Raw genomic sequence first — 461,373 nt, forward strand, 5'->3', positions numbered from 1 at the left:
GTGCACCCAGATCGCCGATGCCGGCTGCGGAGAAGAGTGCGTCACAGGCGGCATGTGCTGCCACATCGGCGTCGGAGTGCCCTTCCAGTCCCTGTTCACCAGGCCAGTGCAGACCTGCCACCATCAGCGGACGGTTCGACCCAGCTTCGGCAAAAGCGTGAACGTCGACGCCTACTCCGACCCGCGGCAACAGGATCGGCGAGGGAAGCTGAGTGGGCTCAGCTGCAGGATCGGGGGTCATGCCCCAAGCCTAGGTCCCGGCCGTTCGCCATGGTCAGCCGGTATTCGAAAAAGGCCAGATCGTCCGGGGTGGTGATCTTCGCCGCCGCAGGATCACCCGGTACCACCGCCACCGGAACCCCACAGGACTCCACGAGGGCAGCGTCGTCGGTGGCCATCTGACCGGACTCGACCGCACGCCGATGCGCATCGGCCAGCACCTCTCGGGCAAAACCCTGAGGAGTCTGGATAGCCCTGAGGACGGACCGTTCAGGAGTGCCGGTCACCAGGCCTTCGTCGTCTACCTGCTTCACGGTGTCGACGACCGGAACCCCTGGTATCACTGCACTTCGGCCCGCATGCAGCGCCTGGATCACCCTGGTGAACAGGGAAGCAGGAGCCAGGCAACGCGCGGCGTCGTGCACCAGGACGAAAGCGGTTTCTTCTCCGACCGCGGACAGCCCCTGCAGCACCGACTGGGTTCGTTCTGCGCCGCCGGGGACGACGACGACCCGATCGACTTCATCGCCCAGAAGCAGCGCTTGCGCTTCCGAGAGGTGTGCCGACGGAGCGACCAGCACTACATTGTCGATGTCTGGGCAGGAAAAAACCTGGTCCAGCGCATGACGAAGCAGGGGACGATCGACCAGCGGGACAAAAGCCTTCGGAAGGTCATGTCCGAGACGGCTGCCGGAACCGGCCGCCACGAGGACGACAGCGATGTTCAGGAGGCGAGCACCTCGTCAAGCATGGACTCTGCTTTCACCTCGTCGGTCTTCTCGGCCAGCGCGAGCTCCGAGACCAGGATCTGACGGGCCTTGGCCAACATACGCTTTTCACCTGCAGAAAGGCCGCGGCCCTTCTCTCTGCGCCACAGATCACGGACGACTTCGGCAACCTTGATGACATCCCCGGAGGCCAGCTTCTCGAGATTGGCCTTGTACCGGCGCGACCAGTTGGTCGGCTCTTCGGTGTGCGAAGCGCGCAGGACGGCGAACACTCGGTCCAACCCTTCCTGCCCGACCACATCGCGCACTCCGATGTCTTCACAGTTGTCGGCTGGCACTTCGATGGTCAGGTCACCCTGAGCCACCTTCAGCACCAGATAAAGTTTCTCCTCGCCTCGGATAGTGCGCGTCTTGATCTGCTCGATCAACGCCGCACCGTGATGCGGGTACACAACCGTCTCGCCGACATTGAAGGCCATGTGTTCGGTTCCCCTTTCGCGGCCTTCAGGATATCACGCCCGACTTCCCCCCTGTAACCCTCGCGCGTTATTTGCGCTGGTCAGTGCGCCAAGCTTCGAAGAGGTGCCTACGAACACCCTTTGACAGTGAGCCTCGACACGTGCCACGCGCGCAAGAAGTTTTCTTGCATTCCACCGCCAGGAGGCCCGTCGTCCCGGCCTGCCGGCACGCCCCCGCCGACCGCCTGTCGCGTCGCCCGACCGCCCATCGACCCAGCTGATCCCACCCTCCGGTGGCGGGCCGTCCTCGCCGTTACGCTGACCAGCGTGAATCGTCCTAGGACCCCGCGCAACACTGCCCTCCGCCGCTCGCCCCGCATCGCTGCAGTCGGCGCTGTCGGCCTGCTCGTCATGTCGGGTCTCTCCGGTTGCCAGTGGACCTCGCCGATCACCACCCAGCTGCACTACGACGCTGGCGACGGCAAGTCCGCCGAGATCGGCGCAGTCAAGATCCTCAACGCCCTCATCGTCGCAGAAGCCAAGGACAGCGCGGGAACGCTCGCAGTGACCCTGGACAACCAGGGCACCGACAAGCAGACCGTCCAGATCCGTGTCGGCGAACAGTCCGTAGCCTCCGTCGAGGTGCCTCCGGGCAAGAGCGTCCAGACCAGTCACGGCGGAAAAGCCGTCCGGATCGACAAGGTGCCTGCCGCGCCCGGAGAACTCACTTCACTGGTCTTCAGCACGGAGAGCGGCGGATCGACCCCCGTCAACATCCCGGTGCTGCTCCCCCATGCCGATGGCCCCTATGCCACGTTGAAGCCCAGCGGCAATGCCTCGACCGCGCCTTCCGCTCCCGCTACGCCCACCTCGGGAGCGCCGACGACGAGCGCTGCTCCCACCGGGGAACCCGCCAAGCACTGACTCCGAAGCTGTTTCGTGGACGAGATAGAACTACCCCATCCACGAAACGCCGGGGTCAACCCAGACCCACTTCCTCGAACTTGTAGCCCAGGCCGCGCACCGTGACGATATGGCGTGGTGCACTCGGGTCGACCTCGATCTTGGCTCGCAGCCGTTTGATGTGGACGTCGAGCGTCTTGGTATCCCCCACGTAGTCGCTCCCCCACACCCGGTCGATCAACTGCATGCGGGTGAGCACACGCCCCGAGTTACGGAGCAGAATCTCCAACAGCTCGAATTCCTTCAACGGCAGAGCGGTCTGGTCGCCTCGCACCGTGACGATGTGCCGTTCCACGTCCATCCGGACCGGGCCGACCTCGATCGCACTGGGCATGAGCTCCTCCGGCTCAGCCCGACGACGCATCACCGCCTTGATCCGAGCCAGCAGTTCCCTGCTGCTGTACGGCTTGGTCACATAGTCGTCTGCACCGATCTCCAAGCCGACGACCTTGTCGATCTCACTGTCCTTGGCCGTGAGCATGATCACCGGCACCGAAGACCGCTGGCGCAATGCGCGGCAGACGTCCACCCCGGAGATCCCTGGGAGCATCAAATCCAGCAAAACCAGATCAGCTCCACTGCGCTCGAACTCCTCCAGGGCAGCGGGCCCGGTCTCGGCCACCGTGACGTCGTACCCCTCCTTCTTCAAGAGATAGGACAACGGGTCGGAGAACGAGATCTCGTCCTCCACCACCAGGATCCTGGTCATCTCCTCACCTCTCTGCCGACCGCGGGGAGCGGCTCGAGTCCTGGATAAAAGCTTCGTTCTCGCTCCGGGCGCATGCACCATCCGTCGGCGAGTTCACCTGCATCGAAGGCGTCTCACCGGCATCCGAGGAGCCGGTGACGCCCACGCCCTGCGCCGCAGCCGGAAGACGCATGGTGAACGTCGATCCCCGGCCTTCTTCGCTCCACACCTTCACTTCACCGCCGTGATTCGTACAGATATGTTTCACAATCGCCAACCCGAGCCCAGTACCTCCCGTAGCCCGGGAGCGTGCAGGATCAACGCGATAGAAACGTTCGAAGATCCGATCCTGCTCCGCGACGGGAATCCCCTGCCCCTGATCCGAAACCATGATCTCCACCACGGCTCCGACACGACGCACCCCTAAAGCCACTCGAGTGCTGTTTCCCGAGTAGTTGACCGCATTGGTCAACAGATTGTCCACCGCTGTCCCCAACATGTGCGCATCTCCGTAGACCCATACATCCGGATCACTGGCAATCACCACATTCATCTGTTTGGCCTCAGCCAATGTCATGATGCGTTCGGACGCTTCTCTCGCCACTACAGCGACATTCACCAACACCGGATCGGACAAGGAGTCAGAGGCCTGTAGACGCGACAGATCCACGATTTCCTGAACCAATCTGCTCAGGCGCGAACTTTCCACCTGAATTCGCCGTGCGAAACGGCTCACCGCTTCGGCGTCATCGCGAGCGTCCAGCACCGCTTCGGCCAACAAGGAGATACCTCCCACCGGTGTCTTCAGCTCGTGGCTCACATTCGCCACGAAATCACGACGGACCGTCTCCACCCGCTGTGCCTGAGTGTGATCCTCGACCAACAAGAGCACCTGGTCCTGCTTCAGAGGTGCCACGCGGGCCTGCACCAACAAGGTGCCCTGTCCCATCGGCCCCCGAGCAAGCTCCAGCGCGGATTCCCGGATCACGCCCTCCCGTCGAACCGCCCGAACCAGGTCCCGCAGCTCGGCATGCGCCAGGTCGCGTCCACGGATCAATCCCAGGGCCAGAGCTGCCGGGCTGGCGATGACCACGGCGTCCCCCGCGTCCAGGACCACCGCACTGCTACGAAGAACGCGCAGGACATCGGCCACACCTGAGGTCGAAGGGTCCGCGCCGTCCGAGGACTGACCCGAAGCACCTCCACACCGTCCGGAAACCACACGAGCGCCGATGATCGCCCCCGCCACGAGCCCCCCCAGCAATGCCAGGCACAGCCACACAGTCATCTCCACGACAGGCAGGTTACGCATTCGGCGCGTCCCGCTGGACTTCGCCGGGCAGAGCCACGTTCCAGGCGCGTACTGTTCACTTGAGCGCCTGGAACTGTTCATCCTGAACTGAAAACCTCACAAGGCACCCCGTTGAGAGCATCTGTCGGAGTAGGAGACCATGCGCGACGCATTCCACGAGGACCTCGACTGGATCTCTGATCAGCTTGTCGAGATGACACGACTGGCCGGATCGGCGATGAGCCGCGCCACCACGGCACTCCTCGACGCCGACATCACCCTGGCTGAAGGGATCATCGCCGCTGACCAACGGCTCGACGACATTCGAGTCCAGATCGATGACCGAGCCATCGACCTGCTCGCCCGTCAACAGCCTGTCGCGACCGATCTACGGATGATCGTCACCGCCATGCAGATGGGCGCAGATCTGGAACGGATGGGTGACCTCGCCAAGCACATCGCCAAGGTGGCGCGCCTTCGTTTCCCCAATTCTGCGGTCCCTGCCGAAATCCGGCCGATCATCGTCGAGATGGACACCGTCGCCAAGTTGATCGTGACACAGACCGGCGCCATCATCTCGCGTAAGGACGCCCAAGGGGCCACCCAGCTCGTCCACGCCGACGACCGGATGGATGCGCTCCACAAGCAGGTCTTCACCCTGCTCCTCGACGAACGTCGGCAGTACGGCATCGAAGAAGCCATCGACATCACCCTGCTCGCCCGTTACTACGAGCGCTTCGCCGATCACGCGGTCCTCGTGGCACATCGAGTGGCCTATTTGGTCACCGGGGAATGGCAGACCGTCGAAAGCCGCTCGGCTTCGGAGACCGACTCCCCGAGCCTCCAGTGAACAAGGCATCTGCCGACATCGGGTCCCCAGGGAAGTCATGAGGCAGAGGTAGGGGCCGGGTCTCTCGCGAGAGACCCGGCCCCTACCTCTTGTCGGCGAAAATCAGCGGCCTTGATTGGCCACTGCCTGGGCTGCTGCGGCTGCAGCCTCTGGGTCCAGGTAGGTGCCGCCCTTGGTGACCGGCTTCATGTCCTCGTCCAGTTCGTACACCAACGGCTGGGAGGTCGGGATGTTCAGCGCGGCGATGTCCTCGTCGGAGATGCCGTCGAGATGCTTCACCAGTGCGCGCAGGCTGTTGCCGTGCGCGGTCACCAGAACGACCTTGCCCGCCTTCAGGTCGGGAACGATCTCGTTCTCGAAGTAGGGCACCAGACGTGCGACGACGTCCTTCAGGCACTCGGTCTCCGGGTTGACCCCGTCGATGTCGGCGTAGCGGGCGTCATGGGCCTGGCTGAACTCGTCGTCAGCAGTGATCGGCGGCGGCGGTGTGTCGTAGCTACGACGCCAGAGCATGAACTGCTCCTCGCCGAACTCCTGCAGGGTCTGCTTCTTGTCCTTGCCCTGGAGCGCACCATAGTGGCGCTCGTTCAGGCGCCAGTTCCGCTTCACCGGGATCCAGTGGCGGTCGGCCGCGTCCAAGGCGGTGTTCGCCGTGTTGATCGCCCGCCGCAGCACCGAGGTGTGCACGATGTCCGGCAGGACACCCTTGGCTTTGAGCAGCTCGCCACCCTTGGCCGCTTCGGCGCGCCCCTTGTCGGACAGATCGACGTCCACCCAGCCGGTGAACAGATTCTTGGCATTCCACTGGCTCTCGCCATGGCGCAGCAACACGAGGGTGTAGGTCATGACCCCAGTTTATTCGGTCCCTCCGAGAAAGGAACCGGACCACCGTCCTTCCCCTCCGTGAGTGCATCCCGGAAGGCCTCCAGGTTGCGTAGCGACTCCCCCCGGTCGACCCGCCAGGCCCACTCCTTGCGCATCGACGTCCGGAAACCGGCGAGCAGCAAATCGTTGAAAGCGCCGTCGGCGGCCTCCAGCACCACCCCGAACAAACGGTCGATGCTCTGCCCGTCCACTGCGGCCAACGGCAGGCGGCCCACCACGTAGACGTCGTCATGGACGTCCACGGCATAAGCCAGCCCCGGCATCCGCAGATTACGACGCAGCAGATTCCGGAAGAAGCCGGCCTCGTTCTCGTCGGGGTGACGGATCACAAAAGCCGAGAGGGACAGGTCCGAGGTTCCGATCACCAGTGAACACACCGTCCGCAGCTTCTGATCACCCGGGAGAACCACCACCAGTTCTCCCGGCCGAGAACCTGCCTCGATCTCCAGGCCCTGCTCCTGGGCAAAATCGCGGACGATCTTCTCCACGACGGTCTGCGTCTGCTCCACCCCGCACTCAGCTCCTCCGCGTCGGGGCGAGCGCACTCGCCCGGGCCAAAGCCTCCAGTGTGTCTGACCGACGGCTTGCCGCCGCCTCTTCGTACACCCCCAGAAGCCGGTCGGCAGTCACCTCCCAGCCGAAGGCACGCGCATGTTCCACTCCCAACAGGCCCAGCCGCTCCCGACGGGCACGGTCGTCCACCAGCTCCTCCACGTGACGGGACCACAGATCCACCTCATGGCCTGGGACCAGCACACCTCCCCCGACTGCGGTGGGCAGTCCCCCGACATCCGCCGCCAACACCGGGGTGCCGCAGGCCTGGGCTTCCAAGGCGACCAGTCCGAAGGACTCGTTGTAGGAAGGGACCGCGACCAGATCAGCAGCCCGATACCAGTGAGCAAGCCTGTCTCGAGGCCCCGGACGCTCGAAGAGCACCCGGTCGGTGATCCCCAGCTCCTGAGCCAGTTCCTGCAATGCGGTGGGACGTTCCAGCCCGTTGCCGCTGGGCCCGCCGTTGACGACGACCCTCACCCGAGTTCTGAGGTCTTCCCGCCGGTTGAGAAGGTCGGCGACGGCTCCTAACAGCAGGTCCGGCGCTTTCAGCGGTTGAATACGCCCGACGAAAGCGATCAGGATCTCCTCGGGATCGATGCCGAGCAGCGCCCTGCTCAGCGTCCGATCCCCTGGGTGGAAGGTGCGCAGGTCCACCCCGGGGTTGACGACCCGGACCCGGCCGGGATCGGCTTCGTAGAGGTCGACGAGTTCAGCGGCCTCGGCTTCGGTATTGGCCACGAGCCGGTCTGCGACCGCTGCGACCTGGACCTCACCGATCTCACGGACCTGGGGTTCAGGTTGGTCTCCGTGGGCCAAGTGGCTGTTCTTCACCCGTGCCATGGTGTGCATGGTGTGGACCAGAGGAACCTGCCAGCGTTCCGCTGCCAGCCATCCCACCTGCCCGGAAAGCCAATAGTGCGAGTGGACGACGTCGTAGTGGCCTTCCGGGCGCGAAGCGACAGCTTGCATCACACCGGCAGCGAAAGCACAGAGCTGACTCGGCAGCTGCTCCTTGGCGAGCCCTTCGTAGGGACCTGCCGGAACATGGCGTACCAGAACTCCCGGTTCAGCTTCGATGTCTTGTTGGTCCCCGGAGGTCGCCCGGGTGAAAACCTCCACGCAGATCCCTCGTCGGGCCATCTCCACGGCGCTGTTGTAGACGTAGACGTTCAAGCCGCCCGCATCGCCAGTGCCTGGTGTGGCCAGTGGTGATGTGTGTACGGCGATCATCGCCACCCGGTCGATCTGCGGGCTCAACGCCGCTCCTCTCGCCCACGACACCGATGGGATCCCCGTGTTCCCTCGGTGCCGTTCCTTCGTCCTTCACGTCCCGCACCGGGACGCCTCTCGCCCTGTCAACGCGGCAGAGGGCCCGGTACTTCCCTTCGGTGAGTCCTGTTTCCTGTGTTTTCGAGAGGGCGACGTACCACTGTTCCCGGGCCCGCATCCGCCGCCTTGCTCCTGGGGAAAGGAGGGAACCAACAGTCCGGGAGCACGGCGTACCGTGTGCGAGTGAGCAGGCGAACGATGGTGGGGGCAGCCACCCGCGGGACCACGAATCCCAACCGGTTGAGACGGTGTGATCGATGGTTGATCCGGACCCAGCTGTGGCGGCTGCGGCAGGCCTCCGCCCCGGTGGTCGTCGACCTGGGTTTCGGCGCTTCGCCGGTGACGACGGTCGAGCTACGGGATCGTCTCCGAGCGGTGAACCACCAGGTCTCCGTGGTCGGTATCGAAATCGATCCGGCTCGAGTCGTCGTGGCTGCCCATCTGGCCGGGGACGGGCTGGAGTTCCGCGTCGGCGGTTTCGAGCTACCGCTCCCCGGAGACAGGACGGCCTCCGTCGTCCGGGCTTTCAACGTCCTACGACAGTACGACGAGCAGGACGTGCCGCAGGCCTGGGAGCTGCTGTGCTCACGACTGGACCCGCACGGCCTGCTCATCGACGGAACCTGTGACGAGATCGGGCGACGTGCCACCTGGGTCGCCATCACTCGTCGAGGCCCGCAGACGCTGACCATCTCCATGAACTTCGGCGCTTTCGACCGGCCCTCCGATGTCGCGGATCGGCTGCCCAAAGCACTCATCCACCGCAATGTTCCCGGCGAGCGGATCCATGCCTATCTTCAAGCCCTCGACACGGCCTGGGCTCATCAGGCGCCCCTGGCCTCCTACGGACGTCGACAGCGGGTGATCGCTACCGCACGAGAGATGAAAGCCGCCGGGTGGCCCCTGCTCGACAGGCCGGGCCGGTGGCGGCTGGGTGAGCTCACCGTCCGCTGGGATGCGGTCAGCCCTCGCGCGTGAAGACGACGGTGGCGGACCACCCCGAGGGATCGGGTCCGCCACCGTCTGTAGAGATAAACCTGTGGGCGTTCAGTCTCGCGCGTAGTCGTCCTCGATACGGACGATGTCTTCCTCGTCGAAATGGCCGAAGCCGACCTCGAGGATCCGAGCGGGCGATTCTCCTTTGTTGGCCATCCGGTGCACCGCTCCCTGGGGGACCCAGATGAGCTCGCCCTGCTCTGCGCTCCAGGTACGGTCGCCGACCGTGACCTCGAGGGGCGCGGCGTCGAGCACCGTCCACATCTCGGCCCGCTGAGCGTGCGTCTGCAACGACAGACGCTGGCCCGGGTTCACCGTGATCACCTTGACGGTCGTGCGTTCGTTCTGGCAGAAGCTGCGGAAATCGCCCCAGGGGCGTTCGACGCTGAAGACGTCCGCTCGGCGGTCATCCAGATTGGTCACGTGCAGTCCTCTCGGGTGTTCGGCCGCTGCCTTGGGGCCCCACGACCTGGGGATTGTCCCCTAGGAATTCTCCGATGACGGCCCTCAGCTTAACGCGGTGAGCCCACAACAACCCACCCGGGGGGAAGACCTCCACATGCGCTTCCGGGAGAATCCGGGCGAGCTGACGGGCCACCGACAGGGGGTGAACGGGGTCGTCCTCCTGGGCGACGATCAGCACCGGCGCTCGGACAGCGGCCAGTTCGTCCCGATCGGTGACGGCGGTACAACGTGGGAGCTCGCGCAAGGCCCGGACCACATCGGAGGAGCCGATGAGCCACTGCGCCTGGCTGTCCGCCCACGGATGCCCGTTCTGCGGAAGATCGGTCGCCCCGACGTGCTCGGCGACCAGGGCAGCAGACACCAAGTCAGCTCTTCCGGACTCGATCAGATCAGCGAAGTCCGCTGAACGCCTCACCAGAACATCGTCTCGGGGAGTGTCCAGCACAGCTGGCAGCATCAACACGACGCGGGTGAAGAACGACGGTTCACGGGCCAGGAGCGCGCAGACCGCCCCCGCGCCCATACTCACCCCCACAGCCCGGTCTGCACCGCATCGTCCGGCCACCTCAGCCAGGTCATCGGCCAAACCCTGATAGGTCCACGGCTCCGGCGGAGCTCCTGAAGCACCGTGCCCGCGGAAATGGAAGAAGACCTTCCGCCCAGGCACCCCCGAAACAAAAGGTCTTGTCGTTGCGATCGATTCACCCAGCCCATGGGCGACCACCGTGGTGGGACGACCTCTCCCGAACCCGCACCACTCCACCTGTGCAGCAGAGCTGCTCCGGCGCGGCACGGCTGAGGACGCGGTCACCACGAACCGTACGGCCCGCGGCCTGAAGCGCCTCCTCGACGTCGGGGCCGATGGTACTGCCGGATCGCCGGACGAACATCGGCGAGGAAAACCCCCGCAGCGACGACCGCGAGCAGCCCGATCCCGAAGACCTGCTGCACCGCTGCGAAGCCGATCAGCACGGCCACTCCGGTGATACCCACCCAGGCTGCTTTCGTCAGTTTCCCGGCTGCAGAATATGTGGCTGCCGGGTAACGGACCGCTTCGATGAAGGCGTAGAGCTCCATCGCGAGAGCGGCCACACCCAGCAAGAGGACCACCCAGGCCTGGGCGCTGTACAGCGATTGGATCATGTCTCCAGGGTACGGGGGCGCGAGCCTCGCCTGGCGAAACTGCAGCGCAACGATCCTGATCTGCTGCGGCCTTCCCGCTTCCTGCGGTCAGACCTCGACGATCACCGTGAAGGGCCCGTCATTGACCAGTTCGACCTGCATGTCGGCTCCGAAGACGCCGGTGGACACCTCGATGTCCTGATCTCGTAGTGCTTGCGCGACCGCAGCCACCATCGGCTCGGCGTGTTCTCCGGGCGCTGCGGCGGACCAGGAAGGGCGACGACCTTTTCCGGTGTCTCCGTACAGGGTGAACTGGCTGATCAGCAAGATCGGCGCTCCGGCTTGGACGCAGGAGAGCTCACCGTGGAGGATCCGCAGACCAGCGACTTTACGAGCCATCGTCGCTACCTGCTCCGGCCCGTCCTCCCGATTCACCGCGAGCAGGACCACCAGGCCTGGCCGATTAACCGCTCCGACCACCTCGCCATCGACCCGGACCGTTGCATGAGTCACCCGTTGCAGGACGGCTTTCATCGCTTCCTCTCGCTCACCCCGACCTTCATCGACGGTGAGCGTACTGCGGGGCCGGGATGCCCGTCCGTCCCGGCCCCGCTGCGACAGCCACCTGTCCGCTCACGCCCCGTGCGGAGGAAGTTGAGCGCTCGGCGACGAGGTCGGTGCGCTCTTCTTGGCGGCCTTGGCCACGGCCTGACCGCTCGGCGGAGGAGTCACCGCCGCTGTCGTCGGCATGTCAGACGGAGAAGCAGCCGACTTCCGCGCCGTCGTCTTGCGAACAGTCGGTTTACGCTCTGCGCGCTTCGCCGGGGTGCGGGTGCTCGGCTTGCGTTCTGCTCCGGTCGTACGGCTCGAGCCGGCGCTCCGCCGAGTCGTGCTCTTCTTCGTGGCCGGTGTCGGCGAAGCAGCGACCGACGCCGTAGCAGGTACCGGATCGCTCTGCGCAACCGGAGATGCTGCGGAGGAAGCCGCCGTGCTGCCTGGCGAACGGCGACGGCGGGCCGTCGGTTTACGTACCGGCGGAGCTGCCGAGACGATGCTGTCCGCTGCACCGTCCGCAGCGCGGCGCCCTGCATGGGTGACCGCTTCGACGACCTGAGAGGCCTGGTCGACGACGGCCCCGGCTTGGTGGACCGCTGCCTGTCCGGTCCGCAGCGCGACCTTACGCGTTTCGCTGACCCGACGTTCGGCTTGGCTCCGCCCTTGCTCGACGACGTGCTCGGCCTGAGAACGCCCACGTCCGACAAGATCCGTTGCTTGCTGCATGAGCCCCAGGGCAGTGGTGGTGGCCTGGCCTGCGAGGTCGACCGACCGGCCACGCTCGGCGAGGTCGGTGTAATGCTGCCGACTCCGGGCCATCATCTCCAGGGCTTGGTTGAGAGCCAGCTGAGGCACCTGCTTGGCGCCCTCGACCACTTTGGCCAGGTCGTTGCCGGCCTTCTGTTGAAGTCCGTCGATGCTCTCTTCAGCATCCTTGGCGGCTTTGGCGCCGAGCTCGCGCAGTTTCTCCACGGCAAGATCCGAAGCCCCCAGCATCACGTAGATCGGGGTCAGCGCGGAGATCTCAGTGGGCGCGCCGGAAGACGCACCTTTCGATCCTGTGGCATTCATGCGGTCCTCCTGGGGTACGTAGCGGTTCCCCTCCGGGAACAGGTCCTCGTCGGCGGGTCGCTCAGCTTCACGCTTCGAGGGGCGTGTCTGCTCTACGGCCGTGCCGTACGGCGGGTCACCGATGATCCGGGCGTATGCCTCGAGCATGGCACGGCGTTGGGTGATGTCCAGCCGTGGATCTGCACGGATGGCCCGGGAGGTGTCCGCGCTGTCGGCGTCCCGGGACGCCTGGAGCAGCCCCGCCCGCACGTAGAGCGTCTCCGCTGAGAGCGAGAGCCCCTGGGCGATCTGTTGGAGGATCTCTGCGCTGGGTCGGCGCAGTCCTCGTTCGATCTGGGAGAGATAGGGGTTGCTGATCCCCGTGAGTGCAGAGAGTTGCCGAACGGACAGGCCTGCAGCAGTGCGCTGTTGCCGGAGAAAAGCACCCAACTCTCGCATCGTGCTGCTGGGAGTCGTGGTTGTGCTCATGGTGCCAGTCTGCTAACGCGGATAAGCAGCCAGCAAGCACCGGGGCTGCGATCTTGGACACGTTCTTGCCCTCACAGGACAAAAATCGACTTTCCTCTTGAAATTACTTGAAGATCAAGGTGTTTCAAGGACGCACGATCACCGTCTGAGCAATGGCGGTCGTTCCTGAGGTGAACACTGCCTCCACAGGCACCGAACGCTTCACCACGGCCAAGGCAATAGGCCCGTCCTCGAAGTGCCGGGCGATGCTCGTGATGCGGCCCACCACCCGCCCGCCCACGGACAGCTCTGCTCCCGGCTCGGGGAGGACATGCTCCGAACCATCGACATGGCAGAAGACCAGCCGACGAGGGGGGCGCCCCAGATTGTGCACCCGAGCCACTGTCTCCTGGCCTCGATAGCAGCCCTTCTGCAGATGCACCGCAGTCCGCAGCCAGTCCAGCTCGTGGACGATCGTGCGGTGGTCCACTTCACCAGCAATACGCGGACGCCAAGCTGCGATCCGCAAGGCTTCCGCCGCCCAGACACCGGCCAATGGTCGACCACCCACGGCCTCGACCAGCGCAGGGCGAGGCACGATCACCTCACGCCAAGCACGGCCCGCTCCTGGGTGTCCTTCTTCCGGCCCGTAACAGGATGTCCTCCCCACCGGACCAGGCCAGGGGTCCAGCCAGGTCGGAGACTCCCCCTCCGTGCCCTCCCGACCACAGGCTTCGCCCAATACCGCGTACTCCGCCGACAGATCGGCCACCTCGACCCTCAGCATGAAACGCATCCGCTCCAGCCAAGAGACCAGCCCGGACACAGCTCCAGACTCGACGGTGATCCACGTACGCTCCCCGTCATCCACCAGGTGGAGCGCGTACTCGATATGCCCCTTGGGGCTGAGCACCAGGGTCTCGGTCGATGTCCGGGCCGGCAGCTCGGTCAGATGCTGGGTCGTCAACGAATGCAACCAGCTGAGCCTGTCCGGACCGGACACGGTGACCACGCCTCGATGGGACAGGTCCACCACGGCCGACCCGTCAAGAAGCCAGCGCTGTTCACGAGCCGGATCCCCGTAATGCGCGGCGACCCCCGCGTCCGGACCCGACGCCTCCACGGCACCGGCCGAGTCCACGAACGGTGATCTGGTCATCTCTCCTCGTTCCTCGGCCCCCGGATCGACCGGTCCGCCTCATCCGGCGCACACGTGGCGCACCATCCCTGCACTGCCATATGCCGCAGGTCCACGACGGGGCACATCGCCCCAACTGTGTACGAGAAACCGCCCCGATCTGTTCCAAGCCGTCCAGGTGGCGAGAAGTCGGACATTGATACAGCCCGAGAGCGTTATCTCCGACCACTTTTGCACAAAAAAAGTCCGACGAAGTACCCCATTGCACCGGACCGACTTGACCAAGTCGGACGCCCGACCTGATTATGCAATTCGGGATTGCGTCGAGAGCAGCTCACGCCGCAGCGGCCGTCCGGAACGAAAAGCGCGGAGGGGGCGCTGATCCGGCTTCCCGAGAGTTTTGGCGAGCCATCCAAAACCGTCCCGTCGACGCCAACAAGGGGGAACCCGGTGCCACCGATGCCCGAGCAGACGCTGATGAGTCCGAAAGACCCGGTCAGCACTCTTCCACCGAAGAAGCCGAAACGCCGCAAACTCCGCATCGTCATCGCTTCGCTCCTCTCCGTCGTCCTCATCGCGGTTCTTGGCGTGTTCGGTTATGCCGCTTACCTCGAGCACGTGGTCAACTCCTCGCTGACGCACTCCTCACTACTTCCCGAGGAAAATGGCGCCAAACCTGGACCCACAAAAGCTCCCGAAGCCGGAAATGCCCTCAACATTCTTCTCCTGGGGTCCGATCTACGCCCGGGCGAAGGCCAAGGCCGCTCCGACGTGATGTTGCTGCTGCACATCGACCGGGCCCGCCAGAACATCACCATGATCCACCTGCCCCGCGACATGCAGGTCAGCATCCCCGGGCACCGTGACGACAAACTCAACGCCAGCTATGCCTACGGGGGCGCACCTCTCACCGTGACCACGGTGCAGAACATGCTCGGCGTTCGCATCGACCACGTCGCCCAGATCGGCTTCGAAGGTTTCAAGGCCATGACCGACGCCGTCGGTGGCGTCGACGTACACGTCGCCGAAGGCAGCCGCGAGTTTCCCGTCGGCCAGACCCATCTCAACGGCGAGCGCGCCCTGCTCTTCGTGCGTCAACGGTACGAGCTTCCGGAGGGGGACATCTCCCGTGGTCGACGTGAGCTGGCTTTCGTCAAAGGCCTGATGATGAAGGCGCTCTCCCCGCAGACCATGGCGGATCCGCGCAAGCTCACCTCTTTCGTGGAGGCTGCGGCGAAGAATGCCACCGTCGACAAAGGCATCACCACCGAGATGATCCGTTCCTTGGCTTTCGAGCTGCGCTCGGTGCGTGGCAACAACATCCACTTCTTGACAGCACCCATCTCCGGTTTCGCGACCCGTCCGGACGGAGCTGCGATCAATATCGTCGATACCGCCGCGATGAAACGTCTCGGACATGCGCTGTCCGTCGACGACATGGCCTCCTATCGGCGCTGATCCTCGGCAGTACTCCCGCTGAGACGGACGAAGCCGGTGTTCGGACCTACAAGGCCCGGACACCGGCTTCGTCCGTGAAAGATCTCAGCTCACGCGCCGCAATTTTGCCGAAGCATGGCTCTGCAAGGGGTAGCCGCGGGCAGCCATGTCCATCGCCCACATCAGCTGTGAATCGACAAAGCCGTACATCCGCGTCGCCGAATTGTATTCCTTCGACTCAGGGCTGCGCATCACACCGTCGGTGCGCAATTGCACCACGGGTCGTTGTTCATCGCGTTGACCAGCATACATCTCCACCACGCCCGTGGGATGGCTGAGCAGCAGTTCGATCTCACCGGACTCCAGGACTCTCCAGAACCCGAGTTCGGTCGCCAACGGACGCACCTGACTGCCTTCGTCGTCCAGCAGCCAGGTCCGGCTTTCCCAGCGGAGAAAAGCCCGCTCGTCATGGCTACAGATGATCTCCTGGCCGAAGTTGACCGACTCCATGTCGGGATATCCGATCACCCCCGCGCCCTCCCAGCGCCCGACCAGCCAGGCCAGGGGCGCCAGCACAGGCTGGAGAGTGACGTCGAGTTCGAAGGCCATTCATTCCTCCTCGGGGCGGGACAATGCCCTCCATTCTCCCGTACATCCCGAATGGTTGCGGCCGTCCGCGACCGGCCCCGGTGACTCTTCCGCCTGTCCCTGCGGTCGGCGTCAGGCTGCGAGACCTACCAGCGCCGAGACAACCACCCCGACGATGAGCCACGACCCTGCGCCGGAAGCGATCTGAGGGCGCCTGCGCGACTGTGTCGGCTGTACGAAGAAAATCTGCCGCAAGGAATAGGACCCCAGTCCGGCGACGACGCCGGCCCCGACCACGACCCAGACCGGCAGCCCGGCGACATCGACCACGGCGTAGGCGGCATAGGCCCCAGCTCCCGACAACCCGGCAGTGATGACCACAGCAGGGCCGTCGTCGACCCACCGTCCGCGCACGATGTCACCGAAAGCCGCACAAGCCACTGCGGCGGCCACCACGATCACCGCGCCGAGCGCCCCCGGTCTGGTGAGCATCGGCAAGGACCCGGCCCATGCCGCGATCAGCAACACCCCCGAGACGGTGGACACCAAGGACTCCACCAGGCGTGGACGGCCGTCGCGCCGAGCCAGCTGGTGGATGAAGGCGGCCAGGACCGAACCGGCCAAGGCCACCAATACTGCGGAGAGATCACCTATCCCGCTGGCCACCGGACGAGCCAACCATCCGGTGACTCCCAAGGTCACCGCCGCATAAGCCAGGACGACCGTCGTTCCCCAGGGCGCCGGAAGGTTCAGCAGCGGCACCCAGCCGATGACCACCGCCAGCACCATCACTCCCCCGGTCAGCGCGACGCCCAAGGGCATCTGCGCCGCGGCGAAGGCCGCCGACAGGGCAGCGGCGCCCACTGCAGCACCGGTCACCATCGGGCGCCAGGGCCGGACCGGCATGAGTGGGCCAGCCACTGCGCTGGGCAGCGGCGGCGGATGCTGCGCCTTGTCGTCACTGGTCATCCCTGCGGTACTCCTCGCCGTCTCGCCCACAGGGCGCATTCTCCCATCACCCACCGGCGAAAGGAGGGAGCACTTCGAGGACGCACCCAGCTGGCGCCTCCGCATCGCGGCCCACGGCCAGCCCGTCCACAAGCACCGATGCGACCGCCAGCACCGGGACGAGCTCCGGATGCCGGGTCTCGGCCGCTGCCAGGACATCGGCGACCCGCCCCGGCTCGGCGGGTTCTTCGGCCACCCCGGCTGCGGACCGAGCCGCAGCCCAGTAACGCACGGTCAGCGTTGTGAAAGAGGTCTGTGTCACGGCCCCAAGCCTGCCATCCCGGAGGCGCTCTTCCCCGACGGTCCGGGCATCGGGACGACCTATTCTAGGACGATGGCGGAGCTGATCCTCATGACATCCGCGCTCGGGGCGAGCACGGAGATCCTGCCTGGTCTCGGTTTCCTTTCCCATGAGGTTCGCCTCGTCCGCCCGGACATCGACGAGCTCCTCCGCGGGAGAAAAGGCGAGGTCATCCTGGTGGATGCCCGCCGCGACCTGGCCGGTGCCCGGGCCCTGTGCCGATTACTCGCTGCCATGGGTACCACCTGTCCGGTGATCGTCGTCCTCACCGAAGGCGGCCTGATCGCGGTCTCCCACGACTGGACGTTCGCCGACATCCTGCTGGACTCTGCCGGCCCGGCCGAGATCGATACCCGGATCCGGCTCGCGCTCACCCGCGTCCCCGAGGAAGACTCCGACCTGAGCGCCCCGATCACCAACGGGAACTTAGAGATCAACGAGTCCACCTACTCGGCGCGGCTCGACGGGCGACTCCTCGACCTGACCTACAAGGAGTTCGAGCTCCTGAAGTACCTGGTGCAACACCCAGGTCGGGTCTTCACCCGGGCTCATCTGCTGCAAGAGGTCTGGGGATACGACTACTTCGGTGGGACACGCACCGTCGACGTACACATCCGTCGGTTGAGGGCCAAGCTCGGCACCGACAACGAGAGCCTCATCGGCACCGTCCGCAACGTCGGATACCGCTTCGTCCCCGACGAGGTGCCCGCCTGACCTGCCGACGGGCACCTCCGGACGGGTTCTACCAGCCGATGCGGGCTACGCCTGTCCCTGTCACTTCTTGGTGATCCGGGTCAGCGGCGCCGGGGTGTACGACGCGTGCTTCTCCAGGTACTTCGCGAAGCTGTCCAGGTCCTGGCTGCCGGTGATCCGGTTCTTGCCCTGGGCGAGGACGGGGAACCCGTCTCCTCCGTCAGCCAGGAAGGAGTTCGCCACCACCCGGTAGGTCGACGTGCGGTCCACGGCTTTACCGCCGACCTTCACACTGCCGTCCACGACCCGCGGCCCCTGCGGTCCGGCCGTCCAGGAGTACTCGAATCCCTTACTCACCTGAAGGATCTTCGGGTCAGCAGCATTCTTCCCGGTGAACTGCTGGTTCAACACTGTGTAGAGCTGCTCCCCGGTCAGATCCATCGAGACCAGGTTGTTGCCGAAAGGCTGCACCGAGAAGGCTTTACGGAAGGTCACCGTTCCCGGCTTCTCCCCGGACAGCGGAGCGAAGGGCAGGTCCGCACGAATCCCTCCGGGGTTCATGAAGGCCACCGCAGGAGCACCCTTCGCCGCCACCCCGGGGTCCGACAGATGCGCATCCGCCACCAGGTCACCCAGTTGACTCTCCCCAGCCGCATTCGGCGTCCGGGTCACATCGGCCGAGATCGTCCCCAGACCACGGTCCGCGATCGGCTTCACCTTCGCGGTGTACGCCGAGACGATCTGCTGGATCTGTGGGTCGGCAGGCACATCGCGGGACACGATCTGCTGACGAGCCCACGTCCGGGCACGCACCACGTCCTTGGTGGCGGGGTCGTACTTGAAGTGCAGATTCGTGATCAACCGGCCTAAGGCCAAGGCCTGGGTGACCGGGCGCGGTTTGCCCTGTGGATCCGGAACATCACAGATGTACGCCTGGTGGCTGTGCGCGGTGAGAATCGCATCCACCCCCGCATCGACCTTGCGCGCGATCGGCAGCACCGGCGACCCGGTGAGCAGGTTCGTACTTCCGGCGGAACACTGCGCGTCATACGGCGGAGTCACCTGGTAGGACTTCCCGTTAGGTGCCTTCCACGGCTGAGCGGGCACCGAACCACCCTCGTGGACGAGCGCGACGACCGCATTGATCCCCTTCGCCCGCAGCTCCGCAGTCGCCCGGTTGATCGCCTCGACCTCATCGCCGAAGGTGATTCCCTTGACGCCCTCATGGCTGACAACATTCGCGGTGTCCTTCAGGACCACCCCGATGACCCCGATCTGCACGCCGTTCTTCTTCATCACGGTGTAGGCGGGCAAGATCGGCTTCTTCGTCCCCGCGTGGTAGACATTCGCCGCCAACAACGGGAACGAAGAACCCGCGTACTTGTGCAGAGCACAGGAGTTGCGGTTGTTCTTGCCCTCGCCGTCGTCGACACAGCCGCCCTTGACGATACGCAGCAGCTCTTTGTACCCCTTGTCGAACTCGTGGTTACCCACCGACGCAGCATCGACCTTCATCTTCGCCAGGGCTTCCATCGTCGGCTCGTCGTAGAAGGCCGCCGACAGCAACGGAGAACCACCGATCTGGTCACCGGCGGCAACCGTGAACGAAGTCTGTTGCCCGTCCCGCAGCCGCTTCAGATGGGTCGACAGATAAGCCGCGCCCCCGGCATCGACCGTCGCCGCACTGACCTTCCCCGCAGCATCCACGGTGTGTCCTACGGTGACCCGCCCGCTGCCCCCCGTGGGCGGCTCCAGATTGCCGTGGAAGTCGTTGAAGGCCAACAACTGCACATCCTTCAAAGTGCGCTCATGGGCCCGCTGGTCACGAGCCTGCTGGCGCACCTTGCGCTGAGTCGCCCGGTCGGCACGAGCCGCAGCACGCGCCCGCAGCCCGTCCGCCTGTTGACGGCTCGGCACCTGCTGCTGGACCGACTGGCCACCTGCAGGCGGCTGAGCCAGCTGGCCGGGCACCGCATCCGCAGGCATCTGCTGTTTCTGTTTTCGGTCCCGCGTCTCCTCAGCCGAATCCCTCGCGGCCTCGGCGTCGTCCCGGGCCTTCTCCGCCGCATCTGCCTTCGTCTCGGCAGCCTCGCGGGCCGCTCTGGTCCGGGCGTCCTCCGCCACCGGACGGGACGACCCGGCGGCCGCCTTCCCCGACGGTGCCGGGGTGGTGGCCGCGCCGGCCGGTAACGTGGCCAACGAACTGGTCAGGGCGACGCCAGACAGACAAATGGCGATGATCCGAGACCGTCGGACACTGCTCATGGGCTCTCCTGTGTACGAGCTTGCGCGCCATCGCGCAAAATATGCCGGTTGCGGACGTGATCCGCAGTACTGCCACTCCAGGACAGCAGAGACCAAGGTCTCCCCGTGATGGAATGGCGATATGTGGGTGGAATGTGGAGAACGAATCGACGAGAGCACACGACAGGACGTCCTGGCGCTCGCAGAGACCGCTGCCGGAGCCGACCAGGTCGCCCCGCTGTCGGAACAGACAGTGCTCAACCTTGACGAACCCAGCACAGGGATCACCCATATCGTCGCCCGAGGACCGTTCTCAGCAGACGCCGGGGCCCAGGCCAGCTCCCAGAACGAATCACCTACTCTGTTGGGCTATGCGCAGATCGATGCGCGCCCTGGCGGGATCCCCTCCGCCGAACTCGTCGTCCACCCCGCTCACCGGAGTCGAGGCACCGGACGGCGCCTCCTGCGGGAGGTCCTCACCCACACCCCGGACGCCCGGATCTGGGCCCACGGTTTCCTCCCGGCAGCCGCGGCCCTCGCCGAAGCCGAAGAGCTCACCATCGTCCGTGAACTACTGCGGATGGGCAGAGAGCTCCGCCCCGATGACTCCCTGCCCACCGAGCTTCCCCAGGGATACACGGTGCGCACTTTCACCTCCTCCGACAGTGAGGAATGGCTGGCGGTCAACGCTGCGGCCTTCGCCGACCACGCTGAACAAGGCCGCCTCGGGCCCGACGACCTGAGCGCGCGCACCCGCGAATCCTGGTTCGACCCGCGGGGCTTCTTCCTCGTCCACGACCCCCAGGGCCGACTTGCGGCCTTCCACTGGACCAAGGTCCACGAGGGCACCGCCGAGATCTACGTGGTCGGGGTCTCTCCAGACCACCAGGGAAAAGGACTAGGACGTTCCGCGACCGCCATCGGACTCGCCCATCTACGGGACCGTGGGAACCATCAGGTCGAGCTCTACGTGGACGGTCACAACACCCCAGCCGTCAGTACATACCGAAAACAGAGATTTACAGTGCTCGACCGCGATGTCCAGCTGATCAAGTCGATGCCACGATAGGAACATGGCCAGCGCCGAGAACCAGCCCGTCGAGAGCACAACACCTGTGGACGCACCGGACGGTCCACCTGCCCCCACCAACGAGAGCGACCACGCCCGGCTGTCGACCTCCCTGACCGCGGCCCCGGAACGCCCTCGTCCCCGAGCCGCCAACGGCAGATTCGTCCGGCTCCCCGAGAGCGAGGACGGGCCGACGCCCTCGGGGGACGGACTTCCCGACGAACGTTTCCTCGATCGGGAGATCTCCTGGTTGCAGTTCAACGAACGGGTTCTCCAGCTGGCCTTGGACCCCGACCTGTACCTCCTGGAACGGGCCCGGTTCCTGTCGATCTTCGCCAGCAATCTCGACGAATTCTTCATGGTGCGGGTCGCCGGATTGAAAAGACGTATCGCGACAGGCCTGGCGATCCGCTCGGCCTCCGGGCTCGAGCCCCGCGAGCTCCTCGATCGCATCCTGTCCAGCGCACGCCAGCTCATGGAAACCCATGCGCGGGTCTTCGCCGAGGAGGTTCAGCCTGCGCTCGCCGAAGAAGGCATCGTCCTGGAGCGATGGACCGAGCTGACCGATGACGAGCGGGAACGGCTGTCGTGGTGGTTCCGTGGCCAGGTCTTCCCCGTGCTGACCCCCTTGGCCGTCGATCCGGCGCACCCCTTCCCCTACATCTCCGGCCTGTCGTTGAACCTCGCCGTGACCCTGATCAATCCCAAGACCGGGAATGAGCACTTCGCCCGGGTCAAGGTGCCTCCGCTGCTTCCTCGCCTGGTCAGGGTCGAGTCCGAGGACGAACCTCGCAGCCTGTACGGCGCTCGTTTCGTGCCCTTGGAAGAGATCATCGCGGCCCATCTCGAGCAGCTCTTCCCGGGGATGGACGTCCAGGAGCACTTCACCTTCCGGGTGACCCGCAACGAGGACCTGGAGGTCGAGGAGGACGACGCGGAGAACCTCCTCACCGCGTTGGAGAAAGAACTCACCCGGCGGAGATTCGGCCCACCGGTCCGCCTGGAGGTCGACGCGGCGATGGACGACCATGTCCTGCGGATGCTCATGCGGGAGATGCAGGTCGGCCCGCAGGAAGTCTTCCGCCTGCCCTCGCCCCTGGATCTGCGTTGCCTGGGTGCGGTCGCCGACCTGGACCTCACCGAGCTGAAGTACCCGAGTTTCGTACCTCGGACCCACCCCGATCTCGCCCGCGTCGAATCGAGCAAGCCGGCGAACATCCTCGCAGCGATGCGGGCGAAGGATGTGCTCGTCCAGCATCCTTATGACAGCTTCTCGACCTCGGTCCAGGCCTTCATCGAACAGGCTGCAGCTGACCCGAAAGTGCTGGCCATCAAGCAGACCCTGTATCGCACCAGCGGAGACTCCCCCATTATCGACGCCCTGATCGATGCCGCAGAATCAGGAAAGCAGGTCCTGGCTGTCGTCGAGATCAAGGCCCGTTTCGACGAACAGAACAACATCGAATGGGCCCGCAAGCTGGAACACGCCGGAGTGCACGTCGTCTACGGGGTCGTCGGCTTGAAAACCCACTGCAAGTTGTCCCTGGTCGTCCGCCAGGAGACCAACGGACTGCGCCGTTACTGCCATGTGGGCACCGGTAACTATCACCCGAAGACAGCCCGGCTCTACGAGGACTTCGGACTGTTCACCTGTGACCCCAGCGTCGGTGAGGATCTGACCAGGCTGTTCAACCAGTTGTCCGGTTGGGCTCCCCGCAGCAAGTTCAAACGCCTGCTGGTCGCTCCCCGTTCGCTCCGCTCTGGCCTGCTCGACAAGATCGAAGGACAGATCGAACGGGCCCAACAGGGTAAACCGGCCTATATCGGCATGAAGGTCAATTCCATCGTCGACGAGACCGTGATCGACGCCCTGTACCGCGCTTCACAGGCCGGTGTCGAGGTCGACGTGCTCGTCCGAGGTATCTGCGCGCTCCGTCCAGGCCTGCCGGGCTTGTCCGAACGGATCCGGGTGCGATCGATCCTGGGACGCTTCCTTGAGCACAGCCGGATCTTCGTCTTCGGGACGAGCGGCACTGACGGGGTCTACCTGGGCAGCGCCGACATGATGCACCGGAATCTCGACCGTCGGGTCGAGGCCCTGGTCCGGATCAACGACCCGGGGCATGTCGAGCAGCTGGTGTGGATCCTGGCCCAAGGCATGAGCGACACCACCTCCAGCTGGCATCTGGACGGGGCGGGGAGATGGACCAGATGCCATCGCGGGGGGAACGGCGAGCCCCTCGTCGACCTCCAGTCCGCCCTCATCGACTCCCATGGCCGTCGACGCAAGCAGAAGCGCGTCCGATGAATCGTGCAGCCAAGAACAGAAGAACAGTAGAGGTTCAGACCGCCGGGATCGTTCCCTGGCGTCGACGGAACGGACGCTTGGAAGTAGCACTGGTCCACCGTCGACGTTATGACGACTGGTCGTGGCCCAAAGGAAAACTTGAGCCCCGGGAAAACCATCCCGCAGCAGCCGTCCGTGAGGCGGCAGAAGAGACCGGTCTGGTGATGCGCCTGGGAATGCCTTTGCCGACGAACAGCTACCCGCTGTCCCCACGAGGTGGACGTCCCCACGAAAAAGTCATCCGCTATTGGGCCGGGAAACCGGTCTCCGGGGACGGGAAACTGCTCCACGAGGTGGACAAGCTGCGTTGGGCCACGGTTCCCAAGGCGAGTCGCTTGCTGACCTACCGTCGCGACCGTGAACAGCTCGACGCCCTCGCCGCAGCGGACAACTGCGGGGATCTGAAGGCCTGGCCACTGGTGCTGGTCCGGCACGGTCATGCGGCTTCCCGCAGGTCATGGAACGAGAACGACTGGTTACGCCCGCTGAGCCGTCGAGGCCGGACCCAAGCACAAGAATTGGTGGGCCTGTTGTCCGCCTACGACATTCGCCATGTGGCCACGTCCTCGTCCTCCCGTTGCCTCCACACGGTCACCCCCTACGCCGAGTCCAGGCAGTACACCGTCCACTCGACGACCGTGCTCTCCGAAGAAGGTTTCGCCGAAGACCCGAGGCTGTCCGCAGCGGCGCTGAAAGGACTACTCAGATCGGGAGAACGGGCGCTCCTGTGCAGTCATGGGCCCGTCATTCCCTCACTGCTCACCGAGCTGATCACCCGCTCACGCGGGTCTACCCGTCAGATGTTGCGAAAGGTTCACGGGGAGAACATGGTCAAGGGAGAGGCCCTGGTCTTGCACATGCGCGGCCGGGGGCCTTCGGCAAAAGTCGTCGCAGCCGAACGACATCTTCCGCTGATCTGAGCAAGGACCCGGGTTCTCGGCCGATGACCGTTCGCAGCGCGGACATGCCGGTCGCCCTTTCTCAGGGTGCGCCCTCTCGACCCGATTGGGAACGAGGTACGGCTAGCCGTTACCGTGGATGAAGCGTGCCAGGCCGCGGTAGCCCCGGGTCCCAAAATACGCCGCTACGAGCGGCCGTGCGCCGAGAGGCGCTCCCGGTTTGGCACGTTTCACGTCCGAGGAGTCGCTCCCGTGTTCACGCGGGGGCGACTTCTGGTCACCTGCCAGGTGGAAAGAACGAGATGTCAACCGGCACGAGCCGGTACATCGACGCCGTGAGAGCCCGCCACATCCTGGGCCTGCTCCGAGAGGAGTCGGCACCGGTGCTGGCTGGCGTCGGAAACCGCCAGAGAACGAGCTCGTCGTCCAGGCCCTTCCCAGCCGCAGGCCGCGCAACAGGCGTGGCTGAACGACCCTCTCTCGACGTACACAGCGGCTTCGTCCTCGACGACCGCCAGGTCGGCAGACACCGGCCGATGCCCTCGTATCCGCGCCACGATCTGTCGTCGCACAGACCCCTCCCACAGGATGTCGCCGTACCGGACGCTTCACCAGACCGGTGGAGCGATTTCATCCTGCCACTCGCAGAGCTGTCGAAAGCCTTCAACGCGCAGGCGCACACGAATCGGACGTCTTCCCGCATGCCATCACGAGGTTAGCCCGCTTCATCCTGACGTCTGATCAGCCGAAACGACCGGAAATGTAGTCTTCGGTGGCTCGTTCACCCGGGTTGCTGAAAATCCGATGGGTATCGCCGATCTCGATCAGCTTTCCTGGTTCGCCGGTCGCCGCGAGGTTGAAGAAGGCCGTCCGGTCCGAGACCCGCGCCGCCTGCTGCATGTTGTGGGTCACGATCACGATCGTGTACCGCTCCTTGATCTCGTTGATCAGGTCCTCGATGGCCAAGGTCGAAATAGGGTCCAAGGCCGAACACGGCTCGTCCATCAGCAGCACCTCGGGCGACACCGCGATCGCCCGGGCGATGCACAACCGTTGCTGCTGGCCCCCGGAGAGACCCGCTCCTGGCTTACTCAGCCGGTCCTTGACCTCATTCCACAGATTTGCTCCACGGAGCGATTTCTCCACGGTCTCGGCCAACACCGTCTTGTCCCGAACCCCGTTCAGCCGCAAGCCGGCCGCCACGTTGTCGAAAATAGTCATCGTCGGGAAGGGATTGGGACGCTGGAAGACCATCCCGACTGTGCGACGAACCGCCACCGGGTCGACATCCGGTGCGTAGAGGTCTTTCCCGTCCAAGGTGATCTCCCCCTCGACCCGGCCCCCCGGCACCACCTCATGCATCCGGTTGAGAGTGCGCAGCATCGTCGACTTCCCACACCCAGAGGGCCCGATGAAGGCCGTCACCGACCGCGGCTCGATCGTCATGGAGACTCCCTCCACCGCTTTGAAGGAGCCGTAGAAAACATTCACGTCATTGACGTCGATGCGCTTGGCCATGTGAGCTTCGAAATTCTTCCGTGAGGGAGGTGAACGTTGACAGTCAGGCTTTGACAGTGCCGGTACGGGCGATGAACCGCCCCACCAGGTTGAGTATGAGCACCAGGAGGATGAGGGTCAGTGCTGCGGCCCAGGCCCGTTCGACGGCGGGAGCCAGCGCTTCCATCCTCTCCTGGTTGATCATCGTGGGCAGGGTCGCCATATTGCTCGCCAGCAGATCCATGTTGATGAACTTCGTGTACGGCCCGAGAACCAGCAGAGGTGCCGTCTCCCCCATCACCCGCGCCAGGCCGAGCAGTACACCGGTCACGATGCCACTGAACGCCGTCGGCAGGACCACCGACACGATGGTCTTCCATTTGGGGACGCCCAAGGCGTACGAAGCTTCCCTCAGCTCGTTCGGGACGAGCTTGAGCATCTCCTCGGTGGAACGGATCACCGTCGGGATCATCAGGAGCACCAGGGCCAGGGTCACCGCGAAGCCCACCCGTTGCAGGTCGAAGACGCCGACCCACATCGCGTAGATGAACAAGGCAGCGACGATGGAGGGCACACCGGTGAGGACATCGACCATGAAACTGACCGCCGTGGCGATCTTTCCCCGCCCGTACTCCACCAGATAGATCGCGACGAGCACCCCGACCGGCACCGAGATCGACGCCGTCACCAAAGCCTGCAACAAGGTTCCGATGATCGCGTGATAGGCGCCACCGCCGCGGATCGTGGAAACCAGACCAGCCTGGCTCCGGTTCCACCATCCTGCGTCCAGGAGCAGACCCAGCCCGTTGGACAGGACGGTGTAGACGATCCACAGCAAGGGCAGCACCGCCAGCACGAAGCAGAGGTACATCACCACCCTGGCTGTGACATCCCGGACGGTACGCGATCGCGAATGCCCACCGGCAAGACTCAGATCGACACTCTGCTCTATCCGGTCGGGAGTACCGGTCGTCGTGCTGGTGGTCATTCGACGAAGGCCTTCCTGCGGTTGATGACGATACGGGCCACCGCGTTGACGGCGAAGGTCAGCAGGAAGAGCACGAGCCCTGCTGCCATGTAGGCACCGGTCTTCTGCGCCGAGTCGAACTCGTGGGCATTGTTGGCGATCCGCGAGGCAAAGGTCTCCCCACCGCGGAAAATACTCCAGCTCCATGCCGAGTTCGGAGCCAGCGCAGACAGGATCATCATCACCGCGACGGTCTCGCCCAGCGCGCGCCCCAGGCCGAGCATGGAGGCGCTGATGACCCCAGGACGCCCGAAGGGCAGCACCGCGGTGCGGATCATCTCCCATTTGGTCGCGCCCAGAGCCAGCACGCCTTCCTTGTGTGCCAGAGGAGTCTGGTCGAAGACCTCCCGGGAAAGCGCCGTCACGATCGGCAGGATCATGATGGCCAGGACGAGGCTGACCACGAAGAGCGTGGAACCGCTGTCGACGGGATTCTCCGGGCTCTTCGCAAACAGTGGTATCCACCCCAAAGCGCTGTTCAGCAGGCCTTGAAGACCTGACCGTTCGATGAACGGCCCGAAGACCATGATTCCCCACAGCCCGTAGACGATGGAGGGTACGGCGGCGAGCAGGTCGATCAGTTGGCCGGCCGGGCGGGCGAACCGTCGGGGCGCGTACTGGGTGATGAACAGGGCGACGCCGACTCCCAAGGGAACGGCCACGCACATGGCCATGATCGACGTGATGACGGTCACCCACAACAGCGAGGCCACACCGAACCGAGGATGGTCACCGGCGGTGATCCACTCCGCGGAGGTCAGGAAGGATGTCTCGTTGCGGGCCAGCGAGGGTGCCGCCTGGCCCAGCAGGAAAACCCCGATGAGGGTGACCACGGCGACCACGAGCGCGCTGGCCCCCATGGCGGCACCGCGGAAGAGTCGATCGCCCCACCGACGGTGGCCGATGGAGCCGTCCAGGCCGACGGGCAAAGCCGCTTCCTGGGTCTGTGTCGTGTCAGGCATGCCTGGCATCCCCTGTCTCGCCGGTCGGTGCTCCTGCGCCGCGGCGGTCGTGCGGGAGGATCTGTCTCGGCGCCGGCCGGTGGCAAGACCTGCGCCGAGAACAGGTCGGTTACTGGATCGCGTCGACGGTGGTACGAACCTTCGTCAACACTTCCGTGGGCAAAGGCGCATATCCGCGACCCTCCAGGCTCTTCTGGACGGAATCGGAGGCGAAATGCTTCAGGAAAGAACGAACGTATGCGGCCTGGGCATTCTTCTCGTAATCCGAACAGACGACTTCATAGGTGACCAGGACGATCGGATAAGCACCCGGAGTCTTCGCCCCGAAATCGACCTTCAGTCGGAGATCGTTCCCTTCTCCTTCCTGTGTGGCAGCGGCGATGGCCTTACCGACGTTATCGCTCGTGAGTGCCACCGGCCCGGCGCCGTTGTCCACTTGGGCGAGTTTCAAGCCGTTGTCCTTGGCATAAGACAGTTCGACATAGGTGATCCCGCCGTCGCTGTCCTTCACCGCTTTCGCCACACCGGAGGACTTCTCCTTACCTTCGCCCTTACCTGTCCAGGTCTTGGCCGCTTCACCCCTCCATGCGGTGCCGGCCGCAGCTTTGAGGTACTTCGTGAAATTCTCGGTGGTCCCCGACTCGTCCGACCGGAAGAACACCCGGATCGGGGTGTTCGGCAGCGACGCGCCCTTGTTGACCTCCGCGATCGCCGGGTCGTTCCAGGCCGTGATCTCTCCCTGGAAGATCTTGGCCATCAGTTCCGGGGTCAGCACCAGGGAGTCGACGCCCTTGACGTTGTAGGACACGGCGATCGGTCCGGCCACCATCGGCACATGCCAGGCGGTGGACGAGCAACGTTTCTCCGCTGCCGCAGATTCTGCAGGTTTCAGCACCGAGTCGGTGCCCCCGAAATCGACCTGACCCGCATTGAAGTTCTTGATACCTGCACCGGATCCGGAAGGGTTGTAGTCGACCTGCGCGCCGGGGCAGGCGCCCCCATAACTGCTGATAGCCATGTCGATGGCATTCTTCTGGGCGGACGAACCTTCACCCTTCAGATTTCCTTGCTGACAATCAGCGATTTTCACGGAAGAACCTGCGGAGCCTCCTCCTGTGACAGCGCTGTTGTCATTGCTGCCGCAGGACGCCAAGGCGGCCACGCCGATGAGGGATATCGTCGAAACGAAAGCCCAACCTTGCATCTTCACGATGATCTGTACCTCTCCACTGCGGTCCGTGAGAAGGGCACACTGCCATTCCGTGCTCGACGCTAATAAGGACGAGTGTCCCAGCGTCATGCGTGTCGTGAACGGTAAGTGAACAGGTCACGCACGGACGGGATGGTGGATTCGACGAATGCATGACGTCCAGAGCCGGTGAATTTCCACCAGGTCAAACGAGATCGCTACGCCGCCAAGCCTTTGCGGACCACGCGAGGTCGTCGGACATCGTCAGGACGGCCGCCGCCGATGCGGCATGTCGGCTCCCGGGGTCCGTGACCGGCTCGGAACGGAGAGGTCCCCGTCCGGTCGAGATGTCGGGCTCCCGGGAGGCGCGCCCGGCAGCGACGATCCGGCAGAAAGCTGCTGCCCGTTCCAGAGCCACTGCGACATCAGCGGTGTAGACGCCACGCAGGATCGCGTCGGCGAGTTCCTTCATCTGCACCGGGCCAGGAGGGCTCCCCGCCCCGGCGATCGCGACGGACACATCGGCATGGCGCATCCCCTCGGCGAAATCCCCGCTGGCACCCACTGGGTCACGACGCACCCATTCCCGGATCACATACAGCCGCCACAAAGTTCCCGGCAGAGTACGCGCCGCGCATTCCGACCACAGCTGGGCCACCGTGTCCAGTCCCAACTCGTCGACCAGCCGGACCAGGCGTTCCGTCATCTCCGGATCGGTGGAAGCCCGGCCGGTACGCACCAGGATCGCCGCCGTCTCGTGCGCGATCTGCGAGATCACCGCTGGGTCCAGCCGATCTTGCGCGAAGGCGTCCATACTGCCTGGGTCGAGCAGAGCCGGACGCCGATGCCGACGCGCAGACGAAGACTCCGACATCATTCCGCCGTGCTCGGGCCCACGACGACGACCCCGTCCGGGGGCACGCTGATACACCCGTCCTCGTCGAGCGCCGTCGTGCAATCGGTGCTCAACAGGACGACCCGGCCGCGAGTCGACTCCAGATGCAGATCGGCTTCCACCGTCTCGACGCCGAGGTTGACCGCGATCCGGTGTTGCCCCCGCTCGACGACGAGCGTCCCGGTGCCCGGATCGAGATGGGTACGTACCTGTGAACGGTCAGGGTCCCGCAGGTCGGCCCGCGCACGACGCAGAGCGAGCAGAGCCCGGTACCACCGCAGAAGCACCCGATGATCACCCTCCTCGATCTCCGACCAGTCGAGGACCGAACCGTCCCGGGTGCTCGGCGACTGCGGATCCGGCACCTCGTCCCCGGACCACCCGTGCGCGGCGAACTCCCGCCGTCGCCCCTCGCGTACTGCGTCGGCCAGCCGCAGGTCGATGTGATCGGTGAAGTACTGCCAGGGGGTACTGGCCCCCCATTCCTCACCCATGAACAACATGGGGGTATAAGGGCTGGTCAGAAGCAATGCTGCGCCACACTGCAGCCGTCTGGTCGACAGGCTGTGAGCGTGCCGGTCGCCGGTGGCCCGGTTGCCGACCTGGTCGTGGTTCTCCAGGAAGACGACGAAGCGCCAGCCTTCCACCTCGGTGGGCACCGGGCGTCCGTGGCGACGGCCACGGAAGGTGGACCAGGTATCAGCATGGTGGAAGGGGGATCCCAAGAGTGCCGCCATCACCGGCAGCTCGGCGAAATCACAGTAGTAACCCTGGTCCTCACCGGTCAGCACGGCATGCCAGCCGTGATGGACGTCATCGGCCCACTGGCCGTCCATACCGAGCCCGCCCTGTTCCCGGGGCTGCACCGTGCGTGGGTCGTTCCGGTCGGTCTCGGCCACGAGCCACCGCCGGTGCGAGGTCCGTTCCGACAGATCCGCGACAGCTGCCGAGAGCTCTTCCAGGATCGGCACCGCCCGATGGTCGTGCAGTTCGTGGACCGCGTCCAGGCGCAGACCGTCCAGATGGAAGTCGTCCAGCCAGGCCAGGGCATTACCGATGAGAAAGGCGCGTACCGGGTCCGAGTCAGGACCGTCCAGGTTGACTGCGGCCCCCCACGGGGTGTGATGCCGGTCGGTGAAATAGGGGCCGAAGGCGTGCGCATAAGCGCCATCCGGGCCGAGGTGATTGTGCACCACGTCGAGGCCGACGCCGAGGCCCCGGGCATGGCAGGCGTCAACGAAACGGTGTAGCCCCGCAGGGCCCCCGTAGGGTTCGTGCACCGACCACAGGGCGACACCGTCGTATCCCCACCCGTGTGTCCCGGGGAAAGAGGCCACCGGCATCACCTCGACCACGTCGACACCCAGGTCGACGAGGTGGTCGAGGCGTTCGATCGCCGCGTCGAAGGTCCCCTCCGGGGTGAAGGTGCCGATGTGCATCTCGTAGAGCACCGAGCCAGCAAGGGGGACACCGGCCCAGTCGTCGTCGTGCCAGACGAAATCGGTGGTATCGACCACGGCTGCCAAGCCGTGCGGTCCCTCGGGCAGTCGTCGAGCCGTCGGGCTGGGGAAGACCGGTCCACCGTCGATGCGATAGCCGTAGCGGTCACCGGGTTCAGCCTCGACCCGTGTCTGCCACCACCCGTCGTCGGCCGGAGCCATCTCGTGTTCCGCGCCGTTCAGAACGAGAACCATCGACTGTTCCGCTGTGGGCGCCCACTCCCGGAACTCCCGCAGCCCGTCCTCACCCGGCGGCCCGGGCTCAGCCGGGAGCGCCCGTACCGGAAACCGGGAGGCCTCGAGGACCGTTTGGTCGTCGGAGTGCTCGCTCATGTCACCCTTCGTGGAAGTTCGTGATGGTCAGATGATCGCAGCCGCTGTTCAGCGCTGCAGAAGGACAGCGACAGGTAGCTCGTCGAACAGCCCGGCCACCCGGGTCTGCCCGCCGTCGATGGCACGTCCGGTCAATACATCCTGCCAGGGGCCCTCGGGCAGCACGACGGTGCTGTCCGACCAGCCGCCGCTTGCCGCAAGAGCAGCCGGTGCCCTGGTGACCAGGGTCACCAGTCTGGCACGCTGCGCCAGCCCCAAGGCTCCGGTGATCCGTCCGACATTCGACTCCCGAACCAGCCCCACCAGGTGCTCATTCGTCGTCGACAACGGGTGGTAGCTCCCTTGGAGGAAGAGTTCGCTCTCCTCTCGGCGGAGCGCCATCAACCGGGAAGTCACCAACAGTTTCTCCGCGTCGAGTCGGTCGGGCTGCATGTCCGGCAGGCCGGTGATCCCCTGCGTAGCCAGCCGTTCCAGGAGAGCAGCCCTCCGGTCGTAGTCGATCGGGCGACGGTTGTCCGGATCGACCAGGGAGAGGTCGACCACCTCACACCCCTGGTAACAGTCGGGGACGCCGGGCAAGGTCAGCTGTAAGGCCTTCGCTCCGAGAACAGTGGCCCTGATCGCCTCCGCCTGACGAGAGACCGCTTCGTCGATGGCGTCGTGCAGTCGGCCGTCGACCCGGACCTGTTCCACGAAGGCGAGCACGCGCTGCTCATAAGCCTCATCGCCGTCCACCCAGGCGGTGTGCTCCTTGGCCTCGCGCAAGGCCTTCAACAGGTAGCCCGACATCCGTTCCGGTTCGATGTACCCCACGCCGAGCAGAGTCTGCCAGAGCAGGTGCGCCGTGGGCAGGTCGATCCCGAAGTCCTCGGCCTGTTCACGCGCCAGCCGGGAACAGAGCGACCAGGCCTGCGGGTCACCGGCCACAGCCAGCAACCGGGCGCGGACGTCCTCGCTGCGCTTGGTGTCATGCGTGGACAACGAGGTCATCCCGTGCGGCCAGTGCTCTGCCTGGTAACGCGCCCACCGGTGCAGGTCCTCCACGGAGGCCGTTTCCAGGGCTTCGGGGTCACCACCCACCTCGTTCAAGGCGATGAGCCGATGCCACCGGTAGAAGGTCGTGTCCTCGATCCCCTTGGCCATCACCGGCCCCCACGTCTGCTGCAGGCGAACCGCGAAATCCAGGGCATTGGCATCGCTGTCATCGGCCACAGTCAGCGGCACCAGGGCGCGCAACTCTGCCTCCAGATCCGGGCGCGCTCCGATGGCCCGGGTGAACGCGTCGGTGAGTCGCTCCCGCGCAGCTGAGGAGAGTCTTCCGTCCGCCCGGACATAGGCGCGGTACACCTCGCCGGCGACGAGCAGTTCGATGACGGCCTCCCGGAGCCTTTCGGGGTCGTTCTCCGGAAGAGCTTCCCGGGCCCGCCGCACCAATCGTTCGACCTCTGGGGTCAGCGCCTGGTCGACGACCTGCCGTTTCGCGGAGATCGTCGCCTGGGCAAGGGTGGCATCGCCACCGGCGAGCTCCCATTCCTGGATCAGCACCGGGGCATTTCCGGTGTCGACCAGTGCCGCGGATATCGCGCGCATGGCGTCATAGCCGGTGGTCCCGTCACAAGCCCAGCTGCCAGGAAGATGCTCGTCCTTCTCCAGGATCTTCTCCACGACGAGATAGGTGCCCCTGGTGGCGGCGCGGCGCAGTTGGTCGAGATAACCGGTGGGATCGGCCAGGCCGTCAGGATGATCGATCCGGAAGCCGTCGATCAGACCGGCATGGTTGAGTTCGAGCAGCAGACGATGTGTCTCCTCGAAGACTTCAGGCAGCTCGACCCGGACGGCGATCAGACCGTCGACCTCGAAGAAACGACGGTAGTTCAGGCTGTCGTCCTTGTCCCGCCAGCTGGTCAGCCGGTAATGCTGGCGGTCGAGGATCGCCCGCACCGCCGTGGGGTCGGTGTCACCCGATTCGGCATTGCCCTCTGTGCCCAAGGCCACGGGAAGAACATGGTCGTAATAACGCAGCACGGGCACGTCGTGCCCGGTGACCGGATCAGGCATCCGGTCCAGGACGACCTCTCCCGCAGCAAGAGTTGCGTCGAGATCCCCTCCGAGAAACGGCAGCCCGACCCGTCCGCCGCCGGCCTTCCAATCGATGTCGAACCACTCGGCGGTACGGGCGTCCCGGCCGTCACGAAGGAGCTCCCACAACGGGGTGTTGGCGCTCTCGGGGGCGACGAAGGCCATGTGGTTCGGGACCACGTCGACGATGATGCCCAGCCCGTGTTCCCGGGCCAGCGCAGCCAGTTCCTCGAAGCCTGCACGGCCACCGAGTTCGTCGTCGATCCGGGAGTGGTCGACGACGTCGTAACCGTGCATGGATCCCCCGACCGAGGCCAGGACCGGTGACAGGTACAGATGACTCACGCCCAGACGCGCGAGATAAGGGACGATGCGAGCCGCGTCGGCGAAACCGAAGTCACGGTGCAGCTGGAGTCGATATGTTCCGGTCACCGGCATGTGGTGGAAGAACTCCTGATCGAGGGGCACGGGCCCCTCATTGTCTCAGCCCCGCTTCTCCCCGGCATCCGAAAGGCCTTCTCCAGCAAGCTCCGTGATATCCCACACGAACTCAATGGCTGAAAGGCCGCCCGCTGCGCCCGAAGCCCGCTCCACTCCGGTGCGTCGAGCACCGGTCGCTTCGAGGAAGCGGATCACCCGGTGACGGTCCGAAAGGATATCGGTGTAGGTCCGGCTGATCCGCTCGGACGAGGCCCAATGCATCATGCCCTCGACGAGCGGGCCGCTCAGCGACAACCACTCCGAATCGTCGTCGATCCGGTCGATGTACGACTCCCGCAGGTAAGCGATGCGCTCCCCCAGGTCCTCCTCGATGAAGGCCGTGGCCATCGCCTGCCAGCAGCCGTCCGTGGACTCCACCGCAAGAGTGATTCCCTCGCCATTGGCCCCGGACATGCGCCGCTGCCAGTCCTCACGCGTCCACTCTTCGGGGTCCTCACCGTGGGTCGGGGGGAACTCGTCAGGTCGGTGGCGGAACATACGCAGCCACAATTGCCGGTACTTCTCCCAGTCGTCCGGTGTTGCACGGACCAAGCGCGGTGCGGGCATGTCGTGACCATACCTCCCCGGAGGCACCGCCAAAACTCATGGCACGCATTTCCCTGCAAAAGGTGGATCTTCTGGGGGGAAAAGAGACCAGCGAACGCCTAAGCGCGCGCGAGATCCGTTGCTCGAATAATGAGTTCGCCAGCCTCATCGCTGCCCTCCAGGTCGACCTCGGCGTAGATCCGCCAGTCGCGATCGCCTTCAGGATCGTCGAGGATCTGTTCGACCAACCAGCGTCCAGGCTCGCTCTCGGTGTCGACCCTCAGCAGAGCCGGTCCCCGAGCATCCGGACCGATCCCGACCACCTCGTCCAGCTCCTGCCCCGAATAGTCCTCCAGCAGCTCCTCGGCGGCATCCGCCCAGTCGTCGGCGTCGAACAGGTCCCCATTCGGCCCCGAACGGGCGCTCTCCGCGTCCAGCGCGGCAAGAGCCCCGTACTGTCCCCGGGCCAGCAGTTCCACCCGACGCCACATCGCCGAACGCACCAAGACCCGGAAAGCCCGCTCGTTCGCGGTGATCGGGCGCGGCCCGGTCACCGATCCGGGACGGACCGGGGCGTCCTCGTCCCGTTCCGGGTCGGTCAGCGCCTCCCACTCGTCGATCAGCGAGGAGTCGGTCTGTCGAACGACCTCACCGAGCCAGGTGATGACGTCCTCCAACTCCTCGGTCTTGGCACTGTCCGGGATCGTCTGGCGCAGCGCGCGATAGGCATCGGTCAGATAACGCAGCACCAACCCCTCGGAGCGAGTCATCTGATAGAAGGCCACGAACTCGCCGAAGGTCATGGCCCGTTCGAACAGGTCACGGACCACCGACTTCGGCGACAGGTCGTCCTCATCGAGCCAGGGATGGGACTGACGGTAGGTCGCGAAGGCCCCGCTGAGGAGTTCCTGCAAAGGCTTGGGCCATTCGACCTCCTCCAGCAGCTCCATCCGTTCCTCGTACTCGATGCCGTCGGCCTTCATCTCGGCGACGGCCTCGCCACGCGCCTTGAACTGCTGGGCGTAGAGCAGCCCCCGGGGGTCGTCCAAGGTGGATTCCACGATGGAGACCATGTCGAGGGCGTACGTGGAGCTCTCCGGGTCGAGCAACTCGAAAGCTGCCAGCGCGAAGGTCGACAACGGTTGGTTCAAGGCGAAGTGCCGTTGCAGGTCCATCACCACCCGCAGGGTGCGTCCGCTCTCGTCGGGTTCGGGGAGCCGCTCCACCACACCGGCCTGGAGCAAGGAACGCAGGATGTCGATGGCCCGGCGTTGCAGACGGATCTGCTGCCTGCGCGGCTCGTGGTTGTCGGTGAGGAGACGACGCATCGCGAAGACCGGGTCGCCCGGACGTTGGATGACATTGAGCACCATCGCGTGGGAGACCCGCATCCGGGGGACCAGCGGTTCGGGCTCTGCGCCGACCAGACGGGTGAAGGTCTCCTCGCCGTAGTTGACGAAACCCTCCGGGGGTTTCTTCCGCTGGACCTTACGTTGTTTCTTCGGGTCGTCCCCGGCCTTGAGCAGCGCCCGATGGTTGTCGATCACATGGTCGGGAGCTTGCACGACGACCGACCCGCTGGTGTCGAAGCCTGCGCGCCCGGCCCGCCCCGCGATCTGGTGGAACTCCCTCGATTTGAGCAGCCGTTGACGGGAGCCGTCGAATTTCGACATTCCGGTGAGGACCACCGTGCGGATGGGCACGTTGATCCCCACTCCCAGGGTGTCCGTACCGCAGATGACCTTCAACAGGCCTGCCTGCGCCAGGGTCTCCACCAGCCGGCGATATTTGGGCAGCATGCCCGCGTGATGCACGCCGATACCGTGCTTGACCAGTCTCGACAGCTGCTGACCGAAGCCCTTCCCGAAGCGGAAGGCCCCGATCGTTTCCAGGATGGCGTCCTTCTCGGCGCGGCTGGTCACATTCAGACTCATCAACGCCTGGGCCCGTTCGAGTGCCGCAGCCTGGGTGAAATGCACCACGTAGGTGGGTGTCTGCCGGGTGGTGACCAATTCTTCCAAGGTCTCGTGCAGCGGGGTCAGCGCGTAGGAGAAGGTCAACGGGACCGGCCTGGGCGCATCGGCGACCACTGCGGTCTCTCGGCCGGTGCGCGCGGTCAGATCCTTCCGGAAGAAGGTGACATCGCCCAGAGTGGCACTCATCAGCAGGAACTGGGCTTGGGGAAGTTCGAGCAGCGGCACCTGCCAGGCCCAGCCCCGGTCAGGTTCTGAATAGAAGTGGAATTCGTCCATGACGATGATCCCCACCGGCAGATCTCGCCCCTCTCGCAGGGCCAGGTTCGCCAGGATCTCCGCGGTACAGCAGATGATCGGAGCAGATCCGTTGACCGAGGCGTCACCGGTGACCATGCCGACGTTGTCGGCTCCGAACTGCTCGCACAGGTCGAAGAACTTCTCGCTGACCAGGGCTTTGATGGGTGCCGTGTAGTAGGTGCGCTGCTCTGTCTGGTCGTACCGGGCCAGGCTGAAGAAGTGCGCACCGGTCGCGACCAGTGACTTGCCCGACCCGGTCGGGGTCGCCAGGATCACATTGCTGCCGGTGACCAGCTCCAGCAGCGCCTCCTCCTGATGCGGGTAAGGGGTGAGCCCCCGAGCGTCGACCCAATCGGTGAAGGCGGCGAAGACGTCGTCGGGCTGAGGTCCGCTCGCGCTGTCGACTCCGGGCAGGCCGTCGATCCGGTCGTTGAGATTCATCATCGTGGTCCATCCTCTCAGCCCGGACGGGCCGGGAAGACGGACGATACCGGCCGGTAAAACCCGGTCACCGCCCCGGGCTGAGCAGCGCGGCCCGGTCGATGCCGTCCGTGCCGGTCACCGTGGCTGCGATCTGCCCCCACCAGTTGATCTTCGCCATCGACTTCACCCGCACCCCCGCAGGCAACCCAGGAAGACGCACCGACCGCAGACCCCCCAGAGGCGACCACACAGCCCACCCCTCACCTGCCCGACCCAACACCACCCCGTGATCATTCACATCCACCGGCGAAAAACCCGATGGCAACGACCCAGGTGCACGACGAACATCCCAACGCACGCCGACGGTCTCCGTCGCCGCGACGATGCTCCGGCCGTTCGGGGAGACCGCGACCGAGTTCACCGAACCGGCACCGGCGGGCAGCGGGAGCGGGGTCGCGATGAAACCTTCCGTCACGAAGGCTCCGGCCTGTGCCGACCCATGAGTGTCCAACAACTGACCGACGACGGTGCCATCTGCGGCGATGTCCGTCCCCACCACCGGCCAGGAACGGGCCTGCACGTCGAGTAGACGGATCCCCGAGCGAACGGTGGCAGTCGTCTCCTCACCGTTCTCGGCGTAGACCCGTTCGCGGAGCAAGGCTTCACCCCGGTCGCTCACGGCTACAGGCACCACTGCACCCGACCAGTAGGGCTTCTCGTGGATGACTCGCGGGTCGGAGGCAACCGAGGACCAGACGGACACAGCGGTGAACGGGGCCTGCCCTCCTGGATAAGTACAGCGTCCTTCGCCGACAACGGCACCCGACGTGGCGATCCCTATCGGGCGGTCTGCGTACGCCCGACTGACCGGACCGCATCCGGTGGCTTTCTGGGAGAGCATCCTGCGTCGCCCGAAGACGTCTCCGACGAAATCCTTCCGATCAGTGGCCTCTGGCCCCTGCCGGGCCAGGATCCGGCCCAGAGAGTCCACGTCGACACCTTCGAAAGCGCCCTCGCCCGCCGGACTCGGTTGAACGACGGCGCGATAGTCCACCGTCCCCGTCACCTCGGCATTCGGCGTCCGCTCGACGGATTGCGCCTGGGCGGGCGGCAAGGGTGCGACGAGTGCGCAGGCCACGAGAACTACCCATGCAGGCTTGTTCGTTCCGGTCATCGTCCTCACCGCCCCGGGCTGAGCAGCGCGGCCCGGTCGATGCCGTCCGTGCCGGTCACCGTGGCTGCGATCTGCCCCCACCAGTTGATCTTCGCCATCGACTTCACCCGCACCCCCGCAGGCAACCCAGGAAGACGCACCGACCGCAGACCCCCCAGAGGCGACCACACAGCCCACCCCTCACCTGCCCGACCCAACACCACCCCGTGATCATTCACATCCACCGGCGAAAAACCCGATGGCAACGACCCAGGTGCACGACGAACATCCCAACGCACGGCGTGGGGTCCGAACCCGCCGACGATCCACCGGGCATTCGGAGAGACTGCGACGGCCCCGGCGTCCGCGCTGGGGCTCTCCACCCCCGGCGGCGCGACCAGGGGGACAGCGGTACTTCCCCGGGTCGCGAAGGGAACTCCTCGTTCTGGGAAGGTCTCGGTGACCAGTCGGCCGACTACGGTGCCGTCCTCGGCGAGGTCATTGCCGATCACGCTCCAGGCCTTTCCTCGGGCGTCGACCAGCCGGGTACCTCCCCGTTCGGTGACCCGGTCCATCGGCTCGAGAGTGACCCCTTCGAGCCGGATCAGGACCTCCCCTGCCGTGTTCGTCGCCACCACCGTCAACGGGCCACCCATCACAAGACCGTGTTGGGTGAGGGCGGGAGCTGCCTTCGCTGAGGACCAGCGGGTGATCGCCCAGTTACCTGCGCGCGGGTGGTAGATGGTGCATTGCCCTTCGCCGACGACCTGACCCCGGGCGTCGATGAAGCGTGCACGCCCTGCGTCTGGCCAGAGTTCCTGGGCGCAGCCAGTGGCCTCGCGACTCAGCCAGGTCGTCCTTCCGAAAGAGTCGCCGATGAAGTCCTGGCGGTCGTGAGGTAGCTGGCTGGCGACCAGCTGCCCCAGGTCGTTCACATCCATGCCCTCGTAGGCGCCGTTCGCCGCGGGGGTCTGGAAGATCATTGCGCGGTAACTGATCTCGCGGGACACCTGTCCGGAGAACACTTCAGACGATCCGGCGGATGCTCCTTGAGCAGGCGGAGTTCCCACCCCGACGGCGAGAGCCGCGGCCGCGGCGAGCGCGGAGACGAGCAGGGTCGGACGAATTTTCCTCATGAGCGGATTCCCCCTCCGCGCGAGTGACGGGCCATCCCCCGGCCCCTACGTCGGAGAACGTTACTCCGGCAAAGGCACCGTGGGTAGGGGGCTTCCGGGTGAGGAGGAGTCCTCAGCCGATCAGGCGGAGAAGACGATGGTGGTGGAGCCGCGCATCATCACCCGGTCCTCGATGTGGGCGCGCACGGCAGAGGCCAGGACACGCCGTTCGATGTCACGTCCCTTGCGGACCAGGGTCTCCGGCCCGTCGCGGTGGGTCACCGGCGCGACGTCCTGGGCGATGATCGGGCCCTCGTCGAGGTCGGCGGTGACGTAGTGGGCGGTGGCTCCGATGAGTTTCACCCCGCGCTCGTAGGCCTGGTGGTAAGGCTTGGCGCCTTTGAACCCGGGCAGGAAGCTGTGGTGGATGTTGATGCATCGTCCGGACAGGGCGGCGGCGAACTCCTCGGAGAGGATCTGCATGTACCGGGCGAGGACGACCAGGTCGACCTGTTCTCCTTCGATGATGCGCAGGATCTGCGCTTCCTGCTCGGGTTTGGTCTCCTTGGTGACCGGCAGGTGGTGGAAGGGGATGTCGCCGAGGTCGCCGTAGGTCTCTCGAGGGTGGTTGCTGACGATGCCGACCACTTCCATGGCGAGTTCACCGATACGTACCCGGTAGAGCAGGTCGGCCAGGCAGTGGTCGGTCTTGGAGGCCAGTAGGAGGACTCGTTGGCGGCGTCCGGAGGCCCGGAACTTCCATTCGGCGCCCAGTGAGGAGAGCACCGGGGACAGCGCGGTGCGGAAGCCTTCCTCGCCCAGGTCGGCGCGCACCGGGGTGAAGGTCATCCGCGCGAAGAAGCGGCCGGTGCGACGGTCGTCGAACTGTTGCCCGTCGGTGATGTCGCAACCCAGCTGGGTGAGGGTGGTGGTGACGGCGGCGACGATGCCGGGGTGGTTCTCGCAGGAGAAGGTCAGGATGTACGCGGTCACGGGGCCAGCCTTCGCAGGGGACGATGTCGGTCACGGAAGAAAGATCAGGGCGGAAGATTAACGTCTGCCGTCGGTGTCCGCTCTGGGAGTTCATGCCGCTCACTGGGCGGGTTCACATGGCGGATGTCCTTTCCCGGCGGGTTCAGACGAGGAAACGGTAGGCGGGGCTGTCGGCGGGGATTCGCTCGGCGACCATCCGGGAGGCAGCCATTCGTCCGAGGAGTCCGTCGAGGTCGTCGGGGTTGCCCAGCTCGATACCGACCAGCGCCGGGCCGGTCTCCCGGTTGGATCGTTTGACGTATTCGAAGAGCGCGATGTCGTCGTCGGGGCCCAGGACGTCCTCGACGAAACGACGCAGCGCACCGGGCTCCTGGGGGAAGTTCACCAGGAAGTAGTGCTTGCGTCCTTCGTCGATCAGGGATCTCTCCAGCACTTCGGCGTAGCGGGAGACGTCGTTGTTCCCTCCGGAGAGGACGACGACGATGCGGCTTCCTGGGGTGATGTCGATCTGATCGAGCAGCGCCGCCGAGGCGAGTGCCCCCGCAGGCTCGGCGATGATGCCTTCGGTCTGGTAGAGCTCGAGCATCTCGGTGCAGATCCGCCCTTCGGTGACGGCGACCAGGTCGACGTCCAATGAACGGGTCGCCGCGTAGGTGAGATCACCGACCCTGCGGACGGCGGCGCCGTCGACGAAGGTCTCCAGGTCGGCGAGGGTGATGGGCCCGTCGGCGTCGAAGGCGGCGCGCATGGAGGCGGCTCCGGCAGGTTCGGCGCCGATGACGGTGACCCCAGGGTGTCGGCGGCGGAGCCAGGTGGCGCAGCCGGCGAGCATCCCGCCACCGCCCACGGGGACGACGAGCAGGTCGGGCGGGCCGCCGAGTTGTTGGACAACCTCGACGGCGAGGGTGCCTTGCCCGGCGATGGTGTCGGTGTGGTCGAAGGCCGGGACGAGGACGGCGCCGCTGTCGCGGGCGTCGGTGCGGGCTGCGGCGTAGGCGTCGTCGTAGGCGTCGCCGCCGACGATGAGGTCGATCTTCCCAGCGCCGATGGCGCAGATCCGGTCTCGCTTCTGCCGGGGTGTGGTCCGGGGGACGTAGATCCGGCCGTGGAGCCCCAGTTCGGCGCAGGCGAAGGCGACGCCCTGGGCGTGGTTCCCTGCGCTGGCGCAGACGACTCCTCGGGCGTGTTCGGCCGGGTCGAGTTGGGCGATCAGGTTGTAGGCGCCACGAACCTTGTAACTGCGGACGGGTTGGAGGTCTTCGCGTTTGACCCAGACCTCTGCTCCGGTGCGCTCGCTCAGCCGAGAGCTGTGCATGAGTGGGGTTTCGTGCACGATGCCGCGCAGGCGCACATAGGCTGCTTCGACGTCCAGGGCGGTGGGCAGCTGCATCGTCATTCAGTCATTATTCCCCAGGCATCCCCGCGAAAGCGACCACGATCCGGGATGATGATCTCATTTTTCTAAGTGAATCGGCGGAATCCTCGATGTCGGGAGCTCCTCAGAGTGTTTTCTTCGGGGGTCGTGGACACAGCACCCTTGCGCGTGCCCTACTCTGGACCGGTGCACTCTCGATCCGAGAGGGTTCTGAGTGCACAGGTACGTGTCCTCCGATGCGTACGGGCCTTTAGCTCAGTTGGCAGAGCAGCGGACTTTTAATCCGAAGCGCGCGGGTTCGAGCCCCGCAGGGCCCACTCACTTTCTTCGCCTGAGCCGCTTTGCCTTCTCGTCCTCCTTCGACATCTCAGCAGAGGCGGGACCCGCCCTTTCGGCCAGGGGCCGACTCACAGGGGCCGAACAAGCCGCAGCACACTCCCGACTAAGCTGCCTGACAGACGCCACACCCGTTCCAGCGCAACGACTGTCGCTTCGAAGAAGGTGCCGCACCGTGTTCACCTCACTGGCTCAGCACACCGAACTCCTCCTCTTCCTGGTCGTCGGTCTCGGAGCCGCCGTCGGCCGGATACGGGTCCGCGGGATCGCCCTGGGATCAGCAGCCGTCCTCTTCGTCGGCATCGCCATCGCGGCCTGGGGACGCTCGGCCGGAACCACCCTGGAGATCCCCACCTCCATCGGCCACATCGGCCTGGCACTCTTCGCCTTCTGCGTCGGCATCTCCTCCGGGCCGAACTTCTTCCACACCATGCGATCCTCCGGAAAAGTCGTCCTCGGTGTCGTCCTCTCCCTTGTCGTCGGAGCTGTCGTCGCCGTCGGGCTCGGCCCCGTCTTCGGTCTCACCCGGGAACAAGCCGTCGGCACCTTCGCCGGCGCCCTGACCAACACGCCGGCACTCGCCGCCGCCGGCGACTCCTCCCAAGCGACCGTCGGATACTCGATCGCCTACCTCTTCGGCGTCATCGGCATGCTCGCCGTCTCCAACCTGGCCCTGCGACGCCGGCACAACGACCCCGATACCCCCGTCGAACTGATCCGCACCGACATCCGCGTCGAGCGGGAGGACCAGCCCCATGTCCGGGACGTCGAAGAAGACCACGCCAACCAGATCAGCATCACCCGGGTCCGCCACGAGGAGAGCGGACCTACCAGGGTCGCCAACGCCCGCACTCCTCTACAACGCAATGACGTGGTCACCGTGGTCGGGCCGCCCGAGTACGTGCACAAAGTGGTCACCGCGCTCGGCCACGAGTCCTCGCACCGGCTCGAGCTGGACCGTCGTGAACTGGACTTCCGCCGGATCACCGTCTCCGACCCGGCCGTCTGCGGACGCAGCCTGCGCAGACTCGACCTGGAAGGCCGCTTCTCCGGGGTGATCTCTCGGGTACGTCGCGGCGATGTCGACATCCTCGGACATCCCGACCTGGTATTGCAGCTCGGCGACCGCATCCGCGTCGTCGCTCCCCGCGAACGACTCGCCGACATCGCTGCTTTCTTCGGGGACTCCTCCCGCGGGCTCACCGACATCAATCCCGTCGCGGTCGGGCTGGGCATGGCTTTCGGGATCGCACTCGGGTCGATTCCGATCCCCTTGCCCGGCGGGTCCACCTTCACCCTCGGACCGGCTCTGGGCGCGCTACTGGTCGGCCTGGTGCTGGGCCGGATCGGCCGAATCGGATCGGTGGTGACGATGCTGCCTTTCACCGCCAGCGCCGTGATCGCCGAGCTGGGGCTCCTCCTCTTCCTCGCCCAAGCAGGCACGCGTGCCGGAGGACAGATCAGCGTCGCCTTCACTTCCGGTTCCTGGCTGGGAATGGTCCTCCTGGGGGCACTCATCACCCTGTCGACGGGGATGACGGCCTATCTCTTCCAACGCCGCGTCGTCCGAATGGGTGGCACTCGTCTCGCGGGGCTCCTGGCAGGCCTCCAGACCCAACCGGCGCTGCTCGGTTATGCGAACACCCAGACCGGCCAGGACTTCCGGGTCTCCGCCGGATACGCCATGGCCTATCCCACCGCGATGGTCGTCAAGATCCTGCTGGCGAGCCTGATCGCGCTGCCCTGAGTACGTCACGCCCCTCCTGGGCGGTGGTGCCGCCAGGAGATTCACTCGCGCACACGACGGATCTCCTGGGCCAGGGCGGGGTTCACGATCTCGAGTTCGCCTTCAATCCGGTCGAGGACCTCCGGTGGCTTGTTCTGGCTGAGTTTTGCCCGGGCCTCGAACCGGGTGACCCGCACCCGTAGGCCTACCGTGCCTTGTGCTGTTCGGCGGGTGCCTTTCTCATCGTCCGAGAGGCTTCGCCCACCGGGACGTCCCCCCTCGAAATGGTCGGTCAGCCGGCAGAGCATGGCGTAGTTCTCCTCGGCGGAGAGGATCTCCGGCACCCCGTAGAGGTGAGCGGTCACATGGTCCCAGGTGGGCACGATGTCTCCGGGTTCGTACCAGCTCGAGGAGACGTAGTCGTGCGGTCCTTGGACGATGATCAGCATCTCGTGCTGCCCCAGCTCGTGGGTCTCCTCGTCCGGTCGACCGAAATGGCTGACGAGGTGGATCTCTTCGCTGACGTCCTCCTCCAGCAGGACCGGATAGTGGGAGGCCACCAGACCGCGGGTGGTGCAGGAGACGAAGGTCGCCCACGGATGTTCACGGATCAGCCGCTTCACCTCGGTCGGGTCGGTGACCACATAACGTGGGGTGTGCCGCATGACGATCCGTTCCCTTCCTGCCCGGCGGGCGGCCGACGCCGGTGCCGACCTGTTCGTCCGACCGGTCTATCAGACGGCACCTCTCCTCAGATGGGTTTTCGCATCACGCCTTCCACATGCTGGAGAACCACAACGCGAGCGGAAGGGCAGCAGCAGCGGCCATGAGCGTGGAGAGCAGGGCATTCCAGGTCTGCTCGGTGGCGAAAGCACAGATGACCACTGAGACCGCGGTGAAGGCGATGATCCAGACGAAGCGCGCCCCCTCCAGCTGTGGATGACGGATCGATTTTGAGTAGAAGGAGATCCACGTCAGCGCGATGACGGCACAGATCACGGCGGACATCCCCGCAGGCAGAGCCCCTCGACCGGCGAGGAAGACCGCCCCGGAGGCGCCCAGGAGGGAGAGGCCGGCGAGGCACACCTCAGCCGGCGACGGCCCCCTTTCCGGAGCTATCACACCCATCACTGCTTTACCCATGACAGATTCCCGCCTCTCTGGTCCTGACCCGCACTCACTGCGAGTAGGCCTTTTGTACTGTCTTTTCCCCGAACCGTCGGCAGCGACACACCGGGGATCCGGGTTCCTCCTTACCCCTGGGAGAGGTCGGTCAACCCTCGGTGACCCCGCCGAGCGCAGAAAGCGCCCCAGCCCCCTTCACCGAGACAACATATCCCCCTAAAGTGCGCATATCACCCGACGGTGCCCGACCGTCACGCATCCTCCTGGAGGAAAGCATGAGCACTGCGCAGCAGCCCGGCCGGCCGATCTGGCTCGATCTGATGACCGATGACGTCGAGGGCGCGAAGAAGTTCTACGGCGAACTCTTCAGCTGGTCGTTCACCGACCAGGGCGAAGACTTCGGGCACTACCAGATCATCAGTTGCGGTGATCATCTCGTCGGTGGCCTGATGTCCTCGTACATGGGCCTGGACGGCCCTACCGAGGAGCCCACCGGGCCCACCACGTGGACGATCTACCTGCGCACGGTCGACCTCGATGCCGCGCTCTCCCGCACCGGCGCCAGCGGAGCGAAGGTCGTCTTCGGCCCGATGACCGTGGCCGACCACGGCCGCCAGGCGATGGTGGTCGACCCCGCCGGGGCACATCTGGGGCTGTGGGAGCCCCACCGGATGGAAGGTTTCTCCCTACCGCTCACCCCGGGAACTCCGGTGTGGTTCGAAACACTCAGCACCGACCTCGACAAGGTGATCCCTTTCTACCGGGACGCCTTGAGCTGGAATATCTCCTGGATGGAGACCCCGCCCGGCGAGGACTTCCGCTATGTCACCAATGGCGCAGGCGAAGAGGCCTGCGCCGGGATCTGCGATGCCTCCGCCATGCTGTCCCCGGAGGTCCCTTCACACTGGCGGGTCTACTTCGGATGCGCCGACGCCGACGAGACCGTCCGGCGGGTCGCCGAACTGGGCGGAGAAGTGCAATCGCCGCCGCAGGACTCGCCCCATGGTCGGTTCGCTCAGGTGACGGACCCCCAGGGCGCGGTCTTCATGATCAATGCCTGACCCTTCCCGGGACGAACTGCCTGAACATCGTTCAAGGCCAGAGTTACCCTGAACGATGTGAGCACCCGCCCCGTCATCGCCTGGCCACCGATCGGCGCCTCCACCGCCGAGGTCGTCGCCGATCTGGACGTCCTCCACCGCGCTCTCGACGGCTCCGGGCCCGCCATCGCCACCGCAGGCATCATCGACCCGGAACGGACTCCGACGGTGCCTGCCCAGGCCGCCGTGGTCATCGGGACCTCCGGAACCACCGGCACCCCCAAACCTGCGCTCCTGCCCGCCTCCGCCCTGCGGATGGGACGCACCGGGGTCCACGACGTCGGCGGCGGACCCGGACAATGGATGCTCGCCGTCCCCCCGTCCCACATCACCGGGCTGTGCGTCATCCTGCGTTCCCTCCACGCCGGCTTCCGGCCCGTCCCCCTACCAGCGGGCCATTTCGACGCAGCCCGGTTCGTGGCGGCCACCCGCGAACTCGACCCCCGCGCAGACAGGCACTACACCACCCTCGTCCCGACCCAGCTACGCCGCGTCATGGCCAGCGCCGAAGGCCTCGCCGCCGCACGGGAGTACACCCGCATCCTCGTCGGCGCCGCCCCGCTCCCGCCTGCCGACCGTGAAGCCGCCGAAGCCCACGGCATCCGCATCCTGGAGGGGTACGGACTCAGCGAGACCGCAGGCGGCTGCGTCTACGACGGGCTGCCTCTCCCCGGCGCCCACCTCCACCTCGACCCGCTCCCAGCGAACGACGACATCGGAAGAACAACCCAGCAGAAGGCCAGCGGACGGATCGTCCTCGGCGGGGACATGGTGGCCCTGGGCTATCTCGACCGCCCCGAACACGACGCCGAATTCACCACCGACCAGACCGGGATGCGCTGGTTCCGCACCCACGACCACGGACAGCTCGACTCCGACGGACGGCTGCGGGTCCTCGGACGACTCGACGACCTCATCAACACCGGAGGGCTCAAAGTCGCGCCCACGGTCGTCGAGGACGCAGTGGCCCGAATCAAACCTCCAGGCCTCCGCGACGTCCTCGCCGTGGGCATCCCCGACCCCGAATGGGGCGAGGCCGTAGCTCTCCTCGTCGCCGCATCCCCCGGAGAGAACACCCCCTCCCACGGCGAACTCCGCGCCGCACTGGCCGACCACCTACCGGCCCATGCGCTGCCGAAGGTCGTCGTTGAGGTCGAGGCCATCCCGACCACCGGCCCGGGCAAACCCGACCGGGCACAGGCCCGCCGTTGGCTGGCCTCAGGCGCCCTCAGCCTCTGATCTCCTGCAGCACCTGGACTGCCCATTCCATCTCCTCGACGCTGTGCGAGGCATGAGCGGTCAGACGTAGCCACGAGCCGCCGTCCGGAGTCGACGGAGGACGGAAACAGCCGATCCGAAGACCCCGTCGTGCAGCCCGTTCCACCGCCTCCACCGCCTCCTGCGGCCCTGGCATCGGAGAGGAAAGCACCCCACCTGCCGGAGCCGGCACGCCCAAGGCCTCCGCCACTACGGCAGCGTTCCCCCGGCAACGCCCCGGCAGCCCTGGCTCCTCACGCAGCACCTGAAGTGCGCCTAGAGCGGCGCCAGCAGCCGCGGGCGCCAAGCCGGTGTCGTAGATGAAGGGTCGAGCCGTGTTCACCAGATGCTCACGGACCGCCGTGTGGCCAGCGACCAGACCACCTTGAGCAGCCAAGGACTTGGACAACGTCCCGGACAGGACGACGTGATCGTGCCCGGCCAACCCCGCCGCCGCCAAGGCCCCTTCGCCGTGCTCTCCGACGACGCCCAGGCCATGCGCCTCGTCCACCAGGAGTGCAGCCCCGTGCTCGGCGGTGATCTCCACGAGTTCGGCCAATGGTGCGGCATCCCCGTAGACGGAGTACACCGACTCGACGACGACCAAGGCATGAGGCAGCACGCGCTCGGCGAGCAGCTCACGGACATGTCCTGGGTCGTTGTGCCTGCTGATGACGACCTGGCCACGGGACAACCGACAACCGTCGACCAACGAAGCGTGCACATGGGCATCGGAGACGATCAGCGTCTCCCGATCGGCGAGCGCGGTGACCGCCGCGAGATTGGCGTGATATCCGGTGGAGAACACCAGAGCCGAGGGCGCTCCGGTCAGGACGGCCAGTTCGTCCTCCAGCTGCTGGTGCAGCGGGCAGGTCCCGGTGACGACCCGGGAGGCTCCGGCACCACCGCCGTAGCTTTGGGCGGCGGCCACGGCCTGTTCCACGACCTGGGGGTGGTCGAGCAGGCCCAGATAGTCATTTCCGGCCAGGTCGAGCCGGAGCTGGGTCTGCGGAACCCTCGTCGCCCGGCACAGACCGAGCCGGGTGCGTTCCTGAGCGGCGGTGTTCAGACGGTCGAGGAGAGAGCTGTGTGAGGTCGACACAGGTCCATCCTGCCGGTCGCTGCGCACGCTGTGGCGGACGGGGCGTCACGGATCTCGTAGCGCCCCGGCCGGCCGAGTTATTCCTGGAAGATCGACATCCGTCCGATGCGGTCGAAGGCCTCGTCGATGCGTTGCTCGTCGACGGTCATCGCCAGGCGCAGATGTCCTTCGCCGCAGTCGCCGAAAGCCACCCCGGGGAGAGTCAGCACATGTGCTTCCTCGAGGATGCGGTCGGCGACCTCGACGCTGCTCAGCCCGGTGGCGGAGATGTCGACCCACAGGTAGATGCTGCCTTGGGGTTCCAGGCAGGTCATCCGGGAAGTGCCGCGCACCCGCCGGTAGGCGTGCATCACGCGGGAACGGTAATGCTCCCGGATGGGTGGCTGGATCTCGTGGCGCAGTCGGAGGGCGTGCAGGGCTGCGCGTTGGGAGACCGAAGGCGCGGTGAAGACGGCGTTCTCGTTGACGTCCTTCATCACTCGGGCGATCTCCGCGGGGGCAAGCGCGTAGCCGAGCCGCCATCCGGTCATCACGAAGTCCTTGGACATCGAGTTGAGGGTGATGGTGCGTTCGGCTGTGCCGGGGATCGTGACGAAGGGGCGGAAGGGCTCCTGGTAGCTGAAGACCGTGTAGATCTCGTCGGCGATCACCACGAGGTCGTGGCGTTCGGCGATCTCGGCGATGGCTTCTTCGGTCTCCCGGGTGAGGCAGGCCCCGGTCGGGTTGGAGGGGGTGTTGAGGATGATCGCGCGGGTGCGTTCGGTGATCGCCGCTTCCAGCGCCTGCGGCTGCACTTGGTAGCCGTCCTTGGCGGAGGTCTCCAGGATCACGGGGACGCCTCTGGCGAGGCGGACCTGGTGAGGGTAGGGGGTGAAGTAGGGGGCGACGACGACGACCTCGTCCCCGTCGTCGAGGATCGCTTCCAGGGCCAGCCACATACCGTGGCAGGCCGAGGTGGTCACCATCACTCCGGCGGGGTCGTGACGGTGGCCGTATTCCTCCTCGTAGAAGCGGAGGATCTCGGCGCGCAGCTCGGGGTCGCCGTAGGTGTCGGTGTAGTGGGTGTGACCGGCGTGGGCATCGGCTGCTGCCGCGTCGATGATGCGCGGGTCGGTGGTCAGCTCGGGGTCGCCCAGGCTGAAGTTGATGATGTCGTCGAATCGGCGGGCCCGTTCGACGGAGCTGCTCATCGGGGTCGAGGGGACGCCGCTGTAACGCGACGAGATGAAACGTTCACTCACTGGTCAAGCCTCGGTCTTCGCAGGTGCATTGTCCTTCGCGATCTCGTCGACCCTCAGGTTCGGCGTGATCTTGTTGCGGTCGGTCACCGTGAAGACGGTGTAGACGACCAGGCCGATGGCCATGCCGACCATGATCGGGTAGTTGCCACCGATGGCCCACTTGACGCCTTCTTCTGCCCCGAAGATCATGGCAGCTTTCCCGGATTCACCGAAGATCATGGAGCCGGCGACACCGCAGAAGCTCAACCCGAGCGAGATGAGCCCCGCCTTCGGGCTGACCTTGCGCAGGAAGAAGGTGGCGATGACCGGGATGAACACGCATCCGGAGAGGAAGCCGTAGGCGAGGTCGAGCGCGCCGAAGATGTTCTCGATGACCATGGCCAGACCGATCACGACCAGTCCGATGACGAAGGCGATCCCCCGGTTGATCCAGATGTCGCCGGCGTCACCTTCGTGCTCGCGTTCAATGGCAGAGGTGCTCAGGGCTTCGCGGTCGTCGGCAGCTGCGGCGACTGCGGCGTCGCGTTCATGACGGACGAAGCGCAGGAAGATGTCGTTGTAGACCACGGTCGAACAGGCCAGGATCGTCCCGGAGGCCACGGACATGGCAGCGGCCATCGCTGCGGCCAGCAGCAGGCCCGCCAGTCCTTGGGGCAGGAACATCATGACGCCCTCGGAGAACGCTTGCCCGGTCTGTTTCTTGCCCAGCTGCGTTCCGGCAGCGAGGACGGCCATGCCGAGGAGCACGGCGGCCAGGCCGTAAGCGATGGAGTAGACCCCGGCGATGATCGTCCCCGTACGGGCGATCTTCTCGTTGCGGGCGGTGAACATGCGCTGCCAGATGTCCTGGCCGATCACCAGGCCGGGCACGTAGAGCAGCACCCAGTAGAGGGTGCCGTCGAAGCCGAGCGCGAAGGGGTCCCAGTGGGAGGCCGGAAGCTTCTCCATCATTCCGGAGAGGCCACCGACCTTCGGGCTGGCCAGGACGAAGATCGGCACCAGGATCATGATGCCCAAGGTCTTGATCACGAATTGCACGATGTCGGTCAAGGTGACCGCCCACATGCCGCCGAGGAAGGTGTAGAAGACCACCACCGAACCGCCGACCAACATGGCGACCTTGAGATCCCAGCTGAAGATACCGGCCAGGATGTCACCGATGGCGATGACCTGGACGACGGTCAGCGCAACCGTGTAGATGATCGTGAGCAGCGCGCCCAGGACGCGTGCGTAAACGCCGTAGTTGCGTTCGATCACTTCATTGATCGACAACGCCCGCATCCGGGAGAGCTTCGAGGTGATGAGCAGACCCAGCATGATGAGCCCAAGGCCCAGGCTGCCACCGATCCACAGGCCGGCGATGCCCGCTTCATAGCCCTTCTTGGCGCCGCCGACGGTGACCGCGCCCCCGACAGCCATCGCCGCCATGCATCCGAAGAAGAGCGGGAAGCCCAATCGTCGTCCGGCGAGGAGGTAATCGTCGCGTCCTCGGGCGATCGTCACCGAGTAGAGACCGATTCCGAGCATCGCCAGTCCGTAGACCGCGATGACCACATAGTCCAAGGGCGCCAAGCTCATGGCCGCTCCTGCCAACCTTGCCCGACCACCGGATTCACCGGGGTGGGTCCGTCGTCCGCGATATCTGTCGCGCGTCCGTCGACTCCGGCAACGGACGTCTCATGCTTGCATATGTATTCATCAGGCACGTCAATATCCACCATTCAGACCTGCTGTGGAAGTCACAGCGACACTCCACCGAAGACCGCGATGCTCCCCAGGAAGATCACGAAGGTGCCGGTTGCCCACAGTGCTGACTTTCGTTGCCAGGCACCCATGTCCACCCCGGTCAGATGCAGAAGAAGGTAGATGAAACCCACCAAGGGGCTCAACAGGTGGAAGGCCTGCCCGGTGGTGGAGGCGACCCCGATGTCCAAGGCGCTGAAACCGTAAGTCTGTCCGGCCTGGGCCAGGATCGGCAGGACACCGAGGTAGAAGGCGTCATTGGACAGGAGGAAAGTGCCTGGCACCGAAGCCAAGGCGGTCACCAACCCCCAGTGCCCGCCCATCGATTCGGGGATGGCGGTCGCCAAGGAGCGGCCCATCGCATCGGACATTCCCGTGCCATTCAGGATGCCCATGAAGATGCCTGCGGCCAGCACCATGATGATGACGTGCATAGCATTCGCGCCGTGGATCTCCACGATCCGACGCTGATCGGCCAACTTGCCGTAGTTGATGAGCAGCGCGACCGCGAAACCGACCTGGAAGATCACCGCTGAGGCGACCTTGGGGACCGGCCCGATGCCGCCCAACACCAGGAAGATCATCAGCACCGCGGTGAGGGTCAGGTTGAACCAGATCAACCGCGGACGCTTCAGGTCCTGGTCCTCGCTACCCGCAGCCGGCGACAGGGCGTTGATCTCCTCGTCGGTGAGCTCCACGATGCCCAACCGACGGCGTTCGGCCCGGCCCCGGATCACCGCCACCGCCAGCACCCAGACGGTGGCCAGGATCATCCCCGGCAGGATCCGCCGCAGCAGTTCTCCCTCGTCGACCTTCAACGCCGCGATGATGCGTGCGGTGGGCCCGCCCCAGGGCAGCAGGTTCATGATCGAGTTCGACAGGATCACCAGCACGGCCAGGTCCATCATCTTCATCCCGAGCCTGCGGTAGACCGGGATCATCGCCGAGCACACGATCATCGTGGTCGTGGAGCCGTCTCCGTCCACCGACACCGCTGAAGCCAGGACGGCCGTCCCCACCAGTACCTTCAACGGGTCGCCCTTGACGATCCGCAGGATCCAATGCACCAAGGGATCGAAAAGTCCTGCAGTGATCATCAATCCGAAGTAGAGGATCGCGAAGAGCAGCATCACCGCGGTCGGTGCCACACCCTTGATCCCGGTCAGAGCGTGCTTACCGATGACATCGGCGAACCCTGCTATCGCCGCCACCGCGATCGGTGACAGCACGAGAGCCGTGAACGGCGATGTCCGTTTCGTCATGATCAGGGTCATGAACACCGCGACGATGATCAGTCCCCACCCGGCGAGCCCCATCGCTCCTCCTTCTAGGCTGCGCCGAGACACAGGACATCGAAGAAGGGGTCCAGGTTTCGGCGGATGTCTTATGGCGCGACATCCTGCGTCTCCTGGCGGGGACTGTGCAGGCGTCGTCCTCCCTTCAGCCAGCGTGCGCTGAGGTGAGGACCACGATCATTCCAGGGCGGATTCCGGTGCTCCGGCCGGGTCTGCAGGTGCTTCGCCGTCGAGATGTTCGCCGCCGAGAGGATGCTCCAACCAGCGGGTCATCTCCCATCCGCGAGCCGGCTCCCCTTCGAGGACGACCAGGCCGGTGTTCCGCAGCCACCGCTGCGCCGCGAACTCGGCGTCGACGTTATGGGCTCGTGCTGCGGCATAGGCGCGGATGACCGCACCATGGGCGACCACGGCCACGTCCTGCAGCCCTTCCTGGGCAGCTTCCCGAACCAACCCGTCACACCGTTCCATGACCTCGTGCCCGTTCTCCCCGCCAGGTATCCGCCGGATCGGATCGGACGGCCAGGAGAAGACGGTCTCGACATAGGACAACATGGCGTCCTCGTCGGTGCGCATCTCCAGATCACCGGCGCTGACCTCCCGGAACCCGGGATGGATGCGTGCGACGAGCCCTCGCTCCTGGGCCAGCGGTGCCGCCGTCTGCTGGGTGCGCACCAGGGTGGTGACGTACAAAGCGTCCACCTTCTCCCCCGCCAAGGCCGCCGGAACAGCTGCTGCCTGCTGTCGACCCAGCTCGGTGAGTGAGGCCCCCGGGACGGCCGTGTCCAGGGCGTGGATCACGTTGGAGGAGGTCTGACCGTGTCGGATCAAGAGGAGGCGCATGTCGTCATCCTCGCATCTGTTCCGCCGAGATCACTTCTGGTAGATCTGACCTGCCGTCGGAGCGGGGAACGCCGGGACGGCATTCCACATGGAGAAGGAGATGGTGCCCAATTTGGGCGACGAGATGTGCAACAGCTCGCCCTTGCCGTCAGCCGAGACGACGATCTTCGCTTCACCGTCGGGCACCTTCTGGGTGACCACCCAGGTGGAACGCCCCTGTTCAGAGCCCTGGGTCAAGGTGGCGGCCGCTTTGCTGATCTGTTCTGGGCCAGGTGAGGTGAAATGTTCCAAGAGCTTACGGGCATCCATGCCTTCGACCTCTGAGCCTTGGGAGGTCGGCGCTTCCAGATATTTGCCGACGACGGCTGCGGGCAGACCCATCGCGGTCGCCGTGGCCTGATCGAGAGGTTTGACCCAGGTCTTCTTGCCCACGGTGAGCACTTCGACCCATTGGCCTTTCTGCTTCACCGAAGACTTCCGGTTCGTGCCGTCGACCATGCCGGCCACTTCCAGACGCATCTGCTCGCCCTCATTGCTGAGTTCTCCGCTGATGCGCACTGAACTCGCCGAACGAGCGGCGTTACCGGCCTGGGTGAGCAGCGCGTCCACCGCTGGCTGCCCAGGCGCGGAGGAGGCCGAACCTGCGGGCTCCTTCGTCTCGTCGGAGCTCCCGGGCAGCCCGCCGACACAGGCGGACAGGGAGCAACACAACAACGCTCCGACGAGGGCAGTGGCTGGGCGGTGAAACTTCATGGGCTGGGATCTCCGAAACCGACGACAGGGCCATGCCATCGTGACAGAGCCGACGGCCCTTCCACGACGGCATGGCCTTCGTCCGAGGTCAGCACTCGATGATGTTGACGGCCAGACCGCCGCGCGCGGTCTCCTTGTACTTGTCCTGCATGTCCTTACCGGTCTCTCGCATGGTGGCCACCACCTTGTCCAGGCTGACCAGGTGCATACCGTCTCCACGCAGCGCGGTCCGGGCGGCAGCGATCGCTTTCACCGAGGCAATGGCATTGCGTTCGATGCAGGGGATCTGCACCAGACCACCGATCGGGTCACAGGTCAGGCCGAGGTTGTGCTCCATGCCGATCTCGGCCGCATTCTCGATCTGTGCCGGAGTTCCGCCCAGGACCGCGGCCATACCGGCGGCAGCCATCGAGCAGGCCGAGCCGACCTCGCCCTGGCAACCCACCTCGGCACCGGAGATCGAGGCGTTCTCCTTGTAGATCATGCCGACGGCCCCGGCGACCAGCAGGAACCGGATGACGCCTTCGTCGTCGGCGCCGGGTACGAAGGTGCGGTAGTAGTGCAGCACCGCCGGGATGATGCCGGAGGCGCCATTGGTGGGAGCGGTGACGACCCGCCCACCGGCGGCGTTCTCCTCGTTGACCGCGAGCGCCCACAGGGTGACCCAGTCCATACCGCGCATGGGGTCGTTGCTGTCGGCTTCGAGTCGTAGACGCACCGCCAGCTCGGGTGCGCGGCGGCGTACGTGCAGGCCTCCGGGGAGGATTCCTTCGGTGACGAGCCCGTTGGCGACGCAGTCCTGCATGACCTGCCAGATCTGGAGCAGACCGGTGCGGATCTCTTCTTCGCTGCGCCAGGAGCGTTCGTTCTCCCAGACCATGCGGGCGATGGAAAGGCCCGATTCGGCGGCCTGCGCCATCATCTGTGCGCCGGTGCGGAAGGGGTAGGGCACCGGTGTCTCGTCGGCGACGACCTTCTCGTGGCCGTAGACCCGTCCGTCGACGACGAAGCCGCCTCCGACGGAGTAGTAGGTGCGTTCGGTGAGTTGGACGCCGTCGGCGTCGAAGGCGGTGAAGGTGAGCCCGTTGGGGTGGGCTTCCAGGGTGGTCAGCGGGTGGAGCACCAGGTCGGTGTCCATGTCGAAGGAGAGTTCCTTCTGCCCGTACAAGCTCATCCGGCGACCGGTGCGGACCAGGTCGACCTTGGCGGAGACGGCCCGGGGCGCGACCTCTTCGGGGATCTCGCCGAGCAGGCCGAGGATGACGGCGGTGTCGGTGCCGTGGCCGCGTGCCGTGGCGGCGAGACTTCCGTACAGGTCGACCTGCACCCTGCTCACCTTGGCCATCCGGTCGTCCTTGGCCAGGGCCTGTTGGAAGTAACCGGCGGCCCGCATCGGACCCACCGTGTGTGAACTCGACGGGCCGACCCCGATGGAGAACAGGTCGAACACGCTCAACGCCATGACATTTGCCCCTCTAGGTACCCGCGATCACTTACCGCGGCCCTTTCAAGGGTAGTCCGATTCACCCTTGATCGTCCGGGACCCCTGGCCCTGTCCGGGCGCGTGCTGGGAGTCAGGATCGTGCAGGTGAAAAGGCATATCTGTCCGCCTGGAGCGGGCTTCGGCCGCCCTTGTCGAGGAGACTTGGGCGGCCGAAGTTTTCGTCAGGTCAGGCGCTCAGGGAGGGGTAGAGCGGGTATTTGACGGCGATGGCTTCGACGCGCTTGCGCAAGGATGCGGCTTCGTCGTCGCCGAGCTGGGGGTGCAGTGCTCCGGCGATGATGTCGGCGACCTCGTGGAAGTCCTCCTCCTGGAGCCCACGGGTGGCCAGGGCCGGGGTGCCGATCCGCAGCCCGGAGGTGACCATCGGCGGGCGCGGGTCGTTGGGGATCGCGTTCCGGTTGACGGTGATACCGATGCGGTGGAGCTGGTCCTCGCCCTGTTTGCCGTCGAGTTCGCTGTCACGCAGGTCGACGAGGACCAGGTGGACGTCGGTGCCCCCGGAGAGCACCTTCACCCCGAGTGCGGCCATGTCGGGCTGGGAGAGCCGTTCGGCGAGGATGCGGGCCCCGTCGAGGGTGCGCTGCTGACGTTCGGCGAACTCGGGGGCGGCGGCGACCTTGAAGGCCACGGCCTTCGCCGCGATGACGTGCTCGAGTGGGCCGCCCTGCAGGCCGGGGAAGACCGCGGAGTTGATCCGCTTGGCGATGTCGGCGTCATTGGTCATGATGACGCCGCCTCGGGGCCCGCACAGGGTCTTGTGGGTGGTGGTGGTCACGATATGGGCGTGCGGCACCGGGTTGGGGTGCAGCCCGGCGGCGACCAGGCCCGCGAAGTGCGCCATGTCGACCATCAGGTAGGCGCCGACCTCGTCGGCGATACGGCGGAATTCAGCGAAGTCGAGCTGGCGGGGGTAAGCAGACCATCCGGCGATGATCATCTTCGGGTGGTGGGTCTTCGCGAGCCGTTCGACCTCGGCCATGTCGACCCGCCCGGTCTCGTCGACGTGATAGGCGGCGACCTCGAACAGCTTGCCGCTGTAGTTGATGCGCATACCGTGCGTCAGGTGACCGCCGTGGGCGAGATCGAGGCCGAGGATCGTGTCACCGGGCTGCAGCAGGGCGAAGTAGACGGCGGTATTGGCCTGGGCGCCCGAGTGGGGCTGCACATTCGCGTATTCGGCGCCGAAGAGGCTCTTGAGCCGGTCGATGGCCAGCTGCTCGACCACGTCGACGTGTTCGCAGCCACCGTAGTAACGACGTCCGGGGTAGCCCTCTGCGTACTTGTTGGTGGCGACGGAGCCCTGGGCCTGCATCACGGCGACCGGTGCGAAGTTCTCCGAGGCGATCATCTCCAGCGTCGTCTCCTGGCGGTCGCGCTCCGCGTCGAGGGCGGCGGCGATCTCGGGGTCGACAGCGGTGAGCGGCGAGTTCAGGAGATTCATAGGCGAATCCTCGCATGTCCGGAAGGGTCGGTGTCGGGGTACAGGGGACGCGTCGACGACCGGTGGCCACGTGCCCGGGCGACGGGGCCGATGCCGGTACGGGGTGCAAAGGGCAAGGCCCTGAGACGGACTCCGGCAGCTTCTCGAGGGCCAAGTCGGGCGTTCGTGAAGAAATTTTCGACGTCTTGGCCACTGAGTCAGGCGCCAACCGGCCCCTCAAGCCCCAGAAGCATCCTGCGAAACCGCAGGTCAAAGCGCTATGACCATCTCGCTTTGGAGTTTCGGTCAACTGTCGCATATGCTTTCGAACGTCCTCGACGGAACCGAGCGCGGCTCGCAAGACGCCGGCGGGCTCTGTGCGGACAGATGTAAAACCGCATAAGGTCCCCATCGTCTAGCGGCCTAGGACCCCGCCCTTTCACGGCGGTAGCACGGGTTCGAATCCCGTTGGGGATACGCAGTAAGTAAGATCAAGCAGTACCCTCTTTACGAGGCCCCGTAGCGCAGTTGGTTAGCGCGCCGCCCTGTCACGGCGGAGGTCGCCGGTTCGAGCCCGGTCGGGGTCGCTCATGATGCAAGGCCAGGTAGCTCAGTTGGTACGAGCGTCCGACTGAAAATCGGAAGGTCGGCGGTTCGACCCCGCCCCTGGCCACCACGAAAACCCCAGGTCAGCTTCGGTTGGCGCTGGGGATTTTTCATTTCCCTCGCCTTCCAGGCTACACGAGCGGCGCCGTGGGCTGGTCACGACTGTTCGAGACTGTTCTGCGGTCGTGCTCTTTGACGGGGAAGGTCTCGTCGTACGCGAGGTGCATACGAAATCAAGCCTGTTCTTGTGGGTGCCGCAGGAACACCGAGCTCCGCCTCCCAGCAATCTGAATCTATTTTTTACTGGACGACGGTCGCCTCGGGAATTTCAGGATTTGCAGTTTTCATTTTGGGAGTAAGGGCGAGAGCGAAAAAGGATACTAAATGACTGAACTTTTACCCCCTGAGGTGCGCGTCGCCCTACCCACAAGGCGGCGCGCACCTTCATGACACGGATGGTGCAGGTGGCCACAGAGCGAGGGCCTGCGCGTCCAGCAGAATCCACCGAAACGAACACGCCCGGTCACGAGATGATCAGCACATCTCGGTCACTCGCGGCCTGAGGCTCCCTCAGATTTCACGCAAATCCAAGTACTTATCATTCTTCCCAGTGAAAAGCGCGATCAGAGTCCTCCCGTTCTTCACCTCAAATTTTTTCACGGCACCGTCTTCGACCTCACCGAGGATTTCAGGAGAACCACACCAGTCGATTTTCGCGCAAAGGCGAAATCCTCCCGAGGGAACAGTCAACTCCACACTCTTCCCCGCGCCGATCTTGCCGACACATTCGCCGTTAAGCCACAAGTCGAACTTGCGAAAACGATTCGACCACTGATTCTTTGGCCTGGAAATAACGATGACGCCTGACATACTTCTCTCCTCTAGATCGATCCTGATGCGAACCAGCCAAACCACGGAAACCAGGCCGAACAGGCTCTTCCCCTACGTCTGAGATACCTGGACTCAAGCCGGTCGCCAACACCTGTCGGCAAAATCTCCCGCCACCCACCCATGAGAACATGCCTCTTCACCGCACCCCGCGCCGTTTGCAGCAGTATGACGGTCGCTCTACGCCAGTTCGCTAGAGACGCAGGACAAGACAGGAAGAAAGCCTAGTTAAAGGTACTCTCAACTGCGGAATCATCGCCCCAGGAGAGTATGTCGTGAGCCGAAGCCCAGCCAGTTCGACCAGCAGGACCAGACGAGTCGCCAAGGCCCTCGCTGCCGTCACCGCGCTCACCCTGACCGCCGCAGGATGCGTCCCGGCGTCCTTCCTTCCCGGGATGATGGACGGTGACGCCTCCACCCCGGAACACAAACGCCCTTTGGCGCCTCCGCCCGGGTACGAAAAACTCGCCAAGTTCTACTCGCAGTCGCTGTCCTGGGAGAAATGCGATGACCACGAATGCACATGGATCGAAGTACCACTCGACCATGACAAACCTGACGGGGAGACCCTGAAACTTCGCGCCCGAAAAGCGCCTGCCACCGGCAAAGCCAGCCGTACCCTTTTCGTCAACCCCGGGGGCCCCGGTGGAAGCGCCGTCGATCTCGCCAAAGACGCTAAATACGCAGTCACTTCGCCTATACGCGAGATCTACGACGTCGTCGGGGTAGATCCTCGCGGAGTAGGTCAGTCCAACCCACTCATCTGTGTGGGGGACGACGACCTGGACTTCATGCACGGGAGCGACCCCACCCCGGACAGCAGTAGCGAGAAAACCGTCGCAGACGCAATCCCAGGACTTTTCGGAGAATCCTGTCAGCGTAAAAACCCCCAGCTGTTCCGCCACATCTCAACCCTCGACGTGGCCAAGGACATGGACATCGCCCGAGCTGTCATGGGTGAAAAACAGATGGACTACCTGGGCTTCTCCTATGGCACCTTTCTCGGCAGCATCTACGCCGACCTCTTCCCGAAATATGTCGGACGTTTCATCCTCGACGGCGCAGTCCCGCCCGACCTGACTACCAAAGAGCTGGCCCTCGGCCAAACCCAAGGATTCGAGAAAGCGACCAAGGCCTATCTCGCGCACTGCGTCGCTCAAGCCGATTGCCCCTTCGGGACCAGCCCCAGCGCGTCCTACAGCATGCTGCGCCAGTTCATCTACAAGGTCGAAGCTCAACCGCTCCCGGTCGAAGGCGACCCTCGCGTGAAAAAACTCACCGAAGGGTGGGCCACCGTCGCGATCATGGCTTCTCTCTACTCCAAGGATTCGTGGGATCCCCTGACCGAAGCGGCACACAAAGCCGACAAAGGCGATGGCACAGAACTCTTCCGGATCGCCGCCGACTCCCTCGAGCGGCAGGACGGTCGGTATTTGAACAACTCGAGCCAGGCGCTACGCGCCGTCGACTGCCTGGACCGGCCCACCCCAAAACTATTGCCCTCGGAACAGGCCTCCCAGTCATTGGAATTCACCACATCCTCGCCCCTCTGGGGGCTCATGATGGCCGACACCTCGTTCTGCGCCAACTGGCCGGCCGCACCCAAACTGCAACCGCGACGAGTCACCGCCAGCGGCAGCAACCCGATCGTGGTGATCGGCACCACCCGCGACCCGGCGACCCCCTACGAATGGTCCGAGAGGCTCGCCGATCAGCTGGAACAGTCCCGACACATCCGCCACGACGGAGACGGCCACACCGTCTACCCGAGCAGGAGCCAGTGCGTGGACGCTGCTGTCGACGACTATCTGCTCAACGGAAAAGCACCCGAAAAACGCCGAACCGATTGTTGAGCACGACCCCGGACTCCTCCCCCGGCCCAGACGGCCGGGTTGCAGCTACCCAGGCGGCCAGGCCCACCGTCCGAAGAAAACACCGCAGCGCAGCCCACGACAAAATAGAAATGACCCCAGCGTTATCTTCTCAGCAATCCATCAAGTCGAACGACAGTCCATAACAAATAAATAAAATACACGGGCATCAAAACAGGTCAAGCGTTCAAGGTCAAAAACCCTACCAGTCCGTGCCTGAATTGCGGAAGGGTTCCGAAAAAGCTACCGTCGTATCTATCGATAAAATCTTGACAGACCGGTTGAATCAACGGCTCAAGGTATGGGGCGCGGACGGTCGAGGTACGAGAGGGGAAGTATGAACCGACACATGTCGGCCACCGATCGTGCTTATCACGACACGCGAGAGCGCATCATCGACGGCAGGCTCGGCGGCGGTGACATCATCACCGAAGGCCAGGTCTCCACAGCGCTCGGAGTCAGCCGAACTCCCGTACGAGAAGCTTTCCTCCGGCTACAGGCAGAGGGATTCCTCGAGCTCTATCCCAAGAGAGGCGCTGTCGTCGTCCCCATCTCGCCCAATGAGGCCACATCGGTCTCCGAAGCCCGAGAACTCATCGAGACCTTCGCCATCACCAAACTACTCACTGAAAGTGATCGAGCACCTCAAGAATTGGTCGACTCTCTCTGGGAGAACGTCACCGAACAGTCACGACACTCCCGCGCAAAAGACCTCCCCGCATTCACTGCAGCCGACGCGAACTTCCATCTAGCCATCGTCGCTGCCGCCCAGAATGCACACCTCACCGGACTTTATGCGGCGCTCCGCGACCGCCAGAAAAGAATCACCATGACCACCTCGCATAAATTGCCGGTCGACCTGGACGACATCGTAGAAGAACACCAACGACTCGTCCGGTTCCTCGAAAAAGGTGACCTCGACCCTGCCTTGGGCATCGTCCGTGCCCGCATGCGAGCCAGCCGCCGCGAATCCACCCGGCGCCGCTGAACAGCACGTCCGGGAAAGGGGGGTGGGGCCCGGCGCGCAGCGCCGGGCCCCACCCCCCTTTCCCCCCACCGGCCTCATGCCGCCGGGCTGCTCTGGCCCCCTGCCGCCGGAGGCTCGTCCAGCGGCCCCACCGACCCGGCCTGTTCCACCGGCGGGATCGGCGCAGGAGACTCCACCGGGTCCAGGGCATACGGATCCTGCAACTGATGCCCCTCCCCGACCACCGTGCCGGTCAACGGATTCGGCGCCTGCCCCGTCATCACGTCGAAAGCCTGCTCCGGCGGCAACTCCACCACCGCCTTGACCTCTTTCGGTCGCATCGACTCGAAGACGGCATAAACCAGATTGGACAGCAGCCAAGAAACCGCCAATGCCGCCAAAATCCGCACCATCATCGCGTCGAAACGCACACCACCCGACATGTACATCGACACCGTCGGCAAAGACATCAGCGCGGCCACGACGACCACCACCGCGAACGGCACCCCCTGCGGGCCCGGATCCACGACCAGTTGCGCACGCGCCACCTGGTCCTCATCCTTGCGACCCCGACGGCCGCGCTTCTTCTTACCGTCCGCCGACCCCTTCGGGTCAGGCTGCCGTGACTTCCTGGACATTCACCACCCCTGCAGTGATCAGGGTGAGCTGGCCACCCAGTTCGGCATAGGAGAGCACCGGAAGCCGAGGCGACGTGGCCTCCACCAGACGGCGCACCGGAAGCCGCAACGGCTGGGCACACACCAGCACCGCCGGGTCACCCGCTGCTTCGCTCTCGGCGGCGATCCGTCCTGCTTCCAACGCCAGGTGCTCGGAGAGCACCGGGTCGAGCATCAGGAACATCCCGGTATCCCCGGCTCGCAGACACTCCAACAACCGCTGCTCCAACATCGGGTCGAAGGTGATCACCGGTAGGCGTCCGTCCGAAGCGTGCGCCATCGCGATCGCCGCGCCCAACGCGCTCCGGGCGGCCTCCACCAGCCCGTCCGAATCGGTGCTCGCCTTCGCCCGCAAGGACATCGCCTCGAAGATGCGCACCAAGTCGCGGATGCACACCCGCTCGTCCAGCAAAGCCTGCAAGGTCCGTTGGATCTCGCCCAAGGTCAACGGTTGCGGAGTCAACTCCTCGATGACCGCCGGGTGGTCCTGCTTGACCATGTCGACCAGCATCTTCACGTCCTCGCGGCCCAAGAGCTGCGCCGCATACGTGCGCACCACCTCGGCCATGTGCGTGGTCACCACCGACGAGCGGTCAACCACCGTGGCATTGGCCAGCGCCACATGCTCACGCAGCTCGGCCGGCACCCATTTGGCGTCCAGCCCGAAAACCGGCTCCTTGGTGACCATGCCCGGCAGGCCCTCCAACTCGTCACCGATCGCCAGAACCATGCCCGCCGGGGCCTGACCGCGGGCGACCTCGACGCCGTGCACCCGGATGGCGTAATGCCGCGGTGGCAGATCCAGGTTGTCCCGGGTGCGCACCAAGGGCACCACGATGCCGATCTCCTGGGCCAGTTTGCGACGCAGCGCCCGAACCCGGTCCAGCAGGTCACCGCCGGAAGAGGTGTCCACCAGATCGATGAGATCGTAGGCCAGTTCCAGCTCCAAGGGCTCCACCCGCATGTCCTGCGCGATCGCCATCGGACTGTCCTTCTGCGGCTCCCGAGGAAGATCCTGTTCCACGGCGACCTGCTCGGGTTCCTTCGACGCGTCAGTCAGCCTCAATCCCACCAATACGGCCAGACCACCGATCACCAGGAAGGGCAATTTGGGCAGCCCGGGAACTAGACCGACCGCAATCACCGCGCCACCGGCCAGGATGATCGCCTGCCGCTGTCTGGCGAACTGGGACAACAGATCGGTGCCCATGTCGTTCTCGGTAGTCGCTCGAGTCACGATCAGACCGGTGGAGATCGACAGCAGCAGCGCGGGGATCTGCGAGACCAGACCGTCGCCGATCGACAACAACGAATAGGTGGACACCGCGTCGCCGATGGCCATCCCCCGCTGCATGACGCCGATGATCAGACCACCGATCAAGTTCACCAAGGTGATCACGATTGCGGCGATGGCATCACCCTTCACGAACTTCGACGCGCCGTCCATCGCACCGTAGAAGTCCGCTTCGGCGGCGACTTCCTTACGTCGACGCCGGGCCTCGTCCTCGTCGATCAGCCCCGAGTTCAGGTCGGCGTCCACGGCCATCTGCTTACCGGGCATCGCGTCCAAGGTGAACCGGGCAGCGACCTCGGCGACCCGACCGGCACCGTTGGTGATGACCACGAACTGGATCACCATCAGGATCACGAAGATGACCATGCCGACAACGAGCGAACCACCGACCACGAAGTGCCCGAAGGACTCGATGACCTTGCCTGCATACCCGTCCAACAGGACCAGCCGCGTCGCTGCCAGGTTCATCGCCAGCCGGAACAAGGTCGCGATCAACAACAAGGCCGGGAAGATCGCGAAATCCAGAGGTTTCGTCACCGCCAAGCTCACCAGCATGATCAGGATCGACAACGTGATGTTGAAGACCAGCAGCAGGTCGAGCAGCAGCGCCGGCATCGGCACGACCATCATCACGACGATCCCGATGATGAGCGCCGGTACGCCGACCTGAGCTAAACGGTTCGACTTCACATGACCTCACGAGGGGAGACGGTCGTCCACGACCCACCGGCGGCTGACCTCCTGCCATTCGGCACCAGCCCGTCAGATCTGAGAGCCCCCACGGTTCGCTCCCACGTCCGGTTCCTCCTCCGCGGAAAGGTCCTTGATACCCAGCGCAGCATCGGTGAGATCGTCCGGAAGATCCTCGCCGTAAGGGTTCTCCACCGGGCTGTCATGCTCACCCGAAGCCCTGCCCATCTCATCGAGATAGAAGACGAACGCGATGACCTGGGCGATGGCGTCGTACAGATCCGGAGGAATCACCTGATCCACTTCGCACAGCTTGTACAACATGCGGGTCGTGATCGGATCGCGCACGATCGGGACGTCGTGAGCCTGTGCCTCCTCACGGATACGCAATGCCAGATGGCCGGCCCCTTTCGCCACCACCTTGGGGGCACCGCCGCCCGTCTCGTACGACAGGGCCACCGCCACATGGCTCGGGTTCGCCATGACCACGGTGGACTCTCCCACCGCGGCCATCATGCGACGACGCCCCATCTCCCGCTGTTTCGCCTTGATCGCACCCTTCAGATGCGGATCACCCTCCTGCATCTTCGATTCCCGTTTGATCTCGTCCTTCGTCATCATCAAGGACTTCTCGATGCGGCGTTTCTCCACGATCCAGTCGACCGCCGCGATCACCAAACCGGTGACCGCGATCATCCGCAGGATCGTCATCGCCGAATTCGTGCCCACCGAGACCACGCTCGACAAGGACCAGGCCCCGGTGCCCGTGATCGAGGTGACCACGCCCGTCATCACCATGTAGGCAACCGTCCCGAAGACCACGAACTTGATCAGCGTCTTCGCCAAGGTCCACATGCCCTGCATCCCGAACATGTTCTTCAGACCCGGGCCAGGGTTCAGCTTCTTCCACTTCGGCTTGAAACGTTTGGACGACACCGAGAGTCCACCCTGCACGACATGCCCCATCACCCCCAGGAACATGCAGGCGAAAGCAATCGGCCCCACCGTCTTCGCGAAACCCCACATCGCCGAGAGCAACACCGGCTCCAACTGCAGGACGTCAGGGTGCTTCATCAAGGCTTCCCCGTCGCGGAACAACCCCGTGAAGACCCCTTTCAACGAACCGACCGTGTACGGGCCCAGAGCAACGAAGGCCAGAACCGTCAGCCACGCCGACAAGTCCTGCGTCTTCGGGACATTGCCCTCGTCCTTGGCCTCCTTACGACGCTTCGGGGTGGGCTTCTCGGTTTTACTGTGCTTGTCCTCCGCCACGGCCACTCACCCCCCGAAGAAACGATCGATCGGGATCATCTCCTCGACCACCCGTCCGACCAGCATCGACACCGCATTCGGCAGCAAGGAGACCGCGACACTGGCCAGGGCCACCGTCAACACCGTCTTCACCGGGAAAGCCAACTGGAAGATGTTCAGACTCGGCACCGCCCTGCTGACCAGACCCAACGACAGGTCCGCCAACACCAGCACCACCACGATCGGCCCGGAGATCTCCATCGCCGCGACAAAAAAAGTGCTCAGATTCGCCGCCGCCATCTGCGCGACCTCACCCCACTGCGGAGGATGGACCGGAGCCAGGTGGAACGAGGTCAACAACCCCCGCATCATCACCAGATGACCGCCTGAAGCCACCAACAACGTCGTCCCGATCAGGTACTCGATCCGACCGAACACACCACTCTGCGTATTCGACATCGGGTCGAGCAGCTGGCTCATCGTGAACATGCTGAACAGGTCGACCAGGTCGCCTGCGGCCTGCACCGCGGAGAAGAACATCAACGCGGTGAAACCCATGAAAGCGCCGGTCAAGAAGTGATACGCCGCCGCCCACACCAAGGAGGACATCTCGGTGAAGGTGGCGCCTCCGGCGACGGTCGGCGCGATCGCCAAGGAGATCGCCATCGCCATCGCACCCTTCACCCGCATCGGCACCGTCCTCGCGTTGAACGGCGGCGCCACCACCAGGAAAGCGAGTACACGGACCATGACCAGCAGATGCGAGATCAACAGGTCGTAGGGCGCCGAGACGTCCAAGGCCATCGGGGCCGACCCGGTCATGTCTTCAACATCGCCGGAAGGTCGAGGACGATCTGCCGGGTGAAGGAGACCATCTCCCCCATCATCCAGTTGCCCAGCAGAAGCAGGACGAAAGCCACCGCGATCACCTTCGGCACGAAGGTCAACGTCATCTCCTGCACCTGTGTGACCGCTTGGATCAACGAGATCGCAAAACCGATCACCAAGGTCACCAACAGGATCGGGCCGGCGACCTTCGCGCCCAGATACATCGCCTGGACCCCCAGGTACATCACCTGATTGTCGGTCATCGCCCGGCCCCTATCGATAACTCGTGATCAAGGTCGTCGTGATCAAGGACCACCCGTCGACCATGACGAAGAGCAACAGTTTGAAGGGCAACGAAATCATCACCGGGGGCAGCATCATCATGCCCATACTCATCAGGACCGAGCCGACCACCAGGTCGATCACCAAGAAGGGGATGAAAATCACGAAACCGATGATGAAAGCGCTCTTCAGCTCGGAAAGCACGAAAGCCGGGATCAAGGTCTTGAAATCGGTGTCCGCCTTGTTCTTCGGCTGCTCGGACCGGCTCATCTTGATCATGGTCTGCAACTCCATGTCACCGGTGTGCTCGGCCATGAAGAGCTTCAGCGGCTCCCCGCCCCTCTCCACCGCCACATTCAGCTCGATCTGATTGTTCAGATACGGCTGCAGACCCTTCTCGTTCATCTGGGACAGCACCGGAGACATCACGAACAGACTCAAGAAGAGCGCCAGACCTGCCAGGACCTGGTTCGGCGGGATCGTCGGAGTTCCCAGGGCGTTACGGGTCAACGAGAGCACCACGGCGATCTTCGCGAACGAGGTGCACAACAGCAGCACCGACGGCGCCACCGACAGGATCGTCATCAACAGGATGATCTGCACCACTTGGTTACGGCCCGCAGCACCGCCGTCGACGGAGACCTTCACCTCACCGGGCCGTGCCGGTGGGGTCGGGGTCGGCACGACCGGATCCGGTGCGGGCAACAACCCCGGCAGCATCACCGACGCAGGAACAGCACCTACCGGCGTCCCGGTCATCGAGGCAGTGACCGCCGACGACGAAGACACGGACGAGACAACAGCGAGCGCAGTCTGAGCCGGAACCGCCTGCGCAGCCGCTACCGGGGCCCCCACGACGAGAGCCACGCCGGCTGCCCCTGCGAAAACCCACCGGAAGAAGGTTCGCCGGGACGCGCTGCGACCGGCGTGAACCTCGAGGTCATCCATGACGTCCGTCCCCTCCGTCTCGACCTGACCCGGCGAAACCACTGCGACGGGCCAGTGCCCCGGCTGCTGACCGCATCGCCTCAGCGAACACTGCACCGTCGCTGCGAGTGCTGGAAGAGATGGGCTGGAGTGGCCCTCGTTCCCCGGGCGTTGAGCCGGTGTCCTCCTCCGGCGAGGGCAAGGTCTCCGGGTCGATCCGGGACAACAAGGTCATCCCCGTGTCGGTGACCCCCAGGACCAGGATCTCCTCGCCGACCTCCACCACCGCCACCGCCGCATGGCGGGAAAGGCCGATCCTGTTGAGCACCACCATCGGCACCTGTACGCCGGGGCGACGCCACAACGAACCCTGCCGCCGGTTCACCACTCGCGCAGCCCACACGATCAACGCCAGGACCACGGCCAAGGACAGGGCCATGCGGAGGAAGAGGACGACGGCTGATGCGTCGTTCACGCGCTGACCCGCCCCTCGCCCTCCGGGCTGCAGATCTCGCTGATTCGGACGGCGAACTCCTCGTCGACGACGACGACCTCGCCGTGGGCGATCAGCTTGCCGTTGACCAGGACGTCGACCGGGGCACCGGCTGCCCGGTCCAGTTCGATGATCGAGCCGGGGATGAGCCCGAGGATCTGTTGTACCGGCATCCGGGTCCGGCCCAGCTCGACGCTGACGCCCATCATGACGTCCCGCAGCAGGTCGATCCGTCGTGGATCCACCGAATAGGTGAAAGCTCCGGTCAACGGGGCCAGAGTCATCGAAGGAGCATCAGCCGGGCCGTGTGGGTCACGCGGCGGCGGAGGCACGTAGACCCCTTGCTGCCCTGGGTCGCCGCCAGGCATCGCACCGGCCGGTGCGCCGCCCCCGGGGGCCGTGCCGGCTGCGGCCGCTGCCGATTCGGTCTCGGCCGCCGGTGCGGCTGTCTGCCCGGTAGCTTCCGCGCCGGTGTCCTCCGACGGACCGTCCTCGTCGGATCCTGCTTCTTCGTCCGCGGCTTCGGCCTCGGCGGCCTGGATCGCCGCAGCCAGCTGGGCCGCAGCACCCTGCCCGGTGGACTTCGCCGGCAGGGTCATCAACAAGGCGGCCAGGGTCTGCCCCCGGAACAGGCCGACGACATTGCACTCGTCGGCCTTGTCCAAGGCGTCGAAGGCGTCGGTCATGTGGATCTGACCGGCTTTGAAAGCGCCCAGGGGTTCCTGCAGTGCTGTGAGGGCCTGGCTCAAGGCCTCGGTCCACTTGGTGCGGGCTTCGCTCCGGTCCAGGATCTCACCGGTAGCGTGGTCGACCAGTCCCGTCACGATCAGGATGACCGTACCGACCTCACCGGCGTCCTTGACCACGCATTCGATGCCGTAGGCGCCGCCGGGCAGGGACAGGGTCGTCGCCTGAATGGCTGACAACGGCTCCAGGGTGAGCTCGGCCGAATCGGCGAAGTGGCTCGGCAGCACCCCGGCCGCAGCCATCAGGGCGGTGTCGAGTTCTTCGTTCAGGGAGGACATCTGCGATTCCTTCACGGCAGAGGCGGGCGGGGATCAGACAGCGATGATCTGGCAGGCCAGTCGGCTGCCGTGGCTTCCGGGGACAGCGGTGCCGACCGGGACCCCGTCCGCGGAAAGGGTCAACGGCTGGTTGGTGGGATGCCTCAGCGGCAGGACGTCACCGACCTGTAGGTCGAGCACTTCGCTGCTGGTCAGCTGGATCGGTTCGAAAGCCACGGTCACGACCACCGGGACCTCGTGCATGCGCTCGTTCAGGGCTTTGGCCGCAGCCGCCTGCGGACCGGTCAGTTCCTGCGGCTTGGCCTTGAGGACGTCCAGGACGGGTGCCACCGTCGAGACCGGCATGCACAAGGTCGCCGACGAGACCAGGTCACCGATCCGGATCTCGAAATCGGAGACCACCATCGGGTCCTGAGGCGGAGCCAGCTGCAACAACTGCACATCGGACTCCAGAGATTGCACGGTCGCTTTCACCGGAGCCAGAGTGTCGAAGGCATAGGTCAGTTCCCGCACGATCCGTTGCACCAGATTGCGGATCAGTCCCGCTTCGATGTCCGACAGAGCTCGACTGGGCTGTTCGTCGGTGCCAGGACCGCCCAACAAGCGGTCGATGATGCTCATCACGACATTCATCGGCATCTGGAAGACGCCGTCGCCACCCATCGGGGTGAACTCGACGACCGCCAGCAAGGACGGATTGGGCAGATTGCTCGAGTAGTTGTCGTAGGTGACCTGCTCGACGTTGTTCAACGCGGAATGTCCGACGATCCGCAGGGTCGTCGACAGCACCGTCGCCATCTGCCGGGCGAAGGTCTCGTTGACCATCTGCAGGGCACGAACCTGTTCGCGACTGAACCGGCTCGGACTGCGAAAGTCGTAGAGGGCTGGGGTGCTGCCGTTCACGATGCCTCTGATCGGCTCGAAATGGCTGTATCTGAGTCGATTACGCCGACCGAACGCGTCTCCACCGGTGGCCTCACTGCATCACGAAATCAGTGAAGTAGACCTTGATGACCTTGCCCTCGTAGCGTTCCTTGACCTCTTTGGTCAACGTCTCCTGGGCCTTCTCCTTGTTCTCCGGTTTCAGGAGCTGATCCATCGTGTAATGTCCCAGGATCCCGATCGCGGCATCCCTTGCTTTCGAGCCGTCGAAGGCCTTCAAGGCCTTCTCCCCGCCGGCCTTCTGCGTGGCGTCCTCGGAGAGCTGCAGAGCCAGCTTCATCTTCAGGTATTTGCCGTCGGAGAGGTTCAATGTCATGTCTTCGGGCAAGGCCACGACCGCGCCGGGTTCCTTCGTCAGATCCTTCGGCGGCTCTTTCGGGCCCAACACCATCTTGAAGACGAGCCCGGCAGCAGCCATCACCACCAGGGCCGTCACCGCAATGATGATGATCATCTTCTTGCCGCCGCCCTTGGCAGCTCCACCCTCGGCAGGGGTGGCGTCCTGATCCTTTGACATATTCTCCAGCTCCTAGTGGGAAGGGGTTCCGCTTGGCGAGGTGACCGGTAAGGGTGAAGCGATAGGGGTCGACGGCGTCAAGGGCTGCGCCACATCGGCCAGGACCACGACAGCGACCCGACGGTTGCGGGAACGCCCCTGTTCGGTGTCATTCGTGTCGATCGGACGCTGCTCGCCGTAAGCGGCCAGAGCAACCCTGGTCTCGGGGAGACCATCGGCGATGAGGCGTTGCAGGACGCTCGCCGCCCGGGCCTGGGAGAGTTCCCAGTTCGATCGGAAGGCTCCGCTGCGGATCGGCACATTGTCCGTATGACCTTCCACGGTGAGCCGATTCGGCAGGTTCTTGATCGTCGGCGCGATCAGGTCGAGGACTTGGGTCCCGGCTGGCCGCAATGCGGCTTGTCCTGTCTCGAAGAGCACCTTGTCGGTGATGATGTTGACCACCAGGCCGCGCTCGTCGACATTCATCTGCACGGCATCCTTCAGACCTTTGCCGGACAGCTCCTGGTCGATCTGCTTCTTGAGCTGCTCCAGACGATCCTTCTGATCGGTCTGAGCCTTCTGACGAGCCTGCTCGGCGGCGATCATCTGGGCGGCCTTCTGCGGATCGAGCTGCTGGGCACCGTCGGGGTTGGGCGGCTTCTGCGCCTTCATGATCCCGTCGGAGCCGGCGTTGCTGCCGCCCTGACCGTTCAGGACGACCGATCCGGAACCGCCGAAGGCCTGGTTGGCGCCCTGGGCGAACTGGAGGAACTTGGCCTGGTCGACCTTGCTGACCGCGAACATCACGATGAACAGGGCCAGGAGCAGGGTGAGCATGTCGGCGTAGGAGATCATCCATCGCTCGTGATTGGCGTGGGGCTCCGGCTCGGGTGCTTTCTTCTTCCTCGCCATGTCAGGCCGCCTTCGCGTCCTTGCTCTTCGCCCCGGCCGAGGCCGGCAGCGAGGAGCGCAGTTTCTGCTCGACGACCCGCGGAGAAGTACCGGCGGCGACCGCGAGGACACCCTCGACGATCATCTCCATGTTCTTCACTTCGAGCTGGCTGATCCGCTTGAGCTTCGCGGAGACGGGCAGCCAGACGGCGTTGGCGACGAAGACACCCCACATGGTGGCGACGAAGGCGGAGGCGATCATCTCGCCCAGTGCGGCGACGTCGTCCAGGTTGCCCAGGGCGTGGATCAGACCGAGGACGGCACCGACCACACCGATGGTGGGGGCATAACCACCCATCGCCTCGTAGAAGGCGACGCCGATCTTGTCCTGGTCCTTCTTCGCATCGATGCGCATCATCAGGAGTTCTTCGATCTCCGCGGCGTCGGTGCCGTCGACGGTCATCTGGATGCCCTCTTTGAGGAGGGGGTCGTCGATCTCCTTGGCCATGTCCTCCAGAGCGAGGAGGCCTTCGCGTCGAGCCCGGTCGGCCATCTTCACGATGACGTCGACGAGCTCGCTGCCGTCAGGTGCTTTACCTGCGAAGGCTCGTTGCAGGCCTTTGAGTGCGGTCGCGTACTCCGAGAGAAGAAGGCCACCGGCGGCTGCACCGAAGGTGCCGACGAAGATGAGCACCAGGGGCGCTGGTAGCAGCAGGTGGCTGATGGACACGCCGTCCAACAGCGCGGTGACGAAGACGGCGATGGTGACGACACCGACACCGATGAGGGTTCCTAGATCCACGTCAACGCTCCGTCGTCGAGATCGAGTGCAGACGCGCCGGAGGTGTCGGAGCTGCCTGGGGGGAAGTCGAAGCCGTCAGGACGGCGGCCCGGAAATGGCAGACCTTCGCCACGATGTCGTCCACCGATTCGGCCACCACGTACTTCGTGCCACTGACCAGGGTCACCACGGTGTCCGGTGTCGCCTCGACCCGTTCGATGAGGTCAGGGTTGAGCGCAAACGTCGTCCCGTTGCGACGTGTCACAGTGATCATGAGTCTTCCGTCCGTGGAGTCTGCGGTAAGCGGCCGTCAGGCCTGCGCACGTCCTATCGACAGCCACCCAAGTGAGCTGAGAGCGTGGAAGTGCCCGCCCGGTCAGGAGCTCGCTCCTGTACAGGTGCATCTCGCGCAGGTCCGGCTCGGTGCCGGGCTCAGATCGGCAGAAGTCGGATTTTTCCCAGGAAAAGTCCGGCGATTTGTCACTGGACCGTGACCAGCGGAACCTGAACGGTCGTACTACTCGTTGAGTAGAGTTGGCTATCAGAAAAACTCATCGAGGAGTCACGAATAACCGCGGGGATACCCCCTTCGGCCGACATGCCCTCGAGAACTCGTCACCCCCTCCAGGAGGAGCCTCTCCCGTGCGCGCTGCCATCGCCGTCCTGGCCGCATCCGCTGTGACCTTCACCATGCTCCCCGCCGTCTCCTACGCCGCGCCTACGCCGGCAGCTGGGCCCGGGCAGAAGACCACTTCGCCGGCCTCGGTCCCCGACATGTCGAAAGTGAAGACCCCTACGCTCAAGTGGGGACCGTGCGAGGACGACAAGACCCTGCAGTGTGCGACCGCGCTTCTTCCGGTCGACTACGCGAAACCGGACGGCCCCAAATTCGCCATCTCCGTGGCCAAGAAGGCAGCCACCGGCAAGGAGAAGAAGGGCAGTATCTTCATCAACCCCGGCGGACCCGGGGAAAGCGGTTCGGCGAAGCTGCCCAAGATGGCCAACGCCCTTGGCAAGACAGTCGGCGAACAGTACGACATCATCGGGGTCGACCCGAGGGGGGTCTATCCTTCACCGTTGGCCATCTGCTGGAGCAAGAAGCCCGAACCGGCCTCCTCCGCGGGCAATTTCCCTGTCGAACCCAAGGATGAAAAAGTCCGCATCGCCCACGACGACTACCAGCGCGCAGCCTGCTCGGAGAGCGGGCGTCCTTTGATCGACCACATGTCGACCGCTTCGACCGTCCGCGACCACGAGATGGTCCGTCGGGCTTTGGGTGACAAGCAGTTCAACTACTTCGGCGTCTCCTATGGCACCTATCTCGGTGCCACCTATGCGGCGCTCTTCCCTAACACTGTCGGCCGGATGGTCGTGGACAGCGTCGTCGACCCCGTCGCTTGGGCCACCGGAGGGAAGGGTCAGGAGAACCACCCGGTGACCGCGCGGATCCACTCAGGCGAGGGGACCTTGGACACGTTGGAATCCGCGATCGCCGAGTGTAAGAAGGCCGGGCCGAAACGCTGTCCCGAAGCACCCGTCATCGACAAGGCGTGGAAGGAAAGCATCGACATCCTGCGGAAGGGGCCGGTCAAGCACGGGGACGAGGTCGAGTATCTCGCCGACTTCCTCCACCGCACCACGGTCTCCCTGTACGAGGCCGAGATGATCCCTCAGGCCATGACTTCGATCCACGACACGTGGAAACTGCTCACCGAGAAGAAGAAACCCACTGTCACCCTGAAGCAGACCGCCGAGGAAGCCGGCAAGAAATCCATCGTCAAACCGCCTCTGGGGTTCGCCCCCGCCTCGGAGAAACCGGTCGAGGGCAGCCCCAGCGCCCCCGATGACGCGAAATGGACGGAGAAAATCCAACAGATCGGGGTGATGTGCTCCGACTCGGTGAATCCGAAGGACTCGAAAGCCTGGCAGAAGCAGGCCAACTCCCCCGAGGCACAAAAGAATCCTTTCCTAAGAATGTGGACCTGGGTTTCTTCGTCCTGCGCCGGCTGGCCTGGCCAGGACAAAGGTGTTTACCGCGGACCGTTCACCGTTAAACCGGCCAACCCGCTGTTGATCCTCAACAACACCCATGACCCGTCCACGCCGATGGCCGGCGCGAAGAAACTAGCCTCCTTGTCCCCCGGGTCCCGTCTGGTGACCGTCGACGCCTGGGGACATGTCAGCATCGACAAGAGTTCCTGCGCAGCCAAGGCCGCCCAGACCTACCTACTGGAAGGCAAGCTCCCCGCCGAGGGCACCACCTGCAAGGCCGATAAGCCGCTCTTCCCGCAGAAGTGACCTCGCAGCGGCCGACGTCGAAGACCCCCACTGTCCCGCCGTCGGCCGCCACCTCGGCCCAGCCCCGGCCCGGCTCACCCACGTCGGCTCGGTCTCCATCAACCATTCCCTGTCTTCCTCCTAGTCGATACCACATCCTTTCGGCTTCTTCCACGGAGGAGATCCTTCTCGTGCGCACCACCCTCACCGTCGCTACCACCTCAGTACTCGCCTTCGGGATATTCCCCTCCGCTGCCATTGCCGTGCCTGCACGAACCACGGCGCCAAGCACCGCGCCCGCAGGGCCGGACATGTCCAAGGTGAAGACACCTGCCCTGAAATGGGCGCCGTGCGACAACGACGCCTCACTCCACTGCGCTGCAGTCCTCTTGCCTCTCGACTACGCGAAACCTGACGGGCCCAAGATCAAGGTCGCCGTCACCAAGAAACCTGCCATCGGGAAAGACCGGAAAGGCAGCCTCTTCGTCAACCCCGGCGGCCCTGGGCAAAGCGCATCAGAACGGCTGCCACGCCTGGCCAAAGTACTTGGCACGAAAGTCGCCCAGCACTTCGACATCATCGGCGTCGACCCACGGGGTATCGCACCCACTGCTGAAGCACGCTGCTGGAGCAAGACACCCGAACCGCCGAACAGTCGGGCCAAGTACCCTTCCGAACCCGACCTGCAGAAGCTCCACATCGCCCACGACGACTACGAACGTACCGCCTGCGACAAGACCGGGCGACCGATCATCGACCACATGTCGACGGCCTCGACCGTCCGTGACCACGAGATGATCCGCCGGGCTTTGGGCGACAAGCAGTTCAACTACTACGGCGTCTCCTATGGCACCTATCTCGGTGCGACCTATGCGGCGCTCTTCCCGCAGACCGTCGGCCGGATGGTCATGGACAGCGTCGTCGACCCCCTCGCTTGGTCGACCGGAGAGAAAGGCGAAGGAGAGAAGATCCCGGTGACCGGCCGGATCCACTCCGCCGAGGGCTCCCTGGAAACCCTCAATGCTGCTTTCGCCGAGTGCAAGAAGGCCGGACCGAAACGCTGCCCGCAAGGCCCCACCATCGAAAAGGCTTGGAAAGAAAGCGTCGAGCTACTCAAGAAGGGCCCGGTCAAGCAGGGCTCGCAGACCCACTACCTCGGTGATCTCGTCCACAACACCGCCGCGGCCATGTACGACGACGAGTCCTTCCCGCGGCTGATGGAGTCCATCCATGAAGCATGGAAGACCCTCACCGAGCGGAAGAAACCCACTGTCACCCTGAAGCAGACCGCCGAAGAAGCTCAGAAGAAGAGCATCGCACCTCAGCTCTTCGCAGCGCCGGACAATACCGCCGAGAAAGCCATTGTGCCCGGGACGAAACCGCCCAAGGACGCAGCCTGGACGGACACCTTCCGGATCGCCGGGGTGATGTGTTCCGACACGGCGAACCCGAAAGACCCCCAGGCCTGGGTGCATGTCGGGAATAGCCCCGAGGCGCAGAAGAACCCCTTCCGCGCCTCTTGGGCCTGGGATTCCTCGCTCTGCGCTCGATGGCCAGGCCAGGACAAGAACGTCTATCGCGGGCCCTTCAACGTCAAACCAGCCAACCCGATGCTGGTCCTCAACAACACCCACGACCCGGCCACGCCGATGGCCGGAGCGAAGAAATTGGTAGCTCTCTCCCCCGGTGCCCGACTGTTGGCCGTCGATGCCTGGGGACATATGAGCGCAGACAAGAACACCTGCGCCGCCAAAGCTGCCGAAACCTATCTCGTGGACGGCAAGCTCCCCGCCGAAGGTGCTGTCTGCAAAACCGAAGGATCGCTGTTTCCGGAGAAATGATCTCCGGCGCCCACTCATTCCCTGTCCCTCTACGCCGACCAACCCCTCCAGGAGGAACCTTTCCAGTGCGCACATCCATTGCCGTCCTGGCCGCTTCGGCTGTCACCCTGACACTGATCCCGCCAGTACACGCAGCTCCCGTCCACGCCGAGGGCCAGAAACCCGCCGTCGCCCACGCCACGCCACCCGGCTTGGACATGTCCAAGGTGAAAACCCCTGCCCTGAAATGGGCCCCCTGCGAGAAGAACAAGACTCTGCTCTGCACTGTCGCGCTGCTTCCGCTCGACTACTCCAAACCCGATGGCCCCAAAATCGCAATCGGCATGTCGAAATCCTCAGCCTCCGGGAAGAAAAAAGGCACCATCTTCGTCAACCCGGGGGGCCCTGGTTCGAGTGCTTCTGTAAGAGTTCCCGAGTTCGCCGAGGTCCTCGGCAAGACTGTTACCAGTGAGTACGACGTCATCGGCGTCGACCCGCGCGGCATCGGCGCCAGCTCACCGGCGGCCTGCTGGAGCAACGCCAAGACACCGGCCGCTCCCAAGGCGAGATTCCCTCTCACCGCAGCTGAGCAGAAGGAAGAGTTCGAGAGGGACGCCTATCGGCGTGCTGCCTGTGACAAGACGGGGCGGCCCATCATCGACCACATGTCGACCGCCTCGACCGCCCGCGACATGGAGATGATCCGCCGGGCCGTCGGCGACAAACAGCTCAACTACTACGGCGTCTCCTACGGGTCTTATCTCGGCGCCACCTACGCAGCACTCTTCCCCCACACCGTCGGTCGCATGGCAGTGGACAGCGTGCTGGACCCGGTCGCCTATTCCACCGGACGCAAAGGCAAAGAATCGATTCCTTCGTCCGCCCGTGTCGGGTCCGGAGAAGGTGCGCAGGAAGCCCTCAAAGCAGCTTTCGCCGAGTGCAAGAAAGCCGGACCGAAAGCCTGCCCACACGGTGATGTCATCGAAAAAGCCTGGACTGAAACCCTCGACGCACTGAAGAAAGCGCCGGTCAAGAAGGGGAACACCACCTACACCTATCAGAACATTATTACTGAAACTGGGACCGCGATGTATGACTCATCGGGGTACACCAAGCTGATCAACGCCATCCATGAGGCCTGGCAGGCGGTGACGGTCAAGAAGGTGCCGCCGACCAAGCTGAAGCAAGCGGCAGAGGAAGCCCGTAAGGAATCCATGGTCACGCCTCTCCCCGAGCAGGTGGCGGTCCAGAAGGAACGGGGGGAGGAACGCCCTCCGGTCATGGAAAGCCAGTCGATCCCTGCCGAGGAAGGCCAGGTCAAAACCCCTCCCGGGCAGACGAAGGCCCCGTCTGCACCCCCGCAGTCCAAGGATCCGTCGCGCCCGTCGACGAAAGCACCGGCTCCCTCTGCACCGCCTACGGGTAAAGCCCCGGCGCCGGAGAAGCCGGTCGCGCCGGGCGTACCCGCACCGAACGAGGATGTCTGGAGCGAAAAGGTCGGCTCGCACGGCGTGCTCTGCTCTGACACGACTAACCCCAGTGACCCACAGGTCTGGGCAAAATATGCTAATTCTCCTGAAGCACAGAAGAATCCATTCCTAGGGTATTGGGTATGGGCTTCCTCCAGCTGCGCGAACTGGCCGGGCAAGGACAAGCACGCCTACCGTGGCCCCTTCGATGTCAAACCGGCCAACCCACTACTGATCCTGAACAACACCCACGACCCGTCGACTCCACTGGAGAATGCCAAGGCCCTGAACAAGGTCTCCCCGGGCTCCCGTCTGGTCACCGTCGAGGCCTGGGGCCACGGCAGCAGCTTCGTCAGTAGTTGCGCTCACCAGGCATTGGAGAACTTCCTGCTCAAGGGAGCGCTCCCCAAGGAGGGTCTGACCTGCAAGGCCGACAAACCACTGTTCGCCGGCAAGTGAGGCCCGTCACGGACAGCGCCGCTGAGGGGAACTGCGCGAGATAGCAGGTAGAGCATCGCCCGCCGCTCCCACTCCCTCAATCGGAGGGAACCTGGGCACCATACTCGGTGCTCAGGTCGCAGGTAAACCAGCGCAAGGAGCGCGAACGAGGTAACAGCGGAAACCTGGGCACCATACTCGGTGCCCAGGTTTCCGATGTTTGAGGTGGGTGAGCGATGGAGAGGTCCAGCGCAGCGCCGTGAACGAAAATTCTTTATCGCAGAGATATCCATAAAGAGCAGATTTGACGGTTTTTACTCAAAGAATTTCCCATCAACCATATGGTTAAATAGAATATAATCAGTCGCAGATCAAGAGTGCATTCTTGGCAAAAGCGACATTAAATACATAATCCATCAAGAGGCCCCTACAAAAACCACCTGCGAGCCAAAGCGCCGCACCCACCGCGGCGTGCCTCACCGGCAGCCCTCGTCGCGATGCACAGCGCCACGCCAAGGAACGACTCCCCGAACCCGTCTCCCTACCCATCGACCGTTCAGGAGGAACCTCTTCCCGTGCACACCTCTGTTGCCGTCCTGGCCGTTTCGGCCATCGCCCTGTCTCTGGTGCCACAGGCACACGCCGCCCCTGTCCGCCTCGAGGACCAGAAACCAGCCGCCGCCCAGGGAGCACCACCCGGCATGGACATGTCCAAGGTGAAAGTACCTGCGCTGGCATGGAAGCCTTGTGAAAATAAGAATATTCTTCTCTGCGCGACCGCTTTGTTGCCACTTGACTATTCGAAACCAGATGGCCCCAAGATCGCGGTAGGTATGGCAAAAATGCCTGCCTCAGGAAAGAAGAAGGCTACTGTCTTCATCAATCCGGGCGGTCCCGGAGCAAGCGCCACCGCCGCCGTTTTCAAGTTCGGCAGCATCCTGGGAAAGAACATCGGAGCCGAGCACGACATCATCGGCATCGACCCGCGCGGCATCGGTTCCAGCTCACCGGCGGTCTGCTGGAGCAAGGAGAAACGACCCACTGGGCCCTCGGCGAAATTCCCGGTCACCCCAGCTGATCAGAAGATCGTCTTCGACAATGACACCTACCTTCGCACCGCCTGCGACAAGACGGCACGCCCGATCATCGACCACATGTCGACCGCCTCGACCGCCCGCGACATGGAGATGATCCGCCGGGCCGTCGGCGACAAACAGCTCAACTACTACGGCGTCTCCTACGGGTCTTATCTCGGCGCCACCTACGCAGCACTCTTCCCCCACACCGTCGGCCGCATGGCAGTGGACAGCGTGCTGGACCCGGTCGCCTATTCCACCGGACGCAAAGGCGCTGAACCGCTTCCTTCGTCCGCCCGTCTCGGGTCCGGAGCAGGCACCCAAGAAGCCCTCAAAGCAGCTTTCGCCGAGTGCAAGAAAGCCGGACCGAAAGCCTGCCCACACGGTGATGTCATCGAAAAAGCCTGGACTGAAACCCTCGACGCACTGAAGAAAGCGCCGGTCAAGAAAGGGGAGATGACGTACACCTATGACAATGTCGTCGCCGACGCCGTGGCCACCATGTACCACGCTCGGTCCTACGGCAAATTGATAACGGGTATTCATGAGGCCTGGCAGGCGGTGACGGTCGAGAAGGCCCCGCCGACCCAACTGAAGCAAGCGGCAGAGGAAGCCCGCCAGGAATCCATGATCGCGCCGCCTCCGGAACCGGCAGCCGTTCAGAAAGAGTTGAAGGAAGAACCGCCGGTCATGGAAAGCCAGTCGATGCCCGTAGAGGAAGGCCAGGCCAAGCCACCTTCCGGGCAGAAGCCGGCACCCCCTGCGGGCAAAGCCCCAGCGTCGGAGAAGCCGATCGCGCCGGGTGTCCCCGCGCCAGAGGGGAAGGCCTGGAGTGAGAACGTCGGCGCCCATGGTGTGTTCTGCTCGGACACCGTCAATCCCAAAGACCCGAAGATCTGGGCAAAATACTCCGCCTCCCCTGAGGCACAGAAGAACCCGTTCCTCGGCTACTGGGTATGGAGTTCGTCCGGCTGCGCGAACTGGCCCGGTAAGGACAAGCACGTCTACCGCGGACCGTTCAACATCAAGCCCGCCCACCCGATGCTGATCCTCAACAACACCCACGACCCGGCGACCCCGCTGAACAACGCCAAGGAGCTGAACAAGGTCTCCCCGGGCTCCCGCCTGGTCACCGTCGAGGCCTGGGGACATGGCAGCAGCTTCGTCAGCAAGTGCGCGCACAAGGCACTCGAAAACTTCATGCTCAAGGGGGCACTGCCCAAGGAAGGGCTGACCTGCAAGGCCGACAAGCCGCTGTTCGCCGAGCCCAAGGGAAAGGCCACGCCCCCGAAGAACAAGTGATGAAGATCCGCGGGTGAAGAACTCCGCCTCCCCGCACCCCACAACCTGAACCTGGGCACCGACTACGGTGTCCAGGTTTTTCATTCATGGTCCACGAAGGCGGAGGGTGCTTTGGACGACTTTCAGGAGTACACCGCGTGCTGCTCAGTCAGCCATAGGCTCAGTCACTCCATCTCAGCCAGAAAGAGCCGATGTCTCTTTAGGCACAGAGAGAACTCCCCACGACAAATTTCATCACTAAAAGTGCAATCAGTGACAAACTATGAAAATCACCAGAATCCTGCATATCGGATTTTTACCTACGATCTTTACTGGGACATTTTAGCGGTGATACCATGCCGAAACAGAAGCAACTACACCAACAAAACACCTGAAGCAAACTTCCGCCATTCGCTGCAAAAAAATCTCTATTTATATCGGGATTTCATCGAGTCCCCCAACTATATTTAAAGAGCACGATGGTCGTTACGGTGCAACACATAACAGAAGAGCTCGAGCATCAGAGCGCAGTATAAATTCCTACTCAGGAGGTTGAGTTGAAAGTTTTAGGCATGCCCTACAAGGTAACGTCTCTCATTCTGTTAGCACTTGCCATAGCAGTACTCATCGCAGGATACTTAGCCTCCGCGACTTTCGGTGTCACACCTTTAGCCTTCATGTGCTTCACCACCTCTTATGTCATAAAGATAAAAGGAGACGAAAGCAGTCAGAACCCCTAATGCGACAGGGGAACTGGAGTCATACTTAAAGGTTTCCGATGGCCGGCCGCTACGGGTAGCGGCCGGCCATCCATGTTACTGCCGAGATGAAATCTCTCCTCTGCACAAGCAAGTGATCCAGCCGATAGTGCCACTGCGGCAAGGTCGGGCCAGTGGAACACTCCTCAACTCCACACATCGCCAGTACATGGACCTCAATCAAGCCAGCAGCCCCGAAAACTAGTATTCACTTCAGTTTGAACGACTTGAGGCTTCTTTCGACACCGCAGAAATCAACTTCCTCGAGAGAGTCGTATGAGTGACCGACGAGATGTTCTTGTCCTCGCCGCCTGCTGCGGGATCACGGCGTCCAACGTCTACCTGCTCCAACCGATAGCCGTGGACGTCGCTCGTCATCATCGCGTCGACGACGCCACCGTCGGCCTGCTCGTCTCGGCGACCCACATCGCCTATGCCCTCGGGATCGCCTTGTTCGTCCCAATCATCGACCACGCCAAGGCGCGCACCCTGCTGTTCCCGCTGGTCAGCGCCAGCGCATTGATGCTCACCGTCATGGCGGCCGCCCCGGCCTGGTGGGTCTTCGCCACCGCAGCATGTCTGTTGGGACTGCTGTGCCCCATTCCGCAGATCATCATCCCGGCAGCGGTCGGGATGTCAGGTGAGCGAAGTGGCGCCCACGTCATCGGAGTACTCCAAGCAGGGCTACTGGTAGGGCTGCTCGGTGCCCGTTTCTACGCCGGTACGCTCGCTTCGCTGGCGTCGACACAGGTGGTCTTCGGTATTTCTGCTGTGCTGACCCTGGGTTCAGGGGCCTTCGCGGTGTCGGCACTCCGCGGGCACCGCGGTCGCCCAGATCGGAGACGGCTGATCCCCGGGGTGGCCTTCTTCCTGGGGCTGAGGCTGCTTCGTCGGCCTCCTCGCACTGTTGCCTGGGTCTGCGTGTCCGGTCTTCTGCTCGGGGTGCCCTTCGGGATGTTCTGGAACAGCCTGACCTTCCTAGGCGACCGTTGGTATCAGCTCGATGCTGCACAGATCGGCATGTTCGGGCTGGTCGCGGCAGCTTCTGGGCTGCTGTCCCCGATGGCGGGGCGTTGGGCCGACAAGGACGGCCCCCGGCTGGTTCAGCTCCTGGCCTGTCTCTGCGTGTTCGCGGGTTGGCTTTCGCTGTCAGCAGCTCACCTCGGCGTGATGGTCGTGGTGCTGGCCACCGTACTCATCGATGTCGGCGTCTGGTCGAACCAAGTGCTCAATCAGGCCACGATCTTCGCGGACCGGAAAGTCCCCCGCGGGTTGGCCAACACCATCTATTTCACCAGTCGTTTCCTGGGGATCTCGCTGGGTTCCGCAGTGGGTTCGACGCTTTTCCTCGCCGATCTGTGGACGACCGCTGTCATGCTCGCCTGCGCGTCGACGGCCTGTGGCCTGGGCGTCTATCTCGGAGGGACCAGGCCTGAGAGGACCAGGTAGCGTCCCGGCATCGACACCACCCCTTGAGCACGGACATGACCGTGGGGTGCCGTCCCCGGAAAAGGACGACACCCCACGGTCGTGCTGCGCGCCGACAGGTCAGCGCGCCATGGATCAGCGCTTCATCTGGATGAGATCGGAGAGGACCTCGTCGGAGGTGGAGACGACCTTCGAGTTCGCCTGGAAGCCACGCTGGGCGACGATCAGGTTGGTGAACTCCTGGGCCAGGTCGACGTTCGACATCTCCAGCGTTCCGGACTCGACGGTGCCCTTTCCTCCCTGAGCCGGGATGCCGGTCTGCGGCACACCGGAGTTGTTCGTCTGGCGGTACATCGACCCGCCGACCTTCTCCAGGCCGGGCGGGTTGTTGAAGGTGGTCAGGGCGATCTGCCCGAAGACACGCTTCGTGCCGTCGGAGAAGGAGCCGACCAGCTTGCCGTCCTTGTTGATCTGAAAGGACTCCAGGGCCAGGTCAGCATTCGCGGCAGTTCCACCTGCTGCCCCGTCTCCGCCCAGAACGAAGCTATTCCACGTGGTCCCGCCGCCCTTGACATCCTGTCCCTCAGTAGCACCGATTCGGAAGCCCTTGGTCAACGCGGTGGGCAGCTTCAACGGCACAGCCTGCAACTTAGCCGGGTCGAGCGGTACCGCAGCCGGCGCACCGGTGTCGTCCAGGATGACATTCTTGGACAGCGCGGTCGCGATCGCTCCCTCGGACTTGTCGGCACCGAGACGGTCACCTGGCGCGTACATGTAGCCGAGCACATAGGAACCGTCGCTGGTGACCAGGTTGCCGTCGGTGTCGAAGTTGAAGGCACCGTTACGGGTGAAGAAGTTCGCACCGGCCTTCTCCACGGTGAAGAAACCATCACCCTGGATGGCGACGTCCGTGGTCTGGTTGGTGACCTGTAGACCACCCTGGCTGAAGATATTGGTGATCGCGCCGAGGCGGGCACCCAGACCGACCTGGGCCGGGTTGATACCACCGATACCGGGGCCGCCACCTGCGGCGGGAACCGGGGCCGACGAGCCGCGGATGATCTGGGACAGGTTGTCCTCGAACACGGCTCGGCCAGTCTTGAAGCCGAACGTGTTCACGTTCGAGATGTTGTTACCGGTGACATCCAGCATGGTCTGGTGGACGCGGAGACCGGAGACGGCCGAGTACATGGAACGAAGCATGAAAGCGTGTCCTTCGTCTTCAGGGAGCCTGAACAGGCCCTAACTGCCAGCAAGTCATGGGGAATGGGATGCCGTGGCGGTGGGGGGTCACGCTCAGGCGGTGGAAGAAGCAGGTGGGGTACTACCGGTGGTCGACGTGCCGCTCGTGGCCGTCATGACCTTGGTGACGTCCTGGTAGGGGACGTTCTTGCCACCCACCGAAAGAATCGGCCCGGTGCCGTCGAACTTGACAGAATCGACGAGACCAACGGCCGTCTTGGTCGGATCGTTGGGGTCGACGGCATATTCGACCTTGGAGCCGACCAGCGCCACAGCAGCCGAGATCCGCTGCTCGGCAAGCATGCTGGTGTAGGTCTTGTTGGTCTCTTCGTTGACCTTGGCCATGGCATTCATCCGCTCGACCATCGACAGGGTCGCGGTCTGCTGCATGATCTGGCTGGAGTCGGTCGGTTTGCTCGGGTCCTGATACTTCAGCTGCGCGATCAACAGCTTCAGGAACATTTCACCGTCGAACTCGCCTTGCTTCTTCCCGACGGTGCTCCGCCCGGTCAACCCCTCCATGCCTTCGGCAGGTTTGTTGACCAGGATCGGTTTGCCGTCATCACCCAGGACGATATTGCCGTCCTTGTCCTTCAGGTAGGTCATGGTCGGAGGCGTATACGTCTTCCCGTCGACGACCGGGCCCCGATGGGTCGGGTCCCAGGTACCGCGCGGGTCTGAGATCGGGATGCTCATAGGGTCTCTCCCTTGTCACAGCTGGAGGTCGAGCGGGCCAGTACCATCCGTGGTCTCCGACACCGCAGGTCGATCGCCGGGGAGAGGAGTTCCGGCTGGGTCGAGCTGGGTCGAGGTGTTCCCCGGCAGGTCACGCGGCTGCTGACCGCGCGGGTCCTGCCAGGCCTGACGTGAGCCATCGCCCACGTCGACATTCGTACGTCCGAATCCTGCATCGGCCAGTTGGTCGCGAAGTTGATCCATGTTCTGACGCAACATGTCGCGAGCGCCGGAATCCGCAGCTTGCATCTGCACGGAGATCTCTCCGGCCTGCATGGTCACGGTTACTTTGACGCGGCCGAGACTGGCCGGGTCGAGCTGAAGTTCGACGTTGTAGGAGCCGTCGCGGCGTTGGATCACCGGGGCGATCGCGGTCAACAGTTGGCTGTGGACCGGGGCGGGGGGCGCGGCGGCCTGGGCGGGCATGGAGTGTCCGGCCGTGGTGACCGAGGGTGCGTGGGCAGGAGGGGTGGCCAAGGGTGGTGGTGTCGGCTGCGTGGGGGCGGCGGCCCGGTCCGTGGCGGGCGTTGGTGTGCTGGACTCCGTCGGGGCGGTTTCGGTGGCCGGTGCGGACGACGGCTGAGGTTTCGCGGTCTGCGGGATGGTCGACGGGGTTTCGGTGTCGAGGGAGATCCGTCGGCCGTCCGGTTCGGCGGATGGTGGCCTGGTGGGCACGGCCTGCGCGGGCAGGGGAGTCCGGAGGGACTCGGAGGCCTCGGTGCCGGGCTGCGCCGCCGGGCCCTGGGCCATGGTGGAAGGTTCCGACGCTCCCGGGGTGTGTGGCAAGGAAGAATCGGCCGGGGCGGTGGCTGTTCCCAGGGTCTGCGGGAGGGACGTCTGCTGGGCGTGAATGGTGGAGAAGCCTCCGGTCGTCTGTCCGATGGCGAACTCAGGTTGGTCTGTCGTGGTGGCCGCTGTTGCGGGGGGTCCGCTGTTCAGGAGCTGCGCGGTGGTCGTGGTGCCGGTGACGGCCGGTGCGGCGGCAGTCTGCGGGGTGGGGGTCAGCGGTGCAGAGGTCGCCGCGTCAGCTGCCGGGGGTCGCTGGCCTGGCAGGAGGATTCCGTGGCCTCCGTTGGCTCCCGATACCGGTGCGCCCGGTTCCTCGGCCGCGGGGGAAGACATCGAAGTCATCCATGAATGAGGTTGGTTTTCTAGCGCATTCGCGGAAGGTGCCTCGTTCGCCGGAGAGCCTGGCACGGTAGTGGGTGCTGTCGAGGGTCCGTTGGCGGCTGTCAGACCGAAAGCTGCGCCGGGCTGCGCGGCCGAAGCGCCACCTGGCATCGACGAAGGCGTCTGAAGGCCGGCCGGCAGGTCGGCCCCAGGCACAGAGGACGCCGGAGCCACGACGACCTGACCGCCAGAAGCCGGTGCCGTGCCCACAGGTCCCACGCCTTGCGCGGGGTCGCCCTCGACGACCAGGCGTCCCATCGCCGACTGCTGTTGGTGCACCATGACGGCAAGTTCGACGCCCACGACCGACGCCGTCTGCGCCAGGACAGCATCCGTCAACGGAAAGCCCTCCGCGCCCGCCATCGGCACGGTCGGGGCCGCTGGTATCGCGGCAGGCTCTCCCGGGCCGGACGGTGTCGAAGCCACCGGCTGGTTCGTCCCTGCCGCCGTCTGCTCGCCCGGTCCACCCGACGGAGCCGGACGGGTAGCGGCGGGCGATGTCTGCGCCCGCCCCGACGCGGCGGCTGCGGGACGTCCCACGGGGCCGTTCTGCTCGTTCGGGACAGGCCGACCGGTGCTCTGTGCAGAACCGGATCTCACCCGAGGGGAAGACCCCGTCGGTTCCTGGGCAGTTCGCAGCTTCGCGCGCAGAGATTCCGCAAAAGTCTCCCGGTCGACCGGCCCTGCTCCGGGCCGCGGCGAAGGCACGGTCGAAGACATGTTGAGATCCTGCGGCACCCGGATCGTCATGCGGATACTCCCCTGTCGGCCATGATGCGACGGATGTAGTTCTGTGTCTCGGCGTACGGCGGGATCCCGCCGTACCGTTGCACCGCACCCGGTCCTGCGTTGTACGCGGCCAGTGCGAGCTGGGTGGAACCGAAGGTGCGGAGGTTGTCGCGCAGCAGACGAGCTGCGCCGTCGACGGCCTGGGCCGGGTCGCGCGGGTTGACCTTCAGGCCTGCCGCGGTCCCCGGCATGATCTGCATCAGGCCGATCGCCCCGGCGGGGCTGACCGCGCCGGCGTTGAACCCGCTCTCCTGCTTGGCCACCGCAGCCAGCAAGGTCGCCGGCACGCCGTAACGGGCCTCCGCTTGCTGGAAGAGGGCCCTGAACTGGGCGGGAGCCTGGGCCAGCGCCGATCCGACCGGGCCGGAGCCGCCGGTCAGCCCGGCGGTGAAGGCCGCCGACCCGATCCGGGAAGCGCTCGACAGGTCCGGCCCGTCGGGGACGATCCGACGGATGGACACCGGGGTGGCGTAGACGCTCTGGATCTTGACCTTGTCGCCGGGCTCCGGCGCAGCGATCATCTGGTTGTTGCCGACGTAGATGGCGATGTGGTCGACCGGGCTGCCGAAGGCCAGCAGGTCACCGGGGCGAGCCTGGGCCAAGGAAGGTATCGCCGTCCCCATCTTCGCCTGGTCGGCGGCGACCCGGGGCAAGGAGATACCCAGGTCGCCATAAGCCTTCTGGACGAGACCGGAGCAGTCCAGACCCTGTGCGGAGGTACCGCCCCAGACGTAGGGAACGCCCAGGTACTTCTTCGCCGAGTCGACCACTGCGGCGCCACTGACGCCGACACCCGCAGCCAGTCCCCCGGCCAGAGGCGCACGAGCTGCGGCCGTCGTGCCGGAGATCCGAGAGTTACCCGAGGTGAAGGTGCCGCTGATGCCGCTGCCGCCACCGGTGGTGTTGTACGGGGAGACGTCGACCCCCGACCAGGGGAACTTCGTATTGTTGTAGTCACGTCCGATCAGGTCCTGGAGCTTGTAGTTCCAGGCGGTACGTCCGTTGAGCGCACCGTCGGCGCTGTACGTGCCCGGCTGCACCGGTGATCCGAAGTTGGAGAACTTCGCCTGGATCTCCGCGATGCGTGCCTGAACAGCGCCGATGCCTGACATGTCAACGCCCATGACGCCCCTTCGTGTAGATGCCTGCCCTACTCTCTTCGGCAGTGCGCTGGTCAGCTGCGAGCGATTCGGCGAAAGCCGCTGCGTCCACGCGGTCCACGAGCCGCTCCAAACCCTGGCTCTTGATCCGGGCCAGCCGGACCTTGTCGCGGACCTCGTCGGCCTCGGACTCGGCGGCCGTGATGCCCCGCTCGGCGCCGCGCACCATCGCCGCCGCGGACGTGCTGTGCGCCAGATGCGCCCGGAAACGGTTCACATCACAGGATTCCGGCGGAGTGACCTCGCGCTGATAGCTCTCCTGCGCGGTGCTCAACCGCTCGTGAGCCGCCCGGATCCGGGCGTTCGCCGCAGCCAGTTCGCCCTTGGCGAGGTCCTCTTCCAACCGTCGGATCCGCAGCAGGGTCGCCAGCTGTCGACGCCGAGCCTTACCGGACATGCCGATCGCCTCACTCGGCGGTCGCGAGCTGATGCAGCCACGACCAGGTCGTGTCGGCCGGGGTCAGATCCTCCAGGTCCTGGCGGAGGAAACCGTCGATATCGGCCGACTGGCGCAAAGCCCGGTCGACCTGCGGGTTGCTGCCCGCGACATAAGCACCGATCTCGATGAGGTCCTTCGCATCGCGTTTCGCCGCCAACAGCTGACGGATCGTCACCGAATCGCCGCGCTGCTCCCGGGTCGTGATCGCCTTCTCCGCACGGGAGATCGACTCCAGGACGTCGATCGCCGGGAAATGCCCCGAGGTGGCCAACCGGCGGGAGAGCACGATGTGACCGTCCAGGATCGACCGGACGTTGTCCGCGATGGGATCGTTCAGGTCGTCGCCGTCGACGAGGACGGTGTACAGACCGGTGATGCTGCCTGTCGGAGCCGTCCCTGCCCGTTCCAGCAGTCGAGGCATCAACCCGAAAACGCTCGGCGGATATCCACGAGTCGCCGGCGGCTCCCCCGAGGCCAGCCCGACCTCACGTTGCGCCATCGCGACCCGGGTCACCGAGTCCATGCACAGCACGACGTCCTCGCCCTGGTCACGGAACCACTCCGCGATCCGGGTCGCCGTGAACGCCGCCCGTAGACGCACCAGCGCCGGTTCGTCGGAGGTCGCCACGACGACCACGGCCCGGCGCAGCCCCTCCGGGCCGAGGTCGCCCTCGACGAACTCCCGGACCTCACGGCCACGCTCACCGACCAGCGCGAGAACACAGACCGGGGCGGTGGTCCCCTTCACGATCATCGACAGCAGGCTCGACTTGCCCACCCCCGAACCGGCGAAGATCCCGAGCCGTTGGCCTCGACCGCACGGGATCATCGCGTCGATGGCCCGCACCCCCAAAGGCATCGGAGTGTCGATCCGGTCGCGTTGCATCGCCGCCGGAGGTATCCCCGTCGAACTGACCAGCTGGACATTGCCCAAAGCTCCACGGCCGTCCATCGGCTCGCCCAGGGCGTTGACGACCCGGCCGAGCATCCCCCGGCCGACCGGTACTCGCAAAGGCCCCCCGGTCGACTGCACCGGGCACCCTGAACGCACCCCGCGCAGGTCCGAGATCGGCATGCAGGTGGCCCGCCCATCACCCAAGGCGACCACCTCGGCCATGATCGGGCCCTCGTCGCCGATGATCCGCACGGCCTCACCGACGCCCAGTTCCAGGCCGGCGATCTCGATGGACAGACCCACCGCGCTGACCACTTTGCCGCTGATCGTGGGACGGGCAGCCGCGCACAGCTGATCCATCAGCGCCCTCATGGGCGAATCACCTTACGGACCCGTTCGAAGGCCGGACCGTACTGGGCGTCGATCTCCAGGTTCTCGGCCGCCACGAGAGCGCCACCGCGTTCCACCGCTGGGTCGCCGACCAGTCGGGTGATCTCCCATTCGGGCATGTCGTGCACGAACTGCTGGATCTGTTCCAGGTCGTCCGGGTGCAGACGCACCGTGACCGACACCCCGCGGGACACACCGGACATCGCCCGGATCAGCGCGTCCTTCGCCCCGCACCCGTCGACCTGGAGGTGGTGGCCCACCAGTGACTCGGCGAGCTCCACCGTCATCGACGCGATCAGGTCGTACAGCTCGTCCAAGGTGGGGGTCTGCACCTGCACCGCCTGTTGAGCAGCTTGGGTGACCCGGGTCACCAGATCCTCGATGTAGGCGTTGTAGCGGGTGCGGTCGATCTCGTCACGTTCGGCGAGCAGACGCTTCTGCTCCTGCATCAACGCCAGGCCTTCCTGCCGTCCGGCCTCGTAACCGGCGGCGTGACCGGCCCGGAAACCCCGAGCTCTGGCTTCCAGCGCAGCCTGCTCGACGACGGCTTCCAAGTGCGGATCGACCAGGCGAGGATCGGCCCGTCCCGGCGTGACATAGGTCGTCGAAGCCAGATCGGAGGACATCCGGGCCGGGCGGACCGGCGACGGATGTTCCCCACCTCGCAGGACGTAACCGCGGGAAGGCAGCGAGCTAGGCAACGAACTCGTCGCTTCCGCTGCGGCTCACCACGATCTCGCCGGCTTCCTCCAACATGCGGATCTGCCGGATGACCACGGCCTGGGACTCCTCGACCTGCTTGAGACGCACCGGGCCGAGGATCGAGATCTCGTCGGCCAGGGAGAGCGCGGCCCGCTCGGACATATTGCGGGTGATCTTCTCCCGGACGTCCTCGCGAACACCTTTGAGCGCCACCGCGAGGTCCTTGGAGTCGACCTTGCGGAGCACCACCTGAACCGCGCGATCGTCCAGGCCGACGATGTCCTCGAACATGAACATGTGGGCACGGACCTCTTCAGCGAGGTCGAGATCACGCTTCTCCAAGCCTTCCAGGATGAGCCGTTCAGTCGTCCGGTCGGACTGGTTGATGACGTCGACCAGCGACTTCAGGCCGCCGACATTGCTGTAGTCGCTGGCCTGCACGAGCGTCGACAGGCGCCGCTCCAGGTGAGCCTCGACCTGTTTGACGATCTCCGGGCTGGTGCGGTCCATGATGGCCAGCCGGTGGGCGACCTCGGCCTGCACCTCCGGAGCCAGGCCCGAGAGGATGATCGCGGCAGCATCAGGTTCCATGTGGGCCAGCACGAGCGTCACCGTCTGCGGGTGCTCGTCCTGCAAGTAGGACAGGATCAGCTTCGCATCGACCCGGCGCAAGAACTCGAAGGGCATTTCGACCAGGCTGGCCGTGAGCCGTTGCATCACCTCGTGGGCCCGTTCCTGACCCATCGTGGCGATCAGGACCTCCTCGGCGAAGTTCACCCCGCCTTGGACGTAGTACTGCCGAGCCTGGGCGAGCTGACGGAATTCCTCCAGCACTTCGTCGAGGGTGTCGACATCGACGCTGTCCAGACGAGCGATCTCGGCGGTCAACGCCTCGACCTCGGCCGGCCTGAGCATCTTCATGATCTGGGCGGAATGTTCGGTACCCAGTTGGACGAGGAGGATGGCCGCCTTACGCAGGCCTGTCATCTGTGTGACGGTCATCGATCAGTTCCGTTCCGATATCCAGCCCCGCAGGAGGCGCGCGACTTCGTCCGGGTCTTCTTCGACGAGGCTGCCGATCTCTTCGCGGGCCATGACACGTGCCTGGCTCTGCGGGTCGACCGGGGTGGCCTCGATGACTGGCAGCGGGTCGGATTCCAGGGAGTACTCCAGCGGCGGGTCGGCCGGAGTGGGCGGAAGTTCGCCGGCGGTGGCCGAGGGCAGTTCGCCCAGGTCGACGACTTCCGGTTCCTTCCTGCTCTTCCGGAAGCCGATCAGCAGCGCCAGCAGGAGGAGAAGCACCAGTCCGGCGTTCTTCGCCAGGTCGATCAGTTCGCCCTGTCGGGCCTGGGCTGCCTCGGTGTCGGCCTTGGCCTTCGCCGCTTCGGCGGCTTTGGTGTCGAAGGCCAGTTTGCTGACCTCGATGGCGTCGCCGCGGGCCTGGTCGATGCCGGCTGCTGCGCCGAGCAGCTGTTTGATCTCGGCCGCGTTGTAGATACCCGCGTTCTTCGTGTCGAGGGCGATGGCCACGTTCAGTTTCTTGATGGAGCCCTTGGCCAGGTCCTTCGTGGTCTTCTGCACCCCGTACGGGTTCTGCTTGGTGAAGTCTTCCTTGGTGTATTCGTTCTTGCTGGAACCCTGGTCCAACCCGGGGACGGTGATGTTGTCCGGGCCGAGCACACCGCCGACGGCCTGACCGGAGGCGCCGGTCATCTTCTCCGTGCTGCGCTGCTCCACCACCGGCGGGTCGCCGGCCTTGGACAGGACGTACTCCTGGCGTTCGACCTTCGTGTTGTCGAAGTCGAGGTCGGCCTGCACGCTCGCGGTGGAGTTACCCGGCCCGACGATGGTGTCGAGGAATTTCTGCACCTGGGCGGTCTTCTGCGCGGAGACGGCCCGGATCTGGTCGGCGCGGGCGTCGAGTCCGCCGACGCCACCACCTTCCTCGGTGTATCGCGTACCCAGGGCGTCGGTCACGGTGACGGCGGACGGTTCGAGCTTCGGCACGGCCGAGCTGACCAGGTGAACGACCGCGTCGACCTGCCCGGTCTGCAATTTGGCGTTGTTCTGCATGGTGACCTGGACCGACGCCGACGGCTTGGTCTGTTCGTCCTGGTACGGAGAGTTCTCGCCGAGCGCGAGGTAGACCTTCGCCTCGCGGACCTTGTCGATCTGTTTGATCGTGTTGGCCAGTTCGCCCTCGATGGCTCGTTTGGCGGTGAGTTTCTGCTGGAAGTCGCTGGAGCCCAGGCTCGACTTGTCGAGGATGCCGTAGCCCTTCGACTCGGGGCTGTTCTGCGGGAGACCCGCTCCTGCCAGGTCCAGGCGTGCCTGGTCGGACCGTGAGGAGGGCACGAGGATGGTGTTCCCGCCGTCGCCCAGCTCGTAGGGAACACCGGTCTCCTTGAGCTTGGTGGAGATCGCGGCAGCATCCGAGGAGGAAAGGTTGGTGAAGATGGGGGTCATCGTGGGTCGGCTCGCCCAGTTCACGAAGACGATGGCACCGACGATCGCCACGACGACGGCAATCACCGTCACCGCGCGCTGACCGGGGGTGAAGCCGTCGAAGACGCCTTTGGCGCGTCCTAGAACGGCTTGAAACTTGATGTTCTTCACAGGGGCATCCGCATGATCTCGTTGAAGGCTTCGACGGCCTTGTTACGGACGTTGACGACGAGCTGGGTGGCGACCGTGGCTTCGTTCGCCGCGATCGTGTAGTCGTGGATGTCGCTCAGATCACCGGTGACGGCCTTGACCGCCAGGGTGTCGCTGGTCCGGTGCAGCGCGTCCAGCTCACCGATCTTGCGGGCCAGGACAGCGCCGAACTCGCCCTGCGAGGGCGAACCGACCGCGGACGGGGTGGTGAGCTTGTCCACGCCGGTCAGGTCGCGGACGCCGCCGATCCCGAAGGAGGGGATCGTGGAGATGCCAGGAATGGAGAAAGTCACTTGCCGATTCCGATCGCCGCTTCGTACATGGTCCGGCTGCGTTCCACGACGGCGAGGTTCGCCTGGTAGGAGCGCTGCGCAAGGATCAGATGTGCCATCTGGTCCGAAAGGTTGATGTCGGGGATGCGGACATTGCCCTGGGCATCGGCCAACGGGTGGGTCGGGTCGGAGACGACCCGACCGTTGGGGTCGCCGAAGAGCGTCCCGGCCACATAGGCCCCGCCGTTGTTGCCGTACTGGTTGGCCCGGGCGACGATGTACCGTGCTTGGAAGGCTCGCTCATCGGTCCGGCTGACATTGTTCATGTTCGAGATGTTGTCCGAGACCGCGTCCAACCATTTGCGGTCCACGACGAGCCCGGTGTAGGCGATATTCATCGCGCCGAAGATGCTCATGTCGGTCCTCCTCAGCCCTGGCCGGTGATGGCGATCCGGAGACGCTGGAACTTGGTGCTCACTGCGGCGCTGGCGAGTTGCGTGGTGAGCAGGGTCTGTTGGCTGGCGAGGGTTTCCTCGTCCAGGTTCACGTTCGACCCGTTGGTGCGGGTGGGTTCCAGGGAGCGGGCCCGGTCGATGCCGGCAGCGCCGGGTCGCCCGTTGGCGTAGGCCCGTTTGAGGCTGGTCTCGAAGTCGATCTTCCCGGCGAGGTAACCAGGGGTCTCGATATTGGCGATGTTGTTCGCAATGGTGCGCTGGCGCAGTGACAGCCCGGTCAGGGACTGGTGCAGTGCGCTGAGGGTGTTGTCGCCGGTGAGACTGATCATCTGGTATCCCCCGATGGGTGACGGTGGTGGATGCGGGAGCCCGGGTGGGGACGGTCCCTCCGCCAAAGTCGTGTCGGCGGTCCGTGCCGGAAGCGGCCATCCGTGGCCTAGTTCTCCATCGGCCGGGGGCTGGCTTCCCTGAGCCGAACGGGAGCTTCAGGGGCGGGTGAGGAAGGCGAGGAAGGCCAGTCCGGTGATGATCAGTCCGGCGACGGTCAGGTGGCGCAGCCAGTGTTCCTTCAGCAGGGCGACGAACTCCCGCAGGAAGGCCGCAGGGCGGTAGTAACCGGCGGTCGGCGCGCCGACGACCTGCATCCCCAGACGTAGTCGCCGGGAGACGACCGCCACCCTTATTGCATGGAAATCGTTGGTACAGACCACAACCCGAGAACCTTGCAGTCTGTTGAGCGCGAGCAGCTGGTCGGTGAAGGTCAAGTTCTCCTCAGTGGTGGTCGACCGGTCCTCCAGGAGCACCTTCTCCGCAGGCACGCCTTTGTCCTGCAGGTAGGCCGCCATCGCTGCGGCCTCGCTGACCAGTTCGTTCCGCCCCTGGCCGCCGGAAACCACCATCACGACGTTCGCCGGGTCGTCCGCCCGTGACCGCACCTGCAAGGCACGGTCCAGGCGGGCCGCCAGCAGTGGGGTCACCCGGTCCCCCGCGAGACCAGCACCCAGCGTGACCACCACCTGGGCGTCTTTCGGTGCGTCCAGCTGCGCGTGCGCCATCGCGTACACCAGGTAGGACACCAGGTGTGCCGCCAGATACGCGCCGAAGAACAGCCCCGTGAACGCCAGGAAGGAAACCACGAGGGACACCTCGGGCATCGATTCGTCCGACGACACCGACCACAGCAGCGCCACCGGGAGCACGATCACCGCTGTCGCCACGGCGACCGGGAGCACGGTGGTACTGCCGATACCTTCCCGACGGATCACGCGGGCCCCGTTGACGAACAGTAGGACCACCCCGGCCAGTATTCCCCAGGGCACCAGGAAGTCCGCCAGGATCAGCAGTACCAGCACGATGCGTCCTGCCCCGAACGCCAACGCCCAGCAGATCGCGGCGTAGACCGCGGCGCCGACGGTGAACAGGGCGAGAAAACCGTCCCCGATCCGGCCGGTGTCCCGGTGGAGCCGTCGCACGAAGAGCACCCCGCCGACGAGCGCGGCCACCGAACTCGCCACCGCGATGTAGCCCATGATGTTGGCGGGCGCGGCCAGCTCGTTCACCGTTCCTCCTCACTGCGGACGCTTTCGGCTCCTCCGGGAAGGGAGTTTCCCCGCCCGACGGTCATCTCATCGGCGTGGATCACCAACGTTTAGTCACTTCCACGACGATGCCCTCCTCGGAGGTCGAGTACCTCTCGACGAGGTAGCCGTCGGCCGAGGACAAGCGGACCGGGGTCGGGGCTACGCCGTGGGAGGCCGTCACCCGGATCATGCCGTCGACCAGGTGCGGGGTGAAGATCACCTGCCGACCGTCGACGGTGGCGGTGTCGGTGGGGCCGTCCGTCGCGTCGTGCACCGGCCGAGTCCGTGGTTCGGCGTAGGGCAGGGTCAGAAGTCGATTCGTGCTCCTGGGTCCTTTGTCGGTGAGGTTGTGGACGAGGAGCAGTTCCTCGGAGGCCCCGGACGGCGGTGCCATGTCGACGTAGGCCAGGGAGACTTCTCCTTTCTGACGGGATCGGAAGTAGGGGCGTCCGCGGACGTTCATCGATCTGATCTCTTGGCCGGGCAGGTGCGAGCGCGCGAAGGTCGATGTCTGTTCCGACAGGACGGTGCCGGCCCAGAACTCTACGGCGACGACAGCGCTGGCACCCACGCTGAGGATCGTCAGCGGGATCAGGACGATGGACGTCCAGGGCTGTTGCATCGGTTTCTCCTCTGCAGTACACATCGGCATCAGGGTCGGTTCTCTCGACGAAGTCGCCCGCTGGTGGCTGCCAGGGCCGAGGACACGGCGAGCAGGCCACAGATCAGGGCGATCGCCATGGTCGACAGACCCCACGGTGAGGGTGTCGTCCCGGAGAGCAGGGTCACGGGCGAGGCGATCAGGAGACCAGCCACCGAAGCAGCCGCCGTACACGCCACCAAGGGCACCAAGGCTTCCTGGCGACGGGCAGCCAGGAGGGTACCTACCGGGGTTCCTGCGGCCCGTAGCCGCCGGAAGGTCGCGCGTCGTTCGGTGATGCCGGTGATGGCGGTGACTGTCACCGAGGCCACGGCCAGACCGAAGGAGACCATCAGGATGAAGATCGACGCCCGGTGGACGTCGGACAGGAAGATCAGGCTCTGCCCGGCGCGGTCTTTCACCGAGACGATCTGTGCGCCTTGGAACACCGAGTGCATCGCCGCGCGGACCGCCGGTGAGTCCTCGGCGACCTGGAGGGTGGCCCAGGTCGTGGTCGTGGGTGATGCCGTGCCGATAGCCGGTGAGCGTTTTTCTACGGTGACGGGGGTGCGTACGCCGCGTTCGGTCAGTGCCCGGCCCAGTGCGGAGGCGGTATTCTGCACGTTCGCTGCGGGCACGGGGAGTTCGATGGCGCCCGGCTCTCCGCCGGAGTACGAGGATCCGCCGGTGCCCACCAGCGCGAAGAGTCCTGCTGTGAAACCGGCCAGGACCACCCCGGAGATCGTCTGCCAGGCTGTCCGTGGTGCGCCGACGAGGCGGCGCCCGGCGATCAGTGCCGCGGCGGAGGACCGAGAGAGCAGCACCTGTCCGCACAGGAAGACCCCGATCGGGCCGAGCAGAGAGATCGATCCGAAGACCGTCAACAGGGCCATGAGGATCAGTTCGGGTGATTTGTCGTCCTGTTGTTGGGCCATGACGAAAAGCCCGACGGCGGCGATGGACAGGCCGATCCGCCACCACACGGGCAGGGAAGTCGGCAATGCGGCCGCAGTGTCCAGGGGGCGACGTACCGCGCCGCGGGTCAGCGTCCACATCCGCGATGTCACCAGTGCGGCCACCAGCGCGGCCAGGGTAGCCGCCACCGGTGTCGACACCAACAGGTCACTGGTGGCGAAGCGGGTGCCGGCCATCGGTAGCCGTGCCGCGAGGGGCATTGTCACCAGGTGCAGGAGCACCCCGGCGATCACTCCGACCGTGCACACCGTTGCGGACTCCACGGCGACGACCCGGTTGACCACCCTGGCGGGGGTGCCGGCCAGACGCCATCGGGCGAACCTGTCCGCTCGTGCTCGGGCGCCCAGCCCAGCCACTGCGGACAGCAGGCCCAGCACCGGCATCGCCAGCATGGCTGCGGCCGCTACCGATGCCGGACCGTAGGTCTCCACGAAAGGCGACCCTGGCCGTCCGGTGAAGGAGGAGATCCCGACCGCGTCGGTGTATCGGGCTTCTCCTGGTATCCCTCGGAAGGCCGGACCTTTCATCACCGGGTCGTCCGGGTTGTGGCCCACGACGGCCAGGAGTTCGTCCGGGCCGCCCAGTGCTTCCTCGTCGAGGGTCGATGTGGTGGGCGTTGTGCCCAAGCCCAGGCTTTCCCCGCGGCCGTACAGCTGTCGCGACAGGGCCGGCGACAGTGCCACCTCGCCGGGTCCGGGGAAACGGTGCATTCCCGGGGGCGCAGGTAGAGGTGACGGCCGTGTTCCGGCGGGGTTGGGCGTCGGAGCCAGGTGTACCACGGTGACCGGCCGGTGTTCCAGGTAGGCCGTGGTGGTCCGTTGCACGGCGGCCGGGCGTTCTGCGGGCATCGGTGACAGCCAGTTCTGCCGGTCGGCGCGGGCGTCGACCGCACCGACCATGGAGGCCATCAGCAGCAGGACCGCGGTGGCCACCGCCACGGCGGCTGCGGACAGCGTCAGGGTGGAGCGGCTGCCCGGGGCCAGTCGGAAGAGGTCGGCGGCGATCCCCCAGTCGGTGTTCTTCGGGGTCATCGTGTGCCTGCTCTTTCCTGGACCGGTGCCACGTTGCCGTCGCGGACGTGGAGGATCCGATCGCAGCGGTCGGCCATCGCCGGGTCGTGGGTGACGAGGACCAGCGCTGCCCCGCTTTCGCGTTGTAGGTGTTGCAGCGCTTCCATGACTTCGTTGGCGGTGGTCGCGTCGAGGGCTCCGGTGGGTTCGTCGGCGAAGTACACCTTCGGTTCGGTGATCAGGGCTCGGGCGATGGCGACGCGTTGGCGTTGCCCGCCGGAGAGCTGCCCGGGGTGTCTTTTTCCGAGGCCGTCCAGGCCGAGACGGGCGATGGTCTGTTCGGCTTCATGTCGGGCGGTGGCGGGGCGGAGCCCTTCGACCCGCAAGGGAAGGGCGACATTTTCCAGGACGGTGAGTTCGTCGAGCAGTTGGCCGTCTTGGAAGACGAGACCGAAGTCGGTGCGGCGCAAGCGGGTACGTCGATCGTCGTCGAGGGAGGACAGGCAGGTGCCGGGGAGCCCTCGGTATTCGACCCGTCCGCGGGTGGGGACGAGGATGCCGGCGAGGGCGTGCAGAAGGGTGGTCTTCCCCGACCCCGAGGGGCCGACGAGCGCGGTGGAGGTCCCGACGTGGATGTCGAGGTCGACGTGGTCAAGGACGGTGGCCGGGCCGTAGGCGTGGTGGAGGCCCCGAGCGGTCAGGAGAAGGTTCTCTGTCACCCTTCGACGATATTTCCGCTGGTCTGGGCGCTTCATCGACCGTGTGGACGAAATACGGGGGCGCGCGGTCGGCCGTTAGGACGATCCTGCGACATGCATACGGTAGAGAACTTCATTCCCATGTCCGAGTCGACACCGCGGGTGTTCCCGCGGTCGCGCAGGCTGAACCAGGGATCTACACGGCGCGGCAGCCTCGGGCGCCACGACACGCTGACGACCGCTCTCATGAACAGCCATCATCCGTCCGTCCGGTCAGAAAACTTCGGAAGTCATGACAGGTTGTAACCTAATTAAATAGAATCAACGTGCTGCCAGTTCAGAACGACTGATCGCAGGTACTCAACACATAGTTTTGTACCAATTTTTTGATGCAGATTGTTGTATCGAATGGCAGGGAAAATTCTCCTAATTCTACCGGAGTTTGGAACATGCGTAAGCTCAGCCGACACCTGGCCCGCATCCCCGTCGCAGGTCTAATCGCACTTGGAGGAGGAACCGCTTTTGCTGACGTAGTTACCCCCCCCGAGGGCGGAGTATGGAAGCACGGACGCGACTATTCCAACTACCTCCATGAGTCGAAGTCACATGGATCTTCAGTACAGGGCAAAAAACTTTGTTCGCTCACCCTGCGTCGGCTCGGGCCAATGGTCATATGCACGTACTCAACTCTCCTTCACCGGCAACCAAGCCTGGTACAGGATCTGCTGATAAATAGATCGTGGTCGCAGTGCGATCAGCACGCGCCGTGACCACAGGCACATTTTTAGCTCAAAAGGAAGCACGCGCCAGGCTGCCTGATTCTCTAGGAGATTTTCATATGAGGAAAAATTTAAAGCACTTTCCCTATATTGTCGCCACATTTTCTTGCTTCTGCTTCGCATTCATTTTACTGTCTGCGGCAGATCGAGAGATTCCGCTCGCCAAAAGCCCGAACCACGTATCCGTCAGCGGAAACACCTCGTCGTCCCGCGAAGCCATCTTTACTGAGATGAAATATTTTACGCAAGATGAGCAGATCACCCTGGGTAAATACCAGGAAGACATGGCGGAGCCCGAAAAAAAGAGGTCTCTTTTTGTTCTTCAACCGCGATCAGGGGAGTCAACGGCAAGCATAATCAGCTCAACTTACCCAGACGTCAACCGAAATATGAAAACATCCACTCACCCTCTCGAGAGTCATAAATTGGAGAGCTGGGCTGGAAAATATCTTATCTATGGCACCCTCGGGCAAGCACATATCTTTGCTGAAAAGATGCGATCTCACGGGTTCGTTGTCACCGAATCTCGCCAAATAAGCCCACTTAAATTTCTCGAACGTGAATCTGGCGTGATGTGGAGCGCGATAGGCATTATTGGTGCCCTCGCGGCTTCCATCGTGGCTTCCGGATTCTCGCGAAGCAAATCTTTCGGCATTAAAAGAATGCATGGACATGCGATCGGCGTTGTTCTAGCCGGAGACCTTCGTGAGATGTTGCGGATTACGCTCGCCGCATCCATCGCGTGCATGACAGGAGCCACCTGTTTCCTCTGGATCTACAATGGAGCAGCGCAGATCGTCTCCTATATAGAGCTCTCCGCAATCCTGTGCGGAGCGTCCCTTCTACTGCTCTTTCTCATCCAGGCAACGGTTTCACTCATCGTGTGGAATACCACCGACATCCTTAGCCAGGTCAAAGGGCGACTCAATGGCATCCCAGTGATTGGTGGAACTTACGCACTTCGAGCCCCTATCGCCATTATGCTCATTTCTATGACCGCGACAGCTCATGGTTCAGGTGCTGACCTGCAGCGGTTCAAAGAACAGCGATCCTTATGGACGGCAGAAAGCGCAAATGCCGGCCGATTCCTCTTCAAAGGCGAAGGATCTCAGGTGGTGGATGCAAATTCTGAGAAAGCCATGAGCGAGACGATAGGTTCATGGCTCGAGCAGAAAGCAGGAAAGGGAGAGCTCCACATAGCCTATGTGACCCATGCCTCCGCCGAGAACTCCTCCCTACCCATGGAGATCCTCGTCGTCGACAGCTCATATCCAGCCCGCCACCCTGCCTCAGTTGCCGCGCCAGAAGGACAACATCTATCAACGGAAAAAGGGATCGCCACTCTCACAGTGCGCTCCGGCTCTCCAGATAAGATCAGACCCAACCGCTCATCCATTGAAAAGGCATTGAACCCCCTACTGAGAAACTCGGTTGAACTCAGAACTGCACCAGACCTTCCCGAGCAAAGCAAGCAATTTACTTATGGCGCCCAAGTAAACCCTCAGGGAATTCTTCCCAGCATCGATGCCGCAGCGGTGATCACCGTCCCCGCGGAACTCCTCACCAAGGACATGCTGGTCAGTGCAGCAACATCCGGTGGAGTTCTCGCTAAAGACGCTGAACAAACGCGCAAGGAAATTGAGAAGACTCCCGAGTTATCGAGGGTGATCCAAAGTGTTCAGCTAGCTGGATCTGCCTCCGCTCAGCGGTTCGAAGAATCCAGTAGAAATTTTGCCTTCACTCTGATCGGACTTCTCGCCGGAGCTGCCGCACTGATTGCGACATCGTTCGGCATTATCTCTGCGTACGCCACGGTATACAGGCGACGCACTTACGTGAGAAAAATCCACGGTTGGAGCTTTGCTCGAAACTATCGGAGAGCCTTTGTCACCGAAACGGTGCTATGGGCATCTCTTTTCGCCCTCTTCGCCTGGCAGGCGATCAGCAAATACACCCAGGCCCGCACCTCAGGAATGGCAGGTGGCGCTAATCCCGAACACATAATGTCATGGGCCTCCTCCATGCCGATGTCTTGCGTATCTGTCCTTACCATTGGCCTGATCTCGTTGTTGATCATGTTTCAGGTGCTTGACCAAAAAATCCGTGCGACTCATCAGGCATGACAAAAGATCAACTACCACTGGAGAGGCCCGCCATGACGGCAAACACCATTCTGCGTGTGGAAGCACTTCGCAAATCGTTCGGGGAGCACCATCTGTGGAGCGCATTAGACCTCACTGTGGCATCAGGCGAGATGCTGGCTATCCGCGGTGCCAGTGGAAGCGGAAAATCGACCCTTCTCAGCTGCATCGGACTGCTGAGTACCCCTGATAGCGGGCGCGTCCTCATCGACGGTGCGGACATCCTGCACACCAATCGTCGACGGCAACGCCGCCTTCGACAAGACACTCTCGGCTATCTCTTCCAGGACTACGCTCTCATAGAGGAGAGTACAGTCCGAGAAAACCTTGATCTCGCTGCCCGACCACGCGCTTTTATGCCTCGCCCCGATGTCGAACACGCCTTAAGTCGTGTCGGCCTCGCAGGACGAGCCAGCGACCCCGTCCATCTGCTCAGTGGCGGGGAACAGCAAAGAGTGGCACTTGCCCGGTTACTCCTCAAACCGAGCCGAGTGATCCTCGCCGATGAACCGACAGCAGCACTTGACCAAGAGAACGAGGATGTCGTCCTCACTCTGCTTCACGAACTCGCCGACGAAGGACGTGCCGTCCTCATCGCCACACACAGTGACCGGGTAGCCCAGAACTGCCACTCCGTCCTCGACCTGAGCACAGCGAACATCAATGCCCTGTCCGGGCCGACCGTCGAACCGCCCCACCCTGCAACAGCTCAGGACTGCAATCGGTAGACCGTCGCCCGTCCGACGGTGTGCCGAACCCACTGCTCGTCGACATTCATCGTGGTCTCCGCGCCACCCAGGAAGAGATAACCGTCCGGGCGCAGCACCTTCTTCACCTGGGCGAGGATCTTCTTCTTCGTCTCGACGTCGAAGTAGATCAACACATTGCGCAGGAAGACGATGTCCATCGGCGGCATCGGTGGTAAAGGCTCGGCCAGGTTCAGGAACTTGGTCTCCACCATGTTCCGCAGCCGGACGTCGATCTGATAATTCATGCCATGCCGGGCGAAATAGCGCACCAACAGTTGCGCGGGCAGCCCACGGTTGACCTCGAACTGGTTGTAGATGCCCTCCTTGGTGCGGTGCAGCATCTGGGTGTCGATATCGGTGGCCAGTAGACGCACCCGCCAGCTCGGATCGGCACCGATCAGTTCCTGGACCAGCATCGCGATGGTGTACGGCTCCTGGCCGGAGCTACTGGCCGCACACCAGATCGACAAGGAACGTTCTCGCCCGCGCTGCACCAGCAGATCGGGCAGGATCGTGTCGGACAGCGCCCGGAAGGGGTGGATGTCCCGGAAGAAGGAGGTCTCGTTCGTGGTCATCGCCTCGACGACCTGGTCACGCAGCGGGCCGTTCGGCTGCTGACGCAGCTTCGAGACCAGCTCGGCCACCGAGGCGTCACCGCGTTCGCGGGCCAAGGTCTGCAGGCGGGACTCGATCAGATATTCCTTGCTGCGGTCCAGCACGATCGCTGCCCGCGCCCGCACCACCTGACTGATGAAGTCGACATCGGTGCCGGAGATGCTCATGGCGTCCTCCTGGGAGCAGGCCCACCTGAGCGGGCCTTGTTCACTCGCTCGGTAATGGTCTCGGCGAGCTTGCCGAGCGGCAGGACGTCGCAGGGCAGCCCGGCGTGCACAGCTGCTCCGGGCATGCCCCACACGACGGAGGTGGCCTCGTCCTGCACGATCAGGCTCCCCCCGCTCCGGATGATCTGTTCAGCACCCCGGTGACCATCGCTGCCCATCCCGGTCATGATCACCGAGAGCACGTGCGCTCCGTAGAGTTCCGCGATCGACCGGAACATGGGGTCCACCGCCGGACGACAGTAGTTCTCCTGCGGCCCCTGATCGAGGACGACCACGGGCCCGTTCGCCTTCTGCTGGAAACGCATGTGCCAGTCGCCGGGGGCGATGAGCACCTGTCCTGCTTTCACCGAGTCACCTTGGGCGGCTTCCCGTACGGACAATTTCGCTTTCCCGTCGAGTCGTTGGGCGAAGAGTTGGGTGAACACCGGCGGCATGTGCTGAGTGACGACGACAGGAACCGGGAAGTTCGCCGGTAGCGCGCTGACCACCGTGGTCAGAGCGTCCGGCCCACCGGTGGAGACACCGATGGCGACGATGTCGACCCGTCCGCCAGGGGTGGGCGTCGGTAGCGGACCCGCCGCCGCGCTCCCGGCCGCCTGCCCGGGTGACGGCGCCCCGCCGAAGGCCGGCCGGGCGACTCGGGGCTGCGGGGGAACCCGCCCGGTCAGCGACTTGATCTTGGGGATCAGTTGGCTACGGACGGCTTCCATCGACTCCGACAGGGAACCGACGTTCGCCGGTTTGGTGACATAGTCCGAGGCTCCGCGCTCCAGGGCGTCCAGGGTGGCGCCGGCGCCCCGCTCCGTCAGCGTCGAGAACATGATGATCGGGAGCTTCTTGTACGTCTTGCGGACCTCGACGAGCGTCTGCAGACCGTCCATGATGGGCATCTCGACGTCCAAGGTGAGGATGTCCGGCTTGAGCATAGGGATCTTGTCGAGAGCGTTCTTGCCGTTGACGGCGGTGCCCACGACCTCGATCTCCGGGTCCTGCGCCAGGACGTCGGAGACGAGACGGCGTATGACGACCGAGTCGTCACACACCATCGCTCGGATCTTGGATGCCATCAGAGCAGCCCCAGCATGGCCAATTTGTCCTCGATGATCTCCGTGGTGAAGGGCTTGATCACGTATTCGTGGGCACCGGCGGCGAGCGCACGGACGATATTGGCTTGTTCGGCCTCGGTGGTGACCATCATCAGGGTGATGTCACGCCAGTCGCGGTTCTTGCGGACCTCGACGATGAATTCGAGGCCGTTCATGACGGGCATGTTCCAGTCGACGAGGCAGACGTCGGGGAGTGGTCCGCGCTGGACGGCTTCGAGGGCCTGGGCGCCATCACCGACGGCTTCGACCTCGAAGCCGAGGCTGTCCATGGTCCGCGTCAGGATCGTCCGCATGGCTCGTGAGTCGTCGATCACCAGTGCACGCATGTTCGTCCTCTTGCTGAGTCTGGGGGCGTCCCGGGGTGGGGCGCCGGGTGGGGCGGTTCCGCTGGGTGGCGGGTACGGCGTGGGCTGTCGGGCCCGGGGCTCGGTCTGCGTGGAGGGGGCGCGGGTGCTGCGGTCCTTCCATATCGAGGACGAGCGGTAGGTCATCTCCCCATCGGCGAAATCACCGAATTCTCAAGCAGTCTCGTCAAGCACCCGATGTTGGGTGCATTCAGGCTGCCTTTCCGCCGACGAGGACGGCTTTGTCGGCGTCCAGGACCAGCAACAGGTCGCGGTCGAGTTTGCAGACCTTGACCACCAGGTCACGTACCTGGGTGGGCACGGTCTCAGGTGGGGCTTCGAAGCGGTCCAGGTCGGGTTCGAGAACGTCACCGATCTCGTCGACGAGGAGGCTGGTCGCTCCTTCGGAGGTGCGGACCACCACGTTGGTGACCGTCTCTCCTGGTTCTCTGGGGGGTAGTCCCATCTGGTGGCGTAGGTCGACGGTGATGACGATCTGTCCGCGGAGGTTGATCAGTCCGGAGACCGCTTTGGGTGCCAGGGGGACCTTGGTGAGGTCTTGTTGACGCAGTACTTCTTGGACGGTGTCGACGGGGACCCCGAAGAGGTGTCCGCCGAGGCGGAAAGTGCAGTACTGGTTGGCCATGGTGATCACCGTGCTCCGGCGTAGTCTTCGTCCGAGAATTGCTGCCCGTAGGTCTCCAGCTCTGGTGGCAGCATGCCCATGAGGGCGTGGTCGATATTGAGCAGCTCGGTGACATGCTCGTTGACCACGGCGGATCCGAGGTTTCCACCGGTGTCGAGGTGGGTGCGGATCGCCAGTTCGTCCTCGACGATGTCGAGCACCTGGGAGACCACGAAACCGAACAGTTGTTCGCGGTGTTGGCAGACGACGACCTGGAGCGGGGTGTTCTCCTCCATCGCGTCGTAGGTGCCGTAGTCGTCGGCGAGGCGCAGCAGCGGCAGGATGACGCCACGGTATTGGACGACCTGGTTGGAGCCGACGGTCTCCACGCGGGACATCGGGAATTCTTCGAGTCGTTCGACGACCTTGAGCGGCAGCGCGGCGCGGCGTCCGTTGCCGAGTTTGACGACGAGTAGCGATGTGGCGTCGCTGTGGGAGCGGCGGGCGGCTTCTTCGGCAGCCCGTTTGGCTGCCTCGCCGGAGTCGTTGATCATGCCGGCGCGGGCGGCGAGGCTGTTGGCGTCGAGGATCAGGGCGACCCGGCCGTCGCCCATCAGGGTGGCGCCGGCGTACAGGTTGATGCCGCGTAGTTGTTTGCCCAGTGGTTTGACGACGATTTCCTCGGTGTCCTCGATGTCGTCGACGACCAGTCCGAACTGTTTCTCGTCGGCTTTGAGTACGGCGATGAAGGTCGTGTCGTGGTCGACCTGCTCGGATTCGAGTTGTTCGCGCAGGTCGACGAGCGGGAGGAGCGCTCCGCGCAACCGGTAGACGGGGGTGCCTTGGATGGTCTCCAGGCGGGCGGCGGCTTGTTCCCGGTCGAGGCGGACCAGTTCGAGGAGGTTGACCTGAGGGATGGCGAACATGTTCTCGTCGCCGCGGACGAGCAGGGCCGGGATGATGGCCAGGGTCAGCGGGATCTTGATGCGGACCGTGGTGCCTTCGCCGGTGACGCTGTTGATGTCGATGACGCCACCGATCTTCTCGATGTTCGTCTTGACGACGTCCATGCCGACGCCTCGTCCGGAGACATTGGTGACGGCGGCGGCGGTGGAGAAACCGGCCCGGAAGATGAGGTGCATCGCATCCCGGTCGCTCATCCGATCGGCTTCTTCGCGGGAGATGAGTTGTTTCTCCACGGCCTTGTCGCGCAGTTTGTCGGGGTCGATCCCGGCACCGTCGTCGATGATCTCGATATTGACCTGTCCGCCTTCGTGGAAGGCTCGCATGAGCAGGCGTCCTTCGGCGGGTTTGCCCTTGGCGATGCGGATGTCGGGCTGCTCGATGCCGTGGTCGCAGGAGTTGCGGACCAGGTGGGTCAGCGGGTCCTTGATCGCTTCGAGGATGGTCTTGTCGAGCTCGGTGTCCTTGCCCTCCATCTCGACGCGGATCTGGCGGCCCATCTGGTTGGACAGGTCACGTACGACGCGGGGGATCTTCGACCAGACGTTGTCGATGGGCTGCATGCGCGTCTTCATGACGCCTTCCTGCAGTTCACCGGCGACGAGGTTGAGGCGGTGCATGGACCGCATGAGTTCCTGGTCCTGGCGGGCGGCGGCCCGCTGGATCAGCTGGTTTCGGGTGAGGACGAGTTCACCGACGAGGTTCATCAGGGTGTCGAGCAGGTCGACGTCGACGCGGATGCTGGAGTCGGCGACGCTGCGGCGCTGCTGAGTTTCCCCGTCACCAGCGGCGGCCGGTTTCGGCTTCGGTTGGTTGGCTGCCTGGGCTGCGGTGGACTGGGCGGCGTCAGCGGCTTTCGCGGCGGCGGCAGGCGCGGTGGGGATCGTCGGCTCTGAGGTGCCGCCGGGGCCTGTTCCTGCGGCGGGTGGCGGCGTGGGCGCCGGCTCGGGTTGCGCTGCGGGCGGGGCCGGTGCAGGCGCGGAGGATGCGCTGGATCCTTCGGCGACGACGACCTGAACGTGCGAGGCGACCGGTACTTCCACGGTCACGCTGGGTGCATTCTCGGCGACGTGTTCGGCCTGTTCGACCGCTTCGACGACGGTTTCGACGACTTCGGCTTGAGCTTCGGCGACGGCTGCGGTCGGCGCGCCGCCAGCGGCTTCGGCGGCCGGTGACCGTCCTTCGAGCAGGATGTGCAGCCGAGACACCAGGTCGGTGTAGGTCTCGGTGCCTTCGTTGCCGTCGTTCTCGATATGTCCCAGCAGGGCTCGGACCGCATCGACCATTTCCAGGAGGGTGGTCGCGATCTCGTTGGTCAGGGCCATCTCGCCGTCGCGGAGCTTGCTCAGCAGGCTCTCGCCGGCGTGCGCCACCGATTCCAGGGTGTGCAGTGCCAGGAAGCCACTGGTGCCCTTGATGGTGTGCAGGGTCCGGAAGATGCTCGACAACAACTCACGGGAGCCGGGGTCGCGTTCGAGAGCGAGCAGGTCCTGGTCAAGCTGGTCGAGATTCTCGTGGCTCTCGATCAGGAACTCCTGAACGATCTCCTCCATGCCTTCCATCGGCAAGCTCCTCGTGAGATGTGGGGAATCGAGCCTTCAATCGGCACCGCGACAGCGGATCTGAGTGAGTCGCTCATCGTCGACGTGGCCAATCGCTCACGGGCACGGTGGCGTTCATCCTGTTCTGTGTCCTCTTCTGTGCCCTCTTCGCCGTTCTCTTTCCTGATCGGCACCGGCTGTTCGTACCCTCAGCGGTCGCACACGGACCGGTCCAGGGGCGAGCTGGCCCGGTTGAAGCGACCGTTCGGCGCTCAGTAGGGTCCGCTCGCTACGAAGCCGGGGAGGTGTGCCGATTCCGGACAACGGCGAAAGTGCACCTCCGGGGCATCGCGCCACCCCTGCCTTCAAGGTCGTCATCGCACGCCACGGACCTATCGGAAAGCATGAGCCCGTGACCAGCGATGAAGTGCTCAAGTCCCTTGTGTCACAGCCGATAAGGCCGTCGTCCACGTGTGGTCAGGCCGTACGGGCGGGGCAGCAGACCCGACCCGTGCAGTACAACAGGCCAGCCGCCGACCTACCTTCCGAAGGGCCTTACCCGAAGGACTTCACAAAGGACCGCGTTATGCACTTGTCCAGCGACGATGTCGCACAGATCATTCAAGAGGTGTGGAGTTCCATGCTCGGCATAGATGCCGAGCCGGTCGACATGCCTCGCCCGGAGACCGACACGGCAGTGGCCGGTTCTGTCGGCGTCACCGGGGCCACCGACTGTCTCATCTCCATGGAGATGAATGCAGACGGCGCCCGCCGGTTCGCAGCGACGATGTTCGGCATGGCCGACGACGAGGCCTCCGACGACGACATCGCCGATGGCATCGGCGAACTCACCAATATGGTCGGTGGGAACATCAAGTCCCTGCTTCCTGAACCCAGCACCTTGTCCCTTCCGGTCGTCGCGTCCGGGAAGAGCCCGACGTTGCGGGTGCCCGGCGGTCGGCCGTTGTTGGAGGCCGGTTATATCGCCGACGGGTTCTCGATGTACCTCACCGTGTGGAATCGCCCGCAAAAGAATTGACCCGGTTCGTGCCGCCCCCGTCCACCGGGTCGGCGGCTACTCCCGGGCATCGAGCACGACGTCGGGCGCCTGTCTGCGATGTCCTCGACGTCCGGTCCTCCGCCCCGACGCTCAGAGAGAGAGAAAACTGTGAAGGTCGTAGTCGCCGATGACAGCCGCGCCATGCGCATGATCGTGGTCCGGACGCTGCGTCAGGCCGGATATGACGGTGCTGAGATCATCGAATGTGAGAACGGCGCCGAAGGTATGGAAGCCGTGAAGGCCAACAGCCCGGACATGGTGTTGTCCGACTGGAATATGCCGGAGATGAGCGGCATCGAATTCCTGCAGGCTTTGCGCGCCGAGGGCAACAATGTGCCTTTCGGTTTCGTCACTTCCGAGGGTTCGGACGCGATGCGTTCGCAGGCTTCGGAGTCCGGGGCGCTCTTCCTGATCGCCAAACCGTTCACCGCCGACATGTTCTCAGAAGCTTTGAAACCTGTCCTCGGCTGATCTTTCCCTACCCGGTACGCACTTTTAAGCGAGAACCTCACACGTCATGACACCGATCCCTGAGCCGAAGCCTGTGAAGGACCTTTTCCAGGACCTTCTCGGCCGCACGGTCACGATCGCCCATATGGACAAGCCGGTGGTACCGTCCGCGCGGCGCGCCTGCTGCACCGGTCTGTACGTCGACGGAAATATCGACACGAAGGCCATCGTCTGCGCCGATCTGGATCTTGCGGCGCGGGCAGGCGCTGCTCTGGGCCTGGTGCCTCCCACCGGGGCGCAGACCGCTATCGACAATGTCGAGCTCCCCGCTGCGCTCTACGACAATTTCTACGAGGTGATGAATATCTTCGCCTCCTTGTTCAATGTCGGGGAGAACGACACCCACCTGAAACTCAATGCCGTTTTCCAACCCGGCTCGGTCATCCCCACGAATGCGGCCATGCTGCTGCGTGGCCTCGGCAAGCGGGCTGACTTCCAACTCGATATCGAGGGTTATGGTCTGGGCGCCCTCGGCATCGTGGTCCCCTTCTGATCGGCTGCCCGGGGCCTTACCGGTCTCCGGGCGGGCAGATCCGCCACTCCCCTGTGGCACGCATGATTCGGTCCGGTGAGGTCCGGCACCCCTGGATGGGGTGCCGGACCTCACTCCGTGTCGGGGGCCTTCCGGCCGGGGTCTCCCAGCACCTCGCAAAACTACGGATGTCCCGTATGGTCTCCACCCGCCAGGACGGACAGAAGGTCTTCTACCGGCTCGCCGACGAACACGGACGACAGCTCGTCGCAGACGCGATCTACCAGCCCCAGCACACGGCGGATGACCTCCCCGCCCACCACCACGCCCACCCCTCACCAGCGCAGCTGGACCAGAACGGGTCATGATCACCGTCCTGCACCATCGCACCTACGCGAAGCTGTTCAGCGCCCAGGTCATCGCGCTGATCGGCACCGGTCTGCTCACCGTGGCCCTGAGCCTGCTCGCCTTCGACATCGCCGGCGGACAGGCCGGTGTCGTGCTCGGCACCGCGCTCACCATCAAGATGGTCGCCTATGTCGCCCTCTCCCCCCCCCGTGATCGCGGCCCTCGTCGCCGGCTTTCTCGGATCGGCGCTCCTGGTCGCGATGACCGCGCTACCCGCTGCCGCACCCCAGGAATCAGCGCCCTTCCTTCAGCGACTCACCCTCGGCACAAGGGTCTTCGGCGCCCACCGCGAACTGCACAGCCTGCTGGCCATGAACCTCGTCGTAGCAGCCTCGACAGCGGTGGTCGTCGTGAACACTGTGCTCCTGGGCCGGGAACAGTCCGATGTCGCCCTCATGTTCGCCGCCTATGGCACGGGATCCATGATCACCGCGCTGGCCACCCCCCGCGTGCTGGAGCACACCACCGACCGTCGTCTCATGTTGACCGGAACCGCAGTGGTCCCCCTCGGGCTCCTCGTGGGCACAGGCTTCCTGGCCTCGCCCCCGCACCGGTGGGCGTGGACGGCGCTGTGCGCCACCTGGTTCGTCCTGGGCGCCGCGAATTCCACCGTTCTGACCTCGTCGGCACGCCTCATCCGCCGCAATACGGCCGATGTCCAAGGACCGGCGACCTTCGCGGCGCAGTGACCGCCGCAGTGGTCTGGCTGTTGACGGGAGGAAGCAGACACCCGGAACACCACCTGTCAAGGTGATTTTTCGACAACGCAGTGATCCTCACACCTCAGTGATCCTCACACCTCAGAGCTACCCCGCATCTGGGAAAACTCTGACCACCGCGGTCAGCCCGGGACGAAACGTGTTAGACGAGCTGCCAGCCCCAGGTTCGGCCCGTCGAAAGGAACCTGTTGCTGAGAAAGCAATTCAGGATCGCGCACGATAACGGACAAATGATGCAGGACGGTCATGAAATGCCCTAACTCCACCAAGAGCGCTTCCGGATCACCATCGGGCACGATGGCGCCGAAACATGCTTTAGAACTGACCTCAGCGAAGGACTCCACTCGAAGACCTGCCATCTCGGTCTGTCCACCCATCGCTCCAATAATCGCTGTCACCGCTGAGCTATCCACGTCTGTCGGATCATTTGCCACTGCGAAGACCAGCTCGACTGGAGCATCAGTCGGAATCATCTCCCGATACCCCCGCAGCACAGCGAACGGCAAAGTCGCAGATGACCAATCCGTTGCCACCACAAGTCGCAAAGGTCGGATCTGAGCCGGCGCTGTTGGCAGCTCAAAGGAAAGGTCCTCGATTTTGCGGGCAAGCGCCGCCAGCGTGTCTGGAGCATCGCCGAGCTGACTCTGCTGCGGGATCGGCGAGGATGCCGCTACGGTGTCCTCAGCAGCCGATGCTTGCGCTACTGCTGATTGCACCAGTTTGAGCATGTCGTCCACATCAGCGATGGCGCCGGGTGTGACGCGCGGGTTCTGCTCGTTGTCGGATTTCACGTGTGGTACCTCTCGATCACGGCGGAGGGTGCATCCGCACTACGTGTCCCCATCGGCAGTCTCACGAAGGTCCTGATCCTCGTTCAAGGCTTTCAGAGCTAGCAGCGAGTGCAACATGGTGCGTTCGTGACAGGTCCGTTCAGCGCAGGAAGTCCATCAGCGACGGCTGGATGATCTTCGCCGACGCCTGGAGCGCCGCATTGTAGGCATTCGACTGGATGTTCAGATCCATGGCCGCCTTGATGAAGTCGACGTCCTCGACCTTGGACAGGGCGATGGCCGCGCCGTCGTCCAGTCGACCGTTGAGATCTTCCATCGCGTTCAACCGGTTCACCCGCGCACCGACCGTCGAGGAGGCCGAGGACAGTTTCTCGGCGGCCTTGTCCAGGTCGGCGAGGTCTGCCTGAAGTTTGGCCTGATCGGCGGGGTCCGTCGAGGTCAGGTGGGAGACGATGCGGTCGAGCAGGCCTGTGGTGGCCGGGTCACCGGTCTTGTCCAGCAGACCCGGACCGGTGCCGGCCGGGTTACCGAAGGCAGCTTTCCCGGAGACCGCGATGTTGATGTCACCGGCGGCACCGTCGGCCTCGGTCACCTTGCGCCACACCGCTTCGTCGTTGCCCTGGAAGACCCCGGTGGTCGGGTCGAAGGCGTTCGCCTGGGTGGTGGTCCCACCGAAGACGGGTTGCTCGGCGTACTTGGTGTTGGCCAGTTGGACGAGACCTTCGCGGATCTGGTTGATCTCGTTGGCGTAGGCCTCACGTTGCAGTGGCCCGTTGGTCCCGTTGGCGCCGGCGACGACGAGTTGACGAACCTTGTTGAGCATCGTCTGGCTGCGGGTCAGTGCGTCATCGGCCGCCTGCATCCGGGACATGCCGTCCTTGATGTTGTCTCCCAGCGTGGAGAGCGAACGCTGCTGGTCGCGCAGTCGCATAGCGCTGACGGTGTCGACCGGACTGTCCGAGGCCCGGTTGAGGCGCTTGCCGGAGGTGAGCTGTTCCTGGGTCTTCTGCAGACGTTCCAGGCTGCTGTTGAGCCCGGACATCTGGGTCCGGTTCATCGAGTTCTGGGTGATACGCATGATCGTGTCTCCTGGTCAGTTCAGCGCTCAGCGCGTCATGTTGAGGAGCGACTCGATCGTCGCGTCCACCGCGGTGATGAACTTGGCTGCAGCTTGGAACGAGTGCTGATATTTCATCAGGTTGGTCATCTCTTCGTTGAGACTGACCCCGGAGACCGCGTCACGGGCGTCGTCGGCGGTCTTGGCGACATTGGCCGCTGCGGTCTGATTGCGGTAGATGCTGGCCGCTTCGACCCCGAGGGTGACCACCAGACCTCGCAATTTGTCGTCGGCCCCGTTGGGCATGCTCATCTTGGTGGACATCGTCTTGGCGTTGTCACCGTTGAAGGCACCGGTTGCCGGGTCGGCGGTGGACAGGGCGAGATCGTTGGGTCCGCCCGCGAAGGAGATCTTCGAGGCGGCACGGGCACCGGTGGGCAGGCTGTTCCCGGTGGTGGCGTCGACGAAGAGCTTGGGGGCTGCAGCGTCCTGTTTCACACCGGTCACCGTGTAGTTGTCGGCCTGGGTGTCGTTGACCGTCTTGGCGATGGTGGTCGCGATGTCGTCGAGTTTGTCCAGGTACTTCGGCAACGTCTCGTTGAGGGCGGTGCGCTGCGCCGTCATGGTGCTGCGGCTCCCGGCCGGCATGGCGGTGCCGGCGGGTACGCCACTGGGCAGGGAGGCGGTGATGTCCTCACCGTTGTCGTAGAACTTGTCCCAGACGACGTCGATCTTGTCCGGAGCGGTCGTCCGGAAGGCGACCGCGTCCCCGGCACCGGTGCTCTTCAGCGTCCAGTTCTTGTTGCCGTCGACCAGGTACTGTCCGCCGAGTTTGACGTTGACGACACCGTCCTCGGCTCTCTCGGAGACGGCGCCGGTCAGTGTCGTCACCTTCTCCACCAGGAGGTCACGCTGGTCGGCGAGTTCGTTGGCCGGAAGCCCGTTGATCACGTTGTTGCGGATCGCGCGGTTGAGTTTGGCGATATCGGCGGCAGCCTTGTTGACGTCGGTGATGTTGGCGTCGAACTGGGTGCGAGTGTCATTCCACTGCACCTCGAGGGTGCCGGCCTGACGGTTGAGCTCGTCGGCGACGGCCTTGCCTCGCTCGACGACGACATTGCGGGGCGCTTCGGACTTGAGGTCGCTGCCTGCAGTCGACCAGGATCCCCAGAATTCGGCCATCCGCTGCTTCAGGCCGGTGTTGCTGGGCTCGGAGATGGTCCGCTCGATGGCCTCGTAGGTCTTCTGCGTCTCGTTGAGGTCGCCGAGAGTCTGGTGGGCAGTACGGGCGCGTGCTTCAAGGAATTCGTCCCGCATCCGGGAAACCCCGGTGACCTGGACCCCGCCACCGGTCTGGTCGTACTTCGCCCAGATGGCCGGGACGGTGGGGCCACCGACGGCGACCTGATCGACGCGCTGCCGCGAGTAGCCGGGAGTAGCAGAGTTCGCAATGTTCTGGCCCGTGATATCCAGGCCACGCTGCGCGGCGAAGATGGCACGCGCACCAAGGTTCAGGCTTCCGAAAGATGACATCTGGGGTGGTTCACCTCATCCGTGAGGGCGGCAGGGCCGCATCGTGCTGTCCTGGGCCGGCCAGGAAGCTCCTGGACAGCTGTTCTCCTATCGGCCAGTTCATGGCCTTCTTGACGAGATAACGATCAGACCGCCCGATCTAGGTAGAGCGCTTGCGCCCCTGCATGTTTGGTCTCACGTCTCTCGAAACGCAGGTCTGCATCCGTGGCCACGAGCTGGTACTGGACGAAGGTCGCGAGGAGCCCTGTCCGTTGGATCAGATTCGTGACACGCCCCGCCAAGTCAGTAGGCAACTCCCCCAGGTCGCCCGGCTCGATGAAGGCCGGTACCTCGGTCACATTCCCGGTGCGCAAGGCTTCCTCCTGTGCATCGAGGTCGTCCTCCATCGCCTTGAGCGCCGACTCCCAAGCCTGTCGAGACATGTCAGTTCACCTGCTTGGCAGCCTGATGCCAGGCGTCTCGGAGAGGTTCGACGATCTCGCGCACACCGTGGATACGGGCGGAGTCCTTATGCACATTGGCTTGGAAGAGTTCTTGGAGGCAGAACTCATAGATCGCGAGTAGTTGGTCGCCGCCTTCCCAGGCTTTGACATCAAGTGTCGTTGCCAGCTCGGTGATGATCTCCTGAGCATGGACGAGGTTGTTATGGGTTCCTGCGACATCCTTGGCGACCGCGGCCTTCTCCGCATTCAGTAGATCCTTGCTGAGCCGGTCGTACAGCATCAGCAGGAGCTGCGCTGGAGAAGCAGTGCTCACCGTGTTCTGTGCATACCGATTACGAAGGTGGGCCGCGGTCGTCATGGAGTCTCCTTTTACTTGCCCGACGACGAGAGTGAGGCCAGCTGTCCGCTGAGCCACTGCCCCTGGGACTGCATCTTGGAGAGCAGCGTCTCGAGAGCGGTGAACTGCCTCGACAACGTCGACTGGCGCAGCGTCATCCGGTCGTTGAAGTCGGCGATCTGTTTGGTGTAGTCCTTCAGGAGCGCCTGCTCCCCCTGGATCCGCACCGTCAACAACCCATCGGCCGAGTTGGTGACCTGCTTACCGAGATCAGCCACCTTGGTGGCCGTGTCGGTGAAGGCCTTCTCGACCACCTTCGGGTCCTTGGTGTACGCCGCTTCGAACTTGGCCTTGTCGAAGGCCAGGGTGCCGTCCTTCTGGATCTGCAGTCCTGCGTCGGCCAAGGCGCCGGAGTTCGCCCCGGAGAAGAGGGCCTGCAGCTTGTACTGCACGTCCCTGACGACGGACTCACCGTTGAGCGATCCCGAGGTCTTCTTGTCCGGGTCGTACTTGGTGTTGTCCTTCATGGACTTCAACGCGGCATTGGTCGCGTCGACGAAGCCCTTGACCTTGTCCGAGATGGCTGTGGTGTCGGATTTGACGTCGATGGTGACCGGGGTGGTCGACACCGAGGCCGCGGTGACGGTCACTCCGGGGACGACGTCCTTGAAGGTGTTGCTGGGTGAGCTGAGGGCGAAACCGTTGGCCCCGCCGAGTTGGATCTTGGCGTCCTGGCCGGTGGTCACATTGGCAAAAGTGCCCAGCGGGGTCCCGGAGGACACCTGTACGTCGGTGCCGGCACCGGTGGTGGACGAACTGATCTGGAGCCCGTAGTTGCCCGGGGACACCTGGACCATGTTGGCTGTGACGCCCATGCCCGATTTGTTGATCGAGTCGACGACATCGGCCAGTGACTGTCCGGCAGTCACCGAGAACGACTTGGTGGTCGGGTTCGCCGCCCCTGCCCCCGCGGTGAGGTCGAAGGTGAAATCTGATCCGAAGGTCGCCGTTGAGGCAAAAGTGGCGTCCGATTTCACCGATCCGGCCTGGGCCAGCTGATCCACGGTGAACGACAGCGAGGTCGGCTTCGCCGTGGACCCGGTGACGGCAGTGGCCACGTCTTTGTTACTGGTTGTGGCTGAGGTCGACTGCCAGGCCGAAGCCCCACCGAGAAGCGTGTCGGGGATCAGTCCTTTGGCCGAGTCCCCCATCGTCTTGAAGAGGCCGTTGAGATTCTGCAATGTCGAGACGAGTTTGGTGCTCGTGCTCTGCGCAGTGACGTACCGGTCGCCGGCCAACCGTTCGGCCGACATCAGCTTGGCGACGATGCTTGCCGAGTCGAACCCGGTCAAGCCACTGACCTGCATACCACCTGCCATGGTCTTCCCTCCTGTTCTGGTGGTGAGTGACGCAGAAACCAGAACGGGGGCGCGGGCGTGATGCCCGCGCCCCCTACTGGTTGATCACTGCGTGTCGGATCAGCCCAGGAGCTTGAGGACCGACTGCGGGGCCTGGTTGGCCTGTGCCAGCATCGAGATACCGGCTTGCTGCAGGATCTGGTTGCGGCTGAACTGCGTCATTTCCTTGGCCATGTCGGCGTCACGGATCCGGGACTCGGACGCGGCCAGGTTCTCCGAGGACACACCCAAGCTCTTGATCGCGTGGTCCAGACGGTTCTGGACGGCACCGAGGCTGGAGCGAGTGGTGGCCACAGCATCGATGGCTTTGTCGATCGCATCGATCGCCGCACCTGCAGTGGTCATCGACAGAGCGTTAATCGTGAGTGTCGCACTGGTCAGTGCTGAGGTGCCGAAGGTCATGGTGTCCGAGGAGTTCGCCCCGACCTGCAGGGTGAACGCCGCCGTGGTGAAGACATCCAGACCGTTGAACTTCGTCCGCTTACCGATCGCATCGATCTCGGAGTTCAGCGCGGTGACCTCGGACTGGATCTGAGAAAGGTTCGTGGTCGAGTTGGTGCCATTGGCCGACTGGACCGCCAGCGTACGCATACGCTGCAGCATCGAGTGCACCTCGTCGAGGGCACCTTCTGCCGTCTGCACCAGGCTGATACCGTCCTGGGCATTGCGGGCGGCCTGGTTGAGACCGCTGACCTGGCCACGCAGTTTCTCGGAGATCGCGAGACCAGCGGCGTCGTCAGCAGCCCGGTTGATACGCAGACCAGAGGACAAACGCTCCAGGCTCGTCTGCGTCGCACCCTGGGTGTTGGACAGGTTGCGGTAGCTGTTGAGCGCAGCGATGTTGGTGTTGATCTGCAGACCCATGGTGTTCTCCTTCGTGGATACGGGGTCCTGCCGCGCCTTCCCTGGCCCGACAGATGGTGAGAGTTCAGGGCGTCCAACCCCTAGTTCCTCACTGCCCTTCTTTTCGTCCTCTGCGGGGAGGAGCTGAGCTTTTTCCGGCTGGACCCGGTCAGGTTGTTCTCCCGGTGGGGGTGGCATTCGCCGGTCGGCCCCAGTGGCTCCGGTATTCCTGTGCGACCAACCGTCCGCTCTCACTGTGGTTGGCGAAGGCTGCTTCCACATCTGCGTCGTAGTCCTGGCTGGCTTGAGCCAGGAGAACAGCCAGCTGGGAGGCCTCCTTCTTCCCCCAGAGCGCGATCATCAGCCCGGCGACGACATGTGCGCCGCCGTGGCGTGTGGCCAGCGCCAAACCCGCAGAAAGCGCTTCTTCGGTGTGTCCTTGCCGAGCAGCCAGCTCCATACGGAGCAGCAGGACCTCTCGCCAAGGCGCCATATACCCCTGAGGGGTGGTCGGACGATCGACACTTCGAATGATCTCCAGGGCCTCTGCGAATTCCTGTTTGGCATGGAGCGCTCGTCCGCGTAGCCATCTGACATGGCTGTTTTCTTCCGCGCCTGTTTCGATGGCCTTCAGGAACCCCAAGGCTTCGTCCGGGTGATCATCCATCAGCTGGAATTCAGCCAATCGACAAGCCGCTTCGGCACGTACTGCGCTGTGTGCCTGCAAGGTGAGCACTTCCTCGAGGTCTGCTTCAGCCTCGGCCCGCCGACCGAGCCCGGCATGAGTCCTGCCTCGGTCCAACAATGCGGTGGACAATTCCTCGTCAGTGGGCTGACCTGCACGGAGACGTTCGACGTAGTTCTCTGCCAACGCGAGATTACGGTGCAGTTTCCCCTCGATCGTCTCCGAGGTATACCCATGGTGGACGAGGTGGATGATCCGCTCAGGAAGGGTGAAGGGTTGGAGCGGGCACCCGTCCTCGACCCGCATCGGACGTTCATGCACCCGCCCCACGAAGGTGGCGGCTTTGTTCCTCAGGATCCTCAAGGCACGAGCCTGCACCGCACCTCCGGGATCATCGGCCATCTTGTTGATGAGCCAGCCGGCTTCCAGCCGAGGTGCTTGAGCAGTCATCCGCAGCACGACTGCGAGTCGTTCGATGTCGACCACAAGTCGTTCATCGGCATCGATCCACAGGACCCAGATGGCAGAGGTCATCGCCAAGGACTCGTTACGAGCCCGGGAGAAATCATCGTCCCAATAGCCCTCCCGGACGATCGCGCCTTCGGCTCTGGCAAGTTCGACGGTTCGGTCGGTGGAGCCAGTGTCGTAGACACAGATCCGACCCAACAGCGGCCGCAGTGCCTTGACCGACCGAAGACAGTCTGCGATGTGGGCTTCCTCATTTTTGACGATCATCGCCACATCGATCAACGACTGACCTGAAGATTTCTGATGTCCCTTCCGTCGTCGTTTCACGTCGGGATCTCCTCCTTGTCGAGAACACCACGGATCTGTGCTCGCACATCGGCCAAGACGTGCGGGCCCAGGCTGCTCAGTAACTGCCACAATGCGCCGCGGTCTCGGTCGCCCCAGAGTTCCACCAGCGGCAGAGCAAGACCTGGGACTCCTTTTTGCACACGAGTTAGGCAAACAGCAAGGGCTTCTTCGCTCCGGTCAGCTGCAACCAGAGCAAGCACAAGGTCACCCGTCAGTTGAGTCGCGCCCACGACGACACCGGTCGCATCTGTCGGCGTGCTCAGCTTCTGTAGCAAGGCAGCGGCTTGAAGGTGACGTCCAGCTTGGTGGTGTGCTCGCGCAATGAGCCAGTCACAATATTCGGGGTCGGAGCCCTGTCCCCGCAGAAGCTCGGCCAGGTGGAGCGCCATGTCTGTGGCGTCCAGGCTTAGCAGTGCAAGAGTAATCAACTCTCCTGCATGACGTTCACGGGAAGTAGCGCCTAGCCGCCAGATCGGAGTCAGTACTTCGATGGCCTCGGCATAACGGAGGCCGATCAGATAGGACTTGGCCAGGTTGATACGGCGCCGATCCATCTCGGCGATTTCCTCGCCAGGTGGGGCCTGTTCGAGTTCCTTGAGGGCAATCTCAATATTCCGGGTTGACTTCGCCACACAGGAATCGACGTCAGCATAACCTTCATGGCGCAGGAGGACAATTTCCATAGGTAGAAGAGCCGTCTCTTCCCGATATCCATGATCGAGATGAACCGGCTTTTCATGCAAACCGCCAGCAAAACTATAACAGCCCCGGCGAAAAAGTCGAGGAAGTCTCTGGATGCCCAACTCAGCCCCATTCGGCCCCCTGTTCACCAGATGCACGCCATACAAGGAGACCCTCTTCGAAGTCTCCTTCAGCACCTGGGCCAACCTGGTCGCATCAACCTGAAGTCGCTCATCAGCATCGATCCATAACACCCATTCGGTACTGGCCATTGCCAGGGACTCGTTTCGGGCACGCGCAAAATCATCATCCCAATGCCCTTGCTGTACATGACACCCGAACTGCTGAGCGATCGCCACGGTGGCATCGGAAGAACCAGTGTCATAAATGCAGACCTCTTTTAGGATCTCCCGTATAGCAGTCAGCGATTCCAAACACGCAGGAAGACGCTCCTCCTCATCCTTCACGATCAGAATCGCAGCGAGAGACGGGTCGCTTCCGTAATTCATCGCACCGACCCAGCGTTGACGTGCGCGGACAAGCGGTACGCTTCCACGATGCCATGCCGCAGCCATGCTGCGGCATCTCCAGCTCGCTCGATCCGCATCATCGACGCATTAATTGACCTACTGACCATTTCTGGATCCGCCAACAAGGATATGGTGCGGTCAACTATTTCCGCATAGGTCGCATGTAGGCAAGCCTCTCGCATTTGCAGATTATCCTCGGTCGTCAGATTCATCTCGCAAACGACAGGGACCGCATTAACCCACAAGTAAGCTAGCCGAGGCAGCTCCAGGATTTGCCCTTCGTGGAAATGCATATTCAGAACCAGTCGGCTACGCCGAATCCATTGGTCACGCTCATCCGCGTAGACCCCGAAAAGATGTTTGACGGTGAGGCCAGCCCTATGCAGTTCGTTCAGTACTGCTGCCCGACGTTCGTTGAGGGACCCGTAGAAAAGGACATCAATATCTGGATGGTCGCCTCGAAGATTTCGGCGGATCATCGGGTCACTGACCGCGGCAACATGTACGACCCTGGTTGCACCAGTCCGACGCCAAACGTCCTGATTCGTGAGCGAATAGTCCCAAATGATGAATTCCCTCATCAAGGCGAGGAGTTCTTCGGTCATGAAGGCCAGATGCGTCCAGCCCAGGGGCTCCCAGTTGTAAAGGATGCTTTCGCGAGGCAGCGCAGCGAGTGCAGCACGATCATGAAGGTGGGGCGCCAAGACGATGGTCTGGCTCCCAGCAGAGCAGCATTCTGTTGTCGTCGAAACTCGAAGACCTAGTCGCCGTAGTCCACCGGTGATGGCCAGGATCAGCTCGTCGAAGGCATGGGCGTGCAGGTTACGCCGAGGATCGGGGACGACGAGGCGGATATCTCCGGGAATCGGAGCCACAGATGCCTCCAGAGTCGGTCTCATCGCAATGGGCGGACGAACACCTGCCTATCGACACCTCGAAGTCGGTTCTGACGCGAATCCGAGTCAGAGGGTATGCACTTCATGACCAATTCGTCAGATATCACAGGCAATGGCCGATTCGGACCTCATCTGTTCGGCCTATACGAGGGAGCATCCTGTGATCGTCTTCGGTGTCCGGCCCGAGGCGCAGACCGAGCCTGCCCGTCAATGCATCACCGTCGGAGAGCAGTCCTGCCTGGTAACAGTGGCGGACGAACCTATCAACCGCGCATGGAACGAGATCTCAACGGTTGCTGCTTCTCTCGATGATCTCGAAGCTGTGGTCTTCGTGCGGGAACAGATGGCTGACTGGGGTCCGTTCGAGGCTCAGCTCCGAGCCGGCTTGGCACAGGCCGCAGATGTCACCCGTCTGGTCGACAAAACTCCTCTCAGCTCTTCTTCCGAACCATCGGTCTTTGGGCTTGCACTCTCGATACGAGCCGCCTCCGAACTGAGAGTGGGCGAGGCCATGAGTTTCGATGCAGCTGTCCTAGATCTAGCAGAGAGCGCACAGACGCAGGGTTTACGAGTTAACACCTGGGCCTACCCTTCGACTTCCGCGGAACCGCCGATGAGCGATTCAGATAGGGCCTCTGGGACTAGAGCCGGCGGGCAGAGCACGGACGACGGGTACTACGGTTTCGAACGCCCAGAGATCGTTTCCCTGATCCCGACCACTGCACGCAGAGTGCTGGATGTCGGCTGCGCAGGAGGGGCATTGGGGGCAGCTGTTAAACGCCACATCCCGGCAGTCGAGGTCACCGGCTTGGAGTATGTGCCCGAGGTGGTTCAAGAGGCTGCAAGACGGCTCGACGCCGCTTATCAGGTCGACCTGAACTCGCTGTCCGAGCTTCCCATCGAACATGGCTATTTCGACGTCATGATCTTCGGAGATGTCTTGGAGCATCTCCTCGACCCCGAAGAGACCCTGCGCAGGTTGCTGCCCTACCTGGGCGAGAACGGGATCGTGGTGGCATCGATCCCCAACACAGTTCATTGGTCGGTCATGATTCCCGCACTCGTCCAGGATCGATGGGAATACACGGATGCAGGCTTGCTCGATCGCACCCACGTGCATCTTTTCACCCTCCAGGAGGCGCTGCGGATGTTCGCAACCGTTGGGCTCACCGAGGTCGTGCAACGTGGCGCGAATGTGATTCCTCCGCCTGAGCCCCAGTTGACGGAACCCCTGGTGAAATGCGTCCGAGCTTATGGGTCTACCGAGAGCGATCCCGGGGCACGTTTCAACGTCTACCAGTACATCCTGGTGATCCGCCGTCCTCGATGACATATCCCCAGCTCAGCGAGAATCCTTGTTACTCAATGAGATACGTATGAAACTGCTGTTTGGCTCAGCTTCAAGCGGCCCTGGACGATGAGAAATTCGGTGAGCACTGCGCAACAGTTTTCACCAGCTCGCTGTCGGGCCAGGGAAGGCGCGGCAGGACCCCGTATCCACGAAGGAGAACACCATGGGTCTGCAGATCAACACCAACATCGCTGCGCTCAACAGCTACCGCAACCTGTCCAATACGCAGGGTGCGACGCAGACGAGCCTAGAGCGTTTGTCTTCTGGTCTGCGTATTAACCGAGCCGCTGATGATGCTGCTGGTCTCGCGATCTCCGAGAAGCTGCGTGGTCAGGTCAGCGGTCTCAACCAGGCTGCTCGCAATGCCCAGGACGGTATCAGCCTGGTGCAGACGGCAGAAGGTGCCCTCGACGAGGTGCACTCGATGCTGCAGCGTATGCGTACGCTGGCGGTTCAGTCGGCCAATGGCACCAACTCGACCACGAACCTTTCTCAGATCCAGTCCGAGGTCACCGCGCTGAACTCGGAGATCGATGCGATCGGTAAGCGGACGAAGTTCAACGGTCTGGATGTCTTCACCACGGCGGCGTTCACCCTGCAGGTCGGGGCGAACTCCTCGGACACCATGACCTTCGGCACCTCAGCACTGACCAGTGCGACACTCACGATTAACGCTCTGTCGATGACCACTGCAGGTGCGGCGATCGATGCGATCGACAAAGCCATCGATGCTGTGGCCACCACTCGCTCCAGCCTCGGTGCTGTCCAGAACCGTCTGGACCACGCGATCAAGAGCTTGGGTGTGTCCTCGGAGAACCTGGCCGCGTCCGAGTCCCGGATCCGTGACGCCGACATGGCCAAGGAAATGACGCAGTTCAGCCGCAACCAGATCCTGCAGCAAGCCGGTATCTCGATGCTGGCACAGGCCAACCAGGCCCCGCAGTCGGTCCTCAAGCTCCTGGGCTGATCCGACACGCAGTGATCAACCAGTAGGGGGTGGGGGCGTACGCCCCCACCCCCTACTGGTGTGCCCTGCCGTAGGTCAGGGCGGCTCGGGCACGCAGTTCCACTTCGAGTGCCGCGGCCCGGGCGGCCTGATCCTGGTCGCCGATGCTCTCGTAGTAGGCATGGAGATTGTGGGCGGCCAGGAAGGACCCATGGCCGATGAGGGAGTTGTCTAGCTCTGGCCGGTCGCCGATCTCCAGGCAGCGTCGGAAGGATGCTTCGATCAGGGGCAGGTGGGCGGCGGCTTTGTCCGGGTGGGCGAGGCTGTAGTCGAGGAGCATGTTGCCGAGGGTGAAGAACAGGTCCGGTGACCGGCTCCAGCGCTCCATCTCGGCATGGGCCAGGGCGAGCGCTTCGGTGAAGCGGCCGGCATCGGCGAGGCAGCCGAGGTAGCCGAGGAGGAGACCGTGCCGCCAGGGCGCCTCAGGGTCACCGTGACGATATCCGCGTTCGAAATGGGGTATGGCGGTGTCGTATTCGCCGAGGGTGCGGAGTTCTTCGGCGTACCGGAAGGAGTAGTAAGGCTCGTCAGGGGTGTCCTGGAGTTGCTTCTCCAGGAGGATCCGGTTGCGGCCGCTCTTGCCTTCCAGGAGGGTCGGCTCGTAACCGTCGTGAGCGATGACCAGTGGCGATGGCCAGGCTTTGAGGTCGTGCCAGGGTTGTTCGTGGATGCGGAAGCGGTAGCGGACCCCTCTGGGGAGGATCCGTATCGTGTTGACCGCGTAGGTGATCTGTCCGGTGGTGAGGTCTTCGATGTTCTCGCAGCGGGCGCTACCGACGTACCGGCGGTGGTCGTGGCGTAGGCCGGCCAGGGAGGTGCCGCCGTGGACGATCCACTCGTCGCTGTCGAGGACGAGGTTCCAGTCGGCGTCGGCGAGATCGAGGGCGTGGTTGCGGGCGGAGGAGAAGTCGTCCACCCAGGGGAAGTGGTGGACCTCGGCGCCGGCGTCGCGGGCGATCTCGGGGGTGCCGTCGCCGGAGCCGGTGTCGACGACGATCATGCGGTCGACATACGGAGCGGCGCTGTCCAGGGCGCGTCGGATGGCGCGAGCTCCGTCCTTGACGATCATGGTCAGGACGAGGGTGAGCCTCGGAGTCATGCGGATTCGCCCTGTTCGCCGCGACCGTAGCTGGAGATCTCGGCGTAGGCGTCCTTGCCGGGTTCGAGGTCGTTGTAGGTCGATCCGTAGAACTGTCGTGCGAAGACGGGGCCGGTGCCTGCATAGTCGGGGCCGGAGTGGAAGTCAGGAAGGAAGAGGTGGGCGGGCCAGACGGTGAGGGGATAGCGGTACTGCATCCAGATCTTGGTGGTCACGACAGGTCCTGTGGTTTTCCAGGCGCGATCGTTCACGACGGTGTCCTTCTGGTGCAGATGATTGATCACAGCCGCGACATAGGGCGAGCGCGGCGTGGCACCCATCACCCCGTTGGCCAGCATGCTGGGGATGTACAGCTCGTTGCTCCAGCAGGTGAAGTCGTCCGGTTCGATCACCCAGTCCTCGAGGGGTCGCACGCAGGCCGAGTCGGCGTCCAGGGCGAGTCCGCCATATTTGAAGAGGATCTCGTAGCGCATCAGGTCGGCGACGCCGCACAGTTCGTGGCCGAGCATCTGCTGGATGTGACCGGCGTTGATCCAGTCGTGACCTTCCACGTCGTCGTTCCCCCAGAGGCGGATCTCGTAGGTGGGGTTGAGGCGACGCCAGGAGTCGATGCATCCGTCAGGACGTTTCGTGTCGTCTCCTACCCAGACGAAGTGCAGGGTCTTCGGCACGGCCATGACGCTCCTCGTGACTGCAGCGGGGTGGTGTGTCGTGACTCGCCACTCCCTCAATGTGTCGCCATTTCGGTTGTTGCAGAGTCGTTTCCCTCATCGACGTCGGCCACGAGCACTTGAACGATTCGAGTTGCGTTCAGCCTTGGGGGCGCTCAGGAGCGGGGAACGGACGCCGATGAGGGCTTGGAACTCCGGCACCCGCTGTGGGTGCGGCTGAGGCAGGTCGAGGAGGTGGAGTGTCGATCGAGGTGGTGGTCCCGTCGCCGGTGGAAGGGTTCATGCCCTCGGTGTTCGACTCGGTGGTCCTGTTCCTGTCGGGGGGATTCCACGATCTGGGGCTACGCCCTCGGGTGGTCTCCGGCTTGCCCAGTGGGACCTGCCCGGCGGTGTTGTTGGCCCCGCACGTCCTCGAGGTGGATGCCATCGGCTCCCTGCCTGCCGACACCATCCTCTACAACTTCGAACAGTTGGGGGACGAGGGGACCCGGCTTGTCTCACCCGAGATGGTCGAAGCGATGTCGGGTTGCACCGTGTGGGATTACAGCCAACAGAATCTTCGGTTCTGGCGGGGGCGGGGCAGTCGTAGGTGTCTGGCGGTCCCCTTGGGGCATCACCGCATCATGGGCGGCTCGGTTCCTCGTGGCCGCCGTCCTCGGTACGACGTGGTCTTCTACGGTTCGATGAACGATCGTCGCCGTCAGGTCCTGGCCCAGTTGCAGGATCTGGGGCTGACTCTCGGACTGGTCAGCGGGTATTACGGCAGTGAATTGGACGAGGTCCTGGCCGAAGCCCGACTGGTGCTCAACATTCATTTCTACGAGACGGCGATCATGGAGATCGTTCGGCTCAGTCATTTGTGGGCCAACGAGGTACCGGTACTGACCGAGTTCGCTCCGGGCACGGAGAGTTTCTTCGGGATGGAGAACGACATCCCGACCGCCCGGTACGAGAAACTGGCTGATTCTGTGGCTGTGCTGCTGCGTTCAGGCACAGATCTGGACGATAGGGCTCGCCGCGCCAGGGCTGCTTATGCGCACCGAGCTCCGGCCGACCGGATCCTCGCGACAGCCCTCCGTGCCACGGCTGAGTTGGCCCGATGACCGCTGCCATCAGTCTCCCGCCGACAGTCATCCACAGGAGTCGTCGATGCTCTACGTGATCGAGATCTGCGGCACCTGTAATCTGCGCTGTCCGTCCTGTGCGGTGGGGAACATGGACGCGGGCTCGCTCACCGGTCTGCGCCCGAAGGGTTTCATGGATCCGGATCGACCTGTTGCCGGTGCTTCGTGCCGAGCCCACGTTGTTCCGGGTGTCATTGTCCGGGGCGACCAATGACACGTACCGGAAGAACCATGTGCGCGGGGACATCAACCTGGTGTTCTCGAATCTCTACCGGATCCGCCATCATCTCGATGCGTTGAAGAAGCCCACCGGTCGTGAGCATCGAACCCGTGTCCAGCTGCTCTACCACCTCTATCGTGACAACTGCGGTGACGACCTGGCCCGCATGCATGCTCTTTGCCAGGAGCTGGATTTCGAGCTGCATCCGATCCTGGCCTATCTGACGCCGCTCGAGCGGGTCGCCCGCGTGTTGAACGATCTGGGGACGATGACGCCGAAGGACTTCGCCCATCCCGTCCGGATGTCATCGCTTGACCGGACGTCTTGTCGGTTTTCAACCCTTCGCCGGCTGCCTTGCTGAAGGAGCCCTCATGCCTGTACCGCTTTCCCGGAGCGCAGCGAAGCGTCGTGCACTGCGCGATTTCGTCGCATATCTCGACTCCCGTCGTATCGCGGGTGGTGGGAGTCACCAGGAGCCCCTCAAGGTGGGCAGGTCATCGACTGATGAGGCTGGCCTGTCTTCACGAACCCGGTCAGCGACCGGCAAGGATCTCCTGCGCCGAGGACCAAAATCGAGCCCGTAGTTCAAAACGCACCTGTTCAGGAACGTCATAGACCTGGATCTCGTCAGAGAGGTCGAGCAGCAGAGCCCTATCGATCTCCGAGGGGATCGAGGGCTGCCCGGCCCACAACCTGCGGACGTCCTCGCTACTGGCAGCTTGCTGCCAGACCTGGAGAACCCGTTGGACGACCCGGTCGATCTCTTCCGCGTAGTGCGGCCCGGTGCCGTTCTCAGCTGAAGGGATTCCTTCGGTGGGGCGCCCGGTCTCGCTCGAGTAGACCTGAACCGAGGAGGGATCTGTCGGGGACGGTGGGGGCGCGAAGAGCGGCGGAGTACTGTCACGCACGAGGTCGGCGAGGGCTTTCGGGCTGGGGACGGCCACGCTGTCGACAGGGTTTCGGTGCGGGGTCGATGTCGTAGCGTCGGTCGGCGTCATGGCTACGGTGGTCTGCGGCAGGACGGAGCCGGTAGGTGTCACAGGAAGGCCGGTCCTGCGGGTCACCGTATCGTCCACGAGCTCAGAGGGGAGGAGGAGCACCTCATCGACGGTGAGTCGCAGGTGGTGGGCGAGTCCGTGGGCTCGCCCTCGAATGTCGGCAACGGAGACGGCGACGACCTGGACTCCGAAGGCTTGGGCTTCTTCCACAGCTTCGCTGAGGTCGTCGTCCCCGGAGATGAGGTAGGCGACGTCGATGCTGCCGGTGCGGGCGTGGGCGACGAGGTCGAGACCGAGACGCAGATCGACGCCCTTCTGTTCGCCGCTGGGCGAGAGCCGACCGAGTCTGAGCTTCACCTTGGGCAGCACGCCGATCATTTCCTGTTCGGCGGTGATCTGGCCACGGCTGGGTGCAGAGTCGTACCACAGGGTCCTCAGGAGCGGCAGTCCACAGTGACCGCTGAGGAATTCTCCGATACCTCCGACGAGTTTTCGGTGATCTACCACGATCCCGGATCGCAGTGAGGAACCACTGACTCGGGTGGCAACGGAGGCGAGTAGATATCCGGCGTCGGCGTAGACAGCACAGCAGGAACGCATGGTGACAGTCTCCCTCACAAATCGAATCGCCGTGGCCCCTCCTGACAACCGTCCAAGACAGCCCGAGGGCCCTTACCGCTGGTTGTTCCGGCGGTAAGGGCCCTCGCTGGCGCTGTGTGACCGCACCGTTGATGTGGCGGATTCTTGGCTCAGGTTCTACGTCGTTCCCGTCACCTTGGAGCATCCGTCAGTACGCTCGTCTCAGGTCCGGGGCCTCAGGCCCTCCGCAACCGACGAGTGCGCAGATCAGGCCGAACGGACCGTGCCATTGTCGACGCGGGTGTCGCTGGGCGTCTCCGTGCTGGTGGGCATGGAGATCCGATCCTTGTAGGAGGAGCGGGTCGCGATCTGCGCGTAATAAGCAGCCTTACGCCGCGCCACCGCACCACCAGCATTCCCCGCAGGCTCCACCAACGCCGGATCCAACTGCGAATTCATCCCCTCACGCAACAACTTCAACGCCTCAGCCCGCATCTGACTGATCCGCGACTCCGTCACACCCAACTCCGACGCCAACTCCCGCATCGGACGATCCTCGAAGAAACACCCCCGAATCACCACCTGAAGACGCTCAGGCAGGACTTCGACGGCATCGCGCAGGTAGGCCTGACGTTCGCGAGCGATGAGAGCGGCTTCCGGCGTGTCCCTGGTCGAGGGCAGGACGGAATCGGCGCCCACCGTGTCGGTAATCACGTCCAAACGCAACACCACACTCGAATGCAGATCCGCATCCAAACGCTCCAACTCAGCGACCTCAACACCCATCGCCGCAGCCGTCTCCACATCCGACGGACGACGACCCAATGCCGCCGCCAACTCGTCATGCACGGCATCACGCTTACGCACCTTCGCACGCAACGAACGCGTCGCCCAGTCAGCACTACGCAACTCGTCCAACAACGCACCACGGATACGACGCACCGCATACCGGCCGAAGGGCACCCCCAACGACGCATCAAAACTCCGCGCAGCCATCGCCAACGCCGCCATACCGGCCGACACCAGATCATCCGTATACACATGGCCGGGCAAGCGCGAAGAAATAGCCCTTACTTCGAAGTGCACCAGTGGCAAATGCTCACGGCACATCGTGTCGATGTCGACCTCTACTGCAGGGAGGTCCTTACTGGCGGGAAAGGATTCTGAAGCGGTCACAACAAATAAGTTAAGGAAACGGTAAAGATTCCCCCAAGGCTCGTCTGAATGGTGAGAACTCGCAGGTCAATCCATCATACTTCTCAGTCACTGCAGTTTTTGGACGGTCGCCTAGATGCAACCAAGGTACTCCAGAAAAGGCTTGCGCAAGCCTCTCACCAGAGCTTTTAACGAGCGGTCGTTCAGTACATGCGAATACATCTCGGACGATCGTCCGTAAAGTCTTTACCGTCATTCAGTAAGCGCTAAAGAACTCTCTCGGCACACCACGCAGGTATAGATATCCGGCAACACAAAAAACCTCCCGGCGGCGGGGCTGTGCCCGCACACCGCCGGGAGGCTCCTGGATGCCAGCCGGGGGGCCTGGCCGGAGCGGAGTCACCTCCGCCCCTCCTCCGTGAACCTCGGAGCAGACATACTGCTCCGGCCCTGCATCAGGACGGCTGGGAGACCGGCCTGCGTCGGCATCTCGGCAGTGGGGCTGCCTCGATGCCTGCCGGGGCATCCTGGGGAAGATGCCTTCGGCTGTCGGATCGCCCTGGGGAAGGCCTCACCGACATGGCGACCAGTGGGGACTGGTCGCAGATCACGAACGGTGGGGGCCGTCGTGATCCGTCTGTCCCTCGTCATTTCCTCATGACGAGGAGGTCTGTTCCGAAGAGAAAGGGTCCGCCCTGGCCCCCGGTGCCTTCCCGTAGGCAGGCGCTGTTCAGGGTTTCCCTCAGCTCCCTATCGTCCGATATACAGACGACTTGAGCAGAAGTCCTGAACAAAACTTCTATCGCCGGGATAGGCCAGGAAACACCCTGTGACGACAGCACGCTCATCCCATGACTCGTCGAGAACACCGATCCGAACGGCTAGGCACCGGACCGACTCAGCCCACCGCGTCACGTGAAGTCGGCGCTATTCCTTCTTCCGCCAGGGCGCGTAGGCGCTCCTTGTAGGAGGAGCGGGTCGCGATCTGCGCGTAATAAGCAGCCTTACGCCGCGCCACCGCACCACCAGCATTCCCCGCAGGCTCCACCAACGCCGGATCCAACTGCGAATTCATCCCCTCACGCAACAACTTCAACGCCTCAGCCCGCATCTGACTGATCCGCGACTCCGTCACACCCAACTCCGACGCCAACTCCCGCATCGGACGATCCTCGAAGAAACACCCCCGAATCACCACCTGAAGACGCTCAGGCAGGACTTCGACAGCGTCACGCAGGTAGGAGTGCCGCTCCCTGGTCAGGATCGTCTCTTCGGGAGTCGGTTCACGCGAGGGCAGGACGGAGTCGGCGCCCACCGTGTCGGTAATCACGTCCAAACGCAACACCACACTCGAATGCAGATCCGCATCCAAACGCTCCAACTCAGCGACCTCAACACCCATCGCCGCAGCCGTCTCCACATCCGACGGACGACGACCCAATGCCGCCGCCAACTCGTCATGCACGGCATCACGCTTACGCACCTTCGCACGCAACGAACGCGTCGCCCAGTCAGCACTACGCAACTCGTCCAACAACGCACCACGGATACGACGCACCGCATACCGGCCGAAGGGCACCCCCAACGACGCATCAAAACTCCGCGCAGCCATCGCCAACGCCGCCATACCGGCCGACACCAGATCATCCGTATACACATGGCCGGGAATCCGTAGCGAAATCGCTCGGACTTCGAAAAACACCAAAGCGAGGTGTTCCCTACACAACTCATCGACATGATCCCCCGAGGAGTTCTCCACCGAGAGGCCCCCCTTGCCTGCTGTAGTCACGCACTACAGTGAAAAACAATTCTCCGAAAAACCCAACAAGCGACCATAGATCGAGAAAAGCAATGGTCAGCTCACATTCGGACGACCGACCATCTATAGGCGGACGTCCCTATAGATACAAGAAAGCAAATCCTTCAAGGTGAAGATGCGATCCACGCCGCGCCGCCGAATCATTTGCAAGAAATCGTCATACCTATTCCAAAACTGCCGGAAACTCTTGCGAATAAATGACTTTCACCTTGCACTTCGCCTTCGAGAACCCCGAACCTCGACTCCTCGAAATAACTTCGACGGCTGACCGAGGAAGCTACCCGACCTGACACTCGATCAAGCACATCGAGGAGGCACACTCAGTTCCGCCCGGAAAAGGACGATTGAGCAGCCGTGACGGAGAGGAGTCCCACGTGACCGAACCACGGATCAAGGACGAAACCCAGCTCGCCCTGTCCAATCTGTCAACCGGACTGTGGCGCATCCACGACCTGCTCGAGTCCCTCCACTACAAATTGGAGGTGCAGAACGTCCTCATCGAAACGGGACGATCCGCGTGGCTGGGCCGGTCCACCCAGGAGATCGAATTCGTCATCGAAAGCCTCCGCGAGACCGAGCTGATGCGTGTTGTCGACGTCTCCCCCGTGTGCGATCTCCTCGGCCTACCTCAGGACACCCCGCTGAGCCAGATCGCCCAGGCTGCGCCATCTCCCTGGGATCACGTCCTGGAGGAACACCGACTGGCCTTGGCTCATGCCACCCAAGAGCTCTCCCTGTTGTCCCGCAGTAACTCCGACATGCTGGAAATCAGTTACCGAGCGGTACAGGACACTCTCGAACGCTTCAACCACTCCCCGGAGGGCGCGACGTACACCGCCCGAGGATCCCGCGAAGCAGGACGCTCGCACCATCTCATCGACCACGTCGGATGACCTGAACATCCGATCTCATCCCCCCTTCGCTCCCGGAACAGTCCCTATCTTCCTGATCCCGTCCCTTCCGGACCTACCGGAATTCACTCGAGGGAGTAATACCTATGACCGCAACAGCCGAGCGCACCTCCGCCACCGTCCACATGCCCACCGGAATGGTCGGCTTCCCGGAATCCACCGAGTTCTCCTTGGTCGAGATCGAGAGCGGTGTCTACGAGATGCTCAGTTCCCAGGACGAAGAACTCGGCTTCGTAGTGATCACACCCGAGCCCTATTTCCCCGACTACGACCCGATCATCGACAAAGCAACTGCCGAACGACTGGAAATCACCAATCCGGATGACGCCGTCATCCTTCTCGTCGTGAACATCGGATCCGAGGAAGAAGCACCGGTCGCCAACCTTTTGGCGCCGATCATCGTGAACAAAGCGACACACACCGCGACACAGGTCGTGTTGGGCGACCAGGAGTGGCCACTTCGTGCGACTATTCCCCTTGGCTGACAAAGGGATTCAGCCTGCCGCGCATGGCGTGCGGTCCCCCTCGACATAAGGAGCCCGCGGTGCTCGTCCTCAGTCGTAGACCGCAGCAGTCCCTCCTCATCGGCAATGACGTCGTCGTGACCGTCCTGGAGGTCAACGGCGACACCGTTCGCATCGGCATCTCAGCCCCGCCGGAGATCGACATCCACCGGGAAGAGGTCTACTTGGACCTCAAGAGATCCAATGCCGAAGCAGCCACCTCGCCCGGTGCCGCCGCCACGCTGTCCAGGCGGATGCGTCCCCGCGAGGGTGGGGCCGAACGGAGCGACCCTGCGACGAGAGAGTCTCGAGAACATCGACGCGGGCATCCCAGAAACAGTGGGAGCAACGAGAACACCGGAGGGAAGACACCTGCCAAGGAACAGAGCAGCGAGGCCCCTGTCACACCGGCTCGCTCGGTGCCTCGTGACCTCGCTTCCATCCGGCCAGGCGTGGCACGACCTGCGCCACCGCCTTCACGCCGCTGATCCCGGACACAACAGGGTGGAGGGGTTGGGTCACAGAGCAAGCTCTGTGACCCAACCCCTCCACCCTGTGTCACTTCTCCCGGGCTACCTCGACGACGTCCATAAATGTTGCCGTCGGTGCAGCCCGGGCGGTGTCAGCACTGCTGCTCGGTCAGGCCGGTGGCAGGGCTGTTGACGACAGCGCCCCCGCTGGGGCGCGGCCGCCGGCTGCATCCAGCAAGGCGTAGACCTCAGCAGCCCGGTATCGGCGGTGCCCACCTAGGGTCCGCAGAGATGTCAGTTTTCCGGATACCGCCCAGCGGGTGACGGTCTTGGGGTCGACACGGAACAGAGCGGCGACTTCTGCTGGAGTAAGCAGCTCGCCCTGGGCGTCGGTGTGGTCGGCGATCGGCATGTTCAGGTTGCCTCCTACGCATAGTCGGCTCAGCGCATTCGGTTGCTGCTGATCGTAGATGGAGCAGTTTCTGCCGCTTTTGGCGGGTCACCTTACGGCGTTCCAGGGCACCTCCCCCATGACAAGTCCGCTGGGCGGACGGACACAGGAAACGAAGAGACACATCGGACGACGTGAGATGTGAAAGCCTTTCACAGGCTCGACTGTCGTTTGACACAGGCACCTTCCGAGCGCTCGGGGAGGTAACCTCGGCGACGGAGAAGGCCTGCGCGTGGGCACGTCGGTTCCGACGATTCACTGACACCATGTACGGTAGGCACCACGACACATGAAAATCCCCGGAGCCGCTCCGTGCTGACCCCGCCCAGGGCCTGCGCGATGCACCTCCGGCAGACGCGTGAGGGGGTCGACGCCATGGGGCGCGGCCGGGCAAAGGCCAAGCAGACGAAGGTCGCTCGGGAGCTGAAGTACTACAGCCCTGAGACCGACTTCAGCTCGCTTGAGCGAGAGCTCCACGGAGCTCAGGCGAAAGACGTCGAACGTGACCCTCACATCGACAACGATGAGGGGTACGAGGATTACGAGTCCTGGCGTGGCAAACGCCGTTGAGGATCTTCGCCACGGCACCTCATAGTGATGTCCGGGTAGACCCCTCAAGGCCTACCCGGACATTGCTGTGTCTTCCATCACGGAAGTAGTCGTTCCTGAACTGGCCATCTCCCTGACCGCAGTAGGGCACCACGGTCAGGGGCCAGGTCAGCTCCTCGAGTTCGGGTGGCTTCCCACAACCTGCACGGCACCGCCGTCGACGCCCTTGGCGCCGCGCACCGTCTCATACGACCGGTCCGCCTCGTAGGCTTCCTCGGCGTGGACCTCTCCCAAGGCCCACGCGTCCAGGCCCACACGTGCCAATTCCTGCAAAGCTCGTTCGCCGGTCTCCGCCGAGACCACCGCGACGAAACCCACCCCCTGGTTGAGGGTGCGCTCCTGGTCTGCCTGCGGAACAGCACCGAGTTCTTGCAGCACCCGGAAAACCACCGGCGGCGTCCACGTGCCGCGATCGACTCGAGCCACCGTTCCGGTCGGCAGCACCCGCGCCAGGTTCGCGGCCAGCCCGCCCCCCGTCACATGGGACAACGCCCGCATCTGAACGCCCTCGGTACGGATCACCGACAGCAACTGCGCCGCGTACACCCGAGTCGGGGTCAACAACTCCTCGCCCAACGTCCGCCCGAACTCGGGCACATGACGTTCGTAGGTCCACCCGGCCGACTCGCAGATTCGACGCACCAAGGAAAAACCGTTGCTGTGCAACCCCGAGCTGGCCACTCCCAGAACCACGTCCCCGGCCTGTACCCGGTGAGGCCCCAGGATGTCCTCGTAGTCCACCACGCCGGTCACCGCACCGGCGATGTCGTATTCGTCCGGGCCCAACAGCCCCGGATGCTCCGCGGTTTCCCCACCGACCAATGCGCATCCGGCCCGGGCACAAGCTGCCGCCACCCCGGAGACGATCGCCGCGATCCGTTCAGGGACGACCCGGCCACAGGCGATGTAGTCGGTCATGAACAAAGGCTCGGCACCGTTGACCACGATGTCATCGACCACCATGCCGACCAGATCGAAACCGATCGTGTCATGGATATCCATCGCCTGAGCGATCGCGACCTTCGTCCCCACCCCGTCGGTGGAAGTGGCCAGCACCGGACGGCGCATCCTCTGCAGCGCAGAGGCGTCGAAAAGCCCGGCAAAGCCCCCCAGGCCACCCAGAACCTCCGGGCGCTGCGCCTGGGCCACAGAGGCTTTCATGAGGGCTACGGCGCGGTCCCCGGCCTCGACATCGACGCCGGCAGACGCATAGGTGATCGGTTGATCGCTCACAGGTTGGCTCCATGGTGTTCGGTGTGCGCTTCGGAGGGAGCATCGGAGTCGCCGCGAAGCCGCCCGGCCGGAACGGTGGACGATGCGGCAGGGTTGCCCATCAGGAACCCCCGCCCCACCTCGTCGGAAAGCTCAGGAACGGTGACGCGGCCCGCCCCCGACCCGACGACCTCCAGAACGTCCTTGCCGAGCTGGCTGCGGTCGAGTTCCACGGGGTACTCACCGGTGAAACAGGCGGTGCACAGTTCGCCCGCATCCTGCCGGGTCGCCGCCACCATGCCTTCCTGGCTGATGTATCCCAGGCTGTCTGCATCGATGCTGCGACAAACCGCTTCTACGTCCAAGCCGTTGGCCACGAGTTCGGCACGGGAAGCGAAGTCGATCCCGAAGAAACATGGCCAACGCACCGGCGGCGAGGAGATCCGGACGTGGACCTCCGCGGCACCCGCCTCGCGCAGCATCCGCACCAGGGCCCGCTGCGTATTACCCCGCACGATCGAGTCGTCCACCACCACGAGACGTTTGCCCCGGATGACATCACGCAACGGGTTCAGCTTCAACCGGATGCCCAGCTGGCGGATCGTCTGCGACGGCGAAATGAAGGTGCGCCCCACGTAGGCGTTCTTCACCAGACCCAACCCGAAAGGAATCCCCGACTGGTCGGCATACCCGATCGCCGAGGGAATCCCCGAATCCGGCGTCGGCATCACCATGTCCGCCTCGACCGGATGCTCCCGGGCCAGGGCCCGCCCCATGTCGACCCTCGCCTCGTAGATACCCCGGCCACGGATCGTCGTGTCCGGTCGAGCCAGGTAGACGTACTCGAAGATGCAACCACGCGGTCGAGCCGGGGCGAAGCGTCGGCTGCGCAGCCCGTCCTCGTCGATGACGATCAACTCGCCCGGTTCGACCTCACGGACGAAACTCGCCCCCACGATGTCCAAAGCTGCTGTCTCCGAGGCCACCACCCAACCGCGATCCAGGTGCCCGATCACGAGCGGACGGAACCCCTGCGGGTCACGGGCGGCGTATAACGCATGCTCGTCCATGAAGACGAAACAGAATGCCCCCTGGACCTGAGGCAGCACCGCCATCGCCCGCTCTTCCCAGGAAGCACCCTCGGCATCGGCCAGCAAGGCCGTCACCGTCGCAGTGTCCGTCGTGGCTCCCCTGCGTAGCTCCGTATGCCCCTGCGCACCGCGGGCTCCTGCCTCCAGCAGGTTCCGCAGAGCGGCCGCGTTGACCAGGTTGCCGTTGTGCGCGAGCGCAATGGTGCCCAGGTCGCTGTCGGAGAGGGTTGGCTGGGCGTTCTCCCAGGTGGAGGACCCGGTGGTGGAATATCGGGCGTGTCCGACGGCGATATGCCCCACCAGGGTGCTCAGCGCGCGTTCGTCGAAGACCTGACTGACCAGCCCCATGTCCTTGTAGACCAGAACTCGGCGGCCGTCGCTGGCGGCGATACCTGCCGATTCCTGGCCTCGGTGCTGGAGGGCGTAGAGGCCGTAGTAGGCGAGTTTGGCGACCTCCTCACCAGGGGCGTAGACCCCGAAGACGCCGCAGGCGTCCTGAGGGCCTTTCTCGCCGGGGAGCAGATCATGATTGAGTCGACCATCACCACGTCGCACGACCGTCAGTCTTCCACAGGTCGGTGGCTCGGCCGGCTCGCGCGAGCTCCCGTCCGGTCAGCGTCGGCGGTTGAGGAACCACTCCAGGGCGACGGCGATGCTTGCGGCGACCCCGATACCGGCGAGCGCTCCCAGGACGAGGAAGTAGAAGAGGGAGACGGTGGGTTCGTAGCTGGCGCGGCAGGCGGCTGCGGCGGCGGATCCTGCGTCACCGCAACGGGTGTCGGGACCTAGGTAGTCGATCAGCACGCCGAGTGCCATGCCGAGCACGGCACCGGTCGCCAGGAAGGACGTGAGCTTCGGGGCACGCCGGGTGCGCAAGGGCACCGCCTGTGGCGGACTCTGGTCGTTGTTCTTCTTCTGCTCGGCCACGGGGAAAGCCTATGTGGACGAGGGCGCTCGCTCCGTCACCGATTGCTCACAATCTGGTGGCGTTGTGGTCTCGCCATTCGGATACATGGCGGTTTTGTCCGATGCAGGATCCGTTATGCGAGATATAGGCGTTCTTTGCGGAGATGATCCTCAGCATCGTCAGGGGTTGTCCGCTCCGCGAGGATCCGTCAGCGGGAGGAGTTCAGACAGATCTGCGCGTATTCCGCTGGCGCGTATCCGACCTGCCGCCACGGCCTCCTCCCAGCCGAGCCTGCCCGAGGCGACTTCCAGCCACGTGTTCGCCTCGGTTTCGACGACGCACGGTGGAGTCCCTCGGGTGTGGGTGGGCCCGGCCAGGCACTGGGTCACGCCGTAAGGAGGCACCCGGACTTCGACGCTACGTCCTGGAGCGCGGGCACTGAGTTCTTCCAAGCTGTAACGCACGGCCGTGGCCAGGACGGCTCGGTCGACGCCCTGCGGACTCAGTGTCCAGGCATGTAGCGCGTCGGCTCCTGCGGCGAGATCGATCCGGCGACGGGGCGGCATATGACCATGCTGGCATGCGCGAGCGGTGGGCGTGGCCGTGAACTCCTGGGAGGTGGTGGGAGCATGTCCCCATGAAGGCGACCGTCCTGCACGCCCCGCACGATGTCCGGATCGACGATGTCGAGGACCCGGTGATCCTGTCATCGACCGATGCGATCGTGCGGGTCGTCGCGACATGCGTCTGCGGTTCCGACCTGTGGAACTACCGCGGAGTGAACGAGGTCTCGGCGCCGCGTCCGATCGGACACGAGATGGTCGGCGTGGTCGAGGAAATCGGCCACCACGTGGTCGGTCTGCGGCCAGGGGATTTCGTGATCAGCCCCTTCACCATCAGCGACAATTCCTGCCCGCATTGTCTGATGGGGATGCAGACGGCTTGTGACAATCTCACCTATTTCGGTGGCACTGATCAGGAGGGCCTGCCGATGGGTGGCGCGCAGGCCGAATACGTCCGGGTCCCCCTGGCCGACGGCACGCTCGTCCCCGTGCCCGAGACACCGGACGCACACCAGATCCCCAGCCTGTTGACCTTGGCCGACGTGATGGGAACCGGCTGGCATGCGGCGATCTGCGCCGGCGTGCACGAGGGAGACACGGTGTGTGTCGTCGGAGACGGCGCGGTCGGCCTGTTGGGTGTCCTGGCGGCTCAGCAGATGGGCGCCGAGCGGATCATCGCGATGTCCCGTCACCCGGCGCGGCAGGCATTGGCTGCCCACTTCGGAGCGACGGACATCGTGGAAGAACGCGGCGAGGAGGGCGCGGACCGGGTCCGCGACCTGACGGCCGGTGTCGGCGCCGACGCCGTCCTCGAATGCGTCGGGACCGGCGATTCCATGGAACAGGCCATGTCCTGTGCCCGGCCCGGAGCGATGGTGGGATTCGTGGGCGTCCCGCACGGGGTGCGGCTGCCGGTGGAACTGATGTTCCGTCGAAATATCGGCCTGGCCGGAGGGATGGCCCCGGTACGGCAGTATCTACCCGCGTTGCGGGACGACGTCCTGAACGGCCTCATCGAGCCGGGCCTGGTCTTCGACCTGGAACTTCCCCTGGACGAAGTCGCCGCCGGCTATGCCGCGATGGATGAACGACGGGCCGTGAAATGTCTGCTCCACGTGTGAACGGCCCGTGGCAGGCCGCCCACTGGGGTACCTACCAGGTCACTACCGATGGCGATGAGATCACCGGGGTGCTGCCCTGGTCGGGCGACCAGGACCCGTCCCCTCTGCTGGGGAACCTGCCCGGTTCGGTGACCCATCGCAGCCGAGTCGCCGGCCCTTCGGTGCGTCGTGGCTGGTGGGAGAACGGGCCGGGTCCCGATGCCCGACGAGGCACCGGGCGGCCCTGCGGCTCCGGACCGGGCGACTACCTGCGCGTGACGTGGCCGGAACTGATCGAACGGCTCGCCGATGAACTCCGCCGAGTCATCGACGTCCACGGCAACGAGTCGATCTTCGGTGGCTCCTACGGGTGGGCCTCCGCAGGTCGTTTCCATCATGCGCAGAGCCAGATCCATCGCTTCCTGAACGTCCTCGGCGGGTACACCGGCAGCGTCGACACCTACTCGACAGGGGCATTGGAGGTCTTCCTACACCGAGTGGCCTGCACCGAGGTCACCGCCACACAGGACTCCGTCCCGTACGAGCAGATCGTCGAGCACACCCGACTGTGGGTGGCCTTCGGCGGCGTCCCGGCGAAGAACACCGGCACGAACGACGGCGGCACCGGCGACCACCCCACCAGGTCGGCGCTGACCGATTTCCTCGCTGCCGGTGGACGCCTCGTCGGCATCACCCCGGTGGGCGACGACCTGCCCACCGCTCCCGGGCAGGTCGACCGGCTCTCGCTGCGTCCCGGCTCGGACACGGCGTTGATCCTGGCGCTCTGCCACACCCTGGTCAACGAGGACCGCTACGACCGGGACTTCGTGACCACGCACACCGTCGGGTTCGACGAGCTGACCGACTACCTGCAGGGCAGACAGGACGGCACGGTCAAGGACGCCTACTGGGCCGCACCGATCTGCGGAATCCCGGCCGCAACGATCCGAGAACTCGCCCGGGAGATGGCGTCGACCCGCACGCTGGTCACTGCAACCTGGTCGTTGCAACGTCAGCAATACGGCGAGATGACGATCTGGGCCGTGGTCGCCTTGGGTGCGCTGCTCGGTCAGGTCGGCTTACCCGGCGGTGGTTTCGGCTTCGGATACGGGTCGATGAACAAGCCGGGCCTGGTCGCTTCCCCCCTCCGACTGCCTTCCCTCCCTCAAGGGGTCAACCCGGTGGGCGACAAGATCCCGGTGGCTGCGATCAGCGAGCTGCTGCTGCATCCCGGGCAGCCCATCCCCTACGACGGCGGTACGCTCGTCCCCCCGCAGATCCGTCTCGTCTACTGGGCCGGTGGCAACCCCTTCCACCACCACCAGGACCTGAACCGACTCCGCCGCGCCTTCGCCCGCCCAGACACGGTCGTCGTCCACGACCCGTACTGGACACCGACCGCCCGGCACGCCGACATCGTCATCCCGTCGACCACCAGCGCCGAACGTGCCGACCTGACCGGAAGTCGACATGGCGGCCTGCTGGTCGCGATGGAGGCCGCGGTACGGCCCTTCGCCGACGCCCGCGACGACTACGACGTGTTCAGCGCCCTGGCCGAGGCGCTCGGGCACGGCCAGGAGTTCACGGAGGGCCGGAGCAGCGCCCAATGGCAGCGGCATCTGTACGAGCGGTGGCGGGAGGATCTCGCAGCGGGGCGTGGCATCGACCTGGACGCCTTGGACGAGGAGTCGATCGTTGCGGCAGGTCTGTCACGCACGACTGACGGCCGAGGGCTCGAAGTCCCCGGCTATGACGATTTCCGGGCCCGTGGGGTCCTCCGGCTGCCCGCCGGGCGTCCGCCTGCGCTGCTGGCCCGGTGGCGGGAGGATCCGTCGTCCTTCCGCCTCCCGACTCCCAGCGGCCGGATCGAGTTGGCGTCGAAGACCATCGCCGGGCTCGACCTCCCCGACTGCCCTGGCATCCCGTCGTGGATCCCGCCTGCGGAGTGGTCCCAGGCCGACCGGTATCCGCTGCACCTGATCGCGAACCAGCCGAGCACCCGGCTGCACAGCCAACTCGACCACGGAGCGACCAGCCGTTCGTCCAAGGTCGCCGGGCGGGAACCGATCCGTCTGCACCCCGAGGACGCAGCCATCCGCGATATCGCCCCCGGTGATCTGGTGCGGGTCTTCAACAGCCGCGGCCATTGCCTCGCCGGCGCAGTCCTGGACGACAGGCTCCGTCCCGGCGTGGTCCAGCTGGCGACCGGAGCCTGGTACGACCCCTTCGATCCAGCCCCGGCCACCGACCAGGACGACCCCCATGACATCGGTGCACTCGACATGCATGGTCATCCGAACGTGTTGACCGCCGACCGCGGAAGCTCCGCGATGTCCCAGGGGTGCACCGGCCAGTGGACGATGGTGGAAGTGGAGAACCACCAAGGCCTGTCCCGACCGGTGCAGGCGCACGAACCGATGTGCTGAGCTGCACGTCGCGAGCGGTGTCACTGTGATCCGGCGGTCGTCAGTCAAGCTGGGCGAAGGGGCATTGACTCCGGTGGTTGGTGGCGACTCCGGAGGTTGGTGGCGACCCCGGAGGTTGGTGGCGACTCCGGTGGACGGGCCCGACTGTGGTGGCGTCCTGTCACCACCGCAGTCCCCCGGCACCACCGCAGTCCCCCGGCACCACCGCAGTCCCCCTACACCACCGCGATGGTCACGGCATCCCACACGAGAAGGGGCCCGACCTGTACGGAAGACAGGCCGGGCCCCTCGTCATTCGATCCACTGAAGATCGGATCAGGCGTGCTGTCCGGCGTCCTCGGCGGCACCGGCCCGCTGCTCGGACTCCAGATCGGCCATCATGCGCCGCGTCCACGGCACCAGCAGGAAGAGCAACAAAGCGACACCAAGGGTCATGGCCCCGTTGACCACGTAGTAGGTGCTGTCAGGCATGTCCTCCATCGCCAGGATCAGCTGGGCGGCCAAGGCCTGGCCGGTGGAGGAGGTCAGGAACCACAACGCCATGGCCTGGCTGGCGAAGGCCGCCGGGGCGAGCAGGGTCGTCGCGGACAGCCCGACCGGGGACAGGAAGAGCTCGGCGACGGTCTGGATGACGAAGATCGCGGTCAGCATCACCGCCGGAGCCTTGTGCTCCGGGTTGTAGGTCGCGAACATCCAGGCCAGCATTAACGCCGATACCCCGATCATGGCCACCGCGATCGCGAACTTGGTGGGCAACGACGGGAAGCGCCCGGCCCGGCGGCGCCACAGGATGGCGAACAGCGGGGCCAGCAGCACGATCGTCAGCGGGTTGACCGACTGGAAGGTCTCCGCAGTGGGTTGCCAGCCGAAGATCGAGGGCAGCATCTCACTGTGGCTTTCCGCGAAGAAGGCCATCTTGCCCGCTGCCTGCTCGAAGACCATCCAGAAGAGCGTCCCACCGACCCACAGCGGGATGTACGCGAGAACATGCTTTTTCTCCACTGCGGTCACCTTGGGGCTTTTGAACATCGCCACGAAGTAGACGACCGGAGCAGCGAAGGCGAACAGGGAGACCGCGTCGATGAACTGTTTCACCGGGGTGTCCTGCCACAGCCCTGCGACCAGGTAGGCGGCACCGAAGGCGGCAACGGCAGCCGCAGCCCACAGGGAGACCTGCTTGCCCTCACCGGGGCCGAGCGGGTTCGGCACCTGTTTCCCGGCACCGTGGAGAGTACGGGAGGCCAGGACGAAGGTCAGGATGGCGAAGGCCATCCCGATCGCCGCGACGGAGAAGCCGGCATGGAAACCCCACTTCTCCCGCACCACGCCGATGATGAGGGGCGAGGCGAGCGCACCGACGTTGATCGACATGTAGAACAGGGAGAATCCGGCGTCCCGGCGGGGGTCGCCGCGGTCGTAGAGGTCACCGACCATGGTGGAGATATTGGGTTTGAGGAGCCCGGTGCCGATGGCGACCAGGACGATGCCTACCCAGGACATGGTGGCGGTGGGGACGGCCAAGCTGATGTGGCCGAACATGATGACGATGCCGCCGTACAGGGTGGCGCGCCAGGCGCCCATCACCCGGTCGGCCAGGAAACCGCCGGCCACACCGAGCAGGTAGACGGAGGCGCCGTAGATGGTGACGACGGCGAGTGCGGTGGTCTTCTCTATTCCCAGTCCGCCTTCGGTGATGGCGAAATATAGGTAATAGGCGAGAATGGCCCGCATTCCGTAATAGGAGAAGCGTTCCCACATCTCTACGAAGAAGAGTGTGGACAAACCTGCCGGGTGGCCGAGGAATGCCTTGTCTTCGAGCGAGGCCACGTGTTGTCGCGTGGCCTCTGAACTGGCTTGGGCCATGGGAGTCCCTCTCTGTCAGGCCGCATCTCACGGGCGGCAGGGAGACAGTACGCCTATTCCGCGGCAAATATAGGAATGAACGCCCAGAAATTTTTTATCAAGGTCGAAGTCCCTGCGCCCGCATATCGCGGATATATCGCCCCTCTGGCGCTTCCGGTGCAGGTGAGGGGCAAGGGGTGCGGGCATCGGTTTTCCGTGTCATATGCGTCAGAGTGGATGGTGTGATGTCGTCCGGTGAGCCTTCTGTGACCTTTGAAACCGACCCCTACGGCGGAGTGACCGTTCTGCGGGACGGTTTCCCCCAGTCCTATGTCGACGTGTCCGACCCGACCCGACTGGCTTTCGAGTACGTGGCTCAGATGGCGCTGGCGGTGGATACGCTGGCTCCGTCCGGTTCGCTGGCACTGACCCACGTCGGGGGCGCAGGGCTGACCTTGCCTCGATATTTCGCGCACACCCGGCCGGGGTCGACACAGATCGTCCTGGAACCGGATGAGCTGTCGACGCAGCGGGTGCGGGAGGAGCTTCCACTGCCGCGGGGGCATCGGATCCGGGTGCGAGGGCAGGACGGTTTGTCCGGGTTGACGGCGATGGGCTCGGCACGGGCGGACGTGGTCTTGGTCGACGCTTATGCCGAGGGGCGGGTTCCGGCGGAGTTGGTCACGGTGGGCTTCTTCGCCGAGGTGGTGCGGGTCTTGCGTCCTGGGGGTCTATTGGTGGCGAATGTGGCTGATGCGCCGGGGCGTCGGTTTCTGTCGCGGGTGGCGGCGGGTTGTCTCGCGACGGGGCTGGGTCAGGTGGCCTTGTTGGGAACTCATGACGTGATGAAGGGGCGCCGGTTCGGCAACGCGGTATTGGTGGCTTCGGGCTCCCGGTTCGAGGTGGACGATCTACGGCGGGCGGCGACGCGTTGCCCGTTCCCCACGGGGGTGATGGGCGAAGAGTGGGCAGGCCAGCTGCGTGCGGCACGGCCGTTCACCACCGAGGACGCCGAAAGTTCACCGGAGCCGCCGGTCGCTGGATCCTGGCGTCGCTGAGGAGACCTCGAAAGATCCTGCCATTTTAATAAGGGTAACCTCAGTAATTGAGAACATGATCAATTACTGAGGAGTGGCATGTCCTTCGCACCGGTCGCACGCCTCGCCCTGACCCTCACCTGTCTCACGACGCTGTCCGCATGCAGCGTCCATCCTGCGGGGACCGGCGGCGCCCAGGACAGCACCAAACCCTTCACCGTCTTCGCGACGACCGGATATCTCGGCGACCTGGCCAAGAACCTTGCTCCCGATGCCAAGATCACCGTGATGGTCAAACCCGGCGGTGACCCACACACTTACCAGCCCAGCACCCAGGACATCGCCGCCATGCGCGACGCCGATGTCGTCATCTCCAATGGCGCACATCTCGAAGCGATGATGATCGACCAGCTCGCCAGCCTCGGCGACCGGCACCTGGCCGTCAGCGAGCGCCTCCCCCAGGACAAGCTGCTCCCCTGGCCAGAGAAGGACGACAAAGGAAACGCCCTCCACGACCCGCACATCTGGAATGACCCCGACCTGTGGAAGAGCGTCACCATCGAAGTCGCGAACAAGCTCGGCGAGAAGTCCCCGAAACGTCAGGACGCCATCACCAAAGCAGCAACCGAATACACCGGGAAGATCGAGGCCACCAAGAACAAGGTCACCGACATCCTGAAGGACATCCCCCAGGAAAGGCGCGTCCTCATCACCGGACACGATGCCTTCAACTATTTCGGCAGAGCCTTCTCGTTGGAGGTCAAAGCCACCGACTTCGTCACCTCGGAGGCCAATATGTCGGCCACCCAACTACAAGAGCTGGCCATCTTCATCGTCGCCCGCAAGATTCCCACGATCTTCCAGGACAACGTGAAGAACCCTCAGGCGGTGACTTCTCTGGAGGAATCCGTGAAGGCCCTCGGCGGCAAGGTCACCGTCTCCGACAAAGAGCTGTACGCCGACAGCCTGGGCGATCGCCCCCCGGCCGACACCTACCTGGGGGCTTTGGAATCCAATGCCGCTGCCGTCGCCGAAGCGCTGTCCCCGAAGAACTGACCGTGCACAGCATCGCTCCTGCCTGCCGGGTCCACGACCTGTCCGTCGCCTATCACGAGGATCTCGTCCTCGAACGGATCGACGTGTCCATCGCCCCGGGGAAGGTCACTGCCGTGGTCGGCCCCAATGGCGCCGGCAAATCCACTCTCCTCAAAGCAGCCCTCGGCCTGGTCCCGGCGGTCGCCGGACATGCCGAATTCTTCGGTCGGCCGTTCCCGCAGGTCCGCCGCCGTGTCGGATACATGCCCCAGGCGGCGAGCGTCGACTGGGACTATCCCGCCACCGTCCGGGCCGTGGTCACCATGGGCACCTACGGACGTCTCGGGTGGTTCCGCAGGCCCGGCGCGAAGGAACGTCAGGCCTGCGACGAAGCGCTGGCCCATGTCGGCCTGTCCGACCTCGCTCATCGTCAGATCGGACAGCTCTCCGGTGGGCAGCGGCAACGCACCTTCCTGGCCCGGGTCCTCGCCCAGGACCCTGACCTGTACCTGATGGACGAGCCGCTCGCCGGTGTCGACACCGCCAGTGGCCTGGCCATCCTCGACGTCCTCTCCGGCTTGCGTGATCGCGGCAAGACGCTGGTGCTCGTCCACCACGACCTCGATCTGGTCCGAGAGTTCTGCGATGACGCGATACTCCTGGCCACCGGACAGATCTCCGCCGGGCCGGTCGCCCAGGCGTTGAGCCCGCAGCACGTCGAGCGCGCCTATCACCATGACGGGGAGAACCGGTTGCTGGAAGCGGTGCGCGCCCGATGATGGATCCGCTGGCCTTCTGGAATGTGCACTCCTTCCGGCTCATGCTCCTGGGCACCGCCACCATCGGCGGAGTCGCTTCCGCCCTCGGTGCTTTCGCCTACCTGCGCCGACAGAGCATGATCGGTGACGTCGCCTCCCACGCTGCGCTGCTGGGCGTGGTGGGAGCCTTCGTGGTCGGTGCCGGTGTGTTGGGCATCGACGGACGCGCCATGGCGTTGTTGGTCATCGGTGCGTGGCTGGCCGCGGTGAGCGCCGCCCTCTTGGTCAATGCGGTCGAACGTACCAGCGTGCTCCACCAGGACGCCGCCATGGCGGTGGTGATCGCCCTCTTCTTCGGCGGTGGCCTGGCGCTGCTCCGGCTGGTCCAGAACAGCCGTCTCCCTGGAAAAGGTGGGCTGCAGGAGTATCTCTTCGGCAATGCGGCCTCGATCACGACCCCTGACCTGATCTCAGTGCTCGCCTTCGGCGGAATCGCCTTGGCCATTCCGTTGGCCACGTGGAATGCCTTCGCCATCACTGCATTCGACCCACAGAGCGCTGTCCTGGCCGGGTTTCGCGCCCGCACGGTCGATCTGTTGATGTTCGGGGCACTCACCTTGGCGATCGTGATCGGGTTGAAAGCGGTCGGCCTGATCCTGATGGTCGCCTTCGCAGTTACCCCGGCTGCTGCTGCCCGGCAGTGGGTACATTCCGTGGGGGCCTTGGTCACCTTGTCCGGGCTGATCGGGGCGGGTTGCGCCGCAGTCGGCTGCTATCTGTCGGTGGGGCTGGGCCGGGTACCAACCGGTCCGGTGGTCGTCCTCCTGCTCAGCGCAGTCCTGGTGCTCTCCCTGATCGCCGCACCTCAGCGCTCCGTCCTGCGACGGGCTCTCCACCGACGTCGGCGTCGACGCAACCTGACACGCCGGGTGACTCAGGAGGCCTCGTGAATTTCGTGTTCTCCGTCGCGGTACTCACCGTGGCCACTGCGGTGGCCTGCGCCTTGCCGGGCACTCTGCTGGTGGTGCGCCGTCAGTCGATGTTGGCCGAGGCGATGAGTCATACCGTGCTGCCGGGCATCGTCGTCGCGATGATCGCGGTCGGTTCGATCAACAGTCCGCTGTTGTTGGTCGGCGCTGCCGCCGCCGGGATGTTGGTCGTCCTGGGAGCCGAATACCTCGAGGGAACAGGCCTGTTGGCTGGCGACAGCCCTCAAGGGGTGATCTATCCGGCGCTTTTCTCCATCGGGGTGATCCTGATCAGTACCCGCTTCGCCGGCGTCCAGATCAGCGAACGCACCGTCCTGACCGGCGATGTGAACCTGGCTGCTTTCCTGCATCTGCATGTCGCCGGGGTCGATGTGGGGCCGGCGCACCTGTGGGTGATGATCGCCTTGATCGTGGCCAATGCGCTCTTCCTCGCCTTGTGCTGGAAGGAGCTGACCTTGGCGACCTTCGACCCGGCGTTGGCGCAAGCTTTCGGGTTCCGTCCCCGGCTGTTGCACTACCTGTTGATGCTGGACGTGTCGATCACCGTGACAGCCGCTTTCGCCACGGCGGGCAGTCTGCTGGTGGTGGCCTTGATGATCGTGCCGCCTGCGGTGGCGCGACTGCTCAGCGACCGTCTTCCGATGATGGTGGCCTGGTCCGTCGCCCTGGCAGTGGTCGGTTCCTTGGTGGGTTTCGGGGTCGCCTACCGTTTCGACCTGGCGACCTCTTCGGGGCTGGCAGCCTTCTACGGGGTGTGCTTCGTCGCAGTCTGGGCAGCGTCCTGTGTCGCGGGTCGGCGCAGGACGACCCGCAGCCGGGCTGCTCTGAAGTCGTCTTTCTGACGCCGAACCGCTAAGAACACCGCCAGGTTTGGCACCGGGCTCAATCCTGGTGCCAAACCTGGCGACAGCGGACCTACCGCCGCTGGGCTCAGTCAGCGGCGCAACCCAGCTGCCGGATCAGCGGCCTTGACCCGGCAGGCGCCAGCTGCGCACCGCTTCAGCCAGTCAGCGAATTCCTCGTCGTAGGCGGTACCGATGCTCCGGGTCAAGTAGTGGCGGGCGTTGTTCCAGTCGCCCTGCCGGTAGTAGTTCAGGACGGCGTCCACCTCCCGGGGGTGTTCCTCCAGCATGAACCGGGTGGCCAGGTAGCTCCACCGGTAGATCCGGTTCGTGTCGTGCTTGTAGGTGGTGTCGAAGAGCGTGCTGAGCCGATAGCGCGGTTGGGCCGCCTCGGAGATGGCTTCGGCGTAGTCGATGCCCCGGTAGGTGTAGGAGACATATTCGGCTATTCCTTCGACCCACCAGATCGTCGGAGTCTTCATGCTCTCCTCGAAGGAACCGAACATATTGAATCTACCGTCGAGATAATGCGTATATTCGTGATTCAAATTCCAGATCTGATACCCAGGCTTCAGCCAGGGTGCCCGATAGGCAATGAATCGTGCCTGATTGTTCTCCGCCTGCGGTTCACCCTCCAGATACATCCCGCCATTGTTGGTGTCGATACCAAATATCGCATTTCCGTACCATTGGTAATCGGTCGGCGAATCGAAGACATTGATCTCCAACTTCTGGTTGCGATCCCCTTCCAGTGGCCCGGAGTCCCGCACGGTGCGATGGAAGAAAGCATCCTGCCCCTGCAGGCTCCGACAGGATTCGCCCAGGTCGGCGGGGTTCGTGGTCTGAGCCACGAAACGCAGCGACTCCGTACAGTCGACCACGGTCGGGAAGACCACCTTCTTCAACCGGACCGCCAGGTCGCAGGTGCCGTAGTCGGCACAGGCCGCAGCATCCAGATCCTGCGCCATCGCCCCCACCCCGGCATACAAGGGCGCGCTCCGTCCGGCGATCTGCGTCTTCGCCAACAGGTCCACCACCAGCGGCTTCGCCGTTTCCTTCACCACAGCATCCCCGAGGAAACGCGCCAGTTCACGCCCGGCATTGGTCACCAAGAAGTGGTTGTCCCCCTCCAGGAGCCCGACATGCTTGAGCGCGAAGTCCCGCAGCAGAGACAGAACGGACGGGTCGGCAGCGACAGCCTGCACGAAAGCCGGCAGGCCATGCCCCCGGAAGAACACCGTGTACGTGTTGTTGACCGCCAGCACCATGCTGCGATGACTGTCATAGCTGGCGTCGTACGAGGTCAACAGCCGCTTCAGCACCGGAAGGTAGTGCGCATTCAGCTGCGCGCTGTCGATCAGGGTCACTGCTTCGGCCAAGGCCGCACCATTGCGTTCGGTGACCTGCCACGCCTCGGTACGAGCGAAGAAGGTGTCCAATGCTGCACGGACGGAGGCGGACAGCATGCTGCTGTAGCTGCTGATCAGCTCCTTGTGGTTGTACTGGACGAAATACCCGGCCCGCAGGTAGAGCACCAGCTGGGCGACCCCGCCGTCCCCATGCCCGGCGTACGTGGCGGCCCGGCGACGGAGCTCGTCGGCGACGGCAGCCATCTGCGACTCACGGAAGAGAGCGTTCGCTTCGCCATTCGGCGGATAGAAAAGGGTGTTGATGCAGTCGGTGGTGGACGAGGCCACCTTCGACGCCAGCGCGGTGTCGGTCAGCCCGGCGAACTCTGCAGAACGGCAGCTGGCGGGGTCGGCCCTGGGCACGGAACGCCGCCGAGGATCTGGGGTGGAGCGGGAGCGGCCATCGGTTCTGGTCGTCGTCCACGGCGCGGACGGTGGGGTGAGGGACGCCCGGCGGGTCCGGTGGTCCTCAACGGGGGCGTCAACGGCCGACTTCGGACTGAAGGCATCGGGGAGGACCGGATGCTGTCGGCTCTCCGGCCCGAACGGGCCTACGGCCGGGGAGACCCCGGGTTCTTCCGCTGGCGCAGGCGCGGCGATGGCACCGAGAGGCACTGCCAGAGAAAAAGAAAGAAGGACGGAAAAGAGCATGGTTGGGCGACGAATTGTCATCGGGCGGAACTCCGATCAAAGGTGAGGAATAACGCTGCGGGACAGGAAATATTTATCGTCAAGCCTTCACGGCATAGCACAGGCCGACGATATTCACGACGAAAGGCGCCGCAGTCGCTTACTCAAAGCATGACCCAAGAAAAGGCCCGTGTAACCAACATCTGGGCCCAGCAATATTCACCCTTAACTTTCTCCGTTAATACGCATGTCGGGGGCATTCTCGGACATTTGTCCGAGAATGCCCCCGACAGGGGAACCGCTCCGGGTCAGGCGTCCAGTGCCTCCGGAAGGGTCGCCCGGTGCGATTGGGCCAGCTCATCGATCCGCACGGTGAACTCCCCCGCCACCGCCAGCTCGGCACCGCCGGTCTCACCGATCCGCACGCAAGGAACACCCGCCTCAGCGGCTGCGGCGAAGGTCGCGTCGACCTGGTCCGCACGCACCGCCACGAGACAACGCGCAGAACTCTCGGCATAGAGCGCCACGAAGGCGTCCACTCCGTCCCGCTCCATCAGCGCAGCCAGGTCCAGGCGGGCACCCACGCCGTGGCGGATGGCCGACTCCGCGACAGCCACCGCCAATCCGCCGTCGGACAGGTCATGGGCTGCGGCGAAGAATCCGTCCTGCGTGGCGCGGGACAACAGCTCACCCAGCGCCTTCTCCGCCGGGAGATCGACCTTGGGCGGCAGACCACCCAGATGTCCGTGCAGTACGTCCGCCCAGGCGGAACCGCCGAACTCGTCCCGGGTCGCGCCCAGGAGCATCAAGGTCAGGCCCTCTTCCCGCCAGTACGACGAGGTGCGCCGGGAGACGTCGTCGAGCACACCGAGCACACCGACCACCGGGGTGGGGTGGATAGCGATGTCACCGGTCTGGTTGTAGAAGGAGACATTGCCACCGGTCACCGGGATGCCCAGCTCACGGCAGCCAGCAGCCAGGCCCATCACGGTCTGCTCGAACTGCCACATGACTCCCGGGTCCTCCGGGGATCCGAAGTTGAGGCAGTCGGTGACAGCCAACGGACGAGCACCACAGGCCGCCACATTGCGATAGGCCTCGGCCAGCGCCAGCTGCACACCCGTGTACGGATCGAGTTTGCAGTAACGACTGTTGCAGTCGGTGGCCAGTGCCACGCCACGCCCGGTCTCCTCGTCGACCCGGACCAGACCGGCGTCCTCCGGTTGCGCCAGCGCGGTGTTACCCATGACGTACCGGTCGTACTGGTCGGTGACCCAGCTCTTGTCAGCCAGGTTCGGGCTGGCCACGAGCGTACGCAGGATCTGTCCGAGCTCTTCACCATCGGCCGGGCGAGGCAGGATGGAGGCCATATTGCCCTGAAGGTCGGCGAGATAGTCCGGCACTTCGATGGGCCGCTGGTAGACCGGGCCGTCGTGCGCGACGGACCGCGGGGGAACGTCCACGATGACCTGGCCCTGGTAGTGCACCCGAAGCCGGTCGCCGTCGACGACCTCACCGCAGACGGTGGCCTCGATCTCCCATTTACGAGTGATCGCCATGAACTCGTCGAGCCTGGCCGGTTCGACCACGGCCATCATGCGTTCCTGGGACTCGCTCATGAGGATCTCCTCCGGAGCGAGATGGGGGTCGCGCAGCGGCACGTCGTCCAGCCAGACGTCCATGCCACCGTCACCGGCGCTGGCCAGCTCGGACCAGGCGCACGACAACCCGGCCGCGCCGAGGTCCTGGATGCCGTCGACCACGCCTGCGGCGTAGAGCTCCAGGCAGCACTCGATCAGGATCTTCTCCTTGAACGGGTCGCCGACCTGTACTGAGGGCCGCTTCGTCGGCCCGTCGGCGTCGAAGGTCGCCGACGCCAGCACCGACGCCCCGCCGATCCCATCGCCTCCGGTGCGCGCTCCGAAGAGCACCACCTTGTTACCGGCGCCGGAGGCGTGCGCAGTGTGGATGTCCTCGATCCGCATCTTGCCCACGCACAACGCATTGACCAGGGGGTTGCCCTGGTAGCAGGGATCGAAGACGACCTCACCGCCGATATTGGGCAGACCGAGGCAGTTCCCGTAGCCGCCGATACCGGCGACGATCCCGGGCAGGACCCGATGGGTGTCGGGGTGGTCGAGGGCGCCGAAGCGCAGCGGGTCCATGACGGCGATCGGCCGAGCACCCATGGCCATGATGTCGCGGACGATCCCGCCGACCCCGGTGGCCGCGCCCTGGTAGGGCTCGACATAACTGGGGTGGTTGTGCGACTCGACCTTGAAGGTGACCGCCCAGCCGTCACCGATGTCGACGACGCCGGCGTTCTCGCCGATCCCGACGAGCATCTTGGCTTTCATCTCCTCGGTGAGATTTTCCGCGAAGTGGCGGAAATGCACCTTGGAGGACTTGTAGGAGCAGTGCTCGGACCACATCACCGAGTACATCGCCAGTTCGCCGCCGGTGGGCCGACGTCCGAGGATCTCCCGGATCTTGTCGTACTCCTCGTCGGAAAGCCCCAACTCGCGGTGGGGCAGCTCCCGGTCAGGGGTCGCCCGGGCCTGCTCGACGGTGTCGAGCACCGCACCTTCACGAGCAGTGGGCGCCGCGATCACCTCGGCGTTCTGCCCGTGTTCGTGCGGGGTCCGGAGATCAGGATGCTGGTCTTCCACGTCAGGCTCCCACCATGCTCTGAAGGACGGAGGTGAAGAAAGGGCGACCGTCGAGACTCGGACCGAAGCCCTCCTCGACGCAGTGCTCGGGGTGCGGCATCAGTCCGACCACATTCCCGGCCTCATTGCAGATGCCGGCGATATTGCGGTAGGAGCCGTTGGGGTTGTCGCCGAGGTACCGGAAGACCACCCGGCCTTCCTCCTCGAGCTGTTCGATGGTGCGCAGATCGGCGACGAAGCAGCCCTCACCGTTCTTCAGGGCGATGGTGATCTGTTGCCCGTCGGTGAAATCCCTGGTCCACGGGGTGTCGGTGTTCTCCACCCGGAGAGGCTGGTCCTGGCAGATGAAGCGACGCCCGGCGTTGCGGGAGAGCGCTCCCGGCAACAGATGGGATTCGCAGAGCACCTGGAAACCGTTGCAGATCCCCAGGATCGGCATTCCGCCACGGGCGGCGTCCCGCAGAGAGGTCATCACCGGCGCGAAGCGGGCGATCGCTCCGCAACGCAAGTAGTCGCCGTAACTGAACCCGCCGGGCAGGACGACGGCGTCGACCTCGTGCAGATCGGCGTCGGCATGCCACAGGGACACGGCTTCGCCACCGGCCAACCGGATCGCACGCAGAGCGTCATGGTCGTCCAGGGTGCCGGGGAAGGTCACCACTCCGACGCGCATCAGTCGTCGTCCCCCTTGTAGGCGGTGGTGCCCTCTGCGCCCTGGAGCTGTTCGGCGCTGAAATTGCTGCGGTCGACCCGAGCTCGTCCCTCGTGACGTCCGGCGCCCTCGGGGATCGGGGCGATCGCGCCCCAGCTCTCCGGGTTGCCTTCGTCATCCCAGTCGTAGGCGGTGTCGCCTGCTTCGGCATCACGCACGGAGACGACGTCCTCGATCACCGGGTTCGACAGCAGGGTTTCCGCGGCCTCCCGCGCCTGGGCCAAGACCTGCGGGGTCACCGGGCCCTCCACCTCCAAGGTGAAACGCTTCCCCTGACGCACGTCGTTGAACTGGGCGAAGCCCAACCGGGGCAGCGCCCCAGCGACGGCTTGCCCCTGTGGGTCGAGGATCTCCGGTTTGAGCATGACGTCGACGACAACGGTTCCCATTGGTAGTGCTCCTGTGCGGTCGGCGATTCGGGCGTTTGGCCCGTCATGGACGAGCCTATCTGCGTCATCTGAGGACATTCACCAGCGGAAGGGGGTTCCGGTCAGTGCCTCATAGGCGGCGATATAGGTCTGACGGGTGCATTCGATCACCTCGGTGGGCAAGGCGGGTGGTTCTTCGTCGGACGAGCGGTCCCAGCCGCTGGCCGAGGACATGAGCCAGTCACGTACGTACTGCTTGTCGTAACTGCGTTGCTGGCGCCCTTCCGCGTAGTCGGCGGCGGACCAGAACCGGGAGCTGTCCGGGGTGAGGACCTCGTCGGCGAGCACCAATTCGCCGTTCTCCGTCAACCCGTACTCAACCTTGGTGTCGGCGATCAGGATGCCTCGAGGCCGGGCGATCTCTTCGGCACGTGCCAGCACTCTCGTGGTCAGGTCGGTGACACGGTCGGTGAGCTCGGCGCCGATGAGTCGGGAGACCTCGTCCTTGGTCATCGGCTGGTCGTGCTCACCCACAGGGGCTTTCGAGGTCGGCGTGAAAATGGGCTCCGGGAGGCGGGACGACTCGAGAAGCCCGCCGGGCAAAGAGATCCCGCAGACGGAACCAGTCGCCTGGTATTCGGCCAGCCCGCTTCCGGTCAGATAGGCACGTCCGATGCATTCGACCGGCAGCATCGACAAGCGTCGGACGAGGAGCGCCCGACCGGCGACCTCCTGCGGCACATCGGTCGAGACCACATGGTTGGGCACGAGATCGGCCAGCCGCTCGAACCACCACAGGCTCATCTGGGTGAGGATGCGGCCCTTGTCCGGGATCTCCGAGTCGAGGACGTGGTCGAAAGCGGAGATGCGGTCGCTGGCGACCAGGAGCATCCGGTCTTCCTGCCGTTCCCCGGTGGCCGGGTCCAGCGGCACGTAGAGTTCCCGGACCTTCCCGGAGTAGACGTGTTCGTGGCCGGGGAGCTGTTGCGGAACCTGCGGGGCGGTCATCTGTTCCTTCTCGGGTTCGCGTCCCGGAATCCTTCGGACGGGACGGTCAACAGGTGGGGGTGTGGATCTTCTTCTCCTGGGCGGCCAGGGCGATGTCGGTGCGATGGTGGCTGCCACGCAAGGTGATCCGGTCGACTGCGGTGTAGACCCGGTCGCGTGCCTGAGCGAGGTCGCTGCCCAGGGCCACGACGGAGAGGACCCGCCCTCCGGCACTGACCAGCTGGTCACCGGCGAGCGCGGTCCCGGCGTGCAGGACGTCGGCGTCCTCGCCCACCTGGTCGAGCCCTTCGAGGACGTCTCCCTTGCGGGGGCCCTCGGGGTATCCCTTGGCTGCGACAACCACCGTGACGGCGCTGTCCTGTCGCCACCGCAGTGCGGGGAAGCTGTCGAGTTCTCCGGTGGCTGCGGCCATCAGCAGGCCGCCCAGGGGGCTTTCCAGTCGTGCGAGGACGACCTGGGTCTCCGGGTCCCCGAAACGGGCGTTGAACTCCACGACCCGCAGTCCGCGGGAGGTCAGGGCGAGCCCGACGTAGAGGATGCCGGCGAAGGGGGTTCCGCGGCGGCGCATCTCTTCGACGGTGGGCCGGGCCACTCGTTCCACGACCTGGTCGACCAGACCGTCAGGTGCCCAGTCCAGAGGCGAATAGGCGCCCATGCCGCCGGTGTTGGGGCCTTGGTCGCCGTCGAGTGCCCGTTTGAAGTCCTGGGCCGGCGCCAGGGGGACGACGGTCTGTCCGTCGGTCACGCAGAACAGGGAGACCTCAGGGCCGTCGAGATATTCCTCGACGACGACGGTGGGTGTGCTCTCGCCTGGGGCGACCGCCCGGTTCAGGCACTGCGCCGCGTGAGCCATCGCGGTCATCCGGTTCTCGGTGACGACGACTCCTTTGCCGGCAGCCAGGCCGTCGTCCTTGACGACATGGGGGGCGCCGAGTGCGTCGAGGGCTTCGGCGACTTGGTCCATGGTGGTGCACACGTGGGCCATGGCGGTGGGTACGTCTGCTGCGGCCATCACGTCCTTCGCGAAGGACTTGCTGCCTTCGAGTCTGGCTGCGCGTGCCGAGGGCCCGAAGCAGGCGATGCCTGCGTCACGGACGGCGTCGGCGACTCCGGCGACGAGGGGGGCTTCCGGTCCGATGACGACCAGCCGGGCATCGATCTGCCTGGCCAGTTCGGTCACGGCCGCTCCGTCGAGGACATCGACGTCGTGGAGGGTGGCGACCCCGTTCATTCCCGGGTTTCCGGGGGCGACGTGCAGGCTGCTCACCCCCGTGTCACGAGACAGGGCGAGGACGAGGGCGTGCTCCCGAGCACCGGAGCCGACGACGAGGACGTTCACGACACCACCCTATCGGCGTCCGGGCCTCCTGGGTTCTGCTGACCTCTGTGGTCTACGTCCTCTGGGGAGAGCAGCCTCGAAGAATCCCCATAAAATTTGAATATCCCTGCTGCACAGTAATTTTCATAAAAATCTCGGTCCGACGGAGATACTCCGGGCCTGGCATCGCCCTGTACAGCACGCCTCCCGGAAAGGCATAGAATTGAGAACTTGCCCGTCGGCGAACCCGACGGCGCACGACCCACCACCGGACGACGAACAAGGGGTGCGAGTGGCCCACGTGGACCGCGATCAGGACGTCCTCACCAGAGAGCTCGCGACGGAGCAGGCCCATGTGGACCGCGTCTACACCGAACTCGCCGCAGCAGGACGACGTGCGGCACTGGTCCAGGCCGACGGACTCGCCCGCGGACGTACCGACCGCACCGGCGACGTCCGCGACGAAGAAATCACCGGCCTCTTCGAACGAGACGCCTTGGTCTACAGCGCCGCGAAACGACGCGCCGCTCTCGACCGCGAACACGAGGGGCTCGTCTTCGGCCGACTCGATCTCGAACACACCGCCCGCGACGGCGCCACCGAACGGGAGATCCGCTACGTCGGCCGCCTCGGTGTCCGCGACGACGACTACGAGCCACTGGTCATCGACTGGCGCGCTCCCGCTGCCGAGCCGTTCTACCGGGCCACCCCCACCTCACCGATGAACGTCCTGCGCCGCCGGGTCCTGCGCTGCCGCGGACAAGAGGTCGTCGGCGCCGAGGACGACCTGATGGTCTCCCAGGCCCCGGAGGACCTCGTCGTCCTCGGAGAAGGCGCACTGCTCGCCGCCTTGACCCGGAGTCGTTCAGGACGAATGCGCGATATCGTCGCGACGATCCAGGCACACCAGGACGAGGCCATCCGCGCCGCAGCACGAGGGGTCGTGGAGATCACCGGCGGCCCGGGCACCGGGAAAACCGTGGTCGCCCTCCACCGAGCTGCCTATCTGCTGTACTCCGACCGGCGCCGCTTCGAACGCGGCGGAGTGCTCGTGGTGGGGCCGTCCGCCGCGTACACCGCCTATATCGAACGGGTACTTCCCTCACTCGGCGAAGACTCGGTCGCGCTACGTTCGGTCGGTGACATCGTCGACGCCGTCACCGCAGTACGGGTCGACTCCCCCGAGGTCGCCGCGCTGAAAGGCACCCTGAAGATCCGTCGGGTCCTTGGCCGCGCAGCCCGCGACACCATCCCCGGTGCCCCGGAAAGCTTGCGGATCATGGTGACCGGCCGCCCCGTCCACCTGGACCGGCAGGCCTTGGACCGCATCCGTCACCAAGTGCTGCGCCATCACCCTCGAAACTCCTCCCGGGATGCGATGACCGACGCTCTCGCCCTGGCCGCCTGGAAACAGGTGCTCGACGGCGACCGGGACGACTTCCTGGACACCTTCCGCGAACACCGAGACGTCGAACGTTTCCTGGACGCCTGGTGGCGGCCGGTGGACCCACGCGAAGTGCTCTTGTGGCTGGCCGACGAGAAACGGACCAGACGGTACATCTCAGGGATCTTCCCGGAAGGATCCGCACCCCTACTGGCCGCATCCTTCCGAGAAACGCTGACAGCAGGTTCCTGGACAGTGGCCGATGTCGCCCTGATCGACGACCTGTCCTCCCGGGTAGGAATCGTCCCCGAGCGAGTCGACACCGAACGGGGCTTCTACGAGGTCGACCTCCTCGACGACGCCGAGGCCGAAGCCGTGGCCACCGGCGATCTGCGGACCACCCGGGTCGACGCTCCGGGAGCGAGTGCCCACGGGTACCGGGAACGGGCACTGGCCGCCCCGGGCTCCCTCGACGAGGAGACACGGAAAGCGGCCCTGCTCCGCGGGCGGATCGACCGACACGGCGATTACGCCCACGTCCTCGTCGACGAAGCTCAGGACCTCTCGCCGATGCAGTGGCGGATGCTGGGACGGCGTGCGCAGTCCGCGTCGTGGACGGTGGTCGGCGATGCGGCTCAGGCCTCGTGGGGTGACGCCGACGAAGCCCTCACAGCGCGCGATCAGGCCTTCGGGCGGAACAGCCGACGTACCTTCCACATGTCGACGAACTACCGGAACGCCCGGGAGATCTTCGACTACGCGGCAGCAGTGGTGCTGCCCCAGGTGCCGGACGCCGACATCCCCCAGGCCGTTCGGGAGACCGGCGTGGACCCGGTGGAGATCCGTGTCGTGGCCGAGGAGCAGGAGCTGGTGCGAGCTGCCAGAGAGTCTGTGGCTGCCCTGGCCGAAGAGGTCGACGGTTCGATCGGTGTGATCACACCCAAGCGGTGGGCCAAGGCGGTCGCCTCCCTCGACGAGGGCGATAGCGGCCGAGTGATCGTGGTCGACCCGCTGAGTGTGAAAGGCCTGGAGTACGACGCCACCGTGGTGCTCGATCCCGAGGAGATCACTGCGGAGTCTCCTGGTGGGGTTCGGGTGTTGTACGTGTCGTTGACGCGGGCTGCTCATCGGATGCACGTCGTGCACGTCGGGTGATCTCTTCTCCGTCCTCGTTCGTTGCCGTGTTCCCGCTGCGGATGCCGACCCAGGCAGCAGCGAGGACACAGGCCAGGGGGAGTGCGACCAGCGGGTCGGCGACGCCGAAGACGAACAGATCGGTGGCGAAGACCACAGCCGGCAGCACGGAGACCACGAAAGCTGTGGTCCTGACCGGGATCCGGGTGATGCCGTACTGGAAGAGAACCACCGGTGCAGTGATACCGATCAAGGCGACCGCTGCGATCTTGGCCAGTTCAGCACCGGAGGGCGCTCCGCCCCCGGGAGACAGCGCGAAGAGCGCGGCTGCGGCAAGCCAGCAGCCGTGGAAACGGATCGAGTTGATGTACCAGGTGCTGCATCCCTGTTTACCGAGCCGGCGGCCCACCCGGATCACGCCCAGAGCGCACAGCCCAGCTCCTGCGGCGACCAGAACCCCTGTCGTCGTCCTCAGCCAGGTCTCGGACGAAGCACCGAGCGCCAGAGCGGAGACCAGCGCCACCGCGATCAGGTAGAGGGAGACCGACGGCACCGCAGACCGCCTTTTCCGGCTCGAGATCCCGAAAAGGATCGGTGCGACAGCCGTCTCGATGACGCTGGCTGCGGTGGGGAGGGTCAGCGTCATCGACAGGTAGAACAGGACGAAAGCTCCTGCCGTGTAAATGTTGATCAGGCAGATGTTCCGGAAGCTCGCCTGATGTTTCGGCTGCAGGGATCCGAGCCGCGACGCAGCCCCGAGCATCTCGGCCACGGCGAAGGCCACGAAGACCGCGAAGGCCGACATCTTCGGTGAGATCGTGTTTCCCACGAAGGAAGCGCCGACTCCTTGCAGGACGACTGCTGTGAGCACCACCAGCACGAAGAGGAACGAACTTTCGGATGCGGTGGTCTCTCTCATCGGGCTCCCTCGCAATTCAGAACATCTGAAGAACCGTTCCGATCCGACGTCGCAGCCCCGGCTGTGTCGGGTCAGGCAGTGAGGGCACCATACCGGGTGAAGATAAGTGAATTTTCTTGTGCCACAAAGGATATGGGTTCACTATCGCGTCGGCCACATACAGAATGACGACGAGTTCCCCACCTCACCAGCCAGGAAACCTGTCAACCCGGAACCCGGTGGACAGTTACGCCGCCACCCGACGCCGCAAAAGTATCGCCATCACCGGAGCACCCACAAGAGCCGTCACCACTCCGATCGGAACTTCCTGACCCGCACCGACCGTACGGGCCACCGTGTCCGCCCACAGCAACAACAACGCGCCACCCACGGCGCAGGCCGGCAACAGCACCCCATGACGCACCCCCACCAGCCGGCGTAGGACATGAGGCACCGTCAACCCCACGAACCCGATCGGGCCGGCAAAAGCCACCGTTCCAGCCACCACCAGCGCACACCCCACACAAACGAGCCACCTGGCCCGGCGCACCTCCACACCCAAGGACGCCGCCGACAGGTCACCGAAAGCAAAAGCATCCATCGTGCGTGCCGCCCACAGGCACGCCACCGCGGTGATCACAGCCAGCAGGGAAAGCGCCCACGCAGCAGGAGCCCGGACCCCCGCAAAGGAGCCGAAGGTCCACGCCAACATCATCCGGACGCCGTCCTGATCGGCGAACACCATGATCACCGTCGAGGTCACCGCAGCGGCCAATTGGCTCACCGTGACCCCCGCCAACACGGTGCGACCAGGAGGAAGATCCCCCGACCGCCCCGTCGCCAACGCCAGCACCGCAGCCAAAGCCACCATGCCACCGACAAAAGCTGCCAGAGAGACCCCGACCGCAGGCCCGCTACCCGGCAGAGACCAGCCGGTGAGAAGCGCGACGACCGCCCCCGCGGAAGCCCCACCAGAGATACCCAGCAGATAAGGATCAGCGAGCTCATTGCGCGTCGTCGCCTGGAGAAGCGCCCCGCACTGAGCCAAGACCGACCCGGCCGCAGCCGCAGCCAGCACACGAGGAAGTCGCAGCTCCCAGACGATCCGGTCATCGATCACCGTGACCTGTGCACCCTCGACAAGATGCCCCCGCCGTAGGACGACGTCGAGCACCGTCCCCGGCGATACCGTCACCGAGCCCATTCCCAGAGCCGCCACCACGCTGAACACCAGCGACACAGCCAGCGCCAGGACGACCACGCCCCGCGCCCACCGGCGCGACCTCATGTCGCAGCAGCCGACGAAATCCCAGCCAGCTGATCGGAGACATGCTGTGCGCCATCGGCAAGCGTCACCCCAGCATTCGACTCACTGAACGGGACGGTGACAAAAGCACCCCGCTTCACCGCGGTGAGCTCCCGAAGCACCGGGTCGTTCTGCAAATGTGTTCGTTTCTTCTCCGCACTGTCCCACGACGCATCGACGAGCACGATCACCTCCGGATCCGCAGCAACGACCTTCTCCCAACTTCCCTCAGCCCACGCCTTGTCCAGGTCGGCAAAGACATTCTTCGCACCCACCGTGTCGAGAATGGTCTGCGGGCCCCCCTTCCCCCCACCGACGAAGGGCGCCTTGTCTCCCGAGTCGTACCACAGGACCGACCGCCCCCGTCCCGTCCTCGACTCACCGATCTTCGCGACGCTGTCCTCCTGTTGCCGGATCACAGCAGCCGCACGCTGAGGCATACCGAAAATCTTCCCCAGATCACGGATCTCCCCCCAGACGCTGTCAAAAGTTGCCGGCGCCGAAGGCACACCCGGCGGACAGCTCATCGGGCTCAAATACGTGGTGGTGCCATCCTTGGCCAAGGCGGACCGATCACCGATCCCCTTGTCGCTGAAGGCACTCGCAAATGTCGAATACGCGAAGTCGGCTTTCGAGGCGAGAAACTTCTCCTTCGTCGGATACTTCTCCGCCAGAACTGGCACCTTCCGGTAGGCCTCCGCCCACCGAGCCGGAATGACATCGTCCAGATAAGCGGTACCGGCCATCCGATCCTGCATCCCCAGGGCCAACGCCACTTGAGTCGCCCCTTGGTTGAGGGTGACCAGGCGGGACGGCGCCTGCGTGACCGTAATGTCCACTCCGCAGTTGTGCACGGCGATCGGAGGCTCGAAAGTCACCGAAGACCCAGGATGTCCAGGACCGCTCGGCGCACCCGCACAAGCAGCGGTGAGGAAGGAACCGGCCAGGACGACGCCGGTGGACAAGGCGCGAAAGGGGACACGCACGAGGTACTTCTTTCTCTGGTCGAGGCCTGATCGCGAGGCCTGCTCCGAGCTATGTCGCCGGCAGGTCTTCGAGCTCGGGATCAACCGCATGCGGCGCCTTCCCGAGGACAGGTTCTCCCCAGTGACTCCGCGGCCGCACCCGTCACCCCACCGCTGCGCGACAGCTCCGGATTCCGACCGGACTCCCTGTCGACACTGCTGTGCGACCGACGACGCCCGCACCAGGACGAGCGCACGCCAACTATGGCATATGACCTTGTGAACCAGCGTGTCGCACTCCCAGCAAGGGCCCAGGCCGCCCTGACATCCAGCACAACGATGCCCGCCGCCGGACATAGCGCGGGGCGGAACCGACCACACCGGCTCCGCCCCGCCTCAGAACGATCACGGTCAACGACCGATCAGTTCACGCACCTTCTTCGGCCCCATACACAACAACAGGGTCGGGATCCGCGGACCGGTATCGCCCCCCAGCAGCAGCCGGTACAACAACGCGAAGAACGCCCGCTGGTCAGCTTTCACCTCAGGTGGAAGCTTCTTCTCGGCTACGTCGAAACCGGCCTGCTGCTTCGGAATTCCGTAGACCAGCGTGGTCAGGCCGTCGAGTGTCCAGTCCTTCTCCAAACCAGCGGCCAACAGGTCCAAGGACTCCAACTGGTGCTTGGTCAAGGTGAACAGGGTCGCAGCGTCCTTGAAGGAGCGCACCACCGTGCGGTCCTCTGGATCAGCCTGGGTGCTCACCCAGTTCGCAGCCAGATCGTACCGGGGACGAGCTACGTCCAGATCGGTGATGCGCTCGTCCATCGACGACAGGATCCGCACCGCCTGTTCGGCACTGCCACCGGTGATGTCGACCACCGAACAGATCGCCCGATAGGCCACCGGTGCACTTGTCCGTTCCAGCTCTTTCGTAGCCGTACGTACCGACCTGGCGTACATGGCCTTGTCCCCAGGCTGACCCTTGCCGCTGGAAACCTTGCGCTCCAACGCATCCCACTCGTCGTACAGCCGGTGGATCTCGTTGTTGAAGGCCACCGTGAACGACTGGTTCGGCCGCCGACGCGCATACAGCCACCGCAGGACGTGCGGCTCCATGATCGCCAGCGCATCCGCCGGGGTCGGCACGCCACCCTTCGACGAACTCATCTTGGCCATTCCGGCGATCCCGACGAAGGCATACATCGGACCGACCGGACGCTCAGCGCCGAAGATCGGGGCCAACTGCTCACCCACGACCCAGCTGCTGCCCGGGCTCTGATGATCGACGCCGCTGGGCTCGAAGTCGACCTCCTCATGCGCCCAACGCATCGGCCAGTCGACCTTCCACACCAGCTTCCCGCGGAAATCGGTGTCGAGTCGCATCGACTCCTCCACCTCGTCCCCGTCCGGCCCCGTGGCGACATAGGTCACCTCGGTGGTCTGCGAGTCGTACGAGGTCACCCGGGTCGCATCCGTACCGAAAGCCGCGCTGTAGGGGCGGAAGGGGAAGTACTCGCCACCCTGTGCGCTGCCATCGTCCTCCCCTGCAGCGCCTGATCCCTCGGCCTGAGCAGCTTCCGCCGTGTCGTCCCCCTCCGCGTCCGTCACACCGGCGGATTCCTGGCCCGGTTTCGTCCGGTACTGCTCGAGGACCGCAGCGATCTCCGCACGCTTCTCCATCGCATGCAGTACGCGATCCCGGTACACCCCGGAGGTGTACTGCTCTGTCTGGGAGATGCCCCGGTACTCGACACCGAGCTCGACCAGCGAAGCTTCCATCGCAGCACGGAAATGAGCTGCCCAGGAGTCGTACCCCGACCCGGGCGGCGCAGGAACGCTGGTCAGCGGTTTCCCGATGTGTTCGCTCCAGGACTCGTCGACACCAGGAACCCCGAAAGGCACCTTGCGGAAACGGTCGTAATCGTCCCAGCTGATGATGTGTTCGCAGTCGATCCCGCGACGTTTCAACTCGTCGGCGACCAGGTGCGGCACCATCACCTCACGCAGGTTGCCCAGGTGGATCGGACCCGATGGCGACAGCCCCGAGGCACAGGTGACTGTGTACCCCTCCAAGGAGCCGCGGCGACGCTCCACGTCCTCCACGACCTCGTCGGCAAGACGGGCGACCCAGTCCGTTTCCTGGCTGTTCTGTTTTCCGTCCCCAGTGGCCTTCTTCGCCTTCTCAGGACGTCCTTGCTGTTCTTCGGTCACCCTCACTCCTCGTCCTCGCCGAGCAACGAATACCGCTCGACGACCTCGTCACGGCCCGGGCCGACCCCGATCACACTGATCCGCGCGCCGAAGAGCTCCTCCAGGCGCAGCACGTAATCCTGTGCAGCCTGAGGCAACTCACCGAAAGTGCGCGCCCCGCTGATGTCCTCTTCCCAGCCAGGAAGCTCCTCGTACACCGGTGTGGCATGGTGGAAGTCCGACTGGTTGACCGGCATCTCGTCGTACCGAGTGCCGTTGACGTCATAAGCAACACACACGGGGATGGTCTTCAACCCGGTGAGGACGTCGAGCTTAGTCAATACATAGTCGGTGACCCCGTTGACCCGGGTGGTGTACCGCGCGACCACCGTGTCCGCCCACCCGCACCTGCGCGGACGTCCCGTGGTGGTCCCGAACTCGAAACCGCCGTCGCGGAGGAACTCCCCCATCTCGTCGTGCAGCTCCGTGGGGAACGGCCCGGCCCCCACTCGAGTGGTGTACGCCTTGTGCACAGCGACGACCCGGTCCACCCGGTTCGGGGCCACGCCAGACCCGGTGCAGGCGCCGGCCGCGGTGCAGGCCGAGGAGGTCACGAAGGGGTAGGTGCCGTGATCGACATCGAGCATCGTGGCCTGGCCCGCCTCGAAGAGCACGGTCTTGCCGTCGTCGAGCGCCCGGTTCAGTTCGAGGCCGGTGTCGACCACCATCGGGGCGAGTCGATCGCGGTAGCTCAGTAGTTCCTCAGCAACCTGATCGGCATCGATCGAGCGACGGTTGAAGATCTTCACCAGCAAGTGGTTCTTCTCGTCGAGGGCTGCGTCGACCTTCTGCCGCAGGATCGACTCGTCGAAAAGGTCCTGCACCCGGATTCCGATGCGGTTCATCTTGTCGGCATAGGTGGGACCGATGCCGCGCCCGGTCGTGCCCAGTTTGCGTTTGCCGAGGAAACGCTCCCGCACCTTGTCCAGAGAGATGTTGTACGACGGGATGACGTGGGCATTCGCGCTGACCCGCAGACGAGAGACATCCATGCCACGGGCCTTGAGCGCCGACAGCTCGGCGAAAAGCACCTCGAGGTCGATGACCACTCCATTACCGATGACCGGAGTGACATTCGGAGAGAGGATCCCGCTGGGAAGCAGGTGGAGTGCGTATTTCTCGCCGCCGACGACCACCGTGTGCCCGGCGTTGTTGCCACCGTTGAACTTGACGACGTAATCGACTTTGCTGCCCAGCAGGTCTGTCGCCTTGCCTTTGCCTTCGTCGCCCCACTGGGCGCCGACCAACACGATCGCCGGCATCGCGGCCACCATCCTCATGTCGCTGACGGTGCGCGGGCTCGGTCAGCTACGGCTGTGCCCGCGCGTCTCACGCAGCGAGCCCCTGACGTACGCAACGCCGGGGCTCGTACTGCCCAAGTCTACCCGGAGTAGCTGACCCGATGCTGAGACGCTCTGCCCACCCCCTGACACACTCCCCCTCCTGTGAAACCTGGGCACCGTACTCGGTGCTCAGGTCAAGGTTCATCGCCAGTCATTCGCTTCCATACAAGTTCAACCGGAACCTGAGCACCGAGTACGGTGCCCAGGTTCCCCACAAGGGGGTGTGAAGGGGAACGGAAACGAGATCCTGTGGATGACGAAAAGGTCGACCCCAGCCTTCCGACACCGTCGTACCCATGCACGCAGCTCATCGCCTGTCCCCCGAAGCCGCTGCTCTGGCACGAACCCAGAACGGCGTCCTCAGCGTCCCCCAACTCCACACTCTGGGATTCACCCGTCGGAGCATCAACCGCATCTCACAGCAATGGACCCGGATAGAACGCGGCATCTACCTGCTCGTACCCCACGCGGACGTCATCCCCTGGGAGGCGAAGGTCTGGGCCGGCGTTCTTCTCGGTGGTCCAGGAGCCCACGTCGGAGGCCCCACCGCAGCAATCCTGCACGGCCTGATCACCGATGAGGATCTGCGACGCCAGCGAGCCGCTGCCCCATCCCTCTTGCTGAAGGCGAGAGAAGCAGTACATGTCTTCGTCCCTCGACGAAAGCTGCTCGACCGCGGAGACTTCACCTTCCAAGAGGTGACCCCCGGAGAACGAGAAACGCCCTCACCTGCGCACCCACCACGCACGGGGATCACCGACACGGTGCTGGACCTGTGCGCACTGGGCGATGTCGACGAAACAGCGACCTGGGTGAGCCGGGCATGCCAACGTCGTCTCAGCACACCGGAAGAAATCCTTCGGCGGCTCGAAGCGCGGCCCCGACTGAAGCACGCCGACGTGATCCGGGCCATCGCCCAGGACGCCGACCAGGGCGTCACCACCGAGCTAGAACGCCGAGGCCGACGCGATGTGATCCGTGCGCATGGACTCCCCACCGGGATCTGGCAGATGGAAGTCTTCACGGGCACGATCGCGGATCTGGCCTACCCGGAGCACCGGATACTGGTGGAGTTCGACGGCAGGATAGGGCACCAGGAGGAAGGCGCCTTTCGGGACCGACGTCGCGACAACGGAAACCTGCTCCGAGGATGGACGACCTTACGTTTCGGCTGGTGGGAAGTGACCGGCGACCCCTGCGGATGTGCGCGACAGCTCTTCAGGGTGTTGCAGGCCCGAGGATGGCCAGGAAGAACCACACCCTGCCGAAGATGCCTCGTCGCACCCTCCGTCCGGTGAGAACTACGCAGATATCCCCCTTACCGAACCGGTGGTGACCTGAGCACCGTACTCGGTGCTCAGGTCACCACTGATTTGAGATTTCGCCACCGCTGTGGGAAAGAACCCCGACCTGAGCACCGTACTCGGTGCTCAGGTTCCAGAGCGGGGTGTCGTCGGGTTCCGTAGCGGGGGGTGGTGGGGTTACAAGCCCAGGGCGTCGGCGACATCCGCGGAGGAGTCACGCAGGAACGTGGCACACCGTTCGTGCTCGTCCTGCTCACCGATCACCCCGGCCGCTTTGGCCAGCGCCGCCAACGACCGCAAGAACCCACGGTTGGGCTCGTGCGACCACGGCACAGGACCGGCGCCCTTCCACCCGGAACGGCGCAGAGCGTCCAGCCCACGGTGGTACCCCGTCCGGGCAAAGGCATAAGCCTCGACCGTGCGCCCGCCGGAGAGAGCGTCCTCGGCCAGGACCGCCCAGGCCAAACTGCTCGCCGGATGAGCCGCCGCCACCTCCGTCGCAGGCGACCCGGCTGCTAGCAGAGCCGCAGCCGGGTCGACCGGCAGAAGAGTGGCAGGAGGCTCCATCAAATTCCTACGATGGGTGTCGCCTGCCATCGGATCACTTGTGGGTGCCGGCGGAACGCAGGTTCTCGCACGCCTCGACGATGCGCTTGGCCATGCCTTCTTCGGCAGCCTTGCCCCAGGAACGCGGGTCGTACTGCTTCTTGTTGCCGACCTCACCGTCGATCTTCAGCACACCGTCGTAGTTCCGCATCATGTGCTCGACGACGGGGCGGGTGAAGGCGTACTGGGTGTCGGTGTCGACGTTCATCTTCACGACGCCGAAGTCGACGGCGTCGGAGATCTCCTGCGGCAGCGAGCCGGATCCACCGTGGAAGACCAGGTCAAGCGGCTTATCGGCCGTGTTGTACTTCTCCTTCACGGCGTCCTGGCACTGCTTGAGGATCTCCGGGCGGAGCTTGACATTGCCCGGCTTGTACACGCCGTGGACATTGCCGAAGGTGAGCGCGGCCATGTAGCGGCCGTTTTCACCCAGGCCCAGCGCTTCGACAGTCTTCAGCGCGTCTTCGGGGGTGGTGTAGAGCTGGTCGTTGATCTCGTTGGCGACACCGTCCTCCTCGCCACCGACGACGCCGATCTCGACCTCGAGGATGATGTTGGCGGCCTTGGCCAGCGCCAGCAGCTCGCGGGCGATCTCCAGGTTCTCGTCGAGCGGCACGGCCGAGCCGTCCCACATGTGCGACTGGAAGATCGGCAGACCGGTCTTCTTCACCTGCTCGGCGGAGGCGGCCAGCAGCGGACGGACGAAGCCCTCCAGCTTGTCCTTCGGGCAGTGGTCGGTATGCAACGCGATGTTGACGTCGTAGTTCTTCGCGACCTCGTGCGCGTAAGCGGCCAGTGCCAGCGACCCGGTGACCATGTTCTTGATGGTCGGCCCGGAGAGGTACTCACCGCCACCGGTGGAGACCTGGATGATGCCGTCCGAACCGGCCTCGGCGAAGCCACGGATCGCCGCATTCAGCGTCTGGGACGAGGAAACGTTGATGGCCGGGTAGGCGAAGGATCCAGCCTTCGCCCGGTCGAGCATGTCTGCGTAGACCTCAGGGGTTGCGATGGGCACGGAAGGCTCCTTCTCGTTACGGGGATGCGGTCGTACCCGGATGCACGACCGGTACTGGGTCCAAGCCTAGTCCGCTTCGGAAGCAGCCTCATCGGCACAGGACACGTCCTGGATCTTCCGACCATGGAATAAGCGCATGTCACGACAGGGAGAGACGCTAGATCGGACCCCGAATTCCGTAGTCCCAGAAGGCCTGACACAGTAGGATTACAGATTTTCACTGGAATGCTCGGTGTGAATCCGCACGGAGGGGACGGCACCCCGGCCGATCTCCTCCCCCGTCCGGGAAAGGAATCCAGATCATGTCGAATATGCAGGCAGCTGTGGTGACCGAGTTCGGAGCACCTCTCGAGGTGAAGGACTGCCCTCTTCCGCAGCCCGGCCCGGGTCAGGTTGTCGTCAAGAACATCTCCACCGGCGTCTGTCACACCGACCTGCACGCGGCCATGGGCGATTGGCCGGTCAAGCCCACTCCCCCGTTCATCCCCGGCCATGAGGGCGTCGGTCGCGTGATCGCGGTCGGAGCCGATGTCGCAGACCTCGCCGAAGGCGACCTCGTCGGCAACGCTTGGCTCTGGTCCGCCTGCGGCACTTGCGAGTACTGCCGCACCGGATGGGAGACCCTCTGCGAGAGTCAGCTCAACGGTGGCTACTCCATCGACGGCTCCTTCGGCCAGTACATGCTGGTCGATGCCCGCTTCGCTGCCCGTCTCCCCGAAGACGTCGACCCGATCGAGGTCGCGCCGATCCTGTGCGCCGGTGTCACCGTCTACAAGGGCCTGAAGGTCACCGACACCCAGCCGGGACAATGGGTCGCCATCTCCGGCATCGGTGGGCTCGGGCACATCGCCGTGCAGTACGCCACCGCGATGGGGTTGCGCGTCGTCGCGGTCGACATCGCCGAGGACAAGCTCCAGCTCGCCCGCGACTTCGGTGCCGAGTTCACCGTCAATGCGGCCACCGAGGACCCGATCGCCGCCGTGCAGAAGCACACCGGTGGCGTCCACGGAGTATTGGTCACCGCAGTCCACCCGGCAGCTTTCGGGCAGGCGATCGGCATGACCCGCCGCGGCGGCACCATCGTCTTCAACGGGCTGCCCCCGGGTGACTTCCCGGCGTCGATCTTCGACATCGTGCTGCGCGGCCTGACCGTACGCGGATCCATCGTCGGCACCCGTCAGGACATGGTCGAAGCGATCGACTTCTACGCCCGTGGAGCGGTCCGTCCCCGTGTGCACAAGCGCACTCTGGAGGAGATCAACGGCATCTTCACCGAGATGAAGGAAGGCGCCATCGACGGTCGCGTCGTCATCGAGTACTGACCGGAAGGTCCACGAACCGGTCACCACAGGACAGGCTGTGGGACGCCCCCAGTGCACCCCACAGCCTGTCCTTGTCCGCTGTTCAGGGCGTTCCCACTCGCTCCATCCGTAGCCCCAGCTGGGGGATCCTCAGCTCGCTGTCGGTCACCTTGACGGTGACCTCACGGATGCGTTTGCCCTTGAGCATCTCCCGGACGAAGGAGGCGACCCCCGGGCCTGCCGCTTCCGGCCGGGCGTACAGATGCTCCGGGATCTCCAAGGCCGCACCCAGTTTGCGGGCCTTGCCGTCGATCCCCGGGCCACGCGGAAACAGCCGCATCCCGTCGTAGCTGTGCAAGGTCACCGGAATGCGGTGCCCCTGGTAGGACACGTCGATCGGGCGGGAGGTCTGCGCGAAGTCGAAGTTCTTCAGCTTGAAATCGAATTCGTCCCCGGAGAAGGGCTTCCGCGCTGAGCCGGCATACGAATACGGCTGGGGCGGACTGAGGGTCTCCTTGGAGCGGTCGTGCGAGCTGTTCTCCAGCACCTTGCCCCGCAGAACCTCGTCGGTGGGGACGAAGCTCCAGGACGGCGCGGTCAACGCCTTGCGCCAGAACCCGGTACGTCCACCTGAACGCCCCTCCACGCGCAGCTCACGGTTGTGCGATCCTGCGGCAGTCGAGTGGATGGAGATCCGGGAAGTGATCTCACCGGGCACCTTCGGCTGACGCATCCAGTCAGGTGCCGGGAGTTGGATCGCGGCATACTTCGGGTTCAGTTTCTCCGCGAGCTGGTCCACGACCGAAGGTTTTCCTCGCTGGTCCTGCCAGGAGTACCGGAAAAAGACCCGGTCTGCGCCGGAGACGTCGAAGTCGTACAACCGGGTGTACATGTCGCCGTAGCGGTTCGTCACGAAGACGGTGGAGCCGGAGGCCGACAGCGACTCGGAGCGGAAACGCCCGCCCATCGGGGAGCCCACTTCGTAGGAGTAGTCATTGGGCAGCCACGGGTCGAGATAAGTGATGCGGGAGCCGTCCGGGGAGAGCACCAGAACCTGGGTGACCTTCGCGAAGGCGACTGCGTGCGGATTGCCGATCCGGTCGGTGAAGGAGACGTCCTCGTGTTTGCCCAGGATCGACAGCGCCCAACGACCTTCCGCGCTGGTCGGGGTGCGATGTCCCTTGCCGGACCAGAAGGGCGCGCCCCAGGCACGCATCCAGTTCCATAGCTGGGGGGACGAGAGCACGTTGTCGAGGGTGTACAGCCATCCGGCCTGGTCGACGGCGACCAGTTCGTCGTCGTTCACGGAGAAGCTGACGATCCTTCCGTCCAAGCACGGGGGAACCCGGACCTGACGCCAGCGCCCGTCGCCCTGCACCGCGCGGGTGGCCAGGCGCCCTTGATGGAGGGCGAACTCGAAACGACGGTTGAATCCGGCCCTGCCATCACGCAGATGAACCTTCTGGGGCAGCACGGCCTGGTTGGCGATGAGCGGGAGCTGGGCGTACCCGAGGAGTTTCCCGTCCGAGAACGGGCCGGGTGGACGTTGGGCAGTGCCCTTGCGGGGTACGCATTCGGCCGGGCCTGCGCTGGCAGGAAGTACCGGTGCGGCAGGGGCGTGGGCCGTGGCGGGGAGGTCCGCCTTCGCCGTGGAGGTCATCGGTGTCCCCACCGCGGGCGAGGCAACGGCCGGCGCTGTGCTCCCGGCGACCAGACAGGCCGACAACGCCAGTGCAGAGAGTGCGGACAGCCGCCCGGCGCGACTCCGGATGGGCACGGTGACTCCTCCTCCTCGAGGGTCCGACATGAGGCCACCCCTTCGACGCAGCGGGAGGCAGTGGTGTCCATGATGCGTTGCAGAAGGCACTTCATGTGTAGGAAAACCTTAGGAAGAGTTGATTTTTCATTTAGCTAAGGGGGCTTTCAGCGGTTTTGCCCGGTTGGCTGGTCCACGCGGCTGCGTCCACCATCCCCCGAGGAGACGCTCAACCAGATCGGCGATACGGCGGCAGCGACGACGACGCCACCGCGTAAGCAGCGGACAGTTCAGCCCGAGAGATTCGGACATCAGCGATCGAGCATCCCCTGCCGTCAGCGCGCCAGACGATGCCCTCTTCGGCCCAGCGCACTCGCGCAGCAGCTCTCAGCGGTGCTGCCAGCTCACCTCGCGTCGTGGTGACCCGCCACCACGGCACGCCGGCGCCCCAGGTCCGCATGATCCGGCCCACCTGTCGGGGCCCGGTCCCGACCAGATCGGCGATATCCCCGTAGGAAGCCACCCGTCCTGGCGGGATCTGTTCCACGGCCGCCAGGACATGCTCGATCAGGAGGTCGTTCGTCAACGGTCGGTCACGGCCCTTCTGCCGTGATCTGCGCGTGGACACGCACCCAGGAGTGCATGGCTACCGCGGCGGCAGCTCCGGCGTTCATCGACCTCGTGGACCCGAACTGGGTGATGTGCAGGATCGATTCCGCTCCGGCCAGGGCCTCCGGGGAGAGCCCGGGCCCTTCTTGCCCGAAGACCATCAGGCAACGGTGGGGGATGTCGGCGAGCTCGATGGGTCGGCTCCCGGGGACATTGTCGATCGCGAGGACGGTGAAGCCGTGCTCCTGGGCCCAACAGAACAGGTCGTCGACCGTGGCGTGATGGTGCTCGTGCTGGTACCGGTCGGTGACCATCGCCCCGCGGCGGTTCCAGCGGCGCTTGCCGACGATGTGGAAGGCGCCGACGTTGAAGGCATTCGCCGTCCGGATGATCGACCCGATGTTGAAGTCGTGTTCCCAGTTCTCCACCGCGATGTGTAAGGCGTGTCGATGCCGGTCGAGGTCTGCGACGATCGCCTCGTGCCGCCAATAGCGGTACCGGTCTTCCACATTGCGAGTGTCACCTTCAGCGAGCAGCTGCGGGTCGTAGGGCTGTGCGACCTGTCCTGTCTCATCGCGGGGCCACTCCGTCTCACTCCCTGGCCACGGACCGACGCCGACGAGCCGCTTGCCCCGAGCCTGGAGGTCCGTAGAAGGATCTTCTGGAGTCGTCACATCGTCGCTGTTCACAGGCCACATCCTAGGTGCCCCGGACCCTTCCTTTCCCAGCGACCAACACCAAGAAACGGACATATCACCCACCTCGTTCACGGCGGACCCCCAGCAGAATCTCAGGAAGTCCCCGGTAGCCTGGATTACGTGATGCCTGCTCTCGGTCCCGAATGGATGGACCCCCAGTTCCTGTTGAATCAGTTCGGGACCCAGTTCTTCTGGGCCAGCGTCGTCATCGTCTTCATCGAATGCGGCCTGCTCTTCCCGATCCTCCCCGGCGACTCTCTGCTCTTCAGCATCGGCCTGTTCATCAAACGTGGCGATGTCAACATGTCGATCATGCTGGCCTGCCTCATCCTGTCTTCAGCCGCCTTCCTCGGTAACGTCGTCGGCTACGAGATCGGTCGGGCCATCGGCGAGCCCCTCTACAAACGAGACGGACGCTTCCTCAAGAAGAAATACTTCGACCAAACCATCGAATTCTTCGACAAGCACGGAAACAAAGCCCTGGTCATCGGCCGTTTCGTGCCGATCGTGCGCACCTTCATCACCGTCGTCGCCGGCGTCGGCCGGATGGACCGCAAACGCTTCTTCACCTGGAGCTTCGTCGGCGCCATCCTGTGGGCGACCGGGATCACCCTGCTCGGGTACTTCCTCGGCAACATCTCCTTCGTCCACGACAACCTCGAAGCAGCCGTCCTCCTGATCGTCTTCGTCTCAGTCCTGCCGATGGTCTTCGAGTTCGTCATGCACAAGCGACGCACGAAGGCCATCGTCGCCGAGACCACCGAAGCCGTCGCAGACTCCCTCGAGGCACGTCACCACTGAATCACCCGCCCCACGCACACCCCGTAGGCCCGGGGCCCAGCCGCGCTCGATCAGACGAGCAGCCGCAGGGCCCTGGGCCTCACGTTGATGTCCACGGGCAAGGTGCCCAACCGGTCGCCGTCGGCGTAGACCTCGCCCGCGCCACTCACCCGCACCTGAGCCGCACGGAAGGTCTCCACCGTCGGCAGGTCCACGTGGCTTCCCGAGAACATCCGCCGCAGCAGGGGCAGGAAGTGACGACGCGCCCCGGCCACCATCGTCACGTCGAGCAGTCCATCGTCGATCCTCGCCGCAGGACAGACCTGCAACCCGCCTCCGTACCAGCCGGACAAGCCGACCGCGAGCTCGAAACCCGACCATCGGCGCTCCACTCCGTCCACCGACAGGAGGTATTCCTCCCGTGGCACGCCGAAGAAGGCGCGGAGGGCCGCCACATGATAGACACCCGGCCCACGCACCCGGGATTCCGCCGCCACCTGAGAGGCCAGAGCCGAATAGCCGATGCTGACCACGCCGAGAAAAGGAATACCGTCGGCATCGCCCAAATCGACACGGCGCTCCCCTGCCGAGGAGAGCGCCAGAGCCGCCGTGACCGGGTCCAACGGCTGACCGGTCGCTCGGACAAAATCATTACCCCGGCCACCGGGCAGTGTCGCCAACAAGGCCCCGCTGCGGGCGACGCCCCTCGCCACCAAGGCATGCATGCCGTCCCCACCGAGACTGACCACGCACTCCTGCGGATCGGCTTCCTCACCGATCCGGACGGCATCGTCCGCGTCCTTGCTGCACACGGAACGAATCCGCCAACCGTTCGCGGTCAAGGCATCGGCCACCCGCTCCCGGTACCTCATCCCACGCCCGCCACCGGACGTGGGATTGGTCACCAGCACCGCCCTGCGTATCACGTCACATCCTTCGCCTCGTCGGGGATCAGCTTGCCCGGGTTGAGGATTCCCACCGGGTCGAGTTCCTGCTTGATGGCACGCACAGCACGCACACCGACCTGACCCCACTCCTGAGCCACATAAGGCCGATGATCACGGCCGACGGCGTGATGATGGGTGATGGTGCCGCCGACGGTCACGATGGCCTGACAAGCGGCCTGTTTCACCGCGCTCCACTGACCCATCGGATCGTCGGACTCGGGGCAGACGAAGGTGTAGTAGAGCGAAGCCCCGGCCGCATACACGTGGGAGACATGGCACATCACCAGGCAGCGTCGTCCGTCCTGCTCCAGAGCGTGCCGGATGGCCCCGCCGACCGCGGCGTGGAGAGCAGGCAGCCGATCCCAGGTCGTGGCCGTCTCCAAGGTGTCTGCGAGCACACGGTGGGACAACAGGTAGTCGCGGGTGTACGGGCCGGAGAAACGATGCTTCTCCCAGGCCTTGGCCACCGCAGAAGGAACCGACCGACCACCGGCCTTACGCAGCACCCCCTCACATGCGCTCTGCCTCGCCTTCACCAACGAGGGGTCGGTGCCCTCCCAGACCAGGATCAACAGCGCAGGATGCTCCATCCCCCGCAATGCGCAATACCTCAGCAACACCTGACCTGCCCGTCCGGCATGCTTCAGGTTGACCTCGGTCTCCTCCTCGTCCGACAGCCGACACACATCGGCGATGACCCCTTCACCGAGATCCTGGGCCAACGCCCGCAAGGCGTCGCAGCCGGCCTGATAGGACTCGAAGATCCAGGTCGCGTGACGTTTCGTCGTCGGCATCGGATGCACGCGCACCGAAGCCTCGGTGATGATCCCCAGCGTGCCCTCGCTGCCCAGCACCAGGTCCTGCAAACGGGGTCCGGCCGCCGACGCCGGACTCTGCCCGCCCAGCTGCAAAGTGCCGGTCGGTGTCACCATCGTCAGACCCAACACATGTTCGTCGGGCCGCCCGTACCCGGTGGAGGCCTGCCCTGCCGAGCGGGTCGCCAAGTAGCCGCCGAAGGTCGCTTCCTGATGGCTCTGCGGGTAATGCCCGAAAGTCATGCCGTGCGGACGCAGCGCCTGCTCGACGTCCGGCCCGCGCAGCCCTGCCTGGAAGACCGCGGTACGCGAGATCGGGTCGTAGGAGAGCATCCGGTCAAGCCGGCGCAGGTCCACGGCGATCACCCCGGTGAAGAGTTCCTCGGGGTTCTCGTCCGGCCCGGTCAGATCCGACTGCACCCCGCCGACCACCGAGGTGCCTCCCCCGAAGGGAACCACCGCGACCCGGTGATGTGCACACACCTGGAGCACCGCACCGACCTGCTCTTCGTCGCGGGGCAGCACCACGGCGTCCGGAGCTGCGCTGCCGTCGCCGGTCCAGGCGCGGAAAAGATCCGGCCAGCTTTTGCCACCGGCATGGCACACCCGGCTGTCCCGGTCCTCGCGAACGTGGTCGCCGCCGACGATCTCCACCAGCTCGGCCCGCACCTCATCGGTCAGCTGCCGCTCAGGCAGGCGCACTTCACCGATGGTGACCGGTTTCCGAGGAACAGCCTGAGGCTCCACCCCTAGACGCTCCCCCAGGAAGGTCCAGGCCGCCGGGGCCAGTGGGCGCACCTGGGTCGGATCACCCCAGCCGTGCCACACCGAACGAGGAACGGAACGCGTCAGTGCATCAACCATGAGAAACACTTTGGCACAAAGTGTTTCTCATGAGTAGCGAACATGGCACGATGACCCTGTGACCGAGATCGCAGCCGTCGCCTGGCAGAGCGTCACCGCCGCAGGAGAAGACGACGTCGAGAAACGACTGCTCCAAGCCGTTCGCGAGGAGATCCTCGCGGTCGGACTCCATCGGGCCACCGCCACCGCCGTCGCACGCCGTGCCGGAGTCGCCAGAGTGACCCTCTACCGACGTTCCGGCGGAATCCGCCGACTCGTCCTGTCCGCCGTCACCATCGAAGCCGGAGAGATCGTCGACCACGCCCGGATCGACCTGCCCGGCACCACCGGACTGGAACGCACCGTCGAGATGAGCCTGCGCATCATCCGCGCCATCGCCGGATCCTCGCTGCTCCAAGCCATCCGCACCGCCGACCTGACACTCTTCGAGCCCTACCTGACCGACCACCTCGGGTCCAGCCAACGCATCCTCATGAAAGCGATCCTCCCCGAGATCCACTGCGGGCTCACCGACGGCTCCATCACCGACGGCGACCCACACACCCTCACCGTCACCCTGCTCCACGCGCTCACCCCCTTCGCCACCGCAGAGGGCATCACCCGCGCCGAGATCGGACCAGAAGCCACCGAGGCCCAACTGCGTCGTCTCATCAGCGGATACCTGGCCACCTCGACACCCAGCACGCCAGACGACGACGGGACCACACCATGACGGACCCCCTCCGCAGCCCAGCCGACCTCACCCCCGCCTCCCGCCTACGCGCCCTCGAACGGGTCGCCGACGGACGCTATGACGTCATCGTCGTCGGCGGCGGCGTCACCGGCGCCGGAGTAGCCCTCGACGCAGCCTCCCGAGGTCTCCGTACCGCACTGGTCGAGAAGGTCGACATCGCTGCCGGAACCAGCCGGTGGAGCAGCAAACTCGTACACGGTGGACTGCGCTATCTCGCCAAAGGCGATATCGCCGTGGCCTGGGAGTCCTCCGTGGAACGTCATCACCTGATGACGACCATCGCACCGCATCTCACCCGATCCGCCCAGTACCTCGTCCCCTTCGACCAGAACACCGGACCGGCGATGGGCGCGCTCGCCGAGGTCGGGATCCGCTTCGCTGACCTGATGCGTCTCGCTGCTCGTACGCCGGGGGCTCTCCTGCCCGCTCCGCACCGCCTCGGCCCGGCCGGCACGATGTGCCTGGCACCGGGGCTGCGGCGAGAAGGCCTACGCGGTTCCCTGGTCTACACCGACGGCCAGCTCGAGGACGACGCCCGCCTCGTCGTCGCCCTGACCCGGACGGCTGCCGCGCACGGCGCCGACATCATCACGCGTTGCCGGGCCGAGAACCTCCGCGATGACCGACTGACCCTGGTCGACGAGCTGACCGGACAACGCCTCGAAGGGCGTGGCGTGGTCGTCTCGGCCACCGGGGTCTGGGCCGACGAACATGCGCCCGATCTACGGATCGCCCCCAGCCGGGGATCACACATCGTGGTGCGCGCCTCCGCCGTAGGACACCCCCGGGTGATCTTCACCGCTCCGGTGCCCGGCCACTTCGGCCGCTATGTCTTCGCGATGCCACAGACCGATGGCCTGGTGATCATCGGATTGACCGACGAACCGACCGCTGGGGTCGACGGCATCGCCCCGCCGGTACCCGTCGAGGACGAGACCTTCCTCCTGTCCACCATCAACAGCACCTTGAACACGCCGTTGACCTCAGCAGACGTCGTGGGCAGGTTCGCCGGCCTCCGCCCTCTGGTCCTGCCTGCCTCCGGTGGGCAAGGAGCGACCGCAGACGTCTCGCGTCGTCATCTCCTGATCGACGCCCCCGGGCAGCCGATCACGATCGCCGGTGGGAAATTGACCACGTACCGGTTGATGGCCGAGCAGACGGTCGATGCCGTCTCCGGCCGCCTCCGGCGAGAGACCGTGAGCCGGACCCGGCAGCTCCCGCTGATCGGCGCTGCCGACCGCTCGCTGCTGAACAGGTTGCCGTACGAGCGCCGACTGGTACGTCGTTATGGCACCGAGGCCGTCCGCGTGGCAGAGCTCGCTTCGCGTCACCCCCAGTTGGCGACCCCGGTCGCCGAGGGGGTACCCACGACCGGCGCAGAGATGCTCTTCGGCGCCCTGTGCGAAGGAGCTTTGCAGACGGACGACCTGGTGGAACGCCGGACACGTGTCTCCTTCGTGGAGGAAGCCGTCCCGGCGGCCACCGAGGCTGCCCGACAGGTGTTGGAGCTCGCTGCCGAGCTCGGTCAGGCCAGGCCCAGGTCGCTCAAGGAGTAGGCGTACCGGTAGGGCAAGGCCGTCTCAGCGGCGATGCGTTCGGCAGCACCGGAGTCACGGTCGGCGATGACGGCCACCGCCACGACCTCCGCACCGGCTTCCTGGCAGGCTTCCACCGCAGTCAACGGGGAGCCGCCGGTCGTCGAGGTGTCCTCCACCACCAGGACTCGGCGGCCGGCGACGGAGGGTCCTTCGATCCGCTGCTGCAGTCCGTGGGCTTTCCCGCTCTTGCGCACGACGAAGGCGTCCAGGCGTCGGCCCCGGGCGGCAGCGGCATGCAGCATCGCCGTGGCCACGGGATCGGCCCCCATGGTCAGCCCGCCCACCGCGTCGAACTCCAGGTCGGCGACCACGTCGAGCATCACCTCACCGACCAAGGGTGCTGCGGCCCCGTCGAGGGTGATGCGGCGCAGATCGACGTAGTAGTCGGCTTCTTTCCCGGAGGACAGGGTCACTCGACCGTGGACGACGGCCTGGTCCTTGACGAGTGCGAGCAGTCGGCTCTTGGCATCGGTCACGAGCCCCACCCTACTGGCGGGACGGTGCCGTCCGGTGGTCCGAACGACGGCCGCGTTCCTCGCTCAACGCCAGCGACAGCGCCTGCACGGCCCGACGCGGCATCATCCCGGTGATGATCTCTGCCGCGCGATAGAGGGCCCCGGGAGTGCTGATGACCTTTCCTGCACGGGCATCGGCCAGCGCATCCCGGACGAGCCGATCCGCGTTCAACCAGAGCAGCTCGGGGATGCCGTCCATCCGTACGCCCATCCGGTCGTGGAACTCGGTGTGGGTGTAGCCGGGGCAGAGCGCGGTGATCCCGACGCCGCTTCCGGTCAGCGCCACGGCCGTCGACTGGGTGAAGGCCGTCACCCAGGCCTTGCAGGCCGAGTAGGTGCCCATGGTGACGAAGGAGGCGACGCTGGAGACATTGATGATGTGGCCTCGTCCACGTGCTCTCATGGCACGCCCAGCGGCGTGGGTCAGGACGAGGACCGCCTGGCAGAGCACCGCCAGCTGCTTTTCCTCGTCGACGATGTCGGAGTCGAAGAAGGAGGTCTTCAGCGCGAATCCGGCGTTGTTGACCAACAGGTCCACCGCGTCCTCGCCGTCGACGCCCACCCGGGCGGCGACCCGGTCCAGGTCGGCACGATCCGCCAGATCGGCGGTGAGCACATCACAGCGGACACCGTGGGTGCTGGTCAGCTCGGCAGCGAGTGCGTCGAGGCGGGTGGTGTCCCGGGCGACCAGGACGAGGTCATGTCCGGTGGCGGCCAGGCGGTGGGCGAAAGCCCGTCCGATGCCTGCGCTGGCGCCGGTGATCAGTGCAGTGGTCATGGTGAGAAAACTATCTCCCGACGGCCACGGCAGGCCGGTTCCGGACGCGACGACCGGCCTGCCGTGCCTGAATCCGTCAGATCACGGTGGGAACCATCCGGCGTAGCTGGGTGACATGCCGCGGTTCGAGTTCGCCCAGCGAGGACACCCCGAGCAGCTGCATGGTGCGTTCGATCTCACTGCGCAGGATCTCGATGGTCCGGTCGACGCCTTCACGTCCGCCGGCCATCAGTCCGTAGAGATAGGCCCGTCCGATCAGGGTGAATTTGGCGCCGAGCGCGATGGAGGCCACGATGTCGGCTCCGTTCATGATGCCGGTGTCGATCATGACGGTGGCATCCTGGCCGACCTCCCGGACGACCTGCGGGAGCAGATGGAAGGGGATCGGCGCCCGGTCGAGCTGGCGTCCGCCGTGGTTGGAGAGCACGAGGCCGTCGACGCCCAGGCCGACGAGCCGTTTGGAGTCCTCGATGTTCTGTACGCCTTTGACCACGATCTTCCCGGGCCACAGTTCGCGGATGACCGCGAGGTCCTCATAGCTGATGGTCGGATCCATCGCGGAGTTCAGGAGTTCGCCGACGGTACCTCCGGTGGAGGACAGCGAGGCGAACTCGAGTTTCGGGGTGGTCAGGAAGTCGTACCACCACCACGGCCGCGGAATCGCATTGGCGACGGTGCCCAGGCTGATCTGCGGGGGGATGGAGAAACCATTGCGTTTGTCGCGCAGGCGTGCCCCGGCGACCGGGGTGTCGACGGTGAACATGAGGGTGTCGAAGCCTGCGGCGGCAGCGCGTTTCGCCAGGGCGTAGGAGATCTCCCGTTCGCGCATGACGTAGAGCTGGAACCAGTTGCGCCCGTTCGGGTTGGCAGCCTTCACCTCTTCGATGGAGGAGGTGCCCAGGGTGGACAAGGTGAACGGGATGCCTGCTGCGGCAGCAGCTCCCGCTCCGGCGATCTCACCCTCGGTCTGCATGAGCCGGGTGAATCCGGTCGGGGCGATGCCGAAGGGCATGGCGGAGGGCCCGCCCAGGATCTCGGTGGACAGGTCGACCTGCTCGGCAGGTTTCAGGATGTCGGGGTGGAATTCCACGTCTTCGAAGGCTTGCCTGGCCCGGGCGAGGGAGAGCTCACCTTCGGCGGCGCCGTCCGTGTAGTCGAAAGCGGCTTTGGGGGTGCGCCGCTTGGCGATGCGCTGCAGGTCGTGGATCGTCAATGCTGCTTCGAGCCTGCGCTTCTTGCCGTTGAGTTCCGGCTTCTTGAACTTCATCAGTTCGAAGAGCTCGACAGGGTTGGGAAGTTGCCGCCTCATGGTCGGTCCCTCTCGGTCGGTCTTGGAGGTAGATCAACTGTCATGACGTGCGTCGTCGCTGGCGGCGTCCTTGCCTTGTCCTGACAGTTCCGACCCGCTCAGAGGCGATGCACTGATGAGAGCGGGGAACGCGATGCCCGGCACGCTTCGGGGGCTACCGGGCAGCATGATCCGCCGCTGTCCACGCCCGGCGGAAGGGTGGCATCTGCACGAATCATTCTGTACGACAGTCCTGGAAAGCAACTGACTGCCTGCTTTCGCGGCCTGCGGCCGTGCCCGAACCACCGTTACGCTGAGGAATGTGCGTATTGCGACGTGGAATATCAACTCCGTCCGGAGCCGGTTCGAACGCGCGATAGCGCTGCTGGACCGGCACGAGATCGATGTGCTTGCGCTGCAGGAGACCAAGTGCAAGGACGAGCAGTTCCCTCGGCAGCCGTTCGAGGACGCTGGTTATGCGGTGGCCTGTCATGGTCTGAACCAGTGGAACGGTGTCGCCCTGATCTCCCGGGTCGGGATCGAGGACGTCCAGATCGGTTTTCCCGGGATGCCCGCCTGGGGTGAGCCGGAGGCGGTCGCCGAGGCGCGGGCCCTGGGTGCGCTCTGCGGTGGGGTGCGGGTGTGGTCGTTGTACATTCCGAACGGTCGTGGCTTGGATCATCCGCACTACCGGTACAAGCTCGACTGGTTGGCTGCGCTGCGCCGTGCTGGGCAGAGTTGGCTCGTCGAGGACGCCGAGGCCCAGATCGTCCTGAGCGGTGACTGGAATGTGGCGCCGACCGACGAGGACGTCTGGGACCCGGAGTTCTTCCGCGACAAGACCCACACGAGCCTGCCGGAGCGGGAGGCCTTCACCGGCATGGTCGACGCCGGTTTCGCCGATGTGGTGCGGCCGCACTGCCCCGGACCGGGCGTCTACACCTATTGGGACTACACCCAATTGCGGTTCCCGAAGAGGCAGGGCATGCGCATCGATTTCGCTTTGGCCTCTCCCGCGGTTCAGGCCAGGGCCTCCGGGGCTTTCATCGACCGTGACGAACGTAAGGGCAAGGGTGCTAGTGATCATGCCCCGGTCGTGGTCGATCTGGACTGAGACCGCACAGCCTCAGGGCTGACAGCCAGGAGTCGACGGAGCACCGGTCCCGTCCGGTGGTTCCGTACCCACATCGTGGAGAGGATCCCCATGACCACCGCCATCGAGGATTACGCCTTCATCGGGGACCGGCACACCGGCGCCCTGATCTCCCCCGACGGCTCGTTGGACTGGTTGTGTCTGCCGAATTTCGACAGCCCGGCCTGTTTCGCATCGCTGCTGGGCTCGGAGGAGCACGGACGGTGGCTGCTCAGCCCGCAGGGTCCGGCGCACACCGTCCGCCGTTACCTACCGGACAGTCTTGTCCTGGAGACCGTGCACGAGACCGATACGGGTGTGGTCCGGGTGACCGACCTGATGCCCGAGGGCAGCAAACGGGCCGATGTCTTGCGCCGGGTCGAGGGCGTCAGCGGGGAGGTGCTGATCTGTCACGAGTGGCGGGTGCGGCCCTGGTACGGGCGGATGACCCCGCTGGTGCAGACCCGGGAATTGCACGGTGACACCGCTCTGGTGGCGGTGTGCGGCCCGGACCGGTTCACCCTGCGAGGCCCACGGTTGCCGGTGGCCGATAGCGACGGCGTCTGCCGTGACGTGCTGGTCGTTCGGGCCGGGGAGGTCCTCGACTTCCATCTGACCTGGCAGGCTTCCTATCGTCCGCCGGGCCGTCCGGTCGACCTGTCCCGGTCCATCGAGGAGGAGGTCGCCGACGATTCGTCCTGGGTCGACCTGTGCCGGTACGAGGGTCGTTATCGGGAGCAGGTGCGTCGTTCCTTGCTGGTGCTGCGCCATCTGACCCATGCCCGGACCGGGGGCATGGTGGCGGCGCTGACGACCTCCCTGCCCGAGGAGATCGGCGGGGAACGTAACTGGGACTACCGGTACTGCTGGCTCCGTGATTCGGCGCTGACGCTGGAAGCCTTGTTGCGGGCGGGCTTCCGCGACAAGGCGGTCCTGTGGCGGGACTGGCTGATCCGGGCCGTGGCCGGCGACCCGACCCGGATGCAGATCATGTACCGCATCGATGCCGGCTTCGACCTGCCGGAGCGGGTCCTCGATCATCTTCCCGGCTATGCCGGGTCGACGCCGGTCCGGATCGGGAACGGCGCGGTCGATCAACGGCAGACCGATGTGCTCGGCGAGGTGATGATCGCCTTGGACCAGGCACGCCGTGCAGGAGTCCACGAGTCGAACCTGTCGGCCTGCCTTCAGGTCGAGCTGGTCGACGACCTGGCCCGGCACTGGCGGGATGCCGACAACGGCATCTGGGAGATTCGGGGACCGCTGCGTCGGTTCACCCATTCGCAGGTGATGGTGTGGGTGGTGATGGACATCGCGTTGCGGGCCGTCGAGGCCGGGGATCTACCGGCGACCGGCGATGTGGCCACCTGGCGAAGGGTTCGCGAGCAGGTGCATGCCGAGGTGGAGACCTACGGGGTGAGTCCGACCAGAGGCTGTTTCGTGCAGCATTACGACACCGAGGAGGTCGACGCCTCGCTGTTGTTGCTGCCGGTGGTGGGTTTCTGCTCGGCGAACGACCCACGGTTCGTGGCGACGGTACAGGCCGTGGAAGAGGATCTGCTGCGGGACGGGATGGTCCTGCGTTATCGCACGTCCACCGGTGTCGATGGGCTGCCCGGCGCCGAAGACCCGTTCCTGATCTGTTGTTTCTGGCTGGTGACCGCCTACGCACGGATGGGACGGTCGGCCGATGCGGAGGCCTTGATGGACCGTCTGGTCGCCCTGCCCGGGGCGCTGGGGCTCTTCGCCGAACAGTCGGACGCGAGCGGGGCCATGCTGGGCAATTTCCCGCAGGCCTTCAGCCATCTGGGGTTGATCCTGGCGGCCTACGAACTGGACGACGCCCGTGAGGCTGCCCGGCAGGAGCGGTGAGGCTCAGTTCAAGGCGACACGGACGAGCTTCTTGTTGACGAATTCGTCGATGCCGTACTGGGCCAGTTCGCGGCCGAATCCGGAACGTTTCACTCCGCCGAAGGGCAGCCCGGCCTTGCTGGTGCCGTGCTCGTTGACATAGGCCATGCCGACGTCGAGCCGGCGAGCGGTGGCTTCGGCGAGGTCGAGGTCGTCGGTCCAGACCGATCCGGAGAGCCCGAAGTCGGAGGAGTTCGCGAATTCGACGGCTTCGTCGACGTCCGAGACGGGGAAGACCATCGCGACCGGTCCGAAGAGTTCTTCGGTGTAAGCACGCATCCGGTCGGTGATGCCGGTGAGCACGGTGGGTTGCATGTAGGCGCCTTCGCCGGAGACCTTGTCACCGCCGGTGTGCACGGTGGCTCCCTTGTCGACGGCGTCCCGGACCTGCTCCAGGAGGGTGTCCAGTCCTTCGTGGGAGGACAGCGGGCCGACCTGGGTGTCCCGGTCATGGGGGTCGCCGACCTTCTGGGCAGCGACGGCCTTCGTCAGTTCATCGACGAAATCGTCGTAGTAACGGTCGAGGACGATCATCCGTTTGGGGCTGTTGCAGGCCTGCCCGGCGTTGCTGAGCCGGGCACGGGCGGCGACCCTGGCCGTGGCCCGGATATCGCCTCCGAGGACGATCATCGCGTCGGACCCGCCGAGTTCCAGCACGGATTTCTTCAGGTGTTTCCCTGCGGCTTCGGCGACGGCTTGTCCTGCGGCTTCGCTGCCGGTCAGGGAGACTCCACGGACACGGCGGTCGGCGATGATCTCGCGGATCTGGTCGCTGTCGACGAAGACGTTCTGGTAGACCCCGGCGGGAAGTCCGCATTCGGTGAAGATCTCCTCCATGAGCAAGGAGGAGCGTGCACAGATGGAGGCGTGTTTGAGCAGAATGGTGTTCCCGGTCAGCAGGTTCGGGGCGGCGAACCGGGCGACCTGGTAGTAGGGGAAGTTCCAGGGCATGACGCCCAGGAGCAGGCCGACGGGTTCTTTGAGCACGATCGAGCTCTGCGATCCCTGAGCGGGCAACGGGTCGGGGGCGAGGAGTTCCTCGGCGTGTTCGGCGTAGTAACGGTAGATGGAGACCACCAGGGCGAGCTCTCTCACCCCTTGGGCGTGGGGTTTTCCCATCTCGGTGGCGATGACGTCGGCAAGTTCGTCGGTACGTTCGGCGTAGCGGTCGGCGACCCGTGCGAGGAGCGCAGCACGTTCGGGGAGGGGGGTGCCACGCCATCCCTGGTAGGCGGTGTGTCCGCATTCGATGGCGGCCTGCACAGCGGACTCGTCCAGACTCTCCCAGGTGTGGAGTACTTCACCTGTGGCCGGGTTCTCGGTGCGGTAGTTAGCCATCGTGCTTGTCCTTTCGATCGGCGATATCGGCTCGGACATCCGGTTCCGCTTGTCCCACACCGTATTCGATCAAAGCGGAGGGAGCGCAAGGGCAGAGCCGGGCTCGGGTGTCGCCGCTCTCGGGTCGGCCGGCCCGGGTCGAGACGGCGGAAAGCAGGAGAAGACGCCTGCTCCTGCCGATCTCGGCGGAAAGCAGGAGAAGACGCCTGCTCCTGCCGATCTCGGCGGAAAGCAGGCGTCTTCACGATGTCCTACGTGAGCAGGGCCGCTCAGCGGCGACGTCCTGAGATCATGCCGACGATCCACAGCAGCACGACCGCGCCGAAAATAGCGGTCAGCATGCTGAAGATCAGGCCGCCTCCGGAGACGTCGACCCCGAAGATCCCCAGGAGGAAACCACCCAGGAGACCGCCGAGGACACCGACCACGATGTTCAGGCCGATACCCATCTGGGCATCGGTCTTCATGATCTTGCTGGCGATCCACCCGGCGATACCGCCGAGCACGATCCAACCGAAGATTCCCCAACTGATGGTTATCTGCGGTCACCACCTTTCTGATCCGAAAAATCGAAATCCACTCCTGCCGCACTGTATGTCGGTTTATACGAATATTCGCCTCAAACAAACGATTTCTTGAAAAGAAAGAAAATAGGAACTTTGAGCTGCGATAAACAAGCCGGTGAAAACCCACCCCATAACCCCTTCGCCAGGCTTGATGTCACGTCAGAATCGGCCCATGTGTCCTGAACCCTCACCTCGCCCACCGGTCGCGCTGACCATCGCCGGATCAGACCCTTCCGGGGGCGCCGGAGTACAGGCCGACCTGAAGACCTTCTCCGCGCTGGGCGCTTATGGCACCAGCGTGTTGACCGCCCTGACCGCACAATCCACCACCGGTGTCACCGGGGTCCACGAGGTCCCGATCGACTTCGTCCACGCCCAGTTGGACACCCTGCTGGCCGATGTCCGGATCGACGCCGTCAAGATCGGGATGCTCGGCTCCGCAGAATTGACTCGCGCGGTGGGCCGTTATCTGGAGGGCCCCCTCGCCGACACCGTCCGCGTCCTCGACCCGGTGATGATCTCCACCAGCGGCAGCCGGCTCCTCCCCGAGAGCGCCGTCGACGCCGTACGTGCATTGCTCCCCCATGCCGATGTCATCACCCCGAACCTGCCAGAGGCCGCTGTCCTCACCGGTATGGCACCGGCCGTCGACCTCGACGGCATGCGCGTCCAGGCCCGGCTCCTGCACCACCGCTGGGGTGCACGACAGGTTCTCCTCAAGGGCGGCCATCTGCCCGGCCTCGGAGACGCCGTCGACCTGTGGTTCGACGGTCACCACGAGGAGATCCACCGTGCGCCACGGGTACCCACCGTCAATACCCATGGCACCGGATGCACCCTCAGCTCCGCGCTGGCCGCTCTACGTCCCCGGCATCCCGGCTGGCCCCAGACCGTCGCCGCCGCCAAGTCCTGGCTCACCCGAGCGATCCAGCACGCCGACACACTCGAGATCGGTGCCGGCCCCGGCCCGGTCCACCACTTCCACGAGGACACCCGCCGATGGCGGGCCCGCACTCCTGCGGACACACGGTGAGCATGTCGGCGAGCGCGTGCCCGGGCGACGACGGCACCGACCGCGTAGCCTTCGCTGAGTGAGCGACCTTCGACTGCCTTCCCCCGACTCGGAGGAACTTCTTCCGGACGATCCGTGGCCTGCCTTGTGGGCGATGGTCCTGGGGTTCTTCATGATCTTGGTCGACTCGACGATCGTCTCGGTGGCGACGCCCTCGCTGATGCACGCCTTCGACGCCGAGGTCGCCGCCGTGATGTGGGTGACCAGTTCCTATCTGTTGGCCTATGCCGTACCTCTGTTGGTGACCGGAAGATTGGGTGACCGGGTCGGCCCGAAGCGGGTCTATCTGGCCGGTTTGGTCGTCTTCACCGCAGCCTCTCTGTGGTGTGGTCTGGTCGACTCGTTGACGATGTTGATCATGGCCCGCGCGGTGCAGGGCCTGGGTGCTTCGATGATGACCCCGCAGACGATGACGGTGATCACGCGGACCTTTCCCGCTGCACGTCGAGGCCAGGCGATGGTGCTCTGGGGTGCGACGGCGGGGGTGGCCACTCTGGTCGGCCCGATTCTGGGTGGGGTGTTGATCGACTCGTGGGGGTGGGAGTGGATCTTCTTCGTGAATGTGCCGGTCGGTGTTCTCGGTTTCCTGGCAGCTGCCCGTGCGGTGCCCGATCTGGCGACCCATGCGCACAGCTTCGACTGGGTCGGAGTGGCTCTTTCTGCGACGGGCCTGTTCTGCGGGGTCTTTGCCATCCAGGAAGGGGAGACCTACCGATGGGGGACGATCTACGGCGCGCTTTCGGTGCCGTCCTTGTTGGTGGCGGCGTTGGTTCTCCTGGCGCTCTTCGTGTGGTGGCAGTCTCGGGTCGAGCGGGAACCACTGGTGCCTTTGACCTTGTTCGCCGATCGGAACTTCTCCCTGGCGAATATCGCGATCTCGGCCGTGGGCTTCTCCGTGACGGCGATGATCTTCCCGTTCATGTTGTACGCGCAGGTCGTGCGCGGGCTGTCGCCGACGGCGGCGGCCTTGTTGTTGGCGCCTCAAGCGGTCATGTCGATCGTGTTGGCCCCTTTGGCGGGTCGTTGGGTGGACCGGATGCATCCGCGGTTGTTGGCCGGTTTCGGACTGGCGTTGTACTCGGGCAGCTTGGTGGTGATGGGTCTTCTGCTGCGACCGGGGACGCCGTACTGGCAGATCCTCGTTACCGCGACCTTCCTCGGCGTGGCCAGCAGTTTCATGTGGGGGCCGTTGACGACGACCGCGAACCGGAATCTGCCGCCGCGTCTGGCCGGTGCCGGATCCGGGGTGTACAACACGACCAGGCAGATGGGCTCGGTGCTGGGCAGCGCGGCGATCGCTGCTTTTCTGGCCAGCAGGTTGGCGGTCCATCTGCCGGGGGCGTCGGTGGGCATGCATGGGGCGCCGGGCGGAGTGATGCCCTCGCACCTGGCGGAGGCCTTCTCCCAGGCGTTGGTCGAGGCGATGCTCCTTCCGGTCGGGGTGCTCCTCATCAGTGTGGTCGCGGCGTTGTTCTTCGAGCGACCGCACCATCTGTCTCCGGCGGGTGAGGAACGTTCCGGCCGACCTGCTTCCGGATGATCTCGACGAGGGCGCAGGTGTTCAGGCCTGCCGTTCCAGTTCCTCGGTGGTGGTGTCGTCGTGGCGCACCTTGTCCTTCACCAGGTACCAAGAGCCACCGAGCAGGATGAACCACGCCGGGGTGACCAACAGTGCTTTGAGCGTGTCGGCCTCCCGGGTCAGCAGCACCAGGACGAAGGCGAAGAAGGCCAGCACGACGTAACACATGGGGACTCCGCCGGGCATCTTGTAGATCGACCGGGCGTGGGCGTCGGGGAGCCGACGGCGGTAGACGATGTAGCTGACCATGATGAGTCCCCAGACGAAGATGAAGAGCACTGCGGCGATGGTGGTGACGATGGTGAAGGCTTCCATCACCGTTTCCCCGCTCATCAGCAGGAAGATGCAGCAGCCGATGAGGGCCACCGAGATCAACAGGCCGTTGCGGGGGACGGCTCGTCCGGAGAGCCGGCCGAAGGCTGCTGGGGCCATGTTCTTGTGGGCCAGTCCGTAGAGCATCCGCGAGGTGGAGAAGATCCCGGAGTTGCAGGACGAGGACGCCGAGGTCAGCACGACGAAGTTCATCAGAGAGGCCGCGCTGGCGATGCCGACCAGTGAGAACAGGTTCACGAAGGGCGAGACCGCCGGGTTGACCTGGTCCCAGGGGGTCACGGTCATGATGGCCATGAGTGCCAGGACGTAGAAGACGACGACACGGACCGGGATGGAGTTGATGGCCCGCGGCAGGGTCTTGGTCGGGTCGGCGGTCTCTGCGGCGGTGGTGCCGACCAGTTCGACCCCGACGAAAGCGAAGACGGCGATCTGGAAGCCTGCGAAGAATCCGCTGATCCCGTGGGGGAAGAACCCGCCGGGACGGTCCCACAGGTAACTGAAGGAGGCCGGTGTTCCGTCGGGTGCGGTGAACCGGCTGATCACCATCAGCGCACCGGCGATGATCAAGGCCACGATCGCGATCACCTTGATCAGCGCGAACCAGAATTCCATCTCGCCGAACAGTTTCACGGTGAGCAGGTTCAGCCCCAGGAGTCCGAGGAGAGTGATCACGGACAACAGGATCGCGGTCGAGGTCATCTGTTCGGGGTGGTCGGAGTTGACCCAGAAATTCCAATAACTGGCGACCGCGATGACTTCGGCCATGCCGGTGACCACCCAGCACAGCCAGTACGTCCAGCCGGAGAAGAAACCGGCCCAGGGTCCGAGGAACTCCGCGGTGAAATCCTGGAAGGACTTGAAATTCAGGTCGTGCAGGAGGAGTTCGCCCATCGCTCGCATGACGAAGAAGAGCATCGTGCCGATGGTGAGATAGACCAGCAGGATGGACGGCCCAGCAGCGTGGATCGTCTTCCCGGAGCCCATGAACAGGCCGGTCCCGATAGCACCGCCGATGGCGATCAGCTGGACGTGTCGATTCTGCAGGCTGCGGTGGAGATGTTCGGCTCCCTCCACCGATGTGGATGTGCCGGGGTCGCTGTGTGGGGAACGTATATCTGACACGTGGGGTCTCCTCACCTGCGTTGAAGGCTCGGAAGCATCTCGTCACGGTCGTGCCGTCGAGCCAGACGAAAACGTTGAGTCCGCCCGATGGCACGGTAATTCCACAGGAACGGATACACCGGGAAATCGCAGGAACATAAAAGGAGATTCGTCACATGGCGTGGCTTGTGAATCTTCAACTCAGGTGTGGAATGCTTTCGTTCTTTGCCCTCGAATCACTCGCTCAAAGGTCAAGAAACCGTTCAGGACGAGCTCTCTTCCACCTCGACGATCTCGGCGTCCACAACCTCTGTCTCCGACGGGTCCGGCTCCCGGCGTGTGGGGAGAAGCGTCAGAGCATCGGCGTCACCGTCCTGGTCGATGACGACCTCGTCCCCGTCCCGGATCTCTCCGGCAAGCAGCGCGCGGGCCAGCCGGTCGCCGATCTGCACCTGGACGAGGCGACGCAGCGGCCGCGCCCCGTAGGCCGGGTCGTAACCGGTCAAGGCCAGCCAGTCCCGGGCTGCCTCGGTGACCTCCAGGACGATCCGACGGTCCGCGAGGCGCTTGGACAATGCGTCGACCTGCAGGTCGACGATGCGGCTCAGTTCCGTCGTGGTCAAGGCTTCGAAGATCACCGTCTCGTCGAGTCGGTTGAGGAATTCAGGTTTGAAGGCGGCCCGCACCGTTCGGAGGACCGCGTCCTGCTTCTCGGTGTCCGACAGGGCGGGGTCGATCAGGTACTGCGATCCGAGGTTGCTGGTCATCACGAGGAGGACATTGCGGAAATCGACGGTGCGGCCCTGGCCGTCGGTGAGCCGCCCGTCGTCCAGCACTTGGAGAAGGATGTCGAAGGTCTCCGGGTGGGCCTTCTCGACCTCGTCGAGGAGAACCACGGAATAGGGGCGTCTGCGGACGGCTTCGGTGAGCTGCCCGCCCTCGTCGTAGCCGACGTAACCGGGCGGTGCTCCGATCAGGCGGGCCACTGCGTGGCGCTCGCTGTACTCCGACATGTCGATACGCACCATGGCGCGGTCGTCGTCGAAGAGGAAGTCTGCGAGCGATTTCGCCAGTTCGGTCTTGCCGACGCCGGTCGGTCCGAGGAAGAGGAAGGATCCGGTCGGCCGGTCGGGGTCAGCGATCCCCGCCCGGGATCGGCGGACCGCATCGGAGACCGCCCGTACCGCTGAGGTCTGTCCGATGAGTCGGCGTCCCAACCAGTCCTCCATACGCAGGAGTTTCTCGGTCTCTCCTTCGAGGAGACGTCCGGCGGGGATGCCGGTCCACGAGGAGATGACATCGGCGATGTCGTCGGCGCCGACCTCTTCCTTGACCATGGCGTCATCGCGGTGTTCGCCCTCGGCCGCGGTGGCTTCAGCGAGTTCTTTCTCCCGGTCGGGGATCTCGCCGTAAAGCAGTCGGGAAGCCCCGGCGAAGTCGCCTTCACGTTGGAGTTTCTCGGCGTGGACGCGCAGCTCGTCGAGAGTGGCTTTGAGGTCGCCGACCCGGTTGAGTCCGGCTTTCTCCATCTCCCAGCGAGCGGTCAGATCAGTCAGTTCCTGTTCTTTCTCGGCGAGGTCGGCGCGTAGCCGGTCGAGCCGGTCGCGGCTGGCGGCATCGGTCTCTCGGGAGAGGTGGAGTTCCTCCATCTTGAGGCGGTCGACGGCGCGGCGCAGGGTGTCGACCTCGACCGGTGAGGAGTCGATCTCCATGCGCAGCCGGGAGGCGGCTTCGTCGATGAGGTCGATGGCCTTGTCGGGCAGCTGCCTGGAGGGGATGTACCGGTCGGACAGTGATGCTGCGGCGACGAGCGCGGAATCGGCGACGGCGACCTTGTGGTGGGCTTCGTAGCGTTCCTTGAGCCCGCGCAGGATGGCGATGGTGTCCTCGACCGTGGGTTCGCCGACATAGACCTGCTGGAAGCGCCTTTCCAGGGCGGCGTCCTTCTCGATGTGTTTCCGGTATTCGTCCAGGGTGGTGGCCCCGACGAGTCGTAGTTCGCCGCGGGCCAGCAGAGGCTTGATCATGTTCCCGGCGTCCATGGCGCCTTCACCGCTGGCTCCTGCGCCCACGATGGTGTGGATCTCGTCGATGAAGGTGACGACTTTGCCGTCGCTGCTGCGGATCTCGTTGAGTACAGCTTTGAGTCTCTCTTCGAACTCACCTCGGTATTTCGCTCCGGCGACCATGGAGCCCAGGTCGAGGGAGATGAGTCTCTTGTCGCGGAGGGACTCGGGGACGTCGCCGGTGACGATGCGCTGGGCGAGTCCTTCGACGACTGCGGTTTTGCCGACGCCTGGTTCACCGATCAGCACCGGGTTGTTCTTGGTGCGCCGGGAGAGGACCTGCACGACGCGACGGATCTCGGCGTCCCGCCCGATGACGGGGTCGAGTTTCCCTTCTCGGGCCGCCAGGGTGAGGTCGGTGCCATATTTCTGGAGGGCGTTGAAGGTGTCTTCGGGGTTCTCCGTGTCGACTTTGCCGCCGCCGCGCATCATCGGGATGCGTTGCTCGATGGCGTCGGCGTCCAGGCCGAACAGTCCGGTCCCGGCGAGCGCGAGCAGGAGGTGGTCGGTGGAGAGGTAGGTGTCCCCCATGGCTTCCATCGCCTGCCGCGCCTGTTCGAGGACGACGGAGAAGCCACGGCTGGGGGTGGCCTGGGCGACGGTGGATCCGCTGATCGTGGGGAGGCTGGCCAGCTCGGCTTCTGCGGCGCGGCGGGCGGCGAGCAGTGAGCTCCCGGTGGCGTCGAGCAAGGGGCCGGTCGTGGTTTCGGGTTGGTCGGTCAGAGCGAGCAGGAGGTGGGCCGGTTCGACGTGGGGGTGACCGGCGGTGGCGGCGGTGCGGGCGGCCCCGGCGAAGGCCTCCTGAGCCTTGGTGGTGAGCTGAAGGGACATGCTGTGCTCCTTGCCTGCGCTGTCGTTGCTCGGTGGCCGTGATCCACATGGCCTCGTATGACATAACGTCACGCAAAGTTGCGTCTATTCCACTCAACTCTGTGTCCGCATTCGGCTCGACCGAACGGCACTCCCGGACACGATGAAGACCCTCGCCACGTCATTGGGGAGAGGGCATTTTCCGACGCTACCCCGGGATGGGCGCACGCGCAGGCCGAGTCGCCCAGAAATCAGGACAACGTAGGGAAAAGCTCAGCTTCCGGCCCCGGTCGAACCACCCTTCGGCGTGGCCCCCTCTGCAGGTTTCCCCGGCGCTACACCTTTCGCACCAGCAACCGGTGCCCCGCTCCCCGAAGAACCGCTGCCCGCGGAGCCAGGAGCGACTTTCCCAGGAGTCGGAGCCGCGGAAGGTGCCGGGTCGACCGAACGAGACGGCACAGGCGCGGTCGGCGTCCGTGCCGGCGCCTTCGAACCGCCCGTTGCCAGATGCCCCCGGCGCTGAATCATCACTCCGCGTTGCAACTGCCAGATCCCCAGACCCAGCAGAGCAGCGGTCAGCATCCCGAAGACGTACAGGACAGCCGGTGTCAGCCCCAAGGTCACCGGCCCCAAGTTGTAGGTCAATGACTGAGGCTGGGCGCTGACCATCCACAACGTACTGAACCCGATGATCGCGGCGACGGCTGTCACCACACTGCCGGACTTGATCATGGCTTCCTCCCGTCCCTACGGACGAACAGAGCGGGTGTCATCTCACCGGGACCGGCGCGGCCATCCAGTGACAGGGACACCGAAACCCGCTGTACGGCATACCCCTAGGACCATGATCACCTATAGCTGCCCAGGCAGGGTGCCGCGTCAGTCGGTGGCTTTGGCCGCCGACTCCAGATGCTTCACCGGCTCTGCCCGATGGATCACCATCAGAGCCCGCGCCACGATCAGCACGGTCAGCACGATCCCGGCGATCCGAGGCCAGGTCCCCGGCGCCACGAAGATCAGCATCATGGCCACCAGGATCGGTGCCAGGAAACGCATCGACCAGACCACGTAGCCGCCGAAGCTGGGCATCTTCACCCCGGCCGACTCGGCCACCGACTTCACCATGAAGTTCGGGCCGTTACCGATGTACGTCATCGCACCGCACATGACCGCCCCCAGGCTGATCGCCACCAGGTAGACCTCCGGCACCCCGGCGATCCGCGGTTCACCGGGCAAGGTCGACGCCATTTCGAAGAAGGTGGCATAGGTCGGGGCATTGTCGAGCACCGAGGAGAGCACACCGGTGAAGGCGAAGAAGCTGACCTGGTTCAACGGCAACGAAGGAGCGATCGCCGCCAAGTAGTGCAGGGCGGGGATCATGGTCAGGAAGATCCCGATGAAGAGCACCCCGACCTCCAGGATCGGCCCCCAGGTGAAGGCATTGTGCACGAAACGTGCCTCCCGGTCGCTCCAGAGGAAGGACGCTCCGGCGACCCCCAGCATGACCAGCTCACGCCACGGAACGAAGGAGGTCAGATGCGCGTGCCCCTCCTCGATGGCGTGCAGGTCGACCGACGGAAGCAGCGCCACGGAGAGCACGATCACCGCGAGGAAGACGATGTTGATGTGCCCGTGAAGCCCCAGCGGCTTCACATTCGTGTCGTCCCGGTAGATGTCCTCGGGGGCTTCTTCCCCGTACAGCTTGCGGTCGAGGGCGTAGTACGTGAGCAGCAGCAGGCCGTTGGTGAACAGCCACTCCGGGAAGAGCCCGAAGGTCCAGGTGAACGGCACCCCCCGCAACATGCCGAGGAAGAGCGGCGGGTCGCCCAGCGGGGTCAGCAGACCACCACAGTTCGCGACGACGAAGATCGCGAAAACGACCGTGTGCACTCGCAGCTTGCGCTCGGAGTTGGTGTTCAGAAGGGGGCGGATCAGGAGCATGGCCGCTCCTGTCGTCCCGATCACCGAGGCGATGGCGCCACCGATCGCGAGGAAGATGGTGTTGTTGCGCGGGTTGGCGTGGATGTCACCGGAGAGGTAGATCCCTCCCGACACGGTGTACAGGCTGAACAGCAGGGCGATGAACTGGAAATACTCCAGGCCCGCATGTCCCACCGATTCGGCCTCGCCGGAAGCCACCAACCAAGCAGCCACCGGCACACCCAGCCCTAGGGCGATGGCCAGCTGAAAACGCCAATCCTCCCAGCGATGCGCGGTGGCCGGATGGAGCGGACACACGGCAATGGCTGCGAGCATCAGAGCGAACGGGATGAGAGTCCACCAGGCAGTCACGAACGCCATTCTCCCGATGCTCCAGAGCCGCCGGGTCCCGCCCCCCGGTTAACTGGACCAAGACTGCGGCCCAACTGAATACACACTGAAACAGCAGCTCAGACTGGCAGGACCAAAGCCTCTGTGCCACTCACCCAGGGGCCGGTAACGGGCCATTCCTGACGGCCCGTCACAGGGTCACGACGATCTGCGGGCGAGAAGCCGGAGCGAGCCAACGCAGAATCCGCACCAAGGTCGGCGCGTCGATCGCCACACAACCCAAGGTGGGCCGGCCGTCCGTCACATGGAGGAAGAAACCACTCCCGCCGTAGGGTCGACGCGCCGGGTTCACCCCCATCACCACCGCGTAGTCGTAGACCGCGCCGGCACCGCCGAGGCTCTCCCCTGCTGGGCGCTGTGGGCTGTAGACGTGCTGGTTGTAGGTCGGTGACCCCGAGTCGTCGTCCCAGTAGTCGTGCAGGCCCGCCACGAAGTAGGGCATCCGGGTCCCCGGGTCGGACTGTCGCCCGAACGCCCCGGTCAGGTCATAGGTACCCAGCGGAGTCAGCCTCGAGTTCTCGTAGGCTGCGCCCACCCCACGTTCGCCGATCTTCGCCCTCACCGGCGGGGTCACCGGCACCCCGCGTCCTGGGCCGATCACCTCCCAGGCCTGCAGGGTCGCCGAGGTACAGGCACGGCAATCCGCCCGGACGACGACCAGCTGTCGCGCAGCGCCGGAATAAGGCACGGGCAGCGACGACCCCAGGCCGTCCAAGGTGCGCTTGTGCTCCGAGGAGTAGGCCGTCGCAGGATCAGGGCGCTCGTCACCTCCGACCCTCGCCTGGGCGGGCAGACCCACCGCGAAGAGGGCGAGCAGAGCCGACAAGAAAGGGAGGACACCGCGGGAACGCCGAACACGCCGGTGTGGCCTCACGAGGAGGGTCATGACCGTCAACATCGGCCGGAAGCCCGCCGACCTGAGTCGGACACGACGACAGCACAGCAGATTCCCCCTGTTGGGCATCCACTGCCCCTCACATCGCGTTGCAGGTACCGTCCGCAGCGTCCCTGCCTCCCGTTCGCGATCCAACACTTCCGGGAGAGGATGGGCGTGTTGTCCCCACGCGAAGGAGTTCGAATGACCATGGAGATCCCCACACCCGGAAGCGCACAGGTCGGCGTGATCGGCATGGCGGTCATGGGAAGCAGCCTGGCCCGCAACATGGCCCGCAAGGGATACCGGGTCGCCGTCTACAACCGCACCACGGCCAAGACCCAGCAGGTGATCGACGCCTACGGCCACGAAGGCGCCTTCCTGCCCTCCGAACGGCTCGCCGACTTCGTCGCCAGCCTGGAGCGTCCCCGCCGGATGGTCATCATGGTCCAGGCCGGACGAGGCACCGACGCCGTCATCGACGAACTCATCCCGCTGCTGGAAGAGGGCGACATCGTCGTCGACGGCGGAAATGCCTACTACGAGGACACTCGACGCCGGGAGTCCAAACTGCGCGCCCTGGGCCTGCACTTCGTCGGCGCCGGGATCTCCGGCGGCGAGGTCGGCGCGCTGGAAGGGCCCTCGATCATGCCCGGCGGGTCCCCGGAGTCCTACCAGGCCCTCGGCCCGATCCTGGAGAGCATCTCCGCCCAGGTCGGCGACGACCCCTGCTGCACGTACATCGGCACCGACGGGGCCGGCCACTTCGTGAAGATGATCCACAACGGCATCGAATATGCCGACATGCAGTTCATCGGTGAGGCCTACACCCTGCTCAAGGCCGCCGGGCTCTCCTACGAGGAGATGGCCGACACCTTCGCCACCTGGAACACCGGCGACCTGGACTCCTACCTGATCGAGATCACCTCCGACGTCCTCCGCCAGCAGGATGCCCTGACCGGAAAGCCCCTCGTCGAGGTCATCGTCGACCAGGCCGGGATGAAGGGCACCGGCACCTGGACCGTGCAGTCGGCGCTCTCCCTGGGAGTGCCCGTCAACGCCATCTCCGAGGCCGTCTTCGCCCGAGCCATCTCCAGCCACCCCGAGCTGCGCATAGCCGCCCAGAAGGCTCTGGAAGGCCCTGACGGTGTCCTCGGCGAGCTCGAGGACCGCCAGGCCTTCGTGGACGACATCCGGGACGCCCTGTGGGCCAGCAAGGTCGTCGCCTACGCCCAGGGACTGGACGAGATCCGCACCGCTGGTCAGCAGTACGGCTGGGAGATCGACGTCGCCGAGGTCGCCAAGATCTGGCGGGCCGGTTGCATCATCCGTGCCGAGCTCCTCGAACGCATCCGCAGCGAGTACGCCGCAGGCAACCTGGTCACCCTCCTGGAGGCGCCCTCGATCCGCGCCGAACTGGCCCGCTGCCAGCAGGCCTGGCGCCGGGTCATTTCCCGGGCCGTCCTCGCCGGAGTGCCCGTCCCCGGGTTCTCCGCCGCGCTGTCCTACTACGACCAGGCCCGCTCCCCCAGGCTGAACGCCGCGCTCACGCAAGGACTGCGGGACTACTTCGGCGCCCACACCTACCGTCGCATCGACGCCGAGGGCGACTTCCACATCCTGTGGTCCGGAGACCGCAGTGAGGTCGCCGGCGAGTCCACCCACTGAGCACCCCCTCGAACCGGCCCGGTCGCGACGAACCCACCCGGGGTCGCTGCGACCGGGCCGGTCCCGTACCACCAGGAGGAACACCGATGACCCCCACCACGGTGACCGTGGCCGCCGCACAGATCCGCGCCGTCGGCGATCCCACCGAGAACCTGTCGACCGTTGCCGAACAAACCCGCCGCGCCGCCGACGCAGGTGCCCGAATCGTCGTCTTCCCCGAAGCCACCATGGCCGCCTTCGGCAGCGATCTCGCCGCCGTCGCCGAACCACTCGACGGACCCTTCGCCGAGGGCGTACGCCATACGGCCGAACAACACGGCATCACCCTCGTCGTCGGCATGTTCACCCCGGCCACCGACGGACGCGTACACAACACCCTGTTGCTGACCGGCCCGGACGGCGAATGCACCTACGACAAGATCCACCTGTACGACGCCTTCGGCAGCCGCGAGTCCGACACCGTCGCGCCCGGCAACCGCCTCGTCACCGCCCAGGTCGCCGGGATCACCGTCGGCCTGGCCACCTGCTTCGACCTCCGCTTCGCCGCTCAGTTCATCGACCTGGGGCGCGCCGGGAGCGAACTGGTCATCGTCCCGGCATGCTGGGGCGAAGGCCCCGGGAAGGCCGAACAGTGGGATCTCCTCGTCCGCGCCCGCGCCATGGACGCCCAGAGCCACCTCCTGGCCTGTGACACGGCCTGGCAGCCACCCGCCGGAAGCACCCCCCTGGGCATCGGACGGTCCACACTCGTCGACCCACTGGGTGGTGTCCGCTCCCGGCTGTCCCACGAGGAGTCGCTACTGCTTGCAGACATCGCTCCCCACATCGTCCACGACACCCGGAAGCGACTGAAAACACTGTAACTGTCCAGGTCGGGAGACCTGTCCGATAAAAATGCCAGAAGACGCCTACGATGACGTCATGCAACAGGCCAGTACGCACGCCGGAAACCGGACCCCGGTCGTACGTCGCGCCCTCCAGGACGAGGTCTACGACGCCGTCCTCCACATGCTGCTCAGCGGCGAAGTCACACCAGGTTCTCCTTTGGGGATCGACGCCTTGGCCACCCGCCTCGGTGTCTCGCCAACCCCTGTCCGGGAGGCCCTGGTGCGATTGGAAGCGACCTCCCTGGTCGAACGGTCAGCGATGCGCGGATATCGGGTGGCTCCACCCGTAGATGCCACGCAGGTGAAAGAGCTCTTCGATGTCCGCCTGGTCATCGAGCTCGCCGCCGCCACTCGCGCCTACGACAAACGGGAGATCGTCGCCTGCGCGCTCGCGGAAAACCGCCCCGAGCACGTACGGCTGGTGGATGAACTGGAAGGCACATCGGACGAGCTGTCCGCTTCGGCATACGCCGCAAGTCTGCACCGCTTCTACGAAGCTGATTGGAGTTTCCACCACTCGATCGCAAATCATTGCGAGAACCGCTATCTCAAGGAGATCTTCGCCCGACTACGGACGAGCTTCCTGCGCTTGCAACAGATCATCACCGTTGACGCGGTGTCAGCTGCTGCGGCTCTGGAAGAGCACGATGCGATTCAGAGCGCATTCCGCGAAGGCGCGCTAGCCGACGTGGAACGAACGGTCGCCCATCACGTGATCCAGTCACGTGATCGTGTGCTGACCTTCGCGTGCAAGCTCCCCGAGCCGCAATAGCCCCTCGCAATACCTGTCCTTTATCAGCCCCTGGCCGCTGTCCGATTCGCCATCAGGACAGCGGCTATTTATCTGCCCGCACACAGGTTCTCTTCATCTGCCCGCGCGGAGACACCTTCTGTGGGATCCTCCCTGAGGTCGAAGCTGCCACGGCGAATGAAATTCTCTCGCCGAGGTCGTCGGTCCCCGAGGTGGAGGTCGGACTGTGCTCATCGCTGTCAAGGCCCTGAATCACAACGCTGTGGTCTGTGTCAATGCCGCCGGGCAAGAACGCATCGCCATGGGAAAGGGCATCGGCTTCCGGGTGAAAGCCGAGGATCCGGTCGATCCCACCCGGATACAACGCACCTTCATCCCCAGCATGGAAGACCCCGTAGACCGACTCGCCGCCCTTCTGCCGCATCTAGCCCGTGCGGATGTGGCGGTGGCCGCCCTCGCCTTGGAGAAGGTGACCGTGAACTACGGCGCCTCGGTCACCCGGAAGATCGCCACCCCCTTCACCGAGCATGTGGCCTCCGCGCTGCGACGTGCTCGCCAGGACATGACGGTGAACCGTTCCTTGGCCACCGATGTCGACCTGTTGCATCCACGCGACATGTCCTTCGCCCGGACAGTGATCGGATCGATCAGCACTCGCACTGGACTCCACTTGGGAGACGACGAGGCCGCTCCCGTTGCGCTGTACCTGGTGAACGCCCGCCAAGGCGGGGGGAACATGTCCCGGACCCTAGCCCGGGCAGAGATGGTGAGCGCCTGCCTGGACCTGGTGCGTACGCACTCTCTGCACCGAGGTGAAGAACGTGCCGAATGGCAGCGGTTCGCAGCCCATGTGCGCTTTCTACTGGACCACGGGGCACATGGTCCCGACGACGCCCCCCGATCTCCGGTGGAGACGGTCGAGACGATCCTGCGCGCCTCCTACCCGCGGTCGTACCGGGTGGCGAAAGAGGTTGCCGAACTCGTCGCGGGCCACCGGGGTAGCCCCCTGGCCGGAGAAGAGGTCGCCTATCTGACGATGCAATGCACCCGGCTGCTACCCGAGCGCTGACCTCGACGGACGGACATATCAGCCGGGCCAGGGGACAGACCTTTCCTGCCTCTGAGATATGTTGCGCTTACGGGTCTCTCAACCCCTTCCCGGCATTTTCCTGCGGTCATACCGGGAGCGGGCGTAGCGTGCGGCACAGCTGACCTCCTCGGGCGCGCCAGGTCGTGCCGGTGGAGGAACCTGCAGCCGTCCGACGAGTCGGACTCCTGATTTTCCGGAGTGACCCTCCGCGAACCTTGGACAAAATTAACCTTGTTGTGATGAAAGGAGCCCCGACCATGGCACTTGCACAGCGGTTGCAGGACCTCGGCACCGAAACAGCTTTCGCTGTCTCTGCGACGGCGGCGGACTGGGCCGCACGCGGAAACACCGTCTACCCCTTCCACCTCGGCGACATCGACCTGGCAACCCCGGCGAACATCGTCGAAGCCATGAACAAGGCCATCGCCGACGGCAAGACCGGCTACTGCCCGGGTGCCGGCATTCCGCAGCTGCGTGAGGCACTCGCTGCCGACATCAACTCCCTGCGCGGCACCGACTACTCGACCGACAATGTCATCGTGCAGCCCGGTGGCAAACCGGTCATCACCAAATTCCTCCAGGTCGTCATGAACCCCGGCGACGAGGTGCTCTTCCCCAACCCCGGCTTCCCGATCTACGAGTCCCAGATCGAATACCTCGGCGGCAAGGGCCTGCCCTACGGGTACATCCCCACCGAATCCGGCTTCAAGCTCGACTTCGACCGCATCCGCTCCCTGGTGACGCCCAAGACCAAGGCGATCATCTACAACGACCTGCAGAACCCGATCAGCGCCGAGTCCACGGACGCCGAGCGCGAAGAGGTCGCCCGTTTCGCTCAGGAACACGACCTGTGGGTGCTCTCCGACGAGGCGTACTTCGAGACCCGTTACTCGGGTCAGAGCAAGTCCATCACCAGCCTCGACGGCATGAAGGACCGCACGGTCATCCTCTACACCTTCTCCAAGAAGTTCGCGATGACCGGATGGCGACTCGGCGCCGCGATCGTGCCCGACGCCCTCTCCGGACACTTCAGCACCCTCAACACCAACAACGAATCCTGCACGACCCACTTCGTGCAGTACGCCGGCCTCGCCGGGCTCACCGGCGACCAGAGCGAGGTCCAGTCCATCCTGAAGACCCTCGAAGGACGCCGCGACGCCGCCTTCGACGCGCTGACCGCCATCCCGGGGCTGAAGCTGGCCAAGCCCGAATCCACCTTCTACCTCTTCCCGGATGTCACCGAGACGATGCAGCGCGTCGGCATCGAAGACCTGGGTGAATTCGCCGAGGAAGCACTCCACCAGACCGGATGCTCCTTCTGCACCCGTAACCACTTCGGACGTCCCCTGCCCGGGGAAGACCGCAAGTTCATCCGCATCGCCTACTCCGGCATCTCCGCGGAACGCATCACCGAAGGGCTCGGCAAGCTGAAGGAATGGGTGGAATCCAAGTGAGCAAGATCTTCATCGCCAACCGCATCCCCGACTCCGCCGTCGAAGCGCTGCGCGCCCAGCACGACGTCGACTACCACGACGCAGAGGAGACCATCGGTCGCGATGAGCTTCTGCGTCGGGTCGTCGGAGCCGACGCCGTCGTCACGCTGCTCACCGAGAAGGTCGACGAAGAGCTGCTCGCCGCCGCCGGCGACCAGCTGAAGATCGTCGCCAATGTCGCCGTCGGGTACAACAACATCGATGTCCCCGCCTGCGACAGCCACGGCGTCATCGCCACGAACACCCCCAAGGTGCTCACCGAGACCACCGCCGACACCGCTTTCGGTCTCATGCTGATGGCCACCCGCCGCTTCGGCGAGGGCGAGCGGGTCATCCGCTCGGGCACCCCCTGGCAGTGGGGCATGTTCTACATGCTCGGCATGGGCCTGCAGGGCAAGATCCTCGGCATCGTCGGCATGGGCCAGATCGGGCAGGCGATGGCTCGCCGGGCCAAGGCCTTCGGCATGGACGTCGTCTACGCTGACGCCTTCGAACTGGACGCGGCCACTGCGGCAGAGCTGGGTGCACGCAAGGTCGACCTGGACGAGTTGCTCGCCGTGTCCGATGTGGTCAGTCTGCACTGTCCGCTGATGGACTCCACGAAGCACCTCATCAATGCCGAGTCCTTGAAGAAGATGAAGAAGACGGCCTACGTGGTGAACTCTGCCCGTGGACCGGTCGTCGACGAGGCTGCGCTGGTCGACGCCCTGAAGTCCGGGGAGATCGCCGGCGCCGGTCTGGACGTCTTCGAGGACGAGCCGACCGTGCACCCGGGCCTGTTGGAATGCGAGAACGCGGTATTGCTCCCCCACCTGGGTTCGGCCACGGTGGAGACCCGTACCGCGATGGCCGACCTGGCCGCGCAGAATGTCCTCCTGGTGCTCGCCGGTGACCCGGCAGTCACTGCGGTGACCGAGAAGAAGCGTCTCTGATCTCTCCGGAGAAGCCTTCCACGGCGTGGGGGGACGGGAACCTTCGGGTTCCCGTCCCCCCACGCCGCTTCCCTGACCGGAACGATGAATCGTCTACGGTCTGAGTGGACCTGACCGATGAGGAGAGCAAATTCGGCTGTTCATGATGTCGCCCCGCTCCCTGGAGGAATCAGGATGAGTCTCCGCCTGCACGGTTCTGGCGCTGCAGCTGCCCGTCACCGGAATCTTCGCCGGGTCACCCTACGCACCAAGCTCGCCGGCATCGGGGCGATCGGCTTGCTGAGCGCGCTGGTGCTCAACGGCGTCGCCTGGACCGGAATCTCCTCCGTCGAGGAGCAGAGTTCTGCGGCCGGTCAATCCCGCCGGGCAGCAGAGGCCGCCCGGAACCTGAGCCATGCGCTGACTGCTGCGAAGGACGCTCAGATCGGTTATGTCTCCGATGTCTTCACCTACGGGGGCAAACTCGGGGCCGACGACCAGCAGCTGCGCCGCTCGAGCTTCCTACGCACCTCCGAGGGCGCCAAGGAGATCATCGACTCCTTCCCCACCGAGGCACTCGACGCAGGTTCCCGACGTCGTTTCGACAGCGTCAAACAGAACTGGCAGACCTTCGTCAGCGCCGATGCGGCGGCGGCGACTGCTTTCCGCCAGGGCACCCCGGAATCGATCAACACCGGTTCCGAAGCCTTCCGACAGTCCTCCCAGACCTATGACGCCATCCACGACCACCTGACTGCGCTGCGCACCGCCTCGGAGGAGAACGCCCGTTCCCTGGACGCGCAGGCGCAGAGCACGACCCGCACCGTACGCATCGCCAGTGTGGTTGCCTTGATCCTGGCCACAACAGCGATCCTGGTGACAGTCGCCCTTGTCACTCGCCGGATTCTGGGTTCTTTGGGAGAGGTCCGCAGATGCATGGACGCCATGCGCCAAGGAGACCTGACCGTTCCGGCCCGTTCCACCAGTGGTGATGAGATCGGCGACCTGGCCGGGGCTTGTGAAGAAACCAGACTGGCCATTTCGACCGTGATCGGCGAGGTCGCCCAGGCTTCCGGTACGGTCCAGTCCACGTCGAGCCGTATCCGCGAGCTGTCCGGGCAACAGGCCAGTTCGGCGGCCACGACCTCCACCGAGTTGAGCTCGGTCTCCTCCGGCACCGAAGACGTCTCCCGGGGTATCAACACGGTGGCCTCCGGCACCGAGGAGATGTCGGCCTCCATCCGAGAGATCGCCAAGAACGCGCAGGACGCGGCCGGGGTGGCTGCCACCGCCGTCCAAGCCGCGGAGGACACCACCTCGACCGTCACGAAGCTCGGCGAGTCCAGCGTGGAGATCGGCAATGTCGTCAAGGTGATCACCAGCATCGCGGAGCAGACGAACCTGTTGGCCCTGAACGCGACGATCGAAGCAGCCCGGGCCGGTGAAGCCGGTAAGGGCTTCGCCGTGGTCGCCAACGAGGTGAAGGACCTCGCTCGAGAAACCGCGAAAGCCACGGAGGACATCTCCCACCGGGTCGAGCAGATCCAGGTCGACACCGAGGCTGCGGTGTCGGCGATCTCCCAGATCAGCCGGATCATCTCGCAGATCAACGACACCCAGGCCACGATCGCTTCAGCGGTGGAGGAGCAGACCGCCACCACCCAGGAGATGTCCCGCAATGTGCAGGATGCTGCCAGCGGGGCCACCGGTATCGCCCATTCGGTCGGCCTGGCCGTCGGCGCCGCCTCCACCTACTCCCATGTCGCGGAGAACATGAACCAGGTCTCCGAGGAATTGTCCGTCCAAGCCGACGAGCTGGAATCGCTGGTGGGACGTTTCCAACGAGCCTGAGGCAACGTGCAGGTCACGGCGTGGGGGCCGGATTCCGATTTCGGAATCCGGCCCCCACGCCGTGACAGTCGCTCAGAAAGTGTATGTCTTCGCCGTCTTCCAGGCCCCGCCCTGCACGCTCATCACCGTGACCACCCGCGGAGTGATGTCGCCGAAACCGTCGAAGGCCACCGGACCACCTGTACCGGGAAAACGCACCCCGGCCAAAGCCTTCACGGTCGCGGCCCGGGCGTCCTTGGCCGTCGCCGCTGCTGGCAGGCTCTCCTTGAGCGCCAGGATCGCAGCCCGGGCCGCGTCATACCCCAGCGCGGCGAAGCCGTTGACCGGCTCGGCGAATTCCGCATTTGCGTAGTCCTTCAGGAAGGTCTTGCCCTCCTCGATCTGTTCGATCGGGTTGCCGGCCTTGGTGCTCAGGTCGCCGGCGGACACCGGACCGGCCATCGGGATGTACTCATTGGTCGCCAGCGAGTCGCCACCGACCACGGGGATCACGACACCAGCCTTCTTCAGTTGCAAGGACAAGGGCCCGGCTTCGGGGGAGTTCCCGCCGAAGAGCACAGCTTGGGCCCCGCTGGAGCGGATCCGTTCGACCAATCCGGAGTACTCGTGATCGGTGGTCGATGCCTGACCGACGTCGACGACCCGGCCGGAGAATCCCGCGGTGAAAGCTGCGACCAGACCGATCCCGTAGAGGTCGCCGTCGTGGGCGGTCGCGACGGTATTCGTGCCCTTCTCCCCCAGGTACTTGGCCAGCGCTGGGCCGTGAGCATCGTCCGGAGCTATCACCCGGAAGAAAGTCGGGAAAGGACGGGCCGGGGCCGAAGCATAGGCGTCGCCCCTGGTCAGTGCAGGGTTGGTCGGGCTGGGGCCGATGGTCGGCATCCCCACCGCCGCCAGGTCAGGCAGGATCGCTTTGGTCACCCCGGAAAAAACTGAGCCGATCACTGCCGCAGCATCACTATCAGCAGCAGCCCGTTGAGCGTTCTCCGCCCCGGCAGTTCTGTCGGCCTTGTCGTCGAGCACCTCGACCTGGAGTTTCCACCCCGGTATCTCACGTCGATCGTTGGCCTGGTTGACGGCCAAGGTGACTCCGTTGCGGACGCCCAGACCGAGATAGGCGTTGGAGCCGCTCTGCGGCGCAATGACATAGAGCTTGGCCGTCTTCGATGAGTTGGCGGCGGACTCGCTGCCGCCGCCTCCCCCGGAGGAGCAGCTCGCCGTCGCTGCGCCGAAGGCCAGGACCATCGCAGCCAGGCGGATGCGGTCGGTAGATGCCATCGAATCTCCCCTACCTATGGGACAAACGGGTGCTCCTCTTCGAGTCGACTCTCCACCAAGAGAACTGAGCTGAAAGGAGGACTCATTTCCAGGGGTTACAGGACTGGGAGCGCCTCCGAGCGGGCCCCGGTCACCGCATCGGGGGTCGCCAGACCACCAGGGCCCGCGAATCAGCCGCGCGAGGACGCTGACCAGGACGTACCGCCACCACGTCGCCATGCCGCCCGGCGGCGAATACCCGGGGTCCGCCAGCCGTCCGCCGAGCCTGTTCCAGCTGCCCGGTGAGCTCCTCCACGTGCCTGCGCAGACGATCGATCTCATCGGCCATCGCCATGATGTGGCGAACCCCGGCCAGACTCACCCCTTCTTCTTGGGAGAGCCGTTGGACTTCACGGAGTTTGGCGATGTCGTACTGGCTGTAGCGACGGCCGCCGCCACGGGTACGCCGGGGGGTGACGATGCCCAACCGGTCGTACTGTCGCAGGGTCTGGGCGTGCATCCCGGCCAGCTGCGCGGCAACCGAGATGACGAAGACCGGGGAATGCTCGTCCGGCTGGTAGCGGGGCAGAGCAGCCCCGAGTGCCGACGGGCCGCCGGGTGCGGCTCCTTCGGTGAGACCTGAAGGACCGGGGCGACGCCGACCGTTCATGTCCGCTGCCTCAGTCCGCCCGAGACTTGCGGGTCAGTTCTTCCCGCGGGTCGTATCCGGCGTCGATCCGTTGCAGGGTCTCCACGGCCTCACGGGCCTCGTCACTGAGCCGCTGCGGCACGATCACCTGGATCTTCGCGAGAAGATCGCCGGACGTGCCGTCCTTACGGTGCACTCCTCGACCTTTGACCCGCAGCACGCGACCCGAGGGGGTGCCCGGCGCGATACGCACCTTGACCGTTCCGCTGTCGAGGGTCGGCACCGGGACGGTGGCGCCCAGCGCGGCTTCGGCGAAGGTCACCGGGAGGTCGACGAGGAGGTTGTCGCCATCACGGGTGAAGACGTCATGCTCCTTCACGGTGATCTTCAACAGCAGATCACCGGGTTCGACGGAGACCCCCATCGGAGGTTCTCCTTTGCCGCGCAACCGGATCGTCGCGCCGTCGTGCACCCCGGCCGGGATGCGTGCGGTGATCGAGCGACCGCCGACCCCGTTCACGATGACGGTGTCGCCGGCGACAGCCTGCCGGAAGGTCAACGTAGCGGTGGCGTGCACGTCCCGTCCTTTGCGGGCGCCACGCCGGGTGCCTGCGCCCGCGAAACCTCCCGCGCCACCGGTGCCACCAGCACCACCGCCGGGAAAACCGTGACCGCCGGCCGCACCGAACATCGAGAGCAGATCCTCCAGATCAGGGGCATCAGCCGATGACGTCCCCCCGAAGCCTCCCGGCCCTCGGGTGAACCTGCCCTGTTGCCCTTGTTGTCCGCCACCGAAGAACTGGCTGAAGACATCCTCGAAACCGCCTGCGCCGCCGCTCTGCCCACCGGTCGAGCCCGCAGTGAAGCGAGCACCGCCTCGGCTCATCGCCCGCACGGCGTCGTACTGTTTTCGCTGCTCGGCGTCGGAGAGCACGGCGTAAGCCTCGCCGATCTCCTTGAAGCGCTGCTCGGCGGTGGCGTCCCCCGGGTTGGCGTCCGGATGCAGATCCCGGGCGAGTCTGCGGTAACGCTTCTTGATCTCGGCGGCGTCGGCATCGGCGGAGACCCCGAGGATCGAGTAGAAGTCCTTCTCGAACCAGTCCTGGCTGGCCATATCGCCTCCTTCGGTGAACGCGGGGTCGGCAGGTGGATGAAACGGGTGGGACGCAGGCCCCGAGGATCACATGGGGTCGGCGACGGCGACCAACGCCGGACGAACCACCCGTTCACCGATCCGGTATCCAGGCTGCATGACCTGGACGACCGTGGTGTCGAGGGTTCCTTCGGGCAGTTCGGCCTGCATGTGCATGACGGCCTCGTGCACATTCGGGTCGAAGGCGTCGTACATCTCCCCGTACCGGGCCACCCCGTACCGGGCCAGGATGCCTTCGAGTTTCTCGGCGATCTTCGCGAACGGCCCGACTTCGAGTTCGCCGTGTTGACGGGCCAGGTGGATCTCGTCGAGAACCGGCAGCAGGGACTCGATCATCCCGGCGATGGCGCGCTCGGACTCCAAGGCCCGGTCACGGTCGACCCGCCGCTTGTAGTTCACGTATTCGGCCTGGAGGCGTTGCAGGTCGGAGAGACGTTCCGCCGCGAGCTGCGCATCGGGCGACATCGCCTCGGGTGCGCTGATCCCTGCGAGCTCTTCCTGCTCCGGCGTGTCCTCCGGAAGCGGGATCTCTTCGGGGTTCTCCCCGTCGGACACGTGGACGTCTTCCTGCGCTGGGGTCTCTTCGCCGGCGTCCACGACCGGTTCGGTCTCGGATGCCGTTCTCGAGTCTCCCCCGGTACTGGCCTGCATGTCCTCGTACATCCCACGGGCAGCGGCCTGCTGGGCAGCGGTCGGCCCGTGTCCTGGCCAGCTGTCGCCGACCCGTCCCGGGGTCGGGTCTCCGCCGGCACCTTCGAAGTCGCCGCCGCCTTCGGTGGGCCTGGTGTCCTTGTCGGTCATCGTGTCTCCTCGCCGTATCCCTCAAGTGTGCCCGGTAGGGCCGTGCTCGGCCTGACGACCCCACCGGGGAAGAACAAGCTCAGCCGGGTTCTTCGGGGCCGACGATCAGCTCGCTGCCGGCCCCGGATGTGCCCACCTGCTGATGTCCGGCCGCCCCTCCACAGGGGCGACCGGACATGGCGGGGTCACTTCTTGGTGTCGCCCTCGTCGACGACCTCGGCGTCGATGACGTCGTCCTTGCCTGCGGATCCGGCGGCGAAGCCCGCAGCGGCGCCTGCCGCCCCAGCCGCACCGGCAGCGCCCGCCGCACCAGCAGCTCCCGGGCCTGCAGGCTTCTGCTCGCCCTCGGCCTGTGCCGCGGCGTAGATCGCCGAGCCCATCTTCTGGGAGACCTCGTTCAGCGTGGTGACCTTGGCGTTGAGTTCCTCGCTGCTGACGGCTTCGTCACCCGTCTTGGCCAGGGCAGCCTTCAGGTCGGCGAGAGCGTCCTCGACGGGTTTCTTCGTGTCGGCAGGAACCTTGTCGCCGGAGTCGGCCAGGAACTTGTCCGTGGAGTAGACGAGCTGTTCCGCGGTGTTACGGGCCTCTGCCTGCTCGCGACGCTGCTTGTCCTCCTCGGCGTGCTGCTCGGCCTCCTTGACCATGCGCTCGATCTCTTCCTTCGGCAGCGCGGAGCCGCCGGAGATCGTCATGGACTGTTCCTTGCCGGTGCCGCGGTCCTTCGCGGAGACGTGCACGATGCCGTTCGGGTCGATGTCGAAGGTGACCTCGATCTGCGGGATACCGCGCGGGGCCGGGGCGATACCGGTCAGCTCGAAGGTGCCCAGTGCCTTGTTCGCCGAAGCCAGTTCACGCTCGCCCTGGAAGACCTGGATGAGCACGGAGGGCTGGTTGTCCTCGGCGGTGGTGAACACCTCGGAACGCTTGGTCGGGATGGCGGTGTTGCGTTCGATGAGCTTGGTCATCAGGCCACCCTTGGTCTCGATGCCCAGGGACAGCGGGGTGACGTCGATGAGGAGGACGTCCTTGCGCTCGCCCTTGAGGACACCGGCCTGGAGGGAGGCTCCGACGGCGACGACCTCGTCGGGGTTGACGCCCTTGTTGGGCTCTTTACCGCCGGTGAGTTTCTTGACCAGGTCGGAGACGGCGGGCATACGGGTGGAGCCGCCGACGAGGACGATGTGGTCGATCTCGCCGACGGAGACACCGGCGTCCTTGATGACCTGCTCGAAGGGGGTCTTGCAGCGGTCGATGAGGTCGGAGGTCATCTGCTCGAACTGCACCCGGGAGATGTTCTCGTCCAGGTGGATCGGGCCGTTCTCCGACATGGAGAGGTACTGCAGGGAGACATTGGTGGAGGTCGAGGAGGAGAGTTCCTTCTTGGCCTGCTCCGCGGCGTCGCGCAGACGCTGCATGGCGATCTTGTCGTTCGCGAGGTCGACGCCGGTCTGGTTCTTCACCGTGGTCAGCAGGTGCTGGACGATGCGGTCGTCCCAGTCGTCGCCGCCGAGACGGTTGTCACCGTGGGTGGCGCGCACCTGGATGGTGGAGAAGCCGTCCTCGGGGTCCTTGCCGACCTCGAGGAGAGAGACGTCGAAGGTACCGCCGCCGAGGTCGAAGACGAGGATGAGCTCGTCCTCCTTGCCCTTGTCGAGGCCGTAGGCCAGGGCGGCGGCCGTGGGCTCGTTGACGATGCGCAGGACGTTGAGGCCGGCGATCTCACCGGCTTCCTTGGTGGCCTGACGCTCGGCGTCGTCGAAGTAGGCCGGGACGGTGATGACGGCGTCGGTGACCTGCTCACCCAGGTAGGACTCGGCGTCCCGCTTGAGCTTCATCAGGGTGCGGGCGCTGATCTCCTGGGCGGTGTACTTCTTGCCGTCGATCTCGGTGTTCCAGTCGGTGCCGATGTGGCGCTTGACGGAACGGATGGTGCGGTCGACGTTGGTGACGGCCTGACGCTTGGCGATCTCGCCGACGAGGACCTCGCCGTTCTTGGAGAAGGCGACGACGGACGGCGTGGTGCGGCCGCCTTCGGCGTTGGCGATGATGGTCGGCTCGTTGCCCTCGAGGACGGAGACGGCCGAGTTGGTGGTTCCGAGGTCGATGCCTACTGCACGGGCCATGGTGGGTTCCCTTTCTCCTTGGTCTAGAGGTCGGGCCGCTGGGCGGGACGCCACTCGCGCGGGGCTCGTGTCCACCGGCATGGCCGGGGTAGTACCCGAACGGGAGGCATCACGCCCGGCTGGGCCGGACTTGATACGTCGTGACTCAGGTTCGCGAGCGGCTGCGTCGGTTGTCAATCAGCCACTCAGTGAAGTTGAGTTCATCTGACTCAACTTTAAGGGTGGCATTCCTGTTCCGGCGAGTTGTGTGACTTGCATCACAGATGCATGGTGTCGGTTCTCGCTAAAGATGTCGTTACCGCAACACGCGTGTCGTAGGCGTTTCACTGTCTCAGTAAGGGTGTCGTAGGACTGAGACTGCGACGAGCGACCGATCCGGGTCTGGATCATGGTTCGTTCCTTTCCGGCATCGGGTCCGACAACACCGGAGTCTGGGCAGGCCGTGTCTCCCGGGGACGATTCCTCACAAGAGCTGAGGCGAGGCGGGCAACGTCCCGGTCAGGATCGCGTGTGAGAGTGTCGAGGACTTCTTGTGCGGCGGAGGTGCCGATCTCGGTCAGCGCTTGAGCGAGGCGAAGACGACTCTCCTGTGGTGCATGGGGCCTGTTGAGTTCTGCCAGGAGCGCCGCGACGATGTCGTCGCCACCGGACGAGCCATGGCCGAGCTGTGCCAGGGTCTCAGCCGCTTCGACGTCGTGGTCTCCTTCGACGATCAAGCTGACCAGCACGGGCACAGCCGAGATGATGCCTTGTCGGCCCACAGCCATCGCGGCATATCGCCGTATCGTCGGGTCGGAGTCGTGGAGGAGATTCTCCAGGGCGTTGCATGCTTCCGGGGTCTCGGCCAGCTCCGTGAGGGCGAGGACAGCTCGATGTCTCCGCTCGAGGTCGGGGCTCTCGGTGGCCTCGCAGAGGGCGGCCAGCGCGGCGGTGCCTGACCGGGCAAGAACCCAGCGCAACGCTCCGCAGACGTGGGGATCATCCTCCGACACGATGGCGTTCACGAGGACCCCAGCGGGGATCGGGTCGTGAAGCGACTGCATCAGGACCTGTTGCTGACGGCGCCTCCCGCCGGAAGAGTCGAGGTCGCGCATCAGTTCGACGGCACGCAGCACATCTGCCCACCCGGTTGGTTCGCTGTTGCGGATGGCGGTGAGCCTGTCGAGAAGCTCCAGGCCTTGATCGATCTGGGATCGCGTCACACGAATGAGGTCGTCGATCAATCCAGCCGGGGCCCCATCTGGTGTTTCCAACGCGGTACCGATCTGCTTGAGGGGCAGCCCCATGGTCCGCAGCGCTTCAACCTGAAACAATCGTTGGATGTCGGCGTCGGAATAGTCCCGATAGCCGCCGGGGGTGCGTCCCTCGGGACGCACCAACCCGAGCGCGTCATAGTGGCGCAGCATTCGGGTGCTCACCCCACTGGTACGTGCTATCTCTCCGATCAGCATGCTGGCCCTTCCGACGCGTCCTCGGTGGCCGGGGAGCCTTCGGGAGTATCGCCGACTGTCGGCGCCGACATCATGCGCTTGGCAGCGGCGAGCGCGGCGTCGAAACCGTCGTGCGGGTTCTTCTGGAGCAGAATCGTGGCCCGGGCGTGGATGGCTTGGGCCCGGTCCGGGCCTTGAGAGATCTGGGTCAGGACCGGGGTGATGGCGTCTCCCAACTCGATCAGGGATCGGCTCAGACTCAACTGGATATCCCGGTCGCCGCGCCCCAATTGACTCGCCAGCTCGGCGGCCAATGCGGGCTTGTTGGCGGCGGGGACCAGGGCGGCCGCTGTCCGCCATGCCGTGCGGGCCACCTCGTCGTCCGGATCACGCAGCATGCTTCGCGTGATCCAGGGCCAGGCCGCCTGGTCGCCAATCTTCGACAAGGTATGCAAGGCCTGGCTACGCGCCTGGTCGATGTCCGAATCGAGTTCGCGACGGATCCAAGGCAAGGTGCTCTGCCGAGGCAGCTGGATGATGGCCCAGGTCAGCATGTCGCGAACGAAGAAGTCTGGCTCCACGGCACAGCGCTCCACCAACACGTCCAAGAGGTCAGCGTCCGGGTGCGTGCCGAGCGTCAGCGCGGCTTGCATCCGCGCCGACGAGTTCGCAGCGCTCAAGGCACGTAGAGCGCGCTGCTGCACCGCAGACATGTTCTGTCTGTTCATCTTCACCACATCCTTCACCACCCAGCCAACACCTTGACACGATGTCAAGGTCAAGCGGAGCCCTCAGGTTGGCTGCGAGTACATGTGGTTCGCGAGACTGTCCCTCGCTGACGTAGGGCTCGCACGGATGGCCCGGGTTGGTGACGAGTGTGATGCGGGAGTCTAATTTGGCCTCTGCGGAGGGAATCTCCTGGCCGTGGTGGAGCACAGTTCGTCATTAGCGCAGCTTGACGGTGCGGATCGTCATGAGGGTCAGCCCGGTGATGAGGACGGTGATGATGAGTGCGAACTGTCAGGGGATCGTGCCGCCGAGATAAAGGCCATCGACAGTGTCCTTGCGTAAGACGCAGCAGGCGCAATCTGCCGCATCACCCGAGCTCCCCGGGGCGAAGAGCTTCGGGTCCCAGGTAGACGTCACAACCTGCTTCAAGCGCGAGTACCAGCGCCTTGCGGTAGCGATCATCAAGTTCAGGAGGTGAGTCGACGGAGAACCAGGCCACCTCGGACGACTCGTCGTCACCAACCTTTGCTTCGCCCCCGGTCGCCTCGCAGACGAAGGCAATGTCGTAGTACTGGGTCTGATCGCGTTGGGGTACGTGCTTTTCGGAAGGGTTTGGACCCATAGCAGCCGCGTGACTACGGCCTGAAGAGTGGTTTCCTCGCGGATCTCTCGCACCATCGCCTCATGGGCCTGCTCCCCTGGTTCGATAGCGCCGCTGACCAGCGTCCATACGCCGCTCTCGAAACTGCGGACAGCGAGAACCTCGCGGGCGCCGGCGGCCCCACGCAGAACAACTCCGGTGACCCCGGGCAGGAGGACGAGGTCGTGGCCCAACCTGGCCCTCAATCCAGCCACATAGTCTGACATGCCCGTAGTCGTCTTCTCCCTCTTCTCTGAGGGTAGCGAGACTCTAGCGGACCGCCGAGTGCGGGCAGGTAGGATCCATATCAAACTTACCTTTGACATGCCAGGTGCAGCGGAGGATCGATGTTGACGCCTCGACAGCACCGGAGTGAGGTGTTGGTAGTGGTTCCCCTCCGACCTGACCTCGGTCGCTCGTGCCGGTTGACAGGATCGGCCGATAGTGTGCGCATGTTGACCGAGATCGGCGCGCAGCCAGCCAATTTACGGACGTTCTTTCGTACTTTGGAACGCGCGCACGAGCGGGACTACCGCGGGCAGGTCGCGGCCGCCGGCTTCACCCCTGCGGCCCGGCACGGGGATGACATTGGTGCTGTACGACGTGACGACGCTGTACTTCGAGTCGTCACCCGTGACGCCACCTCCCCGGAGGATTCGGCCCTCACAGCGAAGGTCGACGACATCGACGGGACGGTGCTGAACATCGCCGGCCACCACGCCTGAGACGCCCACGCTGTGCCCGCACCCGAACGCGTCCTCGTCGTCGACGTCGCCAACGTCATGGGCTCCGTGCCCGACGGCTGGTGGAAGAACCGCGTCGCCGCCGCGGGGCGCTTGCACGCCGCGGTCGTCGACGCGCTCGACCGAGGCCTGCTGCCCTACGACCGGGCGATCCTCGTGATGGAGGGGCAGTCGCGGGCGGGCGCCGCCGAGGGAGTGATGGGAACGACGTACGTCGTCCATGCTCCAGGCAGCGGCGACGACGAGATCGTCCTGCACTGCCGCGCTCTCGCAGAGGCCGAGCCTGCGGCGGAGATCACGGTCGCCACCGCCGACCGGGGCCTGATCGCCCGCGTCGCGGCGATGGGCGCAGACATCGTCGGCCCCCGATCCATCCCCAGGGACACGCGCAGGCAGGCCACGCCGCGACGGTGAGCCGCGCAGCACAGCCCGTAGAGACCTCCTCGACGGTAGGCGCCCGCTCGCATCATCTCCTGACGCATGAGCGAGCCCTCGGACACGAGTTGTCCGCACTCGAGGTACAGACCCATGGTCATCAGACACAGGACCAGGAGATGAGCCACGACAGACAGGCGTCGCCGCCGGTCGTGCTCGGCATCATCAGGGTGCTGAACTGCGAACGCGTCCATACACAGGCAGACCTCCTGGTGGAATATCAGACGCACCTGCAGCTGCCCGAAGAGACGCCAACAACCGGGCTCGGCGACCATGTACCGGTGCCGTGGCCCGCCCTCATCAGGGACACTCGCCCCGCCGCGGCAGACCACCATGAGGCCAGGCTTGGCCCTCACGCTGCATAAGGGTCAAGCCTGGCCGGAGTCTGCCCCCTGTGCCGCTGCTGACGCGACCTGCCTTCAGGCCACTGCGGTGGCACACTGCTACTGAGGTGGTTCGTCGCCACTGTGGTGGTGACCTGTCAACACCGCAGTGCCCACGCACCACCGCAGTGCAGGCCGTCGCCGCCTTGGGCATGAAGGCCGTCAAGGCAGTGCCCGATCACCCCCGTAGCGCAGCCTGGACACTGCCCCCGCCACTCCCACAGGGCCAGCTCCTGAAGTGACCACACGCCAACAGGAACGAGCCGTTCAGCTCGGGACCCCGGTTCTCGGCCAACCGACCATGCTGCCGACGCCAAATGGTCAAGCGCCCTCGGAACTACAGAGCATCAGGGGACTCTGCGCCTTCGCCGAAGGTCACGGCGCGCGAAAGCATCGCCGTACGTCCGCCTGCCCGGCGCCCCGTCATCGGCATGAGCGGATGGCCTCGCCCAGGCTTCGTTCAGAAGTCCACGGCTGAGGAGTCGGACACGACCCTGAGGCGCGGACGATCTCACATTCCTGACCACATGCCTGGTCAGGCCGATACGCCGATGACAAGTGCGACGAGAACTTACCCGGGCGTCGCCCCTTCTCGGAGAAACCACCGCCCCATCGGACATGCCACCGGAGTGTCATCCGCTCCAGCCGGCCGGTCGGCGGCGAATCACCCCGGCGGAACTGTATCGCTCGGAAGTTTGGCCTCCTGGACCAGAAGGGCCACCTGGACCCGGTTCTCACAACCCAATCTCGCCATGATTCGGGTGAGATAGCCCTTCACCGTCGAAGTACTGAGATAGAGCTCCCGGGCAATCTCGGCATTGCTCTTCCCTTCAGCAACCGCGGAAACCACCCGGAGTTCCTGCGCGCCCAGAGAGGCCAGCGCCGCGCGCGCACGGGCACGATCAGTGGGTCGTTGTTCATCGACGACCATGTCGATCAGCCGTCCCAAGACCGTGGCCGACACCGTGCGTTCCCCCTGAGCTACCTTGCGCACCGATGCCATGAGCACCTCGGGGGGCACGTCCTTCAGGAGATAGCCGTCCGCACCGGCGGCGAGCGCTCGCCGGACGAGTTCGTCGGTTTCGAACGTCGTCAGTACCAGGACGGCGGGCCGAGGTCCGCGCCGGCGGAGACGCGCCGTGGTCGTGACGCCGTCGTCGCCCGGCATGCGGATGTCCATGAGTACGACGTCGGGGTCCAGCTCGTCGATCACCGCTGAAGCCTGTTCGCCGTCCCCCGCTTCGCCCACCACGTCGATGTCGTCGGACGCGCCCAACAGGAGCCGTATCGCAGCTCTGACCAGCGGGTCGTCATCGATCACTACGACGTTGATCATGGCTGACATGGTAGGTGAGCTTCCACGACGAACACCTTTCCCTCGGCGCTGGAGACCGGGCCACTGCGGAATCGGCCACCGATGAGACGCACCCGCTCGCCGAGCCCGATCAGGCCCCAGTGGCCGCCCTGGACGCTGCGGGGAGCAAGCAGCGGAGCCGACGACGGAAGCGGGGTCAGCACCCTGACGAGAAGCCCCTTGTCGTCGCGACGGATCTCGACCGTCACCGGGGCGCCGGGGGCGTGCTTGCGCGCATTGGTCAACCCCTCCTGCACGACCCGGTACGCCGTGAGCCCGACCAGCCCGTCCTGGGTCATGAGGGAGAGGTCACCGACAGTCTTCACCGTCGCACCGCTGCGCCGCGCCTGGTCGATCAGTTGGGGTACCGCTCGCACCGAGCTGTTCGAGGCTGTCTCCTCCGGTGATCTCAGGAGTCCGAGCACGGCCCGTAGGTCTTCCATGCTCTGTTGGGCTGACGCTCGGAGCAGTTGCATGGCTTGTGTGGACTCTTCGTCCGTGAGGTCCTTCCGCGTGTCCAGGATGTTGGCGTACATGACGACGAGCGACAGCCGATGGGCAAGTTGATCGTGCATGTCGCGAGCGATGCGCTCACGTTCGGCGAGTTGCGCTTGGGTGACGCGAGCCTCGAGCTCGGTCTCGCTGGCAAGCACCCTGGCACGTAGGCTTTCCAGGAGTTCGCGGCGGCTGCGGGCGAGCCTCCCCAGTGCCACCGCCCCGATGGTCGACGCGATGCCCACCGTGAGCTCATCGAGAGCCTTGTCTGGCGGAAACGCTCCCGACAGGTAGCACGCGGTCACCACCAGGTGCAGGGATACGACGCCGAGTGTCGTCGCCAGTCGGCTCGCTACCGCGAGGGTGTAGAGGGCGACCAGCGCCGCCGGCCCCAACGAATCCGTGAACAGCAACAGCGGCGTAAGTCCGAGAGCCACACCGGTGGGGTAACGGCGGCGCCACCAGAGCGACAGAGCCCCCGCAAGCCCTCCGCCCAGGCCGAGCATGGCAACCGTTGGTTGCTGACCGGTCGTCGAACCGTCGAGAACGGGGGCGGCCACGAAGACAGCCGCCACGAGGACCAGCGCGGCGTCCAGGAAGAGTTGGCTGCGGGTCCGCGACGGCGGATGCCCTCCGGTGTCGATCACAAGGTCTGGAAGAGCGGCCGAACGAGTTGATGCTCGCCCTGATCGTGAACGACGTACCCCTGGCGCTGGATGATGTCCCGGAGCCTGCGCGCCTCCGTGTGCGAATTGGTCGAGAGCGCCTCCCGCCGAGTTGCGAGCGCGGCATCCACGGAATCGGGCAGGTTCAAGGCGCCTGGTCTCCAGGGTTCATAGCGATCCGCGAATGGGTCTTCGTCGAGCCAGGGGTACTGGTGGCGGCGAAATGCTTCACGTTGCCCGACGAGCGGCGCTTCCATGGGCTCGTCGAAGAGGATTCGCGACTCCCGGTCGAGGAACACGGTGTGTTTCCCGCACGGGAAGATGGCCATGATCGTGTCCCTGGGGAAGCTGGTCGATGTGCCCTGGAATGCCACGTCGACCGATTGGTCACTGACCGTGGCGCGCGCCGACTCGCGCTTGGCCACGAAGGCGATTCCAAGGCCGAACACGAGCCATACAAGAACGTTGAAAGCGGTCTGCCATACGCCCTCGATGTGGCCCACCAGTCTGATGACCGGCTTCACCGGAAGAGCACCGAAGCTGCCGAGGGCCCACCGGGCCATGATCGGCAGGGCCAGCCCGAACAGGATGGAGGCTGCGGGAATCGCCATGAAGACGAAAATATTCTCAGACTTTCCGTATTCCAGGGCGGTAGCTGCCGCTGATGCGCCACCGTCAACACTGCCCGTGGCTTTTCGCTCGCTTTCTTCTTGCATGACCGACGGTTCCCTTCTCTCCGCTGAGAAGCCAGGAGAACGACGCCACCCTGGCCCGTAAGAGCTAGCCCATCGACCAGGCGTGAATTCTGTCAAGGCTATTCGCCCGGGCCACGACCAAAGCACACTGAAGAACCGACCTTGGTGCGACGGTGTGGACCTGGCAAGGAGACCTTCCGACGTCGGTCCCATGCTTCAGTCGCCTCCGGAGAGCCCTACAGGTCGATGAACCCCACAGACTTCGCCTCGGTGGCGCTTCCTTGGGAGTGTTGCTACCTCCTTGGAAGAAATAGTGAGATAGTTCATTCAAGCAGCAGGAATAGCACCTAGATCGTAGATCAAAATATCGAGCCTCTCCCTCGGAATCAAGGGCCTTCTCAATGGACAACTCCTACTTATTGATAGACAAAAGAATCATGGCACTCACTCTTCTTGCAGGGCTTCTGACATCAGGGTGCTCTTCGCACGATGCCGACGAGCCTGGCTTAATCGATGGAACCGAAGGCGTCACACTGACCGTGAATGCCTGGAGTCAAGCACTGGCAAACGGACAGGGGAACCGCACATGCTCACTCATGGACAAGGACACACAAGCAGCTCTCATTTCTGAGACATCATCAGCAGACTGTCTCAGCGCTACAGCGGCATGGGCCAAGAAACATCCTCAATCGTGGACGATCACAGAAACCGATGTGGCCATCGATGGAGACAAAGCCACAGCCCGTTACGACGGCAATAGCGATGCCCAGGCGACAGCGAAATTACTGGGATCATCCTCCAGCCTGACCCTGCGTCGTATCGAATCCCGCTGGACCTTGGTGACGAAATGAAGCACAATGTGATCACTTCGCTGGTGACATCTTGAGACATCTTTCATCTGGACATGGCCTGGCCACAGGGTCCTTGATCGCGGAGGATATCCATGTGTCATTCGGGTCCACCCCAGCCGTACGAGGGGCACATCTCAGAATTGATCGTGGTGAGATCGTTGCTTTGGTGGGGCCAAGTGGGTGCGGGAAGTCAACACTGCTCAGATGCTTGGCCGGAATACACGTTCCTCAGTCCGGGCGTGTCGCATTTAATGATAAAGTGATCTCGGAGCTCTCCGACTCAGGACGCCGAAAATTTCGTGCCTGTCATCTGGGCTTCGTTCTACAGTTCGGCGACCTCATCAATGAGTTGACATTGCTGGAAAATGCGGCGTTACCCGCTTTGATGCGTGGCGCCACCCGTAGGGCAGGATTTGCAGAGGCAAAAATCTGTCTTCAGGAAGTCGGCTTAGAAAATCTCACACACCGGCTGCCACAACAAGTCTCCGGCGGAGAACGCCAGCGAGGGGCCATCGCACGGGCCCTGGTCGGCAGCCCCAGTTTCATTCTCGCCGATGAACCTACCGGCTCCCTGGACAGCAGCAACAGTGAATTAACACTGAGACTTCTTCTTGACCAGGCGCGCCTACGCCATGCCGGGGTGCTCGTGGTGACCCATGATCGTTCTCACCTGGACCGTTACGACCGACTGGTGCAGATGTCCAACGGTCTCGTCATGGGGGCCGAAACATGCTGAGCGCCTCGTGGCGAATGGCTTGGTGGGTGGCCTGGCGTGGACTCAGAGCGGACCGCCGTCGAGGGCCTGCACTTGCGGCGGTTGTCGCCCTCGTCGTCATCTGTCTGCTCAGCGCGCTGTCAGCCCCAAGCGTAGGCGCGGCGTACCGCGATGTACTCATCGCAACACTTCCTGCCAAGGAATCCCCGCAAAATTTTAAGCAAGGAGCTTGGCTCTCCCGATCGAATGAAAATTATGACCATGAAACGGTAGAAACTTTCCGAATTTCTGTACCAGAGGGGTCAACTTTTCGTTACCCGCACACCGAGGTGACACCGGCCCCTGGAGAGATGCTCGTGTCTCCAGCGCTGGCAGACCGGCTAGCGGATGATCACGAATTAAGGGCACGCTACAGCGCTCAAGTCATAGGGCACTTACCACGCCCAGCATTGACCGGCCCCCGCGACTTACGCGCAGTCATCGGCACCACACCGGAAGATATCGCTGCACGAGAGGGAACATTCGTCACACGGATGGGCGAGGCCTCCCGAGCTGAGATCAAGGTCCCCACATCGGTCACCGTGGGTGCTCCACTCATCGGGCTGATGCTCATCATCCCGCTAGCCTGGCTGATATGGATTACATCCGGCCTGGAATCCACTGCACGTGCACAACGCAGAGAAGCCATGACCTTAATCGGCCTACCTCGCTCGATGCTGTGGATCGTCGGAGGCGCCGAGGGAATGATCGCGGGTGTCGTAGGAGCAGCGCTCGGTGCACTTTTCTTTCTTCTGATCAAACCGATAGTGGCTCCCGCTGTCCCCCTGGGCACAGGGGTCTGGCCTGAAGACATTTCCCCACCGATCGGGCAGTCGGCGGTCGTTCTGGCTCTGGTGATCCTCTTCGTGGCTCTTTGCGACGCAGCTAGCTCAGCCAGATCTGGTTTCACCCCACAACCAGGCCGTAATCATCGTCGCCACGTGATCATCGGCCTCTGCGCCGCGGTGCTGGGTGTTGCGATGACCGCATCCTCGTTCTGGTGGCCCGATCAGGATGACATCGATACCAGAGGAAAACTTCTACTTGCCGGTTTTCTTTTATTGTGCATTTCCACCACTTCCCTAGGAAGAGAGATCGCTAGAGAAGTAGCTAAACTACCGATGCGGGCACGCAGGCCCTGGCTACTCATCGCAGGATCTGTCACCCAACGGCAAAGTGGCAATACAGCTGGAATGGCAGGCGCATTAGCCATTCTGGTCTTAGTGACAGGCATAATGCTGTCCCTGTTCCCAACACTAGGAGAAGCAGGATCTAGCCGTCGGACAAAAGCAGCTGAAATGCTAGGTCGACGACTCCTGATTGCGCCCTTCCCAACGAATGACCCCAGCAAATTCATGTTTAGCTCAGCTGCCATACTGACCGTAGAACATCCCGCAGTTAACTCGTCGAGCCCCTCTCCACAGATCAAAGTCTGGTTTGATTGCCGGGGGCTCTCGGTGCACGCTGATCCACCTACGTGTAGCGCCAAGGCCGTCGACGCCGCTCGGATAGCTTTCGCCGCACAGGGCATCCCACTCCCTGAAGAAATCAGCACTGGCACAGCGCCGCACACAACATATGAGTCCCACGATAATGCCATTGATTCCCCCTCGAAAGTCACCTACTTCATCTTCCAACCAAGCTCGGATGAGCAGCTTGAAATGCTTCGGACATCCCTGATACATCAAGGGTTCAATGGCTCGTCATTACAGACGCTTGGCGAACAGTCCGACGCCGCATTACAAGTCACCAGACCATTCATCGCAGCCACGATCGCCGGGATGACTATGGCGTGCCTGGTTGCAGTGTTCTCCCTCACGACCAGCCTCATCGCACAAGTCGTCGGTCGCCGTGACGGCTTACGCGGCCTACGTATCGCCGGAGTTTCCCTCGCCTCACTGCGAGCAGCCCTCATGCTGCAAGCCTGCTTGAACGTCTGGCCTACAGTAGCGCTGGCCTGGTTAGGCGGACTCGCCACCGGGACTGCCTTCATCAAACTATCCACTACAGGCGTTGAGCTGCCCATCGTGCCGTCAATGACATTGGCCTTGAGTGCCGCGATCTGTGCCCCCTTAGCCGTGGTATTCACACGCCGCACGCTTGATCACGTGTCCGACCCGGCGGAAAATCACGAGTGACCCAACAAGAATCACCACCGGACGGCATTCAGTCATCACAGCGCAAGGTTGTCATTGACATTTAGCCTCCGGGCTGCGCGCATCTCCCCTTGACGTAGACATTTCGAGGTTCATCGCCAGAGAGCGCAATACCTGGCCAAGAGGACACTGCGGTGGCCCAGTGCCACTGCGGTGTCGCGCCTCGGCTGCGGTGGTGACCTGTCAGCACCGCAGTGCTGACACTCCACCGCAGTGCCCGCCCACCTCCTCCCTCTCCCCCGGGCACCAAGCGCTACCGGACGACCCCAGGCCGTCCGTCTCCCCTGCGAGGATCTGCCCATGGACGTTCTACGCTCGGTCGCCCTCTTCGTCATCGCCGCTGTCGCCGAGATCGGGGGCGCCTGGCTGGTCTGGCAGGGCATCCGGGAGCAACGAGGCCTCGCCTGGGTCGGAGCCGGGTTCGTCGCGCTCGGCCTGTACGGGCTCGTCGCCACCCTTCAGCCGGACGCCCATTTCGGGAGGATTCTCGCGGCCTACGGCGGCGTCTTCGTCGCCGGGTCGCTGGCGTGGGGAATGGTCGTCGACGGCTTCCGCCCCGATCGCTGGGATGTCATCGGCGCGGCGTTCTGCCTGGTCGGCGTGGCCGTCATCATGTACGCACCCAGGCCGTCCTGAGGTCGGTCGGGCAAGAACCTCCGGCGCCGCCCACAACGGTGGACGGGCCACATCGGCCTTCCTGCACCTAGTCGTCCAGGTCGAGCATCTCGACGATTTCGTTCCGGTAGATGATCGCCTTCGCACCGAAGACCACCTGCACCCCACCGGCGACCTCGATGACGCCCGCCGCACCCACAGTGCGCAGAGCGTCCTTGTCCACCTCATCCGGCCTGCGCACCGCGACCCGCAACCGGGTGATGCACGCGTCCACGCTCTCCAGGTTCCCTGCACCGCCCAGTGCCGACACGATCTGCTCGCACTCCTGACGCAGCGGGCTCGTCCCGGGCCCCGGTTCGACCACATCACCGGACCCCGAACCCACCACCTCACCGCCATCGGTCTCCTCCTCGAAACGGCCCGGCGTCGCGATCCCGAACCGGCGGATCGCCACACTGAACGAGAAGTAGTAGACGAAGAACCACGCCACCCCGAACGGGACGACCAACAGCCAGTTCGTCCGGTCGTTGCCCTGCAGCACGCCGAACAAGGTGAAGTCGATGACCCCGCCGGAGAAGGTGTTCCCGATCCGCACCGACAGCAGGTCCGCCGCGAGGAAGCTCACCCCGTCCAGGAAGGCGTGCCAGACGTACAGCAGCGGCGCCACGAACAGGAACATGAACTCCAACGGCTCGGTGATCCCCGTCACGAACGAGGTCAACGCCACCGAGAAGAACAGACCCGTGTACTTCGCCCGCCGCTCCGCCGGTACACACCTCCACATCGCGAAGGCCGCCCCCGGCAGACCGAACATCATCGTGCCGAACCGACCCGCGAAATACTTCGTCCCCTCGGTGAATAACCCCGCGTGCGCAGGATCGGCCAACTGGGCGAAGAAGATCTTCTGCGCCCCCACCACCTGCTGACCGGCCACCATCTCCGTGCCGCCCAACGGGGTGTACCAGAACATCGGATAGACCACGTGGTGCAGGCCGACCGCCCCGGACAGCCGCAACAGGAAGCCGTACAGGAAGGTTCCCAGTGCTCCCAACGAAGCGATCGACTCCCCCGAGACGATCAACGCCTGCTGGACCGGCGGCCACACCAGGAAGAAGACCGCCCCGACCCCCATCGCCGCGAAGGAGGTCACGATCGGCACGAAGCGTGACCCGCCGAAGAAACCCAGGAAGGCCGGCAACTGGATGTTGTAGTACCGGTTGTGCAGCCACACCGCGACCCCGCCGATGGCCAACGAGCCCACCACACCGGTGTCCACCGGCTTGCCACCCGGGTCGAAGACCTTCAACAGCGCGCCGATCGTCGCCGTCATCACGAAATAACCGACCAGACCGGACAAGGCCGCGGTCCCCTTGTCCCGCTTGGCCAATCCGATGCACAGACCGACCGACAGCAGGATCGCCAGATTCGTGAAGACGATGGCACCGGCGTCGTTCATCACCTTGAAGATGCCCTGGAGCAGGGCGTTGTCCAGAGCGGGATACGCCGTGACCGTCGTGGGATTGGACAGTGCGCCGCCGATGCCGAGGAGCAGCCCCGCAGCAGGGAGGATCGCGATCGGGAGCATGAAACTCTTCCCGATCCGTTGGAGCTGTTTGAACATGTCTCTCCGATGAGCGAGATAGGACCGAACCCGAGGGCCGAACCTGACGCCCGGAGGGCAGCCATCGCGTCCGGGCGAACACCAGAGCAACGAAAAACCCGAGCGGGGCGCGCTCGACCTCAGATCGAGAACATCTCGCTCGGGTTCTGCCCGGACGTACCGGTAACAGCCCACAGCTGTAACGGGTTCACCGTAAACAGCCCTCACCGACCGGTCAAGGGCAGGCCCGGGCACACCGCACGCCCAGACCATGGGCCCGACGCGAAACCCAGCTTCTTCGGAATCACAGAAATGATCTCGCCGGTGACGACCTCGAAGAGGCCTCTCAACCCGGCTGCCTCACCCATGGGGTCGACCCGGTGACAACAGTTGCCACCCGTGTAGAGATAGGTGTTCTTCTCCTCCACGGAAGGATCCGGGGTGGTGAAACGCCCGGTCACCGGGTTGTACCAACGCACACCTAACCCGGTCATCCCGGAAACCGGGATCGCTGCCGACACGAATCCTGCCCACACCGAACGCCGACCCATCACGGTCTGCCCAGTTCCAGGTGCCAGATGCCCACCAGCAAGCGCCGACAGGGCCGACGACACGGCCCCGTCACTGGCAAGTCCTACACCTGAAAAACGGTATTAATCAATACAACTGGGAAAAAGTACAAAGCACACTTAAAGCCGGTGAGATGCGTGAACTCAGGTGCCCGAACATCACTTCGGTGGTGCATGGTCACTTCGGTGGTGACCCGTCGGCACCGAAGTGACCATGCACCACCGAAGTGGCCGACCGGACCCCAGGTCGGCCTAAGGATCCGGGGAACGCTCGGTCACCGGACGCGCCCTACCTGGGCAGTGGCACCGAAGCTGCGGCAAGTCGGGGAATCCCCTGCGAACACCGTACGCGAAGGTGTTGACTGAGCCTGGCCAGATTCGCTGAGTAACTAACTGCCATAACGTTTTTCCAATGCCACCGCTCAATGAGGAGTAGCCATGGCAGCACGCCACGACGTGCCCGCTCACCCGCGATATGTCGGCATCACACCGCCACCCCGTTTCCTCGCGGCCCTGATGACCGCCTTCCTCGTCGTGGTCGGCGCCATCGCCGCACCAGGACCAGCCCAGGCTGCTTCTCCCCGGAAGCACAAGAGCATCGTCTACGTCGAGGTCAACTCCAACGAACTGGCCAACGCCGGTAAATACCGACTGGCCGACGGCACGAACGTCTTCGACATCGCCATCATCTTCGCCGCGAACATCAACACCGGCAGCGACGGCAACGCAAAGCTCCACCTCAACGACAAGGTGCAGCGGACCCTCGACAATGCGGACACCCAGATCCGCCCCCTGCAACGCCATGGCACCAAGGTGACCCTGTCATTGCTGGGCAACCACCAGAAGTCCGGCTTCGCGAACTTCCCGACCAGGGAAGCCGCCGATCAGTACGCCGCCCAGGTGGCACAGGTCGTCAAGCAGTACGGGCTGGACGGCGTCGACATCGACGACGAGTGGGTCAAGTACGGTTCCAACGGTGTACCTGCCGCGAACGGACAGTCGGCGATCTGGCTCGTCGAAGCCCTCCACGCGAAGCTCCCCCAGGGCAGCATCATCTCGCTGTACAACATCGGCCCGGCCGCCGGCCAGCTGGCAGCCGCCCTGAGCAAGGTGACCGACAAGATCACCTACATCTGCAACCCCCACTACGGCACGTACGCGCCCCCGTCGTTCAACGTGGACAAGTCACGCCTCGGCGCGGCCGCCGTCGATCTCAACCAGACCGGCAAGTCCCGGATCCGAGAACTCGCACAGAGCACCGTCCGCGACGGTTACGGCTACTTCGTCACCTACGACCTCACCGCGGGCGACCACAGCGCCACCCTCTCGACCTTCACCGAGAAGCTCTACGGGCAACGCGCCGTCCACAAGGGCTGAACCCTCCCCACGGGAAAAGGGTGGGTCCGCTCTCCACCACGGGGAACGGACCCACCCTTTTCCTGCCCGCAGTCGCCGACAACGGGGAACACGCAACCGGCGAGCGCACGGACCTACGCATGACGCCTCGAGGGCGGAGGGAAGAGGATCAACGTCCCTGGAAGGCGTCGAGCGCCACACCCAGCGTGGCTGCGGCTCGCCAGTCCATCCGGCTGCCGTCCTCCAACTTGGGCAGGGTGATGAGGTAGTTGTCGAAGATTTTGAACTGTCGTTCGTCGGACATCACCAGTTGCTCGGAGGCATCGTAGAAGTCGAAGTGGAACTGCCACGGGATGGCCTCGAGCAGTTCACCGACCACCGGGACCAGTCCGCTGAAGCGACGCGTCATCGCCATGCCTTTGCTGCGTTCACGGCCGGTGGCCCGCAGGCCGGGCGTCTCCAGGTGCCACGTGGAGTTCAGCAGGGAGGCGACACCGTCCTTGCGGTAGATCGCCACGGTTTCCCCGTCGGCGTTGTAGACGTCTGTGGTGGCGGCCAGGTCGACGACATGGCGCGACTTGGTCCTCAGGACGAGCGCCGACTTCGACTCGTCGGAGAAGAAGTCGATCTTCTCCTTGAGTGCGATGATCTTCTGGTCCGCGAAGAGCAACAGGTCGCCAGGCTTGCCCTCCTCATCGGCGAGGTGGACCCAGTACTTGTTCATCACCGGGCTGATCTTCTGCTTGATGTAGAGCCGCTCGACCTCCTGCGGGCCGGGCAGGCCGTGCCCGATCGTGGCGTTCTGCTCCCAGACGGTGTCTTCCGTGGCCATGGTCAGCTGTTCGTTCCCCGTAGTCATGACGCACATACTGAAACATGCTCACTGGGAATATCCTGTGGGACCTGCTGAAATAACGGTGACGCCCACCGACGGCCACACACCACGACCTGCACCTGTCCCGCAGGAACAGGGATTCTCCCCTCCGGTAAACGGCTTTCCCCAGGAACAGCGGCCCGCCAGCGCCTAGACTGGAGAGACCCAGCACGCCCCGACGGATCGACCACCCGAAGGATTCTCGAGTGATCACCCTCGTCCTGGCCCACCTCGGGCTGGCACTCTTCGCCCCCCTCCTGGTGTCCAGAATCGGCGCCCGCGCGTTCTGGGCCCTTGCCCTGCCGCCAGCGCTCACCGTCGGCTGGGCCGTCCTGTCCTATGCCGACGTCCACTCACACTCCCCACCGACAGAGCGCTACACCTGGGTCCCCGAACTCGGCCTCGAACTGCTCTTCCGACTGGACCCCCTCGCCTGGCTGATGACCCTCGTCGTCACCGGGATCGGCGTCCTCGTCCTCATCTACTGCGCGGCCTACTTCGACGACGAAGAACCCGGACTCGGCCGCTTCGCCGGCTGCCTCCTCGCCTTCGCCGGAGCCATGCTCGGCCTGGTCACCACCGACAACCTGCTCGTGCTCTACATCTTCTGGGAAGCCACGACCGTCCTGTCGTACCTGCTCATCGGCCATGTCACCGGCAGTCGAGCCAGCCGATCAGCAGCGATGGAGGCCCTCGTCGTCACCACTTTCGGTGGGCTGGCGATGCTCGTCGGGATCATCCTCCTCGGCGAACAGAGCGGCACCTACCGCATATCCGAACTCGCCGCAGGACACGACCCCAGCACTGCCACCAGCATCGCCGTCGTCCTGCTCCTCCTCGGAGCGATCACCAAATCAGCGCTGCTGCCCTTCCATTTCTGGCTGCCCGGCGCCATGGCCGCCCCCACCCCGGTCAGCGCCTACCTGCACGCCGCCGCGATGGTGAAAGCCGGTATCTACCTCGTCGCCCGTTTCGCCCCCACCTTCGCCGACGTCCCCGGATGGACCCCCGTCGTCCTCACCCTCGGCGGAGGAACGATGCTGCTCGGCGCCGTCCAGGCCCTTCGCCAGTACGACCTCAAACTGCTCCTCGCCTACGGCACGGTCAGCCAACTCGGCTTCCTCGTCGTCCTCACCGGCAGCGGCACCACCGATGCCGCGCTCGCCGGGGTGACCATGCTGTTGGCTCATGCCCTCTTCAAGGCTTCCCTCTTCCTCACCGTCGGCGCCATCGACCACGCCACCGGGACCCGTGACCTGCGGAAACTCTCCGGGCTACGGCAAGAGATGCCCATGCTGGCCGTGGCCGGGACGATCTCCGCCGCTTCCATGGCCGGGCTCCCGCCCCTGTTCGGTTTCGTCGGAAAAGAAGCTGCCTACACCGCGTACACCACCGGCGAAGCCCCCTACTCGCCCTGGGTGCTGGCCGTCCTCGCTCTCGGCTCGGCCCTGACTCTCGCCTACAGCCTGCGCTTCGTCCGGGGCGCCTTCCGCACCGACGGCCACGTACCTCCCCTACAGATCCACACCCCTGGTGCCGTTCTCCAGAGCGTGCCGCTCCTGCTCGCCCTCGCCTCCCTGGCTCTCGGTGCTCTCTCCCCTTACCTGGAGCACACGATCCTCGGCTATGCGAACACCGTGGGACACACCACAGGCCAAGCGCACCTGGGGCTATGGCACGGATTCAACCTCGCCCTCGGGCTCTCCTTCGCCACCTGGACCCTGGGTTTCGCCATCGACGCGCTACGCGGCCCGTTGACCACGCTCTGGGGAGAGAACACCCCGGCACCGCTCTCCGAACGGATCTACCGGGCCACCATGCGGCTGCTCGACCGGATCTCCTTGGAAGCCACCGGCGCCCTGCAGCGCGGTTCGCTACCGCTCTCCCTGGCCCTGATGTTCCTCGTCTTCCTCATCTTCCCCGGCGGGTCGCTCCTCATCGGCGACCACGACTGGGCCTCTCTGCCCATCCGGGCCTACGACATGCCTGCCCAGGTCGCTGTCGCCGCGGTGACCGCCGTCGTCGCCATCGCCGCCGTACGCTCTCGGCGACGGCTCCGCGCCGTCATCCTCGTCGGAGCCACCGGCTACGGCTGCGCCTACCTCTTCCTCCTGCACGGTGCCCCTGACCTCGCACTGACCCAGGTGCTCGTCGAAACCGTGTCCATCCTCGTGTTCGTCCTCGTCCTGCGACGGCTCTCCGGACGGTTCAACGACGACGCCAGCGCCTCCGAACGGGTGCTGCGCGCTGTGCTCGGCACCGGCGTCGGCACGGTGGTCGCCCTCTTCGCCCTGCTGATGCCAGGGATGCGCCAGGCTCCCCCCGCCTCCGAAGGGATGGACTTCTGGTCGGTGGATTTCGGTGGCGGCCACAACATCGTCAACGTCATCCTGGTCGACGCCCGGGCCTGGGACACCATGGGCGAACTCTCCGTCGTCCTGGCCGCTGCCACCGGCGTCGCCAGCCTGATCTTCCTCCAGGAAGACAATGTCGAAGGTGCTCGACGCAAACTCGGCGAGATACGCGCCCGACGCCGGGCCACCCACGACATGCCCAGTGCGCACGCCCGGTGGCTCGCCGAAGGGAAAGGCCTCCTTCCGGAACGCCGATCGGTCATCCTTGAAGTCGTTGCCCGGCTCATCTTCCACGTCGTCATCGTGTGGTCGATTTATCTGCTGCTCTCCGGCCACGACTCTCCAGGCGGGGGATTCGCCGCCGGACTCGTCGCCGGCCTGGCCATCGCCGTCCGCTACCTGGCCGGCGGCCGCGACGAGATGCGCGCCGCCGCCCCCGTCATGCCAGGACTTCTCCTCGGCACCGGACTCTTCCTCTCCGCAGGGAACGGACTGGCCTCCATGTTGGTCGGCGGAGACGTTCTCCAAACCTGGCATGCCTACGTCCACGTCCCCCTCATGGGCGAACTCCACCTCGTCAGCTCAGTGGTCTTCGACATCGGGGTCTACCTTGTCGTGATCGGACTGCTCCTGGACATCCTGCGCAGCCTCGGCGGAGCCCTCGATCAACAGATCGAGGACGATCCGGGACGTACCCTCGACGACTCCCCCGCCCACAGCGACCACGGCACGGTGGGACCCCGATGACCGCCAACCTGACCCTCGCCCTCCTGACCGGAGTCCTCATCGGTTGCGGAGTCTCTCTCGTCATGGCTCGAGGCATCGTCCGGTCCTTCCTCGGTGTCCTGCTCATGGGCAATGGCGTCAACCTGCTCTTCCTCATAGCCAGCGGGAAAGCCGGGCGTGCACCCATCGTCGGCACCGCAGACCCGCAGGAGATGAGCGACCCCCTCCCTCAGGCCATGGTGCTCACTGCCATCGTCATCACCCTGGCCCTCACCGGATTCGTCCTCGCGCTCGCTCACCGCTCCTGGCAGTTGGCCCGCAGCGATGTCATCGTCGACGACACCGAAGACGCCCGAATCCACGCGAAAGCCGCCGAGAACGACCTGTCCGACAGCGAATTCACCACCGACGAGGAACCGGACCCCGGCGAGGACCCCGATCCCGGAGGACATCGCCGCCGAGGCGTCACCACCCGGCCCGCACCGATCAGAGAGGAACCGTCCCGGTGACCCTCGCCCCCGACTCGCTGCTGGTACCGCTGCCGGTCGTCCTTCCCCTTGTCGGAGCCGGGCTCACCCTGGTCTCTTGGCGACGCGACGTCTGGCAACGCGCCATCAGTCTCGCCGTCCTCACCGCTGTCCTCGTCACCTCTGTCGCTCTGGTGTTGCTCGCCGACCAGGACGGCCCGCTCGCTGTCGAAACCGGCGGCTGGCCCGCGCCCATGGGCATTGTCCTGGTCGTCGACCGGCTCTCCGCGCTGATGCTCGTGGTCTCCACCACCGTCACCCTGGGCGTCACCCTCTACTCCATCGGACAAGGCCGCTCCGCCGACGACGAACGCGACGGCGAAGCCCCCATGCCGATCTTCTACCCGACATTGATGGTGCTGCTCGCCGGGGTCTCCACGACCTTCGTCAGCGGCGATCTCTTCCACATCTACGTCGGTTTCGAGATGCTGCTCGTCGCGAGCTTCGTCCTGCTCACCCTCGGCGGATCAGCCGACCGGGTACGCGCCGGAGTGAACTACGTCTTCGTCAGCCTGCTGTCGTCGATGTTCTTCCTCGCCTCGATCGCCCTCGTCTACGCGGCGACCGGCACCGTCAACCTCGCGCATCTCTCCGGGCGCCTCGACGACCTCCCCTCCGGGACACAACTCAGCCTGCAGGTCTTCCTCCTGCTCGGTTTCGCGGTGAAAGCCGCTGTCTTCCCGATGTCGGGATGGCTGCCCGACTCCTATCCGACCGCGCCCGCTCCGGTGACCGCCGTTTTCGCTGGACTGCTCACCAAGGTCGGGGTCTACGCGATCATTCGTACCCAGACGCTGCTCTTCCCCTCCGGACGTTTCGACACGGTGCTCCTCTGGGCGGCGATCCTGACGATGCTCTTCGGCATCCTCGGCGCCATCGCCCAGGACGACATCAAACGACTGCTCTCGTTCACCCTCGTCAGTCACATCGGGTATCTGCTCTTCGGAATCGCTGTGGGCAATAGCGTCGGCCTGTCCGGTGCGATCTTCTACGTCGCCCACCACATCCTCATCCAAACGACGCTCTTCCTCGTCGCCGGGCTCATCGAGTGGCGTACCGGGACAACTTCCCTGAACGAACTCGGCGGATTGGCCCGCACCGCACCCGTCATCGCGGTCCTCTTCTTCCTGCCCGCGATGAACCTTGCCGGCATCCCCCCGTTCTCCGGTTTCCTCGGGAAGATCGGCCTCATGCAGGGCGGCGTCCTGGCCGAAACGCCACTCGCCTACGCCCTGGTCGCGACGTCCGCGGTGACCAGCCTCCTCACCTTGTACGCGGTCGCCCGGGTGTGGGCATTGGCCTTCTGGCGACGCCCGGTCACCGAGCTCACCGACCCAGCTGACGCCGACATCGATCCGGCTCGGCTGCGCCTGCTGCAGGAGAACATGCATCGGACGGTGCCCCGGGAAATGATCGCGCCGACGACGATGCTCGTCGCACTCGGTATCGGCCTCACTGTCATCGCCGGACCGCTCTACGGGATCACCAACCGGTCCGCCACCGAACTCCAGGAACGCACCCCCTACGTCCAGGCCGTCTTCCCCGGAGGTGTCCGATGAGAGACGTGCTGCGTCGACGGGTGCAGCTCGGCCCGCTGCTGCTCCTGGCCCTGATCTGGGTGCTCCTGTGGGGTCGGCTGACCTGGGCTACTGCCGTCGGGGGAATCCTGATCGGGCTGACCGTGATCCTCATTTTCCCCCTTCCCCCGCTGACCTTGGGATTGCGTCTCCGCCCCTGGGCCTTATTCGTGCTCTTCCTGCGGTTCAATGTCGACCTGATCGTCGCCAGCCTCCAGGTCGCCTGGGCCGCGGTCACCCCGTGGACCCGTCCGAGCGGGAGAACGGTCCGGGTGCCACTGCGCTGCGACGACGACCTCTTCGTCGTGATCACTGCGGAGATGACTGCGCTCGTCCCGGGGACCATCGTCATCGACGCCGTCCCGGAGCGGCGCGAACTCTTCCTGCATGTTTTCCACGCCTCCGACGAGCACGATCTGGCGAAGGTCCGCGCCCGGGTACTCGCCCAGGAGGAGAGGGTACTGCGAGCGCTCGCCGCCGATCATCGGAGCATCATGGCCCGTCCGGTGCGTGATGTCACGGAGGTGACGGACGTGGTGGAGCTCTCGTCAGGGCCGACAAGACCTGTTCAGGAGGAGAAGTGATCGAGAGCGTCGTGTTCTGGATCATCGGGGCGATACTCGTCATGGCTGCGGTGTTGAGCGTGGTCCGCATCGTGCGGGGGCCGACGGCGATCGATCGGGCTGTCGCGAACGAGGTGTTGGTGGCGATCATGGTGTGTGCTTTGGGTGTCGAGGCAGCCATGACGCGCCATGACACGACTCTGCCGATCTTGATCTCGTTGTCGTTGACGGGTTTTCTGGCATCGGTGTCGATTGCCCGTTTCGTGGGCCGGGATCGTGACCGGCGCCCGGGTGGTTCGCCGGATGCCGGGGACGAGGCCGGGCCGGGGGTGATCCGGTGATGTGGACGGCGGTGGCCGATGCGGCGGGCCTGATGTGTCTGTTCGTCGGAGCCGCTTTGTGTCTGGCTTCGGCGATCGGCCTGCTCCGGTTGGGTGATCTCTATTCGCGGATGCATGCGGCAACGAAACCTCAGGTACTCGGAGTCCTGTTGGTGTTGTTGGGGATCGGGTTGCGGCTGCGTGATCCGTTCGATCTGGGGATGCTGTTCCTGGTGGGTGTCTTCCAGTTGTTCACCATCCCGGCGTCGGCGCAGATGCTGGCGCGGGCGCACTATCGCGCCCAGGAGTCGTCCGACGAGTCGGATTCGTCGGTGTCTCCTGTGGTGGGTTCCGGCACGGCTACGGACCGATCCGAGCATCGGTGACCGCCGTGCCCGACGGCATGTCGTGTTCGGATCGGTGGGAGGTGAACTTCCGTTCTCTCTTCGACGTTCATCCCATGACACTGAGGCACGAGGTGGTGCCTGTGCTCGGAGGAGAGACGGATGGCTGAGCGGAGCAGCACGACACGACGCATCATTGTCGGAGCCACTGGCGTTCTCGTGGCAGCGGTGACGGCGACTGTTGTCGTCGTCACTATGCCGGACGACTCTCCTGGTGGCTCTTCGGCCCGCTCTCCGTTGCCGGTCGACGAGGTCGCCGCACGCTGTCGGCAGGCCGATGCGGGGGATCGTCCCCAGGGCACCGAGTGTGCCCGTTCCGGGTCGATCGTCGATGTCCGGTTGGAGGAGCTACGACCGACGCAGCCTTCCCTCGGGCATGACGCCGTCTTGTACCGCTTGGGTCGGTATGGCGCGGAGAAGGACAAGGTCAACAAGAAGTACGTCGACTGGTGTCAGGCATCGGGTTTGTCCGATGCGGTGTCTGCTTCACCAGCTGCTTCGTTGACCGATCCGGGCAGTTTCGCTTGCGAGTTACGTCCTGGACAGGAAACCGACGACAGCCGCCAGAAGATGAAGACGGTCGTGATCGGCCCTCAAGGGCGTCCTTATCTGGTCGATGGGCATCACACGATCACGGCTTTCCGTGAGTTACCGGACGGCGGACCCGATCTGAAGGTGCGTTTGCGGGTCGTGGGCAATCTGAGCGGGTTGGATGAGCAGACTTTCTGGGAACGGATGCGATCGCGGAAGTGGGCCTGGTTGAAGGACCACGAGGGGAAACAGATCACGGCGGCGCAGCTGCCTACCGGGCTGTCCCTGGGCGAGTTGACCGATGACGCCTATCGGAGCCTGGTCTACTTCACCCGGGATGTGGGCTATACCTCCAAGGAGGTTCCTTTCCAGGAGTTCTACTGGGGCGCTTGGCTGCGCTCGTCGGGGAAGGTCGACCCGAAGCAGCTGATGACCCGAGATCCGGCCACCTATCTCGAGGCGGTTCGCACGGCGGCTCAAGCGCAGGTGTCCTTGCCGAAGAAGTCTGTGGTGTACGACGGGATGACCGCAAAGCAACTCGGGCGCCGCGCATCCCTCAGTGACAAGGACCTGAACAAGCTGTCTCGTCCGATCGACGACCCCAAACCGGGAAAGATCGCTTATCTGTTCGCCGGTCGGAGCATCCAGGCCAAGCGCTGATGCGGGTCTTCCGGTGTGGTTCGGACATCTTTCCCCTGATGTCCGAACCACACCGGCGCGGCCTGTCGTCCGTCCTCGGTCCCCGTGGTTCTCCCCGTTCCCCTCGTCGTCCCCTCCCCCGGTACTGCTTCGTCCCCTGCCCCCGTTCCCCGTCCCCGTCCCCCGTCCGCCCCCGCGGACTCCCCGGTACGGTGCCTTTCCGCTCCCCAGCGGCCCCCGGCCTGCCGTACACCTCTCCCATCGGCGCTCCGATCCCCGGCCGTACCTGCCTCCGGTCAGCACTCGGTCAAGAAATGGTCAAGCGTTCGACGTACCCCTCACCGGGCCCCTTTCTCCGCCCGATCACCCTCGACGCGCCCGCTGAGCGGACAGCCGCGGGCCCAACACGATCACCGCCACCCCGAACAGCAAGAACCCTCCGCCGAGGAAGGAGGCCGCATTCGGGCGCTCGCCGAGGAAGACCCAACCGGACAGGAAGCCGACGACCGGCACCAGTAAGGCGAAAGGTGCCACGTCAGCAGCCGGGTAACGGCCGAGCAGGCTGTTCCAGATCGAATAGCCGACCAGGCTGGCCAGCACCACCGTGTACAAGGTCGACCACAGCGCAGCTGCCCCCAGGTTCGTCAATGCCTCCCCGATCGCCGCCGGGCCTTCCAGAACGAGCGACATCCCGAGCAGGGGAAGCGGGACGAACAACCCACCCCAGACGGTCAGCCCCAGACCGGAAACCCCTGCGCACCGCCGGGCAGCGACATTGCCTGCACCCCAACTCAGCGCGGCGCACAAACACAACAGGATGCCGTGCAAGGGTGTCGCCCCCGTACGCCCGAGCGAGACGACCGACAGCCCGAGAAAAGCCAGCCCCATCCCGACGAGCTGGACCGGACGTGGTCGTTCCCGCAGCACAGCAGCGGCGATGACCGTGGTGAACAGGGCTTGGGCCTGCAACACCAGCGATGCCATCCCCGACGCGAGACCGGTCGCCAGAGCCGAGTAGAGAAAACCGAACTGCCCGGCCGACATGAGCAGACCGACCGCAGCCAGATCCCGCAGACGAACCTTCGGCCGGGGCACGAAAGGCACCGCCAGGCAGATCCCGAGAAAACGTATCGCGACGAAGAGCAGCGGCGGCATCCCGACCAGACCGATCTGGATGACCACGAAATTGAGCCCCCAGACGAGCACGACGACCAGAGCAAGCACGACATGTCCGAGAGCCATTGGGTCATCTCACCGGAGAACGCCCTTCCTGTCCAATAGGCCCGGAAGTTCCAGCCACTGCCTCGCGGAAGATCTCAGCGACCTGCGCACGATGGGTCAGCGGCGCCAGGTGGGAGGCCCGCGGGATGATCCGGGTCCGCCCGTCCCGGCAGGCCTGGGCGTAGTCGGCGAGATCGATCCGCAGCTGGTCGTACTGTCCTGCGACCAGGTAGACCGGGCAGGCCACCGGAGCCAGTTGGTCGGCGCGCGCCTCGGCAACCACGCCGGCCCAGGCGGCCGGGGTCACCTCGTACCCGGTGGCATCGGGGATGTCCTGGGCTTGTGCTCCGAGGCGGCGCATCACGCCGTTGGCCACGGCAGCCATCCGTTCGGCACCGACCAGAGGCAGCAGTCGAGCGAAACCGGTGTAGAGGAAAACCAGTCGGGGATGTCGTGACGGGTCGGCGCAGGCGCCGACGAGTACCAGCCCGGACAGCCGTTCCGGGTGTTGGTGGGCATAAGCCGTGGCGACATAGCCGCCCAGGCTGTGCCCGGCCAGGAGGACCGGACGGTCGGGGTCGGTTGACCGTACTGCGGCGTCGACGACGGCCAGGGCTGCCGAGGAGCTCCACGGTTCACCGGCCCGGGTTCCGTGACCGGGCAGGTCGACGGCGAGAAGGTCGGCGTCGGGGACGAGTTCGTCGTATCCGCGCCATTGTCGGGCGTCGAAGCGGGTGCCGTGGACGAGGATCAGCAGGGGCCGGTCGGTCACGCAGGTCACCGTACCCGGATCGGGTTCCTTTCGACCATCGGTCCGGTGTGGCCTCTGACCTGCGGTCGTGGGGTCACCGGGTGGCGGCGAATCTGCGTCCTTCGGTGATGTAGGCGAGTTTGCCCGGCGTCTTGTCCGACAGGGGTTTGCCGAGTCTCGCCAGGGTTTTTTCCCCGAGTTTGGTGCGTAGGCCGAGTTGTCCTGCGGTCATCCCGTCGTGCACCACAGTTCGTCGAGGCACGTTGATCTGTGCTTTTGCTGCGGTCTGAACTGCTTTGAGGTAACTCGCCGGGTCGTCGCTCTGCCATCCGGTCAGGTCGACCTTTCCGGACTCACGTAGCCAGGTCGCCCAGTGGAATTCCTGGAAGGGAACTTTGCGTGGCCGGTGGCCGATGCCACGGGTGAAGTAGGCCAGGCTCCGGTACCGGTCGTCGCCGAAGGATTTCAGGGACAGGTCGCCGGGCAGGGTGTCCGGCGGGATCTCCTTGCCGGTGGCATCGCGCAGCCACACCCATCGTTCGGTTCGCATTCGTTCCCAGAAGTCTTTCTCTCCCAGGCCGCCCAGGTTCGCCATGACCCGCACTCGTACCCGCATGTCGGGTCCGCCGTCGGGCATGGTGTGGAAGGCGGTGAAGGTGTGATGTCCGTCGGTGAGATAGGGACGTCCGCCGCGGCCGATGACGACGGTTTTCATCCGGGACCGGCTCTCCTCGGTCTCTTCTCCTGGGCGGAGTTCGCAGGTGAAGGTGCTGGGGTCGGACAGTTTCGATCCGGCGTCGGCGGCGATGGCGCCCAGCAGGCCGGAGGATCGGCACCAGTCCGTGAATCGCCGGTTCACCTGGTCTTTGCCTGCGGTGTATCTTCCGAGCCGGTAGTGGACGGCGTCGTGCCCGACCGTGGGCTGGGTGGGGGTCAGGTCACCGAGCCGGATCTCGATGATTTCGCCTTCGCGGGCGCACAGGTGCGGCGGTGTACCGGGTTGTCGGCCGCCGAGTCGGCATTGAGCCAGCCGTTGCCCGGAAGCCAGTGGTGATCGTCCGGTGGCCAGTTCGGAAGTGGCAACGACGAAAACCGAGACGGTTCCGACCACCACAGCGATAGCGCTGATCACGACGGCGGTACGGCGGGGGTGCCGGACCGGATGGGGCATGCGGGTCTCCTTCGGGGCGCCGATACGCCGGTGCGTACCACTTCGGCGCCAGCTGAACGACCGACGTCCTCGGTGAGTTCGCCGCTATGACCAGGTGCTTCCAGGTTGTTTCCTGCATGTCACCTACTCGCGGGTAGGTGACATGTCAGGGAGAAGTGTCGCCGGCTGTTCGAGAAGGTGGGCGGCCTTCCAGGTCCAGATCTGTCGGATAAGGGGCGGCACGCACACGGACCCTGACCCGGTCACCTGGACGCAACTGCGCCACCTGGTCGGTCGACCCCGGGTCGAGCACCGCGATCACCGGATAGCCACCGGTGGTCGGGTGGTCGGCGAGGAAGAACACCGGCTGCCCCGACGGAGGGATCTGCACGCTCCCTCGGACGACAGGCTCGCTCTCCAGTTCACCGTCGACCGCCCGCTCGAGACGAGGACCGTGACAACGCACGCCGACCCGGTCGCTGTCGGCGCCCACCGTCCAGCAGGAACCGGCAAAGATCTCCCGGGCGGTCCCGGTGAACCAGTCGGCGCGAGGACCCCAGGTCGCGCTGAGGGTCGTCGCCCTGCCCGAGGCATCGCCAGGCCCGCCGTCCACCGGGCCGACCGGCCCCCGATAGGCGGAGCAGGCCACGTCGGCGGCCGGTCCGACCGCGAGCTCCCAGAGACCGTTGTCGATGACGGAGACGGCCTTGCCACCGGACTCGAACAGGTCACCTGCGGCCAGTGGTACCGGCCCCAGGCCCGAGATCGTGTCGGTCGACCGGCTCCCCAAGGTCTGCGGACAGTCGACCCCGCCGAGAACCGCGAGATAGGAACGCAGCCCGCTCACCGGACGGCCCAGCTCGAGCTGCTCACCGGCAGCGACGTGCACCGGGGTGGAAAAAGCCACCGGACGGCCGGCGACCTGTATCGGCAGCGGTGCCCCGGCGACGGCGACCACGGTTGCCGTCCTCGCTTCCAGGACGAGCCCACCGGCCAACACCTCCAAGGTCGCTGCACCCTCGGGATTGCCCACCAGACGATTGGCCAGCCGATGGGCTCCTCGATCAGCGGCCCCGGACGGCCCGACCCCCAGCGCGGCCAGACCTGGACGGCCCAGATCCTCGACGAGAGTACGCAGGCCCGGATGGACGACCTGAAAACTCATCGACCTGCCCCTTCCGTCTCGGCGTCACGGACTCCTTCCTGCCCCGGCGCGCGCCCGGTGACATCGACGAAGGAGACCCGCGTCCCAGGGGTGAGTAGCGCCGGCGACGATCGTCCGGTGTCCCACAAGGACGCATCGGTGCGGCCGATCAGCTGCCAGCCTCCAGGGCTGGACGTCGGATAACACCCGGTGTATCCCCCGGCCAGGGCCACCGAACCTGCTGGGACCCTGGTCCGCGGGGAAGAACGACGAGGAACCATCCAGGTGTCGTCGTCGCAGGTCATATAGGCGAAGCCTGGCGCGAAACCGCAGAAGGCCACTGTCCAGGTCAACGTGCTGTGCCGGGCGACCAGCGCTTCTACGCTCAGCCCGAGGTGGTCGGCGGCGACGGTGAGATCTTCGCCGTCGTAGACCGTGGCGATCTGTATCTCGTAGTCCGCTGTGGCGGCGAGCGGCCCGGGAGCGATGTCCTTGATCGCGCGGACGACGTCCGGCATCGAGGCAGCACCGGTCGTGCGCAGCAGCAGGGTCCGTGCTGCCGGGACGATCTCGACGACACCGTCGACCGGATGGCTACGCAGCCCTGCCAGGTAGGCGAGAGCCTCTGCGTTGTCACCGAATTCAAGGATAAATGCGTCGACTCCGCTGGGTAGGACCCGCATCAGGAGGTGCTTCCGGCGAAGGATGTGACCTGAATACCGGCGTTGTCGAGCGCGGCACGGACAGCGCGAGCCAGGTCAACGGCGCCGGGGCTGTCACCGTGCACGCACAGGGAGTCCGGGTGAAGCCGCACGGTGCTGCCGTCGACGGCATCGACGACGCCGGAGGTGACCATGCGGACGGCGCGGGCTGCGACCACGGTGGGATTGCGCAGGACGGCTCGGGGATCTTTGCGCGGGACCAAAGTTCCTTCGGGGGTGTAGGCCCGGTCGCAGAAGGCTTCGGTGGCCGTGGGTAGGCCTGCTCGGTCCGCCAGTTCACCGGCCAGCGATCCTGGCAGCCCCAGCAGGATGAGAGGTGTCCCTGCGTCGGCGAGTCCGCGTAACGCGTCGACGACGGCCTGGGCTTGACCACGGTGATGAGCGATCGTGTTGTACAGCGCGCCGTGTGGTTTGCAGTAGGCGACGCGCACGCCTTCAGCGGCGGCGACGGCCTGGAGCGCACCGATCTGGTAGCGGATCTCGGCGGACAGTTCTTCGGGCTCGACGTCGACGAAGCGTCGTCCGAAGCCGGCGAGGTCACGGTAGGAGACATGGGCACCGACGGTGAGTCCGTGCTCGGCGGCGAGGCGGATGGTCCGGGTCATCACGAACGGGTCTCCGGCGTGAAATCCGCAGGCCACGTTCATGCTGGAGAGCACGGGAGCCAGCTCGGCGTCATCGCCCAGGCTCCATCGGGAAAAAGACTCTCCCACATCGGCATTGAGGTCAATCCGCATGGGCCCATCCAATCACCGACAGCGGCAGGAAAAATTTCCGGGCTGCCCTTCACAGCTTCCCCGACTGCTCTACGGTGGCGGACGTCCGCCCTTTCCCTTCACCCTCAGGAGGCCACCATGTGGGTCCTGCTCGCCGTCGTCGTCGTGGTCGTCGGTTTCGCGCTGAGGATCAACAGCCTGCTGGTGGTCACGGTGGCCGGTATCGTCGCGGGTCTCCTCGGCCGGTTGAGCCCGATGCAGATCCTGGACACCTTCGGTCAAGGTTTCGCCAGCAGTCGCAGTGTCACCGTTTTCGTGGTGACCCTGCCGGTCATCGGCTTGATCGAACGGTACGGTCTGCAGTTCCAGGCGCGGGCACTGATCGGCCGGTTGACGAAGCTGTCCGTCGGCCGCTTGCTGATGTTGTACATGTTGATCCGGCAGATCACGGCGGCGATGGGCCTGGTCAGTATCGGTGGGCCCGCGCAGAGTGTGCGTCCGCTGCTGTACCCGATGGCCGAGGGCGCTGCCGAACGTGAGCACCCTCGCCTGACCGAGCGGATGCGCGAGAAGATCAAGGCCTTCTCGGCGAGTTCCGACACCGTGGGCCTGTTCTTCGGCGAGGACATCTTCATCGCGATCGGGTCGTTGTTGTTGATCACCGGTTTCGTCGACTCCACCTACGGGCTGTCCCTCGAACCGATCGATCTGGCCAAGTGGGCCGTACCCACAGGGATCGCGGCCTTCCTGATCCACGGCGGTCGGCTGCTGTGGCTCGATCGGACATTACGCAGGATGTCCGCCGAGGAGAACGAGCCGAGGCCTGCTGGCGCCGAGGCCGCGGCGACCGCCGCCCCGGAGGTCATCCGATGATCCAGGTCGAATGGTTGTACTGGCTGGTCGGGGCGTTCTTCGTCGTGCTCGGCGGGCAGGCTGCGATGGATCACAGCGTTCCCCGGCGGCATCTGTCCGGGCTGTTCTGGATCTTGCTGGGCCTGGGTTTCTGGTACTCGACCTTCGTGGTGGCCAAGACCGCTCCGGCGTGGGTCCTCGGGGTGATCGTCATCTCGATGGCGGTCTTGGCCGGGATGGGGCTGCCCCACAAGGGCGCCGACAATTCGACCACCGACGAGGAACGGAAGGTGTTCGCGCGGAGGTTCGGGAACAAGCTCTTCCTTCCTGCGCTGACGATCCCGTTCGTCACGGCGATCTTCGCGACCGTACTGATCGACACCCGGATCGGTGGCCGACTGCTCCTGGAGAAGGGGTCGGCCACCATCATCGGCCTGACCATCGCGAGTCTGGCCGCCTTGGCCGTGGCCGCAGTCCTGCTGCGTCCTAAGTCTCCGGCGGTTCCGCTGCACGAGGGGCGACGCCTGCTGGGGCACATCGGCTGGACGGCGGTGCTGCCGCAGATGTTGGCGACCTTGGGGGTGCTCTTCCAGGTGTCCGGGGTCGGCAAGGCCGTCGGCGAGGTCGCCGGAGGTCTGCTGCCCAAGGGGTCGGTGCTGGCTGCAGTGGCTCTCTACTGCGTGGGCATGGCCGCCTTCACGATGGTCATGGGGAATGCCTTCGCCGCTTTCCCGGTGATGACCGCAGCCATCGGGTGGCCGCTGCTGGTGCAGCACTACCAGGGTGATCCGACGGTGATCTTCGCGGTGGGCATGCTGGCCGGTTTCTGCGGAACCCTCGCGACCCCGATGGCCGCCAATTTCAATCTCGTCCCAGCGGCCTTGTTGGAGATGAAGGACCAGTACGGCCCGATCAAGGCCCAGCTCCCCACCGCTGTCGCCTTGTTGGCCTGCAATATCGGGATCATCACCGTCTTCGCCTTCTGACCCTGCCCCGCCACGGTCCGACTCCCTTCTGCCAAGGAGCTCCCTCATGATGACCGATCGACTCCGGCGCCAGGCCGCACCTTGGGCTGCCATCGCCTGCGACGTCCTGGAGACGCCTTTCCCCTATGCTGCCGCGCACCTGGCTGACGGCCCCGAGGACTGTGAGGTGACGCCGTGGCGGTTGCATCCTGCCTTCCACGGCTCGCTGGACTGGCACAGTTCGGCGCACATGCAGTGGTCCTTGGTGACCTTGTTGACCGTCGCACCGGCCTGCCTCGACGACGACCTCACCGACCGGGTGGTGCGCCTGTTGAACGGCCGGTTGTCCAGCTCGGCGTTGGCCGCCGAGGCGGACTATCTCCTCGCCCGCCCCAATTTTGAGCGCCCCTACGGGTGGGCGTGGGCGGCGATGCTCTGCGCAGCTCTCCACCGCTGCCCTCGTCCGGAGTCGGCAGCCTGGTCGGCCGCGGCACATCCGCTGGCTGTGGCGATCGGCGAGCTGGTGCCGAGCTGGCTGGACAGGCAGGTCTTCCCGGTACGGCACGGGGTGCACAGCAATACCGCTTTCGCCTTGTCCTTGTTGCACCGGGCGTACACCGGTCTGGAAGACACCGGCACGGTAGCAGTGGTGCGTCAGGGCATCCTCGACTGGTACGACGCGGACGACGACCTCGACACCCGTTTCGAGCCCAGCGGGCAGGATTTCCTCTCCCCGGCCTTGTCCGAGGCCGAATGCCTGTTGGGGATTCTGCCCGAGGAGCAGCGGGCTGATCGTCTGGCCCGGTTGTTGCCCGGGTTGGGTGCTGGCCGGCACGCCCATCTCCTGGAGGTACCGCCGGTGCTCGACGGGACCGACGGCCATCTGGCCCATCTGTACGGGCTGGCCTTGTCCCGATCGTGGCAGTTGCGGACGCTGGTCGAGTGGCTGCCCGAGCAAGCGGCGGCCGACGTCCAGGCGGGGGCTCGTCGTCAGGTGGAGGCGGTGATTCCGGTGATGACCGGAGGACATTTCATGGCGACCCACTGGCTGGTCTCCTTCGCACTGTTGGGCGAGCTGGCCGACGACACCGACCAAGGACGAACAATGACCACTCCTCGACGCCGCCGAACAAGGACCATCGGCCCTAACCGAATATGCCCGAGATGAGATAATCGCGCTACTACTAGCGATTTCGCCTGTAGTGACCTGTCACGAGCGAAGTCGGCGAGATTCCGACACTGTCCCGCAACGGTGATACCTCCTGGTAGAGGGTAAGTCCGGTCGCCTCGTGGCAGGGACGACCGTGTCAAGCCCTCGAAGGAAGGGCCGGTCCGCTTACCTCATCGCAGGTATACAGACGACACTCCTTCGTGGGCCCACCGAAGGAGTGGCCCATGCCCGCCCCGCTGTTCTTCCGCCGTACCACCACTGTTGCCGCGGTCGCGGTGACCGCGCTGCTCCCCACATCCTGCAGCCTCTCCACCGACCACCGCGCCACCGGCTCACCCGGCCAGGACCGCGGCTGCATCACCGATTTCGACCCGGAGAAGGACTACTACCCGGACAAGGTCGTCTTCGAGGACGCCACCAACGTGAAGGTGCAGTACAAGAAATCCCACAAGATCGTCACTGTCGCCCAGCCAGCGCCAGGAGCTCCGCCGCAAACCTATGTCCTGGTCCGTTGCGGAGCACCAGCCCCAGAGCTGACCGGCGACCTGGCAGGAGCTCGCAAGTTCTCCATTCCGGCGAAGAGAGTCGCCGCAGCTTCCACCACCCAGGTGCCCGCCTACGATCTCCTCGGCAAAGTCGATGCACTCGTCGGTGTCGGTTCCGCAGACAAGTTGGCCCCTGGCACCGTCAAAGAGGCCGTTGATGCCGGACGCATCAAAGGCTTCAAACAGGACGGCGTCGATATCAGCGCTGAACAGGTCGTCTCATTGAAACCTGATCTGTACGTCACCTCTGGCACCAGTAAGTCCAGCGACGTCAAACTAGCTGAACTCGGCGTCCCCGTCGTCGCAAATGCCGAATGGCTCGAAAAAACTGCCCTCGGACGTGCTGAATGGACGAAGTTCACCGCGCTCTTCCTCGACGAGGAGAAGAAAGCCACTGAGGTCTATGCCAAGATCCGAGCCGACTACCAAGCCGTTGCTGAAAAGGCGAAATCTGTCGCCTCACGCCCCACGGTCCTTCTGGGCTCAATGTCGAGAGGAACCTGGTACGCCACCGCGGCGGACAGCTATGTCGCCAACGAGATCAAGGACGCAGGGGGCGACTACATCCTCCAAGAGGTAGCCGGAACCGGTAGTAAACCACTAGATCTCGAGGTAGTTCTCGGCAAAGGATCGCAAGCCCAGTTCTGGCTGGGTGCCACGCATTCCTCCCCGTGGAAGAGCCTGGCCGAACCGGTCAAGGACGATGCTCGCCTCGGCAACCTCGAAGCCGTCAAGAATGGCCGTGTCTGGACTTTCACCAAGCGGATGACGCCCGGCGGCGGCAACGACTACTGGCAATCCGGCGTGGTTCGTCCTGACCGTGTGCTCGCCGATCTGGTCGCCATCTTGCACCCCGAGCTGATGCCCGGACATGAATTCACCTACTACGAGCAAGTCCCCAAAGCATGAGCCAGAGCATCGCCGAAAGCATGAAGGACGTGAGCGACACCGAATACCCAGACCGCAGCGACCTGTCAGACGGCACCAGCCCTGCACACGACCGACCCCTGTATTTCGGGCTGTGGTGGCGGTTCACCGCACTACTCACCCTACTCGTGGTCGCAGCATTGGCCGGGATGGCACTGGGGGCACTACGTATCCCCCTGGGAGATCTAGTGAGCGCCCTAGCTGGCTCCCGCGACGATCTGGTGACCTCGACGGTGCTCTTTGACATTCGTATCCCCCGGACCATCACCGCGATCCTGGTCGGCGCGGCCCTGGGAGTCACCGGCCTGCAGATGCAAACGCTCTTCCGTAACCCTTTAGCCGATCCCTACGTCCTCGGGGTCTCCTCTGGAGCAGGCCTCGGAGTCGCCTTCGTGGTCCTTCTCGCAGGGACCTCACGGTACGCAGCTTCACTGACCTCAGGTCTCGGCCTGACCGGCGACATGGGACTGATCATGGCGTCCTCCGCCGGATCCGCAACCGTCATGCTGATCGTCCTGACAGTCGGGCGTTTCCTCCACTCATCAAACACCCTGCTGCTCCTCGGGGTGATGATCGGCTACCTGGTCTCTGCCTGCGTCACCGTGCTCCTAGCCGGAGCCACCCCAGAACTAGTAGCCCAGTATGTACGCTGGGGATTCGGCAGCTACCACGGGGTGACCTGGCAAAATCTCACCGTTCTCGGCCCTGTACTACTCGCCGGGATCCTTGCCACTTTCCTCCTAGCGAAATGGCTCAACGCGCTTCTCCTAGGCGACCGTTACGCCCAAACGATGGGTATGAACCTGCACGTGGTACGCGGGTGCATCGTGCTCAGCAGCGCAGTGCTCGCCGGATGCGCCACAGCTTTCTGTGGCCCCATCGGCTTTCTCGGCATCGCCATCCCCCACCTGGCCCGAGGGTTCTTCAGCAGCTCAGACCACCAAGTTCTTCTGCCCGGATGTGCGTTGATCGGCGGATCTCTGGCGTTGACCGCCGATATTGCCGCCGGACTTCCCGGTGACGGGGTACTGCCACTCAACGCGGTCAACGCCGCATTCGGAGCACCCGTCGTGATCTACATCCTGCTCCGCCGACAGCGAGGAGCCGACACATGACCGAGCTCGCTCCACCTCTCCTCGAGCTCAAGGGGTTGACCGTCGGTTACAGGCTGTCCCGGTCCGATCGCAGGATCATCCTGGAAGATGTCAATGCTGCAGTTCTTCCAGGGGAACTCGTCGGACTGGTCGGGCCCAATGGCGCCGGAAAAAGCACTCTCCTCCGGTCGATATCTGGTCTTCAGCCTGTTTTCGCCGGCGCCGTCCGGCTCTGCGGAGAAGACAGTTCGGCACTTCATCGCAAGCAGATCGCGACTCGTCTGGCCGCCGTCCTCACCGACCGGTTCGACCCTGGAAGGCTCAAAGTCCGAGATGTCGTCGCGCTCGGGCGCCACCCCTACTCCTCGATCACCGGTCGACTCGATACAAGGGACCGCGCGTCCATCGCCGACAGCCTTGATGCTGTCGGCGCTGCTCACCTGGCGCATACCGATATCAGAGAGCTCTCCGACGGCCAGCGCCAACGAGTCATGGTTGCCCGTGCACTCGCACAAGAGCCCCGTATCCTTCTGCTCGACGAACCCACAGCTTTCCTGGACCCTCCCGGCAGAGTCTCCTTGTTGGAGTTGGTCCGACGGATCTGCACCGACCGACAGATCGCCGCGGTCGTCTGCACCCATGACATCGAATCGATCCTGACGTACTCAGAACGGATCTGGGTGGCCGGGCGAGACACGAAACTGGTCGTCGGTGGCCCTGAGGATCTCGCTCGTGACGGATCACTCGCACGCCCGTTCGCCACTCCAGGCGTGCGCTTCGACCTGACCACGTTGACCTTCCGCCCTGAAGTCGTTGGACGCCCGACCGCGTACGTAGACGGCTCCGGAACCGCGGCGTCCTTGACGACACGTTGTCTGCTGAGAGCCGGATACGACGTCCGTTCAGGAACTACACGGGATAACAGCGGCTTGCTCGTCTCGGTCAGCCAGGACGGCATGTCCTGGACTATCTCCCACCCGGTTCACGGCCAAACAGACCACGACAACCTGGCCGATGTGCACTCAACCGCGAGCGCTTGGAAACGTGCAGACTTCCGCGGAGGGAAACGTGTCAGCTGACTGTTTCCGCCTGGGAATCGCACCTCTTGACCCGCAACACGGTCACACGGAAGAGAACCTGCACCACCTCGGAGACGCGGTTCATTCTGCCGCCGACCAAGGCGCTCAATTGAGCGTCGCACCTGAGCCAGCCAGCAGCAGTTACGGTTTTGCCGGGCAGCCAGAAGCCGCGTCCTGCTCCGAGCCATGGGGGAAAATAGGTCTCCTGATCTGTGCCGACGCCTACTATTCCAGTGCTCCTCGTGCGCTCGCCCTACGGGGAGCCCCAGCCCGAACAGAGTCGGACACGGAGGCCCACCCCATCGGAGGCCCACCCCATCGGAGCAACATCCGGCTGGCTTACGACCACGTGGACCGGGAGGCAATGTGCCGATCCGTTCTCTGACGCTGTGGCCGACGGCAGCCTGCGACCTCGACTGTCTCTACTGCTATCGAGGAATCCGTCGTGGTGTGATGTCCGAGGAGACTGCCCTGGCTGCCGTCGAGCTCGCTGCGGCTTCCGGAGACCCCTTCCACATCCAGTTCGCCGGGGGCGAGCCGCTGTTGCGTCCCGAACTCATCGACCTGGTCTGTCGACATGTCGCCGAGAACGGTCTACCTGCCAGGGTCGACGTCCAGACCAATGCGACCCGCATCGATCCGGAGACGGTGAGGCTGCTGCGCCGTCACCGGATCGGGGTCGGTGTCAGTGTGGACGGCCCGCCCGACGTGCAGGAATCCCTCCGGGGCCGCGCCCGGCAGACCTTCGCCGGGCTCGACCTGCTCGCCGAGCACAGCGTCCCTGTCAGGGTGACCACTGTCGTCACCTCCGCGAACGTCCTGCGGCTGGGTGAAACAGCACTGATGCTCGCTGGCTATCCCAACATCCGTGGTCTGGCCCTGGACTTGCTGACACCGCTGGGAGCTGCCTCGCTACGCCCCGACCTGACAGCTTCGGAGTCGGAGTTGGTTTGCGGGCTGCGGTCCTTGCACTCGGTGGTCACCCGCCTGACTCGGATGCGCTGCGCCCCCTTCGTCTGGCGAGAACTCGAAACAGTCCGTCGGTCGCTGCGCCTGGCTTCAGAGAACGCCGTACCGGTGAGGATCTCTTCCCGGCCTGAGCGCGGTTCCCCATCATCTCGGCCCTTGGCCTCGGTCGGCGCCTACTGTCATGCCTCGCTGGGCGAAAGCGTGGCCGTCGCCCCGGATGGCACCGTCTACCCCTGTTCACAGGCTGTCGGTGACCCGAAACGCGCTGCCGGGACCATCCATGACGTCGATTGGCCCTGTCTGCGATCCCAGTTCCGCGCCACGCCTCTGCGTGGCCCCTGCCACCGTTGCCCGTTGGACGGCAGATGTCCCGGCGACTGTCCGTCCCGGATGGAGAGCACCCGAAAGCCTGGCTCCTCCGAGAGCGCCGACCTTGCCTGTGTACTGCATCGAACCCTCGCCGAGTCGGAAAGGACCAGATCATGACCTCGATCTGCTACTTCAGCGCGACCGGTGGCGATCTCGCCGTCGTCGTCCAAGCCCTCGATCGGCTCGTCGAGTCCGGTGCCGATGTGACCGTCACCGCCCGAGGGCAGCTGCAGCTGTCCGACTCTGCCGGTATCTCCGACTTCGTCGCGTCGGCGCTGGCCTCCGATGCTGTCGTGCTTTCCTTGCACGGCGGGATGGACAGCTGTCCGGGATGGTCCCAGCTGGCCGCCGTCCTTCCCCCGCGTGGTGACCCGGCCCGCCCCTACCTGCACATTCAGCCCGCAGGAAGTGACGACGCTGCCGCCGACGCCGTCGAGGAACACGGCGATGGACTCGCCGACGGTTCCTGGAACCGGCTGATACGCCTCATCGACGCCGGGGGTGTCGACAATCTCACCGCAGCCCTGTCCCAGGTCGCTGCCGCCGTCCGCGAGCGCCGCGGTGAACCGTCGGAAGATCTTCCTGAAGCGCGGTCGGTTCCGGCGCCGGTGCCCACCGAGGGGTTGTATCTGCCCGCAGAGCGGTTGGTCGGCGACGAGGACGCCTATCTGGCCTGCTTGGATCCGCAACGCCCGACGGTCGGGGTGCTCTTCCCCCAGCCGTACTGGGTGCAGCACAACACGGCCCACATCGACGCCCTGGTGGACCGGCTCCGGGCGGCGGGAGCTCAGGTGGTGCCGGTCTTCGGGCGGCGTTTCGCGGATACCGCCCGGGGGAATGCCGATACCCGTCAGATCGTGGAGCGTTTCTTCCGGCGGGACGGGAAGGCCTTGGTGGATGTCGTCATCAATGCCCAGAGCTTCTCGTTGTTGGCCGTCGACCCGGCTTCGGCCGACATCTTCCCGGGGCTGGACGTGCCGGTGTTGCAGGCGATGACCTCGAGCGTCGATCTGGCGACCTGGTCGGCGACGACGCAGGGCATGGCGAGCATCGATGTCACCGTGCAAGCTGCCCACCCGGAGTTCGACGGTGCGTTGATCGCCCGGATGATCGCGACCCGGGAAACAGATGCCCTCGATCCGGTGACCGGCGCCCTGCTGACCAGGCTGGTGCCGGTCCCCGACCGGGTCGATTCACTGGTCGCTCTGGCGTTGGCCTGGGCTCGGTTACGCAGGACCCCGGTCGGCCGGCGCCGGGTCGCCGTCGTCTTCCATCACCATCCGCCGCGCAACGACCGGATCGGCTGTGCCTCCGGGCTGGACACCTTCGAGAGCGTGAGGCTCCTCCTGCAGCGGATGGCTTCGCTCGGGTACGACGTACCGGAGCAGTTCGCCACCGGCGACGAGCTGGCGGAACGCATGTTGGAGTCGTTGACCTGTGACCGGCGTTGGCTGACTCCCGAAGCGATGCATGCTCGCGCGCAGGCGCACGCCGATTCGGCCACCGCACAGGCCTGGCATGCCGAGCTGCCCGATGCCGTGGGTTGTTCCATGGTCGACTCCTGGGGTGAACCGCCCGGTGCGCTCTTCGTCCATGACGGAGAGCTCAGCTTTGCCGGGTTCCTCGACGGGAACGTCTTCCTGACCGTCCAACCTCCCCGGGGGCAACTGGAGAGGATCATCGATGAGGACATTCACCAGCTGGTTCTCCCTCCACCGCACCACTATCTGGCGCACTACCGCTGGATCCGTGATGTCTTCGGTGCCCATGCCGTGGTCCATGTCGGCACGCACGGCAGTCTGGAATGGTTGCCGGGGAAGGCTCTCGGGCTGTCCGAGGAGTGTTATCCCGAGCTGGCGTTGGCCGAGCTGCCCAATATCTATCCGTACATCATCAACAACCCGGGTGAGGGCACCCAGGCGAAGAGACGCAGTCACGCGGTGATGGTCGACCATTTGCCTCCGCCGATGCGTCATGCCGACCTGGACGACCAGACCGCTGCGGTGGACCGTCTGGCCCGGGAGTACCCGGACGCGGCATCCCGGTCGACGGAAGCGGCAGCGGCCGTTGCCGAGGCCCTCTGGGATGCGGTGTTCGCGGCAGATCTACAGGTGGATCTCGAGGTCGATCGAGCCGCGGCCTTGGCCGATCCGGATGGGTTCGCCCACCGCGTTCGTCACTATCTGTTGGAGCTGTCCGACAATGCGATCAGTGACGGTCTGCATGTTCTGGGCCGGGTGGCTGCCGATCCGGGGCAGCCGTCGGAGGGCTTGGGGCCGCGCGAGCGGGTCGTCGGCTATCTCGTCCAGCTCACCAGGCTCCCGAACGGTGAGATCCCCAGCCTGCGTGAATCCGTGCTGGACTGTTGGGGGGTCGATCCGTTCCTCCCCGGGTCTGGTCTGGGTGACTCCGGTGAGGTCGTCGACGATCTGCGCCGGGCGCACGAGGCCTGCCTGTCCCTGGTCGAGGCGGTGTACGACATTGCCCTCGCCGGTCTGGACGTGCCGTTCGAGACCGGGTCCGCTGTGGTCGAGGAGGCCGTGACGCAGGCGGTCTCACAGGTCCTGGGTCGACGGCATGCCGGGGTGGAGGCCGGGCTGACCTATGTCGTCACCGATCTCGTGCCACGACTCTCCCTGGTCGAGGACGAGGTCGAAGCGGTCTTGACCGGTCTCGCGGGTGGTTTCGTCGCTCCTGGGCCGAGCGGGGCACCGACCCGGGGCAATGCCGACATCCTGCCTACCGGGCGTAATTTCTTCTCCTTGGATCCGCGGACGTTGCCGACTCCGGCGGCGTGGCGGGTAGGGGTCGATCTCGCCGAGGGTTTGTTGACCCGTTACCGGGAGGAGAACCCGGACGGGCGCAGCTGGCCACGCAACGTCGGCATCATCCTGTGGGGTACTGCCAATATGCGCAGCCATGGGGAGGACGTCGCCGAGATCCTGCATCTGTGGGGGTTACGCCCTCGTTGGGCGACCGACGGGCAGGTCGTCGGGGTGGAGATCGTCCCGGTCACTGAGCTCGGGCGACCACGGATCGATGTGACTCCCCGGATCTCGGGGTTCTTCCGGGACGCTTTTCCGAATCTGGTCGAGCTGCTCGACGACGCGGCCGGCCTGGTGGCCGCGCTGGAGGAGGACACCGAGCAGAACTTCCTGCGTGCGCATGTGCTGGCCGATCTGCCTGAGCATCTGTCGACGGGGATGTCTACGCAGGAAGCGTGGCGTACTGCGACCTTGCGGGTCTTCGGGTGCCCGCCGGGAAGCTACGGTGCCGGGGTCGAGGAGCTGGTGGAGACCAAGGCGTGGCAGGACAAGGGTGATCTGGCTGCATCGTACGTGCGGTTCTCCTCCCACGCCTACGGGCGGGGTGTGTACGGCGATGCCCGGCCGGAGGCTTTCACCGCGCAGTTGCGTCGTATGGATGCGACGGTGAAGAACGAGGACACCCGCGAGTACGACATGCTCAGTTGCACCGATTTCTACAACTACTACGGGGGGCTGATCGCCGCGGCCACCGTGTCCCGGGGCAGTGCGCCGATGTCCTTCGTCGGGGATTCCTCGGACCCTCGGCGGGCGCGCAATCGGACCACGAGTGAGGAGGCGCGGTTGGTGATCCGGTCGAGGATTCTGAACGAGGCCTGGATCGGCGGGTTGCAGAGGCACGGCTACAAGGGCGCGGGTGATCTGTCGAAGGTGTTGGACATCCTGGCCGGCTGGGAGGCGACGGCCGATGTCGTGGACGATGTCATGTTCGACCGGGTGGCCAGACGTTACGCTCTTGATCCCGGGATGCAGGAGTGGTTCGGCGAGGTGAATCCCTATGCCTTGCACAATATTCTGGACAAGTTGCTCGACATGGCCCAGCGCGGGTTGTGGGACGCGCAGGACGACATGCGCGAAGCGTTGACCCAGGCTTATCTGTCGGCGGAGGCCGGGGTGGAGGATGCGGTCGATTCCGTTGAGGCAGGGGAACGATGAGCCGTCGGCCGGGTTTCCCGTTCTCCGCCTTGGTCGGGCAGGAGACGATGCGGCTGGCCCTGGTGTTGTCGGTGGTACGGCCGCAGATCGGTGGCGTTCTGCTGCGAGGGGAGAAAGGGACGGCGAAGTCGACGGCTGTACGCGCCTTGGCCCGGTTGCTCGGTGATACGGCTCCCCTGCGGACGCTACCGCTGGGCGCGACCGAGGACCGGTTGGCCGGTGGCCTGGATCTGACGGGCAGTCTGCAGGCCGGGCGTGCGGTCTTCGCCCCGGGGTTACTGGCGGCGGTGGACGGCGGCGTGTTGTACGTCGACGAGGTCAATCTTCTGGACGACCATCTCGTCGACCTGGTGTTGGATGCGGCGGCGAGCGGAGTCAACCGGGTCGAACGAGAAGGGTTGAGCCTGGCCCATCCGACTCGGTTCTCCCTGGTCGGGACGATGAATCCGGAGGAGGGCGCGCTTCGACCTCAGCTGCTCGACCGGTTCGGGCTGTGTGTGGATGTGACCGGTGAACGTGACATCTCCACCCGGGTCGAGCTTCTGCGACGTTGCATGGCCTACGACTCCGACCCGCAGTCGTTCGTGGACCGGTGGCGCCCGGAGCAGGAGTCGTTGTCCCGACGGCTCCTCCGGGCCCGGGAAGTGGTGTCCGGGGTGCAGGTGGGCGGCGCGGTCGCCGAGACCATCGCTGAGCTGTGCCGGTCGGCCGGCACTGCCGGGCATCGCGCCGATCTGGTCCTGGCCGAGGCCTCTCGCGCTCATGCAGCCTGGCAGGGCCGGGTAGAGGCCTCGGTGGCCGATGTCCTGGCGGTCGCCGAGTTGGCGCTGGTGCATCGTCGACGGGATGCCGTGCCTGCGCCTCCACGGACTCCCGGAAGCGACTCCTCGGATCCTGGGGAGGACCCGATGCCGGAGGATGCTGCGTCACCGGATCCGTCGCAGTCGGAGGAGCCTTCGGAGAACAGGCCGGGTCAGGACGGGAACGAGCCCGGGCGTGACGAGGACGCTCACCCCGATCGCGGTGACGATCATTCCGGATTGGTCGGGCCGGACGGCGGGGCGGTGCAGGCCGATGATGACCCTGCTGAGGGGTGCGGCCCGGTCGACGGCAGGCTCCCGGCCCCTGTTCCCGGCGATCCTTTCCGGGTGCGTCCGCTGGAGCCGGACGCCGACCGTCAGGCACGGCGTGGCTCCGGGCGGCGACATCGCAGTCGAAGCGCGGACCGTCGTGGCCGTTATGTCCGAAGCCGTCCGGCAGCAGATACCGACGATCTCGCACTGGACGCGACTCTGCGAGCAGCTGCGGTCCACCAGCGCAGCCGTCGGACCCAGGCGAGTCGTGAAGGTGGGGGCACGTGTGAATTACCCGCTGTCATCGTGCGCCCTGGGGATTGGCAGGCAAAGGTCCGCGAGCGCCGTACCGGTAGCTGTGTCCTGTTCGTCGTCGATGCGAGTGGGTCGATGGGCGCCCGGGGCAGGATGGTCGCCAGCAAGGGCGCGGTGCTGAGTCTTCTGCTGGACGCTTATCAGAAACGGGACAAGGTCGCGATGGTCGCTTTCCGTCGCCGGGCTGCGGAGGTCCTGCTCCCACCGACGGCGTCGATCGAGATGGCGAACCGTCTGCTGGAGGAGCTTCCGGTGGGGGGACGGACTCCCCTGTCTGCCGGTCTGTGTGCTGCAGCGGAGGTGTTGGCGCCTTTGCTCCGTCGGGAGCCACTGCTGCGCCCCTTGGTGGTGTTGATCAGCGATGGCCGCGCCAATGCCGCGGTGGACCTGCCCGATGTTCAGGCCTGTGCACAGGCGGTGGAGCTGGCTAGGCGGTTGGGTGAGGATCCACGAGTGACCTGGGTCGTGGTCGACACCGAGGATCCGAAGGCTTTACGGCTGGGGTTGGCCAAGGAGCTGGCTGCAGCACTGCATGCTCCCTGTTATTCCATCGACGACCTGCATGCCGACGACCTGGTCGGCCTCGTGAAAGGACACACCACGTGACCCGGCCCCCGTATCCCTTCGCCGCTCTCGTAGGTCAGGACGACCTGAAACTGGCTCTCGTGCTGGCTGTCATCTCCCCGGAACTGTCCGGGGTGCTGGTCCGGGGAGAGAAAGGCACAGCGAAGTCCACTGCGGTGCGAGCTTTGGCCGAGCTTCTGCCCGACCGGGTCGAAGTCGCTGGCTCGCCTTATCACCTCTCCCTCGCCGAGTACACCGAACTACGTGGCAACCTAGGTCCCGATCTGGGACCGGATCCGGAGCTGGCATCGGTGCGAGTGCCGGTGGTCGAGCTGCCGGTCGGCGCCACGGAAGATCGGGTAGCGGGCACCTTGGATCTGGAGAATGCGCTGGCCCGGGGACAACGTGACCTGCAGCCGGGGCTGTTGGCGGCGGCTCATCGAGGCATCCTGTACGTCGACGAGGTGAATCTGTTGGACGACCACGTCGTCGACCTGTTGCTCGATGCAGCGGCCATGGGAGTGAACACGGTTGAGCGCGAGGGGTTGAGTGTGTCACACCCTGCTCGTTTCTCCTTAGTCGGGACAATGAATCCGGAGGAAGGTGAGCTGCGTCCGCAGTTGTTGGACCGGTTCGGTCTGTGTGTGACAGTCGCGGGCAGCGCTGATCTGACCGAGCGGGTGACCATTATGCGGCGCAGGGCTCGCTATGACGCCGACCCTGAGTCCTTCGTCGCTTCCTGGGCTTCGGAGAGCGCAGGTCTGGCGGCACGGATCACCGAGGCGATGGAAGGTATCGGCCGGGTCACCGTCGATGATCGACTGTTGCACCGGATCGCTCAGACCAGTCTGGACGCCGGGGTCGACGGGCATCGGGCGGATCTGACCATGATGCGGGCAGCGGCGGCCTTGGCCGCCTGGGCAGGCCGGGGCGAAGTGCAGGAGTCCGATGTGGACACGGCTGCCCGGTTCGTTCTACCGCATCGGATGCGGCGGCGTCCGTTGGAGCCGATCGGGGTCTCTCGATGAGGCTGTTCAGTTGGCCGGGGATTGTCGCTGTGGAAGGACATGACCGGGTGATCTTGGCCCGTTTCGAGCGTCCGGTACGGGTGCTGTCGACCTGCCCTCGTCACGGGGGGATGCGTGAGGATCTGGTCGCCCTGTACAACCATCAGTCCTGCGAACCGGCCGGTCATGGCGGTGAGGTGATGTCCTATCTGGCCACTCATCAACGTGCCGAGCATGATCGGCTGTGCGCTTCCCATGGGGTCGATCCGGATCTGACAGCGAGTCTGGGCACTGCGGCGTCGATGCGTTGTGCGGGTGTGGCAACCCGGTCGTTCGACGATCTGAGGGTGACTGCGGTGTGCACTGCAGGAGTGGAGGGCAACGCGGGCCGAGCCGGTGACCCTGCCTCGGTCGTCGAAGTCGACGGGCGTTACGACCGTGTCGCTGAGCATCAGCAGCCGGAGCACGGCACCATTAACACGATGGTCTTCGTCAATCACGAGCTGACCTCGGGTGCGACTGCTCGGGCGTTAATGAATGCGACGGAGGCGAAGTCCGCGGTCTTGCAGGATCTCGTCGTGGGTTCGAGGTACAGCTGTGGCCGGGCCACCGGGACAGGCACGGATCAGTACGCCCTGGCCTGTCCGATCGGTGTGGGAACGCCGCTGCACAGCGCCGGGCACCATGTGGTTCTCGGTGAGCTCGTCTCTCAGGCCGTGGCCGGTGCCCTGCGGGATGCGCTGGTGTTGCAGAACGGTTTGGAGCCCTCGTCTCGGCGGTCAGTATCAGCCCAGTTGGCACGTTTTGGGGTGACCCTTCCGCTCTTGGTCGAGCGTGCGCAACAGGATCTGGCTCCTCGAGAGGCCGCTCTTCTGGCTGAGAACATTCGATGTCTTGACGCTGATCCTCTTGTCGTCGCGGCAGTGGCCGGGCTGGCAGAGGTGGTCGATCAGGTCACAGCGGGGATACTTCCAGCGAGCCGCGCTCAGGAGTACGCAGCCTGGGGCGGCGCGTTGATTGCGGCGGCTGTTGCGGCGGGCGAAGCCAATGTCCAGGAACTCCGAAGCCAGCTGGAGGGTGAGGATCTCGCCCCTGACTCGCTGGTTCCCAAGGCGTTTGCTGTGGGGTATGCGCTGAAATGGCGGTCTTTACACAGCCGTCTTTCGGGATGACTGACCTGATTCTTCGCCGGTAGCTTCGGCAAGTTCTCCTGACAGGCAAAGCTTCTCGGTCACAGAATGGCAGAAGACTGCGGCAGCGAGGTCGTCGTCGCGATTCCGAGCGCAGCAAAGGGGCCGTCATGGTCGCTCTGCACGCGACGGACACCTTCGGGCGGCAGGGCAGGAGCAGCGGATGACCCCGGCGGGTCTGCCCGCTGATGGCTCCACAGGTCGTGGCGAGGACTGTCGGACGTGGCGGTCGGGGTCGTCACGGACGTCTTCACCTCGAGTTCAGCCAGTCGGCGTATCGTCCAGGGGTCGGTTGAAAGGGAGTATCAGTGACCATGCGCAAGACCGGGTTCGACCGGGAGAAGTATCTGGAACTGCAGTCGGGCCATATCAAGGCCCGCCGTGAGCAGCTCGGGGGCAAGCTCTACCTGGAGTTCGGGGGCAAGCTCTTCGACGACCTGCACGCCTCGCGGGTCCTTCCCGGGTTCACCCCGGACAACAAGGTCGTCATGTTGGAGACCTTGAAGGACGATGTCGAGATCGTCATCGTCGTGAGCGCGAAGGACTTGACCCGGAACAAGATCCGCGCCGACCTGGGCATCACGTACGAGCAGGACGTCCTGCGGATGATCGACACCTTCCGGTCGTACGGCCTGCTCGTCGGCAGCGTCGTCATCTCCCGGATGACCCCGGACAACCAGCCTGCGGCGGCTTTCCGTCGCAAGCTCAAGCGGCTGGGGCTGAAGGTCTACCGTCACTACCCGATTGCGGGGTACCCCAGCGATATCGCCCAGGTGGTCAGCGATGACGGTTATGGTCGCAACGAGTACGTCGAGACCACCCGTGACCTGATCGTCGTGACCGCTCCGGGGCCGGGCAGCGGCAAGATGGCCACGTGTCTGTCGCAGATGTACCACGACCACCAACGCGGGATCCGTTCCGGGTACGCCAAGTTCGAGACCTTCCCGATCTGGGACCTCCCGCTGGACCACCCGGTCAACATGGCTTACGAAGCGGCCACGGCCGATCTCGACGATGTCAACATGATCGATCCCTTCCACTTGGCGGCCTACGGCGAGCAGACCGTCAACTACAACCGTGACGTCGAGGTCTTCCCGGTCCTGAGCGTCCTCTTCGAGAGGCTGCTCGGGCACTCCCCGTACCGTTCTCCCACGGACATGGGCGTCAACATGGTGGGGCGGTGCATCAGCGACGACGAGGTCTGCCGTGAAGCCTCCCGCCAGGAGGTCATCCGACGCTACTACCAGGCGTTGGTCCACGAGCACCGGGACGGCCTGGAGCCGGTGTCCTCCGAGCGGATCGCCTTGGTGCTGAGCCGGTTGGGCATCGAACGGACCGATCGCCCCGTGGTCACCCCCACTCTGGAGATGGCTGCCCGGACGAAGGCTCCTTCGGCGTCGGTGCAATTGCACGACGGCCGGGTCATCACGGGCAAGACCTCGGCTTTGCTGGGGGCCTGTTCGGCGATGCTGTTGGACGCCTTGAAGGCCTTGGCCGGGATCGACGAGGACGTGCATCTGCTCTCGAAGGAGACCATCGCACCGATCCAGAGCCTGAAGACCGGTCACCTGGGCAGCCATAACCCGCGCTTGCACACCGACGAGGTGTTGATCGCCCTGGCGGTGAGCGCGAACACCGATCCGCTGGCCAAGCGGGCGATGGCCGAGTTGCAGCATCTGCGTGGCTGCGATGTACACACCAGTGTCATCCTCGGACCGGTCGACGAGAACATCTTCCGTCAGCTGGGCGTCCATGTGACCAGCGAGCCGGTCTACCAGACGGAGAAGCTCTACCGAAAGCGTTGAACCAGTAAGAAATTCAGGGGAGCCTTACCTTTCTTGCGGGCTCACGTCAAGAGGCCTAACGTCATGAGTTCGGGATATACGGGCGAACTGCCGTCCTTCCACCGAAGACACCCCTCGTCCGAAAGGCTCATCATGTCCGCGCTTGCCACCGTCTCCTCGTGCTCGACCACCTCGTGCTCCTACAACCGTTCCGGGTGCACTGCTTTTGCGATCACCGTCGGGGGCCCTTCCGGCGGCGCTTCCTGCAGCACCTTCATCGCCCTGGACGCCCGTGGCGGAGGCCAGAGCACCGACAGCCGGGTCGGCGCATGCCAGCGGCTCGACTGCACCCATAACACCGACCTGATGTGCACCGCCGACGGTATTGAGGTCGGTGGCGAGAGCGCACGCTGCGAGTCCTACTCGGCGCGCTGACCACCGGACCACGTCGCCCGGACGTGAGGAGGGGCGGAGACCACGATGTGGCTCCGCCCCTCCTCACGTCCGGGCGATGCTTTCCCGCCGGGAGTCGATACTCAATGGCGGGCACAACGGATCAAATAATCGATCTCAGTACGCAGGCCGGCCAGATCCCGGACCGGACCCCGGAAAGCCCCGTAGACGACATCGGTGACCTCATCACCGACCCTCATCAAGGTCACGCCACCCTCGTCTATGTCGACGCAGAAGACCTCACCACGCACGTGCACACACGGCTGGTGGCTCGGACGTTCAGCCAGTAGGCGGCCGACGAGCCGACCGCCCCTGACCGCCTCGCACACGTCGTGCAGCTCCGGCACCGTCGTGGCCGCGATGACGTCATGCGCAGCGAGTTCGTCGCCTTGCTGAGGAAAGGGCTCTTCTCGAGGGGCCCCGTCGACGATCTCGTCGAAAGACAGGGGCGTCGCCCCGGAGGAGTCGTGGACGAGAACCCGGTCGACCCTGATCGTGCCGATCCTGAGGCCGGGGAGCCCGGCGACGGTCACGATCGTTTCGGGAAGGACGCCTTCCTTCAGGCAGGAGGTCCGGCCTTCCTCGGTCATCCAGTCGATGTCACCGAGCATGTGCACCGTCGCCGAGGTGATCCGCACCCGCGGCTCGGCCGCCTCCCGTCTGATGTCACAGCGCACCTTGACGGGCTCGTCTCCCCAGTCGCTGGATCGCTCGTCGAGAAGGGCCACCACGAAGTCGCCCCGCGTGGTGAGCCCGTGGGCGATCACCGGGTGCCCGCGTTCGGGGTCGATACGGAAAGCCACGAAGGACGCGGCACCTGCGCCGGAGAGGATGCGGCGGGCTGCGGACCGGGTACGACAGGCCAGGGCCTGCTCGAGCTGGAGAGTGGCCGAGCCGGAGGGCGGCGTCATAAGCAGGACCTTTCGCCGGTGAGTCAGGTGAGCCTTACCTTACCTTTCCTGTTTTCCCGAGGAGTCCGACCGCCCTGGAGATGTGCCCCACCTCCTCGATCAGGGGCGCGCCGCGCCCCGCCGCCAGTAGCCGGAGAAGAGGACCGAGCGACGATTCAGGCCGCACTCCTTCACCAGATGGCGCCGCCCCGCAGCCGCCAGTGACTGCTCACCGCAGACCCAAGCGTAGGTCACCCCCGTCGTATCGGCCTCGGCCACGAGGGGAAGCACCGCCGAACCTGGGTCGCCCTCCCCCCGACAGACCTGGATGATCTCGAAGGGCGCTTGGATCCGAGCGGCATGGTCCGGCGTCGGCAGTTCCACGTAGGCGATGACGGCATCCGTCGACCCGACGGTTTCCTGCACGTGGTCGGCCATCGCCGAGAGCGCAGGAAAAGCCGCCTCGTCCGCGACGAGCAGATGCCGTTCCCCTTTCACCGGCGCACGATACCCGCCGGTCCCCTCCCGGAATCCGACCTCGTCACCCGGTCGGACCAGGCGCAGGAATGCCCCGCCGGGACCCCCTTCATGGATGACGATGTCGACATCCACCTCGGCCTCGGCAGGCCGGTGCGCCCGGATCGTGTACCACCGCAGATCCGGCCGATCCTGTTCCGGCATCCGGATGATCTCCTTGCGTAGGTCCAGCCGGTTGCCTTCGGGGAGCACGAGCGGTCGGTCAGGTCGAGGCATCACCAGACCGAAGTATTCGTCGGCGCCCAGCCTGGTGTACTCCCGGAAATGCTCGGACCGGAGCGTCAGCCGCCGTACCTGGGGTGCAACATCCTCCACGGCAGTCACCACGGCCCGGGCCAGCTCGTAGACCTCCCGGCGCGGCGGAGTGGCCATCAGGTGCTCGGCCGCGCCGGACATCAAGGCCAGGTAAGCGCGTTCAGCCAGCGAATAGCTCATTCCATCCTTCTTCCAGAAGCAGGGTGCGCTCCCGGAGCGGCCGTGACCTCAGGGGCCACCCCCTCCAGAAAACTAAGGTAAGGCTAACCTCACAAAGGGTGATCGTCCTTTTCCTGGCTACCCTCCGGAATAGGACACCAAGCCACCCGTCGACTCACCACGCGCCCCATCGCGACAACACCCCGCACCTCGCCGAAGCCAGCTCAACGAGCATCCGAACCAGATGCAGCAGCTGCAAACCCGTGCTTCGACCTCGAGCCCGACAGCAGCCTGACAGCGGGTACGTATACTGGTCAGACTCCCGGCCCGGCCGAGTCCGAAGCACGATCGACTCCGACCACCAGGTACGCGGCACGCATGAGACCCGAGCCTCCGGTGATGGTCCGACCAACGGCGGATGGCGATCGGGAGATGTGTGGCGTCCGGCCGGTCATGACACCAACTCTGGAAGGTTCACACGACGTGTCCACAGCGGTACTCGTCCTCAACTGCGGCAGCTCATCTGTCAAGTTCGCCCTCATCGACCCGGTCACGGGGGTCCGCCACCTCAGCGGCCTCTCCGAGCGGGTCGGCACCCCCGAGGTCACGATCACGGCGAAGATCGGCGCCGAGAAGACAGCCCTCGACGGCATGACCAGCACCGACCACCAGGGAGTCGTCGGCCGGATCCTCTCCTGGGTCACCGAATGGGCCCAGGCCCACGGCGTGGAGATCAGCTCGGTCGGCCACCGGATGGTCCACGGCGGCGCCTCCTTCGCGGAGTCCGTCCTGCTCGACGAGGCCGCCATGGCCGAGGTCAGCCGGTGCATCCCCCTCGCGCCCCTGCACAACCCCGCCAATATCGCCGGGGTCGAGGCCGTCACCGCGACCTACCCCGACGTCCCCCAGGTCGGCGTCTTCGACACCGCCTTCCACCAGACCATGCCCGCCGTGGCCTACCGCTACGCCGTCCCGCAGGAGTGGTACACCGACTACGGTGTCCGCCGCTACGGATTCCACGGCACCAGCCACCTGTACATCTCCGCACAGGCCGCCGAGATGGTCGGACGCCCCCTGTCCGAAATGCGCGTCGTCACCGCCCACCTGGGCAACGGATGCTCACTCACCGCCATCAAGGACGGCATCAGCGTCGACACCTCCATGGGCCTGACCCCCCTCGAAGGCGTCATGATGGGCACCCGCTCCGGCGACCTCGACCCGGGCATCCTCGCCTACATCGCCGGCCGCACCGGCGCCGATGTCGACCAGGTCACCGATGCCCTCAACAAGCGCAGCGGCATGCTCGCCCTCTCCGGCGTCAGCAACGACCTGCGCGAGGTCTGGGCGGCAGCCGACTCCGGCGACGCCGACGCCCTCCTCGCCCTGGACGTCTTCTGCTACCGGATCGCCAAGTACGTCGCCTCGCTGGCCGTGCCGCTGGGTGGCCTCGACCTGCTCGTCTTCTCCGGCGGCATCGGCGAGAACGACGAAGGCGTGCGCGCCCGCGTCATCGAGCACCTGGGCTTCCTCGGCCTGGTCCTCGACGCCGAGGCGAACAACGCCTGCATCCGGGGCGCCGCCGGCACCATCACCCAGCCGGGAGCAGCGGCTGCGGTCGTCGTGCCCACCGACGAAGAGCTCGTCATCGCCCGCGACGCGCAGCGCATCACTGCCGCAGCGGGACAGGAAGGCTGAGATGAGCCGCCGCATCCTCGTCGTCCCCGCCAACCACGGCGCCGACTGCACCGCCACCGCCCTGGGCCTGCTGCAGGCCCTGGACGAGCGAGGCATCGACGTGGGCTACCTCAAGCCCTTCGCCCAGGCGTTGCACGGCCGCCCGGACCACGCCGTCGACCTGGTCCGCCTGGTCACCCCGCTGAACCCGCCCGCCCCCATCAGCGTCGCCGCGCTCGAAGCAGGCCTGTCCAAGGGACAGGACGACGACCTCATGGAAGAGGTCGTCGCCCTTGCCGACGAGACCCTCTCCGCCCATGACGTCGTCGTCATCGAGGGGCTGGTCCCCTCCGGGGAGAACGTCTACTCCCAGCGGGTCAACCACATGCTCGCCAAGGCGCTCGACGCCGAGGTCGTGGTCGTCGGCGCCATCAAGGACCACGACCCACAGGCCATCGCGTCCATCACGACGGGCAGCGCCGCCAGCTACCGAGTGGGTGAGGCCAGCCGAGTACTCGGCATCGTCCTGCGTCGGGGCGCACCGGGAACCGAAGCCGACTACCGGGCCGCTTTCGAGAACAGCGGTGAGCGTGTCGTCGGTTTCGTGGAGGCCACCGAGGCCACGGGTTGGCCGCGGGTCAGCGATCTCGCCCAGGAGCTGGGCCTGAAGAAGCTGAACGACGACGGTGACGAGACCCGGCGTATCAAGTCGACAGCCGTTCTGGCCCAGTCGATGCCGGGCTTCCTCCCCGCACTCAAGGACGGCCAGCTGGTCGTCGTCCCCGCCGACCGGCACGATGTGCTGGTCTCGGCCGCGCTGGCCACCATGAACGGCGTGCGTCTGGCTGGGGTCCTGCTCACCGCAGGCATCCGGGCCGACGAGCGGGTGCTGGAGCTCTGCCAGCCCGCGCTGAAGACCGGTCTGCCGATCTACGCCACCGAGGACCACACGATCGACGCGGTCAACCGGGTGCTCTCGCACGGCCCGGAGGTCGCTCCCGACGATGACGCCCGCACCCGTCTGGTCATGGAGACCACGGCCAGCGTCCTCGACGAGGAGTGGGTGGAGTCCCTCACCGACGACCGGGCGAAGCGCCGCCTCAGCCCGGCCGCCTTCCGTCGCTACCTGACCACGCGCGCCCGCCAGGCCGGTAAGCGCATCGTGCTGCCGGAGGGCTCGGAGCCGCGGACCGTCGAAGCCGCGATCTCCTGCGAGAACAAGGGCATCGCGCACTGCGTGCTCCTGGCCCCTCGGGACGAGGTGGAGACCACGGCCAGCCGGTTGGGGCTCACCCTGCCGGAGTCGATCGAAATCATCGATCCGACCGACATCCCGCAGAAGTACATCGACGCCCTGGTCGAACGCCGCAAGCACAAGGGCATGACCGAAGCCGCTGCTCGTGAACAGCTGTGCGACTCCGTCGTCTACGGCACCGTCATGGTGCACCTGGGCGAGGTCGACGGTCTGGTCAGCGGCGCGGTGCACACCACCGCGAACACGGTGCGTCCGGCGCTGCAGATCCTGGGCACCAAGCCTGGGGCGAAGCTGGTCAGCTCGGTGTTCTTCATGGGCTTGCCCGACGAGGTCGTCGTCTACGGCGACTGCGCGATCAACCCCGACCCGAATGCCGACGAGCTGGCCGACATCGCGATCCAGTCGGCCGATTCGGCAGCTGCTTTCGGTCTGGACCCGCGGGTCGCGATGATCTCCTTCTCGACCGGGACCTCCGGCTCCGGGGCGGATGTGGAGAAGGTCGCAGCGGCGACGAACCTGGTCAAGGAGCTGCGTCCGGACATCGCCGTGGACGGCCCCCTGCAGTACGACGCTGCGACGACCGCCTCGGTCGCCCGCTCGAAAGCACCGGACTCGCCGGTGGCCGGTAAGGCCACGGTCTTCGTGTTCCCCGACCTGAACACCGGGAACACGACCTACAAGGCCGTGCAGCGCTCCGCCTCGGTCATCTCCGTCGGCCCGATGCTGCAGGGCATCGCCGCCCCGGTCAACGACCTGTCGCGTGGCGCCCTGGTCGAGGACATCGAGTACACGATCGCGCTGACCGCCATCCAGGCCGCAGCGCCGTCGGCCTGATCCAGGACCCGCTAGAACGCGGTGGTGCCCCCGCCCTCGGGCGGGGGCACCACCGCGTTCTGCTGCGCTCAGGCAGCTTCCGGGTCTGGTTGGTGAAGGCCGAAGACATTGTTCTCGGTGTCGTGGTAGTACCCCTGCCAGGCCATCCCCGGTAGGGCGAACTTCTCCATGGCCACGGTGCCCCCGGCTTCCTCGATCCGAGAGGCCAGGGCGTCGTAGTCCTCGGTCCCGACGGTGAGGACGGCTCCCGCGACTGGACCACCGACCTCCGGGTTGGGCGTCTGACGTTGCATGATCGCACCGTTGATCCCCGGCTCGCCGTCCTCGCCGGTGACCACCCCGTAGTAGGGCGCACCGACGTACTCGCTCCAGTCCTGCATCTGCCAGCCGAAGACCTGCTGGTAGAAGGCGACAGCCCGGGGGACGTCCGCGGCATGGATCTCGAAATGGATGACTCGCGACATTGATCCATTCTCCTGGTGGTGTCACCGGAATGCCACTGGAGCGCTGCGAGCACCACTACAGTGGCGAGATATCCGAAATAACCGATTTTTCCGCGTCAGCGGAATCGAGTCCAAGATCATCTCCCCCGTCGATTGGAGAGAATGTGCCCAGGCTGACGATCATGATGGCTGCCCGTAACGCAGAAGAAACCGTCGCGAAGGCCGTCTCCTCGACCCTGCGAGCTGCACCCGCCGACACCGAACTGGTCGTCTGCGACGATGCAAGCACCGACCGGACCATCGAAAAGATCGAGTCCTTGGCCGACCGTCGGGTCCGGGTGATCCGCCACGCCGCATCACAAGGCAGCGGCGCAGCACGACAAACCGTTCTGGATTCCACAGACAGCGAATTCGTCGCGAACATGGACGCCGACGACATCTCCTTGCCCTGGCGTTTCCGCCGGGCGATTCCCGCACTGGAAGGACATGATGCCGTCTTCAGCGGCGCTGTGGCCTTCGGTACCGGCTACCCCGCCCGGCCCAGTCTGACCTTCTCCCTACCGGCCCAGGAGATGCCGACGATCCTGGCGATCCACAACCCACTGTTCCACTCCAGCATGCTGGCCCGCAGAGCCGCGGTGGAAGCGGTGGGTGGTTATCAACGCCTTCGCCGAGGCCAGGACTACGACCTTTGGCTACGAATGTCCGCCAACAGATCGAAACTGAGACGGGTGGCCACGCCGATGATCGGCTACCGGTTCTCCCGGACCCAGATCTCCGGAAGCACCGACTATCTGGCGCTGATGACGGCCCAGCCCGAACTGCAAAGTTCCTACTGGGCGAATCTGAACCTCGTACTCGGCAGCCGGATCGCAGCCCGGCTCGATGCCCACGCCGACCCCGCAGCCATCCGGGATGCCGTGCACCAGCTGGCCCGCTCTTTCCGCCCCGCGACCCGGGCGCGCTACCGCCGAGTGCTGAACCGGGCGACGGTGCCCGCACTCCCCCACCCGGATCAGAGACATCCCCGGAGGGCTGTTCCCACATAGGGCAGCGGCGCCGTCGCTCCGGCCAAGGCCAGGGCGATCACACCGGCGGCGAGGAGGACGGCCGGGCGAGCCGCCGGAGCAGGGTCGACCGGACACACCAGGTGCCGGATCCGTTGCGGACCAGCGGCGTGCAGAGCATGCGCCTCGCAGAACTCGGTCTCACGCGGCCCGGCAGGTTCACCCAGCAGCAGCAAGGCAGAAGCCAGAGCCGGAGTCCCGACACACGCCTTGGCCGCGTCATCGGCCGCGATCTCCAGGTAGTGGGGAACAGCGTCTGCCGCCGCAGCCATGAGCGGCACCGCCCGTAACGGACGGGACAGCAGCGCCGCGAACCCACCGAGCAGGTGGTGTCCTTGCTCGAGATGAGCGGCCTCGTGAGCGAGAACTGCAGCCAGTTCCTTCTGCCCGAGGACGCCGAGCGCCTTGGTGGACAGGACGATACCGCCGCGCCGTCCGGGCAGCGCCACCGCGAAGGGCTGCGGGTCGTCGACCACGAGGACATCGTGTCCATGCAGCGTCGTGGACACTCCCCGGCGACGCAGGCGGGCCGACGCCTGCCTGGTGATCCGGGCCCGACGGGATCCTTCTACCAGCAGGGACGACACGAGGGCGCCTCCGACGAGCGCCGATGCCACGAGAAGAAAAATTGCGCTTGGAGGGATCTCCGTGGCAAAGGGACCGTCGCTGGAGCCGACCGAGCACCGACCACAGCTCTGAGGGGTGTGCCCCAGCAGCCGAGGACCGGCCAGCACCCAGGCGAACAGCGGGCCGAGCGCAAGCGTGGCCAGCACCCACAAGCCCATCCCCGCGGTGAGCAGATGCGCAGCGGTGCGTGGCCGGTGCATCAGCGCGGGCGCGGCCCTGCGGAGCAGGAATGGCGCACCGACCGCTGAGATCAGGAGCCCCAGCATGATCGTCATCGCGACGACCAGAAGTGGATCGATCCCGGCGATCACCGCCGCCCTCCGATCTCCTGGTCAGCGAGATAGGCGCGGAGCAGGGCCCGATCACCTTCAGGAATGGCTTCGACGAAATGCAGGATGGATGCAGCCCGGTCATGGCTGGCGTCGAGGGCATGACTCATCAGGGATGCCGTGTGGGCTTCACGGCTGGTGCGAGCGGCATAGCGTACGGAGCGGCCGTCCTTGTGCGCCTCGACCAGTTCTTTGCCGACGAGGTGACCGAGGACGGTGGCGATGGTCGTGTAGGCGGGGCGCCCGTCGAGGACGGTGATGATGTCGCGGATGGAAGAGGGGCCCCGATCCCAAAGAATGTCGAGGACGTGGGCTTCGAGAGGGCCCAGGCGCGGGCTGTCGGCGTGGCGTGGCGCGCGCATATCACCGGTGCTCTTTCCTCGCGTCATGGCCCCGAGTCTCCCAGACCGTCGACGACGATGCATAGTCGACTATGTGCCATAGTCAAAAGCTCCGGCACAGCACCCGGCGACATCATCCGCACGACGAGGAGAAGCCCATGCCCGAACGACCCACCCCGGCACGATGGCGGTCCTGGGCGGTGCCGATCACGGTCGTCATCGTCGCGGCGTCCCTGCTGCTGCTCACCTATCTGGCGCAGCAGAACAACGGACCCCAGCAGCCGGGCAGCCCTGCTGCGGCCACGAAGTCCACTCCGGACGGGAAGGGGCAGAGCCCTGCTCCGGACGGCATCGAGGAAGCGATCAAGAAGGTACAGCGCCGCGATCCCAAGGATCTGCTCAGCGTTGGGCCTGTCGATGCCCCGGTCGTCCTGATCGTCTTCTCCGACTACCAGTGCACCTTCTGTGCCCGGTGGACCCATACCACTCTCCCGGAGATGAAGAAGCGCGCGGACGCCGGTCAGCTGCGCATCGAGTGGCGCGATGTCAACATGTACGGCGAGAACTCGAAGCGGGCGTCGCTGGCCTCCTACGCCGCTGCCCGTCAGGGACGTTTCTGGGACTACCACGACAAGCTCTTCCCCGAAGGCAAAACGCGCCCCAAGCCTCAGATGACCGCTGACGCGCTGATCGCCACTGCCACGGAGATGGGACTGGACGCGAAGAAGTTCAAGGAGGACATGGAGAGCACCGAAGCTCTTGGGGAGATCGCCCGGAACGAGAAGCTGGCGACCGATCTCGGTGCCGCTGCCACTCCGGCCTTCCTCATGGGCACGAAGCCGATCTCCGGGGCACAGCCGACCGAGGTCTTCGTGCAAGCCTTCGAGCAGGCTCTCGCGGCGAGCAAGCACTGACCGATGGATATCGGACTACTCGCTGCTTTTCTCGGTGGCACGCTCGCGCTACTGAGCCCGTGCGGGGCTCTTCTGCTCCCGGCGTTCTTCGCGGCGACGGTGGGCACCGGTCCTCGGCTGCTCCTGCACGGGGCGCTCTTCTACGCCGGACTGTTGACGGTTCTGGTTCCCTTGGGGTTGGGTGTCGGCGCGCTGGGATCGGTCGTGGCCACCCAGCGCGACACGATCGTGCTGGTCACAGCGATTGTGCTGGTGCTCCTCGGGTTGGCTCAGATGGCTGGGTTGGGTTTCGACGCCGCTAGCGCGCTCCCGGGGATTCGTGGCCTCCAGGAGAGCACGACCCGCCGCACCGGCGCACTCAAGACGGTCCTGCTGGGCGCGGCCGGTGGAGTCACCGGCTTCTGTGTCGGGCCGATCCTGGGCGCGGTGCTCACTTTGGCTGCGACGCGTGGCAACACGGTTGCTGCCGGCGGGCTGCTCGCCGTGTACGGCGCGGGGATGGTTGTTCCGCTGCTGTTGATCGCCGCAGCCTGGCACCGGATGAGCGATCATTCCCGGGCTGCGTTGCGAGGACGCCCGGTGCGGGTCTTCGGGCGGGAGCTGCATTCGACATCGCTGCTCACCGGGGCCTTGATCGTGGCCCTGGGGGTGCTCTTCTGGGCCACCGACGGGCTACTGACGATGCCCGAGCTGGTTCCGGTGAGCACTCAGGACTGGTTGCAGCAGCAGGTCGCCGCGCTGGCCCGCAGCTCGTACGACGTCATCGCCATCGTGCTCGTCGCCGCGGTGGTCCTGGTGGTCTGGGCGCGGAAACGGTAGAACACCAGCGACCCCGGACACCGCGCGAGCCCGCCCTCACACCCGACGCGTAGGGGTGAGGGCGGGCCGCTTTCCGACCGGGCTCAGTCCCAGGAGAGGGAGCCGCCGGTCTGGTATTCGGTGACCCTGGTCTCGAAGAAGTTCTTCTCCTTGACCAGGTCCATGGATTCGGACATCCACGGGAAGGGGTTCTCGTCCTCGCCGTAGAGGGGCGCCAGGCCCAGCTGTCCGCACCTGCGGTCGGTGATGAAGTGCATGTACTGCTCGACGTGGGCGACGGTCATGCCGAGCATGCCGCGCGGCATGATGTCGCGGGCGTAGGCGATCTCCAGGTCACAGGCCTCCCGCAACATGGTGCGCACCTCGTCCTGGAAGTCGACGGTCCACAGGTGCGGGTTCTCCAGTTTGATCTGGTTGATGCAGTCGATGCCGAAGTTCAGGTGGATCGACTCGTCACGCAGGATGTACTGGTACTGCTCGGCGATACCGACCATCTTCCCTCGGCGACCCAGCGAGAGGATCTGCGCGAAGCCGGTGTAGAACCACATCCCTTCGAAGACGACGTAGAAGGCGACGAGGTCGCGCAGGAAGGCCTGGTCCGCCTCGACGGTGCCGGTGGCGAAGGTGTCCGACTCCAGGTTCTGGGTGTATTTCAACGCCCAGGCATCCTTGTCGGTGATGGAGGGCACCTCGCGGTACATGTTGAACAGTTCGCCCTCGTCGAGGCCGAGGCTGGTGCAGATGTACTGGAAGGTGTGGGTGTGCACGGCTTCCTCGAAGGCCTGACGCAACAGGTACTGACGGCATTCGGGGTTGGTGATGTGCCGGTAGACGGCCAGGACGATGTTGTTCGCCACGAGTGATTCCGCCGTGGCGAAGAACCCGAGGTTCCGTTTGAGCATGAGGCGTTCGTCGTCGGTGAGGGCGTCCGGCGAGCGCCACTGGGCGATATCGGCCTGCATGGCGACCTCGGTGGGCATCCAGTGGTTGTGGCAGCCGGCGAGGTATTTCTCCCAGGCCCACCCGTACTTCATGGGCAGGAGCTGGTTGACATCGGAACGTGCGTTGATCATCGCCTTGTCGTCGACGTGGACCCGGCCGACGTCCTGGACGTGCAGGCTGTCGAAGGACGCGCTGTCCTGGGCGTTCTGGGTGGCGGTCACTGGCAGGCCTCGCATTCGGGGTCGGTGAGTGAGCAGGCGGCCGGGGCGACGGCGGGTCCGGCCGGGATCTCGACCGGCCCGGCAGCCGGCACCGGGGCGGCGAGCGCCGCTGGGGAGACGGCGTTGAGGCGACCGTCGGTGCCTCGGAGGGTGGACTTCTCGACCTGGGTGGCGGCGCGGGCGCGCAGGTAGTAGGTGGTTTTCAGTCCGGATTTCCAGGCGGAGCGGTAGAGTTCGTCGAGGGCTCGTCCGCTGGGTTCGGCGACGTAGAGGTTCAGGGATTGGGCTTGGTCGATCCATTTCTGGCGTCGGGAGGCGGCTGCGATCAGCCAGCGGGGGTGGATGTCGAAGGCGGTGGCGTAGATGCGTCGCAGGTCGTCGGGGATGCGGTCGATCCGGTCGAGTGCGCCGTCGTGGTACTTGAGGTCGGCGATCATCCGGTCGTCCCAGAGGCCGCGTTCTTTCAGGTCGCCGACGAGGTGGGCGTTGACGACGGTGAAGTCGCCGGACATGTTGGCCTTGACGAAGAGGTTCTGGAACTGGGGTTCGATGGAGGGGGCGACTCCGCAGATATTGCTGATGGTGGCGGTGGGGGCGATGGCCATCACGTTGGAGTTGCGCATCCCGTTGGTGCGGACGTGTGTGCGCAGCCGGTCCCAGTCGAGGGTGTGGCTGGTGTCGATGTCGAGTTCGCCGTCGTGTCGGGTGGCGGCCAGAAGTTGGAGGGAGTCGATCGGCAGGATGCCGCGGCTCCACAGGGAGCCGTCGAAGCTCTGGTAGCTGCCGCGTTCGGCGGCGAGGTCGGCGCTGGCTTCGATGGCGAAGTAGCTGAGGGTCTCGGTGGAGTAATCGGCGAAGTCGACGGCTTCGTCGCTGGCGTAGGGGATTCCGAGGGTGAACAGGGCGTCCTGGTGTCCCATGAGCCCGAGGCCGACCGGGCGGTGCCGCAGGTTGGAGCGGCGGGTCTCGGGGATCGTGTAGTGGTTGATGTCGATGACATTGTCGAGCATGCGTACTGCGGTGCGGACGGTGCGCCGGAGTTTGTCGACGTCCAGTCCGGTGGGGGTGATGTGCCGGGCGAGGTTGACCGAGGCGAGATTGCAGACGGCGACTTCGTCGGCGGTGGTGTTGAGGGTGATCTCGGTGCACAGGTTGGAGGAGTGCACCACCCCGGTGTGTCCTTGGGGGGAGCGCACATTGCAGGGGTCTTTGAAGGTGATCCAGGGGTGGCCGGTCTCGAAGAGCATGGTGAGCATGCGCCGCCACAGGTCCTTGGCGGGGAGTCTGCGGTGCAGCCGGAGTTCGCCGCGGTCGGCGGCGGCCTCGTATTCGGCGTACCGGCGGCTGAATTCTTCGCCGTACAGGTCGTGCAGGTCGGGGGTCTCGTCGGGGGAGAACAGGGTCCAGGAGCCGTTGGATTCCACTCGGCGCATGAATTCGTCGGGGATCCAGTGGGCGGTGTTCATGTCGTGGGTGCGGCGGCGGTCGTCGCCGGTGTTCTTCCGCAGGTCGAGGAATTCCTCGATGTCGATGTGCCAGGTCTCCAGGTAGGCGCAGGCGGCGCCTTTGCGTTTGCCGCCCTGGTTGACGGCGACGGTGGTGTCATTGGCGATCTTCAGGAAGGGGACGATGCCTTGGCTGCGCCCGTTGGTGCCGTGGATGTGGGCGCCGAGGCCGCGGACGGGGGTCCAGTCGTTGCCCAGTCCGCCGGAGTACTTCGCGAGGAGGGCGTTGTTCCGGTAGGAGGAGAAGATGCCGTCGAGGTCGTCGGCGACGGTGGTGAGGAAGCAGCTGGAGAGCTGGGGGCGGGTGGTCCCGGCGTTGAACAGGGTGGGCGTGGAGGTCATCAGGTCGAAACCGGAGAGCATCCGGTAGAACTCGATGGCTCGGGCCTCTCGGTCGTCCTCGCGCAGGGCGAGTCCCATGGCGACTCGCATGAAGAAGGCCTGGGGCAGTTCGAAGCGGGTTCCGTGTTCGTGCAGGACGTAGCGGTCGTAGACGGTCTGGAGCCCGAGGAGCCCGAAGTCGAGGTCGGCGGTGCCGTCGAGGGCTGCGCCGATGCGGTCGAGATCGTAGGTGAGCAGTTCGGGGTCGACCCGGCCGAGATCGACCGCCCTGCGGAGGTAGATCGGGAAGTAGCTGGCGTATTCGTCGTTCATCTCCTCGGCGGTGAGCTGTCGAGGCGTTCCGGCGAGGTGGCTGAGGGCTTCGGTGCGCATCCGGTCGAGGAGGAGCCGGGCTGCGACCTGGGAGTAGCCGGGCTCACGTTCGACGAGGGTGCGAGCGGCGAGGATGAGCGCGGTGGCCAGTTCGTCCTGGGTGATGCCGTCGTAGACGGTGCGGCGCAGTTCGCGCAGGACGGGTTCAGCGGTGACATCGGAGATGCCGTGGGTCGCTTGGTCGAGGAGCCGGTGGATGCGCGGCCGGTCGAGAGGCGAGGTGCTGCCGTCGCCTGCGGTGACGGTGATCTCGGGCAGGCCCGTGATGGGTTCCTCGCGCTGGGTCGACGGTGGTGCAGGCGGGGCGGTGGTGCTCGTCATCGTCTGTCTCCTCGCAGGTCGAGGCCGCGGGGTAGGGACGACGGGCGCGCAATGGCATGGCCGCGCGGGGTGTCGCCCGGCCCTCCCTCGAGGCCGTGGACGCGTAGGGCTGTCGCCGTACGCACCGGAGGCAGGTCTTCGGACTCATGGGCGTGGTTCGGGCTGGTCGCCGTCTCCGCCTACTGCCCGTCGCTTCCCAGGCTGTCGCCCAGTGCTCTTGACGGGTGTCGTTCCCATTCACCGCTGCGGGGCAGCCCCGGATTCACACCGGGTTCCCTCTTTCCCCACGCTCGACGAGCGCGGACCACCAGCGACACAAACCCTACATGTTGTGGTGCCGAAGAAAAAAACCCGAAGATATTGGCGTGTCGAAGCCTCAGCACTCCTGCAGTCCACCGAGAGATCCCCCGCGAACTCAACGACCAGCTCAAGAACGTCTCGGATGAATCCGGCGAAAAAGACAGCAGGCCAACAGGTTCCATAAGTAGGCCCTTCCCTCGCCCCTCAGCATCACCTATCATCTGTTCAGATATTCAGATGTAGCGTTCATTGGAGGTAGGCATGTCGGAGACCGTTCGGGGGCTCGATGGCTGCGCGACCGGTTCGGCCAATCCGGACAAGGTCCGTCTCGTCGCGAGACAGATCCCTGCAGAGGAGGAGATCACCCGGGTCAGCGCCCTGTTCAAATTGCTCGGCGATGCCACGCGGACCCGGATCCTGTACGCCTTGCTCGAAGGCGGCGAGCTGTGTGTCTGCGACCTGGCCGCAGCCACCGGAACAACCGAAACCACTGTCTCCCAAGCACTCCGGCTGCTCCGCGCCTCCGGTGTCGTCGCCGGCCGTCGCGAAGGTCGCAATGTCTTCTACCGGCTGTTCGACGCCCACGTCCGGATGCTGCTCGATGTCACCCGCGAACACACCCTGCACGAACATTCCTCCGAGAGCAGCACGGGCCGCAGCGAGCAGCTGAGGGACGCGCGATGAGCGGCCATGGGCACGGACATGGGCACGGACACGCCGTCAGCGTTTCAGCCACTGGGCGCCACCAATGGCGCCTGGCGGTCTCCTTCGCCCTGATCGCCGCCTTCTTCGTCGTCGAACTGGTCGCCGGCCTCGCCGCAGGATCCCTTGCGCTGATCAGCGACGCCGGACATATGGCGGCGGATGTGGTCACTCTGGGAGCAGCACTCGTCGCCTCCCGCATCGCCACCCGCCCTGACACCACCGGGCGACGGACCTTCGGCTCCTACCGGGCCGAGGTCTTCGCCTCCGGCCTGGCCGTCATGATCATGCTCGGGGTATCGGCCTACATCGCCGTCGAAGCCATCGCCCGCCTGGGCGCGCACCACGAACCGGCCTCGACCACCATGCTGGCCGTCGGGACGCTAGGGCTGGTGGTCAACGTGATCGGCTTGGCTCTGCTGCACAGCGGAGCTGGAGAGAGCCTCAATGTCAAAGGCGCCTACCTCGAGGTCCTGGCCGACACGCTCGGTTCAGTGGGCGTCATCGTGGCCGCTGCCCTCGTCCATTTCACCGGGTCACCCTGGTGGGACACCGGCGTGGCACTGGCCATTGCCCTTTTCGTGGCAGTGCGCGCCTGCGCCCTGGGCAAGGAGGTTCTTGCCGTTCTGGGGCAGCACGCCCCCGCGGGCATCGAACCCCTTCAGGTCCAGAAAGCTCTGGAAGAGGTCCCCGAGGTCACCGAGGTCCACGACCTCCACCTGTGGCAGCTGACTTCCGGCATGAATGTGGCCACCGCCCATCTGGTCACCACGGCCGAACACAAAGCAGACATCCTGACCCTGGCCAGCGCCATGCTGCGGGAGAAGTTCGACATCGCCCATGCCACCCTCCAGGTGGAGACGACGGAGCGCGCTCAGTGCCTGGGCGCAGACTGGTGAGCAGTCCCGGAGAGATGAGCAGCACTCCCAGGCGGCTCGGCCAGGCCTCCCGCAGGCCGAGCCGCCGCCCTGCAAGTTCACCGGCATGTCAATAAAAGATTTTCATTTTCGCTAATGGACAGGGGGCCTGATGGCCTCCCGCGAACTCGAAAGACACCCGGCAGATCCGCGTAGGCCGCAGAACTCACCGCCGGGCCGCCCCCCACGGGAACAATCCCACCCCGTCGAAAGACATCTCCGTCGAGATGTCCTCCAGCCCCCCCGCCGGCCCCCTCATCCACCCCGGGCCACCTTGCCGTTGATGGCGGCTATTCCCTTGCACTGCAAGGCAATTCGGAAATTTATCTGCCCGCAGGACAGTAAAAGAAAGCCTCACACCCCCGCAGGAGATCAGTACTAGAGCTGATATCAGCAGCTTGCGCCCATCGACCGAATCATGGCTCACTAATTCCTCACCTAGAACTACGGGAAGCCCACTTCGAAACAGAGCGAAGCCCGCCCTTATAGATATAGCCGTAAATTTTTTTAGAAAAATATGTGAACTCTCCCGAAAGCACCTGAGGGGCCCAGAAATTCGCTGGTCAGAACCGGTGCTACGATGCCCACGCAGCGCTCCTATGTGATACATGGAGCATCATCGCTAACGCCATTTATCACAAAAGGTGCACTGTGCCTCACTTCCTCACGTTCACCCACGACGAAAACAGTGAAATCCCGGCTTCGCGCCCGCACTGAAGCAGAGCCGTGGGTCACCCCACCCATGGGCATGGGTAAAAACGGAAAAAGGAACGCCATATGCGCATTGCACGAGGTCTCGCCTGCCTTGTCGTCTCCGCGACAGCGTTGACGGGTATCGCACCCGTCGCCTCCGCAGCCGAGATCCGGAAGCCTCCGGGCACCTCCGGCGCCTCGACGGTCACGGGAGTGGCCGAAGCGAGCCGCCCCGCTTTCTACGAACCACCGAAACAGATTCCGGCCAAGCCCGGCAGCATCATCCGCAGGGAAAATGCCCGACGAGGCATCGACCCGCTCAATGTGGCATCGGTCGCCTACCACTCGACACGCCTGCTCTATTCCTCGATCGACCGCAGCGGGACACCCGTCGCCATCTCCGGAATGCTCGTCGTACCGGCCACCCCCTGGAAAGGCAAGGGCCCCCGACCGGTCATCGCCTATGCCCCGGTCACCCAGGGCATGGCCGACCGCTGCGCGCCCTCCCGCCGTTCCGCACGACTCCTCGCCTACGACGAGCTCTTCTACTGGAACCTCCTCCGAGACGGCTACGCGGTCGCCATGACCGACTACCAAGGGCTGGGCACCCCCGGCACCCACACCTACATGAACCGGGTCTCCCAAGGACGAGCCGTCCTCGACATCGCCCGGGCCGCCCTGAAAGTCAGGGACGCCGGGCTCGACCCCGATGCTCCGATCGGGATCGCCGGTTACTCCCAAGGCGGTGGCGCCGCCGCCTCAGCAGCCGAACTCGCCTCCAGCTGGGCCCCCGAACTCAAGGTGAAGGGGGCCTCGATCGGAGCGCCTCCGGCAGATCTCAGCAAGATGACCTCGGGCATCGACGGCAAAGAATCCTCGATGTTCGTGATGTACGCCTTGGCCGGGTTGATGAGCAGCTACAAGCTGAACCCCAACACCTACCTGAGCGAAGAAGGCAAGTACTACCTGCGCAGGGCGGAGGACAGCTGCATGGGGGACAAGAGTTCCCTGGCGAATGTGCCCTCCAATGTTCTGCTGAAGAGCAAGAAGCCTCTCTCCGAGATGTTCGGCCATGAGCCTTTCCGCTCGATCCTGGCCGACAACAAGATCGGCAACCGGAAACCGAATATGCCGGTGATGATCACTCATTCCACCAAGGACGAGACCATCCCGTACGCCTTGTCCAGCCGACTGAAGCAACAGTGGTGCGCGGCGGGTACCCCGGTCGCCCTGCTCCCCAACCAGGCGAAATCCCACGCCTGGGGGATCAAACCACACATCATCGACAGCCGGATCTTCTTCACCCAGCTGTTCGCCGGAATCAAAATCGAGAGCAGCTGCGGGCAGTAGGTGCCTCTGCGCAGTACCTGATGGGCCACGGAGAGTCGACCAGCGGACCCGGTCAGCTCCCCTTCCCCGTCGTCCGGGGTGTTGCCCTGCACCCCGGACGACCTCCCTCCCCCACCGAGGGGTCCGATCACGACAGGAACGACCGGGCAGGGGCATACCGGAAAAGGCCGACAAAGAAACTCAGTTCCCTTGTCGGCCTTTCAGTTTCCCAACTTGTGATGGTGCTACCATGCCGACGCCGCACCCCTATGTGCTATAGGAAACATCCCCTAATTTCCTGGTCAAGCCTATCCGGGGCATGGCATGTCAGGGCCGTCCGACCCCACGGCAGCGCCCTGACACCTGCCGTCCACCCCGGTACGGCAGGAGCACGACAGATGTCTCACCGTGACAACGGTGAAAACAGAAAAGGGAACGACCCTATGCGCCTTACCCGAGACCTCGCCTGCCTCGTCGTCTCCGCGATCGCCCTGACCGGCATGACATCCCCTGCCTCAGCCACCGAGAACCGGAACACCCCGGGCACCGCCGGAGCAAAGCCCATCACCGAGATCACCGAGAAGAAGCGCCCTGCTTTCTACGAACCACCGAAGGACATCCCCCGCGAACCCGGACGCGTCATCAGGTCGGAATATGCCTCACGCCAGATCGATCCGCTGCGCGTAGGCGCCCTCTCCTCCAAGGCGAACCGGGTTCTCTACTCCTCGGTCGACCGCACCGGAACACCGATCGCCGTCTCGGGCTTGGTGGTCGTCCCCACCTCCAAATGGAAGGGCAAGGGACCCCGCCCGATCATCTCCTATGCGCCGGTCACCCAGGGCATGGCCGACCACTGCGCCCCTTCACGCCAGGCAGCCCGGTTCATGGCCTTCGAGGAGCTCTTCTACTGGAATCTGCTCCAAGACGGCTACGCCGTGGCCATGACCGACTACCAAGGGCTGGGCACCCCCGGCACCCACACCTACATGAACCGCATCTCCCAAGGACGAGCCGTCCTCGACATCGCCCGGGCCGCGATCAACCTGCCCGGATCGGGGCTCTCACCCGAATCACCGGTAGGGATCGTCGGCTACTCCCAAGGCGGTGGCGCCGCCGCCTCAGCAGCCGAACTCGCCTCCAGCTGGGCCCCCGAACTCAAGATCAAAGGCGTCTCGGTCGGAGCACCTCCCGCCGACCTGGGACAACTGGCTCAGGTCGTCGACGGCAAACAGACCTCCATGTTCATGATGTACGCCCTCACCGGCATCATGGCCGGCTACGGGATCAACCCGAAGACCTACCTCAGCGACGCCGGGGAGAAGATGCTCGCCCGCGTGGAGAACAGCTGCCTCGGTGACAAGAACGCCTTCGCCAAGGTCTCATCCCTCAGTCTGTTGAAGAACGGGAAGCCCCTGATCGAACACTTCAACCGCGAACCCTTCGCCTCCATCCTGAAAGAGAACACGATCGGCAGGCACAAGCCGAATATGCCCGTCCAGATCAATCACTCCACCAAGGACGAGACGATCCCCTACTCCGCAGGCAAAACGCTTCACCAGCAGTGGTGCAAGGCTGGCGCCACCGTCGCACTGAACCCCAACGGCGGACTCTCCCACGCCCTGGGACTGACCCCGCACACCAAGCAGACCCGAGCCTTCTTCAAGCAGATGTTTGCCGGACAGAAGCTCGTCGGCAACTGCGGAAAGCCGTCCTGACCCACCCGGACGACACACCGACGGACAGCACAGACCGGCCCGGCCTGCTCGCTGAAGTCCCCCTGGGGCATCAGTGCGCAGGCCGGGCCGGCCGCTGGGCCAAGGCCCCTGGAACCACCCGAAGCGGGTAATACGGAAAGATCCGATCAAAAGGTGTTTCCGGATGCCCTCGGGGAATATCGAAGCGACGATTCACCATCGAGCACCGAAACAGGCGGACACCTACCGACGGCGAGTGAATTTACTCGTCGCCAGGGAACAGGATTTATCCGCATCACACACATTCCAAAAAGACGTGATCCACACATACCGTCCCACCCAGGCCGCGACCAGAGTTGTCCGGCACCAGAGTTTCGACCAAGAAAATTAAGGAGACACCCAAGAAAATAATGTAGAGCGTCTCCCTCCACCTGCTCAAAGAAACATCTACGCCAATAGTGTTCCATCTTCTCGTCAGGCGACGGAAGCAGTGGAGCGCACGGAGTCGAGAACGCAAGCATGCCGCGCGGGAGCAACCGAAGCAGCTTCCCCTTCACCGCCCCGAGAGAACAGCAGGTCCACGGGCGGAATCCCCAGGCTCTTCAACGCTCCTCACCACTCAGGCCCAAGGGCCTGAACTTCCCGAATTCCCCGAAGGCTCAGAAGAAGCCGGGAGAGAACAGGATTGGGGTGACTCGATGCACCTACGGGGGAATATAATCACTCCGCTTCTTCCAGCACTTCACACTAAGGGACCCACGTGCGCATACTTCTCAATCTTATTTGGCTCGTCTTTTCTGGCTTCTGGCTTTCTTTAGGCTATGCTCTGGCTGGAATTATTTGCTGCATCCTGATCATCACCATCCCCTTCGGGATCGCCTCCTTCAGAATGGCGAACTATGCCCTCTGGCCTTTCGGCAGGGAGGTCATCTCTCGGCATGACGCCGGCGCAGGTTCAGCTATCGGAAACATTCTTTGGTTCATCTTCTGCGGATGGTGGCTCGCCCTTGCCCACATCGGCACCGCGATAGCTCTGGCAGTCACCATCATCGGCATTCCACTGGCCATCGCGAACGTCAAGATGATCCCGCTGACATGCTTCCCCTTCGGCAAGATCATCATCGACAGCGACGAACTGGCCTACCACCGGTAAGGGCCCTGGCCACACAGGCCCATCCCCCGACCTCCAGACATCTCGACGTCAAGGTGGTCGGGGGAATCTTTATCAAAAGGTCATTCAGCGCAACAGTGCGACTTCGCCTGATCGAAAAGATCACACCATTCCCTGCGAATAAGTATCTCCACGCCGAGAAACAGGGTTCTCACACCCCTGCGAATGCACTCCTCAGACGCCCAAGGCACACCCTCTACCCGCCCCTGAAACCACTCGAGTTCACGAATCCTCCACCCTCACGAAAATTCTCGGAAGGACCCTGAGATACTTACCGCTGGTTGCTGCCGACCCTCTTTGTGACAGTGATTGTCTTCACGAGGGGTGAGGTTCGCTGCCCAACAGCCAAACCCAGGAAATGTGGCGCGGCTGACCACCGTGGAGACTCCAAGAACGAGGAGAGAGACTCGTGCACATCCTGTGGGGCCTGGCAGGGATGCTAGGGCTGCTACTCATCGCTTTCGCCGCGTCGACCAACCGGCGAGCCATCAAACCGCGGACAGTACTCGCTGCACTCGGATTGCAGATCGGATTCGGCGTACTCGTCCTCTATGTGCCTGCTGGAAAGATCGCACTGTCGAAGGCCTCCCAAGGCGTTCAGGCCGTCATCGACTCGTCCAAAGCCGGCATCGGTTTCCTCTTCGGGCCGGCTTTGCCGAAGGACGGGCTGGTCTTCGCCTTCCAGGTGCTTCCGGTGATCATCTTCGTGGCTTCGCTCACGTCGATGCTCTACTACCTGGGATGGCTGCAGAAACTCGTCGCCGTGCTCGGTGGCGGATTGGCCAAACTTCTGGGCACCGAGCGCGCCGAGTCGGTCAATGCCGCAGCGAATATCTTCCTGGGCCAGACCGAAGCGCCGCTGCTCATCCGTCCTTATCTCAAGGACATGACCCGATCCGGCCTGTTCGCCGTCATGGTCGGCGGATTGAGCACGGTGGCCGGATCCGTCCTGGTCGGTTATTCACTGCTGGGCGCGAACCTGGATTATCTGATCGCTGCCAGTTTCATGGCCGCTCCGGGTGCCCTGCTGATGGCCAAGATCCTCGTCCCCGAGGACGGCACGATCGACAGCACCACGCCGGCTGTGGCCACTGCCGGCGCATCAGGCGCAGCAGCCCCGCAGGCGGCTCCCGCCGCCTCGTCCTCCACCGAGACCTCCGCGTCCACCGCTGAGAAGACCGAGACCACGTCGGCTGTTGCGGTGAAGGAGAAGGAAGAGGCGGAGAAGAAGGAAGAGCCGAAGAAGAACGAGGCCGTCGAGGAAGAACCGCAGCACCGTAACCTCATCGATGCGGCGGCCTCCGGCGCGGCCGACGGTCTTCAGCTGGCACTGAACGTCGGCGCCATGCTGCTGGCCTTCATCGCACTGATTGCCCTGCTGAACCTCATCCTGGGCATGATCGGTGGTCTCTTCGGCTACGGCGACCTGAAGTTCGAGAGCATCCTCGGCTATGTCTTCTCCCCGGTCATGGCGATGATCGGCGTCCCGTGGGAAGAAGCCGTCCGCGCAGGCAGCTTCGTCGGCCAGAAGATCGTGGTCAACGAGTTCGTGGCCTTCTCGGCCTTCGGCCCGGAAGCGGCGACCTTCAGCGCCAAGACCGGCGCCATCATCACCTTCGCGCTGACCGGCTTCGCGAACCTCAGCTCCATCGGCATCCTGCTGGGCGGCCTGGGCACCATGGCTCCGAACCGCCGTGGCGAAATCGCACACCTCGGTATGCGCGCCGTGCTCGCGGCAACCCTCGCGAACCTGATGAGCGCGGCCATCGCCGGCATGCTCCTCTGAGTTCCGCCTGTACAGAAGCGGGGGCGGACCACATCCATGGATGTGGTCCGCCCCCGCTTCTCATGTCCCGGAACCAGTTCGCCGAACTCGAAGGGGAAAAGAGGGGCCCGATCAGCCGTGGAGCGCCGCCACGACCTGGTCCGGTGGCGGGTTGATCATCGGGATGCCCTCGATGACCACCGTGGGAACGGTTTCGTCGCCTCCGGTGACCGAGCGCACGAAGGCGGCCGCCTCCGGGTCGTCCCAGATGTCGACCCAGACGACCTCGGCTCGCCCGGCAGCTCCGAGGCTGCGCTGAAGTCGGAGGCAATAGGGGCAACCAGCTCGGTAGTAGATGACGACTTCTCCTTCTCCGACAGCACGGATCGCTCCGTCCTGATCGACCTTGACCGGCAAGCGCATCGGGAGGAGCCAACCGGTGAGTGCGAAGAAGAGGACCGCGAGAACGAGTGGCACGGGCTGCCAGCTTCGTATCGCGTCGATCAGTTGAGCCAGCCCGAGAACTGCGCAGATGCCGGGCAGGAGCCATCCAGTTCGCATATCGGTCAGATTAACGAGTCACCCGGGGTGATGAATGGTTCATTTCTGGGTGGTACCGCGTGGGAGCGGGAAGCTGACGTCATGAGCGAGTAATGAAGTACATGAAACGTTTTCCGTTTGCACACAAGGTTTTCGCTGAAAATTGACAGGGCGAATCCCTTGACGGCACAGGAATATTCGCATGCAATATATCGTATGCCTGTTCCTCAAGAAACGACGCCGCTTCGTCGAGGCCTCCTGCGCGAAGACGTTTACTCCCGCCTCCGCGACGCGATCGTGGACGGCACCCTGGCACCCGGCGAAATCGTTCGGGACAGTGAGCTGGCCCAATGGCTGGGAGTCAGCCGGACACCGGTCCGTGAAGCTCTCCTCCGCCTGACTGCAGCCGGCCTCATCCACGCCCGCCCCGGTAAATCCACCGTCGTCGCAGATATCGACGCCTCTGCCATCCGCGATGCCCAAGCCGTGGTGGCCACCATGCACCGACTCGCCGTCGCAGAAGCCGTCGCCGACCTCACCCGGGCCGACCTGGAACAGATGCGGCAGGCCAATCGCCGGTTCGCCGATGCCATGGCCCGTGGTGACGCAGACGCCGCCCTCGCCGCCGACGACGACTTCCACGCAGTTCCGGTCCACGTCTGCGGCAACGCCGCCCTCGCCGCCGTCCTCGACCAGTTCACCCCGGTCATCCGTCGGGTGGAGAAACTGCGCTTCTCCTCGATCCTCGGCCACGACTCGGTGGAGCTGCACGCTCAACTCGTCGACCTGTGCGAGACCGGCGACGTCGAAGGCGCAGCAGAGATCTCCTTCCAGACCTGGCAGACCCTGGCACCTCTGGTCGACTCGATCGCGCCTCCCAACCCCTACGAGACACCCGGCATGTCTGTAGCCCAACCCTTCAATCTCTGAGCCGTCCAGGGGCTCGGAGCTGCTCAGCCAGCACCTCAGGAGAAAGGACGAAGACGTCATGAAACTCCACGACTTCCCCCGCTACTCGATGACTTTCGGGCCGAGCCCGATACATCGTCTCGACCGGCTGAGCAGACACTTGGGTGGGGCACGGATCTGGGCCAAGCGCGAAGATGTCAGCAGCGGCCTCGCCTACGGAGGCAACAAGATCCGCAAAATGGAGTACATCGTCCCCGACGTCCTGGCCAGCGGCGCCGACACCCTGGTCTCCATCGGCGGACACCAGTCCAACCACACTCGCCAAGTCGCTGCTGTCGCAGCGCATCTCGGACTGCGGTGTCGTCTCGTCCAGGAAGACTGGGTGCCCTGGGAAGACCCGGTCAACGACAAAGTCGGGAACATCCTGCTCTCCCGGATGATGGGGGCCGACACCCGGCTGGACCCGGCCGGTTTCGACATCGGCATCCGCAGCTCATGGAAACAGGCGCTGCGTGAGGTCGAGGAAGTCGGCGGACACCCCTACCCGATCCCGGCCGGAGCCAGTGAACACCCCCTCGGCGGATTGGGCTTCGCCAACTGGGCCTTCGAACTCGCCGAACAGGAGAACACGCTCGGGGTCTTCTTCGACACCATCATCGTGTGCACGGTGACCGGCTCCACGCAGGCCGGGATGATCGCCGGCTTCGCCGCGCTCGAGGAACTCACCGGAATCCGTCGACGAGTGATCGGTATCGACGCTTCGGCGACCCTGGCGCAGACCCGGGACCAGGTCGAACGGATCGCCCGTCACACAGCTGAGCTGATCGAGTTGAGACGCGACCTATGCCATGAGGAGATCACCGTTCTGGAAGGCTGGGCCGGGGAACACTACGGTCTCCCCACCGAATCCACCATGGAGGCCATCGCCCTGGGCGCCCAGCTGGAAGCGATGATCACCGACCCCGTCTACGAAGGGAAATCCCTCGCAGGCCTCGTCGACCTGGTCCGATCCCGCGAGATCCCCCAGGACTCCACCGTGCTCTACGCCCATTTGGGCGGGCAACAAGCCGTCAACGCCTACCACCGCCTGTGGCCGACGATGACAGGACCAGTCGATTCAACGCACAATGCTGTTCGCCACCAGACGAGAGAGCCACTCCAGCGGCCCCTTGCCCAGGCGGCCGGGCAGCAGATGCCATAACCACAGGAAGACGAAGAGAACAGCCACCTGGGCGCTGAAATTGGCCCACCCAGTGGGCACCTCAGCGCCATTGGGCAGTTGCCCCGCAGCTGTCCACAGCGCAATACGCCCTTCCAGGAGCACGTGGAAGAAGTAGGCACTCAAGGTCATTCCACCGATGATCGCCATCGGCTTCAACGCCAGCGCGACCGGCCGAGCCAGGCAGAGCAAACTGACCAGGGACATGGCGATCAGCACGATTCCGGCGCTGAACACCAGGCTGGGGGTCGAGGGCAGATAGGCCCCGACTCCCAGCAACCAGCGCCAGTCCTGGGTGAGAGTGGCGTAGTCGCCGATGGCCAAGGTCTTCAGGTCCGACCCCTGTGGTGCACCCCAATGCCCCCAGGCGAACGAGGAGAAGAGGTAGGCACCGGCGCTGAGCACCGCCCCGATGACTGCGATGACTCCCAGGTCACGCACCCGGGAAAGGTCGAAACGACGGACGACCCACAGTCCGATCACCGCGACCCCCAGCCACAGCAGAGCAGGGTGATAGGGCGCCCAGAGCATGCGCATCCACGCGCCGGGGTCGATGGCAGAGGCCCATCCGACGGTCTTGCTGAACCGCTCGGGGTGATCCGTCTGGAGCTGCCAGGCCAACTGCGGAGTACCCATCAGGAGCACCGCCGCCACCCAAGGAAGGGCCCAGGTCCGCAACAGGGCGATGACCGCCACCAAGGCCGTGATCACGGCGAGCCGGACGAGGATGACCGCCACCCCTCCGTTGGGCACGCTCTCCAGGAAAAAGCCGGCCGCGACCAGTACCGATGCACGAAGCCAGGCACGAGCGACCGGTTTGGCCCGAGACCCTCCCGAGGCAGGGACCGCGAAAGCGGCACCGGCACCGATGAGCAGCGCGAAGCCGATGGCATGGGTGTCCCACCAGACCAGTGAAGCCATCTCCGCTCCGAAGATGTGGTTCATCATGATGCCGATCAGGGCCGCCGCGCGTAAGGCGTCGACAGCGACATTGCGGTGACCAGCGCGTGCGGCTCGCGGTCTCATGTGTTCTTCCCCTGGGCGTCGTTCGATGTGTGCTGAAGCCGGACGACCCTGTTCATAGGGAATCGCCAGGAGCACGGGCTCCCCCGATGGTCCCATTACGGGGGAACGAGACGTGAGCAGAACCCCTCACTGATCGAAACCTGTTGCTTAACAGGCAATGGCGCCATTCAACAGAGCTCTGGACCGTTCGGCAGTCTCCCCCGCCGTTCACAGCACGCCCCGCACAGTCGACAGGGCGTCCCGGCCGCTTCGGTCCGATCATGGAAATGTTGCCCGTCCTGTGAGGACTAGGAGTGCACCGCCATGCCCCGCATCAATCTCACCTCGATCTACGTCGACGATCAGGAGCGGGCCTTGTACTTCTACACGGAGATCCTGGGTTTCCTGAAGAAAGACGATCTCCCGCTGGGCGAGCACCGCTGGCTCACCTTGGTCAGCCCCGAGGAACCCCACGGTGTGGAGCTGTGCCTGGAACCCGACAGCCATCCCGCGGCCCGGTCCTTCAAGGCCGCACTCCTCTCGGACGGGATCCCGTTCACCTCGTTCGCCGTGGAGGACGCCCGTCGATTGCACTCCGAACTCACTGCGCGCGGAGTGCATTTCACACGCCCACCCCTGGAGATGGGGAGATTCACCGCGATCGTGCTGGATGACACCTGCGGAAACCTGATCCAGCTGGTCTCGAGCGCGCCATAAGGCCTCCGACCAGCGGATTGGAAAGTTTTCAACTTGCTCCCAGTCCAGTGCCACCACAATCCCAGGAACTTCCTAGATTGCAGCCAGACTGACCGGAAAAGGCTGGTTTTTCACACGGCGAGCCTGACTTAACGCCGCGTACGCAGGGAGCCCCTCCGGGGCTGCGAGCCCCAAAATCTGCTGCAAAACATATGTTTACGCAGGCCGGAGGCCTTTTATTGCCGTTTTTGGGGATCTTTGACGAATCATCCAGGTTGGCCCATGCGTCGCGGCGCATATCACTGCCAGCCACCCCCTAAAGGCCTGGCACCCCCTCAGGCAAGATCAAGCCGAATGTATGGTTGATCGCACTTCCCATTGGGATCGATCCTATAGGAGCTGTCCGTGCGTAACCCTTCTCAGGGACTCACCGGCATCGGCCGTCCCTCCCCGGCCACCTCACCCCCGTAGCAGCGCGGTCCACCGACGGCTCCGCTCCTCCGCCACCGGATCGTGTCCCTCGATCCACAACCGACTCGCCCCACAAGACCCGCCGCCACCCAGCTTCAAGTCCCGCCCTCACCCCAAGGATGTGAAGTGAGCAAGCCTCGCTACCCAGCGATTTCCGGCGCAGCGCTGTTCGAGACCACACCGAACCGCCACGGACACGAGCTTTCCCATCCCACGACAGACCTCCAGGGATGCCACCACCCAAGGCCCTCCCCCAGCAGAACAGATGCCCGTCTCCGCGCCGGCGCCGTCATTCCGCTGCCTCTACGAGGGACATCGCCCGGAACCTGACCAACCCAGCCTCGCCGCAGGCCCGCCCAGTGCGCTTATCGCGGCACTCCGAACTGCTTTTCCTGCCTCAACAGGGCACTCACTGAGGAGAACTCTGTGCACCACCACCCCAAGAGACGCCTCACCGGCCTAGGCTCGGCCTTCCTCGTTCTCGGGATGCTGATCGTTCCCTGGGCCGTTCCCCAAGCCGTTACCCAGGCCGCCGACATCCCGACCACCACCGTCGCCGCAGGGCAGGTGGAAACACTGCCGACGGGGAAGGGCAAAGAGGTCACTTTCGAGGCTCCGGCCAACTGGCAACGCCTGGCCCGGACCGCGAAGAACAGCGTCACCTACACCCAGGGCAAAAGCGCCGTCACCGTGACCGTCGCCGAAGGCGTCAAGGACCGGCAGACCGCTTTCGACCGCACAGTCCGAGCCAGGTCCTTGAAAGGTCTCCTCTTCCATCTGGAAAGACAGACCTTCACCACCAAGAACGACTTCGAGGGCACCCACTGCTCCATCTCGACCAGCGACACCCGCAAACAAGGAAACTGCGCGATGATCACCAAGGACGAGACCTTGGTCGTCGTCTCCTCCCTGAGCGAGTCAGGACATGACCCCCTCGACATCAACTCCTTGATCATCTCGCTCGCACTCAAGGAGGCCAAATGAGTCTTCATCGAGGTTCCACCTCCGAGACCGCCCACCACCACGAGTTCTTCCGCCCTACCTCTGCACTCTGGTGGCTGTACCTGAGCGCTTGTCTGGCCTGCTCCTCAGCCACAGTCATCCACTTCGGCGCCACCATCGCCCAGGTCAAGTACTCCCTACTGACGCTCTTACCCTTCTACCTCGCCAGCGGTCTGTTCTTCTTCTGGATCGTGCTGCTGTGCGATCCCTACCGGGCCCGCCGTCCCTGGGTCATGTTCGCCGCATTCGTCGGTGGCGCAGGGATCACGCTCTACCCGGCCATGAAGGGCAACAACCTGTACCCCGCCTTCCTCCTCCACATCATGAGTGAGGAGAAGGCCTTGGCCTGGATGCCAGCCATCGCCGGGCCAACCACCGAGGAATGGACCAAGATGGCCTGCACCTTGGTGATCATGCTGATCGCCAAGTCCACTCTCACCCGCCCCATCCACGGGCTCCTGATCGGTGCCTGCGTCGGCCTGGGCTTCCAGATCCTTGAGAACATTGTCTACGGGATTGAAGGGTCGATCGGGCATCTCCAAGGCGACCTGACCCAGTCGACCTCCATCGGCATCAGCAGGTTTGCCACCGGATTCGCATCGCACAATCTCTTCACGGCGATCAGCGGAGTCGGTGTCGCCGTCCTGCTTGGTCGCACCGTCGGCGAGCGTTGGTCACGCAGCCGCCGGATCGCCACCTTCCTCGGGCTCTACCTCCTCAGCTGGTTCCTCCACTTCTTCGGAAACTCCATCGGCGCGTTCACTCCCCCTCTCGTCCTGGTTGTCCTCGGAGCCAGCACGATCACCGCCTTCATGGCCTTCGCCCTCGTCCTGCGCTGGGTCTGGCATCAAGAACGCCGCTATCTCGCCGAGGCTGCCACCGCCGTCAGCGGAACAGAACCCGGCGACACCTCCCGGCTCACCGAACTCCAGTCCGCAGCCATCGGCACGCACAAAACCCGCAATGCCTTCCTGAGGAAGATCAAGAAGACCCGCGGAAGGGCCGAAGCCAAAGCAGCACGCACCGACATGCGCAGCTACCTCGAACACCTCCAAGCCTGGGGTCGCCGCGGCACCGGCATCGACGAAGCACACTCTTCTGCGCCCGACGCCGTCGCCTCGACTACCGTTCCGCACCCTCTCGACGACGACACCCTCTATCTGGAACCAGTAGGTATCCGCAGGTGAGAAGACTTCCTCTTCCTCGAACACCGCACGGGCTCTTGGCTACCCGTCTGTCACCCAGCAAGGAGACACACCCGTGAAGGGTCTCACCGACGCCATGCCGGCTACCGTCCTACTCGGGCTCATGCTCGTCACCGGACTAGTACCGCAACAGCTGGCCACCGCCCTCGGCGAACCGACCAGCACAGTCCCACAGAACCACCACGAGGCATTCCCCGTCGGGAAGAAAGGCGACAAGGTCGAATTCCTGGCTCCGGCCGGCTGGGAACGCACCGCACGGTCGTCGAAAGGCAGCGTGACCTACACCAAGGACAAGCGCACCGTGCAGATCGTCTTGTCCCACAATGTCCCCGACCGTGAGATCGGCACCCGACGCCTTGTCCAGGGGTCCGTCTTGGACGGTGAGTTCCTCAAGCTGGAAGAAGCCAAGCTCAAGACGCCGAACGGCTTCGAAGGCCACAGCTGTGTCTTCACCAATCGGGACAACAGCCGACGCGGGAACTGCGCCGTCATCGGTCGCAACGACTTCCTGCTCAAAGTGCTCTCCACCACCGAACGAGGCCAGGAACCACTCAGTCTCGACACCCTCATCTCCTCGTTCACCCTCAAGGAATCGAAGTGACCTCCCCGACCACCGCGACATCCCCCGGTCGTCCCGAACAGTTCGGCCATGAGTTCTTCCGACCGAACTCCTACCTGTGGTGGCTCTACCTGCTGGCCTGCGTATTCTGCTGCGCTGGTCAGACCATCGAGTTGGCCTCCAGTACGACATCGACGCTCAGCACCCTGCCGATCTTCGGGCTGATCTTCGCCGGCACAACGGCGATCTTCATCGCCGCGATGATGCCCGCCGACCCCTATCGAACCCGTCGTCCCTGGATCATGCTGCTCGCCTTCGGCGGCGGATACGCCATCTCCTCGTACCTGTCCCTCCTCGTCAACTCCCCCCTTCCAAGCCTCCTGCTGCACATCTTCGGTGAAGAGATCACGCTGAAGTACAGCGCGACGCTGAGCGGTCCTACCAGCGAGGAATGGTTCAAGACCCTCGTCATCGTCATGGTCATGATGTTGGCCAAGCCGACCATGACCAGGCTCACCCACGGAGCGATGGTGGGTGCCTTCGTCGGACTCGGCTTCCAGATCGCCGAAAACATCTCCTACAGCCTTGATTCCTCCGCCAAGACACCCCGGGAGGACATCGTCGAACCGCTGTTCGTCAACTTCTTCCGCTTCCTGGGCGGGTTCAGCGGTCACAACCTGATCAGCACCTTCGCCGGCGTCGGCGTCGCGGTACTCCTCGGCTGCACGGTCAGCGCACAGTGGAGCCGACAGCAACGGATCCTGGTCGCCTTCGGGCTCTACTGCAGCGCCTGGGGCATCCACTTCGTCTGGAACATCCCGTCGCCTGGTTCGCTCGCCTTCCCCCTGATCTTCGGAAAAGCTGCCGTCGGGATCGCCGTCCTGCTCCTGCTCCTGCGCTGGGTCTGGGCCGAAGAACGCCTCTTCCTGCGCGAAGCCGCAACTGCCGTGAGCGGTGACCAGCTCACCGGCCTGCAGGCTGCTGCGATCGGCGACCGTGCGACCCGAAAAGCCTTCTTCAAGAAGACCAAGCAGGCCGGAGGACGCCGACAGGTGCGCACTGCCCGCCAGGAGATGCACGACTACTTGGACCGACTTCAAGCCTGGGGACGGCGCGGCACCGGCATCGACGAACACCCCTCCGATGCCAGCACTCCCGCCCCCGACTGCACTGACGAAGACACCCTCTACCTGGAGCCGGTTCCCCAGCTCCGACCATCCCGCACCGCGTCCTCGCCCCGGAAGCGGGTGTAGCCCAGCACCACCACTGATGTCCATTCCCGGACAGCGCCGGATCAGCTACCGCATGAGCCGATCCGACCAACCCTCACCCCAAGGACGTGACGTGAGCACCCAGTGGAGCACCCCCGTCGGATCACAACCAACCAGCATCTCTCCCTGTCATCGCTTCAGGCATCACAGCTCCTGGGCCGTTCTGGCCCCGGTTCGGTCCTATCTGCTGATGTGACCGCGCCCCGGCTGCCCTTACCAAGCAGTCGGTTCACTCTGCGTACACATCCCACGGGCATCGCCCATGCCCCGACCAGACCTTCCTCTTAGGCCCGTAAGGCCGTTCCAACGACCGATCCAGCCCTTTTTCAGGATCGGAGACCCAGGAGAGCCCTGTGCACTGCCCCGTCAAAGGCCTCAGCAGCGTCGGCCCCGCCGTTCTCTTTCTCGCTTTCCTCTCCGTCGCCGGGAGCGAACCTCAGCTCTTCAACGAAACGACGAGCGTCACCGCCGGCCACGATGCGCAGGCCCAACACGAGAAATTCATGCTCAACGGGCATCAGGAAATCCGATATGTCACCCCGGTGGGTTGGGAACGTACCAGCTCAGCGCAGAAGAACCAGATGATGTACCGCGACGGAAAACACCTCATCGCCGTCACCCTGGTCAAAGACATCGACGATCTGTCTTCCGCAATCGACCACCAGATCCGTTCCTCCGCATTGAGAGGTGAACTCATTCACCTGAAGAACCAGGAAATCAACACCACCAACGGATTCGTCGGGTCACGCTGCCGCGTCACTTCCCGTAGCGATGGACAACACGGTGATTGCGCACTTCTTGGTCGAAAAAACGTCATGGTCACCATCTCCTCCATCAGTGCGGACGGTGGCGACCCCCTCGACATCGACCAGCTCGTCGGCTCTCTCACCTTCACCGAAGGCTGGTGAGTCCATAGCAGGCCACCCTGTCAGCAATATCGGCTGCTCCTGTGGCCGCCCCGACCGTACCGTCAGGATCCGTCACAGAGGAGAACCTCGTGCACAACCCGTTGAAGAGGATCACCGACATCGGCCAAACAGGCCTGATCATCGTGGCCTTGGCAATGACCTGGGCCATCCCTGCAGGGCTGTCCGCCACGCTCAGTCCCCCGACCTCCACCGTCGACAAAGGCCAACGTGACCATTTCGAGGGAGACAAAAGACAGGTCGAGTACGAACCGCCTGTCGGCTGGACCTACATCGGGCAGGGCAACAGCGATGTCTCTTTGTATCAGAACGGCAAACGGACCCTGCATGTCGAACACATCACAGGAGCCGAGGACATTCCGACAACCATCAAACGGCAGGTGCGTAAAAAGAGCACCGGAGGAATTCTTATCACCCTCGAAGACCAGCAGATCAAGACCTCGACTAATTTCACTGGAAAACGTTGCCGAGCTGGAACACCCCTAGGCGAGTTACAGGGATCTTGTGCCATGTTCGGTCAGAAGGGATCCCTGGTTTTCGTGATGTCGCTCGCAGAAAACGGCACCCGCCCGCTGGACATCGACCCGATCGTCGATTCCTTCACCTTCAAGGAGATCTCGAAGTGAACAGGCGAGGCGGCACCGCGCCCTTCGGCAGCTCATTGTTCGAGCCCAGCCCGCCCATGTACGGGCATGAATTCTTCCGGCCAGACTCGGCATTATGGTGGCTTTATCTGGTTCTTTGCACGAGCTGCGGAACTTTAACGGTCGCCACATTCGGATCACAGTTGAGTCTGATCTCAGGGACGATGCTGACGATGCTGTTCTTCTTCGTCCCGTCAGTTACCTTCTGCGTCTGGGCGATGATGCAGTGCGACGCCTATCAGGTCCGTCGCACCTGGGTGATGCTCGCGTCCTACGCCAGCGGCGCGACAATCGCAGTTTATCTGTCGCTCATGGGGAACTCCTACATCCGCACTGTCGTGCCCAGTCTGCTCGGTGAAGAGCTAGCCCGGATGTGGTCAGCAGCGATTTTCGGTCCCAGTACCGAGGAATGGTCAAAGGCTGTCTGTGTCGCCCTCATCATGCTCATCGCCAAGGAGACCCTGACCCGCCCTGTGCACGGCCTGATGGTGGGCGGCTTCGTCGGGCTAGGTTTCCAAGTAACCGAAGACCTCGTCTACACCATCCAGACCGCTGTTTCGCATACGCAGGACGACCTCCGAGGAGCATCGTTCGTGGCAGCTGTCCGTTACATAGGAAATTTCACCAGCCATAACCTCTTCAGCGCCATCGCCGGAATCGGTGTGGCCTACCTACTCGGTCGAACCGGAAACATCCCAGTGAGCGGCTACCAGCGCATCAAGATCTTTGCTGGTTTCTACGGCCTCGCCTGGTGCCTGCATTTCGTGGTGAATGCCCATTACCCTGAACAGTTCTTCCCGGTGATGATCATCGCGAAGGTCCCGATCGGACTCACCATTCTGTACTTCGTATTGCAGTGGCTGTGGCGTTCCGAACAGTCTTACCTGAAGGAAGCAGCCGTCGCCGTCAGCGGAGCTGATCCTGGAGACCTCAGCCAGCTGACCGAACTGGAGAAGATCGCCATCGGCAGCCCTCAGGAGCGTCGCCGTTATCTACGTCGTCTCCGCAAGAGTGAAGGGGCTCAGGCCGCCCGCCGGACGAAACGTCAGATAAACCTGTACCTCATCCGTTTGCAAGCCTGGGGGCGCTATGGAACAGGAGTCGACGAACACCTGGGCAATCAATACGTCGTCATGCGGGCAGCCCAAGGATGAACCGCACTCCTCCGCGTGTGGACCCTCACCGATAACAATTGCGGGGCGTTCCTGAAGAAGGAACACCCCGCAGTATTTTCCGTTCCCTGTCGCCGGGAACGGAAAGGTCACTTGGCCAATACCTGCACCACGTCGGTAAGGATGCCACCGACCGCGACCAGGCCGGCCACGATGACGAAGACATTCGACAGACGACCACGATAGGGCGCCAGTGCCTCGACCTTGTACACCGCGTACATCGGCATCAGGTAAAGGACGATCGCGATGACCGGACCGGACAGTGTGTCGATCAGGGTGAGGATGCTCGGGTTGACGACGGCGACGGCCCAGGTGGTCAAGAAGATGAACAGGGCGATCGCCTTGTTCAACGGGCCTTCGGCGAAACGCTCACCCTTGGGGTCGAAGAAGCGGACGATACCGACCGCACCTTCGGCCGCCCCCAAGTAGTGGCCGAAGAAGGAGGACGCGATCGCAGCGATGGCCACCGCCGGGCCCAAGTAGCTGATGAACGGGCTGTCGTGGACATTCGCCAGGTAGGAGAGCACCGGCAGGTTCGCCTTCTTCGCCTCGGCCAAGCCTGATGAGCCCAGCGCGAGAACACAGGACCAGACGAAGCCCATCGCGAAGACCACCAGCAGGACAGTGGTGCGGCTGAGCACCTGGGAGGCCTTGTCCGCAGCCTTTCCGCCATACTGCTGCTTCATCGCCAGCGAGAACTGCGAGATCGCCGGAGAATGGTTGAAGGCGAAGACCAGGATCGGGATGGTCACCCAGATCGACAAGGCGAAGTCACCGGCAGAAGGCATCGCCATCAGATCGGTGAGATTCCAGCTGGGGATCAGGTAGATCGTGACGGCGAAGAGAATCGCGATCAGCGGGTAGACCAGCCATTCGGTGACGATGAGCATGATGCGCTGACCTGCGATCATCACCGCCATCATCAAGGCGATCAGCACGCCGGAGAGGATCACCCGCGGAACGGGGGGCAGATGCAGCTGGTTCGTCATGAGGCTGTCCACCGTGTTGGTGATGCCGACGCCGTAGATGAGCACGATCGGATAGATCGCCAGGAAGTACAGGAGCGTCATGGCCCGGCCGAACTTCTCGCCGAAGAAGTCCTGGGCGACCACGGTGATGTCGTCGCCGGGACGGTTCGAAGCGCAGACGAACCGGGACAGTCCACGGTGGGACAGGTAGGTCATCGGGCCGATCAGCAGGGTGACCACCAGCAGCGGCCACAGGCCACCGGCGCCGGCCTTGATGGGGAGGAAGAGGATTCCGGCACCGATAGCGGTACCGAAGAGGCTGATCATCCAGCCGGTGTCATAGCGCGTCCACTTCATGGTGGGCGCGGCTTCCGCGGAGTCGCCCGGGCCTTCCGTGGCCGGTGTCGACGCCGCGTCTGCGGTGGTGTCGTGAGATGACGACATTGTCTCGATCCTTCTGGATGTGTATTTACTCCGACATGCCCAGATCGAGATACCGAAGAGAGGCATCCCCCTGGGCCGACCAGACCGGGCAGAACATGCGCAAGAAAAGGTGCCGACACGTTGCCCTGTCGGCACCTTCACCCACGTACAGCTCGCCCTTCGACACCGGAACGAACGTCCGACCGTGAAGTGCGGCTGAGGCTTCATCATAGAAGCGGCACAGAGCGGCCGTCTATCCTAAAAAGGCGAATCAGCTGTTCGGTTCCGCAAAAATGTGACCATCGTCCCAAGAGAACTCTTCGCGCACCTTCGGAGCCCGCTGAACAGCATGAACGCAGGAAAATCGGCCTCAGCGATCTAACAACTATGTGTCAGTTGACTTCTCGATCAGGGCCACGGGCCGTTTCCACGCCCAGATCCCGAAAATCGCCCCGACAATCAGCAAGCACAGACCGGCATACAGATTCGCATTCACTCCGCCCGTCTTGGCCAACGCCGGATCGCCGAAGAGCCCTAACACGGTCAGGATGACGCCGTAGAGCGCCATCAACGCGCCGATGACATGACGAATATCGAAAGCAGCGGTCTTCGTCACAGGCCTTCCTTCACCGCGAGACATCATCACCTCTCAGAACATCGCATTGAGCACGACGACCATCCCGATGGCCAGACCAGCCATCGGGAGAGTCCTGCGGTACCACGGCAGCAGTGCCTCCTCCGGGTCCACCACATCCTCCTTCGGCGTCAAGAAATAGGTCAGCCCGCGCAGTTCCTCGTCCGGTCGGGGCCTGGTGACCACAGAGACCAACACACTGACGATCAAATCGACCACGAAAGCCGTCGACGCGCAGAGGAAAGCCAGCCCCTGGCCCGGCAAGGTGAACAATTCCCCACTTTTCGATGCCGCGAACAAGCCGATCGCCGAAGCCGTTCCCGCGAGCAGGCCCGCCCACCCCGCGGTAGGCGTCATCCGTTTCCAGAACAGACCGAGGACGAAGGTCGCGAACAAAGGAGCATTGAAGAAACCGAAAAGCGTCTGCAGGTAATCCATCAGATTGCTGAACCGTCCGGCGATCCCCGCCGTCGCCACCGAGATCAACGTGGCGCCTACCGTGGCCGCGCGACCCACCTTCAGATAGAAGTCGTCACCGCGCCCCTTCACCAGATAGGTCTGCACGATGTCGTAGGAGAAGACCGTGTTGAAAGCCGACACATTCGCCGCCATCCCGGCCATGAACGCCGCCAGCAGCCCGGTGATCGCCAGCCCCAGCAGCCCGTTGGGCAGGATGTCACGCATCAACAACAGCAGCGAGTCGTTGTAGGTCACGAATTCCCCAGAGGCGCCGCCAGGCACCTTCTCCCCCTGCTTCGTCCGCGCGATCTCGCCGACCAGTACCGCCGCGATCATCCCCGGCAGGATCGTCAGGAAGGGAATGAACATCTTCGGGAAGGCCCCGATGATCGGGGTGCGCCGCGCAGCCGAGATCGAATCGCTCGCCATCGCCCGCTGCACCTCGACGAAGTTCGTCGTCCAATAGCCGAAGGACAGAACGAAACCCAGACCGAAGACCAACCCGATCACCGAGAGCACAGGGCTGTCGAAACCGGAGATCGCCTGACCCGGCCAGGAGTGCAGCTGCTGCTCCGCCGAAGGAACCCCAGCCGAAGCCGGAGCCTCGGAGGCAGCCCGGACAATTTTCTCCTGCAGGCCTCCCCAGCCTCCGACCCGATGCAACCCCAGCAGGGTCAACGGAAGCAACGAGGCCACGATGACGAAGAACTGCAGCACCTCGTTGTAGATCGCCGCCGCCAACCCGCCCAAGGTGATGTACGACAGGACGATCAGCGCAGCGACCAGCAGAGCCACCGGCAAAGGCCAGCCCAGCAGGGCGCGCACGATCGTGCCCAGCAGATAGAGGTTGATCCCGCCGATCAAGAGTTGCGCGACGGCGAAAACCACCGAGTTGACCAGGTGCGCCCCTGTTCCGAACCGGCGCAGCATGAACTCGGGCACCGATCTCGCCCGGGAGCCGTAATAGAAGGGCATCATCACGACACCCAGGAAGACCATCGCCGGGATCGCGCCGATCCAGAAATAATGGACCGTCGGCAGTCCCAGCTGAGCCCCGGTGGCCGACATACCCAGGATCTCCACCGCGCCCAGGTTCGCCGAGATGAAGGCCAGACCGGTGACCCAGGCGGGCAGCGACCGTCCGGACAGGAAGAAGTCGATCGACCCCGACACCTGGCGGCGCGCCAGGACACCAATTCCCAGGACGAATGCGAAATAGATGAACAGGATTCCGTAATCGACCGCGCTCACGTCGATGATCGCGCCGCTCGTCGGCAGCACCGACAGCAACCGTGGTGACATCGTCGTCCCTTCCGAGGCAGAGCGCTGCCCTCGACGGTCCTGTGGAGACCGCCCCGACAGGACGTTCCCCATCGTGGTCCTCTCCGGACGAAAGGAAAGGGCTTTCCTTGCGTACGTGATCAAGACCACTGTCCAATAAGGCGATTCCCCAGTGAGCCGAAAGACGATGGGTCACAATCAGGCGCGTAGCCGCCCCAGGCCCGTTTCCCGGACCGTCCACGACATCAGGGAGAAACCCCATGCGCACCCTCATCAGCAACGGGATGCTCTGCTCCGAAGGTGGCACCATGCGGGCCGACCTGGTCTGCCAGGACGAGCGGATCGACATGATCGCCGTGGACGTCGACCCTGCCGGTTTCGACACCGTCATCGACGCCACCGGCATGTACGTCCTGCCGGGCGGGATCGACGCCCACACCCACATGGATCTTCAACAGTCGCCGTCCTACCGTTCCTGCGACGACTTCTACGACGGCGGAGTCGCAGCGGCCTGCGGGGGCACCACCACGATCATCGACCACATGGCCTTCGGCGAGCCCGGATGCACTCTGCGCTCCCGCTTCGACGCATACCGGGAGCTGGCTCGCCGGTGCCCGATCGACTACAGCTTCCACGGGGTCCTGCAGCATGTCGACCAGGACGTCCTCGGAGAGCTCGCCGAGCTGGTCGCCGACGGTTTCCCGAGCGTCAAGGCGTACACGACCTATGGATATCCCGTACACGACCGCGAACTGCTCACCGTCTTGGAGACCTTGGCCCGCAGCCACGGTCTGCTGACCGTCCACTCGGAGAACGACGCCATCTGTACGGCGTTACGGGAGCGGTACGCCCCACAGGGCTGCGACGACCCCTTCCTACAGGCGGTGACCCGGCCTGCCGAAGCCGAAGCCGAAGCCGTGACCCGGCTCGCCGCCCTGGCTCGGGTCGCCGGGGATGCACCGCTCTACATCGTGCACCTGTCGGCAGAACAGAGCCTGGCCGCGGTCCGGAGCGCCAGAGCCACCGGACAACGGAACCTCCACGTCGAAACCTGCACCCAATACCTGACCCTGACCCAGGACAAGTTCCGGGAAGGCGGGCCCCGGGAGGGCATCCTCTACATGATGGCGCCGCCCCTGCGTACCGCCGCCGACAATGCTGCGCTGTGGCAGGCCTTGGCCGACGGGGAGATCCAGGTCGTCGCGACCGACCACTGCTCGTTCACTCCGGAACAGAAACGGGAGAATGTCCACGACTACCGTTCCTGCCCCGGCGGGGTCCCGGGCGTCGAGGAGCGGATGCCGGTGCTCTTCTCCGAGGGAGTCGTCGCCGGACGCATCAGCCTGGAACGGTTCGTCCAGGTCACCGCGGCCAATCCGGCACGGCTCTTCGGCATGTACCCCCGGAAAGGTGTACTGGCGCCCGGCAGTGACGCGGATGTCACCGTGATCGATCCGCATCGCAGCCGGGTCTTAAAGGCCGGTGAGCTGCACTCCCGCGCCGGCTATTCACCCTATGCCGGTCTGCGGGTGAGCTGCATCGTCGAGGCGGTGCTCTCCCGGGGACAGGTCGTGTCCCGCCGGCACGAATTCTGTGGTGAACGCGGCGCCGGACGGTTGGTCCCCCGGACCTGACCGGCTCAACGCGCCACTGAGGCTGCCGTCCGTGAAAGCCATTCGAGCGGCCCGAGCCCGAGACGTCCGGGCAGCCGCCGCCAGCTGAGGAGGAGTACAGCGAGCAGGACCACCTGGATGCCGTAGGAGATCCAGCCAGTGGGCGGCAAGACACCGGTGCCGGCGAGCGCTGCGGCCAGCGGGTTGTCGCTGTGTCCGGCGTGAACGGCTTGTGCCCACTGGTGGAGCAGTCCTTCGGTGAGGACGTGCACCGTGTAGCCGGTGAGGGTCATGGCGCCGATGGTGGCGAGCGGGGTGAGGGCTGTGCGGAGGAAGGGTGCAAGGCACATCCAGGAGCACAGGGCGAGGGCCATCAGGACCACCCCTGAGCTGAAGAGCAGGCTGGGTGTGCTGGGCAGATAGGCGCCGATGCCGAGGAGCCATCGCCAGTCGTGGGTGAGGGTGGGGAATTCGCCGTCGGCGAGATGGTGGAGGTCGGCATTGGCGGGCATGCCGATGGTGTGCCAGGCGACCCAGCTGAAGGTGAGTGGGACGAGTGCGAGGAGCAGTCCGGCTCCGGCGAGGCTTCGCAGGCTGCGGGGTCGGTCGAGGGGGAAGGTGCGGATCGTCCATAGTCCGATGGCGGCGACGCCGGTCCAGGCCAGGGCAGGGTAGTAGGGCAGGAGCAGCATCCGCATCCAGGTTTCCTGGTGGAGTGCTGAGTTCCAGCCGGTGGCGGTGTCGAAGGCGGTGGGGTCGTGGACCTGCCACAGCCATCCGATCAGGGGTGCCATGCCGAGGAGGATGCCGGCAGCCCAGGGGATCAGACGTCGGGGGCTGGTGGCGATGAGGGCGATCAGTGCGGTGACGATCGCGAAGCGGACGAGGATGATGTGGATGCCTGCGTTGGGGAGCATCTCCAGGGTGAATCCGAGTGCGGCGAGGACAGCGGCGCGGATCAGGGCGCGGGTGACGGGTGCTCGGCGAGCGCCGCGGGTGGGGATGGCGAGGCCGGTTCCGACGCCGATGAGCAGGGCGAATCCGATGGCGTGGAAGTCCCACCAGACGCGGGATTCGAGGGATTGTCCGAAGACGTGGTTCATCATGATGCCGAGGAGTGCGACTCCCCGGAGAAGGTCGACCGCGACTGTTCGTCGACGCAACATTTTCTCCTCTTCCGGGTGTTTTCGGACGTTCGCCCGCCTCCCCCTTTCGGTATCAGACGAACCTGGGGCGGAGCTGTTCCGGCTCGTGGGCAGGGCGTCGTCGATCGGGGACAATCGGTCGGTGGACTGTGAGTATTTCGACGCCGGTGCCTGTCGGTCGTGTTCTCGGATGGGGCAGGAGTATGTCGCTCAGTTGGCGGAGAAACAGGCGTCCGTGGAGAAGACGGTGGGTTCTTTCCCGGGGTTGTCCTGGGAGGAGCCTTTCGGGTCTCCGCTGTCGCATTTCCGGTCGAAGGCGAAGATGGTGGTGGGCGGGTCACCGCAGGAGCCGACGTTGGGGATTCTGGGTCCGGACGGGCAGGGGGTGGATCTGCGGGGGTGTGCTTTGTTGGGGCCGTCGTCGACGGTGGCGATGCCGGTGCTGGCGGATTTCGTCCGGGAGGTGCGGCTGCGTCCGTACGATGTGGCGGCCCGTTCGGGCGAGTTGAAGCAGATCCATCTGGTGGAGGCGCCGGCTGGGGCGTTGATGGTCCGTTTCGTCTTGCGTTCGGAGGGGCAGCTGGGCAAGATCCGGCGGTCGCTGCCTCGGCTTCAGGAGGCTTTGCGCGAAGCGGGTCTGGGCGCTCCGGGGGTGGATCCGGCTCCGGTGGTGACGGTGAATCTGTTGCGGGAGCATCGGGCGGCGGCGGAGGGCGAGGAAGAGATCGTCCTGACTTCCGGGCGGAGTTTGTCGATGCGGGTGGGTGAGGCTGATCTGCAGGTGGATCCGGGGGCTTTTCTGCAGACGAATTCGGTGGTGGCGGCGGGGCTCTATCGGGAGGCCGCGCAGTGGGTGGCCCAGGAGTCGCCGGGGTCGGTGCTCGATCTGTTCTGTGGCGCGGGTGGTTTTGCTTTGCATGTGGCGGCGGCCGGCGTCCCGGTGATCGGGGTCGAGGTGAGCGCGGCGGCGGTGGCGGGGGCCCGTCGGAGTGCGGAGGCTGCGGGCCTTCCGGCTCGTTTCGAGGTGGGGGATGTCTCGGGGCAGGCGCTTGCGGGGGTCTTGTCCGGTGGGGGTGCACCGGAGGTGGTGATCGTGAATCCGCCGCGTAGGGGGATCGGTGTGCGGACGGCGGAGGCTCTGGAGTCCTCGGGGGTGCGCACAGTGATCTATTCGAGTTGTCACCCGCAGTCGTTGGCCTCGGATCTGGCAGCGATGCCGTCCTTGCGGCCGGCGCGGGCGAGGCTGTTCGACATGTTTCCGCACACCGATCACGCGGAGGTGTTGGTGTTATTGCGTCGGACGGTGTGACCTGCGTCTGTCCGGCGGCTTGTCATTCTCCGGCGGCGTCCGCCTGGTTCAGGGCGGAGCGGGTCGCCCGGACAAGGACGAATCGCTCCGCCATGGTGGGTCGGGTCGGGCCAGCCCCGCCCGGCCGGGCCCGTTCCACCATGCCCGGGCTTGCCGGCCCGGGCGGCCGCGACTACGACGTGCCGCCACACGTCTGATCGCGGACTTCTTGGTTGTGCCGACGACCTTGCCGACACGGAATACTCTGGAAAACCAGTGGTTCCGCCTCGGTAGGTGCACCGTCACAGGACTTGATATTAGGTTAGCCTAACCTAACTATCAACATGTGGGTCAGACACGCCTTTCATCACCGCCCACAGCACGCACCGACGGGAGACCCTTCGATGACGCACTGCCCCGATCCGGCACAGGTGAGCACGGCCACCCCGGAAGGGGAAGCGCTTCCCTCCATGGCCCGCAGACTCCTCAGCGGCGCCGGCACCGCAACCCTGCGCCTCGCCCGCGTCCCCACCTGCTCCGCCAATGTCCCCGTCCTCCACGGACAGGAATACGACGGCACCACCTGGGTCGTCACCGACCCCGACCGGCTCCACGGGTGGACCACCGAAGATCTCGACGGCAACCCCTCCGTCGTCATCTCCATCACCGAACAGGCACCCTTCGCCGACCACGCCCTCACCACCGCGGCCGTCCTCGTCCGCGGCAAAGCCAGCCTGCTCCCCGTCGGCTCCCTGCCCGACACCACGGACACCGAATGCCTCATGCTCGCCCAGACCCTCGCCGACTGGCCCGACGCCCGCGTCCTCCGCATCCACATCGACGGCGTCTGGGCCCGTGACCTCTTCGACTCCGCCGACCTCGACCCCGAGGACGTCCAACGCGCCGCCGTCGACCGGCTCGCCGCCGACAGCGCCACCCTCGTCCGGCTGCTCTCGGCCACCCACGCCGACGAACTCGCCCTCATCGCCGACCTCTGCCTCGGCCGCGACGGACTCACCGAAGCGATCCTTCCCGTCAGCGCCGACACCTGCGGAATCACCACCCTGTGCCCCCGGGCCGTCCCCCCGCGCATCGTCCGCATCCCCTTCAACACCCCCGTCACCTCCCCACCCGAAGCACTCGCCTGCGTCGACCACCTCGCCTGGTGTGCACGCGGCGCCCAAGGCGGCTGCCCCCACCGGCGCGACTGAGTGCCCACAGCACCTTGACCGGGATGCGGTGAACAACGAACACCGCATCCCGATCCGCAAGCGGCAGACGGCAGCAGACCTCACCCCACCGAACCCCATGACTCATGGCAAAACCCCTGAGCCATCGACTCGTGTCGACGGCGCGTGAAAACTGAGCAGGTAACGACGGGCGAAAACTGAGCAGCCCGGTGGAGCCTGTGCGGGGTGATCACGTTGGAGGACTGGGCCGAGATTCGTCGGCTGCACAGATCGGAGGGGCTCTCGCAGGCGGCCATTGCGCGCCGGTTGGGGATCTCGCGGAACACGGTCGCCAAGGCACTGGCATCCGACGGCCCACCGCGGTACGAGCGGGCCCCGAAGGGCTCAGTGGTCGACGCGGTCGAACCGCGGGTGCGGATGCTGCTCGCGGACTACCCCACGATGCCGGCGACCGTGATCGCCGAGCGGATCGGGTGGGAACACTCCCTGACGATCTTGAAGGACCGCGTGCGTGAGCTGCGCCCGCTCTACCAGGGAGTCGACCCGGCCGACCGGGTCGAATACACCCCAGGCGAGGTCGCCCAGTGCGACTTGTGGTTCCCGCCGATCCCGATCCCGGTCGGCAAAGGCGTCGAACGGATCCTCCCGGTCCTGGCGATGACCTGCGGATACTCCCGGCACACCTCGGCGGTGATGATCCCTTCCCGGCAGGCCGGGGACATCCTCGCCGGGATGTGGAAACTCCTCGCCGGCGGCCCCGATGGCACCGACGACGCTGGTCAGGGGTGGGGTCGCTGCCCCCGCATGCTGGTGTGGGACCGGGAAGCCGCGATCGGCGGGACAGGGAAACCGACCCCGGCCGCGGCGGCGTTCGTGGGCACCCTGGGGGTGCGGCTCAAGCTCGCGCCCGTCCGTGATCCTGAGTTCAAGGGCCTGGTCGAGCGACGCAACGGCTTCTTCGAGACCTCATTCCTGCCCGGACGCCTCTTCGCCAGCCCCGCCGACTTCAACACCCAGATGGCCAACTGGCTGACCACGAAGGCCAACACGCGATTCGTCCGCTCGATTGGGACCACGATCGCCGACCGCTGGGAGGTCGACCGCGCCGCGATGGTCGCCCTGCCGCCCTGCGCGCCGCAGACCGGGCTGCGGCATCGGGTCCGGCTGGCCCGGGACTACTACGTGCGCCTCGACGGCAACGACTACTCGGTCGACCCGAGCGTGATCGGCCGGTTCGTCGACGCCCACGCCACCCCGGCCCGGGTGATCGTCACCCACGACGGCGCCGTCGTCGCCGACCACCCCCGCTACTGGGGCTCCAGCGCCACGATCACCGACCCGGCCCACCAGGCCACGGCGCAACGCCTACCCCGAAGGAGCCACGCCCTCATGACGACCAGCCCGACCCTGCCCGACACCACGACCGACCCCGTCGAGGACGAGGCACCTCGTGCCAGCGGCGGCCGGAAGTGTTCGGTGCCCGACGCCGCCGCCGTCCGCGAACTCCCCGTGATGGCGGGCAGCAGCGACCGGGTCTCCTCCCAAATCGCCTACCTGTCCCGGGCGTTGAAGATGCCCACCGTCGGGCGGGCGTGGGCCGAGCTCGCCGACCAAGCCCGCGACCTTGGCTGGTCCCACGAGGAGTACCTCGCCGCCGTCCTGGAACGCCAGGCCGCCGGCCGGGAAGCCGCCGGCACGATGATGCGGATCCGCACCGCGCACTTCCCCGCGATAAAGACCCTCGAGGACTTCAACTACGACTATCTGCCCTCGCTACGTCGCGACGTCCTGGCCCACCTGGTCACCTCGACGTACGTGTCCAAGGCCGAGAACGTCGTCCTGCTCGGCCCTCCCGGGATCGGCAAGACCCACCTGGCGATCGGGCTGGGCATCAAGGCCGCGCAGAACGGCCACAGCGTCCTGTTCGACACCGCCTCGGCGTGGATCAACCGGCTCACCACCGCCCACCAGGGCGGCAACCTCGACGCCGAACTGAAGAAGATCTGCCGCTACAAGCTGATCATCGTCGACGAGGTCGGCTACATCCCGTTCGACACCGACGCCGCCAACCTCTTCTTCCAGCTCGTCGCCTCACGCTACGAGCAAGGCTCGATCATCGTCACGTCCAACCTGCCCTTCGGCCGGTGGGGCGAGACCTTCAGCGACGACGTCGTCGCCGCCGCCATGATCGACCGCCTCGTCCACCACGCCGAAGTCCTCGCCCTCTCCGGGGACTCCTACCGCACCCGAGCCCGCCGCGACCTGCTCACCAAGAACCGCGACAAGTAGACCGCGTACATCGCGCACTCCTCCGGGATATGTGGGGCATCCTCACGCCCGGGGGAGCGCGTAGTCGTCCGACTCTGTCGATGACCGAGTGTGCTGATGGGCCTTGCGCGCAGCCCGTTCTTGTATGATGGTTAGTCATACAGATGGGTCAGGAGGTCGGTGTGGACATCAGCATTGATCCGATGTCGAGCGTCGCGATCTACCAGCAGATCCGGGACCGGATCGTGGAGGCGATCGCTCGGGGTGAGTTGCGTCGTGGGGACCAGTTGCTCTCGGTGCGACAGCTCGCCTCGTCATTCGCGATCAACCCGACGACGGCATCCAAGGCCTACGACCTGCTGCGGCAGGAGTCTCTTGTGGCGACCAACGCGAAGCAGGGCACGTTCGTTGCAGCCGACCCGCGCACGTCGGATGCCTCAGAGAGCTTCGTGCGTGAGTACACCGACCGTGTCAGGACAGTTCTGGCTGAGGGCCGTGCCCGTGGGATCAGTGACGCTGATCTGCGCCGGTTGTGCCTGGACGTGGCTGACGAGTTTCTCGATGAGGAGGAGTCGTGACGAACGTGGGGATGATGGTCTTCGGACTGGTCACGCTGAGCGTGATGACCTTGGCGTCGTGGGCCACGCCGAGCATGTCGCGGCCCACCGTGCCGCTGGGGGTGAGCGTGCCACGCGCACGCGTAGAGGCGCCGGTAGTGCGTGAGGCAGTGCGGCGATACCGCCGCTGGTGCCTGATTCTGGCGGTGGTTGCCGCGGTGGGCTTGGCAATCACTCGAGCCCATGTTTGGTCGGTCAGCGTATGGTTGCTGGGTTACCTCACCGCGGCGATGATGGTCTTCGTCTGGTGCCGGCGCCCGATCCTCCAAGCCAAGAAGCAGGAGGGTTGGTACGACGAGGTTGCGGTGCGGATGATGGCCACGGTTACCCGCCAGAAGTCCCAAGTGTCGGTGGCCTGGCCGGTGCACCTGTTGTCGATCGCGCTGGCTGTCGCTGGGCTTGTGGCCTTGGCCGTGGGCTGGCTGGAACTGCCGGACCCGTTCCCGGCGCATCATGACACCAGCGGCGTCCCTGACCGGTGGGTTGCGAAGTCATGGACGACCGTGCTGGGCACGCCGCTCGTGGCGGTGGTCAGCGCGGTGGGGATGCTGGTGCTGTGCTGGCTGGTGGCCCGCCGTCATGACCCTCTATTGCCGGACGGTGATCCTCGCTCTGCCCGCCGGGCGGCGGGGAAGCAGGCGCGCGCTGTGCAGGTCGGCCTTGCCTGGGTGTCGGTGTCGGTCAGCTTGACTCTCAGCGTCATCGCGTTGACCCAGGCGGGACGGCTCTTGCCAGGGATCAGAGGTGCCGTGGTGTGGGGCGCGACCCTGGCCGCACTCGTCCCGGTCGTGTGGATGGTGTGGCGCGCGGCCCGCGCTCAGCGCGAGTCGTCGGGCGTCGAGGAGCGAGGGCCTGACAGCCCTGACGACGACCGGCTGTGGAAGTGGGGCTTGTTCTACGTCAATCCCCATGACCCGCGAGCATTCGTGCCAAAGCGAAACGGCGCCGGTCTCGACGCCAACCTCGGCCATCCGATCGGACAACTCCTTGTCGGCGGCAGCGCTGTCGTACTCGTCTTCGTCATCCTCCAGGCCCTCATAGCCCAATGAACCCCCTTGCTCGTCTGGACACCCTTGCGGACAAAGCGAGTCAAACGCGCTGACATGCCACGAGATGTGCGGCCAGCGGGCAGACATGCGGTACACCGTCGCACTGCGGAACGGTGACACGGCAGCGACGGAGAGGGTGTCGGCAGCGTTCGAAGCTGCTCAGTGTTGGGCCGCCGTTAACACCCTCATTCGCCCTGACCGTTCCTGTCGGGGCCAGCCCAGTCCAGATCGGTGTCGTGCTGTGTCGTTCAGCCGATGAGGGCCGGCAGCAGGCAGAGGCCGACGAGCAAGCCCAGGGTGCTGATCGCGATGAGCTTGCCGAGCGGGTGGCCGAGGTTGATGGTCTCACCCCATCCGGCGCGTTTGGGCACGATGATGCGTGGGTCTTCGGGGTTGACGTAGAGGTCGCCCCACTTCCAGTAGCGGTCGTCGTCAGGGCTCTTCGGGTCGACGGCTACCCGCGCGGTTCGGGCGTCGCTCAGAACGGCGTCCATGTAGTAGAGGATCAGGATGACGGGGGTGGTTGTCTCCCTGCTGATGCTGCTCGGCTGGTACGTCTTCACAGGCGATCAGTGGGACAAGAAGTTCCAGGGCTGCATTCTGCGGCCTCTCCGTTCGAGCGGCGTTGGAGTGCTCGCTCTCCCTACTGGGCACCCTGAGAGTGCCCGGTCAGGCAGGACGCATTAGCTCCCCTCGGACGGTTGGTGAGCCTAGGATGCCGGGGGCGGTGCGCGCGATCGTGAATGCTGTCGGCGTGGCCGGGCAATACAGGGTGTGACCGGAATGAACAGGACGTCCTTCACGCGCCCCCCGAGTGTGGCGCCGGTGACTGCGGACGGTGTGCATCCACGAGCAGCGAAGCTCTTCGACGAGCACGCTGCCGGCTTACTGCGGTACCTGTGTAGACGGGTGGACGCCGAGACGGCAGCCGACGTCGTGAGCGCGACGTTCGAGACGGTATTGACCGACGCGACCCCGCACGATGCACAGCGCGGCAGCGAACGGGCTTGGCTCTTCGGTATCGCCACCAACCATCTGCGGCACCACCTCCGCAGCACCAGCAGGGAAAGGACCGCCCTGGAACGGGCTCCCTTTCACCTGCTACCAACTACTGCCGAGCCAGAATCCGATCAAGTTGTCTCCCGCGTAGCCGCGGCCGGTCAGGTACGGCGGCTGGCGGCCGGTATCCAGGCGCTCGAGCCCCGCGACCGGGAGCTCCTCCTGCTCGTGAGCTGGGGAGAGCTGACCCCGGCAGAGGCAGCCGTCGCCCTGCACATTCCTGCGGGCACTGCCCGATCCCGCCTGCACCGCACCCGCCGGTTGTTGCGAAATGCCGCCGGTTCCACCCACCCCCAGGAGAACTGACATGGCCTTCAACCCGTCTCCCCGGCCCCTCACCGACGCTGAACTCGACACGGCCCTCACAAGCCTGAGCGACCTCGTCGACACCTCTAAGGGTGTCGAGATCGACACCCTCCTGGCGGACCTGCGTGTGGACCTGTTCGACGCGGGAGCATCCGCACAGATCAGCTCTACCCCTCACTCCGCAAGCCAGTCGCTGCACCGACCTCGGCGACGCCGCCCGTGGCGACTCGCGGGGGTAGCGGCGACGGTGGCTCTGGTGGCGGGTGGCCTGGTCATCTCCCCGTACGGCCTGGACCTGACGGGCCGTGATAGCCACGGCATCATCTCCAACCCCTCTGGTACCGCCCACGCTGCAGAGCTGCTGGAGGCAGCCGCTCAAGCGGTGCAGCCCGATCCTCCAGTTCGGGAGGGCCAGTACTGGCAGATCACCACGCGGGGCACCTATCGTTCCGCTGTTCCAGGGCAGACCCAAGAACGGCTGGAGATCACCTACGTTCCCGCCGTGGGGGACCAGGCCACACTGGTCGATTCCCGTTGGTGGCGCCCAGGGCTCTTCGGAGGGCGCAAGAACGAGCGGCACGAGTATTACCGACGAGACCAAACGAACGACCCATCCCTACTGTGGGTAGCACCTAGCACTGCATTCCTGACTGCTCTCCCCAGGGATGTCACCAAGCTGCGTTCACTCGTCTACGCCCAGTACCCGGATGGGGGGTCCCGTGCTGATCAGGAGGCGTTCGGCACGATCCGGGGCCTGCTGATGACCGGCCGCGTACCCGCCGACCTGCGCGCTTCCCTGTTGAGGGTGCTGTCCACCGTTCCCGGGGTGAGCGTGACTTCAGTCCGTATCGACGTCGACGGAGCTGACGGGACGGCCTTTGGCCTGTTGGACCCGATGGGCGGAGTCCGAAACGAAATCATCGTCGACACCGACCATGGAGTTGTGATCGGTCTACGCAAGGTCAAAGTGGGGGCAGGCAGCCCCTACCCCGACTTCCCTGACGGTGAAGTCATCGACAAGATGAGGATCACTCGCGAACTGATCGACGAACTTCCCAGCGGGCTCCCCACAAGATCGTGACAGCAGCGACGGTTATAGCGCTTCCGTTCGTGGAGCGTTGCGGGCGTCCCCGTCCGGTGACGTCCGGTCATGCCGCCGTCGGGACGTAGCGTCCGCAACTGCCGCGAGTTGTGCGTCGGAGCGCGGCGCCTCCACAGTGCTCCGTCGGCTGCAACGCGGCGCCGCTCGGACACAGCGAGGTGGCTCGTGCTGTCGGAAGCTGCTCAGTTTTCAGCCGTCGATACCTGCTCAGTCTTGGGGCGCCGTTGACAACTCGCCCAAGCACAGCTCGGAGGCTTACGCTCAAGCACGCCGCATCACATCGCGCACGGCAGCCCCGAGGAGCCGACCATGCCCGTCACCATTCCCCGCGACCTACCCGCCCGGGCGACATTGGAAGCCGAGAACGTCTTCACCATGTCGACCGACCGGGCCGGCCACCAGGACATCCGACCGTTGCACATCGCGATGGTCAACCTGATGCCCACCAAGGTCGACACCGAAACCCAAGTGCTACGGCTCCTCGCCAATTCACCACTCCAAGTGGAGTTCACCCTCCTACGGATGAGGTCGCACGACTCGAAGAACACCCCCAGCGAACACCTCGAGGCCTTCTACACGACCTTCGACCAGGTCCGAGAACGCAAGTACGACGGACTCATCATCACCGGGGCCCCGGTCGAACTGATGGCCTTCGAGGAAGTCACCTACTGGAACGAACTCGTCGAGATCATGGAATGGTCCCGGGACAACGTCTTCTCCACCCTGCACACCTGCTGGGGCGCCCAAGCCGGGCTCTACCACCACTTCGGCGTCCCCAAGCACGAACTGTCCGCAAAGGTCTTCGGCATCTTCGATCACCGGGTGCTCCGACGGCACGCCCACATCGTGCGCGGCTTCGACGAGATCTTCCCCGCCCCACACTCCCGACACACCGGCATCTCCCGCGAAGACGTCCTCGCCCACGACAGCCTGGACCTCATCGCCGAGTCCGACGAAGCCGGGGTGTACCTGGTGACCAGCCGTGACCAGCGTCAGCTCTTCGTCACCGGCCATCCCGAATACGACCGGCGCACCCTCGCCGCCGAATACGAACGTGATGCCGCCCGTGGCCTGCCCATCGAGATACCGGCCCACTACTTCCCCGGCGACGACCCCCGGGCCACCCCCATGGTGACCTGGCGCAGCCACGCCTACCTGCTCTACTCGAACTGGTTGAACTTCTACGTCTACCAGCGCACCCCCTACGACCTGACCAGCCTGACCCCGGCACCCCCGAACGAAGGGGAGGGCATGGGCTGACCGGCCAACGGGCCAGCGCTCACCGAGCCACGAAACGATCCAGTTCGAAGAGCTCGACCCGGCCCAGCGGACCGTCCTCGCTCAGGCAGGCCTGCATCCGCGCAGCCAGATCATCCCGATCCACCTCGGTACCGATCGCCACCAATTGGGTCCGCCGCTCCCCCGTCCTCCGCGGGAGCTCCCGCTCGAAGGAGAACCACCCGCCGACCGCCTGCACCACGTACCGACCGGACCGGCCCGGCGCATCCACCCAGAAAGCCCCCTTCACCCGGTACAGGCCCGACGGGCGCTCCTCCAGAAAAGCGACCAGCCTGCGCGGATCCACCGGTCGAGAGTCGTCGAGCGAGACCGACACATGATGGCCATGGGCGTGGCCGCTCCCGAACGGTCCACCCGCCGCCGTGTCCTCCCGCATCACCTGCTCCGCGAGCTGTTCGGCCAACAGATCGGTGATGCTCAGCTGCCCCACCGGTTCAGGACGCTTCCAGGTGTCGAAGACCAACGCCGGATCGACCCGCCCGAAAGAAGTCCGGACCAACGGAGTACCCGGCGCATGCTCCCGCAAGGCCGCCGTCAACCCGGACAGCAGGTCCTCGCCCTCCGAATCGACGAGCACCCGGTCCACCTTGTTGACCACCAACAGCGAGGCCACCCGCAGATGGTCGGCCGCTACCGGCGAGATCCCCTCAGCGAGGCAGCCCACCCCCGCCACCGCGTCGACGACCTCGATGACACCCCCGAAACACACCCCAGGGACCTCGGTGGCCACCACCATCCGCGCCACGGCGCGCGGCTCGGCCAGTCCGCTGGCCTCCACCACGATCACGTCCAGATCGGACGACGGACCCGACAGACGAGCCAAGGCCACGTCCAGCTGACTCGAATCAGCCAGACAGCACAGACAACCCCCTGCGATGGTCGTCGTCGCGTCGACATGACCACGCACCAGGAAAGCATCCACGTTGATATCGCCGAAATCGTTGATGATCACCCCGATCCGGCCCGACCCCCGCGCCAGGAGATGGTTCAGCACCGTCGTCTTCCCACTGCCGAGACCCCCCGCGAGCACGACCACCGGGATACGTCGAGGAGTCGTCCGGGCCATGGGGTATCCACCTTCCGTGGTGCTTCGGTCGCGTCACCTGCGGGATGTCCGCCGGGCGCAGGCTGTCGTCAAGGAGCAATCCCAGGTGCGGCAGACTGTCACCGCCGCACAAGGAGGCCTCATGTCATTGTCGATGACGCTCACCCGGACCGTAGGTCGCTTCGTCTATCGCACCCCTACCAGACCGACCTCTCGCCGCCCCATCCACTCCCTCGACCCCCACCGTTGCGCCGCTCCCCCGCCGATGTCGCTACGACGACGGTGTTTCATCAGCAGAATCCACACCGAAGGGCGGCTCGCACTCCGCCTGGACCCCATCCAGAACAGCGCCGACATCGAAGTCGTCTACCTCCACGGCGGGGGCTACTTGCATCCGCTCTCCCGCTGGCACTGGGACACCATCAGCCGGGTCATCGCCCGCACCGGAGCCTCGGTGACCGTGCCGCTCTACGGGTTGGCCCCCCAGCACACCGTCGACCAGGCCATCCCCGTCCTCGACAGCGTCTACCGACAGGTCGTCGACGCGGCAGAAGGCCGCCGTCTCGTCCTGATGGGTGATTCCTCCGGCGGCGCGCTCGCCGTCGCGCAAGCCATTCGGGCCCGTGACGAAGGGCTACGAGCCGCCGACCGGATCGTCCTGCTCTCCCCCTGGGTCGACGCCTCGTTGACGAATCCGACAGCCAGGGCCTTGGAACGGCGCGACATCAAACTGCGCTGCGACACCCTCGTCGAAGCTGCCCGGCATTGGGCCGGCGAACGGAAGACCACCGACCCGATGGTCAGCCCGATCAACGACTCGCTCGCCGATCTGCCCGCGATGACGATCTACCAGGGCGGACACGACATCCTGCGCCCGGACGTCCGGCTGTTCGCCGCCAAGGCCAGAGCGGCCGGAACCAGGGTCGACATGCGGGAGGCTCCCGATGGTTTCCACGTCTACACCTCCGCTTTCTGGACCCCGGAGGGGCGCGCCGCCTGGGAGGGGATCCGTGACGCCGTCCGTGGAACCACCGCGGACGGGCTTCCCTGCCACACCTTCCGAGACATCCCCGACGCCGTCCCGGCTCCTCTCCCGGTCACCCTGCCCCGGGCAGAACACCCGAACCAGTGACCCTTCCGCGGATCTCCCCGCTCATCCGAAGCTCTGCAGAAAAAGGATAATCCTCGTAAATTAGATGGGGTGACGTCCTGGACCAGTCCTTCGTCGACCTCCGGATCTCCGACCGTCGTCATCGGCGCAGGCGCGGTCGGAGCCACCATCGCCTACGAACTGGCCAGGCAAGGTCTCCCCGTCACCCTGATCGATGCGGGCGACACCGTCGGACACGGCTGCTCCTACGCCAATGCCGGCCTTCTGGCCCCTGCCCACGTGGAGACCCTGGCCACACCCGCGACCCTTCAAGAAGGCTTGCGCCACGTCGGTGAACCTGCCAGCCCGCTGAAGATCCGCCCCCGCCCAGCCCTTCTGCCCTGGCTGTTCCTTCTGGCCTGGTCCGCCGCCCCGGCCCGTAGCCGAGCCGTCTCGCTACGTCTGCGGGAACTGGCCCAGGCCAGCCTGGCCCTACACCTGTCCTATGCCGCCCAGGGCATCGACACCGGTGTCCGACGCAGCGGGTCCCTCGATCTCTTCCTCACCCGACAAGGCTGGCAGTCCAAGACCGGCGGCCGGACCAGCGGCGTCTACTTCGGCGGCCAGGCGCTCGCCCTCGAACCATCGGTGGCCCGCGCCTACGCGGCCGTCCCCCATCAGGAAGACGCCTACTGCGACAGCCGCGTGTATACCCGGGCGATGGTCGAAGGCGCCCTCACCGCAGGTGCACAGGTGCGATGGGGTCGCAGAGTGCAGCATCTGCCGCGGGAAGGCGACCGGATCACCCAGGTCGTCACCACCGATCGACAAGGTCGGACGGAACGGCTCATGGTGTCCGGCGTGGTACTGGCCGCAGGCATGGGCAGCCCGCCCCTCGGAGCCGACGTCGGCCTGCACCTACCACTGCGTGGAGCCCGAGGATATGTGGTCGACCTGGAGCCGGTTCCGGGGAGGGAACTCACCAGGCCGGTGACCCTCAAGGAGCGCAGGGTGGTCGCCACCCCTTACGAAGACCGGCTCCGACTCTGCGGAACCCTGGAAATCGGCGCAGATGACCGTCCGCTGGACCGCCGTCGGCTCCAGGCGATCCGCGCCGCCGGCATCGAGGCTCTCGGACGGGCCGCCTCCGGTCGGGTTCTCCAGGTGTGGGCAGGATTGCGTCCGACCACCTGCGACGGAGCCCCGATCATCGGGCGGGCGGCAACTGTAGCCAATCTGTACGTGGCGACCGGACACGGCATGTGGGGCCTGGTGTTGGCTCCGGTGACGGCGCGGATGCTGGCCGAGGGCATCGTCGACGGTCGGCCGACCTTGCACGAGGCGACGTTCTCCCCCGACCGCTTCGGACCGGTTCGCAGCCGAACGGCCCGCCACGAGGCATCTCCGCGAATGGACGTCACCCACCCGGTGGGGTGACCTGGGAGCGACGGTCCTGGGACCTTCCGCGCCCGGGGGATGCACACGGTGGTCCCAGGACACCTCCACCGACGGGAGAATGGGCGGCGATGATCGAATTCTTCGCTGCCCAGCCCCTCCTGACCGTGATGCTCGTCCTAGCCCTGGGAGCACTGCTCGGGCAAGTCCCCTTCGGCCCGGTGCGTCTGGGCGCTGCCGGGGCACTCTTCGTGGGGCTGCTGGTCGGTGCGCTCGACCCCCGGCTGGGCCATGGCCTGGACACGGTGAAGACCTTGGGTGTGCTGCTCTTCTGCTACACGGTCGGGTTGACCGCGGGGGGCACCTTCCGTAGCGATCTGCGCCGTCAGTGGCCGCTGATGGTCGGCGGGACGGTGGGACTGCTCGTCGTGGCCGCGACCGGTGCCGTGGTCGGCCCGTGGCTCGGGCTCTCCTCGGCCCATGTCTCGGGCCTGTACGCCGGGGTCCTGACGTCTCCGGCGATCGATGCCGCATTGAGTGCCACCGACGGGCACGGCGACACCCTGGTCGGCTACGCCCTGGCCTATCCGGTGGGTGTCGTGCTCGGGTTGGTCGTGGTCGCCCTCGTCGTGGGTCGGCGGTGGCCGGAACATCGAGACGCCCCTTCCCTGGCCGAGGCCGGTCTGACGGCGACCACCGCACGTGTCGAGTCGGATATCGCAGTCGGCGATATCCCGGGGTGGTCCGAGCAGGCGGTACGGCTGTCCTACCTGGAACGGGACGGCGCCATGCACGTCGTCATCGCCACCGACCGGTTGTTCAGCGGCGACCGGGTGCTGGTGGTCGGCAATCCTGACGATGTGGCCCGCGCGGTGTCGGTCGTCGGCCACGAGAGTTCGGAGGGAGACCTGACCCATCACCGCCGGGATGTGGATTTCCGCCGTTTTCTGGTCACGAATCCGGAGCTGGTGGGGCGCACCCTGGGGCAGCTCAACGTGGAGGGGCGGCTGCGGGGCATCGTGACCCGGGTGCGCCGCCGGGACCTGGACATGCTGGCCCACGACGATCTGGTCCTGGAACCCGGCGACCGGGTGCTGGCCGTGGTACCTGCGTCGTCGATGGACGATGCGGTCGATTTCTTCGGTGATTCCGAACGGCATGCTTCGCATGTCGACGCGCTCTCCTTGGGGCTGGGGATCACCGCCGGGTTGTTGGTGGGGGCGGTGACGATTCCGTTCCCGGGGCCGGTTCCGCTGCGGCTGGGGGCGGCCTGCGGGACCCTGGTGGTCGGAATGGTCCTGGGGTCATGGCATCGGACCGGGCCGTTGCGATGGGATCTGCCACATTCGGTGAATGCTGCTCTGCGTCAGTTCGGGCTGATGGTCTTCCTGGCCTGTGTGGGCTTGGCCTCCGGCCCGGCGATGCTCGCGCAGGTGTTCACGATGACGGCGGCGTCCGTGCTGGCAGTGGCCGTATTGTCTTTGGCGGCGGGTGCGCTGGTGTTGTTGGTCCTGGCTCGGTGGTGGGGTTTGTCGGCATCGCGGTCGACCGGTGCTTGGGCCGGTTTCGTGGGGCAGCCGGCGATCTTGTCCTTCGCGTCGGCACTGCGCAATGACGAGCGGATCGAGTCGGCGTACGGGGCGCTGTTCGCGGTGGGCACCGTGGTCAAGATCGTGATCGTGCCTTTCCTTGCACGGTGAAGATCAGGGGATACGCCGGGTCAGCGGATGAACGACGATGTCACTGTGGCATATTCATGGGCCCGGTGAGCCGTTCGTCGTCGGAGACGACCTTTGCCAGGAGTCTCAGTATGCGAGTAACTACTGTCCGGTAACTGACGGTTAGCGTCCTTGGCATGGCAGCCAAGACGCCCAGCCCCGCATACTCCGTCCGCGCCCGGGTCCGCCTGGCCGACCGCCCCGGCACCCTCGGCCACCTCGCCGTCGCCATCGGTGAAGCCGGTGGGAATATCAACGCCTTGGAGGGTTTCGAGGTGAAGACGGCCTACCTGGAAGAGGACGTCATCATCTACTGCTCCGAGGTGGAACATCAGGAGCAGGTTCGGCAGGCGATCGACGCCCTCGACGGGGTGGAGATCCTCGAATGGGAGGACCGTACCTTCGCCCTGCACGAACGCGGCAAGATCCACGTCGACTCCTCCGTGGAGATCCAGGGCATGGACGACCTGGCGATGGCCTACTCCCCCGGCGTGGCCCGGGTGTGCACCGCCATCGCCGACGATCAGGAACTGTCCCATCGCTACACGATCCGTAAGAACACCGTGGCCGTGGTCTCCGACGGGACAGCCGTTCTCGGGCTGGGCGATATCGGCCCCCACGCGGCGATGCCGGTCATGGAGGGCAAGGCACAACTGTTCAAACGGTTCGGTGGGGTGGACGCCTTCCCGATCTGCCTGGACACCAAGGACCCGGACGAGATCGTCGCCGTGGTCACGGCATTGGCCCCCACCTTCGGGGGAATCAATTTGGAGGACATCGCCGCGCCGGGCGCCTTCGACATCGAGGCCCGCCTCGTGGAGGCCTTGGACATCCCGGTCTTCCACGACGACCAGCACGGCACCGCCATCGTCACCGTGGCCGGCCTGGAGAACGCTCTGCGGATCGTCGACAAGAAGCATCAGGATCTGAAGGTTGTCGTGGCCGGGGTCGGCGCGGCCGGGGTCGCTGTGTCGAAGATGTTGATGGCGGCCGGGGTCCAGAACATCGTCGGCGTGGACCGTCAGGGGGCGGTACACACCGGGCGGAACGGATTGAACGCCAGCAAACAGTGGTTCGCCCAGAACACCAATCCGGAGCGTCTGGCCGGGACGATCAGCGATGTCATCGTCGGCGCCGACGCCTTCATCGGCCTGTCCGGGCCGGATCTGCTGACCGTGGAGGACGTGCAGTCGATGGAGTGCGACCCGATCGTCTTCGCGATGGCGAATCCGGACCCGGAGATCCGCCCTGAGCTGATCCAAGGATTGGCCGCGGTGATCGCCACGGGTCGGAGCGATTTCCCCAACCAGATCAACAATGTGCTGGCCTTTCCCGGGATCTTCCGAGGCGCTCTGGACGCGGGAGCCACCACGATCACCGAGGGCATGAAACTGGCCGCGGCTCGCGCGATCGCCGACGTGGTGGGCGACGAATTGCATCCACGCTTCATCGTGCCCAATGCCTTCGACCACCGGGTGGCGCCCGCCGTCGCCGAAGCGGTGCGAACCGCAGCCGTGGCGGACGGAGTCTGCCGAGCCTGACCCTTCCGTCGAATACCACTCTTCACCCCGTTTTCACCGCCGCTCCCCCGCTCTCTTCCGCCTCCCCTCCGCCTCATCCCCTCCCCTGGGGAAACCTGGGCACCGTACTCGGTGCTCAGGTCTGCGGTGTGGCGACGTTAGCCCATGCTCTGCGGCATCAACGTTGACCTGAGCACCGAGTACGGTGCCCAGGTTCGAGACATGAGGGCGATGGTGAGGATGGATCACATCAGGAGGGGGTGATGTCTAATACGGGGAGACGATGCACTTGTCTTTATACGAGTTACCGTCTGCTTTGTTCACCAACAGACCGTGAAAACCTATAGAAGAGAAACCCACCATCAACAGCACGAAGAACACCATAGGCATCATCTGAGTGCGCACAATAAAGGTGTAGACAAAAATCGCAACAAGATTGACGACCCACAGGACAGCAGCCACATTGAAGAGCCAACGCCAGAAGAAAAGCCAGTCCGGCCGGGGCCCTGTGAAGCACGTCGACAACAGGTTTGGTTGCGCAGTAAGCGCCACATTCTCGTAGATGAACGCCAGCAAGCTCACCAAAACGAACGAGACCACACTCGCTATCGTCCACACCATCTCCCGCCGATTCGCGTGAAGTCTCACCACTTTCCGCCTACTTTTCAACATCACACCACCCCGATAGCACGCAACCCATTATCGTCTTGTTATACATGGCTGCCCCGGAAGATAGCGCCCTACGCCTAAGTAGGCATGGAGCAGGTCTATCCCGTAATAAAGGTGGACGCCCCACATGAGAAGCACCAGCAATACGAAGAGAGGTCTACCTAGATGTAAGGCATAGATCGACAGGCCAACCAAACTTGCCACGGATATCAACCCGACAGCCGTCCAGGCAACCCTCAAGGGCGTTAAAATTTCAGGACGTTCAGGCCAGAAACATGAGCGTCCACCATAATACTTCGAATCAACCTTACCGATTTCCATATACCAGAGATCGAGCGCAACCATGACTGCCATCAACGCTAATGTCAGAGCCGCCCAAATTGCAAGTAAGTATTTACTTTTCACATCCCCATTCCTCGCATCAATTGTGGCAATTTCCTCATGTTCCGCACTTAATATCACACATATTTTATGTGTGTGAATGCCAATATTTCAAACCCTTACCAGATCTTTTTTGGGCGCACATAATGGAGATTTTTACCGCCAGTATGGTTCGCGATTCCTGCCGCCCTTCCTTCGGCGTCAAGGTTCAGTCCAGGACTATTCTGCTGACCGTAAAGGATCTGCCCTTTTGGCAAAACTGCTGTGACAACAGCCGCATGTTGAACTGCCCCTTGATTTTTATCTCCAGAAGGAACCTTCTCCTCCCAATACACAATATCACCGGGGAGCACTTCATTCGGATTCAGCTTTGTCCCGCCATGTTTCAGAAAGAAGTCCATGTTGTTTTGTGCTGCACCCCAGGCAGGGGAAGTTCCATAGCGCTCAGGGTAGCCAAACCGATACTCTGCTGCCGGAGTACGAATCCAGCCATCTGAGACTTTCGGCATAACGAATCCCGCGACTACATCCTCTTTAGGTGCCATATATGTTAGCCCACCTCCTTCATTAAGTGCGCTAGATACAAAATTAGTACAGTTATTTTTCATCGTATCTACATCGTCATTATTCCAGTTCTTATAAACCCAGTCAACTGTCTTCACGGCGTCAAATCCTTGATCCAGCCTACGCATCTGGTCCTTCACGTTTTCCGAAATTCCTGGCAAAGCTGCTAATTCAACAGGAACTGCTTTCTGGAACTCTCTCCGCTGTTCTGGCGTGAGGCTATTCCACCAAGCTTCTTGCTGCTCGGCAGAAAGACCATCAGGGAGTTGATTACGAAACAGTTCAAGCGCGTCATGAACAGATTCAGTCTGGGCCTTCTCCACGTCTGATTCCGACACCGAATCAGGGTCAACTGAGACCCTTCCTAGCGCCTTTTCACACAGCTCATCGGCCTCCCGCACTGCCTTCAATGCGTCGTTAATTAATGTCTGGAACTCCGTGCGATAGTAGAGTACTTTATCCTGCTGTTCAGCAGTCAAAGATTTCTGACTCACTTGTGAAAGAGAGACATGACCCTCCGCATCCACCTCCAGCCCCTTTGTTCGGGCAATTTCTGTATAACTCCTCAGACTACGCTGAGCGACTTCAATTGCATCGCCAAAAGCGTTCAGTACTATGACTGCAGTTCGACCCATAACAGCAAGATCATCGGCACGCTCAGCGAGCGTCTTAAATTCAGATGACGCCTTTTCACCAACTTCATCTTGCCACTCTTTCCTAAGCTGCTTATCCCCCTTATCCCTCAATGTCGCAGCAAACCTTTCGGTCTGTTCAGAAAAACTCTTCATATCGTTCGCAAATTCATGAACTTTACTGGGATCACAGTCCATGACGTCCTGATATCTAACCATTTTCTACCCTTCACCAGGTGTTCTTGAGCCGTAAAACTGTCGACGAAATCCTGAAACTAGACACCCTTTCGCTGAGAAGTTCCCATATTTAATCCCGAGCTTCCATGCCCCTCGTTTGCTTTTTCGTCAACCCTCCCTGAAATCTCTGTGAGAGACTTCCCGACACGGCTCAGCGCCACCCGGGACTTCTCGTCCATTTCTCGAGTTTCACGGGCAGACTCATCTAATTTAGATGCGATATCTTTAATATTTTCAAAATTTCTGTCCATCCCGCCTTGGAGATTACTGACAAAACGGAGCATTTTTGCTGCCGACTTGAATCCCTGGTGAGAACCCCGCAGCGGGCGCCGCCGAGGTATACAGTTTTGAGATTCGCGATTGAGCACCGTCGGCTTCCTCCCGAAGATCATTCGCGACTTTCATAACTCCATCAGGTGACATCGATATGCCCCAAGACATGCGCACTCCTTCCCAATCAAAGGCCTCCGCAAGCTGAAATGATCAAGCCTGCGTCGGAACCCTGGCCGCCACTACGGCATTCGGATCAATATCGGCAGCTGACACCGTATGAACGTCAACAAAATTGGTGTCACGAAGCAACTCGAGCAGACGCTCCTGGGTGAGGGTTCGTCGCCCCCCGGGTCGGAGCATGTGTTTCAGCGCGGAAGTCGCACCCCGCAATTGGTCAGTCCAGTTCCCCCGGACCAGAAGCCACCCCCCTGGAGCGAGTGCGGCCTGAACCTGGCGGAGCACAGCGGTGGCTTCCTCCGGAGGTTTGCCACCCAGCACCATGAACAGGAAAGCGATATCGAAGCCTTCTTCGTCGGGAAGTCGCAGGGTGTCTTTTTCCAGGTCTGCTTCGCGCAATTCGACCCGCCCGTCCATCGCGTACCGCTCGAGGTTGGTCTGGGCCGCGCTCAACGGATTCGGACGGTCTGCGATGACAGCCGTCCACCCGGGTAGTTCTCGGAGTGCGCCGATGGTGTCCATGCCGTGCCCGCCCCCGGCGTCGAGGATGCGGCCGTTGCCGGTCGGGTGCAGTCGCCGAATGATCCGTGCGGTTTGTGTGCTGCGAGCCCTGGCGACCTCGGCGAGCCCCTGCATCTGTGCTGCGGGAGGACCTTGGCGACGTCGGGCGGTTCTGATCGGATCGTCTTCGCCCGGAACTTCTGCGCGCAAGGCCTCCGTCAACCCTGCGAAGTTGACGTATTTCTCGTGTTCGCTGACCACCCAGTGGCGCAGTGAATACGGTGCGTCTGAGGTGAGATGGGCGGCAGCCAGTGGGGTCGCAGAACATTCCAGGCCGGTGCGGTACAACAGCCCCATCCCGGTCAACGCGTCGGCGAGGACGTCGGCGGCTTCGACACTGATCCGGCAATGTGCGGCGATCTCCGCCAGGGTGTGCGGCTCTCCTTCGACGGTCAGCAGATCGAAGAAACCCAAACGCACCGAGGAGATGAGTGCTTGGGACTCCCGGTAGGCGTGCAGGATGCGGTCGATGGCCACACCGTCAGGAGCCGGACGAGAAAGGTCGTATTCACGGTGGTCAGACACGCGCCCAGGCTAGTGGCCTCTCCGACCCGCGTTCGGAGAACGGCGAATCGGCGCTAGGCCCAGGCTGATCGAAGGGCATAGGCCGCGCTGTACCTACTGCGTACGGAAGTGTTCTGCTCTCGCAGAAGGGTGTGTCCTCCCTGCCGCTGAAAGCTTCGCTCACAGCTAATATGCAGGAGTTGGATCTGTCGACCATGGCGAGACGTGAGCAAGGAGGCCGGGGGTGACTGCAGCACATCCGCGAAAGAGTGCAGGTGGCGATACTGCACACCAGACTGGCTTTTCAAGATCTTCCACCGGGACGTCCAATACGGACGAGATGTGGCTACGCAGGTTTACCATCGCAGCCATTGCACTACCTATCCTCTTTATTGCGACGATGCTCCTGCTTCGTCCCAGAATGTGGGAGTACCTCTGGCCCGGCCATGGACATGTACTGGTCGACACCCTGCTCCTCGTCGCCGCAGCAGCTTTCGGGATATCGATGGTTACGGTGATCCGTCGAGGCCATCGGTTGCTGACCGCCCGCCACCACGAGCTGGACGTTGCCCACCGACATCTCGCGCAGGCCCTCGCCGAACGTGACCGCAGCCATCGCCGCACCGAAGCCGTCTGCGACATCCTTCTTCAAATCACCCGACGCGAATCCCTCTCCACCACGTTGTCGTCCATCGCCACTCACGCCCGTGGACTGGTCGACGCCGCAGACGCTGGATTGTGTTTGCAGAGTGAGCCCGAAGCCGACGGCCGGGTCTGTATCCGCGGTCAGGGTGGCCGATGCTGCCAGGACCACTCCGGTGACTGCCCCGCCCGGGAACGGCCTGTTCAGAAGCTGCCCCTGCTCCCCGTCAACGGGCAGCGCGCCGGCGCCGACCTCTGCCTTGCGGTCTCCGCACCCCCAGCCGATGGCGCCATCACCGCCTACCCGGTGCGCGACACCCGCGACCTGGTCGGCTCCCTGTGGGTGGACAAAGCCGTGATCGAGCCCGGTGACGACGCCTTCCTACGCACCCTCGCCGACCTGGCCTCAGTCGCCATCGACCAAGCCAACCTCCTCGACGCCACCTGCCACGCCGCGACCCTCGCCGAGCGCGACCGGATCGCCCGGGAGATGCACGACAGCCTCGCCCAAGTCCTCGGAGTGACCCACCTCCGTCTCCAAGTGCTACTCACCAGGAACGATGTACACGAGACCCGTCAGGTCAGCGAAGAACTCCACAGCCTCGCCGACCTGTGCCATGACGCCTATCGTGACGTCCGCGAGTCGATCCTCGGACTGCGTGAATCCCCACGGGCGGACCAGGGACTGATCGACAGCCTACGCATCTATGTCACCAAGTACTCCAGGCAGTCGTGCATCGACACCCGGCTGGAGAACCACGTGCCCGCCGACCCGCGGCTCTCCCCGCACTGCGAAGTGCAGGTCATCCGCGTGGTCCAAGAGGCGCTCACCAACGTCCGTAAACATTCCGGCGCGACCACCGCCGTCGTCCGTATCACCGAGACCCCGGAGAACGTCATGTTCGAAATAGAAGATGACGGGCGGGGTTTCGATCCACGTCACGTCATCTCCGAGGCCGAGTCCTTCGGCCTACGATCCATGCAGGAACGTTGTGAAGCGGCAGGCGGGCAGCTCACCATCAAGGCCGCCCCCGGTCAAGGAACCCGTGTCGCCCTCGCCGTCCCCCGCGCTTCGGGCCACGACCTGCTCCACGAGATGGTCGGCGCATGATCACCACGCCGATGCCCCGCGCCGAAGGCGAACCGGTCCGGGTCCTCCTGGTCGACGACCAGGCCCTCTTCCGCGGCGCCATCGCTGCGCTCGTCGACCAGCTCGACGACTTCAGCGTCGTCGGCGAAGCAGGAAACGGCTTGGACGGCATCGAGAAAGCCCGCGCCCTACGCCCAGACCTGATCGTGATGGACGTCGAGATGCCTGTCATGGACGGTGTCGAGGCCGCCCGGATCCTGCGCGAACAGATGCCCAGCATCAAGGTCATCATGCTGACCGTCTGCGAAGAGGACGAGAAGCTGCTGACCGCAGTGCGTCTGGGCGCACACGGCTACCTGTTGAAAGATCTGCGACCCGAGCAGCTCTTCGACATGCTGCGCTCGGTGATGCGCGATGAGACCCCCGTCTCGCCGGCCCTGGTCGGTCGGCTCCTCGCCGAGCTCCGCGGCGACGGACGCTCACCACACACGCCGGCATCGCCACCCAGCGACCCCGGCCTCTCCCAACGTGAGCTGGAGATCATGCGTCTGGTCGCCGATGGCCTGACCAACAAGGAAATCGGCGCCCGGTTGTCCATCACCGAAGGCACCGTGAAGAACCACGTACACAACGCCCTGCACAAACTCGACATGAGCAATCGCATTCAAGCTGCCGCGTACATCGTGCGGCAAGGTCTGGGCCTGCCCTCACGTGCCTGACCTCCGACCGGCATAGCGGCAGGTGCCGGAAGACTCGGACCTATATACCGGATTTCTACCGGCGGAGGGATGGTAAACGCCTGGCACCGTCACCATCATGAGTCATGATGGGCGACCCGACTGGAGGCCGCTCTCCCCACCGGTGCCTACCGGCGGGGCCGACACAGCTGGCCTACGAGGACGGCGTGACGAGGGTCGGACAATGGTGAAAGAGATTCTCGCCGAACTACGGAGCGTCTTCTCCCGCCCGTCGGGATGGTTGTACGCGGCCGCGGTCTTCGTGGTGGGTTCACTGATCGGCGTGGGTTTCTTCACGTTCGGTTATGCCAACGGAGCGTCCTACCTGAGCAATGACCCGAAGGCCTGCGTCAACTGTCACGTGATGCGCGACCAGTACGACGGATGGATGAAGTCCAGCCACGGAAAAGTCGCCGTCTGCAACGACTGCCACGCACCACACGACATCGTGGGTAAGTACGCCACGAAGGCGCTCAACGGATGGAACCACGGGTTCGCCTTCACCACCGGAAACTTCCCGCAGAACATCCAGATCACGCAGCGGAACCGCGAGATCACCGAGCAGGCCTGCCTCAGCTGCCATGCCGACATCACGTCCGGCATCAGAGCGTCCCGTCCGGAACATTCCCCACAGGTCTCGTGCATCTCCTGCCATCGCAACGTCGGGCATATGTAGGTGGACACCATGGAAACCAGCGAGAACCCTCGCCGACGCAAAGTCTTATGGCTACTCGTCGGCGCCATCGCGATCACAGCCGTGGTCACGATGGGTCTGACAGCCTTGCTCGTCAACATCCTCGAACGTAAGGAAGAGGCGCGGGCGCCCTTCACGAAGGTCGTGGAGATCGACGACAAGACCACCGACCCAGCAGTCTGGGGTCGAAACTTCCCCATCCAGTACGACATGTACAAGAAGACCGCCGATCAGGAGCGCACCAAGTTCGGTGGCTCTGAAGCGCTCCCGAAGGACCCGAAGAAGCCGCAGAGCGGCACGGTCTCCCAGAGCAAGATCACCGAGGACCCCCGCCTGCAGAAGATGTGGGCCGGGTACGCCTTCGCCACGGACTTCCGTGAGGAACGCGGTCACGCGCACATGCTGCAGGACCAGATGGACACCCGTCGGGTGACCGACTTCAAACAGCCTGGTACCTGTTTGAACTGCCACGCCTCCACCTACGTCGCCCAGAAGTACGAATTGGGCAACGGGGACCTGAAGGCCGGCTTCGACAAGATGAACAAGATGACCTATGCCGAGGCCACCTCCAAGGTGCAGCACCCGGTGGCCTGCATCGACTGCCATGACCCGAAGACGATGCAGCTGCGCATCACCAAGCCCGCGTTCATGGAGGGCATCAAGAAGATCAAGGCGCAGCAGGGCGTCAAGGACTTCGATGTCAACAAGGACGCCACCGCTCAGGAGATGCGTTCGTTCGTCTGTGGACAGTGCCACGTCGAGTACTACTTCAAGGGCGAGGAGAAGACCCTCACCTTCCCGTGGGACAAGGGCACCAAGGCCACCGACGCTCTCGCCTACTACGACGAGATCGGTTTCAAGGACTGGGAGCACAAGATCACCGGCGCCCCGGCGTTGAAGGCCCAGCACCCGGAGTTCGAGACCTGGCAGCAGGGCGTGCACTACCGGGCCGGGGTCTCGTGCGCCGACTGCCACATGCCGTACACCCGGGTGGGTTCGGCGAAGGTCAGCGACCACCAGGTCCGCAGCCCCATGTTGAATGTCAACCGGGCCTGCCAGGGATGTCACAACGCCTCGGAGACCGAGATCAAGGATCGGGTCGAACAGATCCAATTGCGTTTCATCTCCTCACGTGATGTGGCGTTCAACGCGTTGACCGAATTCATCGACGACATCGCGGCGGCCCAGAAGAACGGGGCCACCGAGGACAGGCTGGTCAAGGCACGTGACTTCCAGCGCAAGGCACAGTTCCTGATCGACTACGTCGAAGCAGAGAACTCCGCCGGATTCCACGCTCCTGGGGCCACCCTGGACACCATCAACCGGGCTACCGACTACATCCGCCAGGGGCAGCTCGCGCTGCTCGGGAAGGAGAAGTCACCGGAGGCTCCGCTGCCGGCCACGCCGACTGCTCCGGTCGCGCCGGTCCCCACCACGCGCAGCAGCTGATCGGAGGAACACCGGACACAGGCCCGACGCCTGCTTCCTCCCGGACGGGGGATGCCACCAGTGGTGGTGTCCCCCGTCCGTCGTCTCCCCACCCGGTATACGCCGGAGGCCCCCCGACAGGCACAGGTGCGCCTATATCCATCGGCGCATCCGCTATATCCATGGCACGCCCGATCTACCCGAAACGTGCCGGGCGGCGGATGGCATCGCCGCCGACCTCCCGGGGAGGATGAGAAGGAATAAAGAGGAAGTGGCTAACCGGCCACCGGAGCAGCAGCAGGAGTCCCGATGAGTGGGCGTCGAGTCAACCCCGTCGACCCGACGGAGGCACACCCGCAGGGCACTTTGGCACGCCATCTCGGGCTACCTGAGGACGCCGATGAAGCCACGGTGAAAGACGCCCACCAGCATTTGAAGGATTTCCTCGACAGCGCTCCCCCAGCACTCGAAGCCTGGGCCGAGAACCAGCGCCGGCTTGCCGAGAAATCCCGCACCACCCCCGCTGCGCCGTCTTCTTCCGGCTCCTCGAAGGTGGCCGAGAAGTCCCTGTCCGACCATTTCGATGATCTCGACTTCCTCGAGGACGAGCCGTCGTCGGCCCCGACCCCGAAACCGGCCCCCGCCACCAAGCCGGGGCGCCGCAGGGCCGTGGTCACCCCCGAAGCAGCAGCTGCCGCTCAGCATCACCCGCGCCAACGCACCTCAGCGCTCGTCCCGGTCCTCGTCCTGATGCTCATCGTCGGGGTCGTCTACGGCGTGTACCAGGCTGGTCGCCCCGTCAACACTGCGGCGTCCCCGGCCAAACCCACCAGTTCGGTACGCCCGGTCGACGAGTCGAAGGTCAAAGAACTCACCGAGAAGACGAAAACCGACCCTAAGGATGTCGCTTCGCTGCGCAGCCTGACCGACCAGTACTACGGCGCAGGCGAGTTCGCCAAGGCCGCTGAATGGCAGCAAAAGGTCGTGGACATCCAGCCCGCCGACATCAGCTCCCGTCTGGTGCTCGCCGCCTGCCTGGCCAACTCCGGCGACGCAGCCCGCGCCGAGACCGAGTGGACGAAAGTCATCGAGCTCGATCCCAAGCAGGTCGAGGCCTACTACAACCTCGGCGTGCTGCACTTCTCCGCGACCCCCCCGGATGTCGAGAAAGCCCGCGCCGAATGGGCCAAGGTCGTCGAGATCGACCCGAACTCCCCGCTGGCGAAGAACGTGTCGAGCCACATGAACCGGATGGGCGGACACGGCGCGAAGACCCCGGGTGGGGCAGCCTCGGGTGCCCCCACCGCCGCGGCCACCACCCAGGCCCCCGCCGCCAAATGACCCCGGCCCCCGGCTGACACAGACAGGGAGAGGAGAGAACTTATGACCGGAGTGACGCTGCCCCTGGCAGTCCTCGCCGGCATCATCTCCTTCATCTCACCCTGTTTCCTGCCGATCGTGCCGGTCTACGTGGGCTACATGGTCGGCGGACAAGACGAGCAGCCGATCTCCCGCAGAGCCACCCTCCTCCAGGCCTGCGCCTTCGTCGGCGGGTTCAGCGCGGTGTTCGTCACGTTGTGGGCCTCGATAGGCCTGGTCGGATACGCGCTGAGTGACTACCGGGACCTGCTGCGCATCGCCGGTGGCGCTGTGCTCATCGTGATGGGCTTGCACGTGGCAGGGCTCATCGAGCTGTCCATGCTCTACCGCACCGCCCGGCCGATCGGGGCCCCGTCGGCCAACGGCCGTCCGACCTTGCGTCGATCCGGGCTGCTGGGGCTGGCCTTCGGTGCCGGGTGGACCCCCTGCATCGGGCCGATCCTCGGTGGAGTCATCGGCCTGGCCTCGGTCAGCTCGACCGTCGGGGAGGGAGCACTGCTCCTCGTCGCCTACTGCCTCGGGCTCGGGCTCCCCTTCGTCCTGGTGGCCATGGGCGCCGACGCCCTGCACCGACGGATGTCCGCTCTACGACGCCACACCACCGCGATCGCGCTGACCTCGGGTGCCTTCCTGATCGTCACCGGCTTCCTGATGGTCACCAATCTCTTCAGCCGTCTGAGCGGCTCCGTCCCCACCTTCGGCCTGTGAGCGAGGACCTCATGACCCAAGACGTGCGCCCCCGCAATCTCGTCGACGAGAACCCTCCGCCCGCCGCGGCGTCCCCCTCGGCCCCGCAAGGGGATATCCCGCTGCGTGAGGTCTTCCACAAGGTCAACGCCTTCTTCTACAACAAGACCACCGGTCTGGGGCTCATCCTCGCGATGGCTTTCCTCACCCTGATGGGCACCCTGCTGGAGCAGGCACCCGACGGGCTGCGCGACGACCCCTCCGGATGGAACTCCTGGGTTGAATCGGTGCGCCCCCGCTACGGCGGATGGACCCAGGTACTGGCCTTCACCGGCGCCTTCAACATCTTCAGCTCCATCTGGTTCCGCGTGGTCACCGTCATGCTGGCGCTCAGCATCATCGCGTGCACCTGCCATCGGGTCCCGCAGTTGTGGCGGCGGTCGGCACATCCGCACATCCACGTCAGTGACGCTTTCTTCGACCACGCAGGCCTGAGCGAACGGGTCTGCCTCGACACCGCACCTGCTGAGACCTTCGCGAGCGCACGCGCCGCGTTGAGTGCACAGGGTTATCGGATCATCGACGACGAGCGTGGCCCGGGGTTGAACCTGTACGCCGATCGTTTCCGCTGGGCACCTTTCGGTACGGCGATCGCCCACGCCAGTTTCGTGATCATCCTGTTGGGTGTCTTCGTCACCACTACCTTCGGGTTCAAGAATCCGAGCTTGCCGGTGGGTGTGGGGACCAAGGCCGAGATCGGTCACGGCACCGGGTTGACGGTCGAGGCGAAGTCGTTCACCGACAGGTACACCGATCAGGGCCGTCCGCTGGACTACTACTCCGAGTTGGTCCTGTTCAAGGACGGGCGTCAGGTCGCTGAACAGACCGTTCGGGTCAATACGCCCTTGCGTCACGAAGGGGTGTCCATCCACCAGGCTTCGTACGGCATCGCAGCTGCCATGAAGATCACCGATGCCCAGGGTGCCCAGGTCTATTCCGGCGGGGTGCCTCTGGCGTGGAAGTCCGATGACAAACGTCGTGTGATCGGCAAGGTGAAGCTCGAGGGCAAGAACTTGACCCTGTATGTCGTCGCTGCTGCTTCTGGGGTCGTCGACCGTCAGCTCGGTGCGGGGCAGGTGCTCCTGGAGGTTTACCAGGATGCCGAGAAGAGCCCGTTGGCGTCGCAGGTCGTCTCTCAGGGGCAGGAGGCGCAGATCGCCGGGCTGAACTACACCTTCGAACGTGAGCGTCAGTACACCGGGTTGATGATCGTGCGGGACCCCGGTGCCATCTGGGTGTGGATCGGGTCTTCGTTGATGGTGCTCGGTCTGATCCTGACGATGTTCCTCCACCACCGTCGCATCTGGGTGAGGGTCGTCCCCCGCTCCGAGGGAGAGGGCAGCGAGCTGCGTATCGCCTCGGCGGAGCGTCAGGACACGCCTTACGAACGATGGTTCCACCGCTTCGTGCAGCGGTTGGCCGATCCCGGTTCGGTCGGCGAGGGGAACAGCCTGGACGACTACGACCGCCGACGGAAGCGCTGAGATGACAACGGCCTCTCCGAGTGAAGTAACCACCTCCATCCGCCCATCTGTCACGAGGACACGACGATGATCAATCTCTCCCAGTACTTCCTCGTCGCTGCCACCCTGCTCGTCGCCCTGGCGGTGGCTGCCGACGTGATCGCTGTCGCCCTGCGACGTCAGAGCGTCCCCGATGAGGAGCGGGTTCCCGCTGCTGTGGGGGCTTCCTCGTCGAGCAGTCGTCCGTCCGTCGGAGCTGTGGCTCCCCAGACCCGGGGAATCAGCTGGTTCGGCAGCGCTCTGACCTACGCGGCGCTGGCTGCGCTGACCGGCGCATTGGCAACTCGGTCGATGGCCACCGGCCACGGCCCCTTCGCGAATCAGCACGAGTTCGCCGTTTCTTTCGCCTGGGGCATCCTGGCTGCCTACGTCTACTTCGAGTGGCGCTATCGGATCCGTGCGCTGGCGTTGTTGGTGCTGCCGGTGACCATCACCATGTTGATGTACGCGCAGGCGACCGATTCCGACGTCCAGCCGCTCGTCCCGGCTCTTCAGCACCATTTCCTCCTCACCGTGCATGTCGCCACGGCGGTTCTGTCCTACGGTGCGGCTGCGGTCGCGTTCTGCGCTGCGGTGCTCTACCTGTTGCCGGAGAGCCTGCATTTCAAGGGGATGCCCAAGCCTGCGGTGCTCGATGAGCTGGGTTACCGGGCTGCGGTGGTCTCGTACCCGTTGATGACCATCATGATCATTCTGGGTGCGGTGTGGGCGAATATCGCCTGGGGCGCGTACTGGAGCTGGGACCCCAAGGAGACCTCGGCGCTGGTGACCTGGCTCATCTACGGCGCTTATCTGCATGCCCGTGTGGTCCGTGACTGGCGAGGCCGGAGAGCCGCCTGGTTGCTCGTTCTGGGGTTCGCCGCGGTGCTCTTCACCTACTTCGGCAATCTCTTCTTCGGCGGGCTGCATTCCTATGCCTGAGCGGACCACGGTTTCGGACCGGCCTGCGCAGGCCGGGGTGGACCGGGGTGACTGGCGGGCACGTCTTCGGTCCAGCCGTTTCGGCACGGTAGGCGTGCTCCTGGTGACGCTGGTCCTGGTGATGGGCGGCGCTTATCTGGTGAACCGGCCGGCCGAAGGTTCGGGTAAGCCCACGGCTCAGGGCACGGAGAAGATCTCGCCCGTGCAACTCAAGGGCGGGGCGTCCGGACCTGCTCCGAAGGTGGGAGAACCTGCCCCGGAGTTCTCTTCGGCCACCATTGACGGCCAGGAAATCTCGTTGTCCCAGTACGCCGGCCGACCGGTCTGGCTGACTTTCGGTGCCTCGTGGTGTTCGGCCTGTCGAGCGGAGTTCCCCGACGTTCAGGCCACGCATGCTGCGGCAAAACCGGACGGCCTGGCTGTGATCGGCATTTACCTCTCCGAGGAGGCTTCCTCGGTGAAGGAGTTCACCCAACGGTTGAAGCTTGACTTCGCCCATGTGCCCGACCCGCAGACCCGTATCGCCTCGGCCTACCGGGTGATGGGGGTTCCGGCTCATGTGTTCATCGACAAGGAGGGTGTGGTGCGGTCCATCGACGCCGGCATCCTCAGTCACGACCAGATCAAGGAGCGTCTGGGCAAGATCGGCGCCTGACCTCTCTCAGCCGATGACGAAGGGTTCGCCCTGCTCGACCCGGATGGGCAGCCGTGCTTCACCCTTGATCGCTGCCACGACCTCGGCGGTGGCCTCGGTGACCGTCACGAAGATCTCACCGGTCCGCACGTCCACACCGAAAGCATTGATGAAGGTGGGTTTCGAGCTGTCACCGAAGACTTCGGCGAGCCGTTCCGATTCGGCCGTGAGCTCGGCCTCGGCGTGCGCGACCCGACGGAACTCGAACCGGGCGGTGTAGTTCTGCGGAGGGTTGCTCTCTCCTACCGGTCCGAGCCCTTTCGCTCCGACGACGAAGAGGTCGCCTTCCTGCCAGACGCCACCTGATGCTTCCGGGCCGAGAGCTTTCTGCAGCAGGGCCAACAGCTGCTGATCGCCGACGACGGGTTCGGGGGTGCTGCTGGGCATCATGGATCGGTCAGCTCCTCATGAGGTGGGTGGATCGAACGGCGACAGTCTAGGGAGGGAGACGGCCGGAAGAGCCGTGAAGTTGCCCTCCCGTTGTCGGAAGCTCCTGCCAGACTGAGGCAATGTCGTCTGATTCCAGTTTTTCTCCCGAGAGCCTCGCTGATCTCTGCCCTGATTTCGAGACCGCGAAGCAGGTGGCGTACGACCATCTCCCTGAGGAGGTCGCCGATGCCTGGATCCGGATGTGCCGCCCTGCGGTCTCCTTGTCCCCGGCCGAGCAGGGTGAGCCCGTGGTCGCCCGTTTCGGAGGGATTCCCCGGATGCCCGAGGAGATCTCCTGGCCGGAGTGGGAGGGGCACGGTCCGCTCTCCTTCGTCGCCGAAGTCGATCTGTCCGCGCTGACCGAGCACGGTCTGCGCACGGGTCTGGATCTACCCGAGCAGGGGCGTTTGCTCTTCTTCTACTACGTCAATCCGGAAGACCCGGATGCGCTGGTCTTCTACGAAGATCACGAGAGCCTGTCGGGGGCCCGGGTCCTCTACGTCACGGAGACCGCTGCCGACAGCCCGCGTCGGGTTCTCACCGACGAGTCGGTCACCGCCTACCCGGAGGTGAAGATGACCGGCACCATGCTGAGCACCTTCCCCGAGGTGGAGAATTCCCGGCTCTATCAGGAGTTCGCCGACCAGGAGAGCGACGGCGAGTCCTGGCTGGACCTGGCCAATGACGACGATTTCCGGGAAGCGTTGGCGGAATTGGAGCCCGAGACCGACCACCGTATCGGCGGATGGCCGTTGTCCTTGCAGGGTCCGGTCGAGCTGGAGGCCGCTGCTTCGGTGCTCGACGCTTCGCTCTACGACTCGCCCGAGTACGAAGGCGAGGCACGTTCCTGGCGTCTGCTCCTGCAGGTGAGTAGCAGCGACGAGATGATCTGGGGCGATTCGGGGATGCTCTACTGGTTCCTCCGTGAGGGCTCCACCGGCAAACCGCTGCCGACCAGCACCTTCACCTGGCAGTGCCTGTGACCGAGGTGCCATCGTCCGGTCTGCGTTGACCGGAGGACGACGGCGCGGGGTGACTCCGGATGGAAGCCTCGGAATCACCCCGCGGTCGTATCGTCACTCAGCCGGCGGCCGATACCGCCCCAGGTCTGCCGAATCGCGTCTGCTGCTCCGTGTGGGATAACCCGCAGGTGCCTCGCTGCGATACTCCGGCGTACTGGCCGGTTGATCGTCGTTTCCCTGGTCGGCCGAAGTGGAGGCATCGGATTCCGTCGCCAGGGGAAGGTCGCCGGCGACCAGTTGCTGCCCGCCGGTTTCTTCCTCCAGGGGCAGGAAGGCGCCGGTGTCCGGCGGCATGCCTGCATCCTCTTGACGCGGGCCACGGACCAGGGCCAGGGCCCCGCCGACGACCAACCATCCGCCGCCGACCATCAACGCGAGGTGGCTGGTGTGGCCCAGCACGACCAGCAGGATGACCGCACCGATCCCGGGGACCACACCGTGGCGGATCGGGCAGGGCTTCTCGTCCTTGCGCTTCGTCCAGAAGTAGCCGATCACCGACAGGTGCACCAGGACGAAGGCCGACAAGGCACCCACGGCGACGATCGACACCAGCGCGTCCAGCCCGTTCGGCTGCAAGGACGACCAGAACGCGATACCCAGGTTGATCACCGCGACCGACGTGGTGGCGCTGACCGGCACTCCGGCTCGCGGGGAGACCATCGTGAAGAACCGCGGCAGCGCCTGTTCCCGGCCCATGTCCAACAGGATCCGTGAGGCTGCCGCTTGGCCCACCATCGCGGAGAAAGCCGCACCGGCTCCGGTGGACAAGGCCAGGAGGGTCTTCAGCCAGGGGGCGATCTGGGCCCCGACCATCTCGTAGAAAGCGACGCCGTGCCGGTCAGGGGTGACGGCTCCGGTTGCGGCGGCAGGTGGGGAGAGCAGCGAACCCACGTAGGTCTGTACGAAGAAGAAGATCCCGGCGAGCACCAGGCATGTCACCGTTGCCCGGGCCACAGCTTTACGTCCGCCGATGGATTCCTCGACGAAGGTGGTCAGTGCGTCGAAGCCCAGGAAGCTGAGCGCGGCGACGGAGACCGCGCCGATGACAGCGGTCATCTGCATCGGTCCGACACCGGTCAGCGGGCTGGTCCACGGACGTTGCGGGCCGCTGGTGATCAGGACCAGGAGACTGCCGAAGAGCACGAAGGCCAGGACGACGGTCGAGATGATCACCATCACCAGTGCGGCTTGCGCGGCGATTCTCACCCCGATGAGATTCAACGATGTGGTGATCGCCACGATCACGACGATCCATGCCCAGATCGGCACTGACGGGACGATCGAGTTCAGCGCGAACCCCGAGAAGAGATAGGCCACCGCGGGGATCAGCAGGTAGTCGAGCATGATCATCCACCCGGCCAGGAAGCCGCTGCGTGGACCGATCCCTGCGTTCGCGTAGGCGAAGACCGACCCTGCGCGGGGTACCTGGCGAGACATCATCACGTAGGACGCCGCGGTGAAGGACATCGCCACGGTGGCGATCAGGTAGACGACGGGTGCCATACCGCCTGATTTGGCGTCGAGCACCCCGAAGACGCCGATCGCTGCCGATGGCCCGATGAAAGCGAGCCCGTACCCGATGAGCTGCGGGAAAGTGAGCCTACGTCGCAGGGTAGGCGTGATCTGCCGATGCCTTCCTCCACCGGCTGTCATTTCGGATCGACCCCCTCGCTGGGGCCTCAATGTCTGGGCCATGGTGCGCCTCCTCGAGCACGCGGTCGCCCTCTCCCGACCACGCGAACTCCGTTAATTGGTGCCGACTGTAACGACCTTGGACGAGTAAAGGCGATGAAATGACGGCTTTGTTTGGACGGTCGACCAGAGGGGGTGTGACCGTCTCGGCAGTATCGAGACCAAGGAGAGCACAGCTGGGCAGGTCACAGGACCTCAGACGTCTGATGTGTCCCCGCCAGCAGGCATGATCTCCGAAAATTTTATTTTTTGATAACACCGCTCGCTGTCCAATCATTGAGATGGACTGTGTCAGCGCGGAGTAGGACAACAGGCTCGGAGAACGCCTCGAAGGCTCCGAGAATGATATTTTCCGAGGCTCTCTTTCCTACTGAAAAAACAGTCGATACTTCAGGACCAGGAGCGAAGCCATACGGCTGGATCAGCGAATCCCGTTCTGCCCCTTCAATGCAGCCCACCCCCTTGTGAGGCCTGCCCCACAAGAAGAGCTTGTAAGGCTGTTAAGAGCGTGGATTCCTGCGCCTCCATCCAATCGACAAGCTGTCGGAAGGACACGAAACGCACCTCTGACTGACACGACACCTCCCGCATCACGGTCTCCACGGCATCCATATAGATGCCGCCGTTCCACTGCTCGAAATGATTACCGATGATCAGCGGGGCCCGATTCCCCCGGCAGGCCCGGTCGAAACCGGCCAGGAACGCATCGATGACGGTCTCCTGCGACCAGTCCGCCTCGGAAAAAGCCGCCACCCCCTTGGTGCCACAGAAGTGGCCGTTGAAGTGGGCGCCGATCTCGTGCCCCGCCTTCCCAGCCGCCCCGTCCCAGGAGATGACGACGAACTGAGGTGGCACCTGGCCTGGAGTCAGCTTCTCCACCTTCGGCTGGTTCGACTGCGGCCCCGTGTTCACGGTCGAGCCATCACCGATGGAGGTGACGGAGGAGGACAGGGACGGCTCCCCCGCAGATCCGGAATCGGATCCGCCCGACGGCTCAGAGGTCCCCGAGCATCCGGACATCGCCGAAGCCGCAGCGATCGCAGCGCCCAGACCTCCCCGCTGCAGGAGCGTCCTGCGGGAAGCCGAGACCGATGTCGACGAAGAAGTCATGACCTCATGACTTAGCACGCAATTCTCAAAAAAAGGTCACTCAGAAGAAATCTCCGACCCAAGATTCGACGAAGGAGTGCCCCTGGTCGAACGGCCGTCGATGAACTACTTGTTCTTCTTCTCGGACGACAGTCCTGGAAATAAAAACGAACCGCCTTTGATGCCAAGCAAAATCAGCTCAGAAAGTCAGTCTGCTGGCCGATAGGGGGACCAGGGTGGTCTCCACCCCCGGTATTTCTCTGAAAACTGCTGCCCAGGATGCTCGACGAGGAGAAGACCAGCATGGACGCCAGCCGACCCATCCTTTTCAGACGCACCAAGCAACATCCCACCGTCGCACCGGTGAATGCCTCCACCGGAACCGGTGTACATCTGGATCACGGTGACCGCCGGGGCCGTTCAACCTTCGCCGAGCATCCCACGCAACGTGATGCCACGCCTTTCGGCAGGTTCGCCAACCGCATCCAAGCCTTCACCCTGCATCTGACCGATGAGGACCGGACGGCACTGGGCTCCCTCTATCTCGTGGCCGAGAACAGATACGGCAAGGACAGCCGCCAGATGAGGAAAGTCGACGATCTGGCCCGAAAACTGGCCCAGCAGCGCCAGGCCGACCTCGACCCCGCCCCGGCCGAAGAAGCCGAGGAACCCGTCGCTGTCGGTGCCGAGGAGAAATCTGCTGCCGCATCGGCTGACATCACCCACCCGCCCGCCATCCCGGCGATGGCCGCCGCTGCCGGAATCACCACCTGGCAACTACTGATGCAGGACGACACCTCCCGGGAGAGCGCACGTCTCCTGGAGAAACAACTCGGCATCCGACTGGTCGACCGTCAGGCCTGAACCCCCTGAACATCCGATGGTCCGGCGGCGGACGCGCCGCCGGACCATCGGCGCAGACCTCTGCTTCACCGGTGGAATATGCTGAAAAACATGAAGATCGCCGTGGCAGGGCTGGGCTATGTCGGCCTAGCCAATGCAGTCCTCCTGGCCCAGCACCATGATGTCGTCGCTGTCGACATCGACGCAGGACGAGTCGATCAAGTACAACGCAGGGTTGCCCCCATCTCCGACCCCGAGTTGGAGGAATACCTGGCCGAGCGGGATCTGCGACTGAGCGCCACGACCGACCCTGCGCAGGGCTACGCCGATGCTGATTTCGTCCTGATAGCCACGCCCACCAATTACGACGAACAACTCAACTTCTTCGACACCAGTAGCGTCGACGCCGTGATCGCGCAGGTCGCTGCGATCAACCCGACTGCGACTGTCGTCATCAAGTCGACCGTGCCGGTGGGGTACACCGAGCGCGCCAGGCAGAGCCGTCCCGGGCAATGCATCCTGTTCTCCCCGGAATTCCTCCGCGAGGGCAAGGCACTCTACGACAATCTGCATCCGAGCCGGATCGTGATCGGTGGGCGCGGGCCCGAGGCCGAGCAGCTCGCCGACCTGCTCCGAGCGGGGTCGTTGGACCCGGACACTCCGGTCCTCCTCACTGATCCGACCGAGGCCGAAGCGATCAAGCTCTTCGCCAATACTTATCTGGCGATGCGCGTCTCGTACTTCAACGAACTCGACACCTACGCTGCGACCCACGGCTTGGACCCTCGTCAGATCATCGACGGCGTCGGCCTCGATCCGCGGATCGGCAACCATTACAACAACCCCAGTTTCGGGTACGGCGGCTATTGCCTGCCCAAGGACACGAAGCAGCTGCTCGCCAACTACGACCGGGTGCCGCAAACCCTGATCCGGGCGATCGTCGACTCGAACACGACCCGCAAGGACTTCATCGCCTTCGACATCCTGTCGCGGCAGCCGAAGGTCGTCGGCGTCTACCGGCTCACCATGAAGGCCGGTGCGGACAACTACCGTTCGTCCTCCGTGCAGGGGATCATGAAACGGATCAAGGCGAAGGGCGTTCCGGTCCTGGTGTACGAACCGACCTTCGAGGGCGAGCACTTCTTCCACTCCGAAGTGGTCCAGGACCTGGAGGATTTCAAGGCCCGGGCCGATGTGATCATCGCCAACCGGCACAGCGAAGAACTCGCCGATGTGGCCGAAAAAGTTTACACCCGTGACCTGTTCGGCTCCGACTGAGGCTCCGGCTGCACGCTGAGGCTTTCCTGCCCGGGCAACCGCAGCAAACAGGCTCCTGGTTCGGCGAACGGACGGAGGTCTCCGCCTTCTCCCGGCCCGCCGTAGGCCGCCGATGCGCCTCGGACCAGCCCGAGATGCACGCGGCAGAGTACTTCGGGGTACTCCTGTGCCGTGGACAGCAGGGGGCAGGTGTGAAGTTCGAGTTCACGGGGGCCGCGGCGCCGGGGGGAGAACCCCAGGTCGTCGAGTAGATCGATCAGCCGACTCTCGGTGTCCCCGCGAGAAGGCGACGCCTGCCGGGCCAGTGTCGTACCCCAGTGGCGGCCGATCAGATCGGCTTCTCGTTCGGGGACCTCAGCGCTGGTGGCCACGTAATGGGCGAAGGAACCGGCCATGGCGAGATAGGCCGCACTGACCAGGACCTGAGCACCGGCGAGCGCGGCGTCTCCTTGCGCGGTGAGGGTGTACCCCAGGCAGGGGCGTCCGCGTCGGCCGGTGTCGATGGTGGTGGTGGCGACGAGTCCTTCTTCGTTGAGGGCGTCGAGGTGTCGGCGGATTCCGTTGGGGTGGAGGCCGAGGTGTTCGGCGAGGCGGGCGGCGGTGGCGGGTGTGCTGGGGGCGCGCTCGGGGGTGTCGTCGGAGGGGTGCCCCTGGTGTGCGCGGAGGGCGCGCAGCACCCGCAGGCGCGCGTCGCCCAGGGGGGTGAGGGGAGTTGACGCAGGTCCGAGACCGGGCGTACTTTTCACATACAAAGTGTACTAAATAGACTCCAGGACGGAAATCATGAGCGAGCCAATGTCATTCCCCGTCACCGAGACCTCCTCCGGCCGCGAGTGCGGCCACGACACCTGGAAGATCCTGCTCGAACGCCTCGCCTGACCCCTCCGACCTGACCCTCTCCGCACCGACGCCCCCGATGCCGATGCCGATGCCGATGCCGATGCCCCACGACACCGTCCGCCACCGGTACCTCCTCCTCGCCGCCGGCGGTCTCAGCCTGCTCGCCGGGCTCGACGCCGCACTCCTCCGCCTGGGCGTCTGGGCCCCGGTGAGTGGCGAATTCGCCGCCCACCTCCCCGGACGCCACGGCATCCTCATGGTGCTCGGATTCCTCGGCACCCTCATCGCCCTCGAACGGGCCGTCGCCCTGCGCGAACCCTGGGGTTACGCCGCCCCCGCCTGCTCCGGCGCGGGCGGAGCATCCCTCGCCCTGGGCGTACCCGTACCCTTCGGTGCCGTCCTCCTCGTGGACGGCACCGTCCTCCTGCTCCTCGTCTACGCCGCCCTGTACCGGCGGCGCAAGGACACCACCGTCGCCGTCGAAGCACTCGGCGCGCTCGCCGCGCTCGCCGCCGCACTGTTGTGGATGCGGATCGACGTCCCCCACCTCCTGCCCTGGCTGGCCACCTTCGTCATCGCCACCATCGCTGCCGAACGCGTCGAACTGGCCCGCATCCACCTGCCCGCCCACAGCGCAGACATCATGCTCGCCCTCGTCCTGGGCCTCATCGCCACCAGCACCGCCACCCTGTTGATCGGCGACCTCGGCGCGCGGGCCTTCGGGCTCGTCCAGTTGGTCATCGTCGGCTGGCTCGGCCACCATGACATCGCCCGACGCACCGTGCACGGCAGCGGGCTCCCCCGATTCAGTGCTGCCGCGATGCTCCTGGGATACGGATGGCTCGCCGTGGCCGGGGCCATCTGGCTCGTCGCCGGGCGCCCCTCCGACAACACCACCTATGACATCGCCGTCCACGCCACCTTCCTCGGCTTCGCCATGTCGATGGTGTTCGCCCACGCCCCGGTCATCCTGCCCGGCGTCGTACGCCGCCCGCTGCCGTATCACCCGGCCATGTGGGCACTCCTGGCCGTGCTGCATCTCGGCCTGGCCATCCGGGTCGTCGGCGCGCTGGCCACGAATATCAACGTGTGGACGATCGGTTCGGTGGTCACCGTGATCGCCTTGGCCGTCTTCCCCCCGAGCATGATCGCCCTGTCCGCCATCGGCGGACGAACCCGGCCGTCCCCCGGACACACCCCCCGTCCCGCGTCCCCGGCCCACACCCCCACCTCCCAGGAAAGCTCCCCCCGATGACCGCCTTGCACGACCGCCGCCACTGGCCGTTGCGTGACCGTCCCGCCCTGGCCTGGCTGGTCTTCGCCGCCGTACTGGCCTTCGCCCACCGCTGGGTGCCCGACGCCCGCTGGCTGATGGTGCACGCCGTGACCATCGGCGCGCTCACCCACGCCATCATGGTGTGGAGCGTCCATTTCACCCAGGCGTTGTTGAAGACCCCGGACACCATCGACCCTCGTCGACACCAATCGGCGCGTCTGCTCCTGCTGCTCGGCGGCACCATCGGCGTGATCGCCGGGATGCCACACCAGCTGTGGTGGCTCGTCCTCACCGGCGCGACACTGATCTCCACAGCCGTGATCTGGCACGGCCACGCCCTCGTCTCCCGGCTGCGCGCCGCACTGCCCGGACGCTTCCGGGTCACCGTCCACTACTACCTGGCCGCGTCGATCTGCATGCCGCTCGGAGCCGGCCTGGGCGTCTGGATCGCCCACGGCGTCACCGAGGAATGGCGCGGACGGATCCTGCTGGCCCACACCGCGATCATGGTGCTCGGCTGGGTCGGACTCACCGTCACCGGGACGCTGCTGACCCTGTGGCCGACGATGCTGCGCACCCGGATCGACGCCCGCGCCGAGAAATGGGCCCACCAGGCTCTACCCGCCTTGGTGGCTACGCTGTCCGTGATCGCTGCCGGTGCGCTCACCGGACAGCGGTGGGTAGCCTTCGCCGGTGTCCTCGGCTACCTCCTGGCCTGGAGTTGGACGGGCCGGGCCCTGCTGCGTCCCGCCCGGCAGGCTCCACCACGTCATTTCGCGACCTGGTCGGCCACCGCCGCGATCTGCTGGTTCGTCGGCACCCTCGTCGTCATCGCGGCCACCCTGGCCACATCGACCGAATGGGCGCGGCTGCCAGGCAAGTACACGCTGATCACTCCGGCGCTGGTCGTCGGTTTCGGAGTACAACTGCTCACCGGGGCCCTGGCCCACCTGGTGCCGGTCGTCATCGGCGGTGGGGCCCGCGCCGTCCGCGCCGCGCAAGCCGAGTTCGACCGGTTCGCCGCGGCCAGAGTCGTCATCGTGAACAGCGGTCTGCTGCTGTGCCTCCTTCCGGTGCCCAGCTGGGTACGAGTCACCTGTTCCGTCCTCGTCCTCCTGGCCTTGATGTTCTTCCTCCCGGCGACCTTCCGCGCCTTCCGGGCCGGACAACGGGCCAAGGACGAGCCCGGCCCCGCGCTGCGTGCCCCGCTGCCGCCGCTTCCGGGCATCTACTCCCCCGCTCAGCTGGTCGCCGCCGCCTGCGCGATCGTCCTGGCCGTCACCGTCGGAGTGGCCGTCGACCCGACCGCGGCCGGGATCACCGCCTCCGGGCTCACCGGCGGGTCATCCGCCACCGGGCAGACCACCCGGGTCCGGGTAGAGACCAAGGAGATGAAGTTCTTCCCGTCCACGATCGACGTGCCACGCGGCAACCGCTTGGAGGTCGAGCTGGTCAACCTCGACCAAGGGATGACCCACGACCTGGTCCTCGACAACGGTGCCCACAGCCGACGGCTCGACCCGGGCGACACCCAGGTCCTGGATGCCGGAGTCATCGACAAGAACACCGAAGGCTGGTGCAGCATCGTCGGCCACCGGCAGATGGGCATGGTGCTCTCCGTCCGGGCGACCGGTCTCGGACCCGACCAGCTCGCAGCCCGTGACGGGATCGCCCGCGGCGGGCCGTCCGCGGCGTCCTCCCCGGCAGCACAGGCCCCAGGAGGACATGGGCACGGTGGGACGCCGGGCGGGCCACGTCTGGGGCAGAAAGCCGACGACGACTTCCGCGCGGTGAAGGCTGAGCTGTCCCCGCTCACCGACGAGAAGATCCGCAGGCACACCTTCACCGTCGAAGAGGTCGAGCTGGAGGTCTCCCCGGGGGTCAAACAGAAACGCTGGACCTTCAACGGCGCGGTACCCGGCCCGACCCTGCACGGCCGGATCGGGGACGTCTTCGAGATCACCCTGGTCAACAAGGGCACGATGGGGCATTCCATCGACTTCCACGCCGGAGACATCGCCCCCGACCAGCCGATGCGCACCATCGCCCCCGGAGAAAGCCTGCTCTACCGGTTCACCGCGAACCGGGCCGGGATCTGGATGTACCACTGCTCGACCATGCCGATGGCCACCCATATCGCCGCCGGCATGCACGGCGCCGTCGTCATCGAACCCGAAGGACTGCCGCAGGTCGACCGCAGTTACGTCCTGGTGCAGTCGGAAGTCTTCGTCGACGGGGACGGAACCACCGCCAAGGAGATCGACGCCGGCGCCGTTGCCGCGGAGAAACCGTCGGCCGTCGTCTTCAACGGCATCGCCAACCAGTACGACGCCCGCCCGCTGCCGGCCAAGGTCGGCGACCGGGTCCGGTTCTGGGTAGTGGACGTCGGGCCGAACCGGCCGACCAGTTTCCATGTCGTCGGAGGCCAGTTCGACACCGTCTACTTCGAGGGCGCCTACCAGCTACGGAACGGCCACGGCCCGGGCACACCAGGCTTCGCCGCCGCATCCGCTGCCCCGGGCGGCGACTCCCGGGAGGGCGCCCGCGGCCCTGGCGGTTCACAAGCCCTGGGTCTGCAAGCCGCACAGGGCGGATTCGTGGAGATGACCCCCAAGGAAGCCGGCCATTACGCCTTCGTCTCGCACATCATGGTCGACGCCGAGCGCGGCGCCCACGGCGTGCTGAAGGTGAGTCCCTGACGGTACGCACCCTCCCTCGCCGTGGGCGGGGCTTCGCCCTCCGCTCAGGGAACGACCTGGGCCAGGTTCTCGATCACGACCGGTTCGATGTCCCCGGCAGGGGTGTACCCCCACACCTGGGCGAGGAAACTGATCTGAGCTTCCCCTGAGCGGGTCACATGGGCGGGTTCACGGAAACCGTGGCCTTCCCCTGCGAACTCGATCAGAGCCACCGGGAGCCCTTTGGCCCGGACGGCATCGGCCATCAGCCGGGCCTGCTCGGGCGGCACCACTTTGTCCTCGGTGCCCTGGAGGAGGAGCAGAGGACAGGACAGCCCGTCCAGGTGACGGATCGGGGAACGCTCGGCATAGACCGCTTCGGCCTCGGGCCACGGACCGACCAGGCCGTAGGTGTACCGGGACTCGAACTTGTGGGTGTCGGCCGCCAGGCTGGCCAGGTCGGAGACCCCGAAGAAGGACACCCCAGCGGTGAACACGTCGTGGAAGGTCAGCGCGGCCAGGGTGCAGTACCCACCCGCCGAGCCTCCCTTGATCGCAAGTCGTCGCGCGTCGACCACTGCGGTGTCGGCCAGATGACGGGCTCCTTCGACGCAGTCGACGACGTCGACGACCCCCCACCGACCGGTGAGTCGCTCCCGGTAGGCCTGGCCGAATCCGGTCGACCCGCCGTAATTCACGTCGAGGACGGCGATCCCTTGAGAAGTCAGATAGGCCTTCACGACGTCCAAGGATCCGACGGTGGCAGAGGTCGGTCCGCCGTGGGAGACGACCACCAACGGTGGCTTCTCCTCGTCCGGCCCTTGAACGTCGGGGTGGGTGGGCAGATAGAGGAAACCGTGAGCGATGTCTCCGCCGTGACCGGTCCACTGCACCGGCCGGGGCTGCGGCGCATACCCCTCGGGGATGGCCTGACCGTAGACCCACAGGGTGTCCGACCGACCGGTGTCCGGGTCCAGGGAAATGACTTCGCCGGGCCGATCGGGGTAGGCCACCCGCATGACGACCCGACCGTCGCCGACGCTGAGGTCGCTGGCGAGCGCGAGGCGTGGTCCCAGGTCGGTGACGGTGAGGGTGGCGGGGTCGAGGAGGGTCGGTTGGGCGAATCCGTCGATCCAGCGGACGGCGACGAGACGTCCGTCGGGTAGCGCGGTCATTGCGCGTTCGCGGAGGGCCCAGGCAGGTATGCCGTACTCTTCGGCGACGGGGTGGAGGCAGAGTTCGTGTCCTGTGGTGAGGTCGATGAGATAGGGGTTGACCCAGCCGGTGCGTTCGTCGAGGACCGCCAGGTGGGTGTCATCGGCCCAGACGGGTTCGGTGGCTGCGGCACCTTCTTGTCCGGCGACGGGGCGGGCGTCGACGAGGTCGCCGTCGTCGTCGATCCGGGCGACCCATACTTGTCCGGCGTCCCAGGGCATGTGTGGATGTGACCATTGCACCCAGGCCAGGTGGGTTCCGTCCGGGGAGAGCACCGGGTCGATCACGAAGTCGGGTTGTGGGATGTCGTCGTGCCCGGAGCGGCAGGTGATGGCCGGGACGGTGCCGTGGCCGGGGTTCTGCCCGTCGAGGCGGAGTCGGACGAGGGTGTTGACCGGTTCACCGGTGTCCCGGTGGTCTTCCCTGACGGCCCAGGCGATCTGCCGGTCGGGGTCGATCTCCATCGCGGCGTAGCGGACTCGGGCTTCTTTGTCCTGGGGGGCGAGGGGGTAGGGGTGGTTGTCGAGTCGCCAGAGTCGTTGGGTGGTGCGTTCCACGGCGAGGATGATCCCGTCGCGGACGGCGTATTCGCCGCCGCCGTATTCGTGGACCCGGGAGACCACGCTGAATCCGTCGGGGCTGATGTCCTCGGTGGTCTTTCCCCTCAGGCGGGTGAGGTGGACGGTGGATCCGGTGTCGGGGCTGGTGCGGAGGATGTAGCGGTCGCCGCCGTCGGCCCGGGGCGCCGGCGCGCAGGAGGCCCTGGTCAGGGATTCCGCTGTGATCGGCGACGGCCATTCACCATAGGGAAGAACATTTTTCTTGTCGTGAGATATGGATGCCGTCATAGCTGGCATGTTGCCATGGGTGGAGCGCCCGGGCAGGGAGTCACACGGTGTTCACCGAAGCTCTTCCGGACGGTGGTCCGGGAGCCGGTGCGGGGCGAGTGGGCCAGACTGGACGAGTCGCCGATCCTTCGTCCCCGGGAAGCTCATGACCGACCGCGCTCTGCCTCTCCCCCTCGACCATTCCTATGCGCGCGATGTGCCCTCGCTGTCGCTGCGGTGGCGTGCTCGGCCGGTCGACCCGTCCGGTGTGCGTCTGCTCGCGGTCAACGATCCGTTGGCGCAGCAGTTGGGGCTCGACCCCCAGTGGTTGCGTAGCCCGGCGGGCCTGGCTTTCCTGACCGGACGGTCCTCCGAGGAGGTCCCGGCGTATGCCCAGGCCTATGCGGGGCACCAGTTCGGAGGGTATTCGCCGCAGTTGGGTGACGGGCGCGCTTTGCTGCTCGGTGAGGTGACCGACCGGCGCGGGTGTCGGCAGGACCTGCATCTGAAGGGGTCGGGGGCGACGCCGTTCGCCCGGCGGGGTGACGGGCGGGCCGTGGTGGGTCCGATGTTGCGGGAATATCTGGTCGGTGAGGCCATGCATGCCTTGGGCGTGCCGACGACTCGGGCGTTGGCGGTGGTGGCGACGGGTGATCCGGTGGTTCGGGAGGGCTCTCAGCCGGGTGCGGTGCTCTGCCGGGTGGCGTCCTCGCATCTGCGGGTCGGGACCTTCCAGTACGCGGCGGCCTTGGGTGACCCTGGTGTGTTACGGGCCTTGGCCGATCATGCCTCGGCCCGCCATCACCGGTCGGCGGCCGAGGCGGAGAACCCGTACCTGGCGTTGTACTCCGCGGTCGTCCGGGCCCAGGCGGAGTTGGTGGCGGCGTGGATGGGCGTCGGTTTCGTGCACGGCGTGTTGAACACGGACAATGTGGCGATCTCCGGGGAGGGCCTCGACTACGGGCCGTGCGCTTTCATGGACGTCTGCGACCCGGCGACGGTGTTCAGTTCGATCGACCAGGGCGGACGGTATGCCTACGGGAGCCAGCCGGGGGTCACCCAGTGGAATCTGGCCCGGCTCGGAGAGGCGCTGCTCCCGCTGATCGACGAATCCGCTGAGGCTGCCGTGGAATCGGCCACCGAGGTGCTGAAGTCTTTCACCGATTCCTACCGTGACGCCTTCACCGGGGTGATGGCCGCCAAACTGGGGGTGCCTGCGGGGGCCCTGGCCGGGTCCGCCTCGGCGGGGACAGGCCTGGTCGAGGAGACGATTTCCGTGCTGACGACGCACCGGGTGGATTTCACCTCGTTCTTCCGTGGCTTGTGCACGGGTACTGCCCGTGAGCTCTTCGACGACCCGGGGGCGTACGACCGGTGGGCTGCCCGGCGGGATGCGCTGCGTTCCGGCCCGGTCGACGACGAGCAGGTGCAGGCGTCGATGTCACGAGCGAATCCGGTGTACATCCCCCGTAACCATCGGGTGGAGGAGGTCTTGGCGGCAGCGGCCGAGGACGACCTGGCTCCTTTCGAACGGTTGCTGGCAGCGGTGACCCGCCCCTTCGAGGAGCGCCCCGAACTGGTCGATCTGGCGGGGCCAGGACCTGTGGGCGGGCCACCTCATGTCACTTTCTGCGGGACCTGAGCAGCGGCGTCCCGGTTCTGCCCTGTACGTCTGTCAGTGCTCCCGACCAGAATGGCGACATGACCGAGATACGCATGTTCCACAACACCCACTGCAGCAAGTCACGGGCAGCCTTGGAGACCTTGCAGGACAAAGGCCTCGACGCCCAGATCGTCGATTACACGAAGGTCCCGCTGACCCGGGTGCAGCTGATCGAACTGCTCGGCAAGTTGGAGGACCCGCCGTCGGCCTTGGTACGACGCGACGAGGCTTTCGCCAAGGCCGGGCTGACCGACGCCGATGTACAGACCGTCGACCAGGTGGCCACGGTGCTGGCCGACCATCCTGGGCTGATGGAACGCCCGGTCCTGGTACGCGGCGACCGGGCCGTCATCGGCCGTCCGGCGGAACGGGTGTCGGCTTTCCTGTCCGAGGAGTGACCCGTGCAGCGGGGGCGCTGTCGACCTCGGCTGCCCGCAGGCGGAGACTGGGGGCAACCGCTTTCGCGGTCAACACGATCCAGTGACAGCGCTGTCGCACGGTCGGCGGAACGGACGCCGCCACGACCCCAGCCCGGCCGCAGAGACGCCCGACCCGAGGAGTTGACGTGAGCACGACACGTACCGAAACGGATTCGATGGGGCAGATCGAGGTCCCCGCAGATCGGCATTGGGGTGCGCAGACTCAGCGCAGCCTGGGCAATTTCGACATCGGCCGCGACACCTTCGTATGGGGTCGACCGATCGTCCGGGCGCTGGGGCTGCTGAAGAAGTCCGCCGCTCAGGCCAATGCGGAACTCGGCGAGCTCTCCCTCACCGATGAGCAGGTCGCTGCGGTCGTCCAGGCCGCCGACGAGGTCGTCCGAGGTGAATTGGACGCCGATTTCCCCTTGGTCGTCTTCCAGACGGGCAGCGGCACCCAGTCCAACATGAACGCCAACGAGGTGATCTCCAACCGTGCCATCGAGATCCTCGGCGGGCAGATGGGCAGCAAGACCCCGGTACATCCCAATGACCATGTCAACCGAGGCCAGTCCAGCAATGACACCTTCCCCACAGCGATGTACGTCGCCGTCGCCCTGGAGCTGCGCGAACGGTTGTACGCACCGGTGTCGGACCTGAGAGACACCTTGGCCGACAAGGCTGACGAGTTCGCCGAGATCGTCAAAGTGGGGCGTACTCATTTGCAGGACGCCACCCCGGTCACTCTCGGGCAGGAGATCGGCGGATGGGTACGCCAGCTGGACTTCGCCCTGGAGCAGGTGTGTCACGCCGAGACCGGGGTGCATGCGCTGGCGATCGGAGGCACCGCAGTGGGTACCGGGCTGAATGCGCATCCCGAGTTCGGCGCGTTGACGGCGGCGAAACTGGCCGAGCACACCGGGATACCGTTCGTCCGGTCGGAAAATTCCTTCGCCTCCTTGTCGGCCCACGACGAATTGGTGGCAGTGTCGGCGTCGCTGCGCACTCTGGCGATGTCCTTGATGAAGATCGCGAACGATGTGCGCTGGTTGGCGTCCGGGCCACGTAACGGCATCGGCGAGATCACCATCCCGGAGAACGAGCCGGGTTCGAGCATCATGCCGGGCAAGGTCAACCCGACTCAGTGCGAAGCATTGACGATGGTCGCCACCCGGGTGTTCGGTAATGACGCGACGGTCGGTTTCGCCGGCAGCCAGGGCAACTTCGAACTCAATGTGTACAAGCCGGTGATGGCGCATGCCGTCCTGGAGTCGATCAGGCTGATCGCGGACGCCTGCGCTTCTTTCCGTGAGCATTGCGCCGTCGGTATCGAACCGCACCGGGAGCGGATCGCCGCGAACCTGGAGTCGAATCTGATGGTGGTGACCGCGTTGAACGGGCACATCGGCTACGACAAGGCTGCGGCCATCGCGAAGAAGGCCCACAAGGAAGGGACCTCGCTGCGGGAGGCCGCAGTGGCGTCCGGGCATGTCACCGAGGCCGAGTTCGACGCCTGGGTGGTGCCGATCGACATGACGCACAGCTGACCGGTTCCCCGATGCTTCCGCCGAGGTACTCCTCGCTGGAAGCATCGGGGTCGGCGGAGGTGCCGCACAACTCCTAGGCTTGGGACATGAAGATCGGAATCGGTAACGACCACGGCGCCTATCAGTTGCGCCTGGCGGTGAAGGCCCATCTGGAGCACCTCGGCCATGAGGTCGTCGACTTCGGGTCGGACTCCGCCGAGCGGGTCGACTACCCGGATTACGGGCACGCCGTGGGCAGGGCTGTCGTCGCCGGTGAGGTCGACCTGGGGATCGTGATGTGCGGCACCGGGATCGGCATCGGACTGGCCGCGAACAAGGTGCCCGGGGTGCGCTGTGCCATCGTGTCGGAACCTTATTCGGCGCGACTGGCCCGCCAGCACAATGACGCGAACATGCTCGCCCTGGGTGGTCGGGTCGTGGCCCCGGAGTACGCCACGATGATCGTCGACGAATTCCTGACCGCCCAGTTCGAGGGCGGACGCCATGCCCAACGGGTGGCCTTGATCGAACGGACCTGACCCCTCATCCGTGACCTGAGCACCGTAGTCGGTGCTCAGGTCACGGATGTTCAGGTGCGGAGGGGTTCAACGCATGCTCTTGCGGTAGGCGCGGATGGACAGGGGCACGAAGATCACCATGATCAGCACCGCCCAGAAGAGGGTGTAGATCTCGGCGTTCTGCAGGGCCCACGTGTACTCGGCCTGGGACCGCACCATCTGCTCGGTGGTTCCGGCTTCGGCCAGCGCATTCAGATTGCCCAGGTTGTCCCGGGCAGCGTGGGTGATGGTCGACACCGGGTTCCAGCCGGCGAAGGTCTTCAGCAGGGTGGGGAGGTTCTGAGCGGGGACGAAGGTGTTGGCGATGAAGGTGAGCGGGAAGATCACCATGAACGAGGCATTTCCGACGACCTCGGGTGCCCGGACCTTCAACCCCACCCAGGCCATGATCCAGCTGACCGCGTAGGAGAAGAGCAGCATCAGGGAGAAGGCGATCAGGGCGCCGGTGAAGGTACCGCGGATCCGCCAGCCGATGAGCAGCCCGGTCAGTGACATCACCACCAGGGAGAGCACATTGGTGACCACATCGCTGAGAGTGCGCCCGACGAGCAACGCCCCGGGGTGCATGGGCAAGGTGCGGAACCGGTCGATCACGCCCTTCTGCATGTCCTCGGCCATCCCGAAGCCGGTGAAGGTACCGCCGAAGACGATGGTCTGCGCGAAGATCCCGGCCATCATGAACTCGCGGTAGCCCTGGGACCCGGCGACCGCCAGCGCGCCGAAGACGTAACCGAAGAGCAGGACGAACATGATCGGTTGCAGCGTGGTGAACACCCACAGGTCGGGGACCCGTTTGAGTTTGATGATGTTGCGTCTCATCACGGTCAGCGAGTCGGACAACAAGGTGCTCATGAGCCGGCTCCCGTGGTGGTGGCGGAGGTGTCCTCGGCGTCGGCGCGATGACCGGTGAGGGTGAGGAAGGCGTCGTCGAGGGTGGGCCGACGGATCCCGATGTCCTGGATGCGCAGCTTCGCCGCCCGGAAATGGGAGACGGCGTCGATGAGCGCGGCGGTGCCCTGGTCGATGGGGACGGTGATGGTCCGGGTGTGTCCGACCGTCTCCGCGGGGCCGACGGCGAGACTCTCCAGGAAGGTGGCCGCTTCGCCGATCCGGGCGGGGTCCTCCACGGTGACCTGGAGGCGTTCGCCGCCGACCTGGGCCTTGAGGCTGTCGGCGCTGCCCTCGGCGATGATGCGGCCGTGGTCGACGACGACGATGTGATCGGCCAGCAGGTCGGCTTCTTCGAGGTACTGCGTGGTGAGCAGCACCGTCGTACCGCCGGAGACGAGGTCGCCGATGACCTGCCACATGTCTCCGCGGCTGCGCGGGTCCAGGCCGGTGGTCGGTTCGTCGAGGAAGACCACCGGCGGGCGGGCGACGAGGGCCCCGGCCAGGTCGAGGCGGCGCCGCATCCCACCGGAGTAGGTCTTGGCCGGTCGGTCGGCGGCGTCCTCGAGTCGGAAGTCGCCGAGGAGTTCGGCGGCGCGGGCTCGTGCTCCGGCGCGCCCGAGATGGTAGAGCCGCCCGATCATGTCGAGATTCTCTCGGCCGGTGAGATGCTCGTCGACGGCGGCGTACTGCCCCGCGACGCCGATGCGGCGGCGCACCCCCATCGGGTCGGTGAGGACGTCGACCCCGGCGACCTGGGCCCGCCCACCGTCCGGGACGATCAGGGTCGACAGGATCCGTACGGCTGTGGTCTTGCCGGCGCCGTTGGGGCCGAGGACTCCCAGCACGGATCCGGCCGGTACGGCGAGGTCGACCCCGCGCAGGGCCCGCACCTCGCCGAAGGTCTTGATCAGCCCTTCGGCCTCGATCGCCAACTCGGTGGAAGCCATACTCACCATCGTAAATTCAGACAATCCACTTGAAAAGCAGGCGGCCGCCTCGATGCCAGCAACACGGCAGCCCATCCCACCCCTGCCCCACCCCACTTTGCCCCCCCTACGACATCTCTACCTCCCGCCCCGTTGCACTCTCCCCCCGAACAGCCAGCCCTCTTCCTGCACTGCCTGCCCGTTTCCCACACTGCCAGCCGTGTTCATTGGCGCGGTCAGTGCAGGAAACAGGCTGGCAGTCGACATCAAAGGGGAGAGCAGGTGTCGCAAGGGCAGCGGTTGTGCTCATGGGTCCTCGCTTGCACCGGGGCCCGGGTTTCGTCCCAGACCGTCCTGTCGAAGACCGCGAGCCCCTCTTCCAGGGCTTCGGCGGAGTGCAGGTCGAGGTTGTCGGTCGGCTCGTCGAGGAGCAGGAGGGTGGCCCTGGAGAGTTCGAGCATGAGGATCTGGAACCCGGCCTGTTGTCCGCCGGAGCGGGAACTTTCGTATTTCGTTGCGCGTCAGTGGTTTTGTGTAGACGTCCGTGTGGTGGCACGGCATTGCCCGAGCGCCACCTGAGCAACGAGGAGCCCTCGAGTGAAAAACCGCCTGTTCACCGTGGCGGCGACTGCCGCCCTCTTCACAGGGCTGACCACCGGTAGCGCCGCTGCGGCGCCGGTCACCGACGGGGCAGCACTCGCCACTGGGTCCTCCACCCTCACCGCGTACGCCTTCAGACCCGGCATGCTCAAAGGCACCAATGTCAACGAGCCGAAGCATCAGGCCTCCCTCAGCCGCTTCGAAGGCGTCCTCGCCGTACCGGACAAACCCGGGAAACACCCGCTGGCGGTGATCGTCCACGGGTCGTACCCCAACTGCGTCTGGTACGGAAAAGGCGCACTGACCACCGCCGAAGCCAATGCCCTCGACTGGAAGGAGGCCTGCGGGACGAAACCGCCCACGGAGAAGGAAGGCCTCACCGCCGGACACGACTACATCCGATACCCCGCCAGCTTCGCCTACCTGGCCAAACATCTCGCCGACCGCGGCATCGCGACCGTCGTGATCGACGTCTCGGCCAAGGACATGAACTGGACGGGAGAGGTCGACGCCCGCAAGGTCCAGCAGGCGCTCGTGCAGGAGCATCTCCGCCTGCTCAAGGACTTCGACCAGGGCAAGGACCACGGAGTCAAATTCACCTCTCCGGTGAAAGGGAAACTCGACTTCACCCGCCAGGCCATGATCGGGCACAGCAGCGGTGGCGGCTGGCTGATCGACAAATGGACGAAGAACGAGCTGCCCGACGTGAAAGCCGCCGTCGCCCTGCAGTCGGTCACCTCGACCACGATCCCCAAGACGCCGACGGGTACCGCCCCGGTCCTTTTCCTCGGCGGCAGCTGCGACGAACAGGCGCGGATCGCAGATGTCCAGAAGGACGCCAAGGAACTGGGCACTGCCAACCCGAAGGTCCCCGTCGTGTTCGCCGACGTCGCGCGCACCACTCATGCCGGACTCGTCGGCGGATTCGGTTCGCACCGGCACGGGATGGTCACTCCGGTCGACACTCCTGCCTGCGCGACCGACAAACTGCTGCCCCGGGAAACCATGCGGGCCGTGAACGCCCGGATCGTCGGCGACTTCCTCACCGACGCCCTCGCCGGGCGCACCACCTACACCTTCTCCGCCTCGGACAAGACCAAGATCGACGTCAAGGCGATGAACTCCGCAGCCAAGGTGGCCACGCGGTCTGGCGGCCCATTGCCTGAGATGGTCGCGCCCCGCTCGGTGAAATTCCAGGAAATCCCGGAGTTCTTCATCCCGGAGCTGCCCAAGGACGTCAGGATCATCCCCAGCGACCATTCCCAAGGGGACTGACTCAGTTACTCCAAGGGGTAACCCCAGCCATCAATGAACTTGATTGGCGATCAAATAAAAAGATATTTTTCCTTACCGGATCTCAACTAAAGGAAAATATCTTTTCTCAATCAGAAGATCGGGCTCCCTTGTTTGCGAGGAAGGCCATACCCAGAAGGCCACCTGTCGCTCCCATATATGCCATAGCAAACAGCACGCCAGTGACGAAAGATGCAGCCTCACCGTCGCGTACACCTGAACCAGTTAACGCAAGTCCCATCAGAACACAATAGCCAAAAATTATTCTAGCCAATGGTCTTGCCTTTTGATGGCCAGTGACCCATGCCTCATCTGAACGCCGAGTACGGACAGTTCGAATTCCCATTTCTGAATTTCGATCGAGTCGCCCTTCAGCAGCCGCCTCCACTATGCGCCAAACGGCAAGACCAGTGACGGTTACCCCTAATCCACCTATTACGCCAAGCATCATGGTTACATGCACTCTCCCGATTCGCAGTGGAGCAAGCTACTTCGATTAAAGTGTCAGAAAACTTATTTCTTCACTAAAAAACAGTTCGTCAGAAATTTTTGGGAACCTGATTCTTGGATCCTTTTCATTTGGTGGGTCGCTCTGCGGTGATGACGGTCGTGACGGCTACCGGCTGACCGCGCTAGCCCCATGACCACAGCCAGACGCCGTCCCGACGATCCCTCCGCAGCACCCCTCCTGCGCGGAACGCTGACGGCCACCGCAGCCGACATCCGGACCGTCACCGCCTCCAACACGCCGACCGAAAAAGAACGCCCTACCGACCAGAAGAACGACGGCGTCGCCACCAGAAAATTCCGCCGCCCACCACAGCCGCGACCACGGACAGCAATGCCGCCCGTGTCACCCACAACATCCCTTTAGAACGAGAATCCTGCCAAAAAGGCAACGACTCCACCGGCCCCGAAACATCCTTCTTCTTCAAATCAAGATCATCCGGCTTATACGACCGATCCCACTCCCCCATCGACTCCACATGCGATGGACGATGAAGAGCTTTATCCCCAAAACGCAGCTTCCCCAACGGGTTCTCCTTACCCCCCGCCGGGACATCCGCCGTCACCGCCGCATACGCATCCACCACACCCCACCCACACTTCTCATCCGGCACCGGACCGTCACCATTCCGCTTCGCCGTCGCCAACACCCGACGAATCACCTGCCCCGCCGAAAGCTCCGGATACTTCGACCGCACCGCAGCCACCACCCCCGACACCACCGCCGTCGCCCCCGACGTCGCCCCACCATGCTTCACATACCCACCACTCAGCGACACTCCCGGAATCGGTGTCTGCCGATTCACCGAATACGGCCCGCACACCCCATTACCCTGACCATAAACAAAACCCTGATATTTAGGGATCCCCCGATTCGATTCCGGATCCAACTGCAGATCCGCCATCACCCCACCCACCTGCAAAGCACCAAAAGCCTCACGCCAGGCACCCCCCTCGGTCCGCCCATCATTTCCCGCACCAACCACCACCACAACATCTTTCTCCTGCGCCTCGATCAACGCCCGAGCCTTGGTACTACTCAACCCGCCAGCCTGGGAAATATTGATAACCTTCGCACCCTGAGCCACGCAATAACTAATCGACTTCGCCATAATGTCCTGCGGCGTCGACAAACCCACCACAGAAGACACCGACATGATCGTCGCATCCGGCGCCGCCCCGATAATCCCCTGCGAACGCCCCGGACCAGAACCCCGACCCGCGATATAACCCACCATCCCCGTCCCATGCTCCGTATTCGGCTTCAACCCATCCGGAGCACCCTGACCCGAAAAATCAGCACCCCCCTCAAAACGGATCCCCACCAAATCCTGATGCGTCGCATCCACCCCCGTATCAATCACACACACCTTCACCCCAGCACCCCGCGACACCTGCACCGAACGATCCACCCCCAAACCAGGAATCCACCACGACCGCTCCCGCGCCAAACCCCGCTTCTCCGCAGCAGCCTGCCGATCATCCACCGGCGAAGCCACCACCCCAGCACCCGAAACCCCACCAGCCGGAGAGGCCCCCGCAGCAGCCGCCACCGGCGCACACACCACCCCCACCACCAGCACACCAACACACCACACACGACCACCACGAACAAACATCACACCCACCCAACACCCACAGCCACCCCGCCAAACAGACAAAGAGGCACCCAATACGCCGATCAAAAAAGAACTACCCAGGCCCTATACGCCAAAGAATTACAAAGTTTCCTTCCAGTCGAAAGACTTCATCGTCTGCTGATCAACCGCAGCTTTGGACAACCCGGCCCGGCCTTGAGATTCAGCCTGCACATACGCCGCATGCGATTCCGCTAAACCATGCAATACCAGATTCACCATCCCATCGAGTCTCTTCACATTTTCCTCGAGATGTCCCGCCGCTTCGTCGGCCTTTCCCCAACCAGCTTGAACCTCTTCCAGTTCGCCACCTGGCCGCGCGGCCCTTATCTTTTCTCGCGCAGCTGTTACCTCAACTTTCGCTGCTTCTAATCGCTTGCGTAATGCATACAACTCGGCATAAGTTTTCTGATAAGAATCCAGCTCGACCTTAAAGCCAGCACTTCGCACACCTTCGATATTTGGGGGCGACCACAACACCTCATCAGGCGATTCCACCCCCAAGCTGTTCGCACTCTGCGCCGAAGAGGATCCACTCTTCTCCACCATCACGCACACGTCCTTTCCCGAGACACCCGACCAACCAACCCGACCACACCCAACTCACTCATCACCCAACACCGGCGGAGCCACCAACTCCGTATCCCCCCACACCTCATCCGACGCCACCAAAAACTCCGGACGAGCCCGCAACCCCCGATCACGCTCACCACCAGACCCACCACCCAACGGCACACCACCCTGACCAACACCCCCACGACCACCCACCGAACCCACACCACCAGCACCAACACCGGTGCCACCAGGCCCAGCCCCAAAACCACCAGACCCACCCGCACCACGAGCCCAACCACCCCCAGCGCCACCGGCACCACCAGGCACACCCGGCCGCACCACACCAGGACCACCCGGCACCACCCCACCAGGCGGAAAACCACCCCCCGGAGGCAACACCCCCACACCACCAGGACCACCAGGCACCCCACCCGGAGGCTGCGGCAACACCCCCACCGGAGCAAACACACCCCCACCACCAGGCGGCACACCCACACCAGAACCACCCGGAACCCCACCCGGACCACCCGGCACCCCAGAACCACCACCACCCGGCGACCCCGGAACTACGCCCCCACCACCAGACCCGCCCGGAGCCCCAGGCACACCCGGACCACCCGAACCACCCGGCCACACACCAACCCCCGAACCACCCGACCGAACAGGCCCAACTCCAAGCCCACTCCCCGACCCCCCATCCGACGAAGAACCCCCACCACCCGACAACGACGCCGGCAGCTCCCTTGACTCATAAACCGGCAAGTCATCCCAGCGCACACCCCCAAACGGTCCCCCTGCTCCTGAGCCGCCTTGGCCATCTCCTGCACCTTCGCCAGCAGGGCCTTGCGGTCGGCCTCTTCCTCCTCACGCTGGCGGAAGTAGACCTCAGCCGCTGGCGAAGACGTCAGCCACCCCCAGAACGACGGCTTCGGCATCGTCGCCTCCCGGGCAGTCATCCCCGCGACCTGCTCCTTGAAGTTCTCCATCGTCTGCTGAAAGTCGATGACCGCGCCCCCGGCCGACGACGACGAAGCCAGGCCATTCCCCGATGCCGTTGTCTGCATCGTGCGCATCACCGCCTCTGCGGCAGCCTCCCCGCTCCACCCCGACGTCGACAGCGCCACCAGCTTCGCCTGGAACTCGGTGGACAGCTCGTTCACCTCAGCAGACGCCTTCTTGAAGGCGTCCACCGCCACAGCCATCTCCTCAGGGCGCACACTCGCCGCCACGGCCTTCAACTCCGCCGCGTGCATCCCCTCGTACGCACCCTGACGAGCACCACTCACCACAACCACTCCTCCGAAAGACCGCATACGTCGACTCACGCGCCCCTGAACCTACTGGCTCCGTCCTCGCGCAGACGCGATAACTCCGGAAGAGCTGATGTCACGATGTCTTCGTCCGAGAAGGCCCACCGATCACCGTTCGTACAGGCGAACCTGAGTCGCCTTGACCACGAGCTGAACCGCCGCACCAGGCCGGAGTTCGAGCTCGACAACGGCCGCAGCGGTGAGATCTGCCGACAGCACCTCCCCGCCAGGAAGCACGGCACTCACCCGGGCCAAGGCACCACGCGGTTCGACAGCGGTGACGACAGCAGGCAGATGGTTGCGGGGGCTGCCGCCGGGATCGGCAAGGTGGACACCGATGGCGGCGGGCGGGATGCTCGCCCACGCATCTCGACCGAGATGCAGAGAGCGGTCGGCCGGTACCCCGGTGAGAGGAACGCCCTCGACGTCGATGCGGTCCGGCCCGGAGGCAACCCCCCGGAGGAGGTTCACCCCGACCAGGTCGGCGAGAAAAACCGTACGAGGACAGGTGAGGAGGTCAGCGACCTTTCCTTCGGTGACGACCCGTCCCCCGTCGATGACGGCGAGTCGATCGGCGAGCGCGAGGGCGTCGATGACGTCGTGGGTGACGAGGACGGCGGTGCGTTCCGGGCTGGTGAGGAGGTCGCGGAGCAGGGAGCGGGTGGTCGCGGCGACGGTGATGTCGAGGGCGGCCATGGGCTCGTCGAGGAGAAGGAGTCGGGGTTCGGTGGCGAGGGCGCGGGCGAGGGCGATGCGTTGGGCTTGTCCGCCGGAGATCTGCCAGGTGCGTCGGTGGGCGAGTTCGGCGCAGCCGACGTTGTCGAGGTGGGTGTGGGCGATGGTGCGGGCTGCGCGGCGGCGGGTGCCGGTGGCGCGTAGGCCGAAGGCGACGTTGTCGAGGATGTCGAGGTGGTCGAAGAGCAGGGGGCGTTGGTCGAGGAGGGCGATACGGCGTTGGTGGGTGGGGAGGTGTCGTCCTGGTCCGCTGACGAGGGTGCCGTCGATGTGGACGGTGCCGGTGGTGGGGTGTAGTTGTCCGGTGACGAGGCGGAGGAGTGAGGATTTTCCGGCGCCGTTGGGGCCGACAACGGCGAGGACGTCGCCGCGGTGGATGTCGAGGTCGAGGTGGAGGTTGCGGTCGGTGACCTGGGCGTGGACGGCGAGTGCCGGGGTGGTCATGGTGTGGCCGCTTTGGGGGTGAGTCGGCTTGTCCATCCGGTGGCGGCGACTGTGGTGGCGGCGACGACGATGAGGACGAGGGCGAGGGCGAGGGCGGAGTCGGTGTCGCTTTCTCGTTGGAGGTAGATCTCCAGGGGGAGGGTGCGGGTGACGCCTTGGAGGGATCCGGCGAAGGTGAGGGTGGCGCCGAATTCGCCGAGGGATCGGGCGAAGGAGAGTGCGGTGCCGGAGGCGACGGCGGGGAGCATGGTGGGCCAGGTGACTCGGGTGAGGACGAAGGTGGGGGATGCGCCGAGGGTGGCGGCGACGTCTTCGCGGTCGTGTCCGGCGGTGCGGAGTGCTCCTTCGACGGCGGTGACGAGGTAGGGCATGGCGACGAAGGTCTGGGCGATGACGACGGCGAGGGTGGTGAAGCCGATTTCGATGCCCCAGGTGGACAGGGTGGCGCCGAGGAGTCCGCGGCGTCCGAGGGTGGTGAGCAGGGCGAGACCGGCGACGACGGGTGGGAGCACCATGGGCACGGTGACCAGGGTGCGGACGAGGGTGTTCCAGCGGCTGTGGGACCGGGCGAGGAGTAGCGCGAGGGGGAGGCCGAGGAGGAGGCAGAGTGCGGTGGAGGCGAGGCAGGTGGTCAGGCTGAGGTGGAGGGCGTCGAGGGAGGCCGGTGTGGTGAGCAGGGTGGGGACTTTGGTCCAGGGGATGCGGGTGGCGATCCCTGCCAGGGGGAGGGCGACGAAGGCGAGGGCGAGTGCTCCGGGGAGTCGGAGCCATCGGGGTAGGTGTGATCCGCCGGGGCGCGGTGGTGTGGTGTTCACGGTGTGGCGAAGCCGTGTCTGGCGAGGGTCTGTTGTCCTTTGTCGGAGAGGACTGCGGTGATGAAGGCTTTTCCGGCGTCTTCGCGGGGGGCGTCTTTGACGAGGGTGATCGGGTACCGGTTGACGACTTTGTCCGAGCCGGGGATGGAGAGGGTGCGGACTTTGTCGCCGGAGGCTTTGGCGTCGGTGGCGTAGACGATCCCGGCGTCGGCTTCTCCGGATTCGACTTTGCCGCGGACGTCGGTGACTTTGGTTTCTTCGGAGACGGGGTGCAGGGTCAGGCCGAGGTGGGCGGCGAGGGTCTGGGTGGCATTGCCGCAGGGGACGTCGGTGGCGCAGGTCACGAGTTTTTTCCCGGTGAGGGAGTTGTCGAGGCCGGTGATCTTTGCGGGGTCGTCCTTGGGGGTGATGAGGACGAGGGTGTTGCGGGCGAAGTCTTGTGGTGCGCCGGCGGTGATCTTTTTTTCCTGGGCTTTGTCCATGTTCTTGGTGTCGGCGGTGGCGAGGACGTCTGCGCGGGCGCCGCCGATGATCTGGTCGACGAGGCTGTTGGATCCGTCGTAGTTGAAGGTGATGTCGAGGTCGGGGTGTTCTCGGGCGATCTCGGTGAAGGCGCCTTTGAGGGAGGCGGCGGCGAAGACGGTGACCGGCCCGGTGGTGGGCTTCTTGTCCGCTGTGGCGGAGTCGGTGTGGCAGGAGGTGAGGGCGACGGCGAGGAGGGCGGTGGTCAGTGCGGCGGGGGCGATGCGCCGGGGGTGGTTCATGCGGTGGCTCCGGGGGTTTCCAGGATGACATTGGTGGCTTTGACGACGGCGGTGGCGACGGCGCCGATGTGCAGGTTCATGTCGTGGACGGCTTCGGTGGAGATGAGGGAGACGACTCGGTAGGGCCCGCATTGCATTTCGACCTGGGACATGACGGTGTCGGAGGTGATCGAGGTGATCAGGCCGGTGAAGTGGTTGCGGGCGGAGGCGCGATGGTGCCCGGTGGCGGCGGCGGTGCGGTGGACTTCCTGGGCGAGCTCGGCGAGTTCGGCGCCGTCGATGGTCTTACGACCGGAGGCGTCCTTGGTCGCGGCGATGCGTCCGGCGTCGATCCAACGGCGGAGGGTGTCATCACTGACACCGAGGAGATCGGCGGCCTCTTTGATCCGTATCTGCGTCACAAAACATAGATTATTTCTGAAGAAGCGGAGACAGATCTGCATTTTCTCCTTATATGAGATTCTCTGGACACAGATGTCTGTCGAAGAAGACCCGCCTCCAAGAATCTCCTTGGACAACAAAGAACTTCCCACGGATTTCGCCTGCGGGTCCTAGGCTGACAAGACACCCTCCCCCAGCCGAGGACGACAACGATGTCCGATCAACTCGCCCGTCTACGAGCCCTGCGCGAGCACGCCCTGGAAGGTGGCGGCCCGGACCGGGTCGCCGCCCAGCACGCCAGGGGCAAGCTCACCGCCCGAGAACGCCTCGCCTTCCTGCTCGACGAAGCCTCCTTCCAGGAACTGGGCGCCTTGGCCACCCACGCCGTCACCGACTTCGGCATGGAGAAACACCGGTACCCGGGCGACGGCATCATCACCGGCTTCGGGAAGGTCAACGGGCGCCGCGTCGCAGTCTTCGCCCAGGACTTCACCGTGCTCGGCGGCTCGTTCTCCGAAGTGCAGTCGCACAAGATCAGCCGCATCCAGGACCTGGCACTGGCAGCAGGCATCCCCCTGGTCGGCCTGAACGACTCCGGCGGGGCCCGGGTACAGGAAGGAGTCCGGTCACTGGCGGCGTACGGCGAGGTGTTCGTCCGCAATGTCTCCGCCTCAGGGGTCATCCCCCAGATCAGCGTCGTCATGGGACCGTGCGCGGGAGGCGCGGTCTATTCGCCGGCGCTGACGGACCTGACGATCATGGTCGACGGCACGGCGAACATGTTCCTCACCGGCCCGGAGATCATCCGACAGGTCACCGGCGAAGAGGTGACCGCCGAGGAGCTGGGCGGCGCGAGCGTGCACGCAGCCCGTAGCGGGGTGGCCCAATTCGTGGCCGCCGACGAGCAGGCAGCCCTCCACCTGGTGAAGGACCTACTGGCCCACCTCCCGCAGAACACCCACGAAGACCCACCGGTGCTGTCCGCGCACGACGACCCCGACCGGATGGACGAGGCGCTGAACTCCCTCATCCCGGCCGAGGACAATGCGGCCTACGACATGGTCGAGCTGCTGAACAGGGTCTTAGACCGCGGATCGCTGCTACAGGTCGGCGAGTTCTTCGCCGCGAACGCGATCACGGCCTTCGCCCGCCTGGACGGGCAGAGCGTCGGCATCGTCGCGAACCAGCCGTCGGTGATGTCCGGCTGCCTCGACATCGACTCGAGCGACAAGATCAGCCGGTTCATCCGACTGTGCGACGTGTACAACATCCCGCTGGTGACCTTCGTGGACTGCCCGGGATACCTGCCCGGCGTACAACAGGAGTACGACGGAGTGATCCGGCACGGCGCGAAGATCATCTACGCCTACTGCCAGGCCACGGTGCCGAAGATCTCCGTCGTCGTCCGCAAGGCGATCGGCGGCAGTTATGTCGCACTGTCGAGCAAACAGATGAACAACGACGTGGCCTTCGCCTGGCCGTCGGCACAGATCGCCGTGATGGGTGCGGAGGGCGCGGCCCGCCTGCTGCACCGACGCACCATCGACACCGCACCCGACGCGGCAGCCGAAGAGGCCCGTTTCGTCACGGACTACCGGGAGAGGTTCTTCAACCCGTACCGGGCCGCCGATGTCGGACAGATCGACGAGGTCATCGAACCCGCCGAGACCCGGCCCCGGCTGATCCGCGCCTTGGAAGTGTTGAACACCAAGGTCACCCAACCCGTGCCGAAGAAGCACGGCCTCTTCCCGGTGTAAGGAGCGGACATGTCCGAACTGGGATGGGGTCTACAGATGACCGTAGCCGGGATGGGCACGGTCTTCGCACTACTGATCGCCTTGATGGGCCTGCTGTTGCTGATCGGGCGACTGGACAGGTCCCCCGCGCCCGCTTCCCCGCCGACCGAGGCGGGCCTGTCTGCTCCCACCGACGATTCCCCTGCCGCGACACCCCCGTCGGTCGAAAGGCCCCCGACCTCGACAACCGACGACAGCCCGGCAGCCGCGCCGCCCCCCACGGTGAGAGTCCTGGCCGACGGACTGACCGACGAGATGATCGCCGCGATCACCGTCGCCGTACTGAGCCACCGTGAGCTGCGACGCAAGGAAGCCGCACCGGAGATGCGGGCCCACGCCCCGGGCAGCCACCTGTACGCGAGCCGATGGGTCTCCATCGGCCGTTCCCGACAGATCCAGTCCTGGCGACGGAAGTGAGCAGCATGCGCCGTTACACGATCACGGTCGGTGACCACTCCTATGTCATCGATGTCGACCACCGGTCGGCGGACCACTTCCAGGTCCAGGTGGAAGGCCGGGTCATCGACGTCCAGGTAGACGACCACCAGGGATACGCCAAGGGATCAGTGACCCCTTCCGTCCAGTTCAGAGCCCCGAAAGAGGAGACAGGTCCGGCCACGCCCCTGGCATCGGCGGCAGCCGCCCCGGTCTCCGCCGCCCCGGTGCCCCCGTCCTCGGCAAGATCGGCCCCATCTGCTCCCACAGCCCGCTCCGGCGGCGGCGCCGACCTGATGACGGCACCGATGCCGGGCGTGATCCTCACCGTGGAAGCTCCCGTCGGGTCGACGGTCTCCCGTGGCGACACCGTCCTGGTGTTGGAAGCCATGAAGATGAAGAACGCCCTGAAAGCGCCCCGGGACGGAGTCGTCGCCGAGATCATGGTCACGGCCGGTCAACAGGTCAAGTACGGCGAAGCACTCGTCCGGCTCGGGGACGGCTGAGGCATGGACCCGAATACGCTCGACCAGTTGCTCGCCGGAGTGCGAGCGGTCACCTGGCAGTCGACCACGATGATCGTGATCGGTCTGGTCCTCATCGTCCTGGCGGTCAAGAAGGAGTACGAACCGTTACTGCTCCTGCCGATCGGCTCCGGCGCGATCCTGGCGAACCTGCCGCTGTCGCCGCTGATGGGCGAGCACGGCATGTTGCAGATCCTGTACAACATCGGGGTCGGCAACGAACTGTTCCCGCTGCTGATCTTCATCGGCATCGGGGCGATGACCGATTTCGGTCCCTTGCTGGAGAACCCGAAGATGGTCTTGTTGGGCGCCGCCGGGCAGTTCGGGATCTTCCTGACGTTGATCCTGGCGTTGCTCCTGGGGTTCACCCACCAGGAGGCGGCGTCGATCGGCATCATCGGGGCCATCGACGGCCCGACCTCGATCTACGTCTCGGGGAAACTGGCCCCACACATGCTGGGTCCGATCACGGTGGCCGCGTACAGCTACATGGCCCTGGTCCCGATCATCATGCCGCCGGTGATGCGGGCGTTGACCACCAAGAAGGACCGTCAGATCCGGATGCCTTACTCCTCACGGGAGATCAGCCGGACCACCCGCATCGTCTTCCCCATCGTGGTGACGATCGTGGTGGGCACCCTGGTGCCTTTCGCGACCCCGTTGATCGGCATGTTGATGCTGGGGAACCTGATGCGCGAATCGGGCGTGGTGGAGCGCCTGGTGGGAGCGACCTCGAACGAGTTGGCCAATGTGGTGACCCTCTTCCTGGGGCTGGCCATCGGCGCGACGATGGTCGGCGAACGTTTCCTGCAGCTGTCGACCTTGGCGATCCTGGGCCTGGGGTTGCTGGCCTTCGGGCTGGACACCGCCACAGGGGTGCTCTTCGGACAGATCCTGAAGGTGCTCTCCGGGGGGAAGTTCAACCCGCTGATCGGCGCTGCGGGCATCTCGGCGTTCCCGATGGCGGCGCGGGTGGTGCAGCAGGAGGCGTCGAAGGAGGACTTCGACAACTTCGTCCTGATGCATGCCATGGGCGCCAATGCCGCAGGTCAGGTGGCTTCGGTGGTTGCTGGGGGCGTTCTGCTCGCTTTGATGGGTACTGCCTGATCCGGGACCTGGTGCCTGCGATGTGTCGATGTGCTCGCTGGTAGCTTGCACGTCTGATCGTCCTCACCTGCAGGAGTTGACCCCTTGTCCGTCCCCCCTGTTTCCGTCTCGTCCGCTCCGTCCTCCCGATCGACACCTGCGGACACCCGCCGCGCCGTGCTCAATACGGTGAAGGGTTCGCTGGGCAACCTGGTCGAGTGGTACGACGTCTACACGTACACCGTCTTCATCAGTTTCTTCGAGCATCAGTTCTTCGATCCGGCGAACAAGAACTCGACCTTGTACGCCTATGCCGTCTTCGCGTTGACCTTCCTGATGCGCCCCTTGGGTTCGTGGTACTTCGGACGGTATGCCGACCGACACGGGCGGCGGGCTGCGCTGACCTTCTCGGTCTCCTTGATGGCAGCCTGTTCGTTCGTCATCGCGATCACACCGACACAGGCCAGCATCGGTGCGCTGGCAGCCGTGGTGCTCATTCTGTGCCGTCTGGTGCAAGGTTTCGCGACCGGCGGCGAGTACGGCACCTCGGCGACCTACATGTCGGAGGCTGCGACGAAGGAACGTCGTGGCTTCTTCTCCTCCTTCCAGTACGTCACCCTGGTCGGCGGGCACGTATTGGCCCAGTTCACGTTGCTGATCCTGTTGTCAGTGCTGTCGAAGGAGCAGATCCTCGACTGGGGCTGGCGGATTCCCTTCGCGATCGGTGGACTGTCGGCCCTGGTGGTCTTCCGCCTGCGGCGCACGATGGACGAGTCCCTGCCCGAGGAGTCGTTGGCTGCAGCGAAGGAGGGGCGTGATCAGCGGGCCGGCTCGATCGTCGAGCTGTTCACCCACCACTGGCGGCCGCTACTGCTGTGCTTCTTGATCACCTTGGGTGGCACGGTGGCCTTCTACACGTACAGCGTGAACGCCCCGGCGATCGTGAAAGCGACCTTCAAGGACGCAACGATGACCTCGACGTGGGTGAACCTGCTGGGTCTGATCTTCCTGATGCTGCTGCAACCGGTGGGCGGGATCCTCTCCGACCGGGTGGGACGCAAGCCTCTGCTGATCTTCTTCGGGGCGAGCGGCCTGGTGTACACCTACGTGTTGTTGACCTATCTGCCGAAGAGCACCAATGCTGTGCTCTCCTTCCTGCTGATCTGCGGTGGTTACGTCGTCCTGACCGGGTACACCTCGATCAATGCGCTGGTGAAGGCCGAGCTCTTCCCTGCGCATGTGCGCGCGCTGGGCGTGGGCCTCGGGTACGGCTTGGCGAACTCACTGGTGGGGGGCACCGCTCCGATGATCTATCAGGCGATGAAGTCGGCCCAGATGGTGCCGGTGTTCATCGCCTATGTCACGGCGTGCATCGGGGTGTCGCTGCTGGTGTACATCTTCTGCTTGAAGAACAAGGCTCAGACCCACCTGGATGTCGAGCAGGGTCATGCTTTCGTCGAGGCACCGAGCCAACGCTGAGCCTGGGCTTCAGAGCCATTCCCACCTCTGCTCCCGCCTATGGCCTACATACGTAGGCCATAGGCGGGAAACGCAAAGGATATAACTAGAGATTGACAATCTCTATCGACGAGAATCGCCATTGACCTCGCCTCGCGAGAGCCACTCTCCTGGTCAGCGACATTCAGGGCACATTGAAAATGCCGCGACCAGGATCAGCATGCACGCATCAGCTCACTCTCGGAATCACCTCGTCGGCTATCGCCAGATCGCCGAGCGGCAGTGACCGGACCCCGAGAATGGCCTTCAATTTAACATGACGAAATTCCTTACCCCTGTAAATACTTCAAAATATATGACACATCCCACGCGGCTTTAAGATCATCTTTTTGGTGAACTTCGATCGGATCTAAGCCTCACAGCGCTCAAAAACCCCAGACCGCTGACCCTGCGCCTGCGTCCAGAACTTCGCCGGACGCAAGCGCTTGATGCCTCCGGCCCGGGCAGGAGCCACCACGCCCCGTCGCCCTACAGCGAGACGAAGGTCGCAGGAAACAGCCCCTCCTTCTCGGAAATTGAATGCACCGGAAGGAAATCGACAGGTTATTCTGGATTCACCACATAAGCGAATGGCTATCGCGGAGTTGCACTCACTGCAAAAAGAAAACACCCGAAAAATCTATATTGATCAATGGAACAGAAATGAGGGCATATCATCCCTATTTCAAGATATTGAATCAGAAAGAAAAAAGATCCCGGGAGGTCAACGCCCGTCCGGGCCCTTTCCCGGAGGCTGCCGACGCCGATACTCCTCGACACTGATCGCCTTGTCCGTATCCGGGACCTCGACCCGGATATCCCCGCCGTACTCGATCCGGTTCGACGTGAGCCGCAACTGCCCCATCACCGAGACCATGCGCAGCAGATGCCCGTCCTCCCCGAGCCAGAACTCGTCATAGTCACCGACACCCTCCGCAGCCGGAGCCGAGGGTGCCCCCGAAGCCGCACTCTGAGGCGCGGTCGAGGGCAGCGGGCCACCGGTCGGTCCGGAGTAGAGGGCCGGGTCGTACACCCGGAAGCGGTGGGCAGGCCGCTCGGCGACAGTCTCCCGCCCGAGAGCACTCACCCGGGCCTTCGGGGAATCGGGCTTCCACAAGACGAACTCGACAGGGGTCCGCGGCTCCGGGTCGGTCACCCAGACCGTGGACGAGCCGTCGGCATCGGCCTGCTGTCGATAGACCTTGTCCCCCACGGCGACATTGCTGGCGAGGATGCTCAGCGCCAACGAAGCCGCAGGTTTGTGCGGATCGCGCAGGTCAAGCCGAACCGTCGGATTGAGCACCTGCCGGACTGGCTGCCCATCCACCCGGTCGACCGTGAAATTCACCGCAACAGTCCGCTGCTCGCGAAAAGCCTGCGCGGCTCGCTCGAAAGCGGCCCGAGATTCGGTCTGCTCCAGCACACCGGTGGCCGTGGGCAGAGGGCCAGGCGTCGCCGAGGAGGGTGCAGCCGCATCCCCACACCCGGAGGACAGCGCACTCACTCCCACCAGGACGACGGTCAACAGGCGGGCGCGGCGCGAACTCATCTCACTCCCAAGTCGGGGAACAACTGGCCGGCGACCGGTCGGCGCCTCCCCCATCATGTCCCAGGGAAGGCGCCGAAACGATGATCAGGACTTGCCGAATGCCTCAGCGAGACCAGCTCTGGTCGCCGAGTCGTCAGCGCCGGATCGCAGCGCGCAACAACGCAAGGTCTCCTGGAAGATCGCTGCGTCGGTGACCACCTCGGCAGGCACCAAACCGTCGACCTCCATCCGGATGACGCCGCACAACATGACCCAGTCACGCAAGGCCGACCACCACACACCTGACGGCAGGTCAGGCACCGCCTGGGTGTCCAACCACGGACCCAAATGGCTGCGGATCATCATCGGCGCGGCCGGGGGCAAGGACTTCTCGGCCGGAGCCGAGATCTTCCCCTGGTCCAGCAAGGCCCGCAGGCAGCGGGCGAAATGCAGGAGGAACTGGATCGCACGAGGCACCGATTCCTCTTCGGCCTCCGGGTCCCAGTGGGACTTCGGCTGTCCGAAGACCAGACGGAATTCCTCCGGCTTCGACAGAGCCCACTCACGGAAGGCCGCGATCGAGAAGAAAAGACGCTCGCTGGCTCTCTCCTCGGGCCAGCGGCTCACCTGGCTCTCCATCTCCGCTATCACATCGGCGTAGATCGAGTTGACCAGTGCTTCCTGCAACGCTGCATGAGAATCGACATAGCGGTAGAGCGCCGGAGCGGTCATCCCCATGTCGGCGGCAATCGCGCGCAAGGACAATGGTCGTCCTTCTTGTAGGGCTCCACGCGCGATGCCCATCATCTCGTCATATGTCGCTTGGCGGCGCTGGGCACGTCGATCACGGGTAGGGCTGTCATTCACCTGGGCTGCCACGCTCTCACCTTCCTTCAGTTCCCGGGGAGGACCGAGATCTTCGGATGTTCCGGGACACACTGGACTGGCGCTGCCGATTAGCTCCCGGTGAGGTTCTGACACCTCGATCGCGCCTCTGATGCCCAACCACCCCGGACTCCCCTCGTCGCGGATGCGACGCCATCGAATCTCACGTTCGTCGATGCGTGGGATCTCATCTCACGAACAGTTCTGTTCCGCTGGCCCGGCATGTCGCCGAAACCGAATTGTATTCACTTTCTAGCGCACGACGAATCACCTGCTAAATCCATGCACCGCCCCGTCCCTGGAGCCAGGTCTTCGAAGACCTCCGTATCCCGTCGGAACACGTAACCCGCCGATACTCGGCAAAACACAGTCGTTGCAGGTCACATTCCATGTACCAATCCGAACGTGCCGAGCATCACTCTCCGGTCCTATCACTCTCATCGGAAGAATCCATCGCTGTCAGCGTGCATTTCAAGACATGCTGTGGTCGGCTTGAGATGCAGCCACCCCGCGACACAGGTCATCGTGGCGCGGCCGGAAGACCGCTAAACCGGCCGCGAGCAGACGGGTGACCGGCAGCAGACCAAAGGAGAGCGCTCATGAATGACGCACAGAACCCCGCCATCTCACATGCCAACCGTTCAGGTTCCACACTCCTCAACGGTGCACCTGCGGTCAGCGACCGGACCAGCCTCACCCTCGGGCCCGACGGCCCCCTTCTCCTGCACGATCACGCCCTGGTCACCTCACTGGCCCACTTCAACCGGGAGAACATCCCCGATCGCAAACCACACGCCAAGGGCTCAGGGGCATTCGGTGAACTCATTGTTACCCACGACGTCAGCCGTTACACCAAGGCTGCCCTGTTCCAGCCCGGCACCCGCACCCGGATGCTGGCCCGTTTCTCCACCGTGGCCGGCGAAGCCGGCTCCCCCGACACCTGGCGTGACGTCCGCGGATTCGCGTTGAAGTTCTACACCTCCGAGGGCAACTGGGACCTCGTCGGAAACAACACACCCGTCTTCTTCGTGCGGGACCCGATGAAATTCCCCCATTTCATCCGCAGCCAGAAACGTCTGCCCCACTCCGGTCTGCGTGATCAGAACATGCAATGGGATTTCTGGACGATGAATCCGGAGACCTCCCACCAGGTGACTTACCTGATGGGAGATCGAGGACTTCCGCGCAGTTGGCGATACATGAACGGTTACGGCAGCCACACCTACATGTGGACCAACGCCGAGGGAGAACGCTTCTGGGTGAAATTCCACTTCCACAGCGATCAGGGCGTCGAGAACTGGGCCGGATCCGACGCAGAGAAAATCGCCGGAGAGGACGCCGACTTCCACCGGCGCGATCTGTTCGACGCCATCGAGAAGGGCGATCTGCCCAGCTGGACGCTCAGCGTCCAGGTGATGCCGTACGAAGAAGCGAAGACCTACCGGTTCAACCCCTTCGACCTGACGAAGATCTGGTCCCACCAGGACTACCCCCTGATCGAGGTCGGCCGGATGACCTTGGACCGCAACCCGGAGAACTTCTTCGCCCAGGTCGACCAGGCCTCCTTCGCCCCGTCGAATATCGTTCCCGGGATCGGCTTCTCCCCCGACCGCATGCTTCTGGCCCGAGTCTTCGCCTACGCCGACGCCCACCGTGCCCGGCTCGGCGTGAACCATGACCAGCTGCCGGTGAACCAGCCGTTGCCGGAGGTCATGGAGAAGCGCAATGTCTACACCTTCGACGGGCCGATGCGCTATCACCACAGCGGTTCGCAGGCCACCTACGCCGCCAACTCGACCGGACGCCCTTACTCCGACGTCGAAGGACCGGTGGAAGACCGGTGGGAGGCCGACGGCGAGATGGTGCACTGCGCCCAGACCCTCCGCATCGAGGACGACGACTTCGGACAGGCCGGAACCCTCGTCCGGGATGTCTTCGACGACGCCCAGCGGGACCGGTTCGTCCAGACGGTCGCCGGTACCCTTCTGCAGGGCGTCAGCCGTCCTGTCCTGGAACGGGCTTTCTGGTACTGGTCGCAGGTCGACACGCAGATCGGCGCCCGGATCAAGGCCGAGGTCGAACGAGGCCAGACCGGGCAGTGATTCTTCCTCGCACACCGATGGCAGGCCGGCCGGAGATCTTCCGTTCCCGGCCTGCCCGGTGAGGAATCCCTCGGACCGGCCCGTGTCTCCGGACACGAGGAAAGATCTTTGGCCTACCGTGAAGGCATGACTGGCGAAGAGGATGTCCCGCCCGGAGATGCCCACGTCGACAGCGACCTGGAAGCCTTCTGGACGGATGCGAAGATCCACGTCAACCTGACCGAGCTGGCTCCCTACATCGGCGAGCATCCGCTGTCCGCCGTCCGTCCCCCGGAATGCTCCTTCGGGACGACTCCGGAACAAGCTGACCTGCTCCTGGGCCTCATCCTCACCGGGCAGAAGACCGCCACCGCCTCAGCTCTGTGGGACTACGAAGCTGCGGGTGAGCAGCTGCCCCGTGTCGGGCAACTCTGCATCGTCCTGGACGGCAGAGGCCGTCCACGAGCGCTGCTACGGACCGACAGTGTCGCTGTCGTTCCCTTCGACGAGGTCGATGAGGGACATGCCGTGGCCGATGGTGGCAGCGATGGTTCTCTGGCTCGTTGGCGCGAGGTCCATCGGGGACTCTTCAGTGAGCGTTTCTCTCCGGGGCGAGGGTTCGCGGAGGACATGCCGGTGGTGCTGGAGCGGTTCACCGTTCTGCACGCTTCGAGGGTGTGAGCGTCGGCTCAGCTCTCCCTGACGGAAAAACGACAACTCGTGCAACCTGGCAACCTTGTCAGGCGTATCCCTCAGGGGAGGGGTATGTCCGACCCAGTGCAGCCGAACGCGCGCGGGCACCTCTCGGACATTGCGGCGCCGGGGTGGTTCTCACCATTCCGGCGCCGCCGCATATCATCTCGAGCACCGACATATGTCCCCTCTGCGGGGAATCACCGAGTACTCACAGCTTTTTCCTAGCAAAGCGGTCGAGTCTGGACATCTCCGAGATTCAGGAGCCCGTCATGGCCCGCGACCTATGCAGACCACTCCACCTCCTCATCGCAGCCGCCCGACGTCCTACTGCGCGCTCGGGGGTTCTCCACCTGCCTGTTCAGGGACGGGATGTCGAGCTTCCGTCCGACCGCGGGCTGTCCCCTGAGGTCGTTCCTTCGACAGCCCAGACGACAGGGCTGGTTCCTGCTGGGCGTCGTGAGCGGATGCCGTGGGTCGATGCGGCGCGGGGCGCTGTCGTGATGATGGTCGTGCTCATGCATGTCGGCCTCTACCACTATCTGCCGATGGTTGAGGGCCGTCGGGCTGCTGATTTCTGGACCGGGGTGAATTCGGTCCTTCAGGTGGTCAGGATGCCCGCGCTGCTGGTCATCTCGGGATGGCTAGCCAGTTCACGAATCCGGGAAGGGCTGTGCAGCAGGCGAACTCGAAGAAGCATCATCGCTAACGCCTATCTCTACGCCCTGTGGCTCGCGCTGTACACCCTCGCTGCGGTCGCCCTGCACGCCACCACGATGGCGCATGCCCCTGCTCCCAGCACCTTCGCCGTTCAGCTCCTCGTCCCCTACAGCACCCTGTGGTTCCTGGCCGGGCTGTGCTGGTACACCCTCATTCTCTCCGCGTTACGTCGGCTACCTCCCGCCCTGGTCCTGGGGGCCCTCTTCGCCATCGGCTGGACCAGCAGCCTCATCTGGTCGGTCGAGAACGGGCTCTGGGCCAACATCCCCCATCTGGCCTTCTTCTTCGGTGTCGGGGTCTACGCCCGTCAAGGCATGGCCCTGGTCAACCGGCACCCGGGTCGCTCCGCTCTTCTGAGTATCGCCGCGGCCAGCCTGTCGGTGAGGATCGCGCGGGGGCTCACCCAGCTGGGCCTGGCCGAATACGCCTTCCACACCTTCACCGCCCTGGCCGGGGTGACCGCCGTCTTCGCCGCGGCCTGTCTCATCGCCCAGTTCGCCGCGCGTAGCACCCGTCTGCTCGCCTGGATGGGCCGACGCACCCTGCCGGTGTACACCCTGCACTATCTGGCGGTGATGGCGCTGTCCTCGGTGGAGAGCGGCCCCCTGTACGAGCTGGATCGGGCGCTGCTCGCTTCCGAATCCGGAGTGTGGATGTACCCCTTGGTGGTGACCGCCGCGATCATCGTGTTGTCGGTGACCGTGAAGGAGGTCGCCGACCGGATCTGTCTGAGCTGGTTGTTCGCGATGCCCCGGGTCAGCAGCTTCCGGCTGTTCTGGGCGCGGCATACTCCAGCCATCCGCTCGACCGGTCACCCTCGAGCGCTGCGGCCGGTCAGGCTACGACTGGAAGGGCGTAGATGACAGGCGCTGAACCGGCCTGTGCTCATCCGCTCCCCACAGGCCTGAGATGCCGGTCCAGGAATTCGATCACTCTGGTCTGGATCTCCGGCTCCTCGTAGAAACGGGGTGCCGAGTGTCCACCGGACACGAGCACCAGTTCGGTAGGTGTGCCGTGGGCACGCACCGCGTCGTAGAGACGTTGCGACTGTGCGTGCGGAACGATGCAGTCATCGGTTCCGTGGAGGAAAAGCATCGGCACCCGGTTGCGGGTGGCATAGGTCAGTGGGCTGGCCGCGGTGGCTGCGGCTCGTCCTTCACCGTGCTCGGGGTCGCCTCGGACGAGTTTGCCCTCCGCGGTCTTCTCGCCGCGGGAACGGCTTCGGCATCCGGCATGATCCCGGTCGTCGAAGAGCCCGACGAGGTCGGAGACCCCGTAGTAGCTGACCACGGCTTGAACAGCACTGGAGACAGTGGTGTCGCCGAGGTCGCCTTCCAGGTCAGGATCGGTCGGCGGGATCGGGCCGACCTCGTCGTCCTCCGTCGGGGGTGCGGGTTCGGTGACGGTGTGGTCGGGGACCAGGCCCACCAGGTCGGCCAGATGTCCGCCTGCGGAATCACCGGCGATGGCGAAGCGTTTGGGGTCCAGGCCGAGTTCTCCTGAGTGGGCACGTAGATGCCGGACTGCGGCCTTGACGTCATGCAGCTGGGCCGGGAAAGCGGCTTTGTCCACGAAGCGATAACGCACGCTGGCCACGGCATAGCCGTGATCGGCCAGCAGGCTGCGCAACTTCCCGTAGTTGCTCCGCAGGGGCATGGCCTTGTCCCCGAAGGACCACGCGCCGCCGTGCACGAAGATCACCAGGGGGAAAGGACCGCTGTGTTCTCGAGGTAGGTAGAGGTCGAGTCGGTGGGCGGGGTCGCGGTCGCCGGCGTAGGGACGATCGGCGAACGTGGGACGGTCGGCGGTGAAGGGGGACAGACCTGGCGTGGCACTGCCTGCACAGAGCGCGACGAGCGCGCCGCCGAGCATACAGACAGCCGCGCGCTGCCATGTTCTGCGCTGCATCTTCCCGCCCGTCCTCGTCGATTGGTGATTCTTTCAAGTTCAACATGTCGCAGGGCAACCGGAAGCATCGGGGTCGACGGTCGGCAGCCAGCCCGGCAATGCGGGGTCCCCCGGGGCCACCGACTTCACCCGCCGGTACCCCCTGCCCGGAGAGGGCCGCGGATCGACATCACCTTTGTTGGGCCACAAGGACATTGCTCGTTCCGCCTGGGCGGTGATGGTCAGCGAGGGATTCACCCCGAGATTGGCCGAGACCGTCGATCCGTCAACGATGTGCAACCCCGGGTAGCCGTGGACCCGGTGGTAGGGGTCGACCACGCCTCCCTCCGGCCCCGCCCCGATGACACATCCCCCGAGGAAATGCGCCGTCATCGGGACGTCGGCGAGCTCCCCGATGCTGGACAGCGGAAATCCCCCGATCTGCTGGGCGACCTGTCGAGCAGCCTGATTACCCGCCGGGATCCACCGTGGACTCGGCCGACCGTGCCCTGGGCTGGAGAGCAGATGCCATCCGCGCCACCGGCTACGCCGGCCTCGTACCGTCAGGGAGTTGTCATGGTTCTGCATGACCAAGGCGATGAAGGTGCGCTCGGACCAGCGCGGCAGCCCGAGCGCGATGGAGAGCACCCGGTCCGGTCGGGCGGCGACCTTCCCCAGCCATTTCACGATCCGCGGAACGGGCCCGCCGCCGTCGGTCATCGGCGTGGTCAGCAGGCCCATCAGATTGGAACCACGCCCATACCTGCAGGGTTCGATGTGCGTGGCCTCGTCGGGATGGAAGGAGGAGGTGATGGCGATACCACGGCTGAAATCGACCGGGCTGCGACGTACCCCGGTCGTGGCCCCGCACAAGGCTTCTGAATTGGTACGGGTCAGATCGCCGAGCCGGGAGGAGAGGCCCCGAAGAGATCCTTCGGCTTTCAGCCGGGAGAGCAGGCGCTGGGTACCCCACGCACCGGCGGCGATCACGACCTGGTCGGCGTGATGCCGTTGTTCGTCCGGTCGAGCCCACAACGGCCCGGTACGGCGACTGACCACCTCGTACCCGCCGTCGGGAAGCGGACGGATATCGGTGACGGTGCGGCGTTCCTGGATGATCACGCCTTTGCGCTCCGCCCAGTACAGGTAGTTCTTACGCAGGGTGTTCTTCGCGCCGTACCGGCAGCCGGACATGCAGTCGCCGCAGTGCACGCATCCGGTGCGTTCGGGGCCCTGTTCCCCGAAATAAGGGTCGGAGACCGTGACACCGGGTTCGAGTCGACCCTCGCGGCCGAAGAAAATCCCGACCGGAGTACGCCGGAAGGTGTGGCCTCGCCCGGTACTCTCAGCGAGGTCTTTCAACATCTCGTCGGCGGGGGTCGTCAACGGGTTGGTGGTCACGCCGAGCATCCGCCGAGCAAGGGCGTAGTAGGGCTTGAGCTCGTCGCGCCAGTCGGTGATGGCAGCCCACTGGGGGTCCCGGTAGAAGGCGTCAGAGACCGGTTCGTAGAGGGTATTCGCGTAGTTGAGCGACCCACCGCCGACGCCTGCTCCGGCCAGGACGAGGACGTCACGCAGGACGTGGATGCGTTGGATGCCGTAGAGGCCGATCCAGGGCGCGAAGAGAAAACGATCGACCCGGGTGGAAGGGCGGTGATCGTGGTCCTCGAAACGCTCTCCGGCCTCGAGGACGCGGATCCGATAGCCCTTCTCGGCGAGTCGAAGCGCGCTGACGGACCCGCCGAAACCGGATCCGATGACGAGGACGTCGTCGGTGGTCGTGCGGGTGAGGTGCGCTTTCATGAGTGCACCGTACGACGGGTGGCCGGGCCTGCCCGGGAGGACGGCCTTCGTGGCCGCTCAGAGAAGCACACCCGTGGACGACATATACCCCCGGGGGTATCCTGATAAGGTCGTACCCACTCACCCCGAGACACCCCTACCCCGTGGAGGACCATCCCATGTGCCGTGCAGTCACCTGCTCCCGTTGCCAGAAGACCACCTGGGCCGGATGCGGGAAACACGTCGACCAGGTCATGTCGGGCGTCCCGACCGACCGCCGGTGCATCTGCCCCCGTGACGCCGGATCAGGCGGCTTCCTCTCCAAGATCCTCGGCCGCTGAATCCCTCTCCGGCCGGACCCCCGCCCCAGCCGTCCGCACCACAGGAAGAGAACCTGACCATGAAGGTCGTCATCGTCGGCGGAGTCGCCGGCGGCATGTCCACCGCGACTCGGCTGCGACGCCGCGACGAACACGCCGAGATCATCGTCCTCGAACGTGGCGAGCACGTCTCCTTCGCCAACTGCGGGCTGCCCTACTACGTCGGCGGCGTCATCGAAGACCGTCAGGCACTGCTCCTCCAGACCCCGCAGAGCCTCGCTGCACGTTTCCGCATCGACGTCCGCGTCCGGCACGAAGTCACCCGCATCGATCGTCCGAACAAGACGGTCCACCTCCGCGACCTGCGCACCGGAGAAGAAACCACCGAGACCTACGACTCGCTCGTCCTCTCCCCCGGCGCGTCACCTTTCGTCCCCGACTTCCCCGGGGCCGAACAGGCGCTACGACTCCGCGACATCGCCGATGTCGACCGGATGGTCGCAGCGGTCATCGGCCGTCCCCGCAGCGCGCTGGTCATGGGAGCCGGCTTCATCGGCCTGGAAATGGCCGAAAATCTCGTCGAACGCGGCATCACGGTCACCCTCGTCGAAATGGCCGACCAAGTCCTCGCCCCGCTCGACCCGGAGATGGCCGTCCTCGTCCATCGGCGGCTCACCGAACGTGGAGTCGACGTACGTCTGGGCAGCCGGGTCACCGCCTTCTCCGACGGAACAGCCACGCTCTCCACCGGTGAGAACATCCCGGCCGACCTGTTGATCGCCGCGATCGGCGTCCGCGCCGACTCCGCCCTCGCGGTCGAGGCCGGGCTCGAGGTCAACGAACGCGGGGGGATCGTGGTGAACGACCACCAGCGCACCAGCGACCCCCACATCTACGCAGTGGGCGACGCCGCGCAGAAACAGGACTTCGTCGACGGCAGCGCAGCCATGGTGCCGCTGGCCCAGACCGCCAACCGGCACGGTCGACTCGTCGCCGATGTCATCACCGGCCGGGAGACCCACGCCGCAGGCGTGCTCGGCACCGCCATCGTCGGCGTCTTCGGCTTGCAGGTCGCCACGACCGGATGGAACGAGAAACGCTTGCGGGCAGCCGGGCGGCCGATCCGCGTGATCCACACCCACCCGGCCGACCACGCCGGGTACTACCCCGGGGCCCAAGGCATGAGCCTGAAATTGTTGATCGACGCCGAGAACGACGCGGTCCTCGGCGCCCAGGGCGTCGGCGCGGCAGGGGTCGACAAACGCATCGACGTCATCGCCACCGCGATACGCGGCGGCCTGAGAGCCAGCGATCTGGCCGACCTCGAACTGGCCTATGCTCCGCAGTTCGGCTCGGCGAAAGACCCGGTGAACATGCTCGGTTTCGTGGCCGACAACCTGGCCACCGGCATGACCGATACGGTGCAATGGCACGAGCTCGAAGCAGCGGTGTCTGCGGGCGCCCAGGTGATCGACGTGCGTACCCAGCCCGAACACGACGCCGGAGCCATCCCCGATGCGCTACTCATCCCGGTCGACGAACTGCGGGAACGCCTCGACGAGATCCCCGAGGGCGAACTCATCGTCCACTGCGCCGTGGGTCTCCGCGGACACATCGCGGTGCAGATCCTGGCCCAGCACGGCCGAAAGGCCCGCAATCTCGACGGCGGCTACCGCACCTGGCAGGCCGGCCAGGAGACCTTCTCCTCGCGAAGCTCCCACAGCTAGGGCGTGTCTCCTAATAGGTGGGTCAGGTGTGCGGCAGTCTGGGGCGGTGGCGGTTTCGGAGTCTCGGTGTCAGGTGTTTAGTGATGAGGAGTGGGCGCGGGTTGAGCCTCTGTTGCCTTCGAATGTGGGTCGGCGTGGGCGCCCGTTCGGTGAGAACCGTCGGGTGGTCGAGGGGATCGTGTACCGGGGGGCCACGCCGACGCGACGTCGTCGAGGCGCTGGTTCATGCCCTAGAACCACGCTTGGACGACCGCGGTGAGTCCTTCTCGCGCAGGAGTTCCTCGGGTCGATGAGCCGCCCCGAAGTGCACAATCCGACTTATGGGGCAAGCTGGTACGCGTCTCCACACAGTGGGGGTCGCTGCGCTGTGTCAAAGACGACAAAACAAGGGGCGTTTATGAGCAAAGACTCGGGGTTTGTGACGCGAAGCCGGCGATGCCGTGCCAACGCCACCGAAGGCCCGCAGCATCACCTAGTCATCGCCGCCGGACGCCGGGGTGCCCAGCGTCTTGACGGCGTGCTCGCGGCGGCCAAGGAGGAGAACGCGTGATTCCCAAGGCCGTGCAGTCGAAGCCGGGCCCCAACAGGATGAGCCAGCAGACCACTACTCAGCGCACCCCTCGCCATGACGCTCGCTGAGGCTCGACCGGTGATCGGGCCAGCCTTTGAGGAGCTGCTCGCCCTCGGAGCCGGTCCCCACTTGGTGACGGCACCAGTCGGCATGCTTACCGCGATCGGGGAGCACGCGAGCGTGAGCCCGGACCGCGTCGCAGTCGTCTCCAAGGGTGTCGGCCTTACCTACGGTGATTTGCGACTGTGGGTCGGCGCTGTCGCCGCGTCGCTGCGCGAAGACCTCCGTGTGCGGCCGGGCGATCGGGTGGGCGTGGCCGCGGACGCGCCACATGGCAGCTCCTGGGCATCCCCCAACCACGCCGCGTGCAGTTGTTGCACACCGTGCCGATCGGTGAGCGACACCTGACCTCACACCGTCCGCTCAAGGTGAAGCTCGGCGGCGACTGCGACGAGCAGGTGCTCAACGACCTGGTGGGTCAGCCGGGTCCAATCCTTCTCGACGTGAACGGCGGCTGGTCGCTGAAGGCATGGCGGCGACTGCGTCCCGTAGTCGAGCGGCTCGCTCCGGCCGTGCTGGAGGACCCTGCCACGGACGACGCCACCATTGCGGAGATCCGCGACGCACTGCCCGGGACGGCGATCGTCCTCGACGAGCCAATCACCGACCACGCCGCCGTGGACCGCGCCATGTCCGTGGCGGGAGGAGCCAACGTCAAGGTGATGCGGATGGGTGGCGTGCTCGAGACGCTGGACGCTCTCGAACGCCTGGCCGCCGCCGGGCACACCCGGATGATCGGCAGCTTCCTAGAGCCACAGCGCTCGGTCGCCTACTCCGCCCAGTTGAGCGCGATGGCGGACTGGACAGACCTCGACGGTCACTTCTGGATTACCGGCGATCCACAGGTCATGTCCTACGAGCTCGACTCGTCGGAGCCGGGCATTCCCTCGATTTCCTACGACACGACGCGAGGCAACTGGTGAGACCAACTAGACAGGTCATGCCGTACGGCACGTGGCCATCGCCGGTGATCCCGGCGGACGTCGCCGCGAGCGAGGCGCTGGTGGAGTGGGTCGACTTCGTGGGACCTCAGGTCTTCTGGGTCGAGGTTTCTCCAGAGGATGACGGGCGGGCGGTGCTTATGCGCGCCGGAGACGATGGGCCCGAGCAGGTGCTTGCACCCGAGTGGAACGTCCGCACCAAGGTCATCGAGTATGGCGGTCGGCCCTGGGCCCCATGCTCGCGCGATGCTGACGACGGGATCGTGTTCTCGCATGGCGCCGACCACCGGGTCTACCGGTGGCAGCCGGGACTCGAGCCGATCGCTCTGTCTCCGACCGCAGAGGAGCCAGACGTATACCGCCACGCGGACTTCCGTGTGGCGGACGGTTTCGTGTGGTGCCTGCGCGAGCAGATGGCTGACGATGCTGGTCAGGTCGTGTACCGCCAGATCGTGCGTATGCCGTTGGACGGCAGTGCCGCGGAGAACAGCTCACTGGTGCAGGTGATGGCTGCAACCCATCACTTTCTCACCGGCCCCAGTCTCAACGCCAACGGGACCAAGGCCGCGTGGATCGGTTGGGATCATCCACATATGCCGTGGGAACAGACGGAGGTGTGGACCAGCGAGGCCGGTGACGAGGGATGGTCGCGCCCGCGGAAGATCGAGGGCCTCATCGAGGAGTCCATCACTCAGGTGACGTGGGACGCCACGGACGGCGATGCGCTGCTGCTTCTCAGCGACCGGAGCGGATGGTGGCTCCCGTACGTCACCGACACCTACACCTCGCCCCGCGCTCTCGTCCAGCGGGAGGAAGAGTTCGGGGAGGCGCTCTGGCGCGTCGGTCAGCGGTGGATGGCACCGCTGACCGACGGCCGGATCGCGACGTCGCACGGCACCAGCGGCCGCAACCTTGCGCTGCTAGGCAAGGATGGCCACCTAGCTGAGCTGGCCGTACTCGGCTACACCGAGTGGATTGACATCGCGTCCGACGGAAGCACTGTCGCTGTGATCGCGCACGGCCCCCAGCGTCGGCGAAGCGTGCTCACGATCGACACCAGCACCGGCACAGTCAACGTGGTCCGCCCACCGGTTGAGCGGCACGACGCGTTCGCTAGCACGCCGTACCTGCACGTGGCCCGTCTGGTCGACGGGACGTGTGTGCCCGCTCACGTCTACCCCCCGCACCATCCCGCCGTGGATGGTCCCCCAGGTCCGGCCCCGTATGTGGTGGTGGCTCACGGCGGGCCGAGCAACCGCAGCTCCATGGTGATGAACCAAGAGTTCACGTTCTTCACCAGTCGCGGGATCGGAGTAGTAGACGTGCAATACGGCGGCTCCACGGGCTTCGGACGCGACTACCGCAACCGTCTCACGCACTCGTGGGGCGTGGTGGACGTCAACGACTGCGCGGCGGTGGCGAGGGACTTGATCGACCACGGCGTCATCGATCCCGCGAGAATCGCGATCCGCGGCGGCAGCGCCGGCGGCTGGACAGCGGTGGCGTCGCTAACCACTCATCCTGATCTCTACCGAGCCGCCGGTATCTATTATCCCGTGATCGAACCGGAGTCGTTCCGCAACGGCGGGACCCATGACTTTGAGTCCCACTACCTGGAGTCCCTGGTCGGGGCTTGGCCGGAGGAGGCCGAGCGCTACCGGGAACTGTCGCCAATCCGACGGGCCGAACGCATCTCGGCACCCTTCGTGCTCCTGCAGGGACTGGACGACACTGTCTGCCCGCCTGCCCAGGCACAGCAGTTGCTCGACCGTGTCGACAGCAGCGCGGCACCGTACGACTATCTCACCTTATGCTGGCGAGGGACACGGGTTCCGGCTGGCCGACACGATCGCGCGGTCCCTTGAGGCAGAGCTGCGCTGCTATCGCGGCGCGTTCGAGGCGCGCGGGAGCAGCGCGATGACGGCACCGGCGATCAGGGAGCTCGGCCTGGGAGACCTCCCCGCGTGTCTCGACTTGGCAGAGCAGCGCAGCTGGCTGCGCGAGGAGAAGAAGTGGCGACTGCTCTTCGATCTCGGCTCTGTGTACGGCGCCGAACTCGACGGGACGCTCGTGGGCACCGTCGTGAGCGTCCCGTTCGGAGAGGGAGCCAGCGCCATCAGCATGATGCTCGTTGCCGAGTACCATGAGCGGAAGGGCCTCGGCACGCGACTGATGAAGCACGCCCTCGATCGCATCGAGCCACCGCGGGCTTACCTCGCGGCCACGCCATTCGGCCGACCGCTCTACGAGCGCGTCGGGTACCGACCCGTCGGCGAGGCCACGGTCTTCATGGGTCAGATCGAGGCGGCCCGCGGGGCGTCACAGGCGTCCCGGCCCTTTCGCGCGGACGATATGCCCGGGATCCACGCGTTGGACGCCCAAGCCACTGGGCTCGACCGTCGCATGCTCCTCGACCGGCTGCCGGAGTTCTGTCACCAGTTGCGGGTCGTCGAGGGAATCGACGGGCTGGCCGGCTACGCAGGATCGTGGCGCAACCTCGACCACTCTTTCATCGGTCCCGTCGTGGCCGACAGCACCGATACAGCGATCGCCCTCATAACGGACATCGCGGCCAGCGAGGACACCGCCCGTCTCGAGATCCCCACCCACCACACGAAGTTGCTCGCTTGGGTGCGGGACCAGCGAATGGAGGAGCGCTTCACCACCACGCTGATGGAGTTCGGGCCGGTGCCTGCAGCACACCCCGACCGCGTTGTCGTTCCCATGATGCTGGCCCTGGGATAAGCGGATGCAGACACGACAGTCAAAGCGGATCCATCTGAACACAGCAGGCGCGGGTCTCATGCCCGCCCCGGTCGTCGACGTAATGATGGCCTGCCTCCAGCAAGAGGCACGAGAGGGTGCCTACGAGACCGCGCGCGAGCACGACCAGGGGCGTGTCTACGAGTCGCTCGCAAGACTGCTGGGATCCACCCCCGCCGAGATCGCCCTATTCGACAGCGCTACGCGGGCCTGGGATTGCTACGTCAGCAGGTTGATGCTCCCGGCAGGCTCGCGGATCCTCATCACGCCCTTCGAGTACGCCGGGAGCTACCTGTCCCTACGGGCGATTGCGGACCGGCGTGACGCCGTCATCGAGGTGATCCCGACGACCGACCGCGGCGATGTCGACCTCGACTGGCTCGCGGCACGGCTGGATGACAACGTCGCTGTCGTGTCCGTCCCGCGCCCAGGCGCGGGACACGGACGTCGGCCAGAGCCTCGGCGAGCATGGCGTCGTTGTTACGTTGCCCGCCGGTGACCACGATCGCCAACGGGCGACCCTTGCCATCGACCGCGTGGTGGATCTTGCTGGTCAACCCGCCACGCGATCGACCAATGCCGTGACCTGCAGGTTCACACTCCTCCAGTGGCAGATTCTTGTAATTCGAGGATGCCCCCTGTGTCCTGCTCAGGACGCGTGGTGTTCGTCGCGTGCTGATGGGCACGCGTGATCGTGGCATCCACCGACACCCGCCAATCGAGACCGCCTTCGGCGTCGATCTGCCTCAAGATCTGGGCCAGGACCCGATCCCACGTCCCGTCACCGGCGTACCGCCGGTGACGTTTCCACACCGTCTGTCACGGCCCGAACCACTCAGGCAGATCACGCCAAGGAATCCCCATCCGATACCGATACACGATCCCCTCGACCACCCGACGGTTCTCACCGAACGGGCGCCCACGCCGACCCACATTCGAAGGCAACAGAGGCTCAACCCGCGCCCACTCCTCATCACTAAACACCTGACACCGAGACTCCGAAACCGCCACCGCCCCAGACTGCCGCACACCTGACCCACCTATTAGGAGACACGCCCTAGAACAAGACCCCGCGCCCCGAACGGAGTCGGCACCGTTCGGGCCGGTGCCCCTCACCCGCCCCATGGTGAAGGGCACCGGCGTCTCCGCCTCCGGAGCGGCCCGCCCTCTCGGTCGCGTCCGCCCCTCGGTCATCCCGCGGCGACCGCCACCCCCCGCCGATACACCGCGCGCACCACCAGCGGCACTCCCAGCTCGTCGTACTCGTCCACCACGAGGACATCCGCCCACGCGCCTGGCACCAGACGACCCGCCCCGGACACACCGGCAGCCCGGGCCGGGGTCGACGTCGCCGCCATCACCGCCTCCGGCAGGGAAACCCCTGCCTCGGTGACCGTCCACCGCAGGACATCGATCATCGTCGCCACCCCACCGGCGATCGAATCCCCCTCCACCAGACGCGCGGTCCGACCGTCGACGACCACATCCTGGCCACCGAGGGTGTACCTCCCCGGCGGCATCCCACACGCCGACATCGCATCGGTGATCAAGGCCACCGCCCCGGGGCCGACCACGTCGAAGAGCATCCGCACCGTCCCCGCGTCCAGATGCACGCCGTCACCGATCGCCTCCAGGACGACCTCGCCCTGCGCCGCCGCCGCCAGGCACCCCGCGATCGGCCCAGGGTCGCGATGGTGCAGCGGGCGCATCCCGTTGAACAGGTGCGTCGCCAACGCCTGCCCGCCACGCGCCCCGCCGTCGACCACCCGACCGACCGCGGCCCTCGCCTGTGCCGCCGTACCGTCCGTATGCCCCACCGCGCCGACGATTCCGTGCCTGGCCAGGACCGCAGGCAAACCGTCCGCCCCCGGACGCTCCGGGGCAAAAGTCATCTGCACCAGAGCATCCGGCGCCCCCGCCGACTCCGCCGTCTCCGCCAGACGCTCCACCAGGCGCAGATCGACATCGGTGAGCGCCGCCGGGTTCTGGGCGCCCCGACGAGCGTAGGAAAGGAAGGGCCCCTCCAGATGCACCCCGGCCAGCTCCCCCTGGGCGACCAGAGCCGCGCAGGTCCGCACCCCGGCGTCGAGGACATCGGGGAAATTGGACACCAACGAAGCAACCAAGGTGGTGGAACCGTGAGCGCGATGATGGGCCACCGCGCGACGGCACCCCTCTGGATCGGGGCCGTACTCGCCGCCAGCAGCACCATGATGGTGCAGATCCACCAGACCTGGCAGCAACAGGACGTCCGCGCGCAGACCAGACACCCGGGGCACGGCGGACAAATGAGGAGGCAGCTCAGCGACCGTTCCTGCATAGACGACACGTTCGCCTTCGGCGACGACACAGGCACGAGGGACGCGGCGTCCGTCGTCGAGAAGGGTGCCGTCCAGGCGGAGCAGAGTGGCGGGGCGAAGGATGCTCTCTGGTGTCGGGCTCACCGTGCCATCATCGCCCCGGCCGAGGCCCAGCCGACGCGGGGGTCACAGCTGCCCGTCGTCTGACCAGCAGCCGACCGGACACCGTTGAGGCAGAAGACACCCGGCTGAGGCCCAGCCGACGCTGTTATCTTCCCGCCCAGCAGCCGAGACGATCCGGAACGGCTGCGACCTCCGCAGAGCCGCGGTCACAACCCTTTCCTCAGCTCCACCGACGCGAGTTCCTCGCGAGAAAGGTGACCTCGATGACGCCACTGGCCGGGCTGGCCCTCACTGCAGGAATCACATACTCCGCGCTGCGCCGCGGGCGGATCGGAGACACCCTCCGTCGTGCCAGGAAAGTCCGCACCCGCCGGAAGACATCACCGCACCGCCCGTCCCGCCCCCAGAGTCGGACGCTGCCAGCTCGTTCCAGGGTCGGGTCGGTCTGCTTCCCCCGCGTCCACCGCCCCTTCGCCGAAGCAGGTATGCGCGGAGAAATGTTCGTCTACGCCCACCCCGACGAAGGGAAAACCCACACCGGCCCGTACGCCGTCATCGGGATCAAGACGACCGGACCGTCCCCGTCCGCCGGGGCCCGGATCGTCGAGATCGCCGTGGTCCGGATCGACAACGACGGGCAGATCACCGACGAGTACACGACCCTGGTCAACCCCGGCTCCTCCACGGGAACAGCTTTCGCCCACGGCATCACCGATGACACCGTCGCACAGGCCCCGACCTTCGCTCAGATCGCCGACGACGTCCTCGCCCGGTTGGACGGAGCCGTCGTCGTCGCCCACAACGCCCTGTTCGAGGAAGCCTTCCTCAGCATGGAACTCACCGCAGCCGGATTCACCCGTCCTCGGCTTCCCGCCCTGTGCACCGCATGGCTGTCCCGGCAGGTCCTCGACGTGCCCAACCACCGGCTGGGCACCCTGTCCAGGCAGCTCGCAATTCCTTTCACCGACAGCCACACCGCGCTGGGCGAAGCCCGCACGCTCGCAGCGCTGCTTCCCGCGCTGAAGGCCCGGTTCGACCGTCCGTTGCGCTACCGGTGCGCGCCCTACCGACACCGGGTCCTCCCCCGCCCCGGACATGCCGGGGATATCGCGACGCCCCGGACCGCACAGGCGATCCCACCGGCCTGGACCGTCCACTCGCCCCACGCCTCCGCGCCGATGGCCGACATCACCGGCTGATCCTCCGACCGGCCTGCCGGGCCCGGCAACGAAACCACCCGGCCCGGCAGAGCTCCGCAAGGGCCGCCCAATACGCCTCCAACGGCTACCCTGCGGAGGTGGGGACAGATCCGAGCATGGCCACCGGGCGGTCCGAGCACATGCACGACATGCCCGACGAGGCTCTGCGCGCCTGGGCCTCAGCCGCCGCACAGGGCTGCCCGATGGCAGCCCATCTGGGAGTCGCCAGACTCAGATTGGCGAACAAGAACGCAGCCCGCGCCGTCGGGCCGGGACCGGACATGGCCTCGGTCGAGGACCACGACCTGGGGCAGCATCTCACTGCGCGGATATACCGGCCGCGGCTCGCCCGCCTGCCCGTCCTGGTCTACCTCCACGGAGGCGGTTTCGTCCTCGGCGACCTGGACACCCACGACCGGCTGGCCCGGCGGCTCGCCCAGCATGCCGACGTGACGGTACTGGCGATCGACTATCGGCGCGCACCCGAGTTCCGGGCACCGGCCGCCATCGACGACGCCGTGCGCGCAGTCCGTTGGGCGGACGCCATGTTGGGCCTCGTCGGGGGCGACGACCGCGCCGGAATCGGCATCGCCGGGGATTCCGCAGGCGGTCTCCTGGCAGCGATGACCGCGCTACGTCTACGGGACGATGCCCTGGCCGGGAACGGCGACCCTGCCGGTCACCTCCTGATGATGACCCCGCTGATCGATCTGACGTTGACCTCACCGAGCATCCAGCAGAAAGGACACGGCTGGGGACTCGAACGCGAAGACCTGCAATGGTACGTCGATCAGTGGGTGCCGGAGCGTCTGCACCGGGACAACCCTGCGGTGAATCCGCTGTACGCCTCACTGGCGGGCCTGCCGCACACCTTCGTCATCACTGCGGAGCACGACCCCTTACGGGACGACGGGCTCTGGTTCGCGCAGCGGCTGCGCGCCGGCGGGGTGCCCTGCGAACATCTCCACTACGACAACCTGGTGCACGGTTTCCTGCAGCTGGACCAGGTCTCACCGCAGTGCGCCCATGTCGGAGACGAGGCCTTGCGACGCTACGGGGCATTCCTGCGACAGGCCTTCGACCTCGAAGACAGCTGACCTCCCCCGCTATACGTTTGTCACGGAATCTGATTCGCTGATGCGACTGATCAGGTGAAGGGAGACGACGATGGCACGACCCTGGCACGGGCTGCGCGGCTGCTACCGCAGCACCGGCGCCGACGGACCCTACGGAGACCCCACCGGATCCCACGACGTCGCCATGGAGGGCTACTTCTGGCGGTTCACCACCCCCGCCGGGGCCACCGCGATCGTGCTGGCCGGGATCAATCGGGACACCACCGGACGCCATTGGACGACCCTGGGTGTCGCCGACCACCCCGCCGGACGCCTCGTGGTCACCGCCGTCGACGACGGCCGAGCCGGACGGCACGGTATCGACGCCCGGGCCTGCGGACCGCTACTGACCGCCCCCGACCGGAACGCCCGGTTCACCGGCACCGCCGACCAGGTCCACCTGGACATGCCCGGTGCACACGTCGACGTCCGGGTCCGGGCTCTGCGCCCCTACCCCAGCGGGCCACGTCACCCCTTCGGCGGCTCCAGCCTCTTCCAGATGGTGCCCGGGCTCAACCAGTACTGGCATCCGTGGGCGCTGGGCGGCCGCGCCACCGGCGCGGTGGTCGTCGACGGCAGCGAGATGCTGCTGGAAGACGCCGAGGTCTACGCGGAGAAGAACTGGGGACGAGAAGGCTTCCCGGACTCCTGGTGGTGGGGCCAGTCGCAGGGCTTCGGCGACGGAGCCTGCGTGGCCTTCGCCGGCGGGCAGGTCACGGCAGGCCCCTTATGCACCGAGGTCACTGCGCTGGTCGTCGCGCTCCCCGACGGCCAGGTGCTGCGGCTCGGCAACCCCGTGGTCTCTCCGGTGCGAGCGCAGATCACCGACGAACGGTGGCGGCTGCTGGGCCGCAACCGGACCTGGACGGTGCTGGTCCACGGCGAGGGTTCCCTCGACGACGCCCACGTCCTACCGGTTCCGCTCCCCTCTACACGGCGCAATACACCTGGGGCTGTTGAACATCTGGGGGCGCAGATGTCGGTCTCGGTGTGGCGGCGGGGATGTCGGGTCTGGTCGGGGACGAGCACAGCAGCGGGTCTGGAACACGGTGGACGGCACCGGACCGAGTCCGAGCTACGCCGCCGGGGTGCACCGGCCGGGGTCATCGCCGCTGCGCCCGCGCATCGGTCCGCGGCAACGGTGTGAGCGGCGTGCGTCCCGACCGACCGAGCAGACGGGAAGGCGAATGGCACACCGGCGGGCAGGTCTCGGGGAAAAAGGAGCCCGTTCGTCGTCTCGCCCAGGAGTTGTCCGCTGTCGCCGACGACCTGGACCATGTGCTGGGTCGGGCCGCAGCCCTGCACGAGGAGTTCATGCGGCAGGCCGGTTCCGAACATGGCTGGAACCGGCTTGAGGAGACCCTCACCGACGAGCTGCGGCATCGACGACTTCGGATGATCTTCCTGACCGCCGATTCGCTGGCCGATCTTCTCCGGGCTGAGTCAGACGCGGCGACGCAGCGTTTCCCCGAAGTCGATGCGACGGGGAGTCGTCTCCCCAGGATCCCTGCCGGTGAGCATCCACGCCGGGTAGCTCAGTGGTGGGCCGATCTCCCCGAGTCCGACCGCGAACTGGTCGTCGAACGGCTCGGGCACTGGTGCGGCCGCGCCGACGGGTTACCCTGCCGGGTCCGTCACGGCGCGAACACCGCGACCCTCGCCGAGGAGATCCACCTACGCGCCACCGACATCGGCGACGAGATCGCCGCGGCCTCAGGGCCAGGTGACGGCCCGATCCCCCGCGTCGGCAGCGTCGACGACGCCGACGAACGAGCACGCCGTGACCTGCGCGGGTTGTTGAAGCTACGAGCGCTCATCTCCCCGGACGAAGACGAGCAGCGGATCCCCGGGTCCGTGGTGCCGGCCGAGTCCCTGGCCGCGCTGGACGAGATCAGCACCCCGTGGGAGCAGCGTTCCCTGTACTTGTTGGATGCCCGGGCCTACCCCTTGCGGACGGCCGTGGTGTTGGGGGACCTGGAACGGGCACATACCGTGATCGTGCACGTACCGGGCACGACAACCACTGTCGATCTGCGGCTCTACCGGGAAGCCATGTGGATGTCGGCGCTGCGGGAGGAGACCGGACGGGTTGCCGGCGCAGACCGGGGTGGCGTGGACGGAGTCGCTGTCGTCGACTGGATCGGCTATCAGGCCCCCTATGACATTGCGACTCGCCAGGCCTTGGGGAACAGCGGCATCCGCTGGTTGGTCCCCGGCGAGGCCATCGACGACCGTTATGCCAGGGAGGCCGCACCCCTCCTGGTCGACTGCGCGGAGGGGCTGCGTGCCGTGATCGGCCCGGAGACCCGGCTGGTGGCCTCCGGGCACAGTTATGGCGCATCGGTGCTCGGCCTGGCACTACAGCAGACGGATGTCTTCGACGCCTGCCTGGTGACCGGCTGCCCGGGGCTGTTCACCGATGACCTGTCGACCTTGAAGGTGCCTTCCGGGCAGGTGTACGCCGCCGTCGCCACCGGTGATTTCATCCCCAGGCTGGGCATCTTCGGCCCGGAGGTGTCGAAGCTGGCCGGGGTGAAGGCGCTGGCGCCGATGCCGCATCTGGCCACCTACCCCGACGGCGGCCGGGTATGGACCCGGCTCAACATGGGGCATGAGTCCTACTACGACCGTGGATCGTCCTTGTTGCACGATCTGGCTTCGGCTGCCGCGGGGGTGGAACCGCCGAGCCGATGGCCGTCCTGGGCGACCTGAGGTCTAGGACCGTGGGGTGACCACGCGGCGGCGCAGCAGGTAGGTGTCGAACATCCATCCCTTGCGGGCGGCGGCCTCGGCCCGGGCCGTCACGATCTCGTCGCCGACCTCTTCCAGTGCCCCGGCGATCAGCATCTCGTCCGGAGTGCCCAGATAGGCACCCCAGTAGATGTCGATGCCCGTCGGGTCGATCCGGGAGAAGGTCTGCCGGCCGTCGAGCATCACCACGACGTCGTCGACGCCCTCTGGCATCCCGTCGGTCAACAGCCTGGCCGGGCTGACCTGTACTGCCCGCCCTTGCCGGTTCAACGGGATACGGTGCCGGGCCGCCAGGGCGAGCACGCTGCTGACCCCGGGGACGACCCGGACGTCGAGGGTTTCGTGTGCCGGGGCCCGGCCGGCCAGTTCCTCCACGATGGCCAGGGTGCTCTCATACAGGCTGGGGTCCCCCCAGACGAGGAAGCCTCCGGTCTGGCCGTCGGCGAGCGCCTCCGAGACGGCCTGCCCCCACCGGTCGAGGCGTTGTTCGCGCCAGCGGGTGACGGCGGCGTCGTAGTCGGGGGCTGATCGCCAGGGCCGGGGCGGGTCGCGCAGTTCGACGACCTGGAGAGGGGTGGTGCGATGGCGGGTGATGAGTTCGCGCCGGATACGGACGGGTTCGTCGAGATCGGCTTCTTTGAGCACGACGAAGAGGACGTCGATGGTCTGGATGGCGCGGACGGCTTCGAGGGTGACCCAGTCGGGGTCGCCGGCGCCGATCCCGATCAGCAGCATCGTCCGGTTCACGGTGTGCCCGTTCTGGTGCGATGGTGTCGGAGGCTCATCGTGTTCCCTTCGTCCCGTGGTGGTCCGAGGCTCATGCTAGAGGTGTCTTTGTCGGGCGGGTTCAGGCGGCGGCGAGGACGGCGTCGAGGGCGTCGACGATCTGGGAGATCTCGGTGGCGGTGATGGTGAGCGGTGGGGCGATCCTGAGGGTCGAGCCGTGGGTCTCCTTGACCAGGACGCCGTGTTCGGCCATCTGCCAGGCGGCGTGTTTTCCGGTCATGAGGCCGGGGTCGATGTCGATGCCTGCCCAGAGTCCGCGGAGGCGCACGGCAGTGAGTCCTCGGCCGAGGAGTCGGTGCAGTCCTTCGCGGAGGAGCGGTTCGAGTTCTTTTGCGCGTTGTTGGTATTCACCGGTGCGGAGGAGTTCGACGACGGCTGTGCCGACGGCGGCGGCCAAGGGGTTGCCCCCGAAGGTCGAGCCGTGGGATCCGGGGGTGAAGACGCCGAGGACATCGGTGTCGGCGACGACGGCGGATACCGGGACGATCCCCCCGCCGAGTGCTTTGCCGAGCAGGTAGGCGTCGGGAACGACGTCTTCGTGGTCGCAGGCGAAGAGGGTTCCGGTGCGGCCGAGTCCGGATTGGATCTCGTCGGCGATCATCAGGGCGCGTCGTTCGGTGCACAGGCGGCGGACTCCTCGGAGGAAGCCGTCGGGTGGGATGACGACGCCGCCTTCGCCCTGGATGGGTTCCAGGAGGACGGCGACGGTGTCATTGTCGATGGCGGCGGCCAGGGCGTCGAGGTCGCCGTAGGGGACGATGCGGAAGCCGGGGGTGAAGGGCCCGAAGTGAGTGCGGGCGTCGGGGTCGGTGGAGAAACCGACGATGGTGGTGGTGCGTCCGTGGAAGTTGCCGTCCATCACGATGATCGTGGAGCGTTCGACGGGTACGCCTTTGGCGACGACGCCCCAACGGCGTGCCATTTTGAGGGCGCTCTCGACTGCTTCGGCTCCGGTGTTCATCGGAAGCACCATGTCTTTGCCGCACAGGTCGGCCAGTTCGCGACAGAAGGTGCCCAGGCCGACCGAGTGGAAAGCCCGGCTGGTGAGGGTGAGTTCGTCGAGTTGGGCGTGAGCGGCAGCCAGGAGGGCCGGGTGGCGGTGGCCGAAGTTGAGCGCCGAGTATCCGGCGAGGGCGTCGAGGTATCGGTGCCCGTCGATGTCCTGGACCCAGACGCCCTCGCCGCTGGCCAAGACGATCGGCACGGGTGAGTAGTTGGGGGCGATCCAACGGTCTGTATCGGCCAGATGGGTTGCGGTGCGGGGGCGCTGCCGTTCACGGCGGGCGATCGGGGTGGCGGGCTGCTCCAGCATTCCAGGGCTCCTGTCACGGGTGACGTCCGAGACAGCACACCGTGGTCGCCCGGATGGCCGACCGTTCCCGGTGTCCCTGCCTCGGGGACCGATGGGGTACCGACAGCTCCAGGCGACCGGGCTGAGACCGTCGGGGACGGGCATCACCGTTGCGGGACAGCGCCGGGTTCTCACCGGCTTCGCTGGAGGGTCGGCGGGTCGTCGGTGACGACCCGGGCACACGCTAACACTTGGGTGGGCTGCCTGGCCCGAACGAAGAGACTTCTCGTGGAAGGCAGCTGCGGGGCGTGACACGCAGGTCGGTGCCGGTTGATGCCGGGACGTGCCCGGATCGCCGGTGTTACTGTGACGGCGACCGCACTGCCGCGGTTGTCGATCGTTCAGCGAAGCCGGTGAGAATCCGGCGCTGTCCCGCAACGGTGATGCCCGTGCTTTCCTGGCAGGCTCAGTCCGGTCGCCTGACGGTCGGCCCACATCGACCCTCGAGGCCAGGGGGCGGGTGACGGCGGCATCGCCGCACGGTCCCTTCTTGCGCCTCGGGACGCTACCGAGGAGCTAGCGAGATGACCGAAACCATCGCCAGTACACCCCCGCTCACCTTTCCCGATCATGGCTGCCCGGCGTCCGTCGTCCGGTTGTGCTCTCACCATCGCGGGCAGAACGCCCTGTGGCAGGCCGGGACGATGAAGTACTTGATTCGCCACGACCGGATGGAGAGCCGGCGCCGTGAGCAGAAGGGCTGGATCGATGCGGCTCTCGTGGAGGAGACCTTCGAGTTGGTGATCGTGCGGGACGACCTGGGCGACCCGGTCGCTGCTCTCGACCTGGTGCGAGACGAGCACGGTCGGCTCTGTGTCACCCAGCGTGCTTTGTTGGACAGCCCGCGGAACCGTCGGCTGTTGGCGGCGGCAGCGGCGCGAGTCGTCGGCGCGGCCGGGGACGGCGTCGTGAATGTCCGTGGCGCGGTCGTCGCGTCGGCGCTGACCCAAGAAGGCTGGTCGGTGTCGGGCTACGCCGGGGACGACTACTACACCTGGTCTTCGGGGGCGATTCCCCCGGAGGTGTCCGCTCGTTGACCTGGGCGTCGAGTCAGGTCGACGAGGAATGCCGCGGTCAGGGCACTGTTGACCGCCGACAGGCTGTCGAGGTCGACGGCGGAGTGGCGTTCGGTCACCAGCGGTTCCACGGTGCTCAGGACGTGGTCCTCGTCGAGTTCGGCGGCCGCCGCGGCGAGGGTGCGTTGCAGCTCTGGGGAGAGCACCCCACCGGGGCGTTCTCCGGCGGCGGCGACCTCGGCGGCATATTTCTCGGATCGAACTACGAGCTCGTGGTCTTCGGTGGTGAGCATCAGCGAGGTGCGGTCGAGCAGGGCGATCCCGCGGTCGAGGCTGCCTTCGCCGAGATCTTCCACGGCGCGGACCAGGTGGGGGTGGGTGCCGCGGCCGGACTGTTCGGCGAGGAGCCTCAGTTGCAGCCCGAGCAGTCGTTCCTTGGTACGGGAGGCCGCTGATCCGTGCCCCAGGGGGACGGCGAGCAGGTCACCTGCGGCGGACCGTCCCATGGTGTCGAGGAGTTCGCGTCCCTGCCCCTCGTCGGTGTGCACGGTGTCGCGCAGCGGGGTGGGGGTGATCCCCAGGGTGAGCAGCAGGGTGAGCAGGGCCAGGGGGAGGCCGGTGAGGAAGACGGTGTGCAGCGAGTCCGACAGGCCCCAGCGGACGGCTTCGGCGATCGCCGGTGGCAGTTTCTGCAGGGTCGAAGGGTCTAGCACGGATCCGGCGTTGACGCCGGTGAGACCTTGTCTGGGGGTCTGCGTGGGCAGGTGGGAGGCGATGGCTTCGGGGAGGCGGGTCGTCATGATGGTGCCGAAGACGGCGACACCCACGGTGGAGCCGACATTGCGGAAGAACTGCACCCCGGCGGTGGCGACGCCCAGGTCGGCGCGCATCACGCTGTTCTGTACGACCAGGGTGTACACCGGGTTGCAGGCGCCCAGGCCGATACCGATGACGGCCATCGCGGCGGTCAGTTCGAGTTCGCCGGAGGTGCGGTCGAGGCGGGCCAGCAGCAGATATCCCAGCGTGACGACGAGGACGCCCAGGACGGACAGTTCCTTGTACCGGCCGGTGCGGGTGATGAACATCCCTCCGACGATGCCCATCAGCACCAGGGCCACCATGAGCGGCATCAGGATCATCCCGGAGTTGGTGGCGCTGACGCCGAGGACGCCCTGGGCGTACACCGGGATGTAGATGATGGCACCGAACATGATCATCGACAGCACGAAGGAGGCCAGCACCGACAAGGCGAAGGAGGAGTTGCCGAAGAGGTGCAGCGGCAGGATCGGCTCGTCGCTGCGGCGTTCGAGGGCGATGAAGAGCAGGAGCAGCAGCGTCCCGATGACATACATGCCGATGATCCGGGTCGACCCCCACGGGTAGGTGGTCCCGCCGAGAGTGGTGGCGGTCAGCAGGAGTACCAGGGCGGGGCTGAGGGTGAGGATACCGGGCCAGTCGAGGCGGGCGTCCCGACGTTCGTGGGGCAGATGGAGGGAGGCGGCCAGGACGACGAAGGCGACGACACCGAAGGGCAAGGCGGCGAAGAAGAGCCACCGCCAACCCCAGTGGTCGGTGATGAATCCACCGGCCAGAGGCCCGGCTACCGAGGTCAGACCGAAGACCGACCCCATGATGCCCTGGTATTTGCCGCGTTGACGTGGCGGGATCATGTCGCCGACGACGGTCTGGGAAAGGGTCATCAACGTGCCCATGCCCAGGCCCTGGAGAGCGCGGGCTGCGACCAGGGTCCAGAAGTTCTGGGCGAATCCGGCGATGACGGAGCCGAGCATGAAGACGGCGATCCCGCCCAGGCAGAAGGCTCGTCGCCCGTACAGGTCGGAGAGCTTCCCGACGATGGGCACGCTGATCGCGCTGACCAGCATGGCTGCGGTGGCGATCCAGGAGTAGTGGTCCATGCCGCCGAGTTCGGCGACGATGCGTGGCATGGCGGGGCCGACGATGGTCTGGCTGATGGAGGCCACGAACATCGCGATCATGAGGCCGGCGAAGATCTTGCGCTCGTCACGGCTGAGCGTGAACGTCGATTCGCCGACTGCGGGTCCGGTGGATGCGGTGTTCACGGATGCTCCTGGTGTCGCTGGGTGTTCATCGGATCCATCGGCACGGCGGCCCGGATGGTCAAGGGCGGCGCCTACAGTTCCTCATTCAGAATGCGGCTTTTTTGCAGAGTCTGCAACTTTGCATCCTCTGCAAAAATTCCTTTAGGCTGAGGTCATGAGCGACGGCAGCCTGCGCGAACGGAAAAAACGGGAGACCCGGCTACGCCTCCACCACGCAGCACTGGAACTCGCCGCCCGTGACGGGCTGAACGCCGTCACCGCAGGAGCCATCGCCGAACACGCAGGCGTCTCCCCCCGCACCTTCTTCAACTACTTCCCCACCAAGGACGCCGCCATCATCGGCACCGACCCCGAACTGCCCCAACAGCTCGCCGCGGCCTTCGAGGAACGCCCGGCCGAAGAAGACCCCCGGAACTCCCTGCGCCACATCCTGACCGCCCACCTGGTCTCCGTGGCAGCGGCCCCCGCACTGCGCCATCAACGCAACCGGCTGATGGCCACCCACCCCGAACTCGCCGGCACCCTCGGCGGCATCTCCCGCCAGGTCCAAGAAGCCCTCGCCGAGGCTGTCGCCCGACGCTCCGGCGGCGACCCCGCCCACGACCCTTACCCGCAGCTCACCGTCGCGGTGGCCCTCGCCGCCGTGTCCACCGCCCTGGCCCGGCGGCGCGCCCGCACCAACGGGCCCGACGACATGCAAGCCGATCTCGACATCGTCTTCGACCTGCTCGAGGCCGGAATCCCTGCACCCAGCGGACGTCCGGCACGCACCCCACACACCTCTTGACATGGTGGGATGGCGGTATGGACCCCAGGACGACCACCCAGGCCCCCGCCGATCTCCTGACCGAACTCATGACCAGGGAGCGCCTGCTGCACTTCCCTGAAGCCGGTATCACCCGGAACGAACTCGAATCCGGGATGATCCACGACTACTGGGAGGTCGGCGCCTCCGGCGGCCGCTTCGACACCGACGTGATCTGGGAGGTCGTCCGACGACGCGCCGAGAACCCCACCCCCACCCCGTGGCGCACCGGCGAAGAGGAATGTCGCCTCGTGGCGCCGCACACCTATCTCCTGACCTACCTGCTCGAGCAGGGCGACCGTCGCACCCGGCGTTCCACGCTGTGGCGCGTCCGGGCGGGCCGGTGGACAGCCGTCTACCACCAGGGCACGGTCGTCACCGGGGAATGGTGACCCCCTCGGCGGAACTCACCCCTGCGCGAACCCCAAGGCCTCGACGAGCGCCGGCAGCGCCCGGCCGGCGTCCTCCCGCCAACACAGGTCGACGCCCCAGGACAGTTCGGTGTGCTGCGGGTTGATCTCCACGACCATCGTGCCGTGCCCCCGGGCGATGTCGGGCAGCGATGCCGCCGGTTGCACCACCCCCGAGGTGCCCACCACCAGCACCAGATCGGTGGTGAGCATCAGGTCCACCGCCCGGTCGAAAGCGCCCTCCGGGAGACGTTCACCGAAGAGCACCACGTCGGGACGGACATTCGCCGCGCACTGCGGGCAGGACGGCGGAGCCGAACGCAGCTGGGGTTCTTCCCCTTCCTGCAACGGCGGAACCGCCAGGTCGTACGGGCGGGTGCAGCTCTCGCAGGAGAAGGTGAACAAGGATCCGTGCAGGTGCAGGGGGCGCGGCGACCCCGCCCGCTCGTGCAGGTCATCGACATTCTGGGTGACGATGTCGATCCGGGTGTGCCGCGCCCACTCCGCAAGCGCCCGATGTCCGCCGTGCGGTGTACTGCGACCGATGAGCCGGGCCAGCCACCAGTGCCAGGCCCAGACCAGTTCGGGGTCGTGCATCCAGGCTTCGGCGGTGGCCACTTCGTCGGGATCGGACTTCCCCCACAGCGCACGGTCGGCATCCCGAAAAACGGGAACCCCACTCTCCGCGGACATCCCGGCTCCGGTGAGCACAGTGACGTGCTCAGCCCCCTGCACAGCGGCGAGGAGGGAAGCAGGGACAGTCGCACGGTGATCGGCCTGGGGGTTCATACCTCCATGGTGACCCAGGGTTTACCCCGTTCTGTCCACATACTCCGCCTGACCTGCGACCTTCTTTGCCCACCAAGAAAATTGACGTTTTTTCGTGACCTGATGGGTGCTCTTACGAGCTAACCGTCCCCTTGCTACGGCCGATAGGCACTGACGACAGCGGTGGCCCCGACCGCTGCCCAGGAGGGAACATCACGATGAGTCCGCGCGACGACGAGCCCGACCGGTACGCCGGCGAGACCCGTGCGGAACGCCGACGCCGACTCCAGTCGGAAGCTGCCTGGTCGACCCCGTCATGGCCGCCGACCCCCGATCTGCATCCGAGCCCGCCTGCGCACGAGCCCAGCCCGTACGACCCGCTGCCCTACGGCGTACACGCCTACCCGGACATCGAGGACGCCGTCGTCGAGGAATACGTCGAGGACCCGCTGCCTCCCGGGTATGGTGCCGCGCCGAGCGCCGACCCGTACCACGACCCGTGGGAGTCCATCGAAACCTTCGTGGAGGAGCCGCCGCTGCCCCCGCAGGCTCCCGTCCCTTATCCGGACGAGCCGGTGGAAGTGCATGTACCGGCCGACGAACCCGCGCCGCCCCCGGAGAACCCTGCGGGACCGGACGCACCGGGTGGCCGCCATGTCGCCCATCGTGCCTACGGGGGACGCCCTGCACCGCTCCCGCCCGCGCCGGAGGCCTCCGCCCCGTGGCCGGCCGAGGACGCCGACAAGGCACCGGTCGCTGCGGCGGGCCCGGGCGATGTCGACAGGCCCCAGCCCGAGAGCACCGGCGACGACCCGCACCCGGACACTCCAGAAGCAGCAGCGCCGGAGAAGTCGCCCTCAGAACCTGACACCACCGCGCCCATCGCCGCGCTCACCGAGGAGAAGGATCCCGCCGCAGCCGCTGCTGCACTCCAGCTCCTGGCCGCCAAAGCTGCCGCCGAACGCCTCACCGGACCCCGCGCCGCCATCACCGACGGCACCCCCGAGCCGACCACCGCTGAACGCTCCCCGGTCTGGTCCGAACGGGCCCGGCGCGCTTCCGAACGGATGGCCGCCGACAAGCTCGCGGCCACCCGGATGGCCGCCGTCCGGGCGGCCGCCGCCCAACGCGCCACCCAGATCGAAGCCGCGAAAAATGGTGCTCCGCTCAGTCCCTCGCCCGAATCTCCCGTATCGACGACGCCCTCCGAGGTCCCGGCCTCTGGAGGAGACGACCACCCGAACGACCCGGACGGCAGCGCACCTGCGGCGCCCGCCGTCCCCCCAGCGCCGAAGCAGAAGAAGCCCCCGAAGCAGAAGAAGCCCCCGAAGCAGAAGAAGCCGAAGAAGGTCACCCCCACCTGGGCGAAGATCGCGTTCGGCGGTGCCACCGTCCTCGTCCTCGCCTTCGGTGCCACTCTCACCGCGCGGAATCTCGGCGTCCTCAGCTCCCTGGGCGGGCTCTCCCCCACGCCCAGCGCCACCAGTCTGCCGACCACCGCGCAGGAATCCCCCACGGCGAGCCCCACCACGGCCAACCCCACCAACGGCGGAGCAGTCCCTGCCGCGATGGCCTGCGACCCCGCCTCCTGGGCGGGCAAGCTCGCCGACGAAGCTGCCTCGAAAGAGTTCACCGCTTCAGCCGTCGCCGAGGCCTACTGCCTGACCGCAGGCACTGTCCGCGACATCGGATTCACCTCTCTCGCAGCCCGCCGACAAGCCGGAAACCCTTATAAAGCAACCGAATTCGATGCCGCGGCGGCTTATCTCTCACCGGATCTGCGCACCCAGTGGCAGAAGGATGTCGCCACTCTGGTGAGCTCCCAGGACCCTGCCGGGGAGGCCGGACGCCGGATCTCCGCACTGACCCGCCTGTCCTGGGACAACCAGACCTTGAAATTCGACCCGAATGCGAAGAGCTGGGCCACCGATTTCGCTGTCGGACGCCCCGTCACCTGGACCGCGAAAGGCACCGACGGAGTATCCCGACTCGGTCTGGGCTTCGAGACCGGCATCGTCACCCACATGGTCGACAGCGCGGGGAAGCCCCAGCAGCAGATCCTCAAACGGACCTACCGGATCGCCCTGATCAAAGCCCAAGGCCCCAAGCCCTGGCTGATCGACGCCTACCAGGTGACCGAACAGACCGCCGCACTGTCGACCCAGACCGTCACCCCGACCACCAGCGCACGCACCAGCTCACGGCGATGAGGCCCCCACCCTGCGGAGGAAGGGCATAACGGAGGAGAACATCCTTGACGATCCCTGACTTTCAGACCTGTATGCGGCCCTGTCTGGCGATGCTGGCCGAGCGAGGACGAATGCGCTCCCGCGAGGTGAAGAACGCCATCGCCGACGTCTTCAACCTCGCCGACGAGGAACGGGCTCGCCTGCTGACCAGCGGCAGGCAGCGGATGATCGACAACCGCGTCGCCTGGGCACTGACCTATCTCACCCAGGCAGGCCTTCTGAGTCGCCCGCAACGTGGCTACGTCGAGATCACCGATGCCGGCCGCCAAGCCCTTGCCGCCAACCCTGACCGCATCGACCGGAAGACCCTCGAAGCATTTCCGGCCTACCGCACCTTCCGCGAGCGCGCCCGAGACACCGCGCCGGCCGTCGCCGATCTTCCCGGCGGTGTCGAGAGCGCAGCGACCCCTGAGGAGTTGAGCGCTGCCGCGGTGAAGGAGAACCAGAATTCCCTCGAAGGCGGGGTCCTCGACCGAGCGTTGGCTCTCTCACCGATCGGGTTCGAAGACCTGGTCATCGCCTTGCTCGCGAGGATGGGCTATGGGCGAGCGGGATCGGTGGAACGTACCAGTGCCACCGGTGATGCCGGCGTGGACGGCATCATCAGTCAGGACCCGTTGGGGCTGGACCGGATCTACGTGCAGGCCAAGCGATATGCCACCGATCGTGTCATCGATCGCCCGAGGATCCATGAGTTCGCCGGGGCGCTGCTGGGCAAGCAGGGTGATCGGGGCGTCTACATCACGACGTCGCGGTTCTCGTCAGGTGCGCGTCAGGAGGCCGACCGCATCAATGCCCGTATCGAGCTGATCGACGGAGCTCGTCTGGCAGAGTTGCTCGTGCAGTACAAGGTGGGTGTCCAGACCGACCAGACCTTCGAGTTGCTCCGGATGGACGAGGACTTCTTCGACACCCTCTGAGCGTGGAGAAACGACAGGGCGTACGGTGCTGGGTGTTCCGCCCCCCCGAACCTGCGCCTGTGGAGGTCCTGCACCGCGATGCCTGAAGGTCACGTCATCCACCGACTTGCCTCGTCGTACACGGAGGCCTTCGCCGGGCAGCCGACCCGCAGCAGCAGCCCGCAGGGCCGGTTCACCGATTCCGCTGTGTTGATCGACGGCCGTCCGCTGGACGCAGCAGAGGCCTATGGCAAGCATCTGTTCTGCCATTTCGGGCCGGACATCGTGCACATCCATCTGGGCATGGCCGGCAAGACCACCTTGCACCGGGCTCCGCAGGACGGCGGTGACCTGCCGGACGACCGGCCGGTGACCGGTGCCGTCCGGTGGCGGCTGGAGAATGACGACGCCTGGTGCGATCTGCGTGGACCGGCGATCTGCCGACTCATCGACGACGACGCCCGCCGGGTCGTCCTGGCCAGGCTGGGGCCCGACCCGTTGCGGACGGACGCCGAGCCGGATCAGGCGTGGGGGCGCGTCCACCGGTCGAAGCGGTCGATCGCCGAGCTGCTCATGGACCAGAAGATCTTCGCCGGGGTCGGCAACATCTTCCGCGCCGAGGTGCTCTACCGGGCGGGCCTGGACCCGATGCTGCCCGGGACGGCGCTGAGCCGGGCAGAGTTCGACCAGATCTGGGACGACCTGGTCGAACTGATGGCCTACGCGGTCCGGCACGGACGGATCGACACCGTCCGGGAGGAGCACTCCCCCGAGGCCACCGGGCGGGCACCGCGCCAGGACCGGCACGGCGGCGAGGTCTACGTCTACCGGCGGGCCACCCTGCCCTGCCATGTGTGCGACACCCCGGTACGCACCGTGGCGGTCGCCCAACGGAATCTGTTCTGGTGCCCGGGGTGCCAACCCGAACCGGCAGGGACCCGGGCCTGACGCGCTGAGGCCCCTGGCAGCCGACGGATCCGCCCGCCCCGGCGAGTTATCCAGCGCACAGCATGAATCACGTACTCCACCAAGTTGATTCTGGGAGAATTGGGGGTCGTCGAGCGGAAGGGACCACCCGTCATGCGGATCGGGATCCTCGGCTCCGGAGCAAGCGCGACGCTCCTGGCCACTTCTTTGGCACGATCCGTCGAAGGGCTCGAACTCTTCTGCTTCGACGACCACCCTCCACGAGCAGACGGGCAAGGTCGACCGCGCCGACCGCTCCCCGTCGGGCATCACCGTGTTCCCCCGGCACAGCGCCCCTGTCGCGGGCCTGTCACGGGTGTACCTCTGTCGGGGCCTGCACGAACCGAAGATCCCCGAGACGTTCACCCACATCGCCGACCATCCGGATGTCATCACCGACCCGTACCCGTTGCCCGACACCATGGCGCGGCTCGCCGGAGGTGACCTGCTGGTCGTCGGGACGAATCTCAGCGCCATCGAGATAGCCCTCGACCTGGCCGACCGGGGAAGCACCGTGACCATGGCCTCCCGGAACGGTCTCCTCCCGAGTGTCCGGCGGGTGCTGCCCGACGACCTCGACCTGCTCGATGCTTGGCGACGCCGATTGGCCGATGGTCTCCCGTCCTCCGCAGAACAGGCCGCTCAGCTGATCGCCCGGAACGCCGAAGAGCTCGGCCGCCCCTTCCCCCAGGACGACCCCGGTTCGTTCACCCCGGCGGCGCTGCTGGAGAAGGAGATCGATGCCTGTCTCGGCGACAACCACTGGTCCGAGCTGATCATCCCGCTGTCGCGGGTACTGAACCGTTCTCCCGAAGCTGCCCGGCCCGGCGGCGAGGCGATGGAAGGCCCGCCGCTGCGCCGCTACACCAATGCGATTCCGCTCGACACCGCCTACCGGCTGCAGGGCGCCCTCGGCCGGGGATCCGTCACGATCACCACCATCGGCCCGACCCTGGAGGCCGGGGCGCTCGCCGATTTCCGGTTGGACGACCCGGGCCGCCTCCGCCGGTTCGACGCCGTGGTCCTCGCCTGCGGGTGGGAACTGCCCGGTCCGATACCTGGGTTCCCCGACCAGTGGGTGAGCAGCCACCCGTCGGATCTGCGACAGCCCGGGCCGTGGACCGTCCCGATCGGGATCGAGGCCCACCATGTCCTCGCCGTGCCGAACGCCTTGTTCGCCACCGAAGACCAGATCCACGGGTTGGCGACGGCCGGCCTGCTGTGATCCCCTCCCCTGCGGAGGCCTTTCCCCGACGTTCCGTCCGCCACGCCCAGATCGCCGTCCGGCGCGCCGGGCGGCCGACACACCTGGCCCGGACCCGGCGGTGCCCGTACAGTCGAAGGAACAGCCCGCCGTTGGGTACTCCTCCCCTCTCCGGGGAGATCCGCCGGGCTCCGGACCTGACGACGGTGAGGAGAGCCGACATGATGTCCCCCCGGAACCTCTTGTCCCTCGGCGTGACTCGACCGCACAATCCCGAGACCGCCGCGACGTCCCAGCCGGAACTGCGCAACCTGGTCTTCCTCTGCCTGCTCGTCGGCGCATCCTTCTTCGCCTGGGCCACCTGGGTCACCACCAGCGGCCCGTGGCAGGCGATCCTCTACATGGGCACCGGCGCACTGCTCATGCTGGCCCACGAAGCCGCCGCCGGGATACGACGTCCCTGACCTCGGTCTTCTACCTATGCTTTCCTCACATCCCATTCGGATTGACAGTTCGGATCATATTCCGAACACTGGAGTGCATGTCCTTGGCACATCCCGCCACCGAGGTGAAGTCGTCCGAGCTGTCCAAAAATAGCGCTGCTGTCTTTCGCTCGGCCGAACACGGGCCAGTCGTCATCACCCGCCGCGACGGCGAGCCGCTCGTCCTCAGCACCGCAGCAGAACGTGAACGCCACGATCTCGCACTGCGCATTGCAGCCGACCTCGTAGCTGCTTCCCTGGGCTCGAACGAAATTCCCTTCACCCAACGTCTCTGCGACCGTTTTCCCTGGCTCGCTATGCTCCCGGAAAGCGACCAGGCCAAGTTCGGAGAAGAGATCATCACCATTGCGCGTGGATGCGCAGCCGTCAGAGACTTCGGCCCCTTCCTGGATCGGTTCCTCGCCTGGCAGGACCTGGCAAAGAACAGCACCACCGGAGAACCGCTCACCGAGGAGGACTGGGACGCCGAAGCCGAAGCTTTCGGCGAGGAATCCCGCGAGTGGGCAGATGCCTCACTGTCGATCGCAGCCTGGCAATGATCAGGAAACCGCAACGCGGAGAGGTTTACTGGGTCGATTTTGATCCGGCGCGAGGCTCCGAGCAGGCCGGGCATCGGCCAGCTGTGGTCATCTCCGTAAATTCATTCAACAGCAGATTCCCCACCGTGGTCGTCGCAGCCGTCACCACCACGACCAAACGGTCGAAACTCGGCGTCCTCCTCCCCGCCGGACAGCCTTGCGAGCAGGAATCAATGGTGATGCCCTGGCAAGTCCTGACGGTGGATCAGTCTCGGCTCGATGGACAGATCGGCGCCCTGAACGAGGAACAGGTGCGAGAGCTGAACCGCACATTGATGCTGTGCTGGGGACTCACCTGAACCTGGATCTGATCTTCCCCGCCAGGTCCGACCGAGACCCGACCGTCACGGCTGTTCGGCCGCGGCCCGGGCTGCGCGCGCCGGGAAGCTCTCCCGGGCCGGTATCCAGGCGATGACGGCGACGACGGACAGTACCGCGGTGACCCCGAAGGCCCAGCCGAAGCCGTACCGGTCGGCGATCAGCCCGGCCAGGACAGGCCCGACGATCGACCCGGAGTCCAAGGACATCTGGAAAGCGGCCAGGACTTTACCGCCATTGCGGTCGTGCCCGACGATGTCGGCGACGGTGGCCTGTTGGCCGGGCCCGATGGCTCCTGAGCCGACCCCGGCGAGCAGGGAGACGACGAGCAGCGCGATCACGCTGTGGGAGAGCCCGATCACCGCAGTGGCCGCCCCGTTGACCAGGAGACCTCCGATGACCAGGGGTTTGCGTCCGATCTCGTCGACCAGCCGTCCGGCCAGCGGGAGCATCACCGCATTGCCGACGGCGAAGACCGTCAGGGCCACGCCGGCCCAGCCGACGCCCATCCCGGGCACGGTGCTCGCGAACAGTGGGAGCAGGGCGACGCGCAGACCGAAGTTCGCCCATCCGTGGCAGAAGGTCGACACCATCAACGCCCGGTAGGCGTTGTCGGCCCAGGCCTCACGCACCGTCATCACGGGTAGTGCCGGGGTGCCTGGTTTCGGCCGGAGTGCTTCCTCGCCGAGGAAGGCGGCGACGACGCCTGCGGCGGCCAGCAGGGTGAGTGCGTAGACCACGAAGGGCATGCGGAAGCCGAATCCGGACATGGCGGTGCCGAGCACCGGGCCGAGGATCCCGCCGATCAGGAAGCCTGATCCGTACAGGCTGGAGACCCGTCCGCGGATCGTGGGCGGGGACAGGCGGACGATCAACGCCGAGGCCGAGACGGTGAACATCGTCGAGCCGACGCCGCCGAGCCCGCGGAAGAGGAGCAGCTGCCAGTAGCCGGTGGCCAGGGCGCAGGCTCCGGTGGACAGGGCGACGATGAGGATGCCGGTCAGGTAGATCCGCCGTTCGCCGAGGCGGGCGATGAGCTGACCGCTGGCCGGGGCGAAGAGCAGACGCATCAGGGCGAAGACGCTGACGATCGCGGCGGCTGCCTGCACGCCGACGTCGAAGCTGTGCGCGTAGGCGGGCAGGATCGGGGAGACCAGTCCGAATCCGATGGCCACGCAGAAGGCGGCGGCCACGAGGACCCAGATCTCCCGGGGGATGGGGGGGCGGGTGGTTTTCGCCACAGCGGGGGTGTCGTTCATCTCATCTGCCAGTGTGACGGACGCGGTCTGCGGGTACCTCTTCGACAGGCCGCCCCGGTCACGGAGTGGCTGGTGAGTCTGACCTCGAACGGGTGTATTTCCTGATCCGTCCGTGAGCACCCCGAAGCCTGTGCATTTCAGGAAAATCCTTCAAAGGCAAGCTCTTCCACCGATAGGGCACTGTCAGTCCGTCTCGGGCACCCCCTTCCGGAGGCATTGCATGCGCATTCCCCCTTCGTCGCACCCGCAGCCGAATCCTCGTGAACACGCCGCTGCGACCCCGCCGCGTCCCACCTTGGTTCCGGTGACGGAGACCCCACCGCAGGAGGCCACGCGACGCACCCACCGGGTGGAACGCGGATCGCAGGTGGAGCAGCGCACCGAACGTTTCTCCGTGCTGAACGACTTCCGTTATCTGACCGACTCGGACAAGAGGATGCTGGCCGAGGTGACCGGGGAGCGCATCGAGCCGGGGTTCACCGACCGGGCAGGCCCGGCGAGCGCCTTCGCCTTGCAGGTGGCGCTGGATCGGCGTACCGGGCAGTTGGCGCCGCAGCAGGAGGTCACGAGTGTGTACCTGCGCAATGCGTCCGAGGCCTTGGAGCGGGCGAACGAGGGCCGGCGGGGGTTCACGAATCCGTACTCGGGGCAGGTCTTCGACCAGGCCATCTCCTGGTTGGACGCGCACGGACGGGCCCGGGCAGACATCCGGTTGTGACCGTCATCCAACCATAATTGCCATCCCACTCCCCTTATCAAATAGCGAATGTTATTCTGTCGCAACATATTCGCTATGTCGCTCCGGCTTGCGGAAACAGGTGTGCCCAAGTAGACGCTGCGCTCTCGGGGGCCTCACATGACATCTCGTCGCGTCTGTTTCGTGCTGCCCGTCGACCCGGTGGATCCCTACCGAACTCGACCTGAGGAATCGCCTTGAAGATCCCTGTCACCACATCTATGGCTGTCGCCACGAGCCTGCTCCTCCTCGCCCCGATGGCCACCGCCGCTCACGCCGCCGAAGACAAGGCCGAGAAGGCCGGCACCGCGGCATCCATCGAGAGCGACGTCGAAGCGCTCCAGAAGATCACCGCCGACTACATCTCCGAGCACTACAAGCTCGACAAGGACACCGCCAAGAAGCGCGTCGCCGCCCAGGACGAGTTCAGCAAGGAAGCCAAGAAGGCCAGCGACGAGCTCAGCGGAGACTCCGCCGGGTCCTACATCGACCAGAAGCGCGGCGTCCTCGTCGTCCAGGCGACGAAGGAAGACGCCAAGAACAAGGTCAAGGGCAAGATCAAGGACAAGGACACCGAGGTCAAGGTCGTCTCCCGGTCCATGTCCACCCTGGAGAACCAGGCCAAGCAGCTGACCGACAAGCTCGGCGACAAGCTCGTCTCCGCCCGCATCGACGTGCAGAACAACCGCGTCGTCGCCACGGTGAAGAAAGACCAGATCGACCCGGCCAAGGACTCCGCCAAGGGCATGGACGGCGTCGAGGTCGAAGGCACCGAAGAGACCGTCATGGCCCAGAAGAACATCTACGGCGGCCAGCAGATCGAGTTCAACGGCGGACGCTGCTCCATCGCGTTCAATGCCACCAAGGACGGCAAGGACGTCCTCATCACCGCCGGTCACTGCATGTCCGGCCGGAGCCCGTTCACCCACAACAACCAGCCGTTGGCCACCCCGGTCGCCGGTGAGTTCCCCGGCGCGGACATGGGTTACGCGGCCCTGAACCAGGGCTGGAACGGCCAGCCCGGCGTCGACAAGTGGAACGGCCGCGGCGTCGCCGTCCAGGGCAGCGAAGAGGCTCCGGTGGGCGCAGCGGTCTGCAAGTCCGGACGGACCACTCAGTGGACCTGCGGCACCATCCAGGCCAAGAACGTCACGGTCAACTTCAGCCGACCCAAGGGCGGCGGCACCGACCGGATGACCGGTCTGACCCAGGCCAGCGCCTGCACCGAGCCCGGTGACTCCGGCGGTGCGTGGATCTCGGGCACCCAGGCCCAGGGCATCACCAGCGGTGGCGCAGGACGCCCCGGACCTCAGGGACGCCAGGTCTGCCTGGAGAAGTTCGGCCGCCCGAATGTCGCCTACTTCCAGCCGCTGAAGCCGGCCCTGCAGAAGTACGGCCTGCAGCTGAAGACCCACAAGGGCTGATCCTCGAAGCCGAGACGACCGGGTGGTTGCGCCTGCCGATGTGCAGGGGCGACCACCCGGTCTTCGTCGTCGTGGCCTCAGCAGCAGACGGACAGCGGGCCGTGGCAGGCCCGAGCTCACCGGGGGTGCGCGGACGGCACGACCCGGACGTCGACGCCCTCGGCGTTCAGGTGCGCCACCGTTTCCGGGGAGATCCCGTCGTCGGTGAAGACCTTCCGGACGGCGCCTGCGGGGAGAAGACGGAGAGCCCCTGGTCGGTCGAACTTGGCCGATTCGGTGAGCACGACGACGCGGCGGGCCTGTGCGGACAGGGCACGGACCGTTTCGGCACGCATGGCGTCCCGCCCGGTGAAACCCACCCCTGAGGCGTACCCGTCGACCCCGACGAACATCTTGTCGATATGGAAGTTCGCGGCGCACTGCGCGGTGAGTTCTCCGACGAGCACTTGCGATTCAGGTTGGAAGATCCCGCCCAGCAGGATCACGTCGGCATAGGGGGAACGACGTACGTAGGCCGCCAGGAAAGCCGAATTGGTGACGATGGTGACTCCACGGGGCGAGGAACACAACTCTTCGGCGAGGAGAACGCAGGTCGAACCGGATTCGATGAGGACGGTCTCGCCGTCGTCGACCCATCGGGCGACTTCCTGGGCGATACGTCTCTTCGCGGCGTGGTGGTACGCCAGCCTGGTCCGCATGTCGTCACCCGAGCCGGCGACGGCATAACCGTGTTCCCGGACGAGCAGGCCCCGGCCGGACAACTCGTCGAGATCCTTCCGCACGGTGACCTGGGAGACGCCGAGCAGTTCGGACAGCTCCTGCACCTCGACCCGTTCACGTTCCATCACGTGTTCCAGCAGGCGGGACTGCCGCAGCTGTTTGGACTGCGCACTGGTCGGAGAGCTGCTGCAGGCCGGAGGCACGATGCCGGGTGTCCTTTCGTCGCCGGTCAGGGCAAGTCGTCGCTAGCGTAGACCGACCGCCAGTCCGCGACGAACGCCTGCACGGCCCCGTCGACGACCGGCGAACTCAAGGTCTGCCGGAAGAGCGGTGGCGGCACGGTCACCGCATGGGCTCCGGCGGCCAGTGCGGCGCACACCTGGGCGGTGTTCTTGAAACTCGCAGCGAGGATCTTCGCAGGGGACCCGTCACGGGCAATGACATCGGCGAGGGCGCCCACGGTGTCGGTGGCGTCGATGTCGAGATTCTCCATGCGGTTGACATAGGGCGCGAGATAGTCACAGCCTGCAGCAACAGCGAGCAGCCCCTGCACCTTGGTGTAGATCGCCGTCGCCGTGACGGCGATCCCTTCGCTCTTGAGGGTGCGGATGGCACGCAGACCCGGTTCGGTGAGCGGGACTTTGATGTGGACCCGGTCGTCGACCCCGGTCAGGATGCGGTGGGCCTCGTCGACGATGCCGTCGGGATCCTGTGCCAGGACCTGCACGTGCAAGGTGCATTCATCGCCGATGAGCCTGCGGATGGCACGCATATGGGCGTACAGGTCGACCGGGCCCTCGGCTTTGAGAATGGTCGGGTTCGAGGTGATCCCGGCACAGGGGTAGATGTCGACGACTTCCTCGATGACGGCGAGATCGGCCGTGTCGAAAAGGATTTCCATGTCGATGCCTTTCAGAGGCACTGTTCGGTGCGGGCGATGATGTCGTCCTGGGTGGCTTTGGAGAGCACATTGAAGAAGGCGCTGTACCCGGCGACGCGGACGATGAGGTCGCGGTGTTTCTCCGGGTGGGCCTGGGCGTCCAGCAGAGTGGCCCGGTCGACGACGTTGTACTGGACGTGGAAGCCGTCGAGCCGGTTGAAGAAGGCGCGCAGCAGCATGACAAGTTTGCGGCGGTCCTCCTCCTTGGTGAGCATCTGCGGGTTGACCTTCTGGTTCAGCAGGACACCGCCGGTGATGTCGTGGGTGGGCAGTTTGCCGACGCTCTTGAAGACGGCGGTGGGTCCGTTGACATCGGCGCCGTGGGCGGGTGAGCAGCCTTCGGCGAGGGGGACCCCGGCGTGGCGTCCGTCGGGGGTCGCCGCGGTGCTTGCGCCTTGGGGGACATTCGCGGAGATGGACGAGGTGCCCGCGTAGTAGGTGCCGCCGATGGGGCCACGCCCGTACCGGGTGTTCCTGCCCTTGAGGATCTCGTCGATGGCGATCTCGTAGGCGTCGACGAGCAGACGGTCGACGTAGTCGTCGTCATTGCCGTACTTCGGTGCGGCCTGCAGAAGCTCCTGGATCTCACGGCCGCGTTCACCGGCGAAGTCGTTCTGGAGGGCGTCCCAGAGTTCGGTGGTGGTGATGCTGGCGTCCTCGAAGACACATTTCTTGAGGGCGGCGAGGGCGTCCCCGAGATTGGCGATACCGACCTGGAGCCCGGACACGAAGTCGTAGACGGCGCCGCCTTCCTTGAGGGGGCGTCCTCGGCCGATGCAGTCGTCGGTGAGAGCGGAGCAGAGGATGTCCGCGACATTCTCTTCCAGTGCGGTGTCGGCGGCGGCGTCCAGGACGATGCATTGCCGTTGGAGTTCGCGGACGGTGACCTCCCAGGCCGTCATGACCTCGTCGAAGGAGGTCATCGCGGTGAAATGCGTGGTGGGGCTGGTCAGCCTGGTTCCGCTGGCGGGGTCGACGCCATTGTTCATGGCGATGAGCAGGGTCTTCATGAAGTTGAGGAAGCTCATGCCGGTGCACCGGTATCCCCATTTGCCGGGGACGGCGACCTCGACGCAGCCGATGGCGGAGAAGTTGTAGGCGTCCTCCTGGCTGACGCCTTTCTCGATGAGCGAAGGGATGATGACCTCGTCGCTGTTCAGCGCGGGCATCCCGAAGCCGAGCCGCATGACCTGGACGCATTCGAGGAGGAAGTCGTCGGACAGGCCGCGGTGGTAGCGGACGGTGAGATTGGGTTGTGGCAGACGGGTCTGGGCGACCGAGCGCAGCACGAGCCAGGACGTCGGGTTGACCGCATCGCGGCCGTCGGAGGTCTGCCCGCCGATGGTGACATTCTGGTAGAGCGGCCCGCCTGCGGAGAACCGGGTGTGCGACCAGCCGCGGATCTTCGCGACGGTGATGGTCTTGAGCCACAGGTTGGTGAGCAGTTCGACCGCCTGGTCCTCGATGATCCGCCCGGCGGCGAGGTCGGCTTCGTAGAAGGGGTTGAGGTACTGGTCGAGCCGCCCGTAGGAGAGTGAGTGCCCGTTGGATTCGATCTGTAGGGCGAGGTGGACGAGCCAGACCGATTGGACGGCTTCGCGGAAGCCGGTGGCGGGCTGGTCCGGGACGACACGCAGGGTGCGGGCCATGGTGGTGAGTTCGTCACGACGCGCAGGGTCGGGCTCTTCGGCGGCGAGGGTGTCGGCGAGGTCGGCGTAGCGGTGGGCGAAGGCGACGACCGCATCGAGGGTGATCAGAATGGCCCGGTAGAAGTGGGCCGAGCGCAGCGCGCCGGGTTCGGTCAGGTCGAGGGCGTCGAGGCGGGCCTGGGTGCGGGCGCGGTAGCCGGCGAGCCCTTCGGTGAGGACGCGTTCGTAGGAGACGGCGATGTGGGCGTCCCCGGAGGTGATATTGCCTTCGGGGTGGATGAGGCCGAGGTCGTAGAAGCGGCGGCTCTCGGGGGGCATGAGCGCCAGGCCGCGGTCCTTGAGGGTGTTCTTCTCCCAGTAGGGGGCGATGCCGCGGAGGTCTTCCTTGGCCTGTTCGGTGATGGTGAACCGGTCGCCGGGGCGCTGGTCGAATTCGTCGAGTTCGGCGATCACCCAGTCCATCGCGTATTCGGGCATGATCGGCGCGGCCCGGTTGGTGGAGGCCTGGTTCCCGGCGATGAGGGTGGCCGGTTCGATGTAGATACTCATGTGTTCGAGGACGTTCTTCAGCATGAGGGCCCGGCGGATGACCATGGGTTCGTGTTGGTGTTCCCGGTAGGTCTCGGTGGTGAGCAGGGCTCGTTCGACGCAGACGGAGGGGGTGGTCTCCATCAGTTGTTCACGCCAGGCGGCCATTCGGGGGGTGAGGTCGCCGAAGTGGCTGTGTGCGCTGTTGGCAGGTTGGGCGTCGACCGTCATCGATGACTCTCCTTCATGCGGTGGGCATGGAGCGGAGCCCCTGCCCAACGTCCCTTGTTGCTCCACTCGAAAGAGCTTACGGTTTCGAATGAAACCTCACAATGGGCCCAAAGGCCTGCCCGGACGATGCGGAGACCTCATGACCCCATCTCAAGGACGCATCTTCAACATCCAGAAGTTCTCCCTGCACGACGGCCCCGGCATCCGTACCGTCGTCTTCCTCAAGGGCTGCCCGCTCGACTGCCAGTGGTGCGCCAACCCCAACAGCCGCATCCTGCAAACCGTCCCGATGCGCGATGCCACCGACCCGCAGCGCTGCGAGGACGACAGCCGCATGTACCACCTCGACGAGGTCGTCCACCGCTGCCTCCAGGACCTGCCCTTCTACGAAGAATCCGGTGGCGGAGTCACCCTCTCCGGGGGTGAGCCACTCATCCAGCACGCCTTCGCCACCAGCTTGCTGTCCGCCCTCCAGGGCCACGGCGTCCACACCGCCATCGAGACCACCGGGCATGTCGCGCCCCACGTCTTCGCCCGCGCCCTCGACCACTGCGACCACGTCATCATCGACGTCAAACACCACGACCGCGATGCGCACCGCATCTGGACCGGCGCCCCCAACGACCTCGCCCTGACCAATCTCGCCCACGCGTTGAGCAGCGGTCTCCCCGTCTGGGTGCGCATTCCCGTCATCCCCGGTGTCAACGACAGCCTCGACGACGCCCGCGCCTTCGCGACCCTCCTCACCGACCACGGAGTCCGCCAGGTCCAGCTCCTGCCCTTCCACCAGATGGGCGAACGTAAATACGAACTACTCGGCTGGGAGTACACCTTCCAGGGCATCCCCTCCACCCACGAGGAAGACCTCACCGGCTTCCGCGCCGAGCTCGAAGCCCATGGCATCCGGGCCGGCTTCGAAGCGCCGACCGCGGAGAACAGCGATGCCGCCAATGGGACGACAGCGAGGTCGTAGGCTACGAGCGTGTCCCAGCTGTACTCTCCGCCACCGGAACCCCTCGTGACGATGTCCGATGGCACGGTCAAACAGATCAACCCGTTCACCGGGACGGAGGTCTGGACCGTCCCCGGCAGAGGACACCGCCCGGTCGGCGCCCCCACCACCGACCCCCGCCCCCTGTCGGCCGGATCCGACGGCCGACACTGCGCCTTCTGCCACCAACGCTATCTGGAGACCCCGCCAGAGAAAGCCCGGCTGGTGCACGACGAGGACGGCTGGCGCACCCTCACCCGGCTCCCCGCGGAAGAGCTCGACCACACCGTCGCCGAATTCCGACGCATCCCGAACCTCTTCGAGATCGTCTCCTACCACTACTGGCACGCCAACTACGGGTACACGATCCCCGTCACCGTGGAAGAACACCGGCAGGCCTATCTCGCCTCCCCCGAAGGCCGGGCCCACGTCCTGAAAGTCGCCCGCCAACGCTGGACCGCCTCGGGGAACACCGAAGCAGGATGGACCGCACTCACCGTCGAAGAACGACTGGCCCAGACCGTCGGCTTCTTCGGCGGCGGGCACGATGTCGTCGTCGGGCGACGGCACTACGTCGACGGGGCCACCCGTGAGGACCAACTCGCCAGCTCGGGGACCCTCGACGCCGACGAACACGAGCAGTACCTGAAGTTCACCGTCGAAGCGATGCGCGACCTGTACTCGGCCAATCGGTACGCCCGCTATGTGGCCGTCTTCCAGAACTGGCTCAAACCCGCCGGGGCCTCCTTCGACCACCTGCACAAACAACTCGTCGCCATCGACGACCGCGGCGTCCAGACCGAGCTGGAACTCCAACGGCTGCGCACCAATCACAATCTGTACAACGAGATGGCCGTCGACTACGCCGGGTATCACAACCTCGTCGTGGCCGAGAACGAACATGCCATCGCCTTCGCGGGATTCGGCCACCGCTATCCGACCCTCGAGGTCTATTCCAAGAGCCGGAACTGCCGCCCCTGGGAACACACGCCCGCCGAACAACGCGCCATGTCGGACCTGCTCCACGCCTGCCACGCCGCCGCAGGCCCGTCGGTGCCCTGCAACGAGGAATGGCACCACCAGCCCGTCGACGTCGACCTCCCCATGCCCTGGCGCATCCTGGTGAAATGGCGGGTGTCCACCCTGGCCGGGTTCGAGGGCGGCACGAAGATCTACCTGAACACCATCGACCCGTGGAATCTGCGTGACCGGGTCGTCGCCGCCTTGTACACCCTCCGGGACGGGGGACGGATCGACCCGGGCATCTCCATCGCCACCGAATGCGCCTGCACGCCGAATTCGTTGCGGTACAACCCCGTTCTCCACTGATTGCCTCTGGCATCGTGGCTGGGATGACCTTGGAGAATCCCGCAGGACTCGACGACATCACCCCCGCCTACTTCCTCCCCCGCGGTGACGGCCTCTTCGAGCCGACACTGCGCACCCAGGGTGCCTGGCAGCCCAGCGAACAGCACATGGCCCCGGTGGCCGGGCTGCTCGCGCACATGATGGAATCCCACGAATCACGCCCTGACCTGCAACTCTCCCGGGTGACCTACGAGATCCTCGGGATGATCCCCGCCCGTCCCTTCGCCGTCCGCGTCCGTACCCTGCGCCCGGGACGGACCATCGAACTGGTCGAGGCGACCTTGAGCACGGACGGGAAGGACGTGGTGCGGGCCACCGGGTGGCGGCTGTCCAGACAGGACACCAGCGAGGTCGCCGGCGGTTTCTGGGAGCCGCTGCCCAGCCCGCAGGAGTCCCGGATCTGGGACGGCACCCGGGTGTGGGGCGGCGGCTTCATCGACTCCTTGGAGTTCCGAGTGGTCCGCGACGGGCAGCCCGGACAGGGCGCGGCCTGGATCAGCACGTCGACCGCCTTGGTCCACGAGGTGGAGGTCAGCCCGATCGCGCGTTTCATCGCCCTGGTCGACACCGCCAACGGGATCGCGACCCGGGCACATCCGCAGGAGTGGATGTTCCCCAATACCGATCTGACGATCCACCTCTTCCGCCATCCGAAACCCGGCTGGGTCGGTTTCGACACCGAGGTGCTCTTCGGGGAGACCGGAGTGGGCCTGACCTCGTCGAAGCTGTTCGACGAACAGGGCGCCGTCGGACGTGCGGAACAGATCCTCACCGTCCGGGAGATGCCTTCTCGATGACAGCGCTCCTGCCCAGCAAGGCCACAAATCATTTTTATGACTCGATTTCCTTGTCCGGAAAGCAGGTCCGTCCTGGCGACAGCCCGTACACCTGCCGTCCTTAACTTTGATTCCCCAGCATGTGAACGGGAGTTCCCTTGCGCCTCGGGAAGATCTTCTCCACCCAGCCAAAGCGCTTTACGTCACCTTGACTCTTCTGAGGAGTTCTTGACTGGACGGGCGTACGGGTCCCGTCGGAGGATGGAGTCACGGCAAGGGCACGACGCCGTGAACCACCTCGGGAAGAGCACGCGAGAGCGCATCTCTTCCCCTGCACGACGGCGGGCGAAGATCCAGTGGAGCTCATGGGGATGAGTTCCACGAAAGGATACCCAGCCCGTCGGGGAGCTCTTGGAATCCAAGCTCGGGAAAGCTGGCCAAGAGGAACGGGGAACTGGGGAGTATCGACGATGCATCGGGGAATGCACATGTCGATACAACACTGGGGAAAATAATGGGGAAAGCATCTGGGGAGATGCCTTAAACGCGAAAGCGCGGCCTATCGGATGGGGATCCGAAAAAAGGCCGCGCTTTCGCGTTTTTAAAACCTTTTATGCCATTTTTACGCCACCCAGAGCCACTGAGACGCTGGCGATCTGCCACCCGAGCCATAGCCAGCGCCCAGGCTTCGACAGCACGCAAACTTGTCGACAACAGTCAGTCATATTTCCAGAAAAAAGCGGCATTCAACCGTCAATTTGTCACAGCCACAGATGCCTCCAGGAAATCCGCAAAAGAATTTGCACATCGCCCTTCGGATGGCGCAGACTTAAGAGCGAAGGGAGCGCGCCGGAACACGGAGCAACGCCTCAGAAGCCCGACAGGGCATCACTCGACTCGCCGATGGGGATCGACGAGGACAGAGGAGGCAGCCTGCGGCGCAGCTCCCCAGGGGAAAAGTTTTCACATGGGGGAAAATCATGGTCTTCTCGACCGCTGCTCAGAAATATGTCCGCACCTTTGCCGCTGCCAGCACACTCGCCCTGGCCGTCACCGGCCTCGGGTTCGGGACGCAGAACGCCCACGCCGCCACGCCTGAGGGCACGCTGACCGGCGACAGCTACACCGACAAGGCCTACGACATGACCTTGGGTTGGCTGCCCACCAGCCTGATGACCCTGACGCCCGACGCGGGTGGCACCGTCGCCGTGTACTGCATCGAGCGCGACACACCGACCTACCCCGACGGCACGATCCGTTACGCGGCCCACGGCTGGGACACCTACGAGCGCAACGCCAACTGGAGTGCGGTCTCCGGCAAGGTCGCCTGGATCCTGACCCACTCCTTCCCGCGCGTCGACACCGCCACCGTGCTCAAGGCCTCCGGTTACCAGGGCACCGCCGACACCTCTCGGGTCGTCGCCGCCACCCAGGCCGCCATCTGGCACTACACGCAGGGCTTCGAGCCCGGCCAGAAGGTGGGTGCCCCCAACCAGTTCGGCACCAACAGCTACAGCGCCGACAGCGGCATCAGCGACGAAGCAGCCTTGTCCGTCTACCGCTACCTCGTCGGCAACGCCAGCGAGGCCGCGGCACCTACGCTCTCCGTCTCGATGACGCCCGACAACCCTGCCCGTGGCGCCGAAGGGCTCTTCGCACCGGTCACCCTGAAGACCACCAATGCGGCCACGGTCAATGCGACTCTCCCGGAGGGGTCCGCCGTGTCGATCGACGGAAAGCCCGCCACCCTGCCTGCCCAGGTCTCCCAGGGCGAGCACACCATCGAGGTCACCGTGCCCGCCGATGCGGCCACTGGCACCGGAACGCTGACCGCCACCTCCACCGGTGAGGCGGCTCCGGTCGGCACCATCTGGCAGAGCACCAGTGGCAACTACCAGTCGCTGATCACCGCCTCCTCGAAGAGCACCACCGCGCAGGCGTCCACCACCTTGTCCTGGACGAAGGCTCCGGCACCGGTCGTCGAGACCCCGAAGGCCGAAGAGCCCGCGCCGGTCGTGGAGACCACCACCGACGCTCCGGCCCCCGTCGAGGAGCCTAAGGTCGCAGAACCGACCGCGGCCGAAAGCCCCGCACCCGTTGCGGAGACCCCGAAGGCCGAGGAGCCCAAGGTCGAGGTGCCTGTCGTGAGCCAGCCCACCCCGGCACCGACCGCCGCCACGCCGCAGGTCGAGACCCCGGAGATCGTCCGGGACGAGACCCCTGCGCCGGTGAGCACGGCTCCGGTCGAGCAGCCGAAGGTCGAGACCCCCGCACCGGTCGCCACCACCCCGGTACCCACCGTGCCCACGGTGGAGGAGACCCCGAAGACCGAGGAGACCCCGAAGGTCGAGCAGCCGAAGGTCGAGACCCCGGCACCGGTCGCCGTCACCCCGGCCCCGAGCAGCACCACAGCGCCTGCGGCGGAGAACCCGGCGGCTTTCCCCGCATCGCCGAGCCTCGCCTCGTCCGCGAATGCTTTGTCCGCGCCGAAGCCGATGGCACCTCAGCAGGCGCGTACCGCACCCCTGGCCAAGGCTGCGGCTCCGACCGCGGCTCCGGCTCGCACCCTGCCGTGGACCGGTTCTCATGACATGGCCCTGGCCCTGATCGGCATCTCGCTGGTCGGTGCCGGCATCGGCGCCCTGGCCTACGCCCGTCGCGGCCGCGCCTGATTTCCCCCCAGAAAAAGCGGTGCCCATCCGGAACCCCCGGGTGGGCACCGCGCTGTTCTCCCTGCGGTTCCACGCCTGCGACGACGGCTACAGGCACGTCACGGCCCGTCCCATCGACCCGGGGCAATTAAAGTGCAGGGATGGACCTCACCTACCGCCTCATCAACGTGTTCGCCGCGAGCCAGGATCCGTTCTCCGGAAATGCCGTCGTCGTCGTGGAGAACGGCGCCGATGTCAGCGACGAGAACATGCACGCCATCGCTCGTCAGATGAACCTCGAGACCGTCTTCGTGAAGTCCGTCTCCGAGGAGGGCGCCGAGATCCGGTTCTTCTCGCCCGAAGGACGCGGACGTTTCGCCGGCAGCGCCTCCATCGGCACCGCGCACGTCGTCGACCAGATGCTGGGCGCGCCCCGCAGGCAGCTCGTTCTCAGCGCCGGTTCCGACTGCGAGCCCACCACCATCGCCCCGTACGGCCTGGACAACTGGCGGGTGCAGGCCCGTCAGGCCAAGAGTCGCAAGCTGAACTCCAGCCCGCAGATCCTCGCCTCCCTCGTGGGGCTGCCCACCACGGCGATCAGCGACGAGGTCATGGTCATCGACTCCGGCCGGTCCGGCGTCGTCCTCCCGGTGAACAGCAGCGACGACGTGGCGAAGACCAACCTCGACGCCCGGATGCTGCACAGCTACGCGATGCTGCTCAACACCGAACCCCAGGTGTACGTGTGGGCGCGCAAGGACGCGAACACGATCTCCTCACGTATGTTCTACGGCCCTGGCGGCGGTGTCCTCGAGGTTGCTGCCACCGGTTCCGGTGCGGCGAACCTCGGCCACTGGCTGGCTGCCCACGGGGAGAGCGGTTCCTGGCGGGTCTACCAGGGTGCGGCCGTCGGTCGCCCCTCCGTCCTGGACCTCGACGTCCACGAGGACCACACCGTCTTCGTCGGCGGGCATGTCAACCAGATTGCCTCCGGGGTGCTCAGCACCGACTGAGTTCGTCGAACGAGCCACCGGGCCAGAAGGCCCTTGTATCCGGCACACGAGCGAACCCGCCGTGTGCCGGATTCTTTTCTCTGCCTGAGGCTTCTCCGGGAACCGAGCCGTCGGTGTTCGAGGCCTCACGATCGGCGTGGGAGCAGCCCTCGGGCTGCGTTCCGCCCTACCCTGACAATAATGTTCTTATTTTTAGAGATTGTCTCACTTTAATAAATTTGTCTTTTTTGTGACTTGGTGAATATATTCCACAGAATTATCATCGCCGAAGACGGAGGCTCTTTTCATATTTAATGCATCCTTGTCGACGCCGAGTTTTCTCCCGTTTTGCTTGCTATAGTCGTTTCTGAAGCAGGTCAATGGCGTGAATATTGCCTCACTTCCGCGATGGCAGCGACCGAACAGCTGACAGGCTCCACCCACTTGTCAACCAAGGAAATGGCTCTCGTCGCAAAAAACTTCCTCGGAACAATCGCATGCAGAATTTGACTGCGCATCCCTTGTTTTTCGACACTCGGGAAAATATAAGAGCACGAAGCGAGCGCACGGATCGAGCAGCCCACCTCTGAAGCGATATCAACTTTGTCAACGGTGGAGGCGGATCCGAATTCAGCTGGTGGCAGCCAGGAGATCCACTGCAGAGAACGTCTCTTGGCAGAACAATGACAGGCTCAGCCCTTGGGCCGGCGCATCATCGTTAAAGGATTCCCGTGATCACTATTCGAAACCTGTCGAAGTCCTATCCTTCCGGGACAGGGCCGGTACCGGTGCTCTCCGAGGTCGATCTGTCCGTCGACCCAGGAGAGCTCGTCGCACTCATGGGCCCCAGCGGCTCGGGGAAAAGCACCTTGATCAAGATCTGTGCCGGGCTCGTCCTCGGCGACACCGGCGACATCGACATCGCCGGTCAGACGTTGACTCGCCTTTCAGCACGACGACGAGCGCATCTGCGACTCGAACACGTCGGTGTCGTCTTCCAGGACCACAACCTCCTCCCTGAGCTCTCTGCCGTCGAGAATGTCGCCCTTCCCCTGCGCGCGCTCGGCACCGCCCGCCGCACGGCCCTTGACGAAGCCCAGGACGCATTGCTCGCCTTCGGGTTGGACCATCTGGCCGCCCGACGTCCCACCGACATCTCCGGCGGTGAGCAACAACGGGTCGGCATTGCTCGTGCCCTCGTCGGCGATAAAAAAATTCTCCTGGCCGACGAACCCACCGGCTCACTCGACCGGCAGGCCAGCCACGACGTCTTCGCGATGCTCCGCGCCGCAGCCGACGGCGGCGCCGCCGTCCTGATCGCCAGCCACGACCACGCCGTGACGGACTGGGCCGACACCGTCATCACCATCGAAGACGGAACGTTGGTGACCGAATGACCGTCGCGGACGAAGCACGAACACACCGGGCTGTCCTCAGCTGGAGCGTCGAACACGCCGCCCGACGGCGCCTCACCGGGTGGGCCACCTGGTCGGCCTGGGGAGCCCTCTTCCTGGCCTGCGCTGCCATCGCCGCGATGCTGCACCTCTCCGCAGCGACCCGCCTCTCCCCAGCCCAACAGAACCTCAAAGCACTCGGCAGCTACGAACGCTCCGCCACCATCAGCATCGGAACCTGCGACAGCAGCCGCTGCCCGATCGCCGCGGCCATGACCGAGGCTGTTCAGCACAGCGGCGGACGCAGCCCCTTGGTCACCCTGCACTCCGGCACGATCCGCACCGACATCCCCGGCATCGGCGCGGTCACCCCTCTCGAAGCACACTGGGCACAGGCCCCCTTACCGGAGCGGTACCGGCTCGTCTCCGGGCGCTGGCCCACCGCCACCGGGGAGGCTGCGCTCCCCAATGTGCTGGCCGGAGCCCTCCCCGACAACGGGAAACTCCCCGTCTACGGCGGTGCCGACATCTACACCGTCGTCGGCACCATCGAGGACGTCTACGCCCGCGACGCCCGCGATCTGTTCGTCGCCCCCGGCACCATCGACCGGACCCTCGGCGCGCTCCAGAAACAAGGAAACCGGTTCTCCCGTCCCGAGATCATCGCCACCGTCCACTACCACGGCGGCGACGCCGCTGCCCTCCACGACGCCCTCGCCGACCGGATCAACCGCATGACCGGCATCGACCGCGGGTCGCTCCGCTCAAACCTCGAAGAACAACAGGTCCAAGCCCGCCCGACCCACGTCGACTGGGCGCAGAAAGCCGAACGCTTCTCCCTGCTGACCGAATGGATACCGCTGATCGGGATCCCCCTGCTCGCGGGTTTCACCGCGAACCTGATCACGCTAGGACGTGACCGACGCGGCAACCAGATACTCGCCGCGCTGGGCGCGCCCACCACCATGGTCGTTCTCGTCGGAAGCGCGATCTCCCTGGCCGCCACCGCACTGATCACCGCACTCGGTGCTCTCGTCGGCGACCGAATCGGCATCCTCCTCCGGCCAGTGGTCGAGGCCACCGCCAACCAGCCCCTGAGCCCACCACTCCCGCCGGGTTTCCTGATCCTGATCATCACCTCGGCCGGGCTGACCGGAGTCGTCGGACGAGTCATCGCCGACCTGCACGGGCTCTGGCGGCTCTCCGGGCACCGCCTGCGCCTACCCTCCGGACGGTTCTGGGCCAGGCTGTTCACCGGCCTGCAATATGTCACCTTGATCGCCGGCTCGGCCTGGCTCTTCTCCGCGATCACCCGCGGCGCCCCGGCCACCACCCGAGAGACCGAACAGCGCGTTCTGACCGTCTGTCTCCTCCTGTCCATCGTGACCGGCATGCTGCTGTCCTGGCTCCAGGACAGCAAAGGAGTACTCCCCCTCCCGCTGAACCTGGCCCTACGGCGGCTGCACCGTACCCCCGCCCTCACCGCGGCCACCGTCACCGTCACCATGCTGTGCACCTCGATGCCGATCTCCTTGGGCATCTCCCGAGCCACCAGCGAGTACTACATCGCGCTGACCCAGGTCTCCTCGGTGGCCCCCGGACAGGTCACCCTGGGGTACGCCCATGTCTACCGACAAGGCGTTCCGCCGCGGGTGCGAGCCGACTTCGAGAAATACACCGGGCTGGGAGCACCGGTATCCGTCTACGGCGCACGGGTCAGTTCAGGGAAGATGCAGGGGCTTCCCCTGGTCGTCGACAGCGCCCACGACGTCGAACGACTCGTCGGCCACCCCCTCACCCCCGCACAGTCCGCAGCGTTCACCCGCGGCGAGATCCTGGTCTTCGACTCCCCGAAGAACGAGATCAAAGAAGATGAAATCCTTCAGATGGAGAAAAACTCAGAGGAAAAACCCACCCCGACACGAGCCACCTTGATCGGCGACATCCCCGAGGCCTACTCCCACGAATATCTTGGCGTCGCCTCCGCCGAACAGGCTCGACGAGACCGCTGGCACTTGGACACCCGCTACTGGGTGTACACCGATGTCGGCGCAGCCCAGAATGCCGCCGCACTCAAAGCACCCCACGAACAACGATTCGACCCTCTCTTCGTCCATGTCCACACCACACCGAAAACCGTCCCGATACCGCCCTCGGTCAAACTGGCCGGAAAAGTCCTCGGCGGGCTCCTGGCCGCGCTCACCCTGGCACTGACCATCGGACATGTCACGGCCTTCCGCCCCTACCGACGCAGTCTGCAGGCCATCGGTGTCCGCACCCGGCTGCTCACCGTCACCGTGGCCGCCGCCGTCCTCGTCGCCGTCGCCGTGCCCATCACCATCGGCCACACCGTCGCCGCCCACGTCACGCAGTTCATCCTGTCGAGCAATATCGAAGACCCCCGCGGGGCCCTGGTGCCCTGGGAGGACGTCCAGCACTCCCTCGCGCTCTGCCTCGGGCTCGTCCTGGCCAGCCTGATCATCGGGCTTCTCGTCGACCTCCTCCGCAAAGAATGACCGGCTCAGCCGAGCCCCCGCCCCGGCAGCCCCCTCACCAGAGCAGCCCCGGCCCCACCGGTGCCAGGGCCAAGGCCACGGCGATCACCATCAGAACGCTGTCGGCCGTCGTCCACGGCGCCGGTTCGGCCCAGGTGCGGGGGCGGCCGGTCACGACCGGTGCGGAATATCCACGAGCCTCCATGGCGACGGTCATCCGGCCGGCTTTGCGGATGGCCTCGACGAAGAGGGTGAAGACGAGAGCGACATAGTGGCGGGTGCGGGCGGTGAGACTGCGCCCGGGGGCCAGCCCTCGGACGCGGCGTACTCGCTCGGCATCGGCCCATTCGGTGCCCAGGTCGTCGAAACGTTGCAGCGCGGCGACACAGGCCAGGACGGGACGGGACGGCATCCGGAGGCGTTGGCCGAGATGGTCACCGACCGTGAACGGGTCCAGGTAGGAGGCGAAGACGATACCGGGAACGACGAAATAGGCGACCCTGAGCCCGGCGACCACCGCCGGAGCGAGAGCGTGCTCCGCGGAGAGCAACCAGTTCGACCAGATGATGGAGGCCACGGCCAACACCGCGGGGAACAGCCGCCACAACGGGAACCCGGTCCGGCCGACGAGCACGACCACGGTCACGGCACACAGTCCGGCACAGGCGGCGGCTTCGTGGAGGCCGTCCAGGAAAGGCACCCCGGAGATCAGGACGAAGGAGGCCCCCACCAAGGAGAGCGGGCCGCACCGGGCGAGCAGACCCCACGGGTTCACCGGACACCTCTGCTTCCTGGGTCGGCGGGCCCGGCGCACAGCCGCCCACGAGCCAGATGATGGACGTCGTCGACCAGCCCGGCCAGGAGGTCGTCGTGGGTGCCGGCGACGACGGCACACCCGGCGTCGCGGGCCGAGGACACCAGCCCGGCGACCACCGCCCAGGTGTGCCGGTCCTGGCCGACGGTGGGTTCGTCGAAGGCCACCAGGGCCGGGCCGTGAACGAGGGCACCGGCCACGGCGAGACGGCGCACTTCACCACCGGACAGCCGGTAAGGGTGCCGTCGGGCGGCGTGCGACAGCCCGAGAACGTCCAAGGTGGCGTCGATCCGGCGGGCCGCCGCCCCGGCGTCGCCGACATCCCGGCCGAGCGCCTGGGGAGTCGACAGCAGGCAGTCGCGGACGGAACGGGTCGACGTGATCGTCAGCTCGGCACGCTGAGGCACCCAGCCGACCCGGGCGGCCAGATGGGCCGAATCCCACCGGTGGAGTTCAGGTGGGGCGCCACCGGCCCAGCCTGCGTCGGCCCGGACCTGCCCGCCGGTGGGCCGGTCGATGCCGGTGAGGAGCCCCAGAAGAGTCGACTTCCCCGCCCCGCTGGTGCCCCGTAGCGCGGCTGCGCGGCCTGCGGTCAACGTCAGATCGACGCCGTCCAGAGCGGTGACATCGGGTTCGGGGCGGCGGATCACCCGTAACCCGCGGCGGGGACGATGCACGACGCGGACATCCTCCGCAGACACCAAGGCCTGTCCGGCAGAGGCCGCCACACCAGGCCAAGGGGCGCAGAGCTCCTCAGGGAGACCCAGCGCTTCCGGGGCGGGCGCGCCGGGCACCCACAGCCCGGCCGCGAGCAGCTCAGCGGTCTGCTCGTGAAGGGTGCGCTGCACCGGCCCGTCAGCGAGGAGACGACCGTCCCGGCCGAGGACGACGAGACGGTCGACGACGTCGACCCAGCCGGTGAGGCGGTGTTCGACGACGACGAGGGTCGCCCCGGCTTCGTCCGCGGCGGCGACGACGGCTTCCCGGACGGCCCGGGCCGAGGCGTCGTCGAGCATGGAGGTCGGTTCGTCGAGCAGGACGACCCGAGGGCGCAAGGCGATGATCCCGGCAAGGGCGACACGTTGGGCTTCACCGCCGGAGAGTGCCGACGTGGCATGGCCAGGGCCGTAACGGATGTCCACGGCGGCGAGCGCGGCGGCGATCCGACGGTGGATGTCGGCGCGGGGGACGCCGAGGTTTTCGAGACCGAAGGCAATGTCCCGTCCGATGGTGCCGGCGACGCGGGCGTCGGCCGGGTCCTGGACGAGGAGCCCGACCCGGCCGTCACCGGCGCGGGTCGGTCCGTCGTCGACGGTGACCGTTCCGGTGAGGGCGCCGGGCTCGACGGTGTCGACGACTCCGGCGATGGCCCGCAGCAGGGTGGATTTTCCGGCGCCGCTGGCTCCGGCGACGAGGAGGCGTTCGCCGGGTTCGATGTGCAGGTCGATGCCGTCGAGGATGGGACGTCGTCGTCCGAGCGGGGTCCAGGTGAGTCCGCGGAGGTCGATGGCGGCGCCCTTGCCGGGGCGTCGGTCTGCTGTCGGGTGTGTGTTCACGGAGTCGGCCGGGTGGGAGATGTCCACCGGGTCAGGCCTGCCCGGGCCGCCCGTCCGGGCTGGTCGGTGCCGGGTCGTCCTGGTCGTCCTCGAGGTCGGCGGTGAGTCGTTCTTCGCCGGGCGGGAAGGCGGTCAGGGCGCCTGCGGTGGCGAGGGCTTTCGTGAGGGCCCAGGCGCCGAGTCCGGCGATGACGGCGCCGGAGACGACGCTGAAGCCGAGATAGGCGAGTTTCCAGGCGGTGGAGTATTCGACGACGTAGACCCACCATTCGTAGAGGACGACTTCACAGATCGCGGACATCGCTCCGGCGGCGATCGCGGTGTCGGGTCGCCAGCGGCGCCACCGGTAGAGGGCGACGACGATCTCGACGCCGAGTCCTTGGAGGGCGCCGGAGATCATGACGGCGGGGCCCCATTCGTTGCCCAGGAGCATGGAGACGTTCGCGGCGACCAGTTCGACGAGGAGGGCTGCGCCGGGTCGGCGGACGAGGAGGGCGCCGAAGACTGCGGGGAGCAGCCAGACGCCGACCAGTGAGGCCGAGGCCGGGGGGAAGACTTGGAGGGCGACTTTCAGCGGGGGGTAGAGCACATTGTTGAAGCCCCAGAAGGCGACACCGAAGGCGACACCGAGGACTGCGAGGGTGACCAGGTCGACGGCTCGCCAGGCGAAGGGGCCGCCGCGTGCCATGCGGGTGGCGGTCGCGGTGGCGCCGGGTCTGTCGGTGGCGCTGCCGGTGGGTGTGGCCGCGTCGTGGTCGGTCATCGGTTCGTCCTGTCTGTACGTGTCTGCTCGTCGACAGGGGTGCGTCGGGGCGCCTGCCCGGTGGCCGTCGTGGGCCGCTCCAGGCGTGAGTGCTGACGGTGTGCGACCTGCGAAAGTGTGCAGGTGGGCTCGTCCGAGATTCCCGACTCCCTACGCCGGTGCGAACCGGATCAGGTGCGAGGGTCTGCGGGCTGTCCGCACTCTCAGCGCTGGTGGCGCTCCCCTGTCGTATCAGGACGAAACCTACCGCAGCGGGCTCCGTTCGCGCACTCTTCGCCAGGAAGACGGGAGACCTTGTCGGTGCTGGTCCGGGCGGGAGGGGTCCTGCGCGGGCGAGGGGCGACGGCGAGCTGTCCGTGCTGGCAGACTGATCCAGGAGATCCGGTCTCCGGCCGGATGCGGCCGATGAGAGGAGCAGTACATTGGGCGAGAAGGTGTTCAAATACGTCGGTATGGGTGCCGCCGTGGGCGCTGCGGCCTTCGCCAGGGTGGTCACCGAGAAGGGGTGGCGTGCGGTGATGGCGTCCGACCCGCCGTCGAACCCTGAGGATCTCGACACCGAGCTGTGGGAGGCCCTGCTGTGGGCGGCCGCTTCCGGTGCGGTCATCGCGTTGGCGCGCATGTACGCCACCCGGCAGTGGACCCGCTACTACGCGAAGTCCACCGGTCATCTTCCGGCGAACCCGAACGGCATCAGCTGATCCGTGGTGGTGGGCGGCGGCGTCGAGGCCGCCCACCACCTGGTCGCTCTCGGCCGGGGCTTCCGTGCCCCGGGGTCATTCCTCCGGGCGGCGCCACAGGCCGGGGGTCTCCACATCGGCGAAGACCAGCCAGGTCCGGCTGGCTTTCACCCCGGGGATCGACTGCAGCTGCTCCAGCACCACGTCCCGCAGGGTGGCATTGTCCGGGGCACGGACCAGCACCAGGACGTCGAATTCCGCTCCGACCAGGGCGATGTGTTCCACGTGTGGCACGTGGACGAGGGCTTCTCGGACTTCCCGCCAGGTGTCCTGTTCGATGGACAGGGAGACATAGGCGGAGGTCGACAGTCCGGCTTTCTCCGGGGCGACCTGGGCGGTGAAGCCGGTGATGATGCCGGAGTCGGTGAGTTTCTCCAGCCGGGCGTACGCATTGGCGCGGCTGATGTGCAGTCGTTCGGCGAGGGCCCGCATCGACAGGCGCCCGTCGTCGACGAGTGCCGCGATGATGGCCCGGTCAGTCGGATCCAGAACCGGCTCTGTGGGCGACGAACGGTCGCGCATCGACTCTCCTTCGCTCCGAACGTCTCGTATTCACGGGAACTGTTGAGCCGAGCGTACGTCGCCGGACACGATCGGGAGACATCGACCGTGCATCTTCCGGTGAGACCAGCGACACAGTGAGGCACACTCAATGACGAGCAGCCCCGAGCCCACCACGGGATCAGGCAGCACCCGTGCTGCACAACGTAAGACGTCCTCCGTACGTCAAGGGGGATCGGGCCGTCCGAGACGGTCGGCCGAAGCGGATGCCCGCGCGGCGAAAGCCGCCGCCCAGGTCGTCGACCATGCCGAGAGTCATCCGCCCTTCCAGGCCGGTCTGATCCCGGCACCCGAGCCGGTGCGTTTCCTCGACGAACACGGTCAACGGGTCACCCCGATCACCGAGGACTACACCGCCCCGGACGACGACCTGGCGGCGGAGTGCTACCGGCGGATGGTCGTCGGGCGTCGGTTCGACGTACAGGCCACCGCGTTGACGAAGCAGGGACGGCTGGCCGTCTACCCCAGTTCACGGGGTCAGGAGGCATGCCAGGTCGGATCGGTGCTGTCGATCCGTGAGGACGACTGGTTCTTCCCCACCTACCGGGACTCGGTGGCCCTGGTGTCCCGAGGGTTGGACCCGGTGGAAGTGTTGACCTTGCTGCGCGGCGACGCCCACTGCGGATACGACCCTGCGGCCACGTACACGGCCCCGCAGTGCACGCCGTTGTCGACGCAGCTGCTGCACGCGGCAGGAGTGGCCTACGGGGAGCGTCGGCAGGGCCGGGACCGGGTGGCCCTGGCGTTCATCGGTGACGGGGCCACGTCCGAGGGCGACTTCCACGAGGCGTTGAACTTCGCGGCGGTCTTCAAGGCGCCGGTGGTCTTCGTGGTGCAGAACAACGGATGGGCGATCTCGGTGCCCCTGTCGAAGCAGACGGCGGCGCCGAGCCTGGCCTACAAGGGCATCGGTTACGGCGTGGTCTGTGAACAGGTCGACGGCAATGACGCATTGGCCGTGCTGGCCGTCGTGGGCAAGGCCGTGGACTGGGCGCGGGCGGGCAAAGGCCCGGTGCTGGCGGAATTGCACACCTACCGGATGGAGGCGCACACCAATGCCGACGATGCGAGCCGGTATCGCACCGCAGAAGAGGTCGAGGAGTGGAGCCACCGTGACCCGGTGGTCCGTTTGGAGACCTATCTGCGTTCGGTGGGTCGTCTCGACGACGAATCCGTCGCCGCGGTGGCCGCGGAAGGGGAGTCGGCGGCGGCCGAGTTGCGCGACCGGATGAACGTCGACCCGTCACCCTCGCCGGAGAGTCTGTTCGAACATGTCTACGCGACGATGTCGCCGCAACTGGTCGAGCAGCGGGAGATGGTCCTCGCCGAACTCGCCGCCGAACAGGCCGGCCCCCAGGACGACGCCAGGAAGGGGCACTGACATGGCACAGGTGACTTTCGCCGCCGCCCTCAACCAGGCGTTGCGTGATGCTTTGGCCGCCGACGAGCGGGTCTCCGTCTTCGGTGAGGACGTGGGCGTCGCCGGGGGCGTCTTCCGGATCACCGACGGCATCGCCCGCGACCTGGGCGACGACCGTTGTTTCGACACTCCGCTGGCCGAATCGGGGATCGTGGGTTTCGCGATCGGGATGTGCATGTCGGGGCTGCGACCGGTCGTGGAGATGCAGTTCGACGCCTTCGCCTATCCGGCGTTCGAGCAGATCACCTCGCATGTCGCGAAGATGCGGAATCGGACCTGTGGCCGGTTGAGCCTGCCGATGGTGATCCGGGTGCCCTACGCCGGTGGCATCGGCGGGGTCGAGCACCACTGCGATTCGTCGGAGGCCTACTACGTCCACACCCCGGGGCTGCGGGTGTACGCCCCGGCCACCGTGGAGGACGCCTATGTCCTGTTGCGGGCGGCGATCGACGACCCGGACCCGGTGGTCTTCCTGGAACCGAAGCGGCTGTACTGGTCGAAGGCCGACGTGGACCTGCGTGATCTGGCGCACCGGCACGACCGGGTGCCGCCGGGGCGGGCCGTGGTGCGCCGGAAGGGTACCGATGTGACCTTGGTGACCTACGGCCCCGGCGTCCCGGTGGCGGTGGAGGCGGCCGAAGCGGCCGTCGAGGAAGGCTGGTCGGTGGAGGTCGTGGATCTGCGGACACTGGACCCGTACGACGATGCCACCGTCGTGGAGTCGGTGCGCCGCACCGGGCGTTGTGTCGTGGTGACCGAGGCGCAGGGCTTCGCCGGGGTCGGCGCGGAGATCGCCGCCCGCGTCCAGGAGCGGGCCTTCCACTCCCTGGCCGCCCCGGTACTGCGCGTCACCGGCCTCGACATCCCCTACCCCCCACCGAAATTGGAGCATCTGCATCTTCCTGGTGTGGACCGGGTGCTTGATGCCGTCGCCCGCTTGCAGTGGTCGGACCAGCCCGACCTGCGACATGCCGACGCCACCACCGGGGGTGCCCGATGACGACGAAGACCTTCCTGCTGCCGGACCTGGGCGAAGGGCTGACCGAGGCGGAGATCGTCTCCTGGGCGGTGTCCGTCGGCGACGAGGTCGCCGTGGACCAGGTCATCGCCACCGTGGAGACCGCGAAAGCACAGGTGGAACTGCCGTGTCCGTTCGCGGGGATCGTCGCATCCCTCCACGGCGAGGCCGGAGCGGTGCTCAACGTCGGGGCACCCTTCGTCACGGTGGAGGTGGAAGCCCCCGCCCGTACGACCGAACGGTTGACGGAGGAACGCGCCGGATCGGGCAATGTCCTCATCGGGTACGGCACCTCGGAAGCCGCTCGGACCCGTCGACGCCGGGTTGTCACGGTAGGCGGTCAGAACGGGTCCGCAGCGACGCCAGGGCAGACCTCGCACGCAGCTTCACAACGTGAGTTCGCTTTCGGGGCGATGCCGCAGGACGCGCCACTGCCCGGCTCTCGCCCAGGTGAAGCCGTACGGGTGATCTCCCCGCTGGTGCGCAGACTGGCCGCCGACCACGGCGTCGACCTACGCCGGGTCCCGCCGGGCGCCCCCGGCGGAATCATCACGAAACGCGATGTGGAAGCAGCGATCGCGGCCGGGCTGGCCGGCACCTTGCGGCCGGAGTTCACCTGCACCCCGTCGATGGACGGTCCACCGGCCGGGCAGCCGGCGGAGGCGACGGCGCTGTCGTCCGCAGTGTCGTCTGCCGTGCCCGGCCGTCCGGGCTCTCGGCTGGTCGACGAACGGGTGCCGATCACCGGTGTCCGCAAGGTCATCGCCGACAAGCTCGGCCAGAGCCGCCGGGAGATACCCGACGCGACGACCTGGGTCGACGTGGACGCCACCGGGCTACGGACGATGCGGGACGACCTGGCCCGCTGTCTCCCGGAGGCACGGATCGGCTATCTGGCGTTGCTGGCACGGATCGTCGTGGCCGGGCTGACCCGGTTCCCGGAGTTGAACGCCCGGGTCGACACGGCAGCCGGTGAGATCGTCCGGGTCGGCGCAGTACACCTGTCGTTCGCGGCACAAGGCCCGCGCGGCCTGGTCGTCCCGGTGCTGCATCACGCCGACGCGCTCACCACCCAGGAGCTGGCACAACAGGTGAGAGGTGTGGTGGAGCGCGCCAAGGCGGGGACGCTCACGCCCGAGGAGATGACCGGCGGGACATTCACGTTGAACAACTACGGCGTGTACGGCGTGGACGGGTCGACACCGATCATCAACCACCCGGAGGCAGGCATGCTCGGAGTAGGGCGAGTCGTCGACAAACCATGGGTGGTGGACGGCGCCTTGGCAGTACGGCCGGTGACACAACTGTCGCTGACCTTCGACCACCGGGTGTGTGACGGCGGGGTCGCCGGGGGCTTCCTCCGATATGTCGCCGACTGTGTCGAATGTCCCGGGGCGCTGGTGGCCGGGGTATGAGATCCGTAGGGCTCCTGGCGGAGGCGGCCTGCGCTGGCGGCCGCCTCCGCTGATGAAGTGCTCGGCGGTGGAACGTCCGATCAGCCCCGCAACGCGCGCATGACGCCGACCCCGCCGAGCACGGCTGCGACGACGGAGAAAAGGATGCTTCCGAGGACGTAGGTGTCCTGCCCGAGGTGTTCCCACCCGGACATCGCGAAGACCCACGCCAGGATGATCACCATCAGCGGGAAAGCGACGACCCGCCAGGACGTCCAACGGGACGCCCCGGCCAGGCGCATCACCCAGAGCGTCCAGTAGAGACAGATGACCAGACCGGCCACCGAGTAGAGCTGCACCCCGAGCATGGCGTCCCCGAAGAGCAGCCCGGCTCCGAGCGCGGGGATCCGTACTCCTGCTTCGAGGCAGGAGATGACGAAAAGCCTGCGAACCCGGTTCTTCACCGTCGCATAACCCGACAGCGGCATCGACACGAAACTGAACATGAGCCACGGGGCGAGGCATGCCGAGATGTATCCCGCAGTCTCCCACTGCGTTCCCCAGCTGGGCACGATCAGGAAGGCTTCTCTGGACAGCAGGGCCACCGGGACGAAGATCACTGCGGCGATCCCGAGAAGCGCCGTCGCCAGGCGCACCATCTGCCCCGAGGTGTCCTGAGCCGTACGTTCCATGGCCGCGAAACGGACGTAGAAGACGCTGGCGACCGCTTGGCCGAGCAGGGCCACCGGGGCGGAGAGCAGGCGCTGACTGAAATTGAACTGCCCCGCGAAGTCGACCCCGTAGAAAGCACTGATCAGCGGGCTGACCGCGCCGACGGTGACCGCATTGGCCAGAGCCGGCAGGAGGATCCACACCGGGAACTGCCGCCAGGCGGAGACCAGCCCCCACTGCATCCGGCCCCGCAGCGGCAAGCCGCTGCGACGCAACATCATGCCCGCCGAAAGCAGCCGTCCGGCACCGTAGCCGACGCCCAGCCCGGCACCGGCGAGACCAGGCCAGGCCAGTCCGACCTGTGCCGCGCTCGTCAGCGCCGTACCGGACACGTTCGCGTCGCTCATCGCACGGAACTGTTGACGGCGGGACTGGTAGGAACGCAAGGTCTGGAAAGCGGCGATCGACCACACCACGAAGGGCACGGCCACCAAGGACAGCCGGTACTCCGGCGGCGCCCAGCCCGTCACCACCACCAGCAGGCACAGCGGGATCAATGCCGCAGAGACCAGGGTGGCGATGCCGAGCGTCAAACGGCCCAGGTCGTCGGCCTCGGACTGTTCCCCGGCCAGCGGGATGGCCATCTCCAGCCGAAGGGTCGCCGCCATCGCGATGATGGTCGCGCAGGAGACGACTTCACCGAAACGACCCCAGTCCCCGGGGGTGTAGAGACTCCCGCAGATCCATTGGGTCACGAACTGCAGCACCATGACGACGGCGGTGCCCCCACCGAGCTGGGCGACCTGCCGACCGGCGCCGCCCTCCCCGAACCTGGTCAACCGGACGAGCTTGCCCCGCAGGGACGACGGCTCCTCACCCGAGCTGTCACCGGCCGGGTCGGTGTGGGAACTGGCATTCACACGCCGACCCTAGAGGAGAGTCGTCGCGGCGGAGAATCCAGTGCGAACCCAGCAAAATGCGCATGTTCTGAGGGCCTCAGTCGAGCTCGACGACCCGGTTCTCGGCCGCGCTGAGCCGGGCTGCATCGATGACGGCGAGGGTGTGCACGGCGTCGGCCGGGTCGACGGGCATCGCCGCCTGCACCACCGGATAGCCACCGGTCGAGTTCAGGGCGCGGCCCAGCTGGCGGTAGAAGTCGGCGGGGCCGCCGGGCGGAAGAGGCACGGCTCGACGCTGGTCGCCGGTGGCGAGGAAACCGGCGTGTCCGGGGGCATCCCGCAGGTCCGGCCAGTGGCAGCCTTCGTCGGAGTCGTCCCACAGGTAACCGGCGCGGGTACCGGTCGCCCGCAGTCGCGGGCCGGGTGCGGCAGCGAGGGAGGAGGCCGTCAGCGTGGACCGTCCGCCTGCGGCATGTCGGCAGTGCAGGACGGCGTCGTCCTCCGCGACGGTGGTCACCGTGTCGAGCTGGGCGTACACACTGCTCACCGGCCCCAGGGCTTGGGCGGCGGTGTCGATGACATGGCTGCCCAGGTCGAGCAGGATGCCGCCGCCTTCGTGCCAGGGTGTCTGCTCCCGCCAGCGTTGTTTCGGCACCGGACGCCACCGTTCGTAACGGATCTCGACGTGGCGCAGCTTCCCCAGCGGGCCGGTCTCACCGGCGGCGAGCAGACCGGTCAGTGCACGGGCACCGGTGTCATATCTGCGATTCTGGAAGACGGTCAACGGCACCTGCGCGGCACGGGCGTATGCCACCACAGCGGCGGCAGTGTCCGCATCGCAGGCCAGGGGTTTGTCGATGACACAGGGCACCCCGGCGTCGACGACAGCCCGCACGTGGTCGGCGTGTCTCCCGGTCGGGGTCACGAGCACGACGGCATCGGCGCCGATGTCGGGCAGCCCGGCGAGCAGGGCGTCCAGATCAGGGACGACTCGGGCCTCAGGCAGGTCCTCCCGGACGAGCGCAGCCCGTTGTGGTGAGGAGGTCGCGACCGCGACGATCCGCCCACCGGCTTCGTGGATGAGCGGTGCGTGCAGAGTTCGGCCGTAGACATATCCGGCGAGAGCGATACGCATCGTCTCAGCTTGGCAGGTGTTTCCGGGCGACCGCTGTTCCTGTGCACGGCTCGCCACGCAGTCCGGCGGCCGACCGCGGCACCTGCGGCCCGGTCCCGACGAGCGCGGCCAGACAGCCGCCCTCCCGCCTCCTGCGTGGCGAGTACCACGCAGCGGTAACCCCTTTCGTGGCCTGTCGAGCTATAGCGTGACCGATATGACCACTCACATCGTCGCGATGGGCGGCGGCGGCTTCTCCACCTCGGAGGGATATGTCGCGACCGGTCTCGACAGGTACATCCTGTCGTTGACGGCTGCGAGCAACCCGTTGGTGTGCTTCGTGCCGACCGCCTCAGGAGACAACGGCCTCTACGTGTCCCGGTTCATGAATGCCTACAGCCGCAGCCGAGCCCGCACCAGCGTGTTGACCCTGTGGGAAGGCGCCGCCGATTCGTTGGCCCGGCTGGACGAGGTGGACGTCTTCCTCGTCGGCGGAGGCAATACGGTCAACATGATGGCGCTGTGGGCAGCCCATGGCGTGTCCCGCAAATTGCAGAGCATCGCCGCGGACCCCGGCCGGGACGTCGTCCTCGCCGGAGTAGGCGCCGGCGGGGCCGCCTGGTTCGAAGCCTGCGCCACCGACGGGTACGGCACCGGGGTCACCCCCTTCCCGCACGGGCTCGGATTACTCCCCGGTTCGTTCTGCCCGCACTTCGACGGCGAAGCCGAACGCCGCCCCCGCTTCACCGAATACGTCGACACCGGCCAGCTGCCCGCCGGGTGGGGTGCCGACAACGGAGCCGGGCTGCACTTCGTCGACGGACAGCTCGAAGGCTGCTACGCCGAACGGTCCGACGCAACCGTGTACCGGGTGGACCAGACCGAGAACGGGGCACGGGTCACCCCCCAGGAATCTTCGCTGCTGGGAGAATGAACTTTCTCGGACACCGGTGCCATTGATTGCTTTTCGGTGCGATCAGCACCGGTGTCCCCGCCATTGTGTACAGCGTTCGCCAAGGCTTGCCCTGCATCAAGGCCATCGGCGTGGGAGACTTCCCAGCGTCCCTTTTTCTCTTTCGACCTCGACTTGAGGTGTCATGGCCAGGATTCCCCGCTTTGCCCGCCGTAGCGTGTCCGTTCAACAGCCGCACTCGGTGACGATCCGTAACGGAACGCCCGCAGCGGAGGACTCCCAGAAGGTCTCCCCCACCTGGTCGGCGACCTCACCGGACCAGGTCATCCGACGCGACCCGATCGAACACGTCCCCTTCGAGCTGCGCGTCGCCGCCGGATACGCCTGGCGCTTGATCGTCATCGGGGTCGCCCTGTGGGGCCTGATGAAGGTGCTGGCCGCGACGACGAGTGTCGTCATTCCGATCGCCGTCGCGATCCTGCTGACCGGCCTGTTGATGCCGATGACCGTCTTCCTGAACCACAAGCTCGGCATGGCCCGGCACGCAGCCTCCGCGGTCACCATGGTCGTCTTCCTGTCCGTGGTCGTCGGTCTGCTGTCCCTCGCCGGAAGCCAACTCGTCGCCGGAGTGACCGACCTGGTGCGTCAGGCCGGAGTCGGCATAGACCGGGTCACCGCCTGGCTGGAGCAAGGACCCCTCCACCTCGGTGGCGACCAGATCTCCCAGTACATCCAGAGCGGGCGGGCCTGGCTGTCCGACAACAGCAAAACGCTGACCACCGGGGTGCTGCGCGCCAGCGACACCGCGAAAGAATTCTTCGCGGGAGCGCTCATCGCCCTCATCTCGACCTTCTTCTTCCTCGCCGAGGGCGACCGCATCTGGTCGTGGACCGTCCGGCTGCTTCCCGGCATCATGCGCGACCGCGTCCACGAGGCCTTCCGCCGCGGCTATGTCACCCTCGGCTCCTACGCGAAGACCCAGTGCATCGTCGCCGCCGTCGACGCCGTCTTCATCACCATCGGTGCCTGGGCGTTGGGTCTGCCGCTGCTGATCCCGATGGGTCTGATCATCTTCTTCGGGTCGTTCATCCCGATCATCGGCGCCGTGGTCTCCGCGAGCCTGGCCGTCCTGGTCGCCTTCGTGGTGAAAGGCCCCGTGGTGGCCCTCATCATGTTGGCCATCATCCTCGTGGTGCAGCAGGTCGAAGGACACATCCTGCAGCCCGTCCTGATGAGCAAGGCCGTCTCCCTCCACCCGCTGGCCGTGATCCTGGGCGTCGTCCTCGGCTCCTTCCTGCTGGGCATGGTCGGCGCGCTGTTCTCCGTGCCCTTCATGGCCGTCATCAACACCGTCATGCATTACTGGGCCGGACATGACATGTTCCCCGGGCTGGCCAACGGCATGTCCGCCGTCGGCAATTCCGCGAAAGAACTCTCCGGGGAGAAAGACGCCGACGACGAACTCGAAACCGCCGAAGAACAGGACGAAGCCAGCATCCGGTACATCGGGGACATCACCCCGGCGCACTTGGAAGCCGAAGCACAACGACTGGCCAGGGTCGTCTCGCAACAGAACTGACCCATGACATGACGGCGGTGGGGCCCCGACCCTCGGGTCGGGGCCCCACCGCCGTCACATGATGAAGCCACCCTGACCGGGCAGCCCAGCAGCGTCAGCTGCGCGTGAATTCGCCCCGTCGACGACGCAACTTCACCAGGCCGAACGCCATCTCGAGGATGTCGGACACCTTGATCCGGGTGCCACCGTCGTCATCACGTTCACGCAGCACGATCGGTACCTCGGTGATCGCATGCCCCTGAAGGTGAGCGGCGTACAGCAGCTCCGTGGAGAAGAGATAACCGCCCTCACGTAGCGCCGGAAGCACCTCACGGGCCCACTGCGTCGGCACGAAGACCGTTCCCTGGGTGTCACCGACGTGCAAGGCCAGCGTTCCCCGCCGCAAGGTCGTGAACACCAAGGTCATCAGGCGTCGGACGAAAGCCCGCGGCACCGTCGACCCCGGGTGGGCCTTGGAACCGACCACCAACCCGGCCGGGCACCCGGCGGTCCGCCAGGCCTCGACATCGCTCAATCCGAACGGAAGATCGTCCGCGGTCAACAGGAGCCGCTCGCCCTTGGCCCGCCGGATCCCCTCCCGGTAGGCCTCACCGAGCCCGACCGCCGACTGGCAGACCACCACCGGAACCGGCCACTCACGCGCCCCCAGCTCCTGCGCCAACGCCCACGTACCGTCCGTGGACCCGTTCTCGATGACGATGACCTCGGAACCGGGTATGTCGGCGAGCGCTGCCGTCAGCTGCTCGACGGTGGTGCCCAGCACCGGCCCAGCGTTGTGGGCCGGAACGATGACGGACAGCGCTGGCGTGGCGCTCATTGAGGTCCTCTCTCCGAGGGGGCGACGGGGCTGACGGTGTCGGAGGATGCCGACACCGGGCCGATATTGGAGACCGACTTGACCTTGTGTACGGCGCGTTCGTGCCAGGCCACCGTCTCCGTGTCGGCGGGCAGGGGGTGGTTACGGTCGACGTAGACCCAGTGCTTGTAGGCGAAGTAGTTCCAGATGGTCGTCAACGCGGTACCGACGAACATGCTGGTGAGCAGACCCAGGCCGATCTGTTCGCAGATCCAGTGGATCGGCATCTGGGCGAGGGTGTTGAACCCGGCCAGGATCAGGTAGCGGATTGCGGACCCGGTGATATCGGCTTCGGAGCGGAAGGCGAAGGCCCGCTGCAGGGTGTAGCTGACGAAGAAGGTCAACCCGAAGGAGACCGGGCCAGAGACAGGTCGTGACCAGCCGACGACCTCGACCAGGATGTTGACGATGATTCCGCTGACAGCGAAGCTCAACCCGCCGACGACGAGGTAACGGACGATGCTGTGCCGCAGAATGCGTTTGATCAGCTCCACCATGGGGCGGGAATTCCTTTCGCTGTCCTCGCGAGACCCCACCGCTGCTCCGACCCTGAGCGGTTGATTGTCGTCCGCGGAACCGGAGCCATCTTGCCATGTTCCGGACGTGTCCGGCTTGACGACCTCATGAACTTGCCCGGACGCCGGGACGCACGAAGATGGACGCCTTGACCCAGCCGGAGTTCAGCGGGTGGTGGACCCACCCGGCCGCCTTGAGACCAGTGACCTGCTCCCGTTTCTCCCCGGGAGTGACGATGATGCTGTCCGCCCGGTAACGGTCGGCGGCCCTGATCAACTGAGCCGAACTCAACTCCTCGAACTCGGCGCCACGCCCGGTGCACTGCCCCGGCCCACCCAAATGGTTCAGGCGTTCCTTCCACTCCTTGTACGGCTCCCCGCCATAAGGAATGTCCTTGCAATCGGCGACGAGCGCCCGCTCCAAAGGCAACCGGTAGTGGGAGGACGCCGGTGGGATCAACACGGTGGACCGGGGCGGAACGATCTTGCGGGCCTGCTCACCCCACGTGATCAAAGCCTTGTCCCCCCAGGGGAAAGCCACCGGCCGGGGGCTGTAGAAGACTCCGCTGGCCACGGCGGAGACCCCGAACCACACCGCGAACCCGGCGACGACAGAAGTCGCCGCGACCGGACGCCACCGCGGCGAAGCCACCAGCAGTGCGGCCAATGCAGCCGCCGCCACCAGCAGGGCGTAAGCCCCCATCGAGAGCCACGCCCAGCTGAAGACCTCCGTCTTGTGCCCGGAATAGGCGATCTTGCCGCCGGTGTCGATGAACAGCATCGGCACCGCGAGCGCACAGACCGCGGCAGCGACCCCCCGCAGGATGGTGTTCGCCGGGCGCAGGAAAGGCAGCAGCACGCCCCAGGCCGCGTACGGGTAGACGACCAGGGCCACCCGGTAGCCGTTCAGGGCCTGCATCATCTCCCCGAAGAACGGGAAGTGGTACCGGTCGAGGAACATCGCGATGACCGTGCCCGACGCGCTGACCCCGACGGTCGTCAGGAAGATCGGTCGCCGACCCTTCGGGGCGAACATCGCCGCGACGATCGCCAACAGTGCGCTGCCCACCGCGACCATGACCACCCGGCCGCTCCAGGTCGCCGCCGAACAGTGGTACGGGATGAGGGTGTTACAGATCTCGATGAAGTCGGACCGTTCGGCGGCGACCCGCCGCGAACGCATCGCCACCACCACGACCGTCGCCCCGGCGACCCCGGAGGCCAGATAGGCCGCCAACAGCCCCTTGCCGATCTCGCCGCGGCGGATCTGCGGGATACAGCAGAGCAGCCCCAGGAAACAGAGCACCAGCCCGATCGCGCCGATCTGCACGTGCACCGCGCACAACATCGGTACCAAGGGCAGAGCCCACCGGTAATGCCCGGTGACCAACAGACCCGTCAGCAGGTACAGCATCGAGGCGCCCAACATATTGGGCACCGCCGAGGGGTAACCCATCCAGGTCGACCCGGCGATCGAATAAGGGACGCTCGCGGCGATCGCCGTCACCAGCACGGTGGTCACCCACGCATCCCACCGGTGGCCCCTGCGGGCCCACGACCGTGCCAACAAGGCTGTCGCGAACCCGAAGACCAGGCAGGTCAACAGCCAGTAGACCGTCAACACCTCGGAAAGCGCCCCGGCCTGACGCCCCCACATCACCACGTAGTCGAACAGCCAGTGCGGTTGAGGCGCCTTCTCCAGGAACCAGTCACCGGCGAAAGCGTCCGGCTCTGCCCACTGGATACCCAGCGGCGCCAGGACGATGTGGTCGCTCCACCCCAGCCGCAGCGACGGACGCTCCGGCGTCGGGAAGTACTGGCTGATGACGACCATCAGGGCGCCGCTCACCGCGGACAGGCTCAGGTAGTGCGCCACACCCGCCCAGCGACGCCAGGCGGGCGGCACGAGTCGACCGCCGCCCTGAGTCTCCGGGGAAGGGGGTCGGACGGCGGTCTCACTCACGCGCAGAATCCTCACGAACAGTCTTCGGCGCGCAGTTGCCCTCGCCCTGCTGCCAGGTGAACGAAGCCTTCTTCGGAAGCTCGTAGTAGAGCTTCATGTACCCGGCATACCGGGACTCCAGGTAGGCGCCGCTGTAGAAGAGGTACAACCGCGGGAAGGACTTGGGCATCTCCACCTTCGTGCACTCCCCCGACCGGGCCCGGTCGATCTGTGCCTCCACCGTGCGCCACACCCGCTCGTTCACCGCCATCTCCTTGGGCAGACGCCGCGCCACCGGGGCGCTGTTGTAGTAGGTCGACGCACAGGCCAGCACGACCACCGCCGCGGCCACGATCCGCAGCTTCGTCCATCCCACCGGATTCTCCACCTGGTCCGCGATCACCTGAGCGGCCAGGATCACTACGACAGCGGACAGGAACAAGAACGGCGGGACATAGCTGCGCGGAGTGACCACGCCGATCCCGAAGGGCGCCACCAGTGAACCGCCCGCCGCCGCCAACATGACGAAGAACAAGGACCCGAAGGAATCACGCAATGCGAACCCGAGGAAGAGCAGACCGCCGAAGACCACGGCGACCCCGACCAGGCCAGGCAGAACCACCGGCAACCGATCGGTCACATCGGCGATACCGCCCTCGAAGATCCGCAGACCCTTCGCCAACCGGTACACCGCGAGCTGATCGACCACCACCGCAGAAATCGCCGAGGCCACGGCCACCCCGCGCAGCACCCACCCCGTCGGGCGGCAGAACACGAACAATGTCACGAACACCGTCGCCGCGATCAGCAATGGCCCCGTCGCCGTGGCCAACACCTGCTCGGCATTCGCCAACTTCGCCAGCAGACCACTGTTCACACCCTTGGGGCCGTCCCCGCCGTTCGTCAACGCGAAACGCGCCCACACCCCCGGAGCGCAGGTCTGCAACAGGAAACCGGTCAAGGAGACCCCCGACCACACCCACAGGATCCGGTCCCGACGCAGATGCGCCGCCACCAGCCACGTCCCCACCACTGCGGCAGCCATCGCCAAGGACGACTCCTCGTGCAACAGATGCGCCAGCAGGATCGCCGCCCCGAAAGCCGCGATCGTCGGCCGCGCCGGACGCACCCCGTCGGACAACCGGGCCAGACCCAACACCGCGACCATCACGAACACCGTCGAGATCACATAGGTCACCGTCGACGACATCCAGAAGATCGCATCCCCCGCGATGATCGGGATCCGCCAGATCATGAAAGGCACCGCACAGGCCGCAGCCACCCACAACACCGGCCCCGCCCAGAACGGCAGCTCCGCACCCCTGGCCCGCAAGGACGCCGGCCCCGCACGGTAGATCAACCAGGTCGTCACCAAGAAGGTCACCGGCCCCAGGATCCGCCACAGCCACGCCCCGGGGATCAGCAGCAGACGCACCAGAGCGTCGGCCATCCGGCCGTTCACCTCGGTGTAGTCGTGCATGTACGTGCCCCACCACTCGACGAGGTTCATCCGCCCGCCAGGACGGCCGGCCATCGCCGCATTCAAGAAGTCGTCACCCTGCACCAAGTGGTACTGGAAGACCTTCAGCCAGTAGACGAGGAAAAGCCCGGAGACCAGCAGCAGCACCACCTGCGACAGCCTCGTGGTGACCGGCCTGGCCCACCAGGCCGACCACCAGGAGGCGGGGGTACGGGGACGAGCAGTGTTCTCAACGTTCTCAGCCGTCATCGGCGCGCGCAGTCTGCCGGCTTACCGCCGTAGACGAGCTTCACATCCTTGGGGAGGTCGTAGTAGCGATGGATCTTGTCGGCATACCGGGGGCTCTGGATGCCGTTGCTGTACAGGTAGGCCGGGGTCGGCCACCGGGCGGGCATGGCGATCTGCTTGCACCGTCCGGCTTTCGCCTCCTCGATCTGGTGGGCGGTCTTCTCCCAGGTGGCGGCATTGGCCTGGGTGGCCCGGATCGTGAGGGCTGCGGGCCACACCGACGAGGTGAGGGCCAGGACCAGTGTGCCAGCCACGAGCCAGAGCGCGGCAGGGTGGACGCCGGGAACCGACGGCATCCGGGCGAAGACCTTCGACAGGCAGGCCTTTCCCTGCTGTTTGATCGTCCGGGGCGGTGCCTGCGGGGTCTCGGGTTTCGCGTTGGTCTCCGGTCGAGGGGTGGCTTCCTTCTCCGGGAGCTGAGGGGCCTCGGGCCGGGTGGGGAACTGCGGGGTGAGCAACACGTGCGCGCTGGCCACCACGGCGACCGCCAGCCAGACATTCGTCGGCAGGTACGCCCGGAAGGACAGCAAACCGATCACCCACGGGATCGCGCCGCCCCCCATCGCGGCGAGCACCGCCATGGCGGGGATGGGCCCCAGCACATCCCGGCCGGCGATCGTCACCATCAGCAGGCCGATCACGCAGACGACCAGCAGGCCCACTGCCACTGCGGCGACGATCGCGATCTGGTCGTTCGTGAACGGTTCGTTCGTCGTCATGACCCGCAAGGTCGACCGGGTCAACCGGTGGCGGCTGATCAGCCACGACCCGATGCCACCGGTCAGGGCCAGGCATCCGCCGATGACGATGAAGGTGTCCCGGCGGCGCGACCAGGCTGCCGCCACCACGAAGAAGGACGCCATCAACACGAAGGACCAGCCGGTGTCGACCAGTGCCTGCGAGCCATTGGCCAGCTGGGCGAGCCGGTTGCCGCTCTGCGCCGTCTCCGGGCTGTTGAACTCGGTCAGCCGCAGCCAGTAGCCGGGCGCGACCGCCTGGGTGACCAGCCCGATGACACTCGCCGCCGTACACACCCACAGGGCCGGGCTGCGATGCTCCCGCCGGGTCACGATCCACGTCGCGATGACGAGTGCCGCCATCCCGGTCGACCCCTGCTCGTGCATCAGATGGGTCACCACGACCGCCAGTGATCCGACCACCAGCAGAGGCAGTCCGACCGCACGACCGGAAGCGATGCGCATCAGCACGAAGCCGCCGATCAGCGCGAAGAAGACGGTGAAGACGTAGCTGACGGTCGCCGACATCCAGAAGAGCACGTCACCGGCCACGGCCAGCTTCGTCGCGATCATCACCGGGAACAAGGTGGCCGAACCGATCAGCAGGGCCACTGAGCGCCCGGTCGCCCACCGGCGCACTCCTGCCGAGGCCGACAGGCCCCACAGCCACACCAGTACCACCACGGCGGTGAACAGCACCGGCCCGACGATCTGCCAGAACCACGGACCGGGAGCCAACAGGGCCCGCACCAGGGTGTCCGCGAAGCGCCCGTTCAGGCTCGTGTAGTCGTAGACATAGGAGGCCACCCATTCGGTGAACGACAACCGGCCGTACGGGTGGCCCGACACCGTCGCGTTGTAATAGTCGTCGCCCTGCAGCACGTGGAAGCGGAAGGCGTACAGCCAGTACGCCAGATGAGCGAGCAGGATCGCACCGACCGTACCGGCGAGCGCCGTCCGCCGAGACTGCTTCGGAGATGAGGGCAAGGCTTCCTCGCTGGTCATGCTGGGGAGACTAGCAGCCTGGGCGGAACCGGCCCGGTTCGGGCGCGGCGCCACCCAGGACATGTCATCCGGGCAGGTCAGTACAGGTGTCCGATCACCTGCTGCACAGCCCGGACGAGGTCTCCGTCGCGGATGGTGCGGTGGGCCAGTTCGATGTCCGGGGCGAGATGGCGGTCCGGGCCTGCGCCTTCCCAGCCGGCTTCGCGCAGGGCGGTGACGGCTGCTCCGGTCGCCGGTCCGGGTTGCAGGGGCGATCGGAGGAGCTGCCCTCGGGCGGCGGTCAGGTATTCGACGGCGAGGACCCGTGCGAGTCCGTCGACGGCCCGGCGCAGTTTGCGTCCGGCGGCCCATCCCATGGAGACGTGGTCCTCCTGCATGGCCGAGCTGGGGATGGAGTCGACCGAGGCCGGGGCGGCCAGTCGTTTCAGTTCGGAGACGATGGCGGCTTGGGTGTACTGGGCGATCATGTGGCCGGAGTCGGTGCCGGGGTCGTCGGCGAGGAAGGGCGGCAGCCCTTGGTTGCGGGCGACGTCGAGGAAGCGGTCGGTGCGGCGTTCGCTCATGGAGGCCACGTCGGCGACGACGACGGCGAGGAAGTCGAGGACGTAGGCGACGGGTGCGCCGTGGAAGTTGCCGTTGGACTCGACCCGACCGTCGGGGGTGACGACGGGGTTGTCGATCGCGGAGGCGAGTTCGCGTCCGGCGACGGTCAGCGCGTGGGTGAGGGTGTCGCGGGCGGCGCCGTGGACCTGGGGGCTGCAGCGTAGGGAGTAGGCGTCCTGGACGCGGGTGCAGGCTTGGGTGTCGTGGCTGGCTCGGAGGGGGCTGTCGGCAAGCACGGCGCGTAGGTTCGCGGCGGAGGCGGCCTGGCCGGGGTGGGGGCGCAACGCCTGGAGGTCTTCGGCGAAGACCCGGTCGGTGCCCAGGAGCGCTTCGATGCTCATGGCAGCGGTGATGTCGGCGCTGGTGAACAGCATGGCGAGGTCGGTGGCGGCGAGGCAGAGCATGCCGAGCATGCCGTCGGTGCCATTGATGAGCGCGAGGCCTTCTTTTTCCCGCAGGACCACGGGGGTGATGCCGGATTCGACGAGGGCGTCGGCGGCCGGTCGGCGGGTTCCGTTGCGGTCGTGGACCTCTCCTTCGCCCATGGCGGCCAGTGCGCAGTGCGCGAGCGGGGCCAGGTCGCCGGAGCAACCGAGTGAACCGTATTCGTGGACGACCGGGGTGATGCCGGCGTTGAGCAGCTGCGCGTAGGTGCGGGCGGTGGTCTCCTGGACGCCGGTGCGTCCGGTGGCGAGGGTGGCCAGGCGGAGCAGCATCAGCGCGCGGACGGTCTCGGTCTCGACCTGGGGTCCGCTGCCTGCAGCGTGGCTGCGTATCAGGCTGACCTGGAGGCGGGCTCGTTTCTCCGGGGGGATGGAGGTGGTGGCCAGCGCCCCGAATCCGGTGGAGATGCCGTAGTGGGGGATGTCGTCGTCGGCGAGTGCGTCGATGACGTCGCGGGTGCGACGGATCCGTTCGAGAGCATCTTCGGCAAGGACGACCTGGGCACCGTGGCGGGCGACGGCGACGACATCGGCCACGCTGAGCGGCTGAGCACCGACGACGACCTGGGTGTGCCCGGTGGCGGCGGAACCGCCGGTGTGGGACGGCGGCGCGGGCGGTGACGTGGAGGATGAAGTCATCCTCTTATCGAACTGTGGCGGGCACGGCCGTCGTGGGATCTGTCACCGATCTGTGTCTCGGATCCGAGACAAGGTCAAGGCCTCTCCGTGGCCAGCCACCGGCAGCGTTCCTCCGTGGTGATCTCGTCGCCGGAGGTGGACTTCCCCTTCGGGTAATGGACCTTCCAGAATTCGTCCTCCTTGGTGGCCACAGCGGATCTACTGCCTTTGTCGCGGTAGAGGATCGTGACCGTGGCACAGGATTGCCAGATGTGGTGGACGACGACCTCGGACAGCTGCCCTTTGTCGTTCTCTGCCCGATGAACTGCCTGCCGGATCCGGGATTCGTCCTCGTACATGTCTGAATTCGTTGAAGCGCAGCCGGTGACCCCGACCAGTAATGCCGCGATCAGTGTCCCCGCCGACAGTGTGGCCGCTTTTTCCCTCACCCTCGCCTCGGCTCCCATCGAGATATCCTCATGCGGCCGTTGCACCATGCCGTGGACAAACCGGAGTGCCGCCGGAATGTTTACCGAGATTTTGGAAACCAGCGCCTCCCTTGGCGGAAACACCGGACCAAAAGCCCAACTCCATCGATCCGGGCTGGTCAAAGGCACGGTGTTACTGTCGACGAGTGCGCAAGCTCTGGAACCACGCAGGACTACGTCAGATCGTCGTCTTCGGTGTCATCGGTGCTCTGGGCGTCCTGGTCAACCTCGCCATCAGCATCGTGTTGCATCGCGCCAACGGCGGCACCGTCAACGCCGGTGACCCGCTGTTCTCCCTGCCCGGAGGGGAATACTCCTTCCGGTTCCGGAATTTCGTCTGGTTGGCGGCCTTCTTCGGCGCCAATCTCTCCAACTTCGAGTTGAACCGGCGTTACACCTTCGCGAATCACTCCGCCGGACGCTGGTTCCGTCGCTATCTCGCCTTCTGCGGTTCGGGAATCGTCGCGATGTTCGTCGGAATGATCTGTCAGTGGGCACTCACCCACCCGGATTCCTTCTTCTACCTCGACTATTCCTGGCTCAACGAGTCCGAGGGCATCCGTTCCCGGGAGTACTGGGCGCAGATCATCGCCATCTTCGTCTCGACCCCGGTGAACTTCGTGGCCAGTAAATATCTGGTCTTCCGTCACCGCCCGACCAGTGAGACCCTCGACCCCTCGCTGGAAGGCCAGTAGACCGGCCTACGTTTCCCCGGCCAACCCCCGATAGGCGATCACCAGTGAGCCCTGCCCGTCGCGCAGCACCTCCGCCTCCACGCGGAACACCCGGCGGATCAGCTCCGAGGTGAGCACCTCCCCCGTCGGCCCCGACGCCACCACCCGCCCCACCTCCAGCACGTACACCAGGTCGCAGAAGTGCGACGCCAGGTTCAGGTCGTGGAAGACGGCCACCGTCGTCACCGGAAGCGAACGCACCACCTCCAGGATCTCCCACTGCTGATGCACGTCCAGATGGTTCGTCGGCTCGTCCAACAACAGGCAGGGCGTCTGCTGGGCGATCGCCCGCGCCACCACCACCCGCTGCTGCTCGCCACCGGACAAGGACGAATACTCCCGGTCCGCGAGATCGGACATCCCCACCGAGGACAACGCCTGCCGCACGATCTCGTGATCCGCAGCCGTATCGCGTTCCATCAGCCGCTTGTACGGCGCCCGCCCCAACAGGACCAGATCACGCACGGTGACGTCGAAGGCGTACTGGTTGTGCTGGGCGACCACCGCGACCGTGCGCGCCACCTCGGGAACACTCATCCGAGCCAACGGCCGTTCCCCGAAGAGGACCTGCCCCCGAGCCGGGACCGTCAACCGGGACAGACACCGCAACAAGGTCGTCTTACCGCTGCCATTCGGCCCGACCACCCCGACACACGTACCGCTGGGCGCCTCCAGATGCACGTCCTGCAGGATCTGCCGCCCGGCGACCGCACAGGACACGTCCTCGGCCCGCACTCTCATCGCAAACCCCCGAAACGATACGTACTGCGCGCCATCAACCAGATGAACACCGGCGCCCCGATCGACGAGGTCACGATCCCGATGGGCAGCTCACCCCCGTCCAGGACGACCCGGGCCACCACATCGGCCCATACCAGGAAGACACCACCGAAAAGCGCCGAACAGGCCAACGACCGACGGTGATCGGTACCGACGACCATGCGCACCACGTGCGGGACGATCAACCCGACGAAACCGATGGTCCCCGCCGCGTAGACCGCCATGCCGATCCCCAAGGAGGAGAGCAACAGGTACAGGTGACGACAACGCACCATGTCCCGGCCGAGGGTCAACGCCGTCTCGTCACCGAGCAACATCAGATTCAACACCCGGTACTGGGTGAGGAAGAAAGCCACCACCGCGCAGACCACCGGCACGATGACGACCAGGTTCTCCCACCTGGCTCCCGCCACCGAACCCATCAACCAGAAGGTCACCTCCTGGAGTCCACGCGCGTCATGGGCGAGGAAGACGACCAGGCTGGTGAACGCCCCGGTGACCGAGCTCAACGCGAGACCGGCCAGCAGCAGCCGCACCGCGTCGGCCCGCCCGCCGACACTCGCGAGCATCTGCACCGCCAACGAGACCAGGAAAGCCCCGGCGAAAGCGCACACGCCGACAGCATTGCCCGCCACCCACTGGCCCAGCCCGGCCATCAACGCCAAGGTCGCGCCCAGCGAAGCCCCCGAGGAGATCCCTAGGACGTACGGATCGGCCAGCGGATTGTTCACCACCGCCTGCATGACCACCCCGGAGGTCGCCAGGATCGTGCCGACCGCCACCGCCAGCACCGTGCGCGGCAGCCGGACGAACCAGACGATGTCTCGGACCGGGCCTTCCTCGGCCGGATTCGCCAAGGCGTACACGATCTGCGACACCCCCAGATCGGTCGCGCCGATCCGGACCGCGCCCAAGACCGACGCGCCCAAGACCACCATCAGGACCGGGACCATCGGGAACCTGCGCAGGTCAAGCACTTAGCGCCTTCGTGAAGGTGGTGATGCCGTCCTGGGTGCGCAACCCACTGCAGTAGATCGACGACAGCGCCACCGGATGCACCTTCTTCGCCTTCACCGCTGTCAACCCGGCCAGCGCCGGATCCTCCAGGACGGTGTTCACCGCTTTCGCAGAAGCCTCGGCATCCGCTCCGTAGAACACCATGAAGATGTGTTCCGGGTCGGCCTCGATGAGCTGCTCGGCACCGATCTGTTTCTTGTCGTCGCTCTCCCCGACGGCGAGCTTCACCCCGGCAGAGTCGGCGATGCTCCCGGCCAGTGACGTCTTGCCGTAGACCCGGAACTGTCCCGATGTCGCCTCCAGGACGGCGATGCCCTGCTGTGCAGGCTGCTTCTCCTGCGCCTTCTTCGCCTGGTCGAGAGCGCCCTTCATCTCGGCGACGATCTTCTCGGCTTCACGTTGCTTGTCGAAGATCTTCCCGATGTTGAGGATGTCCTCATATTCGAAATCGACCTTCTGCGGCACCTTCGGGCCTTGGGCGTAACTGTTCAACGACATGTACGTGTTGATGCCGCGGTCGTGCCAGAAACCGACATCCCCCCACTTCTTCTCCTGGAAGGCGCCGTACCAGCCCAGGATCAGATCGGGCCGCAGCGCGATGGCCTCCTCCTTCGACGGAAAAGCCTGAGCCTTCTTCACCCCGGCCCATCTCTCCACGAGATCCTCACGCACTGGCGCAGAGGTCGGTGCCGCCATCGAGATCTTGTCGGCCAGGCCCAACGCAAGCATGATCTCGATGTTGTTATGCCCTTCGACCAGCACCTTCTTCGGGGTCTCCTTGACGGTGATCTCCTTCTTCCGGTGACCGAAGTCGAAGGTCGACAAGGTCAACGGGTACGCGGTGTCCTTCGACCCGGCGGCTGAGGCCTGGCTTTTCCCCGCGTCCTTCGTGGTCTTCGTGGCATCACAACCAGCCGTCCCGACGGCGAGCGCAGCCGCCACCAGCATCGCGGTGGCAACGCGCAGCTGTACCCGTGGCTGTCGGGGTGTGGAGTGGGTGCGCATGGGTTTTTCCCTTCGGTCGGCACAGACCGGGGAGGCAGGGAACGGGCACGACGCCGTGACGACCTGCCCCTCCGGCGGGGGCAACTGGCCGTGGTCGGCGCGCGCCCCCATGACCGGGCTCAGCCCTTGCGGGGCTCCTACCGTTGCGCGACAGCGTCGGGATCAACCGAACTTCGAGGACGTGGCAGTGGATGCCAGCGGCAACAGGCTAGCAGCCCAGGTTTTTTCGTCTTCAGCAGGTGGGCGGGGCCGTGCGGGTCGGGAGGCTGCGGGGTGCGGGCGCGTCTAGGCTCGGGGGATGACTGGCCCGGTGCCTGCCGCCCAACACACTTTGGACGTCCTGTTGTTGCTCTCCCGGCATGTGGAGCCGTTGCCGGCGGCGGCGATGGCCCGTGATCTGGGTCTGCCTCGTTCGACGATGTACAAGTTGTTGGGCGCGCTGGCCTCGAGGGGTTTCGTGACCCATCTGCCGGAGAGCCGCCGGTATGCGCTCGGCCCGGCGGCTTTCGAGCTGGGGACGGCGTACACCCGGCAGGCGCCCTTGGCGCGGATCGGTCGGCCGTTGGTGTCGCGGCTGGTGGAGGCTCTCGGGGAGACGGCTCATCTGGCGGTCTTGCACGGACGAGATGTGATCTACGTGGTGGAGCAGCGGGCCCCGCGTCGCCCGCCCTTGGTGTCGGATGTGGATGTGCGCCTGCCTGCCGGGTTGACGGCGAGCGGGTTGGCAATGCTGGCGAAGTTGCCGTCCGCACAGGTGCGGGCGCTCTTTCCCGATCCGAGCAGTTTCGTCACCCGGCATGATGTGGGCCCGTCCTCGCTCCGGGAGCTGCGGGCTGCGCTCCGTGACGTCCGGCAGCAGGGTCATGCCCACGAGCGGGACAGTGTGACGCCTGGTTTCGAGTCGGTGGGGGTGGCGGTCCTCGACCGGCACGGTCATCCGGTGGCGAGTTTGGCCGCGACCTGGCCGTCCGGGGCCTTGGAGGTCCCAGTGGAGGACGTGGTTGCCCGGCTGCGTTCGGCGGCCGGTGAGCTGGGTCGGCGGGTCGCCGGGTCGGTGGGCTGATCCCTTCCGGGGTGGACGGTACCGCTGGGGCGATCAGCCCGGCGGACGGAGGCGGGGTTCAGGTCCGTCGTCGCGGGTTTCCGATGGCCAGCAGAAGCGCGCCGGTGGCCATCAGCAGGCAGCCGCCGCCGAGGAGCAGTTCGGTGGGCACGGTCGTGCCGGAGTGCGGCAGTGTGTCAGCGGCGGGTCGGGCCAGCGCGGTCACCGGTCTGGCCGTGTCGTCGACGCGGGGCTGTCGTGGTGATCTTCCCGGGCCTGGGGTGGGCGGTGGGGCTGGCTCGGAGCCGACCGACCCGTTCTCCTCCGGCGGTGGTGGCGGCATCGGCACCGAAGGGTCCGAGGAGGCCGGGACGGGGACCGGTTCGTCGGTCACCGGTGTCGGTTCGGTGGCATTCGTCGGGGGGATCGGCGCGGAAGACACTGGCGGGTGGGAGGGCACCCAGCTGTCGGACGGTTCGGGTCGGGGCAGCGGGCGGGGCGCGGTGGGCGGGGGCGTCGTGCTGGTCGGGGGCGTCGTGGGCGGGGTGCTGATGGGCGGTGCTGTGGTGGTCGAGCTCGTGGTCGGCGGGGTGCTGGTCACACTCGTCGTACTGGTCGGGGGCGTCGTCGTGGGAGCGGTGGTCGGAGGCACGCTCGTGGTCGGGGGTACGGTCGTGGTCGGGGGTACGGTCGTGGTCGGGGGTACGGTCGTCGTTGTCGTCGTCGGCGGGGGCGTCGCCACTGTCACGAAGCCGAAGTCTAAGGAGTCGTCACGTTGCCCGTTGGCCGTCAGATCCCCGGATATCGCAGACCAGGTGCTGCTGTCCTTCGTCCGGTCACCGCCGGCCCCGGCGATCGTCGGGGTCAACCCGGCCAAGGCCTCCGCTGAAGCCGTGCGTTGCACGACCACGGTGTAATACTGCCCGGCTGGCAGCGCGGGTAGCCCGGTGAAGCTGTACCGGCCATCCGCGCCGGTGCTCTCCGGGGGGGATCTCGTCGTCGTTGATGTCGTGGGCCGGGTTGCCGTTCTCGTCGAGGATCTCCAGCATCACTCCGGGGATGCCCGGCTCTCCCGGGTCCTGCACTCCGTTCCGGTTGAGGTCCTTCCACACCAGGTCCCCGACGGTGACGCTGATGCTGCCGACGCCCTGGCCACCGGCTTCGGTGCGACGCACCGTGTAGACGTCGGCCGGGGAACTGAATCCGGCGGCCTGCATCGACGCGGTGTTCTCGTAGCTCGCGGCCGAGGCCCGGGTGATGGAGGTGCGCAGGCTGAAGTAGATGTTCTCCCCTGGGTAGATCGCGGGCTCTCCCGGATAGTGACCGGTCAGGGTGATCTGCAACTGGTTCGGCGAGCACGAGGTCACGGTGTAAAGCGTCGACGGCAGCCTGGTGGTGTCCGGCACTCCACCTGCAAGGTACTCCCGCTGCCGACCGATCACGCTGGAACAGTCGATGGTGTGCCCTGGCCCGGGGGTGTCGGTGATCACCACCGGCGAAGCAACACCCTGGACGGGGCCGGTCGGCATGAAGACCCCCCAGACCAACGCCTCCGTGGGTGAGGTGCTGCCTTCGGAGGAGTCGGCCCAGACCCCCGTCTTGCCGAAGGCCTGTTCGGTGCCGCCCTCGGCGTCGGCGACATGGTCGATCGTGATCGAGTTCGGGATCTCGGCGAAGGACAACACGTACGACTTCGTGGTGTTGCGGTCGACGGTCTGCGACCAACTCGCCGAGAAGTACACCGACCCCTTCGTCCCCGAATGGGTGTCCACATAATCCGTGAGCGTGAAAACAGCCTGGTTGCCGGACCAGACGACCCGGGCGACCAGGGCACCGTCCGGGGCGTGTACGTCGAAGGGTGCGGTGGAGGTCGCCACGAGTTCCGGTGGCAGGGTCAGGGTGAAGGTGTCTCCGGCGTGCGCGCCCGACGGGATCGTCCATTCGGCGTCCAACCGGGCTGCGCCGCCGGTCGGCATCTCAGAAGTCGACGAGGTGATCCCCCGTGAACACGCCCGTCAGCACAGCGGCTCGGGCCGGAGCGACTCCCGACCAGGACAGAGCAGCCATCAATGCGAAGACCAGACCGAGCAGCCCCGCAACCTGGGAAGCTCGTCGTTCGTCCAACGCCGACCGTTCCTGCCGTGATCCCGTCATCGAGTACCTCTCCGTGACTCGCCTCGGACGGCAGCGCGAATCGGCTCCCAGCTCCGGGCTCCCCCTCTCTTCGGCAGATGCGGCGAATTCCTGAGGGAAACAAGGAAATCGACTAAAATTTGAGGCCAAGGCACGGCTGCCGGACAGGCCACAGCCGCCCAGATGACAGAGGGTTCACGATGGGACTCGCCGGCAGGATCGACACCGGGCGCGCAGCAGAGATCACCGCCCATCTCGTCTCCGCCGTGGCCTGTGTCATGGCTTCGGTCACTGCGGGCGGCACGTCATGGCTCTGCATCAACGCACTGGTCCCGGTGGTCTACGGGGTCGCCTTGTGGGCTGCCTACGCCCCCACCGCTACCCGAGAGCAAGCCGACCCGCTCAGCGATTCGCTCTTCGAGAGTCTCATCCGGCTGACCGCCACCGCTGCCCTCTGTTTCGGCGTGCACTGGTACCGGCCGACCGGCGGCATCCTGGGGATCTTCCAGCTGTACTTCCTGGCGCAGATCCTGCTCGCCACGGCCTGCACCGTCCCCGGGAAGACCCGGGCCGGACAGCACCGAGCCGACCCTGCCCCGGCTGCCTGCTGAAGGCCCGGCACACTGGGAACCCGCTCTCGAAGCCGTTCAAGGCCGACGACTCATCTGCCCGACGACCACCAGGGCCAGCGCGGTGAAGGCAAAAGACGCGATCGTGCCCCAGATGGCCTCCTTGAAAACCGACGGCAGAGGAGCAGGAGCGGCGGCCTTCTCCGCCGACGATTCGACCGCCCCGGCCGGGAGTGTCCCCGCACCGACGAAGACGAACGCCACGGCGAAGATCACACCGAGCACCACGAGAACACGCACCACATCGCCCCGCCTGACAGATGTCACCGTCCAGGCACCTCCCCCTCAGCACCGTGCCCAGGCAGCACCGACCCGATGCAGCCTGCCGAACACCGATATATCGGCCGTACCGGTCGGAGGTTTAGTCCCGACAGCAGTCTCCGACCGGAACAATGGGGTCCGGCCCGTCTCAACGAGAACATCCGCCACCAGCCCCTGTCGGCAGCACCCGGTACCTTCCCTGACATGACCCACGCGCCCGAAACCGAAGATGTCACCGCGATCGTGCTCTGCGGCGGCACCTCACGACGCTTCGGCGGCGGCGACAAGACCACCGCGCAGGTCGACGGCGAAAGCATCCTCAACCGGCTGCTCCTCGGGCTGCCCGACCGGTGGACGGTGATCTGCGTCGGCACCCCACGCCCGACGGCCCGCCCCGTGATCTGGACGAGAGAAGACCCGCCCGGCAGCGGCCCGCTCGCCGGGATCGCCGCCGGGATCGCCGAGAGCCGCACCCGGTACACCGTCGTCCTCGCCGGCGACCAGCCCTTCGCCGCCGAAGCCGTCCGTGATCTCGTGACCGCGCTCGCCGCCGCCGACGACGGGCTCCACGACCGGTACACCGCGGCCCAGAACACCCCCGAAAAACACGTCGACGGCGTTCAAGCCCTCGACACCGCCGGCGAACACCAACCGCTCCTGGCCGCCTATCGCACCCAGGCCCTGCGCGCCGTCCTGCCCGTCGACGCCCGCAATCGCGGGGTACGCCGCGTCCTCGCACCCCTGCACTGCACCGGCCTCGACGTCGCCGGGCACACCACCTGGGATGTCGACACCACCGAAGACCTGGCCCGCGCCCAGCAACACGTCCGCGGCACCTGACCCCCGGCATCGCCCCGATCCGAGGAAGCCCGTCTAGGGTTGGTCCATGCAGGCCATCACCATCCCCACCCCCGGTGACGACGTCGACGCCCTGGTCCTTGCCGAGGTCACCGACCCCACACCCGCCCCCGACGAGATCGTCATCGACGTCGCCGCAGCCGGAGTGAACCGGGCCGACCTGCTCCAACGCCGAGGTTTCTACGACCCGCCCCCCGGCGCCTCCCCCCTACCCGGCCTCGAAGTCGCCGGGACCGTCTCCGTCGTCGGCAACCAGGTCACCACCTGGCGGGTCGGCCAAGAGGTCTGCGCTCTACTCACCGGCGGCGGCTACGCCGAGAAGGTCGCCGTCCCCGCCGGACAAGTACTACCCGTACCCAGCGGACTCAGCCTCGTCGAAGCCGCCTCCCTGCCCGAAGTGGCCTGCACCGTCTGGTCGAACCTGTTCATGACCGCCCACCTGCGCCCCGGCGAAGTCGTCCTCCTGCACGGCGGCTCCTCCGGCATCGGCACCATGGCCATCCAGCTCGCCCGTGAAGTCGGCGCCACCGTCGCCGTCACCGCCAGCACCGACCTCAAACTCGACGCCTGCCGCAGCCTCGGCGCCGAAATCCTCATCAACTACCGGGAGAGCGACTTCGTCGAAGAGATCCGCACCGCCACCGACGGACGCGGCGCAGACGTCGTCCTCGACCTCGTCGGCGCCAAATACCTCCAACGCAACATCAAAGCCCTCGCCACCGGTGGACGACTCGTCGTCATCGGCCTCCAAGGCGGAGTCAAAGCCGAGATCAACCTCAACGCCCTGCTCACCAAACGGGCCACCCTCACCGCCACCTCCCTACGCGCCCGCCCGGCAGAGGAGAAAGTCGCCATCGTGGCTGCCGTCCGGGAACACGTGTGGCCCCTCGTCGAAGCCGGACGGGTTCAGCCCGTCGTTCACGAGACCCTGCCCCTGGCCGAGGCCGCCGAAGCCCACCGGATGCTGGAAGCCAGCAGCCACATCGGGAAGGTCGTCCTCGCCGTCGAGTGACCGACCACCGACGGTTCAGCTGCCGGACATTCCACCCATCCAGGCTTAGGGCAACCTAAGTATGGTGTGATACCAAGGCACACATGACCCGTCGGCTTCCCGGTGTCGTCGCGCTGATCGGCGGCCTTCTCCTCGCCACTTGCCTCAGCCTCGCCATCGGCGCGCGCACCGTCCCCCCGGGTCAGATCCTCGACACCCTGCTCGCCGGCCCCGGCCAACGCAGCGACATCGCCGTCGTCGTATGGGAACTGCGCGTCCCCCGCACCGCGATCGCCGTCGCCGTCGGCGCCGCCCTCGGGCTCGCCGGGGCACTCGTCCAAGGACATACCCGCAATCCGTTGGCCGACCCCGGCATCCTCGGCGTCACCGCCGGCGCGTCCTTCTTCGTCGTCCTCGGTGCCTTCCTCTTCCGGGTGACCGACCCGCAGGCACAGGTCTGGTTCGCCTTCGTCGGCGCCGCGGTCGGTACAGCCGCCGTCTTCGCGGTCTGCGCCGCCGGGAACAACAGCGTCAACCCGTTGACCCTGGTCCTCGCCGGCGCCGCACTCAGCGCCTTCCTGACCGCTTTGACCAGTGCGATGGCCCTCACCGACGACACCAGCCTGAACATCCGCCGGTTCTGGGCCGCCGGGTCCGTCGCCGCCCGCGACCTCGACGCCCTCAGCCATGTCCTCCCCTACCTGGTCGTCGGCGCCGTCCTCGCCCTGGCCACCGGCCCCACCCTGACCGTCCTCGCTCTCGGCGACGACAGCGCCCGCGCCTTGGGCGTACCGATCACCCTCGTCCGCTGGGCCGGTTTCCTCACCATCGCCCTGCTCACCGGCGCCGCGACCGCCGTCGCCGGGCCGATCAGCTTCCTCGGCCTCGTCGTCCCGCACATGGCGCGTGCCGTGACCGGGCCGGACTACCGGTGGCTGCTGCCCTGTTCCGCCTTGTTGGGGTCGATCATCATCCTGCTGGCCGACACCGCGGGGCGGATCATCGCGATCCCCGGCGAGGTGGAAGTCGGCATCGTCACCGCCTTGCTGGGCGCGCCCGTCTTCATCGCTCTCGTCCGCCGTCGATCGCTGGTGCACCTATGACCTGTCAGTCGCCCTCTGTCGTCGAATCCGTCACCGTCCCCGACGAGGTCTTGCGAGGAGGGCGACGTCATCTGCGGGTGGGGCCGTTGTCCCTGTTGGTGTCCGTCCGGAATGTCGTGTTGGCCGTGTGTTGTCTCCTGGTGGGAGTGCTCGTCCTGGCTGCCGGGCTCACCGTCGGTGACTACCCGTTGACGGTGCCGGACGTGCTGCGCATCCTCGGCGGCTACGGCACTGCCATCGAGACCCGGATCGTGGTGGAGTGGCGGTTGGCGCGCGCCCTGGTGGCCGGTGCGGTCGGTCTGGCGTTGGGGTTGGCGGGGGCGTTGACGCAGAACACGGCTCGTAATGCTTTGGCCAGTCCGGACATTCTGGGGATCTCGATGGGTGCGTCGGCGGCGGCGGTCGCGGTGATCGCTGCCGGTGCCACGGGGGTGGTCGTGTCCGCGGTGGCGATCCCGGTGGCCTCCTTGGTGGGTTCTTTGGCGACGGCGGCGACGATCTATCTGTTGGCGTGGAAGCAGGGCATCGATACTTACCGGCTCGTGCTGATCGGTATCGGGGTGAACTCGATGCTGGCGTCCTCGGTGACTTTCGTGTTGGTGCGTGCCGATCTGAATACGGCTTCGCGGGCGACGGCGTGGCTTTCGGGGAGTGTCAACGGCCGGTCCTGGCCGGAGCTGGTGCCCTTGTCGGTGGTGCTGGCGGTGACGGTGTTGGTGCTGCCGGTGGCGGCGCACGAGTTGACGGCGTTACGGCTGGGTGAGGACAGTGCGTCGGCGTTGGGGGTGGATCTGCATCGGGCGCGGCGTCGGTTGTTGTTCGTCGCGATCGCGTTGACGGCGGTGTCGGTGGCGGCGGCGGGGCCGGTCGGTTTCGTGGCTTTCGTGGCTCCGCAGCTGGCCAGGCGGATCTTCGCGACGAGCACTCCGCCGTTGGTGGGTAGCGCCTTGTGTGGGGCCTTGCTGGTGCTGACGGCCGATCTGGTGGCGCGCACGCTGCTGCCCTGGGAGTTGCCGGTCGGGATCGTCACGGCCGCGATCGGTGGGCCCTTCCTGCTGTACGTCATCATTCGCACCGACCGGAAGGTCACCTTGTGAGCCTCAACGAAGCCACTCCTACTGTTGTCGGCCCTGTTGCCGGACCGGATCCGCGGGCGGCGGCACCGCGGTTGACGGTGCACGGCGCTCGGATCGGGTACGGCGACAAGGTCGTCCTGCCGGAGGTCGATCTGTCCATTCCGACGGGGGTGATCACCACGGTCATCGGGCCGAACGGGTGTGGGAAGTCGACGTTGTTGCGCAGCTTGGCGCGACTGCTGCCGCCGTTGGCCGGGCGGGTCTGTCTGGACGGGCAGGATCTGTACCGGTTGCGTCCTCGGCAGGTGGCCACCGTGATCGGTCTGCTCCCGCAGATGCCGGTCGCCCCGGAGGGGATGACGGTCGCCGATCTGGTCGCTCTGGGAAGGCATCCGCATCACAGTTGGCTGCGCCAGTGGGCGGCGGATGACGCCGATCATGTCCGGCGGGCCTTGGAGCTGACGGGGGTGGGTGACCTGGCGGGGCGCACCGTGGACACGCTGTCGGGTGGGCAGCGGCAGCGGGTGTGGCTGGCGATGGCGTTGGCCCAGGACACCGACATCGTGCTTCTCGACGAGCCGTCCACCTACCTGGACCTGGCGCATGCCTTGGATCTGCTCGACCTGGTCGATGTCCTGCACGACGAGCGGGGGCGCACCGTGGTGATGGTCCTGCACGATCTGGTGCTCGCGACCAGGTACAGCGACCACCTGGTGGTGATGAAGGACGGCCGAGTGGTGACGGCCGGGGCACCGCAGGAGGTCATCACGGCGGAACTCCTGGCGGAGGTCTTCGGGCTACAGGCTCAGGTAGTGTCCGATCCGGTCAGCGACCGGCCGTTGATCGTTCCGATCGGGCGTAGGCACACCACGGTCGTGCGCTGAGCTGTCGTCGCTGCTGCGGGTCGCGGGATCGCGGTGGGGGACGGGTGGCAGATGGCGGGGTCGGCCGTGTCGGGATCCGCGGTGGCGCGGCGTGTCGCTGTCGAGGGCGGCCTGCTTTGTTCAACCCGGAACCGGCTGATCGCGAGCAGAACCCCCCGGTTAACGTGGGTGGCCGACGCCGACCAGCCATAAGGAAGCAGCGATGACTGACCACGACGAACGTTCCCTGGAGGAAGAGCCGGTGCGCGCAAATATGCGGCTGGCCCCCTTCGAAGCCATGTCCCATTGGGTCAGGACCCTGGAGGATGCCTCCTGGCCGCTGACGGAGAGCGCTTTCCGTGAGACCGTCGACCGTTTCGGGTGGGGGCAGTCGTGGCCGACGCAGCAGGGGGACCAGGTCACTGCCGTGGAGGTGGCGGTGACCGATCAGGTGGGTGTGCTTCCGCCGGAGGAGGAGAAGTCGTTGGCGTTGAACATCTTCGCCGATGTCTGTAACCACTTCCGTCAGGTGCGGGGCATGCCGGAGAGTTCGGTGTGTGATGGGTCGACCATGATGATGGCCTGGCGGTTGGCCAATGGCGGTTCTGCGCTGGTGAAGAAGACCCGTTGGGGGGTCACCCTGTGGGTGATGGGCCCGGCGCGTGCCGAGGAGATGCGTGCTACGCCGTGGGGGCAGGTGAACCGGTGGACCACCTGGGAGGACTTCGAGGCGGCACTCACCCGGGTGTTGCGGGAGCAGTTGGATGCCCGTACCCGGGTCACGTTCTTCTCTTGTGGGGACGACGGCGAGTCCGGCCCGAGTGTGGAGATCGACAAGAACGAACCGGATTGGCACGAGTCACCTGATCTGTTGATCAGCGGGGTCGTTCAGGGGGTGGGGCAGTCGCTCCCCGAGGACGTGTCGGTGGCTGGTTGGGAGTGGGTTGAGGAGAACGGCTGCTGGTCGATGCGGCATCTGTGGCCGGCTCCGTGGGATCTGTATCCGTTGATCGCGCAGTCGGTGTGCGTGATGATGCGCAGCCACGGGGTGTCGTCTCCTGACCAGTTGTCCTATGCGGCGTACCGGTCGGTGTCGGAGGACGGTCTATTGCCCGAGGAGGGTGTGCTTTTCGGGGAATTGGGGATCCGGCGGGCGACGGCCTGAGCTTGTTCGTGGAGGGTGCCGGGGTCGGCCCGGAAGCGGGCTTCTGGAGGTGTTCCAGGGTGCGTGTCCGGACCGGCCCCGGCTGCATAATAGATACGCTGCTCAATATAAAAAACAGGAATTATCTGCTATTATTTTTTGTACAACAATGGCGTGCAGTTATTTGCGGGACATTTCATCCAACGTACGCATGATTCAAAGTCACGTTTTGGCTAAATGAAACTCCACCAAAAGTTCCCCAACGCCCAAAAAACTTCATTTTTTTAGGTCATATAGGACATATAGGACATCACGGACTTGCCCCCTCGTGTTAGCGTCCGAACGTTCGGTTGTCGAAAAATATTTCTTATCGCCAGCCTGGGCCTTCCATCTGAGCCACCCGTGAAGGATCACAGATGACCATCCCCTTCTCGCCCTCAAAGGCATCAGCAACACTCGCCTCGCTCGTCGTGACCGTCGCCCTCACGGCGCCCGTCGCCTCCTATGCAGCCCCAGTCACCGGTTCGCCAGCACCGATGGCAGCTCGCTGCTCCGACGACGAAACCAACTCCTACGTCCGCGGCCTCAACTACAAGCCAGAAGACGTCTTGAAGCATGATGGTGAAAAAATCACCAACCCGCCAAAGAGTGAAGGCGAAATGAAGGACGGCGTCTTCCGTGTCATCACGAAGAACCGCCGCACCATCTCCAACAAATCGACCGACATTGCCGCCACCAACTCGACTGCCAGCACCATCTATCCTGGCGCTCTTCTCCTGGGCGACAAGAACTTCGTCGAGAATCAGCCCACTCTCGTCAACATGGACCGCAAACCGTTGACGATGAGCGTCAACCTGCCCGGCATGGACGGCAAGTCCAACAGCGAGTCCGTGAAGAACCCCACCCGGTCGGACACCAACGGCGCCCTCAACACCCTCCTCGAGCGGTGGAACAAGGACTATGCGCCCAAGTACCCCAACCCGCCGGCCACCATGCAGTACGAAGAAACGATGGCCTACACGCAGGACCAGTTGATCGCCAAGTTCGGTGTCGGCTCCGCCATCCCGATCACCAAGCTGGGCGTCGACTTCACCGGCATCCGCGAAGGCAAGAAGCAGACCTCCGTGGTCTCCTTCAAGCAGATCTTCTACACCGCCTCCGTCAACGACCCGGGCGCCCCCTCGGACATGATCGCCAACAGCGTCTGCGGGAAAGGCCTGAAAGAGCGCGGCATCAACGCCTCCGCACCGCCCGTGTACGTCTCCAGCGTCTCCTACGGACGCCAGATGTACGTCAAGCTGGAAACCAGCTCGACCTCCTCCAAGGTCGAGGCCGCGTTCAAGGCCATCGTCAAGGGCGTCGACATCAGCGGCAACATCGAGTACCAGAAGATCATCGCCAACTCGAACTTCCGCGCCATCGTCCTCGGCGGATCGTCCAAGGGCCAGTCCGAGGTCGTCACCGGCAAGCTGGCCGACCTGAAGAAGGTCATCAACGCCGACGCGAACTACAGCCGCACCAACCCCGGAGTCCCGATCTCCTACACGGCGAAGTTCCTGAAGGACAACGCCCAGGCCGCGGTGCACAACAACTCCGAATACGTCGAGACCAAGGTCACCACGTACCGCAACGGCAAGCTCAACCTCGCCCACAAGGGCGGCTATGTCGCCCGGTTCAAGGTCGGCTGGGACGAGATCGCCTACGAGAACGGCGAGGAGAAGAAGACCCATAAGGAATGGGATGGCAACGGCAAGGACCGCACCGCCCCCTTCAACACAGTGATCCCGCTGCCTGCCAACGCCCGCAACATCACGGTCTTCGCCGAAGAGGCCACCGGCCTCGCCTGGGAGCCCTGGCGCACCGTCCGCGATGACAAGGACCTGCCCCTGGCCAAGGAGCGGAACATCGCGATCTGGGGCACCACCCTGCACCCGAAGTCCGACAACAAGGTCCCCGAGGACAAGCACGAGGACGACTGACACGGCCGTTGAGAACCACGGCACGCCATCAGCAGCGGGGCCAGGACGAAAATGCGTCCTGGCCCCGCTGCTGGTATTCAGACGAAGAAAGGGTGCGTCATCTACTCGGAGCGAACTTTCAGACGTTCGGAGAACAGATTCCCGCCGCCATAAACAAGACACCCGAGCACCAGCGCCCCCAAGGCGCTGTCGTCGAGCAACCCTTCAGTTTCCTGAAGCACGGCGACAGCCAGAGCGAAGACAAACCACAGAAATTTATGAAGCTTCCTCGTTCGTACCTCGACGTTGTGCCATAAAAGCAGCTCCCCCGGCTCCAAGCCTCCTCGGGGCCCCATGGTAAGGCCAAGCCATTCCACCGTTCTCTTCACCACACCTGGCATCGCGCAACCCTTCGATCACTGTTGATCCGTAGAGCCACATCACATCACCGGATACGCATCCAGTCACCCGGATCCGACTCTTGCTCTTCAGGACCACTGAACCGTCCCGGAGTATTCGGAGACTTTCTAGTTTGAGGACGCGACGGTTGTCGCGGGCTCGTGGTGGGCAGCGTAGTAGGCGGCTTCGGCGCCGCGGGTGGGATGTCGCCGCAGTAGCCGTAGAGGCTCCGGTGGTTGAACCAGTCGACCTATTCGGCGGTTGCGCACTCGACGGCGTCGACGTTCTTCCAGGGGCCGCAGGGCTTGATGACTTCGGTCTTGTACAGGCCGTTCATCGTCTCGGCCAGGGCGTTGTCGTAGCTGGACCCGACCGCGCCAACGGATACCATGATCCCGGTGTCGGCGAGCCGCTCGGTGTAGCGAATAGCGACGTATTGCGAGCCTTGGTCCGTGTGCGCCACCACCTGAGCGAGGTCGGCGCCAGCACGTTGGCGGGTCCAGATCGCCTGCTCGAGCGCGTCCAGGACAAGCTGAGTCGTCATCGACGTGCCGCACCACCGTCCGATGATCCGACGCGCGTACGCGTCGATCACGAACGCGACGTACACCCAGCCCGACCAGGTCGACACGTACGTCATGTCCGCCGCCCACAGCCGGTCCGGGGCGAGCGGGGCGAAGCGTCGGTTGACCAGGTCACGCGGTCGCGGCGCGCGAGCGTCGGGGATCGTGGTCCGCTTCACCTTGCCGCGGACCGCGCCGACCAGGCCTTCGGCGGTCATGAGCCGCTCGACGGTGCACCGGGTGACCGGGATCCCTTCACAGTTCAGCGCGAGCCACACCTTTCGGGCACCGTAGACGCCGTAGTTGCTGGCATGGACCCGGCGGATCTCCTCGACCAGCACAGCGTCGCGCTGAGCGCGGGTGGACTGCGCGCTTTTGAGGTACTCGTAGTATCTCGATGGGGCGACCGGCAGGCCGTTCTCGGTCAGCACGGTGCAGATCGGCTCGACACCCCAACGCAGGCCGTCCCCGTCACGGTGGTCGGCGTGTTCGCGGACGAAGTCCACTATCACTGTCGAGCTCGGCCGCGAAGAAAACCGATGCCGCCTTCAGAATCACGTTCGCCCACTTCAGCTCAGCGTTCTCCCACCGCAACCGCTTCAGCTCAGCGTTTTCCTCGGTCGTGACGCCGGCACGCTGCCCGTCGTCGATTTGAGCTTGGCGGACCCCACTTGCGAACCTTCTTCGGGGTTGTGATGCCCAGCAGCGTCGCGACGCAGGACATCGCCGCCCACCCGACTCCCCCTCAGCGCGAGTCTCGGCGACCATCCGCGCCGCCCGAGACTTCAACTCCTCCGGGCACTGCCTGCTCGTACTCCCTGACCTGACTCCAACCTTCCCAACGATCGGAGTCTCCGGATGTACCGGGGCGGTTCAACTAGCCTCTACTCAGGGAAACCACCCGCAAAAACGCACCCAACCTTATCCACAATCGCCTTACCGTCCCCAGAGAACTCTGTGTCGCCGAAGATGACCTGCCCACCGGTGAGCTGCACCCCGGCGAAGTCGCTACCGTCGAAGACGGCTCCGGTGAAGTCGAACCAGGAAGTCGCCGCTGCGGGATCTTGTGAGTGATGACGACGATCGTCAGACGGACTTTACGACTCTCAGAGCGATGAGGCTCCTTGACCTCCTCCCCCACCTTCAGGTGGGGGAGGAGGTCAAGACGCGCAGATGGCTCGGGTACGTCGCGCCCGTGGAGAGAACATCGCAAGGATCGCTGAAGACTTCGGGGTAGGTGCCTCTCGACAACAACACGGGCGGTCGAGGAGTGTTGCCTTGGTCAGGCCTGAAGGCCTGGGGTCAATTGTGAGGCGAAGATCCGCACGTAGTGGCCCTGAAGTGCGACCAACTCCTCGTGACTGCCACTCTCGACGATCTGACCATCGACGAGGACGTGGATGACGTCCGTGCGCGCCACCGACGTCAGCCGGTGACTGATCGAGATCAAGGTACGGTCGCCTAGAGCAAAGAAATGGTCGTAGATGGCCTTTTCTGCCAGCGCGTCAAGGGCCGAGGTGGGTTCGTCAAGAACGATGACCTTGGCATCACGATAGAAGGCCCGCGCCAGGGCCAACCGCTGCCACTGCCCGCCGGATAGGTCGGTGCCGATCCGACCCTCTTCGTCCTCCATCCAGGGGTCGACGTACGTGTCGAGCCCGTGCGGCAGGGTGCGGACGAAGCCAGCCAGCTGCGCTTTGTTCAGCGCCTCCCAGATCGACGCTTCATCGACCGGGCGGTCGACGGCTCCCCAGGCGACATTCTCTCGGATCGTGGCAAAGGAGTAGTGGAGGAAGTCTTGCTTGAGTAGAGCCACCTGAGTGTGCCAGGTCGCTGGTTCACACTCGGCGAGGTCCTGGCCACCAATCAGGACCCGACCCGTCTCTGGTCGATAGATGCCCAGGATGAGTTTGAGCAGGGTGCTCTTACCGGCCCCGTTCTCCCCGACGAGGGCCACATGATGACCGGCCGGGATCTGCAGACTGATGTCGCGCAGGACGAGTGGTCGATCCGCCCCAGGGTAACGGAAGGCGACCTTCTCGAGGGTGATGTCCGGCATCGGAGCGGGGACCCGATTGATGGGAGGTGGGCCGTCATCGAGCTGCATGAAACGTTGGTAGTCGAAGAGATTGACCACATCCTGGTCTACTTCGGCAACAGCCGTCACGAATTGGTTGGCTGCTTCGATTGCTCGACGAACCACCTGCTGGACGAAGACGAACTGCCCGAGAGATTGGGTGCCTGCACTGATCCTCAAAGTGACCCACACAAGGGCCCCCACCTCGACCAGGGCCTCGACTGCATCAGCGAGGAGCCGCTTGAGGATGTACTCGCGTTCCTGATCGAGCCGCTCCCGCTCATCCCGGTCACGCAGGGTGGCCCGCAGTGCGAGCAGGTGACGTACCAGGCCGTACGAGCGGAGCTCGACGATGGCCTTTGGATGGAGCATTCGCTGCTCGATGCCCACTCGTCGACGTCGGGTCTCGATCGTGCCATTCCAGTGAGCCCACTGCTTGCGGGTGAGTTGGAACTGCAGCCACATGCCCGGTGTGACAGCGACCAGGACGGCCAGCGCGAGCCAGGGATTGACGATGGCCAGCGCTGCCAGGCTCAGCACGACAGCGATCAACGCGCCGAACAGCACCGCAATCTTGTCGAAGGCCTGGGCAAAGTTCTTGGCGAAGCGGGCTGCCCGATCATACAGGTCGGCGGTGCTCTTGTCCTCGTACCGCCAGAAGGCAAGGGAGGCGAAGCGGTCGAACATCTTGTCGCTGATGCGGCACTCGACGGAGAACACCAGCTTCTGGTGCACGTAGATCGAGATGCTCGACCACAAGGCCGTGAGCAGGCCGACGCCGGCCGTGAGCGTAATGTACACGAAGACTTGGTCGACCGCCCCGGGCTCCTTGGCGACGACCTGACCGAGAGCGGTCGTCGTGCGAGCGGCGAAGAAGGTGGTCACGATGGGCAGGAGAGCATCGAGAATCGCGCCGACAATGGCGAGCGTCACCGCCAATGGGGCCGCGGTGAAACTCAGTTTCGCCAGATTGCCCATGGCTCCGAGTCGCTGGATCAGGGTCAGCTCGTCACCGTCCAGTTGCTCGATGGCCTCGTCTCCCGACCCGTCGCTGCCCCGCGTATCGTGCGAACTCAATGCAACCGCCGCTACCAGCGACAGGCGAGCTCGCGCGCCGGGTCTGCCGG

The 461,373-nt window shown here is 65.3% G+C and carries 409 protein-coding genes, 4 tRNA genes, 9 pseudogenes and 5 riboswitches (1 of these 427 running past the window's edge); of the genes and pseudogenes, 202 read left to right on the forward strand and 220 right to left on the reverse strand.

The window, feature by feature from the left end; genetic code table 11:
- The 3 genes in view from ispF to DX923_RS11160 are tightly spaced (at most 17 nt apart) and all read right to left on the reverse strand, a layout consistent with a single transcriptional unit that may run on beyond the window.
- Positions 1–241 carry the 5' end (the start) of a 2-C-methyl-D-erythritol 2,4-cyclodiphosphate synthase gene (gene ispF, locus DX923_RS11150; protein ID WP_116114934.1) on the reverse strand. The gene continues 290 nt to the left of window position 1, outside the view, so the window shows 241 of its 531 coding nt (coding positions 1–241); the start codon lies at positions 239–241; its stop codon lies beyond the left edge, outside the window.
- Positions 219–926, reverse strand: coding sequence for a 2-C-methyl-D-erythritol 4-phosphate cytidylyltransferase (ispD, locus tag DX923_RS11155; RefSeq protein WP_240322606.1), 708 nt, complete (start codon positions 924–926; stop codon positions 219–221). Before ispD ends, ispF begins: the two co-directional genes overlap by 23 nt.
- 17 nt (positions 927–943) lie before the next feature.
- On the reverse strand, positions 944–1,426 hold the full coding sequence (locus DX923_RS11160; protein WP_006502582.1) for a CarD family transcriptional regulator: 483 nt from the start codon (positions 1,424–1,426) through the stop codon (positions 944–946).
- Positions 1,427–1,732: 306 nt separating this feature from the next.
- Between DX923_RS11160 and DX923_RS11165 the strand changes: the two genes are divergently transcribed.
- Positions 1,733–2,329 (forward strand): glycoside hydrolase family 30 beta sandwich domain-containing protein, encoded by a 597-nt coding sequence (locus DX923_RS11165; protein ID WP_116114938.1) that lies wholly within the window; start codon positions 1,733–1,735, stop codon positions 2,327–2,329.
- Between the two features lie 55 nt (positions 2,330–2,384).
- On the opposite strand, the gene DX923_RS11170 is transcribed toward DX923_RS11165, so the two are convergent.
- Complete coding sequence (locus tag DX923_RS11170) at positions 2,385–3,077, reverse strand: response regulator transcription factor (protein WP_116114940.1); 693 nt, start codon at positions 3,075–3,077, stop codon at positions 2,385–2,387.
- Positions 3,078–3,081: 4 nt separating this feature from the next.
- Positions 3,082–4,344 (reverse strand): sensor histidine kinase, encoded by a 1,263-nt coding sequence (locus tag DX923_RS11175; RefSeq protein WP_346218103.1) that lies wholly within the window; start codon positions 4,342–4,344, stop codon positions 3,082–3,084.
- A gap of 163 nt (positions 4,345–4,507) precedes the next feature.
- Here DX923_RS11175 and phoU point away from each other — a divergent pair, with 163 nt between their 5' ends.
- Positions 4,508–5,197, forward strand: coding sequence for a phosphate signaling complex protein PhoU (gene phoU / locus DX923_RS11180; RefSeq protein ID WP_116114944.1), 690 nt, complete (start codon positions 4,508–4,510; stop codon positions 5,195–5,197).
- 102 nt (positions 5,198–5,299) lie between these two features.
- On the opposite strand, the gene DX923_RS11185 is transcribed toward phoU, so the two are convergent.
- From DX923_RS11185 to mshA, 3 genes are read right to left on the reverse strand one after another with little or no spacing between them, the layout of a single operon-like run.
- The gene (locus DX923_RS11185) at positions 5,300–6,043 is read right to left on the reverse strand and encodes a phosphoglyceromutase (RefSeq protein ID WP_116114946.1); all 744 of its coding nucleotides are present in this window, start codon (positions 6,041–6,043) and stop codon (positions 5,300–5,302) included.
- The gene (locus DX923_RS11190) at positions 6,040–6,591 is read right to left on the reverse strand and encodes a YbjN domain-containing protein (RefSeq protein WP_116114948.1); all 552 of its coding nucleotides are present in this window, start codon (positions 6,589–6,591) and stop codon (positions 6,040–6,042) included. The genes DX923_RS11185 and DX923_RS11190 overlap by 4 nt, the downstream gene beginning before the upstream one ends.
- Positions 6,592–6,598: 7 nt before the next feature.
- Complete coding sequence (mshA, locus tag DX923_RS11195; protein WP_116114950.1) at positions 6,599–7,894, reverse strand: D-inositol-3-phosphate glycosyltransferase; 1,296 nt, start codon at positions 7,892–7,894, stop codon at positions 6,599–6,601.
- 270 nt (positions 7,895–8,164) lie between these two features.
- Between mshA and DX923_RS11200 the strand changes: the two genes are divergently transcribed.
- Complete coding sequence (locus DX923_RS11200) at positions 8,165–8,944, forward strand: class I SAM-dependent methyltransferase (protein ID WP_116116294.1); 780 nt, start codon at positions 8,165–8,167, stop codon at positions 8,942–8,944.
- Between the two features lie 69 nt (positions 8,945–9,013).
- Here DX923_RS11200 and DX923_RS11205 read toward each other — a convergent pair whose 3' ends face one another.
- From DX923_RS11205 to DX923_RS11230, 6 genes are all read right to left on the reverse strand, one after another.
- Positions 9,014–9,385: a phosphomannose isomerase type II C-terminal cupin domain gene (locus tag DX923_RS11205; protein ID WP_116114952.1), complete on the reverse strand. Its 372-nt coding sequence runs from the start codon at positions 9,383–9,385 to the stop codon at positions 9,014–9,016.
- Positions 9,369–10,238, reverse strand: a complete 870-nt coding sequence (locus DX923_RS11210; RefSeq protein ID WP_240322607.1) for an alpha/beta fold hydrolase — start codon at positions 10,236–10,238, stop codon at positions 9,369–9,371. The genes DX923_RS11205 and DX923_RS11210 overlap by 17 nt, the downstream gene beginning before the upstream one ends.
- The gene (locus tag DX923_RS11215; RefSeq protein WP_116114956.1) at positions 10,235–10,570 is read right to left on the reverse strand and encodes a DUF2516 family protein; all 336 of its coding nucleotides are present in this window, start codon (positions 10,568–10,570) and stop codon (positions 10,235–10,237) included. Before DX923_RS11215 ends, DX923_RS11210 begins: the two co-directional genes overlap by 4 nt.
- A gap of 87 nt (positions 10,571–10,657) precedes the next feature.
- On the reverse strand, positions 10,658–11,083 hold the full coding sequence (dtd, locus tag DX923_RS11220; RefSeq protein ID WP_116114958.1) for a D-aminoacyl-tRNA deacylase: 426 nt from the start codon (positions 11,081–11,083) through the stop codon (positions 10,658–10,660).
- Positions 11,084–11,182: 99 nt separating this feature from the next.
- Positions 11,183–12,643 carry a helix-turn-helix domain-containing protein gene (locus DX923_RS16955; protein WP_205413028.1) on the reverse strand — a complete coding sequence of 487 codons (1,461 nt, stop codon included), beginning with the start codon at positions 12,641–12,643 and terminating at the stop codon, positions 11,183–11,185.
- Between the two features lie 124 nt (positions 12,644–12,767).
- Positions 12,768–13,781 carry a YgfZ/GcvT domain-containing protein gene (locus DX923_RS11230; RefSeq protein ID WP_116114962.1) on the reverse strand — a complete coding sequence of 338 codons (1,014 nt, stop codon included), beginning with the start codon at positions 13,779–13,781 and terminating at the stop codon, positions 12,768–12,770.
- 456 nt (positions 13,782–14,237) lie between these two features.
- Here DX923_RS11230 and DX923_RS11235 point away from each other — a divergent pair, with 456 nt between their 5' ends.
- Complete coding sequence (locus DX923_RS11235; protein WP_240322608.1) at positions 14,238–15,218, forward strand: LCP family protein; 981 nt, start codon at positions 14,238–14,240, stop codon at positions 15,216–15,218.
- Positions 15,219–15,302: 84 nt separating this feature from the next.
- Here DX923_RS11235 and DX923_RS11240 read toward each other — a convergent pair whose 3' ends face one another.
- The 3 genes from DX923_RS11240 to DX923_RS16760 all read right to left on the reverse strand — a co-directional run bounded on the left by DX923_RS11240 (position 15,303) and on the right by DX923_RS16760 (position 17,055).
- A complete protein-coding gene (locus DX923_RS11240; RefSeq protein WP_116114972.1) occupies positions 15,303–15,806 on the reverse strand; it encodes an FABP family protein in 504 nt (167 codons plus the stop codon).
- A 111-nt stretch (positions 15,807–15,917) separates the two neighbouring features.
- Positions 15,918–16,754, reverse strand: a complete 837-nt coding sequence (locus DX923_RS16225) for a hypothetical protein (RefSeq protein ID WP_162872923.1) — start codon at positions 16,752–16,754, stop codon at positions 15,918–15,920.
- Between the two features lie 46 nt (positions 16,755–16,800).
- Positions 16,801–17,055 carry a MoaD/ThiS family protein gene (locus tag DX923_RS16760; protein ID WP_240322609.1) on the reverse strand — a complete coding sequence of 85 codons (255 nt, stop codon included), beginning with the start codon at positions 17,053–17,055 and terminating at the stop codon, positions 16,801–16,803.
- 72 nt (positions 17,056–17,127) lie between these two features.
- Here DX923_RS16760 and DX923_RS11255 point away from each other — a divergent pair, with 72 nt between their 5' ends.
- The gene (locus tag DX923_RS11255) at positions 17,128–17,808 is read left to right on the forward strand and encodes a winged helix-turn-helix transcriptional regulator (RefSeq protein ID WP_116114976.1); all 681 of its coding nucleotides are present in this window, start codon (positions 17,128–17,130) and stop codon (positions 17,806–17,808) included.
- Positions 17,809–17,868: 60 nt separating this feature from the next.
- On the opposite strand, the gene DX923_RS11260 is transcribed toward DX923_RS11255, so the two are convergent.
- Positions 17,869–20,052 carry a bifunctional metallophosphatase/5'-nucleotidase gene (locus tag DX923_RS11260; RefSeq protein ID WP_116114979.1) on the reverse strand — a complete coding sequence of 728 codons (2,184 nt, stop codon included), beginning with the start codon at positions 20,050–20,052 and terminating at the stop codon, positions 17,869–17,871.
- A gap of 121 nt (positions 20,053–20,173) precedes the next feature.
- Here DX923_RS11260 and mshD point away from each other — a divergent pair, with 121 nt between their 5' ends.
- The 3 genes from mshD to DX923_RS11275 are packed head-to-tail and all read left to right on the forward strand — an operon-like array spanning position 20,174 to position 24,367.
- Entirely contained in the window at positions 20,174–21,100 is a 927-nt protein-coding gene (gene mshD / locus DX923_RS11265; protein ID WP_205413029.1) for a mycothiol synthase, read from the forward strand.
- A 4-nt stretch (positions 21,101–21,104) separates the two neighbouring features.
- Positions 21,105–23,408: an RNA degradosome polyphosphate kinase gene (locus DX923_RS11270; protein ID WP_116114981.1), complete on the forward strand. Its 2,304-nt coding sequence runs from the start codon at positions 21,105–21,107 to the stop codon at positions 23,406–23,408.
- Positions 23,405–24,367, forward strand: a complete 963-nt coding sequence (locus DX923_RS11275; RefSeq protein WP_116114983.1) for an NUDIX hydrolase — start codon at positions 23,405–23,407, stop codon at positions 24,365–24,367. Before DX923_RS11270 ends, DX923_RS11275 begins: the two co-directional genes overlap by 4 nt.
- A gap of 284 nt (positions 24,368–24,651) precedes the next feature.
- Here the strand turns inward: DX923_RS11275 and DX923_RS11280 are convergent, their stop codons facing one another.
- From DX923_RS11280 to ilvA, 14 genes are all read right to left on the reverse strand, one after another.
- Positions 24,652–24,918 (reverse strand): hypothetical protein, encoded by a 267-nt coding sequence (locus tag DX923_RS11280; protein ID WP_162872655.1) that lies wholly within the window; start codon positions 24,916–24,918, stop codon positions 24,652–24,654.
- A 169-nt stretch (positions 24,919–25,087) separates the two neighbouring features.
- Positions 25,088–25,864 carry a phosphate ABC transporter ATP-binding protein PstB gene (pstB, locus tag DX923_RS11285; protein WP_116114987.1) on the reverse strand — a complete coding sequence of 259 codons (777 nt, stop codon included), beginning with the start codon at positions 25,862–25,864 and terminating at the stop codon, positions 25,088–25,090.
- A 43-nt stretch (positions 25,865–25,907) separates the two neighbouring features.
- Positions 25,908–26,831, reverse strand: a complete 924-nt coding sequence (gene pstA, locus DX923_RS11290) for a phosphate ABC transporter permease PstA (RefSeq protein ID WP_116114989.1) — start codon at positions 26,829–26,831, stop codon at positions 25,908–25,910.
- Positions 26,828–27,832, reverse strand: coding sequence for a phosphate ABC transporter permease subunit PstC (gene pstC, locus DX923_RS11295; protein WP_116114991.1), 1,005 nt, complete (start codon positions 27,830–27,832; stop codon positions 26,828–26,830). The genes pstA and pstC overlap by 4 nt, the downstream gene beginning before the upstream one ends.
- A 109-nt stretch (positions 27,833–27,941) precedes the next feature.
- Positions 27,942–28,922, reverse strand: coding sequence for a phosphate ABC transporter substrate-binding protein PstS (gene pstS, locus DX923_RS11300; RefSeq protein WP_346218086.1), 981 nt, complete (start codon positions 28,920–28,922; stop codon positions 27,942–27,944).
- A gap of 304 nt (positions 28,923–29,226) precedes the next feature.
- Positions 29,227–29,895, reverse strand: a complete 669-nt coding sequence (locus tag DX923_RS11305) for a hypothetical protein (protein WP_240322610.1) — start codon at positions 29,893–29,895, stop codon at positions 29,227–29,229.
- The gene (gene treZ / locus DX923_RS11310; RefSeq protein WP_116114995.1) at positions 29,895–31,748 is read right to left on the reverse strand and encodes a malto-oligosyltrehalose trehalohydrolase; all 1,854 of its coding nucleotides are present in this window, start codon (positions 31,746–31,748) and stop codon (positions 29,895–29,897) included. Before treZ ends, DX923_RS11305 begins: the two co-directional genes overlap by 1 nt.
- A 48-nt stretch (positions 31,749–31,796) precedes the next feature.
- Positions 31,797–34,295: a malto-oligosyltrehalose synthase gene (gene treY / locus DX923_RS11315; RefSeq protein ID WP_240322611.1), complete on the reverse strand. Its 2,499-nt coding sequence runs from the start codon at positions 34,293–34,295 to the stop codon at positions 31,797–31,799.
- Between the two features lie 15 nt (positions 34,296–34,310).
- Positions 34,311–34,874 (reverse strand): hypothetical protein, encoded by a 564-nt coding sequence (locus DX923_RS11320; protein WP_116114997.1) that lies wholly within the window; start codon positions 34,872–34,874, stop codon positions 34,311–34,313.
- Positions 34,875–34,972: 98 nt separating this feature from the next.
- On the reverse strand, positions 34,973–37,567 hold the full coding sequence (locus DX923_RS11325) for a DEAD/DEAH box helicase (protein ID WP_162873124.1): 2,595 nt from the start codon (positions 37,565–37,567) through the stop codon (positions 34,973–34,975).
- A gap of 67 nt (positions 37,568–37,634) precedes the next feature.
- Positions 37,635–38,723, reverse strand: a complete 1,089-nt coding sequence (locus tag DX923_RS11330) for a hypothetical protein (RefSeq protein WP_116115000.1) — start codon at positions 38,721–38,723, stop codon at positions 37,635–37,637.
- 5 nt (positions 38,724–38,728) lie between these two features.
- The gene (locus DX923_RS11335) at positions 38,729–39,838 is read right to left on the reverse strand and encodes a hypothetical protein (RefSeq protein ID WP_116115002.1); all 1,110 of its coding nucleotides are present in this window, start codon (positions 39,836–39,838) and stop codon (positions 38,729–38,731) included.
- Positions 39,839–39,958: 120 nt separating this feature from the next.
- Positions 39,959–40,810, reverse strand: coding sequence for a formyltetrahydrofolate deformylase (gene purU / locus DX923_RS11340; protein ID WP_116115004.1), 852 nt, complete (start codon positions 40,808–40,810; stop codon positions 39,959–39,961).
- 142 nt (positions 40,811–40,952) lie between these two features.
- Positions 40,953–42,206, reverse strand: coding sequence for a threonine ammonia-lyase IlvA (gene ilvA, locus DX923_RS11345; RefSeq protein WP_116115005.1), 1,254 nt, complete (start codon positions 42,204–42,206; stop codon positions 40,953–40,955).
- Positions 42,207–42,429: 223 nt separating this feature from the next.
- Between ilvA and DX923_RS11350 the strand changes: the two genes are divergently transcribed.
- Both DX923_RS11350 and DX923_RS11355 read left to right on the forward strand, forming a co-directional pair.
- Positions 42,430–42,502 (forward strand) — tRNA-Lys (locus tag DX923_RS11350).
- Between the two features lie 194 nt (positions 42,503–42,696).
- Positions 42,697–44,268: an aspartate:alanine exchanger family transporter gene (locus DX923_RS11355; protein WP_116115007.1), complete on the forward strand. Its 1,572-nt coding sequence runs from the start codon at positions 42,697–42,699 to the stop codon at positions 44,266–44,268.
- 41 nt (positions 44,269–44,309) lie between these two features.
- Here the strand turns inward: DX923_RS11355 and DX923_RS11360 are convergent, their stop codons facing one another.
- Together DX923_RS11360 and DX923_RS11365 are read right to left on the reverse strand one after the other, a co-directional pair.
- Entirely contained in the window at positions 44,310–44,912 is a 603-nt protein-coding gene (locus DX923_RS11360; RefSeq protein ID WP_116115008.1) for an FMN-binding negative transcriptional regulator, read from the reverse strand.
- A gap of 103 nt (positions 44,913–45,015) precedes the next feature.
- Positions 45,016–45,390 carry a hypothetical protein gene (locus tag DX923_RS11365; protein ID WP_116115010.1) on the reverse strand — a complete coding sequence of 125 codons (375 nt, stop codon included), beginning with the start codon at positions 45,388–45,390 and terminating at the stop codon, positions 45,016–45,018.
- Between the two features lie 257 nt (positions 45,391–45,647).
- Between DX923_RS11365 and DX923_RS11370 the strand changes: the two genes are divergently transcribed.
- Positions 45,648–46,433, forward strand: coding sequence for a VOC family protein (locus DX923_RS11370; protein ID WP_116115012.1), 786 nt, complete (start codon positions 45,648–45,650; stop codon positions 46,431–46,433).
- A 57-nt stretch (positions 46,434–46,490) separates the two neighbouring features.
- Entirely contained in the window at positions 46,491–47,711 is a 1,221-nt protein-coding gene (locus DX923_RS11375; RefSeq protein ID WP_116115013.1) for an AMP-binding protein, read from the forward strand.
- Here DX923_RS11375 and DX923_RS11380 read toward each other — a convergent pair.
- From DX923_RS11380 to glyA, 8 genes are all read right to left on the reverse strand, one after another.
- A complete protein-coding gene (locus DX923_RS11380) occupies positions 47,701–48,831 on the reverse strand; it encodes an 8-amino-7-oxononanoate synthase (protein WP_116115015.1) in 1,131 nt (376 codons plus the stop codon). The genes DX923_RS11375 and DX923_RS11380 overlap by 11 nt on opposite strands.
- A 77-nt stretch (positions 48,832–48,908) precedes the next feature.
- Positions 48,909–50,072, reverse strand: a complete 1,164-nt coding sequence (locus tag DX923_RS11385; protein ID WP_116115017.1) for an aminotransferase class I/II-fold pyridoxal phosphate-dependent enzyme — start codon at positions 50,070–50,072, stop codon at positions 48,909–48,911.
- A gap of 3 nt (positions 50,073–50,075) precedes the next feature.
- Entirely contained in the window at positions 50,076–51,650 is a 1,575-nt protein-coding gene (locus tag DX923_RS11390; protein WP_116115019.1) for a sodium:solute symporter family transporter, read from the reverse strand.
- Between the two features lie 161 nt (positions 51,651–51,811).
- Positions 51,812–53,131 carry a CitMHS family transporter gene (locus DX923_RS11395; protein ID WP_116115021.1) on the reverse strand — a complete coding sequence of 440 codons (1,320 nt, stop codon included), beginning with the start codon at positions 53,129–53,131 and terminating at the stop codon, positions 51,812–51,814.
- Between the two features lie 156 nt (positions 53,132–53,287).
- A complete protein-coding gene (locus DX923_RS11400) occupies positions 53,288–53,953 on the reverse strand; it encodes a histidine phosphatase family protein (protein ID WP_116115023.1) in 666 nt (221 codons plus the stop codon).
- A 30-nt stretch (positions 53,954–53,983) separates the two neighbouring features.
- On the reverse strand, positions 53,984–54,706 hold the full coding sequence (locus DX923_RS11405) for a hypothetical protein (RefSeq protein ID WP_116115025.1): 723 nt from the start codon (positions 54,704–54,706) through the stop codon (positions 53,984–53,986).
- Positions 54,707–54,794: 88 nt separating this feature from the next.
- Positions 54,795–56,168 (reverse strand): L-serine ammonia-lyase, encoded by a 1,374-nt coding sequence (locus DX923_RS11410; protein WP_116115027.1) that lies wholly within the window; start codon positions 56,166–56,168, stop codon positions 54,795–54,797.
- Positions 56,169–56,376: 208 nt separating this feature from the next.
- Positions 56,377–57,651, reverse strand: coding sequence for a serine hydroxymethyltransferase (gene glyA / locus DX923_RS11415; protein WP_116115029.1), 1,275 nt, complete (start codon positions 57,649–57,651; stop codon positions 56,377–56,379).
- 383 nt (positions 57,652–58,034) lie between these two features.
- Here glyA and DX923_RS11425 point away from each other — a divergent pair.
- The 3 genes from DX923_RS11425 (at position 58,035) to DX923_RS11435 (ending at position 58,306) form a co-directional block, all read left to right on the forward strand.
- A tRNA-Glu gene (locus tag DX923_RS11425) sits at positions 58,035–58,107 on the forward strand.
- A gap of 36 nt (positions 58,108–58,143) precedes the next feature.
- Positions 58,144–58,217: transfer RNA gene (locus DX923_RS11430), tRNA-Asp, on the forward strand.
- Between the two features lie 12 nt (positions 58,218–58,229).
- Positions 58,230–58,306 (forward strand) — tRNA-Phe (locus DX923_RS11435).
- Between the two features lie 500 nt (positions 58,307–58,806).
- On the opposite strand, the gene DX923_RS11440 is transcribed toward DX923_RS11435, so the two are convergent.
- On the reverse strand, positions 58,807–59,106 hold the full coding sequence (locus DX923_RS11440; protein ID WP_116115033.1) for a hypothetical protein: 300 nt from the start codon (positions 59,104–59,106) through the stop codon (positions 58,807–58,809).
- 293 nt (positions 59,107–59,399) lie between these two features.
- Here DX923_RS11440 and DX923_RS11445 point away from each other — a divergent pair, with 293 nt between their 5' ends.
- Both DX923_RS11445 and DX923_RS11450 read left to right on the forward strand, forming a co-directional pair.
- Positions 59,400–60,977: an alpha/beta hydrolase gene (locus DX923_RS11445; protein ID WP_116115035.1), complete on the forward strand. Its 1,578-nt coding sequence runs from the start codon at positions 59,400–59,402 to the stop codon at positions 60,975–60,977.
- Positions 60,978–61,344: 367 nt separating this feature from the next.
- Positions 61,345–61,983: a GntR family transcriptional regulator gene (locus DX923_RS11450; RefSeq protein WP_240322612.1), complete on the forward strand. Its 639-nt coding sequence runs from the start codon at positions 61,345–61,347 to the stop codon at positions 61,981–61,983.
- A gap of 74 nt (positions 61,984–62,057) precedes the next feature.
- Here the strand turns inward: DX923_RS11450 and DX923_RS11455 are convergent, their stop codons facing one another.
- From DX923_RS11455 to DX923_RS11515, 13 genes are all read right to left on the reverse strand, one after another.
- Positions 62,058–62,600, reverse strand: a complete 543-nt coding sequence (locus DX923_RS11455; protein WP_116115039.1) for a hypothetical protein — start codon at positions 62,598–62,600, stop codon at positions 62,058–62,060.
- The gene (gene flhA, locus DX923_RS11460; protein WP_116115041.1) at positions 62,575–64,623 is read right to left on the reverse strand and encodes a flagellar biosynthesis protein FlhA; all 2,049 of its coding nucleotides are present in this window, start codon (positions 64,621–64,623) and stop codon (positions 62,575–62,577) included. Before flhA ends, DX923_RS11455 begins: the two co-directional genes overlap by 26 nt.
- A gap of 72 nt (positions 64,624–64,695) precedes the next feature.
- Entirely contained in the window at positions 64,696–65,895 is a 1,200-nt protein-coding gene (locus DX923_RS11465) for an EscU/YscU/HrcU family type III secretion system export apparatus switch protein (RefSeq protein WP_116116299.1), read from the reverse strand.
- A 6-nt stretch (positions 65,896–65,901) separates the two neighbouring features.
- Positions 65,902–66,696 (reverse strand): flagellar biosynthetic protein FliR, encoded by a 795-nt coding sequence (locus DX923_RS11470; protein ID WP_116115043.1) that lies wholly within the window; start codon positions 66,694–66,696, stop codon positions 65,902–65,904.
- Entirely contained in the window at positions 66,693–66,965 is a 273-nt protein-coding gene (fliQ, locus tag DX923_RS11475; protein WP_116115045.1) for a flagellar biosynthesis protein FliQ, read from the reverse strand. The genes DX923_RS11470 and fliQ overlap by 4 nt, the downstream gene beginning before the upstream one ends.
- Positions 66,966–66,975: 10 nt before the next feature.
- Positions 66,976–67,773, reverse strand: coding sequence for a flagellar type III secretion system pore protein FliP (gene fliP / locus DX923_RS11480; protein WP_116116300.1), 798 nt, complete (start codon positions 67,771–67,773; stop codon positions 66,976–66,978).
- Between the two features lie 151 nt (positions 67,774–67,924).
- Complete coding sequence (locus DX923_RS11485) at positions 67,925–68,386, reverse strand: FliO/MopB family protein (protein WP_116115047.1); 462 nt, start codon at positions 68,384–68,386, stop codon at positions 67,925–67,927.
- Positions 68,383–69,429, reverse strand: coding sequence for a flagellar motor switch protein FliN (gene fliN / locus DX923_RS11490; RefSeq protein ID WP_116115049.1), 1,047 nt, complete (start codon positions 69,427–69,429; stop codon positions 68,383–68,385). The genes DX923_RS11485 and fliN overlap by 4 nt, the downstream gene beginning before the upstream one ends.
- A gap of 33 nt (positions 69,430–69,462) precedes the next feature.
- Complete coding sequence (fliM, locus tag DX923_RS11495) at positions 69,463–70,332, reverse strand: flagellar motor switch protein FliM (RefSeq protein WP_116115051.1); 870 nt, start codon at positions 70,330–70,332, stop codon at positions 69,463–69,465.
- A 73-nt stretch (positions 70,333–70,405) separates the two neighbouring features.
- Positions 70,406–70,888: a flagellar basal body-associated FliL family protein gene (locus DX923_RS11500; protein ID WP_116115053.1), complete on the reverse strand. Its 483-nt coding sequence runs from the start codon at positions 70,886–70,888 to the stop codon at positions 70,406–70,408.
- Between the two features lie 12 nt (positions 70,889–70,900).
- Complete coding sequence (locus DX923_RS11505; protein WP_116115055.1) at positions 70,901–71,782, reverse strand: OmpA family protein; 882 nt, start codon at positions 71,780–71,782, stop codon at positions 70,901–70,903.
- 1 nt (position 71,783) lies between these two features.
- The gene (locus DX923_RS11510) at positions 71,784–72,563 is read right to left on the reverse strand and encodes a motility protein A (protein ID WP_116115056.1); all 780 of its coding nucleotides are present in this window, start codon (positions 72,561–72,563) and stop codon (positions 71,784–71,786) included.
- A 1-nt stretch (position 72,564) separates the two neighbouring features.
- Positions 72,565–72,816, reverse strand: a complete 252-nt coding sequence (locus DX923_RS11515) for a flagellar FlbD family protein (protein ID WP_116115058.1) — start codon at positions 72,814–72,816, stop codon at positions 72,565–72,567.
- Between the two features lie 368 nt (positions 72,817–73,184).
- Between DX923_RS11515 and DX923_RS11520 the strand changes: the two genes are divergently transcribed.
- The 5 genes from DX923_RS11520 to DX923_RS11540 all read left to right on the forward strand — a co-directional run bounded on the left by DX923_RS11520 (position 73,185) and on the right by DX923_RS11540 (position 83,110).
- A complete protein-coding gene (locus DX923_RS11520; protein WP_116115060.1) occupies positions 73,185–74,840 on the forward strand; it encodes an alpha/beta hydrolase in 1,656 nt (551 codons plus the stop codon).
- Between the two features lie 170 nt (positions 74,841–75,010).
- A complete protein-coding gene (locus DX923_RS11525; RefSeq protein ID WP_116115062.1) occupies positions 75,011–76,660 on the forward strand; it encodes an alpha/beta hydrolase in 1,650 nt (549 codons plus the stop codon).
- Positions 76,661–76,725: 65 nt separating this feature from the next.
- Positions 76,726–78,567 (forward strand): alpha/beta fold hydrolase, encoded by a 1,842-nt coding sequence (locus DX923_RS16765; protein WP_240322614.1) that lies wholly within the window; start codon positions 76,726–76,728, stop codon positions 78,565–78,567.
- 554 nt (positions 78,568–79,121) lie between these two features.
- Positions 79,122–80,924, forward strand: a complete 1,803-nt coding sequence (locus tag DX923_RS11535) for an alpha/beta fold hydrolase (RefSeq protein ID WP_116115064.1) — start codon at positions 79,122–79,124, stop codon at positions 80,922–80,924.
- A 1,013-nt stretch (positions 80,925–81,937) separates the two neighbouring features.
- The gene (locus tag DX923_RS11540; RefSeq protein WP_116115066.1) at positions 81,938–83,110 is read left to right on the forward strand and encodes an MFS transporter; all 1,173 of its coding nucleotides are present in this window, start codon (positions 81,938–81,940) and stop codon (positions 83,108–83,110) included.
- 114 nt (positions 83,111–83,224) lie between these two features.
- Here DX923_RS11540 and DX923_RS11545 read toward each other — a convergent pair whose 3' ends face one another.
- The 16 genes from DX923_RS11545 to DX923_RS11620 form a co-directional block, all read right to left on the reverse strand.
- The gene (locus tag DX923_RS11545) at positions 83,225–84,292 is read right to left on the reverse strand and encodes a flagellar hook protein FlgE (RefSeq protein WP_116115068.1); all 1,068 of its coding nucleotides are present in this window, start codon (positions 84,290–84,292) and stop codon (positions 83,225–83,227) included.
- Between the two features lie 93 nt (positions 84,293–84,385).
- Positions 84,386–85,027 carry a flagellar hook assembly protein FlgD gene (locus tag DX923_RS11550; protein ID WP_116115070.1) on the reverse strand — a complete coding sequence of 214 codons (642 nt, stop codon included), beginning with the start codon at positions 85,025–85,027 and terminating at the stop codon, positions 84,386–84,388.
- 15 nt (positions 85,028–85,042) lie between these two features.
- The gene (locus tag DX923_RS11555; RefSeq protein ID WP_116115072.1) at positions 85,043–86,986 is read right to left on the reverse strand and encodes a flagellar hook-length control protein FliK; all 1,944 of its coding nucleotides are present in this window, start codon (positions 86,984–86,986) and stop codon (positions 85,043–85,045) included.
- The gene (locus DX923_RS11560) at positions 86,983–88,149 is read right to left on the reverse strand and encodes a transglycosylase SLT domain-containing protein (RefSeq protein ID WP_205413030.1); all 1,167 of its coding nucleotides are present in this window, start codon (positions 88,147–88,149) and stop codon (positions 86,983–86,985) included. The genes DX923_RS11555 and DX923_RS11560 overlap by 4 nt, the downstream gene beginning before the upstream one ends.
- Complete coding sequence (locus DX923_RS11565) at positions 88,139–88,582, reverse strand: hypothetical protein (protein WP_116115074.1); 444 nt, start codon at positions 88,580–88,582, stop codon at positions 88,139–88,141. Before DX923_RS11565 ends, DX923_RS11560 begins: the two co-directional genes overlap by 11 nt.
- Positions 88,583–88,592: 10 nt before the next feature.
- On the reverse strand, positions 88,593–89,891 hold the full coding sequence (locus tag DX923_RS11570; RefSeq protein ID WP_162872925.1) for a FliI/YscN family ATPase: 1,299 nt from the start codon (positions 89,889–89,891) through the stop codon (positions 88,593–88,595).
- Entirely contained in the window at positions 89,888–90,610 is a 723-nt protein-coding gene (locus tag DX923_RS11575; protein WP_162872926.1) for a FliH/SctL family protein, read from the reverse strand. Before DX923_RS11575 ends, DX923_RS11570 begins: the two co-directional genes overlap by 4 nt.
- Positions 90,603–91,613 carry a flagellar motor switch protein FliG gene (gene fliG, locus DX923_RS11580; RefSeq protein ID WP_116115081.1) on the reverse strand — a complete coding sequence of 337 codons (1,011 nt, stop codon included), beginning with the start codon at positions 91,611–91,613 and terminating at the stop codon, positions 90,603–90,605. Before fliG ends, DX923_RS11575 begins: the two co-directional genes overlap by 8 nt.
- 3 nt (positions 91,614–91,616) lie before the next feature.
- Entirely contained in the window at positions 91,617–93,227 is a 1,611-nt protein-coding gene (gene fliF / locus DX923_RS11585; RefSeq protein WP_240322615.1) for a flagellar basal-body MS-ring/collar protein FliF, read from the reverse strand.
- Entirely contained in the window at positions 93,224–93,559 is a 336-nt protein-coding gene (locus tag DX923_RS11590; protein ID WP_116115083.1) for a flagellar hook-basal body complex protein FliE, read from the reverse strand. The genes fliF and DX923_RS11590 overlap by 4 nt, the downstream gene beginning before the upstream one ends.
- Positions 93,556–93,954, reverse strand: a complete 399-nt coding sequence (locus DX923_RS11595; RefSeq protein WP_116115085.1) for a flagellar basal body rod protein FlgC — start codon at positions 93,952–93,954, stop codon at positions 93,556–93,558. The genes DX923_RS11590 and DX923_RS11595 overlap by 4 nt, the downstream gene beginning before the upstream one ends.
- A gap of 11 nt (positions 93,955–93,965) precedes the next feature.
- The gene (locus DX923_RS11600) at positions 93,966–94,322 is read right to left on the reverse strand and encodes a flagellar basal body rod protein FlgB (protein ID WP_116115088.1); all 357 of its coding nucleotides are present in this window, start codon (positions 94,320–94,322) and stop codon (positions 93,966–93,968) included.
- Positions 94,323–94,478: 156 nt separating this feature from the next.
- A complete protein-coding gene (locus tag DX923_RS11605; protein WP_116115090.1) occupies positions 94,479–95,552 on the reverse strand; it encodes a YdcF family protein in 1,074 nt (357 codons plus the stop codon).
- Positions 95,553–95,631: 79 nt separating this feature from the next.
- Positions 95,632–96,195 carry a hypothetical protein gene (locus DX923_RS11610; RefSeq protein WP_116115092.1) on the reverse strand — a complete coding sequence of 188 codons (564 nt, stop codon included), beginning with the start codon at positions 96,193–96,195 and terminating at the stop codon, positions 95,632–95,634.
- 29 nt (positions 96,196–96,224) lie between these two features.
- Entirely contained in the window at positions 96,225–98,219 is a 1,995-nt protein-coding gene (locus DX923_RS11615; RefSeq protein WP_116115094.1) for a hypothetical protein, read from the reverse strand.
- Positions 98,216–98,917 carry an ABC transporter ATP-binding protein gene (locus DX923_RS11620; protein ID WP_116115096.1) on the reverse strand — a complete coding sequence of 234 codons (702 nt, stop codon included), beginning with the start codon at positions 98,915–98,917 and terminating at the stop codon, positions 98,216–98,218. The genes DX923_RS11615 and DX923_RS11620 overlap by 4 nt, the downstream gene beginning before the upstream one ends.
- A 428-nt stretch (positions 98,918–99,345) precedes the next feature.
- Between DX923_RS11620 and DX923_RS17165 the strand changes: the two genes are divergently transcribed.
- From DX923_RS17165 to DX923_RS11635, 3 genes are read left to right on the forward strand one after another with little or no spacing between them, the layout of a single operon-like run.
- Complete coding sequence (locus DX923_RS17165; RefSeq protein WP_430732304.1) at positions 99,346–99,666, forward strand: lactococcin 972 family bacteriocin; 321 nt, start codon at positions 99,346–99,348, stop codon at positions 99,664–99,666.
- Positions 99,663–101,798 carry a hypothetical protein gene (locus tag DX923_RS11630; RefSeq protein ID WP_205413031.1) on the forward strand — a complete coding sequence of 712 codons (2,136 nt, stop codon included), beginning with the start codon at positions 99,663–99,665 and terminating at the stop codon, positions 101,796–101,798. Before DX923_RS17165 ends, DX923_RS11630 begins: the two co-directional genes overlap by 4 nt.
- A gap of 56 nt (positions 101,799–101,854) precedes the next feature.
- Complete coding sequence (locus DX923_RS11635; RefSeq protein WP_205413032.1) at positions 101,855–102,544, forward strand: ATP-binding cassette domain-containing protein; 690 nt, start codon at positions 101,855–101,857, stop codon at positions 102,542–102,544.
- Here DX923_RS11635 and DX923_RS11640 read toward each other — a convergent pair.
- From DX923_RS11640 to DX923_RS11650, 3 genes are read right to left on the reverse strand one after another with little or no spacing between them, the layout of a single operon-like run.
- Positions 102,526–103,347 carry a CheR family methyltransferase gene (locus DX923_RS11640; protein ID WP_116115100.1) on the reverse strand — a complete coding sequence of 274 codons (822 nt, stop codon included), beginning with the start codon at positions 103,345–103,347 and terminating at the stop codon, positions 102,526–102,528. The genes DX923_RS11635 and DX923_RS11640 overlap by 19 nt on opposite strands.
- Positions 103,344–104,474 carry a protein-glutamate methylesterase/protein-glutamine glutaminase gene (locus DX923_RS11645; RefSeq protein ID WP_116115102.1) on the reverse strand — a complete coding sequence of 377 codons (1,131 nt, stop codon included), beginning with the start codon at positions 104,472–104,474 and terminating at the stop codon, positions 103,344–103,346. The genes DX923_RS11640 and DX923_RS11645 overlap by 4 nt, the downstream gene beginning before the upstream one ends.
- A complete protein-coding gene (locus tag DX923_RS11650; RefSeq protein WP_006502483.1) occupies positions 104,474–104,839 on the reverse strand; it encodes a response regulator in 366 nt (121 codons plus the stop codon). The genes DX923_RS11645 and DX923_RS11650 overlap by 1 nt, the downstream gene beginning before the upstream one ends.
- On the opposite strand from DX923_RS11650, the gene DX923_RS16235 reads away from it, so the two are divergent.
- Complete coding sequence (locus DX923_RS16235; RefSeq protein ID WP_162872929.1) at positions 104,838–104,999, forward strand: hypothetical protein; 162 nt, start codon at positions 104,838–104,840, stop codon at positions 104,997–104,999. The two genes, DX923_RS11650 and DX923_RS16235, sit on opposite strands and share 2 nt — an antisense overlap.
- A 69-nt stretch (positions 105,000–105,068) precedes the next feature.
- Here DX923_RS16235 and DX923_RS11655 read toward each other — a convergent pair whose 3' ends face one another.
- Both DX923_RS11655 and DX923_RS11660 read right to left on the reverse strand, forming a co-directional pair.
- Positions 105,069–105,503, reverse strand: coding sequence for a chemotaxis protein CheW (locus tag DX923_RS11655; protein ID WP_040321773.1), 435 nt, complete (start codon positions 105,501–105,503; stop codon positions 105,069–105,071).
- A gap of 5 nt (positions 105,504–105,508) precedes the next feature.
- A complete protein-coding gene (locus DX923_RS11660) occupies positions 105,509–108,007 on the reverse strand; it encodes a chemotaxis protein CheA (RefSeq protein ID WP_162872930.1) in 2,499 nt (832 codons plus the stop codon).
- 565 nt (positions 108,008–108,572) lie between these two features.
- Here DX923_RS11660 and DX923_RS11665 point away from each other — a divergent pair.
- From DX923_RS11665 to DX923_RS11685, 5 genes are all read left to right on the forward strand, one after another.
- Positions 108,573–109,025 (forward strand): chemotaxis protein CheX, encoded by a 453-nt coding sequence (locus DX923_RS11665; protein WP_240322616.1) that lies wholly within the window; start codon positions 108,573–108,575, stop codon positions 109,023–109,025.
- Positions 109,026–109,154: 129 nt separating this feature from the next.
- Positions 109,155–109,517 carry a response regulator gene (locus DX923_RS11670; protein ID WP_116115106.1) on the forward strand — a complete coding sequence of 121 codons (363 nt, stop codon included), beginning with the start codon at positions 109,155–109,157 and terminating at the stop codon, positions 109,515–109,517.
- Positions 109,518–109,563: 46 nt separating this feature from the next.
- Positions 109,564–110,049, forward strand: a complete 486-nt coding sequence (locus tag DX923_RS11675; RefSeq protein ID WP_116115108.1) for a hypothetical protein — start codon at positions 109,564–109,566, stop codon at positions 110,047–110,049.
- A 176-nt stretch (positions 110,050–110,225) separates the two neighbouring features.
- Positions 110,226–110,396, forward strand: coding sequence for a hypothetical protein (locus DX923_RS11680; RefSeq protein ID WP_430732277.1), 171 nt, complete (start codon positions 110,226–110,228; stop codon positions 110,394–110,396).
- A gap of 168 nt (positions 110,397–110,564) precedes the next feature.
- Positions 110,565–111,125, forward strand: a complete 561-nt coding sequence (locus DX923_RS11685) for a hypothetical protein (RefSeq protein ID WP_162872931.1) — start codon at positions 110,565–110,567, stop codon at positions 111,123–111,125.
- Between the two features lie 152 nt (positions 111,126–111,277).
- On the opposite strand, the gene DX923_RS11690 is transcribed toward DX923_RS11685, so the two are convergent.
- The 10 genes from DX923_RS11690 to DX923_RS11735 all read right to left on the reverse strand — a co-directional run bounded on the left by DX923_RS11690 (position 111,278) and on the right by DX923_RS11735 (position 121,164).
- Positions 111,278–111,946 carry a hypothetical protein gene (locus DX923_RS11690; RefSeq protein WP_116115112.1) on the reverse strand — a complete coding sequence of 223 codons (669 nt, stop codon included), beginning with the start codon at positions 111,944–111,946 and terminating at the stop codon, positions 111,278–111,280.
- Positions 111,947–112,085: 139 nt separating this feature from the next.
- The gene (gene flgL / locus DX923_RS11695; protein ID WP_116115114.1) at positions 112,086–113,024 is read right to left on the reverse strand and encodes a flagellar hook-associated protein FlgL; all 939 of its coding nucleotides are present in this window, start codon (positions 113,022–113,024) and stop codon (positions 112,086–112,088) included.
- A gap of 27 nt (positions 113,025–113,051) precedes the next feature.
- Positions 113,052–114,536 carry a flagellar hook-associated protein FlgK gene (flgK, locus tag DX923_RS11700; protein WP_116115116.1) on the reverse strand — a complete coding sequence of 495 codons (1,485 nt, stop codon included), beginning with the start codon at positions 114,534–114,536 and terminating at the stop codon, positions 113,052–113,054.
- A gap of 125 nt (positions 114,537–114,661) precedes the next feature.
- On the reverse strand, positions 114,662–114,958 hold the full coding sequence (locus DX923_RS11705) for a hypothetical protein (protein ID WP_116115118.1): 297 nt from the start codon (positions 114,956–114,958) through the stop codon (positions 114,662–114,664).
- A 1-nt stretch (position 114,959) separates the two neighbouring features.
- Positions 114,960–115,337: a flagellar export chaperone FliS gene (gene fliS, locus DX923_RS11710; protein ID WP_116115120.1), complete on the reverse strand. Its 378-nt coding sequence runs from the start codon at positions 115,335–115,337 to the stop codon at positions 114,960–114,962.
- Between the two features lie 11 nt (positions 115,338–115,348).
- Positions 115,349–116,695, reverse strand: coding sequence for a flagellar filament capping protein FliD (fliD, locus tag DX923_RS11715; protein WP_116115122.1), 1,347 nt, complete (start codon positions 116,693–116,695; stop codon positions 115,349–115,351).
- 99 nt (positions 116,696–116,794) lie between these two features.
- On the reverse strand, positions 116,795–117,598 hold the full coding sequence (locus DX923_RS11720; RefSeq protein ID WP_116115124.1) for a flagellin: 804 nt from the start codon (positions 117,596–117,598) through the stop codon (positions 116,795–116,797).
- Between the two features lie 148 nt (positions 117,599–117,746).
- Positions 117,747–119,057, reverse strand: coding sequence for a tetratricopeptide repeat-containing glycosyltransferase family 2 protein (locus DX923_RS11725; RefSeq protein ID WP_116115126.1), 1,311 nt, complete (start codon positions 119,055–119,057; stop codon positions 117,747–117,749).
- Positions 119,054–120,226 carry a glycosyltransferase gene (locus tag DX923_RS11730; protein WP_162872932.1) on the reverse strand — a complete coding sequence of 391 codons (1,173 nt, stop codon included), beginning with the start codon at positions 120,224–120,226 and terminating at the stop codon, positions 119,054–119,056. Before DX923_RS11730 ends, DX923_RS11725 begins: the two co-directional genes overlap by 4 nt.
- Positions 120,227–120,264: 38 nt before the next feature.
- Entirely contained in the window at positions 120,265–121,164 is a 900-nt protein-coding gene (locus tag DX923_RS11735; RefSeq protein ID WP_116115130.1) for a hypothetical protein, read from the reverse strand.
- A gap of 181 nt (positions 121,165–121,345) precedes the next feature.
- Between DX923_RS11735 and DX923_RS11740 the strand changes: the two genes are divergently transcribed.
- Together DX923_RS11740 and DX923_RS11745 are read left to right on the forward strand one after the other, a co-directional pair.
- Positions 121,346–122,515: a class I SAM-dependent methyltransferase gene (locus DX923_RS11740; protein ID WP_162872933.1), complete on the forward strand. Its 1,170-nt coding sequence runs from the start codon at positions 121,346–121,348 to the stop codon at positions 122,513–122,515.
- A 184-nt stretch (positions 122,516–122,699) separates the two neighbouring features.
- Positions 122,700–123,503 carry a flagellin gene (locus DX923_RS11745; protein WP_116115124.1) on the forward strand — a complete coding sequence of 268 codons (804 nt, stop codon included), beginning with the start codon at positions 122,700–122,702 and terminating at the stop codon, positions 123,501–123,503.
- Positions 123,504–123,555: 52 nt separating this feature from the next.
- Here DX923_RS11745 and DX923_RS11750 read toward each other — a convergent pair whose 3' ends face one another.
- Entirely contained in the window at positions 123,556–124,641 is a 1,086-nt protein-coding gene (locus DX923_RS11750) for a glycosyltransferase (protein WP_116115134.1), read from the reverse strand.
- Positions 124,638–125,318: a glycosyltransferase family 32 protein gene (locus DX923_RS11755; RefSeq protein WP_116115136.1), complete on the reverse strand. Its 681-nt coding sequence runs from the start codon at positions 125,316–125,318 to the stop codon at positions 124,638–124,640. The genes DX923_RS11750 and DX923_RS11755 overlap by 4 nt, the downstream gene beginning before the upstream one ends.
- Positions 125,319–125,551: 233 nt before the next feature.
- On the opposite strand from DX923_RS11755, the gene DX923_RS11760 reads away from it, so the two are divergent.
- Genes DX923_RS11760 through DX923_RS11770 form a run of 3 tightly spaced genes read left to right on the forward strand, consistent with a single transcriptional unit; the run spans position 125,552 to position 127,017 of the window.
- The gene (locus DX923_RS11760) at positions 125,552–126,415 is read left to right on the forward strand and encodes a hypothetical protein (protein WP_116115138.1); all 864 of its coding nucleotides are present in this window, start codon (positions 125,552–125,554) and stop codon (positions 126,413–126,415) included.
- A 46-nt stretch (positions 126,416–126,461) separates the two neighbouring features.
- Positions 126,462–126,650, forward strand: coding sequence for a hypothetical protein (locus DX923_RS11765; RefSeq protein ID WP_116115140.1), 189 nt, complete (start codon positions 126,462–126,464; stop codon positions 126,648–126,650).
- Positions 126,651–126,669: 19 nt separating this feature from the next.
- Positions 126,670–127,017 carry a hypothetical protein gene (locus DX923_RS11770; protein WP_116115143.1) on the forward strand — a complete coding sequence of 116 codons (348 nt, stop codon included), beginning with the start codon at positions 126,670–126,672 and terminating at the stop codon, positions 127,015–127,017.
- 172 nt (positions 127,018–127,189) lie between these two features.
- Here the strand turns inward: DX923_RS11770 and DX923_RS11775 are convergent, their stop codons facing one another.
- From DX923_RS11775 to DX923_RS11790, 3 genes are all read right to left on the reverse strand, one after another.
- Positions 127,190–128,254, reverse strand: a complete 1,065-nt coding sequence (locus tag DX923_RS11775) for an NYN domain-containing protein (RefSeq protein WP_116116305.1) — start codon at positions 128,252–128,254, stop codon at positions 127,190–127,192.
- A 246-nt stretch (positions 128,255–128,500) separates the two neighbouring features.
- Entirely contained in the window at positions 128,501–129,409 is a 909-nt protein-coding gene (locus tag DX923_RS11780; protein ID WP_205413033.1) for a sigma-70 family RNA polymerase sigma factor, read from the reverse strand.
- A gap of 877 nt (positions 129,410–130,286) precedes the next feature.
- Complete coding sequence (locus DX923_RS11790) at positions 130,287–131,177, reverse strand: sigma-70 family RNA polymerase sigma factor (RefSeq protein WP_205413034.1); 891 nt, start codon at positions 131,175–131,177, stop codon at positions 130,287–130,289.
- Between the two features lie 404 nt (positions 131,178–131,581).
- On the opposite strand from DX923_RS11790, the gene flgN reads away from it, so the two are divergent.
- The 3 genes from flgN to csrA all read left to right on the forward strand — a co-directional run bounded on the left by flgN (position 131,582) and on the right by csrA (position 133,109).
- On the forward strand, positions 131,582–132,100 hold the full coding sequence (gene flgN, locus DX923_RS11795; protein ID WP_116115147.1) for a flagellar export chaperone FlgN: 519 nt from the start codon (positions 131,582–131,584) through the stop codon (positions 132,098–132,100).
- Between the two features lie 104 nt (positions 132,101–132,204).
- Positions 132,205–132,603: a flagellar assembly protein FliW gene (locus DX923_RS11800; RefSeq protein ID WP_116115149.1), complete on the forward strand. Its 399-nt coding sequence runs from the start codon at positions 132,205–132,207 to the stop codon at positions 132,601–132,603.
- Positions 132,604–132,662: 59 nt separating this feature from the next.
- Positions 132,663–133,109, forward strand: a complete 447-nt coding sequence (csrA, locus tag DX923_RS17170) for a carbon storage regulator CsrA (protein WP_116115151.1) — start codon at positions 132,663–132,665, stop codon at positions 133,107–133,109.
- 151 nt (positions 133,110–133,260) lie between these two features.
- Here the strand turns inward: csrA and DX923_RS11810 are convergent, their stop codons facing one another.
- A complete protein-coding gene (locus DX923_RS11810; RefSeq protein ID WP_006503753.1) occupies positions 133,261–133,503 on the reverse strand; it encodes a BldC family transcriptional regulator in 243 nt (80 codons plus the stop codon).
- Positions 133,504–133,917: 414 nt separating this feature from the next.
- Here DX923_RS11810 and DX923_RS11815 point away from each other — a divergent pair, with 414 nt between their 5' ends.
- Entirely contained in the window at positions 133,918–134,112 is a 195-nt protein-coding gene (locus DX923_RS11815) for a DUF3073 domain-containing protein (protein ID WP_006503752.1), read from the forward strand.
- Between the two features lie 147 nt (positions 134,113–134,259).
- On the opposite strand, the gene purM is transcribed toward DX923_RS11815, so the two are convergent.
- From purM to DX923_RS11835, 4 genes are all read right to left on the reverse strand, one after another.
- Positions 134,260–135,384: a phosphoribosylformylglycinamidine cyclo-ligase gene (purM, locus tag DX923_RS11820; RefSeq protein ID WP_116115153.1), complete on the reverse strand. Its 1,125-nt coding sequence runs from the start codon at positions 135,382–135,384 to the stop codon at positions 134,260–134,262.
- Positions 135,381–137,009, reverse strand: a complete 1,629-nt coding sequence (purF, locus tag DX923_RS11825; protein ID WP_116115156.1) for an amidophosphoribosyltransferase — start codon at positions 137,007–137,009, stop codon at positions 135,381–135,383. The genes purM and purF overlap by 4 nt, the downstream gene beginning before the upstream one ends.
- Positions 137,010–137,066: 57 nt before the next feature.
- The gene (locus DX923_RS11830; protein WP_116115158.1) at positions 137,067–137,381 is read right to left on the reverse strand and encodes a hypothetical protein; all 315 of its coding nucleotides are present in this window, start codon (positions 137,379–137,381) and stop codon (positions 137,067–137,069) included.
- A 159-nt stretch (positions 137,382–137,540) separates the two neighbouring features.
- Positions 137,541–137,927, reverse strand: a complete 387-nt coding sequence (locus DX923_RS11835; RefSeq protein WP_116115160.1) for a sterol carrier family protein — start codon at positions 137,925–137,927, stop codon at positions 137,541–137,543.
- A gap of 71 nt (positions 137,928–137,998) precedes the next feature.
- Between DX923_RS11835 and DX923_RS11840 the strand changes: the two genes are divergently transcribed.
- Together DX923_RS11840 and DX923_RS11845 are read left to right on the forward strand one after the other, a co-directional pair.
- Positions 137,999–139,045 carry a zinc-dependent alcohol dehydrogenase family protein gene (locus DX923_RS11840; protein WP_116115162.1) on the forward strand — a complete coding sequence of 349 codons (1,047 nt, stop codon included), beginning with the start codon at positions 137,999–138,001 and terminating at the stop codon, positions 139,043–139,045.
- Positions 139,027–141,450, forward strand: a complete 2,424-nt coding sequence (locus DX923_RS11845) for a molybdopterin-dependent oxidoreductase (protein WP_116115164.1) — start codon at positions 139,027–139,029, stop codon at positions 141,448–141,450. Before DX923_RS11840 ends, DX923_RS11845 begins: the two co-directional genes overlap by 19 nt.
- A 315-nt stretch (positions 141,451–141,765) precedes the next feature.
- Here the strand turns inward: DX923_RS11845 and DX923_RS11850 are convergent, their stop codons facing one another.
- Entirely contained in the window at positions 141,766–143,277 is a 1,512-nt protein-coding gene (locus DX923_RS11850; RefSeq protein ID WP_240322617.1) for a peptide MFS transporter, read from the reverse strand.
- A gap of 281 nt (positions 143,278–143,558) precedes the next feature.
- Here DX923_RS11850 and DX923_RS11855 point away from each other — a divergent pair, with 281 nt between their 5' ends.
- From DX923_RS11855 to DX923_RS11875, 5 genes are all read left to right on the forward strand, one after another.
- Positions 143,559–144,350 carry a spermidine synthase gene (locus tag DX923_RS11855; RefSeq protein ID WP_240322618.1) on the forward strand — a complete coding sequence of 264 codons (792 nt, stop codon included), beginning with the start codon at positions 143,559–143,561 and terminating at the stop codon, positions 144,348–144,350.
- Between the two features lie 78 nt (positions 144,351–144,428).
- Positions 144,429–145,385 (forward strand): metal ABC transporter substrate-binding protein, encoded by a 957-nt coding sequence (locus tag DX923_RS11860; protein ID WP_116115170.1) that lies wholly within the window; start codon positions 144,429–144,431, stop codon positions 145,383–145,385.
- 2 nt (positions 145,386–145,387) lie between these two features.
- The gene (locus DX923_RS11865) at positions 145,388–146,143 is read left to right on the forward strand and encodes a metal ABC transporter ATP-binding protein (RefSeq protein ID WP_240322619.1); all 756 of its coding nucleotides are present in this window, start codon (positions 145,388–145,390) and stop codon (positions 146,141–146,143) included.
- Complete coding sequence (locus DX923_RS11870; protein ID WP_116115172.1) at positions 146,140–147,072, forward strand: metal ABC transporter permease; 933 nt, start codon at positions 146,140–146,142, stop codon at positions 147,070–147,072. The genes DX923_RS11865 and DX923_RS11870 overlap by 4 nt, the downstream gene beginning before the upstream one ends.
- Positions 147,069–147,953, forward strand: coding sequence for a metal ABC transporter permease (locus DX923_RS11875; RefSeq protein ID WP_116115174.1), 885 nt, complete (start codon positions 147,069–147,071; stop codon positions 147,951–147,953). Before DX923_RS11870 ends, DX923_RS11875 begins: the two co-directional genes overlap by 4 nt.
- Positions 147,954–148,045: 92 nt before the next feature.
- Here the strand turns inward: DX923_RS11875 and DX923_RS11880 are convergent, their stop codons facing one another.
- From DX923_RS11880 to purD, 6 genes and pseudogenes are all read right to left on the reverse strand, one after another.
- Positions 148,046–149,977, reverse strand: a complete 1,932-nt coding sequence (locus DX923_RS11880) for a collagenase (RefSeq protein WP_240322620.1) — start codon at positions 149,975–149,977, stop codon at positions 148,046–148,048.
- A 323-nt stretch (positions 149,978–150,300) separates the two neighbouring features.
- Positions 150,301–152,661 (reverse strand): phosphoribosylformylglycinamidine synthase subunit PurL, encoded by a 2,361-nt coding sequence (gene purL / locus DX923_RS11885; protein ID WP_430732278.1) that lies wholly within the window; start codon positions 152,659–152,661, stop codon positions 150,301–150,303.
- A gap of 1 nt (position 152,662) precedes the next feature.
- Positions 152,663–153,334, reverse strand: coding sequence for a phosphoribosylformylglycinamidine synthase subunit PurQ (gene purQ, locus DX923_RS11890; RefSeq protein ID WP_116115179.1), 672 nt, complete (start codon positions 153,332–153,334; stop codon positions 152,663–152,665).
- A gap of 185 nt (positions 153,335–153,519) precedes the next feature.
- A pseudogene (gene purS / locus DX923_RS16775) lies at positions 153,520–153,762 on the reverse strand (phosphoribosylformylglycinamidine synthase subunit PurS); the annotation flags it as partial.
- Between the two features lie 78 nt (positions 153,763–153,840).
- A complete protein-coding gene (locus tag DX923_RS11900) occupies positions 153,841–154,749 on the reverse strand; it encodes a phosphoribosylaminoimidazolesuccinocarboxamide synthase (RefSeq protein ID WP_116115183.1) in 909 nt (302 codons plus the stop codon).
- Positions 154,750–154,795: 46 nt separating this feature from the next.
- On the reverse strand, positions 154,796–156,088 hold the full coding sequence (gene purD / locus DX923_RS11905) for a phosphoribosylamine--glycine ligase (RefSeq protein WP_116115185.1): 1,293 nt from the start codon (positions 156,086–156,088) through the stop codon (positions 154,796–154,798).
- A 271-nt stretch (positions 156,089–156,359) separates the two neighbouring features.
- Here purD and DX923_RS11910 point away from each other — a divergent pair, with 271 nt between their 5' ends.
- Positions 156,360–158,606 (forward strand): HelD family protein, encoded by a 2,247-nt coding sequence (locus DX923_RS11910; protein ID WP_116116310.1) that lies wholly within the window; start codon positions 156,360–156,362, stop codon positions 158,604–158,606.
- Here the strand turns inward: DX923_RS11910 and DX923_RS11915 are convergent.
- The 5 genes from DX923_RS11915 to DX923_RS11935 form a co-directional block, all read right to left on the reverse strand.
- A complete protein-coding gene (locus DX923_RS11915; protein ID WP_116115187.1) occupies positions 158,518–159,504 on the reverse strand; it encodes a hypothetical protein in 987 nt (328 codons plus the stop codon). The genes DX923_RS11910 and DX923_RS11915 overlap by 89 nt on opposite strands.
- A gap of 226 nt (positions 159,505–159,730) precedes the next feature.
- The gene (locus tag DX923_RS11920) at positions 159,731–160,771 is read right to left on the reverse strand and encodes a FecCD family ABC transporter permease (RefSeq protein ID WP_116115189.1); all 1,041 of its coding nucleotides are present in this window, start codon (positions 160,769–160,771) and stop codon (positions 159,731–159,733) included.
- Positions 160,768–161,775 (reverse strand): ABC transporter substrate-binding protein, encoded by a 1,008-nt coding sequence (locus tag DX923_RS11925; RefSeq protein ID WP_116115191.1) that lies wholly within the window; start codon positions 161,773–161,775, stop codon positions 160,768–160,770. The genes DX923_RS11920 and DX923_RS11925 overlap by 4 nt, the downstream gene beginning before the upstream one ends.
- Before the next feature lie 42 nt (positions 161,776–161,817).
- A riboswitch (cobalamin riboswitch) is annotated at positions 161,818–162,001 on the reverse strand.
- A gap of 164 nt (positions 162,002–162,165) precedes the next feature.
- Complete coding sequence (locus tag DX923_RS11930; RefSeq protein WP_116115193.1) at positions 162,166–163,965, reverse strand: lysine--tRNA ligase; 1,800 nt, start codon at positions 163,963–163,965, stop codon at positions 162,166–162,168.
- A gap of 2 nt (positions 163,966–163,967) precedes the next feature.
- Positions 163,968–165,266, reverse strand: coding sequence for an adenylosuccinate synthase (locus DX923_RS11935; RefSeq protein ID WP_116116311.1), 1,299 nt, complete (start codon positions 165,264–165,266; stop codon positions 163,968–163,970).
- Positions 165,267–165,643: 377 nt separating this feature from the next.
- Here DX923_RS11935 and DX923_RS11940 point away from each other — a divergent pair, with 377 nt between their 5' ends.
- A complete protein-coding gene (locus tag DX923_RS11940; RefSeq protein WP_116115195.1) occupies positions 165,644–166,645 on the forward strand; it encodes a type IV toxin-antitoxin system AbiEi family antitoxin domain-containing protein in 1,002 nt (333 codons plus the stop codon).
- 183 nt (positions 166,646–166,828) lie between these two features.
- Here DX923_RS11940 and DX923_RS11945 read toward each other — a convergent pair whose 3' ends face one another.
- Complete coding sequence (locus tag DX923_RS11945) at positions 166,829–167,218, reverse strand: DUF3151 domain-containing protein (protein WP_116116312.1); 390 nt, start codon at positions 167,216–167,218, stop codon at positions 166,829–166,831.
- 34 nt (positions 167,219–167,252) lie between these two features.
- Positions 167,253–168,275 carry a class II fructose-bisphosphate aldolase gene (fbaA, locus tag DX923_RS11950; protein WP_116115197.1) on the reverse strand — a complete coding sequence of 341 codons (1,023 nt, stop codon included), beginning with the start codon at positions 168,273–168,275 and terminating at the stop codon, positions 167,253–167,255.
- Between the two features lie 311 nt (positions 168,276–168,586).
- Between fbaA and adhP the strand changes: the two genes are divergently transcribed.
- On the forward strand, positions 168,587–169,597 hold the full coding sequence (gene adhP / locus DX923_RS11955; RefSeq protein WP_205413138.1) for an alcohol dehydrogenase AdhP: 1,011 nt from the start codon (positions 168,587–168,589) through the stop codon (positions 169,595–169,597).
- An 82-nt stretch (positions 169,598–169,679) separates the two neighbouring features.
- Here the strand turns inward: adhP and DX923_RS11960 are convergent, their stop codons facing one another.
- The 3 genes from DX923_RS11960 to DX923_RS11970 all read right to left on the reverse strand — a co-directional run bounded on the left by DX923_RS11960 (position 169,680) and on the right by DX923_RS11970 (position 172,639).
- Entirely contained in the window at positions 169,680–171,353 is a 1,674-nt protein-coding gene (locus tag DX923_RS11960) for a hypothetical protein (RefSeq protein WP_205413036.1), read from the reverse strand.
- A gap of 208 nt (positions 171,354–171,561) precedes the next feature.
- Complete coding sequence (locus tag DX923_RS11965) at positions 171,562–171,960, reverse strand: MGMT family protein (RefSeq protein ID WP_240322621.1); 399 nt, start codon at positions 171,958–171,960, stop codon at positions 171,562–171,564.
- A complete protein-coding gene (locus DX923_RS11970; RefSeq protein WP_116115203.1) occupies positions 171,926–172,639 on the reverse strand; it encodes a TrmH family RNA methyltransferase in 714 nt (237 codons plus the stop codon). Before DX923_RS11970 ends, DX923_RS11965 begins: the two co-directional genes overlap by 35 nt.
- A 123-nt stretch (positions 172,640–172,762) precedes the next feature.
- Between DX923_RS11970 and DX923_RS11975 the strand changes: the two genes are divergently transcribed.
- The gene (locus DX923_RS11975) at positions 172,763–173,440 is read left to right on the forward strand and encodes a DedA family protein (RefSeq protein ID WP_116115205.1); all 678 of its coding nucleotides are present in this window, start codon (positions 172,763–172,765) and stop codon (positions 173,438–173,440) included.
- 50 nt (positions 173,441–173,490) lie between these two features.
- Here the strand turns inward: DX923_RS11975 and DX923_RS11980 are convergent, their stop codons facing one another.
- Both DX923_RS11980 and DX923_RS11985 read right to left on the reverse strand, forming a co-directional pair.
- Positions 173,491–174,324: a diacylglycerol/lipid kinase family protein gene (locus tag DX923_RS11980; RefSeq protein ID WP_162872934.1), complete on the reverse strand. Its 834-nt coding sequence runs from the start codon at positions 174,322–174,324 to the stop codon at positions 173,491–173,493.
- Between the two features lie 17 nt (positions 174,325–174,341).
- On the reverse strand, positions 174,342–176,045 hold the full coding sequence (locus tag DX923_RS11985) for an FAD-binding oxidoreductase (RefSeq protein ID WP_116115210.1): 1,704 nt from the start codon (positions 176,043–176,045) through the stop codon (positions 174,342–174,344).
- Between the two features lie 58 nt (positions 176,046–176,103).
- On the opposite strand from DX923_RS11985, the gene DX923_RS11990 reads away from it, so the two are divergent.
- Entirely contained in the window at positions 176,104–176,757 is a 654-nt protein-coding gene (locus DX923_RS11990) for a TetR family transcriptional regulator (protein ID WP_116115212.1), read from the forward strand.
- Positions 176,754–178,334: a glycerol-3-phosphate dehydrogenase/oxidase gene (locus tag DX923_RS11995; protein ID WP_116115214.1), complete on the forward strand. Its 1,581-nt coding sequence runs from the start codon at positions 176,754–176,756 to the stop codon at positions 178,332–178,334. Before DX923_RS11990 ends, DX923_RS11995 begins: the two co-directional genes overlap by 4 nt.
- Here DX923_RS11995 and pyrE read toward each other — a convergent pair.
- From pyrE to DX923_RS12010, 3 genes are all read right to left on the reverse strand, one after another.
- Entirely contained in the window at positions 178,304–178,852 is a 549-nt protein-coding gene (gene pyrE / locus DX923_RS12000; RefSeq protein ID WP_116116314.1) for an orotate phosphoribosyltransferase, read from the reverse strand. The genes DX923_RS11995 and pyrE overlap by 31 nt on opposite strands.
- A 10-nt stretch (positions 178,853–178,862) precedes the next feature.
- A complete protein-coding gene (locus tag DX923_RS12005) occupies positions 178,863–179,669 on the reverse strand; it encodes an SDR family NAD(P)-dependent oxidoreductase (RefSeq protein WP_116115216.1) in 807 nt (268 codons plus the stop codon).
- A 76-nt stretch (positions 179,670–179,745) separates the two neighbouring features.
- A complete protein-coding gene (locus DX923_RS12010) occupies positions 179,746–180,978 on the reverse strand; it encodes an alpha-hydroxy acid oxidase (RefSeq protein ID WP_116115218.1) in 1,233 nt (410 codons plus the stop codon).
- Positions 180,979–181,279: 301 nt separating this feature from the next.
- Here DX923_RS12010 and DX923_RS12015 point away from each other — a divergent pair, with 301 nt between their 5' ends.
- A complete protein-coding gene (locus tag DX923_RS12015; RefSeq protein ID WP_116115220.1) occupies positions 181,280–182,071 on the forward strand; it encodes an exodeoxyribonuclease III in 792 nt (263 codons plus the stop codon).
- Between the two features lie 90 nt (positions 182,072–182,161).
- Positions 182,162–183,961 (forward strand): glycoside hydrolase family 15 protein, encoded by a 1,800-nt coding sequence (locus DX923_RS12020; RefSeq protein WP_116115222.1) that lies wholly within the window; start codon positions 182,162–182,164, stop codon positions 183,959–183,961.
- Positions 183,962–183,964: 3 nt separating this feature from the next.
- Here DX923_RS12020 and DX923_RS12025 read toward each other — a convergent pair whose 3' ends face one another.
- The gene (locus DX923_RS12025; RefSeq protein WP_116115224.1) at positions 183,965–185,338 is read right to left on the reverse strand and encodes an NAD-dependent succinate-semialdehyde dehydrogenase; all 1,374 of its coding nucleotides are present in this window, start codon (positions 185,336–185,338) and stop codon (positions 183,965–183,967) included.
- A gap of 269 nt (positions 185,339–185,607) precedes the next feature.
- On the reverse strand, positions 185,608–185,844 hold the full coding sequence (locus tag DX923_RS12030) for a GlsB/YeaQ/YmgE family stress response membrane protein (protein WP_240322622.1): 237 nt from the start codon (positions 185,842–185,844) through the stop codon (positions 185,608–185,610).
- A gap of 232 nt (positions 185,845–186,076) precedes the next feature.
- On the opposite strand from DX923_RS12030, the gene thiD reads away from it, so the two are divergent.
- Both thiD and DX923_RS12040 read left to right on the forward strand, forming a co-directional pair.
- Positions 186,077–186,937, forward strand: a complete 861-nt coding sequence (gene thiD, locus DX923_RS12035; RefSeq protein WP_116115228.1) for a bifunctional hydroxymethylpyrimidine kinase/phosphomethylpyrimidine kinase — start codon at positions 186,077–186,079, stop codon at positions 186,935–186,937.
- A gap of 133 nt (positions 186,938–187,070) precedes the next feature.
- Positions 187,071–188,516: a DHA2 family efflux MFS transporter permease subunit gene (locus DX923_RS12040; protein WP_162873125.1), complete on the forward strand. Its 1,446-nt coding sequence runs from the start codon at positions 187,071–187,073 to the stop codon at positions 188,514–188,516.
- A 21-nt stretch (positions 188,517–188,537) separates the two neighbouring features.
- On the opposite strand, the gene DX923_RS12045 is transcribed toward DX923_RS12040, so the two are convergent.
- The 5 genes from DX923_RS12045 to DX923_RS12065 form a co-directional block, all read right to left on the reverse strand.
- Complete coding sequence (locus tag DX923_RS12045) at positions 188,538–190,010, reverse strand: amino acid permease (protein ID WP_116115233.1); 1,473 nt, start codon at positions 190,008–190,010, stop codon at positions 188,538–188,540.
- A gap of 242 nt (positions 190,011–190,252) precedes the next feature.
- A complete protein-coding gene (clpB, locus tag DX923_RS12050) occupies positions 190,253–192,886 on the reverse strand; it encodes an ATP-dependent chaperone ClpB (RefSeq protein WP_116115235.1) in 2,634 nt (877 codons plus the stop codon).
- A gap of 252 nt (positions 192,887–193,138) precedes the next feature.
- On the reverse strand, positions 193,139–193,597 hold the full coding sequence (locus DX923_RS12055; protein WP_116115237.1) for a hypothetical protein: 459 nt from the start codon (positions 193,595–193,597) through the stop codon (positions 193,139–193,141).
- Between the two features lie 147 nt (positions 193,598–193,744).
- The gene (locus DX923_RS12060; RefSeq protein ID WP_162872935.1) at positions 193,745–195,166 is read right to left on the reverse strand and encodes a sodium:proton antiporter; all 1,422 of its coding nucleotides are present in this window, start codon (positions 195,164–195,166) and stop codon (positions 193,745–193,747) included.
- A gap of 160 nt (positions 195,167–195,326) precedes the next feature.
- On the reverse strand, positions 195,327–196,082 hold the full coding sequence (locus tag DX923_RS12065) for a L,D-transpeptidase family protein (RefSeq protein WP_162872936.1): 756 nt from the start codon (positions 196,080–196,082) through the stop codon (positions 195,327–195,329).
- A 192-nt stretch (positions 196,083–196,274) separates the two neighbouring features.
- Here DX923_RS12065 and gndA point away from each other — a divergent pair, with 192 nt between their 5' ends.
- The 7 genes from gndA to DX923_RS16780 all read left to right on the forward strand — a co-directional run bounded on the left by gndA (position 196,275) and on the right by DX923_RS16780 (position 204,721).
- Entirely contained in the window at positions 196,275–197,738 is a 1,464-nt protein-coding gene (gene gndA / locus DX923_RS12070; protein WP_205413037.1) for an NADP-dependent phosphogluconate dehydrogenase, read from the forward strand.
- A gap of 86 nt (positions 197,739–197,824) precedes the next feature.
- The gene (locus DX923_RS12075; protein WP_116115241.1) at positions 197,825–198,601 is read left to right on the forward strand and encodes a carbon-nitrogen hydrolase family protein; all 777 of its coding nucleotides are present in this window, start codon (positions 197,825–197,827) and stop codon (positions 198,599–198,601) included.
- A gap of 58 nt (positions 198,602–198,659) precedes the next feature.
- A complete protein-coding gene (locus DX923_RS12080) occupies positions 198,660–199,397 on the forward strand; it encodes a GntR family transcriptional regulator (RefSeq protein ID WP_162872937.1) in 738 nt (245 codons plus the stop codon).
- Positions 199,398–199,602: 205 nt separating this feature from the next.
- Positions 199,603–200,445: a CAT RNA binding domain-containing protein gene (locus DX923_RS12085; RefSeq protein ID WP_116115245.1), complete on the forward strand. Its 843-nt coding sequence runs from the start codon at positions 199,603–199,605 to the stop codon at positions 200,443–200,445.
- A 278-nt stretch (positions 200,446–200,723) separates the two neighbouring features.
- On the forward strand, positions 200,724–201,920 hold the full coding sequence (locus DX923_RS12090) for a pyridoxal phosphate-dependent aminotransferase (protein WP_116115247.1): 1,197 nt from the start codon (positions 200,724–200,726) through the stop codon (positions 201,918–201,920).
- Complete coding sequence (locus tag DX923_RS12095) at positions 201,917–202,891, forward strand: 2-hydroxyacid dehydrogenase (RefSeq protein ID WP_116115249.1); 975 nt, start codon at positions 201,917–201,919, stop codon at positions 202,889–202,891. The genes DX923_RS12090 and DX923_RS12095 overlap by 4 nt, the downstream gene beginning before the upstream one ends.
- A 174-nt stretch (positions 202,892–203,065) precedes the next feature.
- Positions 203,066–204,721 carry a methyl-accepting chemotaxis protein gene (locus DX923_RS16780; RefSeq protein ID WP_240322623.1) on the forward strand — a complete coding sequence of 552 codons (1,656 nt, stop codon included), beginning with the start codon at positions 203,066–203,068 and terminating at the stop codon, positions 204,719–204,721.
- 72 nt (positions 204,722–204,793) lie between these two features.
- Here the strand turns inward: DX923_RS16780 and DX923_RS12105 are convergent, their stop codons facing one another.
- The 9 genes and pseudogenes from DX923_RS12105 to DX923_RS17175 all read right to left on the reverse strand — a co-directional run.
- Positions 204,794–205,999, reverse strand: coding sequence for a branched-chain amino acid ABC transporter substrate-binding protein (locus DX923_RS12105; protein ID WP_162872938.1), 1,206 nt, complete (start codon positions 205,997–205,999; stop codon positions 204,794–204,796).
- Between the two features lie 130 nt (positions 206,000–206,129).
- On the reverse strand, positions 206,130–206,648 hold the full coding sequence (locus tag DX923_RS12110; protein WP_116115255.1) for a heat shock protein transcriptional repressor HspR: 519 nt from the start codon (positions 206,646–206,648) through the stop codon (positions 206,130–206,132).
- A 10-nt stretch (positions 206,649–206,658) separates the two neighbouring features.
- Positions 206,659–207,741 (reverse strand): DnaJ C-terminal domain-containing protein, encoded by a 1,083-nt coding sequence (locus DX923_RS12115; RefSeq protein WP_116115257.1) that lies wholly within the window; start codon positions 207,739–207,741, stop codon positions 206,659–206,661.
- A gap of 66 nt (positions 207,742–207,807) precedes the next feature.
- Positions 207,808–208,581, reverse strand: a complete 774-nt coding sequence (gene grpE / locus DX923_RS12120) for a nucleotide exchange factor GrpE (protein ID WP_240322624.1) — start codon at positions 208,579–208,581, stop codon at positions 207,808–207,810.
- A 185-nt stretch (positions 208,582–208,766) separates the two neighbouring features.
- Positions 208,767–210,704, reverse strand: coding sequence for a molecular chaperone DnaK (gene dnaK / locus DX923_RS12125; protein WP_116115260.1), 1,938 nt, complete (start codon positions 210,702–210,704; stop codon positions 208,767–208,769).
- Positions 210,705–211,090: 386 nt separating this feature from the next.
- On the reverse strand, positions 211,091–212,155 hold the full coding sequence (locus DX923_RS12130; RefSeq protein WP_116115262.1) for a MerR family transcriptional regulator: 1,065 nt from the start codon (positions 212,153–212,155) through the stop codon (positions 211,091–211,093).
- Positions 212,149–212,862 carry a HEAT repeat domain-containing protein gene (locus tag DX923_RS12135; protein ID WP_116116318.1) on the reverse strand — a complete coding sequence of 238 codons (714 nt, stop codon included), beginning with the start codon at positions 212,860–212,862 and terminating at the stop codon, positions 212,149–212,151. Before DX923_RS12135 ends, DX923_RS12130 begins: the two co-directional genes overlap by 7 nt.
- Positions 212,863–213,230: 368 nt before the next feature.
- Positions 213,231–213,485, reverse strand: coding sequence for a hypothetical protein (locus tag DX923_RS16785; RefSeq protein WP_240322625.1), 255 nt, complete (start codon positions 213,483–213,485; stop codon positions 213,231–213,233).
- 47 nt (positions 213,486–213,532) lie between these two features.
- A pseudogene (locus DX923_RS17175) lies at positions 213,533–213,829 on the reverse strand (NUDIX domain-containing protein); the annotation flags it as partial.
- 102 nt (positions 213,830–213,931) lie between these two features.
- Here DX923_RS17175 and DX923_RS17180 point away from each other — a divergent pair.
- The 3 genes and pseudogenes from DX923_RS17180 to DX923_RS12155 all read left to right on the forward strand — a co-directional run.
- Positions 213,932–214,130: pseudogene (locus tag DX923_RS17180) on the forward strand (IS1634 family transposase); the annotation flags it as partial.
- A gap of 110 nt (positions 214,131–214,240) precedes the next feature.
- Positions 214,241–214,660 carry a hypothetical protein gene (locus DX923_RS12150; protein ID WP_205413039.1) on the forward strand — a complete coding sequence of 140 codons (420 nt, stop codon included), beginning with the start codon at positions 214,241–214,243 and terminating at the stop codon, positions 214,658–214,660.
- 140 nt (positions 214,661–214,800) lie between these two features.
- A complete protein-coding gene (locus DX923_RS12155) occupies positions 214,801–215,046 on the forward strand; it encodes a hypothetical protein (protein ID WP_116115266.1) in 246 nt (81 codons plus the stop codon).
- Between the two features lie 682 nt (positions 215,047–215,728).
- Here DX923_RS12155 and DX923_RS12160 read toward each other — a convergent pair.
- From DX923_RS12160 to DX923_RS12170, 3 genes are read right to left on the reverse strand one after another with little or no spacing between them, the layout of a single operon-like run.
- Positions 215,729–216,400, reverse strand: a complete 672-nt coding sequence (locus DX923_RS12160; protein ID WP_240322626.1) for a response regulator transcription factor — start codon at positions 216,398–216,400, stop codon at positions 215,729–215,731.
- Complete coding sequence (locus DX923_RS12165) at positions 216,397–217,560, reverse strand: sensor histidine kinase (RefSeq protein ID WP_116115271.1); 1,164 nt, start codon at positions 217,558–217,560, stop codon at positions 216,397–216,399. Before DX923_RS12165 ends, DX923_RS12160 begins: the two co-directional genes overlap by 4 nt.
- The gene (locus DX923_RS12170) at positions 217,557–218,294 is read right to left on the reverse strand and encodes a YqeB family protein (RefSeq protein WP_116115273.1); all 738 of its coding nucleotides are present in this window, start codon (positions 218,292–218,294) and stop codon (positions 217,557–217,559) included. The genes DX923_RS12165 and DX923_RS12170 overlap by 4 nt, the downstream gene beginning before the upstream one ends.
- Before the next feature lie 416 nt (positions 218,295–218,710).
- On the opposite strand from DX923_RS12170, the gene DX923_RS16245 reads away from it, so the two are divergent.
- The 4 genes from DX923_RS16245 (at position 218,711) to DX923_RS12185 (ending at position 222,670) form a co-directional block, all read left to right on the forward strand.
- Positions 218,711–219,124: a hypothetical protein gene (locus tag DX923_RS16245; protein WP_205413040.1), complete on the forward strand. Its 414-nt coding sequence runs from the start codon at positions 218,711–218,713 to the stop codon at positions 219,122–219,124.
- Between the two features lie 94 nt (positions 219,125–219,218).
- Entirely contained in the window at positions 219,219–219,860 is a 642-nt protein-coding gene (locus DX923_RS12175; protein WP_162872942.1) for an ABC transporter ATP-binding protein, read from the forward strand.
- 512 nt (positions 219,861–220,372) lie between these two features.
- Complete coding sequence (locus DX923_RS16250) at positions 220,373–222,016, forward strand: hypothetical protein (protein ID WP_162872943.1); 1,644 nt, start codon at positions 220,373–220,375, stop codon at positions 222,014–222,016.
- Positions 222,017–222,334: 318 nt separating this feature from the next.
- Entirely contained in the window at positions 222,335–222,670 is a 336-nt protein-coding gene (locus DX923_RS12185) for a YnfA family protein (RefSeq protein ID WP_116115280.1), read from the forward strand.
- A gap of 67 nt (positions 222,671–222,737) precedes the next feature.
- Here the strand turns inward: DX923_RS12185 and DX923_RS12190 are convergent, their stop codons facing one another.
- Both DX923_RS12190 and DX923_RS12195 read right to left on the reverse strand, forming a co-directional pair.
- Positions 222,738–224,270, reverse strand: a complete 1,533-nt coding sequence (locus tag DX923_RS12190; protein ID WP_116115282.1) for a PTS transporter subunit EIIC — start codon at positions 224,268–224,270, stop codon at positions 222,738–222,740.
- Between the two features lie 203 nt (positions 224,271–224,473).
- Positions 224,474–224,863, reverse strand: coding sequence for an RHS repeat-associated core domain-containing protein (locus tag DX923_RS12195; RefSeq protein ID WP_162872944.1), 390 nt, complete (start codon positions 224,861–224,863; stop codon positions 224,474–224,476).
- Positions 224,864–225,256: 393 nt separating this feature from the next.
- On the opposite strand from DX923_RS12195, the gene DX923_RS12200 reads away from it, so the two are divergent.
- Positions 225,257–226,195 (forward strand): endo-beta-N-acetylglucosaminidase H, encoded by a 939-nt coding sequence (locus DX923_RS12200; RefSeq protein WP_116115286.1) that lies wholly within the window; start codon positions 225,257–225,259, stop codon positions 226,193–226,195.
- A gap of 148 nt (positions 226,196–226,343) precedes the next feature.
- Here the strand turns inward: DX923_RS12200 and DX923_RS12205 are convergent, their stop codons facing one another.
- Positions 226,344–227,033, reverse strand: coding sequence for a hypothetical protein (locus DX923_RS12205; protein WP_116115288.1), 690 nt, complete (start codon positions 227,031–227,033; stop codon positions 226,344–226,346).
- A 221-nt stretch (positions 227,034–227,254) separates the two neighbouring features.
- Here DX923_RS12205 and DX923_RS12210 point away from each other — a divergent pair, with 221 nt between their 5' ends.
- From DX923_RS12210 to DX923_RS12240, 7 genes are all read left to right on the forward strand, one after another.
- The gene (locus DX923_RS12210; RefSeq protein WP_116115290.1) at positions 227,255–230,149 is read left to right on the forward strand and encodes a Na+/H+ antiporter subunit A; all 2,895 of its coding nucleotides are present in this window, start codon (positions 227,255–227,257) and stop codon (positions 230,147–230,149) included.
- Positions 230,146–230,637: a Na(+)/H(+) antiporter subunit C gene (locus DX923_RS12215; protein WP_116115292.1), complete on the forward strand. Its 492-nt coding sequence runs from the start codon at positions 230,146–230,148 to the stop codon at positions 230,635–230,637. Before DX923_RS12210 ends, DX923_RS12215 begins: the two co-directional genes overlap by 4 nt.
- Positions 230,634–232,214 carry a Na+/H+ antiporter subunit D gene (locus DX923_RS12220; protein WP_116115294.1) on the forward strand — a complete coding sequence of 527 codons (1,581 nt, stop codon included), beginning with the start codon at positions 230,634–230,636 and terminating at the stop codon, positions 232,212–232,214. Before DX923_RS12215 ends, DX923_RS12220 begins: the two co-directional genes overlap by 4 nt.
- The gene (locus tag DX923_RS12225) at positions 232,211–232,816 is read left to right on the forward strand and encodes a Na+/H+ antiporter subunit E (protein WP_116115296.1); all 606 of its coding nucleotides are present in this window, start codon (positions 232,211–232,213) and stop codon (positions 232,814–232,816) included. Before DX923_RS12220 ends, DX923_RS12225 begins: the two co-directional genes overlap by 4 nt.
- Entirely contained in the window at positions 232,813–233,136 is a 324-nt protein-coding gene (locus DX923_RS12230) for a monovalent cation/H+ antiporter complex subunit F (protein ID WP_116115298.1), read from the forward strand. Before DX923_RS12225 ends, DX923_RS12230 begins: the two co-directional genes overlap by 4 nt.
- The gene (gene mnhG, locus DX923_RS12235; protein ID WP_116115300.1) at positions 233,136–233,501 is read left to right on the forward strand and encodes a monovalent cation/H(+) antiporter subunit G; all 366 of its coding nucleotides are present in this window, start codon (positions 233,136–233,138) and stop codon (positions 233,499–233,501) included. The genes DX923_RS12230 and mnhG overlap by 1 nt, the downstream gene beginning before the upstream one ends.
- A 120-nt stretch (positions 233,502–233,621) precedes the next feature.
- Positions 233,622–234,710 carry a ParB-like protein gene (locus DX923_RS12240; RefSeq protein WP_116115302.1) on the forward strand — a complete coding sequence of 363 codons (1,089 nt, stop codon included), beginning with the start codon at positions 233,622–233,624 and terminating at the stop codon, positions 234,708–234,710.
- Between the two features lie 342 nt (positions 234,711–235,052).
- Here the strand turns inward: DX923_RS12240 and DX923_RS12245 are convergent, their stop codons facing one another.
- The 6 genes from DX923_RS12245 to DX923_RS12270 form a co-directional block, all read right to left on the reverse strand.
- On the reverse strand, positions 235,053–235,931 hold the full coding sequence (locus DX923_RS12245) for an EamA family transporter (RefSeq protein WP_116115304.1): 879 nt from the start codon (positions 235,929–235,931) through the stop codon (positions 235,053–235,055).
- A gap of 4 nt (positions 235,932–235,935) precedes the next feature.
- On the reverse strand, positions 235,936–236,682 hold the full coding sequence (locus DX923_RS12250) for an alpha/beta fold hydrolase (protein ID WP_240322627.1): 747 nt from the start codon (positions 236,680–236,682) through the stop codon (positions 235,936–235,938).
- Positions 236,683–236,755: 73 nt separating this feature from the next.
- The gene (locus tag DX923_RS12255) at positions 236,756–237,832 is read right to left on the reverse strand and encodes a ParB/Srx family N-terminal domain-containing protein (protein WP_116115308.1); all 1,077 of its coding nucleotides are present in this window, start codon (positions 237,830–237,832) and stop codon (positions 236,756–236,758) included.
- Between the two features lie 145 nt (positions 237,833–237,977).
- The gene (locus DX923_RS12260) at positions 237,978–238,976 is read right to left on the reverse strand and encodes a biotin-dependent carboxyltransferase family protein (protein WP_116115310.1); all 999 of its coding nucleotides are present in this window, start codon (positions 238,974–238,976) and stop codon (positions 237,978–237,980) included.
- Entirely contained in the window at positions 238,973–239,638 is a 666-nt protein-coding gene (locus DX923_RS12265) for a 5-oxoprolinase subunit B family protein (RefSeq protein WP_116115312.1), read from the reverse strand. The genes DX923_RS12260 and DX923_RS12265 overlap by 4 nt, the downstream gene beginning before the upstream one ends.
- A complete protein-coding gene (locus DX923_RS12270; RefSeq protein WP_116115314.1) occupies positions 239,638–240,414 on the reverse strand; it encodes a LamB/YcsF family protein in 777 nt (258 codons plus the stop codon). Before DX923_RS12270 ends, DX923_RS12265 begins: the two co-directional genes overlap by 1 nt.
- Positions 240,415–240,531: 117 nt before the next feature.
- On the opposite strand from DX923_RS12270, the gene DX923_RS12275 reads away from it, so the two are divergent.
- The 11 genes from DX923_RS12275 to DX923_RS12325 all read left to right on the forward strand — a co-directional run bounded on the left by DX923_RS12275 (position 240,532) and on the right by DX923_RS12325 (position 256,475).
- On the forward strand, positions 240,532–241,266 hold the full coding sequence (locus DX923_RS12275; protein ID WP_116115316.1) for a DUF969 domain-containing protein: 735 nt from the start codon (positions 240,532–240,534) through the stop codon (positions 241,264–241,266).
- The gene (locus DX923_RS12280) at positions 241,263–242,231 is read left to right on the forward strand and encodes a DUF979 domain-containing protein (protein ID WP_116115318.1); all 969 of its coding nucleotides are present in this window, start codon (positions 241,263–241,265) and stop codon (positions 242,229–242,231) included. Before DX923_RS12275 ends, DX923_RS12280 begins: the two co-directional genes overlap by 4 nt.
- A 46-nt stretch (positions 242,232–242,277) precedes the next feature.
- The gene (locus DX923_RS12285) at positions 242,278–243,378 is read left to right on the forward strand and encodes a DUF2891 family protein (RefSeq protein ID WP_116115320.1); all 1,101 of its coding nucleotides are present in this window, start codon (positions 242,278–242,280) and stop codon (positions 243,376–243,378) included.
- A gap of 23 nt (positions 243,379–243,401) precedes the next feature.
- A riboswitch (adenosylcobalamin (AdoCbl) riboswitch) is annotated at positions 243,402–243,548 on the forward strand.
- Between the two features lie 57 nt (positions 243,549–243,605).
- A complete protein-coding gene (locus DX923_RS12290) occupies positions 243,606–244,835 on the forward strand; it encodes an ABC transporter substrate-binding protein (protein ID WP_116115322.1) in 1,230 nt (409 codons plus the stop codon).
- Positions 244,832–245,968 carry a FecCD family ABC transporter permease gene (locus DX923_RS12295; RefSeq protein ID WP_205413041.1) on the forward strand — a complete coding sequence of 379 codons (1,137 nt, stop codon included), beginning with the start codon at positions 244,832–244,834 and terminating at the stop codon, positions 245,966–245,968. The genes DX923_RS12290 and DX923_RS12295 overlap by 4 nt, the downstream gene beginning before the upstream one ends.
- Entirely contained in the window at positions 245,965–247,026 is a 1,062-nt protein-coding gene (locus DX923_RS12300; RefSeq protein WP_116115324.1) for an ABC transporter ATP-binding protein, read from the forward strand. The genes DX923_RS12295 and DX923_RS12300 overlap by 4 nt, the downstream gene beginning before the upstream one ends.
- A 366-nt stretch (positions 247,027–247,392) precedes the next feature.
- The gene (locus DX923_RS12305) at positions 247,393–248,481 is read left to right on the forward strand and encodes a radical SAM/SPASM domain-containing protein (protein WP_162872945.1); all 1,089 of its coding nucleotides are present in this window, start codon (positions 247,393–247,395) and stop codon (positions 248,479–248,481) included.
- A complete protein-coding gene (gene cobN / locus DX923_RS12310) occupies positions 248,478–252,344 on the forward strand; it encodes a cobaltochelatase subunit CobN (protein WP_116115328.1) in 3,867 nt (1,288 codons plus the stop codon). The genes DX923_RS12305 and cobN overlap by 4 nt, the downstream gene beginning before the upstream one ends.
- On the forward strand, positions 252,341–254,338 hold the full coding sequence (locus tag DX923_RS12315) for a magnesium chelatase subunit D family protein (RefSeq protein ID WP_116115331.1): 1,998 nt from the start codon (positions 252,341–252,343) through the stop codon (positions 254,336–254,338). Before cobN ends, DX923_RS12315 begins: the two co-directional genes overlap by 4 nt.
- Positions 254,335–255,324: an ATP-binding protein gene (locus tag DX923_RS12320; protein ID WP_116115333.1), complete on the forward strand. Its 990-nt coding sequence runs from the start codon at positions 254,335–254,337 to the stop codon at positions 255,322–255,324. Before DX923_RS12315 ends, DX923_RS12320 begins: the two co-directional genes overlap by 4 nt.
- Positions 255,321–256,475 (forward strand): adenosylcobinamide amidohydrolase, encoded by a 1,155-nt coding sequence (locus DX923_RS12325; RefSeq protein ID WP_116115335.1) that lies wholly within the window; start codon positions 255,321–255,323, stop codon positions 256,473–256,475. Before DX923_RS12320 ends, DX923_RS12325 begins: the two co-directional genes overlap by 4 nt.
- 59 nt (positions 256,476–256,534) lie before the next feature.
- On the opposite strand, the gene DX923_RS16255 is transcribed toward DX923_RS12325, so the two are convergent.
- The gene (locus DX923_RS16255; RefSeq protein WP_162872946.1) at positions 256,535–256,735 is read right to left on the reverse strand and encodes a hypothetical protein; all 201 of its coding nucleotides are present in this window, start codon (positions 256,733–256,735) and stop codon (positions 256,535–256,537) included.
- Positions 256,736–256,807: 72 nt separating this feature from the next.
- On the opposite strand from DX923_RS16255, the gene DX923_RS12330 reads away from it, so the two are divergent.
- Both DX923_RS12330 and DX923_RS12335 read left to right on the forward strand, forming a co-directional pair.
- Positions 256,808–258,298: a DUF1846 domain-containing protein gene (locus DX923_RS12330; RefSeq protein ID WP_116116321.1), complete on the forward strand. Its 1,491-nt coding sequence runs from the start codon at positions 256,808–256,810 to the stop codon at positions 258,296–258,298.
- Between the two features lie 132 nt (positions 258,299–258,430).
- The gene (locus DX923_RS12335) at positions 258,431–258,712 is read left to right on the forward strand and encodes a DUF1540 domain-containing protein (RefSeq protein WP_116115337.1); all 282 of its coding nucleotides are present in this window, start codon (positions 258,431–258,433) and stop codon (positions 258,710–258,712) included.
- A 101-nt stretch (positions 258,713–258,813) separates the two neighbouring features.
- On the opposite strand, the gene DX923_RS12340 is transcribed toward DX923_RS12335, so the two are convergent.
- The 3 genes from DX923_RS12340 to DX923_RS16260 all read right to left on the reverse strand — a co-directional run bounded on the left by DX923_RS12340 (position 258,814) and on the right by DX923_RS16260 (position 261,026).
- Entirely contained in the window at positions 258,814–259,641 is an 828-nt protein-coding gene (locus DX923_RS12340) for a hypothetical protein (protein ID WP_116115339.1), read from the reverse strand.
- Between the two features lie 99 nt (positions 259,642–259,740).
- The gene (locus DX923_RS12345) at positions 259,741–260,592 is read right to left on the reverse strand and encodes a siderophore-interacting protein (protein WP_116115341.1); all 852 of its coding nucleotides are present in this window, start codon (positions 260,590–260,592) and stop codon (positions 259,741–259,743) included.
- 293 nt (positions 260,593–260,885) lie between these two features.
- The gene (locus DX923_RS16260) at positions 260,886–261,026 is read right to left on the reverse strand and encodes a hypothetical protein (RefSeq protein ID WP_162872947.1); all 141 of its coding nucleotides are present in this window, start codon (positions 261,024–261,026) and stop codon (positions 260,886–260,888) included.
- Between the two features lie 28 nt (positions 261,027–261,054).
- On the opposite strand from DX923_RS16260, the gene DX923_RS12350 reads away from it, so the two are divergent.
- Both DX923_RS12350 and pta read left to right on the forward strand, forming a co-directional pair.
- The gene (locus DX923_RS12350; RefSeq protein ID WP_116115343.1) at positions 261,055–262,266 is read left to right on the forward strand and encodes an acetate/propionate family kinase; all 1,212 of its coding nucleotides are present in this window, start codon (positions 261,055–261,057) and stop codon (positions 262,264–262,266) included.
- 1 nt (position 262,267) lies between these two features.
- Entirely contained in the window at positions 262,268–264,334 is a 2,067-nt protein-coding gene (gene pta / locus DX923_RS12355; protein WP_116115345.1) for a phosphate acetyltransferase, read from the forward strand.
- Positions 264,335–264,402: 68 nt separating this feature from the next.
- On the opposite strand, the gene DX923_RS12360 is transcribed toward pta, so the two are convergent.
- Positions 264,403–264,798, reverse strand: coding sequence for a VOC family protein (locus tag DX923_RS12360; RefSeq protein WP_116115347.1), 396 nt, complete (start codon positions 264,796–264,798; stop codon positions 264,403–264,405).
- Positions 264,799–264,941: 143 nt separating this feature from the next.
- Between DX923_RS12360 and DX923_RS12365 the strand changes: the two genes are divergently transcribed.
- Complete coding sequence (locus tag DX923_RS12365) at positions 264,942–265,826, forward strand: glycosyltransferase family 2 protein (protein WP_162872948.1); 885 nt, start codon at positions 264,942–264,944, stop codon at positions 265,824–265,826.
- On the opposite strand, the gene DX923_RS12370 is transcribed toward DX923_RS12365, so the two are convergent.
- On the reverse strand, positions 265,793–266,782 hold the full coding sequence (locus DX923_RS12370; RefSeq protein ID WP_116115351.1) for a M56 family metallopeptidase: 990 nt from the start codon (positions 266,780–266,782) through the stop codon (positions 265,793–265,795). The two genes, DX923_RS12365 and DX923_RS12370, sit on opposite strands and share 34 nt — an antisense overlap.
- Positions 266,779–267,189 carry a BlaI/MecI/CopY family transcriptional regulator gene (locus DX923_RS12375; protein WP_240322628.1) on the reverse strand — a complete coding sequence of 137 codons (411 nt, stop codon included), beginning with the start codon at positions 267,187–267,189 and terminating at the stop codon, positions 266,779–266,781. The genes DX923_RS12370 and DX923_RS12375 overlap by 4 nt, the downstream gene beginning before the upstream one ends.
- A gap of 110 nt (positions 267,190–267,299) precedes the next feature.
- Between DX923_RS12375 and DX923_RS12380 the strand changes: the two genes are divergently transcribed.
- Together DX923_RS12380 and DX923_RS12385 are read left to right on the forward strand one after the other, a co-directional pair.
- Complete coding sequence (locus DX923_RS12380; RefSeq protein ID WP_162872949.1) at positions 267,300–268,055, forward strand: DsbA family protein; 756 nt, start codon at positions 267,300–267,302, stop codon at positions 268,053–268,055.
- Between the two features lie 3 nt (positions 268,056–268,058).
- The gene (locus DX923_RS12385; RefSeq protein WP_116115357.1) at positions 268,059–268,874 is read left to right on the forward strand and encodes a cytochrome c biogenesis CcdA family protein; all 816 of its coding nucleotides are present in this window, start codon (positions 268,059–268,061) and stop codon (positions 268,872–268,874) included.
- An 83-nt stretch (positions 268,875–268,957) separates the two neighbouring features.
- On the opposite strand, the gene DX923_RS12390 is transcribed toward DX923_RS12385, so the two are convergent.
- Together DX923_RS12390 and DX923_RS12395 are read right to left on the reverse strand one after the other, a co-directional pair.
- Entirely contained in the window at positions 268,958–270,052 is a 1,095-nt protein-coding gene (locus DX923_RS12390) for a ribonucleotide-diphosphate reductase subunit beta (protein WP_240322629.1), read from the reverse strand.
- A complete protein-coding gene (locus DX923_RS12395) occupies positions 270,034–272,577 on the reverse strand; it encodes a ribonucleoside-diphosphate reductase subunit alpha (RefSeq protein ID WP_116115359.1) in 2,544 nt (847 codons plus the stop codon). The genes DX923_RS12390 and DX923_RS12395 overlap by 19 nt, the downstream gene beginning before the upstream one ends.
- Before the next feature lie 112 nt (positions 272,578–272,689).
- A riboswitch (cobalamin riboswitch) is annotated at positions 272,690–272,901 on the reverse strand.
- A gap of 237 nt (positions 272,902–273,138) precedes the next feature.
- On the opposite strand from DX923_RS12395, the gene DX923_RS12400 reads away from it, so the two are divergent.
- The 6 genes from DX923_RS12400 (at position 273,139) to DX923_RS12425 (ending at position 281,169) form a co-directional block, all read left to right on the forward strand.
- Complete coding sequence (locus DX923_RS12400; protein WP_116115361.1) at positions 273,139–273,561, forward strand: ArsR/SmtB family transcription factor; 423 nt, start codon at positions 273,139–273,141, stop codon at positions 273,559–273,561.
- Positions 273,558–274,478: a cation diffusion facilitator family transporter gene (locus DX923_RS12405; RefSeq protein WP_116115363.1), complete on the forward strand. Its 921-nt coding sequence runs from the start codon at positions 273,558–273,560 to the stop codon at positions 274,476–274,478. Before DX923_RS12400 ends, DX923_RS12405 begins: the two co-directional genes overlap by 4 nt.
- 795 nt (positions 274,479–275,273) lie before the next feature.
- Positions 275,274–276,539: a lipase family protein gene (locus DX923_RS12410; protein ID WP_116115365.1), complete on the forward strand. Its 1,266-nt coding sequence runs from the start codon at positions 275,274–275,276 to the stop codon at positions 276,537–276,539.
- A 422-nt stretch (positions 276,540–276,961) separates the two neighbouring features.
- On the forward strand, positions 276,962–278,233 hold the full coding sequence (locus DX923_RS12415) for a lipase family protein (protein WP_116116323.1): 1,272 nt from the start codon (positions 276,962–276,964) through the stop codon (positions 278,231–278,233).
- A 739-nt stretch (positions 278,234–278,972) separates the two neighbouring features.
- Positions 278,973–279,365: a YccF domain-containing protein gene (locus DX923_RS12420; RefSeq protein WP_116115367.1), complete on the forward strand. Its 393-nt coding sequence runs from the start codon at positions 278,973–278,975 to the stop codon at positions 279,363–279,365.
- Between the two features lie 427 nt (positions 279,366–279,792).
- Positions 279,793–281,169, forward strand: coding sequence for a NupC/NupG family nucleoside CNT transporter (locus DX923_RS12425; RefSeq protein ID WP_205413042.1), 1,377 nt, complete (start codon positions 279,793–279,795; stop codon positions 281,167–281,169).
- A 111-nt stretch (positions 281,170–281,280) separates the two neighbouring features.
- On the opposite strand, the gene DX923_RS12430 is transcribed toward DX923_RS12425, so the two are convergent.
- Positions 281,281–281,709 (reverse strand): glutaredoxin domain-containing protein, encoded by a 429-nt coding sequence (locus tag DX923_RS12430; protein ID WP_116115369.1) that lies wholly within the window; start codon positions 281,707–281,709, stop codon positions 281,281–281,283.
- Between the two features lie 195 nt (positions 281,710–281,904).
- On the opposite strand from DX923_RS12430, the gene DX923_RS12435 reads away from it, so the two are divergent.
- Both DX923_RS12435 and DX923_RS12440 read left to right on the forward strand, forming a co-directional pair.
- Complete coding sequence (locus DX923_RS12435) at positions 281,905–282,618, forward strand: GntR family transcriptional regulator (RefSeq protein WP_116115371.1); 714 nt, start codon at positions 281,905–281,907, stop codon at positions 282,616–282,618.
- Positions 282,619–282,676: 58 nt separating this feature from the next.
- Positions 282,677–283,798, forward strand: coding sequence for a 1-aminocyclopropane-1-carboxylate deaminase (locus DX923_RS12440; protein ID WP_116115374.1), 1,122 nt, complete (start codon positions 282,677–282,679; stop codon positions 283,796–283,798).
- Here DX923_RS12440 and DX923_RS12445 read toward each other — a convergent pair.
- Positions 283,715–284,842 carry a hypothetical protein gene (locus DX923_RS12445; protein ID WP_116116325.1) on the reverse strand — a complete coding sequence of 376 codons (1,128 nt, stop codon included), beginning with the start codon at positions 284,840–284,842 and terminating at the stop codon, positions 283,715–283,717. The two genes, DX923_RS12440 and DX923_RS12445, sit on opposite strands and share 84 nt — an antisense overlap.
- Before the next feature lie 303 nt (positions 284,843–285,145).
- Between DX923_RS12445 and DX923_RS12450 the strand changes: the two genes are divergently transcribed.
- The 8 genes from DX923_RS12450 (at position 285,146) to DX923_RS12485 (ending at position 292,749) form a co-directional block, all read left to right on the forward strand.
- Positions 285,146–285,538: a VOC family protein gene (locus tag DX923_RS12450; protein WP_116115376.1), complete on the forward strand. Its 393-nt coding sequence runs from the start codon at positions 285,146–285,148 to the stop codon at positions 285,536–285,538.
- Positions 285,539–286,414: 876 nt separating this feature from the next.
- Positions 286,415–286,972, forward strand: coding sequence for a hypothetical protein (locus tag DX923_RS12455; RefSeq protein WP_116115378.1), 558 nt, complete (start codon positions 286,415–286,417; stop codon positions 286,970–286,972).
- The gene (locus tag DX923_RS12460) at positions 286,969–288,177 is read left to right on the forward strand and encodes a PrsW family intramembrane metalloprotease (protein ID WP_240322630.1); all 1,209 of its coding nucleotides are present in this window, start codon (positions 286,969–286,971) and stop codon (positions 288,175–288,177) included. The genes DX923_RS12455 and DX923_RS12460 overlap by 4 nt, the downstream gene beginning before the upstream one ends.
- Before the next feature lie 73 nt (positions 288,178–288,250).
- Complete coding sequence (locus DX923_RS12465) at positions 288,251–288,796, forward strand: hypothetical protein (protein ID WP_116115380.1); 546 nt, start codon at positions 288,251–288,253, stop codon at positions 288,794–288,796.
- The gene (locus DX923_RS12470; protein WP_116115382.1) at positions 288,793–290,007 is read left to right on the forward strand and encodes a PrsW family intramembrane metalloprotease; all 1,215 of its coding nucleotides are present in this window, start codon (positions 288,793–288,795) and stop codon (positions 290,005–290,007) included. Before DX923_RS12465 ends, DX923_RS12470 begins: the two co-directional genes overlap by 4 nt.
- 371 nt (positions 290,008–290,378) lie before the next feature.
- Positions 290,379–290,933: a hypothetical protein gene (locus DX923_RS12475; protein WP_116115383.1), complete on the forward strand. Its 555-nt coding sequence runs from the start codon at positions 290,379–290,381 to the stop codon at positions 290,931–290,933.
- An 89-nt stretch (positions 290,934–291,022) separates the two neighbouring features.
- Complete coding sequence (locus DX923_RS12480) at positions 291,023–291,577, forward strand: hypothetical protein (protein ID WP_116115384.1); 555 nt, start codon at positions 291,023–291,025, stop codon at positions 291,575–291,577.
- A gap of 161 nt (positions 291,578–291,738) precedes the next feature.
- Positions 291,739–292,749: a PrsW family intramembrane metalloprotease gene (locus DX923_RS12485; protein ID WP_162872950.1), complete on the forward strand. Its 1,011-nt coding sequence runs from the start codon at positions 291,739–291,741 to the stop codon at positions 292,747–292,749.
- A gap of 107 nt (positions 292,750–292,856) precedes the next feature.
- Here DX923_RS12485 and DX923_RS12490 read toward each other — a convergent pair whose 3' ends face one another.
- The 3 genes from DX923_RS12490 to DX923_RS12500 form a co-directional block, all read right to left on the reverse strand.
- The gene (locus tag DX923_RS12490; RefSeq protein ID WP_116115387.1) at positions 292,857–294,179 is read right to left on the reverse strand and encodes an aromatic amino acid transport family protein; all 1,323 of its coding nucleotides are present in this window, start codon (positions 294,177–294,179) and stop codon (positions 292,857–292,859) included.
- Positions 294,180–294,543: 364 nt separating this feature from the next.
- Positions 294,544–294,774: a hypothetical protein gene (locus DX923_RS12495; protein WP_240322631.1), complete on the reverse strand. Its 231-nt coding sequence runs from the start codon at positions 294,772–294,774 to the stop codon at positions 294,544–294,546.
- Positions 294,775–294,807: 33 nt separating this feature from the next.
- Positions 294,808–296,553, reverse strand: coding sequence for a sodium:solute symporter family protein (locus DX923_RS12500; protein ID WP_116116327.1), 1,746 nt, complete (start codon positions 296,551–296,553; stop codon positions 294,808–294,810).
- A 239-nt stretch (positions 296,554–296,792) separates the two neighbouring features.
- Here DX923_RS12500 and hydA point away from each other — a divergent pair, with 239 nt between their 5' ends.
- Entirely contained in the window at positions 296,793–298,166 is a 1,374-nt protein-coding gene (gene hydA / locus DX923_RS12505; protein ID WP_116115391.1) for a dihydropyrimidinase, read from the forward strand.
- 5 nt (positions 298,167–298,171) lie between these two features.
- On the opposite strand, the gene DX923_RS12510 is transcribed toward hydA, so the two are convergent.
- Positions 298,172–299,311, reverse strand: a complete 1,140-nt coding sequence (locus DX923_RS12510) for a hypothetical protein (protein ID WP_116115393.1) — start codon at positions 299,309–299,311, stop codon at positions 298,172–298,174.
- 121 nt (positions 299,312–299,432) lie between these two features.
- On the opposite strand from DX923_RS12510, the gene DX923_RS12515 reads away from it, so the two are divergent.
- The 6 genes and pseudogenes from DX923_RS12515 to DX923_RS12540 all read left to right on the forward strand — a co-directional run bounded on the left by DX923_RS12515 (position 299,433) and on the right by DX923_RS12540 (position 305,702).
- Positions 299,433–300,599, forward strand: coding sequence for a methyltransferase domain-containing protein (locus DX923_RS12515; RefSeq protein ID WP_116116328.1), 1,167 nt, complete (start codon positions 299,433–299,435; stop codon positions 300,597–300,599).
- Positions 300,600–300,982: 383 nt separating this feature from the next.
- The gene (locus DX923_RS12520; RefSeq protein ID WP_116115395.1) at positions 300,983–301,789 is read left to right on the forward strand and encodes a DUF2470 domain-containing protein; all 807 of its coding nucleotides are present in this window, start codon (positions 300,983–300,985) and stop codon (positions 301,787–301,789) included.
- Between the two features lie 204 nt (positions 301,790–301,993).
- Positions 301,994–303,136, forward strand: a pseudogene (istA, locus tag DX923_RS12525) (IS21 family transposase); the annotation flags it as partial.
- A 144-nt stretch (positions 303,137–303,280) separates the two neighbouring features.
- Entirely contained in the window at positions 303,281–304,057 is a 777-nt protein-coding gene (gene istB / locus DX923_RS12530) for an IS21-like element helper ATPase IstB (protein WP_116116329.1), read from the forward strand.
- A gap of 161 nt (positions 304,058–304,218) precedes the next feature.
- Positions 304,219–304,614, forward strand: a complete 396-nt coding sequence (locus DX923_RS12535) for a GntR family transcriptional regulator (RefSeq protein WP_162872951.1) — start codon at positions 304,219–304,221, stop codon at positions 304,612–304,614.
- A complete protein-coding gene (locus tag DX923_RS12540; RefSeq protein WP_116115397.1) occupies positions 304,611–305,702 on the forward strand; it encodes a DUF1648 domain-containing protein in 1,092 nt (363 codons plus the stop codon). Before DX923_RS12535 ends, DX923_RS12540 begins: the two co-directional genes overlap by 4 nt.
- 248 nt (positions 305,703–305,950) lie before the next feature.
- Here the strand turns inward: DX923_RS12540 and DX923_RS12545 are convergent, their stop codons facing one another.
- Complete coding sequence (locus DX923_RS12545; protein ID WP_116115398.1) at positions 305,951–306,265, reverse strand: DUF5808 domain-containing protein; 315 nt, start codon at positions 306,263–306,265, stop codon at positions 305,951–305,953.
- Positions 306,266–306,485: 220 nt separating this feature from the next.
- Here DX923_RS12545 and DX923_RS12550 point away from each other — a divergent pair, with 220 nt between their 5' ends.
- The 3 genes from DX923_RS12550 to metA all read left to right on the forward strand — a co-directional run bounded on the left by DX923_RS12550 (position 306,486) and on the right by metA (position 309,429).
- Entirely contained in the window at positions 306,486–307,067 is a 582-nt protein-coding gene (locus DX923_RS12550; protein WP_116115400.1) for an RNA polymerase sigma factor, read from the forward strand.
- A gap of 1 nt (position 307,068) precedes the next feature.
- Positions 307,069–308,148 carry a CU044_5270 family protein gene (locus DX923_RS12555; protein WP_116115402.1) on the forward strand — a complete coding sequence of 360 codons (1,080 nt, stop codon included), beginning with the start codon at positions 307,069–307,071 and terminating at the stop codon, positions 308,146–308,148.
- Between the two features lie 330 nt (positions 308,149–308,478).
- Positions 308,479–309,429, forward strand: a complete 951-nt coding sequence (gene metA / locus DX923_RS12560) for a homoserine O-acetyltransferase MetA (RefSeq protein WP_116115404.1) — start codon at positions 308,479–308,481, stop codon at positions 309,427–309,429.
- A gap of 19 nt (positions 309,430–309,448) precedes the next feature.
- Here the strand turns inward: metA and DX923_RS12565 are convergent, their stop codons facing one another.
- The gene (locus DX923_RS12565; protein ID WP_116115406.1) at positions 309,449–310,534 is read right to left on the reverse strand and encodes a CobW family GTP-binding protein; all 1,086 of its coding nucleotides are present in this window, start codon (positions 310,532–310,534) and stop codon (positions 309,449–309,451) included.
- A gap of 16 nt (positions 310,535–310,550) precedes the next feature.
- Between DX923_RS12565 and DX923_RS12570 the strand changes: the two genes are divergently transcribed.
- The 4 genes from DX923_RS12570 (at position 310,551) to DX923_RS12585 (ending at position 316,257) form a co-directional block, all read left to right on the forward strand.
- Positions 310,551–311,645 (forward strand): alpha/beta hydrolase, encoded by a 1,095-nt coding sequence (locus DX923_RS12570; protein WP_205413043.1) that lies wholly within the window; start codon positions 310,551–310,553, stop codon positions 311,643–311,645.
- Between the two features lie 69 nt (positions 311,646–311,714).
- Positions 311,715–313,040, forward strand: coding sequence for an NAD(P)/FAD-dependent oxidoreductase (locus tag DX923_RS12575; RefSeq protein ID WP_162872954.1), 1,326 nt, complete (start codon positions 311,715–311,717; stop codon positions 313,038–313,040).
- Positions 313,041–313,129: 89 nt separating this feature from the next.
- Positions 313,130–314,698 carry an aspartate:alanine exchanger family transporter gene (locus DX923_RS12580; RefSeq protein ID WP_116115412.1) on the forward strand — a complete coding sequence of 523 codons (1,569 nt, stop codon included), beginning with the start codon at positions 313,130–313,132 and terminating at the stop codon, positions 314,696–314,698.
- A 155-nt stretch (positions 314,699–314,853) separates the two neighbouring features.
- A complete protein-coding gene (locus DX923_RS12585) occupies positions 314,854–316,257 on the forward strand; it encodes an NAD-dependent malic enzyme (RefSeq protein ID WP_116115414.1) in 1,404 nt (467 codons plus the stop codon).
- Positions 316,258–316,503: 246 nt separating this feature from the next.
- Here the strand turns inward: DX923_RS12585 and DX923_RS12590 are convergent, their stop codons facing one another.
- The 3 genes from DX923_RS12590 to DX923_RS12600 form a co-directional block, all read right to left on the reverse strand.
- Positions 316,504–316,836, reverse strand: coding sequence for a hypothetical protein (locus DX923_RS12590; protein WP_162872955.1), 333 nt, complete (start codon positions 316,834–316,836; stop codon positions 316,504–316,506).
- A gap of 569 nt (positions 316,837–317,405) precedes the next feature.
- Complete coding sequence (locus tag DX923_RS12595) at positions 317,406–318,680, reverse strand: amidase domain-containing protein (RefSeq protein ID WP_162872956.1); 1,275 nt, start codon at positions 318,678–318,680, stop codon at positions 317,406–317,408.
- Between the two features lie 522 nt (positions 318,681–319,202).
- Positions 319,203–320,255 carry a class I SAM-dependent methyltransferase gene (locus tag DX923_RS12600; protein ID WP_116115420.1) on the reverse strand — a complete coding sequence of 351 codons (1,053 nt, stop codon included), beginning with the start codon at positions 320,253–320,255 and terminating at the stop codon, positions 319,203–319,205.
- Between the two features lie 400 nt (positions 320,256–320,655).
- Between DX923_RS12600 and DX923_RS12605 the strand changes: the two genes are divergently transcribed.
- The 9 genes from DX923_RS12605 (at position 320,656) to DX923_RS12645 (ending at position 330,051) form a co-directional block, all read left to right on the forward strand.
- Positions 320,656–321,987 carry a sensor histidine kinase gene (locus DX923_RS12605; protein WP_162872957.1) on the forward strand — a complete coding sequence of 444 codons (1,332 nt, stop codon included), beginning with the start codon at positions 320,656–320,658 and terminating at the stop codon, positions 321,985–321,987.
- Positions 321,984–322,685, forward strand: coding sequence for a response regulator (locus DX923_RS12610; protein WP_116115424.1), 702 nt, complete (start codon positions 321,984–321,986; stop codon positions 322,683–322,685). Before DX923_RS12605 ends, DX923_RS12610 begins: the two co-directional genes overlap by 4 nt.
- A 202-nt stretch (positions 322,686–322,887) precedes the next feature.
- Positions 322,888–323,379, forward strand: coding sequence for a cytochrome c nitrite reductase small subunit (gene nrfH / locus DX923_RS12615; protein WP_205413044.1), 492 nt, complete (start codon positions 322,888–322,890; stop codon positions 323,377–323,379).
- A gap of 9 nt (positions 323,380–323,388) precedes the next feature.
- Positions 323,389–324,846: an ammonia-forming cytochrome c nitrite reductase subunit c552 gene (locus DX923_RS12620; RefSeq protein ID WP_116116331.1), complete on the forward strand. Its 1,458-nt coding sequence runs from the start codon at positions 323,389–323,391 to the stop codon at positions 324,844–324,846.
- 288 nt (positions 324,847–325,134) lie between these two features.
- Positions 325,135–326,166: a tetratricopeptide repeat protein gene (locus tag DX923_RS12625; protein ID WP_116115426.1), complete on the forward strand. Its 1,032-nt coding sequence runs from the start codon at positions 325,135–325,137 to the stop codon at positions 326,164–326,166.
- Positions 326,167–326,208: 42 nt separating this feature from the next.
- Positions 326,209–326,913 carry a cytochrome c biogenesis CcdA family protein gene (locus DX923_RS12630; protein WP_116115428.1) on the forward strand — a complete coding sequence of 235 codons (705 nt, stop codon included), beginning with the start codon at positions 326,209–326,211 and terminating at the stop codon, positions 326,911–326,913.
- An 11-nt stretch (positions 326,914–326,924) separates the two neighbouring features.
- Complete coding sequence (locus DX923_RS12635) at positions 326,925–328,436, forward strand: cytochrome c biogenesis protein ResB (RefSeq protein ID WP_116115430.1); 1,512 nt, start codon at positions 326,925–326,927, stop codon at positions 328,434–328,436.
- Positions 328,437–328,502: 66 nt separating this feature from the next.
- On the forward strand, positions 328,503–329,396 hold the full coding sequence (gene ccsB / locus DX923_RS12640) for a c-type cytochrome biogenesis protein CcsB (RefSeq protein WP_116115432.1): 894 nt from the start codon (positions 328,503–328,505) through the stop codon (positions 329,394–329,396).
- Entirely contained in the window at positions 329,389–330,051 is a 663-nt protein-coding gene (locus tag DX923_RS12645; RefSeq protein ID WP_116115434.1) for a TlpA family protein disulfide reductase, read from the forward strand. Before ccsB ends, DX923_RS12645 begins: the two co-directional genes overlap by 8 nt.
- Positions 330,052–330,057: 6 nt before the next feature.
- On the opposite strand, the gene DX923_RS12650 is transcribed toward DX923_RS12645, so the two are convergent.
- On the reverse strand, positions 330,058–330,480 hold the full coding sequence (locus tag DX923_RS12650) for a hypothetical protein (protein WP_116115436.1): 423 nt from the start codon (positions 330,478–330,480) through the stop codon (positions 330,058–330,060).
- A gap of 119 nt (positions 330,481–330,599) precedes the next feature.
- Here DX923_RS12650 and DX923_RS12655 point away from each other — a divergent pair, with 119 nt between their 5' ends.
- A complete protein-coding gene (locus DX923_RS12655) occupies positions 330,600–331,502 on the forward strand; it encodes a YwqG family protein (RefSeq protein ID WP_116115438.1) in 903 nt (300 codons plus the stop codon).
- Between the two features lie 93 nt (positions 331,503–331,595).
- Here the strand turns inward: DX923_RS12655 and DX923_RS12660 are convergent, their stop codons facing one another.
- Together DX923_RS12660 and DX923_RS12665 are read right to left on the reverse strand one after the other, a co-directional pair.
- A complete protein-coding gene (locus DX923_RS12660; protein ID WP_240322632.1) occupies positions 331,596–333,194 on the reverse strand; it encodes an APC family permease in 1,599 nt (532 codons plus the stop codon).
- A gap of 483 nt (positions 333,195–333,677) precedes the next feature.
- Positions 333,678–334,343 carry a hypothetical protein gene (locus DX923_RS12665; protein ID WP_116115442.1) on the reverse strand — a complete coding sequence of 222 codons (666 nt, stop codon included), beginning with the start codon at positions 334,341–334,343 and terminating at the stop codon, positions 333,678–333,680.
- A gap of 282 nt (positions 334,344–334,625) precedes the next feature.
- On the opposite strand from DX923_RS12665, the gene DX923_RS12670 reads away from it, so the two are divergent.
- Positions 334,626–335,186 carry a hypothetical protein gene (locus tag DX923_RS12670; RefSeq protein ID WP_162872958.1) on the forward strand — a complete coding sequence of 187 codons (561 nt, stop codon included), beginning with the start codon at positions 334,626–334,628 and terminating at the stop codon, positions 335,184–335,186.
- A 90-nt stretch (positions 335,187–335,276) separates the two neighbouring features.
- On the forward strand, positions 335,277–336,443 hold the full coding sequence (locus DX923_RS12675) for a nucleotide sugar dehydrogenase (protein WP_116116332.1): 1,167 nt from the start codon (positions 335,277–335,279) through the stop codon (positions 336,441–336,443).
- Here the strand turns inward: DX923_RS12675 and DX923_RS12680 are convergent.
- Positions 336,413–337,189 (reverse strand): helix-turn-helix transcriptional regulator, encoded by a 777-nt coding sequence (locus DX923_RS12680; protein ID WP_162872959.1) that lies wholly within the window; start codon positions 337,187–337,189, stop codon positions 336,413–336,415. The genes DX923_RS12675 and DX923_RS12680 overlap by 31 nt on opposite strands.
- A 170-nt stretch (positions 337,190–337,359) precedes the next feature.
- Between DX923_RS12680 and DX923_RS12685 the strand changes: the two genes are divergently transcribed.
- Entirely contained in the window at positions 337,360–338,538 is a 1,179-nt protein-coding gene (locus DX923_RS12685; RefSeq protein WP_205413045.1) for a hypothetical protein, read from the forward strand.
- On the forward strand, positions 338,535–341,258 hold the full coding sequence (locus DX923_RS12690) for a multicopper oxidase domain-containing protein (RefSeq protein ID WP_116115448.1): 2,724 nt from the start codon (positions 338,535–338,537) through the stop codon (positions 341,256–341,258). Before DX923_RS12685 ends, DX923_RS12690 begins: the two co-directional genes overlap by 4 nt.
- Before the next feature lie 44 nt (positions 341,259–341,302).
- Here the strand turns inward: DX923_RS12690 and DX923_RS12695 are convergent, their stop codons facing one another.
- Positions 341,303–343,300: a S9 family peptidase gene (locus DX923_RS12695; protein ID WP_162872960.1), complete on the reverse strand. Its 1,998-nt coding sequence runs from the start codon at positions 343,298–343,300 to the stop codon at positions 341,303–341,305.
- Between the two features lie 145 nt (positions 343,301–343,445).
- Here DX923_RS12695 and DX923_RS12700 point away from each other — a divergent pair, with 145 nt between their 5' ends.
- The 4 genes from DX923_RS12700 to rpiB all read left to right on the forward strand — a co-directional run bounded on the left by DX923_RS12700 (position 343,446) and on the right by rpiB (position 347,426).
- Complete coding sequence (locus DX923_RS12700; protein ID WP_116115452.1) at positions 343,446–344,921, forward strand: protein adenylyltransferase SelO; 1,476 nt, start codon at positions 343,446–343,448, stop codon at positions 344,919–344,921.
- 59 nt (positions 344,922–344,980) lie between these two features.
- Complete coding sequence (locus DX923_RS12705; RefSeq protein WP_116115454.1) at positions 344,981–345,340, forward strand: ArsC/Spx/MgsR family protein; 360 nt, start codon at positions 344,981–344,983, stop codon at positions 345,338–345,340.
- Positions 345,341–345,507: 167 nt separating this feature from the next.
- Positions 345,508–346,908 carry a class II fumarate hydratase gene (gene fumC, locus DX923_RS12710; protein ID WP_116115456.1) on the forward strand — a complete coding sequence of 467 codons (1,401 nt, stop codon included), beginning with the start codon at positions 345,508–345,510 and terminating at the stop codon, positions 346,906–346,908.
- A gap of 86 nt (positions 346,909–346,994) precedes the next feature.
- The gene (rpiB, locus tag DX923_RS12715) at positions 346,995–347,426 is read left to right on the forward strand and encodes a ribose 5-phosphate isomerase B (RefSeq protein ID WP_116115458.1); all 432 of its coding nucleotides are present in this window, start codon (positions 346,995–346,997) and stop codon (positions 347,424–347,426) included.
- A 66-nt stretch (positions 347,427–347,492) separates the two neighbouring features.
- On the opposite strand, the gene DX923_RS12720 is transcribed toward rpiB, so the two are convergent.
- The 3 genes and pseudogenes from DX923_RS12720 to DX923_RS17035 all read right to left on the reverse strand — a co-directional run.
- The gene (locus DX923_RS12720; RefSeq protein ID WP_116115460.1) at positions 347,493–348,317 is read right to left on the reverse strand and encodes an ABC transporter permease; all 825 of its coding nucleotides are present in this window, start codon (positions 348,315–348,317) and stop codon (positions 347,493–347,495) included.
- The gene (locus DX923_RS12725) at positions 348,314–349,303 is read right to left on the reverse strand and encodes an ATP-binding cassette domain-containing protein (RefSeq protein WP_116115462.1); all 990 of its coding nucleotides are present in this window, start codon (positions 349,301–349,303) and stop codon (positions 348,314–348,316) included. Before DX923_RS12725 ends, DX923_RS12720 begins: the two co-directional genes overlap by 4 nt.
- Positions 349,304–349,629: 326 nt before the next feature.
- Positions 349,630–349,782 (reverse strand): annotated as a pseudogene (locus DX923_RS17035) (zinc ABC transporter ATP-binding protein); the annotation flags it as partial.
- Between the two features lie 97 nt (positions 349,783–349,879).
- Between DX923_RS17035 and DX923_RS12735 the strand changes: the two are divergent.
- Positions 349,880–351,157: a dienelactone hydrolase family protein gene (locus tag DX923_RS12735; RefSeq protein ID WP_116115465.1), complete on the forward strand. Its 1,278-nt coding sequence runs from the start codon at positions 349,880–349,882 to the stop codon at positions 351,155–351,157.
- 106 nt (positions 351,158–351,263) lie between these two features.
- On the opposite strand, the gene DX923_RS17185 is transcribed toward DX923_RS12735, so the two are convergent.
- The 9 genes from DX923_RS17185 to DX923_RS12780 all read right to left on the reverse strand — a co-directional run bounded on the left by DX923_RS17185 (position 351,264) and on the right by DX923_RS12780 (position 358,343).
- Positions 351,264–351,626 (reverse strand): SdpI family protein, encoded by a 363-nt coding sequence (locus tag DX923_RS17185; RefSeq protein ID WP_116115466.1) that lies wholly within the window; start codon positions 351,624–351,626, stop codon positions 351,264–351,266.
- A 316-nt stretch (positions 351,627–351,942) separates the two neighbouring features.
- Entirely contained in the window at positions 351,943–353,280 is a 1,338-nt protein-coding gene (locus DX923_RS12745) for a S8 family serine peptidase (RefSeq protein WP_116115467.1), read from the reverse strand.
- 120 nt (positions 353,281–353,400) lie between these two features.
- Complete coding sequence (locus tag DX923_RS12750) at positions 353,401–353,871, reverse strand: hypothetical protein (protein ID WP_116115468.1); 471 nt, start codon at positions 353,869–353,871, stop codon at positions 353,401–353,403.
- The gene (locus DX923_RS12755) at positions 353,868–354,425 is read right to left on the reverse strand and encodes a hypothetical protein (protein ID WP_116115469.1); all 558 of its coding nucleotides are present in this window, start codon (positions 354,423–354,425) and stop codon (positions 353,868–353,870) included. Before DX923_RS12755 ends, DX923_RS12750 begins: the two co-directional genes overlap by 4 nt.
- 15 nt (positions 354,426–354,440) lie before the next feature.
- Entirely contained in the window at positions 354,441–355,160 is a 720-nt protein-coding gene (locus DX923_RS16965) for a hypothetical protein (protein ID WP_162872961.1), read from the reverse strand.
- A 132-nt stretch (positions 355,161–355,292) separates the two neighbouring features.
- Entirely contained in the window at positions 355,293–356,363 is a 1,071-nt protein-coding gene (locus DX923_RS12765; RefSeq protein WP_116115471.1) for an ABC transporter ATP-binding protein, read from the reverse strand.
- Positions 356,360–357,178, reverse strand: a complete 819-nt coding sequence (locus DX923_RS12770) for an ABC transporter permease (protein ID WP_116115473.1) — start codon at positions 357,176–357,178, stop codon at positions 356,360–356,362. Before DX923_RS12770 ends, DX923_RS12765 begins: the two co-directional genes overlap by 4 nt.
- Entirely contained in the window at positions 357,175–357,942 is a 768-nt protein-coding gene (modA, locus tag DX923_RS12775) for a molybdate ABC transporter substrate-binding protein (protein ID WP_116115475.1), read from the reverse strand. The genes DX923_RS12770 and modA overlap by 4 nt, the downstream gene beginning before the upstream one ends.
- Complete coding sequence (locus tag DX923_RS12780; RefSeq protein ID WP_116116333.1) at positions 357,939–358,343, reverse strand: TOBE domain-containing protein; 405 nt, start codon at positions 358,341–358,343, stop codon at positions 357,939–357,941. The genes modA and DX923_RS12780 overlap by 4 nt, the downstream gene beginning before the upstream one ends.
- 192 nt (positions 358,344–358,535) lie before the next feature.
- Here DX923_RS12780 and DX923_RS12785 point away from each other — a divergent pair, with 192 nt between their 5' ends.
- The 5 genes from DX923_RS12785 to DX923_RS12805 all read left to right on the forward strand — a co-directional run bounded on the left by DX923_RS12785 (position 358,536) and on the right by DX923_RS12805 (position 363,643).
- Positions 358,536–360,080: an acyl-CoA carboxylase subunit beta gene (locus tag DX923_RS12785; protein WP_116115477.1), complete on the forward strand. Its 1,545-nt coding sequence runs from the start codon at positions 358,536–358,538 to the stop codon at positions 360,078–360,080.
- A gap of 9 nt (positions 360,081–360,089) precedes the next feature.
- On the forward strand, positions 360,090–360,536 hold the full coding sequence (locus DX923_RS12790) for an OadG family transporter subunit (protein WP_116115479.1): 447 nt from the start codon (positions 360,090–360,092) through the stop codon (positions 360,534–360,536).
- 5 nt (positions 360,537–360,541) lie between these two features.
- Positions 360,542–361,060, forward strand: coding sequence for a biotin/lipoyl-containing protein (locus DX923_RS12795; RefSeq protein WP_116115481.1), 519 nt, complete (start codon positions 360,542–360,544; stop codon positions 361,058–361,060).
- Positions 361,061–361,063: 3 nt separating this feature from the next.
- Positions 361,064–362,185, forward strand: coding sequence for a sodium ion-translocating decarboxylase subunit beta (locus tag DX923_RS12800; RefSeq protein WP_116115483.1), 1,122 nt, complete (start codon positions 361,064–361,066; stop codon positions 362,183–362,185).
- An 84-nt stretch (positions 362,186–362,269) separates the two neighbouring features.
- Complete coding sequence (locus DX923_RS12805) at positions 362,270–363,643, forward strand: MFS transporter (RefSeq protein WP_116115485.1); 1,374 nt, start codon at positions 362,270–362,272, stop codon at positions 363,641–363,643.
- Positions 363,644–364,385: 742 nt separating this feature from the next.
- Here the strand turns inward: DX923_RS12805 and DX923_RS12810 are convergent.
- Both DX923_RS12810 and DX923_RS12815 read right to left on the reverse strand, forming a co-directional pair.
- Positions 364,386–365,210 carry a hypothetical protein gene (locus tag DX923_RS12810; protein ID WP_162872962.1) on the reverse strand — a complete coding sequence of 275 codons (825 nt, stop codon included), beginning with the start codon at positions 365,208–365,210 and terminating at the stop codon, positions 364,386–364,388.
- Positions 365,211–365,294: 84 nt separating this feature from the next.
- A complete protein-coding gene (locus DX923_RS12815; protein ID WP_116115489.1) occupies positions 365,295–366,068 on the reverse strand; it encodes a TetR/AcrR family transcriptional regulator in 774 nt (257 codons plus the stop codon).
- Between the two features lie 605 nt (positions 366,069–366,673).
- Here DX923_RS12815 and DX923_RS12820 point away from each other — a divergent pair.
- The 3 genes from DX923_RS12820 (at position 366,674) to DX923_RS12830 (ending at position 370,431) form a co-directional block, all read left to right on the forward strand.
- Positions 366,674–368,176 carry a catalase gene (locus tag DX923_RS12820; protein WP_116115491.1) on the forward strand — a complete coding sequence of 501 codons (1,503 nt, stop codon included), beginning with the start codon at positions 366,674–366,676 and terminating at the stop codon, positions 368,174–368,176.
- Positions 368,177–368,302: 126 nt separating this feature from the next.
- The gene (locus DX923_RS12825) at positions 368,303–368,836 is read left to right on the forward strand and encodes an ASCH domain-containing protein (RefSeq protein ID WP_116115493.1); all 534 of its coding nucleotides are present in this window, start codon (positions 368,303–368,305) and stop codon (positions 368,834–368,836) included.
- A 284-nt stretch (positions 368,837–369,120) separates the two neighbouring features.
- Positions 369,121–370,431 (forward strand): acyltransferase family protein, encoded by a 1,311-nt coding sequence (locus DX923_RS12830; RefSeq protein WP_116115495.1) that lies wholly within the window; start codon positions 369,121–369,123, stop codon positions 370,429–370,431.
- A 22-nt stretch (positions 370,432–370,453) separates the two neighbouring features.
- On the opposite strand, the gene DX923_RS12835 is transcribed toward DX923_RS12830, so the two are convergent.
- Together DX923_RS12835 and DX923_RS12840 are read right to left on the reverse strand one after the other, a co-directional pair.
- Positions 370,454–371,476, reverse strand: a complete 1,023-nt coding sequence (locus DX923_RS12835) for an alpha/beta hydrolase (protein ID WP_116115497.1) — start codon at positions 371,474–371,476, stop codon at positions 370,454–370,456.
- Positions 371,477–371,515: 39 nt separating this feature from the next.
- Positions 371,516–373,258, reverse strand: a complete 1,743-nt coding sequence (locus DX923_RS12840; protein WP_116115499.1) for a GMC oxidoreductase — start codon at positions 373,256–373,258, stop codon at positions 371,516–371,518.
- Between the two features lie 158 nt (positions 373,259–373,416).
- Between DX923_RS12840 and DX923_RS16265 the strand changes: the two genes are divergently transcribed.
- From DX923_RS16265 to DX923_RS12875, 8 genes and pseudogenes are all read left to right on the forward strand, one after another.
- Positions 373,417–373,578, forward strand: a complete 162-nt coding sequence (locus tag DX923_RS16265; RefSeq protein ID WP_162872963.1) for a hypothetical protein — start codon at positions 373,417–373,419, stop codon at positions 373,576–373,578.
- A gap of 59 nt (positions 373,579–373,637) precedes the next feature.
- Positions 373,638–375,284, forward strand: a complete 1,647-nt coding sequence (locus tag DX923_RS12845) for an FAD-dependent oxidoreductase (protein ID WP_116115501.1) — start codon at positions 373,638–373,640, stop codon at positions 375,282–375,284.
- 46 nt (positions 375,285–375,330) lie between these two features.
- Positions 375,331–375,480, forward strand: a pseudogene (locus tag DX923_RS16805) (transposase); the annotation flags it as partial.
- Positions 375,481–376,005: 525 nt separating this feature from the next.
- A complete protein-coding gene (locus DX923_RS17190) occupies positions 376,006–376,263 on the forward strand; it encodes an AMP-binding protein (protein WP_430732305.1) in 258 nt (85 codons plus the stop codon).
- The gene (locus DX923_RS12860; protein ID WP_162872965.1) at positions 376,221–376,838 is read left to right on the forward strand and encodes an enolase C-terminal domain-like protein; all 618 of its coding nucleotides are present in this window, start codon (positions 376,221–376,223) and stop codon (positions 376,836–376,838) included. Before DX923_RS17190 ends, DX923_RS12860 begins: the two co-directional genes overlap by 43 nt.
- Before the next feature lie 17 nt (positions 376,839–376,855).
- A complete protein-coding gene (locus tag DX923_RS12865) occupies positions 376,856–378,721 on the forward strand; it encodes an alpha/beta hydrolase family protein (RefSeq protein WP_116115510.1) in 1,866 nt (621 codons plus the stop codon).
- 52 nt (positions 378,722–378,773) lie between these two features.
- Positions 378,774–379,601 carry a GNAT family N-acetyltransferase gene (locus DX923_RS12870; protein WP_116115512.1) on the forward strand — a complete coding sequence of 276 codons (828 nt, stop codon included), beginning with the start codon at positions 378,774–378,776 and terminating at the stop codon, positions 379,599–379,601.
- Between the two features lie 85 nt (positions 379,602–379,686).
- Positions 379,687–379,980: pseudogene (locus tag DX923_RS12875) on the forward strand (hypothetical protein); the annotation flags it as partial.
- On the opposite strand, the pseudogene DX923_RS16810 reads toward DX923_RS12875, so the two are convergent.
- Positions 379,976–380,630 (reverse strand): annotated as a pseudogene (locus DX923_RS16810) (IS5 family transposase); the annotation flags it as partial. The pseudogenes DX923_RS12875 and DX923_RS16810 overlap by 5 nt on opposite strands.
- A 179-nt stretch (positions 380,631–380,809) precedes the next feature.
- Positions 380,810–382,063, reverse strand: coding sequence for an N-acetylglucosamine-6-phosphate deacetylase (locus DX923_RS12890; RefSeq protein ID WP_116115516.1), 1,254 nt, complete (start codon positions 382,061–382,063; stop codon positions 380,810–380,812).
- Positions 382,064–382,305: 242 nt separating this feature from the next.
- On the opposite strand from DX923_RS12890, the gene DX923_RS12895 reads away from it, so the two are divergent.
- From DX923_RS12895 to DX923_RS12910, 4 genes are all read left to right on the forward strand, one after another.
- Positions 382,306–383,241 carry a 3'-5' exonuclease gene (locus DX923_RS12895; RefSeq protein WP_116115518.1) on the forward strand — a complete coding sequence of 312 codons (936 nt, stop codon included), beginning with the start codon at positions 382,306–382,308 and terminating at the stop codon, positions 383,239–383,241.
- Positions 383,242–383,339: 98 nt separating this feature from the next.
- Positions 383,340–384,338, forward strand: a complete 999-nt coding sequence (locus tag DX923_RS12900; RefSeq protein WP_205413046.1) for an alpha/beta hydrolase — start codon at positions 383,340–383,342, stop codon at positions 384,336–384,338.
- A 70-nt stretch (positions 384,339–384,408) separates the two neighbouring features.
- Positions 384,409–385,503 (forward strand): tocopherol cyclase family protein, encoded by a 1,095-nt coding sequence (locus DX923_RS12905; protein WP_116115520.1) that lies wholly within the window; start codon positions 384,409–384,411, stop codon positions 385,501–385,503.
- Between the two features lie 5 nt (positions 385,504–385,508).
- The gene (locus DX923_RS12910; protein WP_116115522.1) at positions 385,509–387,068 is read left to right on the forward strand and encodes an alpha/beta hydrolase; all 1,560 of its coding nucleotides are present in this window, start codon (positions 385,509–385,511) and stop codon (positions 387,066–387,068) included.
- A 3-nt stretch (positions 387,069–387,071) separates the two neighbouring features.
- On the opposite strand, the gene cobF is transcribed toward DX923_RS12910, so the two are convergent.
- Positions 387,072–387,854, reverse strand: a complete 783-nt coding sequence (gene cobF, locus DX923_RS12915; protein ID WP_116115524.1) for a precorrin-6A synthase (deacetylating) — start codon at positions 387,852–387,854, stop codon at positions 387,072–387,074.
- 100 nt (positions 387,855–387,954) lie between these two features.
- The gene (gene rocD, locus DX923_RS12920) at positions 387,955–389,205 is read right to left on the reverse strand and encodes an ornithine--oxo-acid transaminase (protein WP_116115526.1); all 1,251 of its coding nucleotides are present in this window, start codon (positions 389,203–389,205) and stop codon (positions 387,955–387,957) included.
- A gap of 360 nt (positions 389,206–389,565) precedes the next feature.
- A riboswitch (cobalamin riboswitch) is annotated at positions 389,566–389,685 on the forward strand.
- 83 nt (positions 389,686–389,768) lie between these two features.
- Here rocD and DX923_RS12925 point away from each other — a divergent pair.
- Positions 389,769–390,281 carry a hypothetical protein gene (locus tag DX923_RS12925; protein WP_116115528.1) on the forward strand — a complete coding sequence of 171 codons (513 nt, stop codon included), beginning with the start codon at positions 389,769–389,771 and terminating at the stop codon, positions 390,279–390,281.
- On the opposite strand, the gene DX923_RS12930 is transcribed toward DX923_RS12925, so the two are convergent.
- Positions 390,233–392,341: an MDR family MFS transporter gene (locus tag DX923_RS12930; RefSeq protein ID WP_346218087.1), complete on the reverse strand. Its 2,109-nt coding sequence runs from the start codon at positions 392,339–392,341 to the stop codon at positions 390,233–390,235. The genes DX923_RS12925 and DX923_RS12930 overlap by 49 nt on opposite strands.
- A gap of 154 nt (positions 392,342–392,495) precedes the next feature.
- Here DX923_RS12930 and DX923_RS12935 point away from each other — a divergent pair, with 154 nt between their 5' ends.
- Together DX923_RS12935 and DX923_RS12940 are read left to right on the forward strand one after the other, a co-directional pair.
- Positions 392,496–393,128: a TetR family transcriptional regulator gene (locus DX923_RS12935; protein ID WP_116115530.1), complete on the forward strand. Its 633-nt coding sequence runs from the start codon at positions 392,496–392,498 to the stop codon at positions 393,126–393,128.
- Between the two features lie 17 nt (positions 393,129–393,145).
- Entirely contained in the window at positions 393,146–393,538 is a 393-nt protein-coding gene (locus DX923_RS12940) for a DUF4440 domain-containing protein (protein WP_116115532.1), read from the forward strand.
- Between the two features lie 15 nt (positions 393,539–393,553).
- Here DX923_RS12940 and DX923_RS12945 read toward each other — a convergent pair whose 3' ends face one another.
- On the reverse strand, positions 393,554–394,345 hold the full coding sequence (locus DX923_RS12945) for an SIR2 family NAD-dependent protein deacylase (protein WP_116115534.1): 792 nt from the start codon (positions 394,343–394,345) through the stop codon (positions 393,554–393,556).
- 197 nt (positions 394,346–394,542) lie between these two features.
- Here DX923_RS12945 and DX923_RS12950 point away from each other — a divergent pair, with 197 nt between their 5' ends.
- The 7 genes from DX923_RS12950 to DX923_RS12975 all read left to right on the forward strand — a co-directional run bounded on the left by DX923_RS12950 (position 394,543) and on the right by DX923_RS12975 (position 401,022).
- Complete coding sequence (locus DX923_RS12950; RefSeq protein ID WP_116115536.1) at positions 394,543–396,534, forward strand: hypothetical protein; 1,992 nt, start codon at positions 394,543–394,545, stop codon at positions 396,532–396,534.
- Between the two features lie 44 nt (positions 396,535–396,578).
- Positions 396,579–397,493, forward strand: coding sequence for a restriction endonuclease (locus tag DX923_RS12955; RefSeq protein ID WP_116115539.1), 915 nt, complete (start codon positions 396,579–396,581; stop codon positions 397,491–397,493).
- A 78-nt stretch (positions 397,494–397,571) separates the two neighbouring features.
- Positions 397,572–398,420, forward strand: coding sequence for an Fpg/Nei family DNA glycosylase (locus DX923_RS12960; protein WP_116115541.1), 849 nt, complete (start codon positions 397,572–397,574; stop codon positions 398,418–398,420).
- A gap of 334 nt (positions 398,421–398,754) precedes the next feature.
- Positions 398,755–399,663, forward strand: coding sequence for a hypothetical protein (locus tag DX923_RS12965; protein WP_162872968.1), 909 nt, complete (start codon positions 398,755–398,757; stop codon positions 399,661–399,663).
- 200 nt (positions 399,664–399,863) lie between these two features.
- On the forward strand, positions 399,864–400,106 hold the full coding sequence (locus tag DX923_RS12970) for a hypothetical protein (protein WP_116115545.1): 243 nt from the start codon (positions 399,864–399,866) through the stop codon (positions 400,104–400,106).
- A gap of 77 nt (positions 400,107–400,183) precedes the next feature.
- On the forward strand, positions 400,184–400,684 hold the full coding sequence (locus tag DX923_RS16280) for a type II toxin-antitoxin system Phd/YefM family antitoxin (RefSeq protein WP_162872969.1): 501 nt from the start codon (positions 400,184–400,186) through the stop codon (positions 400,682–400,684).
- On the forward strand, positions 400,681–401,022 hold the full coding sequence (locus DX923_RS12975; protein WP_162872970.1) for a type II toxin-antitoxin system PemK/MazF family toxin: 342 nt from the start codon (positions 400,681–400,683) through the stop codon (positions 401,020–401,022). The genes DX923_RS16280 and DX923_RS12975 overlap by 4 nt, the downstream gene beginning before the upstream one ends.
- A gap of 45 nt (positions 401,023–401,067) precedes the next feature.
- On the opposite strand, the gene DX923_RS12980 is transcribed toward DX923_RS12975, so the two are convergent.
- A complete protein-coding gene (locus tag DX923_RS12980) occupies positions 401,068–402,300 on the reverse strand; it encodes an MFS transporter (RefSeq protein WP_116115549.1) in 1,233 nt (410 codons plus the stop codon).
- A gap of 220 nt (positions 402,301–402,520) precedes the next feature.
- Between DX923_RS12980 and DX923_RS12985 the strand changes: the two genes are divergently transcribed.
- Entirely contained in the window at positions 402,521–403,018 is a 498-nt protein-coding gene (locus tag DX923_RS12985; RefSeq protein WP_116115550.1) for a hypothetical protein, read from the forward strand.
- A 215-nt stretch (positions 403,019–403,233) separates the two neighbouring features.
- Positions 403,234–404,460 carry a peptidase gene (locus DX923_RS12990; RefSeq protein ID WP_116115552.1) on the forward strand — a complete coding sequence of 409 codons (1,227 nt, stop codon included), beginning with the start codon at positions 403,234–403,236 and terminating at the stop codon, positions 404,458–404,460.
- Positions 404,461–404,576: 116 nt separating this feature from the next.
- Here the strand turns inward: DX923_RS12990 and DX923_RS12995 are convergent, their stop codons facing one another.
- The 3 genes from DX923_RS12995 to DX923_RS13005 are packed head-to-tail and all read right to left on the reverse strand — an operon-like array spanning position 404,577 to position 408,528.
- Entirely contained in the window at positions 404,577–405,383 is an 807-nt protein-coding gene (locus DX923_RS12995) for a DeoR/GlpR family DNA-binding transcription regulator (RefSeq protein ID WP_116115554.1), read from the reverse strand.
- A 26-nt stretch (positions 405,384–405,409) separates the two neighbouring features.
- Positions 405,410–406,081: a fructose-6-phosphate aldolase gene (locus DX923_RS13000; protein ID WP_116116336.1), complete on the reverse strand. Its 672-nt coding sequence runs from the start codon at positions 406,079–406,081 to the stop codon at positions 405,410–405,412.
- Between the two features lie 11 nt (positions 406,082–406,092).
- Positions 406,093–408,528 (reverse strand): glycyl radical protein, encoded by a 2,436-nt coding sequence (locus tag DX923_RS13005; protein ID WP_116115556.1) that lies wholly within the window; start codon positions 408,526–408,528, stop codon positions 406,093–406,095.
- A gap of 139 nt (positions 408,529–408,667) precedes the next feature.
- On the opposite strand from DX923_RS13005, the gene DX923_RS13010 reads away from it, so the two are divergent.
- From DX923_RS13010 to DX923_RS13040, 7 genes are all read left to right on the forward strand, one after another.
- Positions 408,668–409,501 carry a glycyl-radical enzyme activating protein gene (locus DX923_RS13010; RefSeq protein WP_116115558.1) on the forward strand — a complete coding sequence of 278 codons (834 nt, stop codon included), beginning with the start codon at positions 408,668–408,670 and terminating at the stop codon, positions 409,499–409,501.
- A gap of 9 nt (positions 409,502–409,510) precedes the next feature.
- Positions 409,511–410,848 (forward strand): DUF4921 family protein, encoded by a 1,338-nt coding sequence (locus DX923_RS13015; RefSeq protein ID WP_116115560.1) that lies wholly within the window; start codon positions 409,511–409,513, stop codon positions 410,846–410,848.
- A gap of 23 nt (positions 410,849–410,871) precedes the next feature.
- The gene (locus DX923_RS13020) at positions 410,872–411,684 is read left to right on the forward strand and encodes a thioesterase family protein (RefSeq protein WP_162872971.1); all 813 of its coding nucleotides are present in this window, start codon (positions 410,872–410,874) and stop codon (positions 411,682–411,684) included.
- Positions 411,685–412,643: 959 nt separating this feature from the next.
- Positions 412,644–414,335 (forward strand): thioester domain-containing protein, encoded by a 1,692-nt coding sequence (locus tag DX923_RS13025; protein WP_116115562.1) that lies wholly within the window; start codon positions 412,644–412,646, stop codon positions 414,333–414,335.
- A 140-nt stretch (positions 414,336–414,475) separates the two neighbouring features.
- Entirely contained in the window at positions 414,476–415,327 is an 852-nt protein-coding gene (locus DX923_RS13030; protein ID WP_116115565.1) for a PhzF family phenazine biosynthesis protein, read from the forward strand.
- 710 nt (positions 415,328–416,037) lie between these two features.
- Positions 416,038–416,703, forward strand: coding sequence for an ABC transporter ATP-binding protein (locus DX923_RS13035; protein ID WP_116115566.1), 666 nt, complete (start codon positions 416,038–416,040; stop codon positions 416,701–416,703).
- The gene (locus DX923_RS13040) at positions 416,700–419,216 is read left to right on the forward strand and encodes a hypothetical protein (RefSeq protein ID WP_116115567.1); all 2,517 of its coding nucleotides are present in this window, start codon (positions 416,700–416,702) and stop codon (positions 419,214–419,216) included. The genes DX923_RS13035 and DX923_RS13040 overlap by 4 nt, the downstream gene beginning before the upstream one ends.
- A 34-nt stretch (positions 419,217–419,250) precedes the next feature.
- On the opposite strand, the gene DX923_RS13045 is transcribed toward DX923_RS13040, so the two are convergent.
- From DX923_RS13045 to DX923_RS13055, 3 genes are read right to left on the reverse strand one after another with little or no spacing between them, the layout of a single operon-like run.
- Complete coding sequence (locus tag DX923_RS13045; RefSeq protein WP_116115568.1) at positions 419,251–419,970, reverse strand: energy-coupling factor transporter transmembrane component T family protein; 720 nt, start codon at positions 419,968–419,970, stop codon at positions 419,251–419,253.
- Positions 419,967–421,592, reverse strand: coding sequence for an ABC transporter ATP-binding protein (locus DX923_RS13050; RefSeq protein WP_116115569.1), 1,626 nt, complete (start codon positions 421,590–421,592; stop codon positions 419,967–419,969). Before DX923_RS13050 ends, DX923_RS13045 begins: the two co-directional genes overlap by 4 nt.
- A 4-nt stretch (positions 421,593–421,596) precedes the next feature.
- The gene (locus tag DX923_RS13055) at positions 421,597–422,328 is read right to left on the reverse strand and encodes an ECF transporter S component (RefSeq protein ID WP_116115570.1); all 732 of its coding nucleotides are present in this window, start codon (positions 422,326–422,328) and stop codon (positions 421,597–421,599) included.
- 130 nt (positions 422,329–422,458) lie between these two features.
- Positions 422,459–422,563: riboswitch (TPP riboswitch) on the reverse strand.
- Between the two features lie 187 nt (positions 422,564–422,750).
- On the opposite strand from DX923_RS13055, the gene DX923_RS13060 reads away from it, so the two are divergent.
- Positions 422,751–423,029: a DUF4235 domain-containing protein gene (locus DX923_RS13060; RefSeq protein ID WP_116115571.1), complete on the forward strand. Its 279-nt coding sequence runs from the start codon at positions 422,751–422,753 to the stop codon at positions 423,027–423,029.
- Between the two features lie 75 nt (positions 423,030–423,104).
- Here the strand turns inward: DX923_RS13060 and DX923_RS13065 are convergent, their stop codons facing one another.
- Positions 423,105–423,590, reverse strand: coding sequence for an Lrp/AsnC family transcriptional regulator (locus tag DX923_RS13065; RefSeq protein WP_116115572.1), 486 nt, complete (start codon positions 423,588–423,590; stop codon positions 423,105–423,107).
- Positions 423,591–423,720: 130 nt separating this feature from the next.
- Here DX923_RS13065 and pdhA point away from each other — a divergent pair, with 130 nt between their 5' ends.
- The 3 genes from pdhA to DX923_RS13080 are packed head-to-tail and all read left to right on the forward strand — an operon-like array spanning position 423,721 to position 427,482.
- Positions 423,721–425,010 (forward strand): pyruvate dehydrogenase (acetyl-transferring) E1 component subunit alpha, encoded by a 1,290-nt coding sequence (gene pdhA / locus DX923_RS13070; RefSeq protein WP_116115573.1) that lies wholly within the window; start codon positions 423,721–423,723, stop codon positions 425,008–425,010.
- A gap of 1 nt (position 425,011) precedes the next feature.
- Positions 425,012–426,049 carry an alpha-ketoacid dehydrogenase subunit beta gene (locus DX923_RS13075; RefSeq protein ID WP_116115574.1) on the forward strand — a complete coding sequence of 346 codons (1,038 nt, stop codon included), beginning with the start codon at positions 425,012–425,014 and terminating at the stop codon, positions 426,047–426,049.
- Positions 426,046–427,482, forward strand: a complete 1,437-nt coding sequence (locus tag DX923_RS13080; protein WP_116115575.1) for a dihydrolipoamide acetyltransferase family protein — start codon at positions 426,046–426,048, stop codon at positions 427,480–427,482. Before DX923_RS13075 ends, DX923_RS13080 begins: the two co-directional genes overlap by 4 nt.
- A gap of 80 nt (positions 427,483–427,562) precedes the next feature.
- On the opposite strand, the gene DX923_RS13085 is transcribed toward DX923_RS13080, so the two are convergent.
- Positions 427,563–429,053 (reverse strand): lipopolysaccharide biosynthesis protein, encoded by a 1,491-nt coding sequence (locus DX923_RS13085; protein ID WP_116115576.1) that lies wholly within the window; start codon positions 429,051–429,053, stop codon positions 427,563–427,565.
- Positions 429,054–429,129: 76 nt separating this feature from the next.
- Entirely contained in the window at positions 429,130–430,167 is a 1,038-nt protein-coding gene (locus DX923_RS13090) for a Gfo/Idh/MocA family protein (protein WP_116116338.1), read from the reverse strand.
- Between the two features lie 196 nt (positions 430,168–430,363).
- Here DX923_RS13090 and DX923_RS13095 point away from each other — a divergent pair, with 196 nt between their 5' ends.
- Positions 430,364–431,080 (forward strand): Type 1 glutamine amidotransferase-like domain-containing protein, encoded by a 717-nt coding sequence (locus tag DX923_RS13095; protein WP_240322634.1) that lies wholly within the window; start codon positions 430,364–430,366, stop codon positions 431,078–431,080.
- A 163-nt stretch (positions 431,081–431,243) separates the two neighbouring features.
- Entirely contained in the window at positions 431,244–432,638 is a 1,395-nt protein-coding gene (locus DX923_RS13100) for an AI-2E family transporter (RefSeq protein WP_116115578.1), read from the forward strand.
- Between the two features lie 94 nt (positions 432,639–432,732).
- On the opposite strand, the gene DX923_RS13105 is transcribed toward DX923_RS13100, so the two are convergent.
- From DX923_RS13105 to DX923_RS13135, 7 genes are all read right to left on the reverse strand, one after another.
- Positions 432,733–433,455, reverse strand: a complete 723-nt coding sequence (locus tag DX923_RS13105; RefSeq protein WP_116115579.1) for a glycosyltransferase family 2 protein — start codon at positions 433,453–433,455, stop codon at positions 432,733–432,735.
- Positions 433,452–433,991 (reverse strand): GtrA family protein, encoded by a 540-nt coding sequence (locus DX923_RS13110; RefSeq protein ID WP_116115580.1) that lies wholly within the window; start codon positions 433,989–433,991, stop codon positions 433,452–433,454. Before DX923_RS13110 ends, DX923_RS13105 begins: the two co-directional genes overlap by 4 nt.
- A 124-nt stretch (positions 433,992–434,115) precedes the next feature.
- Positions 434,116–435,972: a DUF6798 domain-containing protein gene (locus DX923_RS13115; RefSeq protein ID WP_116115581.1), complete on the reverse strand. Its 1,857-nt coding sequence runs from the start codon at positions 435,970–435,972 to the stop codon at positions 434,116–434,118.
- On the reverse strand, positions 435,965–437,680 hold the full coding sequence (locus tag DX923_RS13120; protein WP_162872972.1) for a DUF6056 family protein: 1,716 nt from the start codon (positions 437,678–437,680) through the stop codon (positions 435,965–435,967). Before DX923_RS13120 ends, DX923_RS13115 begins: the two co-directional genes overlap by 8 nt.
- Positions 437,677–439,461, reverse strand: a complete 1,785-nt coding sequence (locus tag DX923_RS13125) for a DUF6056 family protein (RefSeq protein WP_162872973.1) — start codon at positions 439,459–439,461, stop codon at positions 437,677–437,679. The genes DX923_RS13120 and DX923_RS13125 overlap by 4 nt, the downstream gene beginning before the upstream one ends.
- 77 nt (positions 439,462–439,538) lie before the next feature.
- Positions 439,539–441,146: a histidine ammonia-lyase gene (gene hutH, locus DX923_RS13130; protein ID WP_116115584.1), complete on the reverse strand. Its 1,608-nt coding sequence runs from the start codon at positions 441,144–441,146 to the stop codon at positions 439,539–439,541.
- Between the two features lie 74 nt (positions 441,147–441,220).
- Entirely contained in the window at positions 441,221–441,592 is a 372-nt protein-coding gene (locus DX923_RS13135) for a hypothetical protein (protein WP_162872974.1), read from the reverse strand.
- Between the two features lie 167 nt (positions 441,593–441,759).
- On the opposite strand from DX923_RS13135, the gene DX923_RS13140 reads away from it, so the two are divergent.
- Positions 441,760–442,308 carry a GtrA family protein gene (locus tag DX923_RS13140; protein WP_162872975.1) on the forward strand — a complete coding sequence of 183 codons (549 nt, stop codon included), beginning with the start codon at positions 441,760–441,762 and terminating at the stop codon, positions 442,306–442,308.
- Positions 442,309–442,314: 6 nt separating this feature from the next.
- On the opposite strand, the gene DX923_RS13145 is transcribed toward DX923_RS13140, so the two are convergent.
- From DX923_RS13145 to DX923_RS13155, 3 genes are read right to left on the reverse strand one after another with little or no spacing between them, the layout of a single operon-like run.
- The gene (locus DX923_RS13145; RefSeq protein ID WP_116115587.1) at positions 442,315–443,088 is read right to left on the reverse strand and encodes an ABC transporter ATP-binding protein; all 774 of its coding nucleotides are present in this window, start codon (positions 443,086–443,088) and stop codon (positions 442,315–442,317) included.
- Positions 443,085–444,080: a FecCD family ABC transporter permease gene (locus DX923_RS13150; RefSeq protein WP_162872976.1), complete on the reverse strand. Its 996-nt coding sequence runs from the start codon at positions 444,078–444,080 to the stop codon at positions 443,085–443,087. Before DX923_RS13150 ends, DX923_RS13145 begins: the two co-directional genes overlap by 4 nt.
- A gap of 16 nt (positions 444,081–444,096) precedes the next feature.
- A complete protein-coding gene (locus tag DX923_RS13155) occupies positions 444,097–445,149 on the reverse strand; it encodes an ABC transporter substrate-binding protein (protein ID WP_162872977.1) in 1,053 nt (350 codons plus the stop codon).
- A 298-nt stretch (positions 445,150–445,447) separates the two neighbouring features.
- Between DX923_RS13155 and DX923_RS13160 the strand changes: the two genes are divergently transcribed.
- Together DX923_RS13160 and DX923_RS13165 are read left to right on the forward strand one after the other, a co-directional pair.
- Entirely contained in the window at positions 445,448–446,212 is a 765-nt protein-coding gene (locus DX923_RS13160; protein ID WP_116115590.1) for an IclR family transcriptional regulator, read from the forward strand.
- Positions 446,213–446,355: 143 nt separating this feature from the next.
- On the forward strand, positions 446,356–447,108 hold the full coding sequence (locus DX923_RS13165) for a hypothetical protein (protein WP_162872978.1): 753 nt from the start codon (positions 446,356–446,358) through the stop codon (positions 447,106–447,108).
- On the opposite strand, the gene DX923_RS13170 is transcribed toward DX923_RS13165, so the two are convergent.
- Together DX923_RS13170 and DX923_RS16285 are read right to left on the reverse strand one after the other, a co-directional pair.
- On the reverse strand, positions 447,028–448,167 hold the full coding sequence (locus DX923_RS13170; RefSeq protein WP_116115592.1) for an Ig-like domain-containing protein: 1,140 nt from the start codon (positions 448,165–448,167) through the stop codon (positions 447,028–447,030). The genes DX923_RS13165 and DX923_RS13170 overlap by 81 nt on opposite strands.
- A 1-nt stretch (position 448,168) precedes the next feature.
- Complete coding sequence (locus DX923_RS16285; RefSeq protein ID WP_162872979.1) at positions 448,169–448,345, reverse strand: hypothetical protein; 177 nt, start codon at positions 448,343–448,345, stop codon at positions 448,169–448,171.
- A gap of 179 nt (positions 448,346–448,524) precedes the next feature.
- Between DX923_RS16285 and DX923_RS13175 the strand changes: the two genes are divergently transcribed.
- On the forward strand, positions 448,525–448,935 hold the full coding sequence (locus DX923_RS13175; RefSeq protein ID WP_116115593.1) for a hypothetical protein: 411 nt from the start codon (positions 448,525–448,527) through the stop codon (positions 448,933–448,935).
- Positions 448,936–448,971: 36 nt separating this feature from the next.
- On the opposite strand, the gene DX923_RS13180 is transcribed toward DX923_RS13175, so the two are convergent.
- Complete coding sequence (locus tag DX923_RS13180; protein WP_162872980.1) at positions 448,972–449,220, reverse strand: hypothetical protein; 249 nt, start codon at positions 449,218–449,220, stop codon at positions 448,972–448,974.
- Between the two features lie 198 nt (positions 449,221–449,418).
- On the opposite strand from DX923_RS13180, the gene mobA reads away from it, so the two are divergent.
- The 7 genes from mobA (at position 449,419) to DX923_RS13215 (ending at position 457,228) form a co-directional block, all read left to right on the forward strand.
- Complete coding sequence (mobA, locus tag DX923_RS13185) at positions 449,419–450,054, forward strand: molybdenum cofactor guanylyltransferase (protein ID WP_162872981.1); 636 nt, start codon at positions 449,419–449,421, stop codon at positions 450,052–450,054.
- Positions 450,055–450,100: 46 nt separating this feature from the next.
- A complete protein-coding gene (locus DX923_RS13190) occupies positions 450,101–451,084 on the forward strand; it encodes an NAD(P)H-quinone oxidoreductase (RefSeq protein WP_116115596.1) in 984 nt (327 codons plus the stop codon).
- 83 nt (positions 451,085–451,167) lie between these two features.
- Complete coding sequence (locus DX923_RS13195) at positions 451,168–452,166, forward strand: FecCD family ABC transporter permease (protein ID WP_116115597.1); 999 nt, start codon at positions 451,168–451,170, stop codon at positions 452,164–452,166.
- The gene (locus DX923_RS16290; protein WP_116115598.1) at positions 452,163–453,263 is read left to right on the forward strand and encodes a FecCD family ABC transporter permease; all 1,101 of its coding nucleotides are present in this window, start codon (positions 452,163–452,165) and stop codon (positions 453,261–453,263) included. The genes DX923_RS13195 and DX923_RS16290 overlap by 4 nt, the downstream gene beginning before the upstream one ends.
- Entirely contained in the window at positions 453,260–454,126 is an 867-nt protein-coding gene (locus DX923_RS13205) for an ABC transporter ATP-binding protein (RefSeq protein WP_116115599.1), read from the forward strand. The genes DX923_RS16290 and DX923_RS13205 overlap by 4 nt, the downstream gene beginning before the upstream one ends.
- 202 nt (positions 454,127–454,328) lie before the next feature.
- Positions 454,329–455,270 carry a DUF6301 family protein gene (locus DX923_RS13210; RefSeq protein ID WP_116115600.1) on the forward strand — a complete coding sequence of 314 codons (942 nt, stop codon included), beginning with the start codon at positions 454,329–454,331 and terminating at the stop codon, positions 455,268–455,270.
- Between the two features lie 395 nt (positions 455,271–455,665).
- Positions 455,666–457,228: a thiol-activated cytolysin family protein gene (locus DX923_RS13215; RefSeq protein WP_116115601.1), complete on the forward strand. Its 1,563-nt coding sequence runs from the start codon at positions 455,666–455,668 to the stop codon at positions 457,226–457,228.
- Positions 457,229–457,329: 101 nt separating this feature from the next.
- Here the strand turns inward: DX923_RS13215 and DX923_RS13220 are convergent, their stop codons facing one another.
- From DX923_RS13220 to DX923_RS13230, 3 genes and pseudogenes are all read right to left on the reverse strand, one after another.
- Positions 457,330–457,608: a hypothetical protein gene (locus DX923_RS13220; RefSeq protein ID WP_116115602.1), complete on the reverse strand. Its 279-nt coding sequence runs from the start codon at positions 457,606–457,608 to the stop codon at positions 457,330–457,332.
- A gap of 126 nt (positions 457,609–457,734) precedes the next feature.
- Positions 457,735–458,937: pseudogene (locus DX923_RS13225) on the reverse strand (IS3 family transposase).
- 514 nt (positions 458,938–459,451) lie between these two features.
- Positions 459,452–461,323, reverse strand: a complete 1,872-nt coding sequence (locus DX923_RS13230) for an ABC transporter ATP-binding protein (protein ID WP_162872982.1) — start codon at positions 461,321–461,323, stop codon at positions 459,452–459,454.
- Positions 461,324–461,373: the final 50 nt, after the last annotated feature.

This window comes from Austwickia chelonae, assembly GCF_003391095.1.
In the GTDB taxonomy this organism is placed as follows: domain Bacteria; phylum Actinomycetota; class Actinomycetes; order Actinomycetales; family Dermatophilaceae; genus Austwickia; species Austwickia chelonae_A.

Excerpts from the sequence above, each read along its gene's own strand:
- DX923_RS11160 (WP_006502582.1), bottom strand. The coding sequence starts at position 1,426 with ATGGCCTTCAATGTCGGCGAGACGGTTGTGTACCCGCATCACGGTGCG.
- DX923_RS11170 (WP_116114940.1), bottom strand. The coding sequence starts at position 3,077 with ATGACCAGGATCCTGGTGGTGGAGGACGAGATCTCGTTCTCCGACCCG.
- DX923_RS11175 (WP_346218103.1), bottom strand. The coding sequence starts at position 4,344 with ATGACTGTGTGGCTGTGCCTGGCATTGCTGGGGGGGCTCGTGGCGGGG.
- phoU (WP_116114944.1), top strand. The coding sequence starts at position 4,508 with ATGCGCGACGCATTCCACGAGGACCTCGACTGGATCTCTGATCAGCTT.
- DX923_RS11185 (WP_116114946.1), bottom strand. The coding sequence starts at position 6,043 with ATGACCTACACCCTCGTGTTGCTGCGCCATGGCGAGAGCCAGTGGAAT.
- DX923_RS11200 (WP_116116294.1), top strand. The coding sequence starts at position 8,165 with ATGGTGGGGGCAGCCACCCGCGGGACCACGAATCCCAACCGGTTGAGA.
- DX923_RS11215 (WP_116114956.1), bottom strand. The coding sequence starts at position 10,570 with ATGATCCAATCGCTGTACAGCGCCCAGGCCTGGGTGGTCCTCTTGCTG.
- dtd (WP_116114958.1), bottom strand. The coding sequence starts at position 11,083 with ATGAAAGCCGTCCTGCAACGGGTGACTCATGCAACGGTCCGGGTCGAT.
- DX923_RS16955 (WP_205413028.1), bottom strand. The coding sequence starts at position 12,643 with ATGAGCACAACCACGACTCCCAGCAGCACGATGCGAGAGTTGGGTGCT.
- DX923_RS11230 (WP_116114962.1), bottom strand. The coding sequence starts at position 13,781 with ATGACCAGATCACCGTTCGTGGACTCGGCCGGTGCCGTGGAGGCGTCG.
- DX923_RS11235 (WP_240322608.1), top strand. The coding sequence starts at position 14,238 with ATGAGTCCGAAAGACCCGGTCAGCACTCTTCCACCGAAGAAGCCGAAA.
- DX923_RS11240 (WP_116114972.1), bottom strand. The coding sequence starts at position 15,806 with ATGGCCTTCGAACTCGACGTCACTCTCCAGCCTGTGCTGGCGCCCCTG.
- DX923_RS16225 (WP_162872923.1), bottom strand. The coding sequence starts at position 16,754 with ATGACCAGTGACGACAAGGCGCAGCATCCGCCGCCGCTGCCCAGCGCA.
- DX923_RS11255 (WP_116114976.1), top strand. The coding sequence starts at position 17,128 with ATGGCGGAGCTGATCCTCATGACATCCGCGCTCGGGGCGAGCACGGAG.
- DX923_RS11260 (WP_116114979.1), bottom strand. The coding sequence starts at position 20,052 with ATGAGCAGTGTCCGACGGTCTCGGATCATCGCCATTTGTCTGTCTGGC.
- mshD (WP_205413029.1), top strand. The coding sequence starts at position 20,174 with ATGTGGGTGGAATGTGGAGAACGAATCGACGAGAGCACACGACAGGAC.
- DX923_RS11270 (WP_116114981.1), top strand. The coding sequence starts at position 21,105 with ATGGCCAGCGCCGAGAACCAGCCCGTCGAGAGCACAACACCTGTGGAC.
- DX923_RS11275 (WP_116114983.1), top strand. The coding sequence starts at position 23,405 with ATGAATCGTGCAGCCAAGAACAGAAGAACAGTAGAGGTTCAGACCGCC.
- pstB (WP_116114987.1), bottom strand. The coding sequence starts at position 25,864 with ATGGCCAAGCGCATCGACGTCAATGACGTGAATGTTTTCTACGGCTCC.
- pstA (WP_116114989.1), bottom strand. The coding sequence starts at position 26,831 with ATGACCACCAGCACGACGACCGGTACTCCCGACCGGATAGAGCAGAGT.
- pstC (WP_116114991.1), bottom strand. The coding sequence starts at position 27,832 with ATGCCTGACACGACACAGACCCAGGAAGCGGCTTTGCCCGTCGGCCTG.
- DX923_RS11305 (WP_240322610.1), bottom strand. The coding sequence starts at position 29,895 with ATGTCGGAGTCTTCGTCTGCGCGTCGGCATCGGCGTCCGGCTCTGCTC.
- treZ (WP_116114995.1), bottom strand. The coding sequence starts at position 31,748 with ATGAGCGAGCACTCCGACGACCAAACGGTCCTCGAGGCCTCCCGGTTT.
- DX923_RS11320 (WP_116114997.1), bottom strand. The coding sequence starts at position 34,874 with ATGCCCGCACCGCGCTTGGTCCGTGCAACACCGGACGACTGGGAGAAG.
- DX923_RS11325 (WP_162873124.1), bottom strand. The coding sequence starts at position 37,567 with ATGAATCTCAACGACCGGATCGACGGCCTGCCCGGAGTCGACAGCGCG.
- DX923_RS11330 (WP_116115000.1), bottom strand. The coding sequence starts at position 38,723 with ATGACCGGAACGAACAAGCCTGCATGGGTAGTTCTCGTGGCCTGCGCA.
- DX923_RS11335 (WP_116115002.1), bottom strand. The coding sequence starts at position 39,838 with ATGAGGAAAATTCGTCCGACCCTGCTCGTCTCCGCGCTCGCCGCGGCC.
- ilvA (WP_116115005.1), bottom strand. The coding sequence starts at position 42,206 with ATGACGATGCAGCTGCCCACCGCCCTGGACGTCGAAGCAGCCTATGTG.
- DX923_RS11360 (WP_116115008.1), bottom strand. The coding sequence starts at position 44,912 with ATGCGGCACACCCCACGTTATGTGGTCACCGACCCGACCGAGGTGAAG.
- DX923_RS11365 (WP_116115010.1), bottom strand. The coding sequence starts at position 45,390 with ATGGGTAAAGCAGTGATGGGTGTGATAGCTCCGGAAAGGGGGCCGTCG.
- DX923_RS11370 (WP_116115012.1), top strand. The coding sequence starts at position 45,648 with ATGAGCACTGCGCAGCAGCCCGGCCGGCCGATCTGGCTCGATCTGATG.
- DX923_RS11390 (WP_116115019.1), bottom strand. The coding sequence starts at position 51,650 with ATGAGCTTGGCGCCCTTGGACTATGTGGTCATCGCGGTCTACGGACTG.
- DX923_RS11395 (WP_116115021.1), bottom strand. The coding sequence starts at position 53,131 with ATGGGGCTCGCCGGGTGGGGACTGATCATCGTCGCGGTGTTCATGACC.
- DX923_RS11400 (WP_116115023.1), bottom strand. The coding sequence starts at position 53,953 with ATGCGCCTCCTCTTGATCCGACACGGTCAGACCTCCTCCAACGTGATC.
- DX923_RS11405 (WP_116115025.1), bottom strand. The coding sequence starts at position 54,706 with ATGAAGTTTCACCGCCCAGCCACTGCCCTCGTCGGAGCGTTGTTGTGT.
- DX923_RS11410 (WP_116115027.1), bottom strand. The coding sequence starts at position 56,168 with ATGGCGTTGAGCGTGTTCGACCTGTTCTCCATCGGGGTCGGCCCGTCG.
- glyA (WP_116115029.1), bottom strand. The coding sequence starts at position 57,651 with ATGAATCTCCTGAACTCGCCGCTCACCGCTGTCGACCCCGAGATCGCC.
- DX923_RS11440 (WP_116115033.1), bottom strand. The coding sequence starts at position 59,106 with ATGTCAGGCGTCATCGTTATTTCCAGGCCAAAGAATCAGTGGTCGAAT.
- DX923_RS11450 (WP_240322612.1), top strand. The coding sequence starts at position 61,345 with ATGTCGGCCACCGATCGTGCTTATCACGACACGCGAGAGCGCATCATC.
- DX923_RS11455 (WP_116115039.1), bottom strand. The coding sequence starts at position 62,600 with ATGTCCAGGAAGTCACGGCAGCCTGACCCGAAGGGGTCGGCGGACGGT.
- DX923_RS11470 (WP_116115043.1), bottom strand. The coding sequence starts at position 66,696 with ATGACCGGGTCGGCCCCGATGGCCTTGGACGTCTCGGCGCCCTACGAC.
- fliQ (WP_116115045.1), bottom strand. The coding sequence starts at position 66,965 with ATGACCGACAATCAGGTGATGTACCTGGGGGTCCAGGCGATGTATCTG.
- fliN (WP_116115049.1), bottom strand. The coding sequence starts at position 69,429 with ATGTCCTCCCTGAACGAAGAACTCGACACCGCCCTGATGGCTGCGGCC.
- DX923_RS11500 (WP_116115053.1), bottom strand. The coding sequence starts at position 70,888 with ATGTCAAAGGATCAGGACGCCACCCCTGCCGAGGGTGGAGCTGCCAAG.
- DX923_RS11505 (WP_116115055.1), bottom strand. The coding sequence starts at position 71,782 with ATGGCGAGGAAGAAGAAAGCACCCGAGCCGGAGCCCCACGCCAATCAC.
- DX923_RS11515 (WP_116115058.1), bottom strand. The coding sequence starts at position 72,816 with ATGATCACTGTGACACGTCGCAACGGGACGACGTTTGCGCTCAACCCT.
- DX923_RS11540 (WP_116115066.1), top strand. The coding sequence starts at position 81,938 with ATGAGTGACCGACGAGATGTTCTTGTCCTCGCCGCCTGCTGCGGGATC.
- DX923_RS11545 (WP_116115068.1), bottom strand. The coding sequence starts at position 84,292 with ATGCTTCGTTCCATGTACTCGGCCGTCTCCGGTCTCCGCGTCCACCAG.
- DX923_RS11550 (WP_116115070.1), bottom strand. The coding sequence starts at position 85,027 with ATGAGCATCCCGATCTCAGACCCGCGCGGTACCTGGGACCCGACCCAT.
- DX923_RS11555 (WP_116115072.1), bottom strand. The coding sequence starts at position 86,986 with ATGACGATCCGGGTGCCGCAGGATCTCAACATGTCTTCGACCGTGCCT.
- DX923_RS11560 (WP_205413030.1), bottom strand. The coding sequence starts at position 88,149 with ATGGGCGTTGACATGTCAGGCATCGGCGCTGTTCAGGCACGCATCGCG.
- DX923_RS11565 (WP_116115074.1), bottom strand. The coding sequence starts at position 88,582 with ATGTCCGGTAAGGCTCGGCGTCGACAGCTGGCGACCCTGCTGCGGATC.
- DX923_RS11570 (WP_162872925.1), bottom strand. The coding sequence starts at position 89,891 with ATGAGGGCGCTGATGGATCAGCTGTGCGCGGCTGCCCGTCCCACGATC.
- fliG (WP_116115081.1), bottom strand. The coding sequence starts at position 91,613 with ATGACCGTCACACAGATGACAGGCCTGCGTAAGGCGGCCATCCTCCTC.
- DX923_RS11595 (WP_116115085.1), bottom strand. The coding sequence starts at position 93,954 with ATGAGCATCTTCGGCGCGATGAATATCGCCTACACCGGGCTCGTCGTG.
- DX923_RS11600 (WP_116115088.1), bottom strand. The coding sequence starts at position 94,322 with ATGATCAGTCTCACCGGCGACAACACCCTCAGCGCACTGCACCAGTCC.
- DX923_RS11610 (WP_116115092.1), bottom strand. The coding sequence starts at position 96,195 with ATGCAACAGCCCTGGACGTCCATCGTCCTGATCCCGCTGACGATCCTC.
- DX923_RS11615 (WP_116115094.1), bottom strand. The coding sequence starts at position 98,219 with ATGACCCCGAAGAACACCGACTGGGGGATCGCCGCCGACCTCTTCCGA.
- DX923_RS17165 (WP_430732304.1), top strand. The coding sequence starts at position 99,346 with ATGCGTAAGCTCAGCCGACACCTGGCCCGCATCCCCGTCGCAGGTCTA.
- DX923_RS11640 (WP_116115100.1), bottom strand. The coding sequence starts at position 103,347 with ATGAGCATCTCCGGCACCGATGTCGACTTCATCAGTCAGGTGGTGCGG.
- DX923_RS11645 (WP_116115102.1), bottom strand. The coding sequence starts at position 104,474 with ATGGCATCCAAGATCCGAGCGATGGTGTGTGACGACTCGGTCGTCATA.
- DX923_RS16235 (WP_162872929.1), top strand. The coding sequence starts at position 104,838 with ATGTTCGTCCTCTTGCTGAGTCTGGGGGCGTCCCGGGGTGGGGCGCCG.
- DX923_RS11650 (WP_006502483.1), bottom strand. The coding sequence starts at position 104,839 with ATGCGTGCACTGGTGATCGACGACTCACGAGCCATGCGGACGATCCTG.
- DX923_RS11655 (WP_040321773.1), bottom strand. The coding sequence starts at position 105,503 with ATGGCCAACCAGTACTGCACTTTCCGCCTCGGCGGACACCTCTTCGGG.
- DX923_RS11660 (WP_162872930.1), bottom strand. The coding sequence starts at position 108,007 with ATGGAAGGCATGGAGGAGATCGTTCAGGAGTTCCTGATCGAGAGCCAC.
- DX923_RS11665 (WP_240322616.1), top strand. The coding sequence starts at position 108,573 with ATGCACTTGTCCAGCGACGATGTCGCACAGATCATTCAAGAGGTGTGG.
- DX923_RS11675 (WP_116115108.1), top strand. The coding sequence starts at position 109,564 with ATGACACCGATCCCTGAGCCGAAGCCTGTGAAGGACCTTTTCCAGGAC.
- DX923_RS11680 (WP_430732277.1), top strand. The coding sequence starts at position 110,226 with ATGGTCTCCACCCGCCAGGACGGACAGAAGGTCTTCTACCGGCTCGCC.
- DX923_RS11685 (WP_162872931.1), top strand. The coding sequence starts at position 110,565 with ATGTCGCCCTCTCCCCCCCCCGTGATCGCGGCCCTCGTCGCCGGCTTT.
- flgL (WP_116115114.1), bottom strand. The coding sequence starts at position 113,024 with ATGCGTATCACCCAGAACTCGATGAACCGGACCCAGATGTCCGGGCTC.
- flgK (WP_116115116.1), bottom strand. The coding sequence starts at position 114,536 with ATGTCATCTTTCGGAAGCCTGAACCTTGGTGCGCGTGCCATCTTCGCC.
- DX923_RS11705 (WP_116115118.1), bottom strand. The coding sequence starts at position 114,958 with ATGTCTCGACAGGCTTGGGAGTCGGCGCTCAAGGCGATGGAGGACGAC.
- fliS (WP_116115120.1), bottom strand. The coding sequence starts at position 115,337 with ATGACGACCGCGGCCCACCTTCGTAATCGGTATGCACAGAACACGGTG.
- fliD (WP_116115122.1), bottom strand. The coding sequence starts at position 116,695 with ATGGCAGGTGGTATGCAGGTCAGTGGCTTGACCGGGTTCGACTCGGCA.
- DX923_RS11720 (WP_116115124.1), bottom strand. The coding sequence starts at position 117,598 with ATGGGTCTGCAGATCAACACCAACATCGCTGCGCTCAACAGCTACCGC.
- DX923_RS11745 (WP_116115124.1), top strand. The coding sequence starts at position 122,700 with ATGGGTCTGCAGATCAACACCAACATCGCTGCGCTCAACAGCTACCGC.
- DX923_RS11750 (WP_116115134.1), bottom strand. The coding sequence starts at position 124,641 with ATGACTCCGAGGCTCACCCTCGTCCTGACCATGATCGTCAAGGACGGA.
- DX923_RS11755 (WP_116115136.1), bottom strand. The coding sequence starts at position 125,318 with ATGGCCGTGCCGAAGACCCTGCACTTCGTCTGGGTAGGAGACGACACG.
- DX923_RS11765 (WP_116115140.1), top strand. The coding sequence starts at position 126,462 with ATGCTCTACGTGATCGAGATCTGCGGCACCTGTAATCTGCGCTGTCCG.
- DX923_RS11775 (WP_116116305.1), bottom strand. The coding sequence starts at position 128,254 with ATGCGTTCCTGCTGTGCTGTCTACGCCGACGCCGGATATCTACTCGCC.
- DX923_RS11800 (WP_116115149.1), top strand. The coding sequence starts at position 132,205 with ATGACCGCAACAGCCGAGCGCACCTCCGCCACCGTCCACATGCCCACC.
- DX923_RS11810 (WP_006503753.1), bottom strand. The coding sequence starts at position 133,503 with ATGCCGATCGCCGACCACACCGACGCCCAGGGCGAGCTGCTTACTCCA.
- DX923_RS11815 (WP_006503752.1), top strand. The coding sequence starts at position 133,918 with ATGGGGCGCGGCCGGGCAAAGGCCAAGCAGACGAAGGTCGCTCGGGAG.
- DX923_RS11835 (WP_116115160.1), bottom strand. The coding sequence starts at position 137,927 with ATGCCGCCCCGTCGCCGGATCGATCTCGCCGCAGGAGCCGACGCGCTA.
- DX923_RS11840 (WP_116115162.1), top strand. The coding sequence starts at position 137,999 with ATGAAGGCGACCGTCCTGCACGCCCCGCACGATGTCCGGATCGACGAT.
- DX923_RS11845 (WP_116115164.1), top strand. The coding sequence starts at position 139,027 with ATGTCTGCTCCACGTGTGAACGGCCCGTGGCAGGCCGCCCACTGGGGT.
- DX923_RS11860 (WP_116115170.1), top strand. The coding sequence starts at position 144,429 with ATGTCCTTCGCACCGGTCGCACGCCTCGCCCTGACCCTCACCTGTCTC.
- DX923_RS11870 (WP_116115172.1), top strand. The coding sequence starts at position 146,140 with ATGATGGATCCGCTGGCCTTCTGGAATGTGCACTCCTTCCGGCTCATG.
- purQ (WP_116115179.1), bottom strand. The coding sequence starts at position 153,334 with ATGCGCGTCGGAGTGGTGACCTTCCCCGGCACCCTGGACGACCATGAC.
- DX923_RS11900 (WP_116115183.1), bottom strand. The coding sequence starts at position 154,749 with ATGACCGCCCCGCAGGTTCCGCAACAGCTCCCCGGCCACGAACACGTC.
- DX923_RS11915 (WP_116115187.1), bottom strand. The coding sequence starts at position 159,504 with ATGAGAGAGACCACCGCATCCGAAAGTTCGTTCCTCTTCGTGCTGGTG.
- DX923_RS11920 (WP_116115189.1), bottom strand. The coding sequence starts at position 160,771 with ATGAGGTCGCGCCGGTGGGCGCGGGGCGTGGTCGTCCTGGCGCTGGCT.
- DX923_RS11935 (WP_116116311.1), bottom strand. The coding sequence starts at position 165,266 with ATGCCGGCGATCGTGTTGGTCGGCGCCCAGTGGGGCGACGAAGGCAAA.
- DX923_RS11940 (WP_116115195.1), top strand. The coding sequence starts at position 165,644 with ATGCACGCAGCTCATCGCCTGTCCCCCGAAGCCGCTGCTCTGGCACGA.
- DX923_RS11945 (WP_116116312.1), bottom strand. The coding sequence starts at position 167,218 with ATGGAGCCTCCTGCCACTCTTCTGCCGGTCGACCCGGCTGCGGCTCTG.
- adhP (WP_205413138.1), top strand. The coding sequence starts at position 168,587 with ATGCAGGCAGCTGTGGTGACCGAGTTCGGAGCACCTCTCGAGGTGAAG.
- DX923_RS11970 (WP_116115203.1), bottom strand. The coding sequence starts at position 172,639 with ATGTGGCCTGTGAACAGCGACGATGTGACGACTCCAGAAGATCCTTCT.
- DX923_RS11975 (WP_116115205.1), top strand. The coding sequence starts at position 172,763 with ATGCCTGCTCTCGGTCCCGAATGGATGGACCCCCAGTTCCTGTTGAAT.
- DX923_RS11985 (WP_116115210.1), bottom strand. The coding sequence starts at position 176,045 with ATGGTTGATGCACTGACGCGTTCCGTTCCTCGTTCGGTGTGGCACGGC.
- DX923_RS11995 (WP_116115214.1), top strand. The coding sequence starts at position 176,754 with ATGACGGACCCCCTCCGCAGCCCAGCCGACCTCACCCCCGCCTCCCGC.
- DX923_RS12005 (WP_116115216.1), bottom strand. The coding sequence starts at position 179,669 with ATGACCACTGCACTGATCACCGGCGCCAGCGCAGGCATCGGACGGGCT.
- DX923_RS12010 (WP_116115218.1), bottom strand. The coding sequence starts at position 180,978 with ATGAGGCGGCAACTTCCCAACCCTGTCGAGCTCTTCGAACTGATGAAG.
- DX923_RS12020 (WP_116115222.1), top strand. The coding sequence starts at position 182,162 with ATGACCACCGCCATCGAGGATTACGCCTTCATCGGGGACCGGCACACC.
- DX923_RS12025 (WP_116115224.1), bottom strand. The coding sequence starts at position 185,338 with ATGGCTAACTACCGCACCGAGAACCCGGCCACAGGTGAAGTACTCCAC.
- thiD (WP_116115228.1), top strand. The coding sequence starts at position 186,077 with ATGTGTCCTGAACCCTCACCTCGCCCACCGGTCGCGCTGACCATCGCC.
- DX923_RS12040 (WP_162873125.1), top strand. The coding sequence starts at position 187,071 with ATGGTCCTGGGGTTCTTCATGATCTTGGTCGACTCGACGATCGTCTCG.
- clpB (WP_116115235.1), bottom strand. The coding sequence starts at position 192,886 with ATGTCCCTTCAGCTCACCACCAAGGCTCAGGAGGCCTTCGCCGGGGCC.
- DX923_RS12055 (WP_116115237.1), bottom strand. The coding sequence starts at position 193,597 with ATGATCAAGTCCGGCAGTGTGGTGACAGCCGTCGCCGCGATCATCGGG.
- DX923_RS12060 (WP_162872935.1), bottom strand. The coding sequence starts at position 195,166 with ATGGCGTTCGTGACTGCCTGGTGGACTCTCATCCCGTTCGCTCTGATG.
- DX923_RS12065 (WP_162872936.1), bottom strand. The coding sequence starts at position 196,082 with ATGACCCTCCTCGTGAGGCCACACCGGCGTGTTCGGCGTTCCCGCGGT.
- gndA (WP_205413037.1), top strand. The coding sequence starts at position 196,275 with ATGACCATGGAGATCCCCACACCCGGAAGCGCACAGGTCGGCGTGATC.
- DX923_RS12075 (WP_116115241.1), top strand. The coding sequence starts at position 197,825 with ATGACCCCCACCACGGTGACCGTGGCCGCCGCACAGATCCGCGCCGTC.
- DX923_RS12080 (WP_162872937.1), top strand. The coding sequence starts at position 198,660 with ATGCAACAGGCCAGTACGCACGCCGGAAACCGGACCCCGGTCGTACGT.
- DX923_RS12090 (WP_116115247.1), top strand. The coding sequence starts at position 200,724 with ATGGCACTTGCACAGCGGTTGCAGGACCTCGGCACCGAAACAGCTTTC.
- DX923_RS16780 (WP_240322623.1), top strand. The coding sequence starts at position 203,066 with ATGAGTCTCCGCCTGCACGGTTCTGGCGCTGCAGCTGCCCGTCACCGG.
- DX923_RS12105 (WP_162872938.1), bottom strand. The coding sequence starts at position 205,999 with ATGGCATCTACCGACCGCATCCGCCTGGCTGCGATGGTCCTGGCCTTC.
- DX923_RS12110 (WP_116115255.1), bottom strand. The coding sequence starts at position 206,648 with ATGAACGGTCGGCGTCGCCCCGGTCCTTCAGGTCTCACCGAAGGAGCC.
- DX923_RS12115 (WP_116115257.1), bottom strand. The coding sequence starts at position 207,741 with ATGGCCAGCCAGGACTGGTTCGAGAAGGACTTCTACTCGATCCTCGGG.
- grpE (WP_240322624.1), bottom strand. The coding sequence starts at position 208,581 with ATGACCGACAAGGACACCAGGCCCACCGAAGGCGGCGGCGACTTCGAA.
- dnaK (WP_116115260.1), bottom strand. The coding sequence starts at position 210,704 with ATGGCCCGTGCAGTAGGCATCGACCTCGGAACCACCAACTCGGCCGTC.
- DX923_RS12130 (WP_116115262.1), bottom strand. The coding sequence starts at position 212,155 with ATGCTGATCGGAGAGATAGCACGTACCAGTGGGGTGAGCACCCGAATG.
- DX923_RS12135 (WP_116116318.1), bottom strand. The coding sequence starts at position 212,862 with ATGAACAGACAGAACATGTCTGCGGTGCAGCAGCGCGCTCTACGTGCC.
- DX923_RS16785 (WP_240322625.1), bottom strand. The coding sequence starts at position 213,485 with ATGGGTCCAAACCCTTCCGAAAAGCACGTACCCCAACGCGATCAGACC.
- DX923_RS12155 (WP_116115266.1), top strand. The coding sequence starts at position 214,801 with ATGAGCCACGACAGACAGGCGTCGCCGCCGGTCGTGCTCGGCATCATC.
- DX923_RS12160 (WP_240322626.1), bottom strand. The coding sequence starts at position 216,400 with ATGATCAACGTCGTAGTGATCGATGACGACCCGCTGGTCAGAGCTGCG.
- DX923_RS12170 (WP_116115273.1), bottom strand. The coding sequence starts at position 218,294 with ATGCAAGAAGAAAGCGAGCGAAAAGCCACGGGCAGTGTTGACGGTGGC.
- DX923_RS16245 (WP_205413040.1), top strand. The coding sequence starts at position 218,711 with ATGGCACTCACTCTTCTTGCAGGGCTTCTGACATCAGGGTGCTCTTCG.
- DX923_RS16250 (WP_162872943.1), top strand. The coding sequence starts at position 220,373 with ATGGGCGAGGCCTCCCGAGCTGAGATCAAGGTCCCCACATCGGTCACC.
- DX923_RS12185 (WP_116115280.1), top strand. The coding sequence starts at position 222,335 with ATGGACGTTCTACGCTCGGTCGCCCTCTTCGTCATCGCCGCTGTCGCC.
- DX923_RS12190 (WP_116115282.1), bottom strand. The coding sequence starts at position 224,270 with ATGTTCAAACAGCTCCAACGGATCGGGAAGAGTTTCATGCTCCCGATC.
- DX923_RS12200 (WP_116115286.1), top strand. The coding sequence starts at position 225,257 with ATGGCAGCACGCCACGACGTGCCCGCTCACCCGCGATATGTCGGCATC.
- DX923_RS12205 (WP_116115288.1), bottom strand. The coding sequence starts at position 227,033 with ATGACTACGGGGAACGAACAGCTGACCATGGCCACGGAAGACACCGTC.
- DX923_RS12215 (WP_116115292.1), top strand. The coding sequence starts at position 230,146 with ATGACCGCCAACCTGACCCTCGCCCTCCTGACCGGAGTCCTCATCGGT.
- DX923_RS12225 (WP_116115296.1), top strand. The coding sequence starts at position 232,211 with ATGAGAGACGTGCTGCGTCGACGGGTGCAGCTCGGCCCGCTGCTGCTC.
- mnhG (WP_116115300.1), top strand. The coding sequence starts at position 233,136 with ATGTGGACGGCGGTGGCCGATGCGGCGGGCCTGATGTGTCTGTTCGTC.
- DX923_RS12240 (WP_116115302.1), top strand. The coding sequence starts at position 233,622 with ATGGCTGAGCGGAGCAGCACGACACGACGCATCATTGTCGGAGCCACT.
- DX923_RS12245 (WP_116115304.1), bottom strand. The coding sequence starts at position 235,931 with ATGGCTCTCGGACATGTCGTGCTTGCTCTGGTCGTCGTGCTCGTCTGG.
- DX923_RS12255 (WP_116115308.1), bottom strand. The coding sequence starts at position 237,832 with ATGCCCCATCCGGTCCGGCACCCCCGCCGTACCGCCGTCGTGATCAGC.
- DX923_RS12260 (WP_116115310.1), bottom strand. The coding sequence starts at position 238,976 with ATGAGTTTTCAGGTCGTCCATCCGGGCCTGCGTACTCTCGTCGAGGAT.
- DX923_RS12265 (WP_116115312.1), bottom strand. The coding sequence starts at position 239,638 with ATGCGGGTCCTACCCAGCGGAGTCGACGCATTTATCCTTGAATTCGGT.
- DX923_RS12270 (WP_116115314.1), bottom strand. The coding sequence starts at position 240,414 with ATGCGGATTGACCTCAATGCCGATGTGGGAGAGTCTTTTTCCCGATGG.
- DX923_RS12275 (WP_116115316.1), top strand. The coding sequence starts at position 240,532 with ATGTGGGTCCTGCTCGCCGTCGTCGTCGTGGTCGTCGGTTTCGCGCTG.
- DX923_RS12280 (WP_116115318.1), top strand. The coding sequence starts at position 241,263 with ATGATCCAGGTCGAATGGTTGTACTGGCTGGTCGGGGCGTTCTTCGTC.
- DX923_RS12285 (WP_116115320.1), top strand. The coding sequence starts at position 242,278 with ATGATGACCGATCGACTCCGGCGCCAGGCCGCACCTTGGGCTGCCATC.
- DX923_RS12290 (WP_116115322.1), top strand. The coding sequence starts at position 243,606 with ATGCCCGCCCCGCTGTTCTTCCGCCGTACCACCACTGTTGCCGCGGTC.
- DX923_RS12295 (WP_205413041.1), top strand. The coding sequence starts at position 244,832 with ATGAGCCAGAGCATCGCCGAAAGCATGAAGGACGTGAGCGACACCGAA.
- DX923_RS12300 (WP_116115324.1), top strand. The coding sequence starts at position 245,965 with ATGACCGAGCTCGCTCCACCTCTCCTCGAGCTCAAGGGGTTGACCGTC.
- cobN (WP_116115328.1), top strand. The coding sequence starts at position 248,478 with ATGACCTCGATCTGCTACTTCAGCGCGACCGGTGGCGATCTCGCCGTC.
- DX923_RS12315 (WP_116115331.1), top strand. The coding sequence starts at position 252,341 with ATGAGCCGTCGGCCGGGTTTCCCGTTCTCCGCCTTGGTCGGGCAGGAG.
- DX923_RS12325 (WP_116115335.1), top strand. The coding sequence starts at position 255,321 with ATGAGGCTGTTCAGTTGGCCGGGGATTGTCGCTGTGGAAGGACATGAC.
- DX923_RS12330 (WP_116116321.1), top strand. The coding sequence starts at position 256,808 with ATGCGCAAGACCGGGTTCGACCGGGAGAAGTATCTGGAACTGCAGTCG.
- DX923_RS12335 (WP_116115337.1), top strand. The coding sequence starts at position 258,431 with ATGTCCGCGCTTGCCACCGTCTCCTCGTGCTCGACCACCTCGTGCTCC.
- DX923_RS12340 (WP_116115339.1), bottom strand. The coding sequence starts at position 259,641 with ATGACGCCGCCCTCCGGCTCGGCCACTCTCCAGCTCGAGCAGGCCCTG.
- DX923_RS12345 (WP_116115341.1), bottom strand. The coding sequence starts at position 260,592 with ATGAGCTATTCGCTGGCTGAACGCGCTTACCTGGCCTTGATGTCCGGC.
- DX923_RS16260 (WP_162872947.1), bottom strand. The coding sequence starts at position 261,026 with ATGACCGGCCGGACGCCACACATCTCCCGATCGCCATCCGCCGTTGGT.
- pta (WP_116115345.1), top strand. The coding sequence starts at position 262,268 with ATGAGCCGCCGCATCCTCGTCGTCCCCGCCAACCACGGCGCCGACTGC.
- DX923_RS12360 (WP_116115347.1), bottom strand. The coding sequence starts at position 264,798 with ATGTCGCGAGTCATCCATTTCGAGATCCATGCCGCGGACGTCCCCCGG.
- DX923_RS12375 (WP_240322628.1), bottom strand. The coding sequence starts at position 267,189 with ATGACGCGAGGAAAGAGCACCGGTGATATGCGCGCGCCACGCCACGCC.
- DX923_RS12380 (WP_162872949.1), top strand. The coding sequence starts at position 267,300 with ATGCCCGAACGACCCACCCCGGCACGATGGCGGTCCTGGGCGGTGCCG.
- DX923_RS12385 (WP_116115357.1), top strand. The coding sequence starts at position 268,059 with ATGGATATCGGACTACTCGCTGCTTTTCTCGGTGGCACGCTCGCGCTA.
- DX923_RS12390 (WP_240322629.1), bottom strand. The coding sequence starts at position 270,052 with ATGCGAGGCCTGCCAGTGACCGCCACCCAGAACGCCCAGGACAGCGCG.
- DX923_RS12395 (WP_116115359.1), bottom strand. The coding sequence starts at position 272,577 with ATGACGAGCACCACCGCCCCGCCTGCACCACCGTCGACCCAGCGCGAG.
- DX923_RS12400 (WP_116115361.1), top strand. The coding sequence starts at position 273,139 with ATGTCGGAGACCGTTCGGGGGCTCGATGGCTGCGCGACCGGTTCGGCC.
- DX923_RS12405 (WP_116115363.1), top strand. The coding sequence starts at position 273,558 with ATGAGCGGCCATGGGCACGGACATGGGCACGGACACGCCGTCAGCGTT.
- DX923_RS12410 (WP_116115365.1), top strand. The coding sequence starts at position 275,274 with ATGCGCATTGCACGAGGTCTCGCCTGCCTTGTCGTCTCCGCGACAGCG.
- DX923_RS12415 (WP_116116323.1), top strand. The coding sequence starts at position 276,962 with ATGCGCCTTACCCGAGACCTCGCCTGCCTCGTCGTCTCCGCGATCGCC.
- DX923_RS12430 (WP_116115369.1), bottom strand. The coding sequence starts at position 281,709 with ATGCGAACTGGATGGCTCCTGCCCGGCATCTGCGCAGTTCTCGGGCTG.
- DX923_RS12435 (WP_116115371.1), top strand. The coding sequence starts at position 281,905 with ATGCCTGTTCCTCAAGAAACGACGCCGCTTCGTCGAGGCCTCCTGCGC.
- DX923_RS12440 (WP_116115374.1), top strand. The coding sequence starts at position 282,677 with ATGAAACTCCACGACTTCCCCCGCTACTCGATGACTTTCGGGCCGAGC.
- DX923_RS12445 (WP_116116325.1), bottom strand. The coding sequence starts at position 284,842 with ATGAGACCGCGAGCCGCACGCGCTGGTCACCGCAATGTCGCTGTCGAC.
- DX923_RS12450 (WP_116115376.1), top strand. The coding sequence starts at position 285,146 with ATGCCCCGCATCAATCTCACCTCGATCTACGTCGACGATCAGGAGCGG.
- DX923_RS12460 (WP_240322630.1), top strand. The coding sequence starts at position 286,969 with ATGAGTCTTCATCGAGGTTCCACCTCCGAGACCGCCCACCACCACGAG.
- DX923_RS12490 (WP_116115387.1), bottom strand. The coding sequence starts at position 294,179 with ATGTCGTCATCTCACGACACCACCGCAGACGCGGCGTCGACACCGGCC.
- DX923_RS12500 (WP_116116327.1), bottom strand. The coding sequence starts at position 296,553 with ATGTCACCACGGTTGCTGTCGGTGCTGCCGACGAGCGGCGCGATCATC.
- hydA (WP_116115391.1), top strand. The coding sequence starts at position 296,793 with ATGCGCACCCTCATCAGCAACGGGATGCTCTGCTCCGAAGGTGGCACC.
- DX923_RS12510 (WP_116115393.1), bottom strand. The coding sequence starts at position 299,311 with ATGTTGCGTCGACGAACAGTCGCGGTCGACCTTCTCCGGGGAGTCGCA.
- DX923_RS12520 (WP_116115395.1), top strand. The coding sequence starts at position 300,983 with ATGACGCACTGCCCCGATCCGGCACAGGTGAGCACGGCCACCCCGGAA.
- istB (WP_116116329.1), top strand. The coding sequence starts at position 303,281 with ATGGCGGGCAGCAGCGACCGGGTCTCCTCCCAAATCGCCTACCTGTCC.
- DX923_RS12550 (WP_116115400.1), top strand. The coding sequence starts at position 306,486 with ATGAACAGGACGTCCTTCACGCGCCCCCCGAGTGTGGCGCCGGTGACT.
- DX923_RS12555 (WP_116115402.1), top strand. The coding sequence starts at position 307,069 with ATGGCCTTCAACCCGTCTCCCCGGCCCCTCACCGACGCTGAACTCGAC.
- metA (WP_116115404.1), top strand. The coding sequence starts at position 308,479 with ATGCCCGTCACCATTCCCCGCGACCTACCCGCCCGGGCGACATTGGAA.
- DX923_RS12565 (WP_116115406.1), bottom strand. The coding sequence starts at position 310,534 with ATGGCCCGGACGACTCCTCGACGTATCCCGGTGGTCGTGCTCGCGGGG.
- DX923_RS12580 (WP_116115412.1), top strand. The coding sequence starts at position 313,130 with ATGATCGAATTCTTCGCTGCCCAGCCCCTCCTGACCGTGATGCTCGTC.
- DX923_RS12585 (WP_116115414.1), top strand. The coding sequence starts at position 314,854 with ATGGCAGCCAAGACGCCCAGCCCCGCATACTCCGTCCGCGCCCGGGTC.
- DX923_RS12595 (WP_162872956.1), bottom strand. The coding sequence starts at position 318,680 with ATGGACTGTGATCCCAGTAAAGTTCATGAATTTGCGAACGATATGAAG.
- DX923_RS12605 (WP_162872957.1), top strand. The coding sequence starts at position 320,656 with ATGTGGGAGTACCTCTGGCCCGGCCATGGACATGTACTGGTCGACACC.
- DX923_RS12610 (WP_116115424.1), top strand. The coding sequence starts at position 321,984 with ATGATCACCACGCCGATGCCCCGCGCCGAAGGCGAACCGGTCCGGGTC.
- nrfH (WP_205413044.1), top strand. The coding sequence starts at position 322,888 with ATGGTGAAAGAGATTCTCGCCGAACTACGGAGCGTCTTCTCCCGCCCG.
- DX923_RS12620 (WP_116116331.1), top strand. The coding sequence starts at position 323,389 with ATGGAAACCAGCGAGAACCCTCGCCGACGCAAAGTCTTATGGCTACTC.
- DX923_RS12625 (WP_116115426.1), top strand. The coding sequence starts at position 325,135 with ATGAGTGGGCGTCGAGTCAACCCCGTCGACCCGACGGAGGCACACCCG.
- DX923_RS12630 (WP_116115428.1), top strand. The coding sequence starts at position 326,209 with ATGACCGGAGTGACGCTGCCCCTGGCAGTCCTCGCCGGCATCATCTCC.
- DX923_RS12635 (WP_116115430.1), top strand. The coding sequence starts at position 326,925 with ATGACCCAAGACGTGCGCCCCCGCAATCTCGTCGACGAGAACCCTCCG.
- ccsB (WP_116115432.1), top strand. The coding sequence starts at position 328,503 with ATGATCAATCTCTCCCAGTACTTCCTCGTCGCTGCCACCCTGCTCGTC.
- DX923_RS12645 (WP_116115434.1), top strand. The coding sequence starts at position 329,389 with ATGCCTGAGCGGACCACGGTTTCGGACCGGCCTGCGCAGGCCGGGGTG.
- DX923_RS12650 (WP_116115436.1), bottom strand. The coding sequence starts at position 330,480 with ATGATGCCCAGCAGCACCCCCGAACCCGTCGTCGGCGATCAGCAGCTG.
- DX923_RS12655 (WP_116115438.1), top strand. The coding sequence starts at position 330,600 with ATGTCGTCTGATTCCAGTTTTTCTCCCGAGAGCCTCGCTGATCTCTGC.
- DX923_RS12660 (WP_240322632.1), bottom strand. The coding sequence starts at position 333,194 with ATGACAGCCGGTGGAGGAAGGCATCGGCAGATCACGCCTACCCTGCGA.
- DX923_RS12665 (WP_116115442.1), bottom strand. The coding sequence starts at position 334,343 with ATGACTTCTTCGTCGACATCGGTCTCGGCTTCCCGCAGGACGCTCCTG.
- DX923_RS12670 (WP_162872958.1), top strand. The coding sequence starts at position 334,626 with ATGGACGCCAGCCGACCCATCCTTTTCAGACGCACCAAGCAACATCCC.
- DX923_RS12675 (WP_116116332.1), top strand. The coding sequence starts at position 335,277 with ATGAAGATCGCCGTGGCAGGGCTGGGCTATGTCGGCCTAGCCAATGCA.
- DX923_RS12685 (WP_205413045.1), top strand. The coding sequence starts at position 337,360 with ATGCCGATGCCGATGCCGATGCCGATGCCCCACGACACCGTCCGCCAC.
- DX923_RS12690 (WP_116115448.1), top strand. The coding sequence starts at position 338,535 with ATGACCGCCTTGCACGACCGCCGCCACTGGCCGTTGCGTGACCGTCCC.
- DX923_RS12695 (WP_162872960.1), bottom strand. The coding sequence starts at position 343,300 with ATGACGGCATCCATATCTCACGACAAGAAAAATGTTCTTCCCTATGGT.
- DX923_RS12700 (WP_116115452.1), top strand. The coding sequence starts at position 343,446 with ATGACCGACCGCGCTCTGCCTCTCCCCCTCGACCATTCCTATGCGCGC.
- DX923_RS12705 (WP_116115454.1), top strand. The coding sequence starts at position 344,981 with ATGACCGAGATACGCATGTTCCACAACACCCACTGCAGCAAGTCACGG.
- rpiB (WP_116115458.1), top strand. The coding sequence starts at position 346,995 with ATGAAGATCGGAATCGGTAACGACCACGGCGCCTATCAGTTGCGCCTG.
- DX923_RS12720 (WP_116115460.1), bottom strand. The coding sequence starts at position 348,317 with ATGAGCACCTTGTTGTCCGACTCGCTGACCGTGATGAGACGCAACATC.
- DX923_RS12725 (WP_116115462.1), bottom strand. The coding sequence starts at position 349,303 with ATGGCTTCCACCGAGTTGGCGATCGAGGCCGAAGGGCTGATCAAGACC.
- DX923_RS17185 (WP_116115466.1), bottom strand. The coding sequence starts at position 351,626 with ATGATGCTTGGCGTAATAGGTGGATTAGGGGTAACCGTCACTGGTCTT.
- DX923_RS12765 (WP_116115471.1), bottom strand. The coding sequence starts at position 356,363 with ATGACCACCCCGGCACTCGCCGTCCACGCCCAGGTCACCGACCGCAAC.
- modA (WP_116115475.1), bottom strand. The coding sequence starts at position 357,942 with ATGAACCACCCCCGGCGCATCGCCCCCGCCGCACTGACCACCGCCCTC.
- DX923_RS12785 (WP_116115477.1), top strand. The coding sequence starts at position 358,536 with ATGTCCGATCAACTCGCCCGTCTACGAGCCCTGCGCGAGCACGCCCTG.
- DX923_RS12790 (WP_116115479.1), top strand. The coding sequence starts at position 360,090 with ATGTCCGAACTGGGATGGGGTCTACAGATGACCGTAGCCGGGATGGGC.
- DX923_RS12795 (WP_116115481.1), top strand. The coding sequence starts at position 360,542 with ATGCGCCGTTACACGATCACGGTCGGTGACCACTCCTATGTCATCGAT.
- DX923_RS12800 (WP_116115483.1), top strand. The coding sequence starts at position 361,064 with ATGGACCCGAATACGCTCGACCAGTTGCTCGCCGGAGTGCGAGCGGTC.
- DX923_RS12810 (WP_162872962.1), bottom strand. The coding sequence starts at position 365,210 with ATGAGTTCGCGCCGCGCCCGCCTGTTGACCGTCGTCCTGGTGGGAGTG.
- DX923_RS12820 (WP_116115491.1), top strand. The coding sequence starts at position 366,674 with ATGAATGACGCACAGAACCCCGCCATCTCACATGCCAACCGTTCAGGT.
- DX923_RS12825 (WP_116115493.1), top strand. The coding sequence starts at position 368,303 with ATGACTGGCGAAGAGGATGTCCCGCCCGGAGATGCCCACGTCGACAGC.
- DX923_RS12830 (WP_116115495.1), top strand. The coding sequence starts at position 369,121 with ATGGCCCGCGACCTATGCAGACCACTCCACCTCCTCATCGCAGCCGCC.
- DX923_RS12835 (WP_116115497.1), bottom strand. The coding sequence starts at position 371,476 with ATGCAGCGCAGAACATGGCAGCGCGCGGCTGTCTGTATGCTCGGCGGC.
- DX923_RS12840 (WP_116115499.1), bottom strand. The coding sequence starts at position 373,258 with ATGAAAGCGCACCTCACCCGCACGACCACCGACGACGTCCTCGTCATC.
- DX923_RS16265 (WP_162872963.1), top strand. The coding sequence starts at position 373,417 with ATGTGCCGTGCAGTCACCTGCTCCCGTTGCCAGAAGACCACCTGGGCC.
- DX923_RS12845 (WP_116115501.1), top strand. The coding sequence starts at position 373,638 with ATGAAGGTCGTCATCGTCGGCGGAGTCGCCGGCGGCATGTCCACCGCG.
- DX923_RS17190 (WP_430732305.1), top strand. The coding sequence starts at position 376,006 with ATGCTTACCGCGATCGGGGAGCACGCGAGCGTGAGCCCGGACCGCGTC.
- DX923_RS12865 (WP_116115510.1), top strand. The coding sequence starts at position 376,856 with ATGCCGTACGGCACGTGGCCATCGCCGGTGATCCCGGCGGACGTCGCC.
- DX923_RS12870 (WP_116115512.1), top strand. The coding sequence starts at position 378,774 with ATGACGGCACCGGCGATCAGGGAGCTCGGCCTGGGAGACCTCCCCGCG.
- DX923_RS12895 (WP_116115518.1), top strand. The coding sequence starts at position 382,306 with ATGACGCCACTGGCCGGGCTGGCCCTCACTGCAGGAATCACATACTCC.
- DX923_RS12905 (WP_116115520.1), top strand. The coding sequence starts at position 384,409 with ATGGCACGACCCTGGCACGGGCTGCGCGGCTGCTACCGCAGCACCGGC.
- rocD (WP_116115526.1), bottom strand. The coding sequence starts at position 389,205 with ATGCTGGAGCAGCCCGCCACCCCGATCGCCCGCCGTGAACGGCAGCGC.
- DX923_RS12925 (WP_116115528.1), top strand. The coding sequence starts at position 389,769 with ATGACCGAAACCATCGCCAGTACACCCCCGCTCACCTTTCCCGATCAT.
- DX923_RS12935 (WP_116115530.1), top strand. The coding sequence starts at position 392,496 with ATGAGCGACGGCAGCCTGCGCGAACGGAAAAAACGGGAGACCCGGCTA.
- DX923_RS12940 (WP_116115532.1), top strand. The coding sequence starts at position 393,146 with ATGGACCCCAGGACGACCACCCAGGCCCCCGCCGATCTCCTGACCGAA.
- DX923_RS12945 (WP_116115534.1), bottom strand. The coding sequence starts at position 394,345 with ATGAACCCCCAGGCCGATCACCGTGCGACTGTCCCTGCTTCCCTCCTC.
- DX923_RS12950 (WP_116115536.1), top strand. The coding sequence starts at position 394,543 with ATGAGTCCGCGCGACGACGAGCCCGACCGGTACGCCGGCGAGACCCGT.
- DX923_RS12960 (WP_116115541.1), top strand. The coding sequence starts at position 397,572 with ATGCCTGAAGGTCACGTCATCCACCGACTTGCCTCGTCGTACACGGAG.
- DX923_RS12970 (WP_116115545.1), top strand. The coding sequence starts at position 399,864 with ATGATGTCCCCCCGGAACCTCTTGTCCCTCGGCGTGACTCGACCGCAC.
- DX923_RS16280 (WP_162872969.1), top strand. The coding sequence starts at position 400,184 with ATGTCCTTGGCACATCCCGCCACCGAGGTGAAGTCGTCCGAGCTGTCC.
- DX923_RS12975 (WP_162872970.1), top strand. The coding sequence starts at position 400,681 with ATGATCAGGAAACCGCAACGCGGAGAGGTTTACTGGGTCGATTTTGAT.
- DX923_RS12980 (WP_116115549.1), bottom strand. The coding sequence starts at position 402,300 with ATGAACGACACCCCCGCTGTGGCGAAAACCACCCGCCCCCCCATCCCC.
- DX923_RS12985 (WP_116115550.1), top strand. The coding sequence starts at position 402,521 with ATGCGCATTCCCCCTTCGTCGCACCCGCAGCCGAATCCTCGTGAACAC.
- DX923_RS13000 (WP_116116336.1), bottom strand. The coding sequence starts at position 406,081 with ATGGAAATCCTTTTCGACACGGCCGATCTCGCCGTCATCGAGGAAGTC.
- DX923_RS13005 (WP_116115556.1), bottom strand. The coding sequence starts at position 408,528 with ATGACGGTCGACGCCCAACCTGCCAACAGCGCACACAGCCACTTCGGC.
- DX923_RS13010 (WP_116115558.1), top strand. The coding sequence starts at position 408,668 with ATGACCCCATCTCAAGGACGCATCTTCAACATCCAGAAGTTCTCCCTG.
- DX923_RS13020 (WP_162872971.1), top strand. The coding sequence starts at position 410,872 with ATGACCTTGGAGAATCCCGCAGGACTCGACGACATCACCCCCGCCTAC.
- DX923_RS13025 (WP_116115562.1), top strand. The coding sequence starts at position 412,644 with ATGGTCTTCTCGACCGCTGCTCAGAAATATGTCCGCACCTTTGCCGCT.
- DX923_RS13030 (WP_116115565.1), top strand. The coding sequence starts at position 414,476 with ATGGACCTCACCTACCGCCTCATCAACGTGTTCGCCGCGAGCCAGGAT.
- DX923_RS13040 (WP_116115567.1), top strand. The coding sequence starts at position 416,700 with ATGACCGTCGCGGACGAAGCACGAACACACCGGGCTGTCCTCAGCTGG.
- DX923_RS13055 (WP_116115570.1), bottom strand. The coding sequence starts at position 422,328 with ATGACCGACCACGACGCGGCCACACCCACCGGCAGCGCCACCGACAGA.
- DX923_RS13065 (WP_116115572.1), bottom strand. The coding sequence starts at position 423,590 with ATGCGCGACCGTTCGTCGCCCACAGAGCCGGTTCTGGATCCGACTGAC.
- pdhA (WP_116115573.1), top strand. The coding sequence starts at position 423,721 with ATGACGAGCAGCCCCGAGCCCACCACGGGATCAGGCAGCACCCGTGCT.
- DX923_RS13075 (WP_116115574.1), top strand. The coding sequence starts at position 425,012 with ATGGCACAGGTGACTTTCGCCGCCGCCCTCAACCAGGCGTTGCGTGAT.
- DX923_RS13080 (WP_116115575.1), top strand. The coding sequence starts at position 426,046 with ATGACGACGAAGACCTTCCTGCTGCCGGACCTGGGCGAAGGGCTGACC.
- DX923_RS13090 (WP_116116338.1), bottom strand. The coding sequence starts at position 430,167 with ATGCGTATCGCTCTCGCCGGATATGTCTACGGCCGAACTCTGCACGCA.
- DX923_RS13095 (WP_240322634.1), top strand. The coding sequence starts at position 430,364 with ATGACCACTCACATCGTCGCGATGGGCGGCGGCGGCTTCTCCACCTCG.
- DX923_RS13100 (WP_116115578.1), top strand. The coding sequence starts at position 431,244 with ATGGCCAGGATTCCCCGCTTTGCCCGCCGTAGCGTGTCCGTTCAACAG.
- DX923_RS13105 (WP_116115579.1), bottom strand. The coding sequence starts at position 433,455 with ATGAGCGCCACGCCAGCGCTGTCCGTCATCGTTCCGGCCCACAACGCT.
- DX923_RS13110 (WP_116115580.1), bottom strand. The coding sequence starts at position 433,991 with ATGGTGGAGCTGATCAAACGCATTCTGCGGCACAGCATCGTCCGTTAC.
- DX923_RS13120 (WP_162872972.1), bottom strand. The coding sequence starts at position 437,680 with ATGACGGCTGAGAACGTTGAGAACACTGCTCGTCCCCGTACCCCCGCC.
- DX923_RS13125 (WP_162872973.1), bottom strand. The coding sequence starts at position 439,461 with ATGACCAGCGAGGAAGCCTTGCCCTCATCTCCGAAGCAGTCTCGGCGG.
- hutH (WP_116115584.1), bottom strand. The coding sequence starts at position 441,146 with ATGACTTCATCCTCCACGTCACCGCCCGCGCCGCCGTCCCACACCGGC.
- DX923_RS13135 (WP_162872974.1), bottom strand. The coding sequence starts at position 441,592 with ATGGGAGCCGAGGCGAGGGTGAGGGAAAAAGCGGCCACACTGTCGGCG.
- DX923_RS13145 (WP_116115587.1), bottom strand. The coding sequence starts at position 443,088 with ATGAGAGTGCGGGCCGAGGACGTGTCCTGTGCGGTCGCCGGGCGGCAG.
- DX923_RS13150 (WP_162872976.1), bottom strand. The coding sequence starts at position 444,080 with ATGGTCCCGGTCCTGATGGTGGTCTTGGGCGCGTCGGTCTTGGGCGCG.
- DX923_RS13155 (WP_162872977.1), bottom strand. The coding sequence starts at position 445,149 with ATGCGCACCCACTCCACACCCCGACAGCCACGGGTACAGCTGCGCGTT.
- DX923_RS13160 (WP_116115590.1), top strand. The coding sequence starts at position 445,448 with ATGACTGGCCCGGTGCCTGCCGCCCAACACACTTTGGACGTCCTGTTG.
- DX923_RS13170 (WP_116115592.1), bottom strand. The coding sequence starts at position 448,167 with ATGCCGACCGGCGGCGCAGCCCGGTTGGACGCCGAATGGACGATCCCG.
- DX923_RS16285 (WP_162872979.1), bottom strand. The coding sequence starts at position 448,345 with ATGACGGGATCACGGCAGGAACGGTCGGCGTTGGACGAACGACGAGCT.
- DX923_RS13175 (WP_116115593.1), top strand. The coding sequence starts at position 448,525 with ATGGGACTCGCCGGCAGGATCGACACCGGGCGCGCAGCAGAGATCACC.
- mobA (WP_162872981.1), top strand. The coding sequence starts at position 449,419 with ATGACCCACGCGCCCGAAACCGAAGATGTCACCGCGATCGTGCTCTGC.
- DX923_RS13190 (WP_116115596.1), top strand. The coding sequence starts at position 450,101 with ATGCAGGCCATCACCATCCCCACCCCCGGTGACGACGTCGACGCCCTG.
- DX923_RS13195 (WP_116115597.1), top strand. The coding sequence starts at position 451,168 with ATGACCCGTCGGCTTCCCGGTGTCGTCGCGCTGATCGGCGGCCTTCTC.
- DX923_RS16290 (WP_116115598.1), top strand. The coding sequence starts at position 452,163 with ATGACCTGTCAGTCGCCCTCTGTCGTCGAATCCGTCACCGTCCCCGAC.
- DX923_RS13210 (WP_116115600.1), top strand. The coding sequence starts at position 454,329 with ATGACTGACCACGACGAACGTTCCCTGGAGGAAGAGCCGGTGCGCGCA.
- DX923_RS13215 (WP_116115601.1), top strand. The coding sequence starts at position 455,666 with ATGACCATCCCCTTCTCGCCCTCAAAGGCATCAGCAACACTCGCCTCG.
- DX923_RS13220 (WP_116115602.1), bottom strand. The coding sequence starts at position 457,608 with ATGCCAGGTGTGGTGAAGAGAACGGTGGAATGGCTTGGCCTTACCATG.